This is a genomic window from Luteimonas sp. Soil_C_5, assembly GCF_057656615.1.
This window is the reverse complement of sequence record NZ_JBDGKA010000004.1, coordinates 169,498-561,721: the sequence shown is the minus strand read 5'-3', so window position 1 is coordinate 561,721 and position 392,224 is coordinate 169,498. Positions and strand designations below refer to the sequence as shown.

Sequence of the window (392,224 nt, the reverse complement as noted above, 5' to 3'; positions counted from 1 at the left end):
TCGCACGCTGACGCGTGCGAGTTCCTTTTTGACCGGCCAAAAAGGAACCAAAAAGCCCGTTCGCCGGACGCGATCCGATGCGATGGAGCCGCATCGGTGCCCTGCGCTCCTCGCCTGACGCGGCACGCAGCCCAAACTCGCTTCGCTCAGACATGGGCTGCTCTTCGGCCACGCCAGGCTGCGGTGCTCGGCTCGCTTTACGGCTCGGCAGATCACAGGCTGAAAGCCGAAGCCGAAGCCGAAGCCGAAGCCGAAGCCGAAGCCGAAGCCGAAGCCGAAGCAGAAGCCGAAGCAGAATTCAAAGCCAGAGCCGACGCCGTCAGCTGAAGACGCGCCCCGCAATCCGCAAACCCGCCACCCACACACCGATGCTCGACCCGATATTGGTCAGCATGAAATTGAGGATGGTCCGCGACACCCGGTTGCGGTACCAGCCGCGGAACGTGCCGGCGTCGTCGCGCAGTGCCATGAAATCGGAATAGGCCGGCTTGCGCATATGCGCCTCGACCAGGGCGCTGAACAGTCCCGGCGAGATGCCCGGTGGCCGGATCGGCTTGAGCGGCGCGGCGATCGCGGCCGCGAGGATGCCGAGCGGATGGCCCAGCGCCACCAGTGCACCGAGCGCGGCGAAGCCGCCGGTGATCAGCACCCACTCCTTGACCAGCTGGCGGCCGAGTTCGGCGCCGCCTTCGTAGTAACCCCAGCCGATCATCGCGAGGATGGCCAGCGTCACCAGCGTCATCACCCAGCGCAGGCTGCGGCCGGGCGGGGCGTGTTCGAGTTCGGCGCGCGTCTGTGCCGGCACCTCGGTGTCCTCGGCCAGATGCTTCGCGAGGCCGGCCAGATGACCGGCGCCGACCACGGCAAGCACTTCGCGCGCGTCGCCCGCGCTCTCGCGCAGGCGCGCGGCCATGTAGCGGTCGCGCTCGGCGATGACCGTGCTGTAGAGCTCGGGACTCGTCTTGGCGAACTCGCCGAAACTCGACTCCAGCATGTCGCCCTGCTTGAGGTTCTCGATCTCGTCCTCGCCCAGTTCGTCCGATGCCAGCAGGCCGGCGAGCAGGCTGCCCATCAGCTTCATCCGACCGAAGAAGCCGAGCTGGCGCGAGGCGCGCTTGAAGGTCAGGCCCACGTCGCGGTCGATCAGGGCGACCGGCAGATCGCGTTCGTTGGCCAGCGACACGGCGCGCTTGAGTTCGGCGCCCGGTTCGATGCCGAGCTGCTCCGCCAGGCGGCGCTGGTAAGCCGACAGCGCAAGGTTCGCGGCGAACAACGCGACACGTCCTTTGCGGATCACATCGACCAGGTTGAGCTTGCCCAGCGCATCCGGATCGGTGATCGCCTGCAGACGCTGGGGATCGAGTTCGACCGCAACCGCGTCGAACGCGCCGCTGCCGATCGCGTCTTCGACGGCCTCCACGCTGACACGCGACACATGGGCGGTGCCGAGCAGGGTGTAGCGGACGCCATCGCGTTCGACGATCGCATGCGGCTGGCCCTGCCAGGGCGTGGCGGAAACTTCGGTCATCGTGGAATCGTCATCTCGTAGTGGCGCGGTGCAGCCGCTGCCGGGTGTGTGAGTGGAACGCGCGCCGGCGCGCGTGTGCAGCACCGGTCTACGTGCGCGGTGCTCAGTCGATGTAGCGCTTGAGTAGATCGCCGTAGGCGTCGATGCGGCGATCGCGCAGGAACGGCCAGATGCGCCGCACGTGCTCGCTGCGGCCGAGGTCGACCTCGCAGGTCAGCAGCGTGGGATCGGTGCCGGCCTCGGCGAGGAATTCGCCCTGCGGCCCCAGCACATGGCTGTTGCCCCAGAAATCGATGCCCGAGGCGCCGACGGGCGAGGGCTCGTGGCCGACGCGGTTGCACGACAGCACCGGCAGGCCGTTGGCGACCGCGTGGCCGCGGTGGCTGAGGATCCAGGCATCGCGCTGACGCGTCTTTTCGTCATCCGCATCGTCCGGGTCCCAGCCGATCGCGGTGGGATACAGCAGCAGATCCGCACCCGCCAGCGCCATCAGACGCGCGGCTTCGGGATACCACTGGTCCCAGCACACGAGGAGGCCGAGCCGGCCCACGGAGGTGTCGATCGGCTTGAACCCGATGTCGCCCGGCGTGAAGTAGAACTTCTCGTAGAAGCCCGGGTCGTCGGGGATATGCATCTTGCGGTACTTGCCCGCGGTGCTGCCGTCGGCGTCGAAGACCACGCCGGTGTTGTGGTACAGCCCGGCGGCGCGGCGCTCGAACAGCGAGCTCACCACGACGATCTTGTGCTGCTTGGCCAGTGCGGCGAGGCGCTCGGTGCTCGGACCGGGAATCGGCTCGGCGAGATCGAATTCGTCCACCGATTCGTGCTGGCAGAAGTACGCGCCGTTGTGCAGTTCCTGCAGCAGGACGAGCTTCGCGCCCTGTCTGGCGGCTTCGGCGACGCGGGCTTCGATGATCGACAGGTTGGCGTCGGCGTTGCCGGCGCCCTGGTCGATGACGGCGCGCTCCTGGATCAGCGCGACAGGCAGCGTGGTCTTGCGGGACATGGATTCGGATCCTCGTGGGATGGCGACAATGCTAACGCGACGATGTGAGCGGGGCCGGTGTCGAACGCCTCGACATGGTGTCGCATGGACGGCGCGCAAGCGCGTGCTTGTGCGCGCGTCAACACCGGTACAGATGCTGCGTACCGTGCGTGACGCGGCGCGTATCGCCATCGCGTCGTGCAATGTCAGGCGTTTCGCGGTGCGGCGCGGCGAAATGCCCGGCGGCAATGCGATGCCCGAAGCCAGCGCGGCAGGCTTCGGGTTCGGTCCGAATCAGGCGTGCAGGTCGTTGCGCAGCAGGCCTTGCGGCAACTGCATGGTGATGCAGTGCAGGCTGCCGTTCTGCCAGATCAGCGGTCGGCAGGGCACCTGCACGATCTCGCGACCGGGGTGCGCCTGCGCGAGTACCGCCGCCGCTGCCGCATCCGCCGGATCGCCATAGGCCGGCATCAGTACCGCGCCGTTGACGATCAGGTAGTTCGCGTAGCTGGCTGCGAGCCGGCGGCCGCCGTCGACGATCGGCTGCGGCCACGGCAGCGGGAACAACCGGTAGGGCTGGCCGTCGCGCGTGCGCAGCGCCGCGATTTCGTCAGCCATCGCCTGCAGTTCGCCGTGGTGCGGGTCGTGCGTGTCGTCGCAGGCCTGGAACACGATGGCGTCGTCCGGTGCGAAGCGGGCGAGGGTGTCGATGTGGGCGTCGGTATCGTCGCCCTCGAGATAACCGTGGTCGAGCCACAGCACCCGGTCCTGCGCCAGCCAGTCCGACAGTTGCGCGGTCAGCGCTTCGCGCGATGCATCGGGATGCCGCTCGTGCAGGCAGCGCCAGGTCGTCAGCAACGTGCCGGCGCCATCGGTCTCGATTGCGCCGCCTTCGAGCGCGAAGTCGATCTCGCGCCGCTGCGCGCTGGCGTCGAATACGCCCGCCGCATGCAGATGCCCGACCAGCAGGTCGTCGCGGCTTGCATCGAACTTGCCGCCCCAGCCGGTGAATCGGAAATCGTTGAGCCGGAAGCCGGCATCGCCACTGCGCAGCGACACCGGGCCGGAGTCACGCAGCCAGGTGTCGTCGTACGCGGCCTCGACGAAACGCACGCGCTCCATGTCGATGCGGTTCGACGCCAGGCGGACGAAGGCGTAACTCTGTACGTCCTCGTCCGGCACGCAGATCACGACCGGCTGGAAGCGGGTGATCGCCGCGACCAGCGCAATGTAGGTGTCCTCGACCTCGCCCAGGCGCGCGGCCCAGTCGGTGTCTTCGGTCGGCCAGGCGATCAGGATCGCGGACTGGGGCTCCCACTCCGCGGGGAAACGCAATACGGATTCGCTCATGGACTCAGAGGATGGCGGGCTTGGGGCCGACCTCGGACGCGGTGGCCCGGTTGGCGACGGCGTCGATGACCCGGCTGCGCTCGAAATAGACGGTGAAGGCGGGATAGACCCAGCGATGGATCGTGGGCCACTGCTGCTTCTGTCCGCCGCGCGGATCCAGGCGCTCGCTCGGCGCACCGAAACGGGCCTCGACGTCGGCCATGCTCATGCCGCGCGTCGGAACTGCCACGCCCGCAGGCTGTTTGGCGCGATCGACCAGCAGGGTGTCGGCGGAGGCGCGCGGCGCGGCCAGCAGCAGCATGCCGCCGAGGGCGGTCGCAACGAGAACGGGCACAAGGGAACGCGACATGACGGAGCTCCTGTTCGAATGGAATCGGCGGGCGGGATGCGGCGCTGGGCGTCGCGAGTGCCTGTTTAGCAGAAACCCGCGGACGGAAGTGCGCACCGCGGCAAAGGACCAGGCACGAAAAAGGCCGCATCGCTGCGGCCTCCGTCGCTGCCGCCCGCGGATGCGGCGGCGTCGCGATTCAGCGCTGACGCGCCTTGAAACGCGGATTGGACTTGCAGATCACGAAGACCTTGCCGCGGCGACGCACAACCTTGCAATCGCGGTGGCGGGTCTTCGCCGACTTCAGGGACGACAGGACCTTCATGACAAACCTCTGGGATGGGATACGGACGCGAAGCCGGCTATTCTAACGTCTGATTTCCCCGCAATTCAAGCGCTTGGGCGATCGCCCCCGCAATCAAGGAGTTCTGCATGACGGCCGAGGTGCCTGTACTGACGATCGACGGCCCGTCCGGCTCGGGCAAGGGCACCATCAGCCGGGCGGTCGCACAGCGGCTGGGCTGGCATTATCTCGATTCCGGCGCGCTGTACCGCGCGGTCGGCGTGGCGGCGGGCTGGGCCGATCTCGACCTGGACGATGGGGGCGCCCTCGTGCGCTGTACCTTCGACACCACCATTGCATTCCGCGACGACCCGGGCGGCGAGCCGCGGGTGCTGGTCAACGGCCATGACGCCACCGACGAGCTGCGGACCGAGACCGCGGGCGCCGCTGCCTCCGCGATCGCGGCCATTCCCGAAGTGCGCGCCGCGCTGAAAGAGCGGCAGCGCGTATTCAGGAAATCGCCCGGGCTGGTCGCCGACGGCCGCGACATGGGCACGGTGATCTTTCCTGACGCCCTTTGGAAGGTCTTCCTGACCGCCAGCGCGGAAGAGCGGGCCGATCGGCGCTATAAGCAGTTGAAGAACAAGGGGGTTTCGGTGACAATGGACGGTCTGCTGCGCGAGATTCTCGCGCGCGACGCCCGTGACGCCAACCGTGCGGTGGCGCCGCTGCGACCGGCCGAAGGGGCGGTCCGCATCGACACCACCGGCCTCGGCATCGATGCGGTGGTGTCGCAGGTGCTGGCGCTGTTGCCGGCGCGCATGGACTGAAGGTCCCGCGCGCCGTCATTGGTCGCCATGGCATCGGCAGTGTCCGCCCGGAGCACGCAGCTGCGCCGGGCGGTGTCGCATGACCGTTTCACTGCAACATCTGTTGTACCGCTCCACACGTTCCGGTTTCGCGCGCAGGCGTGGCATCGGGTTTCCTTCCGAACCAACACTCACGGCCCATGCAATCCCGCGACGGCCGATCAACGGGTGGACCACCGGCATCGAGTTCGCACTCGCCCGGCGTGTCTGACATCAAACCAGGTATTTACCAATGACCGAATCATTCGCAGAACTGTTCGAAGCCAGTCAGAACAATCTGGCCAAGCTCAAGCCCGGCTCCATCGTCACCGGTGTCGTCGTGCAGGTCCGCACCGACGTCGTCGTGATCAACGCCGGCCTGAAGTCCGAAGGCATCGTGCCGATCGAACAGTTCCGTAACGAAGCCGGCGAGATCGACGTCGCGGAAGGCGACACCGTCAAGGTGGCGCTGGACTCGCTCGAGAACGGCTTCGGCGAGACCGTGCTGTCGCGCGAGAAGGCCAAGCGCGCCATGGTGTGGGACGAGCTGGAAGAAGCGCTCGAGAAGAACGAAACCATCACCGGCCGCATCAGCGGCAAGGTCAAGGGCGGCTTCACCGTCGACATCAAGGACGTCCGCGCATTCCTGCCGGGCTCGCTGGTCGACGTGCGTCCGGTCCGTGACCCGGTCTACCTCGAGGGCAAGGAACTCGAGTTCAAGCTGATCAAGCTGGACCGCAAGCGCAACAACGTCGTCGTCTCGCGCCGCGCAGTCGTCGAGAGCGAGCACTCGGAAGAGCGCGAGCAGCTGATGGAGAAGCTGGTCGAGGGCGCGGTGCTCAAGGGCGTCGTCAAGAACTTGACCGATTACGGCGCGTTCGTGGATCTCGGCGGCATCGACGGCCTGCTGCACATCACCGACATGGCCTGGAAGCGCGTGCGCCATCCGTCCGAAGTCGTGGAAGTGGGCCAGGAGCTCGAAGTCCGCGTGCTGAAGTACGACCGCGAGCGCAACCGCGTCAGCCTCGGCCTGAAGCAGCTGGGCGAGGATCCGTGGGACAACATCGCCCGCCGTTACCCGTCCAACACCCGCGTGTTCGGCAAGGTGTCCAACGTCACCGATTACGGCGCGTTCGTCGAGATCGAGCCGGGCGTCGAAGGCCTGGTGCACGTGTCCGAGATGGACTGGACCAACAAGAACGTCAACCCGTCCAAGGTGGTGCAGGTCGGTGACGAACTCGAAGTCATGGTCCTCGACGTCGACGAAGAGCGTCGCCGCATCTCGCTCGGCATCAAGCAGGTCACCTCGAACCCGTGGGAGACCTTCGCGGCCATCCACAAGAAGGGTGACAAGGTCGACGGCCAGATCAAGTCGATCACGGACTTCGGCATCTTCATCGGCCTGGACGGCGGTATCGACGGCCTGATCCACCTGTCGGACATCGCGTGGAACTCCACCGGCGAAGACGTGGCACGCGCGTTCAAGAAGGGCGACACCGTCGAAGCCGTCGTGCTGGCGGTCGATCCGGAGCGGGAGCGCATCTCGCTGGGCGTCAAGCAGCTCGAGCAGGACCCGATGGGTCAGTTCATGGCGACCACGCCGCGCGGTTCGAAGGTCACCGGCACCGTCAAGGAAGTCGATGCCAAGGGCGCCGTGATTGATCTGGGTGAAGGCGTGGAAGGCTATGTGCAGGCGCGTGACATCAGCGACCAGCGCATCGACGACGCCAGCCAGCATCTGAAGGTCGGTCAGGAAATCGAGGCGAAGTACTTCGGCGTCGATCGCAAGACCCGCGTCCTGCAGTTGTCGATCAAGGCGAAGGACGAGGCGGAAACCGCCGAGACCCTGGCCGAGTACAACAAGCAGGCTTCGGAAGCGTCGAGCGGCACCACCAAGCTGGGCGCGCTGCTGCGCGAGCAGCTGGGCAACAAGGGCGAGTAAGCCCATTCGGCGCCGGCCCGGGTAACCCCCGGGTCGGCGCTGTCGCATCTGCAAGAACGAGACATGACGAAGTCGGAACTTATCGAACTGCTGACCCAGCGTCAGGCGCATCTCAAGGGCGAGGACGTCGACCTTGCGGTCAAGGGCATGCTCGAAATGATGGGCGGCGCCCTCGCGGCCGGCGATCGGATCGAGGTCCGTGGCTTCGGCAGCTTTTCGCTGCACTTCCGTCCGCCGCGCACCGGACGCAACCCGAAGACCGGCGATGCCGTCGCGCTTCCGGGCAAGCATGTGCCGCATTTCAAGCCGGGCAAGGAACTGCGTGATCGCGTCAGCGACGTGCAGCCGCTTCCGGCAGACGAGTAACCCCCGCGTCGCGCATGGCGCGATCGCTCACTGAATTTTTCGTGCGCCGCCGTCCGGTTGGCGCCCCCGATCCCCGAACAGGTAGGATCATCGACGACCCGCCGGCGGGTCGGCGGACGCGTCCGGCACGCCGCGCGATCCGTGTCCGTACCGCATTGCGCGCGGTGCGACGTGGCCGGATTCCTGATGGAGCGTGTGCATGGCGTTTGTGACCGAATGGTTCTGGTTCTTCCTGCTGCTGCCGATCGCGGCGCTCAGCGGCTGGGTGATCGGACGACGCGGTGGCGAGCGGCACAGTGATACCCAGGTCAGCCGCCTGTCGACGACCTATTTCCGCGGTCTCAACTATCTGCTCAACGAGCAGCCGGACAAGGCCATCGAACTGTTCCTGCATATCGCGGAGCTCGACAAGGACACCTTCGAAACCCAGGTCGCGCTCGGGCACCTGTTCCGGCGCCGGGGTGAGGTGGATCGTGCGATCCGCCTGCATCAGGGCCTGGTGCAGCGTTCGGACCTGACCGATCCGCAGAAGGTCCAGGCCTTGCTCGCACTCGGCGAGGACTACATGAAGTCCGGCCTGCTGGATCGTGCGGAGACGGTGTTCACCGATCTGGCGCGGATCGACCAGCGCGCGCCGCAGGCGCTGCGCCATTTGATCGGCATCTACCAGTCCGAGCGCGACTGGCCGAAGGCGATCGAGAACGCCACGCGCTACGAGGCCGCGACCGGTGAGCCGATGGGCAAGCTGATCGCGCAGTTCGAATGCGAACTGGCCGATCGTCTCCGTTCGGCCGGTGACATCGACGCTGCGCGCAGCGCAGTTCAGCGCGCCTACGCAGCCGATTCCGGTTCGGTGCGCGCAGGCATCCTTGAGGGCCGCATCGAGATCGATGCCGGCAACGACGCTGCCGCGATCCGCGCGTTCGAGCGCGCCGCGCGTCACGACACCGATTTCCTGCCGGAAATCCTCGCGCCGTTGCTCGCTGCTTACGAGCGTGTCGGCGATGTGCCGGGCGCGCGCAATTTCCTGTCGCAGATGACCGAGCACTACAAGGGCGTCGCGCCGGTCCTGGCGCTGACCCGGCTGGTCGAGCAGGAGGAGGGCGTGCACGCCGCGCGGACCTACCTGGCGCGGCAGCTCAAGGATCGCCCGTCCGTGCGCGGCGAGGCCGCGCTGATCGACCTCACGCTGGCCGACGGCGTCGACCATGTCGGCACATTGCAGGAATTGCGCCTGATCACCGAGCAGTTGCTGGTGCGCAACCCGAGCTACCGCTGCAAGCAATGCGGGTTCGGCGCGCGCAGCCATCACTGGCAGTGCCCGAGCTGCAAGGAGTGGGGCACCATCAAGCCACTCCTGAACTACGCCGTGGTCTGAGTGCCCGTTTCCGGATCCGTTCTGGTCGGCGCCGCCGTACTCGTCTGCGCATCGGCCGCGACCTGGCTGGCGCGCCGCTACGCCCTGCATCGCAATCTGGTCGACGCACCTGGCGAGCGACGCAGTCATGTCGTGGCGACGCCCCGGGGTGGTGGGATCGCCATCGTGCTGGTGCTGCTGCCCGTGCTCGGTTGGCTGGCGTGGACCGATGCCGGCACGCGCGCGCTGGCGCTTGCTTCGATGATCGGCCTTGCGCTGGTCGCCGGAGTCGGCTGGCTCGACGACCACCGCTCCCTGTCGCCCTGGCATCGCCTGGCGGTGCACATCGTCGCCGCAGCGCTGCTGGCGGTGGGCATGGCGCAGGTCGGGCAGCCGCTGTGGGCGTGCCTCGGCGTGTTCGCGCTGGCCGTCGGCCTCGTGAACGTGTGGAACTTCATGGACGGCATCAACGGGATCGCGACGACACAGGCGATCCTGGTCGGCATTGCAGCCTTCTATGTCGCGTCGCCACCACTGCTGCCGCTCGCACTGTTGGCCGCCTGTATCGGCTTTCTGCCGTTCAACTTCCCGCGCGCGCGCATTTTCCTGGGTGACGTCGGCAGTGGCGGGCTGGGCTTCCTGGTGGCCTGCCTGTTCGCCTGGTCGTCGGCGGCATCGCCATGTCTCATGCTGCTGCTTCTACTGCCGCTGGCGGCCTTCCTGATTGACGCTGCGTTGACACTTCTTTCGCGCATCCTTCGCGGCGAACGCTGGTGGACACCGCATGTCCAACACGTCTATCAGCGTCTGGTGCAGCGCGGGTATTCCCACTTGATGGTGACATGTGGCTATGCGGCATGGACGCTGATTGCCGTCTGTCTGATATTTGCGTTGGACGCGATGTCGCTGCCCGTTATCATCGGAGCCCTTGCCACGTGGTATCTGCTGACCGCCGCCACCTGGTTTCTGATCCGCGCCCGGCTCGAACGCCCGGCGACACGCCATCAAGGATGAGGCTCGATGACTGACCTGAAGACCCGGCTCGGAGTGCTGGGCCCGCGGATCGCGGTGATCTTCCACGATCTGCTGATGGTCTGGCTGTGCTGGATCGGTCTGCACCAGTTCCGGCACTCGGTCATGGACCAGGCGCCCGCGTTCTCCGTCCTGTCGGTCGAAATTGCGCTCATCCTCGCGGCCCAAGGCCTGATCTTCTGGCGCGTCGGGCTGTATCGCGGTGTCTGGCGATTCGCCAGCGTGCCCGACCTGATGAACATCGTGAAAGCGTCGGTCTTGGGATTGCTGTCGATCCTGCTGGTGCTGTTCGTATACAACCGCCTGAACCTGGTGCCGAGGACGGTGCTGATCGCCTATCCCTTGCTGCTGGCTGCGATGCTGGGCATGCCGCGTCTGGTGTATCGCGCGTGGAAGGATCACGGCAGCATCCGCATGGACCAGGCCGCTATCCGGGTACTCATCCTCGGCGCGGGGCAGGCGGGCGAAACCCTGGTGCGCGATCTGCGCCGGACAGGTGCCTACGATCCGGTCGGCTTCCTCGACGACGCGCCGAAGTTGCGCGGCAGCCAGCTGCAGGGCGTGCCGGTGCTGGGTCGGGTCGACGATGTCGAACGGATCGCATCCGAAACCGCCACCAAGCTGCTGGTCATCGCGATGCCGTCGGCCGACGCACCTGCGATGCGCCGGGTCGTGGCTGCGTGCGAGCGTTCCGCGCTGCCGTTCCGCACTGTGCCGCGGTTGGACGACCTGCTCGAGGGGCGGTCGCTGCCGGGCGAGCTGAAGGAAGTCGCGATCGAGGATCTACTGGGTCGCAAGCCGGTCACACCCGACTGGAAGGCGATCCGCGCGTGGCTGCGCGGCCGCTGCGTACTGGTCACTGGCGCTGGTGGTTCGATCGGTTCCGAGCTGTGTCGCCAGTGCGCGCGTCACGGCGCCGGCAGGATCGCGCTCGTCGAGATGGACGAGTTGGCGCTGACCCGGATCGAGAACGAGCTCAAGCGCGATTTCCCGCATATCGAGCTGACGCCGGTGCTCGGCGATTGCGGGGATCCGGCCGTGATCGCGCACGCGATGCGCCTGTCGTCGCCCGAAGCGGTCTTCCATGCCGCGGCCTACAAGCAGGTGCCCGTGCTGCAGCAGCAGTTGCGCGAGGGCGTGCGCAACAACGTGCTCGCGACCCGCAATGTCGCCCGCGCCGCGATTGCCGCACGCGTCGGCACCTTCGTGCTGATTTCCACCGACAAGGCCGTGGACCCGGTGAATGTGCTCGGGGCGACCAAGCGCTTGGCCGAGATGGTCTGCCAGGATCTGGCTGGAGCCGGAGACACCCACTTCGTCACCGTGCGGTTCGGCAATGTGCTGGACTCGGCGGGCAGTGTGGTCCCGCTGTTCCGGGAGCAGATCCGGCGCGGCGGTCCGGTCACGGTCACCGATCCGGACGTCACCCGCTATTTCATGACGATTCCCGAGGCCTGCCAGCTGATCATGCAGTCGGTCTCGATCGGCTCTCCGCAGGCGATCTACACCCTCGACATGGGCGAGCCCGTCTCGATCCGGCTGCTGGCCGAGCAGATGATCCGCCTGGCCGGCAAGCAGCCGGAGCGGGACGTCGCGATCATCTATTCCGGATTGCGGCCGGGCGAAAAATTGCACGAGACCTTGTTTCACGCGGAAGAGCGGTATCGCCCGACCGTGCATCCCAAGATTCTCCAGGCGGAGGCGAGGCCCGTGCACTCCGAACGCCTGGCGGCGGCGCTGACGCGTCTGACCGATGGCGTCGGGCGTTACGACCTGGAACTGATCTCGACCGCCTTGCGCGATGCGGTACCGGAGTTTGCGCCGCTCGATGCATCACCTCTTCGCGAGGTGGGCGCCACTATAGTGGCGTTCCCCCCACGACACGCGAGACATCCATGACGCAGCGGATCCGAAAGGCGGTATTTCCCGTGGCCGGGCTGGGCACCCGGTTTCTGCCCGCCACCAAGACCGTTCCCAAGGAAATGCTGCCGATCGTCGACCGCCCGCTGATCCAGTACGCGGTGGACGAGGCGATCGAAGCTGGCTGCGACACGCTGATCTTCGTGACCAACCGCTACAAGCATGCGATCGGCGATTACTTCGACAAGGCCTACGAACTCGAGGATCGACTCGAAGCGGCGGGCAAGCACGAACTGCTCGAGAAGATCCGGCGTCCCTTGCCTGACGGCGTGCGCGCGATTTTCGTGACGCAGCCTGAGGCCAAGGGTCTGGGCCATGCGGTGCTGTGCGCGCGTCCGGTGGTGGGCGACGAGCCGTTTGCGGTCATGCTGCCCGACGATCTGCTGTGGAACCGCAATGGCGACGGCGCGCTCAAGCAGATGGCCGATGCGCACGCCGAGACCGGCGCGAGCATGATCGCGGTCCAGGATGTGCCTGCGGAAAAAACCGCGAGTTACGGCATCGTCGCGACCGACGCATTCGAAGGCCGTCACGGCCGCATCCGTTCGATGGTCGAGAAGCCCAAGCCCGAAGATGCGCCGAGCACGCTGGCGGTGGTGGGTCGGTACGTGCTCGATGGTCGTATCTTTCCGCTGCTGGAAACCACAGCGCCGGGCGCCGGCGGCGAGATCCAGCTCACCGATGCGATCGCGGCGCTGCTGCAGGAAAAGCCGGTGCATGCGTATCGTTTCCGCGGCACGCGATTCGACTGCGGTACCCACCTCGGCCTGATCGAGGCGACCATCAGCTATGCGCTCGACAACGAGACCCTGAGCGAGCCCGCCGCCGCGCTGATGCGCAATGCGCTCAACGAACTGGGCGTGCGCAATCTGGAGTAATCCGCCCGCAAGCGGATGTGTCACGAACGCCCCGGCCTGTCCGGGGCGTTTCCGTATTGGGGTACGAGGCTTGGGGTGGTGCACTGTGTCGCGCGGTGCCCTATGCGGTAGGAGGCTGCCTCTGCGATGGGCATGGTCTTCCGGCGGCCGATCATCGGCACGCGTCTGCGAACAGACGCTGCGGCGAGAGCCCAGCGCCAGTGGAGCAGGGCGACGGCAGCGGCTGACGACCGCGCGTGTTTCCATCGGTCCAGACCTCTCCGAAACGCCAGGGGCGACGGCGATCGGCTGCATGACGACGAAGGACGCCGTGCGCACGCGGCGTGCTGGTTTCGTTGTCGATCCGCGGCGGTGCGTCGTCGCTGCTGTCCGCTCACGGGCTGTGCAAGTAGAGCCGTCCGCCAGCAGGTGGACTCCTGCAAAGGCGTTCCACGACAACGCAGTCCAGTCATGCGGCCAAAAAAAAGCACGCCCCGTAGGGCGTGCTCGGTGCAGCGGCGTCGCCGGCCCGCGAGCGCCGACGCCGATGCGTCAGGCCAGGCCGGCCTGCTTCATCACTTCAGCCGCGTAATCCTCGACCACCTTCTCGATGCCTTCGCCAACGGCCAGGCGCTGGAAGCCGATGACTTCGGCGCCGGCTGCCTTCAGCACGGCTTCGACGGTCTTGTCGGTGTCGAGCACGTAGGGCTGGCCGTAGAGGGTGACCTCGTTGACGATCTTGTTGATCTTGCCGCTGATGATCTTCTCGAGGATATCGGCCGGCTTGCTCTTGTCCTTTTCGGACATCTTGGCCAGCTCGATTTCCTTTTCCTTTTCCACGAACTCGGTCGGCACGTCGGCCGCCTTGTTGTAGGGCGGGTTCATTGCGGCGACATGCATCGCCAGGCCGCGCGCCAGGTCGACATCGCCGCCCTTGAGCTCGACCAGCACGCCGATACGGCCGCCGTGCACGTAAGCGGCAACGTTGTTGGCGCTTTCGACGCGGACCAGGCGACGGATCTGCAGGTTCTCGCCGACCTTGGAGATCACTGCGGCGCGGGTTTCCTCGATCGTCTCGCCCGACTCGACCTTGGCGGACTTCAGCGCTTCGGCATCGGCAGCGCCGGAGGCCAGCGCGGTCTGGGCCACGACATCGGTGAAGCGCAGGAAGTTGTCATCCTTGGCGACGAAGTCGGTCTCCGAGTTGATCTCGACCAGCACGGCGACGCTGTCGCTCTGTGCAGCCGCGATGCGGCCTTCGGCGGCGACGCGGTCAGCCTTCTTGTCGGCCTTGGCCAGGCCCGACTTGCGCAGCGCCTCGGCGGCGGCGTCGATGTTGCCTGCGGTTTCGCTGAGCGCCTTCTTGCACTCCATCATGCCGGCGCCGGTGCGCTCGCGCAGTTCCTTGACGAGGGATGCGGTGATTTCCATTGGAGACCTCTGAATTCGGGGATTGTCGTGCGGGCCTGAGCCCGCCTCACGGGATCGACGCCGGGAGCGCGAATGTCCGCGCACGGCGCGATGCGCGGCCGTCCAGCATGGGACGGCCGCATGTCGCGGCGGTTACTCGGCCGCAGGTGCTGCCGGGGCGGCGTCTTCGGCCTTCTTGCCGCGCGGCGCGCGGGCCGGCTTCTCGCCACCTTCGAACTCTTCCTCGCGCACGGTCGCGGCGCTCGGGATCGCTGCCTTGCCTTCCAGCACGGCGTCGGCCGCGGCGTTCGCGTACAGCTGCACGGCGCGGATGGCGTCGTCGTTGCCCGGGATCGCGTAGTCGACCAGGGCCGGATCGTAGTTCGTGTCGACGACCGCGATCACCGGGATGCCGAGCTTCTTGGCTTCCTTGATGGCGATGTCTTCATGGCCGATGTCGATGACGAACAGCGCGTCGGGCAGACGGTTCATGTCCTTGATGCCGCCCAGCGAGGCTTCCAGCTTGTCGCGCTCGCGGCGCAGGCCCAGCACTTCGTGCTTGACCAGCTTGTCGAACGTACCGTCGGTCTCGGCCGCTTCCAGTTCCTTCAGGCGCGACACCGACTTCTTCACCGTGGCGAAGTTGGTCAGCGTGCCGCCGAGCCAGCGCTGGGTCATGAACGGCATGCCGCAACGCTCGGCTTCTTCCCTGATCGCTTCGCGCGCGCTGCGCTTGGTGCCGATGAACAGGATCATGCCGCGCTTCTGCGCGATGCCCGAGATGAAGTTCATCGCGTCGTTGAACAGCGGAACCGTCTTCTCGAGGTTGATGATGTGGATCTTGCCGCGGGCGCCGAAGATGTACGGCGACATCTTGGGGTTCCAGTAGCGCGTCTGGTGGCCGAAATGGACGCCGGCTTCCAGCATCTGGCGCATGGTGATCTGGGGCATTGCAGAACTCCTGACAGTGGAACCGTCCGCCACGGCGAATGAGTGGGCGGTGCGCCAGCGAACGCAGGCGCGTGGTTCCGGGGTTGGGCCTCCCCACTGCATCCGTGGCCAGATCCCGCGTCCATGTGGACGTGGGACACCCCGGCACGGGGCTTTGCAGCAGGTGTGTATTTACCGGTGACGCCCGGCATCGGCGTGGCTCGGACCCGAAGGCCTTCGCACAGCCGGCGAAGCATAGCAGGCACGGCAGCCCACGGCCAGTCAGCCGGGTTGCCGGAACCGGGCGGCTCCCCTGGGCTGTCAGCGGCCGCTAGTAGGTTACGGTCACGGTGACCGTATCGCTGTAGGCGCCCGCGGGTGCGGTCTGCGGGCCGGGCACGCGGCCATGCACGATGACCGACTGCGTGGCGCCGCTCCCGACGCCCGACGCGGTATCGACCCCGGCCGTGGTGCCCCAGGGCTGGCTGCGTCCGGGATTGCGGAACAGCTGGTAGGTGACGTAACGATCGGCGCTGCCCTGGCGCATGCGGCGGGTTCCGCCGGTGGCGTGGAGGCCGTCGTCCAGGCCGACGTTCCAGGCAGTGCGCCCGGTGCAGGTGAAGGCGATCGTCGCGGTCTGGTCGCGGTTGGCCGCGATGAAGCCGGGCACGGTGCCGAACTCCAGATCGCTGGCCGTGGTGATCGCGCACTGGCTGGCGACCGCCGCGGTGGCGGTGAAGGGGAAGCCCGTGGTCGCCCCACTGGTACCGCCGGCGGTGCAACTGGTGGGCCAGGGCGGCGTCAGCAGCAAGGCTTCGGCATACCGGTAGTTCAGCACCGCGTTCGCGGCGCCGAACGGTGCGCTGAAGCTGCCGGAGGCCAGGCCCGCCTGCGCCGGAATGCGTCCGTAGAGCGTGGTGGTCGCGGTGCCCGATCCGCCCAGCAGCGGGGCGTTGTATTGCAGATCGAGCAGCACGGGCGTCGGTGTGGCTGCAGTTGCGCTGCTGCCCCAGATCAGGGCGCGCGCGGGATCGCGGTAGATCTGGAAATCCAGCGGATCGCCGAAGCCGTTGCGCATCCGGCGGGGCGTGGTCTGGGTCGGCGCCAGGCTGCCGCCATCCAGGTGCAGGCACATGCGGACGCGCACCGTCGCCAGCGCGGTCAGGCCGAAGGTGTTGCAGGTGATCGTGATCGTGGCCGCGCTGTCGACCTGGCTGGGGCCTGCGGCCGGAAAGGCCATCGCGCTGGTCGTCGCGGTGCAGGTCGTCGCCGCGGACGCCGGCGCGGCCTGCCAGCCGGCGATGCCGAGCAGTCCGCACAGCGCGATCCGCAGGCCGGTTCTCATCGCGGTTCCACCGGCGCGCAGCGCAGCGGCCCGATCCGCGGAATCGTCCCCGCATCCTCGGGCAGCACGAAGCCGACCGCGCAGTCGCCGGTCCCGGCGCTGATCCGGACCTCGTTGCGATCCGACAGACCCTCGATGTAGAGCTCGCCGTCGTAGCCGACGATGGCCGGCGCTGCGGCGGCGTCCTGTCCGGCCAGGCGCGCCTCGCTGCCCATCGCCAGCGGGGCGCCGGCTGCGTCCTCCAGCACCAGCAGCGCTGCGCGTACCGGCGACATCCTGAAGCGCACGGTCGTCCCCGCGCGGTCACTCGGCGTCGCCGGCAGGCTCACGTCGTCGACCCGGATGCCCGCCGGCAGGGCCATGGGATCGATGCCGAGCCGATTGCTCTGCCAGGCCTGCAGCGGCGTGACCAGCAGGCGCCCGCGTGCATCGGTGTGACCGATGGGGCGGTTCTCCAGCGTCACCGGCACGCCCGCATAGCCGTTCGTTGTCAACACCGCGAACGCATCATCGATGCGGCGCGCGGGAAACAGGCCGCCGCCCATCCAGACCAGACCGCCATCGGCCTGGGCGTACTGCTGGCGCAGGTCGCCGAACTGCGCCGCGCCCAGCGACACCCGGCCGTGATCGCCCAGCCAGCCGAGTTCCGCGAGGCCGCCGCTGGCGCCGCCGGTGCGTGCCTGCAGCCGCCAGCCGAATCCGCCGTCGCCGGGCACGGGCCGGGCGAGATCCACCAGAGCGCTCCGCTGGTCACCCTGCTGCTGCGCCGACACGCTGAGCTGGCGGGACTGGCCGAGCGGTACCAGTACGCCGACATACACGCTGCGGTCGTCGCGGTCGTCGAGGTTCTGGTTAATGCTGGCGTTGGCCGACCAGCCGCCTGCGAAACTGCGGCTCCAGAACGCCCCGGCGTAGCGGGCCTGCGCGGCCTCCTGCTCCGGACGGTCCAGCCGCAGATAGCTGACGTTGAAATTGCCGGCCCGCGCCGTGGTCATGCCGAGCAGCGCACGCTCGGTCCGCGGTGACGGCAGCGGGCCATACAGTGAAGCGATGTCGCGGTAGTCGCCGTGCGTGCGCTGGGTGTCCAGCGACAGGTTCAACCAGCCGGGTTGCCAGCTGTAGGCCACGCTGCTCTGGCTGCCGTCGAAAGGACCGATGCGGCTGCGCACATGCGACGCGCTCAGCACGCCGGCCATCCCCAGCAGCCAGGCCGCGCCGACGCCGCCGTTGCGCAGCCCGCCGCCGCCCTCGGCATGCAGTTCGACCGTGAGCCGGTCGCTGGCGCCGTAGCGCAGATTGCCGCTGGCCACGGTGTCGTCATAGTAGGCGAACGATTCGATGCCGTAGGCATCGCGCACGCGGCCCACGCTGGCCGACCAGTCCGACAGCCCGCGCGCGAGCAGCCGCTGCGTGGCGTAGAACGGGAAATCCAGTGTGCGGGTGCGGCCGTAGGCGTCGGCGATGACGACCTGCGCATTGCCGGCGCCGGTGATGCCGGGCAGCGTCGCCAGCTCGAACGGCCCCACGGGCACCTGGCCCTGGTACTGGCGGATGCCGTTGACGTACAGCTCGAGCGACGACGGCACGGCCACTTCGCCGAGCAACGCAGGCAGCGGCGTGGTCACCCGGTACGGCTGCAGGCCGAAATTGCGTCCGATTTGCAGTCCGCCGAGGCGCACCGGCCGGCTCCAGTCCAGAAACCCGCTGAGCGTGTCGCCGATGGTCATCGCGACCGCGGCCGAAGGGAACGAGAACGTCCAGGCGGTATCGAGCCGCACCGATTCGCGGCGCCAGCCCGGACGCGCGTCGTCGTCCGGATCACGCGTGCGCCAGGTGCGCAGGATCGCGGTATTGCTGAGGACGCCGCTGCCGATCCCGAATGCACGCAGTTCGGTGCCGGCGCTGAGCTGTCGCGCGCCGCGGCTGTCGCTGGCGTAGACGTCGTAGTTCAACAGCAGCCCCGGGGCGCTGTCGGCGGGCAGGGGGCGCATCGGGTCGTCCCGGCCGAGATGCGTCGTCGACAGGGACAGCTGCGACAGGGGCGCATCGATCGAGACGCGCTGCGCCTGGATGTCGTAGCGCACCTGCACGCCCGGGATCGCGTCCAGCGCCACCGGGCCGGTCGCCGTACCTGCGGTCTCGACGAAGCCGAGGGTCTGCAGCACCTCGGCGGTCGCGAACAGGCGACCGTCGCGCACCGTGAATGCCAGCAGGCGCGGCTGCGGCGTCCGGTTGAGGGTGACGGCGAGCATCAGCGGCAGGGCGGTACCGGCGTCCGGCGGAGCGGGCGGTCGCCCCAGCATGTCGGCCGGCAGGGCCGGGATGGTCTCGTCTGCCGCAGCGGGCGCGGCGATCGCGACGAGCAGCAACATCTCAACCGTCGGGCGCCAGCGCACGGCGTCCCGGCTCACCATTGAGCAGCACTTCGAATGTCGAACCCGCGGTGACAGCGCCCGGCGGCAACGGCCAGCGACGGTGCTGGCCCGCCAGCACGTAGCCCGACAGGCCCGGCGCGAGCGCATGGCGGGTCCCGTCGCCTGCGATCAGGGCCAGATCCGCCAGCTGCGCGCGTGCCGCCCCGGTGTTGTGGATGTCGACATGGGGTCGGCCCTCGACCTCCACGATCCGCGTGCGCAGCTGCGCCGCACCGGCAGGCGCAGCGTCGGCGCCGACGAAGACCGGAATCGAATAACGCAGCGCGAAGCGCAGCCCGGCGTTGGTCTCGGCGCCGCCCGTGTCCGGCAGCTCGTCGACGATCACGCGATAGGTGACTTCGCCGCCCGCCGCCGGCGCATCGCCGGTGTGCACGATCCGGATCAGCTGGCTGGCGCCGGGCGCGAGTTGCAGCATGGGCGGACTGGCGACCAGGGCATCGGCAGGTTCGAGGACATCGCGCCCGTCCTGCTGCGACCAGCGGAACACGCGGACCTGGGCCCGGACGACGGCCTGGCCGCTGTTGCGCAGCGTCAGCCCGGCAGCGCCCTGCGCGGGATCGATGCTGACGCCGGTCGGCGCGACCTGCAGGCTGGCCGCGCTCGCGGTTCCGCACAGGCACAGCAGCATGGTCAGCCATCCGGCGAGACAGGGCCTGCGCAGGGGCGAGCCGGGCATCACGGCGCGTGGCACGGGCCGTGGCTCAATACGTGATCGTGGCGGTGACGACGTCCAGATAGTCGCCCGCGACCTGGTTGGCGCTGGCGACGCGCCCGTAGACCGGCACGATCTGCACCGCCCCGGTGCCGACGTCCGCCACGGTATCGGTGCCGACGGTATTGCCCCAGACCGTCGCGCGGCCCGGATCGCTGTACAGCTGGTAGGGCACCAGTTCGGCGCCGTTGCTCATGTTGCGGTCGGTCACGCCGCCCGGGCCCGCGTTCTGGCCCCCGTCGAGCCCGATGTTGTAGGCCGTCCCCGGCGTGCACAGGACGTTGAGCTGGCCGGCAGAGTCGATGTCGACGCCCGTCGAGGGTGTCGAGCCGAAGTCGACGTCGGTCGCGGCCGGGGTATCGATGGTGCAGACGCTGGTGATCGTGATGCGCACCTGGAACGTCGTGCTGGCGGTCTGGGCCGCCGCGGGCAGTGCAACGCTGGCACCGGCCGCAAGGGCGAGCAGAGCGAGAATTCGGAACGATGACATGGGTTTCTCCGGTCGACGGGACCGCAGGCATCGACCTGCAGGCGCGTGCAGTGTCCGGAGTGCGCCCACACATCGACTGTGATCCCGCACTGGAAATCACGTTTATCAGAATCGTCTCAGCCGGCCGCCACGTCGCCTGAAGTGGCCGGGAAGTGTCAGAAAGCCGCCAGGGGGCGTGCGTTGGGCGACGATCGCGACAGCGGGGCAGCCCCGGCTGCAGGTCCTGCCGCATTTGGACGATAATGGCCGCATGAGCATCCATACCAAGACGCCCGAAGAAATCGAGAAGATGCGTGTGGCCGGCCGCCTCGCTGCCGAGGTGCTGCAGATCGTGGCGCCGCACGTGAAGCCCGGCGTGACCACCGACGAGCTGGACCGCATCTGCCACGACCACATCGTTCGCGTGCAGGGCGCGATCCCCGCCAACGTCGGCTACAAGGGCTATCCGAAAACGACGTGCATCTCGGCCAACAACGTCATCTGCCACGGCATCCCGAACGACGCCAAGGTCCTCAAGGACGGCGACATCATCAATATCGACGTCACCGTCATCAAGGACGGCTGGCACGGCGATACCAGTCGCATGTATTTCGTCGGCACGCCGTCGGTGATGGCGCGGCGCCTGGTCGAGGTGACGCGCGAGGCGATGTGGCGCGGCATCCGTGAAGTGAAGCCGGGCGCGACGCTGGGCGATGTCGGCCACGCGATCCAGAAGTACGCGGAAGGCCAGCGTTTCAGCGTGGTGCGCGAGTACTGCGGCCACGGCATCGGCAAGGTCTACCACGACGAACCGCAGGTGCTGCATTACGGCACCCCGGGCGCCGGCGTCGTGCTCAAGGAAGGCATGACCTTCACGATCGAGCCGATGATCAACGAGGGCACGCGCTTCACCAAGGTGCTGCCCGATGGCTGGACCGTTGTCACCAAGGACCGCAAGCTCTCGGCGCAATGGGAGCACACGGTCGCGGTCACCGCCGACGGCGTGGACGTGCTGACCCGGATCCCCGGCGACGACAACGACCCGTTTCTCGACAACGCGCACCTCTGACGTGACCGAGCGCGCCGCCACCCCCGCGACGGGCGCCGACTGCGGCGATGCGGCCTGGGTGGCGGAGGCGCGCGAGGCACTGAGCGCGCACGACGCGCGCCTGATACAGGGCTTCGATGCCGGCCAGGAAATCGACCGGCTGCTCGCGGCCCGTGCGAACGCGGTCGACGGCTGGGTCCGCAAGGCCTGGGCGCGCTGCATTCCCGGCGACGCGCCACTGGCGCTGTTCGCGGTCGGCGGCTATGGCCGCGGCGAGCTGTTCCCGCATTCCGACATCGACCTGCTGGTGGTCGGCGAGCCCGACGTGCAGACGGCGTATGCCGAAGCGCTGAGTCGCATGCTCGCCCTGCTGTGGGATCTCGGCCTGCCGGTGGGGCATGCGGTCCGCAGTTTCGCCGAGTGCACGCAGGCGGCTGCCGACGTCACCGTGGTCACGGCATTGCTGGAAGCGCGTCCGCTGCTGGCCAGCCTGGCCGAAGTGCGCGCGCTGATGGATGCGATCGCCGACAGCCACGTCTGGCCGGCCGCCGAGTTCTTCCACGCCAAGCGGCGGGAGCTCGAGGCCCGGCACGCGCGCTACGGCGACACGGCGGACAACCTCGAGCCGAACATCAAGGATGGTCCCGGCGGCCTGCGCGACGTACAGAACCTGCGCTGGATGGCGCGTCGCGTGCTGGGGGTGTACGGCACCGAGGAACTGATCGCGCTCGGCCAGCTCGGCGTCGACGAACACGCGACCCTCGAACGCGAGCGGCGCACCCTGTCGCGCCTGCGTTTCGGCCTGCATCTGGTCGCCGGCAAGGCGGAGGAACGCCTGCGGTTCGACCACCAGAAGACACTCGCCGCGCGGCTGCATCACGTCGAGACTGCGGACAATCCGCTGGTCGAAAAGATGATGCAGGAGTTCTACCGCAGCGCCTCGGTGGTCCAGCGGATCAGCGAACGCCTGCTGCAGCGCTTCGAGGAACAGATCGAAGGCGAGGGCGAACTGCTGCCGATCGATTCCGAATTCGCCACCCAGCGCGGCTATCTGGTGGCGCGCGACGACGTCTGGCCGGGCGGCGACATCACCCGGGTCTTCGACCTGTTCGCGGTCTGGGCCGACCACCGCGATCTGCGCGGACTGCACTCGCAGACCGCGCGCGCGCTGGCCGAATCGCTGCATGCCTTGCCGGCCTGGCGCCAGGCGCCGCTGGCGCTGCGCGAACAGTTCATGTCGCTGCTGCGCGGCCCCGAGCCGGTGCGCACGCTCGAACGCATGGCGCGGCTGGGCGTCCTCGGCGTGTGGATTCCGGAATTCGCTAACGTCACCGGACGCATGCAGTTCGATCTGTTCCACGTCTACACCGTCGACCAGCACACGCTGGCGGTGCTGCGCAACATCGCCGGGTTCGCATCCGAAGCGCCCGACGAGCGCTTCTCCACCGCGCACGAGATCTGGCCGCAGCTGCGCAAGCCGGAACTGCTGCTGCTGGCCGGCCTGTTCCACGACATCGCAAAGGGCCGCGGCGGTGACCACTCCGAACTCGGCGCGGTCGATGCGCGCGAATTCTGCGAAGGTCACGGCCTCGGCGAGACCGATACCGCGCTCGTCGACTGGCTGGTCCGCCGGCATCTGCTGATGTCGACCAGCGCGCAGAAGCTCGACATCTCCGATCCTGCGGTGATCCACAAGTTCGCGACCGAAGTCGCCGACCGCGAGCGGCTCGATTATCTGTACCTGCTGACCTGCGCCGACATCGCCGGTACCTCGCCCAAGCTGTGGAATGCCTGGAAGGACCGCCTGCTGACGGATCTGCGCAGTGCGACCCGCCTGGCGTTGCGGCGCGGGCTGGAGAATCCCGTTGCGGCGGTCGAACGCATCGCCGAGTCGCGCGACCGTGCACGCGGGCTGCTCTCCGCGCACGGTGTCGACGATCACGAAGCTGACGCACTGTTCGCGCGGATCCCGCAGGAGAGTTTCCTGCGCGGGCGCGCCGACCAGGTGGTGTGGCAGGCGCTGGGCCTGCGTGACACGCGCGACGGCGATGTCGTCGTGCGCGCGCGCCGCCTGCGTGCGGGCGCACAGGCGCTCGAGGTGTTCGTGCATTCGCCCGACCGCGACGGCCTGTTCTCGGCCATTGTCATCACGCTCGACCGGCTGGGACTGGTGATCCAGCAGGCACGCGCGCTCGACGGCCCCGGCGGCACCATTTTCGATCTGTTCCAGGTGCTGCCCGCCGATCCGCGGCAGGCGCTGGAACTGGGCGCGATCGAGCGCAAGGTGGCCACCGTGCTGGAAGGCGCGCTCGACGTGCGGCCTGCGCGTCGCGCGCAACCGCGCCATCTGCGCCATTTCCGCGTGCCGCCCAGCATCGAGTTCAACGTCAGCGCCGATGGGCGGCACACGGTCTTCAGCCTGGTCTGCACCGACCGGCCGGGCCTGCTGGCCGATGTCGCCCACGTGCTGCGCGCGCGGGGCGTGCGCGTGCACGACGCGCGTGTGGCGACGTTCGGCGAGCGCGTCGAGGACGTCTTCCGGCTCAGCGACAGCGCCGGCCGACTGCTCGACGACGACGCCCAGGACGCCCTGCGCACCGCGCTGCTCGCCTCCATCGACGGCGACGTGGCACGATAACGCCCCGTTTTTCCCCCACGAAGTCCCGTCATGACCCAAGCCCTGCAGAGCACCATCGAAGACGCGTTCGCGCGTCGCGCCGAACTGACCGCCGCCGAGATCGGTGATGCCGTCAAACCGGCGGTCGAGCAGGCGATGCAGGGCCTCGAATCGGGCGAGCTTCGCGTCGCCCAGCCCGATGGCAATGGCGGCTGGCAGGTCAACGAGTGGCTGAAGAAGGCGGTGCTGCTGTATTTCCGCACCAACGACATGGCCGTCGTCGACGCGCAGCCTGCGCCGTTCTGGGACAAGGTCGAGCCGCGTTTTGCCGGCTACGACGAAGCGAAGTTCAAGGCCGCCGGCGTGCGCGTGGTACCGGGTGCGGCCGTGCGCCGCGGTACCTATTTCGGTCGCGATGTTGTGCTGATGCCGAGCTTCGTCAACATCGGCGCCTATGTCGGTGAAGGCACGATGGTCGATACCTGGGCGACCGTCGGCTCCTGCGCGCAGATCGGCAAGCACGTGCATCTGTCGGGCGGTGCCGGGATCGGCGGCGTGCTGGAGCCGCTGCAGGCCAGCCCGACGATCATCGAAGACCACTGCTTCATCGGCGCGCGTTCGGAAGTCGTCGAAGGCGTCGTCGTGGGCCACCACAGCGTGATCGGCATGGGCGTGTTCCTCGGCCAGTCGACCCGCATCTACAACCGCGCGACCGGCGAAGTCAGCTACGGCTACGTGCCCCCGGGCAGCGTCGTCGTCTCCGGCCAGCTGCCGGCCCAGGACGGTTCGCATTCGCTGTACTGCGCGGTGATTGTCAAGCAGGTCGACGAGAAGACCCGCAGCAAGACCAGTGTCAACGATCTGCTGCGTGGTCTGGCGGACTGAGCGCATGACCACCACCGTCTACGGCCTCAAGAACTGCGATACCTGCAAGAAGGCGACGAAGTGGCTCGACCGCTTCGGCGTCGCGCACACCTTCGTCGACTACCGCGATGCCAAGCCGACGCCGGAGACGCTGGTCGAGTGGGCCGGCAAACTCGGCGGCTTCGAGGCGATGGTCAACAAGTCCTCGACCACCTGGCGCCAGTTGCCGGACAACCGCAAGGCCGCGGCCAGCGATGCGGAGTGGAAGCTGCTGCTGCGCGAGTATCCGCAGCTGATCCGGCGGCCGCTGGTGATCACCGATGACGGTGAGATCAGCCAGGGCTTCAGCGACAACGGATTCAAGAAGCGCTTCGGGATCGATTGATCCCAGTACGATCTCGTGGTCGCGCGCTTGTGCTTGCATCCTCTTTTCGAGGGCGCGCGAAGGGCGTTGCCGGCGCAGCTTCATCGCGCGCAAGCGCGCTCCTACGGGTGCCGATCCGTTTTGCTTTGTGGAGTCTCTGCCCATGTCAGACGTCCTCGATCTAACCCGTGACCTGATCGCACGCAAGTCGGTCACGCCCGACGATGCCGGCTGCCAGGCGCTGATCGCCGCGCGCCTGCAGGCCGCAGGCTTCGCGATCGAGTCGATGCGCTTTGGTGCGGTCGACAATCTCTGGGCCACGCACGGGCAGGGCGCGCCGGTGCTGGTGCTGCTCGGGCATACCGACGTGGTGCCGAGCGGGCCGGTCGAGGCCTGGGCATCCGATCCCTTCCAGCCCGAGATCCGCGACGGCGTGCTGTACGGCCGCGGCGCAGCGGACATGAAGAGCGGTGTCGCGGCCTTCGTCATCGCGGCGGAGCGCTTCGTCGCCGCGCATCCCGATCATGAGGGCACGCTGGCACTGCTGCTGACCTCGGACGAGGAGGGCGATGCGATCGACGGCGTGCGCCGCGTCGCACGCACCTTCGCCGAACGTGGCACGCGTATCGACTGGTGCATCACCGGCGAACCGTCGTCGACCGCCACGCTCGGTGATCTGCTGCGCGTCGGTCGTCGCGGCAGCCTGTCGGCGACGCTGACCGTGCGCGGCGTGCAGGGGCACGTCGCCTACCCGGACAAGGCGCGCAACCCGATCCACGACGCGGCGCCGGCGCTGGCCGAACTGGTCGCGCGGCGCTGGGACGACGGCTTCGAATCCTTCCCGCCGACCAGCCTGCAGATCAGCAACATCGCCGCCGGCACCGGCGCGACCAATGTGATTCCCGGCACCGCGACCGTGCAGTTCAACCTGCGCTACACGCCGCACTGGGATGCGCCGAAGCTCGAAGCGGAGATTGCGGCGCTGCTGGACCGCCATGGCCTCGACTACGCGATCGCCTGGCATCGCAGCGGCGAGCCGTTCTACACGCCGGAAGGTCCGCTGCGCAGCGCGGCGCGCGAGGTGCTGACGACATTCGCCGGTGCGCCGCCCGAGGAAAGCACTGGCGGCGGCACGTCAGATGCGCGCTTCATCGCGCCGCTGGGCGCGCAGTGCATCGAGATCGGTCCGGTCAACGCCAGCATCCACCAGGTCGACGAACACATCCGCGTCGCCGATCTCGAAGCACTGCCCGATCTCTACGAAGCACTCATCGCGCGCCTGCTGCACACGCCGGACTGAGGCCCGTCCACGCACTTCGAATGCACGTGCGTGCAGGCTGGCGCCCGCCGTGACCTTACGAGACCGCCCATGACCGACGCCCTGATCATTGCCTGCCCGGCCTGCCACACCCGCAACCGCGTGCCGCGGGACAGGCTGGATGCGTCGCCGATCTGCGGGCGATGCCGCGCCGGGGTCGTCCCGGGCGTTCCCTTCGCGTTGGACGCAGGCAGTTTCGACGTGCATGCGCTGCGCGCGGATCTGCCGCTGCTGGTGGATTTCTGGGCGCCGTGGTGTGGCCCCTGCCGCACGATGGCGCCGGCCTTCGAAGCGGCCGCCCGCCAGCTGGCGCCGGCCGTGGCGCTGGCCAAGGTCGACACCGAGGCCGAACCGGTGCTGGGTGGGCGCTTCGGTATCCGCAGCATTCCGACCCTCGTGCTGTTCGCGGGCGGACGCGAGATCGCACGCCAGTCCGGGGCCTTGCCGGCGCAGGCGATTGTGCAATGGACGCACGCGCAGCTGTAATCGCGCTCTGCCGTCCGATGACGGCAGGCGAGCGGAGGCGGTCGGACATCGCTCGAAGCGGCCACGCGATCTTCGTGTCGCGGTCGTTCCATGCTGTTGCCGCGGCGCGCGGGCCGCGCCTCATGCAGTGCGCGGCACGGCGGCGGGACCGGCGCGCGCCACGCGGGTGACGCAGGGCGCTCCGGACGGGCCGCTACAATGACCGGCTTTCCGCCACGGCCTGTTCCGATGCCCTATACCCCGATCGTCGCGACCCTCGGCTACGTGCTCTCGCCCGACCGCCGCCAGGTGCTGATGATCCATCGCAACGCACGGCCCGGCGATCACCATCTCGGCAAGTACAACGGTCTCGGCGGCAAGGTCGAGCCGGACGAGGACGTCGTCGCCGGCATGCGCCGCGAGATCATGGAAGAGGCCGGCATCACCTGCGAGGCGATGACGCTGCGCGGCACGATCAGCTGGCCCGGGTTCGGCAAGCATGGCGAGGACTGGCTGGGCTTCCTGTTCGTCATCGAGGCGTTCGAGGGCACGCCGATGACCGCGAATCCGGAAGGCACGCTGGAATGGGTCGATGTCGACCGCATCCTCGACCTGCCGCTCTGGGAGGGCGACCGCCAGTTCCTCCCGCTGGTGTTCGACACCGACCCGCGGGCGTTCCACGGTGTCATGCCGTATCGCGACGGGCGCATGCAGTCCTGGTCGTTCTCGCGGTTGTAGGCCGAGGCTGCGCCTGCAGAATCCGGCGCAGGTCGAACATCCGATTGGGCAACGAGCGCGCCATGCGGGCGCGCGCTTGCGCGCGAAGACGTGTCCGCGATGTCCGCAGGCTCTGATGGCGCAATGACATGGTGTCTGTCAGGCCCGCCCCACGTTGAACGCCGACCGGGCACCGCTCTGACGCCAACGCGGCCGGGTGTATGCTCCGCCGCCATCGCGCTCCGCAATCGTGCGGCGTGCAGGCGAGGGGGTCGCATGGCGCTGTCGTCCCGTCGTTCGCTGCAGGCGCTGGCTGCCCGCGTGCTCGCGCACGCCGATGCACTGCGCCGGATCGCGATCGTCGTCGGCGTGCTGGCGATCGGCACCCTGCTGGTATTCGCGCTGCGCGGCTTCTGGCACGAACTGCGCTACGACGACATCGTCGCCGCGATCGAGGCCACGCCCGGCGCGCGGATCGCGCTCGCGGTACTCGCGACCGCCGTGAGCTTTGCCGCGCTCGGCGGTTACGACGCCAGTTCGCTGCGCTACGTCGGCGCCCGCGTGCCGCCGCGCACGATCGCCAAGACCGCCTTCGTCGCCTATGCGCTGAGCAACACCATCGGGCTCGGCGTGTTCACCGGCGGCGCGGTGCGGATGCGGCTCTACGGCGCGGCGGGCGTGGAGCCGGCCGATGTCTCGCGGGCGACCGTCTTCAACGCGCTGGTGTTCGGGCTCGGTGCCTGCGCGGTCGGCGGCGCAGGTCTGTGGTGGGACGCCGACGCACTTGCGCCGCTGCTGCGTCTTCCGGCCTGGGCGGTCGCTGTTTGTGGCGCGTCGGCGTTGGCCGCGGTGCTGCTGGTGCTGGCGCTGTGCCACGTGCGCGATCGCATCGGCCGCGTGCGGTTGACGTCGCCGCGACTCGCATGGACGCAGCTGGCGCTGTCGGTGCTCGACATCACCGCGGCGGCTGCGGTGCTGTGGCTGCTGCTGCCCGAAGGCGCGGTCGGATTCGCGACCTTCCTCGGGTTCTATGCGGCGGCCGTCGTCATCGGTGTCATCAGCCATGTTCCCGGTGGGCTGGGCGTGTTCGAGGCGGTGATGCTGGTCGCGCTCGGCAGCAGCGTGCCGGCCGGCGAACTGGCCGGCGCGCTGGTGCTGTACCGCCTCGTCTATTACGTGTTGCCGCTGCTGATCGCGCTGGGCGTGCTGATCGTCCACGAGACCGGACAGCTGGCGAATCCGGCGCGGCGTTTCCTGTCCGGGCTGGCGCCGCGTGTCCTCGCCGCCGCCACCCTGGTCGCGGCGGTGATGCTGCTGGTCTCGGGCGCGACGCCGGCGACCGGCCGCGCCTTGCAGACCCTGCAGGTGCTGCCGCTGCCGCTGGTCGAGGCCGCGCATTTCCTCAGTTCGATCATCGGCGTGCTGCTGCTGTTCGTTGCGCGCGCCTTGCTGCGTCGGCTCGATGCGGCGTGGTGGGCGGCCGTCCTGCTGGTGGCCCTCGCGCTGCTGTTCGCCTTGCCCAAGGGACTGGCGCTGACCGAAGCCGTCGTGTTGTCAGCGCTGCTGGTCGCGCTGCTCGCGTCGCGGCGCTCGTTCAAGCGCCGGGCCTCGCTGCTGGCGGTGCCGTTCACCGGTGGCTGGCTGCTGGCGATGGCGGTGATCTGCATCGTGGTGACCGGGCTGCTGTTTTTCGCCTATCGCGATGTCGCCTATGGCCATCAGCTGTGGTGGCAGTTCGCGGTGTCGGGCGAGGCGCCACGCTCGCTGCGCGCGATGGTCGCGGTCGCGGTGGTCGCGCTGGTGCTGGCGCTGCGCCAGCTGGTACGGCCGGGCATGCCAGCGCCGCCGCTGCCTGATGCCGCGCAACTCTCGCAGGCGCAGACGATCCTGCGCACGCAGTCGCAAGCCGATGCAGGCCTGGTGCTGACCGGCGACAAGCATCTGCTGTTCTCGGACGCCGGCGATGCCTTCCTGATGTATGGCCGGCAGGGTCGCTCGTGGATCGCGCTGTTCGATCCGGTGGGCCCGCGCGAATCCTGGCCGGAACTGGTCTGGCGCTTTCTCGAACACGCCCGCGATGCCGGCGCGCGCGGCTGTTTCTATCAGGTTGGCCAGGACGCGCTGCCGCTGTATCTCGATGCCGGCCTACGGCTGTTCAAGCTCGGTGAGTACGCGAGCGTGCCGCTGGCTGGTTTCTCGCTGCAGGGCAAACGCCGCGGCAATCTGCGCACTGCGGTGAACCGGGCGGAGCGGGAAGGACTGACCTTTGCGATCATCGACGTCGCCGACGTGCCGGCCGCGGTGTCGGCTTTGCGTGTGGTGTCCGATGCCTGGCTCGGCGAGCATCGCGCTGCAGAGAAACGCTTCTCGATCGGCGCGTTCGATCCCGACTACATCGCGCGCAATCCGGTCGCGGTGGTGCGTGATGGCGCGCGGATCGTCGCGTTCGCGAGCCTGCTCGTCGCCGGTGAGCCCGCAAGTGGCGAGGCGGAAGCCAGCATCGATCTGATGCGGCATCTGCCCGATGCGCCGCCCGGCGCGATGGATTTCCTGTTCGCACGTCTGCTGCAGCACCTCTCCGATGCGGGCTATGTGCAGTTCGGTCTCGGCATGGCACCGCTGTCGGGCATGGCCGCGCATGCGCTCGCACCGAACTGGCATCGCATGGGTCGGCTGCTGTTCGCGCGCGGCGAGCAGTTCTACAACTTCCGCGGCCTGCGCGCGTTCAAGGACAAGTTCGATCCGCAGTGGGATGCGCGCTACCTGGCCACGCCCGGCGGCGTTGCCCCTTTGCTGGTGCTGGCCGATGCCGCGGCGCTGATCGCCGGTGGCTATCGTGGAGTGCTGTCGAAATGAGACCGCTGTGGATCTGCGTGTTCGCACTGGTGTGCGCGTTGCCTGCGGCCGCGCAGGAACGCGTGAGCCACGGCTTCTTCCATGACGTGACGCTGACGCGTCCGGCGCAGCCGGCCACGCACACCGTGCTGCTGCTCGGCACGGGCGACGACACCGCGACCGTGGCCGAGCTCGCGCGCGACGGTGCGCTGGTCGCCGCGATCGACGTGGCGCGCCTGCAGGCCGCATTCGCCAAAGACGCCGGTCCCTGCGCGTTCCCCGATGGCGATCTCGAGAATCTCTCGCACTGGCTGCAGGGCTACGCGCGGCTGCCGGACTACCGGCCCCCGGTGTTGGTCGGGCAGGGCAATGGCGCTGCGATCGCCTATGCGATGGCTGCGCAGGCCGATCGCGGTGTGTTCGCCGGTGTGATCACGCGCGGCGCGCTGCCGCCGCTCGCGCTCGGCAAGCCGCCGTGCAAGGGCGCGGGCACGCTGTTCGTGGCGTCGACGCCGGTGCCGAAGACGGTAGCGCTGCAGGCGGTTTCCAAGTTGGCAACGCCGTGGCTGGCGCTTGGCGATGCGCGCGAACTGACGGAATTGCAGGCGTTCGCCGCCGCCATCAACGGCGCCGCGGTGCGTGCGCACGGCAACGCACTGCCGGCGCTGGCCGCTGCCGTGCGCGCATTCACCACGGCATCAGCACGTACGCAGCCCGCGCCACCGCCAGCCGACGTGCGTGATCTGCCGCTGGTCGAAGTGCCCGCAACCGGCACCGCGCAGCCGGTGTTCGCCGTACTGCTCAGCGGCGACGGGGGCTGGGCAGGCCTCGATGCCGAAGTCGCTACCGCGCTCGCCGCGCGCGGTATTCCGGTCGTCGGCTTCGATTCGCTGCGCTATTTCTGGTCCGCGCGGACACCCGATGGGCTCGCCCGCGATCTGGACCGCGTGGTGCGTGTGTATGCCGCGCGCTGGCAGCGCCCGCAGGTACTGCTGATCGGCTACTCGCAGGGTGCCGACGTGCTGCCGTTCGCGGTCAATCGTCTGCCGGCCTCGACGCGCGCGACCGTCGCGCACACGGTGCTGATGGGGCTTGGCAAGCGCGCATCGTTCGAGTTCCACGTCGGCAACTGGCTGTCGGCCGGCGACGACGATGCGCTGGAGATCGCACCGGAAGTGCTGCGTCTGTCGGCCGAGCACACGCTGTGTATCGAAGGCGAGGGCGACAGCGACGCGACCTGCGCAGCGTTGCCGCCGGGCCACGTCACCGTGCGCACGCTGCCCGGTGGTCACCACTTCGGTGGTGACTACACGCGGCTCGCCGATCTGATCCTGTCCAGCACGGTCAACGCACCGCGCTGAGCAGTCAGACCTGGCGGCGCATCACCGCGCCGCCTGCGACGGTGCCAGTGCGATCAGCAGTCCACGCGCAGCCTGGATACGCGTCTCGGCGTCCGGCAGCTCGAGGGTGATGCGCAGTTTGTCGGGCCCATCCATCTTGTAATGCTTGGGCTGGCCCTGGATCAGGCGGATCACCGCCATCGGATCGACCTTCGGCTTCTCGACGAACTGCACGCGGCCGCCCTTGTCGCCGAGATCGAGCTTGCGCAGGCCGAGCGCGGTCGCCTGCAGCTTGAGGTCGGCGATCTGGAACAGATGCTTGGCAGGATCGGGCAGCAGGCCGAAACGGTCGATCATCTCGACCTGAAGTTCGCGCAGCTTGTCGATGTCGCGCGCACTGCTGATGCGCTTGTAGAGCATCAGGCGCGTGTGCACGTCGGGCAGATAGTCATCGGGAATCAGCGCGGGCACATGCAGTTCGATGTCGGCGCCGCGCGCATCCACGTCGTCGGCGTCGGGCAGCTTGCCCTGCTTGATGCTGCGCACCGCGCGTTCCAGCAGCTCGGTGTAGAGGCTGAAACCGACCTCGGCCATCTGCCCGCTCTGGCCTTCGCCCAGCAGTTCGCCGGCGCCGCGGATTTCCAGATCGTGGGTCGACAGGGTGAAGCCGGCGCCGAGTTCGTCCATCGACGCGATCGCTTCCAGTCGCTTCTTCGCATCGCTGCTGATCGAGCGCTGGTCGGGAATCACCAGATACGCATAGGCGCGATGGTGTGAACGACCGACGCGGCCACGCAGCTGATGCAGCTGGGCAAGACCGAACTTGTCGGCGCGATTGATGATGATCGTGTTGGCGTTGGGAATATCGATGCCCGACTCGATGATCGTCGAACACAGCAGCACGTTGAAGCGCTGCTTGTTGAAATCCAGCATCACCTTTTCGAGCTCGCGCTCGGGCATCTGGCCGTGGGCGATGCCGATGCGCGCCTCGGGCACGAGTTCTTCCAGCTCGCGCTGCATGCGGCCGATGCTCTCGACATCGTTGTGCAGGAAATACACCTGGCCGCCGCGGCTGAGTTCGCGCTGGAAGGCTTCGCGCAGCTGCGCGTCATCCCACGGCACCACGAAGGTCTGCACCGCGAGGCGATGCGCCGGCGGGGTCGCGATGATCGACAGATCGCGCAGGCCGGCCATCGCCATGTTGAGCGTGCGCGGGATCGGGGTGGCGGTGAGCGTGAGCAGATGTACGTTCGCGCGCAGCGCTTTCAGTGCTTCCTTCTGGCGCACGCCGAAGCGCTGTTCCTCGTCGACGATGACCAGACCCAGATCCTTGAACTTCACGTCCGGCTGCAGCAGCCGGTGCGTGCCGACGATGACGTCCAGCGTGCCATCGGTGATCTTGCCGATCTCGGTCTTGATCTCCTTGGTGCTCTTGAAGCGCGACAGCACTTCGACGCGGATCGGCCAGTCGGCGAAACGGTCGGCCATCGTGCGGTAGTGCTGTTCGGCGAGCAGGGTGGTTGGCACCAGCACCGCGACCTGCTTGCCGGCCGCGGCGGCGACGAAGGCCGCGCGCACCGCGACTTCGGTCTTGCCGAAGCCCACGTCGCCGCAGACCACGCGGTCCATCGGCTGGCTGGAGCCGAGGTCGCGGATCATCGCTTCGATCGCCGCGTGCTGGTCCGGCGTTTCCTCGAACGGGAACGCGGCCGCGAACGGCTCGTACATCGTGCGGTCGACTTCCAGCGCCAAGCCGGCGCGCGCCTGGCGTTTGGCCTGGATTTCCAGCAGTTCGGCGGCGACATCGCGCACCTTGTCGGCGGCCTTCTTGCGCGCCTTGGTCCAGGCCTCGCCGCCGAGCGAATGCAGCGGCGCGGTTTCCGGCGATGCGCCCGAGTAGCGGTTGACCAGATGCAGCTGCGACACCGGCACGTAGAGGCGATCGCCCTTGGCGTATTCGATGTCGAGGTATTCGCCCGGCTGGCCGCCGGCTTCGAGCACGACGAGCCCGCGATAGCGGCCGACACCGTGATCCTCGTGGACGATCGGCGAACCTTCGCTCAGTTCGCCGAGGTCGCGGATGATGCTTTCAGGATCGCGCGCGGCCCGCTTGCGACGACGCGGCTGCGCGGCGCGTTCGGGGAACAGCTGCCGCTCGGTCAGCACCGTCAGCTGCGGCGCATCGAGGGCGAAGCCGTTGTCGAGTGGCGCGATCGCGACGGCGAACTTCGTGTCCGTATCCGCGATGAAGCCCGGGAAGTCCTGCAGCACCGAAGGCCGCAGCTTGCCCGCGTGCAGGATTTCCAGCAGTGCTTCGCGGCGACCGGCCGAATCGGCGGCGATCAGCACGCGGCCCGGATAGCTGCCGAGGAAGGTCACCAGCGCATCGGCGGGCGTGTGGTCGCGTGCGGCCAGCGGCAGATCGGGGGCCGGCTGGTCGCCGAGCGCGGACGCCTGCGCGTGGCGCGGATGTTCGGCATCGCAGACTTCGACGCGCGCGCCCTGGTTGAGCCGCTCGCGCAGCGCGTCCGGGGTGAGCCACAGCTCGGCGGGCGGCAGCAGCGGTCGTTCTATGTCGTGACGCAGCTGGTCGTAGCGGTGCAGCACCTGCTGCGTCCAGAAATGGTCGCTGGCCGGCGATGCGCCGGTATCGATGACCGGCAGCGTGTTCGCCGGCAGGTAATCGAACAGCGTCGCTGTCGACAGCGGCGCCTCGCCCTTGTCGAGCAGCGTGCGTCGCGGCGCTTCGAAGAACAGCGGCAGGTAGTACTCGATGCCGGCCGGCGCGGCGCCGGCCTTGAGGTCCTGGTACAGACCGCTGCGGCGGGTGTCGATGTCGAAACGCTCGCGCAGCGTGTCCATCGCGCGCGCCGTCGCGGCATCGTCCAGCGGGACTTCGCGGCCGGGCAGCATGCGCAGCGCGGCGATCTTGTCGAGCGAACGCTGCGACTCGGGATCGAAGGCGCGGATGGTTTCGATCGCGTCGTCGAACAGCTCGATGCGATAGGGCTGGTCGGCGCCCATCGGATAGACGTCGAGCAGGCCGCCGCGCACGGCGAAATCGCCCGGGTCATGGACCTGCGGCACGTGGGCGTAGCCGGCGCTTTCGAGCCGGCGCTTCTCGGCGTCGAGATCCAGCTTCTGGCCGACATCCAGGTCGAAGCTCGCGCCGGACACATGCCGGACCGGTGCCAGCCGCTGCATCAGCGTCTGTACCGGCACCACGACGATGCCGTGCTTCAGCGACGGCAACCGGTGCAGGGCGGCGAGGCGCTGGGAGACGATGTCCGGGTGCGGGCTGAAACGGTCGTAGGGCAGGGTTTCCCAGTCCGGGAACGGCACCACCGGCAGATCGTGATCCTCGCCGCCCAGCGTGCGCAGATCGTGTTCGAGCTGCTGCGCACCGTGATTGTCGCGGGCGACCAGCAGCAGCGGGCCATCGTGTGCCCGCGCCGCCTGCAGCACCGCCCACGCCAGTGCACTTCGACTGGCGGGTGCACGCCACCAGGCGCGCGAATGACCGGCGGTGGGCAGGGGAGGCGAAGCTGTGACGGCGTGCGGCATGGAGAGATCCGGATGGCGGAACACAAAACAACGGCAGCGCCGAAAGCCAAATGGCCGGCGCGAATCAGGGGTGAAGTCTAGACGAGCGCGTCGCAGGAACTGCGACAGTGCAAGCGGAACCGCGCCGGCGAGCGGCGCGGCGGCATCGGGACGATCAGCCCAGGGGCACGCTGGCCGTGGGTTCTGCGGCAGCCCGCTTCAGGTCGAGCGACACCCGGACCATGCCGGGCGCTTCCACTTCCTCGCGCTGGAAGCCGAGCGACTTGGCCAGGGCCAGCATCGGCTCGTTCTCCTCCAGTACGTCGCCATACAGGCGATCCAGGCGCTTGCCTTTGGCCCAGCGCACCAGCCGGCGCATCAGATGGCGCCCCAGTCCCATGCCGGCCACGTAGTGGCTGACCAGGATGTGGAACTCGGCGTGGCGGGTGCCCGGCAGCACCGCGGCGCGTGAGACGGCGCCCACCAGGGCTTCGCCCGGGGTGATGGGCTCGGCGGCTACCAGTACGAATTCCGACTTGGGATTGGGCTGGGTCAGGCGACTCGCCGTCTCCGGCGACAGTTCGGTCTTCGCATACAGGAAGCGCTGTCGGACCTCGTCCGGCTCCAGCAGCGCGAACGCCGCGCGGAGCGGCTCGGCATCGGCCGGTCGGATGGGACGGATCAGCACCTGGCGGCCGTTGGCGAGGCGGATTTCCTCATGCCACGGGGGAAGACGGTTACGGGCGGTCATCGATGAGGGACGCTTGGGCGGGTGACGGGACCTTAACCGGTGCCTCGATTCAGGCATCGTGAAGACCTGAACACGCGCCGCCGCCGGATGTGCAGCGCTGACCTGTCAGGCGGGCTCCCGCAGCCAGTGCAGACGGCTCTCGCCGCGACCGTTCTCACCCAGGCGCAGGCGCAATTCCTCCAGAACCGGGGCCAGTGTGGTCGCCAGTTGCCAGGGCGGATCGAGCAGCAGCAGGCCGCTGCCATTCATGCGCAGCGGCGAGTCGTCCGGCCGCACCAGCAGCTCGACCAGCAGCGTCGAGCGCGTCGGCAGCTTGCCGGCCGAGCGCAGGAAGGAGAACAGCGTGCGCCGCTGTTTGATCGGGTACCACAGCATCTGGATGCCCTGCGGCCAACGGGCCATGGCGTCACGCATCGCCGTGAGCGCGGTGTCGAACTCGGCCGCCTGCGCCTCGTACGGCGGATCGATCAGGATCAGCCCACGGTTGAGGCGCTGGGTCCCGTGGCGCGGCGGCAGCAGGGATTTCATCGCCGCATAGCCGTCGCTGGTGTGGATGGAGACCCGTGGGTCGGTGCCCACCGCGCGGCGCAGCGCGCCTGCCGCACCGGACTCGATCTCGCAGCAGGCGATGCGGTCCTGTTCGCGCAGCGCATGCGTCAGCAGCCAGGGCGAGCCGGGATAGGCATCGGCGCCGTGGACGGCCCGGCACGCCGCCACTGCGGCGAGATAACGCGCCACCGGCGCCTGTTTCGGCGCGGTGGTGAGCAGCAGGCTGATGCCGTCGTCGGCCTCGGCCGTGCGCCGCGCCCGCTCCTCGCGCAGCCGGTAGACGCCGCCGCCGGCATGGGTGTCCAGCGCGAAACACGGCGCCGGCTTGGCCGTCAGCGCATCGCACACGGCGAGCAGCACGATGTGCTTGAGGACGTCGGCATGGTTGCCGGCGTGGAAGGCGTGTTGGTAATTCATCGCGACAGCGTACCCGGGACCGCAAGCGGACTGACGGTTCGTTGCGAAAGCGCCTGCCGCGCAGCGATGCGATGGCCTACACCGGGGTGTGGCCCCCGGCGACTTCGCGGACGAGGCGGCAAGGCTACGGTTCCAGACGGGCGGGAACCGGCCCACCAGCGATTCCGGTGCGCAGGCACCGTTCGCACCCACGCCAAGGAGGACGCAATGAAATGGACTGCGATGGGAATCGCATGTGCAATGGGAATCGGACTGGGCAGTGTCGCCAGCGCACAGGATGCCTCGGGGGCCGACGTGGACACGCGCGCGTACGAAGCGGGGTCCGGTGCGCAGCCGCCCGTGATCGAAGCCCCGGTGACGCCAGGCGACATCGGGCAGTGCGCGAACATCAAACCCCGCTTTCTCAGAGGGCCGCTTTTCGCAACGCAGCGTCGGCTGACACGGAACGACATCATGCAGTCCTTTGTCGGCGAGCCGGCTCCGGTTCTGGTCAGCCGCTGGGGCGCGCCGACGACGACCTACGACAATCGGGATGGATCGCGGATCCTTACGTGGCGGGACGAGTGGTCGGGCTGTGCGCAGACGGTTCTGATCGACCCGCAGGACATCGTGTCGCGGTGGCGGTACGCGGCATGCGGCTGTCTGCGGCGCGGTGAAGGCCCTCCGAAGGGAACGCCGATTCCCCCCATGACACTGTAGGCCGCCCGGTCCGGTGGGGCCTGCCTGCACGATCGGCACGTGTGGGCGCCTCGTGACCAGCGCATCGCGCAGGTTAGGATTCGGCGACTTCCGACGTCGTGCATTCCATGAGCGCCATCCTGCTGGTCGAGGACGAAATCGCGATCGCCGAGACCGTGGTCTATGCGCTGCAGGCCGACGGCCACACGGTGCGCCACTGTCTCGACGGGCAACAGGCGCGGGCGGCCGTCGTCGACACCGCATTCGATCTGGCGATCCTCGATGTCGGCCTGCCGGATATCAGCGGCTTCGCGCTGTGCGGCGAACTGCGCCGCAAAGCGCCGCTGCCGGTGATCTTCCTGACCGCGCAGGCGGCGGAATCGGAGCGCGTGCTCGGCTTCGATCTCGGTGCCGACGACTACATCGCCAAACCGTTTTCGTTGCGGGAGCTGGTAGCGCGCGTACGTGTGGTCCTGCGTCGCGGCGTGCCCGACACGGCGAAAGGCGAGGCGACGCGCAGCGGTGCGTTCGAGCATGACGCCGAAGGTCGGCGCGTCCGGTATCACGGCCATGCGCTCGATCTCACGCGCTACGAGTACGGCCTGCTGGCCGCACTGCTGGCACGACCAGGCGCGGTGCTGTCGCGCATGCAGCTAATGGAACGGGTCTGGGGTGATGCGCTCGACAGTGGCGACCGCACCGTCGATACCCACGTGAAAACACTGCGGGGCAAGCTGCGCGCGGTCGCGCCCGAGTCCGATCCGCTGCGCACGCATCGCGGCATCGGCTACTCGCTGGATCTCGACTGACGTGCGCATCGGTCTGCGCATCCTGCTGGGCTATTTCCTGATCGTCGCGCTGGCGGCGTTCCTGCTGATGCGCGTCTTCACCCAGGAGATCAAGCCGGGCGTGCGCCAGGCGATGGAAGACACGCTGGCCGACACGGCTAATGTGCTCGCGGAACTGGCGACTGACGATTTCCTCGCCGGTCGCATCGACGACGGCCGCTTCGCCACCCGCGTCCGCGCGCTGCGCGAACGCGACATCGGCGGCAACATCTGGGGCTTCCGCAAGACGCAGGCCGAGTACCGCGTCTACGTGACCGATGCCGACGGCATCGTGGTGTTCGACTCGGCGGGACGCGATCTCGGCCGCGACTATTCGCGCTGGAACGATGTGCTGCTGACCCTGCGCGGCCAGTACGGCGCGCGCTCCACGCGGACCGACCCGGCCGACGACAGCACCTCGGTGATGCATGTCGCCGCGCCGATCCGCGATGGCAACCGTGTGGTCGGCGTGCTGACGGTGGCCAAGCCGAACAGCGCGATCGCGCCCTTCATCGCGCGCAGCGAACGCACGATCCTGCGCTGGGGGTTTCTGCTGCTCGGCACTGCGCTGGCGGTCGGCCTGCTCGCTGCGTGGTGGCTGTCGCGCCAGCTCGGTGGCTTGCGCCGGTACGCAGACACGGTGACCGCCGGCGAGCGCGCGACGCTGCCGGATTCGGCCGGCGAGTTCGCCGATCTGGGCCGCGCGCTGGAAACGATGCGCGAGCGGTTGGAGGGCAAGCAGTACGTCGAGCGCTACGTGCACGCGCTGACCCACGAACTCAAAGCGCCGCTCGCGGCGGTACGCGGCGCCTCGGAGCTGCTCGAATCGCCCTTGCCCGACGCCGATCGCGCGCGCTTCGCGACCAGCGTGCGCGAACAGAGCGAGCGCATGGCGCAGATGATCGACAAGCTGCTGGCGCTGGCGGCGGTCGAGCATCGCCAGCGGATCGAGCAGCCGACCGAGATCGACGTGCGCACCCTGATCGATGCGGCCGTCGCGCCGTTCGCGGATGGCGGCGTGCAGCTGCGGGTGGGCACCGGAGATGCCGAAGGCCTGCGCATCCGCGGCGACGCCTTCCTGCTGCGGCAGCTGCTGTCGAATCTCGTCGACAACGCCTGCGACTTTTCGCCGGCCAACGGCGTGGTCGACGTCACGGCTCGCAAGGACGGCGCGCTGCTGCAAATCGTCGTAGCCGATCGCGGCCCCGGTGTGCCGGACTACGCACTGCCGCGGGTGTTCGAACGCTTCTTTTCGCTGCCGCGGCCCGGCGGGCGCAGCCGCAGCAGTGGTCTGGGGCTGGCCTTCGCGGCCGAGGTCGCGGCGCTGCATGACGGCAGCGTGCGGCTGGAACACCGCGAGGGCGGCGGCACGCGCGCAATCGTCGAGTTGCCGCTGCCGGCCACCGGCTGAGCGCCTGCTCGACGGGTTGCCGCGCTTTCCAACTGGCGCGCGTGCGGTGCCCGGAGGGAATCGCAGGACGACGATTCCTGCCAGCGCTTGCCGCTGGACCGAAGGCTGGACGCCATGGGCGGCCACAATGCTCTCGTGCCTCTGTACGCGTTGCGCTTCCCGCGCGCATCCACAACGCTATCCGGCGGCGCTCGCGACGGACCTGGGGCAGGGTCTCCGACTTCTTCTTCGCTTCACACAGCCGCCCGCGTGCCCCCACGCACGCGGCGCAGTCTGCGCGCACCCAAACACGGAGCGTCGCGATGCGACTGATGCTGAAGATCCTGATCATCGCCGGGCTGAGCCTGGCGATCCTGATACCGCTGGTACTGATCCGCGTCGTGATCCAGGACCGCGAGCAGCACCGCGCGGCTGCCGTCGCGCGCATTGCCTCGAGCGAGGCGGGCGCCCAGACCCTGAGCGCACCGGTGCTCGTCGTGCCCTACACCGAGCGCGTGGAAGTCGAGCAGACCGATGACCGGGGCCGGCCGACCGGCCGCGTCTGGCGCGACCGCGGCGGCGTCTGGACGTTCTTCCCGAAGACGATGGAGATGACCGGCACGATGTCGCCGTACCTGCGCCAGCTCGGCCTGCACGATGTGCGCATGTACGCGCTCGGCGGCCAGTTGTCGGCGGACTTCGACGTGCGGATTCCCGAGGACGCCGATGGCCTGCCGCCGCGAAAGATCGGCACGCCGTGGATCGGCTACACGGTCGCCGACGTGCGCGGTCTCCGTGGCACACCGCGCTTGCGTGTCGACGGCGCCGGCATCGCCCTGCATCAGGGGGCGGGCAGCGATGGCGGCAGCGGTGTGCATGGTTTGCTGGTCCAGCCAGCACTTGCCGGTGCGCCGCTGCGGCTGCGCACGGTGCTGGACTTCGAACTCACCGGCGCCGAGACGCTGGCCGTCGTGCCGCTGGCCGACGAGAACCGGGTGAAGGTGGATTCGGCCTGGCCGCATCCGCAGTTCAACGGCCGCTTCCTGCCGCGGGCCCGGGAGGTGGGCAAGCATGGCTTCCACGCCGAGTGGGCGGTGTCCTCGCTGGCCAGCGATGCGCAGCTGCAGTACCGCAACGGCACGCGCGCCGATGCCGACACCGCCTCGCTGCTGCGCGGGCATGGCAACGCCGGCGTCGACGTGCTCGGCATCTCGCTGGTCGATCCGGTGGACGCCTACACGCGTGCCGACCGCGCCAGCAAATACGGCATCGTCTTCGTGCTGCTGACGTTCACCGCGTTCTTCATGTTCGAGATGCTGCGCGGCCTGCGCATCCACCCGATCCAGTACGGCCTGGTCGGCCTGGCGCTGGCGATCTTCTTCCTGCTGCTGCTCGGCCTGTCGGAGCACATTGCCTTTGACTGGGCGTATCTGGCCGCCAGCGGCGCCTGCATCGGCCTGATCGGCGTGTACCTGAGCGCGGTGCTGCGCAGCCGCGTGCGCGGGCTGGGTTTCGCGGCCGGACTGGGGCTGCTCTACGCTGCGCTCTACGGACTGCTGGTGTCGGAGGACAACGCGCTGGTGCTCGGAGCGGGCCTGCTGTTTGCGATCCTCGCTGCGATCATGCTGGTGACACGTCGGGTCGACTGGTACCAGGTAGCGGCTGCGCCGGCGGCGACACCGCCGCCCTTGCCGCCGCGCTGATCGATCGGGTGGTGCACACATGGCCGCAGGCATGCCTGCGGCCATGCTGCGTCCGGCGTGCATACGAAGTGCCCACCGCACGCATGCGAGACTGCGGCCATGACGTCTTCAGTTCCCACCGTGCGCGTGCTCTCGGGCGATGCGATGCAGCCCTGGCTCGATGCCGTCGCGCAGCTGCGCATGGCGGTCTTCCGTCACTGGCCCTATCTCTACGCGGGCGATGCGGACTACGAGCGCGCGTATCTGGCCGCGTATGCGCGCTCGCCGCGCAGCGTGTTCGTGCTGGCCTTCGATGGCGAGACCGTGGTCGGCGCGTCGACCGGTCTGCCACTGGGCGACGACACCGCTGAATTCCAGGCACCGTTCATCGATCAGGATGTCGCGGTCGACCGCGTGTTCTATTTCGGCGAATCGGTGCTGCTGCCGCAGTGGCGTCGGCACGGCCTCGGCCACCGCTTCTTCGATCTGCGCGAGGCGCACGCACGGGAGCTGGGCGGTTTCGACCTGACCGCGTTCGCGGCTGTCGATCGTGCCGAGGACGATCCGCGTCGACCCGACGACCATCACGACAACGAGGTGTTCTGGCACAAACGCGGCTATGTGCGGCAGCCCGGCATGACCATGCTGCTGCGCTGGGACGAGCGTGATGTCGGCGATGTGGCGCATCCGATGACCTTCTGGACCCGACCTTTGGAGGCCAGCGCATGAGGGTCGCCGCCGCACGCTACGCCATCGGCATGCCGCCGGACTTCGACGCCTTCGCCGCGCACCAGCGCCGCCTGCTCGGCGACGCCGCCGCGCAGGGCGCACAGGTCGCCGTGCTGCCCGAATATCTCGCGCTGGAACTCGCTGCGACCTTCGACGACAGCGTGCGCGGCGACACGCTCGCCTCGCTGGCGGCAGTCCAGCGCTACCGCGACGACTGGCTCTCCCTGTTCGCCGGCCTGGCGCGTGACACCGGCATGTACATCGTCGCCGGCTCGTTCCTTGTCGACATCGGCGGCGGCCGTTACCGCAACCGGAGCGACCTGTTCTCGCCCGACGGCGGACACGGCTGGCAGGACAAGCTGCAGCTCACCGGTTTCGAAAAGAAGACCGGCGTGATCGAACCCGGCGACACGCTGAAGGTCTTTGACCTCGGCGGCGTGCGTGTCGGTATCGCCATCTGTTACGACATCGAATTCCCGCTGCAGGCGCGCACGCAGTGGGAAGCCGGTGCGCGCCTGTTGCTGGTGCCCAGCTGCACCGACACCGCCGCCGGCGCGACCCGCGTGCGTGTCAGCTGCCTGGCCCGTGCGCTGGAGAATCGCTGTTTCGTCGCGCAGTCGGTGACGGCGGGCGACGCGCCGTGGACGCCAATTCTTGACGTCAACACCGGCAGCGCCGGTCTGTTCGCACCGATGGATGTGGGGTTTCCGGCGGACGGCGTGCTGGTCGAGACCGGCGACGCGGATGTCTGGGCGATCGCCGATGTCGATGTCGACGCGTTGGAAGCAGCGCGTGTGGATGCGCAGGTCGACAATGATCGGGACTGGGTGGGGCAGGTGCGGCCTGCGTTGGCGAGAGCGGTGTTGTCGTCGTTTGATTCGACCGCTTAGCACTCGCTCCAGCGCAAATCGCGCGCGAGACCTGCTTCTGATCTTCGGTCAGGCGATGCCACGTCTAGAACACTCGTAGGGCGCCGCACAGGGAGGTGCGGCGTTTTTCGACCGAGCCAGGATGGCGAGTCGGAAAATGCTGGAACGAGCGAATCGCCGGGTGAGCTTCGTCGGGGCTGGCCCTTTTCTTTGGTTCCGTTTCTTTGATTCGCATCTTCGATGCTCCCCCCTTTGGGGCCGGCTGCGCCGTTCGCACTGCGTGCGTGGGGCCAGCAAAAGAAATGAACCCGCTCGCCGCAAGGCGAGTGGAAGCGTTTGATGTTGCTTTGCTCGCTCTTGGGCAGAGACAAGAACAGCAACGTTAAACGCTTTCGTCCGCTGACGCGGCCGAGTTCATTTCTTTTGGTTGACGCCAAAAGAAACGGAACCAAAGAAAAACGTCTCCCCGACACGTCCGAAGCCCGCGGCTTGTAGTGCAGCGGGATTTTCCGACTCGGCATCCTGCCTCGATCGGAAAACGCCGCCCATCCATGGGCGGCGCCCTACGGGTCGGCAAGCTTTGCTGCAGCGTCGTGCGTCATGGTGAAGCGACAGCCGACAAGCCGGACGCCAGGCGCCGGATCAGATGACGCCCGCGCACCATAGCGAAGCAGTCCCCAGCGCGCTCCCGATCGCTGTCGCCGCCAGCACATCACTCGGATAGTGCAAACCCAGCACTACCCGCGACACCGCCACACTGGCCGCGAACGGCACCAACACGCCGGCGAGCATCGGATACCAGGCCACCGCGACGATCGAGAACGACACCGCGTGCAGTGTGTGCCCGGACGGGAAACTGAATTCGTCGAGCGGGGCGACCCAGGCGCGGATGCGGCCGTCGGCGGCGAAGGGGCGCGGGCGCTTGGTCCAGCGCTTGAGCGATTTGTAGAGCAGCAGCGCGACGGCGCCCGTCGCGGCCATGTGCGTTGCGGCGACCAGGCCATCCAGGCCGTCGAGCAACACCAGCGCGGCCATCAGCAGGTACCAGAACACGCCGTCACCGAGGCGGCTGACCGTCGAGAAGTAACGGCGGATCCAGAGGTAGGTACAGGCGCGGTTGGCGCGCAGGCACCAGCCGGCGTCGTGTGCGAGCAGGCGTCTACGCGGTGGCGCGGGCATGGGCGCTGGCATGGAGGGTCTCCCCGGTCGTCGGCTGCGCATCCGCGCGGCGCAGGCCTGCCAGCAGCGCGTCCAGCTCGCCCGCCACCTGGCGGGGCGACAGGCGGCGCATCGCCTCGCGTCCGGCCAGCGCCATCGCGCGGCGTCCGCGGTCGTCGGAGGCCAGGCGCAGGGCGGCGTCGATGAAGTCCTCGTCGTCCCCGTCGATACAGGCGCCATGACGACCGTCGCACAGATGTTCGGCCGCGGCGCCGAGGGCGAACGCCACCTGCGGCACGCCACTGGCCATTGCTTCCAGCACCACGTTGCCGAAGGTCTCGCTGCGGCTGGGGAACAGGAACAGGTCGGCGCTGGCCAGATAGCGACCGAGATCGCGGCCGTGCCGGGTGCCGGCGAACAGGATGTCCGGATGCAGGCGCTGCAGCGCGGCGCGCTGCGGGCCGTCGCCGACGAAGATCATCCGCGCCTCGGGCCGGCGCTGCTGCAGTTCGCGGAACGCGCGCAGGGCGAGGCCCAGGTTCTTTTCCGCCGCGATCCGCCCGATGTGGATCACCGCCAGCCCGCCGGGTGCCAGTCCCCATTCTGCGCGCAGGGCGGTGTCGCGCAGGGCTGGATCGAAGCGCGTGCAGTCGACTGCGCGTGGCAGCACGACCGCGTGTGCGACGCCCTGCTGCTGCAGCCATGTGGCCAGCGGACGCGTGGCGACCAGACTCGCATCGGCCGCCGCGTGGAAGCGACGCATCCAGGCCAGCGCCAGGGGCCGCAGCAGGCCCAGCCGGTAGTCGGCCATGTACAGGTCGAAGCGGGTGTGCAACGCCGTGACCACCGGAATGCCGAGCGCGCGCGCGGCGCGCTGCGCCGACAGACCCAGCAGTCCTTCGGTGGCGACATGCACCGCATCCGGGCGTTGCCGGCGCCAGTGCGCCTGCAGGCGGCGCCCGGCCGGCAGGCCGATGCGCAGCGCGCGATACAGCGGCAGGCGCAGGCCGGGGACGCAGAGCGTGTCTCCGCCGTTGCGGCCGATCCGTTCGCCGGGCTGCGCGGGCCGGATGATCTCGACGGTGTGGCCGCGCGCACGCAGGCCTTCGACGTAGGTCTGCAGCGTCAGGGCGACGCCGTTGACCTCTGGCGGGTAGGTATCGGTAACGATCGCGTAGCGCATCGTGACAGTCCGCAGCCGGGCTGGGCACAGCATCCGCGCGCGAGATGCCGCCCCGGTGACAGCGGTCTGACGGTTCGATGACGCCGCGGCGCGGACATCCGGGCATCAGGCAGACCGGATGTGCCGACGCGCACTGGGCAGACGGATGCGATCAACGACAGCTGCCGTGCCGCGCGGCCCGCAACCCGGAGCACCTCGTGATCCCGTTTTGAATCGCCGCCTCGCGGCGACGCCGTCATTCGCCGGCGATCGACAGCCTGACGCCGAGCGGCGCGATGTCGTCGGGTTCGCCATCCAGATCGATGCGCAGCAGCGGTCGCGCATCCAGCCAGCGTTGCGACAGCCGCAGGCGCAGCTCGTCGCCGGCCACATCGGCGCCCAGACGCGGAATCTCGTCGGCTTCGTGGCTGCGGTGCAGCAGGACCGCCAGCCGAAGCAGCGCGGCCGTGCGCCGGGCCTGCGCGACCAGGCGGTCGGGCAGGGCTTCGAACGCGGATTTGGGCACCTTGCGCCGGTGGCAGCGCACCAGCGCGGCGAGGAACTGCTGTTCCTGGCGCGAGAAGCCGGCGATGTCGGAATGTTCCAGCACGTAGGCGCCGTGCACGTGGTACTGGCTGTGCGCGATGACCAGGCCGAGTTCGTGCACCCGCGCGGCCCAGGCCAGCATGCGCAAGCTGTCGGCATCCAGGCCCCAGCTGGGGGCGACCTGGTCGAACAGGCGCAACGCCGTCGCTTCGACGCGTCCGGCCTGGGCGCGGTCGATCCCGTAACGCTGGCCCAGGGCATCGATCGAGGTTTCGCGCGGATCGTCGTCGCGGGCGCGCCCCAGCAGGTCCTGCAGCACACCCTCGCGCATTGCGGCCTTGCTGACCTGCATGCGTTCGATGCCGAATACCTGGAATGCGGCTTCCAGCACCAGGACGCCGCCCGCGATGATCGGCCGGCGGTCGTCGGACAGGCCGGGCAGCGAGATCGCGTCGATGTGGCCGGCTTCGAGCAGGCGGTCACGCACCTGGGGCAGGGCCTCGGCCGTCACTGCGCCCTTGGTCAGCTTCATCGCCGCGCAGATCTCGCCGATGGCCTTGTTGGTGCCGGAGGCGCCGACCACTTCCTGCCAACCGAGTGCGCGGTAGGTGCTGGCGAACTGCTGGAATTCGGCCGCCACTTCGGACAGCGCGTCGCGCCAGCGCTTGCGCGACAGCTTGCCGCCCGGAAAGAACCGCCGCGTGCTGGCGACGCAACCGATCTGCAAGCTCTCGCGCTCCAGCGCATCGAAGCCGCTGCCGATGATGCATTCGGTCGAGCCGCCGCCGATGTCGATCACCAGACGACGCTGGTCCGGACGCGGCGGCTGCGCGTGGGCGACGCCGAGATAGATCAGGCGCGCTTCCTCGCGGCCCGCGATGATTTCGATCGCATGGCCCAGCGCGGTTTCAGCCGGCACCAGGAAGGTCTGCGGTGCGGCCAGCCGGCGCACCGTATTGGTCGCCAGTGCGCGCACGTTCTGCGGCGGGATGTCACGGATGCGCTGGCCGAAACGCGACAGGCAGGCCAGCGCACGCTGGCGCACCTCGGCGCTGAGGCCGCCGCGTGCATCCAGGCCTTCGGCCATGCGCACGGTCTCGCGCAGGCGGTCGACCACGCGCAGCTGACCCAGGGTGTAGCGCGCGACCACCATGTGGAAACTGTTGGACCCCAGGTCGATCGCGGCGAGCATGTCGCCATCGGCGATCGGCGGCGTCAGAGCTTCGACGCGAGCGGACGTGTCCTGGCCGGTCATGGCGTTCCTGGATGGCAGGGCGCAACGTGCGCGCCCTGCAGTCGGTGGGGACCGGCATGGTAAAGCATGCCGGCGGCGCCACGCGTCGCCGTCGCGATCAACCGCTCAACCGCACAGCCTTGCGAGAAGCCAGGCTTGCGCCGAGTGCGGCATGGCATCGTCGTCCGGCGACAGCTTGCGGTAGCTGCCGTCCTCGCGCAGTTCCCAGGCGTTGACGTTGTCGGCCAGGTAGTTGTCGAGCGATTCTTCCTGCACGCGCTGGGCGATCTCCGGATCGAGAATCGGGAAGCAGGTTTCCACCCGGCGCAGCAGGTTGCGCTCCAGCCAGTCCGCGCTGGCGCAGAAGAGTTCCGGTGTCGTGTCGTTGGCGAACCAGTACACGCGGTGGTGTTCGAGGAAACGGCCGACGATCGAACGCACGCGGATGTTGTCCGACACGCCGGGCACACCGGGCCGCAGCGCACACGCGCCGCGCACGATCAGATCGATGCGCACGCCGGCCTGCGACGCGGCATAGAGCGCGCGCATCACCTGCGGTTCGTTGAGGGCGTTCATCTTGGCGATGATCCGCGCCGGGCGTCCGGCAGCGGCATGACGCGCCTCGCGGTCGATCCGTTCGATCAGCCCCGCGTGCAGGGTGAAGGGCGATTGCAGCAGGCATTTGAGCGCGATCGCGGGCGCGAGACCCGACAGCTGCTGGAACAGCAGGTGCACGTCGTTGCCGATGTCCGGGTGCGCGGTGATCAGTCCGAAATCGGTGTAGCCGCGCGCGGTACCCGCGTGATAGTTGCCGGTGCCCAGATGCACGTAGCGACGCAGCTTGCGCCCTTCGCGGCGCACGATCAGCAGCATCTTGGCGTGGGTCTTGTAGCCCACCACGCCGTAGACCACCTGCACGCCGGCTTCCTGCAGGCGATCGGCAAGACCGAGATTGGCCTCTTCGTCGAAGCGCGCGCGCAGTTCGACCACCACCGTGACGTCCTTGCCGTTGCGCGCGGCCTGGACGAGGTGCTCGACGATCGCCGAATCCTTGCCGGTGCGGTACAGGGTCTGCTTGATCGCCAGTACGTTCGGGTCTTCGGCAGCCTGCTTGATCAGCTCCAGCACGGGCGCGAACGAATCGAAGGGGTGATGCAGCAGCACGTCGCCCTCGGCGACGAGTTCGAACATCGCGTCGCTGCCGGGCAGCGGGCGTTGCTGGAACGTCGGGAACTTGAGATCCGGCCGCTGCACCAGGTCGAAGATCTGGCTGATGCGGTTGAGATTCACCGGGCCGTCGATCCGGTAGACCGCGTTCTCGGGCAGGTCGAAGTTCTGCAGCAGCGTGCGCACGATCGGTTTGGGACAAGTCGCGGCGATTTCCAGCCGCATCGCGCGCAGATAACCGCGTCCCACCAGTTCGTCACGCAGCGCGAGCGCGAGGTTCTCGACCTCCTCGTCGTCGACGATCAGCTCGGAATTGCGGGTCACGCGGAACTGGTAGGCGCCCTTGACGTCCATGCCGGGGAACAGCTCGTGAACGAATTCCGACAGCACCGCCGACAGGAACACGAAATCGTACTCGCCGCCGGAGATGCGCTCCGGCAGCTGGATGATGCGCGGCAGCGAACGCGGCGCGCGCACGATCGCCAGATTGCCCACGCGGCCGAACGCATCCTTGCCCTTGAGCACGACGACGATGTTGAGCGACTTGTTGAGGATCTTCGGGAACGGATGCGCCGGATCCAGGCCCAGCGGCGACAGCACCGGCATTACTTCCTCGCGGAAGTACGCCCGCAGCCAGCGCGTCTGCCGCGCCGACCAGGTATCGCGACCGAGGATGCGCACGCCGGCTTCGCCCAGCGATGGGCGCATTACCTTGTTCCAGCATGCGTACTGCGCCTCGACCAGTTCCGCCGCGCGGTCGTGGATGCGCTTGAGCACCGTCGTCGGGGTCATGCCGTCAGGCGGCAGCGGCGTCCCGAAGTCCTGGGCATGGCGCACGGTGGCGGCGCGGATCTCGAAGAATTCGTCGAGGTTGGTGCAGGAGATGCACAGGTACTTCAGCCGTTCGAGCAGCGGCACCGACTCGTCCAGCGCCTGCGCCAGGACACGGAAATTGAAATCCAGCTGCGAGAGCTCGCGGTTGAGATACAGCGACGGATCCAGCAATGGATCGGCGACGCCTTCCTGGAGCGCAGTCGCATGGGCATCCGGCGGGGCGGGCGTGTCCCCGCGCGTGCGGCGGGTGGCGGTTTTCCGGGTCATCCGGTGGCTCCGAGATAGCTGGCCTCGCGTGCACGCACGCGTTCGGCGCTGAAATGGCAGGCGAACCGGCTGCCGCGACCGACTTCGCTGTCGATCTCCAGCCGGGCCTGGTGCAGGTGCAGGACGTGTTTGACGATTGCCAGGCCCAGGCCGGTGCCGCCGGACTCGCGCGAGCGGCTGGTCGACACGCGATAGAAGCGTTCGGTGATGCGTGGAAGATGCGCCGCCGGAATGCCGTAGCCGGTGTCCTCGACCGAGAGCTCGGCGCCGCCTTCGGGCGTGGCGCCATAGCGGATGGTGATGCGTCCGCCCGCCGGGGTGTAGCGCACCGCGTTGCTGACCAGGTTCGAGAACGCACTGTGCAGCTCGCGCGGCGAACCGATCAGGTCGGTCGGCGAGGCGTCCTCGACGCTGATGGTGTGCCGGCCCTGGCTGAGCATCGTCAGCTCACGGCGCAGCGAGGCCAGCATCGAGGCGATCGAGACGGTTTCCTCGCCGATGATGCTGTCCTGGGCCTCGAGGCGCGACAGCGTGAGCAGGTCTTCGACCAGCTGGGTCATGCGCTGCGACTGGTGCTGCATTTCCTTGAGGATCGGCGCCCAGTCCGGCTGCTCGGCGGGATCGAGCATGTCCAGATAGCCGTGCACCACGGTCAGCGGCGTGCGCAGCTCATGGGAGACGTTGGCGACGAAGTCGCGGCGCATCTGTTCCAGCCGCACCAGCTTGGTGACATCGCGCGCGACCAGCAGCCAGAGATCTTCGGAATAGGGAATCAGCCGCAATTCGAGTCGCGTCTCCGGCGCGACCGGCGAGGCGACGTCCAGCATCGGCTCGGCGCGGCGCCCATGGGCGAACCAGTGTGCGACGGGCAGCGGCTGCAGCGTCGGCCCGACCGGCTTGCCGATGTCGCGCGGCATGCGCAGGCCGAGCAGGGTGGTCGCGGCGGTGTTGAACCACTGGATGCGCTGGCTGTTGCGGTCGACCACGACCACCGCATCCGGCAGCGCTGCCGCCACGGCGCGGTAGGCGCGCAGCATCGCGATCAGGCGACGCTTGCGCGCGCGCATGTCGAGCTGTCCGCGGTGCAGCAGGCGATCGGTTTCCTGCCAGACCCCGTCGCCCTGCGGCGGCGGCACGCGCCGTCGCGAGGTCAGCCGGCGCAGCAGGTCGTAGAGCTTCCAGTAATGCCAGGCGACCACGCCCAGCGCGGCGATCGCCAGCGCCATCCAGGCGTGATCGAGCAGTGCGCCGATCACGGCGGCGCCTGCGAGCACCGCGGCAAGCTGCAGCAGGGTGCGGGTCCAGGCGGCGTGGATGCGGGGTGGCATGTCGTTGAGTCTAGGCAAAGTCAGGTGACAGGTTGGCGTAAGAAATCAGGATGTCGAGCGGGGAGGCAGCGGTGGCTGTTGGTTTGCTGCGCTGTCGCGAAACACGACGGAACTGGGCAGCCAGCAGACCCGTCGGGCGCCGTCCATGGATGGACGGCGGTTTTCGATCGAGCCATGGATGGCGAGTCGAAAAATCCCGGAACGAATGACATGTCGGATGTGCTCCGTCGGGAGAGGCCCTTTCTTTTGCTTACTTTTCTTTGGGCCAGCAAAGAAAAGTGAGTCGCTCGCCGACAGGCGAGTGAAAGCTCTGCAATTCGCGTGCACCGAGCGAGGATCAAATGCTTTCGCCCGCTGTCGCGACCGAGTTCATTTCTTTTGGTAGACCCCAAAAGAAACAGAACCAAAGAAAAGCGTCTCCTCGACGGAGCTAACCCGGCCAGTCGTCCGTTCCGGCATTTTCCGACTCGCCATCCTGGCTCGGTCGGAAAACGGCGGGCATCCATGCCCGCCGCCCTCCGGGTGTTCGGTACGCAGCGGGGCTGCAAGGCCATCAAGAGCAGCTGGTGACGAGGCGAGTCGACAACCTCACACCGACGCCGAGAACCGGTACCCCGATCCCCGCACCGTCTGCACCATGCCGTCGAGCCCGCTCGGCTCCAGCGTCTTGCGCAGCCGGCGGATGTGCACGTCGACCGTGCGTTCTTCGACGTAGACGCTGCCGCCCCACACGTGGTCGAGCAGCTGCGAGCGGCTGTAGACGCGTTCGGGGTGGGTCATGAAGAAATGCAGCAGGCGGTATTCGGTGGGACCGATCTGCACCGGCTCCTGGCCGGCGAACACGCGGTGGGCGGCGCCGTCGATGCGCAACTCGCCGACGGTGACGCTGCCGTCCTCGTCGTCGTCACGGGCACGACGCATCACGGCGCGGATCCGGGCCAGCAGTTCGCGCGCCGAGAAGGGCTTGACCACGTAGTCGTCGACACCCGCCTCCAGGCCACCCACCCGATCGTTCTCCTCGCCGCGTGCGGTGAGCATGATGATCGGGATGTCGCGGGTCAGGGCGTCTTTGCGCCAGCGGCGCGCCAGCTCCAGGCCGCTGGTGCCGGGCAGCATCCAGTCGAGCAGGATCAGGTCCGGAACCCGGTCGACGATCGCCGATTGCGCCTCGCGGGCATCGCCGGCGTGCATGGGCTCGAACTCGCCCTTGCGCAGGGCAAACGCGACCATGTCTCGGATCGCCGGTTCGTCGTCGACGATGAGGATGCGCTTCTGCATGGAGCCTTCCATCGAGCCTGGGGGACGGCGCCATTACACGACAGTTTTATGACGGGCTGGTGACACCGTTCCCGGGAATGTCATCTCCCGGGGACCGGGTCCCAACGCCTTGCGGTCAGGGGCGGGCGCAATCCGCGCGGCGGCCGCTCAGCGGCGACGCAGATCTTCGTCGCGGACACCCTGACGGTGCAGTTCGAGCACGGTCGGGGTGATCGACGCGATCCGGGCGTCGATCCGGGCCCGCGCGTAATAGTCCAGATCGTCGCGCTTCTTCAGCGTATTGAGCTGGATCAGGGCCTGCTCGGCGCGGCCGCCCAGGAACGCGGCCTCGGCCCAGGCCTCGCCGGCGCGGACCGGCTCGCCGGCCATTTCGCTGGCGCGCGCGAACGCACGCTGGAACGCGGGGTCGGTGCTGGACGAATTCAGCAGCGGACGCAGGATGGTCTGGGCGCGGCGTCCGGCTTCGGCGCTGTCGCGCTCGGTGAGCAGGCCGGCATAGGTCAGCACCACGGCCGGATTGCGCGGCATGCGCTCGAGCAGGGCGTCGAAGCGACGATCGGCAGCGGCCGTGCGTCCGGCGCGGGCGTCGGCTTCGGCCACGCCCAGGGTCAGCCAGACGTCGCCGGGATAGTCCGCCAGCAGGGCGGTGAGGTCCCGGGCCGCGGTGTCGAGGTCGTTGACCCGCATTTGTGCGATCGCCAGCCCGTAACGCTGTGCGTCGTCGAGCGGCGCGGCGCGGCGCATCGCCTCGTACTCGCGGATCGCAAGCGCCGGCGTATTCGCGCTGAGCACGCGCAGCCGCTCCCGCGCCCAGCCGAACTGGGTGCTGTCCGCGCCCGATGTCGTACCGGGCGGCAGCTGCAACGAGACCGGGAGCAGGGGGTTGTCGAGCGCGCGCCGCGGCGCAGCCGGCTGGCCGACGACGGGCACCTGCTGGGTCACCGAGCCCTGCGGCGTGGTGGTCACCGCGGTGACGGTATCGCGCGACATGCGCTCGGCACGGACCCGCGCCTCGCTGATGCGGGTGGTGGTGACGGGGTGGGTGCGCAGGTAGTCGGGCAGCCGTTCGCGCTCGCCGCCCTGGTTGGTCCGCGACACCGCATGCATGCGTTCGAACATCGTGGCCATCGCATCGGGGTCGTACCCGCTGCGGGCAAGCGTGCGGATACCGAGACGGTCAGCCTCGGACTCGTTGGAGCGGGTGTAGTCGATCTGTCGCTGGATCGCGAGACCCTGCGCGCCGGCAAGGACCGCCATCGCCGCATCGTCGGAGGAGTTGCTGCCGCTCTGCGACGCCACCGCGATCGCGCCGAGCATCGCCAGCAGCATCGGCACCTGGTCGCGCTGCGCGCGTTCGACGCCGCGCAGCACGTGCGACTGGGTGACGTGCGCGACCTCGTGCGCCAGCACCGCCGCGACTTCGTCCTCGGATTCGGCCGTCAGCACGAGTCCGGCGTTGGTACCGATGTACCCGCCCAGCGTGGCGAAGGCGTTGATGCTGCGGTCGCGCATCATGAAGAACGTGAACGGTTGTTGCGGCTGGTCGCTGGACGCCGCGAGCCGGGTGCCCGTTGCGCGCAGCCAGCCGTCGACCAGCGGATCTTCCAGCACATAGTTGTAGTGCCGCAGCTGGGCGAGCAGCATCTGTCCGTACTCGGCCTGGCGGGCGGGGCTGAGGACGGTGCCTGCCGACGAACCGATATCCGGCAGCCGCGTTTCCTGCGCCGGCGCGTAGACCGAGCTGACGGCCAGCGCCAATGCCGCCACCGGGGGGATCAACCGGGCGCGGAGGGAGCGGGCGTTGGCATCGGCTTGGCGCATCTGGACTCGCAGGCAGCGGAGGGGCAGGGCGGATACACAGGTGGGCCCGCGAGGATGCAGGCCATCGGACGCGGACGCGTGAATCCCATGTTAAGCGCGGGACACGCTGTCCCTGCTGCGCTCATGACCCCGTGACCGCATCTGACCGACAATCGCCGCACAAGTTTCCCCGGAGATCGCCTTGAACACCCCAGAGACCGGCGCCGCGTCGCCCGAAATCACCCTGTACACCAGTGCGATCTGCGGCTACTGCGTGGCCGCCAAGCAGTTCCTGAAGACCCAGGGGCTGGTGTGGAACGAAGTGCGTATCGACCTCGACGCCGAAGCGCGCGAATTCATGGTGTCGCGCGCGCGCCGCACCAGCGTGCCGCAGATCTTCGTCGGCGATACCCACGTCGGCGGCTACGACGACATGATGGCGCTGCACCGCAAGGGCGGCTTCCTGCCCCTGCTCGGCGGCGACGCGGCATGACCGCGGTGCCGCCGTCGGGCGAAGCATCCGATGCCGACCGCGTCGCCGAGTTCACCGCGTTCCGCAAGCGCATGAACGAACGCATCCTGGGCGAACCCAACCAGGTGGTCCGCCGCTTCTTCGCGCTGGACACCCAGACCTACCAAGCGGGCGCGCTGGACGTGAAGACGAAGGAACTGCTCGGCCTGGTCGCCTCGATGGTCCTGCGCTGCGACGACTGCATCAGCTACCACGTCGCCCAGTGCAAGGACGCCGGGGTGAGCCGCGAGGAGTTCTTCGAGACCTTCTCGGTGGGGCTGGTGGTCGGCGGCAGCATCGTCATTCCGCACCTGCGCCGGGCCGTGGACTTCCTCGACACGCTGGAGCGTGGCGACGCCGCCACGCCGTCCGCGCACGCCCACGACTGAGTCGCGCGGCGGGCGCCATTTGGGCGCCGATGACCCGTCGGGCATAATGGGCGGGTTTTCCTATCACCCGACGCCGCGCATTGCGCGGTGTCCCAAGCGTACGGACTGCCACCCCACATGAGCCAAACGATTACGATCATCCGCGGCGACGGCATCGGCCCCGAGATCATGGACGCCACCCTGCACGTGCTCGACGCGATGCAGCTCGGCCTGAGCTACGAAGACGCCGACGCCGGCCTGATGGCCCTCGAGAAGCACGGTGAGCTGCTGCCCGGCGCGACGATGGAGTCGATCCGCCGCACCAAGGTGGCGCTGAAGAGCCCGCTGACCACGCCGGTCGGTGGCGGTTTCAGCTCGATCAACGTCGAACTGCGTCGCCAATTCGACCTGTACGCCAACGTGCGTCCGGCGACCTCGTTCCCGAACACGCGCTCGCGCTTCGACAGCGGCGTCAACCTGATCACGATCCGCGAGAACACCGAAGGTTCGTACATCAGCGAAGGCCAGGAAGTGTCGGCCGACGGCGAGACCGCGGTGTCGATCACGCGCATCACCCGCAAGGGTTCGGACCGCATCGTGCGCTACGCGTTCGAGCTGGCACGCAAGACCGGTCGCAAGAAAGTCACGATCGTCCACAAGGCCAACATCCTCAAGAGCACCTCGGGCCTGTTCCTGAAGGTCGCGCGCGAAGTGGCGGCCGAATACCCGGACATCGAAGCCAACGAGATGATCGTCGACAACACCTGCATGCAGCTGGTGATGCGTCCCGAGCAGTTCGACATCATCGTGACCACCAACCTGTTCGGCGACATCATCTCCGACCTGTGCGCCGGTCTCGTCGGCGGCCTGGGCCTGGCCCCGGGCGCGAACATCGGCAAGGACGTGGCGATCTTCGAGGCCGTGCACGGCTCGGCGCCCGACATCGCCGGCAAGGGCCTGGCGAATCCGTGCGCGCTGCTGCTGGCAGCGGCGCAGATGCTCGACCATCTGGCGCTGCCCGAGCAGGCCGAGCGTCTGCGCAAGGCGATCGTCGCCACGCTGGACGCGAAGGATGGCGTGACCCCCGATCTGGGCGGGACCGGCAACACGATGGGATTCGCCAAGGCCATCGCCACGCGCCTCTGAGCGCACAGCGGTGTGGTGAATCGGAACGGGACGCTTCGGCGTCCCGTTTTTCATGGGCGACTGTCCCGTCGCCCGTCATGACGCGTGGCCGCGACGGCCGCACAATGCGCATCCGCTTCCGGACCCTGCCGATGACCGTTCGTCCCAGCGCGCTGGCGCTGACTCCGCTGCTGCTGTTCCTGGCGCTGTTTTTCGGCGCCGGCCTGTACTTCACCGCGCAGGACGAGCCGATGGGCTTCTACCAGCTGCGGGCGCCGGTGGCGATCCTGCCGGCCCTGGCACTGGCGGTGTGGATCGCGTATCGACGCGGCCTGCCGGCGGGCGAACTGCTGCTGCGCGGCATGGGCGAATCGAACATCGTGCTGATGTGCCTGATCTTTCTGCTGGCCGGCGCGTTCGCGTACGTCTCCAGCGCGATCGGCGCGGTGGATGCGGTGGTGTCGATCGGCCTGGCGGCCATTCCGGCGCCGCTGATCCTGCCGGGTCTGTTCGTGCTGGCGGCGTTGATCTCGCTGGCGATCGGCACCTCGATGGGCACGATCGCAGCCGTGGTACCGATCGCGCTCGGCGTGGCCGATGCCTCCGGCCTCGACCGGACACTGGTGGTGGGCGCAGTGATCGGCGGTGCGATGTTCGGCGACAACCTCTCGGTGATCTCCGACACCACCATCGCCGCCACCCGCACGCAGGGCGCGCAGATGCGCGACAAGTTCCGCGAAAATTTCAAGATCGCGCTGCCCGCGGCGCTGGCGACGGTCGTGCTGCTGGGCTTCCTCGGCAGCGCATCGCCGATCGATGCGATGCCGGGCGCCTCGCCCTGGCTGATGCTGCCCTACGCGCTAGTGCTGGGCCTGGCGCTGGCGGGCATCGACGTGCTGGTCGTGCTCGGGATCGGCATCGTACTGGCGGGCGGCTTCGGCATCGTGTTCGCGGACGACTACGGCGTCGTGCCGTTCGTCGGCGACATCTGGTCCGGCTTCGAAGGCATGACCGAGATCCTGCTGCTGTCGCTGCTGATCGGCGGGCTGGGGGCGCTGACCAAGGCCTGTGGCGGGCTGGACTGGCTGGCGCAGTTGATCGAGCGCATCGCGCGCGGGCATCGCGGACGCCGCACCGGTGAGTTCAGCATCGCCGCCTTGTCGACGACCGCGGACGTGTTCACAGCCAACAACACGGTCGCGATCCTGGTCAGCGGCAGCGTCGCGCGCGACATCGCCGAGAAACACGGCATCAGCCCGCGTCGCGCGGCCAGCGTGCTCGACATCTTCGCCTGCGTCGCGCAGGGCGTGCTGCCCTATGGCGCCCAGATTCTGCTGGCGGCATCGCTCGCCACGGTCTCGCCGCTGGCACTGGCCGGCAGCGTGCATTACTGCTGGCTGCTCGCCATCGTGACCGTCGGCTTCATCGCCTGGCCGCGGCGTGCACCTGCCACGCACGCCGGCGCGTCTGTCGACTGAGCGGTGTGCGGATGCTGCAGTTTTGCAGGGCCTGAGAATCAGGCATTCGGGTGCGACTTGCGTTGTTGCGGCAGCTCCAAAGGCGTTGGCAGTCCGCTCGCACGCCGCCGTGTGGAGGCAGCCCAGCTGATGCAGTGGCGGGGCGTGCGGCGCGTGCTTCGCAGCGAAGTCGCGGGCTGGCATCGGGTCGAAAGTGCGGGCGCGGCCGACCTGCGGTGCCCCGGTCCCGAGCGCGCTGACGCGTTACGTCCGGCCAGTTCCCAGCCAGGCCGACTCGCTTGGCGGGTCACGTTTTCAGCCCGGCTGGGCTACATTCCGTCTATCGGCCGCGCGACCCGGGTACGGGTCATCCAATGGCCAGCCACCGCGACGATGTCGCTCAGGAGGGGAGATGGCGAAGGGACTGGTGATGGGCGTGCTCGCTCTGACCTTGGTATCGGGCCTGGCGCAGGCGCAGGTCTACAAGTGCACGCGCGCCGATGGCTCGACGGAATACGCGCAGACGCCATGCGGCGCCAACGCCAAGGAAGTCGAGGTCCGGGCAGGGCCGACCGCGAGCACGGATGACGGCTCGGACCGCAACCGGCAGGCGATCGCGCAGTCCAATGCGCTGTCGTCGGCGGCTGTTGCGGAGCGCAACTGCGTGCAGCGGGCCGAAGGCGACATCCTCGGGCCGTCGAACCGTCGCGCGGCCGAATACCAACAGCAGATCAACGCGCTCAACGCGCAGCTCGCGGGTGCCGGCACCAACCTCGCGGGCGCGACATCGCAGGCCGGTATCCGCAGCCAGATCACCGGGCTGCAGCAGTCGATGGCCGCCGACCGCTCCAGCGCCGACGCGCAGGTCATCGCCGCGCGGCAGAACTGCGCCACGATCCGTCGCGCGCGCGAGGACGAGATCCGTCGTCCGGCCGAAACCGCGTCGGGCGTCTGACCGTCGGTCCACGGAGGCCGGTGCCGTAGAGCCGGCCACAGGACGCATCCATGGCACACCGACGCTTCATCAGGCTTGGCAATCCGGCGTTCGCTGTCGTGCTGGTGGTGGCGGGAATTGCCATGGCGTTGCTCTGGAGAGAACAGCTGGGGCCCCCGGGCCTCGGGCAGGGCGCAGACGAGACGCTGGCTGTTCCTGCGCAATACGCTGACCTGGCGCCCGCGCCACCGGAGAACCCGCCAGCACAATCTGCGCCGGTCGAGCCTGCGCCCTCAGAAGCGGAAAGACGAAGTGCCGCGCGTGCGCTGGTTGAAGGCCGCCTGCGCGATCCGGACGGTGCGGTGTTCCGCAACGAGCGCGTGCTGCAGGGCGGGGAGATCGTCTGTCTGGACGTGAACGCCCGCGATGACGCCGGCGGCGAGATGGGCTTTTCCAGAGCCGTGGTCATCACCCGGCCAGGCGCTGAGCCGGTGGTCTGGGTGGACAGCGGGCGCGAGCTGATCGCGCATACGGCTTGCGAGATGGCCTGAGTCGGGATGGGGCGCGGCTGCGCGTCAGACCGGTCTCGCCGAGGTGCGGGTCGATGGTTCGTTCGCAACGACATCGATCGCAGCGGCCGCCGACGACAAGACGCACGCACGACGAATCGCGATCAAAATGCCGAATCTGCGGGGAATTGGCAGGAGAAGCGCCGGCGCGCGTCGCAAATTTCTGTTCTATATGGCGCGCCCGACAGGAATCGAACCTGTAACCCCCGACTTAGAAGGTCGGTGCTCTATCCGGTTGAGCTACGGGCGCAAAGGACGGGCGGTGTCTCGGCCGGACGTCCGGTGGTCGGGGTAGAGGGATTCGAACCCCCGACATCCTGCTCCCAAAGCAGGCGCGCTACCAGACTGCGCTATACCCCGCCGGAACCCGCGGCGACACGCAGGCGCGAACGCCATGCGAGGGCGGCATTGTCGGAACCGGCCGCGGCACTGTCAACGCGCCGGCGCCGGCCACGTCCGCGGTGTATCCTGCCGGCTGGAACAATCCACGGAAATCAGGGGCCCTCTTTCATGCGCAGCGGTAATCCGACCCTCAAGGAATCCACCTTCCTCGACCTGGCGAGCGGCAGTGTCGTGTCGCGCGACGGCGAGGCGATGACCCTCAACGGCACCGTCAACAAGACCGGCTTTCTGCTGCTGCTGACCGTGCTGACCGCCGCGTTCGCGTGGTCGCAGGTCGACTTCGGCGTCGACGGACGCCCGCAGGCCGGCTTCGGCATGTACATGTGGGGCGGTGCGATCGGTGGTTTCGTGATCGCGATGGTCACCGTGTTCAAGAAGGAGTGGTCGCCGGTGACCGCGCCGCTCTATGCGCTGGTCGAAGGCTTCTTCCTCGGCGCGATTTCGGCGATGTACAACTTCATGTACGAGGGCATCGTGCTGCAGGCGGTGATGCTGACCTTCGGCACGCTGTTCGCGCTGCTGTTCGCCTACCGCACGGGCCTGATCAAGGCGACCGAGAACTTCAAGCTCGGCGTGGTCGCGGCCACGGGCGGCATCGCGCTGGTCTATCTGGCGACCATTGCCCTGGGCTTCTTCGGCATCTCCATTCCGCTGATCCACGAATCGGGCCTGATCGGCATCGGCTTCAGCCTGTTCGTGATCGTCGTCGCAGCGCTGAACCTGGTGCTGGATTTCGATTTCATCGAAACCGGTGTCGAGCAGGGCGCGCCGAAGTACATGGAGTGGTACGGCGCCTTCGGTCTGATGGTTACGCTGGTGTGGCTGTACATCGAGTTCCTGCGTCTGCTGTCGAAGCTGCAGTCGCGCAACTGAGGTCGCAATCGATCCGATGAAAAAGGGCGCCGCTGGCGCCCTTTTTCTTGCGCGCCGCATCGGAATGCGCGACGCGACCGGCATCGTGACGGGACGCCGCAGACACGGATTCGGCACTGCATGCGGTCGACGTTCGATCTGCCTGCCTGTACGGCGTGATGCAGTTCGGGGCCCTGCACGCCCGCTGCACGCGTCGCCGCCTACGCTTGCGCACCATTCACGGGTAAGCCCGACCATGCGCCTGCTGACCGGCTGCGAACTCTCGATCGAGACCGATGCGACCAGTCCGGTGCTGGCGATGCTGCGTCCGCGTGCCGGCGGCGCGCAGTGGCGGGTCAACGATCGCGACGGCTTCGACGCCACCCATGCGTTTGCCGAGTACGTCGACGGATTCGGCAACAGCTGCCAGCGCTTTACCTTGCCGCGTGGGCTCACGCGGCTGCGCGTGCAGTCGGTCGTGGATACGGCCGACGATCTGCCGGTGGCACCTTTGGCGCCCGCCAACGACCCCGCGCATCTGCCGGCCGAAACCCTGCAATTCCTGCTGCCCAGCCGCTATTGCCCGTCCGATCGCGCCGCCATGTACCGGCGTGCGAGTGAGGTGGTCGGTGACGCGCCTGCCGGCTACGCGCAGGCGGAAGCCATCCGCGCCTGGATCCAGGCGCATCTGATCTACCGCTATGGCAGCAGCGATGCGAGCACCGACGCCCAGCAGACCCTGGAATCCGGTGCGGGTGTCTGCCGGGACTTCGCCCATGTCGGCATCACGCTGTGCCGCACGCTGGACATCCCCGCGCGCATGGTCGTCGGGTGGCTGCACGAGCTCAAGCCGATGGACATGCACGCCTGGTTCGAGGCCTACCTCGGCGACACCTGGTACGCCTTCGACGCCACCCAGGTGGCGCCGCGTGGCGGTCGTGTGGTGATCGCGCACGGCCGCGATGCCGCCGATGTCGCGTTTCTCACCACGTACCGCCCCCTGCGCACGCTGTCGATCCGGGTCTGGACGGAAATCGACGGCGCCTCCGCGGTCGGCTGAGGCACTTCGATGCGCCTGTTCAGATGCTCGCAATGCGAGCAGGTCCTGTATTTCGAGAATACCGAGTGCCTGCGGTGCGGAAGCCGGCTCGGATTTTTCCCAGACGGACTCACGCTCGAAGCGGTGCAGCCGGAAGGGGCGAACTGGCGATCGGTCGGTGGGCCCGAAGGGCTGCACCGCTTCTGCCGGAACGCCGACCACTCGGCCTGCAACTGGCTGCTGCCCGCAGAGGCGGCCGAGCGCTATTGCCGCGCCTGTCGTCACAACCGCACGATTCCGCATCTCGGTGATCCCGGCCGGCTCGACGCCTGGCGCCGGCTCGAGACCGCGAAGCGGCGCCTGTTTTACACCCTGCTGCGTCTGCGGCTGCCAACGCCCGCGCCAGGAAGCGGCGATCCCCAGCCGCTGTCGTTCGATTTCCTCGCCGATCCGCAGCGTGGCCCCAAGGTCATGACCGGGCACGACAACGGGCATATCACCATCGCGCTTTCCGAAGCCGATGATCTGGCCCGGGAGCGTCTGCGGATCAAGCTCGGCGAGCCCTACCGCACGCTGCTGGGCCACTTCCGTCACGAGATCGGGCACTACTACTGGGACCGTCTGGTCCGTGACGCGGGTGATGCGGAGCTCGAACGCTGCCGCGCCGTGTTCGGCGACGACCGGCGCGATTACGGCGAAGCGCTGAAGGCGCACTACGCCCAGGGCGCGCCCGAGGACTGGCAGTCCAGTTACGTCAGCAGCTACGCCACGATGCATGCTTGGGAGGACTGGGCGGAAACCTGGGCGCATTACCTGCACATGGTCGATACGCTCGAGATGGCGTCGGCCTTCGGCATCCGCGTCGTGCCGGACGTGTCGGATGACGATTCGATGGACACGCGGCCTGCGCCCGATCCCTTCCACGTGGTGAATGTGCAGCGCCTGATCGATGCCTGGCTGCCGCTGACCTATGCGGTCAACAGCCTCAACCGCGCGATGGGGCAGCCGGACCTGTACCCGTTCGTCATCGCGCCCGCCGTGGTCGGCAAGATGGCCTACATCCACGACCTGATCCGGCGTCATTCGGCGGGATCTGCTGCGGTGCCACCTGCCCGGGTGGGCGGCCTGGCGTCCTGAGTGGCGGGGGAAGTAGGGCGTTCGCGCCATTCGCGCGGGCCGTGCGGCCGCACGCCGGTGCCATTCCAGCCCGCTGCGCGCTACACTTCGCCGCGGTCGCGATGAATTTTTTCGCTCCGGGGCATTCCGTTTCGGGATGAATCGGATAGAATGCGCGGCTCGTCGCGGAGACCCCGGTCTTCCGGCAGGCAAACGATTTCTGGTGGATGTAGCTCAGTTGGTTAGAGCACCGGATTGTGATTCCGGGGGTCGCGGGTTCAAATCCCGTCTTCCACCCCAGTGTTGAAGGCAACCGCAGAATTGGGTTGCCGAACCGCGCGGACTTGCTATACTGCGCGGCCGATTTATCGGGCCGTTAGCTCAGTTGGTAGAGCAGTTGACTCTTAATCAATAGGTCCAAGGTTCGAATCCTTGACGGCCCACCAGTTGTACGAAGACGCCCGGCTTTGCCGGGCGTTCTTCGTTTGAGGGACGCGACGATGGCCGGATGTGCCGGCGTCGACGACTGGCACGCGTCGCAAGGGCGCGGCATGATCCACGAGGTGCCCGCGCTCGCGGGTCCTTGGCGAAAGTGGCGGAATTGGTAGACGCCCTGGTTTTAGGTACCAGTGCCGCAAGGCGTGCGGGTTCGAGTCCCGCCTTTCGCACCACATCCCGCGCGTCTTCGAGGGCCGGCGGTGGCCGCGCTATCGATGTGTCCGGATGCGCAGGGCGTGGGGTTCCTGAGCGTCCTCATCGACCGAAGGCATTTAATCCGGGCGAAGTGACTCCGCCGGCTCATCCCGGCGGGTGGCAGGCGTCCGATTGTGCTTCGCGACCCCGCGGGGGTGTTGGGTGCCCGGAAGCGAGCGGTCCTCGTCACGGTCGATCAACCGCCCCGTTCCGGCCATCCGGTCGCCGCGCTGCGCGTAGCGGGCCGGCTACCCTCCCGGTCATCCTCGGAAGCGGTGGCGGCCCGGCGGGGAATCGGCCAAACTACGCCGTTGTGTCGCCGCGTTCCGTCCGGAGTGCGGCGGTGTCAGAGTCAATCAATTCCCAACAGTCAGATGTCGCGCGGTGCGTCCGCGAGCGCAGGAGTGGATATGCAAGTTTCGGTCGAATCGCTGGGCAGCCTGGAACGCAAGATGACGTTCCGCGTGCCGTCCGAACGTCTGGAGACCCAGATCGGTGGCCGTCTGCGCGAAATCGCGCGGACCACCCGCCTCAAGGGCTTCCGTCCGGGCAAGGTGCCGGCCAAGGTGGTCGAGCAGCGCTTCGGCGAGCAGGTCCGCGCCGAGGTCCTCGACGGCCTGCTGCGCGAGGGCTTCGACCAGGCGGTCCGCGAGAACGAACTGCGCCTCGCCGGCGCGCCGCAGATCACGCCGGAAGGCGAGGCGGGCGAGGGCGAACTGGCCTTCACCGCGACCTTCGAAGTGGTGCCGGACTTCGGCGATATCGAACTCGAGAAGCTCGAAGTGGTGCGTCACACCGCGGAAGTGGCCGAGGACGACATCGATCGCATGATCGAGAACCTGCGTCTGCAGCGCCGCAGCTGGAGCGCGGTCACGCGTGGCGCGGCCAAGGGTGACGCGGTCGACGTCGAAACCTGGTCGCAGATCGGCGACGAGCGCCTGCCGGCCGAAGGCGCCGAGCGTGGCGTGACCGTGCTGGGCTCGGGTGCGATGTACCCGGAGATCGAGGATGCGCTGGTCGGCCTGTCGAAGGGCGACGAGAAGGTCGTCGAGGTCACCTTCCCCGAGAACTGGCGCGTGCCGCAGCTGGCAGGCAAGCAGGCCAGCGTCCACGTCAAGGTGGAGCAGGTCTCCGAGCAGCAGCTGCCCGAGGTCGATGGCGCGTTCATCCGCAGCTTCGGCGTCAAGAGCGGCGAGATGACCCAGTTCCGCACCGAGATCCGCAGCAACCTGGAGCGCGAGCTCAAGGGCGCGCTGATGAACCGTCTGCGTCGCGAGGTCGGCGAGCAGCTGGTCGCCGCGTACGCGCACATCGAACTGCCGCCGAAGCTGGTCGAAGCCGAGGCGAAGTCGCTGCTGCGTCAGACCGTCGAGCAGGCCCGTCGCAACGGCCAGGCGCCGAACGTCGCCGACGATGCGCACACCGGCTTCGTCGAGCCTGCCCGCAAGCGGGTGCTCGTCGGTCTGCTGGTCGGCGAAGTCGCGCGTCGCAACGATCTGAAGCTCGATCCCAAGCGCGTGAACGAAACGATGCGCCTGATCGCCTCGACCTATGAAGAGCCGCAGCAGGTCATTGAGATGTACCGCAACGACCCCCAGCTGATGTCGGGTCTGCAGAACCGTGTGATGGAAGAGCAGGTGATCGACTGGATCGCCGAGCGCGCCAAGCACACGGAGCAGTCGCTGAGCTTCCAGGACGCGATCGGCCCGCAGGGCTGAGCCACGCGCACCCCGTCCGGTCCATGTGGGCCGGACGCTCCACCGACGGGAATTGATTGATGAGCATCGAGACGAAAGCCCTCAACCTGGTGCCGATGGTGGTCGAGCAGACCAGCCGCGGCGAGCGCGCGTACGACATCTATTCGCGCCTGTTGAAGGAGCGCGTGATCTTCCTCGTCGGCGGCATCGACGACCACATGGCGAACGTGATCGTCGCCCAGTTGCTGTTCCTCGAGGCGGAAAACCCCGAGAAGGACATCAACCTGTACATCAACTCGCCGGGCGGCATCGTCACCGCGGGCATGGCGATCTACGACACCATGCAGTTCATCAAGCCGGACGTCAGCACGATCTGCATCGGTCAGGCGGCCAGCATGGGCGCGCTGCTGCTGTCGTCGGGCGCGGCGGGCAAGCGCTATGCGCTGCCGAATTCGCGCGTGATGATCCACCAGCCGCTGGGCGGCTTCCAGGGCCAGGCGACGGATATCGACATCCACGCCAAGGAAATCCTGTCGATGAAGCAGCGCCTCAACGAGATCATGGCGCACCACACCGGTCAGCCCTACGAGACGATTGCCCGCGACACCGAGCGCGACAACTTCAAGAGCGCCCAGGCTGCGCGCGAGTACGGTCTGGTCGACCAGGTGCTCGAGCGTCGCCCCGACGAATCGATCGCACCGGCTTGATGCGGGCAAGCCTCTGATTCACAAGGCATATGTGCAACGGCGTGCTCTCCCGGGAGGCGCCGGACGCTGTGCTATTCTCGAAACGTAACCGCAACACAGATTTGGCGAAGGCATGAGCGAAGACCGTCAGGGTCGTTCCGGCGACAGCACCAAGATCCTCTACTGTTCTTTCTGCGGAAAGAGCCAGCATGAGGTGCGCAAGCTGATTGCCGGCCCGAGCGTGTTCATCTGTGATGAGTGCGTCGAACTGTGCAACGACATCATCCGCGAGGAGCTCGAGGAGAAGGCGCAGTCGGCGCGCAGCTCGCTGCCGAAGCCGCGCGAGATCCTCGAGGTGCTGGATCAGTACGTGATCGGCCAGCGCCGGGCGAAGAAGACCCTCGCCGTCGCGGTCTACAACCACTACAAGCGCATCGAGAGCCGCAGCAAAAACGACGAGGTCGAGCTGGCCAAGTCGAACATCCTGCTGATCGGCCCGACCGGTTCGGGCAAGACGCTGCTGGCCGAAACGCTGGCGCGTCTGCTCAATGTGCCGTTCACGATGGCCGACGCCACGACGCTGACCGAAGCCGGTTACGTCGGCGAAGACGTCGAGAACATCATCCAGAAGCTGCTGCAGAAGTGCGATTACGACGCCGAGAAGGCGCAGCAGGGCATCGTCTACATCGACGAGATCGACAAGATCTCGCGCAAGAGCGAGAACCCGTCGATCACCCGCGACGTGTCGGGCGAAGGCGTGCAGCAGGCGCTGCTCAAGCTGATCGAAGGCACGGTCGCCAGCGTGCCGCCGCAGGGCGGTCGCAAGCACCCGCAGCAGGAATTCCTGCAGGTCGACACCAAGAACATCCTGTTCATCGTCGGCGGCGCGTTCGCCGGCCTCGACAAGGTGATCCAGGCGCGCAGCACCGATGCCAGCGGCATTGGCTTTGGCGCCAAGCTCAAGAGTTCGGAGCGCAAGGCCGACACCGGCAAGGTGCTGGCCGAGGTCGAGCCGGAAGACCTGATCAAGTTCGGCCTGATTCCCGAGTTCGTGGGTCGCCTGCCGGTGGTCGCCACGCTCGAGGAGCTGGACGAAGTCGCGCTGATCCAGATCCTCACCGAGCCCAAGAACGCCATCAGCAAGCAGTTCAAGAAGCTGTTCGAGATGGAGGGCGTCGAGCTGGAGTTCCGTCACGACGCGCTGGCAGCCATTGCCAAGAAGGCGATCAAGCGCAAGACCGGTGCACGCGGCCTGCGCACGATCGTCGAGTCGGTGCTGCTGGACACGATGTACGACCTGCCGTCGCTGGAGAACGTCACCAAGGTGGTCGTCGACGAGTCGGTGATCGAGCACAAGTCCGAGCCCTACCTGATCTACGAAACACCGGCGACCGAGCAGAAGGCCGCCTCCGGCGACTGAGTCGACAACCGGAACGAAACGTTCCGATTGCGCATCATCCGGCCCGTTCGCGGGCCGATCGCCGCCACGACGCGCCGCGGTCCGCAAGGTCCGCGGCGTTTTCGTGTCCGGAACCCGCGCGCATCGCTTGCAACGCGGGCGGTGGCGCCCCATAAACGATGTCAGCGCGGCGAGGCCGTCGCCGATCGCGCGCTTTCCTGAGGATGAAACGATGAGCCCACGCACCGCCCCCGAGACCCACGACCTGCCGGTCCTGCCGCTGCGTGACGTGGTGGTGTTCCCGCATATGGTGATCCCGCTGTTCGTCGGGCGTGACAAGTCGATCCGGGCGCTGGATATCGCGATGGAATCCGACAAGCGCATCCTGCTGGTCGCGCAGAAGTCGGCCGAAACCGATGATCCGGACGCCGACGACCTGTACCAGGTCGGCACGCTGGCGACGGTGTTGCAGCTGCTGAAGCTGCCCGACGGCACGATCAAGGTGCTGGTCGAAGGCACCGAGCGCGTGACCCTGAGCGACATCCGCGAGGACGGCGGCGCGCTGACCGGCACGGGTGTGCCCGTGCCCGCAGTGGAGGGCCGTGAGCCGCGCGAGGTCGAGGCCATCGCGCGTTCGCTGATGAGCCTGTTCGAGCAGTACGTCAAGACCAACCGCAAGCTGCCGCCGGAGCTGCTGCAGACGCTGGCCGGCATCGACGAGCCCGGCCGCCTGGCCGACACCATCGCCGCGCATCTGGCGGTGCGCCTGGCCGACAAGCAGCGCCTGCTCGAATCCGTGGACACCGCCGACCGCCTCGAACTGCTGGTCGGCTTCGTCGACGGCGAGATCGACGTGCAGCAGATGGAGAAGCGCATCCGCGGCCGCGTGAAGTCGCAGATGGAGAAGTCGCAGCGCGAGTACTACCTCAACGAGCAGATGAAGGCGATCCAGAAGGAGCTGGGCGAGATCGACGACGCGCCCAACGACATCGACGAGATCGCGCGCAAGATCGCCGAGGCCGGCATGCCGAAGGCGGTCGAGACCAAGGCCAAGGCCGAGTTCAACAAGCTCAAGCAGATGCCGCCGATGTCGGCCGAAGCCTCGGTCGTGCGCAACTATCTCGACTGGCTGCTGGGCGTGCCGTGGAAGAAGCGCAGCAAGGTGCGCAAGGATCTGAAGTCCGCGCAGGACGTGCTGGACGCCGATCACTACGGTCTGGAGAAGGTCAAGGACCGCATCCTCGAGTATCTCGCGGTGCAGACGCGCGTGAAGCAGATGAAGGGTGCGATCCTGTGCCTCGTCGGTCCGCCCGGCGTGGGCAAGACCTCGCTCGGCCAGTCGATCGCGAAAGCCACGAACCGAAAGTTCACCCGCATGGCGCTGGGCGGCGTGCGCGACGAGGCCGAGATCCGCGGCCACCGTCGCACCTATGTCGGTTCGATGCCGGGCCGCATCGTGCAGAGCATGAACAAGGTCGGCACCAAGAACCCGCTGTTCCTGCTGGACGAGATCGACAAGATGTCGATGGACTTCCGCGGCGATCCGGCGTCGGCGCTGCTGGAAGTGCTCGATCCCGAGCAGAACCACACCTTCAACGACCACTACCTCGAGGTCGATCTCGATCTGTCGGAAGTGATGTTCGTGGCGACGTCGAACTCGCTCAATATCCCGGGCCCGCTGCTCGACCGCATGGAAGTGATCCGCATCCCCGGTTACACCGAGGAGGAAAAGCTCAACATCGCGATGCGCTACCTGCTGCCCAAGCAGCTCAAGGCCAACGGCCTGAAGGCGAACGAGCTGGCGGTCGCCGAGAGCGCGATCCGCGACATCGTGCGCTACTACACGCGCGAATCGGGCGTGCGCAACCTCGAGCGCGAGATCGCCAAGGTCTGCCGCAAGGTCGTCAAGGAAATCGCGCTGGCCGGTCCGGTGGCTGCGGGCAAGGGCAAGGCGAAGGGCATCAAGACGGTCAAGGTCAACGAGAAGAATCTCGACAAGTATCTGGGCGTGCAGCGCTTCGATTTCGGCCGCGCCGAACAGGACAACGAAGTCGGTCTGGTCACGGGCCTGGCGTGGACGGAAGTCGGCGGCGACCTGCTGCAGATCGAAGCGACCCAGGTGCCGGGCAAGGGCCAGCTGATCCTGACCGGCCAGCTCGGCGACGTCATGAAGGAATCCGCGTCGGCAGCGATGTCGGTGGTGCGCGCACGTGCCGAAGGGCTGGGCGTCGAGCTCGAGGTCCTGCAGAAGCACGACATCCACGTGCACGTGCCCGATGGCGCGACGCCGAAGGATGGTCCGAGTGCAGGCATCGCGATGGCGACGACGCTGGTGTCGTTGCTGACCAAGATTCCGGTGCGTGCGGACGTGGCGATGACCGGCGAGATCACGCTGCGTGGCCGTGTGACCGCGATCGGTGGCCTCAAGGAAAAGCTGCTGGCCGCGCTGCGCGGTGGCATCCGCACGGTCATCATCCCGGAAGAGAACCGCAAGGATCTGGCCGACATCCCGAAGAACGTCACCGAGGGCATGAAGATCGTGCCGGTGAAGTACATCGACGAGGTGCTCGATCTGGCGCTGGAGCGTCCGCTGCCGGCGCCAGCCGGACAGAAGCCGGATGCCAAGAAGGCGCGTTCGAAGGTGGTGCCGAAGACCAAGACCGGCGAAGCACGTCGGAGCCGCGTCAAGCACTGACCGCAGCGCACCCGCGTTGTCTGGAACGGCCGTCGCTGCGCATGCAGCGGCGGCCGTTCTGCATCCGGCGTCCGTGGTTGCGATCCTCGCCGCCGGTCGACGGGTGACGGATGCAGTCGAGCGCTCGGTCGGTCTGACGCATCGGCCGGTGCAATCGGGATCACCACGGCGACAGCGTGCCGGACCATGCGTGCACCGCATTGCGTTGGTTGGACATGCGCTTGCCGGCGCGGCGATTCCACTTCAGATCAGTGCATCGGATCGACCGAAGCACGCGCACCCGCGCGCTCCAGGCATCGCGTGCAGCGCTGTCGCAATCGATCGCGCGCGGGTAGCGCGCTCAGCGTTGCCGCGGACGCAGCAGCACCAGCACCGCGCCGGTGCTGCCCTGGGCCGGCGGCGCGGAGTGAAACGCAAGGACGTCGGCGCGCTGGCGCAACAGGCGATCGACCAGATTCTTGAGGATCGGCGCGTCGGGCGACGAATTCAGTCCCTTGCCGTGCACGATGCGCACGCAGCCGACGCCCGCGTCGATCGCATCGCGCAGGAACAGGCGCAGCAGCGCGGTCGCCTGAGTGGCATCGGCGTGGTGCAGGTCCAGTTCTTCCTGGGCCGCGTATTCGCCGCGGCCGAGTCGCTTGAGCACGCGCGGCGGCACGTCGTCGCGGCGGTACTGCATCGCGTCGCCGGCCTGCAGCAGCGGGCCGTCCAGCAACTGCCTGAACTCGCTGCGCGCCTCGGCATCATCGCGCTCGGCCATATGCGTACGCGGCCGGGGGCGAGGCGCTGCAGGCGGCTCGGGCGCGGCGGGCAATTCGCGCACCGGGCCGATCGCAGCGCGGAACAGCGCGCCGTCGTCATCGTCTGCAATCGGGTCTGCGTCGCGTCTGCGTTTCATGGCAGAAGCGTAACGTGATCATGCGCGGGTCGGGAGGGTGACCCCATCCGGTATCATGGGGATCTTGGCGAAGGCACGGGGCCTGCAGAACGATTCATGCGCGTATTGGTCAGTAACGATGACGGCGTCGACGCCCCCGGTATCCGGATTCTCGCCCAGGGCCTGCGTGATGCCGGCCACGAGGTGTTGATCGTCGCCCCCGACCGCGACCGTTCCGGCGCGAGCAACTCGCTCACCCTCGACATGCCGTTGCGCGTGGTCCAAGTGGACGACAGCACCTGGCGCGTCCATGGCACGCCGACCGACTGCGTGCATGTGGCGATCACCGGGCTGCTGGAAGTCGAACCCGACATCGTGGTATCGGGCATCAACAACACCGCGAATCTCGGCGACGACGTGATCTATTCCGGCACCGTCGCCGCGGCGATGGAAGGCCGTTTCCTCGGCCTGCCGGCAGTGGCGATGTCGCTGGTCACCGAGAACCATGACGGCCGCCATTACGAAACCGCCGCGCGCGCCGCAGTCGAGATCGTCGCGCGTCTCAAGGCTGATCCGCTGCCCGCCAACACCATCCTCAACGTCAACGTGCCCGACGTGGCCTGGGACGCGCTCGAAGGCTTCGAGGTCACGCGCCTGGGCAACCGCCACCGTGCCGAAGCCTGCACGCCGCTGGAAGATCCGCGCGGCCGCATGTTCTGGTGGATCGGCGCCGCGGGCGCGGAGCAGGACGCCGGCGCCGGCACCGATTTCCATGCCGTGCGCACGCGGCACATCTCGATCACGCCGATCCACGTCGATCTCACGCGCTACCAGGCGCTCGAGCACGTCGCCAACTGGGTGGGCGGTCTCGAAGCCGGCCTGAAGGCGCCCCGCGCATGATGGCCGGACTGCGCCTGCAGCCCGCCGCGCTCGGCGTGGGCATGACCTCGCAACGCGTGCGCGACCGGCTGATCGACCGGTTGCGCGATGGTGCGCATCCGGGCGGCGGCATTTCCGACGAGCGCGTGCTCAACGCGATCCGTACCGTGCCGCGCCACCTGTTCGTCGACGAAGCCTTCGCCACACGCGCCTACGAAGACACCGCGTTGCCCATCGGACACGGGCAGACGATTTCCCAGCCGTGGGTCGTCGCGCGCATGACCGAAGCGCTGCTGGTCAACGGCATGCCGGGCCGGGTGCTCGAAGTGGGCACCGGATCCGGCTACCAGGCGACGATCCTCGCCGCGCTCGGCATCGAGGTGCACACCGTCGAACGCATCGGCGAGCTGCTGCGTGTTGCGCGCAAGCGCTTCCGTTCGCTGGGCCTCAACGTGCGCAGCAAGCACGACGACGGCCGCATCGGCTGGCCCGAGAACGGTCCCTTCGACGGCATCATCGTGACCGCGGCCGGGCCTGCTTTGGTCGAGGCACTGACCGAGCAGCTCGCGGTCGGCGGCACCCTGGTCGCCCCGGTCGGCGCGCAGGGCGCGCAACAGCGCCTGCTCGTGCTCCAGCGCCAAGCCGATGGCCGCGTGGTGCAGCAGGACATCGCCGCGGTCAGCTTCGTTCCCCTTTTGTCCGGATATATCGACTGATGCAGTTGTTTGCGCGTATGTACGACACCACGCTTGCGTGGGCCCGCCACCGTCATGCGCCGCGCTACCTGACTGCGATGAGTGCCGCCGAATCGGTGATCTTCCCGATTCCCCCGGACGTCATGCTCGCGCCGATGTCGCTCGCCCAGCCGAAGCGCTGGTGGTGGTATGCGCTGTTGTGCACGCTGGGCTCGGTCGCCGGCGGTCTGCTCGGTTATGTCATCGGCCATTTCGCGCTGGATCTCGTGTGGCCCTGGATCGTGCGCATGGGCTGGCAGCCGACGTTCGAGCAGATCCAGGCGTTGTTCGTCGAGCACGGCCTGCTGTTCGTGTTCATTGCGGCGTTCACCCCGATTCCCTACAAAGTGTTCACGATCGCGTCGGGTTCGCTCGGAGTGGGGCTGCTACCGTTCGTCGTCGGCTCGCTGCTGGGGCGGGGCGCGCGGTTCTTTCTCGTCGCCGGCCTGATGGCCTGGGGCGGCCCGCGCTTCGAGCCGATGCTCAAGCGCTACATCGAATGGCTCGGCTGGCTGATGGTGGGCGCCGTGATCGCTGGATTGATCTGGATGGAGTTGCGTTGATGAGGCTGTTGGTTCTGCTGGTATCGATCATGTTGCTCGCCGCCTGCGGCAGCAGCCGGGTGATCCGCGAGGGCGGCAGCACGCCGCGGACGACTTCGACGCCGAAGCCCGGGCAGAGCGTCACCGTGCAGCGGGGCGACACCGTCTACCGCATCGCGACCGGCAACGGCATCAGTGCGCTCGATCTGGCGATGTGGAACAACCTGCCGGCGCCCTACACGATCTATCCGGGCCAGCGCCTGCGCCTGTATCCGGGCGGCACCAGCGCCCCGGCGCGTCCGCCGGTCGCGTCGGGCGGTGGTAGCAGCGCGCAGCGTCCGCCGGTCCAGCCGACACAGGCCCCGCCGCAACCGGCTGCACCCGCGCCCGCGCGCAGCCCGTTCCGCTGGCAGTGGCCGACCGACGGTCAGGTCATCGGCCGCTACGTGGCCAACGAACCCACCAAGCAGGGTCTCGACATCGCCGGCACCGGCGGTCAGGCCGTGCGTGCGGCGGCGGAAGGCGTGGTCGTGTATTCGGGCTCGGGTCTCGTCGGCTACGGCGAGCTGATCATCGTCAAGCACGACGACCAGTGGCTGTCGGCCTACGGCCACAACCGCACGCGCCGGGTCAACGAAGGCGAGCGGGTCACCGCCGGCCAGCAGATTGCCGAAATGGGCCGCACCGGCGCCGCGCGCGACATGCTGCATTTCGAGATCCGCTACAACGGCAAGCCCGTGGATCCGATGTCGTATCTGCCGGCGCGCTGAGCGGACACAGCGGGGACTGCTGTACCGGATCCACTGCCCGGCGCTGCACGCCCGGCGGGCATCGCTGCAGTCGAATCGAGCGCAATCGGCATCGCCTCGATCGCGACACCGGCACGTCATCGGCGCGATCCCGCGTCGGTCTGCGCGCCGGTGTTTCGACAGCGACGATCGCCCGGGTCGTCGCCTCTGCAGCGAGTGGCGTCCCGAAGACACGAGGCGCCGGGCGCGCGATCGATCTTCCAGGCCCCGTGGCCTTTCATGCCGCGCCGTCCGACGAGACACCTGCGCGTCGGCATCTCGGATGGCAATTCCGTCCATAGGCGCAGGTGGGATGTCTCCCGCGGCCTGCATGCGTGTGGCGAGCGGCACGGACTCTGCGCATCGCACGCCACCATGGCCTGCGCCGCGATTGTCCTGCGATCAGGAGAGGCATGTCGTTGCACCGGCATAGCGACATGGCGCTCTGATACAGGCTCGCGAGGCGCTTGCCGTCGCATCCAGAGCGCATGCCCATCACCCCCCTCCGGCGTTTTCCGACGGGAATCGCGGTCCTGACTGAGATGACGCGCCCGCATTCTGCCGCCATGCTCGGGGTCCGGAAGCCGCAGGGAGCGATATCGGATGACGCGATACGGAAGGTGGTGTGCCGCGGCACTTGCCGCGCTGTCGGCGGCGTCGCCGCTTCATGCGGAGACCGGTGCGGTCGACGACCTCGTCGGCACATGGCAGCTGTGTGGCGCGACGCGCATCTATGCCAGCGATACCAATCCGCGCGGCGTCGAAAACGGCAAGCTCGTGTTCCACTCCGGGGGCGCGCTGGAGTGGCGCCAGGCCGACGCGACCGGGCCTGCGCACGCGGAGTCCGGCCGCTACGCGCGCGATGCGGACGGCCTCCACCTGATGACTGTCACCGGGACCGTGCTCGGCACCCTGGTCGACAACGGGCCTGACGAGCGCGTGCTGTCCCGAGATGGGGGCAGGGCACTGTTGCTGTGCAGGCTGGGGGACATTGCTGCAGCCGATCGCGCGCTGCAACCGCGCTCCATCGAGTTCTACCGGTCGATGGCGTTCGACAACGACGGCATCGCGCGGAATGTCGAGGCGCGGCAGCCGCCGCCCGGTTCATTGCTCGGCACCTGGGAGCTGGCACGCGTGGTCGTGCGGGATCCCTCGCAGGCCTGGTTCGCCTCCAATCCCTACGGCTGGGGCAGCCTGCGCATCGCATTCGACGGTCGCCGGATGTGTTTCGCTTCCCTGCAGCCGGCAGACAGCGAGATCGATCGTCACTGCGCGCCAGCGGAGGTCCGCGGCCTGCAGGTGCGGGCGGATGACGACGCGGGCGGGGCGCTTGCGCCCTGGCTGGCGGGCGAGGTCACCCTCACAGCGTCCGGCGTGATGCGCGTGCCGCGCAGGGTGTATGAAGAGGAATACGTCTGGCTGGGGCCGGACGATCAGACCGGCGCGCCGCTTGAAGGGCGCATCACCCTGCTCAGTTTTCCGGGCGAGGACGACTGAGCGCGCGGATCAGCCCTGCGCTGTCTCGTCCTGCAGCACGAAGCCCGCGACCACCCGGCGGCCTTCGCCGGCCAGCACGTTGAACGTGCGCGCCGCGGCGGCGTTGGTCATGGCTTCGAGTCCGATACCGCGCGACAGGCAGGCCGCCATGGCGGCCTGCGGCGGGAACGCCTGCGAGGCGCCAGTGCCGATGATCACGACTTCCGGCTCCAGCGCCAGCAGCGGTGCCAGCGCATCGACGTCCAGGGTGCGGACATTCTGCACGTTCCAGTCTTCGACCAGGACGCGCGGCGAGACGATGAAACTGCGGGTCAGGCGGCGGTCGTTGACCAGTGCCTGCTGTCCGTCGGCGCCACGCAGGACGTAGTCGAATCCGGGATGTTCGAGATTCAGCTGCATATCGGCGTCGCGTTCGGCCTCAGGCCCGCGGCAGCACGATCTGCCGGCGGTCCTTGCTCTCGCGATAGAGGATGGCGACATGGCCGATGCGCTGCACCAGGGCCGACGAAGTGCGTGCGGCCAGCTGCTCGATCATCGCGTCGCGTTCCTCTCGGTCTGCGGCGCCCACTTTCACCTTGATCAGCTCGTGGTGCTCAAGTGCGGCGTCGAGTTCGGCGATCAGTGCGTCCGTGACGCCCTTGCCGCCGACCTGCAACTGGGCCTTGATGCCATGGGCCTGGCCGCGCAGGAAACGGGTCTGGGCAGCGGTCAGGACGTTACTCATGGATGAACCGATCGGGGGAATGAAGGCGGCCGGCAGGATATCATGGCCTCCGCATCCGCTTTCCCGTGACGCCTGGCGATGGCCACCCGCAGCAAGAGCAGCCAACGCTGGCTGAAGGAACATTTCTCCGATCCCTACGTCAAGAAGGCGCAGGCGGACGGCCTGCGCTCGCGTGCGGCGTACAAGCTGGAAGAACTGGTCGAGCGCGATCGCCTGCTCAAGCCGGGCATGGTCGTGGTCGATCTGGGCGCCGCGCCCGGGGGCTGGTCGCAATGGGTGCGTCAGGCGCTGGGCGACAGCGGCCGGGTCATCGCACTGGACATCCTGGAGATGCCGTCGCTGGCCGGCGTGGAGTTCCTTCACGGCGATTTTCGCGAGGACGCGGTTCTCTCGTCGCTCGAAGCGGCGCTCGGCGGACAGCAGGTGGACCTTGTGTTGTCCGACATGGCCCCCAACAAGAGCGGTATCGATGCCGTCGATCAACCGCGCGCGATGCACCTGGCGGAACTGGCGATGGATTTCGCCGACCACCATCTGCGGACCGGCGGCACGTTCCTGATCAAGCTGTTCCAGGGCACCGAGTTCGACGATTACGTGCGCCAGTTGCGCAGGCGCTACACCAAGCTCGCGATCCGCAAACCCGCTGCCTCCCGGCAGCGCTCGCCCGAGGTCTACGCCCTCGCCCAGGGCAAGCTGGCGGTGATGAAGTAGCATGGCCCCGTTCCATTTCGCGCTCCACCGCACTCTCCACGAGAACCCCGAAACATGAACGATCTGGTCAAGAATCTGCTGCTCTGGGTCGTGGTCGCCGTCGTGCTGATGGTGATCTTCCAGAGCTTCAGCCCCAGAACCGGCGCAGGCGGACAGGACGTCCAGTACTCGCAGTTCATGGAACAGGTGCGCCGCGACCAGATCGGTTCGGTGAAGATCGGCGAGGACGAACGCACGATCAATTTCCAGACCAAGGGCGGACAGTCCGGCACCGTCATCGCGCCGCGTCGCGACGACCGGATGATCGACGACCTGATGAACCACAACGTCGCGATCGACCAGGCGCCGCCGTCGAGCGGCATCTCGCTGGGCGTGATCCTGCTCCAGCTGCTGCCGGTCGCGCTGATCATCGGCTTCTGGTTCTTCATGATGCGGCAGATGCAGCAGGGCGGCGGCAAGGGCGCGATGTCCTTCGGCAAGTCCCGCGCGAAGCTGCTCAATGAAGAGCAGACCAAGATCACCTTCGCCGACGTCGCCGGTTGCGACGAAGCCAAGGAAGAAGTGTCGGAGCTGGTCGAGTTCCTGCGCGATCCGTCGCGGTTCCAGAAGCTCGGCGGCAAGATTCCGCGCGGCGTGCTGATGGTCGGCCCGCCCGGTACCGGCAAGACGCTGCTCGCCAAGGCGATCGCCGGCGAGGCCAAAGTGCCGTTCTTCTCGATCTCCGGTTCGGACTTCGTCGAGATGTTCGTCGGCGTCGGCGCGAGCCGCGTGCGCGACATGTTCGAGCAGGCCAAGAAGCAGGCGCCGTGCATTATCTTCATCGACGAAATCGATGCGGTCGGCCGCCATCGCGGCGCCGGTCTCGGCGGCGGGCATGACGAGCGCGAGCAGACGCTCAACCAGTTGCTGGTCGAGATGGACGGCTTCGAAGGCGGCGAGGGCGTGATCGTCGTCGCCGCGACCAACCGCCCCGACGTGCTCGACCCCGCGCTGCTGCGTCCGGGCCGTTTCGACCGCCAGGTCGTCGTGGGCCTGCCGGACGTCAAGGGCCGCGAGCAGATCCTGAAAGTGCACATGCGCAAGGTGCCGCTGGACGAAGACGTGCAGCCGCTCGTCGTCGCCCGTGGTACGCCCGGCTTCTCTGGCGCGGATCTCGCGAACCTCGTCAACGAGGCGGCGCTGTTCGCCGCGCGCGAGAACGGCAAGGAGGTCCGCATGGACCACTTCGACCGCGCCCGCGACAAGATTCTGATGGGCGCCGAGCGCCGTTCGATGGCGATGAGCGAGGACGAGAAGACGCTGACCGCCTATCACGAGGCCGGCCACGCGATCGTCGGTCGTCTCGTGCCCGAGCACGACCCGGTCTACAAGGTCACGATCATTCCGCGTGGCCGCGCCCTCGGCGTCACGATGTATCTGCCGGAAGGCGATCGCTACTCGATGAACCGCGTGGCGATCGAATCCCAGCTGTGCTCGTTGTACGGCGGCCGCGTCGCCGAAGAGCTGATCTTCGGCGTCGACAAGGTCACCACCGGCGCGTCGAACGACATCGAGCGCGCGACCAAGATGGCTCGCAACATGGTCACCAAGTGGGGCCTGTCGGACGAGCTCGGCCCGATCGCCTACGGCGAAGAGGACGACGAGGTGTTCCTGGGCCGTTCGGTCACGCAGCACAAGTCGGTCTCCGACGACACCGCGCGCCGCATCGACGAGGTCGTGCGCACGATCCTCGACAAGGCCTACAACCGTACGACCGAGCTGCTGACCGCGAACATCGACAAGCTGCACGCGATGTCGAAGCTGCTGCTGGAGTACGAAACCATCGACGTGCCCCAGATCGACGCGATCATGGAAGGCCGCGATCCGCCGCCGCCGATGGGCTGGGCGAAGGCGAATCCCGGCAAGGGCGACGATGGCGATGCCGGCGGCAGCCGGCCGTTGCAGCCGCCGATTGGCGGGCCGGCCGAACAGGCCTGATTGCCGCAGCACTCAAGAAGAAAGGCCGGGAGCGATCCCGGCCTTTTTTTTGTGTTTGAGGGTGGGGCGCTTTTGAACGCGGTAACCGCGCGGACGAGGTTCGTCATCGCCACGCAGGCGGGATTGCGCTGCAGCAGTCGAATGGTCGTGCATTCGTGGACTGCGTCGCCCGATGCCCAACTGTTGCAATCCAGGTTCCGGAATGAGGCCGCGTGATGTGTGCGCGTTGCCAGGGCTCGGTTCTCGCGCTCGAAGTCCCTGGATCCCCGCCTGCGCGGGGATGACGATTCGTGTGTGGCAGATTCGTGTGCGGCAGGTGGATCGAAATGCAGCGGTCGGGAGATGTCCAGCCGCCGTGTGCGTGATCGGTTTGGACCTCACGCTCGGCCTGGGTGGGAGCGATGGCTCGGTGATGGAGCGTGATCCCCACGTACGCGCGGAGCTGTTTCGCTTGGCATAGGCTTGGCCGGAAAGGCGGCACTCAGGAGATCGTGATGGCAACAGACGACAAGGTGAAAGGCCCGGCGTCCTACTTTCCGTCGATCGAGAAGACCTATGGAAAGCCGGTCGCCCACTGGTTCGCGCTGCTCGACAGCGTGGCGGACCGCACGCATATGGAACAGGTCGCGTTCCTCAAGACCGGACACGGCATCGGACACGGCCATGCGAACGCGCTGGTGGCATTCCGTCGCGCGCAGACACAAGGTCGATAGCGCAGCCGCTTGCGATGCAGGTGGCGAGTCGCCAGAGTCTGCGTTGACGCAGCGCAATCTGGAGCAGGCCATGTCCGACCCGAAACCGAAAACCCGCTATCCCCTGTTGCCCATCGGAATCGGCGCCGGGGTGGCGATCGGGGTCGCCATCGGAACCGCGTTCGACAATCTCGTCTTGGGTGTCGCGATCGGCGTCGCACTGGGCGTGGTGTTCGGCATGAGCCGCCGGGTGGTGACGATCGAACACGACGACCGCAAGGGAGGTCGCTGATGTTCGATACCGCGCCGCAGCTCGACTGCAATGGGCGTGTCCTGCGTCTCGACCGGCCGCGCGTGATGGGCATCGTCAATGTCACGCCGGATTCGTTCTCCGACGGCGGCGCGCACGCCACCACGGAGGCGGCGATCGCGCACGCGCTGCGCCTCGCGGAGGTCGGCGCGGATCTGCTCGACATCGGCGGCGAATCCACGCGCCCGGGCGCGGACGAGGTGAGCGTCGACGAGGAGCTGCGCCGGGTGATCCCGGTCATCGAAGGCCTCGCACGCGCGACCGCGGTGCCCATCAGCATCGACACCTCCAAACCCGAGGTCATGCGCGCGGCAATCGCCGCGGGCGCCGGCATGATCAACGATGTCTACGGCCTGCGCCGCGAGGGGGCGCTGGAGGCGGCTGCCGCACTCGGCGTGCCGGTCGTGCTGATGCACATGCAGGGCGAGCCGCGCGCGATGCAGGCTGCGCCGGACTACGACGACGTGGTGGGCGAGGTGCATCGCTTCCTCGCCGAACGCATCTTCTCGGCCGAGATGGCCGGCATCGCGCGCAAGCACATCGTGGTCGATCCCGGCTTCGGCTTCGGCAAGACCACCGCACACAACATGGCGCTGCTGGCCCAGTTCGCGCGGTTCCTCGAGCTCGGCGTGCCGGTGCTGGCCGGGCTGTCGCGGAAGCGCAGCATCGGCGAACTGACCGGACGCGAGGTGCCGAGCGAACGCGTCGCCGGCTCCGTGGCTGCGCATCTGATCGCCGCGCAGCGGGGCGCGCGGATCCTGCGCGTGCACGACGTCGGCGAAACGGTCGATGCGCTGAAGATCTGGGCGGCGGTCGATGCCGTCCCGATGCCCCGCGCCGCCTCCGCACCGCCGGCCATCAGCTGGCCCGACGACGCCTGAGCGCGCCGCCGCATCGCGCTGCCGGCACGGCGTACATCCGCTGACGGCGCGGCCGCGACACTGAGCCACGGCTGACCGCAACGCGGGTCTGCGTTAGGCTGACGCACCGCCGCGACAGCCGTCGCGGCGTTTTCCGTGCCGCGTTCCAGCAAAGGAGGCCCCGTGCTCAGATCCAATACGCCGACCATCGTCATGTTCCTCGTCTACCTGGCGGTGATGGTCGTGATCGGATTCGTGGCGTGGCGCCGGACCAAGAGTTTCGACGACTACATCATCGGCGGACGCAGCCTCGGCCCCGGTGTGACCGCGCTGTCGGCGGGCGCGTCGGACATGAGCGGCTGGCTGATGATGGGCCTGCCGGGTGCGATCTTCCTGAGCGGCGTGTCGGAAGCCTGGATTGCGGTCGGCCTGATCCTCGGTGCGTATCTCAACTGGCGCTTCGTCGCGGGCCCGCTGCGCGTCTATACCGAACGTACCGGTAACGCGCTGACGCTGCCCGACTTCCTGACCAACCGTTTCGACGACCGCAGTCGCATCCTGCGCGTGTTCACGGCGTTGGTGATCCTGGTGTTCTTCGCGATCTATTGCGCGTCGGGCGTGGTCGCCGGCGCGCGGCTGTTCGAGAGCGTGTTCGGCCTGACCTACGGCCAGGCGATCTGGCTGGGCGCGTCGGTCACGGTGCTCTATACACTGGTCGGCGGCTTCCTTGCCGTGAGCTGGACCGACGTGGCGCAGGGCATGATGATGCTGTTCGCGCTGCTGCTGGCGCCGATCCTGGTCTTCATGCACACCGGCGGTTTCGACGCCAGCATCGACCTGATCCGCGCCAACGACCCGCTGCAGCTCGACTGGTTCCGCGGCGGCAATCTGGGTTTCATCGGCATCATTTCGCTGCTCGCCTGGGCGCTGGGTTACTTCGGCCAGCCGCACATCCTGGTGCGCTTCATGGCGGCGCAGAGCGTGCACACCATTCCCACCGCGCGCCGCATCGGCATGAGCTGGATGCTGTTGTGCATGGTCGGCGCGATGTCGGTCGGCTTCTTCGGCATTGCCTACTTCGAGACCAATCCCACGCTGGCTGCGCCGGTGCTGGAAAACCCGGAGCGCGTCTTCATCACGCTGGTCGAGCTGCTGTTCAATCCCTGGGTCGCCGGCATCATCCTCGCCGCGATTCTGGCCGCGGTCATGAGCACGCTGTCGAGCCAGCTGCTGGTGTGTTCCAGCGTGCTGTCGGAAGACCTCTATCGCGGCTTCTTCCGCAAGGATGCGCCGCAGGCCGAACTGGTCTGGGTGGGCCGTGCCAGCGTGCTGGCGGTGTCGATCCTCGCGATCTGGATGGCGCGTGATCCCGACAGCCGCGTGCTCGGCCTGGTGTCGTATGCATGGGCCGGTTTCGGCTCGGCATTCGGTCCGGTGCTGTTGCTGGCGCTGTTCTGGAAGCGCATGACCCGCAACGGCGCGATCGCCGGCATGGTGACCGGCGCGGTGATGGTGATCTTCTGGAAGGAAATCATGGTCAACCGCATGGGCGCCGAACTGTACGAGATGGTCCCGGGCTTCCTGTCGGCGACCGCTGCGATCGTGGCCGTCAGCCTGATGGGCCGTGCGCCGTCGCAGGAAGTGCAGGCCACGCACGAGCAGGTGCAGCTGTCGTTGAAGGAAACCGGGTACTGAGGATGGGGCGGGGCGTTTCCATGCTCCTCGCCCGTCATCCCGGCGAACGCCGGGATCCAGTGCCGGTGGTTCCAGTGTTTCGGGGGATGCCGTCGCTGCATGGCCAGTGCGACGCGCCTTGAAGCAAGTCCGGCGTGTGCCGGACGGGCGCTGGGATGCAGCGGGCGTGGAGAACGTCGATGTCCGTCTCCGGCTGACGGGCAGAGGCACTGGATCCCGGCGTTCGCCGGGATGACGGAACCGGTCGGAATGATGGGCACCAGCAGACGACTTCAAGCGTGATGGACAGCAAGCACCCGCGCCCGCGTGCGATCGCCCTGATGGGCCCGACCGCGTCCGGCAAGACCGCGCTGGCGCTCGACTGGGCCGAGCGTTTCGGCGGTGAGATCGTCAGCGTCGATTCGGCCCTGGTCTATCGCGGGCTGGAGATCGGCGCGGCCAAGCCCGATGCCGTCGAACGCGCGCGCGCGCCGCACCACATGCTGGATCTGCGCGATCCCTGGCAGACGTATTCGGCCGCGGAGTTCGCCGAGGATGCGCGCGCCGCGGTCGTCGACATCCTGGCGCGCGGGCGCGTGCCGATCCTGGCCGGCGGAACCGGCCTGTATTTCGCCGCGCTGCTCGAAGGCCTGTCGCCGATGCCGCAGGCCGATGCCGCCACGCGCGCGCAGATCGCGCTCGAGGCGGGGGAGCGCGGCTGGCCGGCGCTGCATGCCGAGCTGGCCGCGATCGATCCCGAAGCCGCGGCGCGGATCAAGCCCGGCGATCCGCAGCGCATCCAGCGGGCGCTGGAAGTGCATCGTCTCAGCGGCATCGCCATCAGCGAATGGCAACGCCGCGCACCGGAAACCCCGGCGTTCCCCGCGCGGGTGTTGTCGCTGGCCATCGCGCCAGCCGACCGCGCGGTGTTGCACGCCCGGATCGCCGCACGCTTCGACGCCATGCTCGAGGCCGGCTTCCTGGATGAAGTACGCGCACTGCGCGCATTGCCCGAACTGCACGCGCATCCCGCGCCGCTGGACCTGCCGGCGATCCGCGCCGTCGGCTATCGCCAGGCCTGGGAATTCCTCGACGGGCAGGGCAGCGCCGAGGACCTGCGCGAGCGCGGCATCGCCGCCACCCGGCAACTGGCCAAGCGGCAGATGACCTGGCTGCGCGGCCGCAGCGATGCGGCCCTGTACGATCCGCTGCGCCAGGCCGACGCCCTGAATGCACGAGTCGACCAGTTCCTTGCCTGAACGCGGCGACTTGGCTCACGTTTCCTGCCAGAAGCCGACATCGCGTGTCCGAACCGTCCGGCGTTTGTGTACCATCGCCCAGTCGCCTGCGCGGGGAGCGCAGCGACGGGCCAGCGCCCAACAACAATAACCAAGCTGGGGAACACCAATGTCCAAGGGGCAATCCTTGCAGGATCCTTTCCTGAACGCACTGCGCCGCGAGCGGGTGCCCGTGTCGATTTACCTCGTCAACGGCATCAAACTGCAGGGCACGATCGAATCGTTCGACCAGTTCGTGGTGTTGCTCCGCAATACCGTGAGCCAGATGGTCTACAAGCACGCGATCTCGACCGTGGTGCCGGCGCGCAATGTGCGCGTGGCGCCTGGCGGCGGTTTCGTGGAGTCCTCCGAAGGCGAGGGCGGCGAGGCGCCGGAGCAGTCCGAGTGACCCCACGTGTGACCCAAGAGGCCTGACCCCACTTTGTTCGAACGCTCCCGGAAGGGTGAAAACGCGCTGCTGATCCAGCCCCATGCGCACGGCCCGGCCGATGAAGGCGCGCTCGAGGAATTTTCCGAGCTTGCCCGGTCCGCCGGCGCCTCCGTTGCCGCGGTGATTCCCGCGCGCATCGACAAACCCAATGCCGCCACGCTGATCGGCAGCGGCAAGCTCGAGGAAGTGAAGGCGGCCGCCGAAGCGACCGGCGCCGACCTGATCCTCGTCAATCACCGGCTCTCGCCGGGCCAGGAACGCAACCTCGAGAAATACCTCGAGCGTCGCGTGGTGGACCGCACCGGCCTGATCCTCGACATCTTCGCCCAGCGGGCGCGCAGTCACGAAGGCAAGCTGCAGGTCGAACTGGCCCAGCTGCGCCACATGGCCACGCGCCTGGTCCGCGGCTGGACCCATCTGGAACGTCAGCGCGGTGGTTCGATCGGCCTGCGCGGCCCGGGTGAAACCCAGCTCGAAACCGACCGCCGTCTGCTGCAGAAGCGGCTGGAACAGCTGCAGGCGCGGCTCGACAAGGTGGAAGTGCAGCGCACGCAGATGCGCCGTGCGCGCGTGCGCAGCGAGCTGCCGCGCGTGGCGCTGGTCGGCTACACAAATGCCGGCAAGTCGACGCTGTTCAATACGCTGACCGGCGCCGATGCGTATGCTGCCGACCAGCTGTTCGCCACGCTCGATCCCACCGTACGCCGGGTGGACCTGTCCGGCGGTTCGGTGGTGATGGCCGATACCGTCGGCTTCGTCCGCGACCTGCCGCATGAACTGGTCGCAGCCTTCCGCTCCACCTTGAGCGAGGCGCGCGAGGCCGATCTGCTGCTGCACATCATCGACGCCGCCGATCCGCTGCGGAACGAGCGCATCGCCCAGGTCGATGCGGTGCTGGCCGACATCGGCGCCGGCGACCTGCCGCAGCTGCTGGTGTTCAACAAGATCGACCGGATCGAAGGTGCCGAGCCGCGCTACGACCAGGATCCCGCCGCGCTGGCCGATGACGCCGTGCGCGAAAGCGTGTGGATCTCCGCGCGCGACGGGCTGGGCCTGGACCTGCTGTCGCAGGCCCTGGCGCGTCGTCTCGGCATCCGCCGCGTGAGCGGCGAGGTGCGCCTGCCGCCGGAATCCGGACGCCTGCACGCACGCCTGCATGCGCTGGAAGCCGTGCGCGACGAAGTGGCCGACGAGCACGGCTGGCAGCTGCAGGTGGATCTGGCGCATGCCGACGCCGCGCGCCTCGCAGCGCAGCCGGACGGCGCGCCCCTGCGCCCGCTGCTGCCGCCCGAGGAAGACGAGCACTGGTAAGCCGGTCGGCGCGCGTCTGCAGGACGCACGCCGCTGTGCAGGAGTTCGGACGCGTGTGCAAACGCGCGCCCACATCGGCGGTTCGACCCGCAGGCACGTCCGCACGTACGGGACGTATCCGCAGCGACCGCTGGAAATCGCGACCGAGCCTCACCCCGGCGCCTCCCGGCCGGGTCAGCCGGTTAGACTATGCGACCCCCGCGCTGCCCCTGGCAGGCGGCGAATCAGATTGGAGCAGGCATGGCCTGGAACATTCCCGGCAAGAACAAGGACAACGACTCCCCGGACCGCAACGGTTCCGACGGGAATGAACAGCGCAATCCGTGGCCGCCCAGGCGGACCGGCGGAAGCGGCGGTGGAGGTGGACGCGGCGGCCGCGGTAGAGGCGGCGGCGGTGGTTTCGACCGCATCCTCGACCAGCTGCGCGGCACCTTCGGCGGTGGCGGCGGCAATCCGCTGCGCTGGATCGCGATCGCGCTGGTGGTCGTCCTGCTGTTCAACTGCTTCACGCTGATCGGCGAACAGCAACGCGGTGTCGTCCTGCGCTTCGGCCAGGCGGCGCGCGTGATGCAGCCGGGTCCGAACTTCAAGCTGCCGTGGCCGGTGGAGCGCGTGATCAAGGTCGACGCGACCACGGTCCAGTCCTTCAGCAACACCGTGCCGGTACTGACCCGCGACGAGAACATCGTCGTCGTGTCGTTCAACGTGCAGTTCCGCGTCGGCGATCCCACGCAGTACCTGTTCGGTACCCGCAACGCCCGCGAGGTGCTGGAGCAGACCGCGGTCAGCGCCGTGCGTGAGCAGATCGGCCGCGCCAACCTCGACACCGCGCTCAACGCGCGTGGTCCGTTGTCGACCGCGGCGCAGACCTCATTGCAGGCCTCGCTCGACAGCTACCGCACCGGTCTGTTCGTGACCGATCTCAACCTGCAGGACGCGCGTCCGCCGGAAGAGGTCAAGCCGGCCTTCGACGAGGTCAACAGCGCCCAGCAGATGAACGAGCGCCTGATCAACGAAGCCCGCGCCTATGCCGCGAAGATCGTGCCGGAAGCCCGAGGCGAGTCCTCGCGCATCCGCGCCCAGGCCGAGGGTTACAAGGAAGCCGAAATCGCACGCGCTACCGGTGACGCGACCCGCTTCTCGCTGCTGGTCGATGCCTATGCCAGCGCGCCGGACGTCACCCGCAAGCGTCTGTGGCTGGAAACCGTGCAGCAGGTGCTCGGCGACAACCGGACAATCGTCGGTGGCGATGGCCGTCAGCTGATCTACGTGCCGATGACCGGGCAGGGCAGCGCGCAGGCCGCGCCGTCGCTGCTGCCGCCGGAGGTGCTGTCGCCGTCGATCGAGGCCACACGTGCCCCGGCGCAGGAGCCCGCCCGCAATTCACAGCTGCCGCGTCCGCCGCGTGATGGAGCGTCCCGATGAGACTCAATTTCGTCATTCCCCTGATCATCATCGTCCTGCTGGGCCTGATGGGCTCGGTGTACGTGGTGCGCGAAGGCCAGGTCGGCATGGTGTTCAACCTCGGCCGCATCGCGCGGACCGACGTCGGCCCCGGTCTGCACTTCAAGATCCCGCTGATCGAAACCGCGCGCGTGTTCGACACCCGTTTCAACGCCAGCGCGTTCTCGCCCGAGCGCTCGCTCACCTCCGAGCGCAAGGACGTCAGCGTCGACTTCGTCGCGATCGTGCTGATCAACGACGTGACCGCGTTCTACCGCGCCACGCAGGGCAACGAGGACAGCGCCCAGCTGCGCCTCGAGCCGATCATCAAGAACTCGCTGCGCAACGAGATCAATGCCAGCACGCTGACCGAGCTGGTCTCGGGCAACCGGTCGGAGTTCGTCGAGCGCCAGCTGCCGGCGATCAACGAGGCCTCGAAGTCGCTCGGCATGCAGATCGTCGACATCCGCCTCAAGCAGATCGACCTGCCCACCGACAGCGAAGTCATCGGCCAGGTCTACGACCGTATGCGCGCCGAACGTCGCCAGGTGGCCGCCGCGCTGCGCGCCGAGGGTGAAGAGCAGGCCCGTGCGATCCGCGGTCAGGCCGATCGCGAGCAGGTCGTGCTGACGGCCGAGGCCGAGCGTGATGCGCAGACGCTGCGAGGCGAAGGCGATGCCGAAGCCACGCGCATCTACGGCGAGGCCGCGAACCGCGATCCCGGGTTCTATGCCTTCCAGCGCAGCCTCGAGGCCTATCGCGCCGCGTTCGAGAAGGGCGACAGCGTGATCGTGCTGGAGCGCAACGACCCGTTCCTGCAGTACATGCGCAGCGACCGCTAAGCAGCCAGACCGATGTCCGATCTGTGGGCGGCGCTGTGCCTGGTGTTCGTGATCGAGGGACTGATCCTCTTCGCGATCCCGGGCTTCTGGAAGCGCAACGCCGAACAGATGCTGACACTGCCGGTCACCACCCTGCGCCGTATCGGCGCAGGGGTCCTCGCCGCCGGGCTGATCGCGCTGTACATCGTGCGCAGTTGAGGCCGCTGGACAATGCCGGATGACACGAAGGCCATGGCGTACGCGCCATGGCCTTTTTCATGGGCCGCGGCGCGGGCCCGGTGCGCGGCGCACGGGCCCGCCCGACGCGCAGACCGCCCGCGCACGGCATTGCCGGCCTGTCGATGTCCGCGACCGCACGCGCCGTGACTGCCCCGCCTGAATCCGCCGCCCGGGAAGGTGGCACGCCGGCCGCAAACCCGGATAATGCGGAAAAGCCGGCAGGGGCTATGCGCCCTCCGGCTTTTTCCGTGTCTGGGCCCGGCGTGGCGGCGACTCCCCGATGGAGTGGTCCGCGGTTGTTCTCGCCAGGTACGGTGCGGTCCCTTTCTGCGGCCCCGATGGCCGCAACGTAACAGGAGTCATCAAGATGGGTCAGTCAGTGGTGGTGATCGGCGCCCAGTGGGGCGACGAGGGCAAGGGCAAGATCGTCGACCTCCTCACGCAGGACATCGGCGCCGTCGTGCGCTTCCAGGGCGGCCACAACGCCGGCCATACGCTGGTGATCGGCGGCAAGAAGACCGTCCTCCACCTCATTCCCTCGGGCATCCTGCGCGATGACGCGCTGTGCCTGATCGGCAACGGCGTCGTGCTCAGCCCGGCTGCGTTGATCAAGGAAATCGGCGAGCTCGAAGCCGCCGGCGTCGAAGTGCGTTCGCGCCTGAAGATCAGCCCGGCCACGCCGCTGATCATGCCGTACCACATCGCCCTCGATCAGGCCCGCGAGAAGGCCGCCGGCGGCAAGGCCATCGGCACCACCGGCCGCGGTATCGGCCCGGCGTACGAGGACAAGGTGGCGCGTCGCGGCATCCGCGTCGCCGACCTGCATTACCCCAAGCAGCTCGAAGAACTGCTGCGCACCGCGCTCGACTATCACAACTTCGTGTTGACCAAGTATCTCGGCGTCGAAGCGGTCGATTTCCAGAAGACCTACGACGAGGCGCTGGCGTTCGGCGATTACGTCGAGCCGATGAAGTCCGACGTGGCCGGCATCCTTCACGACCTGCGCAAGCAGGGCAAGCGCGTACTGTTCGAAGGCGCGCAGGGTGCACTGCTCGACATCGACCACGGCACCTATCCCTACGTCACCAGCTCCAACACCACCGTCGGCGGCGCACTGGCCGGCACCGGCGTGGGCGCGGACGCGATCGATTACGTGCTCGGCATCGCCAAGGCGTATGCCACGCGCGTCGGCGGTGGTCCGTTCCCGACCGAACTCGACGACGAGATCGGCCAGGGCATCCGTGATCGCGGCCAGGAATACGGCGCTTCCACCGGTCGTCCGCGTCGCTGCGGCTGGATGGACATCGTCGCGCTCAAGCGCGCCGTGGCCATCAACGGTATCTCCGGCCTGTGCATCACCAAGCTCGACGTGCTGGACGGCATGAAGACGCTGAAGATCTGCATCGCGTACGAGTACCGCGGCAAGCGCACCGAGTACGCGCCGCTCGACGCCGCCGGCTGGGACGAATGCACGCCCGTGTATCTCGAATTCCCGGGCTGGGAAGAAACGACCCACGGCATCACCGAGTGGGACAAGCTGCCCGCCGCCGCACGCGCCTATCTGCGTGCGCTGGAAGAACTGGCCGGCTGCCCGATCAGCATCGTCAGCACCGGTCCCGACCGGGCGCACACGATGGTGCTGCAGGATCCCTTCGCTTGATCCCAGCGTCCGCCACACAGGAGAAAACCCCGCGCAAGCGGGGTTTTTTCTGATGGAACCGCTCAAGTACCTCGGCGGTTATCCGGCGGACGTGCAGGCGCGCGTGCGCGAGCTCATCGCGCAGGATCGTCTCGGCGCACTGCTGGCGGCGAAGTACCGCGACGCCCACACTGTGCGCAACGACGGCCAGCTCTATGCCTACGTGCAGGCGCTCAAGGAGCGGCACATGCGCAAGGCCGCGCCGCTGGGCAAGGTGATCTACGACGGCAAGCTGCAGGTGCTCAAGCACGCGCTGGGCACCCACACCACCATCTCCCGCGTGCAGGGCGGCCGGCTCAAGGCCAGCCGCGAGATCCGTATCGCCACCGTGTTCCGCGATGCGCCCGCCGACTTCCTCAAGATGATCGTCGTGCACGAACTGGCGCACATGAAGGAGGCCGACCACAACAAGGCCTTCTACCAGCTGTGTACGCACATGGCGCCGGACTACCATCAGCTGGAGTTCGACTTGCGCCTGTATCTGACGCAGCTGGATGCGGCGCGGCGCACGCCATCTGCCGCGCAATGTGACGGCGCTTGACACACCGGCCCCCCGGCCCAAGGCTCACGACATGACGATAGACATCCATACGCTCAACCCGCGCCAGCTGGACCGGCTCGTGCAGGCCGCCGAGCAACGCCTGCAGCTGCTGTCCAGCCGGCGGCCTGCATCGGTCGTCCGCAAGGCGCTGACCGATCTCGCGGCGTCCTACGGCTACACGATCGAAGAGCTTCTCGATGTCGGGACGTCATCGGCCGTTGCGAAGAAGCCGGCCAGAAGACGGAAGCTCGCGAAGGTCGCGGCGAAGTATCGCGATCCGCAGAACAGGCGGAACACCTGGTCCGGCCGCGGACGCATGCCGCGCTGGCTCGCCGAGAAGACGAAGCGTGGCCAGAGCGTGGCGGACTTTCTCATTCCCGGATTGGGACGGCCCACCGCGAAGAAGAACAGCGCGATCGGCCAGCGGTCGGTCTACAAGCAGGGCTGAGGTCGGGGTGCCGCCGTAACGCGGGCGGCACGCATCGCTTCGCGACTCTCTGCACGGGCCGAGAGGCATGCGGTTGTCGGTAGCAATCGGATGTCCTCGTTCTAACGGTGCCCGCTCGACGCTGCATGCGACTGGATGGCCGCCGTACCCGTCGCCGATATGCGGTCTGCATCTGCTGCAACCTGGTGTCCAACGCGAGACCACGCTGCATCCCCGGCCGCCCGAAGGCTGCAGCGGCGCGGCTGCCTCGCTCCGAGCGTAAGGTTCTTGCAGTGGCGAGGGGCGCGCTGCGCCCTTGCCGCCAAGGCGCAGCCAGCCTGCCGGGATCTCGGTTTCGAATCGGATGGCCTCAGCCGCGCATCGCGTCGCCATCCGAGAGGCTGCGACCAACGACCATGGGGGAGTGCGATCGGACCGGTGCTGTCTGAAGGCCAGTCGGGATGTCGCCTGCGCATCCGCGCGGGTCGCATGATTTCGGCCTGTGGACCGATACGTCACGAACGCCTGACCCGCTGACGACCGCCGGTCGTGACCGAAGGGCGACCGGGCCAAACGGCGTCTGCCCGCATTCAGTCTGCGGCTTGCGATGCCGGGTCGAAAAGGCCTGTCAGCCCAGGTTTCGTGCGGGTCCGCATCGACTTCGCTGCTAACATGATTTCACTTCAATCCAGCGTGCGGTGTATGCCTCCTTCCCTCGTGGCCACCGGCGTTGCCGGTCTCGACACAGTGCTTCGTGGCGGCCTGCCCGCCAACCGCATCTATCTGCTGGAAGGTCAGCCTGGCTCGGGCAAGACCACCCTGGCGCTCCACTATCTGAAGGAAGGCGTTGCCGCTGGCGAGAGCTGCCTCTACGTCACGTTGTCGGAAACCGAAGACGAACTTCGCGAGGTCGCCAGTTCGCATGGCTGGACTCTCGACGGAATCCATCTCTTCGAGCTGGCGTCCGCGGACGAAGTGCTTGGCGACGGCCAGCAGCAGTCGATCCTGCATCCGTGGGAACTGGAACTGGGTGGCACCGTCAATCTGATCCAGAAGGAGATCGACCGGGTCAAGCCGACACGCGTCGTCTTCGATTCGCTTTCCGAACTCCGGCTGCTCGCGCAGGACGCACTTCGCTACCGGCGCCAGGTGCTGGCCCTGAAGCAGTTCTTCGCGCCCCGGAACATCACGGTCCTGCTGGTCGACGATCTGACGGGCGAGGGCGGAAGCCGCGATGCCCATCTGCACAGCCTGTGTCATGGCGTCATCACGCTCGAGCGGATGACGCTGGACTTCGGCTCGGCCAAGCGGCGCATGCAGGTGCAGAAGCTCAGAGGTGTGAACTTCATCGCCGGTTACCACGATCTGAAACTCTTCACCGGCGGCATGGAGATCTTTCCACGGTTGATCGCGTCCGAGCACCATGTCGATTTCGTCGGGGAGCCGCTCTCGAGCGGCATCGAGGGACTCGATGCGCTGCTCAACGGTGGCCCGTTACGCGGCACCAGCACGTTGCTCACCGGTCCTGCCGGTAGCGGGAAAACCAACATCGCGCTCCAGTACGTCGCGGCTGCCTGCAGGCGGGGCGAGCATTGCTGCCTGTTCGAGTTCGACGAGCGCACGGGCACACTGCTGACCCGGGCCGAGGCCCTGGGGTTCGATCTGCGCCCCCATATCGAAAGTGGCCTGCTTCGCATCGAGCAGATGGACCCCGCGGAGATTTCCCCGGGCGAATTCGCCTGCCGGATCCGCGAGAGCGTCGAGAACGACAACTGCCGCGTACTCGTGATCGACAGCCTGAATGGGTACCTGATCTCGATGCCGCAGGAAAAGCAGCTCATGTTGCAGATGCATGAACTGCTTTCGTATCTCAACCAGAGTGGTGTCAGCACGTTTCTGATCAATCCCCAGCATGGACTCGTTGGCACCATGGCCACGGGCGAGCTCAACGTGTCCTACATGACGGACACGGTGATCCTGTTCCGGTTCTTCGAGGCACAAGGGCGGATCCGCAAGGCGATTTCGGTCATCAAGAACCGCGGTGGCGCTCACGAGGACGCCATCCGTGAGCTTCGCATCGACCAGCAGGGCTTGAGGCTCAGCGAACCGCTCGCGGGCTTCAAGGGCGTCCTCACCGGGACGCCGAGTTTCATCGGGGAAAACGCGCCTCTGCTGGAAGATCGCGGTGGCTGATCCGGCCAGCGATGGCCAACGTGTTCTGGTGCTGGCGCCTTACGGAAAGGACGCCGAGAGCATCGCCGCCATCGTCGAGCAACGCGGCAGCCCTGTGCGTGTGGTGACGGGCATCGCGTCGCTCTGCAGCGAAATAGGAGACGCCACCGGTGTCGTGATCATCACCGAGGAGGCGCTTTCGGGCGAGCTGGGCGTGCTGCAATCGACACTGTCACAGCAGCCCGCGTGGTCCGACATTCCCTTCCTGCTGTTGCGCGCCGTGAACCGTCGTCATCCCGGCCGTGCCAGCCATGTCTCGCTCGATACGATGAACGTCGTGGAACTCGAGAGGCCCGTGGGCATCGCCTCGCTGATGAGCGCCGTCCTGTCCGCCCTGCGATCACGGCGCAAGCAGTTCGTGATCCGCGATCAGATCGTCGCGCTGTCCGAAAGCAAGAAAGCATTGGCTGCAAGCGAAGCGGAACTTCGCCTGATTGCCGACGCGCTGCCGGTGCTGATCGGATTCGTCGATCACGACGTGAGGTACCGGTTCGCCAATCGGACCTACGAGCAGTGGATGGGCACGCCTGTAGAGCAGATCATCGGCAAGACCGTCGAGCAGGTCATCGGTCCCGATGCCTGGCGCGTGCGCAAAGATGCCGTTGCCAGAGCGCTGGCGGGCGAGACGGTCGTGCTGGAACTCGAGTGGCCCCATCTCGATGGGCGGCGACGCGATGCCGAGATCCGCTATCTGCCTCGCAGGGCAGTGGACGGCAGGGTCGATGGTTTCCACATCTTCGCGACCGACATCACGGCCAGGCGTCTGGCGCTCGAGGTGTCGCAGCAGCAATCCGCGCTGCTCGAGGCCAGGGTCGCGGAGCGCACGTCCGAACTGTAGGCGCAGATCCGGGCGAGGGAAGAGAGTGAGTCCGCGCTCAGACAGGCGCAGAAGATGGAAGCGGTCGGCCAGCTGACCGGCGGCATCGCACACGATTTCAACAACATGCTGACGGGCATCCTGGCCTCGCTCGACCTGATGCGTGTGCGATTGGACGCGGAAAAGGTGGACCGGGTCGATCGGTATCTGGATATCGCGACCACATCCGCCTTGCGAGCCGCGGGCCTGACCCAGCGGCTGCTGGCCTTCTCGCGCCGGCAGTCTTTGAACACAGCGCCCGTCGACAGCGGCAAGCTCATTGCGGGTCTGTCGGAGTTGTTGTCCGGAACGCTGGGCGAGCAGGTAAAACTCGACTTCGATGTCGCCGATGGACTGCCCTTCATTCTGGTTGACGCCAACCAGCTCGAGAGCGCAATCCTCAATCTTGCGATCAACGCGCGCGATGCGATGCCCCAGGGCGGCACGCTGAAGATTGCCGTGCGAGGCACGGACCATCGCGACGACGACTACGTGCCACAAGGTGCCACCACGCGCGTGGATCTTTCGGGCTTCGTGGCGATATCGGTTTCGGATTCCGGTGTCGGCATGTCGCAGAGCATCATCGACCGCATTTTCGAGCCGTTCTTCACCACCAAGCCGATCGGACAGGGGACCGGGCTCGGCATGTCGATGATCTACGGTTTCATCCGCCAGTCGAATGGACACGTGCGCGTGGACTCCGTGGTGGGGACGGGCACGACGATCACCCTGTATGTGCCGGTCGCCGTCTCGGTGCCAGCAGAAGACACGAGCATTCCGGTGACCGTCACAGCCGATACCGCGCGACAGGTGCTGGTGGTCGAGGACGATGCGCAGGTCCGCGCGCTCGTGGAGGACGTGTTGATCGAGCTCGGCTACAGCGTGCGGATTGCGTCCGATGCGGATCAGGCCATTCCCATGCTGAAATCGCAGAGCCAGATCGATCTTCTGATCACGGATGTCGGGCTGCCGGGCCTCAACGGGCGCCAGCTTGCGGAAATCGCGCGCCAGACCCGACCGGAGTTGGGCGTACTGTTCATGACGGGATACGCAGAGACCGCGGTCAACCGATCCGAATTTCTCGATGCCGGCATGAGTCTGATCACGAAACCTTTCGCGTTGAACGATTTCAGTACGCGCGTGCATCAGATGCTCACGCAGGGGGCCGCGACATCTCCTGACGCGCGCTGACAGGCCTGTGCAACGCATCTGATTCGATGGGATGGCGGACGTTGCCTGTTTTCAGAACATGCAGTGTTCGTGCGTGGCAGGCTCAGGAATTGCCGATCAAGTTCGGTTCTTCGTCTTTCCCGCGGAGGCGGGAATCTAGGGTTTTGACGTTCGACGGCTTGACAGTCTCTGGATTCCCGCCTTCGCGGGAATGACGATTCTGGTCGGCGTCGCCTCGGTCGAACTGAGAGCGAGGATTCTTCCGACGTCTGCATTGCAACGAGGCCGGCGGGCGCGCGAACGTCGTGGTGTCCCGTGCTTTCGCACACTCGCGATATCCGCCGAGTCTCGCGTCCGGGCAGACTAGACGGGCATAGGAGGAGAGATCGATGTCATGTCTAGGCGTGGATGGCGCGAAGTCCGGCTGGATCGGGGTCTGGCGTCAGGGCGGTGCGTTCGATTTCGAGGTGTATCCGGACGCCGTCTCCTTGCAGGCGGACAGGATAGCCGCCGCCGTCATCGCGGTGGATGTGCCGATCGGGCTCGCGGAAGCGGGTAGCCGCACTGCGGATCGCGAGGCGCGACGGTTCGTGGGCGGGCGCCGGGCGTGCAGTGTGTTCTCGGCGCCTGTGCGCGGGATTCTGGATGCGGCAACTCAGCCGGAAGCCTCCAGGCGCCATCGCGAGATCGATGGTCGCGGCTTCGGTGCGCAGGCGTTCGGCATCCTGGCGAAGGTGCGCGAGTGGGACGCGCTGCTTCAGTCCAGTCCCCGGGCACGCGCCCAGGTGCGGGAGGTCCATCCGGAAGTCTCGTTCGCCGCGCTCAACGGTGGCATTGGCGTCGCAGATCGCAAGAAGTCGGAGCGCGGACAGGCGGCTCGATTGCATCTGCTCGGCGCGGTCTTCGATCCTGCGGCGATCCTTCGCCTGCTCGACGCCGTGCCGCGACGAAGCGCCGCCGCCGACGATGTGCTCGATGCACTGGTGGCGCTGTGGACTGCGGAACGCATCGCGGCAGGCACCGCGTACTCGCTGCCATCTCCGCCGGAAACCGATCGTTGCGGTCTGCAACGGGCCATCTGGTATTGAGGACGGCCGCCCGTTTCAACGCCTGGCTGATCAGCGCTTGCGCAGATAGATCGCCCAGTACGCGAACCCAAGCCCGCCGCCGCCGATGATGTTGCCCAGCGTCGACCACACCAGGTTGATGCCCGCCGCGCTCCACGACAGTCCCGCCGGCAGTTCGGCGCCCGTCGCCGCCTGCGCCAGCAGGCCCAGCGGCAGCAGCGACATGTTCGCGATCGAGTGCTCCAGGCCCAGTGCGACGAAGGCCGCGACGGGCGGCACGATGACGGCGACCTTTTCGACGGCGGACTTCGCGCCCGCTGCCATCCACACGGCCAGGCAGACCAGCAGGTTGGCGAGGATGCCACTGGCGACGATGCTGCCTGCGGATTTGGAGGCCTTCCCGGTGGCAAGTTCGACAGCCGAGGTGGCGAACGCGCCTTCGCCTGCGAGGTGCAGGCCGGCGCCGATCGCGAGCAGCACGAGCAGCAGGGCGCCGACGAGATTCGCGATCCACACGAGGCTCCAGGCGCGCAGCAGTTGGCCGGGGCCGATGCGCTTCTGTGCGAGCGGCAGGGTCATCAGCGTGTTGCCGGTGAACAGTTCGGCGCCGGCCAACAGCACGAGAATCAGGCCGAGCGCGAAGCCGATACCGACTGCGACCTGGGTCAGCCCGTAGGGCAGGTCGCCGGCGCCTGCGCCGATCAGCACGGCGACCAGACTGCCGAAGCCGATGTAGGCACCCGCCAGCATGCCGAGGCCGATCATCTTGCCGGCGGGCAGCATGGCCTTGTCGACGCAGGTGTCGGAGATCGCGCTCGCGATGTCGTCGGGCGGGGCGATGGCGGGAGAGGCGTCAGCCATGGGGGCGCGTCCGTTCGGGAGAGCGGACAGCTATACGCAAGCGGCAGTGAAGCAGGCGGCCACGCGTGGAGCCGGTCCGGCGGTTGTGCGCGGCGCGAGGTCGTGTTCGGCGACGGCGATGGGTGCATCCGCGGCGCATGAGGGGAACGCACGATCGCCGTAGTCGCGCGCGAACTGCGGCACGTTTTCATCGCCCACTGCGCCTGAGGCGCTGCTCGCGGGCAGGCTTTACGACGACATCACTCAGCGCGTTTTTTGATCAGACCCAGGTGTTTCTGGAAATGCGGGGGCGAGCGCGAGGTGACCGATTGAAGTGGCGGCGGTGGCAGTGCGCTCGCCCCTCAGAGCGAGCGCGTTGGTGGGCGGTGACCGCGTGCAGTCGCCGCGCAGTCGTCTCTCTGCGTGGGCCAGGGCCATCGGCAGCCGCAAGGGGGGCACGCGTGTCACCGCCGCAATCGACCGCGTCGGTCTGCCACGGCGCAGCCCACGTTCGCGCGGTCTGGACGGTGTCTGCAGCTCAGCGCTGGGGCGGCTGTGGGGAGGGCGTCTCGGAGATGGGCATCGCGATCGTGCATCGCACACCATCGACGCCGATCGCGTATGTCGTGCGTGCGCCGAGCTGATAGGGCAACGCGTACTCGATGAGTTCGCGACCGGCGCCGCCACCGCGCGGCATGTCCGCGGCGCGCGCCATGTCGACGTGGCTCTCCAGCCATTCGAGGTGCAGCCAGGGCGCATCGTCTTCGCGGTCCACACGCCATTTCACGGCCAGTTGGCCCTGCGGCTGCGCGAGTGCCCCGTACTTCGACGCGTTGGTCGCAAGTTCGTGCAGGGCAAGCGCGAGGGTCTGGACGGATCGGGAGCGCAGGCGCACACCGGTCGGGCCCGACAGCGCGACGCGCTGCCCGTGCCCGTCTTCGTCCAGCGCGCCCATCGCGGACAGTTCGGTGCGCAGCAGCACGTCGAAGTCGACCCGGTCGCCTTCCTGCAGATGCGACAGCAGCTCCTGCACGCGCGCGAGGGCACCGAGCTGGCGCCGGTAGTTCGTCGCCAGCGTTTCGACGTCGGGGCTGCCGAGCCGCGTCTTGTCGAACACGGCGAGCACCACGGCCATGATGTTGCGGGTGCGGTGCTGGAGTTCCTTGAGCAGCGCCTGCTGGCGCTCGTCCCACTGTCTGCGCTCCGTCGCGTCGCGCCCGACCTTGAGGTAGCCCGCAACCTCGCCCGAGGCGCCCAGGATCGGCCGCATCGCGCCTTCGATGAACACCCGGTCGCCGCCCTTGCGGGCATGCCAACGCACGTCCGGCGCGACGCCATGCTCGCGCGCGCCGCGCATTTCCTCGCCGGGCACACCGGCAGCGCGGTCTTCCGGCGTGAAGGTCATCGCCGCATGCTGGCCGAGCGTGTCCTCGGCGCTCCATCCGAACACCGCATGCGCACCGGAGGGCCAGCTCCGGATGATGCCGTCGGCGTCGGTCGAAAAGATCGCGTAGTCGAGGGCGGTCGTGACGATGCCGCGGTAACGCTCCTCGCTCTCCTGCAGCCGGTTCTCCAGCCGAGCGTAGTCTTCCCGCAGCTGTGTCTCCCGCATACCGGCCAGCTTCGACAGCGCCCGGTCGACCAGTCCGTTGAAACGCGCCGTCTCGCCCAGGGTCGCGGCGTCGTGCATATCGATGCCAGTCGACCCGCACATCAGAACCGCACTGCGGAGCGCGCCGATTTCCTGCAGCAGTGTCTTCAGGGGCGCATCCGCATGTTGCCGCACGACACGACCGAGCACTGCGTTGCTGGTCGACGCGTGCTCACCCTCGCGCGCCGCGATGGTGAGCGGATCCGGTTGCCCCGTCTCGAGATCGCGCGCAAGCGCCAGCAGAATCGCTTCCGCGTCTTCCGACAACACCGGCCCGTGTCCCGCAGTTGTCGCGTCTACGACGGCGCCCGTGCGCCACTGCACGAGAATCTGCCGGACGTGGGACTGGATGAATTCGTGTAAGGGCATCGATGGGATCCTCGCAAAGCGGTGACGGGTGGCGGGGCGTGCAACCGGGCTGTCATCGACTAGACGAATCGCCGTCGGCGAACAGGTCTCGCAGTTCTCGGAAGACGGCAGGCTCCGCCCGTCATGCGCGAAGCGGGCTGGCCCTCAGCTGTGGCACCGGACGCAACACGACACACGCACGGGGCGGACATCCCGCAGTGCGATGTGTCTGGCGCAGCGTGGCGCCCGAGACAGTGGGAGCCGGCCCGCGAGAGACGCGTGAAGCGTCGTCGCGGCCGCCTTTCCGGGCTTCCTGACGCGTGCGGGCGTTGCGTGGAGATCGATGTCCCGGTACAGGTAGATCCGTCTTGCGCCGCCGCCACTGAAGAGGCGCGCCGCAACGCGATCACAGCGCGCTGCCTGTGTCCGAATCAACATTCCGCAGGACCTCACCTGATCTGGAGATCGACTCCGTGGCGATTGATGTATCGAAAGACAGACCGGCGGCCGACTCGCATGACACGACGGACGCCATCGCGCGACGCGCGGCAGCGGGCGAGTTTTCGCACGACCATCCCGACGTGATGCCGGGAGACGACGCCTGGCAGGGACTCGATCTCGACGGCTATCTCGAGCGTGCGCGGGAGAAGCTGCGGCCCGGCTCAGGTGGCGAATCCCCAGCAGGTGTCGCAAAGCGATTCATGGACGAGGACTGGGCACCATCGGATCACGAAGCCCTCGTACACGACGCGCTGCCCGGGTAACGGCGTCCGGATCACGGGTCGCTGCGTGTCGGCACGTGCGCATTGCGGGACGGGCGGCAGATCTTCGAATCCCGCGCACTCGATCGCATCGGACCGGGGCCGGGAAGGCGCACATGTAGCGTGGTGCGCGACTGCCCCGTCGTGATGTTCACCATGTCTTGCGCCCCGATGCAGGATCTTGCCCGGTGCCGCGTGCGCCTGCCCGCGATGCCGCCCTCCCGACGTCGAGACTTCCGATGGACACACACCCCGTACTCGTGACGCAGCCCTATCGGCCGCTGAACCCCTTGCACCTGCTGCTGGTCAGCAGTGCATTCCCTCTTTTCCTGGGCGCCTTGTTCGCCGACATCGCCTATGCCCGCAGCTACGAGATCCAGTGGACCAACTTCGCGTCCTGGCTGCTGGTGGGCGCAATGGTGTTCGCGGTGCCTGCCCTGATCTGGGCGCTGGTGTCGCTGATCACACCGACCGCGCGGACGCGCACGCGTTTCATCTACGTTGGCCTGCTGGCGCTGACCTGCGTGCTCGGCTTCCTCAACTCGCTGATCCACGCAATGGATGCCTGGCAGAAGATGCCGCAGGCGCTGGTGTGGTCGGTGCTGTGCGTGCTGTCGATCGGCGCGAGCCTGTGGTTCGCGCTCGGTGGCACATTGCGTCGCCGGGAGGTGCTGCCATGAACGTCCTGAATTCGAAGCGTCCGAAGACCATGCTGCTGACGCGCGCCCTGGTGCCCGCACTGGCACTCGCGCTGGCCGCCTGCAGCGGCACGCCGGACGAAACCTATGTCGGCCCGTCGCCGGAACTGCCGAAGCCGCAGCGCGGCCTGTTCCCGACGCTGAAGATCTCGCTGCCGGCCGAATGGGGCGATCAGCTGCCGACCGTGCCGGAGGGCTACGAGATCGCGCCGATCGCGGACAACCTGCTGATCCCGCGCCAGATGCTGGTGCTGCCCAACGGCGACATCCTCGTGGCCGAAGGCCGCGGCGGACGCGCGCCGAAGCTGACGCCGAAAGACATCATTGCCGGCTTCATCAAGGCGCGTGGCAACACGCAGGTCGAAAGCGGCAATCGCCTCACGCTGCTGCGTGACACCGATGGCGACGGGACGTACGAGAACCGCTCGGTGTTCGCCGACAATCTCGACGCGCCGTACGGCCTGGCGTTCGGCAACGATTCGATCTACGTGGCCACGCAGGATGCGTTGCTGCGCTTCCCGTACACCGAAGGCGCGGTCAATGCGGCCGGTGCGCCGCAGGAAATCACCCGGTTGCCGGGCGCGGTCAACCACCACTGGACCAAGGCGCTGACGATCAGTGCCGACGGTCGTTACCTGTTCGTCGGTATCGGCTCGGACAGCAACATCACCGAGCGTGGTCTGGCGGTCGAAGAGAACCGCGCGATGGTCTGGCAGGTGGAGGCGGCGACCGGCTTCCACCGCGTGTTCGCGACCGGCCTGCGCAATCCGACCGCGCTAGCGATGCAGCCGGGCATGGACCAGCTGTGGGCGGTGGTCAACGAGCGTGACGAGATCGGCGACGAACTGGTGCCCGACTACCTGACCAGCGTGCGTCCGGGCGGGTTCTACGGTTGGCCTTACAGCTACTGGGGCCAGAACGTCGACGACCGCGTGCGTCCGCAGAAGCCGGAGAAGGTCGCCGCCGCGATCACGCCCGACTTCGCGCTGGGCTCGCACGTGGCCGCGCTGGGTGTCGCGTTCTCCACGCCGTCGATGGGTGCGCAGTTCGCGAATGGCGTGTTCGTCGGCCAGCACGGCAGCTGGAACCGCAATCCGCCGGTGGGCTACAAGGTCTCGTTCGTGCCGTTCCGCGACGGCAAGCCGTCGGGTGAGGCGATCGACTTCGCGACCGGCTTCCTCGGCGATGACGGCAAGGCGCGTGGCCGCCCGGTCGGCGTGACCGTCGATCCGCGAGGTGCGTTGCTGGTGGCGGACGATCTGGCCAACACCATCTGGCGGATCACGCCGACGGGTGGCGCACCGGGTGCACCTGCTGCTCCGGCACAGCCGGCTACGACGCCGGACACTGCGGCCGCACCTGCAGCGGTACCGGCGCCGACGGGAACGACGCCGCCTGCGGGTTGAGTGCGTTCGAAATGGTGTGCATGACAAAGGGCCCGAAAGGGCCCTTTGTTTGTTCGACTGCGATGTTACGCGGAAGACGTGTCGCGCTTACCGTCATCCCGGCGAACGCCGGGATCCAGCGACTTCGGACGTTCGCGCTAAACCCTGAAGCCAGCGGACCCGAACGCGTTTTTCGGACGCAGCGCGCAAAGGCACTGGATCACCAGCGCTCTGCACTGTTGGGAAGCGACTCCGGCTTACGCCGGGATGACGGAGCGGCGGCGAGGCGATCACACGAGCTCTGCGCCCCGCGCACGCCGCGCTCGTCCCTCATCCAGCAGCAGGCCCCGGCAACTTCGCGATCACCTTGATCTCGAAGTCGAAGCCCGCCAGCCAGGTCACGCCCACCACCGTGGCCGTCGGAAACGGCGCCTCGCCCCAGTACTCGGGCACGATCTCCCAGGCCCGTTCGAAGCGGTTTGCGGGATCGACGATGAAGAACGTCACGTCGACGACATCGTCGAACGTGGCGCCGGCGGCAGCGAGTACGGCGTTGAGGTTCTCGAACGCGCGGCGCACCTGCTGCTCGAATTCCGGCTCGGGCGAGCCGTCTTCGCGGCTGCCGACCTGGCCGGCGACGAAGAGGAAACCGTCGGAACGGATGGCCGGCGAATAGCGGTGCTTGTCGTACAGCGCATGGCGGCCGGCGGGAAAGACAGCGTCACGTGTTGCCATGGGAATCTCCTGTGGAGCGGGTGCCCCGGATGATTGCGGTGAATCCAGTCTGCGGACGCGGCCCTGCGGGATAAACACGCCGTGCTGCCCAGGACTGTTCGTAGAATCCAAACAATCTCCGCCTCTGGACCACCGATGGACCGTATCGATGCGATGCAGGCGTTCGCACGCGTGGTGGAAACGGGCAGCTTCACCAAGGCGGCCGCCACGCTGCACATGAGCCGGACGACGGTCACGCAACTCGTGCAGCAGCTGGAAGCGCGGCTGCGGGTCAAGCTGCTCAACCGCACGACGCGGCAGGTCAACGTGACCGCCGACGGCGCGGCGTATTACGAGCGTGTGGTCCGCCTGCTGGCCGACATGGACGACGCGGAAACCAGTCTGTCGAGCGCTTCGGCCGCGCCGCGCGGGCGGCTGCGCGTTGACGTGCCCAGCCCGTTCGCGCGGATGATCCTGGCGCCGGCCTTGCCGGACTTCCACGCGCGCTACCCGGACATCCAGCTGGACCTGGGCGTCAGCGACCGGCGCGTGGACCTGATCGGCGAGAACGTGGATTGCGTAGTGCGCGGCGGCACGATTACCGACCAGTCACTGATCGCGCGGCATGTGGGGGACCTGCAGCTTGGCGTGCACGCGTCGCCGGCGTATCTGCAGCGCATGGGCACGCCCGCGCATCCGAGAGAGCTTGAAGACTCGCACCACCGCATCGTCGGCTTTCTGTGGGCGCGCACCGGCAAGCCCTTGCCGTACGCGATGCGCCGCGGCGACGAGCGCGTGCAGGCGCAGGGGCGTTATGTCGTCGCGCTGGATGACGGCAATGCCTACCTCGCGGCCGGCCTTGCGGGCATGGGCGTGCTGTGGCTGCCGGCGTACATGGCCAAAGCGCACGTGGCGAGCGGCGAGCTGGTGACCCTGTTCGGCGACTGGACGCTCGATCCGATGCCGATGCACGTCGCGTTTCCGCCGAACCGGCACGTCAGCGCGAAGCTGCGGGTGTTCATCGACTGGATCATCGAGCTGATGGACGTGCACGCGCCGGTGCTGAGGCCGCCGCCGGCTTAGCGACCGTGGCGCGCGGTGGTGGTAGGCGACGGGTCCTGCGTATGCGCGCGTGCAATGGAGAAGAACGTCGCCGCTTTCTCGACTCGCGGAACCTCCGGTTTGCGTCGAAGGTGCTGAAAGCGCGGCAGCGCGTCCGCCTCCGTGCCCGATTCGAGCGGCACCGGCTCGCCGTGCCGTCACCGGTGCCACTGGACACACCGTGACATCCCGCCACACGGCAGGCGCATGATGCAGCCATCCCCATCGGATCCTGCCCATGGCCGCTGCCAACGACCGTCGCCATCAGATGTTCCCGGTGCTGGATGCCGCCCAGATCGCCAGTGCGCGACGTTTCGCCAGCGGACCGCCGCGCACGTATGCCGCCGGCGACGTGTTGTTCGATGTCGGCGACCGCGATGCGCCGGTGTGGCTGGTGCTGGAAGGTGCGATCGATGTCGTCCGCCGCGACGGGCTGGGACACGAGAAGCCGATCACCACCCAGGGCGCAGGCCAGTTCACCGGAGAGGTCAGCCAGCTGGCCGGGCGTGCCTCGCTGGCGGCCGGGCAGGCGGCCGAGAGCGGGTGTACCGCGGTGCCGATCGACGCTGCGCATCTGCGGGCGCTGGTGGTGGGCGCGGCGGAGCTGGGCGAGATCGTGATGCGCGCGCTGATCCTGCGCCGCGTCGGCCTGATCGAGGGCGACGCCGCGGGCTCGGTGCTGGTCGGTCTGCCGGGCGATGCGCACGTGACCGGGCTGCAGGGCTTCCTCACCCGCAACGGCTATCCGAACACGCTGGTCGATGCCGACAGCGACGAAGGGCGGGACATCGTCGAACGCCTGGGCATCCAGCCCGGCGACCTGCCGCTGATGATCTGTCCCAACGGCGCGGTGCTCAAACGCCCCGGCACCGCGGAGGCGGCAACGTGTCTCGGCATGACGCCGGAACTCGATCCCGATGCCGTGCACGACGTGGCGATCGTCGGCGCCGGACCGGCGGGCCTGGCGGCGGCGGTGTACGCGGCGTCCGAAGGGCTGTCGGTCCTCGTGCTTGACCAGCGTGCGATCGGCGGCCAGGCCGGCGCCTCGGCGCGGATCGAAAACTACCTCGGGTTTCCGACCGGCATCTCCGGCCAGGCCCTCGCCGGACGCGCCTACAACCAGGCGCTGAAGTTCGGCGCCGAACTCGCGATTCCGCTTGAGGTTGCGACGCTGGCCTGTGGCGGCGACGCATCTGCCGACAGCGGGCCGGCGTCGCATGCCCTGCATCTGACCTCGGGCGAAGTGGTGCGCGCACGCACGGTCGTCATCGCATCGGGTGCGCGTTACCGGCGGCCGGATATCGAAAACCTGTCGTTGTTCGAAGGTGCGGGTGTGTCGTACTGGGCGTCGCCGGTCGAGGCGCGGCTGTGCGAGGGCGAGGAGGTCGCGCTGGTCGGTGGCGGCAATTCGGCCGGGCAGGCGGTGGTGTTTCTGGCGCCGAAGGTGAAGACGCTGCACCTCGTCGTCCGCGGCGCAGGGCTCGAAGCATCGATGTCGCGCTATCTGATCGATCGCATCCGGGCGTTGCCGAACGTGGTGCTGCACACGCGCACCGAGCTGGTCACGCTGGAAGGCGATACCGAGCGCGGACTGGTCGGCGGCACGTATCGCGACCGCGATTCCGGCGAGACCCATCACTGCGATCTGCGGCATGTGTTCCTGTTCGTCGGCGCCGATCCCAATACCGGCTGGCTGACCGACTGCGTTGCGCTGGACCACGCCGGCTTCGTGACCACCGGCGTCGACGGCGCGGGGCCGGGCCGCTCGACCTCGCTGCAGACCGATCGCCCTGGCGTGTTCGCGATCGGCGACGTCCGCGCGGGGTCGGTGAAACGTGTTGCCGCGGCGGTGGGCGAGGGCGCCGCCGTGGTGTCGCAGATCCATCAGTACCTGGCGGCGGCTGACGAAGCCGCACGTTCCGATATTCCAGAGAAGGCGACCGCCTGATGGCCGACACCTGCACCCACCTCGACACCATCGCCACCGTCGTGCCCAGCGCACGCGGCTGCGAAGAGTGCCTCGCGATCGACAGTCCGTGGGTGCATCTGCGCCTGTGCCGCAGTTGCGGCCACGTCGGCTGCTGCGACGATTCGCCGAATCGCCATGCGACGGCGCATTACCACGCGACCGGTCACCCGATCATCGAGGGTTACGACCCGCCGGAAGGGTGGGGCTGGTGCTATGTGGACGAGGTCGAAGTCGAGCTGCCCGACCTGACGCGGCAGCTTGGACCGATTCCGCGTTACGTCTGAAGGCGTGCGCGCATCGGCTGCGCGGGTGACGTCGTGCTTCGCGTGCCGCGTTCGCGCGCTTTCACGAACGTCGGCGTAGCGTCGGGCTCCTGACCCGGAGGCCACGCCCATGCAGCCGAAACACCACACCCCGCAGCGCGACGAAGACCCCACAGCGCAGCCGTCGAAGCCGGACCCGAAGACCGGTCTGGATGCCGAAGTCGGCGATCTTGAAGATCCGGGTGCCGAAGACGAAGGTGCATTGCCGGGACGCGCAGGCGGCGGACTCGCAGGCGGATGACCAAGCGGGCCGGCGCGTCACGGACTACGGAACGCCAGGGTGACCAACCTGATGGGTGGTTCGATGCCGGGCGACGCGAAGCGCGCATGACATCGCGCGCGTCGCAGATCAGCTTGCGGCTCCGATAGGCGTGGTAACTCGACACCCGCGAGCCGGTGCGCGCATGTGAGGCGAAAAGAGAACATCCCGTTTAGTGCGCGCGTCATCGATGACGCTGTATGCCACACCGCTTTCAGTGCAACGGAAACGTCGTCGATCCGAAACTGATCGGTGACGGGGCGCGCGATCGGCGCCCCGTCACCCCGCGCCCGTCAGGCGATATCGGGCAGTCCGCCGATCACCTTCTCCAGCGTGATCGGGTATTCGCGGACACGCACGCCGGTGGCGTTGTGGATCGCGTTGGCGATCGCCGCCGGCACGCCGCACAGGCCCAGCTCGCCGACGCCCTTGGCCTTCATCGGCGAACTGTCGGCATCGGCCTCGTCGAGGAACACGACTTCCTGCTCCGGGATGTCGGCATGCACCGGCACTTCATAGCCTGCGAGGTCGTGATTGACGAAGAAGCCCATGGTCGTGTCGACCGCCAGTTCCTCACTCAGCGCGGCGCCCACGCCCATCGTCATCGCACCGATCATCTGGCTGCGGGCCTGCTTGGGATTGAGGATGCGTCCAGCCGCCGCGACCGACAGCATGCGACGCACGCGGGTCTCGCCGGTGTGCATGTCCACGCCGACTTCGGCGAAGTGCGCCGCAAACGTGCTGAGCTGCTTCTGCTTGTCGAGATCGCCGAATTCGATGGCGTCCTCGACGACGATCTGGCCATCGCCTGCGGCCTCACCCAGCGCGACCGAACGGCCGCCGGCACTGACCTTGCCGTCGGCGAACTCCGCAGTCGCAGGATCGAGCTCGAGCCGGGTCGCAACGACCTCGCGCAGCTTCATGCAGGCCGCATAGACGCCCGCGGTCGCGCTGTTCGCGCCCCACTGGCCGCCCGAACCCGCAGACGCGGGGAAGTCCGAGTCGCCGAGCTTCACGTCGATCGCCTCGATCGGCAGGCCCATGGTCTCGGCTGCGGTCTGCGCGATGATCGTGTAGCTGCCGGTGCCGATGTCGGTCATGTCGGTTTCGATGGTGACGCGGCCATCGCCGTCGAGTCGCGCACGTGCACCAGACTTCATCACCGGTGCGTTGCGGAAACCGGCCGCCACGCCCATGCCGACCAGCCAGCGGCCGTCACGCACGCTGCCGTGCGCCTTGCGCTGGTCCCAGCCGAACTTCTCCGCGCCCTGGCGCAGACATTCGACGAATTGGCGCTGCGAGAACGGCCGCTCGGGTTTTTCGGGATCGACCTGGGTGTCGTTGCGGATGCGGAATTCGACCGGATCCATGCCGAGTTTTTCGGCCATCTCGTCCATCGCGATTTCCAGCGCCATCATGCCGGGCGTCTCGCCGGGCGCGCGCATCGCATTGCCTTCGGGCAGGTCCAGCGTCGCCAGGCGCATCTTCGTCATGCGGTGCTCGCCGGCGTAGAGCAGGCGGGTCTGCTGCACGGCGACCTCGGGGCCGCCCCCTTCCAGATCGCCGGACCAGCTTTCGTGGCCCATCGCGGTGATCGTGCCGTCGCGGCGGGCACCGATGCGGATGCGCTGTTCGGTGGCCGGGCGATGCGTGGTGTTGTTGGCGATCAGCGGGCGGTGCAGTGCGACCTTGACCGGCCGCTTCGCTGCCTTCGCGCCGAGCGCGGCCAGCACTGCGTCGGTCCGCACGAACAGCTTGCCGCCGAAGCCGCCACCGATGTACGGCGACACCAGCCGCACCTTGTCGGCCGGAATGCCCAGCGTGCGGGCGACGTCGCCCTTGCCCCAGGCGATCATCTGGTTCGAGGTCCAGATGGTGACGGTGTCGCCGTCCCAGTCGGCGAGCGAGGCCATCGGCTCCATCATCGCGTGCGACTGGTCGGGTGTGGTGTAGGTCTCGTCGAGCGAGACCTCGGCCGCGGCGAAGGCGGACTCGAAATCACCGACGGCGGTATCGGCTGGCGTGTCGCCGCCTTCGGGCTTGATCGCATTCGGCTTTTCGCGCGCCAGCGAGAAGCGGCCGCGCGAGCGCCGATACTCCACACGCACGAGCGACGCAGCGGCACGGGCCTGCTCGAAGGTCTCGGCGACGACCAGCGCGATCGCCTGGTGGTAGTGCTGGATCTCCGGACCGCCCAGCAGGTGCGCGGTGTTCATGCGGCCCTTGCCGAGCTTGCCGGCGTTCTGCGCGGTGACCACCGCCAGCACGCCGGGCGCACGCTCGGCGGCGCTGGTGTCGATCGAGGCGATGCGTCCCTTGGCGATGCCGGCGCCGATGACGTGGCCGTAGGCCGCGCGCTCGGTGACGTCGTGCCATTCGTAGGCGTAATGCGCGGTGCCGGTGACCTTGTGCGGGCCGTCGATCCGGTCGAGCGGCTGGCCGACGACGCGCATCACGTCGATCGGGTTCTGGCCTGCGGGCGTGTCGAACTTCATGACGTGGCCTCCTGGTCATCGGCCAGCGCGGCGGCGATGGTGCGCTCGGCCAGCGTCAGCTTGAAGCGGTTGTCGTCGGTGGGCGTGGCGCCCTCGAACAGACGCGCGGCCACGGCCTTGGCACCGCGCGGTACCTCGGCATCCGCAGCGTCGCTGCGCCAGGGCTTGTGCGCGACGCCGCCTACCGCGACACGGCCAGTGCCGTCTCGTTGCACGATGGCAGCCACCGACACCAGCGCGAATGCATACGAGGCGCGATCGCGCACCTTGCGATAGACGTGGCGACCGCCGACCGGCGGCGGCAGCACGACGGCGGTGATCAGCTCGCCCGGCTGCAGCACGGTCTCGCGCTGCGGCGTGGTGCCGGGCGCGAGGTAGAAATCGTCGAGCGCGATGCGACGGGTCTGGCCATCGGGCGTGACGGTTTCCACCACCGCGTCGAGCAGCCGCATCGCGACGACCATGTCGCTCGGGTGGGTGGCGATGCACGAAGGGCTGCCGCCGATCACCGCGAGCTGCCGGCTGTAGCCATCGAGCGCGCCGCAGCCACTGCCCGGCAGGCGCTTGTTGCAGGCCTGCGCCGTGTCGTAGAAGTAGGGACAGCGCGTGCGCTGCAGCAGGTTGCCGGCCGTCGTCGCCTGGTTGCGCAGTTGGCCGGACGCACCGGCCAGCAGGGCACGCGACAGCACCGCGTAATCGCGACGTACGCGCGCATCGGCGGCGAGGTCGGTATTGCGCACCAGTGCACCGATGCGCAGGCCGCCCTCGTCGGTCTTGTCGATGGTGTCGAGCGACAGGCCGTTGACGTCGATCAGATGGGCCGGGGTTTCGATCTCCAGCTTCATCAGATCGAGCAGGTTGGTGCCACCGGCGATGAACTTCGCACCGGGCGTGCGTGCGGCCGCAGCGGCGGCAGCAGCGGGCGAGTCCGCGCGTTCGAATCCGAAGGCCTTCATGCGCCGGCCCTCCGGCTGCTGCGCGAGCCGCCGACGTCCTCGATCGCATCGAGGATGTTGGCGTAGGCGCCGCAGCGGCACAGGTTGCCGCTCATGCGCTCGCGGATTTCGTCGCTGCTCAGCGCGGGCTTCGCGGTGAGGTCGGCAGTGACATGGCTGGGAATGCCGGCGCGCACTTCCTCCAGCACTGCGACCGCCGAACAGATCTGGCCCGGCGTGCAGTAGCCGCACTGGAAGCCGTCGTGCTTCACGAACGCGGCCTGCATCGGGTGCAGCCTGTCGGATGTACCCAGGCCTTCGATGGTCGTGACCTTGGCGCCCTCCTGCATCACCGCGAGGGTGAGACAGGCATTGACGCGGCGGCCGTCCACGATCGTCGTGCAGGCACCGCACTGGCCGTGGTCGCAGCCCTTCTTGGTGCCGGTGAGGTGCAATTCCTCGCGCAGCAGGTCGAGCAGGGTGGTGCGCGTATCGACCTCACGCTCGACGCGCGTGCCGTTGACCTCCAGCGTGACGCGCTGCCGGACGGGTGCGCGGGCGGGCGACGGCGAGGCCACGGCAGACACAGCGGACTGCGCGAACGCGGGCGCGGCAACGGAACCGGCGGTGGCCGCGCCTGCTTTGAGCAGTTCGCGGCGTGTAAGTGGCGGCATGGGGTGTGTCCTCATGGCTGGCGTGTGGCTGGCGAGATGAGCGGGACGAGAGCCGTCCCTGCTACGTGAGCATGCGCAGGGGCATGTTGCGAAGGGGTCAACGTGGGCGGGTGAATTGTGCGCGGGTGCAGGAAACACTTATTCGCTGTATCCGGCGCAGCATGACGGTCGTGGATTGGAGGCAGGTCAGGGCGTCGCGCGCACGGATGCGGCCAGTCTTCCAGACGAATGCGTTCGTTCGGCACATCGCCAAAGCAGTGCTCTGCAGGGCCGGTACGCGTAGACGGGATGGATGGCGCCCGCGCCATCGGACATCCAGTGGAGACGCCGGATCGCGTTTCAGTCCGCAGGCGGCGGCATGCGGTTGCCGGCGCTGTCACGGCTCAATGCGTGCGCGCCGCGCAGCAGCATGCGGATCATCTGCGCCAGTTCCTCGACCAGGGCCGCATCGCGCTCGGGCGGCGAATCCAGCGCCGTGCCACCCAGGGCGAACACCAGCCGGGTGATCGCGCGCGACACCAGATCGGGGCGATGGAAGCCCAGGCCCTGGGCAGCGGCGATGCGGATCAGGTCCGCGCGCAGCTCTTCCTCGAAGAAATGCAGCTGGCGGTCGACTGCCCGCTTGAAGGCGTCCGAGCCCACGGTGCCTTCGCGCAGCAGCACGTGCAGCAGCTTGTCGTCGGCCCGCAGCCGCGCCATGAAGGCCTCGAGCGAGCCGCGGACGATACTGCGCCCGGACACCGCACGCCGCCGGGCGTCGCCGATGATGCCGCGCAGCGATTCACCGGCCACGTCGATCAGCGCGACCGCCAGTTCGTCCATGTCGTGGAACTGGCGATAGAAGCTGTTGGGTGCGATGCCGGCCTCGCGGGCGACCTCGCGCAGGCTGAGGGTGGACACGCTGCGGTGCGGCCCGGTCAGGCGCAGTGCGGCGGCGACCAGATCCTCGCGCACGATGGACGGCTTGCGGCCGGGGCCATCGGAAACGGGCACGTCGTCGCTGGCGGGCGCAGGACTGCGAAGGGACACGGGCAGGGCATCGCGGCGACGGTGGGCCAGCATAACAGTGCGGCAGCGTAGGGCCGCCGCAAAGCGGTCGCACGGCCGGTTTTCCCTTGGCCCCGGGGCGACTGATGAACGCCACGCATGCTGCACTGCGGAATTAATGCACACGTGTATACACAGCCGTGCGGATGGTTGTACAGTCGCTCCCATGTCAGCCGTCACGCCTCTCGCCAACCGTTCGCGCAGCCGTCTCCGGCGGCTCGCCACGCCCTTCGTCGCGCCCCCGGTGTTCGATTTCTGGGCGCAGCGCCTGCATCCCACGTGGACCTGGGAACGGCCGCTCGCACGCATCGTCGGACATGCCCCGGCCGCGGCGGGCGCGGTCACGTTGATCCTGAAGCCCAATCGCCACTGGGCCGGTGCACTGCCGGGCCAGCACGTCAACCTGGGCGCCGACATCGACGGTATCCGCGTCACCCGCAGCTACAGCCTGGACGCGCCGATGGGCGCGGACGGCCGCATCTCGGTGACGGTCAAGGGCATCGACGGCGGTCGCATGAGCCGGCATCTGACGGATCCGGCCCGGGTCGGTGACGTGCTCGACATCGGCGCCGGCTTCGGCGACATGACGCTCGACGCCGGTACTGCCAGCAACCCGCGTCTGCTGCTCGCCGGTGGCAGCGGCATTACCCCGCTGATGGCGCTGGTCCGCCAGTTGGCTGGGCAGGGCATGCCGGCGCCGGTGACGCTGCTGTACTGGGCGCGCAGCCGGGCCGAATTCTGTTTCGCCGATGAGCTGCGCGCACTGGCCGCGCAGCACTCCGGTTTCGACGTGCGCTTCGTGCTGACCGGTGACGCGCCGTCGTTGCAGGACGAGGCCGGCGGCCGGATCGATGCCGATCTGCTCGCGTCACTGGTGCCTGATCTCGCGACGCGTCACGTCGATGCCTGTGGTCCCGGCGGCTTCGTCGCTGCGGCCGAGGCGCTGCTCGATGGTCGCGTGGCACGGCTGCGCACCGAAGCCTTTACCCCGCCGCCGCGTCCGCCGGTCGACGACACCGGCACGGTGTCGGTGCACCTGGCGCGCAGCGGCCGCGATCTGCTGCTGCCGCGCGGCGTCCCGCTGCTCGAAGCCCTGGAAGCCGAAGGCGTGAAGCCGCGTTCGGGCTGCCGGATGGGCATCTGCAACACCTGCGCCTGCGGCAAGTCCGCAGGCACCGCGCGCGACCTGCGCACGGGCGCCGTCAACGGCGAGCCGAGCATGGCCTTCAAGCTGTGCATCAGCAGCGCCGTGACCGATCTCGTCCTCGATCTCTGATGTCCGGAGTCTCCATGACCAACGCGACCGCTGCCCGCCGTATGGGCCCCCAGGAACTCGATGCCTTCGGCGCCGAACTCGACGCGCTGCACACGCGCACGATGGCGCAGGTGGGCAAGGTCGATGCCGATTACATCCGCAAGGTGGTGCGCTGGGTGCGCTACTGCGGCTTCGGCGGCCGCGCGCTGCTGATGGTCGGCGCGATCGGCGGTGCCTTCGTGCCGTGGCTGCTGTGGCCGGCCTGCATCGCCGGCGTGCTGCTGCTGGCGCTGGCCAAGATCATGGAGAACATGGAAGTCGGCCACAACGTGATCCACGGCCAGTACGACTTCATGGGCGACCCGCAGTTCAACAGCCGCACCTACGAGTGGGACATCGTGGCGACGGCCGACAACTGGCGCCATTCGCACAACTTCCGCCACCACACCTACACCAACGTGCGCGGCATGGACGACGACATCGGCTACGGCCTGCTGCGCATCTTCCCCGAGCAGCGCTGGCGCCCGTTCTACCTGATGCAGCCGTTCATCGCGGTCGTGTTCGCGCTGTACTTCCAGTGGGGCGTGGCGATCCAGGAACTGAAGCTGGGCCGCTGGTTCGCCGGCAAGATGCCCAAGGGCAAGATGCGCCGCGACTTCTCGCCGGTGGGCCGCAAGATGGGCCGCCAGCTGCTGAAGGACTACCTGCTGTTCCCGGCGCTGGCCGGTCCGTTCTTCCTGCCGGTGCTGCTGGGCAACCTGGTCGCGAACGGCATCCGCAACGTCTGGACCTACGTCATCATCTTCTGCGGCCACTTCACTGCCGATGCCGAGACCTTTCCGAAGGATTCGATCCGCAACGAATCGCGCGGTCACTGGTACATGCGTCAGTTGCGCGGCTCGTCGAACATCGGCGGCGGCCGCGCGATGGACCTGCTGAGCGGCAACCTGAGCCACCAGATCGAACACCACTTCTACCCCGACGTCCCGGCGCACCGCTATGCCGATCTGTCGGTGGAAGTCCGCGAGATCTGCGCGCGTTACGGGCAGCCCTACAACACCGGCTCGCTGCCGCGGCAGTTCGGCGAGGTCGTGTGGCGCATCGTGCGGCATGCGTTCCCGAGCCGGCCGAAGCGGGTGCGCCGTGCACCTGAGGGTGTGCCGCAGCAGGCCTAGTAGTGGGGCCGATGTCCGCCGGTTGCCTGATGCAATGAACGCCCCGCCTTATGCGGGGCGTTTGCGTTCGGGGGTTCGGTTGATGCGTCGGCGGGTGGTGAAAGAGGTGTTGTTCGGTGCGTGGTGATACGGTGTGACGCAGTCGCAGTCGCAGTCGCAGTCGCAGTTGCTGTTGCTGTTGCTGGTGTGTGTTTGATCTGGCTTTTGCTTGGCCCTTGGCCCTATCGAGCCGTAAAGCGAGCCGAGCATCGCAGGGCGTCGGGGCCGGAGAGCAGCCCATGTCTGAGCGCAGCGAGTTTGGGCTGCGTGCCCCGTCGCCCGAGAAGCGCAGGGGACCGAGCCGGCGCAGCCGGCTCGGATCGCGTCCGGCGACGGCGTTTTTGCTTACTTTTGGCAAGACAAAAGTAAGCCGCGCGACAGCGCGGAAGCCCTGTCCTTGGCAAGAAAGTTGATCGCGCCCAACAGCGCACACCTCGCGCGGATTCTGATTCAAATTCCGTGTTCGGACTTAGAGCCGAAGCTAAAGCAGAGGGGTGGATCAATTGCACGGCTTTCGCACGCTGACGCGTGCGAGTTCCTTTTTGACCGGCCAAAAAGGAACCAAAAAGCCCGTTCGCCGGACGCGATCCGACACGGCTGTGCCGTGCCGGTGCCCTGCGCTTCTCGGACAGCGGGGCACGCAGCCCAAACTCGCTGCGCTCAGACATGGGCTGCTCTTCGGCCCCACTGTCCTGCGATGCTCGGCTCGCTTTACGGCTCGGCAGATCAAAGGCTGAAAGCCGAAGCCGAAGCCGAAGCCGAAGCCGAAGGCGGGCAAAGGAAAAAGCAGAGCGCGGCAGAAGAAAGAAGCTGCCCACACCCACCATCCCCACACGCCCTCATCCGGATAATGCATCCCGCATTCCCCCGAAGCCCCCGCATGTCCCAATCGAAGCCCCCACATCCCGCCGACTGCGTCCGCGTCCGCGGCGCGCGCGAGCACAATCTCAAGGACGTCGATGTCGACATCCCACGCGATGCGCTGGTGGTGTTCACCGGTGTGTCAGGCTCCGGCAAATCGTCGCTGGCCTTCGGCACGCTGTTCGCCGAAGCGCAACGCCGCTATCTCGATTCGATCTCGCCCTATGCGCGGCGGCTGATCGACCAGGCTGGCGTGCCGCAGGTCGATTCGATCGAAGGCCTGCCGCCGGCGGTGGCATTGCAGCAGGCGCGCGGTACGCCGACGGCGCGCTCCTCGGTGGGCAGCCTGACGACGATCTCCAACAGCTTGCGCATGCTGTATTCGCGCGCCGGCGACTATCCGCGCGGGCAGGACATCATCTACGCCGACGGCTTCTCGCCGAACACGCCGGCGGGCGCGTGTCCGACCTGCCACGGTCTGGGCCGCATCTACGACGCGACCGAAGCCTCGATGGTGCCCGACCGCTCGCTGACCATCCGCGAGCGCGCCGTGGCGGCGTGGCCGGGTGCGTGGCACGGACAGAACCAGCGCGACATCCTGACCTCGCGCGGCATCGACGTCGATGTGCCGTGGTCGAAGCTGCCGAAGAAGACCCGCGACTGGATCCTGTTCACCGACGAACAGCCGGTGGAGCCGGTCTATCCCGGCTTTGATCTGGACGAGGTCAAGCGCGCGCTCAAAGCGAAGACTGAGCCGGCCTACATGGGCACCTTCACCAGTGCGCGCCGGCACGTGCTGCACACCTTCGCCAATACGCAGAGCCCGCAGCAGAAGAAGCGCGCTGCGCAGTTCCTGGTGGGGGCGGACTGTCCAGAGTGCCACGGCAAGCGGCTGCGCCGCGAGGCGCTGTCGGTGACGTTCGCGGGCCTCGACATCGCGGACTTCTCGCAACAGCCGCTCGATGCGCTGGCGGCGCTGCTCGCGCCTGCCGCGGCCGGCGACACCCACGCGAAGGCGCATCCGGAGCAGGCACTCGCCGCGCAGCGCATCGCGCAGGATCTGTTGTCGCGCATCCGCGTGCTGCAGGACCTCGGGCTGGGCCATCTGGCGCTGGCGCGCGGCACGCCGACGCTGTCGCAGGGCGAACTGCAGCGCCTGCGCCTGGGCACGCAGATCCGCTCGCAGCTGTTCGGCGTGGTCTACGTGATGGACGAACCCTCGGCGGGTCTGCATCCCGCGGACGCCCAGGCGCTGCTGCGTGCGCTGGACCAGTTGCGGGCCGCGGGCAATTCGCTGTTCGTCGTCGAGCACGAGATCGACGTCATCCGTCATGCGGACTGGATCGTCGATGTCGGCCCGGCCGCGGGCGAGCAGGGCGGGCAGGTGCTCTACAGCGGCGTGCCCGCGGGTCTGGCGCAGATCGAGGCCTCAGCGACGCGGCGGTATCTGTTCGCGGGCCATGCGCCGATCGCGCGCTACGGGCGCACGCCTGCGTCCTGGCTTGCCCTGCGGAACATCCACCGGCACAACGTGCGCGGGTTGGATGTCGACATCCCGCTCGGCGTGTTCACCACGGTCACGGGCATCAGCGGCTCGGGCAAGTCGTCGCTGGTCAGTCAGGCGCTGGTGGAACTGCTGGCCGCGCACGTCGGCGCGGGCCGTGACGCGGACGACGACACGCCGCTGGATCCGCTGGAGCGCGGCGTCGAGGCAGCGCTGGAGGGTCGCATCGAAAGCGGGTTGGACAGCGTGCGTCGGCTGGTGCGGGTGGACCAGAAGCCGATCGGGCGCACGCCGCGTTCGAACCTCGCGACCTACACCGGGCTGTTCGATCACGTGCGCAAGCTGTTCGCGGCCACGCCGATGGCGAAGCGTCGCCGTTACGACGCCGGCCGCTTTTCGTTCAACGTGGCCAAGGGCCGCTGCGCGACCTGCGACGGCGAGGGCTTCGTCAGCGTGGAACTCCTGTTCATGCCCAGCGTCTATGCGCCGTGTCCGGAGTGTCACGGCCAGCGCTACAACGCGCAGACGCTGGAAGTGACGCTGCGCGGCCGCAACATCGCCGAAGTGCTCGGCATGACCGTGACCGAGGCCGCGGGGTTCTTCGCCGACGATGCCGCCGTCGCGCGACCGCTGTCGGTGCTGGTGGAAGTCGGCCTGGGCTATCTGCGTCTGGGACAGCCGGCGACCGAGTTCTCCGGCGGCGAGGCGCAGCGCATCAAGCTGGCCAGCGAACTGCAACGTGCGCAGCGCGCCGGCACCGTCTACGTGCTCGACGAACCCACGACCGGCCTGCATCCGGCGGATGTCGACACGCTGATGCTGCAGCTGCAGGCGCTGGTCGAGGCGGGCAGCACGGTGGTCGTCGTCGAGCACGACATGCGCGTGGCCGCCGCCAGTGACTGGATCATCGACATGGGTCCCGGCGCCGGCGATGCCGGCGGTCAGGTGGTCGTGGCCGGCACCCCGGCGCAGGTGGCACGTCACAAGCGCAGTCGTACGGCGCCGTTTCTGGCCGAGGCGATGCGCGATGTCTGAAACGCGTTGCAGCGTTCTGAGCGCGTCGAAAACCGCCTGACATCCACGTGTGCGGTTGCCGGACGGGTCGCGCATGTGGCATACGCAACGGCCGGCAATGTGCGTCGGCAACATGATGATGGGGACGATGGGACGACCGCTGTGGATCGTGTGGGGCCTGGCGGCGCTGTTTCTGGCGACGTCGGCGGGAACGGCGCGCGCCGCGGGCGATGCGCCGGACGCGGACGATTACGCGCGTTCGCTCGGCCTGCGCGAGGCCTGGCGCGGACTCACGCGCGACGTGGCGTTTCCGGCGCGCTGGACAGCCGACGGGCGCTTCGATTACCGGGTCACGGTCGACGGCGGTATGGCCTTCATGCGCCACGATCCCGCGACCGGACGCAGCGCGCCCGCGTTCGACCACGCGGCGATCGCCGGTGCGTTGGCGCGCGCCGATGGCGGAGGCCACGTGCCCCTGCAGTTGCCGTTCGAACAGTTCGACGTGATCGACGATGGCCAGGCGATCGGCTTCCAGGCCGATGGCGTGCGCTGGCGTTGCGCGCTGTCGCCGGCCGTTTGCACGCACGCAGCACCGCGCGCAGGACGGCCGCGTGCGTTCGGCGTGGTGCGCGATCTGACGGTGCCGGCCGACACGAGGCCGCGCCCGTCGCCGGACGGCGTGCACGAGGCGCTGGTGGAAAACGACAACGTGGTCGTACGTCGCATCGCCGATGGCGCGATCGTGCTGCGCGGTGCGGGCGGTCATGCAGGCGCGTTCGATGATCCCGAGACGCTGGCCTGGTCGCCGGATTCGCGCTGGCTGGCGGTGTACCGCGTGGTGCCGGGCGATCGCCGCGAGATGGTGCGCGTAGAGACCGCGCCGCGCGACCAGCGCCAGCCACGTGTGCACACCCAGCTCTATCCCAAGCCCGGCGACGCGGTCGACATCGAACGACCGCTGCTGTTCGACCTGCACAGCGGTCGGCGCTTCGAGATTGACGCCGCCCTGTTCGCCAATCCCTACCGCCTGTCGCCGATCGGCTGGCGGCGCGACAGCGGCAGTTTCGCGTTCGAGGTGATCCACCGCGGTCACCAGCGCGTCGATGTGATCGCGGTCGACGTGCCGGAGGGCGATGCCGCGCCGGTCGCACGGATCGCGGTGGCCGAGCCGAGCGCGACGTTCGTGGACACCTGGCGCGGTTTCCGGCACGAGGTCGGCGGCCTGCAGGACGAGATCATCTGGGTGTCCGAGCGCGACGGCTGGCGCCACCTCTATCTGTTCGATGGTCGCAGCGGCGCGCTGCGCAACGCGATCACACGCGGCGACTGGGGCGTGCGCGAGGTACTGCGCGTCGACGACACGCAGCGCCGGATCTGGTTCACCGCCAGCGGCATGGACGCGGGGCGCGATCCGTATTTCCGGCATCTGTTCCGGGTGGATTTCGATGGCGGCAATCTGACCCGACTGACCGAAGCCGATGCGGATCACGACATCGCGATCTCGCCCGATGGCGCGTTCTATGTCGATCTCTATTCGCGCATCGACCTGCCACCGGTGATGGAGCTGCGGCGCGCAGACGGCACGCAGGTGGCGGAGATCGCACGCGGCGACATCACGGCGCTGGTCGACGCCGGCTGGCGCGCGCCGGAGGTCTTCGTCGCCAAGGGCCGCGACGGCAGCACCGACATCTGGGGCGTGGTGGTGCGCCCGCGCGATCACGATCCGGCCAAGCGCTATCCGGTGATCGAGAACATCTACGCCGGACCGCACGACGCCTTCGTGCCGAAGACGTTCTGGCCGTTCGGCTATCACAGCGGCGGCGACAAGGTAATCGGCATGCAGGCGCTGGCCGACCTCGGCTTCATCGTCGTGCAGATCGACGGCATGGGCACCGCGCACCGCGGCAAGGCCTTCCACGACGTGGCCTGGCGGAACCTCGGCGATTCCGGGTTTCCGGACCGCATCGCCTGGCATCGCGCATTGGCGGCGGTGGATCCGTCGTACGACATCTCCCGTGTCGGCATCTACGGCGCCTCGGCCGGTGGCCAGAGCACGCTGGGCGCGCTGCTGTTCCATTCCGAGTTCTATTCGGTCGGCGTGGCCTGGAACGGTTGCTACGACAACCGCATGGACAAGATCAGCTGGAACGAGCAATGGATGGGCCTCCCCGAAGGCGAGGGCGACCATTACGCACGCGCCTCGGGCGTCGAACATGCGCATCGCCTGCAGGGCGAACTGCTGCTGATCCTCGGCGAGCAGGGCGACAACGTCGATCCCGCGTCGACGATGCAGGTCGTCGATGCGCTGGTCCGCGCCGGCAAGGATTTCGAACTGCTGACCTTTCCCGGGGGCGGCCATGCGGTCGGTCGCTCCAGCGGCCCGATCGACTATGCGCATCGGCGCCAGTTCGATGTCTTCGTCCGCCATCTACTCGGCGTCGCACCGCCCCGCTGGAACCGCGTGGCCACCGCGCCATGAATCCGCATTTCCCCAGATCCATCTCCAGGAGTCGTCCCATGTCCATCGCACCGCGTCGCCGTACGACGCTGTCCGCCCTCGCGCTGTCGCTGTCGCTCGCCCTCGGTCTGCCGGGCATCGCGGCCGCACAGGACGCGCCTGCGACCACGCTGGCGCCGCCGGCGAACGCCGCCGAGTCCGCGCTGCGCGATCTCTATACCGCCGAGTGGGCATGGCGCCAGGCGGAGTTCGACCGCGTGCGCATCGATGGCCGCTGGCAGGCCGGCGACCGCATGTCGTCGGTGACGCCCGACGCCTGGGCCCGCCGCGCCGCGTACTGGAAGGACGTGCTGGTGAAGCTGGATGCGATTCCGCTCGAATCGCTGGGCCGCGAGGAGCGCATCAACGCCGAGGTCTTCCGCACCTCGCTCGAGGCCAGCGTGGCGAACGCCGACTGGCGCACGTTTGAAGCGCCATTCAACAGCGACAGCTTCTTCTGGGGCGGTATCAATCCGCGCCAGCCCTACCAGACCGAAGCCGACTGGCGTCGTTTCATCGCGCGTCTGGGCGACGTGCCGCGTTATTTCGACGAGCAGATCGCGAACATGCGCAGCGGCCTCGACCGCGGTTGGAGCGTGCCGCGCGCGACGCTGGAGGGGCGCGATGCCACGCTGGTGCCGTACACGCAGACCGGCGAGGACAATCCGCTGCTGGCGACGTTCGAACGCATTCCGGTCTCGATCCCCGAGCCCGTGCGCAGCCAGTTGCGCGAAGAAGGCCGTCGCGTGGTGCTGGAGCAGACCGTGCCGGCCTACAGTGCGCTGCTGGGCTTCATCCGTGACGATTACTTCCCGAACACGCGCACGACGATCGCCGCCAGCGACCTGCCGGAAGGCCGTGCGTTCTACCAGTCGCAGATCCGCGAATACGTCACCCGCGACATGAGCCCGCGCGAGATCCACGATCTGGGCCTGGCCGAAGTGGCGCGGATTTCCGCCGAAATGCGCGAGGTCATGACCCGCGCCGGCTTCACCGGTACGTTCGAGGAATTCCTCGAATACCTGCGCACCGATCCCAAGTTCTACGCCAAGACGCCGCGCGAACTGCTGGCCTACACCGCGTGGATCGCGAAGAAGATCGACGGCGAGCTCAAGCATCTCGTCGGCACCCTGCCGCGTTACCGCTTCACGATCCTGCCGGTCGCCGACGACATCGCGCCGATCTACACCTCGGGCCGCGGCGGCCTGGAAGCGTGCTTCTTCAATACCTACGACCTGCCGTCGCGTCCGCTGTACAACTTGCCGGCACTGGTCGCGCACGAATGCGCGCCCGGCCACAGCTTCCAGGCCGCGCTCGCGCTCGAAGCGCCGGCGCGTCCGGACTTCCGCCAGCAGACGTACTTCTCCGGTTACGGCGAAGGCTGGGGCCTGTACACCGAGTGGCTCGGCACGCGCATGGGCATCTACGAGACGCCGTACGACGAGTTCGGCCGTCTGACCTTCGAGATGTGGCGCGCGGCGCGCCTGGTCATCGACACCGGCCTGCACGAATACGGCTGGAGCCGGCAGCAGGCGATCGACTATCTCGCCAGCCACACCGCGCTCGCGCGCCACGACGTGGTGACCGAAGTCGACCGCTACATCTCTTGGCCGGGCCAGGCGCTGTCGTACTACATCGGCTACAAGACCATCCTCGACCTGCGCGCCGAAGCCGAGCGCGAACTCGGTCCGGCCTTCGACCAGCGCCCCTTCCACGACACGATCCTCAATCTGGGCTCGGTGCCGTTGCCGGTGCTGGAAGAGGAAGTGAGGCGGTTCATTGCCGAGCAGAAGGCGCATGCAGACAGCGCTGGATAATCCGCTTTCCGCGCGCGGCCCGGGGACGGAGGGGTGCGTCGCGTAAGGCCAGAAGAGTTGTGTCGTTCGCATTTCTGGCGCACGATGCGTTGCAATTGCAACGCATCGAGGCGGCCATGAAAACTGCGACGTTTCCTTCTTTGCGCGTCGCGCCGGAACTGCGCGCGGCGGCGGAAGACGTGCTTCGCGAGGGGGAGAGTCTGTCCGGATTTGTCGAGTCCTCCGTGCGCGCCGAGATCGAGGCACGTCAGGCGGACGCGGCGTTCATCGCGCGCGGTCTTGCTTCGGGCGCAGGCGCGAAGCGCACCGGTCGCTATGTGGGAGCGGCGGATGTCCTCGCGGCGCTGGAGACAGCGTTGGACGACCGGAAACGTCGCACAGGATGAGTTTCCAGGTCCGCTTCACGGAAGAAGCCGCCGTTGATCTGCAGCGTCTCTTCGAATTTCTACTCGACCGTTCTGACGGGGATTGGCGTCTTGCCGAGCGTGCGATAGTCGCGATCCGGCAGACACTTGCGCTTGTCGAAACGTCGCCTTTCAGTTGCCGACGTGCCGCAAGCGGGCACCCCTTGCTACGCGAGCTTGTGATTCCGTTCGGGGCGTCAGGCTACGTCGCGCTTTTCGAGATCGATGACCAGAGCACCGTCACGGTGCTTGCAGTCCGACACCAACGCGAGCGCGATCTGTACTGACGTCGCTCGCGTTTCTGGCGTGCGCTACGCCTCGCGCAGCTTCTTTTCCATCCGCGCGTGGTCGCGGCGGTAGCGCTGCGCCGCGCGCGTTTTCTGGGTGTCGCTCAGCAGCTTGCCCGAGACCTGGAAGAACTTGCGTTCCTCTTCGCGCAGGTGGTGATGCACCTTCTCCGACAGCTGCTTCGCTTTCGCCATCCACGCCGCACCGGCGTGGTCGTGCGTCTGCAGGTCCTCGACCAGTTCGTCCATCTCGTGATGCTCGTGCAGCGCGTGGCGCGACGCGTCGAGGCCGGCGTCGTGCATCAGGATCGGCGCGTAGAGGAAACGCTCCTCGGCGGCGGCATGCGCGGCCAGCTCGATGCGCAGGTCGGTGAACAGTTCGACGCGGCGTGCGCTGTGCGGCGGGGCGCGCAGCAGCTTGCGGCACAGCGAACGCTGGCGTTCGTGGCTCTCGCGCAGGGCGTCGTAGATGGTCTCGGGCATGGCGGGCTCCGTGGTCGGCTGGCTGCGGGCACCCTAGGCCGGGCCGGGTGGAGCCGGCGTGTGCGGCCGCCGTTCCACGGGCGCGCTTGAGCCGGCCTGCGGCAACGCCGAGAATCAGAGCATCGGCCAGCATCCATGGCCCACAGGATCCCGCCATGCAGAACCTTCGCGTTTCCACCGTCCAGGGCGCCACCGTGTGGCACGACCCGGCGGCCAACCGTGACTACTACGGCGCGCTGATCGCCCCGCTGCATGGGCTGACCGATCTGGTGGTGCTGCCCGAGACCTTTACCAGTGGTTTCAGCAACGATGCGATCGATCGCGCCGAGGACATGGACGGTCCGACCGTCGCCTGGATCCGCGAACAGGCCGTCGCGCTCGATGCGGCAGTGACCGGCAGCGTGCAGTTGCGCGACGGCGACGGCGTCTACAACCGCATGCTCTGGGCGACGCCCGACGGCGCGCTGCGCCATTACGACAAGCGGCACCTGTTCCGCTACGCCAACGAACACAAGCGCTATGCGGCGGGGCGCGATCGGCTGACGGTCGAGTGGCGCGGATGGCGGATCAATCCGCAGGTCTGCTACGACCTGCGGTTTCCGGTGTTCTGCCGCAACCGCTACGACGTCGAGCGTCCGGGGGATCTCGATTTCGATCTGCAGCTGTTCGTCGCCAACTGGCCGGCTGCGCGCGCCTACGCGTGGAAGACCCTGCTGCGCGCACGGGCGATCGAGAACCTGTGCTTCGTGGTCGGCGTGAACCGCGTCGGTGTGGACGGCAACGACATCGCCTATGCGGGCGACAGCGCGGTGCTCGACTGCCTGGGCCATCCGCTCAGCGAATCGACCGATATGGAAGTCGTGTCGACGACGACGCTGTCGGCGGAACAGCTGGCCGCGCACCGCACGCGTTTCCCGGCGATGCTCGACGCGGACCGCTTCACCCTCGACGGCATGTCGAACGGCGGCGATTGACCGCGGCCGGATCTACAGTCCGAAGTGCCGGCGCACGTCGCGATGGGTGATCGCCTCCAGGGCGCGCTGCGCGGCGGTGGGATGTCCGGCCGCGTACAGCGCCCGGCCGAGCACGCCGAGGCCGATGTCGCGGCCGTAGCTGCCGCCGTGCCGGCGATTGAGATCCAGCGCACGTGAGAGTGCGTCATCGGCCTCCGCCACATGGCCCCGCTGGTACAGCGCCAGCGCGATGTCCTGCAGGCAGGTCTGCTGCAGCGGGGGATCGGCGATGTCTGCCGCCAGGTCGAGCAGGGCAGCGGGCGGGTCGGTCTCGATGCGCGCGTCGAGCGTCCGCTTGAAATCCGCATGCCGGCGCGCGAAATGGCGCGCGTGCAGAAAGAGTCCAGCCATCAGCAAGGCCATCGCCAGGCTGCCGAACCCCAGCCAGCCGGTGATCGCCGTATCGGCGCGGTCGCCGCGCAGCCGTGCGTAGGTGGGGCGCTGCGGCAGGTAATGCACGGCCAATGCGGCAGGCAGTACACGGAAGCCTGCGCGGTAACTGGTACGGCCGCGCGCGCTGAACACCACGGTCTGCCCCGCGTGGTCGGTGAAGGCGATCCGGTAACAGTTCTCCAGACCGAAGCGGGTGCCGGTACGGCAGGTCCGCTCGTCCACCACGTGCCCGAACGTATCGACTGCGTCGCGATCGAACAGCCGGTTCTCGCGCACGCCACTGGCGAACAGGGCCAGGAACAGCAGTGCCGTGAGGGCCGGAAGGCCGATCATCAGCATCGGTACCCAGCCATCGGTTTCGATGAGCCGCGTGAGGCGGGGAAAGCGTCCGCGTGGGCGGGCAGAGGGTTCCGGGGGCATAGACGGATCGGGGCGCGGTCTTGCGCCAGCAAGCGAGTCCAGCGTGCGTGCGACTGCCGCGATGCGCGTGGCGGCCGACGTCGCTTCGAAGGAGGTGTGTCGGATCGTCAGACGGAACGCGCCGGGCGCGACGTCGTGTCAGATGCGCATGCATTGATTGCGCCCGGCCCGGGATGACGAGGCATCCCGGACGCAGGCGACGCGCAGGCACCACGTCCGATGCCGGACGCGTCCGAAGACGATATTCGCGGCCCGGATCGGCGGACCACGGCACGCGTCGGACGCATCGGTGAGACGCAAGGGCTCCGGATGGAACGCCGCGTCAGCGCATGACGCGCACCGGGCAAGCCGGCACGCGTCACGCGTCAATGCGGCTTACCGGTTGCCGCCGCGGGGACCGCGGTTGCCACCGCCGCCCGGACGTCCGCCGGGACCACGATTGCCACCCGGTGCGCCGCCGGGACCCCGGCCGCCACCGCCCGGACCCTTCGGTCCGCGATTGCCGGCCGGACGCGGACCGCGCGGGGCTGCATTCGGATTGAAGCTGCCGGGATTGGCATGGTCGGACGGAAAGCTGGGCGCGCTGTCCGGATGACCGTAGGGCGCGCGCGGACGACCTGCGCCGCCACCGCCACCGCCCGCCGGACGCGACGCCCACGGACCCTGTCCGCCACCACCGCCGCCGCCCGGTCCACGCGGACCGCCGCCGCCTGCACCGCGCGGACCCTGTCCGCCGCCGCCGGGACCACCGGGGCCGCGCTTCTTCGCGCCGCCGGGACCGCCTGCACCGCCATAGGGCTTCTTCGGGCCGCGGCCGTCGGCATTGCGGTGGCCGGTCGGGCCGGTCTCCACGCCATCGGGCACGTACCAGGTGCGGAACGCAGCCGGATTGCCATCGGGCAGGGCGCGCGCGCCCTTGTCGGCCCGCTGCTTGAACGGCTTCTGCGACTGCTTGGCCGCCGCGTCGCCGCTGACGGTCAGGCCGCCATGCGCTTTGCGCGGACCGCCGCGACCACGGCCGCGATCTTCGCGCACGTTGTCGAAGCGACGCAGCTCACGGCCTTCGTCGGCGCCACTGTTGTGGCCGTTGACGTAGGCCTTGCCGGTGCCGCCCCCCTTGCCCAGGTGCACGGTCGACTTGGCCGCCTTGCGCTGGCCGATCACCGGCTGCAGCGTCAGCGCCGGCGGCGGACCTTCCTCGAGCTTGAGTTCGGTGCGCAGGCTTTCGACCTGCGCGGCCGGCAGTTCCTGCGACTGGCCGCGCAGCAGCGGCTGCGGCAGCACGACATTGCCGTAGCGCACGCGCTTGAGGCGGCTGACCTGGCAGCCCTGCGATTCCCACAGGCGGCGCACTTCGCGGTTGCGGCCTTCCTTCAGCAGCACCTGGTACCAGTCGTGCGAATCGGTGCCGCCGATGCGTTCGATCGCGTCGAACTTGGCCGGGCCGTCTTCCAGCGCGACGCCGCGCTTGAGGCGGTCGACGATCTTGTCCGACACGGTGTCCTCGCCCTCGGGGGCGCGCACGCGGCACACGTACTCGCGCTCGACCTCGTACGACGGATGCATCATCGCGTTCGCGAGTTCGCCGTCGGTGGTCAGCAGCAGCAGGCCGGTGGTGTTGATGTCGAGGCGGCCGATCGCGATCCAGCGGGCGCCCTTGAGCGCGGGCAGGGCCTCGAAGATCGTCGGACGGCCTTCGGGATCCTCACGCGTGGTGACCTCGCCCTCGGGCTTGTTGTAGACCAGCATCCGCGCCGGCTCGGTCAGTGCACTGGCCACGAAGACCTTGCCGTCGAGTTCGACCCGGTCGCCGCCCTTGATCGACATGCCGGTCAGCGCGGCTTCGCCGTTGACCTTGACCAGACCGTCGGCGATGCGCTGTTCGAGCGCGCGACGCGAGCCCAGCCCGGCCTGCGCGAGCACCTTGTGCAGGCGCTCTTCCAGCTTGGGGGCGGCATCGGCGGCCGGCGCTTCGCCGCGCTTGAGCGACAGCGGGGAACGGGTGGGCTTGTCGGGGGTGTTGCGATGTTGCGTCATGAAGTACTCCGGTCGCTGTCGCCGTCCGCGGCGAGGGCGTCTTGTGGGTCGGGATCCTGGGCGCCGGGTTCGGCGTCCGTGTCGGGGTGGGGTGTCGCAGTCTCTGACGTGGCGGGATCGCCCGCGTCCGTGTGTGTGTCGCTGCCGGTGTCGGCGGCGCTGTCGTCGTGCGGCGGCGGCGCGTGGCTCGCATCGTGGTCGTCGACCTGCGCGGTGTCCGTGCCGTCCGCGGAGAGCGCGCCGTCCGCGGTGTCGTCGTGATCCTCGTCCGCGAGGTCGTCCGCATCGAGCCCGGAATCATCGCCGCCGGCGATACCGCCGACGCCGCGCGGGCCGTCGTCGTTGAGCCGCAGCTGCGGATCGAGTTCGGCGAAATCCTTCAGCTCGGACAATGGCGGCAGCTCGTCCAGCCGCTTGAGGCCGAAATAGTCGAGAAAGCCCTTCGTCGTGCCCAGCAGTTCCGGGCGGCCCGGCATGTCGCGGTGGCCGACGACGCGGATCCACTCGCGCTCTTCCAGCGCCTTGATGATGTTGCTGTTGGTGGCGACGCCGCGGACCTGCTCGATCTCGCCGCGCGTGATCGGCTGGCGGTAGGCGATCAGGGCCAGCGTTTCCAGCGTGGCGCGGGTGTAGCGGGTCTGGCGTTCGGTCCACAGCCGGCTCACCCAGCCGTGGACGTCGCCCTTGACCTGGTAGCGCCAGCCCGAGGCCAGCTCGACCAGCTCGACGCCGCGGTCCGCGCACGCGGCCTGCAGGTCGTCGAGCGCCTGACGCAGGCTGCCGTCGGGCGCGGGTTCGTCCAGCGTGAACAGTGCGCCCAGCTGGGCCACGGTCAGCGGCTGCGTGGAGGCGAGCAGGGCGGCCTCGACAACGCGGTTGATGAAGGTCTGGTCCATCGTGGATTCGGACTCGAAGCTCAGTGGAGACGCGTGGTGCGCGTCATGTCGGATCAGGGACGTGGTCGTCGAACTCGCTGGAGAACGTGGTCGGCGGCGCAGCGCCGTCGGCATCGGCCAGCGATTTGATGTAGATCGGCGCCAGCGGCGCCTCCTGCACGATGTCGAGCAGGCGTTCCTTGGTCAGCTCCAGCACCGACAGGAAGGTCACCACCACGCCGAGGCGGCCTTCTTCCGGGTCGAACAGCGTCTCGAACCGGTGGAAATGCCCGCCGGCGAGCCGGGTCAGCACTTCGCCCATGCGCTGGCGCACGCTGAGCGCATCGCGCCGGATTGCATGGCCGGTGAACAGCTCGGCGCGCTTGAGCACGTCGTGCAGGGCCAACAGCATCTCGCGCAGGTCCACCGGCGGTGGCTCGCGGGAGACATCGTGGTCCGGCAATGCCGCCTGCGCCGGCGCGGTGTCGCGGTCCTGGCGCGGCAACCGGTCGATGTCTTCGGCCGCCTGCTTGAAACGTTCGTACTCCTGCAGCCGGCGGACCAGCTCGGCGCGCGGGTCGCCCTCGTCGTCGGCGTCCAGCACAGGGCGCGGCAGCAGCATCCGCGATTTGATCTCCGCCAGGATCGCGGCCATCACCAGATACTCGGCGGCCAGTTCGAAGCGCAGTTCCTGCATCACGCCGATGTAGGCGACGTACTGCTTGGTGATGTCGGCGACCGGGATGTCGAGGATGTCCAGGTTCTGCCGGCGGATCAGGTACAGCAACAGATCGAGCGGGCCTTCGAAGGCCTCCAGGATCACTTCCAGCGCATCGGGCGGGATGTACAGGTCCTGCGGGATCTGCAGCACCGGCTGACCGTGCACGAGTGCCAGGCGCATTTCCTGCTGCTGCGGCGTCGACGCAGGCAGCGCCGGCGCGTCTGCGTCGGAGGCGGGTTGACTCATTCGGGTCGCGGCCACATGGGCACGCACAGGAACGGGATCACGGATGGGGCATCACTGCTGACATGGCATGACGACGGGACGGCGGGCGCAAGGCACGGGTCCGGATCGGTGCGCGGCACGGGCCGGCGCGGGAACTGCGGATACTGCTGAGACGTCTGCGGCCGGATGCCATGCGCGACACGTGACTGCAAGTGCAGCGCGGAGATCGGAAGGCGTCGGACCGGGCCGGTGGGGTGATCGCGGAGCAGGTGGCGTGGACTGCGCACCGCTGCGGGAACTGGCCGGGAATGCTGGAACACAGGGTACGCGCAGCGCCGGGGCGATGTCCAGCGTCGCCCGCATCGCGTCGTTCGAGGCGATCCGCCTACACTGCGGCCGGCTGTCCGGAGGAGACTTTACGATGTGGTACCTGATCGAAGGCTACGACCATGCGGACGTGCTCGACCGGCGTCTGGCCGCACGACCGCCGCATCTCGAACGCCTGCATGCATTGCGGAACGAGGGGCGTCTGCTGCTGGCCGGCCCGTGCCCGGCGATCGATGCGGAGGATCCGGGGCCTGCGGGTTTCAGCGGCAGTCTCATCGTCGCGGCGTTCGACTCGCTGGTCGATGCGCGGGCGTGGGCCGATGCCGATCCCTACGTGGCGGCAGGCGTCTACGCACGCGTTGAGGTCAGGCCGTTCCGGCCGGTTCTGCCCTAGCGTTTCGCATCCGGCATCTTGCACTGCAGCATCGCGAAAGGTGACGCTGAGTTTGCAGAAGTGACGTGGAAACGCTTACATTCGCGCCGTTCGCATGCTGCGGAGGGCGGAATGGGCGTGACCATCAAGGATGTCGCAAAGGCCGCCGACGTATCGGTCGCGACCGTGTCACGTGCGCTCAACGGCCATCAGAACGTGGCCGAAGCCGTTCGCAAGCGGGTGCTCGAAGCCGCAGCCGAGTTGCGTTACAGCCCACACCACGCGGCGCGCAGCCTCAGCAGCCGGCGCACGCAGACCGTCGGCGTCGTACTGCCCGACCTCCACGGCGCGTTCTTCTCCGAACTGATGCGCGGCATCGACCAGGTGGCGCGCACCCGCGGCCTGCATCTGCTGGTCTCCAGCTATCACGGTAATCCGGAAGAGCAGGGCGCCGCGCTGCGGGCGATGCGCGGACGCGTCGATGGCCTGCTGCTGTTGTCGCCCTATGTGCACGAGGCCGATTTCCTGGCCCGGAATGTCGACGACAGCCTGCCGCTGGTCCTGATCAATGCATCGGGTCCCGTCGAGCGGCCATCGATCGGCATCGACAACTACGGTGGCGCGCGCGACATGGTGCGACACCTGCTCGACATCGGACATCGACGGATCGCCTTCATCCGAGGACCCGACGACAACGACGACGCCGGCGAGCGCCTGCGTGGCTATCGCGATGCGCTGGCCGATGCGGGATGCGCGCCCTGGGAGTTGCCGGGCCGGTTCGACGAAGATTCCGGGCATCACGCCGGGCAGTCGCTGGTTGCGATGGACGACCGTCCCGACGCGGTGTTCGCGGCCAACGACACGATGGCGATCGCGTGCATCTACGCGCTGGGTCGTGCGGGCGTGCGCGCACCGGACGACATTGCGGTAGCGGGCTTCGACGATATTCCGCTTGCACGCTACGTTCACCCGTCGCTAACGACGATACGCGTCGACATCGCTGAACTCGGGGCCCGCGCGCTGCGTGCCCTGCTCGATCCACAGACAGAGCAAGCGCAGACCCCGGCATCGACCCGCGGGCTGCAGCCGGCCCTCGTGGTGCGGGATTCCTGCGGTGCAGGCCATGACCGGAAGCAGCCTCGTTCGACGAGCTGATTGCAAGTGACACCTGGAGCCTTGGGAGGGGATCTGGATGAGGATCGAGCGTGCGGGTTGCGTCCTGGCCGTCGCGGTGATCGCTGCGCGGATGCGCGTCAGCGCGAAGGCAACGCGATGCATCGGAATGCGCAAGGCAACCAATCGACGCCGACGCGCCCGTCTGTGCAACGGCGCTGCTCCGTCTGAAATGCTTCTGTTCGCGACGCGCACCGACGCGGTCGCCACCACCGACACCACCTGACTGACCGGGCGCCCACGCGGGCTTCCACCGGTGTGCTGTGCGTCGCAGGGGGTGACGCGCGCCCTGCCGGGTATCCGACCAACCGATATTCCGATTGAAGTGAGAACCACCATGACGCATACCCCCGTTCGTTTCCGCCCGCTGTCGCGTTCGCTGCTCAGCGTCGCGCTGGCAGGCTGCATGGCGATCGCCGCACCTGCGGCACTGGCGCAGTCCACGGCCGCCACGATCCGTGGCCAGGTGATGGTGGACTCCGCGCCGGCCACCGATGCCCGCGTGACTGCGGTCAACACCGCCACCGGCCTCAGCCGCAGCGTGGGCGTGAGCGCCAACGGCGCCTACAACCTTGCCGGTCTGCCGCCGGGCACCTATCGGGTGCAGGTGGAAGCGAATGGCCAGAGCACCTCGCAGAACGTCACGGTGGCCGTGGGTCAGACCACGACCTTGAACCTCGGCGTGGGCGGTGAGGCCGAAAGCGCGACGGCAGGCGAGGCCACCGACCTGGCCACGGTCCAGGTGACGGCCGACGCACTTGTCGAGACGAAGACGTCCGAAGTCGCGACCTATATCTCCCAGAAGCAGATCGACTCGCTGCCCCAGAACTCGCGCAATTTCCTGTCGTTCGCCGACATCGTGCCGGGTGTGACGGTGTCCAATTCGCCGACGGGCGCGTCGATCCGCAGCGGCGCGCAGGTGTCGAACGCAGTCAACGTCTTCATCGACGGCGTCGGCCAGAAGGACTACGTGCTCAAGGGCGGCGTGACCGGGCAGGATTCCACGCCCGGCAATCCGTTCCCGCAGCTGGGCATCGCCGAATACAAGGTCATCAGTTCGAACTACAAGGCCGAATACGACCAGCTTTCGAGCGCGGGCATCACCGCGGTCACGAAGTCGGGCACGAACGAGTTCGAGGGCCAGTTCTTCTGGGACTACACCGCACAGGATTTCCGCTCCAAGACCGCCGAAGAAAATTTCCGTGGCCGCGACAAGGTGCGCTCGGGCACCGAGCATTACGGCATCGCCATCGGCGGCCCGATCATCATGGATCGCCTGCACTACTTCGTGACCTACGAGGCGAAGGAGATCGATCGCGTCGCTTCGATCACGCCGGGGCGCGATTTCGGCATCGACTCGCTGCCTTCGCCGTATCGCGAGGAAGCATTGGCGACGACCGGTTCGCCGTTCACAGAAGATCTGTTCTTCGGCAAATTGAGCTGGACGCCGGGCGACGCGCACCTGGTCGAATTCACCGCCAAGTATCGTGAAGAAGAGGATATCGTCGGGGTCGATGGCATCAACACTTTCCAGTTCGGTACGTCACGCGCTGGCGAGGAGACCCGCCTCGATCTGCGCTACCAATACAGCGCCGAGAACTGGCTCAACGACGCACACATCACGTTCGAGGATGCGACCTACGGTCCGCGTCCGCTCACCATCGCGCGCGGTCAGCGGCTGCTGATTCCCGCCGAGGGCGAGGTGAATGACAACAATCCGCGCATGGATGCCATCCTCAACATCGGCGGCGGCGCCGACCAGCAGGACAAGGGACAGAAGGGACTCGGCTTCCAGAACGACTTCACGTGGTTCGGCTTCGAGGCGCACACCATCAAGGCAGGCATCAAGTACAAGGATGTCGAGGTCAGTGCGAACCAGTTGCAGCCGCCGAATCCCCAGTATTTCTACGATCTCAACCAGAGTCTGGATGTGCCCTACCAGGTCCAGTTCACATCGTCGGGACTGACGGGCGATGGCGCGGTGGTGTCCAAGAACCAGCAGCTCGGCCTGTACATCCAGGACGACTGGGAGGTCAACGATCGACTGACGGTCAACCTCGGTGTGCGCTGGGATTACGAGAAGACCCCGAGCTACCTCGATCACGTGACGCCGCAGCCGATCGTGGATGCGCTCGCGGCGTCTCCGGGACTGAACGTGCCGGGCGTGGATTACGACTACCGTCAGTTCGTGAGCACGGGTAACGAGCGCAGTGCCTTCAAGGGCGCATGGCAGCCGCGGGTCGGCTTCTCCTACGATTTCAGCGGCGACGAGTCGTTCGTGCTGTTCGGTGGTGCAGGGCGCTCTTACAACCGCAACCAGTTTGATTTCCTCGCGCGCGAACAATACGGCCTGGCATTCCCGAGCTACACCTATCAGTTCGAACTGCCCGGACACGACTGCACCACGACTTCTGCGCAAACCTGCCTGACCTGGGATCCCTCGTACCTCGAACAGGACGCGCTCGATGGCCTGGTGGCCGCCGATCCCGGCTTGGGGCGCGCGGTCTATCTGATCGACAACGATCTCAAGACCCCGTACTCCGACCAGTTCAGCCTCGGTGTCCGCAACGTCTTCGACATGATGGGCAACACCTGGAATTCCTCGGCCACGCTGCTTCACGTGCTGAGCCATGACGGCATTCTGTTCACGGTCGGCAATCGCCGCGACGATGGCTCGTTCTATGCGCCGGGCCGTACGTTCAGCGGCATTCCGCCGGAGAACCTGCCGGGTTACGGCCGTCTGCTGATCGGCCGGAACGCGGTGGAGACACGTCTGAACTCCGTGCTGCTGTCGCTCGACAAGCCGTTCACCAGCGAGTCCGGTTGGGGCACGACGATCGCCTACACCTTCAGCGACGCCAAGGAGAACCGGAACAACAGCGACACGTTCTCGTTCGATTACCGTGACCTGGACGATGTCGCGTTCACGCGCGCGCTCGGGATTCCACGCCACCGCCTCGTCACCACCGGCATCTACGACATCGGTTGGGGACTCACGCTGTCGGGCAAGTTCGAGATCTCGTCGCCGGCGGCGCGCGAGTCCTTGAACTGCATCGACATCGATACGTTCAACTGCTTCTTCGATCCCTACTACCCGGACACCACGGTGGGCTTCAAGCAGTTCGATCTGGCCTTGCAGAAGGAGTGGGACACCGGCACGGACATCCGTCTCCGCGTCCGCGCCGACGTGCTCAATGTCTTCAACTGGTACAACTGGACCGATTACATCGATGGCCGTGGCGATGGGCGCGATCCGAGCAATCCCAACAGCGTGGCCAACCCCAACGAAAACTTCGGTCGTCGCAATCCCGACAGTTTCGCCACGGCGTTCCCGCCGCGGACGTTCAAGCTGACGTTCGGCGTCAACTGGTAACCCTGAATGCTGCCGGCCCCCGCAAGGGCGCCGGCAGTTTTATACTGTCCACTGAAAACGATTTCACCGCGAGGTTTTCTTCACGATGCAATCCCGTCTGCGTTCCATCCAGCTCTTCGTCTTCATCCTGCTCGGCGCGCTGGTGCTCGCTGGTTGCGGCAGACAGGAGCCGGCCGAACCCGCCGTGCCGGCGCCCAAGCCAGGCCCGATCGCGCAGGTGCCCGAACCCGAGCCGGAGCCCGAAGTGACCGGTCCGCCAGAGCTGCCGCCGCTGTTCGCCGATATCGAGCGACGCACGTTCCAGTTCTTCTGGGACACGACCAATGAAGTCAACGGCCTGACGCCGGACCGCTTCCCGTCGCGTCCGTTCTCCAGCGTGGCGGCCGTCGGTTATGCGCTGACCGCGTATCCGATCGGCATCGAACGCGGCTGGGTGAGCCGGACCCAGGCGGTGGATCGCACGCTGACCACGCTGCGTTTCTTCCGCGACGTGCGCATGGGACCACAGGCCACCGGCACCGGCGGCCATCAGGGTTTCTTCTATCACTTCATCGACATGGACAACGGCCACCGCTACGAGCCGTGGGTGGAGCTGTCGAGCGTCGATACCGGTCTGATGATGATGGGCGTGCTGTTCGCGCAGTCGTACTACGACCGTGACGATCCGCGCGAGGCCGAGATCCGCAAGCTTGCCGACCAGCTGTACCGCAATGTGCGCTGGCCGTTCCTGCAGCAGCGCAAGCCGCTGATCTCGATGGGCTGGTATCCCGAGAGCGGTTTCATCGAGCACGACTGGACGGGCTACGACGAGGCGATGCTGGTCTACATCCTGGCGCTGGGTTCGCCCACGCATCCGGTGGAGCCTGATGCCTGGGAGGTCTGGACGCGTTCGTACGACAAGAGCTGGGGCGTGTTCCGCGGCCAGGAATACCTGAGTTTCGCGCCGCACTTCGGCCACCAGTACACGCACGTCTGGGTGGACTTCCGCGGCATCCGCGACGATTACATGCGCCGCCGCGGCATCGACTATTTCGAGAACAGCCGCCGCGCGACGTATGCGCAGCGCCAGTACGCGATCGACAATCCGATGGCCTGGAAGGAATACGGCGAGAACGTCTGGGGCCTCACCGCCAGCGACGGGCCGCAGCGCACCTCGCAGGACTACAACGGCGAGCAGCGCGAGTTCCGTCACTACAGCGCCCGCGGTGCGGGTCTCGATGTCGCGTTCGACGACGGCACGATCGCCCCGACCGCGGCGGTCGCCTCGGTCGCCTTCGCGCCGGAGCTGGTGATCCCGGCCACGGAGGAGATGCATCGCCGCTTCGGTGACTTCCTGTATTCGAGCTACGGCTTCCTCGATTCCTTCAATCCCAGCTTCACCTACGAGGACGTGCCGCTGAAGACGGGGCGCCTGATTCCGGGTCGCGGCTGGGTGGCAAGCGATTACATCGCGATCGACCAGGGGCCGATCCTGGCGATGATCGCGAACTACCGGAACAATTTCGTCTGGGATGTCATGAAGAAGAATCCGTACATCCGCAGCGGGCTGGAGCGCGCCGGCTTCACCGGTGGCTGGCTGGCGGGCGAGGACGGCCCGCAGGATTCCGGTCCTGCAGACGTGGACGGCGCCACTGCGCGTTCGATGGGCATCGCCGAATCGCGCGCCGCCAACCAGACCCGCGACACCGATGCGCGCGCGCCCGCACCTGCGCCGGCGCGCGCGTCCGATCCAGTGCCGGTGGAGTAACCGGTGACCACAGCCCGCCCGCATCGAGGTGCCCGCCGTGTGTCTGCGGCGGCGCGCGTTGCGTGCGCGGTGCTGGCGCTGCTGATCCTGGTGGCCTGCGCGCGTCGCGGCGACGACACCGTCATCCGCTTCTGGGCGATGGGCCGCGAGGCCGAAGTGGTCGCCGAACTGGTCCGCGAGTTCGAGCAGGACAACCCGGGCATCCGCGTCGAGATCCAGCAGATTCCCTGGACCTCGGCGCACGAGAAGCTGTTGACCGCATTCGCGGCCGACGCCTTGCCCGACATCTGCCAGCTGGGCAATACCTGGGTGCCGGAATTCGCGGTGCTCGGCGCGCTCGAGCCCCTGCAGTCGCGCGTCGATGCCTCACCGGTCATCGACGTGTCCGACTATTTCCCAGGCATCTGGAATACCAACGTCATCGACGACACCCTGCTCGGGGTGCCGTGGTACGTCGACACGCGGCTGATCTTCTACCGCCGCGACATCCTGGCGGCCGCGGGTGTCGAGACGCTGCCGACGACGTGGGCCGAGTGGGAAGCCGCGATGGCCGCGGTCAAGCGCCATGTCGGGCCCTCGCGCTACGCAGTGATGCTGCCGCTCAACGAATTCGAGCAGCTGCTGTCGTTCGGCCTGCAGGCGGGTGATCCACTGCTGCGCGACGATGACGGTCGCGGGAATTTCTCCAGCCCCGGCTTCCAGCGGGCGCTGGGCTTCTACACCAACATGTTCGAGCAGGGCTGGGCCCCGCGCATGTCCGAGACCCAGATCTCCAACGTCTGGGACGAATTCGGCCGCGGCTTCTTCTCGTTCTACGTGTCCGGTCCCTGGAACATCCGCGAGTTCCGCAACCGCATGCCGGCCGAGCTGCAGGACCAGTGGGGCACCGCGCCGCTGCCCGGGCCCGACGGACTGGGCGCGGGCATCGCCGGCGGCACGTCGTTGGTGATGTTCCGCGATTCGCCCAACAAAGAGGCGAGCTGGAAGCTGATGGAGTTCCTGTCGCGTCCTGACATCCAGCAGCGCTTCCACGCGATGATCGGCAACCTGCCGCCGCGGCGCAGCACCTGGGAGTTTCCGCAGTTGCGCGAGGATCCCTACGCACAGGCCTTCCGCGACCAGCTCGAGCGCGTGCAGCCCACGCCGCAGGTGCTGGAATGGGAGCGCATCGTGCAGGAAATGCGCCTGGCCAGCGAACGCGTGGTCCGCGGCGGCATGCCGCAGGCGCAGGCGCTGCGCGAACTCGACACGCGCGTCGACACCCTGCTGGAGAAGCGGCGCTGGGTGCGCGAGCAGGAGGCTGCAGCGGAGGCGCCAGTGGGCGCGGCTTCCGAGACCGCTGCGTCACGCACGCCTGCGCGCCCGCACGCGCAGAACGGAGCCCGCCATGCGCTCTAGTACCGCGGGCTGGATCTTCGCCGGCCCCGCATTGATCGTGCTGGGCGTGTTCTTCGCGATTCCGGTCGCATCGGCCTTGCTGCTCAGCCTCACGGATTTCGATCTCTACGCGCTGGCCGACATGTCGAACCTGCGCTTCGTCGCGCTGGGTAATTACGTCGACCTGCTGCAGACGCCGCTGTTCTGGAAGTCGCTTGGCAACACCGCGTACTTCGTGGTCATCGGCGTGCCCCTGTCGATCGCGGTGTCGCTGGGCGCAGCGCTGCTGCTCAACGCGAAGGTGGCGCGTTTCAAGGGCCTGTTCCGCACCGCGCTGTTCGCACCGGTTGTCACCACGCTGGTCGCTGTCGCGGTGATCTGGCGCTATCTGTTCCATACCAGCTATGGCCTGGTGAACTGGGCGCTGGGCCATGTCGGCATCTCGCCGGTCGACTGGCTGGGCGATCCGAACTGGGCGATGCCGACGATCATCCTGTTCGCGGTGTGGAAGAACTTCGGCTACAACATGGTGATCTTCATCGCCGGCCTCGCCGCGATTCCGGAAGACCTGTACGAGGCCGCGCGCATTGACGGCGCCTCGCGCTGGCAGCAGTTCGTGCACGTCACGCTGCCGATGCTGGGGCCGGTGCTGCTGGTGGTCGCGGTGATCACGGTGTCGGGGTACTTCCAGCTCTTCGCCGAACCCTATGTCATGACCCGCGGCGATCCGCTGCAGAGCACGGTCAGCGTGCTGTACTTCATGTACGAGGAAGGCTTCATGTGGTGGAACCTCGGCCGCGCGTCGGCGGTGGCTTTCCTGCTGTTTCTGATCATCCTCGGCGTGACCACGCTGCTGCTGCGCGCCGGCCGGCGCCGGGAGATGGTATGAGCCGCGCTGCATCCGCCGTGCACGAGGTCGGCGCGTCGCGCTGGTCGGCGTGGGCGGTCAACGGCGCGCTGGTCGCGCTGGCGATCGTCGCGCTGGCACCGCTGGCCTGGATGCTGTCGGTGTCCTTCATGCCGACCGGCGAGGCCAGCGGATTCCCGCCGCCGCTGCTGCCGTCCGCGCTGACGTTCGACAACTACCAGCAGCTGTTCGCACGCGCGGGCATGGGCCGGTATTTCGTCAACAGCCTGGTGGTCTCGGCCGCGATCACGTTCGGCGCGCTGCTGATCAACACGATGGCCGGGTACGCCTTCGCCAAGCTGCGCTTCCGCGGCCGCGAACGGCTGTTCCAGATCCTGCTCGGCGCGCTGGTGATCCCGGCCCAGGTCGCGATGCTGCCGCTCTTCCTGATGATGAAGGGTATGGGCCTGGTCAACAGTTTCGGCGCGGTGATCATCCCGGCGCTGGCAACGGTGTTCGGCATCTTCCTGGTGCGGCAGTACGCGCGCTCGATCCCGGACGAACTGCTGGAAGCCGCGCGCATCGACGGGGCCGGCGAGCTGCGGATCTTCTTCCAGATCGTGCTGCCGATGCTCAAGCCGGTGCTGGTCACGCTGACCATCTTCACCTTCATGGCCGCATGGAACGACTTCATGTGGCCGCTGATCGTGCTGACCGACCAGACCAATTACACCCTGCCGGTGGCGATTGCCGCGCTGTCGCGCGAACACATCCAGGACGTCGAGATGATGATGGCCAGCGCCGTGGTCACCGTGATTCCGGTGCTCGTGCTGTTCATCGCGCTGCAGCGCTATTACATCCAGGGATTGCTGCTCGGCAGCGTCAAGGGATGAATTCGGTGGCGCCCGCTGCATCGCCCGCGTGCCGTACACAAGCGTCACACCATGGAAGGCGGCAGTAGACCCCGGTGTGAGCGCGCGCTTGCGCGCGGGGGCATCGACCCGACGCCGCATCGCGCAAGCGCGCCGTCACATGACCCGTCACCGCTTCACCCTTGCGCCAGACCCGTCCGAACCACGGAGCCAACGCACCGCATGAAGATCCTCGACACCGGCGCACGCGCGCCTGCCGAATCCGACATGACGCTGGCTGGCGACGCCCCCGCGTCGCCCGGCCGTCACCGCGTCGCACGCGTCGCCGGCATTGCCGCACTCGTCGGTACGCTTGCCGCCTGCAATGTCTCACCCACGCCGACGGGTGATGGCGCCGCGCCGGCGGGCGAGGCCGTCCGCCTGCTCGATGGCTTCGACGATCCGTCGTTGTGGCAGGTGGTCACTTCGAACCAGGTCAGCGGCGCCCTGCGCACGGTCGACGGCGTCGATGGCGCGGCGCTCTGCTTGGACTACGATTTCAATGGCGTGTCCGGTCACGTCGGCATCCAGCGCGAACTGCCGCTGGAGTATCCGGAGAACTTCCGCTTCGGGTTCCAGCTGCGCGGCGAATCGCCCGCGAACGATCTGCAGTTCAAGCTGATCGATGCCAGCGGCGACAACGTCTGGTGGGTCAACCGGCCGAAGTACGACTACCCCGAAGACTGGACCCAGGTGCGCTATCGCACCCGGCACATCGACAAGGCCTGGGGACCGGATCCCGACAAGACGCTGCGCGCCAGCCGGAAGATCGAGTTCACCATCTACAACAACGCCGGCGGTGCGGGCTCGGTCTGCTTCGATGCGATGACCCTCGAGGCGCTGCCACCCGACGACACCTCGCCGCTGACCCTGACGCCGTCGTCCGAAAGCACACCCGAAGCGGTGGCCAATGCGACCGACGGCGATGCGGACACGGCGTGGACCACGGGCGCCGCGCCGCAGACGCTGGTGCTGGATCTGGGCTCGGTGCGCGAGTTCGGCGGCCTGCGCCTGCATTGGGCGGCGGGTCGCGAGGCATCGGCCTACGCGGTCTCGTTGTCGGATGACGGCGCCGACTGGCACGAGGTGCGCGCGGTGGTCGACGGCAATGGCGGCATCGACTGGTTGTCGCTGCCGGAATCGGAAGCCCGCTACATCGGGCTGGAATTGCGCGACGGACCAAACGACGGTTTTGCGCTGGCCGACGTTGCCGCGCATCCGGTCGCGGTCTCCGAGCATCCGAACGATTTCATCAAGGCAGTCGCCGCCGACCGTCCACGTGGCCAGTTCCCGCGCGGCTTCAGCGGCGAGCAGCCGTACTGGACGATCCTCGGCCTCGACGGCGGCACGCAGCAGGGCCTGATCGGCGAGGACGGCGCGATCGAAGTCGCGGCCGGCGGGTTCTCGATCGAGCCCTTCGTGCGCGTCGACGACACCCTGGTGACCTGGGCCGATGTCGAGGCGACGCAATCGCTGCAGGACGATTACCTGCCGATTCCCAGCGTCGACTGGCGCCATGACGCGCTGGCACTGCGCGTGACCGGCTTCGCCCACGGCACGCCGGACGCGTCGCAGCTGGTCGCGCGGTATCGCCTGACGAACACCGGCGCGCAGGCGCGCGACTACACCCTGGCGCTGGCGGTCCGGCCGCTGCAGGTCAATCCGCCGAGCCAGTTCCTCAACATCATCGGCGGCGTCAGCCCGTTGCGTGCGCTGTCGGTGACACCGGATCGCGTCAGTGTGGACGGCGCGCCGCGCGTGTTCGCGCGCGAGCCGGCGCAGGCTGCGTTCGCGACGACCTTCGATGCCGGCATGGCGATCGAACACATCGCCGCCGGTGACTTGCCGCCGACGCACGAGGTCGACGATCCGCAGGCCTTCGCGTCCGGCGCGCTGCTCTACGCGGTGCGCCTGGAACCCGGCCAGTCGCGCGAGTTCGACCTGCTGGTGCCGATGACCGGCGATGCGCCGGCAACGGCGGGCTGGAATCCCCAGGCCTGGCAGGACGTGACCGCCAATGAGTGGCGGCGCAAGCTGGGCGAGGTCGGCATCGAGGTGCCGGCCGCGGGCAAGGCGCTCGCCGACACGCTGCGCACCTCGCTCGCGCACATGCTGATCTCGCGTATCGGGCCGCGCCTGCAGCCGGGCACGCGCTCGTACGCGCGCAGCTGGATCCGCGACGGCGCGATGATTTCCGAAGGTCTGCTGCGCATGGGCCGGCCGGAAGTCGTGAAGGAATACGTCGAGTGGTACGCGCCCTACCAGTTCGACAACGGCATGGTGCCGTGCTGCGTGGACGACCGCGGCAGCGATCCGGTGCCGGAGAACGACAGCCACGGCGAACTGATCTTCAACATCGCCGAGTACTGGCGCTACACCCAGGACGACGCCTTCCTCGCAGCGATGTGGCCGCACGTGCGCGGGGCGTTCGACTACATGGAAGTGCTGCGCGCCAGCGAACGCACCGAAGAGAACCGCGCAGTCAACGCCGCGTTCTACGGGATGATGCCGGCCTCGATCAGCCACGAAGGCTATTCCGCCAAGCCGATGCATTCGTACTGGGACAACTTCTGGGCGCTGCGCGGCTACAAGGATGCGGTGGAGGTCGCCGAGGCGCTGGGCAAGACGGAAGACGTGGCCCGGATGACCGCGGCACGTGACGAGTTCCGTACCGATCTCGACGCCTCGCTGCGCGCTGCGGCGGCGTTGCACGACATCGACTTCCTGCCGGGCGCCGCCGAACTCGGAGATTTCGATGCGACCTCGACCACGATCGCACTGGCGCCGGGTGGCGAGCAGGGCCGTCTGCCCGAGCCGCTGCTGACCAATACCTTCGAGCGGTACTGGACCAAGTTCGCCGACCGTCGCGATGGCCGCGAGCCGTGGAAGGACTACACGCCTTACGAATGGCGCAACGTCGCCGCCTTCGTGCGCCTGGGCTGGCGCGAGCGTGCCAACGAGGTGCGCGAATGGTTCTTCGGCCACCGCGCGCCGCTGGCCTGGAACCAGTGGGGCGAAGTGGTCACGCCGACGCCGCGCACGCCGTTCTTCCTCGGCGACCTGCCGCATGCCTGGGTGGGTTCGGATTTCGTGCGCTCGGCGCTGGACATGTTCGCCTACGTGCGCGAAGTCGACGACAGCCTGGTGCTGGCGGCCGGTGTGCCGGCCGACTGGCTGGACGGCGAGGGCGTCGCACTGCGCGGCATGCGCACGCCGCAGGGCACGGTGGGCTACCGCCTGCGCCGCGAAGGCAACGATCTGCTGCTCGACGTCGATGCCGGCAGCGGCCTGCCGCCCGGTGGCCTGGTGCTGCAATGGCCTTACGCGAGCGTGCCGGGTGCAACGACGATCGACGGCCGCGCGACGCAGTGGAGCGGCAACGAACTGCGCATCGAACGCGCCGGTGCGCGCGTGCGGGTGGCGGGGGCGGGCTGAGGCCGGCCAGGAGGCGCAGGTGCGGCGGGCGTGTCTTGAGAAGCGTCCGTCGCACCGGTTTGAACTCATGCCGCACACCTGGCGACGGCAGGTGTCGGACTTCGCTGCCTGAGCGCTGGTCTGTGTAGAGATGCGTCGGTGTCGAGACCTTGGCGCTTGCGCGGGATGTGGATGCCCCACATCGATCGGTCGATGCGCGAGCGGAGTCGCTGGCGTCTCTATGCAGCGAGCCGTCGGCTGCGTTCGCGGGCCGTCATTCCCTGAAAGAGGGAATGCCCTGAAGGGGACGGGCGCGGCTGCGCAGGTCCGGGTCGCCCGTGCCTAAACTCCGGTGCGTCGGTGACGTCCGGAGTTTCTGGATGACCCAACGTCCGTTCGCTGACAGCCTCGTGTTCGCGGGAATGACGAAGCTGGCGTACGCGTGAAAGCGGGTCCGATCCGGGCCGAGGCCCGAAACGGATCAAGCCGCGTCGCGGACCTCGCGCACGATCGCAGCGGCACGCGCGGCTGTCTCGCGGACACGCGTCCAGTCGCCTGCAGCGATCCAGGCCTTGTCGAGCATCCACGAGCCGCCGATGCACAGCACGTTCGGCTGCGACAGGAACTCGGCCGCGTTGGATTCCGAGATGCCGCCGGTCGGGCAGAAGCGCATGTCGTGCAGCGGACCCGCGAGGCCCTTCAGCATGGCGAGACCGCCGACCGCATTGGCCGGGAACAGCTTGCAGTTGCGGAAGCCGAGGTCGTACAGCGCCATGAATTCCGTCGGCGTGCCGGCGCCCGGCACGACCGGGATGTCCGCGTCCGCCAGTGCCTGGGCCAGCGGGGCAGGCGTGCCGGGCGTCACCAGGAAATCGGCGCCGGCGTCGATCGACGCGCGGATGTTGTCGACGTTGCGGATGGTGCCGGCACCGATGACGATTTCCGGGCGCTCGCGCTTGAGCATCGCCAGTGCGTCGATCGCGACCGGCGTACGCAGCGTGAGTTCGAGCGTGTTCAAGCCACCTTCGAGCAGCGCATCGGCAATCGCGCGCGCCTCGTCGAGCGTGTGCACGGTGATCACCGGCAGCACGCCGGCGTGGCGCAGGTGTTCGGCGGCGCGCGCCTGGCGGTCCTGCATGGAAGCAATGGAAGTCATCGGGTCAGGCATCCTTCGAGTCGTGCGGCGCATCGAGCGCCGATGCATCGGCGCCGAGATCGTACTCGGCATCGTAATTCCACGCGCTGCCATCGGTCGTGGCGGGGCCACAGGAGATCGACAGCGCGCCCTGGTCGGCGGGTGAGACGTTCGCGCGGTTGAAGCCGAACAGATTGCGGCCATGGTCGGTGGGCGCGGGCGCGGTATCCGGTGCGGCTGTGCGGGCCTGCCATTCGGCCGGGTCGACCAGCGCTTCGAGCGTGCCGGCCTCGCCGTCGAGACGGATGATGTCGCCTTCGCGCACGAATGCGAGCGGCCCGCCGCGTGCGGCCTCGGGCGTCATGTGAATCGCCGCGGGAATCTTGCCCGAGGCGCCCGACAGGCGGCCGTCGGTGACCAGCGCGACGCGCCGGCCCTGGTTCTGCAGCATGCCCAGCAGCGGCGCCAGCGAATGCAGTTCCGGCATGCCGTTGGCCTTGGGGCCCTGATAGCGCACGACGGCGACGAAGTCGCGCGGCAATGCGCCGGCGGCGTGCAGGCGGTTGAGGGCCTGCGGCGCGTCGACGACGACGGCCGGTGCTTCGATGGTGCGGAACTCCGGCTTCACCGCCGACAGCTTGATCAGCGAACGGCCCAGATTGCCGCGCAGCAGACGCAGGCCGCCGTGCGCTTCGAACGGGGCGGACACCGGGCGCAGCACGCCGTCGTCACCGCTGATCGCCGGGCCGGGTTCGTAGCGGATGCGGTCGCCGTCGAGCTTGGGCTCTTCGCCGTAGCGCGCCATGCCGCCGTCGACGATCGTCGGCAGATCACCGTGCATCAGGCCGGCGTCGAGCAGTTCGCGGAACACGTAGGCGTTGCCGCCGGCCGCGTGATAGCGGTTCACGTCGGCTTCGCCGTTCGGATACACGCGCGCCAGCAGCGGCACGGCCTGCGACAGCTGGTCCATGTCGTCCCAGGTCAGCACGATGCCAGCCGCGCGCGCGACCGCGATCCAGTGGATGGTGTGGTTGGTCGAGCCGCCGGTCGCCATCAGCATCGCGACGGCGTTGACGATCGCGCGTTCGTCGATCAGCTGGCCCAGCGGGCGGTAGTCGTCGCCGAGCGCGGTGATCGACAGCGCACGTTCGACCGCTTCGCGGGTGAAGGCTTCACGCAGCGGCGTGCCCGGATTGATGAAGGCCGCGCTCGGCAGCTGCACGCCCATCGCCTCGAGCAGCGTCTGGTTGGAATTCGCGGTGCCGTAGAACGTGCAGGTGCCGGGGCCGTGATACGAATCGGATTCGACCTGCAGCAGTTCTTCGCGCGTGGCCTCGCCGGCGGCGTAGCGCTCGCGCACTTCGGCCTTGGTCTTGTTCGGGACACCCGGTGTCATCGGGCCGCCGGGAATGAAGATCGCCGGCAGATGGCCGTAGGCCAGCGCGCCGATCAGCAGGCCGGGCACGATCTTGTCGCAGATGCCCAGATACACGCTGCTGTCGAACATGTCGTGCGACAGCGCGATCGCGGTGGCCTGGGCGATGACGTCGCGCGAGAACAGCGACAGTTCCATGCCCGCGCGGCCCTGGGTCACGCCGTCGCACATCGCCGGCACGCCGCCCGCGACCTGCGCGGTATGGCCCAGCGCACGCGCGGTTTCACGGATGAATTCCGGATACGGCTCGTAAGGCTGATGCGCCGACAGCATGTCGTTGTAGGCGGTGACGATGCCGAGGTTCGCAGTCGGCCCGTTGCGCAGACGCGACTTGTCGACCGGCCCGCAGGCGGCGAAGCCGTGCGCGAGGTTGGCGCAGCTCAGGTGACCGCGCAGCGGCCCCTCGTCGCGCATGCGCGCGATGCCTTCGAGATACGCCTGCCGCGACGGCGCGCTGCGCTGGCGGATGCGTTCGGTGACGGACTGGACGACGGGATGCAGGCTCATGGGCGGCGGCGCTGAGACGGAAGGGAGGTGTCGAGCAGACACGGCGACCGCGGTCCCCGCGTCGGATGCTGCGCGCAGGGCACGCAGCGGGTGACGGTCAGGTGCGGATCACGGGCACCAGTGCACGTGCAGCGGCGCGCCGGGCAGGGTGAGTGCCAGGCGGGCAGGGAACTCGTGGACGTCGTCGCTTTCCGCCAGGCGGTCGAGCAACGCGCGTTTCTTCTCACCGCGGATCAGCAGGATCCGGGTGTGCGCGGGCGCCAGGCCCGCCGGGGTGAGGCTGATGCGGCGGCTCCACTGGCCCGCACCGGGGCAGCCGCTGGCATCGACGCCGACATAGGGCGACGTCGCGGCAAGCGCGCGATCCAGATCCTGCATACCGGGAAACAGCGAGGCGGTGTGGCCGTCGTCGCCCATGCCCAACACCACGACGCCGGCCGGCTGCTTGGCGTGCAGGTTGGCGGTGGACAGGGCCTCGTCGAACGGGCGGCCGGCGCGGGTGATCGCTTCCAGCCGCGCCTTCTGCGCCTTGTTCTGGATCAGCGTCTCGCGGATGAGGCGCGCGTTGCTGTCCGGATCCTCGGGCAGCAGCCAGCGTTCGTCGACCAGGGCGACATCGACCTTGTCCCAGTCCAGCGGCGCTTTCGACAGCGCGGCGTAGACCGGACCGGGCGTCTTGCCGCCCGACAGCAGCAGGCGCGCGCGCGGCCGCTGCTGCAGGTCGCGTGCGATCGCCGATGAAATCGCGATCGCCGCGCCCCAGGTCCACTGGGTGGCGGATTCGTAGGCGTGCAGGTGCATGCCTGCATCGTCGCCGATTCCGCCCGCGATGCCAAAGGCGGTGGCGCCGGCGCTGTTCACGCGGCGGCCTTGCGGACGGCGATTGCCGCGGCGCCGAGCAACCCGGCGTGCGGGTGGGTGACCGCGACGCTGGGCACGCGGCCCATCGTCGGCGAGAAGCGGCCCTTGTGTTCGAAGCGCTGGCGGAAGCCCGAATGGCGGATCGAATCCAGCATCTTGGGCACCAGGCCACCCGTGAGGAACACGCCGTCCCAGGCGCCGAGCGTCAGCACCAGGTCGCCAGCGATCGCACCGAACACCGCGCAGAACACGTCGACCGCGCGCGCGCAGCGCGGATCGCCGGCCAGTGCGCCGGCGGTGATGTCGGCCGGCTGCATCGGGCCCGGGTCGACGCCTGCGATCTCGCTCAGTGCGCGATGGATGTTGACCAGGCCCGGGCCGCAGATCAGACGCTCGTTCGACACGCGGCCGAACTGCGACGACAGGTGTTCGAGAATCCGCGTTTCCTCGGGCGTGCCGGGCGGAAAGCTCACGTGGCCGCCTTCGGTCTCCAGCGGGTAGTGGCGCCCGTCGCGGATCACCAGGCCGCCGACGCCGAGTCCGGTGCCCGGACCGATGACGGCGTAGGTGCAGGGGCCGTCCGGATTGGTCGGCACCGACCATGGCACGCCGCCGATCGTCGTGTAGTCGCTCGGCTGCAGCAGCGGGATCGCCATCGCCTGCGCTGCGAAATCGTTGACCAGCTCCACATCGACGAGGTCGAGCTGCTGGCGCGTACGCGGCCGCGAGATCACCCAGGGATGATTGGTGATGCGCGCTTCGTCGCCGTCGACCCGGCCCGCGACCGCGAACACCGCCCGGCCGATGTCGAGCGCGTCGTCATGCGGCGTCGTGTCGAGGTAGTGCTGGGCCGCGTCGGCCAGCGACGGGAAGTCGGCGACCGGAAAACCCAGCACGGTGTCGAGCAGCAGCGGCGTCGCACTGCGGGTATCGGCCAGTGCGAAGCGTGCGTTCGTGCCACCGATGTCGGCGAGCAGGGCGATCGGCCCCGGGGAACTCACGATTTGCGTCCATTGTGGGTGGTCAGCGTGCGCGGCAGGAAGGGCTGTGCCTCGGCCGGGCCCCAGCTGCCGGCGGGGTAATCGCGCACCGGCGTGCCGGCCTCGCGCCACGCGGCGCTGACGCTGTCGATCCAGCGCCACGCGGCCTCGACTTCATCGTCGCGCACGAACAGCGTCTGGTCGCCCTTGAGCGCATCGATCATCAGCCGCTCGTAGGCGATGCGGCGCTTGGGCGGCAGCATCGCCAGATCCAGCGACATCGGCTGCAGCTCGTTGGCGCTCCACTCGGACGCGGCGAGGCTGCCCATCAGGCCCAGTTCGATCGTCTCCTCCGGCTGCAGGCGCACGCGCAGCTGGTTGGCGCGCGCGCGCTTGCGCTCGTCGGCGCCGAACAGCCAGTGCGTGACCGGCTTGAAGGTGACGACGACCTCGGTCGTGCGTGAGGGCATGCGCTTGCCGGTGACCAGGCGGAACGGCACGCCGGCCCAGCGCCAGTTGTCGATCCACGCGCGCAGGCCGACGAAGGTTTCCACGTCGTCGTGTCCGCCCGCCTTGAAGCCCTGGACCGCCTGGCCGTCGACCACGCCGTCGCGGTAGCGGCCGCGCACGCTGTCGGCGGCAGCCGCCGCGGGTGTCATCGGGCGCAGGGCGCGCAGCACCTTGCGCTTCTCGTCGCGGATGCTGTCGGTGTCCATCGCCGCCGGCGGCTCCATCGCGATCAGTGCCAGCAGCTGCAGCATGTGGTTCTGGACCATGTCGCGCAGCGCGCCGTAATCGGCGTAATAGCCCTCGCGGCCGTCCACGCCGGCGGTCTCGGCGACGATGATGTCGACCGATTCGATCCAGCGCCGTTCCCACGTGGCTTCCAGCAGCGTATTGCCCAGACGCAGCGCGAGCAGGTTCTGTACCGGCGCCTTGCCCAGGTAATGGTCGATGCGGAAGATCCGCGACTCGTCGAGCGCGGACTTCAGCGTGGCGTCGATTTCCTGCGCGCTGGCCAGGTCGTGGCCGATCGGCTTTTCCAGCACCAGCCGCGACGGGGCCTCGAGCAGGCCGGCGGCCTTGAGCCCGCGGCAGGCCGATGCGAACAGGTTCGGCGGCGTCGACAGATAGCTGACCGCAGGGCGGTCGGCGAAGCGCGACAGGCTGGCCGCCATCGAGTCGGCGTCGGACAGATCGACCGGTACGTACTGCACGCGCCGCAGCAGCTCGTCGAGCGCCGCGCCCGCGTATTCGTCGCCCAGGCGTTCCCGCAGCCACGCCTGGAAACCGGCGTCGTCGTGCTCGCTGCGTGCGATCGCGATGACGCGGAAATTGTCGGGCAGAAGCCGGTCGCGCATGAGATGCAGCAGCGACGGGAACAGATAGCGTTGCGCCAGATCGCCCGTGGCGCCGAACAGCAGCAGAGAGTCGTGCATGGACGCCGGATTCGCCTCGGGTTCAGGATGGGGAAATCGGGAGTGTGTCGTGCGATGGACCTCGACCGCAATGCCTGATGTCGTCGGACGCGGTCCCCTGACGCGGTTTCGGCCTGCAGACCTGCGCAACGGGATCGCACGACGTATTCGACATGCAGCCGGCGGAATTCCGGCACCTTGCCCCGATCGATCACGCATGCAGCTTGAAAACGCTTACATGGCAGAATAGCCCATGCAGCCGCGTCCGTCATGACGTCGGCATCCAGTGGTTCCTGTACGCACGACATCGGGAGAAGGCATGGCCAAGGTGCGGTTCGACGCGGTGCGCAAGGTCTATCCGAACGGATACGTCGGCGTGGCCGGTGCGACGTTCGAGGTGACCGATGGCGAGCTGCTGGTGCTGGTGGGCCCGTCGGGCTGCGGCAAATCCACGCTGCTGCGCATGGTCGCGGGACTGGAGGTGATCAGCGACGGCACGCTGACCATTGGCGAGCGCGTGGTTAACGACGTGGCGCCGAAGGATCGCGACATCGCGATGGTGTTCCAGAGCTACGCGCTGTACCCGCACATGAGCGTGGCCGAGAACCTCGCGTTCGGCCTGAAGCTGCGCGGCCAGTCGAAGACCGAGATCGCCGGGCGCGTGGACGAAGCCGCGCAGGTGCTGGAACTCGACCAGGTGCTCGACCGCAAGCCGGGCCAGCTTTCGGGCGGCCAGCGCCAGCGCGTCGCGCTCGGTCGCGCGCTGGTGCGGCAGCCTCAGGTGTTCCTGCTCGACGAGCCGCTGTCCAACCTCGACGCGAAGCTGCGCGCCGGCATGCGCGTGGAGATCGCGCGGCTGCACCGCAAGCTCGGCACGACCATGATCTACGTCACCCACGACCAGATCGAGGCGATGACGCTGGGCCAGCGCATCGTCGTGCTCAAGGACGGGCACATCCAGCAGATCGACTCGCCGATGGCGCTCTACGAACGGCCGGCCAACCTGTTCGTCGCGACCTTCCTCGGCAGCCCGGCCATGAACGTGCTGCGCGGCGCGTTGGCGCAGGGCGCGGACGGCTGGACCCTCGACGCCGGCGACGGCATCACGATCGCGCTCGGCGACGCGGGATTTCCCGCCGAGTGGAACGGCCGCGCGGTCGATCTGGGGATCCGTCCCGAACATCTGTTGCCGGCGACCGAGGCCGACGCATCGCTGTCGCCGGTGGTCGAGGTGGTGGAGCCGGTCGGCAGCGAAGTCTTCGTCAACCTGCGCCTGGGCACGCATGCCCTGATCGCGCGCCTGCCACCCGACCGCGTGCCGGTGCCGGGTGAAACGCTGCCGCTGTCGATTCCGGTGGGCCGTGTGCATGCCTTCGATGTCGAGAGCGGCGAGCGCCTGGTACAGCAGGCGGGCTGAGCTTCGACGCGTCGACGGATTAGCCGGCACGCGCTCCGTTCAAACAGGGCCCGCACCTCTCCCTATGGGATAAGGCTCGCCCCGGACCGGATCCGCGGTCGACGCGCATGGCGCGTCAGGCGAGGGAATGTTTTTTGCGGGGTGAATGCCTCTTGCGGAATGTCCGGGGCGCCCGCAACGGCAGCGTCCGCCGTTGATCGTCATTCCCGCGCAGGCGGGAATCCATGGACCTCAGTCTGCCTCCCAGTCGAGCGTCTTCAGTGCATTGAGCAGGCAAGGACGTCACGGATTTCCGCCTACTCGGGAATGACGGGCCGGGTATTCCTGCCGCGTGCCTCGCCTACCGCCAGCGCCACGCCTCGCTATACTGGCTGCTTGCGCGCGCGAGCGGCGGTCCATGTGAGTGGAATCAACCGCTTGCAATGGCAATTTCGCGTATCGCATGACACGCTACCGCTCATCCATCGCGCCCTGACGGGCGCCAAGAGGCCACCAAAGCCGCATGCGCCTGTCCACGATCAAGCTCGCCGGTTTCAAGTCCTTCGTCGACCCGACCACCCTGCATCTGCCGACCAACATGACCGGCGTGGTGGGACCGAACGGCTGCGGCAAGTCGAACATCATCGACGCCGTGCGCTGGGTCATGGGCGAATCCTCGGCCAGCCGCCTGCGTGGCGACTCGCTGACCGACGTGATCTTCGCCGGCTCCACCGCGCGCAAGCCGGTCTCGCAGGCGATGGTGGAACTGGTCTTCGACAACTCCGACCACACGATCCAGGGCGAGTACGCCGCGTTCAACGAGATCTCGGTCAAGCGCACCGTCAGCCGCGACGGCCAGAGCGGCTACTACCTCAACGGCACCAAGTGCCGCCGCCGCGACATCACCGATCTGTTCCTCGGCACCGGCCTCGGCCCGCGCAGCTACTCGATCATCGAGCAGGGCATGATCAGCCAGATCATCGACGCCAAGCCCGAAGAGCTGCGCGTCTATCTGGAAGAAGCCGCCGGCATCTCCAAGTACAAGGAGCGCCGCAAGGAAACCGAGACCCGCATCCGCCACACCCGCGAGAACCTCGACCGCCTCGGCGATCTGCGCGAGGAAGTGGGCAAGCAGCTGCAGCACCTCGCGCGCCAGGCCAAGCAGGCCGAGCAGTACACCGCGATCCAGGCCGAGCGGAAGATCCGCGACGCCGAATGGCGGGCGCTGGAATGGCGCACCCTCGATGCGCGCCTGCAGGCGCTGCGCGAAGGCCTGTCGCAGGAAGAAACCCGCCTCGAGCAGATCATCGCCGAGCAGCGCGAAGCCGAACGCGAGCTCGAGACCGGTCGCGAGCGCCGGCACGAGGCCGCCGAAGGTCTCAACCGGGCGCAGGCCGAGAGCTACGAGGTCAGCGGCGCGCTGGCGCGCATCGAACAGCAGATCCAGCACCAGCGCGAACTGTCGGCGCGCCTGCTCAAGGCGCGCGACGAAGCCCAGGCCCAGCTGGCCGAAATCGGCGCGCACATCGACCAGGACCAGCAGCGTCTCGACCTGCTGCACGAAAGCATCGCCGACGCCGAGCCGCGGCTGGCCCAGCTGCAGGACGACGACGCGGTGCGCCAGGACGCGCTGCGCGACGCCGAGACCGCGCTGGCCGACTGGCAGACGCGCTGGGAAACCCATAACCGCGACCAGGGCGAAGCGGCCCGGGTTGGCGATGTCGAGCGCACCCGCGTGGACTATCTCGACCGCCAGTCGCTGGAAGCCGAACGCCGGCGCGAGCAGTTGCAGGGCGAACGCGCCAGCCTCGACCTGGACGCTCTCAGCGACGCCTTCGCCGACATCCAGATCCGGCACGAAGAACAGAAGATCGCGCTGGACACCCTCGGCGACACGCTGGAGGCCCGCAAGGCCGCCTCGGTCGACCTGCAGGACGCGCAGCGCGCCGCGCAGGAATCGATTTCCGGCGTGCGCAAGCATGCGCAGGAAGCGCGCGGCCGCCTGGCTTCGCTGGAAGCCCTGCAGCACGCGGCGCTGGGCCAGGAGCAGGGCGCGGCCGTCGAATGGCTGCGCCAGCGTGGGCTGGATTCGGCGGCGCGCGTCGGCGAGCGCCTGCGCGTCGAGGCCGGCTGGGAATTCGCGGTCGAGAGTGCGCTCGGACAGCTGATCGAGGGCGTGCTGGTCGACGGTGACGGCGTCCCCGCTGATCTGGTGGATGCGCTGGCTGATCTCGGCGAAAGCCGGCTGGCCCTGGTGGCCGATGGCGACGGCGCGGGCGATTTCGCCGCAACCTCGCTGGCGTCGAAGGTGCAGGGGCCGATCGCGATCCGCCGTCTGCTCGCGCGCCTGCACGTAGCCGACACGCTGGCCGAGGCGCGCGCGCTGCAGGCCCGGCTCGGCGACGGCGATTCGGTCATCACCCGCAGCGGCGAGCGCCTCGGCGCCGGCTGGGTGCGGGTGTCGCGCTCGGGCGCGGCCAAGCAGGGCGCCCTGCTGCGCGAGCGCGAGATCCAGTCCCTGCGTGCGGAGATCGAGGCGTTGCAGGACCAGGAACAGGCGCTGGAAGACCAGATCGCCTCCGGCCGCGAGCGCCTGCTGGCGGCCGAGCAGGCGCGCGAGGAAGCGCAACGCGCGCTGCACCTCGCCCATCGCGGCGTGTCCGAACTCGCCGGCCAGGTGCAGAGCCAGCAGGGCCGGGTCGAATCGGCCAGAGGCCGCATCGAACGCATCGACACCGAGCTCGCGCAGCTTGCCGAAACCCTGGCCACCGCCGCCCAGCAGGCACGTGAGGCGCGGGGCCGGCTCGAAGACACGGTCGGCCGTATGGGCGATCTCGAAGGCGTGCGCGGCGCGTTGGAGCAGGAACGCCGCCAGCTCACCGACGCCCGGGACCAGACCCGCGCGGCGGCCCGCGAATCGCGCGATACCGCGCACGCGCTGGCACTGACGCTCGAATCCCAGCGGGCGCAGATCGAGTCCCTGACCCAGGCCCTGACCCGCATGGGCGGCCAGCGCGGCCAGCTCGACAGCCGTCTCGGCGATCTGTCCGCGCAGCTGGCCGGCGGCGATTCGCCGGTCGATGCGCTGGAGCAGCAGCGCCAGGTGGCGCTCGAAGAGCGCGTGCGCACCGAGCGCACGCTGGCCGAAGCGCGGTCCGCGCTGGAAGGCATCGACAACGAGCTGCGGACGTTCGAACAGGTGCGCCAGCAGCGTGACGCGCAGGCTCTCACCCAGCGCGAGGCCATCGGCCAGCGCCGGCTGGACCAGCAGGCCCTGGTGATCGCCGCCGACCAGCTGGCGGCCTCGGTCGTCGAGGCGGGTTTCGTGGTCGAGGAGGTCCTCAACGGGCTCGACGACAGCGCCGACGCCAAGACCTGGGAAAAGACGGTCACCGATTTCGACGCGCGCCTGCGCCGGCTGGAGCCGGTCAACCTGGCCGCGATCGCCGAGCATGCGGAAGCCGCGCAGCGCAAGGAATACCTGGACGCGCAGGACGCCGACCTGACCTCGGCCCTGGACACGCTGGAAGAGGCGATCCGCAAGATCGACCGCGAGACCCGCGGCCGCTTCAAGGACACCTTCGACAAGGTCAATGCCGGCGTGCAGGCGCTGTATCCGCGCCTGTTCGGCGGGGGGCACGCCTATCTCGAACTCACCGGCGACGACCTGCTCGACACCGGCGTGGCGATCATGGCGCGTCCGCCTGGCAAGCGCGTGTCGAACATCTCCCTGCTGTCCGGCGGCGAGAAGGCGATGACGGCCGTTGCGCTGGTGTTCTCGATCTTCCAGCTGAATCCGGCGCCGTTCTGCCTGCTCGACGAGGTCGATGCGCCCCTGGACGAGGCCAACGTCGGCCGCTTCACGGCGATGGTGCGGGAGATGAGCGAGCAGGTGCAGTTCCTGTTCGTCAGCCACAACAAGGCGACGATGGAAGCCGCATCGCAGCTCAGCGGCGTTACCATGCGCGAGCCGGGCGTCAGCCGCCTGGTATCTGTCGATCTTGCCGAAGCCGCACGTCTGGCCGGCGCTGCCTGAGAGGAACACCGAGAATGTCTGACGAGTGGATGCTGCGTATCGGAATCATCGTCGCCGGTGCTTTGCTGATGGCCGCGATCTGGTATTTCGGTACGCGCCCGCGCGGTGGACAGGGTCGCCGCATCCCGGGCGATGATGGCCGCAAGGAACCGACGCTCGGCGCGCAGCTGGAGCAGGACCTCGGCGAAGCCGGCGTGCCGCGTGAAGCGGGCGAGGGTGCCGAGACGCTGGCCGAGATGGATCTGCTCGACCAGACGGTCGGCACCGTGTCGCCCAATAGTGAACTCGGCAAGCGCAGCTCCGAGGACTTCGACAAGATCGTCACCCTGTACATCGCCGCGCGCGCCGGCAACGTGCTGCGTGGCCCGGACATCGTGGTCGCCGCCGAGAAGACGGGCCTGACCTACGGCCACATGAACGTGTTCCACCGCCTGGTCGACAACCATCCCGAGCGCGGACCGATCTTCAGCGTCGCCAACATCCGCAGCCCGGGCAGTTTCGAGATGGCGGAGATCCAGACGCTGGAAACCCCGGCGATCGCGTTCTTCCTGACCCTGCCGGCGCCGGTCCGCGCGCTGGACGCCTGGGATGCGATGTTGCCGACGGCCGAGCGCATGGCCGAACTGCTCGACGGCGTGCTGCTGGACGAACAGCGCAACGCCCTCGGCCGCCAGCGGATTGCCGGCCTGCGCGACGAACTGCGCGCCTGGGACCGCGAGCACAGCGTGCCGCCGGTGACGCGCAGCCCGCGCTGGTAAGTCCGGCGCGATGTCGATTGCCGGCATCAGCCACCTGACGTTTCTCGTCCGCGACCTCGACCGGACGGCCCGCCTGCTGGTGGAAGGTCTCGGCGCACGCGAGGTCTACGACAGCGGCGACCGGCCGCATTCGCTGTCGCGGGAGAAGTTCTTCGTGCTCGGCGGCGTGTGGCTGGTCGCGATGGAGGGCGAGCCGCCTGCCGAACGCAGCTACCGGCACGTCGCCTTCCAGATCGATGCCGGCGACCTGCCTGGATGCCGCGCACGCCTCGACGCGCTCGGTGTCGACATCCGGCCACCGCGGCCGCGGATCGAAGGCGAGGGCGAGTCGCTGTATTTCCACGACTTCGACAACCATCTCTTCGAGCTGCACACCGGCAGCCTGGATGCACGGCTGCGCGCCTACGGCGTGCCTGCGGACTGAGGGCCATCACGAGCTGTGGCGGCGCGCCTGGCGCGTGCGATCCGCGCCGCGACGGAGACCGGCAGGGCCGCGCCGGCCTACAATTCCCGCATGCCGACTCCATCTCCCGCCGGGCGCGTCGCCGAGTTGCGCGCGCTGATCGAAGACGCCAATCACCGCTACTACGTGCTCGACGATCCGTCGATCCCGGACGCCGATTACGACGCCCTGCTGCGCGAACTCGAAGCGCTGGAAACCGCGCATCCCGAGCTCGCCAGCGACGACTCGCCGACCCGCACCGTCGGCGCGCGACCGGACGGCGGTTTCCCGGAAGTCACCCACGCGATCCCGATGCTGTCGCTCGCCAACGCATTCGAGACCGCGGGCGTCGCCGACGACGCCGATGACCGCGCACGCTACGCCGAGGTCGCCGATTTCGAGCGTCGCATCGAGCAGAAGCTCGAGATCGAAGCGCCGGTCTTCTCGGTCGAACCCAAGCTGGACGGCCTCGCGATCAGTCTGCGCTACGAGGACGGCGTCTTCGTGCAGGGCGCGACGCGTGGCGACGGCAGCACCGGCGAGAACGTCACCGCGAACCTGCGCCAGGTGCGCGCGGTGCCGCTGAAGCTGCGCGAGACCGCAACGCCGTCGCCGGCGGTGCTGGAAGTGCGCGGCGAAATCTACATGCCGCGCAAGGCCTTCGAAGCCTGGAACGCGAAGGCGCTCGACCGCAACGAGAAGCTGCTGGCCAATCCGCGCAACGGCGCGGCCGGTTCGCTGCGCCAGCTCGATCCCGCGGTCACGCGTCGGCGGCCGCTGGCGTTCTTCGCGTATTCGATCGGCGAGGTGCGCGGACTCGAACTGCCGGAAACGCATTCCGAAACGCTCGCGCTGCTGCGCGACTTCGGCTTTCCCGTCGCACCCGAAGCCGACACCGCGACCGGTTTCGACGGCCTGATCGCCTACTTCCGGCGCATCGGCGCAGCGCGCGACACGCTGCCGTACGACATCGACGGCGTGGTCTACAAGCTGGACGACTACGATCAGCAGGCGACGATGGGCTTCGTCTCGCGCGCTCCGCGCTGGGCGCTGGCGCACAAGTTCCCCGCGCAGGAACAGTCGACTGTGCTGCGCGCGATCGAGGTGCAGGTCGGCCGTACCGGGGCGATCACGCCGGTTGCGCGACTGGAGCCGGTGCAGGTCGCGGGTGTCACCGTCACCAACGCAACCCTGCATAACGAAGACCAGATCCGCCGCCTCGACGTGCGCGAAGGCGACACGGTGATCGTGCGCCGCGCCGGCGATGTGATTCCCGAGATCGTGCGCGTGATCGAAGACCGGCGTCCCGCGGGCACGGTCGAATGGACGATGCCGGCCACATGTCCCGTCTGCGGTTCCGAACTTGTGCGCGAGGAGGGCGTGTCCGCGTGGCGCTGCACCGGGGGCCTGACCTGTTCCGCGCAGCGCAAGGAAGCCGTGCGCCACTTCGCATCGCGTCGCGCGATGGACATCGAAGGCCTCGGTGACAAGCAGGCCGAAGCGCTGGTCGAATTCGGTTTCGTGCATTCGCCGGCCGACCTGTTCGCGCTGACGGTCGAGGACCTGGTGCGGATGAAGACTGCGCTCGATGCCGCGACCGCGGCGGATCTCGCGCAGGCGATCGCCGACAGCAAGGGCGCTCTCGCGCTCGATGCTGAGGGCGAAGCGGCGCTGGCGCAGGAATCGCCGGTGTGGAAGGACGCCGCGTTCCTGCGTGCGCATCTGACGGTCGAGACCGGCGGCAAGCTCGCGACGAAGTGGGCGGAGAATCTCGTCGCCGGCATCGACGCCAGCCGCAGCACCACGCTGCCGCGCTTCCTGTTCGCACTCGGCATTCCGCATCTGGGCGAGACGACGGCCAAGTCGCTCGCGCAGTGGCTGGGGGCGCTCGATTTCGTGCGTACAACGCCGGCCGTGCTGCTGCAGGCGCTGCCTGATATCGGCAGCGAGGTGGCGCGTTCGATCGCGACGTTCTTCGAACAACCCGGCAACGTCGAGGTCGTCGACGCGCTGCTCGCGGCGGGCATCACCTTCAACGACGAAACCGCACCATCCGCCGCATTGCGCGAGCGTCTTGGCCTCGCACACCTGCTGTCGACGCTGCCGGTCGACAAGCTCGGCGGCAAGAGCGCCGAGCGTCTCGCGGACACCTACGGCACGCTCGACGCGCTGCTGCGTGCGAACGCGAGCGGCTGGACCGGCGCGGGCCTGTCGTCGGCGGGCGCGGACAATCTGTCGGCGTTCCTGGCCGATGCGGATGCACTTGCAGCGCTCCGCGCGAGCGACGCCGCGATGCGTCGCCTGCTCGATGCCGCACCGGCGAAAACGGTGAAGACCAGCGGTCCGCTCGACGGTAAGACCGTCGTGCTGACCGGCAGCCTCGAAGCCATGACCCGCGACGAGGCCGGCGAACAGCTCGAAGCGCTGGGCGCGAAAATCGCGGGCAGCGTGTCGAAGAAGACCTCGCTGGTCGTCGCCGGAGACGCGGCCGGCTCGAAGCTGGCGAAGGCGCAGGAACTCGGCATCGAGATCTGGGACGAAGCCGCGTTACTCGCATTTCTCGAATCGCAGGCATGAGTGCGTCGATGCTGCCGTCGGCAAGCTTCGACACCCTGCGCCTGCGCGCGCGCCTCAATGCCACGCTGCGCGGCTTCTTCGCAGAGCGCGGCGTGCCGGAAGTCGAAACGCCGATGCTGTCGCAGGCCGGCAACACCGACCCGAATGTCGCCAGCTTCGAAACCGGATTCAGCGGCCACGTCTCCGCCGGCCCGCGCACGCGCTGGCTGCGCACCTCGCCGGAATTTCCGCTCAAGCGCCTGCTCGCCGCCGGCTTCGGCGACTGCTACGAACTCGGGCGCGTATTTCGCGACGGCGAGGCCGGCGGTCGCCACAATCCCGAATTCACGATGCTCGAGTGGTACCGCGTCGGCTGGGGCCAGCATCGGCTCGCCGACGAAAGCGTCGCGCTGGTGCAAGGCGCGCTCGCGCTCGTCGACCGTCGCGCCGACGTGGTCCAGACCACGTATCGCGCCCTGTACCTCGACGTGCTCGGCCTCGATCCGATGACCGCGCCGGACGCCGCGCTGCAGGCGGCGCTCGGCGACGTGCAGATCGATCCGGAGGGCCTGACCCGCGACGACTGGCTGGACCTGCTGATGACGCATCGCATCCAGCCGGCGAACCCGGCCGACCGGATCCTGGTCGTCCACGATTACCCGGCGTCGCAATGCATGCTCGCGCGCATTGCCGAACGCGATGGCGTACCGGTGGCCGAGCGCTTCGAGCTGTATCTCGGTGCGCTGGAACTCGCGAACGGCTATCACGAGCTGGCCGATGGCCGCGAGCAGCGCGCCCGCTTCGAACGCGACCACGCGGTGCGCGCCGCCCGCGGCGCGGCGCAGCCGGCGATCGACGAGGCCCTGCTGCAGGCGCTGGAGGCTGGATTCCCCGATTGCGCGGGTGTGGCGCTTGGTGTGGATCGTCTGATGATGGCGATGCTGGAGACGGGGCGGATTGCGGATGTGATCGCCTTTGATTTCGCGCGGGCGTAGCGCGTTGGGCGGCTGCATGTGGCCGCTTCGTGCCGCGCAGACGGGAATCCAGGAACGTTGCTTCCCGGTTGATTGTTGCCATCGCAATTGCTTTGGGCTTGGCTGCCGCTGGCAGTAGCGCTGTTGCCAATGCTTCCACCGTGTTGTGGTCACGCTTCCCGCTTCCCGCTTTCGGCTCTCTACTTTCTACTCTCTGCTTTCGCTTTCGCTTTCGCTTTGGTTTTTCGCTTTTGCTATTTGCGTTTGACCTGTCGAGCCGTAAAGCGAGCCGAGCATCGCAGGGCGATGGGGCCGAAGAGCAGCCCATGTCTGAGCGCAGCGAGTTTGGGCTGCGTGCCCCGTCGACCGAGAAGCGCAGGGGCCCGCCGCGGCGTAGCCGTGGCGGATCGCGTCCGGCGACGGCGTTTTTGCTTACTTTTGGCAAGACAAAAGTAAGCCGCGCGACAGCGCGGAAGCTCTGTCTTTGGCAAGAACGCTGATCGCGCGAACCAGCGCACACCCTCTCGCGGATTCCGATTCCAATTCCGGGGTTGGATTCAAAGCCGAAGCTAAAGCAGAGCGGTGGATCAATTGCACGGCTTTCGCACGCTGACGCGTGCGAGTTCCTTTTTGACCGGCCAAAAAGAAACCAAAAAGCCCCTTCGCCGGACGCGATCCGGCACAGCTGCGCCGCGCCGGTGCCCTGCGCTTCTCGGACAGCGGGGCACGCAGCCCAAACTCGCTGCGCTCAGACATGGGCTGCTCTTCGGCCCCGCCGCCCTGCGATGCTCGGCTCGCTTTACGGCTCGGCAGGTCACAGGCTGAAAGCCGAAGCCGAAGCCGAAGCCGAAGCCGAAGCCGAAGCCGAAGCCGAAGCCGAAGCCGAAGCCGAAGCCAAGGCCAAAACGGAAATCGCGGCTACAGCCTCAGCGAGCCCCAGACCACCAACAACAAGGCGCAGCGCGCCTCAACCTCCCCCGTACAACGTCTCCGCCCGCTGGAACAGAATCCAGCTGGTCGCGATGCACTTATCCCCGTTCTGCGGCCGGTTACCGCGGTGGGTGTGGGTGAAGGCGGTCGGCGCGATCAGCAGGTCGCCGGTGCGCGGCGTGATCTTGCGTTGCTGGAACAGGAACTCGGTCTCGCCGGCATCGAAGCCGTCATTGAGATAGATCGTCCAGAGCAGATGCCGGTGCAGGGTCTCGCCGCTGCCGTCGCGCGGGAACAGTTCGCAGTGCCAGTAGGGATACCCGCCCTCGCCGGCCGCGTACCACTGCAGGTTGATCGCACCGGGTCGCAGGCAGGTCTGCAGCAGGCCGCCCAGGCGGGCGTCGTCCATGCCGGCGAAATCCTCGGCGACCAGGCGTTTCAGCGCGCCGTCGGCCCCGGGCTGCTGCAGCATCAGCGGCGCGATCAGGGCCTGCGGATACTTGCGCAGGTAGGCCATCACGCCGCCATAGACCGCCTGGTTGAGCTGCTGGGCGACGTCGGCCCAGTCGGGGCGGTCGCTGATCGACAGGTCGCGGCTGCGCTTGAGTTCGGGATACACGCCGCCGCCGATCTCGCCGGCATGCAGGTCGGGACTGGCGCGCAGGCGCGCCACGATCGCGGCGCAGGCCTCGGCCGACAGCGCGCCCGGGGTGACTTCGATGAAGTCGGCGGCGCTCATCCGGCGGTGTCGTCGTGCTGCAGGTGGTAGCGCGTGGCCGCTTCCACTTCGGTCTTCGAGCCCAGGAACACCGGCACCCGCTGGTGCAGCGCCGTCGGCTGCAGGTCGAGGATGCGTTCGCGACCGGTGGTCGCCGCGCCGCCGGCCTGTTCGACCAGCATCGCCATCGGGTTGGCCTCGTACATCAGCCGCAGCTTGCCCGGCTTGGACGCGTCCTTCGCGTCCCAGGGATAGATGAAGATGCCGCCGCGGGTCAGGATGCGATGCACGTCGCCGACCATCGCCGCGACCCAGCGCATGTTGAAGTCCTGGCCGCGCGGGCCGTCCTTGCCGGCCAGCAGGTCACCGACATAGGCCTGCATCGGCGGTTCCCAGTGGCGCTGGTTGGACATGTTCACCGCGAATTCGCGGGTCTGCTCGGGAATCTGCATATCCGCCCTGGTCAGCACGAACGAGCCCTGCTCGCGGTCCAGCGTGAACGCATGGGTGCCGTGGCCGATGGTCAGCACCAGCATCGTGCTCGGGCCGTAGAGGCAGTAGCCGGCCGCGACCTGGGTGTGCCCCGGCTGCAGGAAGTGGCTGTCCTCGGCCGCGTCGATCCCGTCCGGGCAGCGCAGCACCGAGAAGATCGTGCCGACGCTGGCATTGATGTCGATGTTCGAGCTGCCGTCGAGGGGGTCGAACACCAGCAGGTAGTTGCCGCGCGGAAAGCCGTCGGGGATCTGCTGCGAGTGTTCCATCTCCTCCGACGCGCACGCCGCGAGATGGCCGCCCCAGGCGTTGGCCTCGAGCAGGATGTCGTTGCTGATCACGTCGAGCTTCTTCTGCGCCTCGCCCTGCACGTTGATGCTGCCGTCCGCGCCGCCGGCCTCGCCCAGCACATCGCCCAGCGCGCCCTTGCCCACCGCGACCGAGATCCGCTTGCAGGCGCGCGCCACCACCTCCAGCAACAGCTGCAGGTCGGGCGTCAGCTGGTGCTGGCGCTGGGCTTCGATCAGGTGGCGGGTCAGGGAGATGCTGGCCATGGGGGTTCCGGTGCGGCGGGAAGCCCCATTGTCGCCCGATCGCGCGGCAGTGTCCCGGCGGCGTCCGCGCCGCAGGTTGTATTCTGGTCCGGTTTCGCCCGGCCCCCGCCGCGGCGCACCCGATTCCTCTCCGTCGTACAGGTCGTGTCCGTGTCCACTTTCTTCGAAGCTGTCGAACTCGTTCCCGGTGATCCCATCCTCGGCCTGACCGAGGCCTACAACGCCGATGCGCGCCCGACCAAGGTCAATCTGGGCGTCGGCATCTACTACGACGAGGCCGGACGCATTCCGGTGCTGGACGCCGTGCGCGAGGTCGAACAGCGCCTGGCCGCCGAGGCCAAGCCACGCGGCTACCTGCCGATCGACGGCCTGCCCGACTACACCCGCGCCACCCGCGAACTGCTGTTCGGCGCCGGGTCGCCGCTGCTGGCCGCGGGCCGCGTGGCGACTACCCAGACCATCGGCGGCAGCGGCGCGCTGCGCACCGGCGCGGACCTGCTGAAGAAGCTGCTGCCGCACGCGACCATCGCGATCAGCAACCCCAGCTGGGAGAACCACCGCGCGGTGTTTGGCGCCGTTGGCTTCGAGGTCGTCGACTACACCTACTTCGACGCCGCCACGCACGGCATCGATTTCGCCGGCCTGCTCGCCGACCTGCGCACGCTCGCGGCCGGCACCGTCGTGCTGCTGCACGCCTGCTGCCACAACCCGACCGGCGCCGACCTCACCGAGGACCAGTGGCGCCAGGTGATCGGCGTGCTGTCGGAGCGGTCGCTGTTTCCGTTCATCGACATGGCCTACCAGGGCTTCGACCGCGGCATCGAGGAAGATGCGGCCGCCGTGCGTCTGCTTGCCGCGTCCGACATCGCCGAGTTCGTCGTCGCCAGCTCGTACTCCAAGTCGTTCTCGCTGTATGGCGAGCGCGTCGGCGCGCTGACCGTCGTCTCGGCGACCGCCGAGCAGAGCCGCGCGGTGCAGTCGCAGATCAAGCGCATCGTGCGTGCGAACTATTCGAGCCCGTCCAACCACGGCGCGGCGCTCGTCGCCGGCGTGCTCGGCAGCGCGGAACTGCGCGCGCGCTGGGAGGCCGAGCTGGGCCAGATGCGCGAGCGCATCCATGCCCTGCGTGCGGGTCTGGTCGAGAAGCTGGCCGCCAAGGGCGCGCCGGAATTCGCCTTCATCCAGGACCAGGCCGGCATGTTCTCGTACTCGGGTCTGAGCCGCGCCCAAGTGGACCGCCTGCGCGACGACTTCGGCATCTACGCCGTCGGTACCGGCCGCATCTGCGTCGCCGCGCTGAGCCTGAAGAATCTGGATTACGTGGCGGACGCGGTCGCGACGGTCAGCCGCGGCTGATCCCGGTTGCAGCCCTCCCCGCGTGCGGGGAGGCTGCCAGCGCGGCGCAGGAACGCCACCGCGGGTGGGATGCGCGCGCGCGCGTCCTCGCGATAGGTCAGGGACCGGACTTTCCGGCGCGCCACCGCCCGCCCAGCTCGCGCGCCAGCAGCGCGAGCAGTACGCCCGGCGCGACGAACTGCACCGCAATCTGCACGCTGCGCCGCACGGTGAGGCGGATCCCCTCACGGACATCGTCCCGCGCGATGTCGGGATCGAAGTCGCGCCAGCCGATCCACAGGCAGAGCACCAGCGCCGCGACCAGCGCGACGATGCGCCACCAGCGCACAGGACGGGGCGCCGTCACGCGGCCGCCTGGGCGAAATGCCCGTGGAATCCCAAGGGAAACGCATAAGGCAGCCACGCGGTCGCGAGCGGGCCGTCGGCGATGTGCTGCGCATCCAGCACCGCGATGCCGCTGCGGTTGCGCGTGGGATCGAGCACGGTGCCGACCAGCCAGCCATCATCCGGACGCGTGCTGCCGGGGCGCGGAACGAACCCGTGCTCTTCGGCGAGGATGTCGCGGCCATAGCGATGCACGTCGCGTCGACCGCTGGCCGGATCGAGCATCTGCACCGCGTTGAAGTACGGCGCGGCGGCTTCGCCTTCCGTCGTCGGCATGTACAGCCGCGCGCTGCGATCGCCGGGCGTGCGCGCGTCGAACAGCGGGAACTCGATGCCGGTGACGCCGAGCAGATCCCAGCGTGTGCGGCCGCTGTGCATGTCGAGCCGCAGCTCGGCCAGCTGCGCCGCGGGGGCGGGGCCGTCGTGACCGGACATTGCCGCGCGATGCGGCGAGCGTGCGTGTTCGACGTCGCGATGGTGGACCGTGCGTACGACGATCTCGCCGCCGCGCTCGAACGCATCGCCGAAGTGATAGGCCATCGCGAAGTCGATCTCGAAGCGGCGCGCGACGCGATCCGGCGCTGCCTTGTGGACCACCAGCACGTTGCACGCGCGCTGCGGTGCGAACCGCATGCTCTCGAAGAAGGAACCCGACGGCGTGAAGTCGTAGGGCATCAGCAGGAACACCAGATGCCGGTCGGTCTGCACGAAGGCGTGCAGGTAACCGGGTGGGTCCATCTCCAGCACGTGCGCGCCGATCAAGCTCGCATTCGCGCCGATGTGCCACAGCAGCAGGCCGCTGCCGCCCAGCATCGACAGCGCGCCGAAGTTCCACCAGCTGCCGTCGCGATCGCGCAGCGGATGCGCGGAGAACGGCAGCGCCTGCAGGTCCGGGCGCCAGGTCACCGGGCCGATCGTGTCGAGCGCATCGGGCTCGAGTTCGAACGCCGAACCGGCCTCGCTCATCGCGAACAGGCGCCCGCCGATCGTTACCACCGATGTATTGGCGGTGTTCGCATCGTCGTTGTTGCGGATTGCGACCTGTCCGGGAACCGTGGTGCCGGCGGCCATCGTGTTGAAGCGACCGGCGCGTTGTTCGCGCTGGAACTTCGGCGTCTGCACCATGCGCCCGCGATGGGTGACCGCGCCGTCGCCGAAGCGCCAGCCGTGGACCATGCCGTCCCCGTCGAACCAGTGTTCGTAGCGGAAGCCGTCGCGCTCGAACCAGGCCGGCCCGTTGCGGTACAGCGTGCCGGCGAAGTCGGCGGGCAGACGGCCTTCGAGTTGCACCGTGGTCGGGCCGAAGGCGCCGGCCGACACCTGACGCCAGCCGGCGAGATACGGACGATCGGCGAGACCGGCGGAGAACTCCGCGGGGTCGCCGGCCAGCGCATCGGCACCGTGCAGCAGCGCGGGGCCGAGCGCGGCGACGGTGGCGCCCGACAACAGGGTGCGCAGGAAGCGGCGACGGTCCATCACGGTCTCCGGTGGCAAACGCGGATCAACGGATCGCGATGTCGAGCGCCAGCGCATCGGCGCCGACATCGAACGCCGCTTCGTCGAACGTCGGTTTGCGCAGTACCCGCGGGTTGTTGCTGAAGCCGTAGCCCTCGACCGGCATGCCGACCAGGTTGGTGTCGAGCGTGCCGTTGCCGTTCTCGTCGTGGATCACCATCAGCGCGTAACGGCCGGCCGGCACGCCGTCGAAGCGCACGTGGGTGACGTCGCCCGCCGGTGCCAGCAGACGCGCGGCGATCGGTGCGGCACTGCCGGCGTAGCCCGCAGCATCGACCAGCGCGACCTGGAACTGGCCGCTCTGGCTGCGGGGCTCGCGGATGGACACGTCGAGATCGCCCGCCTGCACCGGCGCGGCGAGTGCGGCCGCAACGGCCAGCAGGGCGAACGGCGCGACGAAGGCAGCGGGGATGCGGCGCATGGCGATGTCCTGGTCGGGTGTGGCATCAGTCTCGACGCACGCCCTGCCGGTGCCAGCTGCCGGTGGTCATCGATCCGCAGTGCCGGAAGTCACTTTCTGCAACGCGCCCATTGCCGCCACCGGCAACGGCTTGCAGCATGGCGCCATGCACACGACCCGCCGCCTGTTCGAGCCGCTCAATCTTGCCGCGTTGCTGACGCTCGGCGCGGTCGCGTTCTCGCTGCGTTATTACGATCCCGCCCGCCAGGCCACGGCCTGGTTGCTGCTCGGTCTGTTCGCGGCGGGCTTCCTGTCGCTGTCGCTGTGGCCGCCGCGGCTGCGGCGCATCGAGCATGTGGTGATCGCAACGCTGCCGGTGATCGCACTGGCGCTGATCGCGCTCGATCCCAGGCCCGGCACCGCGCCGGTGCTGCTGGTGATCTGGATCGCGGTCGCGTTCTCCGACTGGTCGCCGCGCGTGGCGATCCTCGCGGCGCTCGCCGCCGACATCGTCTACTACCTGATCCTCAAGTACATCGGCGGTTTCAGCGCGCCGCTGTTGTCGGTGGTGATCTTCGCCAGCTTCCAGGTGTTCGCGGCGCTGTGCATGCACTACGCCCGCAGTGCCGAGCGGGCACGCGATGCACTCTCGCGCGTCAATGCCGATCTGCTGGCCACGCGCGCGCTGCTCGCCGACAGTGCCCGCGATGCCGAGCGCCTGCGCGTCGCGCGGGAACTGCACGATGTCGCCGGTCACAAACTCACCGCAATGCGCCTCAACCTGCGCGCGTTGGCCGACGAACCGGCGTTCGCCGACAACCCGCAACTGCGCATCGCCGAACAGCTGTCGGGCGAACTGCTCGGCGACATCCGCAACGTGGTGCAGGCGCTGCGCGACAGCGGCGGTCTCGATCTGGCAACGGCTTTGCGTGCGCTTGCTGCGCCGTTGCCGCGGCCGCGGTTGCGGCTCAGCATCGCCGACGATGTGCGCGTGTCCGATCCCGCGATCGCCGAAGCCGTACTGCGGCTGGTGCAGGAAGCGCTGACCAATGCCGCCAAGCACGCCGACGCGGACACGCTCGATGTCGCCCTGCATCGAGCGGGCGCGCTGTTGCACGTGACCATCGAGGACGACGGCCGCATGCACGACGGCTGGCGCGAAGGCAACGGCATCGCCGGCATGCGCGAGCGCCTTGCCGCGTTGCACGGACGCGTGCAGCTCGCGCGCAATCCGAGCGGCGCGATGCGCATCGACGCGGAGCTGCCGACATGAGCGCGAGGCCTGTGCGCGTCGCACTCGCCGACGATCAGGCCCTGGTCCGCGCCGGCCTGCGCGCGCTGCTGGAACGCCACGGCATCGTGATCGTGTTCGAGGCCGACTCGGGCACGACGCTGCTCGAGCAGCTCGCATCGCATCCGGTCGACGTGATCCTCAGCGACATCCGCATGCCCGGCCTCGACGGCATCGAAGCATTGACCGCATTGCGCGCCCGTGGCGACACGACACCGGTGCTGCTGCTGACCACGTTCGACGACAGCGACCTGCTGCTGCGCGCGACCGATGCCGGTGCGCAGGGCTTCCTGCTCAAGGACGCGGCGCCCGAAGATCTGCGCGACGCGATCGCGCGTGTGGCGGCGGGCGAAACCCTGCTGCAACCGGTCAGCACCGAACCGGTCCGCGCGCGCTACCGCTTCCACGACGACAACACCCCGCGCGAGACCTTCACCGAACGCGAGGTCGCGATCCTGCGTCTGCTCGCCGGCGGCTACTCCAACAAGGAGATCGCGCGCAGCCTGTTCCTCGCCGAGGGCACGGTGAAGAACTACGTGTCGGCGATTCTGGAAAAGCTCGGCACGCGCGACCGCACGCGTGCGGTGCTGAAGGCGATCACCTTGCAGGTGATCTGAGGGGCGAGCATCGTCATTCGCGCGAAGGCGGGCGGTGCTCTACAGCAGCGCGCAGCGCTGGTCATCCAGCGCCTTGCCGTGACTTTCGCGAAAGCCACTGGATTCCCGCCTTCGCGGGAATGACGACTACGGGATGTCCGCACGTCTGCTGCCCCGCCTGCGACATTCCGTCCCGGGTCGTTCACGCCTGCGTTTGCGACAATGCGCGGTGCGATGCCCGCATCGCTCGCCCAACCCCACCGGAGATCCCATGTCGAACCGCGCCTGGCGCGGCGCGCTCGCGCTGCTGCTGTTGATTCCCGCCACAGGCGCCTTCGCGCGCACCTGTCCGCTCACGGTCGACAGCGATGACAGGATGCGTTTCTCGCAGCAGGAACTCCGTGTCGCCGCCGATTGCACCCAGGTGCGCCTGACCCTGAATCACACGGGCCGCGTGCCGGCCACCGCGATGGGCCACAACTGGGTGCTCACGCGCACCGCCGATTACCGGCCGGTCGCACTGGCCGGCGCCCGCGCGAATCTGGCCAGCAGCTATCTGCCCGCTGGCGACGCACGCGTCATCGCACACACCAAAATCATCGGCGGCGGCGAGTCCACGACAATCACCTTCCCGACCGCTGCCCTGACCCGCGGCGGCGACTACACGTTCTTCTGCTCGTTCCCGGGCCACTGGAACGTGATGCGCGGCAAGCTGGTGTTCGGCTGATGCGCGCGACCCCCACCGCGCTGGCATCCGCGCTGTCGCTGATCCTGCTCTCGCCCGGCTTCGCGCAGGCGCAGGCGACCGCCGATGCGCCCACCACGCTCGAACGCGTGCGCGTCGATGCGACGCGTCTGCGCGGCGTCAGTGATTTCGATACGCCCGCGTCGGTCGATGCGATCCGCCTCGACGATGCGCACAGCAACCGCGCCGGCACCGTCGCCTCCGAGCCGCTGTCGGGCGTGCCCGGCCTGCTGGCGCGCGACCGACAGAACCACGCGCAGGACACGCAGCTGTCGATCCGCGGTTTCGGAGCGCGCTCCACCTTCGGCGTGCGCGGCGTGCGCCTGTTCGCCGACGGCATTCCGGCGTCGATGCCCGACGGCCAGGGCCAGCTCTCGCATTTCAGTCTCGTCGGTGGCGACCGCATCGAGATCATGCGCGGCCCGTTCTCGGCGCTGTACGGCAATTCATCGGGTGGCGTCGTGCAGCTGTGGAGCGCCGACGGACAGTCCGGCGATCCCTGGCGCTTCAAGGCCAGCCACGGGCGCGACAACACGACCAGCCTGTCGACGCAGCTGCGCGGCGGCACGGAGACGGTCGGCTACAACCTCGCGCTGTCGCGTTTCGATACCGATGGCTGGCGTGACCACAGCGCCGCTCGTCGCGATTCGGCGAACGCGAAGCTGCGCTTCGATTTCGGCGACCGGCGCCGGCTCGATCTCGTGGCCAACCATGTCGACATCGACGCGCAGGATCCGCTCGGCCTGACCGCCGCACAGGTGCGCGAGAACCCCCGCCAGGTCGCCGCGGTCGCGCGCCAATTCGACACGCGCAAGACCGTACGCCAGACCCAGCTCGGCGCGGTCTACGAACACGGCATCGGCGACGCGCACACGCTGCGCGCGATGGCCTACGGCGGCGAACGCGCGGTCGTGCAATACCTGCCGATTCCGGCCGCGGCGCAGACCAATCCGCTGAACTCGGGCGGCGTCATCGATCTCGACAACCGCTATGGCGGACTCGACCTGCGCTGGAACTGGGAAGGCGCGCTCGCCGGGCGTCCGCTGGAACTCACCGTCGGCGCCAACGCCGATCGCCAGCGTCAGGATCGCCAAGGTTTCGAGAACTTCGTCGGTGACACGCTCGGCGTGCGCGGGCGGCTGCGGCGCGACGAGCGCAATTCGGTCGAGAACCGCGACCAGTTCGCGCAGGCCTACTGGGCCTTCGCGCCGCGCTGGTCGCTGCTGGCCGGCGTGCGCCACAGCGAAGTCGAATTCACCTCGCGCGATGCCTATATCACCGCGACCAATCCCGACGACAGCGGCCGCGTCGCGTTCCGTCAGACCTCACCGGTCGCCGGCATCACGTTCGCGCCCCACGATGATCTGCGCGTGTACCTGTCGGCCGGCCGCGGTTTCGAGACGCCGACCTTCAACGAGCTCGGCTACCGCGCCGACGGTGGCGCCGGTTTCGCATTCGATCTGGCGCCGGCGATCAGCGACAACCTCGAACTCGGCACCAAGTGGCGCGCACGGTCGGGCACCACGCTCAACGCGGCGCTGTTCCGCGCCGAGACCGATGACGAGCTTGCGGTCGCGCGCAATGTCGGCGGCCGCAGCAGCTTCCAGAACATCGGCCGCGCACGTCGCCAGGGCGCGGAGCTGTCGCTGCGCCAGCCGCTGGGCGAATCGCTCGATCTGAGCGTCGCCGCGACCTGGCTCGATGCGACCTTCCGCGACGACTATCTCGTCTGCACCGGCGCGGGCTGCACCGTGCCGGCGACGCCTGTCGCGGCCGGCGCGCGCATTCCGGGTGTGCCGGCGCGGCAGCTGTTCGCGCGCCTCGACTGGACCGGCGGCCCGTGGAGTGCGGCGATCGAAGGTGTCGGCGTGGGTGATGTGGTCGTCGACGATCTCGCGACCGGCCGCGCGGCCGGCTACGCGCTCGTGCACCTCGAAGGCGCACGCCGCTGGCGTTTCGATGCCGGCGAGCTGCGGACCTTCGTGCGCATCGACAACGTGCTCGATCAGGCCCACATCGGCTCAGTGATCGTCAACGAAGGCAACGGCCGGTTCTACGAGCCCGGCCCGGGGCGCGGCGTGATGCTGGGCGCGCAGTGGACGTGGAACCGGTGACGCTGGCTTAGACCGGCGAAGACGCGCGATCGAAGCGTCGTGCCGACGACGCAGGCGACTTCGAACCCCGTCATTCCCGCGAAGCGGGATCCAAGGGCGTCACGATGCAACCAAGGTCCATGGATGACCAGTCATTCGGCTGTTGAAGAACAACTCCCGCCTGCGCGGGGATGACGGCTGGAATGGGCTGCCTGGTCGAGCCGTGAAGCGCATCGCGCGCGTGCACGCTGCCCCGAATTACGAATTACCAGTCACGAATCACGAATCACCTATGACGCGCGATGAAGCATCACGCCGACGACGCAAGTGACCTTGAACCTCGTCATTCCCGCGCAGGCGGGAATCCAAGGACGTCACGATGCAACCAAGGTCCATGGATGACCAGCCATTCGGCTGTTGAAGAACAACTCCCGCCTACGCGGGGATGACGGGTGAGTTGAGTTGCCTGGTCGAGCCGTGAAACGCGCCGCGTGCGTGCACGCTGCCCCGAATCCCGAATCCCGAATCCCGAATCACCAATCACCGCCGTCAAACATCCCCACCCGCCGTCCACCCCTCACCCGTGCCGCGATGGAACACGCGATCTTCCTCGCGCACCGTGCCAGCGCCCACCGTGTCCTGCTGCGCCAGGCGCGCATAGATCGGGGTGAAGTCCGGGCCGGTCGCGTCCATCAGCTGTTCGAAGCTGTCGATGACGAAGTAGGTTTTCTGGTAGGTGTCGATGCGGTAGCGCGTGCGCATGATGCGTTCGAGGTCGAAGCCGATGCGGTTGGGCGCATCCGATTCCAGCGAGTAGATCGATTCGCCCTTCGACGACACGATGCCGGCGCCGAAGATGCGCAGGCCGTCTGCCTGCTGGATCAGGCCGAACTCCACCGTGTACCAGTACAGCCGCGTCAGGTTCTGCAGCGCGTCCGGGCCGATGCCGTGCGCTTTGACGCCGCCCTTGCCGTAGGCCTCCATATAATCGGCGAAGACCGGATTCATCAGCAGCGGCACGTGGCCGAACAGGTCGTGGAAGAGATCGGGTTCCTCGATGTAGTCGATCTGGTCCGGGCGACGGATCCACCAGGTCACCGGGAAACGACGGTTGGCGAGGTGGTCGAAGAAATCGAGTTCCGGCAGCAGGCCCTCGACGCCGAGCAGCGTCCAGCCGGTCGCGGCTTCCAGCACGGCGTTGAGTTCGTTGAACTTCGGAATCGCGTCCGGGGTCATGCCCATCGCGTCCTGCGCCTGCAGAAACTCGTCGCAGGCGCGGCCGACCAGCAGCTCGCGCTGGCGCGCATAGAGCGTGGCCCAGGTCGCGTGGTCGTCGGCGCTGTAGGTCGCCCAGGGCTGCTCGACGATGCCGGTGGCATAGACCGGCACCTTGCCCTTCTCGGTCTGCAGGTTCTCGACGCGGCGCGGGGCGTTCGACGGCTGGGCGGACATGGCAACTCCGGCATTGGGATGAACGACATTCGACAATAGCGCCGAACTCCCGCAAGGAGCTTGCGTTGTTGCGCCGTATGCCGTCGATCGCGCAATAATCGTGCGTAGATTCCGAATTCAGGACAACACACATGGTGCCGACTGCGCTGGACCGGATCGACCTGCTGTTGCTGTCGGAGCTGCAGCGCCAGGGCCGGCTGACCAACACCGACCTCGCCGAACGCGTGCATCTGTCGCCGTCGGCCTGCCTGCGCCGCGTGCAGCGGCTGGAGCGCGAAGGCGTGATCGCCGGCTACCGCGCGGAGGTCAGCGCGGAACATCTGGGCCTCGGCCTGCAGGCCTTCGTGCGCGTGCAGCTCAAGCACCACGACAGTGCCGCGGTCGCCGGATTCGCGGCGCTGGTCAATGGCTGGGATGAAGTCGTCGCCTGTCACGCGTTGACCGGCGACATGGATTACCTGCTGCAGATCGCGGTGCGCGATCTCGAACACTTCTCCCGGTTCCTGCTCGACCGGCTGCTCAACCAGCCCGCGGTGGACGACGTGAACTCGAGCTTCGTATTGCGCACCGTCAAGGCCGATCGTGGACTGCCGGTCGGGTCGGCCTAGCCTGCACCCGACTGCGCTTTCGTGGTGCGCTTGAATTTAAGTTGCACCATCAAGGTGCGCAAATGGATCCGGCAGGTGTGCGCATCGTGAACAAGTCCTTGATTCGAAAGGCGCAAGCCCCTTGGCACGGTCCGTGCGTAATACACGGCACATTCTTCACCCAAGGCGGTTGTTCAAGATGTCCATCGACAACATCGAAAAGCTGATCAAGGACAACAAGGTCGAATTCATCGACCTGCGTTTCACCGACATGCGCGGCGTCCAGCATCACGTCTCCTATCCGAAGTCGATCATCGAGCCGGGCCTGTTCGAAGACGGCAAGATGTTCGACGGCTCGTCGATCAGCGGCTGGAAGGGCATCCAGAACTCCGACATGGTGCTGCTGCCCGATCCGTCGACGGCGTTCATCGATCCCTTCACCGCCGATCCGACGCTGGTCATCACCTGCGACATCCTCGATCCGACCACGATGCAGTCCTACGAGCGCGACCCGCGCGGCATCGCGAAGCAGGCCGAGGCGTTCCTGAAGTCCAGCGGCATCGCCGACCAGGCGTTCTTCGGCCCCGAGCCCGAGTTCTTCATCTTCGATTCGGTGCGCTACTCGAACGAGATGGGCCACACCTTCTTCCACATCGAATCTGAAGAAGCGCACTGGAACTCGGCCAAGGAATACGAAGGCGGCAACAGCGGCTACCGTCCCGGCATCAAGGGCGGCTACTTCCCGGTCGCCCCGCTCGACTCGCTGCACGACATCCGCGCCGAGATGTGCAAGACGCTGGAACAGGTCGGCATCGAAGTCGAAGTGCACCATCACGAAGTCGCAAACGCGGGCCAGTGCGAGATCGGCACGCGCTTCAACTCGCTGGTCGCCAAGGCCGACGAACTGCAGACGATGAAGTACATCGTCAAGAACGTCGCCTTCCGCAACGGCAAGACCGCGACCTTCATGCCCAAGCCGATCGTCGGCGACAACGGCAGCGGCATGCACGTGCACCAGAGTCTGGCCAAGGGCGGCACCAACCTGTTCACCGGTGACGGCTACGGCGGCCTGAGCCAGACCGCGCTGTGGTACATCGGCGGCATCTTCAAGCACGCCCGTGCGATCAACGCGTTCTCCAACGCGTCGACCAACTCCTACAAGCGTCTGGTGCCGGGCTTCGAAGCGCCGGTGATGCTGGCCTACTCGGCGTCGAACCGTTCGGCCTCGTGCCGCATTCCCTACGTCGCCAATCCGAAGGCGCGCCGCATCGAAATGCGCTTCCCCGATCCGATGCAGTCCGGCTACCTGACCTTCGCCGCGCTGATGATGGCGGGTCTGGACGGCATCAAGAACCAGATCGATCCGGGCGGCCCGAGCGACAAGGATCTCTACGACCTGCCGCCCGAGGAAGAGAAGAACTTCCCGACCGTGTGCCACTCGCTGGACCAGGCGCTCGACGCGCTCGACAAGGACCGCGACTTCCTCAAGGCCGGTGGCGTGTTCTCCGACGACTTCATCGATGCCTACATCGCGCTGAAGATGAAGGAAGTCACCGCGTTCCGCGGCGCGACGCACCCGCTCGAATACCAGATGTACTACGCGATCTGACGCACCTTGACGGGGTCGGCCACTGGCCGGCCCCGTTGCGTTCCACCGCCTGCAGGCGGCGCCTCCCTCCCCCACGGTGGGCGGCACCGCCAGCGGCATCAGGAGATCGGGTGCATCCGAAGGAGCGGACAGCGGCCACACAGACGCCACAGAGCGTCGGTCGCGACGGGACGACAGCCAAGGGGGCACGTCGCCACGTCATCGGACCACCTGCGCGGCAACGCCGACGCAGCTGCAATGACCGGGGAGGGCTTTCATTCACTTGAGGAGCCTGTCATGCCATTACGCAAGAACGCACTTGCCACACTGCTGTGCGCGGGTCTGTTGTCCGCCGGCGCCGCGCATGCGGAAGTCTCCGGCTCGATCACGCTGACCAGCGATTACCTGTTCCGTGGCATCAGCCAGACCGACGAGAAACCCGCCTTGCAGGGCGGCGTCGAGTGGGCGCACGACGGCGGCTTCTATGTGGGCACCTGGGGCAGCAGCATCAGCTGGCTGTCCGATTCCGATCCCGACATCTCCAGCCAGCTCGAACTCGACGGCTACATCGGTTTCCGCGGCGATTTCGGCGACAGCGGCTTCGGCTACGACATCGGCGCGGTGCACTACTGGTATCCCGGCAGCTATCCGGCCGGCTTCAACAAGGCCGACACCACCGAGCTCTACGCGGGCGTGAGCTGGAACATTCTCAGCGCCAAGTACTCCTACGCGGTCACCGACCTGTTCGGCATTCCGGATTCCGACGGCAGCAGCAACCTCGACGTCGGCGTCGGCTGGGAGTTTGCCCCCAGCTGGACGCTCAACGGCGCGGTGGGCAAGCAGTGGGTGGCCGGCAGCGCGGGCACTGCGACGTATGCGTTCTGGTCGGCGGGCGTGGGCAAGTCGTTCGACAACGGCTTCGACATCGCACTGAACTTCAACGACAACGACCTGATCGGTCCCGACGACACCATCACCCTCGCCGTCACCAAGTCGTTCTGACGCGGCGCGCGCGCATCTGGAGACCCACATGAAACTGATCATCGCGATCATCCGCCCGTTCAAGCTCGACGAGGTGCGCGAAGCCCTGGGCGCCGCCGGCGTGTCCGGCCTGACCGTCACCGAGGTCAAGGGCTTCGGTCGACAGAAAGGCCACACCGAGCTCTATCGCGGCGCCGAGTACGTCGTCGACTTCCTGCCCAAGATCAAGATCGAGTGCGCGGTCAGCGACGACGTGTTCGAGGCCGCCATCGAGGCGATCACCCAGGCCGCCGGTACCGGCAAGGTCGGCGACGGCAAGGTGTTCGTCGTCGCACTGGAACAGGTCCTGCGCATCCGCACCGGCGAAATCGGCGCCGACGCGCTTTAACCCCCACGGAGACATCATGAAGACCAACGAGACCCGCGGGTGGAAAGCCCGGTTCCAGGCGCTGTGCCTGGGCATGTTGTGTGCGCTGAGCCTGGCCGGCGTGACCGGCAGCGCATTCGCGCAGGAAACGCCGGCGACGCCGCCCGGCGAGATCGTCGCGGCCGCCGTCGTCGAGACCGCCGCCGAGGCAGTGGTGTTCGACAGCGGCAATGTCGCGTGGATGCTGACGTCCACGCTGCTGGTGCTGCTGATGGTGGTGCCGGGCCTGGCGCTGTTCTACGGCGGCATGGTGCGCGCCAAGAACGTGCTGTCGGTGCTGATGCAGGTGCTGGTGGTGTTTTCGATGGTGATCGTGGTGTGGATCGCCTACGGCTACAGCGCGGCGTTCACCGAAGGCAACGCGTTCTTCGGCTCGTTCACCGAGAAGGCGTTCCTGCGCGGCATCACCGCCGAAACCGACGCGGGCGGCCTGCCCGAATTCCTGTTCATCGTGTTCCAGTCCACGTTCGCAGGCATCACCACGGCGCTGATCGTCGGCTCGTTCGCCGAGCGCATCAAGTTCTCGGCGGTGCTGCTGTTCTCGCTGCTGTGGGTGACTTTCGCCTACCTGCCGATGGTGCACATGGTGTGGAGCGGCGAAGACGGCTTCCTCGCGCACCGCGGCGTGATCGATTTCGCCGGCGGCACGGTGGTGCACATCAACGCCGGCGTGGCCGGTCTGGTGGGTTCGTACTTCATCGGACGCCGCCTGGGCTACGGGCGTGAGGCGATCAAGCCGCACAACGTGCCCTTCACCTTCGTCGGCGCGGCGCTGCTGTGGGTCGGCTGGTTCGGCTTCAACGCCGGCTCGGCGCTGGCCGCCGATGCCAGCGCGTCGCTGGCGATGCTCAACACGATGGTGGCGACGGCTGCAGGCGTGCTGGCCTGGAGCATCGTCGAGGCCTTCACCAAGGGCCATCCCTCGGCGCTGGGCGCGGCCTCGGGTGCGATCGCGGGCCTCGTCGGCATCACCCCGGCCGCCGGCACCGTGGGTCCGATGGGCGCACTGGTCATTGGCCTGGCCGCAGGCGCGCTGTGCGTGTGGGGCGTGACCGGTCTGAAGCGCCTGCTGCGCGCCGACGACAGCCTCGACGTGTTCGGCGTGCACGGCATCGGCGGCATCGTCGGCGCCCTGCTGACCGGCGTCTTCAGTGCGCAGTCGCTGGGCGGCACCGAGGTCGATCTGGCGATCGGCGCGCAGGTCTGGGTGCAGCTGATCAGCGTGGTGTTCACCGTCGTCTGGTGCGCCGTGGTCACGGCGATCGCGATCACCATCACCCGCCTGGTCACCGGCCTGCGGGTCAGCGAGGACGAGGAGCGCGAAGGCCTCGACATCGCGTCGCACGGCGAGTCCGCTTACGAGAAGTGAGTCGATGACGGACGGCGGCGTGGTCCGCCGTCCGCCCGCCTGCTGTCGGCGCGCATGGCCGCGCCGACAGCATTCGCGGGGCGCGTTTTCGCGTCCGTTGCGATAGGACACTACCCCGCAGTCGCACCGCCGACGTGGCGATACCGACGGCCGCGACGCGTCACGGCGTCGGACGATCCGCAGTGCGGCTTGCATTCCGCCTTGCCGCTGCAGTGCAATGCGGCATGCCGAAATTCCTGATCCCCGCGCTCGCCGCGCTGTTGCTGGCGGCCTGCGCCCATCAATCCCCGCGCAATCCGCTCGCCAACTGGGTGCCGTCGGACAACCACGACGCGCGTCGTCCGGTACTGGTGGTGCTGCACTACACCGAGCAGGACTCCGTCCAGCGCAGCCTCGACACCTTGCGCACCGCCAATGCCGGTGGCCGGGTCAGTGCGCATTACCTGATCGGGCAGGATGGCGCGCGCTACCAGCTCGTCTCCGACCACGACCGCGCCTGGCACGCGGGCGCCGGCAGCTGGGGCGCGATCAGCGACGTGAACTCGGCCTCGATCGGTATCGAACTCGACAACAGCGGCCGCGTGCCGTTTGCCGAACCGCTGATCGACAGCCTGCTGGTGCTGCTCGACGACCTGACGACGCGCTGGCGCATTCCGCCGGAGAACGTCATCGGCCATTCCGATCTCGCACCCGGCCGCAAGATCGATCCGGGCGTGCTGTTTCCCTGGAAGCGGCTCGCCGAGCACGGTTACGGCGTGTGGCCCCGCGACGACACACCGCCCGCGCCACCGGGCTTCGATGCCGTGCATGCGCTGCGCACGGTGGGCTACCGGGTCGACGATCTCGACGCGACGTCGCGCGCGTTCCGCATGCGCTTCCGCGCGCTGGCCGACGGGCCGCTGGATGCGGAGGACCATCGGATCCTGTACGCGCTGGTGCAGGGCTGGACGATTCCGGTGCAGTCGGCGCCTGTCGAGTAGCGCGCTGTATCCGCTGCTGCGTAGGTGCGCCCGGCGCTGCGTGTCTGATCCCGGACTGCGCATCTCCTGAGTCGGCTGCGCCATTCGCACTCGCACGTGGAGCCGGACAATGCAGGCAACACACGGTGTAAGACGAGTGGGTGTTGAGCCTGCCTGTTGCCGCCAACGAAGAAGCGGGCAACTCCCCTCGAATGCTGTCGACCGCTGACGCGGGCGATTTCATTGCTGCGGGTGGACGTCCATGCGCGCGGCGCAACCGCCCAGAGAGGGCGAGCATGAGGAGACGTAACCCGGGCACCGCGTCTTCCCGATACGTCCGAAGTCCGTGACGCTGCGTGCATCGGGATGCCGCCTTCGGCATCCCGAGAAATGTCGCGCTTCCATGAGCAGTGCCCTGTGGTTCCTGCACGTGCGGCGACGGCTTCAGCGATACGGACCATCGACGGCAACCGCGCGCCCGGCCGGTCTCACGACAACGACAGATCAGATGCCCGCGCGCGACGCAGGACTGCGATCAGGACGCGGTTAACCACGCCCGCATCAACGCCGACGTCTCGTCCGCCAGCTCCAGCGGCGGCAGATGCCCGCAGGTGTCCAGCCGGTGCAGCACCGATCCTGCGATGCCTGCATGCATCGCCTCGGCTTCGACCGGCGGCGTCAGCCGATCCTCCTCGCCCACGATGATCAGGGTCGGCACATCGATACGCGCGAGCAGCGGCTCCGAATCCGGACGACCCAGAATCGCCGCCTGCTGCCGCAGATAGCCCTCGGCGCCGACGTCGGCCGCCATCGACTGCACGATGCCGCCGATCGGCCCGTCGACATGCGACGGATGCACCAGGCTCGGCAGCAGCTGACGGGTCACGCCGACGAAGCGACCACGGCCGATCGCCTCGATGCCGCGGCGGCGCTGCGCGGCGCGTTCCGGTGAATCGGGGCGCGCGCTGGTGGCGATCAATGCGAGACGGGTCACGCGTTCGGGCGCGCGGCGCAGGATTTCGAAGGCGACGTAGCCGCCCATCGACAGTGCGGCCAGTGCGAAGCGCGGCGGCGCGTGCGCGAGGGCGCGCTCAGCCAGTGCGCCGACGCTGTCGTCCTGCGTGAGATCGGTGACGTGCGGCTCGGCGACATCGCCGAGCGCGTCGATCTGCGCCTGCCACAGCCGCGCCGTACACAGCAGGCCCGGCAACAACAGCAGCGGCGTGCGCGTGCTCACGTGCGCGGCCGACGCCGCATCAGGCCCGGATCAGCGTGAACTGGCGCGCGGTCCCGGATTCCGAATCCGGCGCGATCCAGACATCGAACAGTCCCGGCTCTGCCGCGAACGCGCCGCTGCGCGTGGTGAAGGCCAGTTGCTCGCGGCGCAGCACGAACTCCACCGTGGTGTGCGCGCCCGGCGCGAGGGCGACCTTGCGGAAATCCTTGAGTTCGCGGATCGGCCGCACACGGCTGGCAACGCGGTCGTGGATGTAGAGCTGCACCACTTCCTCGCCGGCGCGGCTGCCGTCGTTGTGCAGCGTCACCGACACCGTCAGCGTGCCGTCCCAGTCCAGCGTGTCCGCTGACAGCACGATGTCGCCGTAGACGAAGCGTGTGTAGCTCAGGCCATGGCCGAACGGATACAGCGCGCTGTGCGGCATCTCGCGCCAGCGGCTCTTGAACTCGCGCATGTCCGGCAGCTCCGGGCGGCCGGTGCGCTGGCGGTTGTAGTACAGCGGCTGCTGGCCGGAATCGCGCGGGAAACTCACCGGCAGGCGCGCGGACGGGTTGTAGTCGCCGAACAGCACGTCGGCGACCGCGGGACCGGTCGCGGTGCCGAGGAACCAGGTCGCGAGAATCGCTTGCGCGTCGTGCACCGCGCCGTGCAGCGCGAGCGCGCGGCCATGACGCAGCAGCACGACGACCGGCGTGCCGGTCGCGGCGACGGCCTCGGCCAGCGCCTGCTGCGCGGGCGGCACGATGATCTGCGTGCGCGACTGCGCTTCGCCGCTGTAGCCCTGCGGTTCGCCGATGGCGAGCAGCACGACGTCCGCCCTGCGCGCGGCCTCGACCGCGGCGTCGATGCCGCCGTCGATCGCGTCTTCCATGCCGCTGCCGTCGACGACATCCAGCGCATCGCCCTCGTCGAGCGCCGCGCGCAGGCCGTCTTCGAGATTGACGTACAGCCGCTTGTCGCCGAACAGCGTCCAGCAGCCTTCGGTGTTGTCGCGGTCGCGGGCATAGGGACCGATCAGGGCGAGCTTCTGGCCGGACTTCTTCAGCGGCAGCAGCCCGCCCTCGTTCTTCAGCAGCACGATCGAACGGCGCGCGACGTCGCGTGCGAGATCGCCGTGCAGCGCCTGCGGATCGAGGGCGGCTTCGACCGTGGGATCGAGCGAGCGGTAGGGATTGTCGAACAGACCGATCGCCTGCTTGACCGCGAACACGCGGCGCACGCCCTGGTCGATCACGTCCATCGGCACTTCGCCGCTGGCGACGAGGTCGGGCAGATGCGCGGCGTACAGGCCGCTCTGCATGCTCATGTCGACGCCGGCGGTGAACGAGAGTTTCGTCGCCTCGCGGTCCTCGCTGGCAAACCCGTGTGCGACGAGCTCGAAATCGGCGGTGTAGTCGGACACCACGAATCCGTCGAAACCCCATTCGCCGCGCAGCAGATCGGTCAGCAGCCCGTCGTGGGCCGAGGCGGGCACGCCGTTGATGTCGTTGAAGGCGCTCATCACCGTCAGCGCGCCGGCATCCAGCGCGGCCTTGAACGGCGGCAGATGCACGTCGCGCAGTGTGCCTTCGGAAATCTCGACGCTGTTGTAGTCCAGACCGCCCATGACCGCGCCGTAGCCGACGAAATGCTTGGGCGTGGCCAGCATCGAATCGTCCGCGGTCAGATCATCGCCCTGGAAGCCGCGCACGCGCGCGGCCGCGAACGCATTGCCCAGCACGACGTCTTCGCCCGCGGCTTCGGCCACGCGGCCCCAGCGCTGGTCACGGGCGATGTCGAGCGTCGGCGCGAAGGTCCAGTGCAGACCGCAGGCGGTCGCCTCGATCGCCGCGGCGCGGGCGGTGCGCTGCGCGAGTTCGGGTTCGAAGCTCGCGGCCTCGCCCAGCGGGATCGGGAACACCGTGCGCATGCCGTGGATCACATCGGCGCCCATCAGCAGCGGAATGCCGAGCCGGCTCTCTTCGACCGCGATGCGCTGCGACTCGCGACCCTGCACCGCGCCGACGCCGTTGAACACCGCGCCCACGCGGCCGGCGCGGATCTGCTCTCGCAGCTCGCCCGCGTTCAACTCGTTCATCTCGGGATTCACGTCCGCCGCGAACGGGCGCAGCATGTCGGCAAAGATGCCGAGCTGGCCGATCTTCTCCTCGAGAGTCATCCGCGCCAGCAGCGCTTCGAGGGTGTCGTCAAGGCGCATCGCCACTCCGGTGTAACCGATTACAGCCGGCGATTATAGGCGCCCGCCCCGGGGTGCAGGCTAGGGGCATCCCCAATGGACAGGCGGCGGCCGCATCGTGAGCGCGCGCGCATGCCCGATGCGAAGACCGGCCCGCACCGGAATGCAGCGTCGAGGTCAGTCCTCGCGACCGCGCGACGGCACGAACGGGGACACCGGATCGCTGGCCGGGAACGTCTCTTCCAGGGCCTCGTCGTGGGCGTCTTCCTCGTGACGTTCGCGATGACCGCGATGCTCGCGGGCATCGTCCGGCGCAGTGACAGGCGCGGGGTACGGATCCGGACGCTGCGGCTCGGTATCGGGCGGGAGGTGCGTGGTGGTCGTCATGCGGTCACCGTCCTCCGGCGCGCGGCATGCACACGTGAAACCCGGCGGCGATCCACGCTTGACGCGGGAACGACGTGCGCGGTGCAAGCCTGCGCTCCCGGTCGACGCCCGGGTGCCGCGCCGCGTGCGCCCCGCCGTCGTCCCGCGAAACGGAGTTGCCCATGGCACGTCCCATCTGGTCCGGCTCGCTGTCCTTCGGCCTGCTCAACATCCCGGTCTCGCTGATGTCGGGCGAGCGTCGGACCGATCTCAGCTTCCGCATGCTCGATTCGCGCGACAAGAAGCCGATCCGCTTCGAGCGCGTCAACGCCGACACCGGCGAAGAGGTCCCGTGGAAGGACATCGTCAAGGCCTTCGAGTACGACAAGGGCAGCTACGTCGTCATCGAGAAGGAAGACATCGCCTCGGCCGCGCCGGAATCGCACGAATCCGTCGACGTGGAAGCCTTCGTCGATGCCGGCAGCATCGGCACGCGCTTCTACGAGAAGCCCTACATCCTGGTGCCCGGCAAGAAGGCCGAGAAAGGCTACGTGCTGCTGCGCGAGACGCTGAAGAAGACAGGCAAGATCGGCATCGCCCGCGTCGTGATCCGCACCCGCGAATACCTGTGTGCGGTGATGCCCGAGGACGATGCGCTGGTGCTGATGCTGCTGCGCTATCCGCAGGAGCTCGTGGACCCCGCCGACTACAAACTGCCGTCGGGCAGCGCGTCGAGCTATCGCATCGCCGACAAGGAGGTGCAGATGGCGACGCAGCTCATCGACTCGATGGCCGCCGACTGGGCGCCGGACGCCTACCACGACGAATTCCGCGAACGCCTGTCGGACATCATCAAGAAGCGCATCAAGGCCAAGGGCGTGAAGACCAAGGTCGTCGACGCGCCGGCCCATCACGAGGACGCCGCGACCAACGTCGTCGACTTCGTCGCGCTGCTGCAGAAGAGCCTCAAGGACAACACGCGCACGCCGGCCGGCAGCAGCGACAAGGTGCCGGTGAAGAAGTCCACGACGAAGAAAACCGCGAAGAAGGCGACGAAGAAGGCCGCGAAGGCGCCTGCGACCAAGGCAGCGAAGAAGACCACGCGCAAGGCCTCCTGAGATGTCGCTGACCGAGTACCGGCGCAAGCGCAAGTTCGATGCGACGCGCGAACCGGAACCGGGCAAGCCCGCGCCACGCGGACGCCGCGCGATCTTCGTCGTGCAGCTGCACCACGCCAGCCGACGGCATTACGACTTCCGTCTGCAGGTCGGCGATGCGCTCAAGAGCTGGGCGGTGCCGAAAGGGCCGAGCTACGACCCCGACGTGAAACGCATGGCGGTCGAGGTCGAAGACCATCCACTCGACTACGCCGGGTTCGAAGGCGAGATCCCGAAGGGCCAGTACGGCGGCGGCCACGTCGCCCAGTTCGATACCGGCGTGTGGGCCGCCGATGGCGATGCCGAAGCCGGGCTGGCCAAGGGCCATCTGCGTTTCGAACTGTTCGGCCGCAAGCTCAAGGGCCGCTGGCATCTGGTGCGCTCCGGCAAGCCCGCGAAGCAGCCGCAATGGCTGCTGTTCAAGGATCGCGATGACTACGCCGGCACGCTGGAAGCCGACGACCTGCTCGCCGATGTGCCCGCGCCGCCGGCCGAGGATGCGAAGCGCGCCGGCACCGGCAAGGCGCGCAAGCGCAAAAAGGCCGAAGTCGACCTTCCGACCCGGTCCTCCCACGACTGGGCCGCCGAGGCGCGCAAGTTGCCCGGTGCGCAGCGCGGTCCGGCGCCGACCGGTGCGTTCGAACCGCAGCTCGCGAAGCTGGGCGATGCGGCGCCCGCTGGCGAGGCCTGGCTGCACGAACTCAAATGGGACGGCTACCGGCTGCTGGCCACCGTCGCGCGCGGCCAGGTGCAGCTGTGGTCGCGCAACGCGCTCGAATGGACCGGCAAGGTGCCGGAGATCACCGAGGCGGTGTCGCGGCTCGGGCTGAAATCGGCGGCGCTCGATGGCGAACTCATCGCAGGCCGTGGCAGCCGCGAGGATTTCAATCTGCTGCAGGGCACGCTGTCGGGTGAGCGCCAAGGCGCGCTGGCACTGGTGCTGTTCGACCTGCTGCACGTGGACGGCGTCGACATCAGCGAGGCCCCCTTGCTCGCACGCAAGGCGCTGCTGCAGCGCATCCTCGGCGACGCGCCGCCTGCGCATCTGGCCTTCAGCACGCACATCGAGGGCAACGCCGACACAGCGATCGAACTGGCGTCGGAATCCGGCTTCGAAGGCATCATCTCCAAGCGCAGCGATCGCGGCTATCGGCCCGGACGTGGCGACGACTGGCGCAAGACCAAGGAACTGGCCAGCGACGAATACGCGGTGGTCGGCTACACCCCGCCCAAGGGCAGCCGCAGCGGCTTCGGCGCATTGCTGCTCGCACGGCCCGATGCCGAGCACGGCTGGCGTTATGCCGGACGTGTGGGGTCGGGCTTCAGCGACGCCCTGCTCGACGAACTCACCCCGCGCATCGGCCGCGCCGGCCGCAGCGAACCCAGCGTGTACGTGCCGCCCAACGACACCGATCTGCGCGCGGCGAAATGGTTCGCGCCGCGCTTCGTCGTCGAGGTGTTCTCGCGCGGTACCGGCGGCCACGGTCTGCTGCGCCAGCCGTCGTTGAAGGCGGTGCGGCCCGACAAGTCGGTGGACGATCTGCACGACAGCGATCGCGACGGAGCGAACGATATGGCGAAGCGAGGCAAACGATCGACGAGCGCCGCGACGCCAGCGAAGAAGACTGCCAAGCGGGCCACCAAGACCGTTTCGAAAGCCGCTGCAAAGGCACCTGCACAGAAGCGTACGAAACGCGATGCAGACAGCGAACGCGTACCGCCGAGCCTGTCGAGCCCGGACAAGGTCCTGTTCCCCGGCGACACCCTGACCAAGCGCGATGTCGCCGACTACTACGCCGCGGCGATGCCATGGCTGCTGCCCGAGATCGCCGGGCGTCCGCTGTCGGTGATCCGCTGCCCCGGCGGCATCGAGGGTCCCTGTTTCTTCCAGAAGCACCACACCGCCGGCATGACCCTGGTCGAGACGGTGCGGCTCAAGGACGAGGCCGGCGCCAGCGACTATCTGGTCGCCAACGATGCCGCCGCGGTCATGGAGCTGGTGCAGTTCAACGCGCTGGAATTCCACCCCTGGGGCGCGCATGCCGATGCGCCCGACACCGCGGACCGCATCGTGTTCGATCTCGATCCGGGCGACGGGGTGAGCTGGGCGGAGATCGTCGCCGCTGCGCGCCAGGTGCGCGGGCTGCTGCAGCAGCTCGAGCTCGAATCCTTCGTGCGTACGACCGGCGGCAAGGGCCTGCACGTCGTGGTGCCCTTGGATCCGGGCAGCGACTGGGATGTGGTCAAGCCGTTCGCGCATGCGTTCGCGCAGGGCATGACCGAACTCGATCCGCTCAAGTACGTGGCGACCGCGACCAAGAAATTCCGTAAGCAGAAGATCTTCGTCGACTACCTGCGCAATGGCCGCGGTGCGACCGCCGTTGCGTCGTTCTCTCTGCGCGCACGCGCGGGCGCGCCGGTGTCGATGCCGTTGCGCTGGGAAGATCTGGGCAAGCTCAAATCCGGCGACGCCTGGACGCTGCGCAATGCACCGGCCCGGCTCAAGCGTCTCAAGGCGCATCCCTGGGGCGATTTCATGGCGCTGAAACAATCGCTTGAAGGCATTCTCGACGCGCCGGATTGAATCGCGACACGATCTTCTTCGCTACGCCATCCAGGACTTCGGTGTGCATCGTCGTAACGCTCGGCAGCAATCCAGGTGTCGGTTTCGTCTGCATCGGGCGTGCCGTCACGGCATTTCTCTTGCTGCGCGCGTCTTCGATCCGCGTACTGGCGGATGGATGCGCACATGCCGGCCGTCAGACCGCGACAAATGCCGGCGACGGGGCGAGTGCAGGACCTCATTCGCAGTGCCGTCAACCCCGATGCAGTGCAGGATGCACGTCGTGTGGCGCCATCGATGCGCAGCATTGCTGCAGGACGTCCCACGGCCGTGTGCCTGCCACCGAACGCGGGCGTCATCTGACCCGCGATGCGGCTCGCGACCTCGACGGCTACACTTCCGGACTCGTTGAACTGTTGTCTTGCCCATGCACGGATCGCCCGGCGCTTCGATCATCCATCCGCGTGTTCTGGAGACCGCCGACGCGCTCGGCGCCAGTTTCGCGTCCGCCGAACCGTTTCCGCATCTGGTCATCGACGACTTCTTCGCGCCCGGTGTCGCCGAGCGCCTGCTCGCCGAATTTCCGGGTTTCGAACAGGGCAACTTCGTCGGCGACGACGGCCAGCCCGGCGGCAAGTCGACCCTGGACAAGGTGCGTCAGCTCGGCCCGGCCTACCGCGCACTCGACGATGCGATCCAGAGCCCCGAGTTCCTGCAGGCGCTGTCGCGTCTGACCGGCATCGACGGGCTGCTCTACGACCCCTGGTATCTGGGCGGCGGCACGCACGAGAACCGCAACGGGATGAGTCTGGATCCGCATGTGGATTTCAACTTCCATCCGAGCGAGCGCTGGCATCGGCGGCTGAACCTCATCGTGTATCTCAACCCGGAGTGGGAGGCGCAGTGGGGGGGCTGTTTCGAACTGTTCCGCGACCCGCACGCCTCGCCGCGTCCCGACGTCAGCATCCCGCCGGTGTTCAACCGCTGCGCCATCTTCGAAACCTCCGAGCGGTCCTGGCACGGCTTCGACCAGATCCAGTTGCCGCCGGAACACGCGGGCCTGAGCCGCCGCTCGATCGCGCTGTACTTCTATACGAAGGACCGGCCGGCCGAAGAGATCGCCGGGCGCCACACCACGTACTACGTCAACCGGCAGTTGCCGGAGCGCTTCGTCGAAGGCCGCGCGCTCGATGCGCATGACGTCGCGGAACTGCAGGGCCTCATCGCCCAGCGCGATGCGCACATCCGCATGATGTACGCGGAGAACACCGCCCTGCGCAAGGCGCAGGATTCGGGCATCGGCGGGCACATCCTGTATCTCGCCAAGCGCGCCTACGTCCGCTTCCGCCGCTGAGCCCGGGCGGGTCGACGCCCGCGCTGCCGTCGATCCTTGCGGCATGTCGACGCGCCTCGTGGGCGGAACGTGTATCGCCCGCAAGCGCGTTCCACGCCGTGTGCGTGCGGTGTCCGGCACCCGCCCGCGCGTTGTGACGCATACCGGCGCACGCCGCGCCGGATGCCACGATGGCTGGGCGATACTGCGCGCCGCAGCAGGGACGCCGGAGCGCAGATGAAGACGCTGGTACTGGGGGGCTACGGTAATTTCGGTGCCCGTATCTGTCGGGCGCTGGCAGGCGACGCGGCCATCGAGCTGCTGGTCGCCGGCCGCGATGGCGCGCGGGCGGAGCAGTTCGCGCAGGCGCTGGGCGGCCGGGCCCGTGGCATCGCGATGGACTGCACCGCGCCCGGTTTCAGCCAGGCGCTGACGACACTCGGCGTCGAGCTGGTGATCCACACGGCCGGTCCGTTCCAGGCGCAGTCCTATGCGGTCGCAGCCGCCGCCGCAGCCGCCGGCGCGCATTACATCGATCTGTCCGACGGCCGCCGCTTCGTCTGCGATTTTCCGCAGGCGCTCGATCCCGTCTTCCGGCAGGCCGGCAGGACCGCCATCAGCGGCGCGAGCACCGTGCCGGCCCTGTCCTCGGCCGTCGTCGATCACCTGGCCGCCGGCTGGCAGGCGCTGGACGTGATCGACATCTGCATCGCACCGGCGCAGACCGCGCCGCGGGGCAGGGCGACGCTGGCGGCGGTGCTGGGCTATTGCGGCAAGCCGGTCGCGATCTGGCGCGGCGGACAGTGGACGCATTCGCCCGGCTGGGCCGCGCCCGAGCGCGTCGTGTTCAAGCGCCTGCGTCCGCGCATCGGGGCGCTGTGCGATATCCCGGACCTCGAACTGTTTCCGGCGCGCTACGGCGTGCGCGACCGGGTGATGTTCCGTGCGGCGCTCGAAGTGGCCGCCTCGCAGCACGCGTTCGCGCTGCTGGCGGCGCTGTCCGCCAGGGGGCTGCTGCCACACCCGGAACGCCTGGCCGGGCTGCTGGACCGCGTCAGCGGCGTGCTGGATCCACTGGGCACGGCACTCGGCGGCATGGTCGTGCGCATCGAAGGTCTCGATGCAGCCGGACGTCCGGCCCGGCGCGCCTGGCACATCGCGGCGGACGACGACCACGGGCCCGAGATTCCGTGCATGGCCGCCATCCTGCTGGCGCGCCGGCTCGCGAACGGCGACGCGTTGCCGGCAGGCGCAATGACCGCCGCCGGCCTGCTGACGCTGGACGCATTCGCGCCCGAGTTCGCCCGCTGGCACATGGTCACCGACATCGAGGACGAGACGCCTGCTGGCGCGGTCGTGCACCCAGCGGTGGATCGGACATGAGCCGGCGCGACGCAATGCTGCTGCGGATGGCCGTGGTGTTCGTGTGGCTGGCGACGGCGGCGGCCAGCCTGTGGGAATTCAACGGTCAGAGCCTGGCACTGCTGGCGCACGCCGGCGTCACCGACCCGCGTCTCGCTGCCGGCCTGATCGTCGCGGGCGCGGTGGCCGATCTGCTGGTCGGCATTGCCCTGCTGCTGTGGCCCGGGCGGCGCATCTACTGGATCGCCCTGCTGCTGATGCTGGCGATGACGGTCACGGCGACCGCGCTCGATCCGGCGCTCTGGCTGCACCCACTGGGGCCGCTGACCAAGAACGTGCCCATCGCCGCGGCGCTGTGGATCCTGATCAGAAGTGAGAAATCATGAACGCCTATTTCGTCGTGAAGTGGATCCACGTGCTGTCCAGCGTGGTACTGGTCGGCACCGGCTTCGGCACCGCGTTCTACCTGTTCTTCGCCAACCGCAGCGGCAGCCTGGAGGCGCAGGCGGTGGTGTCGCGCCTCGTGGTCCGCGCCGACTGGTGGTTCACCACCCCGGCGGTGCTGGTGCAGCCGGCCAGCGGTCTGGTGCTGGTGTACCTCGCCGGCTGGCCGCTGGCGACGCCGTGGCTGGCGCTGTCGATCGGTCTGTTCGTGGCCACCGGCGCGCTGTGGCTGCCGGTCGTCTGGCTGCAGCTGCGCATGGCGGCAATGGCCGCGGCGGCGCGTCGTGACGGCAGTGAACTGCCCGCGGTGTACTGGCGCTACGCCCGGCTGTGGGAAGCGCTGGGCTATCCGGCCTTCGTCGCGATGCTGGCGGTGTTCTATCTGATGGTGGCGAAGCCGCCGCTGTGGGCGGCGTAGCGCGGCGTCTGGAACACGGCGGCAGATGGACGCGTGCGCTGACTCGACCGTCGCGGTGAGACCGCCCGGCATGCGTATGCGGCCGGCGTCAGCGCGGCGACCAGAGACGGCAGACGCGCCTCCCCGAATCCACGCTGCTGCACTACATTGGTGCAATGCCGACCGCACTTTCGCCTGTTTCCCCCTTCGACGCGCTGAGCACGCCGCTGGCCTGGACCGGGGCCGATGGCCGCATCCGCGACTGCAATCTGGCGTTCGCGCGCTGGCTCGGGGTCGGGCGGCGTCGGCTGATCGACCAGCCGCTGGCGGCGCTGGAAGCCGAGGGCGAGATCCTGCGCGATGCCCTGCGTCTGCCCGGCGATGCCAGCGACGGCCCGGTGCGCGTGCGTCGGCTGGCGCTGGCCTTCCTGGGCGGTGAACCGCGGTTCGCGGATGCCTGGCTGTCGCGCGATGCCGAAGGCGGGATGCTGCTCGAAGCGCATCCGGTCGACGAGTTCCCGGGCGCCGATCCCGCGCTGGCGATGCCGCTGGCCTTGTCGGCGGCGCTGCGCGGACTGGCCCATGAGCTGCGCAACCCGCTGGCCGGTCTCAAGGGTGCGGCGCAGCTGCTGGCGCGCCGCGTCGCCGACGGCGAGCCGCGGGAACTGGTCGCGCTGGTCGATGCCGAGGTCGCGCGGTTGTCCGCACTGGTGGACCAGCTGCTGTCGCCGACCGCGCCGCAGCCGCATCGCCCGCTCAACATCCACGGCGTGCTGGAACAGGTGCTGCGCCTGGCCGAAGCCGATGCCGGCTGGGCGGTGCGCATGGTGCGCGACTACGACCCCAGCCTGCCCGAGCTGCACGGCGATGCGGACCGCCTGACCCAGGCGATCTGGAACCTGGTGCGCAATGCGATCCAGGCCGGCGCGGCGAACGTCACCCTGCGCACGCGTGCGGCAATCGGCGTACGCATCGGCGATGCGGTGCATGCGCTGGCGTTGCGATTGGAGGTCGCCGACGATGGTCGCGGCGTGCCCGAGGACATGGTCGAACAGATCTTCCTGCCGCTGGTGTCCGGTCGCGCCGACGGCAGCGGCCTCGGCCTGGCGCTGGCCCAGCAGGTCGCGCGCGAACACCGCGGCGCGCTGGTCTACCGCTCGCGCCCGGGCCACACCGTGTTCACCCTGCAGCTGCCGATTCCCGCCGACAGCGCCGCGCCTCCTGCACCCGACGCCGAGACGAGCCTGTCGCCATGACCGCACCCGCCCATCGCATCTGGGTCGTCGACGACGACCGCTCGGTCCGCTTCGTGCTGGCCACCGCGCTCAGCGAGGCCGGCTACGACGTCGCCAGTTTCGACGGGGCCCAGCCGGTGCGTGACGCACTGGCGTCGCGGCCGCCACCGGATCTGCTGTTCACCGACGTGCGCATGCCCGGCGACAGCGGGCTGCAGCTGCTCGACGCGCTCAAGCGCGAGCACCCGCAGCTGCCGGTCGTGGTGATGTCGGCCTATACCGATGTCGCCAGCACGGCCGGCGCCTTCCGCGGCGGCGCGCACGAATTCCTGTCCAAGCCCTTCGACCTCGACGACGCGGTGGCCCTGGCCGCGCGCGTGCTCGGCGATCGCGACGGCGACGCCGGTATCGACGCCGCGACGGTTCCCGCGCCCGCGGGCCAGGCCGATGCGCTGATCGGCGACACCCCGGCGATGCGCGAGCTGTTCCGCGCGATCGGCCGCCTGGCGCAGGCGCCGGTTTCGGTGCTGGTCACCGGCGAGACCGGCACCGGCAAGGAACTGGTGGCGCGCGCGCTGCACCGCGAATCGCCCCGCGCCGCGCGTCCCTTCGTCGCGCTCAATACCGCCGCGATTCCGGCCGAACTGCTGGAGAGCGAGCTGTTCGGCCACGAGGCGGGCGCGTTCACCGGTGCCTCGAAGCGCCACGTCGGCCGCTTCGAGCAGGCCCACGGCGGCACCCTGTTCCTCGACGAGATCGGCGACATGCCCGCGTCGCTGCAGACTCGGCTGCTGCGCGTGCTGGCCGAGGACGAATTCTTCCGGGTCGGTGGCCGCGAACTGATCCGGGTCGACGTGCGCGTGATCGCCGCGACCCATCAGGATCTAGAGGCGCGCGTCGCCGAAGGACGCTTCCGCGCCGATCTGCTGCATCGGCTCGACGTGGTCCGGCTGCGCCTGCCGCCGCTGCGCGACCGGCGCGAGGACGTGCCGCGTCTGGCCGAACGCTTCCTGCAGGCCGCCGCGGCCCGGCTGGACGCGCCGCCCAAGCGTCTGGGGCGCGGTGCGGCGCAGCGGCTGCTGGAGCACGACTGGCCGGGCAACGTGCGCGAGTTGCAGAACCTGTGCTGGCGGCTGGCCGCGCTGGCGCCGTCGGATCGCATCTCGGTCCAGGATCTCGATGGCCTGCTGGCGCGCAGTGGTACCAGGACGCCGGCGGACGGCGACGGGCAGGACTGGGAACAGGCACTGCGCACCTGGGCCGATACGCGCCTGCGGGCGGGCGACGTCGACCTGCACGCGCAGGCGCGCGCGCGGCTCGACCACGCCCTGCTCGAAACCGCGCTGCAGCACACCGGCGGCCGCCGCGCCGAAGCCGCCACCCGGCTCGGCGTGGGTCGCAACACCCTGACCCGCAAACTCGGCGCGCGGCGGCCGCGTGGCTGAGCGTCCTTCATCCCCGGCTGCGGCATGGCCCGCTAAGGTGCCCCGCATGTCCGTGTCCCGGTTCCGACTGTTCTGCCTCACCGGCGCGACGCTTGCGCTGGCCGCCTGCGCCAGCGCGCCGCGTCCGGCTGCCACGCCCCCTGACGCTGCCGCGCCGGCCGCGCTGCCCATCGCCACCAGCGGCAGTGCGCAGAGCGGCGTCGCCAATCTGGCGTCCGCGTCCGGCTCCCTGGTCAGCGGTCGCCTGATCCTGCAGGCGGCCGGCGACGGCGTGCGCGTGCGCGGCGAGATCGGCGGCCTGGTGCGTCACGGCACGCACAACCTGCGTCTGCATGCACGCGGCGACTGCAGCGCGGTCGATGCCACCAGCGCCGGCGCCGAGTTCGATCCGCTGCGTGGCGTGCTCGGGCGCGAGCCCGACACCGGCGAACGCGGGCGCATCGTCGCCGATGCACGGGGCGTCGCCACCATCGATCTGCTGCTGCCGGGCGCCGTCCTGGGCGGCGGCGCCGGCAACGACATCGCCGGTCGCGCCTTGCTGGTGCTGGGCGCGACGCCCGGTGCGATCGGCGCACGTGTCGCCTGCGGCCCGATCCGGATTTCCTGACTTCCATCCGCGCGGTCCGCCGCGCCTCCGTCCGATACCGAGGAGTACTTCGATGCGTTCGAATCCCACCCGTCTGCTGATTCCCGCCGCCCTGGCCCTGGCACTGGCCGCCTGCGGCGGTACCGACGATGTCTCGCCGGGCGACAACGTCGCCGCCGAAGCCGACCGCGCGGCGGAGACCGCGCCGCTCACCCCGTCGCCGACCGATCCGGCTGCGGCCGTCGACGCCGCTGCAGGCGCGGGCGCGATGCTCGAGCCGACCCAGGGCAACGAGACCCGCGGCGAGCTGCGCTTCACCGCCGTCGGCGACCGCATCGAAGTCACCGGCACCATCACCGGTCTGCCGGGCGGCACGACCCACGGCTTCCACGTCCACGAGACCGGCGACTGCAGCGCGCCCGACGCCACCAGCGCGGGCGGACACTTCAATCCGGGCAGCAACGACCATGGCCGCGTCGGCCAGGGCGAACACCACGCCGGCGACAGCGACAACATCACCGCCGCCGCCGACGGCAGCGCGACCGTGCAGGGCTGGCTGGAGGGCGCGACGCTGGGCGACGGCGCGGTGACCGACATCGTCGGCAAGGCCGTGATCGTGCACGCCGACGAAGACGACTACGCCACCCAGCCGACCGGCGATGCCGGCGACCGTCTGGCCTGCGGCGTCATCGCCGCGCGCTGACCGCCCGCCAGCGTCCCGCGCGTCGGTGCGGGGCGTGCGACATCCGGCTGCCGCCTGTCCTTGACGGGCGGCAGTCCGGTTTCAGGGGCATTGCCGCGTGCGCGGCATGACGTCGACTGGATGACGCAGGGCGCGCACGCACCGGTTCGCGTATCCGCTGCGCTCAGCGCAGCGCGGCGACCGGATCCTGGCCGGAGGCGACCTGTACGAACTCCACCGGCAGGCCGTGGGCCTGCAGCACCGCGGCGATCTGCCGCTGGCGTGCCTCGTACATCTGCAGGCCGCGCGACAGGCGATCCTCGTCCTGTTCGGACGGCGCATTGCGCGCACGCCAGTCGGCCGGAGTCAGCAGCGCCATCCGCACTTCGCCCGCGACCAGCCGCAGCAGCGGCTCCGGCGGCGCATCCAGCCAGGCCTCCGCCTCCGGTGCGAGCAGCGCGGTTTCCAGCACCTCCCACAGTGGATCGAGGCCCAGGTTGCCGTACTGCATGGCGGTCATCGCCAGCAGGTCGTGCAGCGTGAGGTAGCGCGCGTGTTCGATGCGCACGCCGAAAGCCTCCTGGGCCAGCAGCGCGGTCTCGGCCTGGGCCATGCCGAGGTCGAGCAGCACCGATTCCATCTGCGCCGCGACTGCGTCGGTGACATCGGGCGCGCCGACGAACATGTAAGGCAGCACCCGCAGGCGACCGCCGGCCAGTTGCGCATCGGCGCGGAACGGCAGCGGCACTTCGCCGCGCTCGTCGGCACCGAAGGCGATGATGCGCGGCCCGCCACCGGACTGCGGCGCCCGTGCGCGCAGTTCGTCCAGCCGCCGGTGGACCGGCCAGCCGGGACGCAGCAGTTCGGCGGGATCGAAATGCGCGGCAGCGAATACGAGGTCGAGTTCGCGCGCCCCCGGCACCAGCGCGCCGAGGTCGCGACCGAGTCGCGTGGCGAGTTCGCCGGCCGCCTGCTGGCCGAGCGCATCCTGCCCCGGCGACGCGTCGTCGCTGAGTTCGAGGGCCAGGACACCAAGCACCTGCGGCGTCGAATCGTGTTGGGAAATGTCGGGATCTGCGGTCATTGGCCGTGCACACCGGCAGCGATACACTCATTCACATTATGCCCGTCCCGTGATTGCGACGGTCTCACATTCTGTTTCCGCGAGGAATTCCCGATGCTGCAAGGTCGTCCCGTCGCCGTGCTGGGTGGCGTCCGCATACCGTTCTGCCGCCAGAACACAGCCTACGCGGACGTCGGCAACCTCGGCATGTCGGTGCGGACACTCGGCGCTCTGGTGGAGCGGTTCGGCCTGCACGGCAAGCAGCTCGGCGAAGTGGCGATGGGTGCGGTGATCAAGCATTCCAGCGACTGGAACCTCGGCCGCGAGGCCGCGCTGTCGTCCGGTCTGTCCGCACTGACGCCGGGCATCACGCTGCAGCGCGCCTGCGGCACCTCGCTCGATTCCATCATCACCATCGGCAACAAGATCGCCGCGGGCCAGATCGAGTCCGGCATCGGCGGCGGCTCGGACACCACCTCCGACGTGCCGATCGTCTATGGCCGCGCGCTGCGCCGGCGTCTGCTGGCGGCGAACGCGGCCAAGACCACGCAGGAGCGCATCGCCGCGTTCAAGGGCTTCCGCCTGCGCGAGCTCAAGCCGGATTTCCCGGGCGTGGCCGAGCCGCGTACCGGCAAGTCGATGGGCGAGCACTGCGAGGACATGGCCAAGGAATGGAACATCTCGCGCGATTCGCAGGATGAACTTGCGGTCGCTTCGCACCACAAGCTGGCCGCGGCCTACGAGCGCGGCTTCTTCGACGATCTGGTCGTGAGTTTCCGCGGCGTGGCGCGCGACAACATCCTGCGCGCGGATACCTCGCTGGCGAAGCTCGCCACGCTGAAGCCCGCGTTCGACAAGGCCTCGGGCCGTGGCACGCTGACCGCCGCCAATTCGACACCGCTGACCGATGGCGCATCGGCCTGCCTGCTGGCCAGTGACGACTGGGCCGCCGCGCACGGTCACGAAGTGCTCTGCCACATCCGCGATGTGCACGTGGCGGCGGTGGATTTCGTGCACGGCGAAGGCCTGCTGATGGCGCCGACGATCGCCGTGGCCGAAATGCTCGCGCGCAACCAGCTGACGCTGCAGGACTTCGACATCTACGAGATCCACGAGGCCTTCGCCGCGCAGGTGCTGTGCACGCTGCGCGCGTGGGAGAGCGAGGACTACTGCCGCACGCGCCTCGGCCTCGACGCGCCGATGGGCCGGATCGATCCGGCCAAACTCAATCCGCTGGGCTCGTCGCTGGCCACCGGTCATCCGTTCGCAGCGACCGGTGCCCGCGTGGTCGCGACCGCGGCCAAGCAGCTCAAGGAACGCGGCGGTGGCCGCGCGCTGGTCTCGATCTGCACCGCCGGCGGCATGGGCGTCGTGGCGATTCTCGAACGCTGACGTTTTCCGCGCGCGTTGTGAGGCGCTGCGCTTTCCGATTCCAAGGATGTCCACGATGCACACCCGACTGATCGCACCTGCGCTCGGCGCTGCCTGCGCCGCCCTGCTGTTTGCCGGTTGCGGCAAGACCGAAGAACAGGAGGTGGCCGCCACCGGCCCCCAGGTGATCGCCGCGCCCTTGCCGCCCGAGGCCTTGCCGGGCTGTGACCGGATCGCGGCCGCGCTTGGCGACCTGATCGCGGGCCTCGAGGTGGTGGATCCCGCAGGCTCGCGTCAGACCGCGCCGGAATCGCATGGCCTGAGCTGCGCCTGGCGCGCGGCGGACGGCGGTGCGGCATTGGGCGCGATCGTCATCGTCGACGCGCAGCCGCTGACCGAAGACGAGATGCGCCGCGCCGGTCTTTATGTCGACGATGCCCGGGCTGCGGCGATCGGCGGATTCATCGCGTTCCCTGACGGACAGCTCGATGGCGCGGCAATCCTCGGCCCCGTGGGGCCGCAGGTCATCGTCGGCCCGGTCACGGTGACCCTGGCTGCCAATGCGACCGGCGAAGTCGCCGACGTCACGCTCGACCAGGCAGTGGATGGCGCGGTGGCCGTGCACCGCCTGATGCGCTGAGGCAGCTGGCGCGCTGCCCGGCACGGCACTGTATCGATCTGGCGCGCTGCGCGATCGCACGACGACAGATCCGATATCCGCTGCGCGTATGCGTGGAATGCGTCGTGCGCCGAGAACCGCGCTAGCCTGAAGACGCCGCCGGACACACGTCCGGCCCATCTGCACTCGCCACGCGCGATACCGCGCGCGGCAAATGCCATCCATCAGATGCGCGGCGGCAGATCGCGGTCATCGATCCGGTCGTCGACCAGCGGCGGCACTGCATGCGGATCCCGCGGCGTGTCGACGATGGGATCGATCGTGGTCGTCTGGTTCGAGGGCAGGGCAACGATCGGCTCGTTGCGTGCCGCGCGCAGGGCATTGGCGTAGCAGAGCCGCGCATTGGCCTCTTCGCCCACGGCCGCGTAACCATCGCCGAGCTGCACCCAGGCGTCCCGGCCCGCGCCCTGATCGATCGCGCGCTGCAGATAGCCACGCGCCTGCGGCCATTCCTGCTGCGAATGGTGCAGCCGGGCCAAGCCCAGCATCGCGCCGGAGCTCGACGGATGCGTCTGCAGCCAGCGTTCGAGGCGGCTGCGGCGATGCGCCGGATCGCCCACGTCGAGGCTGGAATAGCGCGAGGCCAGCTGTTCGTCCCAGCGCGCGTCGAGCGCGGTTTCCAGGCTGCGCAGCGCGGCGTCGTGCCAGCCCAGCGCGACCGCACGGTCGACATAAGCCAGCACCACCGGCGTTTCGGTTTTCAGTGTCTTGGGCAGCGCATCCCAGCGTTCGGCCAGCACGTTGCCGTCCGCGGCCTCGCGCAGCGCCGCAGCCGCCCAGCGCACTTCGCGTGCGGCCAGCTGGGCGTCGGGCAGGGCGTGCTGCTGGCGCAGCGCGCCCAGCAGACCGTAGGCCTCGGCTGCATGGCCGGTCATCGCCCAGGCATCGGCGCGCAGCGCGAGACCGCGCGGCGGCAGCGGTTGTGCCGACGGCGCTTCGAGCGCGGCCAGGGCGTCGATCGGACGCTCATCGAGCAGCGCGATCTCGGCCAGCGCAATCGCGCGGGTCGCCGGATGGCGCTCGCCGAAACGGTCGAGATGGGCGCGTGCTGCGCTGCTGTCGCCGCGGCCGATCGCGGCCTGCGCGGCGGCCAGGCGACCGGCGGATTCGTAGTAGGGGGTTTCGTCCGCCGACTGCTGCAGCAGCTTTTCGGCCTTCGTGTAATGGCCCTGGTGCAGGGCTTCCAGGCCTTCGCCCAGACGGCTCTGCGCCCGCGTCTCGCGGTAGCGGCCCCAGCTGCGGAACGGCAGCAGGATCAGCGTGACCACCAGCCAGAAGACCACCATGGCGCCCAGCGCCATCGCGATCGCATTGACCACGGTGGTGGTGTGATCGACGCCGCCGTGGCGGACCAGGACATAGCCCGGATCGTCTCCGAGCAGGAACTGCGCGGCCAGCGCGCCGACGAGAGCAATGACGATCCAGACCAGCAGCGCGCGGAGCAGGGACATGGCGGTTCCATGAAAGGGTCGAGCGAAGCGCCCACCCTGCAGACCGTGTCGTGACGGATGCGTCGCGGATCCACCTCCATTCAGGAAGCGGAATGCCCGGCGTCGGCGGCCGCCAGCAGGCTGCCCGGACGGGCGTCCCGGGCGATGCGGATATCCCGGAATCCATGGACGCGGGCCCGTTCGGCCAGGCGTGCGCTGGCGGCCATCACCCGGGCGTCGCGCAGCCGATCCACGGCGGCAGGCGGCAGCTGGGCCAGGATCGTGTCCAGCGCCTCGCCACTGCTCAACGGCAACAGCCAGGGCGCCGGCAACGCCATCAGGGCGGCGATGCGTACCGGCGCGGGCGACACCGGCTGCCGCGCGTAGATGTCGGCGCGGATGACCCGTGCACCGGCTGCGGTCAATGCCGGCGCGAGCACGCCGCGGCCGCCGGGCGCGGTGACGAGACCGATGCGCATGCCGCGCACATTGGCCAAGGCGGGCAGGGCCAGCAGCCCTTCGCTGTCCATCCGTGCAGGCGATTGCACGTCGACAATGCCGGCAGCACGCAGCGCACGGGCAGTCACGGTGCCAACCGCCAGCCAGCGCTGCGGGTGGCGGGCAGGCACGAGTGTCTGCAGCGCACAGGCGGCGCGTACCGCCGGCGGACTGGTGAACAGCACGATGTCGGCCGCCAGCGCCTCGCGCAGCGTGGCCCGGACAGCGGCGTCGTCATGGAAGACCAGACGCCACGGCGGCAGCGCGAACGTGCGCGCACCCAGTCTCGCGGCGGCCCGGCGCAGTCCGCCGTGGGCGCCGGCCGGTCGCAGCGAGATGACGTAATATCCCGCCAGAAGCGAGGAAGCCGGCGCGGGATACATGCGCGCAGCTTGGTGGCTGCCGGGAGTCGGCGCAAGCCGCAACGCCCACTCCACAGGACCGGCATGACCCAAGATCCCCTGCACGCCCTCGAGGCGCATTACCGTTCGATGCCGCCCGTCGTCGCGATGCAGGTCCGCATCGCCGGTTTCGATGGCGCCAGCCTGCGTCTGCAGGCGCCGTTGGCCACCCACGTCAACGACAAGGGCACCGCGTTCGGCGGCAGCCTGACATCGCTGATGACGCTGGCCGCCTGGGGCCTGACCACGCTGCAGGTGGAAGCGGCCGGCCTCGATGCCGAGGTCTACGTCGCGGATTCGGACGTGCGCTACCGCGCGCCGCTGCGCGCCGATCTGGAAGCCGAGGCGACGATCGCCACGGGCGACTGGCAGGCCTTTCTGCGCACGCTGCGCCAGCGCGGCCGCGCCCGGGTGTCGCTGACCGCGCGGGTCGCGCTGCCCGAGGGCGGCGTGGCGACCGAGATGCAGGCCCGCTACGTCGCGATCCTGCGCCCGCCCGCGGCCGCCTGATCCCCGCGCGGCGGCACTTGCGCGCGGCGCGCGCGCTGCCACACTGCGCGCCGCCCCCAACCGCTGCCGACGCCCATGTCGCATCCCTGCCTCACCTGTGGTGCGTGCTGTGCGTTCTTCCGGGTCAGCTTCCATTGGAGCGAGACCGAGCCCGCGCTGGGCGGGCAGGTGCCGGCCGAACTGACCGAACCGCTGCGCACGCACGAGCGCGCGATGCGCGGCACGTCGCAGGCCAGTCCCCGGTGCGTGGCGCTGGAAGCCGAGATCGGCCGTCATTCGCGCTGTTCGATCCACCCGGTCCGTCCGTCCACCTGCGCCGCCGTGCCGGCATCGCTGGAAGACGGCGTGCGCAGCCTGCAGTGCGACCGGGCGCGCGCCGGACACGGGCTGGCTGAACTGACGGCCGAGGACTGGCGCTGGCGCGAGTTGCCGGTGCCGGGCGTGCCGCCGCACCCGCGGGTGGCGACAGCGGCGACCCTCGCCTGAGGTCAGGCCGCGGGCGCGTCCAGCGGGTGGCGGTCCAGGAAGTCGCGGATCTTCGGTACCAGCACCGTGTGGGTGTCTTCCAGCACGTAGTGACCGGCGTCGTCGAAGGCGTGGACTTCGGCCTGCGGCAGGGCCTTGCGGAAGCCTTCGAGGAAGTGATGGTCGAACACGAAGTCCTGCAGGCCCCAGCCGATGAACGCCGGGCGGTCCGCATACTCGGGCAGGCGCTCGCCGGCGGCTTCCAGCAACGGCCACGCGCGGTCCTTGGGGCCGAGCGGAATGTCCTGCATGAAGCGCACCGTGCTGATCCGGTGCGCCCAGCTGTCGTAAGGCGCGACATAGGCGCGGCGCACTTCCGGCGACATCGGACGCGAGACACCGAAGCGCGATGCGCCCCCGGAGAACGCGTTGAAGCCGCGGATGATCCATTCGCCGACCGTGTAATCGCGGCCGAGCGCGATCTGCCAGGGCATCGGCTTGGCGGCCGGCATCGGGAATGCCGCCGTATTGGTGATCACCAGGCGCTTGACCTGCGGCATGTGTTCCAGCGCCCAGCCGAAGCCGATCATGCCGCCCCAGTCGTGCACCGCGAGGGTCAGCGGGCCGTCGATACCGAGGTGGGCCAGCAGCGTCTGCAGGTCTTCCACCCGCGATGCCAGCGTGTAGTCGTAGCCCGGCGTCGCGCGCGGGCCGTCGTCGGGCTTGTCGGATAGGCCCATGCCGATGTGGTCCGGCACGATGCAGCGGTAGCGGTCGCGCAGGCCCAGCACGAGGTGGCGCCAGTAGTAGCTCCACGACGGATTGCCGTGCAGCATGACGACGATCTCGCCGTCGCGCGGACCCTCGTCGAGGTAGTGCATCGCGACGCCCGGTCGCACGTCGAAGTGTTGGCCGCTGAAGGCGTAGTCAGGTAGCTGCACTGTCGATGAAGTCCACGAACGCGATGAATGCGCGCCATTGTAGGCCAGATGGATTCCGTTCCCGGGCGTATATCGGCGCAATGACGACCGCTGGTCGGCGGTCAAGCCCTTATGTGCGGATGTGAACATTGCGATTCAGAAAGGCCCGGTATCCTGATTCGATGAATACGAATGCCCGCTCCATGCCGGGCAGCAGTTCCGGCGATGCACGCCAGCAGCTGCGGACGCGGACGTCCGCCAGTCATGCCCGGCTCGATGCCCATTTCCCCGAGGGTCTGACGACCCCCGAGGCGTATGCCCGCTATCTCGCCGGCATGCACCGCTTCGCCACCGACTACGAAGTGGCGGTCGGTCTGCTGCCGCGTTACTCGTTCTGGCTGGCCGGCGATCTCCAGCATTGCGGCGTAACGCCGTTACCGCCGTCGGGCATCTTCAGCCCGGTCGGCGATGCGGTCGAGCGGCTCGGCTGGGACTATGTGATGGCCGGCAGCAGCATAGGCGCGCGATATCTCGTCCGTCAGGCACAGGCGCTGGGTCACCGGGACGAGGCGGGCGCGAGCTTCCTGACGCGCCATGCCGCGAGCGACGACTGGACACGCGTGCTGGACCGGCTTGCCGCGTTCTCGCCTGTCGAGGAGGACGTGCTTATCCGGATGGAGCGTGGTGCCCGCGAGGCGTTCGCGTTCGCCGATCGTTGTTTCGAACGTGGCTTCGCGGCCACTCCTGTAGCCCCCGACCAGGAGCCCCTGCATGAATCCAGCCCTTGAACGCGCCCTGCAGGAGTGCGCGAACGAACCGATCCACCTCTCCGGTGCGATCCAGCCGCACGGCTATCTGATCAGCTGCCAGTTGCCCGACTGGACGATCCGCCATGTCTCGGCGAATGTCGAAGCCTTGATCGGCGCCGCGCCGGACGAAATGCTGCGGCATTCGCTGCGCGAGTTCCTGACCGACGATCTGATCCAGTCCATCGCCGAGACGATCGGCTTCGGCGAGCCGGGCGCGCCGCCGCAACGTGCGGCCGTCGGCAACGTCGGCCCGATGGCGCACCTGTGCGACATCAGCGTGCACGTGGCCGAGGGCCTGGTACACATCGAGATCGAACCGCAGCCGCGCAGCGCCGCCGAGCGTTCGCCGACCGTGGTCGCGCAGACGATGATCGCGCGTGTCGCCGCGAGCGAGGACATCGACGATTTCAACCAGCGCGTCGCCGAGCAGGTCCGCCTGCTGACCGGCTACGACCGGGTCATGGTCTACCGCTTCCGTCATGACGACGCCGGTCAGGTGGTGGCCGAGTCCCGCGATTCCGCGCTCACCTCCTACCTGGGCCTGCGTTACCCGGCCTCCGACATCCCGATCCAGGCGCGCACGCTGTATCTGCGCAACCGCATCCGGGTGATTCCGGACGCGCGTTACGTCCCCGTGCCGATCCTGCCCGATCGCGACGCGCGCGGTGCGCCGCTGGATCTGGCGCAGATGTCGTTGCGCAGCGTGTCGCCGGTGCATCTGGAATACCTGGCGAACATGGGCGTGATCGCGTCGATGTCGATCTCCATCGTGGCCGGCGGCCGCCTGTGGGGCCTGATCGCCTGTCACCACCGCACGCCGCGCAAGGTCGCGCCGGGTGTGCGCGCGGCTGCCGACCTGTTCGGCCTGTTCGTCTCGATGCGGGTCGCCTCGCGCGAGCAGCAGCATTCGATCACGCTGGAGGACGGCGCGCGCAGCGTGCGCGATGCGCTGGCGCTGCGGCTCGACAATGCCAGCGAACCCCGCCTGGCGCTGGCCGGTGAACTCGACCTGCTGCGCCGCGCGGTCGACTGCGACGGCGTGGGTCTGCTGCAGGGCGGCCATTGGCACAGCGCCGGCCGCACGCCCGATCCTGCGCGCGCGCCTGCGCTGCTGGACTGGCTGCGCCGTAGCAATACCGGCACCGGCGCGGTGTCCACCGAGCGTGCCGAGGACTGGACCGACGATCTCGGCCAGGCCGATGGCCTGGCCGGCGTGCTCGCCTTGCCGCTGGACCTCGGACGGGACGAGTGGCTGTTCTTCTTCCGCCGCGAAGAGGTCGACGACGTGCGCTGGGCCGGTCGCCCCGACGAACCCTTCCTGATGGCCGAGGACGGCACCAAGATCGGGCCGCGCGCCAGTTTCGCGGCGTGGCACGAGACCGTGCGGGGCACCGGCGTGCCGTGGTCGGATGCCGATCTGCGCGTGGCCGGACGTCTGCACATGATGCTGCGCGAGCGTTACCGCCGCAGCACCAGCCACAGCGAGATCGGCGACCTGCGTGCACGACGCGTGCGCCTGGACGTGCGCGACCAGCGTGCGCGTCTGCTGCAGCTGTCGGAACTGCTCGAAGGGCTGGTGCATGTCAGTCCGCAGGATGCGGCCCAGTTGTCGGACCGCATCAACACGCTGGAAAACGACCTGCAGAGCCTGATCGGGCCGGCCCGGATGGCGAACGACTGAGCTGCCGGCGGCCCGGTTCACCGGGCCCGATACGCACGAGGCGCGCTTCCTTGCGGGAGCGCGCCTCGTCGTTTGCGGCGTCAGCAGACCGTGCGGGGCGGGTTTACCACTCCACCTCGGCCATCGTGCAGTTCAGGCCCGAACCGATGCCCAGCAGCGCGATGCGGTCGCCCTTCTTCAGGCGCCCCAGTTCCTTGAGCTTGCTCAACACGATCGGCACCGAGGCCGGGCCGATGTTGCCGTGCTCGCCGAAGATCGTGTGGACCTTGGCCGGATCGATGCCGAAGGACTGGATGAAGGCGCCGGTGTGCACCTTGCTGACCTGGTGGATCACGAACTGGTCCAGTTCGTCGACCACCCAGCCCATCGCCTCGCGCGCGGCGACGAAGGTCTTCTGCGCGAGCTTCATGCCTTCCATCAGCAGCATGCGGGTATCGGTGACCATGCGGTCGAGGTTGCCGCGGCACAGGGTGTTCCACTCGGTCGCCGAGCGCGTGACGCCGCCCTTGTAGCGCGGCGCGTCGGGCAGCAGGTCGGCGCGTGCGAGCACCATCGCCGCCGAGCCGCAGCCCAGGGTCAGCGTGGCCAGTTCGTTGCGGAAATCCTCTTCCGTCGTTTCCGGGCGCAGCAGACGCTCGATGGTCTTCTCGTAGGCGAGGTTCGCGGTTTCGCCGTCGACGATCATCGCGTAGTCGATCTCGCCCAGCTCGATCATGCGGCTGGCGACATCCATACCGTTGACGAACGCGAGGCAGGCATTCGCCAGATCGTAGTTCTGGCAGGTGTCCGGAATCCCGAGGTTGCCGCCGACGATGCTGGCGGTGGACGGCTCGAGGTAATCGCGGCTCACCGAGGTGTTGACCAGCAGGCCCAGCTTGCCGACTTCGATGCCGGCGTCTTCCAGCGCCTTGCGGCCGGCCATCGTGGCGGCGTCCGAGGCCTGGACCTCGTCGTCCCACAGGCGACGGGCGTGGATGCCGGCGATGTCCTTGAGCACGTCGGTCTTGATGCCGAGGCGGTCGATGGTGGGCTTCAGCCTTGCATTGATGTCGTCGCTGGTCACACGGTTCGGCGCATCGACATGGGCGAGGCCGGCGATGGCGACGTTCTTGAAGAGCATGGGCTGGGCGCCGGATCTGGCAAAGGGAGCCGCATAGGGTACCCGCTTCGGCGGGGCGACGCATGACGCGGAGCCGGACGGACGCGCTCCAGCGCCCGCGATGGACCGCGAGTCAGGGCGTGGACAGGGCTGGGCGGCGCGCGCCGGTCATGCCGGCGCGCGGGCTCACTCAGCGGTTGCAGCGCCAGGCGGCGAAGCGCTGGCTGCCGCCGGCGGGCTCGCCCAGCGGGTTGATCGTGTCGGCAGCCAGGCCGGGGGCCTCGTTGCGGGCCAGGGTTTCCAGTTCCTCACGCACGCGCAGCTGGTTGCGTTCGACGAACGCAATGCTGTGCTTGACCGCGACCTCGACCTCGCCGCGCTTCTCGCAGCCCGTGGGGGCGGCACTGGTCACGCGGACGGCACTCGCGCCGGGCGCCATGTGCACCCAGGTGCAGCCGGTGACGGACAGGGACAGCAGCAACACCAGCAGGGCAGGACGCATGGACAACTCCGGAACGGGGATGGCGCGACGCCCATTGTGGCGGGCATCGCGGAGATGGAACAGAACGCGGGCTTACTTCCTCAGCGGCCGACCGGCTGGCCTTCCGCATCGAGCACCTGCACTTCGCCCAGGTCGAGCGCGCGGATCGGCGCCTCGATCTGCTTGAGATCGCCGACGACGATCCAGGTCAGCGCCTTGGGATCGATCGTCGTCGCCACGCCGCTGAGATCGGCCACCGTCATCGACTCGATCTCGGCCTTGCGCTGGAATACGTAGTCGTCCGGACGGCCGAAGCGCACGTTGCCGCCGATCGTCGACATCACCGACCACGCGGTCTCGTAGGCACCGGGCAGACTCAGCGTGTTGATCGCCTGGGCACGTGCGAGTTCGGCGGCGGTCGCCGGACGGTCGCCATCGGCGAAGTCGGTCAGCTCACGCTGGATCTCGGCCATCGCCTCTGCAGTCTTGTCGATCTGCACCGGCGCCGACGCCATCCACGGACGCTGGCCCAGCGTGCCGCTGGCCGAGCTGCGCGCGCCGTAGGACCAGTGCTTGTCCTCACGCAGGTTCATGTTCAGACGCGCGGTGAAATCGCCGCCGATCACGGTGTTGGCCATGTCGAAACGGGTCGACGACGCATCGTTGGTCGGCGGAATCACCTGCGCGGCGAAGATGTTCGCCTGCACCGCGCCGGGCTGGTCGATCAGGAACACGCGCGGGGCGGTCGGACGTGCGACCTCGGCGACTTCGATGGCCGCAGGTGCCGGGCCGGTGCCACGCCAGTCGCCGAAATGCGTCTCCAGCATCGGCACGATCTCGTCCAGCGTGGTATCGCCGACCACGATCAGCGTCGCGCCTTCCGGACGCACCCAGTCGCGGTGGAACGCGACCAGCTCGTCGCGCGTGAGCCTGGCGATCGCGTCTTCGGTGCCGCTGCCGGTGAACGGAATCGCATAAGGATGACCGGCGCCGTAGACCAGCGGCGGCAACACGCGCATCGCCACGCTCGACGGGCGCGCTTTCTCCTGCGCGATGCCGGCGATCCACGTCGCCTTGATGCGGTCGATTTCCTTCTGGTCGAAGTTCGGGCGACGCAGCATGTCGGCGAACAGCGCCAGCGACGGATCGAGGTTTTCCTTCAGCGCCGAGACGTAGGCATTGCTGCCGTCGAGCGACGCGCCCGCACCGAGGCTCGCACCCAGCGCTTCGACGCGGTCGGCGAAGTCGAGCGCGCCCAGACCGCCGGCGCCTTCGTCGAGCACGTTCATCGTGAAGCTCGCGGTGCCCGGCGTGCGGCCCAAGTCGGCGGTGTAGCCACCCTTGAACTCGTAGCTCAGCTGCACGACCGGAATCTCCGGACGACGCGCCAGGATCACCTGCGTGCCGTTGGACAGCGTCGCGCGCTCCTGCGCCGGGAACTTGAGTTCCGGGAACGACGCGGTCTTCGGCACGCCGGTGCTGCGGTCAACGGTGCCGCGCGTGGTCGTGTACCTGGCATCCGGCGCCGGCGGGGTGAACGGTGCCGGCGTGACCGCGGGCTCCTCGACCAGCGGCGTGCGTGCGCCCGGCACGACGGTGATGGTGTGGCTGCCGACATCGAGCCACTTCGCACCGGCCGCCTTGACGTCCTCGGCGGTGGTCGCCGCGACGTTTGCCAGCGAGTCGCGGAAGCAGCCCGGATCACCCTCGTAGACGGTGCATTCGGCCAGTGCGTCGGCCTTGCCGCCGAAGCCGCCGATGCGCTCGATGCCGCGCACGAAGCCGGCGCGGAACGAGGTCTTGGCGCGTTCGAGCTCTTCGGCGCTCGGGCCTTCGGTGATCAGGCGCTCGAGTTCCTCGTCGATCGCCGCCTCGACGGTCGCCGGATCCACGCCCTGCTTCACGGTCGCCATCACGACGAAGTTCGAGCCCAGCTGCGAGCCGTAAGCGCCGGCGCTGATGTTGTCGACCAGACGGTCGTCGTGCAGCAGGCGACGGTCGAGACGCGAGGCCTTGGCGCCGCCGAGCACGCTGCCCAGCACCTGCAGATGATCGATCTCGGTGGTGCCCAGTTCGGCGACGTTCCACGCGCGGTAGATGCGCACCTGCGGCACCTGGTCTTCCATCGTCTCGCGGGTGTCGGCGCTGCGCTTGGCCACGTCGACGGCGGGCTGCGCCATCGTCGGGCCGGCCGGAATGTCGCCGAAGTACTGCGCGACCTTGGCCCGCGCGGTGGCCACGTCGATGTCGCCGGCCAGCACCAGCACCGCGTTGTTCGGGCCGTACCAAGTGCGGAACCACTGCTTGACGTCGTCGAGCGCGGCCGCGTTGAGGTCGTTCATCGAGCCGATGACGCCGTGGTGATACGGGTGGCCCTTGGGATACAGCGCGCGGGTCAGCTTGTCCCAGACCTGGCCGTAGGGCTGGTTCTCGCCCTGGCGCTTCTCGTTCTGCACCACGCCGCGCTGCTCGTCGAGCGCCGCCTGGTCGACCGCGCCGAGCAGATGGCCCATGCGGTCGGATTCCATCCACAGCGCCATGTCGAGCGCGGTGGTCGGCACGTTCTGGAAGTAGTTCGTGCGGTCGGTGTTGGTGGTGCCGTTCTGGTCGGTTACGCCGACCTGCTTGAAGGGGTCGAAGAACTCGCCGTCGTGATGTTCGCTGGCCTGGAACATCAGATGCTCGAACAGGTGCGCGAAGCCGCTGCGGCCGGCGGGTTCGTCCTTGCTGCCCACGTGGTACCAGATGTTGACCGCGACGATCGGCGCCTTGCGGTCGGTGTGCACCACCACGCGCAGGCCGTTGGGCAGGGTGAACGTCTCGTACGGAATGTCGACGCCGGCCTGCGCCGCGGCCGCGGTCGGGGCCTGCGCGAATGCCGAAGGTGCGAATGCCGCCCCGGCGAGCGCCAGACCGGTCGCGAGTGCGAGCAGGGTGGCGCGCGGCACGGGGAACGAAGTGGGGCGGACAGCGGAAACGGACATGCGGGGCCTTCGGGGGAGGGGCGTGCGAGATCGCCATCCTAGCCAGCACCGTGGGCGTCGGCACGGGCCGCAGGTCATGGACGACGGCTGCGTGCCGGCCTCGGCCGGGGCCGCGGGCCTCATGAGCGTCACGAACGTGGCCCGGTCGTCGCGCACAACCCCGGATGCCCCGTGTGCGGCTGCAGATCAGGCGCTCGCTTCTGCGCAATCACGATTCCTGACGCGCCGCTTCGCGTCGCCCGGCATTCCCGCACAGGCGGGCGTTCGACGGACGGATGTCCGGTCGTCCATGGACGTGCGTCTCCGGCCTCATCCGACGTTTTCACGCGCGGGCCTAGCATCGACGGCTCCTCCATTCCCAAGGCGCGCGCTGTGACCGACTGGACCCTCGTCACCGGAGCCAACCGGGGCCTCGGCCTCGAATTCGTCCGCCAGCTGCTGGCCGACGGCGCCCGCGTCGTCGCGACCTGCCGCCATCCGGGCAAGGCGACCGCGCTCAACACGCTCGCCGTCGAGCACCCCGGCCATCTGAAGGTGCTGCCGCTGGACGTCGGCGACGCCCGCTCGCGCGACGAGCTGGTGCGCGAATGGCCGCTCGCCGCGGGCGATGACGCGCGCATCGGTATGCTGATCAACAACGCCGGCGTGCTGCACAGCGGCGAGCGCTTCGGCACGTTGAGTGCCGACACGCTGGACGACAGCCTGCGCATCAACGTGGTCGGCCCGCTGCTGCTGACCCAGGCGCTGGCGCCGCGGCTCGTCGACGGCGCGCGCGTCGCCAACCTGTCCTCGCAACTCGGCTCGATCGCCAACACCGCGCGCTTCGGCACGCCGAGCTACGCGATCAGCAAGGCCGCGCAGAACATGGCGACCGTGCAGCTGGCGCACGCCCTACGCGAGCGCGGCATCGTCGTCGTCGCCCTGCATCCGGGCTGGGTGCAGACCGACATGGGCGGTGCCCAGGCCAGCGAAGTGCCGGAGGATTCGGTCGCCGGACTGCGCCAGGTCATCGCCGGTCTCGACAACGACGACAGCGGCTGCTTCCTCGACTGGACCGGCGCGACGCTGCCCTGGTGACCGACAATGCCCGGCCCGCAGCCCGGTCCGGCCCATGTTCGACGTCATCCTGCACACGCCCGAGATTCCGCCCAACACCGGCAATGTGATCCGCCTGTGCGCCAACACCGGCGCGCGGTTGCATCTGGTGCGGCCGCTGGGCTTCGACCTCGACGACCGCAACCTGCGCCGCGCCGGGCTCGACTACCACGAGTACGCGACGCTGCAGGTGCACGACGATCTCGATGCCGCACTCGCCGCGATCCAGCCGGCGCGCCTGTTCGCGCTGAGCACACGCAACAGCGTGCGTTTCGATGCGCCGGCATTCGCGCCAGGCGATGCCTTCCTGTTCGGCAGCGAGACCCGCGGCCTGCCGGACGACGTCCTCGACCGAGTGCCCGACGGCCAGCGTCTGCGCCTGCCCATGCGACCCGGCAACCGCAGCCTCAACCTGTCGAACGCGGTCGCGGTGGTCGTGTTCGAGGCTTGGCGCCAGCAGGGGTATCTGGGCGGCGATCTCTGATCCGCCTCGACGTGGCGCATTGGCGACCTGAACGCCACGGCAAAAGTTCCTGTACTCGCTGGTTCAATATTCAGCGCATGTTGTCCGCCCGGGCCGAGAATGCAATCACCGGCCTGGGTGGTCGTGCTTCCCCTCCCCTCGAAGCATCCCCTCCCCCCTCCGCCCGGGCCGGCATTTTTCCAGCACCCGCACGACGTACACACGGACGACCGAACACCGATGAAGCGCACCCTGATCGCCGTGGCCATGGCCGCCACGCTCCCCTTCGCCGCCGCCCACGCTGCCGAAGGTCTGTCGTACACCTATCTCGAAGGCGGCTATTCCGCCAGCAAGTCCGATATCGCCCCGGTCAACCGGGATGTCGATTCCGACGGCTGGTCGGTGCGCGGCTCGGCGGCGTTCCATCCCAATTTCCATGCGTTCGGCGACTACACCCGTGAGAGCGTCGATCGCAGCCCGTTCGACCGCGACCAGTGGCGCGTCGGCGTCGGCTACAACCATGAGGTGTCGCCGCGGACCGATCTGCTGACCCGCGTGGCCTACCAGAAGATCGATTTCGGTCAGGGCTTCGATGCCGACGGTTACGCGGTGGAAGTGGGCGCGCGCAGTGCGCTGCTGCCCGCGCTCGAGGGCTACGCCCTGGCCGGCTACGAGGATTACGGCAGCGGCTTCGACAGCGAGTTCTACGGCCGCCTCGGCGCGCAGTGGAAGTTCACGCCGAACTTCGGCGTCGCCGGCGACATCAAGCTGATCAGTGGTGGCGACACGCAGTGGTTCGTCGGTCCGCGCGTGCGCTGGTAACCGCTCCCCCGTGACATCCGGAGACCGCGCTTCCCCCGGCGCGTCCCCTCTCTCTCTCCCGGATGCCACACCGCCCCGGCCTGAAAAGGTCGGGGTTTTTTTTTGCCTCCATGAAACGGCGTTGGCGTCGCCCATGAAAAACGCCCGGCGCAGGGGCCGGGCGTCATTCGGAACAGCAGTGCCCTCGCGGGCCTAGTCGAACAGCGCGTCCGGATACTCGGGCTTCTGCTCGCGCGCCATCAGGCGCTGGAGGCCTTCGGCCGGTGTCATTTCGCCGTGCAGTACCGCGCGCACGTTGCTGGAGATCGGCAGTTCGACACCGTGACGCTCGGCCAGACGCATGACCTCGTCGGCGGTCTGCACCGACTCGACCACCTGGCCGATCGCACGTACCGCGTCTTCCAGCTTTTCGCCGCGACCCAGCGCCAGGCCCAGCCGGCGGTTGCGCGACAGGTCGCCGGAACAGGTCAGCACCAGATCGCCCAGACCTGCCAGACCCATCAGGGTTTCCGGCTGGCCGCCGATCGCCTGGTTGAGGCGCAGCATCTCGTTGAGGCCGCGGGTGATCAGGCCGGTGCGGGCGTTGAGGCCCAGCTCCATGCCGTCGGCCGCGCCGGTGGCCACGGCCAGCACGTTCTTCATCGCGCCGCCCAGTTCGGCGCCGCGCATGTCGGTGCCGGTGTAGGCGCGGAAGGTCGGGCCGTGCAGCACGTCGGCGACGGTCTGCGCGAAGTCGACATCGTCCGACTGCACGGTGATCGCGGTCGGCAGGCCGGACGCGACTTCCTTGGCGAACGACGGGCCGGTGACCACGGCCAGCGGCACGTCCTCACCCACCAGACCACCCGCCACTTCATGCAGGAAGCGGCCCGAGCCGGGTTCGAAACCCTTGGTTGCCCACGACACGCCGACGCCCGCCGGGCGCAGCGGCGCCAGCAGTTCCAGCGTTTCAGTGAAGGCATGCGACGGCACGACGACCAGGATCAGGCCGACGCCGTCGAGGGCGTGGGCGAGATCGGTGGTCGCGCGCAGGTTCTGCGGCAGCGGGATGCCCGGCAGGTAGCGCGGGTTCTCGTGGCGCTGGTCGATCGCCTCGATCTGCTCGGCGTTGCGACCCCACAGCGTGGTGGGGTGCCCGTTACGTGCGATCAGCGAGGCGAGCGCGGTCCCCCAGGAGCCCGCGCCCAGTACTGCGACCGCGGGCTTGGTCCCGGTCACGCTCAGGCGTTGCCGATCTGGTCGGTCGTCGGCTGCTCGTTGCCCTGCGCGCCGCGCTGGCGCAGGCCTTCGGCATACAGCGCGTCGAAGTTGATCGGCTGCAGCAGGAACGGCGGGAAACCACCGGCCTGGATCAGGTCGCCGATCAGCTGGCGCGCATACGGATACAGCACGTTCGGGCACTGGGTGCCGAGCAGCGCGTCCAGCGTGTTGCTGTCGAAGCCAGTGAGACCGAACACGCCGGCCTGCTTCACTTCGGCCACGTACACCGTGTTCGCGTTGTCCTCGCCCAGGCTGCAGGTCAGGGTGATCGCCAGCACCACTTCATAGGCGTTGTCGCCCACGCGCTGCACGCTCTGGTTGAGATTCATGTTGAGCTGCGGCTGGGTCTGCTCGTTGAAGATCGCCGGCGACTTGGGCGACTCGAACGAGACATCCTTGGCGTAGATCTTCTCGACGCTGAACTGCGCGCCTGCCGGCTGCGCCGGAGCTGCGCCATTGGCGCCGTTGGTGGCCTGTTCTTCGGACATGTGAATCAACTCCAGCGATGATTTGGATAGAAGGCGGATCGCCGATTATGGCACCCGCCGCGAAGGGGGGTTTCCGCTCAGCCGCGGCCTTTGACCAGCGGCAGATCGGCCTGCTGCCAGCTGCCGATGCCGCCGTCGAGCACGAAGACATTCGTGAAGCCGGCTTTCTTCAGGCGCTTGGCGGCGTCGCCGGCGGTGCTGCCGGTCTTGCAGACCAGCACGATGGGCAGTTCCTTGGCCGGCGCGAGCTGCTTGCTCTCCGGATCGAACTGACTCATCTGCACGTTCTTCGAGCCGGGGATGTGGCCCTTGCCGTAGTCGGCGCTCGGACGCAGGTCGACGACCAGCGCGTTCTCGCGGTTCATCAGCACGGTCAATTCGGCCGGCCGCAAGGCCTTGAAGCCGCGGAACAGCCGTGCGATCTCGTTGTAGACGATCGCCGCCGTCAATCCGGCGAGGATCAGCGACAGCATCTGGTTTCGGCCCAGGAAGGCCAGCAGTTCTTCGAAGTTCACGGACGATTCGCGCAGCGGCAGCGGGCGGCGATTGTCGCATACCGCAGCCATGGGGCGGACCGGACCGGGCCGCGTTGCCGGGGCGCATCGCCGTTGGGCGCAGCCACCGGGGTCTGGCGTCGGTCGTATCCGGGGAGGTGCCTCGGCGTGGGGCTATTGGCCGGCCCAGAAGTCCGGCAGGCCGTTGCTGATCCACCAGGTGCCGGCCGCGGCATCCCAGCGCCAGGATTCGGTGTAGCGGACGCTGCGCTCGGCCATCGTGTGGCGGTTGACCACGCTGATCTGGATCTCCCGCGTCGCGGTCTCGGGGCCGGCCTGGGCGCCGAGGTCGCGGTAACCGGTGACCTGCACCTGGTCGTAGCGCGCGAAATCCAGCTCGCTGAGCGGCTTGGCGATCCGGTACTCCGGATCGACCATCTGCCACGCGCCTTCGAAATCGTTCCAGCGCACCGCCGCCGACCAGGCGTACTGCGCGCGTTCGAGCGCGTTGCGCTGCTTGCCGGTGCTGGCGCAGCCGGACAGCAGCCCGGCGGTCAACAGAACGAGGATCGGGCCGGCGAAACGGAAGGCGCGCATGGACGTGTCCGGGCAGGAAACGTCTATCGTAGCCGCCGCCGTCGAACGGTGTCCGCCGGTATCCTGTCGCCGATGAGTGCTCCCGCCGACTTCGCCGCCGATGCGGTCAACATCGCCGCCGCGCTGCCGCGCCTGGCCCGCGACCGCCCCGACCGCATCGCGATGCGCTGCCCTGGCCCCGACGGCCGCTACGCCGATGCGCACGCACTGAGCTACGGCGCGCTCGATACGCGCAGCGACGCGATCGCCGCCGGACTCGCCGCGCGCGGCATCGTCCGCGGCACGCGCACGGTGCTGATGGTGCGGCCGACGCCCGAGTTCTTCCTGCTGATGTTCGCCCTGTTCAAGGCCGGCGCGGTGCCGGTGCTGGTCGATCCGGGCATCGACAGGCGTGCGCTGAAACAGTGTCTGGACGAAGCCGGCGCCGAGGCCTTCATCGGCATTCCGCTGGCGCAGTTCGCGCGGCTTCTGCTGGGCTGGGCGAAGTCGGCGCGCGTGCGCATCACCACCGGGCGCTGGGCGGTGCTCAGCGACGCGACGCTGGCGGATGTCGAACGCGCGGGCGCCGGCGCAGGTCCGCAACTCGCCGCGACCGCGGGCGATGACGTCGCCGCGATCCTCTTCACCAGCGGCTCGACGGGCGTGCCCAAGGGCGTGGTCTACCGCCATCGCCATTTCGCCGCGCAGATCGACATGCTGCATGACGCGTTCGGCATCGGCGCCGGTGGCATCGACCTGCCGACGTTCCCGCCGTTCGCGCTGTTCGATCCTGCGCTCGGACTCACCTCGATCATTCCGGACATGGATCCGACCCGGCCGGCCAAGGCCGATCCGCGCAAGCTGCATGCGGCGATCGAACGCTTCGGCGTCGACCAGCTGTTCGGCTCGCCGGCGTTGATGGGCGTACTCGCAAGGTTCGGCAAGCCACTGCCGACACTGCGCCGCGTGACCTCGGCCGGTGCACCGGTGCCGCCGGAGACGGTCGCGAAGATCCTCGAACTGCTGCCCGACGACGCACGTTTCTGGACGCCCTACGGCGCGACCGAATGCCTGCCCGTCGCCGTCGTCGAAGGCCGCGAACTGCTGGCACTGCGTACGCGCACCGAACACGGCGCCGGCACCTGCGTGGGCCGACCGGTGCCGCCGAACGAGGTGCGCATCATCCGGGTTAACGATGAGGCGATCGCCGAGTGGTCCGACACGCTGTGCGTGCCCGGCGCGCAGGTCGGCGAAATCACCGTCGCCGGACCCAGCGCCACCGACACCTACTTCAATCGCGACGCGCAGACGCGCCTGGCGAAGATCACCGAGACATTGCCCGACGGCAGCACGCGCATCGTCCATCGCATGGGCGACCTCGGTTACTTCGATGCCGAGGGCCGGCTGTGGTTCTGCGGCCGCAAGGGCCACCGCGTGGTCACCGCCACCGGCACGCTGTGCACCGAACAGGTCGAACCGGTGTTCAACGTGCACGCCGAAGTGAAGCGCACGGCGCTGGTCGGTGTCGGCCCGAAGGGCGCGCAGACCCCGGTGCTGTGCGTGGAGCTGGAAGCCGGCGTCGCGAAAACCGAACAGGCGCGCATCGCCGACGAACTGCGCCACATCGGCGAAGGCTTCGTCCACACCGGGCGCATCGAGCGCGTGCTGTTCCACCCCGGCTTCCCGGTCGACATCCGCCACAACGCCAAGATCGGCCGCGAGACGCTGGCCGCGTGGGCGGCGACGCGTGTCGGCTGACACCGCGCCTGCGCAGTACCGGCTCGACGATCTCCGCATCGATGTCGCACGGCAACGCGTGGTCCGCGATGACGGCCAGGTGCTGGACGTGGCCGGCCTCAGCTTCCGGCTGCTGCATGTGCTGCTGGGGCAGGGCACACGCGTGGTCGGCTTCGACGAACTGATCGAACGCGTGTGGGCGCCCGCGCACGTGGGCGAGGAAACGGTCACCCAGCGCGTGCGGCTGTTGCGCCAGGCACTGGGCGATAACGGCCGGCAGCCGCGCTATCTGCGTTCGGTGCGCAGGCAGGGCTATCAGCTGTGCAGCGAACCGCGGGTCGAAGCGCCGGCAACGCCGACGGCCGTTACGTTCGAACGGCGACCGCATGCACTGCGCATCGCCGTGCTGCTGATGCTGACACTGTCGACGTTCGGCGCGCTGCTCTGGTGGTTGTGGCCGCGATCGGAAACGCCGGTCATCTCGCCGTTACTGGAACGTGCGGCGTACTACGCCGCTATCGGTCAGCCCGAGAACAACGAACGCGCGATCGCGCTGTACCGGCAACGCCTGCAGGAAGCACCGGACGACAGCACCGCGCAGCTCGGCCTGAGCCGCGCCTACAGCGCACGCCTGTGTCTCTACAGCGGCAATGCCGAGGATGCAGCGCAGGCGCTGGCGCTGGCAGACGCCGTAGTTGCGCGAGAGCCGGAATCCTCCGCTGCACACACCGCGCTCGCGTATGCACACGATTGCCGCGGCGAAGTCACCGCCGCGCTGGCCGGCTACACGCGCGCCGTGCAGCTGGATCCCGCGGCCGACGGCAGCCGTGCGTCGGCCGCGTATCTGCAGGCACGACAGGGCCACATCGCCGATGCGCTGGCCGCGAATCTGGACGTGCGTGCACCGGAGACCGTGCGCTTCCTGCCACTGCAGATCGCGTCCAACCTCGACCTGCTCGGCTACACCGCCGCGGCCGAAACGCGGTACCGGCGCAGCTTCCAGCTGTATCCGGACAATGTGTTCTCCAATCTCGCCTGGCCCACGTTCCTCTACGAACACGGCCGTCCGGACGAAGCGCAGGCCGCGTTGAATGAAGCGATCTCGCGCGGCACGGATCATGCCGGCCTGCATCTGCTGGCCACGGAACTCGCCCTGTTGCGCGGCGAACACATCGCGGCGGGTGAAGCTGTGCAGCAGGCGCGTGCGCTCAAACTGCATGCCAGCCTGCCGAAGACGATGGCATGGATCACAGGTGTCGAGCCGCCGCCCGATGCCGCCACGCTGCGCGCACGCGCCGACGCATTGCGCGCCGGACTGGCCAGCGGCGCCGATCCCTTCGACGGCATCGAAGTCGCCTTGCTGCAGTCAATGGCGGGCGACACCTCCGCAGCGCTCGAGGCACTCGATGCCGCGGTCACCGCCGGCTTCCGCAATGCCGGCTATCTGCGTGTCTCACCGTTGTTCGTGGATCTGCGCACCGCGCCTGCTTTTGATGCCGCGTTGCGTCGCATCGACACGGCGCTCGCGGCCGAACGCGCTGCGGCGCAGGCGTCCGGTCGGCTGCCCGACGATGCGGTCACGGCATCGCGCTGAGCACATAATCGGAAAACAGCTTCTGCGACTCGGCATGCATGCCGCGCTGGTTGTAGCGGGTGCGCGTGATCACCACGACCAGCTGCGATTCCGGCACCACGAACACGTAGTTGCCACCGTTGCCGGACATCGCCCAGGCGTGCACCTGCCGGTCGCCCGCCTTGAACGGAAAACGCCACATCTGATAGCCGTAATCGGCATCGAAGGGCGTCTGCGCGTGCACCTGCGCCATCGCCCGCACCCAGTCGGCCGATACGATCTGCCGGCCCTTCCAGCGGCCGCCATCCGTGATGAGCTGTCCGAATTTCGCCAGATCCCGGCTGCGGTATTCCGTGCCGCCGCCACCCATGCCGGTGCCGTCGGATGACCGGTGCCAGCGCGCGGCCTCGATCCCCAGTGGGCGCTCGAGCACATCGGCAGCGAAGCGTTCCAGCGACAGGCCGCTTGCGCGTTCGACGATCGCGCCGAGCAGGAACGCATTCGCCGTGCAGTAGGCGAAGGCGCGTCCATGCGGGCTGTCGGCCGGGCGCGTCGTCCATGCCGGATAGCCGCGCTGCGGCAGATCGAGCGCGAACTGGATCCAGTCGGCGCTGACGTACATCCGCTCCTCATGGCCGGCCGAGAACTCGTTGTTGTCGTCGCATTCCCACTGCGCGCTCATCGTCAGCAGGTCTTCGACCGTCGTGGCGGTCTTGAACGCGCCCGGGTGGGCCGGCGTGCGATCCAGAAAGAAGCCCAGGGCCGGCGCATCGACGCCTTCGATCAGCCGGCGGTCGATCGCGGCGCCAACCAGCAGCGCGGTCACGCTCTTGGTCAGCGAGCGGGTGGTGTGAAGCGTGTCGCGATCGGCCCCGTTGAAATAGGCCTCGTGGATCAGCGCGCCGCGATGGACGACCAGCACGCTGGTGGTGTCGGGCGCTTCGCCGCCGGCGATGGCGGCATCCAGCGCGGCGAGCCGCTCGGTGTTCCAGCCGCGTGCGCCGGCATCGGCGACCGGCCAGTCGGTGACGGGCGCGGGTGAAGCGGCCGCAAGCGGCGCGGCGGACAGGGCAAGCAACGCGGACAGAGCGAGGCGGGGCAAGGACTGCATGGACGGACTCCGATCGAGGGAGCCGCACTGCACCCGATGCCCGTCTGAAGTGCTTGATACGCGAATGAAGAATTCTGAAGTGCAGGCGGATCAGCCACTTGCAGCGGTCGATCCCGACGGCGCGTCGCCAACGCCGGTCCGCCTCGTTATCGTGTGCGGCCCTGCAGCGTGTGGAGTCGGCAATGCGGATCCTGGTCACCGGTGGCGGCGGTTTCCTCGGCCAGGCCCTGTGCCGCGGCCTCGTCGAACGCGGTCACGACGTCACCAGCTTCAATCGCGGGCACTACCCCGAGCTCGATGCGATCGGCGTGCGCCAGGTCCGCGGCGATCTGGCCGATGCGGACGCCGTGCGCGCTGCCGCGCAGGGCATGGACGCGATCTTCCACAACGCAGCCAAGGCCGGCGCCTGGGGCAGCTATGAGAGTTATCACCAGGCCAACGTCATGGGCACGCAGAACGTGCTCGATGCCTGCCGCGCGCACGGCATCGGCCGGCTGGTCTACACGTCGACGCCGAGCGTGACCCATCGGGCGACGCATCCGGTGGAAGGCGGCACCGCAGAGACCGTGCCGTACGGCGAGGACTTCAAGGCGCCGTACGCGACGACCAAGAAGATCGCCGAGCAGGCGGTGCTCGCGGCGAATGGATCGGATCTCGCGACGGTCGCGCTGCGTCCGCGGCTGATCTGGGGGCCGGGCGACCAGCAGCTGCTGCCGCGACTCGTCGAACGTGCCCAGGCCGGGCGCCTGCGCTTCGTCGGCGACGGCGAGAACCGCATCGACACGACGTATATCGACAACGCGGCGCAGGCGCACTTCGATGCCTTCGACCATCTGGCGCCTGGCGCGGCGTGCGCGGGCCGTGCGTACTTCATCAGCAACGGCGAACCGGCGACGGTGCGCGAGATCGTCAACGCGCTGCTCGCCGCGGCCGGCGCACCACAGGTCAAGAAGACGCTCCCGTTCGGCGCGGCGTATGCGATCGGTGCGATCTGTGAATCGGTGTGGCCGCTGCTGCGTCTCAAGAGCGAGCCACCGATGACACGCTTCCTCGCCGAGCAGTTGAGCACAACGCACTGGTACGACATGGCGCCGGCAACACGCGATTTCGGCTACGTCCCGCGCGTATCGACTGTCGAAGGACTCGAACGTCTGCGCGTGGCCATGACCACGCGCGGATAGAAACTGCAGGAAGTCGCGACGCGCATTGGCCAGTAGGTGTTGGTCGCTGCGACGCCGTGCAGCCGATGACGCATACGCATGCAGGAACAATCGTGGCGTCGTCCTTGCAATGTCATTGCAGCGCAACGCGTGCGAGCGCGCATGCGCTGGCGATATCCGATGGAAAGACGAACGGCAGAACAAATCTGCGCGCCCGGATTCTTCACGTCTGGATCATCCTGCTGAAAGGCCGCCAAAAGTCGCCGCGTCGTCACCTGATCGCGACCTGACTGGGCCTACGGTGTGCCCCACAGCCGCTTACGGCCGCACCCACGGAGACTCCACCATGCTCAGATATGCCGTCATTTTCCTCGTCGTCGCCATCATTGCCGGCGTTCTCGGCTTCAGCGGCGTCGCCGGTGCCGCAACCAACATCGCCTGGATCCTGTTCGTCGTGTTCCTGATCCTGGCCGTGATCTCGATGCTGCGTGGCCGTGGACCCTGACGTCCAGTCTGCGCCTGCAGTCTGAGATTCAACGCCCGCCTTTTGGCGGGCGTTTTGTTTGTGGCCCGGCTGTCGCCGTTGCCTGCATGCTGATCGCCGCGTCCGATGCCCACCGTCGGGCGTCTCCCACGCAACACCCTGTCGGCGTGCCCCCTGATTCGTGATGCCCGTCGCGTCGAAGCGACAGCGTCCGACGCGCGGCGCGCACGCGGCCTGCTCCCCTACAATGCCCCCATGCCTGCCTTCCCGCCCTCACCGTTTTCCGTGCTCAAGCCCATCGCCGGTCGCGCGCTCGAAACCGCACTCAACCAGGCGCTGGCGCTCGATGCCGATACCCGCGCCGCATTGCGTGGGCTCGATGGCCAGCGCATCGCACTGACGCTCGCTTCGCCGCCGCTGGCGCTGGAACTGCGCGTCGATGGCGAGCACCTGCGCGTCGGTCCGGTCGACGACGCAGTCGAACCGGATCTCGCGGTGCGCACCACGCTGGCCGGCGTACTGACGCAACTGCCGTTCCTGCGCCGCGACGACGCGCCGCCGATCGGCAAGGTGCGGGTGTCGGGTGATGCCGAACTCGCGCGCCGCCTGCAGGCACTTGCTTCGCGCTTCGATCCCGACTGGCAGAAGCCGTTCGTCTCGGTGTTCGGAGACGTGATCGGCGTCCAGATTGCGAATGCCTTCGCCGGCGCGCTGCGCCAGGCCCAGGATCTCGGGCGTTCGGTCGCCGGCAGCGCCGCCGAGTACGTCACCGAGGAATCGCGTGACGTCGTGCCGCGCGCCGAACTCGACGCCTTCCACGACGATGTCGACACGCTGCACGACTCGGTCGAACGTCTCTCGGCGCGGGTCGCCAGGCTGCGCCGCGGACCGGCCGCATGAGGCGCCTGCGATGAAGGGTGTGCTGCGCGCCTCCCGCATCGGCCGCGTGCTGCTGCGCTACCGCCTCGACGACCTGTTCGACGGCACGCCCGCCGAGCGCTGGCTCAAGCTCGCGCGCCCGTTCGTGCCGCGCGCCTCGGCCGACATCGCCGCGCAGTCGCGTGGTGCGCGCCTGCGCCTGGCGCTGCAGGAGCTCGGTCCGATCTTCGTCAAGTTCGGACAGATCCTCTCGACCCGCCGCGATCTCGTGCCGCCGGACATCGTCGACGATCTCGCCCTGCTGCAGGACCGCGTGCTGCCGTTCGATGGTGCGCAGGCGCAGGCGATCATCGAACGCGAACTCGGCATGCCGATCGCGCAGGCCTTCGAGGCCTTCGACACCGTGCCGCTGGCATCGGCGTCGATCGCGCAGGTGCACGCGGCGACACTGCCGGCCGACGATCGCAACCCGCGCCGCGAAGTCGTGGTCAAGGTGCTGCGGCCGACGATCGAAAAACAGATCGCCGCCGACGTCGCGCTGCTGAAGAACCTCGCTGCGCTGGTCGACCGCACGCATCCCAATGCCGACAAGATCCGCCCGCGCGAAGTCGTGGCCGAGATCGAGAACACGCTGGCCGCCGAACTCGACCTGCAGCGCGAAGGCGCGAATGCATCGGTGCTGCGCCGGTTCTGGACCGACTCGCAGGATCTCTATGTGCCGGCGCCGGTGTGGGAACGCACGACCCAGCGCGTGCTCACGCTGGAGCGCGTGCACGGCATTCCCAGCGACGACATCGCCGCGCTCGACGCCGCCGGCATCGACCGCAAGGCGCTGGCGGCCAAGGGCGTGCGCGTGTTCTACACGCAGGTGTTCCGCGACAATTTCTTCCACGCCGACGCGCACGCCGGCAACATCTGGGTCGATCCGGACCGCAAGACCAATCCGCGTTTCATCGCGCTGGATTTCGGCATCATGGGCCAGCTCTCGCGCGAGGATCAGTACTACCTTGCCGAGAACTTCATGGCGATCTTCCGCCAGGATTACCGGCGCATCGCCGAGCTGCACATCCAGGCCGGCTGGATGCCGGGCCATATCCGCATCGACGAACTCGAAGCCGCGGTGCGTTCGGTGTGCGAACCGTATTTCACCCGGCCGCTGTCGGAGATCTCGCTCGGCGAAGTGCTCGGCAAACTGTTCCGCACCGCGCAGCGCTACCAGCTCACCCTGCAGCCGCAGTTGATCCTGCTGCAGAAGACGCTGCTGAGCATCGAAGGCATCGGCCGTCTGCTCGATCCGAAACTCGACATCTGGGCGGTCGCCCGGCCGGTGCTCGAGCGCATCCTGGTCGAGCGCTACAGCCCGCAGCGGCTGGGCCGCGAATTCCGCGACCGGCTGCCGGAACTGATCACCCAGGCCCCGGACATGCCGCGCCTGCTGCACGGCTGGCTCAAGCAGCAGGTCGAAGGCCGCCACGAACTGCGCATGCGCTCCGACGACCTCGCCGCGCTGACCCTGACCATGCAGGGCATGCAGAAACGCGTGGTCGCCGCGATCCTCGGCGTCGGTCTGCTGATCGTGGCCGCGGTGCTCTACGCGCTGGAGGCCGGTGGGCCGACGCTGCTGAGCCTGCCGGTGGCGACGTGGGTCGCGGGCGTGGGTGGGTTGTGGGCGTTGCTGGCGGCTTGGCCACGGCGGTAGGGGTGTGTTGTTCGCGCTGATGCCTGCGTCCGGGCCGAGGCGCGGCGCCGGCTTGCGCGCGCTGAATGGACATGGCGGTCGGCTGTCCGTCTGCTGCTTTCTGGCTGGGTGATCTGACGTCCGGTTCGATCTCGATCGTGGGCGTCACGCCAGCTCCCCCGACGCGTTGATTCACGGGCTTTCTCTTTTCGATGGTCACGCTCGATGAGATGCGGATTGAGGCCCGTTGGCTTGGCTGGCAACGTGTCTGGAGCGAAAGGGCGCGCACCTGGGGTGCGCATCTAGGTAAGAGGTTCGGCGTCATTGCCCTTGCCCTCGCTTCGCTTTTGTATTTGCATTCGCAATGACACGCCAGCCCGCACCTCATACCCGAAGGGCGCCGCACATGGATGTGCGGCGTTTTTCGATCGAGCCAGGATGGCGAGTCGAAAAATTCCGGAACAGGTGAAGGGACGGATTTGCCTCGTCGGGGAGACGTTTTTCTTTGGTTCCGTTTCTTTTGGCGTCCACCAAAAGAAATGAACTCGGCCGCGCCAGCGGACGAAAGCTTTCGATCACGCTGCGCAGCTACAAAGTGCAGAGCTTCCACTCGCCTGCCGGCGAGCGGGTCACTTTTCTTTGTGGGCCCAAAGAAAAGTAACCAAAAGAAAGGGCCATTTCCCGACGAAGCAGCCCCAGGTCGGAAGGCGTTCCGGGATTTTCCGACTCGGCATCCTGCCTCGGTCGGAAAACGCCGCACATCCATGTGCGGCGCCCTTCGGGTCTGGCGAGTGCGCCAGTGCATCATTCTTCCGGCAACGGCAACGGCAACGGCAACGGCAACCGCAACAACCGCAACAACATTTCAGCGAGTGCGAGTGCGAGTGCGAGGGAGAAAGAGAGGGAGAGGGAGGGCTAGAGCCAGCGTGGCTGCTTGGCCCCAGACACTGCAGACCCCATCACCCCAATCCGAAAAACGCCGTCGCCGTCGCGGTCGTCGCAGCCGCCGTCTCGGCGACATCCTCGCCCCGGTCCCGCGCCAGTTCCTCGACGATCTGCGGCAGGAACGCCGGCTCGTTGCGCCGGTCCTTGGGCATCGGTTTCAGGGTGCGTGGTAACAGGTAGGGCGCGTCGGTTTCGATCATGAGCCGGTGCGCCGGGATGTTGGGCACCAGTTCGCGCAGGTGCTGGCCGCGGCGTTCGTCGCACAGCCAGCCGGTGATGCCGATGTGCCAGTCGCGATCGAGGTAATCGAACAGTTCGCGACGCTCGCCGGTGAAACAGTGCACCACGGCGGCGCCGAGGCGGCCGTCGAAGTCGCGCATGATGCCGATGAAGTCGTCGTGCGCGTCGCGCTGGTGCAGGAACAGCGGTTTTCCGGTGTCGACGGCGATCTGCAGCTGGCGTTCGAAGGCCTTGCGCTGCGCCGGGCGCGGCGAGAAATCGCGGAAGTAGTCGAGTCCGCATTCGCCCACCGCCACCACTTCGGCATGTGCATGCAGGGCGCGCAGTTCGGCGTCGCATTCCTCGGTGTACTCGGTCGCGTGGTGCGGATGCACGCCGGCGGTGGCGTAAAGGAAACCCGGGTGCTGCTGCGCGAGTGCGAGCGCCTGGGGCGAATGCTCGCGGCTGGCGCCGGTGACGACCAGTTTCGTCACGCCCGCCTCGCGCGCGCGCTGCAGCACCGCATCGCGATCGCGATCGAAGCTGTCGTGGGTGAGATTGGCGCCGATATCGATCAACTGCATGCCGGGAACCGCGCGTGGGGGAGCGCGCATTGTAGGGATGCACTGCCGTGGACGCCGCGCCGGCATCGACGACCCTGCGCCGCGCCGCTAGCCTGTGCGCCTTGAACATCCTCGTGCCCGATCCCCTTTCGCCCCGCACCGCGCTGCCCATTGCGTCGCTGCTGCCGGACATCCTCGCCAGCCTGCAGGCGCATCCGCGCCTGGTGCTGGAAGCGCCGCCCGGCGCCGGCAAGACCACCCAGGTGCCGCTGGCGCTGCTGGAGGCGGACTGGCTCGAAGGCCGGCGGATCCTGATGCTGGAACCCCGGCGCGTCGCCGCGCGCTCCGCCGCGACGTTCATGGCGCGTCAGCTCGGCGAGGACGTCGGCGGCACCGTCGGTTATCGCATCCGGTTCGAAAGCCGCGTCTCGGCGCGCACCCGGATCGAGGTCGTCACCGAGGGCATCCTGACCCGGCTGCTGCAGGACGATCCCACGCTCGACGGCATCGGCGCGCTGCTGTTCGACGAATTCCACGAACGCCACCTCGCCGCCGATCTCGGCCTCGCGCTGGCGCGCGACGTGCAGACCGGACTGCGCGAGGACCTGCGACTGGTGGTGATGTCGGCGACGCTCGACGGTGCACGCATCGCGCAGTGGCTCGATGCGCCGCGCCTATCGAGCGCCGGCCGCAGCTTTCCGGTCGCGGTCTCGCACGTGCCGCCGCGTCGTGATGAGGCGCTCGAACACCAGATCCGCCGAATCGTGGTCGAGGCTCTCGATGCGCACGCGGGCGATGCGCTGGTGTTCCTGCCGGGCCAGCGCGAGATCGCGCGCTGCCAGGCGCAGCTGCAGGCCGCGCTGCCGGCGGCGGTCGAGCTGCTGGCGCTGCATGGCGAGCTGCCGGTCGAGGCGCAGACGCACGTGCTGCAGCCGGCGGCCGACGGGCGCCGCCGTGTGGTGCTGGCGACCAATGTCGCGGAGAGCAGCGTCACGCTGCCCGGCGTGCGGATCGTCGTCGACAGCGGCCTGGCGCGCGAGCCGCGGTTCGATCCCAACAGCGGGTTCTCGCGGCTGGAGGTCGTGTCGATCAGCCAGGCGTCGGCGGACCAGCGGGCCGGGCGGGCCGGTCGTGTGGCGCCGGGCGTCGCCCTGCGTCTGTGGCCCGAATCGCAGCGGCTGGAGCCGCAGCGCCGGCCGGAGATCGCCCAGGTCGAACTGGCCGCGCTCGCGCTCGAGCTGGCGGCCTGGGGCGATGCCGCACTCGAATTTCCCGATCCACCGCCAACGGGCGCGATGGCGGCGGCGCGCGATCTGCTGCAGCGCCTGGGCGCGTTCGACAGCCGCGTCAGCATCACGCCGATGGGAAGGCGCATGCTCGCGCTCGGCACGCATCCACGGCTCGCGGCGATGCTGCTGGCCGCCGATGCGCCGCAGGCGCGCGCGCTGGCCTGCGATCTGTGTGCGCTGGTGGAAGCGCGTGATCCCCTGCGAGGGGGCGCGCGCTCGGATGCCCTGGCCGTGCGCTGGCAGGCGCTGGCCGCGTTCCGGCGCGGACGCAACAGCGCCGACGTGTCGCGCGCCGCACTGGCTGCCATCGACGCCGCCGCCCGGCAGTGGCGGCGTCGCCTGCGCGTCGATGCGTCACCGCCCGACAGCGTGCCTGCGCACGCGATCGGCGATCTGCTCGCGCACGCGTTTCCCGATCGCATCGGCCATCGGCATGCACGCGACGGCTATCGTTACGCGCTGAGCAACGGGCGCATGGCGCGCGTGTTCGACGACAGCGCGCTGGTGGGTGAGCCGTGGATCGTCGCCAGCGAACTGCGCTTCGAGGCGCGCGATGCGTTGCTGTTGCGCGGCGCACCTGTCGACGAGGCCGCGCTACGACGCGCCTGGCCGGAGCGCTTCGTCGACGCCGACGAGACGCGCTGGGACGCCGCGAAGCGTGCGCTGGTCGGCGAACGCGTGCGCCGCTTCGACGGCATCGTGCTGGATGCCCGCGCGAATGGCCGCGTCGATCCGCAGCAGGCCGCGCAGGCGCTGACCGATGCGGTCGGCGAACTCGGACTCGACGTGCTGCCGTGGCGCGATGGACTCCGGCAATGGCAGGCGCGGGTGCAGGCGCTGCGCGCGTGGATGCCGGATCTCGGCCTGCCGGACATGGCCGACGCCGCGCTGCTGGCCGATCGCGACACGTGGCTGCATCCGGCATTCGCCGGCGTGACCCGGCTCGACGCGCTGGATGCGGACACCTTCGCCGCCGCGTTGCAGGGGCGCGTCGACTGGGCGGCGCGTCAGCAGCTCGAGCAGCTGGCGCCGGTGCGCATCACCGTGCCGTCGGGGCAGGCGCGGGCGATCAGCTACGCCATCGAAGCCGATGGCACGCCCGCGCCGCCGGTGCTGGCGGTCAAGCTGCAGGAGCTTTTCGGCCTGGCGCAGACGCCGGCCGTGGCCGATGGCCGCGTGCCGCTGACGCTGCATCTGCTGTCGCCGGCGGGGCGCCCGCTGCAGGTGACGCGCGATCTCGCAGGCTTCTGGGAGCGGACCTATCCCGATGTGCGTAAGGAAATGAAAGGCCGCTACCCGCGCCACCCCTGGCCCGACGATCCGTGGAACGCGTCCGCGACCCATCGCGCGAAGCCCCGCGGCACCTGAGTTCCGGGCCCGGTCCCACGCGGCCCCGGCGGCGTGCCGTGCGCCGCCGATATGCGGGCCTGCCAATGCACTCACCACTGAACGGCGGAGCGCCCGCGCTGCGCCGCTCACGCTGGATCGACAACCGGCGTCACAGACTGCGCGTCCCCTATGCGGACGTCCAAGGAATTCCAATGAGCAAGTTCGAAGAGCTGTCCGACAAGGCCATCACCCTGGTCGGCCAGGCAGGCGACAGCCTCCGTCACGCGATCCCGGCGACTGCCGAAAACTGGCTGAAGACCGGCGTCGCCGTGGGTGCCGCGCGTACCGGCACCCGTCTTGCTGGTGGTTTCCTGCGTCGCAATCCGGCGATCGTCGCGGCCAGCGCGATCGGTGTCGGCCTGGTCTGGGTCGCCGCGCGCCAGTACCGCAAGAAGAAGGCGAACGAGGCGATCGAAGGCAACTCGCGTCGCATCGAGGCCTCGAACGCTGCGGCGCGCAAGCGCGCCAGCCAGTCGCGTCGCGGCGCTGCCGCGAATGCCGGCGAGTCCGACGCCGACTGAGTGCCACCCCGCGCACGCCGACGCGTGACGCATGCTGCACCCTGACGCACGCCACGCCGTCCGCCGCAAGGCGGGCGGCGTGTTGCTGTGGGCGTGCGGGCTTCAGCCGACGACAGGCGATGCATGGGTATGCTCGACGCCTCGTCCGTCGACCAGCACCCCGCATGCACGCATCCGATCCGTCCGTTTCACCCGCATCGCACCGGGTCGCAGCCTCGCCACGACCGGCCCGCACGGCGTCTGCAACGCGTGCCGTGGCCCTGGTCGGACTGGCGCTGCTGCTGGCGGCCTGCGGACGTGACAACGTACGGCCGGTCGTCGAGACACCGGCGCCGCGACCGACGACCACCGCACCTGCACCCCCAGCGCCGCCGGTGCGTATCGGCCTCGCACTCGGTGGCGGCGCGGCCAAGGGTTTTGCCCATATCGGCGTGATCAAGATGCTGGAGGCGAACGGCATCAAGGCCGATGTCGTCGCGGGCACCAGCGCCGGCAGCGTCGTTGGTGCGCTCTACGCCAGCGGCATGGATCCGTTCCGCATGCAGGAGCGCGCGGTGGCGCTCGACGAATCCAGCATCCGCGACGTGCGCCTGTTTTCCGGTGGCCTCGTGCAGGGTGTGGCCCTGCAGAACTACGTCAACCAGGAAGTCGGCAACCGCACGCTGGACCGGATGACGATTCCGTTCGCGGCCGTCGCCACGCGGCTGGAAACCGGCGATCGCATCGTCTTCGTGCGCGGCAATACCGGCCAGGCGGTGCGCGCGTCGAGCAGCGTGCCCGGCGTGTTCGAGCCGGTGAAGATCGGCGACCGCCATTACGTCGATGGCGGCGTGGTCAGCCCGGTGCCGGTGGATGCGGCCAGGCAGCTGGGCGCCGATCTGGTGATCGCCGTCGACATTTCCAGCAAGGCCAGCGGCACGACGCCTGGCAGCATGCTCGGCATCGTCAACCAGTCGATCGCGATCATGGGACAGACGCTCGGCCGGCAGGAACTCGCACGCGCCGACATCGTCATCCGGCCGCAGGTCAGCGACATCGGTCCGGCAAGTTTCGAACAGCGCAACGCCGCGATCCTGCAGGGCGAGCGCGCGGCGCTGGCGGCGATGCCGCAGATCCGCAGCAAGATCGCCGAACTCGAGCGCGCACGCGCCGCGGCGCGCGTGCCGGCCAAGCCGTTCGAGCCCGAGCCGGTCGACATCGACTGCGGCGACAGCTGGGTGCGTCGCCTCAATCCCTTCGGGCGGGATCGCGCCTGCTGATGCGATCCCGCATCGCGCGCCGGCGTCGCGCCATCGCGTGATCGACAGCGCGCACGGCCGCAAGATGCGCACCGCGATTCGCGCACGAGCGCACGACACCGCCTGACGTTGGCTGCGCGCTCATGCAGCGCGTCTGGCGTGTCCGTTCACCCCAAGCCGACAGGGGCGGGCGTCACACTCGCTGCCGGCCCGCACCTGTCGATGCCGCGGTGCATCGTCTCCATATTCCCCGCTGCGTAGGCAGCGCACGCTGCCGCGCAGCGTCATCGGGAATCGCGTGGCCGCGTCGCCGGCACCGCACGCAGTGCGCTGTCTCATCCATCGACTCGGTGCGGCCCGTCCGCATCCCAGCGAGGAGAGTCTCCCAATGCAAGCCAACACCCTCGCCCGGCAGCTCGAACTGAGCCTGGGCCACTACCTGCCGACCGTGCTCGGTGCGGTGCTCGTTCTCGTGATCGGCCTCGTGGCCGCGCTGTTCGTCCGCGGCGTGATCCGCAGCGGCATGGCGCGCCTGCGCGTCAACGAACGGGTTAATACGCAGACCGCCTCGCAGCTGGACATCGTCAAGGTCGCGGCCTCGATCGGTTTCTGGTTCGTGATCATCCTGACCCTGATCGGGGTGTTCAGCGTGCTCCGGGTCGACGGCCTGTACGGCCCGTTCTCGGCACTGGTGACCGAGGTCATGCTCTACCTGCCGCGGATCCTGCTGGCCGCGGTGCTGAGTCTGGTCGCCTGGGTGCTGGCCACGGTGCTGCGCGCCGGCATCAACCGCCTGATGGCGGCCGGGCGCTGGGACGAGAAGCTCTCGGAGTCCGCCGGCGTCAAGCCGATCTCGGCCGTGCTCGGCGACGTCGTCTACTGGCTGGTGCTGCTGCTGTTCCTGCCGGCGATCGTCGGCGCGCTGCGGGTCGAAGGCCTGATGGTGCCGTTGTCGGCGATGACCACGCAGGTCACGTCGATGCTGCCCAACATCTTTGCCGCGGTGGTGATCGGTCTGGTGGGCTGGCTGGTCGCGAAGGTGCTGCGCGGTCTGGTGACCAATCTGCTGGCGGCCAGCGGTGTCGACCGCTACAGCAACCGCGAGCACGTGACCGATGGTGTCCGCCTGTCGCAGCTCGGCGGCACCCTCGTCTTCATCCTGGTCATCGTGCCGACGCTGATCGCCGCGCTCGATGCGCTGGCGATCCGCGCGATCTCGGATCCGGCCAGCGAGATGCTGGGCATGTTCCTGACCGCGATTCCGAACATCCTGGCCGCGGCGCTGATCCTGATCGTCGCTTGGTATCTGGGCCGGTTCGTCGCCGGCCTGCTGACCCGATTGCTCGAAAACCTGGGCGTCGACCGCATCCCCGCGCGTCTGGGTCTGGCGCACCTGTTCGTTGCGCCGGCCCCGGCAGCGCCGACCACGCCGGCACCGGTGGAGACGGCGCTGGCCACGGCCGATCCGGTGGCGGCCGCCGGTGTGCCCGAGCCCGGCACGCTGATCCCCGATGCGCAGCCGGCGCCGGTGACGGCCACCACGCCGGCCGGCGGCCTGTCGGCCTTCGTCGGTCGTGTCGCCCTGTTCTTCATCCTGCTGTTCGCCACCGTCGAGGCCGCCCACCGTCTGGGCTTCACCGGCGTGCGCGATCTGCTGGCCACGTTCATCGCCTTCGGTGGCGACGTCCTGCTGGGCGCGGTGATCCTGGTCGTCGGCTACTGGCTGGCCGATCTGGCGGCACGTGCGATCCAGCGTGCGAATCCGGATCGCAGCGTCGGCCTGTCGCGCATCGCGCGGGTCGCGATTCTGGGCCTGGTGATCGCGATGGGCTTGCGTGCGATGGGCATCGCCGACGACATCGTCAACCTGGCGTTCGGGTTGGTGCTGGGCGCCGTGGCCGTGGCGGTGGCGCTGGCCTTCGGCCTCGGTGGCCGTGAGGCGGCCGGCCGCGTCGCCGATCGCTGGGCGAAGGACTACGTCGAACGTCGCCGCGACGACGATCCGCGCCCGTAAACGACCGGATCGTTCGTCACTGGAAAAGCCCGCCGCATGGCGGGCTTTTTCTTGTGGCCGTGCGCGTGTGCCGCAGCGCTGCGCCGCGGCCGTCACGGGCGCGACTCACTCCGGTGGCGGCATCTCGTCGCGGACGCGCACAAAGCGCGCGAAGCGCGGCAGGCCGGTCGAGGTGAGCCCGCTGTAGCGATACGTCACCCAGCTGCCGGTGGGCGGTGGATCCGCGCGCTGGGCATCGCTGAAGCCGGTGCCGATGCGGAACCGCCGCCCGTCGTGATGCTCGACTTCAAGCGCGCCGAGCATGCCGCTGTACTTGCCCTTGCCCGGCGTGTGCGCGACCACGCGCGCTTCGGCATCGTCATGCGGTTTGAGCTTGAACAGGGTGGCGCTGCGACCGACGCCGTAGCGCGCGTCGCGGTGCTGCAGCATCAGGCCTTCGCCGCCGGCCGCGACCACCTCGGCCAGACGCGCATCCAGCGCCGCGCGGGTGGTGCCGGGCGTCTGCGTGACCATGCGCAGCTGCGGATGCGCGGTGCGCGCGACCAGTGCGCGCATTGCCGCGACGCGTTCGGCGAAGGGCCCCGGGTGCGCCGGCAGATCGAAGATGTAGAACCGCACCGGATCCCACGCCGCCGGATCGGAGCGCGTGCTGCGCACCAGCGCGCTGACGGCCTCGAAACGGTCGCGCGCGATCCACAGTTCGCCGTCCATCGGCGTATCGGGCCAGCCGCGGGTGAAGCGGGCCGGCACCGCGATCCGGTGACCGCCGCGGGTCCACAGCGCATGACCGTCCCAGCGGCCGCGCACGCCGTCGAGTTTCTCGCTGACGAAGTAGGCGGCGATCTCGATGTCCGCGCTCCCCAGATCGCGCGCCAGCATCAGCGCCGGTGGTGTCGTCGCCGAGGCGACGCCGGCCAGCAGTGCGCACAGCAGCAGCGCGGTGGCGGCGCAGGCGCACCGGACACGCGATCGCAGTCGGGACATCGGCACGCTCCGGTGCGGAAACGGGGCGTCCAGCCTGCTCGGCGATGCCGCCGGCGCGCGAGGCCGGATCGCTGTGCGTCGCCGTCAGCGCGGTCCCTGCGTCGCCGTCAGACGACGCCCGATACGACGACGCCGGCACGGGGCCGGCGTCGCGTGATCCTGCAGCTGCGATGTGCTCAGAACGTCAGCGCGAGCCCGGGATCGAGTGCCAGCAGCTGCTCGCGGAAGGTCTGCTGGATCCGTGCCAGCGCCTCGCGGCTGTCGGCATCGAAGCGCAGCACCAGCACCGGCGTCGTGTTCGAGGCCCGCACCAGACCCCAGCCGTCGGGCCAGTCGGCGCGCACGCCGTCGATCGTCGACAGGCGCGCGCCCTCGAAGGCCGCCGACGCCTGCACGCGGGCGACGAAGGCATGCGGATCGCCACCCGGCGCCTCGACCTTGATCTCGGGCGTCGATTCGCCGCTCGGCAGCGCCTTGAGCACCGCGGACGGATCGTCGTCGATCGCCAGGATCTCGAGCAGGCGCGCGGCGGCGTAGATGCCGTCGTCGAAGCCGTACCAGCGCTCGGAGAAGAAGAAGTGGCCGCTCATCTCGCCGGCCAGTTCGGCGCCGGTCTCGCGCATCTTGGCCTTGATCAGCGAATGCCCGGTCTTCCACATCAGCGGGCTGCCGCCGTGGCGCAGCACGTGTCCGGGCAGGCGACCGGTGCACTTCACATCGAACACGATCATCGCGCCCGGGTTGCGTTCCAGCACGTCGGCGGCGAACAGCATCAGCAGACGGTCGGGGTAGATCGTCTCGCCGTCGCGCGTGACCACGCCCAGGCGATCGCCGTCGCCGTCGAAGGCCAGGCCCAGGTCGGCGTCGAAGCGCTGCACGGTGCTGATCAGGTCGACCAGGTTCTTCGGTTCGCTGGGATCGGGATGGTGATTGGGGAACGTGCCGTCGATGTCGCAGTACAGCGGCACCACCTCGGCGCCGATCGCCTCGAGCAGGCGCGGCCCCAGTTCGCCGGCGACACCGTTGCCAGCATCGACCACGACCTTGAGCGGACGCGCGATCTGGATGTCGTCGGCGATGCGGCGGATGTAGTCCTCGCTGATGTCGCGCTCGCTCAGGCCGCCCGGCTGCGCCGCGGCGTAGAGGCGGTCGTCGGCGACGCGGGCGTGCAGGTCGGTGATCGCATCGCCGGACAGCGTTTCGCCACCGACGACGATCTTGAAGCCGTTGTAGTCGGGCGGGTTGTGGCTGCCGGTCACCGAGATGCAGCAGCCGGTGCGCAGGTGGAAGCCGCCGAAATAGATCAGCGGCGTCGGCGCCAGGCCGATGTCGATGACATTGCGTCCGGCCTTGCGCAGGCCGCTGATCAGTCCGGCGACGAGGTCCGGGCCAGACAGGCGGCCATCGCGGCCGATGACGATGTCGGTCAGGTCCTGCTCGCGCATCAGCGAGCCGACCGACTGGCCGATGAGCTCGGCGACGCCGGCATCCAGCGTCTGCCCGACGATGCCGCGGATGTCGTAGGCGCGGAAGATCGACGGATCCAGCACCACCGACGACGCGGCTTTCTTCTTCGGCTCGCTGCGCGCTGCCACCGGCGCGGGCACAGCAGCGCCGTCCTCGACATCGGCGGGCTGCTGCAGCGATTCGGCCAGGGTCGGCGTCGTGTCCTCACCCACGGCCGCGGGCTGCAGGCGACGCGGCAGGCGCCACACCACATAGGCCAGCAGCAGCAGGACCACTGCGATCACGAGCAGCGGAATCGCGTCCAGCCCGAAGGGCGGCTTGCCGACGTGCGGCACGGCGGCGACCACGCGCAGGTTGGTGTCCGGCACGGGCCGGCCGAGGCGCTCGGCCACGTTGGCCAGCGCGGCATCGCCGCGGGCCTGGATCGTGTAACCGCCCTGGCGCAGGGCCAGGAAGGTCGCGCCGTCCAGTGACACCGAATCCAGCGCGGCAGTGACGCGGGTCAGCGGCAGTTGCGCCACGGCCACGCCCACGAGGCGATCGCCGGCGCGGGCGGGCGCGGCCACCAGCACACGCGGCCGGTCGTCGATGCGCGCGACCGCGAGCACGGGTGCATCGGTGCTGATCGCCGATTCGAGAACCGCGAGGCGTCCGAAGCCGCCCGCGTCGAGGCCCGTGTACTCCGCGGTCAGGGCGACCGGCAGGATCTCGGCCTGTTCCAGCTGCGGCCAGTCGGCCCCGAAGGCGCGACCGGCGGCGTCGAGATCGCCATCCGCGAGCGCGCGCTGCACGGGCGCGCTGTCGAGCTGCGCGCCGATGCGCTTGAGCTCGCTGCCCAGCGTCACGCGCAGCCCGTCGAGCGCGGCGTCGCGGCCGCGTTCGACACTGGCCACGCGGCCATCGCCCTGCATCTTCTGCCAGCCGCTCCATGCGAACCAGACAGCCAACAGCGCCAGCACGGTCGCCAGCAGTGGTGCGGCGGGTCGCAGTTGCGCCAGCAACGCACGGCCGCGGTGCGGATCCTTCTCGCTCATCGTTCGTCGTCCCCGTCAGCGCACGCCCGAATGCCCGAAGCCCCCGGCCCCGCGCGCGCTGTCCACGAAAGTATCCACCACATTCAGGGTCGCCCGCACGATCGGCATCAGGACCAGCTGTGCGATGCGGTCTCCGGGCTCGATCGTGAAGGCATCCTTGCCGCGATGCCAGACGCTGATCATCAGCGGGCCCTGGTAATCGGCGTCGATCAGGCCGGTGCCGTTGCCGAGCACGATGCCGTGCTTGTGGCCGAGGCCCGAGCGCGGCAGCACCACCGCGCACAGGCCGGGATTGCCGATGTGGATCGCAAGGCCCGAAGGCACCAGCGCGGTATCGCCCGGCAGCAGCGTCAGCGGTTCGTCGAGCGCGGCGCGCAGGTCGAGCCCGGCGCTGGCCTCGGTGGCGTAGGCGGGCAGGGGCCACTGCTGGCCGAACCGCGCGTCCAGCACGCGGACGTCGAGTACATGGTCTTCGGGGGCAGCGCTCATGGGGTCTCCGGGGCGAGTCGTCCGGCGATCAGGGCGACGAGTTCGGCTGCGATCGCCGTCTTTGATGCGGGACCCAGCTGGCGGCTGCCGGCCGGGTCGTGCACCACCAGGGTGTTGTCGTCGCCTTCGAAGCCGCTGCCGGCCGTGCCGACGCGATTGGCTGCGATCAGGTCGACGCGCTTGGCGGCCAGCTTGCCGCGTGCGTTGGCATCGATGTCGTCGGTCTCGGCGGCGAAACCGACGACGAGCCGCGGACGCGGCGTCGCGGTGGCGACGTCGGCGAGGATGTCGCGCGTGCGCACCAAGTGCAGGTCGAGGCCGTCCTCGCCTGGACGTTTCTTGATCTTCGACGGAGCGATCTGCGCCGGGGTGAAATCCGCGACCGCGGCCGCGCCGATGTAGAGGTCCACTGGCAGTGTCTCGAACACCGCGGCGTGCATCTGCGCTGCCGAACGCACGTCGATGCGCTGTACGCCGTCCGGCGTCGGCAACTGCACGGGGCCGGCCACCAGCACCACGTCGGCACCGGCTGCGACGGCGGCGGCCGCGACCGCGAATCCCATCTTGCCGCTGCTGCGGTTGCCGAGGAACCGCACCGGATCGAGATCCTCGTAGGTCGGCCCGGCGGTGACCAGGACCCGCAGGCCGGCGAGCGGCGCGCTCATGCGGGCAACGCGGCGACGATGGCCGTGGGCTCGGCCAGGCGGCCGGGACCGGATTCGCCTTCCGCCAGCGGCCCGTCCTCCGGCCCGATCACCTGCGCGCCGCGCTCGCGCAGCAGCGCGATGTTCGCCTGCGTCGCCGGGTGCAGCCACATACGGTGGTTCATCGCCGGGCACACCGTCAGCGGTGCGGTCGTCGCCAGGCACAGCGTGGTGACGAGGTTGTCGGCGAAACCGTGGGCCAGCTTGGCCAGCGTGTTGGCGGTCGCGGGTGCGACGACGATGCGCGTCGCCCAGCGCGCGAGTTCGATATGCCCCATCGCGGCCTCGGCGCCCGGGTCCCACAGCGTGGTGCGGACGGCCTCGCTGGACACGGCCTGGAAGGTCGCGGCGGTGACGAAATGTTGCGCGCTCTCGGTCATCGCCACGCGCACCTCGGCGCCGGCGTCGCGCAGGCGACGGACTAGATCGGCGGCCTTGTAGGCGGCGATGCCGCCGCAGACGCACACCAGGATGCGCTGTCCGCGCAGCGGAGTCGGGGCGTCAGCCATGATCGGCGAAGTCCTACGGAAAAACCGGCCGACAGCTTACCCGAAGCCACACGGCCGACCGGCAGTGCCGGCGGGACCGGATGCGTTGCAATCAGGGTCCGGCCGGCCCCGGTCGGTGCTGCGTTCATCCCCTGTCGCAGCGCCCCGGGCGTCGGCCGCCCTTTGCCGAGATGCGCATGCACATCCGTGACTGGCCTGCCGACGAACGTCCGCGCGAGAAGCTGCTCGCACGCGGCGCGCCGGCGCTGTCGGATGCCGAACTGCTGGCGATCTTTCTCGGCTCGGGTCTGCGCGGACAGGACGCCGTGGGCACCGCGCGCCAGCTGCTGGCCGCGCACGGTCCGCTGCGTGGCCTGCTCGAACGCGGGCCTGCCGGGCTCGCGAAACTCCCCGGCCTCGGCCCTGCGCGTGCCTGCCGGCTCGCGGCGGCGCTGGAACTCGGCAATCGCGTACTCGCTGCGGACCTCGCACGCGGCGAGGCGATGACCGATCCCGCCGCCGCGGGCCGGTACTTCTCGCAGCGCCTGCGCGGCTTCGCGCACGAGGTCTTCGCGGTGCTGTTCCTCGACACCCGCCATCGCGCGCTGGCGTTCGAGGAACTGTTCCGCGGCACGATCGACGGCGCCGAGGTCCATCCGCGCGAGATCGTCCGCCGCGCGCTGGCGCACAACGCCGCGGCGGTGATCGTCGGCCACAACCATCCCAGCGGCAGCCGCGAACCCAGCAGCGCCGACCGCGCGGTGACCGCGCAGATCCGCCAGGCGCTGTCGCTGGTCGACGTGCGGCTGCTCGATCATTTCGTCGTGGGGGATGGCGACGCGGTGTCGCTGGCGGCGCGCGGCTGGGTGTGACTGCCGCGCGGTGTATCGCTGTGCGTGGCGTGACGACAGCCGAGCCGCAGCACACTGTTTTGCGCAGGCCCGAGGATCCGCGTATCGCGTCGCAGGACTGGCTTCGCAGCGCGACGTGCACCGACGAAACACACGGAATGTCGCCGACGCGCCGACGCGCCGCGCTGAAGAGCCGAGCTGAAGAGCCAGTGCGCCGTGCGCTGCGACGGCACGCCTCACGCATCCGTGCTGTTGCAGCGGGGGTGCCGTCGTACGGCGCAGGACATCGACGCGCGCCGCCTCGCTTCGCTCGGTAGGCTGCGCGCGCATACGCATACCTACGCGCATACAAACGCTTCCAGCGCTGTTGCAGCCACCACGCGCGCAGGCGACGTCGGCAGCCACGCGCGGGCACACTATGCGCATGTCGTCCTCTTCTGATTCCGCCGCCGCCTGTCCCTGCGGTCGTCCGCGCGCCTACGCCGCCTGCTGCGGACCGCTGCACGCGGGCGCACCGGCGCCCGATGCCGAATCGCTGATGCGTTCGCGCTACTGCGCCTACGTGCGATGCGATGCCGACTATCTGCGCGCGAGCTGGCACAGCAGCACGCGTCCGCCCGCGCTCGATTTTGACGGCCCGCAGCCGGTCTGGCTGGGACTCGAGGTGAAGTCCGCGCGCAGCGTGGATGCCGATCACGCCGAGGTCGCGTTCGTCGCGCGGTATCGCGTCGGCGGCGGCAGCGTCGTGCGCCTGCGCGAACACAGCCGGTTCCAGCGCGAAGACGGGCACTGGCGCTACGTCGACGGCGACATCACCTAGGCCTGCGGTCACGCGCGATACCTGAAACGGCGCGTCTGACCGCGATCGATGGACTGCACGCTCGGGCCCTGCACGCTGTGGCGTTCACTGTTGCGAGTCACCCGCGTCCGATCCTGCACAGGTCGCCGCGCACCGCTGCGTGCGGGCTGCGACTGACCCCGCCATGAAAGCCGCCGTCCGGCGACGCGCGCCGTGCACCATGTCTGAGGCACAGTGGGCGACCGATTTCCAGGAAGGTCCCGCATGACGAACCGAGCCCGCCTTGTCGCGTTGTACGCGCTGATGACTGTCGCAGGCGCCGGCGTCGCGCAGACGCCCGTGCCGCCGGCCGATCCGGCCGCGTTCGCGCGCTGCCTCGACGGTATCCGCGGCGATGCGGCGAAGCAGGGCATTCCGGCCGATGCGTTCGCGCGGCTCACGGCCGATCTGCAGCCGGACATGAGCGTGCTGCCGTTGCTCGATTCGCAGCCCGAATTCACCACGCCGCTGTGGGACTACCTGGCAGGGCTGGTCGACGAGCAGCGCGTGACCGACGGCCGCGCGATGCTGGCCGAACATCGCGACCTGCTCGCGCGCGTGTCCGCGCAGTACGGCGTCGACGCCGAAACCGTCGTCGCGGTGTGGGGCGTGGAAAGCGACTACGGCCGGATCTCGGGCAAGCGGCCGCTGCGCGTGTCGCTGGCGACGCTGGCCTGCAACGGGCGCCGGCAGGCGTTCTTCCGCAGCGAGTTCGTCGCCATGCTCAAGCTGCTGCACGACGGCGACCTGCGCGACCCGCACACCACCGGCTCCTGGGCCGGCGCATTCGGGCATACCCAGTTCATGCCCAGTACCTATGCGCGGATCGCCGTGGACTTCGACGGCGACGGCCGCCGCGATCTGGTCGGCAGCATTCCCGACGCGCTGGCGTCGACCGCGAACTACCTCAAGCGCGGCGGCTGGCAGACCGGTCGTCCGTGGGGCTACGAGGTGACGCTGCCTGCAGGCTTCGATGTCGGCCAGGCCGGGCGCACCAGCCGGCGCACGGTTGCCGACTGGACGGCGCGGGGCGTCACCCGCATCGACGGCGGCGCGCTGCCGGCCGGGGACACGCGCGCGGCGGTGATCGTGCCGACCGGCGTCCGCGGACCGGCCTTCATCGTGTTCCGCAATTACGACGCGATCTATTCCTACAACGCGGCCGAGAGCTACGCGCTGGCGATCGCCACGCTGGCCGATCGTCTGCGCGGCGGCAGCGGATTGCAGACGCCTTGGCCGACCGACGATCCGGGCCTGTCGCGGGTCCAGCGCCGCGAACTGCAGACGCTGCTGATCGCGCGCGGCCACGACATCGGCGAGGTCGACGGCATGATCGGCACGGCGAGCCGCCGCGCGATCCAGGCCGAACAGCGTCGGCTGGGCCTGTCTCCCGATGATGGACGCGCCGGTCAGCGGATCCTGACCGCGCTGCGCGGCGCGCGCTGAGGCCGCGTCGCGCCGGGCGCCGGGCTCAGGTCGATCCGGTCCGGCGGTAGGCGCCGTCGAAACCGGCGCCCATGCCGCACCCCGCGTAGTCGGTTTCGACCGTCGCGGTCTCGCCGTCCAGCACCACGGTGACGCGGGCCGGGGCGTCCGCCAGGTCGGCTTCGGTCACCGAAATCAACTCGCCCTCGAAGGGCACCACGGCGGCGTCGATGCGGCCGCCCGACAGCGGGCCACGAGCCTGGAGTTCGCAATCGGCAGCCGTCGCCGCGCCGTTGGGCACGGCCCCGCCGCGCAAGGCGATGTGCCATTCGCCGTCCGGCGCGGTGGTCAGATCGAGCGTCGTCGGCGCAGGCCCGGTCGCGGTGTAGCGACCCGCGGGTGACGGCGCGTCCGGCGCGAAGTCGCGCGGCGCCGGATTGGCTGCGTGTGCGCCGCCGGCAGCCGGAGTCTCCGGCGCCGCGTGGCAGGCGGCGAGTGCGAGCGCCAGGCAGGCGCCGATCAGGCGTGCGGACATGTGCATCGAATCTCCCGTGGGCCGCGAGGTCCGGACTGCAGGTCCGGTACGTCAGGTGTCATGGTCTCACTGCGCGGCATCGAGCATCGCCCGGGCATCGGCGCGTTCCTCGACGAAGCGGTTGGCGACGCTGGTCTGGGTCGAGGCCGGCGAGCTGCTGAAGTACACCAGATTCCCGTCGGCGCCGCGGCGGCCGCGCTCGGCGTAGATCGCGTCGATGAGCGCGCGGTCGTAGGCCACGCCGTCATCCGGCGAGACGCCCTGCGCCTCGACGTTGCGCACCGCGTTGCTGATCGCATTGGTGGTCGGGCCGTGCTGCACGGCGGTCGACCAGACCGCATCCTGCACCGCATGCGAGCGCGTCGCCACGTCGAGCCCGGTGCGGTCCTGCACCCGGTCGGCCTGCACGTCGTAATGCGTGCGCTGGATGAACGCGTGCTGGGCATCGGCGAAGGCCTGCGGCTCGCGCGCGGCGATCTCGCGCCAGGTCGCGCTGAAGGCATTGGTGGCCGGCGCCGCGCCGCCGAACTCGGCCGCCCATGCAGCGCCCTCGTTCGCCAGGAATTCCTGCGGCCGCCCGCGATTGGTGGCCAGCTGGTAGCTGCCGTAGGACACGCCGCCCGGATCGCCCTGGCCGCTCGACACCGTGCCCGGGCCACGCCCGCCGGTCTCGTACTGCTCCGACAGCTGGCCGAGGCGATGGTCGCCGTCGTTGGCCGCCGGCGGTGCGGCATCGGCGACCGGGCCGACCGGCGCCGTGGGCGTGGACGGCGGGGCAGGCTGCGCAGGCGTCGCGGTGCCCGCGCCGGGCAGGGCGATCGTCTGCCCGATCTGGATCAGGTCGGGATTGCGGATCTGCGGATTGGCGGCCAGCAGGGCCGACAGCGTGGTGCCGTTGGCGGTCGCGATGCCCGACAGGGTGTCGCCCGAGCGCACGCCGACGGCGCCGGCGGTCGGGATCTGCAGCGTGTCGCCGGGATACACGACGTCGGGATTGCGTACCTGCGGGTTGGCGGCCAGCAGCCCTTTCAGATCGACGCCATATTGCTTGGCGACCGACGACAGCGTGTCGCCGTAGTCGACGGTGTGGGTCCGGCCCGGGGGCGAGGTCTCGCGGCCCGCCGATACCGGACCGGTCGCGGAAGACAGGGATTCGATCGAGCTCATGGCGGCTACCCGGAGACTTGAAGGGCGCCCAGCCTCGCGCGCGACACGCTGGCGATCACTCCGGACTGACCCTAGGTCGCGCGCGCCCGACGCACGATCCTGCCCGTGGATGCGCCGAACTGCGACGGCCGTCACGCGGTGCATCCGGGCGGATGCGTCACTTGCCGGGCGCCGATAGGCGATGCCATGGTGCGGCAACATCCATCGCACCCACCTGCAGGAGCCCCTGATGATCCGTGCACTGACCCTGTTCGGCGCGAGCGTGCTGCTCGCGGCCTGCGGCTCGGTCGACTATCGCGACACCAATGCCGCGGTCGATGCGAATCCGCTGTGCGCCAGCCGGCCCAGCCAGCCGGGCGAACCGGTCTCGCGCGACTGCGAACGCCGCGCGGACGGTGCCTTGAGCACGCGCCGCGACGCGCAGCCGGTGGATTTCCGCGCGCGCGGCGACGACTGACCGGGCGCCGCACGCGGCGGACGCCCGGAGGTCACGGGACGATCAGCCGCAGCGGAAGCCGGTGATCTTGCCGCCGGCATCGAGTTCGATGTTCAGACGGTCTTCGAGGAAATCCATGGTCGCGGCGTCCTGCAGGCCCAGTGCGCGGTACTGTCGGGCACCGGCGTCCTGGGTGGCCTTGTCGTAGACGGCTTCGCTGCCCTGCTGGCCGATCAGGCCCTGCACGGCTTCGGTGTCGCAGGGCGTGGTGGCCTGGCCCGGCGCGGGCGACATCGGGTCCTGCGCGCCATCGCCGATCTCGGCCTGCGACGACTCGGTCTCGATCGCGCTGCCGGCACCGGTATCCGCATCGACGACGCCGGCAGCCGGCGCTTCCTCTTCGAAGGACTCGTCATGGGCGGGCGCGCAGGCCGCCAGCGCGAACGCCGGGATCAGCAGGGCGACATACAGGGCGCGCGGCAGCGGGGCATGCAAACGTCGACGCATCGGAGGCTCCAGGTGGGGAATCGCGGCCACTTTAGCGGCTGCCGGTAGGAGCGACCAGTTGCGGCATCATGGTCCGTCTCCGTCTTCAGGGATCTTCGATGCCCCGTCTGCTGCTCTCCGCCGCCCTGGCGCTGTGTCTCGGCGCCTGCGCCTCGTCCTCTCCCGTCGCGACCCGCGGCGCCGATGCCGTGCCCGGTGGCGGCATCCAGGCCGACAATCTGGCGCGGCATCTGTCGGTGCTCGCCTCGGACGAATTCGAAGGCCGCGCGCCGACCACCGAGGGCGAGCGCCTGACCGTTGCCTACATCAGCGAACAGTTCGCTGCCGCGGGTCTTTCGCCCGGCGGTGATGCCGGCACCTGGACCCAGGCGGTCACGCTGGAGCGCAGTGTCATCGACGGCCCGGTGACCGCGCAGCTGCACGTCGGCGGTGCGACGCGCGCGCTGGCCAATGGCGACGACATCGCGGTCGAGACCCTGCGCCCGGGCGCGGGCGTGAACCTGTCGGCGGTACCGCTGGTGTTCGCCGGTTACGGCATCACCGCACCGGAACTCGACTGGGACGACTACGCCGGGCTCGACGTCGCCGGCAAGGTCGTCGTCGTGCTGATCAACGATCCGGATTTCGAAGCCGCCGAGCCCGGCCGCTTCGGCGGACGCGCGCTGACCTGGTACGGCCGCTGGACCTACAAGTACGAGGAAGCCGCGAAGCGGGGCGCGGCCGGCGTGCTGATCGTGCACGAGACCGAGCCGGCCTCGTATCCCTGGGCCACGGTGCGCAACGGTCGTGCCGGACCGCAGTACGACATCGTCCGCGCCGACGCCGAGGCGCATCACCTGCCGATGCGGGGCTGGATGCAGCGCGGCGTCGCCGAGCAGCTGTTCAAGGATGCCGGCCTCGATTTCGACGCCGAGAAGCGACGCGCGCAGCAGGCCGGCTTCCGGGGCGGTGCACTCGGTGACGCCACGCTCGATCTCGCCTTCAAGGTCAAGCGCGACCGCGTGGTCAGTCACAACGTCGTCGGCGTGCTGCCCGGTGCCTCCCGGCCCGACGAGACCGTCGTCCTGTCCGGTCACTGGGACAGCTTCGGCATCGGCCAGCCGGACGACAGCGGCGACGCGATCATCAACGGCGCGGTCGACAATGCCACCGCGATCGCGTCGATGATCGAACTCGCGCGCGTTTTCGCCGCCGGTCCGCGGCCTGCGCGCACGCTGCAGTTCATCGCGCTGACGGCGGAGGAGAACGGCCTGCTCGGCGCGACCTACTACGCGGCCAATCCGCTGCGTCCGCTGGAGACCACGGCCGCGGTGCTCAACATGGAAATGTGGAGCCCGGACGGCGAGACCCGCGACATCTCGTCCTGGGGCAAGGGCCGCGTGTCGCTGGAGCGCGATCTCGCCACGGCGGCTGCGGTCGACGGCCGTGGCTGGTCACCGGATCCGAATCTCGAAGCCGGCCTGTTCTATCGCGCCGACCATTTCGCGTTCGCACAGGCCGGCGTGCCGGCCCTGACCATCGGCCCGGGCATGGACCAGCTCGATGGCGGCGTCGAAGGCGGCATGGCCGCGCGCGCCGATTACTTCGCGCACCGCTACCACCAGCCGGGCGATGAGTTCGACGCCAGCTGGGACATGGCCGGGCCGACCGCGGATACGCGCACGGTGTTCCGTCTGGCGAATGCGCTGGCCAATGCCAGCACCTGGCCGAGCTGGGATGCCGACAGCGAGTTCCGCGCGCGGCGTGTGGAAAGCGACGCCGCGCGGACTGCACCCTGAATCGCACGCTGCGGTGCGCGTTACCGCAGGCGCCGCGCGGCGCATGCCCGGCTGACCTCCGGCCAATAAAAAGCCGCCCGTAAACGGGCGGCAAAGAACCGGTCTGGAGAGAGAGTGGGCATGCAGCACGCATGCGCCGAACCGGTGGGAGAGCGGGGCGACCGGCCGTGTGGCCGGTCAGAGATGCATCAGGTCTGCGCAGGCGGGGTGGCCGGCGGCGGCGTGGTGGTCGGATCCGTCGGCGGCTGCGTCGTCGGATCCATCGGATCGGTCGGCGGTATGGTCGGATCGACCGGCTGGTTCATCGGGTCGGTCGCCGGCGGCGGCATCGTCGGGTCGCTGGGCGGCGGCGTCACCGGATCCGCAGGCGGCGTCGACGCCGGGTCGGTCATCGGTGCGGGATCGGTGGCCGGCATCTCGTTCGGTGCCGGATCATTGCTGCAGGCGGTCATGGCGAGGGCCAGTGCAGCCATCATCGGAAGGGCAATCTTGCGCATGCGGTCACTCCTAACGGGTTGATGGCGCCCAGTGTCCGTGCGGCGGTGTGGTCCTGACGTCGTTGCCGGCGTGGAGATTCCGTTATTCGATGGCCTGTTGCCGTGCTGGACTGTCTGCGGTTCAGGCAACGCGACCGGAGACGAGTGCGCGGCGCGACGGCGCCGTCACATCGCGTGCCTAGGCTGTCGCGATGGCCACGCGCGCACCCGCTCCCGATTCCGCCCATCGCGTGGCCTCCACGCACCGTATCGACGCGCTCGAGGCGCGGTTCGACGCCGTGCGCGCCCACTCCATGCGGCTTGCCGCGCCGGTGTCCGCAGAGGACGCGATGGTGCAGAGCATGGAGGACGCGAGCCCGACCAAATGGCATCTCGCGCACACGACCTGGTTCTTCGAGCGCTTCGTGCTGGCGACCGCGCCCGGCTACCGGCCGGTCGATGCGGCCTGGGATTTCCTGTTCAACAGCTACTACCAGAGCGTGGGCCCGATGCACGCGCGGCCGCAGCGCGGTCTGCTGTCGCGGCCGAGCCTGTCGCAGGTCAACGACTACCGCGCCGAGATCGACCAGCGCATGCGCACGTGGCTGCGAAACGGCGCGGTCGATGCCGCCAGTCTCGACATTCTCGAGCTGGGCCTCCAGCACGAACAGCAGCACCAGGAACTGCTGCTCACCGACATCAAGCATGCGTTCTGGTGCAATCCGCTGGCCCCCGCGTATCACGACGTGCCGGCACCGGCGTCGGGCGAGGCTGCGCCACTGCGCTGGCTGTCGCGCGGTGAGTCCATCGTCGAAGTGGGCCATGCCGGTTGGCCGGGCGAGGCGGGATTCGCCTACGACAACGAGTCGCCGCGCCATCGCGCCCTGGTGCCCGCACATGCACTGGCGAGCCGTCCGGTCACCAACGCCGATTACCGCGCCTTCATCGACGATGGCGGTTATCGCAGTGCAGGCCTGTGGTTGAGCGCGGGCTGGGCGCGGGTGCAGTCGGCGGGCTGGACCCGGCCGCTGTACTGGGACGACGATTGCGCGCGCGAGTTCACGCTTGCCGGCTGGCAGGACCTGCCCGCCGATGCGCCCGTCTGCCATCTGAGCTACTTCGAAGCCGACGCCTTCGCGCGCTGGGCGGGTGCACGCCTGCCCACCGAATTCGAATGGGAGCAGGCCGCGGCCGGTTTACCGGTCGAGGGCCACTTTTCCGATGCCGGCGTGCTGCACCCGCGCGCGGCCGTTGCCGCCACCGGCTTGCAGCAGATGTTCGGCGACGTCTGGGAATGGACCTCCAGCGCCTACACCGCCTATCCCGGCTACCGGCCCTGGCCGGGCGCGCTGGGCGAATACAACGGCAAGTTCATGGACGCGCAGTGGATCCTGCGCGGCGGCAGCTGCGCGACGCCGCCCGACCATGTCCGTGCCAGTTACCGCAACTTCTTTCCGTCCGACGCGCGCTGGCAGTTTGCCGGGCTGCGTCTGGCCAAGGATTCCGCATGAATGCCGCACACGCCGTGGCCCGCGCCGAAGCCGCGCTGACCGATCTCCGCCCGCAGCCCGACGACATCACCGCCGACGCGATCGCCGGCCTGTCGTGCACGCCCAAGCGCCTGCAGTCGAAGTACTTCTACGATGCCGAAGGCTCGCGTCTGTTCGAAGCGATCACGCGTCAGCCCGAGTACTACCTCACCCGCACCGAGCTGGCGCTGCTGGAAGCGCGCATGCCGGCGATCGCGCAGGCCGCGGGCAGTGGCGTGCACGTGGTCGAGTTCGGCAGCGGCAGCGGTCGCAAGACCGAACTGCTGCTCGAGGGTCTCGACGCGCCGGTCGCCTACACCCCCATCGAGATCTCGCGCACCGCGCTGCTGGAAAGCGTCGGGCGGCTGGCATCGGCGTTTCCGGGCATCGAGATGCTGCCGGTCTGCGCCGACTTCACCCGGCCGGTGCCGTTGCCGGCCGCCGCGCATCCGCCGCGGCGCACGCTGGTGTTCTTTCCCGGCTCGACGCTGGGCAACTTCGCCAATGACGATGCGGTGCGTCTGCTGGCGTCGATGCGCCGCACGATGGGCGATGGCGGCTGCGCGCTGGTCGGCATCGATCTCGACAAGACGCCGACGCTGATCGCCGATGCCTACAACGACCTGGCCGGCGTCACCGCGGCATTCACGCTGAATCTGCTGAAGCGCTTGAACCGCGAGATCGGCAGCGATTTCGATCTCGATGCGTTCCGCCACCGCGCGGTCTACGTGCCCGAGCGCATGCGCATCGAGACGTCGCTGGTCAGCGAACGCGCACAGACGGTGCACATCGCGGGCCGTGCGTTCGACTTCGCGGCCGGCGAGGCGATGCAGGTCGAGACCAGCCACAAGTACACCGACGAATCCTTCGCGACGCTCGCCGCGATGGCCGGTCTCAAGGTCAGCCACGGCTGGAACGACGCGCAGGACTGGTTCGGCCTGCGGCTGCTGCAGCCGGCCTGAGCCGGTGACGCCGTCCGATGCGCGCATCGCCGATGCGATCCGCGCACTGCTGGCCGGGCGCGACGCTGCGGCATCGATCTGTCCGTCCGAGGTCGCGCGCCAGCTGTGGTCGGATGCCGCGTGGCGCGATGCGATGCCGGACGTCCGGCGCGTCGCCCGCGGACTCGCGATCGCTGACGTCATCGTGATCACCCGCGCCGATACCGTACTCGATCCGCACAGGCCGTTCGAGGGACCGGTGCGGCTGCGGCGTGGCAGGCGCTGGCCGGACGACGCGTCGAACGACTGAGCATCATTGCGCTGCACGGCGGCGTGCATGACCAGGCTCACGCCGTGAATCGAATGCGCTGACACCACATTGCGGCGTCACCAGCCGCAATGCGCGCGCTGAGCCGGTCCGCCGTGATGCGCAACCCGCTCGGTATCGTGTCGCGCATGACCACGCCGATCCCGACACCACACGACGACCGTCCGTTTTCACCGGCATGCGAGCGCAATCGCGCGCCGATCCTCGACGTGCTGCGGATCTGTCTGCAGGAGCGCCGGCGCGTGCTGGAGATCGGCAGCGGCACCGGCCAGCACGCCGTGCATTTCGCGGCGGCACTGCCCGGCCTGCGCTGGCACACCTCGGATCGCGCCGCGCATCTGCCCGGCATCCGCGCCTGGCTGGACGACGCGGCGCTGACCAACACGCCGCCGCCGGTCGAATTCGACGTCACCACGGGGCCATGGCCGCGGTCCGATGCAGGCAACGCGCGCTTCGATGCCGCGTTCACCGCGAACACGCTGCACATCATGGGCTGGCCCGCGGTCGAAGCCCTGTTCGCGGGACTGGACGCCGCGCTCGACGCCGACGCGACGCTGGTCGTCTACGGACCTTTCAGGATCGGCGGTGCGCAGACCAGCGACAGCAACCGCGCGTTCGACGCGATGCTGCGCGCGCGCGACCCGCATTCGGGCATCCGCGATCTCGAAGCGGTCGATGCGCTCGCCGCGCGCATCGGCCTGCAGTTGCAGGACGACATCGCGATGCCGGCGCACAACCGCTGCGTGGTCTGGCGGCGCAGGCGCTGAACCGCGATACGCGCCCGGCTGCGGGCGCGTATCGCGTGACGTGCAGCGGCCTCAGGCCGCCTCGACCCGCACGATCCGCAGCGGGTTCTTCCATTCCTTGAGCAGCTCGGCCTCGCGCGCCTGTGCGGCGTGCAGGTGCGCCTCCTTGACGTGACCGTAGCCGCGGATATGTTCCGGCACGCTGGCGATCTCGGCGGCGAGGTCGACGTTGCCGCCGTCGAGCGTCTCCAGCAGACCGCCGACGGTCGCCTCGTATTCGCCGATGAGGCGACGCTCCATCTTCCGCTCTTCGGTGTAGCCGAAGACGTCGAAGGTGCCGCCGCGCAGGAACTTCAGCTTCGCCAGCACGCCGAAGGCCTTGAACATCCACGGGCCGTACTCGCGCTTGACCAGCTCGCCCTTGTCGTTCTTCTTCGCCAGCAGCGGCGGGGCCAGATGGAAGTGCACGCGGTAGTCGCCTTCGAACTGCTGTTCGAGGCGGCGCTTGAAGTCGCCGCTGGTGTACAGGCGCGCGACCTCGTACTCGTCCTTGTAGGCCATCAGCTTGAACAGATAGCGCGCGGCGGCCTCCGACAACGCAGTGGAGCCCGGCGCCTGCGTCTGCTCGGCCTCGCGCACGCGCAGCACGAAATCGCTGTAGCGCTTCGCGTAGGCGGCGTCCTGGTACTCGGTGAGGAAGGCGCTGCGACGCGCGACCACTTCGTCGAGCGAGCGCGACAGGCGCACGTCGTCGAGCGGCAGGAAGGCGACGTTGTCGCTGCCGTCGTGCGCGGGCACGTGGCGCAGGTCGGCCTCGTTGCGGGTCACGCGCGGCGCCGAGGTCGCGCCCCATTCGCTGGTTTCCCACTCGCCCGGCGGCAGCACCGGCAACTCGTGGACCGTGCGTTCGGCGGCGGTCGGCGCATTGCGCACCAGGCCGGCCGCGGCGCTGACGGCGTCGAAATCGACGACGGCCAGACGGCCCCAGGCGAACGCGGTCTTGTTCATCTCGACCGCGGCGCCGTTGAGCTCGACCGCGCGCATGATCGCGTCGAACGAGATCGGCACCAGACCGCGCTGCCAGGCGTAGCCGAGGATGAAGAGGTTGGCTGCGATCGCGTCGCCCATCAGCGCGGTGGCGATCTGGGTCGCGTCGATCTGCAGGGGCGCCTGGCCGCCGAGCGCGTGCTGGATCGCGGCGACGATGTCGGCCGCCGGGAACTGCATGTCCGGGCGCGTGGTGAACGTGCCGGGCATCGCCTCGTAGGTATTGAGCACGACCTGGGTGCGGTCGCCGCGGATCTTCGACAGCGTCCAGTAGTCGTTGACGACCACCATGTCGCAGCCCAGCACGAGGTCGGCCTCGCCGGCGGCGATGCGCACCGCGTGGATGTCGGCGGGGGTCTTCGCGAAGCGGATGTGCGTCGTCACCGCGCCGCCCTTCTGGGCGAGGCCGGTCTGGTCGAGCACGCTCGAGCCGCGGCCTTCGAGGTGCCCGGCCATGCCGAGCAGTGCGCCGATCGTGACCACGCCGGTGCCGCCGACGCCGGTGATCAGGATGTTCCAGGGCTGCGAGAGATCGCTGGCGAAAGTCGGCTGCGGCAGATTGGCGAGCTTCTCGGCCGCCGAGACCTTCTTGCCCTTGCGCGGCGCGCCACCGTGCACGGTGACGAAGCTGGGGCAGAAGCCCTCGACGCAGGAATAGTCCTTGTTGCAGTTGCTCTGGTCGATCTCGCGCTTGCGGCCGAACTCGGTGTCCTTGGGCAACACCGACACGCAGAACGACTTCTTGCCGCAGTCGCCGCAGCCTTCGCAGACCAGGGTGTTGACCATGACCCGCTTCTGCGGATCGGCGATCTTGCCGCGCTTGCGGCGACGACGCTTTTCGGTGGCGCAGGTCTGGTCGAAGATCAGCACGCTGGTGCCCTTGATCTCGCGCAGCTGCTTCTGCACCGCGTCGAGGTCGCGGCGGTCATGGAACTCGACGCCGGACGGGAACAGTTCGCGCTTCGACCACTTGCCGATGTCGTCGCTGACCAGCGCGATCACGTCGACGCCTTCGCTGCGCACCTGGTGCGCGATCTGCGGCACCGTCAGCGTGCCGTCGACCGGCTGGCCGCCGGTCATCGCGACCGCGTCGTTGTAGAGGATCTTGTAGGTGATGTTGACGCCGGCCGCGACCGACTGGCGGATCGCCAGCGAGCCGCTGTGGAAATAGGTGCCGTCGCCGAGGTTCTGGAACACGTGCGGCGTATCGGTGAATGCCGACTGCCCGCACCAGGTCACGCCTTCGCCGCCCATCTGGGTGAAGGTGTCGGTGTCGCGGTCCATCCACGTCACCATGTAGTGGCAACCGATGCCGGCCAGTGCGCGTGAGCCTTCGGGCACCTTGGTCGAGGTGTTGTGCGGGCAGCCGGAGCAGTAGTGCGGCACGCGCGGGAACTGCGCGCGCGGCAGGGCGAGTTCGCCTTCCTTCGCTTCCATCCACTGCAGCACGTCGTGCATCTTCTGCCGCTCGCTGCCGTCGTCGGGCAGATAGCGCAGGATGCGGCGGGCGATGACGCCGGCGATCGTCGCAGGCGTGAGTTCGCCGGTGCTGGGCAGGATCCACGTGCCGCTTTCGTCGTACTTGCCGACGATGCTCGGACGCGCGCCTTCGAAGTTGTAGAACAGCTCCTTCATCTGGCCTTCGATGAAGCCGTGCTTCTCCTCGACGACGAGGATGTCCTGCAGGCCGCGCGCGAAGTTGCGGATGCCGACCGGTTCCAGCGGCCAGGTCATGCCGACCTTGTAGACGCGGATGCCGAGCGCGCGGCAGGTGGCTTCGTCCAGGCCCAGGTACTCGAGCGCGGTCAGCACGTCGAGATAGCTCTTGCCGGTGGTGACGATGCCGAAGCGCGCGTCGGGCGTGTCCAGCACCATGCGGTCGATACGGTTCGCGCGCGCGAACGCCTGCGCGGCCTTGACCGCGTAGCGGTGCAGGCGCATCTCCTGGTCCATCGGCGGATCGGGCCAGCGGATGTTGAGACCGCCGGTGGGCAGTTCGAAATCGTCCGGGGTGACGATCTGCAGCGCGAACGGATCGACGTCGACCGACATCGACGACTCTACCGTTTCGGCGATCGTCTTGAAGCCGACCCAGCGGCCGGTGTAGCGCGACATCGCCCAGCCGACCAGGCCCATGTCGAGGATGTCCTGCACGCCGGCCGGATTGAGGATCGGCATCATCGCGCTGGTGAATTCACCCTCGCTGCCGTGCGGCAGCGTCGAGCTGCGGCAGGCGTGGTCGTCGGCCGCCAGCGCCAGCACGCCGCCATGCCGGCCGGTACCCGCGGCGTTGCCGTGCTTGAACACATCGCCGCAGCGATCCACGCCCGGACCCTTGCCGTACCACATCGCGTACACGCCATCGACGTTCGCGCCGGGGAACAGGTTGGTCTGCTGCGTGCCCCAGACCATCGTCGCGCCGAGGTCCTCGTTGAGGCCCGGCTGGAACTTCACGTTGGCCTCGGCCAGATACTTCTTCGCGCGCCACAGTTCCAGATCGAAGCCGCCCAGCGGCGAGCCGCGATAGCCGGAGATGAAGCCACCGGTGTTCAGGCCCGCGGCGGCGTCGCGCAGGCGCTGCATCAGCGGCAGCCGCACCAGCGCCTGCACGCCGGACAGGTAGATCCGGCCTTCGGTCCGCGTGTACTTGTGGTCGAGCGAGTAGTCCGTATCGAGCACACCGTTGGTCAGGCCGGTATTGGCCGAGGCGGGCGAGGACAGTTCGGCAGTGCTGGTCATGACGGAAACTCTGGCGGGCGGGCGCACGGGCGCTGGCGGGCGGCCGCGGGACGGGCGCGCGGCATCGGGAAAAGCGGGGGAAAACGGCGCGGATTGTAGCAGTGGGGCTGTGGCGTCCTTTCGTGCAGGGAGGCCGCCGCGTGCCGGCACGGCTACAATCGCGACGGGGAGCACTTTGTTTCGTTCAGGGGGAGTCACACGTGATCAAGCTTTTACGACCGGCAGGTCTCGGCCTGCTGCTGTTGGCGGCGTCGACGGTCCATGCGCAGCGTGCGCCGACGCCGGCCGAGTTCTACTTCGACGACGACGCGCGGGTGGCGGTGCCGATCGTCGCGATTCCGGGGGAAGGCGACGAGGTCCACGGCCGGCTGCTGCAGCTCATCGACCGCAATGCCCGCAACGCCGACCAGGCCCGCGCGCAGCTGGGCCGCGCGCTGATGCGCAGCGGCCGGGCGGAGACCGGCCGGGCGATGTACACGCAACTGCTGACGTCGCTGCCGGCGCGTTCGCCGCTGCGCAGCGCCGTGCACTGGAACTACGGCTGGGATCTGTATCGCAGCGGTCTGGCGGACGAGGCCCTGGCCCAATGGCTGCTGGCCCTCGACGGCCGTCTGGTGAAGCCGACCTGGGCGCCGCCGACGCTGGCGATGGTCCTGTGGCGGCTGGACCGCCGCGACGAGGCGGTGCAGTGGTACGCGGCCGCGGTGCGCACCGAGCCGACGCAGTGGGGCGATGCCGCGCAGTTCCCGCAGTTGCTGCCCGACTGGACCGATGCCGAGCGCGCCGTGCTGCGCGACGTGTTCACGGCCTGGCGCGCCAATCCGCCGATCTGGCCCTGAATCAGCCTTCGGCCGCCTATCGGGTGGCCGGCGTCAGTCGCGGGATTCGACCGCGATGCCCCGGGCGGTCAGCCATTCGCGCACCTGCGCGCGGTTGCGCTTGGCGTCGCCCGACAGGATCGATTCGCTGGTGCGGAAGAACGACGGCTGGAACGTCACGCCCACGCGGTCGGTGGCGGTCGGATCCACGCCGGCTTCGAGAAAGCGCAGCACCCAGGCGCTGGCATTGATCCGCGCGGCCTTGTGCAGCAGGGTCGACCCGCTGCCGTCGACGACGTCGGTGCGCGCGCCGGCGGCGAGCAGGAATTCGATGTTGCGGTCGCTCTTGGCTTCCAGCGCGTTGTAGAGCGGCGTCTCGCCGTTGCGCGTATTGGGCACGTCCGGCGACACGCCGCGATCGAGCAGCGTGCGCATCCAGCCGGTGTCGTCGAGCATTGCCGCGACGTGCATCGCGGTCGCGCCATTGCTGGCGCCGGCCGTGGGATCGGCGCCGGCCTCGAGCAGCAGGTCGAAGGCCTTGCGGTCGCTCTGCAGCATCGCGCGCTGCAGCAGCGTCGAGCCGCGGGTATCGGTGGCATCGGGATTCGCGCCATCGGCGATCAGCCGGCGCACATCGGCGGCATCGCCCGATGCGGCCGCGCGGTCCAGCGCGGCGGCGGCGGGGGTGTCGAATTGGCTCTGGTCCATGTTCTGTCCCTGTCGTGCGCAGGCGGTCTGGGTGGCGGCGACCAGCAGCAGGCACGCCAGGCGTGCCGGCCAGCGGTGCGCCAGCGCGTGCGCGGTCGTCATGTGGAGCGGAATGCGCATCGGATGGCGTCTCGCGGCGCGGCGGGCGATCAGCCTAGCGCAGGCCGCCACACGGCGGCATGACACGGGGCGTGGGCGCAACGCGGCTCAGGCCGGTCGCTCAACGGAACCAGTTGAACGGATTGGCGCGGTCGGCCACCCAGCGCGCGCCGTCGGCGACGGCATTGGCCCCGTCGACGATGCGCTCGCCCGTCCACTGCGCGCCTTCGACCACACGCTCGCCGGTCCACTGCACACCGTCGACGACCTTGCCTCCCGTCCACACCGCGGCATCGGCGGTGGCACGGGCACCGTCGGCGATGCGTTCGCCGGTCCACTGGGCGCCTTCGCCCGCGCGGTCGAGCGTCCATTCCGCGACATCGCCGGCCGTGCCGACGATGCGACCCGCGCCATCGCCCACGGCATCGACGCCGCGGTTGAGTGCATGACCGCCATTCTCGATCGCGCCGGCCACGGCATCGAACGGCGCGTCGAGCCCGACCCGGTCGCCGACGTCGCGCAGCACACTGCCGCCGAAGGTGGCGAGGTTCTCGACGTTGTCGCCCAGGTGATCGGCGCTGTTCGCCACGAGCCGGCCGGCGCCGTCGAACACGCCGTCGACCACGTCGCCGGCGATGCGCACGCCGCCCTGGATGTAGCGGCCCTCGGCGATGTCGCCGTCGACGACCTCGCGGATCGACTGCCCGGTTTCCGACACCGTGGTCTGCACCGCGTCGGCCGCGCCGATGACCTGGCGGACGCCGGTCGCGATGGTGTTGAACTGCAGCTCGGCCGCGTTCTGCACCGTGCCCAGCGCCAGGCCGGCATCGGTGCCGGACAGGTCGAGCGGCCGGTAGGCGGTGTTCTCGCGCAGCGCCTCGACATACGGCGCGCCGTCGCCGCCGCCGCCGTGCAGGCCGATCGGATTGAACGGATTCGCATCGGCCGGCGGCGCGATGCGCAGCTCGTGACCCACCGCGTCGGGCGGCGATCCGACCAGCGCGCCGGCGGGCAGATCCTGCTGCAGCATCGTCAGCACTTCGCCGTTGACGACGTAGCGACGGATCTGGCCGCTCTCGGATGCATCCGCGCGCGCCGCGTTGGGATTGAGCTCGAGCGCGCGCAGGGTCTCGTTGCTGAGGCCCGACGCGTTGAAGGTCACGCCCGGGATGCCGGTGGCCAGCATCGCCGCCGAGGCATGACCGCCGCCGAGCGACTGCCCGGTCGCCGCCACGTTGCCTTCGCCGAACACCTCGAGCGCGCGCTGTGCGAGTTCCGTGGCGCGGCTGTAGGCGGCGGTCTCCAGGCCGATCGCCTGGCCGAGATTGGTCGGCGTGTCGCTGGCGCGGCCGTTCTCGCCGAACCAGCTGTCGGTACCGCGATAGGCGATGACGTACTGGCCCTGGGCGTTCTGGTAGATCGCCGCGTCGAAGCCGCTGGCCGGATCGTGCAGCAGGCTGGGCGAGATCGGAATCACGTTGCCGGCCGGGTCGACCAGATGGTCGGCGCCGCCTTCCGCCGGTTGCAGGCGGTGCATGCCGGCGGCGGCGAGTTCGGCTCCCGAGGCGGTGCCGGTCAGGCCGCCGGTCGCGGGATCGGCGTAGACGTCATTCGCCATCAACGCGAATTGCAGATCGCCTTCCGGTTGCGGCGCGGTGCCGCGCACCGAATCGGCGAAGCTGCCATCGCCGCGCGGATAGCCCGTGCTCATGTCGACCTGCGGGCCGGTCGCGGCGCGGTCGCCGGGCGCGAGGCTGCGCGCAGGATCGAGGCCGGGATCGCGCCAGGTGTCTATCGGCGTGCTGCTGCCGGAGGTCGGGGACAGGCTCATGGCGCGCGCTCGCGGGAAGACTGTCCACGACCATAGACATCCTGCCGCGTGCAGACAGCTGGTGCGGACCCTAGGTCGTGGAGTGTGGCGAGCGGCGCGGGCGAGGCGTCGGCGCGCCAGGCCGCGGACTCAGTACGTCGCGGCGACGTTGGCTTCGAGCGGCACGCCGTGGGCCTTCAGCCAGGCGACGATCTCGCGGCGCTCGGCGCGCGCGCGGTCGTTGAGCAGGGCCGCGGGGAAGCCGAAGTACTCGGCCTGGAACGTGGCGCCGCGGGCGTTCTCGGCCTGCGGGCGGGCACCGCGGCGCAGCAGCGCAAGGATCGCCGCACCGCCATTGGTGCGGCCGGCGACGTGCAGCGGCGTGTCGCCGTTGCGGTCGGCGATGTTGGGATCGGCGCCGGCATCGAGCAGCACCTCCGCCTGGCCGGCGGTCGGCGACAGCAGCGCCTGCACCAGCGGCGTTGCGCCGGTATGCGGATTGCGCGCATCGGGATCGCCACCGCCGGCGATCACCCGCCGCAGGATCGCGGGATCGCCCGAGAACGCCGCCGCATGCACCGGCGTGTCGCCGCGCGCGTTGGCGCGGTCGGGATCGGCGCCGCCGTCGAGCAGGGCATCGACACTGGCCGCGCGGCGCTGGCGGATCGCCTCCATCAGCAGCGTGTCGCCATCGCTGCCGGGCGTATCGGCCGGCACGCGTTCGAGCTGTCGGCGGATCTCGGCCGCATCGCCGCGCCTGACGGCGTCGGCCAGCGGTGCGGTGGCGGGCGTATCGAAGGCGTCGTGGCTCATGGACGGCTGTGCACACCCGGCAGCGCAGAGGAGAAGGACGGTCGACGCCAGGGCGCGGTAGCCGATCATGTCAGCGTCCGATCATACGCACGGCATCGGCCCGGCACGTGAGGTCAGCGGCCGAAGAGGCTGCCCACGACGTTGGTCGCGCCCTGGGCCAGCCAGCCCACGCCGTCGGCGAAGGTTTCGCTCACCTGGCCGGCCACATCGGTCGTGAACTCGGCCACGTCGCCGGCGCCGTCGATCGCACCGCCCAGGGCCCGACCGCCCCAGCCGCCCACGCGGTCCTCGACGTGACGCGCGAACTGGTCGGCGTAGCCGTCGATGGTGTCGCTCGCCGCGTTGTAGGCGCCCTCGACCAGATCGCCGGCCAGACGCACGCCGCCCTGCACGTACTGGCCGTTGGCGAATTCGTCGGCGACCACGGCATCGACGTCGGTCGCGAAGTCGTGCACGTTGCGGGCGTAGTCGTCCTTGGCCGCGTCGGGCAGCAGGTTCTGCAGGTCGCGGCCCAGCGACGAGGGATTGCTGTAGCCCGCCTGCCACGGCTGGTGGTCGATCATGCCGGCGGTCAGCGCGTTCGGACTGTGGCTGATCGCCGCATAGCCCAGCGTGCCGCCCAGGCCGACGATCGGCGAAATCACGCCCGTCAGCGGGTGCCGCGCCAGTTCGACGCCGGCGTTGAGCGCCGCGCTTTCGGCCGGGGAGAATTCTTCCAGTGGCCCGTAGTGCGTAAACATGTTGTGCGCGTCCGCAGCGGCCGGAGCCACGACGATCTGGGTGCCCAGCGCATCGGGCGCCAGCAGGCCAGTGACCCAGCTGTCCTGCACGTTGGTGAGCGCATCGCTCGACAGCGAATAGGCGCGGATCTGCCCGCCTTCCGCGCTGTCGCGCGCGGCCTGCGGATCGATGCCCATGCGATCGAGGGTATTGGCATGGATGCCCGAGGCATCGAAAGTCACCGCCGGCACGCCGCTGGCAAGCGATCCGACGCTCGCCAGGCCACCGCCCTGCGAATGCCCGGTGATCGCGAGGTTGGACACGTCGCCGTCGCTGCCGAACACGCTGGCGAACTCGCGTGCGGTATTCACCGCGGTCAGGCTGAACTTGTCGCCGTCGGCGGTTTCGTAGCCGAGGCCCTGGCGGAAATTGTTGTCCCAGTCCGCGCCGCCCTCGGCGGTGCCGCGATAGGACAGCACATAGTTGCCGGATGCGTCGGCATAGACCTCGGCGCGGAATTCCTGCGCATTGGCCGCCACTGCGTCGTTCGCCCCCAGGTACTGCAGGCGCCAGGCCTGCGGATCGGCGACGCCCAGATCGGTGAGCTGCTGATCGGTGACTTCTGTCCACCCCGGCGGCGGCGCGCCGCGGGTGCCGTAGACCGAGGTCGCAAGCTGCGACAGGGTCACGTCGAAAGGCTGGGCCTGCGTTCCGCTGGCGACCTGGCCCAGCGTACTGCCGGCCGGAGTCGCATAGGGACTGCCGCCGCCTTGGCCCTGGCTCGGACCGGACGGCAATGCGGGTGCCTGGATCTGCGCGTGGTAGCTGGTCTCGGGCCGATACGCGCTGACCGAAGGCGGTGGCGACGATGCGGCATACGGCGCGGCGGCGTCGAGGCGCGGCAGGACTGGTGTCTGGGTCCGGCCAACACCATCACTGATGGTCAGGGACATCACCGCACTCCCGCGCAATCGATGCGGTCGACGTTACGGCGGCAGCGGCCCGCCGCCAGCTAGGGGCGGCCCTAGTCCGGGTGTGCGTGGTGGCGGCGCGATCCCGGCGCAGCGGACGCAGGGTGGATAGGTCCTGTCCTGCGTTGGCTGACGCCTATCCGGGGTCCGGAGCGGTGGACTCGATCCGGGGGTGACGCAGCTTCATCGCTGGTCGAAGCCGCGTCGCCCGCGCAGGGCGCTGGACGCGCCCGCGTCAGGGCTGCAGCGGCGGCAGGTAGGCGATCTGCGGATGCGGCAGGCCCAGCGTGTCCAGCAGGCGCGCATAGCCGTCGTTGTTGGGGGTGCGCGTCTCGCCGTCGACCTGCATGGCCGGCACGCTCTCGTTCAAGGGCACGCCGTCGGCGTCGTAGACGAAGAACCATTCGCAGACCTGGCAGCCGCCGGGAATCTCGCCGTACTCGACCACCAGGTACGGGGTGTCGTCGGCCGCCACCGCGCAGGCGAGGCCGACCGGTGCGTAGCCGTCCATGCCGACGGGCGCGTCGAGGGCGCGGGGTGCGTCCCCGTCGATCCGGTCGACCCGGGCGCCGTTGTCGGTACGGGCCAGCGTGTAGCGGCGCGTGCCGCAGTCGATGGCCGGCGCGCGCGTGTCGGCGGGCGTGGCCTGCGGCAGGGCGGCCACCGGGGCCGGCGATGCCGTGGCGGGCGCATCCACTGGCGCCTTGTCGGCGCAGCCCGACAGGCCCAGCAACAGCAGCGGCAGCGCGCCGGTAGCCAGCATCCGTGCGCGGCGGCGGACGTGCCCGGCGGAAAACCGGTGCGTCATCGTCAGATCGACTCGTCGACCACGCGCTGCAGCTGCCAGCACGGCGCCTGGGCGAAGACGTAGGTCTGCTGGTCGCTGGTGTCCGGCGTGGTGAAGGTGATCTGCATGCCGCCGTCGGCGGTCGCCTCGATGCGAGATTCGCGGCCCGCGGGCGTGAGTCGCGGCATGACCGGCCAGAGGACGTCGTCCAGCGGCACCTCGGTGGTGATCTGGCGGGGTTCGGGTTCCGCCTCCACGTCATAGCGCTCGACGATCAGCGGATCGGCCGTCGTCAGTTCCTGGAACGCGATCTCGCGACCGAAGCGTTCGGCGAAAGTCTCGAAGGCATCGATCGGGCAGTCCGGCGTCGCAGCGGCACTGGCGGTGGGGGCAGCAGGCGCGGCGGTCGTCGCCGTGGCTGCGGGCGCAGGCGCGGGCGCGCAGGCGGCCAGCACGATCGCGATGCCGGCCGGCACCGTCCAGGCGATGCCGCGACGCGCACGCGGAGCAAGCCGCGCCGGGTTGCCGTGTTTGCCGGAACCGGCGGTGTCCGCATCGTCGATTGCGCTTGCCTGTCGCATGCCCTGGTCCATCGTGTCGCTCCTGCGGTCGTGGCGCACGGGGAGGCCCGCGCATGCCGAAGGACGCGAGGATCGGCGATTTCGTGTGGCGATGCGAGGGGGCAGCGGTCGTCCATCCGTGCGCGGCGGCAGCCGAGACACCAGGTCGCGGTCGCACATCGCGCGCGCCGGATGCGACACCGGCGTGCGGCCTCGGCTACTGTGTCGGCCCGTCGGATCCGGATGTATCGCCATGCCCCGCCTGCTCCCGTCCCTGCTCGCCGTCGCCCTGGTCGGCATCGTGATCGCGCCATCGGCCGCTGCCGCCGACCGCATCACCGGCCAGCCGTTCGCGACCCGCAGCGAGGTCTACGCCCCGCATGCGATGGCCGCGACCTCGCATCCGCTGGCGACGCAGATCGCGCTCGACACGATGAAAGCCGGCGGCAGCGCGGTCGATGCGGCGATCGCCGCCAACGCGGCACTCGGCCTGATGGAGCCGACCGGCAACGGCATCGGCGGCGACCTGTTCGCGATCGTCTGGGATCCGCGGACGAAGCGCCTCTATGGCTACGACGGCTCGGGCCGTTCGCCGCAGTCGCTGACGCTGGCCGAATTCCAGCGTCGCGGCCTCACCGACATTCCCTCGCACGGCCCGTTGCCGGTCACCGTGCCGGGCGCGGTCGACGGCTGGTTCGCGCTGCACGACCGCTTCGGCAGGCGCGCGATGGCCGACAACCTCGCGCCGACGATCCGTTACGCGCGCGACGGCCATCCGGTGCACGAGGTCATCGCCTACTACTGGGACCGCTCCGTGCCGCGCCTGGGCAAGTGGCCGGGCTTCACCGAGCAGTTCACGATCGACGGCCGCGCCCCGCGCACCGGCGAGACCTGGCGCAATCCGAATCTCGCGAACACGCTGCAGGCGATCGCCGACGGCGGCCGCGATGCGTTCTACAAGGGCGATATCGCGCGCACGATCGGCGATTACTTCGCCGCCAATGACGGCTTCCTGTCGTACGACGACCTGGCCGCACACACCGGCAACTGGGTCGAGCCGGTGTCGACGAGCTACCGCGGCGTCGAGCTGTGGGAACTGCCGCCGAGCGGGCAGGGCATCGCCGCGCTGCAGATCCTCAACCTGCTCGAGCCCTACGACCTCAAGTCCTACGGTTTCGGCAGCCCCGAACATGTGCATCTGTTCGTCGAGGCGAAGAAGCTCGCCTTCGCCGACCGCGCGCGCTGGTACGCCGACCCGGCTTTCCATCCGGCGCCCGTCGAGCGCCTGATCTCCAAGGACTACGCGCGCGAGCGCGGCGCGCTGATCTCGATGGACAGCGCGCTGCGCGAAGTGCAGCCGGGCACGCCGAAGCAGCTCGACGAAGGCGACACGATCTATCTGACCACGGCGGACGCCGACGGCATGATGGTCTCGCTGATCCAGTCCAACTACCGCGGCATGGGCAGCGGCATGGCACCGCCGGGCCTGGGGTTCATCCTGCAGGATCGTGGCGAGCAGTTCGTGCTGCGCGAGGACCATCCCAACGGCTACGCGCCGGGCAAGCGTCCGTTCCACACCATCATTCCCGCGTTCGCCACGAAGGACGGCGAGCCGTGGCTGAGCTTCGGCGTGATGGGCGGTGCGATGCAGCCGCAGGGCCACGTGCAGATCCTGATCAACATGCTCGACTTCGGCATGAACCTGCAGGAAGCCGGCGACGCGCCGCGCATCCAGCACGATGGATCGACCGAACCCACCGGCCAGAACACCGCGATGACCGACGGCGGCGAAGTGGATCTGGAAACCGGCTTCGCGTACGAGACCGTGCGCGCGCTGATGCAGAAGGGCCATTCGGTGCGCTTCTCGCACGGCCCCTACGGCGGCTACCAGGCGATCATGAAGAACCCGCACGGCGGCTGGGTCGGCGCCAGCGAATCGCGCAAGGACGGCCAGGCTGCAGGCTACTGACGGCGCCTGCGCGCGCCGCTATGCTCGCCGCCTCTTTCGACAGGCGTGCGGACATGCGGGGATGGATCGTGGCAGGGCTGGTGGTGCTGGCGGTGTCGAGCGTGGGCATGCAGCCCGACGACGCCGCGCAGGACGACATGGCCTACGCATCGGATGCGGTGTCGCGCGCCGAGCGCGCGCGCCTGCGTGAGGCACGCGTCTTCGCGGACGCCTCGGCGCGGTTGGCGCCGCAAGATGCTGCCGTGGTGGATGCGGTCGACGTGGTCACCGCCGGCGCGATGCCGGCTTCGCCCTGATCCGCGCCGCGATGCCTGCAGGGGGCATCTGCCGCTCCGCAGCGCGGACTCGCCCGGATGACGCGGCCGGTATGCTGCCGGCTCCCTTCCGGCAGGCCTCCGCATGATCCGTCTCGTTCTCGTCGCTGCGTGTGCCGTCGCGCTGTTCGGCCCTGTCGCACAGGCGCAGGCGCCGTACACGCGTTTCGGCGAAGCACCGGTGGCGCCGGTCGTCACGGATGAGGATGCCGACGTCGCGGCCTGGCGCGGCTGGTCGCAGCGCAGCGCCGCTGCATTGGCGGCGCGCGGACAGGCGCGCGATCTCGCGTTCGCAGCCGTGCTGCAGGCGGGCGCGCAGGCCGGGGCGCCGCCTGCCGGCGACGCGCCATCGGTTGCGGTCGCGCCCGATGCGCAGCGCACGGCCTGGCGGCGCGATGCCGCGGCCGCCGCCGGCGACGACGTGGTGGCCAACGCCCTGCTCGGCGCGACCGGCGACGCCGACGTCAGCGTGCGCGCCGCGCAGCGCTGGCTGGGCGCCGAACCGCAGAACCTCGCGCCGCTGCTGATGCGCGGCGGCAGCGTGGACGTGCTGCTGGCCGATGCACGCAGCGCCACCGGCTTCGATCTGCACATGCTCGATCAGGTGCGCTGGATGCAGGCCGCGCTGCTGCGCACACCGCCGACACCGGCGGAACGTGCCGCGTTCGCCGACGGCGAGGACTTCGTGCCTGCCGAACATGCCGCGGTCACCGCGGCCGCGCTGTGGTCGGCGGGCATTCCCGACCTGCAGCCGCTGACCGAGGCCTGCACGGCGGCAGCGACGCGCGGCGATCCGGCGCGCGCGCGCGACTGCCGGCACGTCGCCGGGGTGATGGCCGGCCAGTCCGACACCCTGCTCGGACGCCTGATCGGCCTGGACCTGCTGGCGCAGCTGGCGGCCACACCGGCCGAGCGTGCGGCGGTGCAGGCGCAGCAGCGCAGCGCCGACTGGACGCTCTACGAGTGGGGCCGCGCCAGTGCGGCGCTGCCGCGCGATGGCGCCGCCCAGTTCGTCCGCCTGCTGGCCGACGGCTCCATCCGTTCCGAGTCCGCATTGATCGAACGCGCGCTGCAGGAAGCGGGCGTCGCACCGGCACCGCCGCCGGGCTGGCAGTCGCCGCGCTGAGCCCGCCGCGGCCGCGTTTCCGGATGCACATCTGGTCCGCTGTACGCGGATCTGGCGGTGCCCGACGCGCACGCGCACACTTCCCGCCGGCGCCTGAATAGGCGGGCGTCCATTCGAGGACGTCCGATGCGCGCTGCCCCTGTTCTGTTCCATGGCCTGAGTGCCGTCACGCTGCTCGCCTGCAGCGCCGTCGCCGCGGCGCAGTCGTCGCCGGCCCGGTTCGTACTCGGCGCGGGCTTCAGTCCCGACCCGCAGACCGGCCAGGGCGAGACCGGCGGCGATACCGATGCCAGCCGGTTCGGGCCGCAGTGCAGCGGCTGGGTCGGCAGCACGCCCCACCACACGATCCAGGTGACCTCGGCGCTCGACCTGCAGCTCGCCGTCGACAGCCTCACCGATTCGACCCTGGTGGTCGTCGGCCCCGGCGGCGTGTTCTGCGACGACGACAGCAACGGTGCGCTGGATGCGCGCATCGGTGCGCGGCTCACGCCCGGCGACTACGCGGTCTACGTCGGTCACCTCGGCATGCCCCGGCCCTACACCCTGACCCTGACCGAAGGCGTCGACAACCCGGTGGCCGGCGCAGGCGCGCCGTATGCCAACTTCACGCTGGGTGCCGGCTTCACGCCGGATCCGCAGATCGGCACCGGCACCACGGGCGGCGACGTGCAGGCCAGCACCTACGGCGCGCAGTGCACCGGCATGATCGATTCCACGCCCGACCACGTGCTCAGCATCACCTCCACCGTAGGCCTGCGCCTGGCCGTGACCAGCACCACCGATTCCAGCCTGGTCGTCGTTGGCGCAGGCAAGGTGCTGTGCGACGACGACAGCGGCGGCGCGCTCGACCCGGCGATCCTCCACACCTTCGCGCCGGGCGAGTACGCGGTCTACATCGGCCAGCTGGGCGAACCCGGCGAATACGAACTGACGATCAGCGAAACGCTCTGAGCGTGCGACGCCGGCATCGCGTGCGTCCGCTGCCACGCGGCGCATCGCGGGCCCGGGATGCGGCTCAGTCGGCGGGCACCGTCCGCTCGTGCGCCCAGCTGCGCAGGGCGTCGACCTGTTCGCGCATCATCACCGACAGCGGCCGCGTGTCGCGCAGTGAGTCGACGACCATCGGCTGCGCCAGCGGCGTACCGGCGGCATGTGCGGCGTAGAGCGCGGCGACGATGGCCTGTTCGATCTCGGCGCCGGAGAAACCTTCGGCCTCGATCGCGAGTGCGGGCAGATCGAAGTCCGCGACGTCGAAACCGCGCCGCGCCAGATGCACGGTGAACACCTCGGCGCGCACGTCGGCGGTCGGCAGATCGACGAAGAAGGTCTCGTCGAAGCGACCCTTGCGCAGCAGTTCCGGCGGCAGGTCGTGGACCTGATTGGCGGTCGCAACCAGGAACACCTTCGACTTGCGCTCCGCCATCCACGTCAGCAGGAAACCGAGCACGCGGCGCGACACGCCGCCGTCGCTGTCGCCGCTCGAGGCCAGGCCTTTCTCGATCTCGTCGATCCACAGGACGCAGGGCGCGAGCTGTTCGGTCGAGGCGATCGCTTCGCGCAGGTTGCGCTCGGTTTCGCCGTGGTACTTGTCGTAGAGCGTGCCGAAATCCAGCCGCACCAGCGGCACGCCGAACCCGCCGGCGATGGCTTTCGCGAGCAGCGACTTGCCGCAGCCCTGCACGCCGAGCAGCAGCACGCCCTTGGGCGGATCGAGACCGGGCGGCGCGTCGCCTTCGACGAACACGCGGCGTCGCTGTTCGACCCAGCGCTTGAGCCGGCGCGCACCGGCGACATCGGCGAAGCCGGCGGTGTCGTATTCGTAATGCAGATGCCCGCTCTTGTTGAGCAGTTCGAACTTGAGCTTGGCCAGCGCCGGCAGGTCGCGCGAGTCCAGTGCGCCGTCGGCATGGATCAACTGGCGGGTGATCCGCCGCGCATCGCCCAGCGACAGGCCCTGCAGGTTGCGCACGATCTGGCGCACCGCCTCGGCGTCGGCCTCGACGCGGCGGCCGCCGTGCTCCTGCTGGTAGGCCGCGGCTTCCTCGCGCACCAGCTTCAGCAGCGCGTCGGCATCGGGCAGGCGCGGGCGGAAGCGCACGGCCATGGTTTCGAGATCGGCGGGCAGCTCCACCTTGTGCCCGACCAGCACGATCACGTGCGGCAGGCAGTGGCGACGCTGGACCAGATCGCGCAGCTGGCGCTGGGTGCCCGCGTAGCCGAGGTAGGGATGGAAATCGAGCAGCAGGTAGATGCCGCGCTGCTCGGCCTCGCGGATCGCTGCCAGGGTGTTGCTGGCATCGGGCGCGGTATCGGTCTCCGACTCGCCGTCCAGATCGAGCCGGCGCAGGCCTTCGGTGATCGTCCAGCGGTACAGCGCCCGCCAGACCTGCTGCAGCGATTGCCGGAACAGCTCCACCACGCGCGGCTCGTCGGGGGTTTCGACGACGATCAACGGCGTATTGGCGCGGATGAGCGCGGCAAGGTCCTGCAGTTCGCTCATGGGCGCGGCGCGTCCGGATCGGGAGAACGCGATGTTAACGGCGGCCGTCGCGGACGGGGCGATCGCGGTCGCGGCCTGGGGGCCGGCGGTGTACGCTCGACCGTTGGCGGACTGCGGAGCTTTCGATGAAGACCGTGCTGGTGGCCAGTTCCAAGGGCGGTGTCGGCAAGACCACGCTCGCGACCCATCTGGCCGCGCATGCCGCGCTGGCCGGCGAGGCGACGGTGCTCGTCGATGCCGATCCGCAGCAGTCCTCGACCCGCTGGGCCGAGCGCCGCGCCGGGAGCGAGAGCGCCGTGCTGCCGATCAATGGCAGCGCACGGCACCGCAAGGTGCTGGCCGCGATCCCCGAAGGCACCACGCGGGTGGTCATCGATGCCCCGGCCGGCGCGATGGCCGACGATCTCGACGCCTATCTCGAACTGGCCGATGCGGTGGTCGTGCCGGTGCTGCCGTCGGCGCTCGACATCGACGCTACCGTGGGCTTCCTCAATACGCTGGCCAAGCACCCCGCGGTGCGCCGCGGCCAGACCCGCGTGGGCCTGGTGGCGAACCGCCTGCGGCCATGGACCAATGCCTCGCAGCAGGCGGTCGCGCTGCTCGAACAATGGCCGTATCCGGTGGTCGCGCAGCTGCGCGACAGCCAGGCCTACGTGATGCTGGTGGGGCTGGGTCGCAGCCTGTTCGACTACCATTCGGCGCAGGTCCGCGACCATCAGGCCGACTGGGCGCCATTGCTGAAATGGCTGAAGAAGTGACCGCCCACGCCCCTTCCCGATTCCGACGAGACCGTTGCCGCCCATGCGCGAACTGATCCTGCTCCGTCACGCCCACGCCGATCCGGCGCTGCCCGGCCAGGCCGACATCGACCGGCCCCTGTCGGCCGAGGGCCTGGCCGAAGCCGAATCCGCAGGCCGCTGGCTGCGCGATCGCGGCCTCGTCCCCGACTGCGTGCTGTGCTCGCCCGCGCGGCGCACGCGCGAGACCCTCGAGGCGGTGCTCGGCATCGTCGGCTACGTCGACCAGCGGCTCGAGCCGCGCATCTACGAGGCGACGCCCGGCACGCTGGCCGCACTGGCCGACGAACACTGCGAGGTCGGCCGGCTGTTGCTGGTCGGCCACAACCCGGGGCTGGAACGCATGGCGGCCCTGCTGCACAGCGGCCAGACCGGCGAATACCGCGGCATGCCGCCGGGCGGGATCGCCGTGCTCGACCTGCGCGACGCGGCCCAGATCGAGCCGGGTGCGGCCGAGCTGTCGGCGTTCTGGTGGCCCTAGCCCGGACGCGTCGGGCCGTGTCACCTGCTGTGCCCCTGAACTTGCCCCGGTCCGGAGCGGCGGCGCGCCTGCCGGTCCGCGCCTGGACCCTGGCCGCGCTGATGCTGTCCGCAGCGACCGCGCAGGCCGCCCAGGACGCCGGCGCCGAGCGCGCCTTCGATACCGCCCGCTCCGACATCGGCTTCGTGCTGCGCACGCGCTGGGGCCAGCAGCTGGACGGGCGCTTTCCTGACTGGTCGGGGGTCATCCGCACGCTGCCCGACGGCGCCCACCAGGTCCGGCTGACGCTGGAGACCGGCGGCGTGGAGATCAGCGGCAGCCGCAGCTACACCCGCATCACCCGCGGCGCCGGCTTCTTCGACGTGACGCGCTATCCCGAAGCGGTGTTCGTGTCCGATCCGTACCCGACGTCGCTGCTGCGCGATGGCGGCGAGATGACCGGCGTCCTGCGGATCCGCGGCATCGGCCAGCGCGAGAGTTTCCGCATCGAGCCGGCGACCTGCGCGCGCCCCGCGATCGACTGCGACGTGGTGGGGCAGGGCGACATCCGCCGCAGCCGCTATGCCATGGACCGCTGGGGCTATGCGCTGGCGGACCAGGTGCGCTTCATGTTGCGGATCCGCGCGGTGGTTGCGGACTGATGAAGCACTGGTTGCGTCCGATCCTGCTGGTGGCTGCACTGGCGACCACCGCCTGCTCGACCCTGTCGCCGACCAAGCGCGACGCGGCGGCGCACATCGCGGTGGCCGCCCGTTCGACCGAAGTGGTCTGCGCGCGTCCCGATGCCTGCGCGACGCCGTCGCCGCTGCGCGATCTGGGGGTGGACGCGTTCGCGCGCAGCGCGCCCGGCGCGCCGTTGCACCATGCGCTGCTGCTCGAATACGGACAGGACGCGCTGCTCGCGCGGCTGGACCTGATCCGCGGCGCGCAGCGCACGATCGACCTGCAGACCTACATCTTCGACGAGGACGACTCCGGTCACCTCGTGCTCGAGGAACTGCTGGCCGCGGCGCGGCGCGGCGTCCAGGTGCGTCTGCTGGTCGACCAGCTCTCGGCGATGCGCACGGTCGAGACGCTGTCGGCGCTGGCCGGCAGCCACACCAATTTCGAACTGCGCATCTACAACCCGGTGCTCGGGCGCGCGCGCATCAGCTATCCGCGCTACGTCGTGGCCGCGGCCTGCTGCTGGCGGCGGCTCAACCAGCGCATGCACAGCAAGTCGCTGGTGGTGGACGGCGTGGTCGGCATCACCGGCGGGCGCAACTACCAGGACGATTACTTCGACTGGAACGACAGCTTCAACTTCCGCGACCGTGACCTGCTGGTGGCCGGTCCGGTGGTGACCGAGATGGAGGACAACTTCGTCGCGTTCTGGCACGCCCCGCTGGCCACGCCGGTCGAACAGCTCACCGACGTGGGCCGGCAGCTGCTGCGCAACGGCGTGCCCGAAGTGTCGTTCCTCGACTACGAACGCCCGGGCAGCGTGGCGGCGATCTCGGCCGATGCCGCCGACACCGGGCTGGTGCGCCGGCGTCTGGCCGCGACCGCGATGGAAGTCGGCGCGGTGGAATTCATCGGCGACCTGCCGGGCAAGCACCGCCGCAACCGCGAAGCCGCGCAGGCCGCGATCGCCGCGACCCCGCGTCTGCGCGAGCTGATCGAGTCGGCGCAGGACGAGGTGCTGCTGCAGACGCCCTATCTGGTGCTGTCGAAGTCGGCCGAGCAGGTGTTCGCCGATCTGCAGGCGCGGCCCGATCCGCCGCAGGTGGTGGTTTCGACCAACAGCCTGGCGGCGACCGACTCGTTCATCACCTACGCGCTGTCGTACAAGTACAAGCGCCGTCACCTGCGCGACTTCGGCTTCCACATCTACGAGTTCAAACCGTTTCCGGAGAACGCGCCGATCGATCTCGATGCGACCGGCGCGGTGGACATTTCCTGGAACGCCGACGGCAGCGTCGATCTCGATGCGACCACCGCCCCGGCCGCCCGCGACGCCCCCGCGCCCGACGACGAGACGGACGCGCGCCCGGGCACCCTGCCGCCGCTGACCCGCGAGTACTCGGCGCTGCGCTTCGCGGGTATCGGCGTGAACCGGCGCGTACCGCTCAACCGCGCCGGCGTGCGCGTGGGCCTGCATGCGAAATCGCTGGTGATCGACGACCGCATCGGCGTGGTCGGCACGCACAACTTCGATCCGCGCGGCGACAACCTCAACACCGAGAACGCGATCGTCATCGACGATCCGATGTTCGCGCGCAAGCTCGCCGCCAGCATCCGCCGCGACATCTCGCCGGCCAATGCGTGGACGATCGCCCGCCGCGACCGGCCCGCGGTGCTGCCGGGCGTCGACTATTCGATGGCGAAGGTGTCCGAGCGCCTGCCGCTGTTCGACATCTGGCCGACGCGCTACGCCACCAGCTACGAGTTCCAGCCCGGGCCGGATTGCCCGGCGCCGCTGGCGCCCGACGCGCCGGGCTTCCGCGAGTGCTACGTGCCGGTGGGCGACTTCCCGGAAGTCAGCCTCGGCTTCCGCAGCGTGCTGACCCGCATCTTCACCGCCTTCGGCGCCGGCCTGGTGCCGATCCTCTAGTCGGCGTCGCTCAGCCCGCGAGCGCGGCTGCGACCGCGGCGCGCAGGCGCGGGTCCTCGGCGGTGACGTCGGGCGCGAAGCGGTCGACCACGCGGCCGTCGCGATCGAGCAGGAACTTCTCGAAATTCCACAGCACGCCCGGCGCCGGATTCGGCGTCATGCCGTAACCGCGCAGGTTCTCGCGCATCGGGCCGTCGCCGGTGGCTTCGGGCTGCGCCGCGGTCAGCGCGGCATACAGCGGATGGATCGCCGCGCCGGTCACCGCGATCTTGGAGAACATCGGAAAGCCGACGTCGTAGGTGAGGCTGCAGAACTGCTGGATCTCCGCGTCGCTGCCCGGCTCCTGGTCGCCGAAATCGTTGGCCGGAAAGCCGAGCACTTCGAAACCGGCATCGTGGTGCTCGCGGTACAGCGCATCGAGGCCGGCGTACTGCGGCGTCAGCCCGCACTTCGAGGCGACGTTGACGACCAGCAGCACCTTGCCGGCGTAGTCGGCAAGCGTCGCCGGCGCGCCGTCGATGGTGGTCAGCGGGATGTCGGTCAGGGGCGCGGTCATGGCGGTTCCGGTGCGGAGTAGTGCGCCGATCATGCCACTGCCGCGGGAACGCGCCGTCAGTCCTCGGGCGCGGCGTCGTCCAGCACGTCGCCCAGCACGGCCTGCGCATCCGGGCCGGGCAGGGATTCGACCCCACGCAGCTGGCGTTCGATCGCGCGCGTGCGCACGCCGGCGGCCTTGATGCTGTTCTGCACGGTGTCGAGCTGGCCGGTGGCCTTCTCCAGCACGGTGGCGAACTTGCCGAACTCGGTCTTCACCGCGCCCAGCACCTGCCAGACCTCGCTGGACCGCTTCTCGATCGCCAGCGTGCGGAAGCCCATCTGCAGGCTGTTGAGCAGCGCGGTGATCGTGGTCGGGCCGGCGATGACGATGCGGTGCTCGCGCTGCAGCAGGTCGACCAGGCCGGCGCGGCGGATCACCTCGGCGTACAGGCCTTCGGTGGGCAGGAACATCACCGCGAAATCGGTGGTGTGCGGCGGGCAGACGTATTTCTCGCTGATCGATTTCGCCTGCACGCGGATCGCGCGTTCCAGCTGGGCGATGGTCGTGCGTACCGCATCGGCATCGCCCAGCTCCTGCGCATCGAGCAGGCGCTCGTAGTCCTCGCGCGGGAACTTCGCATCCACCGGCAACCAGACCACGGCGTCGTCGCTGCGGCCGGGCAGGCGGATCGCGAAGTCCACGGCCTCGGCGCTGTCGGGTTTCACCCGCACGCCGCGCGCGTACTGCTCGCTGGTGAGGGTCTGCTCGAGGATGGTCTCCAGCTGCACTTCGCCCCAGCCACCGCGGTTCTTGACGTTGGTCAGCACGCGCTTGAGATCGCCGACGCCGGTCGCCAGCTGCTGCATCTCGCCGAGCCCGCGCTGCACCTGCTCCAGGCGCTCGGAGACCAGCTTGAACGACGCGCCCAGGCGCGCTTCCAGCGTGGTCTGCAGCTTCTCGTCGACGGTGGCGCGCATCTGGTCCAGCTTGGCGGCGTTGTCGGCCTGCAGCGCCTTGAGCTGCTGCTCCAGGGTGGCGCGCATTTCGCCGATGCGCTGTTCGTTGCGCTGGGTCAGTTCGTTGAGCCGCGCGCCCAGGCCGTCGGCGAAGCGCTGCTGCTGGTCGGCGCCTTCGGTGCGCGCCTTGCGCGCGTCTTCGCCCAGCGCTGCGCGCAGCACGTCGAGCCGTTCGTCGGTGGTGCGGGTGAAGGCGTCGAGCCGTGCATCGGTGCGTGTGGTGAATTCGTCGAGGCGCTGGTCGGTACGCGCGGACACGGCCTGCAGCTGCGCGCCGAAGGCATCGATGCGCTGCGCCTGGGTGGCGGCAAAGCCGTCGAGCTGCTGGCGCAGTTCGCCGCGGCCTTCGCGCTGCTCCTCGCGCAGGGCGCGCTCCAGCGTGTCGTCGCCCTGGCCGGGACGACGCAGCAGCAGGATGACGAGCAGGACGCACGCGACGAGGGTGCACAGCAGGATCAGGACGAGCAGCAGCGGGATGTTCATGCGGACGATTCTAACGACCGCCGTCTCACCGCATGCGTCTGCGTGCGACACTCGCCGGCCCTGCGACCCGGACTGCGAGACGATGCGACCCGAGCGATCGGACCCTGCATCCACGGCCCCCGCCGTGCGGGCTCTGGCGATGACCGGCCGGATGCTGTTGCTGACCGGCACGGGCGTGCTCGTCGCGTTCGCACTGTTCTCGACCGATGCCGGGGCGCGCATGCTCGGGCTCCTGATCGGCGGCACGATCGCGGTGTCGGGCCTGCTGGTCCTCTGCGCGGCCTGGCGGATCTCGAAGTCCGGTGATGCGCGTCGCCGATCCCGTTGAACCGTCCCACGCCGCCGGAGCGCCTGATGCACGACCTGCCTGCCTTGCCCGTCCTCGCGCCGGGCCGTTACCGCCACTACAAGGGCCGCGACTACGCGGTACTCGGCGTGGCGCGGCACAGCGAGACGCTGGAACCGGTGGTGGTCTATCGACCGCTGTACGGCGAGGGTGCGCTGTGGGTGCGGCCGTACGCGATGTTCGTCGAAGCCGTCGTCGTCGACGGACGCGACGTGCCGCGCTTCTCACTGCTCGACGCGGCCGCGTCGGCGGACGATGCGCGATGAGCGGCACCATCGCCGGCGGCCTGCGCCAGGTCGCGTTGACGGTCTCCGATGTCGACACCGCACTCGGCTTCTATCGTGATGTGCTGGGACTGGCGTTCCTGTTCCGCGCCGGCCCCGGGCTCGCGTTTCTCGATGCCGAGGGCGTGCGCCTGATGCTCAGCACGCCGCAGGGCGCGGGCGAGCCGGGCCGCAATTCGGTGCTGTACTTCGGCGTGCGCGACATCGTCGCCGCGTTCGAGGCCTGCGTGGCCCGCGGTGCGATCGCGGAACGCGCACCCGCATTGGCGGCGCGGATGCCCGACCATGCATTGTGGATCGGTTTTCTGCGCGATCCCGACGGCAATCTCGTCGGGCTGATGGAAGAAGTGCGCGGGGACGCGTCGCCCGCGGGCTGACCACGTCCGCCGCCGGTATGCGATGCTCGCCCGCAGGCCAGGGAGGCATCGACGATGCGACAGGTTCCGTTGCGTGGTGTGGGACTCGTGCTCGCGTGTGCGTTGTTCGCGGGCTGTGCAGGTGCGCCGCCACAGCTGCCGGGATCGCCGATGGCGTCAGCCGGAGCGCGGTCGGGTCCGGTCGTCGATACCGGTGCGCTTGCCGGCGCGCCGTACCGCTTGGAGATTCCGGCCGACTGGAACGGCGAACTTGTCATGCTGCTGCACGGCTACGAGCCGAGCGGCGTGCCGCGTACCGACCCGTGGCCGGCGAACGAGGCGACGCCGCTGTTCCTCGCGCGGGGCTATGCGGTGGCCGAGAGCGGGTACGCATCCCAAGGCTGGGCTGTCGCCGACGCCATCGTGGACAGCGAGCGCCTCCGCGCGCACGTCGTGGAGCGTCACGCACCGCGGCGCAGTTGGCTGGTCGGCTTCTCGATGGGCGGGCAGGTCGCAGTCGCTAGTCTGGAGCGGCACGGCGCGGCATATGACGGTGCACTGTCGCTGTGCGGTGCGAACGTGCCGGCCACACAGGTCTTCGATGACGCGTTGCGCTCGCTCGTGGCGTTCGATTACTTCTTCCCCGACGCGGGCCTGCCTGGCGCTGGCCTGTCCGATCCGAAGGCTCCGCCGCTCGAAGACCTGCCAGCCGACCAGATCGCATTGATGCAGGCGATCGGCATGGCACTGGCGACCGACCCCGCGGCCGCGACCACGCTGGCGCAAGCATTGGAGGTATCTGCCGATGGTCTGGTCGGCGCACTCGGCCTGCATGCGCTGCTGTTGCGCGAGATGACCGCGCGCGCGGGCGGCCTGCCGGTCGACAATCGCGAGACCCTCTACAGTGGGTTCGAGGACGATGCTGCGTTCAACGCAGGCGTGCGCCGTTATCCCGCGGACGCGCAGGCGATGATGCATCTCGCCGGTGTCGCCGATCTGCGGGGGACGATCGGCAAGCCGCTGGTCTTGCGCTACAACCACGACGATCCGACGATCCCGCCGCGTTATCACGCTGTTTATCCGGCGCTCGCAGCCGAGGCCGGGCACGGCGAGCGGGTCACGGTACTGCCGGCAGTGGGCGAGGGGCATTGCACGTTTTCGCCGGAGCAGATCGGCGAGTCGCTCGACGCGCTGCGCGGCATGGCAGGGACCGATGCCGGACGCTGAGCGGATGCAGGCCGGTGCGTTGCGCTTCGGCGTGCGCTACCGGGTGGGCGAGTACGTCGCGTTGGCGATCGCACACGCCATCGACACCGATGCCTTCGTCCGCGCGGCGCCGCTCTGGAAACGCGGTGTGTTCGCGGTGGTGCTTGCCGCGTTGGCCTCGGTGCTGTTCGTGTGGAAGTCAGCGCGGATGGGACGTTGCAGCTTCGTCATTGATGCCGAAGGCCTGCGCCGCACCTCGAAGCGCGGAACGTCCGGCGTGCCGTGGACGCGCGTGCAGGCGGTCCACGTGTACCGGCAGGGTTATCTGGTGGAACTCGAATCCGGTGCGGTTCCAGTCCCGTTCCGGGTGCTGTCGGCCGACGCGCGGCGGCGGTTTGAAGTTTTCGCAAGTTCGCGTCTGAGGACGGGCGCCGAAGACCACTCCATGCCGTACTGAGCCGCCGGCGATGGCGTCCTGCCCGTGCGCCGGGCAGCGCAGGGGCAGGACGATTCTCGCGGTGTCGCCGTCAGGCGGTCTTCGGCACCGGCGCGTTGGCGGTGAGGATGCCGGCCTCGCGCAGTTCGTCCCAGAACGCGCCCGGAATCACCACCGACATCGACGCGATATTGGCCTCGACCTGGGCCGCATTGCGCGAGCCCGGCACGATGGCCGACACCACATCAGGCGCATTGGCGAACTGCAGCGCGGCGGTGCGCAGGTCGATCCCGTGGCGCTCGGCGATGCGCTGGGCGGTCGCGCGCTTCTCGTTCGCATCCGCCGGCACCGGCTGCGAGCCGTAGAGATAGCGGTCGCGTCCGGCGAGAAAGCCGGCCAGCAGCGGCGAGCCGACGATCACCGAGATGTCCTTGGCCGCAAGCTTCGGGAACGTGTCGTCGAGCGCGCGCTGGTGATCGAGCAGCGAGTACTGGCAGGCGAGCAGGAAGATGTCCGGGTCGGCCACCTCGATCGCGCGCAACGCCGGATCGGGCGTGTTGACGCCCATGCCCCAGGCCTTGATCAGGCCTTCCTCGCGCATCTTGGTCAGTTCGACGAAGGCGCCGGTGCGGGCCTGCTCGAAATATTCGGTCCAGCGCTCGCCCATGTCGCCGTTGTCGGGCGACAGGTCGTGGATCAGCACGATGTCGATCGAATCCAGGCCCATGCGCTGCAGGCTGTCCTCGATCGAACGGCGCGTGCCGGCGGCGCTGTAGTCGTAGCGGTAGTCGAACGGCGGCGGGTCCTTCCAGCTGACCTTGGGTGTTTCGCGCGTGGCGGTCAGCAGGCGGCCGACCTTGCTCGAGACGACGTATTCCTCGCGCGGCTTCTGGCCCAGGACGTGGCCCAGGCGACGCTCCGAACGGCCGAGGCCGTACCAGGGCGAGGTGTCGAACAGGCGCATGCCGCCGTCCCAGGCGGCTTCGATCGTGGCCTGTGCATCGTCTTCGCTGACCACGGCCCAGTTGTTGCCGATCGGCGCGCAGCCGAGGCCGACGCGGGATGTCGGCCGGTAGCGCGGACCACCGGGGGGATTGGTCGGCAGGGCAGTGCGGCGCGCGGTGCCGCGGGTCGGCAGCACGTCGCCGGGGGTGGTCTGGGCGTGGACCAGTGGTGCAGCGGCGAGGGTCGCGGCGCCAAGTGCGGCGGCGGACAGGAAGGTGCGGCGTGTATGCATCGTGGACTCCATCGGAACGGGGCTGCGACCACCGCCTCCCGGCCGGATGGCCGCCCTGCTCGATGCCCGCGATTGCGCACGATGCCAGCCGGCACGGATGCAGACCGTGAACCGGCCGGCGGGCACGCGGCTGCGATGGGCGTACGGGCTGCGTATGATCCGCGCTCGATTCGCAGCGGCGGGACGTCATGAGCTGGATGGGCATCTCCGATCTGCCGACCTTCGTCGTCGCGGTCCTGGTGTTTCTCGCGATTCCCGGCCCTGGCACGTTCGCGCTGCTGACCGCGACGGGTCGCGGTGGTCCGCGCGCCGGCTATGCGGCGTTCTTCGGCCTCGCGCTGGGCGACCAGATACTGCTGTGGCTGGCGGCCGGCGGCGTCGCGGCATTGCTGGCGGCGAATCCGACACTGTTCCGCGGCCTGCAGTGGATCGGCGCGGCCTACCTCGTCTGGATCGGCGTGCAGCTGCTGCGCCGCGACGCCACGGGCGCGGATGCGCCGCCACCCGCACACGGTCACTGGTTCCGCCAGGGCGTGCTGATCACCCTGCTCAATCCGAAGGCCGTGCTGTTCTACATGGCGTTCTTTCCGCTGTTCATCGATCCGGCGCAACACCGCGGCTTCGCGACATTCGCCGCGATGTCGGCGCTGATCTGCACGCTGGGCCTGTTGTACTGCTCGCTGCTGATCCTGGCCGGGCACGCACTGCGCGCGCATGTTGCGCGCGAGCCGCGCATCGCGCGCTGGCTGCGCGGCATCGCCGGCGTGTGCCTGATCGGATTCGGTGTGCGGCTGGCGCTGTAGGCATCGGCAGCGGTGTGTCCGTGGGAGCGCCCCTAAGCGCGATGGAGAGTGAGTGAGGCCACATCGCGCGCGAGCGCGCTCCTACAGGCGCGCCGGGGCTTTGCGATGCTGCGTGTACACAAGACGTGCGTCGTCGTTGCCATCTGTGGGAGCGCCCTTGGGCGCGACGGGCAGCCGGGAACGCCACATCGCGCGCGAGCGCATGAGACGTCGACGTCGTTGCCATCCGTAGGAGCGCGCTTGGGCGCGATGGAGAGTGAGTCAGGTCACTTCGCGCGCGAACGCGCTCCTACAGGCGCGACGGAGCGCTGGGAAGCGCATCGCGCGAGCGCGCACCCACGGCACTCGGTGGCGTGGGAACCGGCGTCCGTACACCCGCGCTAGCGCAGTGTCACCGCCAGATCGCGGTTCGCCATCGCCGTATTGCCGGCGGCGTCGCGGGCGGTGATGCGCACGATGTAATCGCCGGGCGGCAACGCGTCCACCTGCCACAGGCCGGTCTCGAGGCTGCCGTCGCGCACGGTGTTGGTGACGACGTAACGGAAGCGCGTACGCGCGGCGCCATGCACGGTGATGCCGCTGTCGCCGGCATAGGCCACGCGCACGGCCTCGCGATGCGGCGGCATGCGGCTGAAGTCGAGCGTCATCCGCGGCGTGCCGGAGCCCGGCAGCATCCGGCCGTCGGCGTGCAGGATCTGGTAGCCCAGCGCGTGCAGGCCCAGCCGGCGGCGCGCGAGGTTGCCGTCGACCTGGTCCCAGGCCTCGACGACGATCTGCACCCCGCCCACGCTGCGCGGCACGACGACGCGGCCGGCCTCGCGCGTGGTCAACGGCACGTCCAGCGCATCGCGCAGTTCGATTGCGTCGATGCGCGGCGCCACGGTATCGACGAAATTGACGAAGCCCAGCCCCACCGCGTTGCGCTGATAGCCGGCGGGGCCGACGATCAGGTGCACGTGCGACTGCGGGTTGATCGTGCCGACCGGCTCGCCGGCGGCGATCCGCGTGCCGCGCCCGATGCGCACGCGTGACGGGCGCCCGTCGTCGCCTGTGAGCAGCGTGAAGCGCGGATCCAGCGACCGGCCCTGCGCGCTGCGGCCGACCCGGATGTGCATGTAGGTCAGGGCGTCGAGCGCGACGTTCTCGGCCTGGTCGCCGAAGCGGCTGGCGGCCAGCGGGCTGGACACCTTGGCGTCGGCGATCGCCAGCACCGGCGTGCCGACATCGGCGCGGATGTCGAAGCCGTCGTGGAGATGGCTGCGGCTCTCGCCGCGGAAGTTGCCGCGCACCTCGCCCATCGTGCCGACGACCTCGTGCCAGCCGTCCTGCGGGGCGAACGGCCAGCGGCCGCGCGTGTCCGGCGTCGGGGCGTCGGGGGCCGGGCCGACCTCGGCATCGCGCAGGTTCTGCTTTACGCCGGCGCGCGGCACGTGGGCGATGCGGTGTACGCGATGCGCGGCGGCGTCGGCCAGCCAGACATCGCCGCGCGCATCCAGCGCGATGCCCGCAGGCCGGGCCAGGCGCTGGGCCATGTCGCGGCCCGCGAACACGTGCACGCGGCCATCGGCCGCCAGCTGCAGCACGCGCCCGCGCGACAGTTCGGTCATGTAGACCGTGCCGTCATCGGCAACCGCCAGCGCGAGCGGCGCGCGCGGCGCGTCGTCGGGATCGGCCGCGTGCAGCACGGGCGTGTGCACACCGGTCGCATCGAGCACGCGCACGATGCCGTTGCCGGTATCGGCAATCCACAGCCGGCCGTCGCGGGCCAGCGCCAGACCGGTCGGCGTATCGAGGCGCGCGTCCACGCCCACGCCGTCGACGAAGCCGGGCGCATCGCCACCGGCCAGCGTCGACACGCGGCCGTCGCGGATCGCGCGGATGCGGTCGTTGTGGCTGTCGGCAACGTACACCGTGCCGTCGGCGCCGACCGCGACACCGATCGGCGTATCGAAGCGGGCGGTGTGTACGGGCCCGTCGACGAAGCCGGCCGCGCCGCCACCGGCCAGCGTGGTCACCTCGCCCTGCGGCGTGATCCGGCGGATCGCGTGGTTGCCGGTGTCGGCGACGTAGAGCACGCCGGCCGCGTCGATCGCGAGGCCCGACGGCGTGTGCAGGCGCGCGGCAGTGCCGGCGCCATCGGCGAAGCCTTCGATGCCGCCAGCCAGCGTGTCGACGCGGCCGTCGGCATGCACGCGCCGGATGCGGTTGCCGTCGCCGCCTTCTGCGACATAGGCCACGCCTGCGGCATCGAGCACCAGACCGAAGGGGTCGTCGAAGCGGGCCTGTTCGCGGGGGCCGTCGACGCTGCCGCGGATGCCGTCACCGGCGATGCGGTCCAGACGCGCGGGCTGGCCGAACGGTGACACGGCCACCGTCTCCGCGGGCGGCGCGCGGAACTCGAACACGAAGGTCGCCGCCAGTGCGATCAGCACCAGTGCGGCCATGCCCCCCAGCGCCCGGCGCGTACCGGGCCGCCACGCACGCGCCATCGGCGGGGATCAGTCCAGCACGCGGCAGAACACCGCCTTGAGGTAGCGCGATTCGGGCACGTTGGCCAGGAACGGGTGGTCCGCGCCCGCGCCGGCGACGCGCAGCACCTGGATCGTGCGGCCGGAATAGAACGACGCCCGGCGCAGCATGTCGAGGAACTGGTCCTCGCTGACCAGGCCCGTGCAGGAGAACGTCGCGAACAGCCCGCCGGGCTTCACCACGCCCAGCGCCAGCCGGTTCATGTCGAGGTACTTCTTCAGCGCCGGAATCACCTGTTCGCGGTCGCGGGTCATCTTGGCCGGGTCGAGCACGACGACGTCGTAGCGCTCGCCCGCGTTCGACGCATCGCGCAGCCACGGGAAGATGTCGGCCTGCACGAACTTGATGCGCGCGTCGTTGAGCCGGGCATTGCCCTTTGCGATCTCGATCACGTCGGCGTCGATGTCCACGCCTACCACTTCCGCCGCGCCCCGCGCCGCGGCGTACACGCCGAAGCCGCCGGTGTTGCAGCACAGGTCCAGCACGCGCTGGCCCTCGACCTGGCGGCTCAGCCATTCGCGGTTCTCGCGCTGGTCGGCGAAGAAGCCGGTCTTGTGCGCGCCGGCCGGATCGGCGCGGAAGCGGATGCCGTGCTCGGTGATCACCGCCGGATCGGCCGGCACGCTGCCGCGGAAGTCGAAACTTTCCTGCTTCTGCACGTGTTCGTCGGCGAAGCTGTGGAAGCGGCAGCCGGGGAACTGTTCGCGCAGTGCCTCGTAGATCCACTCGCGATGGCGGAACGTGCCGGCGCTGAAGAACTCGACCACCAGCAGGTCCGCGTAGCGGTCGACCACCAGGCCGCTGATGCCGTCGCCTTCGCTGTGCACCACGCGCCAGGCGTCGGACACCGCGTCGAGCTTCAACACGTCGCGGCGCAGCGCGACTGCCGCGGCGATCTTGCGCGAGAACCAGCCCGCGTCGACCGGGATGTCCGGATTGGTTTCCAGGATGCGCACGGCGATGCGCGAATGGCCGTTGTAGAACCCGCGGCCGATCCAGTCGCCTTCGACACCGATCACATCGACGATGCTGCCGGGCTTGGGGCGCTGTTCGGGCTTTTCGACCAGGCGCTGGAAGATCCACGGATGGCTGGAACGCCAGGCGTTCTTCAGGCGTACGGTCGGGTTGGTTGTATTCATGCCCGAGATTTTACCGCGTGCACTTGCCCGTCACGCGCCGGGCCCGCAGAATCCGCCCCCGAAGGGGAGTAGCTCCCAGCGTGCAGGCCGTCATTTCGAGCAGCGATGCTCCGGTCGCGCGGCAGCCCACCGGGCTGTGAGCAAGACCTTCGCCGCAATGGCGAAGGCATGTCCCCGGATTCCGGTTCCCGGTTCCCGACGATGTCTGCGCCCTGCGGACCTCTTCCACATGCTCGGGAATCTCGATGGAAACGATTGGCAATGTCTGGTTATGGGCCGGCTTCGGCGGCCTGGTGGTGGTCGCGCTGCTGGTCGATCTGGTGCTGATGCGCCACGGCGGCGCGCACAAGGTCACGTTCAAGGAGGCGCTGTGGTGGAGCCTGGGCTGGGTGGGCCTGGCGTTGCTGTTCAATGCCGGGCTGTGGTGGTACCTGCACGAAACCGCGGGCGCGGCGACCGCCAACCGCGTGGGTCTGGAATTCCTGACCGGCTATCTGGTCGAGAAGTCGCTCGCGGTCGACAACATCTTCGTGTTCCTGCTGCTGTTCACCTTCTTCGGCGTGCCCGAGGCACAGCGCCAGCGCGTGCTGATCATCGGCATTTTGCTGGCGCTGGTGCTGCGCGCGATCCTGATCTTCGTCGGCGCCGCGTTGCTGGCCCAGTTCCACTGGCTGCTGTACGTGTTCGGCGCGTTCCTGCTGCTGACCGGCTTCAAGATGTGGCTCGTCGCCGGCAAGGAGCCGGACCTGGAGAACAACGTGGTGCTGCGCTGGATGCGCGGACATCTGCGGCTCACCGACGGCTACCGCGGTGCTGCGCTGCGCGTGCGCGAAGGTGACGCCTGGGCCTACACGCCGCTGTTCGTGGTGCTGGTGCTGATCGGCGTGATCGACGTGATCTTCGCGGTCGACAGCATCCCGGCGATCTTCGCGATCACCACCGATCCCTTCATCGTGCTGACCTCCAACGTCTTCGCGGTGCTGGGCCTGCGTGCGATGTTCTTCATGCTCGCCGGCATGGCCGACCGCTTCCACCTGCTGCCCTACGGTCTGGCCGTGGTGCTGGTCTTCATCGGCGCCAAGATGCTGCTGATCGACATCTACAAGATCCCGGTGCTGTGGTCGCTGGGCGTGGTGGCGGCGATCCTGGCGGTGACGGTGGCACTGAGTCTGGCGCGACCGCCGAAGCCGGTGACCGGCACCTGACGCCGGCTGCGGAACACGGGACCGGCGCGTCGGACGCGCCGGTCTCAGTGACGCAGCGGCAACTCCACTTCGACGTCGCGGTCGATGACCCGGTCGCGCCCTGCGCGCTTGGCGAGGTACAGGCGGCGATCGGCGGCCGCAAGCAGGGTCTCGAGGTCGGCGCCGCGGCCTTCGCGCACGTGGGCGATGCCGATCGACAGCGTCACCGGCGCATCGATGCCATCCACGCGCACCGGCCGCGCGGCGACCGCGGCGCGCAGACGCTCCGCGCGCAGCGTGGCCTCTCCGGGCGGTACGCCGACCAGCAGCAGGCAGAACTCGTCACCGCCGAAACGCCCGGCGATGTCGTCGTCCTGCAGCGCTGCGCGCAGCGTCGTCGCCACCGCCACCAGCACGCGGTCGCCGACGGCGTGGCCATGCCGGTCGTTGACCGGCTTGAAGCCGTCGACGTCGATCATCAGCAGCGCCGCCAGGGTGTCGTCGCGCGGCGCGGCGTCGAGCCGGCGCGCCACCTGTTCGAAGAACGCGCGGCGGTTGTTGAGGCCGGTCAGCGGATCGGCGGCCGCCAGGCCTTCGAGCAGACGCTGCTGGCGTTCCATCTGCGCGAGTACGAAAGCGAAGGTCGCGAACACCGGTGCCAGCAGGAAGTAGGCGAGCGCGAGCTGCTGCGCAGGCGTGATGCCGGCATCGAAGGCCGGGCCGCTCTGCGGGCGGATCCACTGTTCCAGCAGGCGCAACACGCAGACCAGGCCCGCGCCGATGTAGATCGCGATGATCACGCGCTCCGCGCTGCCCCGCACGGCGGCCTGCGCCTGGCGCGCGATGCTCCACAGGCCCAGCACCAGCGACGCCAGCGCACACAGCCAGAACATCGCGATGTGCTGCTCGGGCGACGTGCCCGGCCACAGCAGGCCCACCGGCAACAGCGCGGCCGGCGCGTAGACCAGGGCCGAAGGCGCGGCGCGGTCGGTGCCGCGTTCGTGGAAGCCGCGCGCCAGTGCGCGCAGCAGACCGGCCTGACCGGCGACGAGCAGCGCGCAGGCCAGCGCCTGGATGCCACCGGCCAAGGTCTGCGCCGGCACTGCGAACAGCGGCCATGCCAGCGTCTGCAGGCCGAGGCCGATGCCCCATTCGCGCAGGCCGCGACGTTCGCGGATGCGCTCGCCGCGCCACACCAGCCACACCATCGCCGCCAGTGCCGCGCACAGCAGTACGAACAGGGCCAGGAATGTCAGGCGCCACGGATCCATGCCGTCTCCTTCCCGCAGAGGCGCGCGAAGCCGCGCAACCCTAGCACCCGTGCCCCTGCCGCCGCGTCCGATGCGGTCACGGAACCTCGCATGCGTCATCGTCCGTTCGGACAGGCGGCTGCGGGCCGCCGGCTTGTATCCCGCCGAACCGGCGCCATCCTTGTCGCATGCATCTCGACAGTCCCGATTCCCCCGCCGATCCCGAAGCCCAGCGCCGGCTCGACCGCCGCCGGCTGTCCACCGCGCTCAAGGCCAGCGTCGGCGCCGTGCTGCTGCTGGTGATCGCGTTCGGCCTGCAGGCCGCGTTCGACTGGCGGCCGCTCGCGGTACGTCCGGGCGACTGGTCCGGACTGATCGGCGTGCTCACCGCGCCGCTGCTGCACGGCTCGCCCGAACACCTGATCGCCAACGGCAGCGCACTGCTGCTGCTCGGCTCGCTGGCACTGGCGGTGTATCCGAAGGCGACGCTGCGCGGCCTGCCGCTGATGTGGCTGGGCTCGGGCCTCGGCGCCTGGCTGATGGGCAATCCCGGCTCGCACCATCTCGGCGCCAGCGGCGTCACCCACGGCCTCATGTTCCTGGTGTTCGTGCTCGGCCTGCTGCGGCGCGACCGGCCGTCGATCGCGGCCGGTATGATCGCGTTCCTGTTCTACGGCGGCATGCTGCTGACGATCCTGCCGCAGGAGCCGGGCGTGTCCTGGCAGTCGCACATGGGCGGCGCAATCGGCGGCGTGCTGGCCGCGTTCTGGTTCCGCTACGCCGATCCCGTGCCGCCGCGCAAACGCTACAGCTGGGAGATCGAGGAAGAGGAAGCCGCACGCGCCGCGCTCGAAGCACGCGAGACCTTCGAGCCGCCCGCGCCGCAGCGCGTGCCGGTGCTGTGGGACCGGCCGCAGGCGTCACGCGGTGTGGTGATCGAGTTTCCCCGCCGGGATGCGTCGCGCGACGATGCGTCGCGGCCGCCGACGCCCGACTGACCGCACGCGGTCGCGCGGCGGCTGCGACCGCGGGCTGACTTCTGGGTCTCGCCGCGATGTGCGCCTGGCGGTCGCTCAGCGCCGCGCCGCGAGCCGCAGCCCGCGCGGCGTCAGACCGCGTTCGACCAGTTCGAACAGACCCTGCACCGTCAGCGCCAGCACGGCCGCCGGGACCGCGCCTTCGAGGATCAGACCGAGGTCGTCGAGGCGGATGCCGGTGAGGATCGGCTGGCCGTAACCGCCGGCGCCGATCAGCGCGCCGAGGGTCGCGGTGCCGACATTGATCACCGCCGCGGTCTTGATGCCGGCGAGGATCGTGCGCAGCGCCAGCGGCAGTTCCACGCGGAACAGGCGCGTCGCCGGTGGCAGACCGATCGCCGACGCGGTCTCGCGCAGTTCGCGCGGGATGCCGGTCAGACCGGCGTGCGTGTTGCGCACGATCGGCAGCAGGCTGTAGAGGAACAGCGCGGCGATCGCCGGTCCGGCGCCGATGCCGAACAGCGGAATCATGAAGACGAAGACCGCCAGCGACGGCAGCGTCTGCAGCAGGCCGGTCAGCGTCAGCACCGCCTGGCCAAGCCGCGGACGCCGCGCGGCCAGCACGCCCAGCGGCAGCGCGACCAGCAGCGCCGCGCCCAGCGACACGCCGACCAGCACCAGATGTTCGCGCGTGCGCTGCCAGAGCCGCGTCGCGCGGCCGTCGACGGCGGTGGTGTCCGTGTCGAGTCCCAGCCAGTCCGCCGCCACCGTGGCGTCCGGCGCGCGTTCCAGCTTCACCCGGCCGTTGAGGCGCTGCATCGTCGTCGCGTCGATGCGGCCTTCGAGTCCGCGCAGCGCGGCGACCGCGGCCGGCGCGCGTGTCGCCAGATCCGCGCGGTACAGCAGCACCGCGGCGTAGGACGGGAAGTAGTCGCGGTCGTCGTCCAGCACCACCAGGTCGTAGTACGGAATCTCGGCGTCGGTGGCGTAGAGGTCGGTCGCATCGATCGCACCCGAGGCCAGCGCGCGGTAGGCGAGGTCGTGATCCAGGCCATCGGGCCGCTGCGGCAGGCCGTAGGCGGCGCGCAGGCCCGGCCAGCCATCGGCGCGCGAGACGAACTCGTTGCTCAGTCCTAGGCGCAGCTGCGGATGCGCGGTGAGGTCGGACAGCATGCGGATGCCGAGCGCCTCGGCGCGGTCGCGGCGCATGCCGATCGCATAACTGTTGTCGAACCCCAGCGGCGCGGTCATCGCCACGCCGTCGCGCGCCAGCGCGGCCGCCAGCGCGGCGCGATCGGCGCCGGGCATGCGCAGCAGCTCGTCGGCCAGCGTGCCGGTGTATTCGGCGTAGGCGTCGATGTCGCCTTCGAGCAGCGCGCGCCACAGGATGCGGGTGCCGCCGAGCTGGCGCCGATGCCGCGCGTCCACGCCGGCCTCGCGCACGGCCAGTGTCGCCACCTCGCCCAGCAGCACGCCTTCGGTGAAGTTCTTCGAACCGACCGTCACCGTCTCCGCCGCCTGCGCCTGCGCGCCGGCGACCAGCAGGCACAGCAGCGCGACGATGCGGCGCGCGGCGGCGCTCATCCCGCGGCCTCGTCGACGCTGCGCTGCGCGTGCATGAAGGCGGCGACGAAATCGTCGGCGGGTGCGTCCAGCAGCGTGCGCGCCGGGCCCTGCTGCACGATGCGGCCGTCGCGCAGCAGCACCACGGTGTCGGCAAACCACGCCGCTTCGGCGACGTCGTGGGTGACCAGCACCACGGTCTTGCCGAGGCGTTCGAACAGCGCGCGCATCTGGGTCTGCAGATCGTGGCGGACGATCGGGTCCAGCGCGCCCAGCGGTTCGTCGAGCAGCAGCACGTCGGGATCGAGCATCAGCGCGCGGATCAGGCCGACGCGCTGGCGCTGGCCGCCGGAGAGTTCTGCCGGGTAGCGCCGCAGTGCGTCGGCCGGCAACTGGCACAGCGCGGCCAGTTCGCCGACGCGCGCATCGATGCGCGCACGCGACCAGCCCAGGGTGCGCGCCAGCAGCGCGATGTTGCCGGTGGCATCGAGATGCGGAAACAGCCCGCCTTCCTGGATCACGTAGCCGATGCGCCGGCGCAGCGCGGGCAGTTGCGCGCGCTGCAGCGGTGCGCCTTCGAACCGCACCTCGCCGCGGTCGGGCCATTCCAGGCCGACCAGCATGCGCAGCAGGGTCGACTTGCCGGCACCGCTTGGCCCGATCAGCGCGGTCGTCCGTCCGGGTGCGATGTGCAGGTCGATGCCGTCCAGGCCCGCGCCGCGGGCGTAGTGGCGATGCACCTGGTGGAGATCGAACATCGCCGCACCTTAGCAGCGGCCGGTCGGGCGCCGCGTGCGCGTGCTAGCGTCGCGACCTGGACCCGATCGCAAGGATGCGCATGGACGCGACACCGCACAATCTCTACGCCCCGCCTATTGCCGTGAGCGCTCCGGTCGAGCCGGATGCCGCCGCCGCCACGCGGCCGTTCTACGTCGTCGCGTCGACCAAGTTCCATCTGCTGTTCTTCGCGACGTTCGGCCTCTACGGCGTGTTCTGGTTCTACACCCACTGGCAGCAGTACCGGCAGGGACGCGCGGAGACGATCTGGCCGGTGCCGCGGGCGATCTTCTCGATCTTCTTCGTGCATGCGCTGACCGAGCGCATCGAGACCGCGCTGAAGGTGCAGCGCCAGCGCCATGTCTGGTCGCCGGCGACGCTGGCGACGGTCTACATCGTGCTCGAGGTCGGCAGCACGGTGCTGGGCCGTCTCGACGGGCGCGGCATCGGCACGCCGGCGACGGGTCTGCTCGCGCTGGCGTCGCTCGTCCCCATCGCCCTGGTGCTGATGCGCATCCAGGCGGCGGCCAACCTGGCCTGCGGCGATCCGACGGGCGCAGGCAACCAGCGACTGGGCTGGGCCAACGGATTCTGGCTGGCGATCGGCGTCGTCGGCTGGTTGCTGGTCGTCGCCGGGCTGGTGCTCCCGGCCTGAGGTCGCGCGGGACGCGTGTTAACGTCGCCGCCTCGCTCCGGAGCCCGCCATGTCACGCGTCGTCCTGTCCTTCTGTGCTGCGCTGCTGCTGGTGGCCTGCGACCGCGAACCGGTTGCGCCCGCGGCGGGCGCTCCGATGCCCGACGCGCCTGCGGTCGCCAACGACACGCCGGCCGGACAGCGCATCGAAGCCGATGTGCGCGTGCTGGCCGACGACGGCATGGAAGGCCGGCTCACCGGCAGCGCGGGCTACGACCTCGCCAGCCGGCACGTGGCCGCACGCTTCGAGGCGATGGGCCTGGAGCCGGCCGGCGACGACGGCCAGTGGTTCCAGCGTGTGCCGCTGACCCGCGCCATCGTCGTGCGCGACGGCGCGCGGCTCGACATCACGCGCAACGGGCGCACGATCCGGCTGCGCTTCGGCGAGCAGTTCCTGCCGCTGCCCAACTTCAACGCCGCCGACGGCACCGTGACCGCACCGGCGGTGTTCGTGGGCCAGGCGATCGATGCGCCGGAACTCGGCCATGACGACTTCCGCGGCATCGATCTGCGCGGCCGCATCGCCGTGGTCTTCGGCGGCGCCCCCGACACCTTCCCGCCGACCCAGCGCGCGCACTACAGCGCCAGCCATTCCAAGGCCGAGGCCGTGGCCGCGCGCGGCGCGGTCGGCCTGCTGATGGTCAACACCGCCGCCGACGAGGCCGGCCAGCCGTGGGTGCGTATCGCCGAGCGCTGGAACCAGCCGTCGATGCGCCTGCGCGGCAGCAGCGGTGCAGCGGTCGACGGGTTTCCGCAGCTGCGTGCCAGCGCGCGCGTCGCGGCGACGGCGGCCGATCTGGTGTTCGCCGACGGCCCGCGCACCGCTGCGGAACTGTTCGATGCCGCGCGCGCGGGCACGCTCGCCCCGTTTGCGCTGCCCGGCCGCATGACCCTCGCCAACCGCACGCGCATCGACCGCCTGGAATCGCGCAACGTGCTGGCGCGGCTGCCCGGGCGCGATCCCGCGCTGGCCGGTCAGAGCATCGTGCACACCGCGCATCTCGATCACATCGGCATCGGCCCGGCGGTCGACGGCGACACGCTCTACAACGGCGCGATCGACAACGCGCTGGGCGTGGCGATCATGCTCGAGGCCGCCCGCGAACTGCGCGAGGCCGAGCAGGCGCCGGGGCGTTCGGTGGTCTTCGCCGCGCTGACCGGCGAGGAGCAGGGCCTGCTCGGCGCGACCTGGCTGGCGCGCTATCCCACCGCCGCGGTCGGCCGCGCGGTCGCCAACATCAACATCGACATGCCGGTGCTGACCGCGCCCACGCGCGATGTCGTCGCGATCGGCGTCGAGCATTCCACGCTGAAATCGGCCGTGGACCGCGCCGCGGCCGAAATCGGCGTCGAGGTCTCGCCCGATCCCTTCCCCGAGGAAGTGGCCTTCGTGCGCAGCGACCAGTACGCCTTCGTGCGCGCGGGCGTGCCGGCGATCTATCTCGATGCCGGCGTCGCGCCCGCCAACGACAACCAGGATCCGAAGGTCGCGGCGACCTGGTTCCTGCGCAACTGCTATCACCGTCCCTGCGACCAGGTGGATCTGCCGATCCAGTACGCGGATGCCGCGCGTCTGGCGCAGATGAGCGCCGCGATCAGCCGGGTGATCGGAAACGATGCGGATGCGCCGCGCTGGAACGCGGGCGATTTCTTCGGGTCACGGTTCGGCGACGACACGGCGCGCTGAGCGCGCCGGCAGCACTCAATCGGCGCGGCGACCGCCGGCCATGTCGACGTCGAACTCGATGTCGTCCTCCGGATCCTCGTCCGGGTCCGCGGCCAGCACGCGATCGGCGCTGGCTTCGGGCAGTTCGATGATGAAGCGCGCGCCGCCGCCCTCGCGGTCCTCGTACCAGAGCTGACCGCCCAGGTTGACGATGATCTGCTTGGCCAGCGACAGGCCCAGGCCGCTGGAGCGGCCGTCGTCCGTGTCCGCATGCGCCAGGCGCTGGAACGGACGGAACAGGGCGTGCTGCAGGTCGCGCGCGATACCCGGGCCGCGGTCTTCGACCAGCAGCTGCCAGAAACCGGCACCACCGCCGCGCAGCGAGATGTCGACGTCGCTGTCGGGCGCGTACTTGATCGTGTTGGTGATCAGGTTCTCGGCCACCTGGCGCAGCACCAGGGTGTCGACCGCGACCATCGGCGCCACGTCGGGCGCACGCGCCTGCAACTGCACGCCGCGGTCCTCGAACTGCAGCGCGTAGCGGTCGACCAGCCAGTTCAGCACGTCGCGCAGCGGCGTGACCTGGCGGGCCTCGGCCTCCTTGCGCGAGGTGTCCTGGGTTTCGAGATAGCGGCGGATGTAACCCAGCGCATCCTCGGCACTCTCGTGGATCATCTTGTGATAGCGCGGTACGCGCTCGGGCTTGGTCTCGCCCTTGATCAGCATGTCGCTGGCGAACCAGATGCTCGACAGCGGATTCTTCAGATCGTGCGCGACCAGGTTCACCAGCTCCTGGCGTTCGCGCGCGATGCGCTCCAGGCGGTCGCGCGTCTGCTTCAGCCCGACGTGCGCGTTGACGCGCGCCAGCAGTTCCTCGGGCATGAAGGGCTTGGTGACGTAGTCGACCGCGCCGGCATCGAACGCGCGCAACAGCAGTTCGCGGTCCTGGGCCACGGTGAGGAACACCACCGGCAGGCGCAGCAGGTCCGGATTCTGCTTGATCTCGCCGAGCAGCGCGAAGCCGTCCATGTTCGGCATCAGCATGTCGAGCAGCACCAGGTCCGGACGCAGGTCCGGCAGCTTCGCCAGCGCCTCGGCGCCGTCGATCGCGGTCACCACCTCGTAGCCGTGACGGCTCAGCAACGAACTCACCACGCGCAGGTTCGCGGGTTGGTCGTCGACGACGAGGATGCGACCGCTGGCGTTGGCTTGGTTCGGCATGGTCCAGGTGTCGCCCGGGGCGCGGGCATGACGAAAACGGGGTGAAAACGCGTCGGAGACGGTAGCAGAATGAACACGGCCGCGCCGTGCGCTATCGCGCTTCCGTCAGGTCGCCAGTATCCGCCATTCGCCGGGCGCCAGCGCGTCCAGCGACCAGTCGCCGATCGCCACCCGCACCAGGCGCAGCGTGGGCAGGCCCACCGCCGCGGTCATGCGGCGCACCTGCCGGTTGCGGCCTTCGTGGATGACGAGTTCGAGCCAGGCATCGGGCACGGTCTTGCGCATCCGCACCGGCGGGTCGCGCGGCCACAGCGCCGGTGGATCGATCTGCTGCGCCTGTGCGGGGCGGGTCGGCCCGTCGTTGAGGACGACCCCGTCGCGCAGGCGCTGCAGCTGCGCCGCGGTGGGCGCGCCCTCGACCTGCACGCGATAGGTCTTGGGCGCCTTGTGCCGCGGATCGGTGATGCGGTGGGCCAGCGGACCGTCGTCGGTCAGCAGCAGCAGACCTTCGCTGTCATGGTCGAGCCGGCCCGCCGGGTAGACCCCGGGTGGCAGCCCGAACCCGGCCAGCGTCGGCCGCGGCGGCGTGCTGCGGTCGGTGAACTGGCACAGCACGCCGTGGGGTTTGTTGAAAGCGACAAGCATGGGACGTGATTCGGGGATTGGTGATTCGTGATTCGAAAAAACGGCTGGATCGCAGCTTTCTCATGTCCCCTCGGCGCCCAGGAAACGCGCTTCGGGCTGGCGATCTGCGCAACCGGTCGCAGAAGACCGGCTTCTACGAATCACCAATCACGAATCACCAATCACGGCTTTTCACGGCTTCACAAACCGCAGCGTCATCCGGTCGCTTTCGCCGATGGCCGAGTAGCGCGCGGCGTCCTGCGGTTCGTGGCGGTTGGTCGGCGGCAGTGTCCACACGCCGTTGGGATGGTCGCGGGTGTCGCGCGGGTTGGCGTTGATCTCGCTGCTGCCGTCGACGCGGAAGCCCGCGGCCTGGGCGAGGGCGATGACCTGGGCCTGGCCGACGTAGCCGCTGCGGTCGTCGTCGGCCACATCGGTGCGCGCGCGGTGTTCGACCACGCCGAGCACACCGCCCGGACGCAGCACGTCATAGAACCCCTTGAACATCGCCTCGGCCTGGCCCGACATGCGCCAGTTGTGCACGTTGCGGAAGGTCAGCACCACGTCGGCCGAGCCGGCAGGTCCGAACACCGGCGCGGCCGGATCGTAGGCGACCATGCGCGCGCTGCCGAACTGCGCGGGCGCCGCGTCGAAGCGGGCCTGCAGCCCGTCGCGCTGGGCCTGCTGGTAGTCGCGTGCGCGGCCCTCGGCAGCGGCCGCCGGATCGACCATCGCGCCGATGTACTGGCCGCTGTCGTGCAGATACGGCGCCAGGATCTCGGCATACCACGCACCGCTGCCGGGGGTGATCTCGATGACCGTCTGTCCCGGGCGCACGCCGAAGAAGCGCAGCGTCTCGGCAGGATGGCGCGCGGCATCGCGGGCGCGGTTGTCCGCGCTGCGCCAGTCGCCGGCCAGCACGGTGTCGAGACGGGCGGCATGACCGGCGTCCACATCGGACGCGGTGTCGGCGCGGGTCTGCGGGCCGCTGCACGCGGTGAGGGCGAGCAGGGCGGCGCCCAGCAGGAGGCTGCGTTGCATGATCGGGAAACTCCGGAACCGAAGGTGGCGCAAGGGTGCCACAAGCGCGGCCTGCCGCGGCTGGTGGGCGTGTGCGGGGGGCCGCATGGCCGACGCGGAACACTGTTTTGCGCGCGCGCTGCACGCACTGCGTGCAGTGGCGTGCCTATGCTGGCCGCCCTTCGCGACAGGACCCGACCATGGCCGAACGTGCACTCGGACGCTCCGGACTGACGATTTCACCCCTGGCGTTCGGCGGCAACGTGTTCGGCTGGAGCGCGGACGAAGCCGCGACGCATGCGCTGCTCGACGAATGCGTCGGGCTCGGTGTCCAGTTCGTCGACACCGCCGACGTCTATTCGGCGTGGGTCGACGTCAACACGGGCGGCGAATCGGAAACGCTGATCGGCCGCTGGCTCACGCGCAGCGGCCAGCGCAGCCGCGTGGTGCTGGCCACCAAGGTCGGCAAGTGGGGCCCGCGTGCGGGCCTGTCGCCGGCGAACATCCAGGCTGCGTGCGAGGACTCGCTGCGCCGCCTGCAGACCGATGTCATCGATCTCTACCAGGCGCACGCCGACGATCCCACGGTGCCGCTGGCCGACACGCTCGGCGCGTTCTCGCGCCTGATCGAGCAGGGCAAGGTGCGTGCGATCGGCGCGTCCAACTATTCGGCCGCGCGCCTCGCCGAAGCGCTGGAGGTCTCGCACCGCCACGGCCTGCCGCGCTACGAGACGCTGCAGCCCGAATACAACCTCGTCGACCGCGCCGGCTACGAGGCCGAGCTGGAGCCGCTGGCGCGCGCGCAGGGGCTGGGTGTCATCAGCTACTACTCGCTGGCCAGCGGTTTTCTCAGCGGCAAGTACCGCAGCGAGGCCGATGCCGCGAAGAGTCCCGCGCGCGGCGCGCAGGTGGTGGCGCGTTACCTCAATCCACGCGGCAAACGCGTGCTGTCCGCACTCGACGATGTCGCCAGCCGGCACGCGGCCACGGTCGCGCAGGTCGCACTGGCGTGGTTGATCGCGCGGCCCGGCCTCAGCGCGCCGATCGTCAGCGCGACCAGCGTCGCCCAGCTGCGCGAACTCGCCGCGGCGCGCGCACTGTGCCTGTCGAAAGCCGACATCGCCGCGCTGGATGGCGCCAGCAGCGGCGGCTGAGCCTGCACATGCCGCTGTCGCGTGCGGGCGCATGCTGCACGCACGCCTTCCAGGATCTTCGACCATGACGAGCGACGCCATCACCCGCATCGTGCTGGCCGCGCGCCCCGAAGGGGCGCCGACCGCGCAGAACTTCCGCATCGAACACGCGCCCATGCCGACGCCGCGCAACGGCCAGGTGCTGCTGCGCAACCGCTGGCTGTCGCTGGATCCGTACATGCGCGGCCGCATGAACGCCGGGCGCTCCTACGCCGCGCCGGTCGAAGTCGACGCCGTCATGGATGGCGGCACCGTATCGGAGGTGGTGCATTCGCTGCATCCGGCGTGGTCGCCGGGCGACATCGTGCTCGCACACGCCGGCTGGCAGACCCACGCCTTGGTCGACGGCGAGGCGCTGCGCCGCAAGCTCGATCCCGCCGGCCTGCCGCTGCAGACCGCGCTCGGCGTGCACGGCATGCCCGGCTTCACCGCCTACGCCGGCCTGCACGAGATCGGCAAGCCGCAGCACGGCGAAACCCTGGTGGTCGCGGCCGCCAGCGGCCCGGTCGGCGCGACGGTCGGCCAGATCGCGAAACTGCGCGGCACCCGCGTCGTCGGCATCGCCGGCGGACCGGACAAGGTCGCGCACGTCAAGCACGAACTCGGCTTCGACGTCGCACTCGACCATCGCGCCGACGATTTCGCCGAACAGCTGGCCGCGGCCTGCCCGGACGGCATCGACGTCTATTTCGAGAACGTCGGCGGCAAGGTGTTCGACGCGGTGATGCCGCTGCTCAACGATTTCGCGCGCATCCCGGTGTGCGGCCTGGTCGCGCATTACAACGCCACCGGCCCGGCGCCCGGACCCGATCGCGTGTCGCAGCTGATGTCGCTGATCCTCAGCCGGCATCTGACGGTGCGCGGTTTCATCCAGCACGATTTCATCGCGCTGTATCCGGAGTTCGTGCGCGAGATGGGGCAGTGGTTGCGTGATGGGCGCGTCCGGTATCGGGAGGATGTGGTCGAGGGACTGGAGAACGCGCCGGAGGCGTTGATCGGGATGCTGGAGGGGAAGAATTTCGGGAAGTTGCTGGTGAAGATTGCGGATTGATCTGCGGCTTTGGCGGAATCTGTCTCGGTTTGCGCGAGGGTGTGATTCGGTTGTATCTGTCGTCACGGAGATGCCGCCGGTTGCTGTCGCGGTGCGGTTGGCGGCGAGAGCAGGCTTACCGTAACCGTTGCCGTTGCCGTTGCCGTTGCCGTTGCCGTTGTCTTTGCTTTGCTCTTGGTTGTGCTCGTGATCTTCATGAGCGATGACGCTCCCACTGACAACACTGACCCGAAGGGCGCCGCACATGGATGTGCGGCGTTTTTCGATCGAGCCAGGATGGCGAGTCGAAAAATCCCGGAACAGATGAAGGGCCGGATGTGCCTCGTCGGGGAGACGTTTTTCTTTGGTTCCGTTTCTTTTGGCGTCCACCAAAAGAAATGAACTCGGCCGCGCCAGCGGACGAAAGCGTTCGAAGCTGCCTTAGCATCGCCTGCGGCGAGCAGGAGCAGAAGCAGTGCCTCCTCTCGCCTGCCGGCGAGCGGGTCACTTTTCTTTGTTGGCCCAAAGAAAAGTAACCAAAAGAAAGTGCCGTTTCCCCGACGGAGCAGCCCCACGACGGAGGGCATTCCGGGATTTTCCGACTCGGCATCCTGCCTCGGTCGGAAAACGCCGCACATCCATGTGCGGCGCCCTACGGGTCTTGTGAGCGCAGCGGCACATCATTGCCAGCCGAAGCCGAAGCCGAAGCCGAAGCCGAAGCCGAAGCCGAAGCCGAAGCCAAGGCCGAAATCGCGATTGCGGTCGGGTGATGGGCGAAGTCGTCGTAGACGGTGACGTAGCGCGCCTGGCCAAGCCGCGGAAGCAGAAGCCAAGGCAACACCGAAGCAGCCCTCGACCGCGCGCGCCGACGCCGAACAGGATGACGTGCAGAAATCTGTGCTCGCCAAGCCGTATCGGCGCACTCCGCGCGACCCACGCACGCACCGGGCAATCCCCGGATAGCAGATCCGCCCCTCACAACGCAACAGACCCGCCGAAGCGGGCCTGTCGATCACACGTTGAAGCGAAAGCTTACTGCTTGAGCGAATCGATCGCCGCATTGAGCGTCTGGCTCGGGCGCATTGCCTCGATCACCTTCGCCAGATCCGGATGGTAGTAACCACCGATCTCCACCGGCTTGCCCTGCGCGCCGTTGAGTTCGGACAGGATCGTCGCTTCGCCGTCCGTCAGCGCCTTCGCCACCGGTGCGAACGTCGCCTTCAGGTCGGCGTCGTCGTTCTGGTCGGCCAGGGCCTGCGCCCAGTACTGGGCGAGGTAGAAGTGGCTGCCGCGGTTGTCGAGTTCGCCGACCTTGCGCGCCGGCGAGCGGTTCTCGTCGAGGATGCGGCCATTGGCGACGTCGAGCGCGGCGGCCAGGACCTTGGCCTTCTTGTTGTCGTAGGCGTTGCCGAGATGTTCGAGCGACGCGGCCAGCGCGAGGAATTCGCCGAGCGAATCCCAGCGCAGGTAGTTCTCTTCGACGAACTGCTGCACGTGCTTGGGCGCCGAGCCGCCCGCGCCGGTTTCGAACAGGCCGCCACCGGCCATCAGCGGCACGATCGACAGCATCTTCGCGCTGGTGCCCAGCTCCATGATCGGGAACAGGTCGGTCAGGTAATCGCGCAGCACGTTGCCGGTGACCGAGATCGTGTCTTCGCCCTTTCGGATGCGCTCGAGCGAGAACGTCGTCGCTTCGACCGGCGGCAGTACGCGCAGGTCCAGACCGGCGGTGTCGTGGTCCTTCAGATACGTCTCGACCTTGGCGATCACCTGCGCGTCGTGCGCGCGGCGCTTGTCGAGCCAGAACACGGCCGGCGTTTCCGACAGGCGCGCGCGGTTCACGGCGAGCTTCACCCAGTCCTGGATCGGCGCGTCCTTGGTCTGGCACATGCGCCAGATGTCGCCGCTCTCGACCGCCTGCTCGAACACCACATTGCCGTCGCCATCGGTGACGCGCACGGTGCCGTCGCCGGGGATCTGGAAGGTCTTGTCGTGGCTGCCGTATTCCTCGGCCTTCTGCGCCATCAGGCCGACGTTGGGCACCGAGCCCATCGTCGTCGGGTCGAGCGCGCCGTGGGTCTTGCAGTCGTCGATGACCGCCTGGAACACGTCGGCGTAGCAACGGTCCGGGATCACAGCCTTGGCGTCCTGCAGCTTGCCTTCGGCGTTCCACATGCCGCCCGAGTCGCGGATCATCGCCGGCATCGAGGCGTCGACGATGACGTCGGACGGCACGTGCAGGTTGGTGATGCCCTTGTCGGAATTGACCATCGCAAGCTTCGGGCGCGTGGCGTAGAGCGCGTCGATGTCGGCGCGGATCGCGTCCTGCTGGTCCTGCGGCAGGGTCTGGATGCGCGCGTACAGATCGCCGATGCCGTTGTTGGCATCGAAGCCGACCTGGGCCAGCGCATCGGCGTACTTGGTCAGCACGTCACGGTAGAACGCCTGCACGACGATGCCGAACATGATCGGGTCGGAGACCTTCATCATCGTCGCCTTGAGGTGCAGCGAGAACAGCACGCCCTGTGCCTTCGCATCTTCGATCTGCGCTTCGATGAAGCTCGACAGCGCCTTGCGCGACATCACCGCGGCATCGACGATCTCGCCGGCCTGCACCTTCACCGCATCCTTGAGCACGGTGGTCGCGCCGTCGCTGCCGACGAGTTCGATCTTCAGCGCGCCGGCCTTCTCCAGCGTCGCCGAACGTTCGCTGCCGTAGAAATCACCTTCGCTCATGTGCGCGACGTGCGACTTCGAATCGCTGGCCCACTTGCCCATGCGGTGCGGATGCTTGCGCGCGAACGCCTTCACCGACTTCGGTGCGCGGCGGTCCGAGTTGCCTTCGCGCAGCACCGGATTCACCGCGCTGCCCTTGGTGCGGTCGAAGCGCGCCTTGATGTCGGTCTCGGCATCGGTCTTGGGCACGTCCGGGTAATCCGGCAGCGCATAGCCCTGGCCCTGCAGTTCCTTGATCGCCGCTTTCAGCTGCGGCACCGAGGCGCTGATGTTGGGCAGCTTGATGATGTTGGCTTCCGGCGTGGTCGCCAGCTGGCCGAGTTCGGCGAGGTGGTCGCCGATCTTCTGATCGTCGGTCAGCACGTCCGGAAACTGCGCCAGGATGCGGCCGGCCAGCGAGATGTCGCGCGTTTCGACCGCGATGCCTGCCGGTTTGGTGAACGCCTCCACGATCGGCAGCAGCGACTGCGTCGCCAGGTACGGGGCTTCGTCGGTGAGCGTGTAGAGGATCTTCGGCGTATCGGACATGCGGGCGTGTCTCGTCTGGAAGCGGGGGGAGTGCGTGGCCGGCGCGCGTTGCGGCATCCAGTGGCCGCGTGCGCCGGCGCATCCGCGCATCGCGAGGCACACAGCCTCGTGCGCGGAAGACGCAGCCCGGGGATTGTCGCGCGTTGGCGGCGGCGGGGAAAGGCGATGTCTGTCGCGGGAGACATACGGGACAGCACGGCGCGCGTGCGGAGACGGTCGTCGTGCGCCGGAAACGCGACAGGCGCGGACATGCCGCGCCTGTCGAACGTGCAACGGACGGGCGGCTTTACTTCACCGCGAACTCGCGCGTCTCCACCACGGTGCCGTCTAGCAGCACTTCCAGCGTGTAGGCGCCGGTGGGCCAGCCTTCCGGATGCTGGATGTCGAAGGCGACGACCTGCGGGCCGGCCAGCACGTCGGCATCGGTGCTGCGCACCAGCTGGTCCGCCTCGCCATAGGTCCAGCGGGCGGTCAGCCGCGCGGCGCTGCCGCCATCGGTGGCGACCGAGGCGTGGATGGTATCGGTGGTCGCGAACTCCGATGCCGGCGTGGTGACCCGGTTCTCGGCATCGACCGCATTGCCCAGTTCGACGCCGGTGACGGTGGCCGGTGCCGGCGGTTCGGGTTCCGGCGCAGGCGCGGGTGCAGGCGCAGCCGGCGGCGGCGTCGCGGGCGCGGGGGCATCACGGTTGCAGGCGGCCAGCAGCAGCGTGGCGGCGAGGGCGGCGGACAGCGGAACAAGCGCGGGTCGGGTCATGGAACGCTCCGGAACGGGATGCGGGAATCGGCAGGCGCGCAGGCGATCAACTCAGTCGGCCGGCAGCTGCAGTACCTGACCGGCGTGGATGCAGTCGGGATCGTCGAGGATGTCGCGGTTCGCGGCGTAGATGTCGGTCCAGCGCCCGGCCTTGCCATAGGTCTGCTGGGCGATCGTCGACAGGGTGTCGCCCTTCTTGACGACGTGGGTGCGCACGGAAGTGGGCGCGGCGTCATTCGAGACCGTCTCCGCGCCGCGGACGCTGCCGGTGACGCGGGAGAAGTCGGGCGCATCGTGGCTGGGGGGCCTGGAACCGGTCATCGGGGGAACCTCGCGGTGGATCGAGGCGGCAGGCTCCCACCCGCGGCGTTAAGAAACCATCGCGCCTACTGGCGCAGTTCGCGGCAGACCGGCGTCGGCGCATGGCCCGGCGTCGCGCGCCAGGGATTGATGTCCAGGCCGCCGCGGCGCGTGTAACGCGCTTCCACCGACACCGCGCGCGGCGCGGCCAGGCGCACCAGGTCGAGGAAGATGCCTTCCACGCACTGCTCGTGGAACCCGGCGTGGTCGCGGTAGGACACCAGGTAGCGCAGCAGGCCGGCAGGGTCGAGCCGCGGCCCGTCCCAGTCGATGTGCACGCTGGCCCAGTCGGGCTGGCCGGTCACCGGGCAATTGGACTTCAGCAGCTGCGAGACCAGACGCTCGCGCACGGGCGCGGTATCGGCGATGCGCAGGTGCGCGGGATTCGGCGGGCCGTAGTCGTCGATGTCGATGTCGAGCGCGTCGAGGTCGATCACGTCGTGCGCGGCGTCGGTGCCGAACGCAGGCAGCCCGAACGCGATCTCCACGGGCGCACCGGCCGCAGCCGAGACATCGGCGGCGATGCGCGTGCGCGCGGCTTCGGCGTCGTCGAAGCGGCTGCTGTTGAGCGAGTTGAGATACAGCTTCAGCGATTTCGACTCGACCAGATGCGGCGAATCCGCCGGCACGGTCAGGGTCGCGGTGGCGACGACGGGCTTGCCGCGGCCGTCGAGCCAGCCCAGTTCGTAGGCATGCCAGCGGTCGTGGCCGGCGAACGGCAGCGCGGCGGCCGCATCGAGACCGAGTTCGGCGCGCGCCGGTGCGCGTGGGATGGGGAACAGCAGCGCCGCGTCGTAATGGTCCGGATAGGCGACGCTGCGGCCGAGGCTGGAATCCTGGGGAGTGCTCATGCGCCCATTCTATCGGGCGGCTGCGCCGGACCCGGGTGCAGCGACCGCGTATCGCGAGCAGGGCGCGCCGCGCGCTGCAGTCCGCCCGCGCACGGTCACGCCGCGGCGGTGCAGCGGCTCAGCGCGTTCCGGGCACGGTCGGCGTGACCGTCAGCGCGATGCCGAGGGCGCCGGCGTCCAGCTGCGCCGTCTGTCCGGGAACGACCACCATCGCGAAGGTGTCCGGCGGCGCGTCGGAGGCCGTGCGGGCCACTTCGCCGTCGACGCGCAGGGCGTCACCGGCGTCCGGACGGACGCGGACGGTCAGCGTGTAGCCGTCCGCGCCGGAGATCCCCACCGTGCCCGCTTCGCCCGCGCGGACGACCAGCGACGGCGCGCCGAGGGCGACGCCGTCGTGCTGCAGTTCGGTGTCCACGCGGTACAGCTCCGACGCCGCGACAGGCGCGGCGCCCAGCAGGGCGGCAAGGGCGGCGGCAAACACGGGACGGATGTGCATGGTGGGCGCCTCGAAGAGAAGTGGCTCAGCCGGCCGGAGTGTCGAGATAGTCCAGCGTCGCCTGCAGCATCGCGCGCAGGCCGAGATCGAGCGCGGCCTCGTCGACATCGAACTGCGGCGAATGGTTGCTCGGCGCGGACGCGGCATCGCGGCCCACGGGCGTCGCGCCGACGAAGAAGAACAGGCCCGGCACCTCGCGCGCGTACAGCGAGAAATCCTCGGCGCCCATGATCAGCGGCATGTCGACCACCGGCTCCGCGCCCGATGCGGCCTGCAGGCTGGCGCGCATGCGCGCGGTCAGTGCTTCGTCGTTGAAGGTGACCGGATTGCCGTCTTCGGCCGGGATCTGCGTCTCCACCGTGGCGCCGTTGGCGGCGGCCACGTGTTCGGCGATCGAGGTCAGGCGCTTGAAGACATCGGCGCGCATGTCCTCGTCGAAGCTGCGGATGGTGCCGACCAGTTCCACCGAATCGGGAATGATGTTGTAGCGGATGCCGCCGTTGATCGCGCCGAAGGTCACGACGACCGGCTGCTTGCTGATGTCCATCTGCCGGCTGACGATCGCCTGCGACTGGTTGACGATCTGCGCCGCGGCGACGATCGGATCCACGCCGCCCCAGGGCCGCGAACCATGGGTCTGGCGGCCGATGACGGTCATGCCGAAGCGGTCGGACGCGGCCATCGTCGGGCCGGCGCGCACGCCGATCTGGTTGGCGTTGAGCGTGCTGAAGACATGCAGGCCGAACACCGCGTCGGGCTTGAAGTCGGCGAACACGCCTTCCTTCAGCATCAGGCCGGCGCCGCCTTCCTCGCCTTCGGGCGCGCCTTCCTCGGCGGGCTGGAACACGAACAGGATCTCGCCGGCCAGCTGCTCGCGCATGCCCACCAGCGCTTCGGCGACGCCCATCAGGATCGCGGTATGCGCATCGTGGCCACAGGCGTGCATCACGCCGGTGGTCTGGCCGCGGTAGGTGTCGGTCACGGTGGAGGCGAACGGCAGGCCGGTTTCCTCGGTCACCGGCAGCGCGTCCATGTCCGCGCGCAGTGCGAGCCGCGGCCCGGGACGACCGCCCTTGAGCACCGCCGTCACGCCGTGATGGGCGATGCCGGTGCGCGGCTCGAGGCCGAGCCCGCGCAGATGCTCGGCAACCTTGGCCGCGGTGCGGGTTTCGCGGTTGGACAGCTCGGGGTGCTGGTGGATGTCACGGCGCCAGTCGACGACCTTGGACTGCAGCGTGGTCGCAGCGACGGTGACCTCGCTGCGCTGCGCCTCCTGCGCAAGGGCGGCGACGGGCAGGGCGATACAGGCGCACAGCAGCGCAGTGGCAAGACGTGGCATCGGCAAGGTTCCCCGGCAGGACGAAGCTCCGATGCTAGGGCGAATCGCGCGGCGATGCGCGGGTGGGTGTTGCAGCGGATGGGCGCGCCGTCGTGTGCAGGCATGATCCGGGTCGCGATGCGGGCTGCTGTCGCAGTGTGCGATGGCCGGCATCGTCTGTGCGCGGCCGCGCGCGCGGTGCGCGAGATGCGGTCATGCGCGAAGCCGTTCGCGCAGACGATGCAGCGGACTGACGGTCGTCGACGGCGTGCGGGCCGTGGTCGTCGAAGCGCTTGCGCGTCCCGTGGGCGCGACCTCGGTCGCGATCCCGGCCGCCGTCGCGGATCGCGATTGCCGCCATCGCGCGCAAGCGCGCTCCCACACCCCGTCCACGGGCGTGCTTCAGACATCGTCTTGAACCCGAAACCGCCCGGACCCACCGACCCGGGCGATTCCCGCGCCGCTCAGCCCGCGGGCGGCGTCTCCAGCAGATCCAGCGTCGCGCGCAGCATGGTGCGCACGCCGACCGCCAGCGCGGCCTCGTCGGGCGCGTAGTGCGGCGAGTGGTTGATCGGCATCGTCGCCGGGTTCTGGCCCTGCGCCGTGGTGCCGACGAAGAAGTACGCACCGGGGACCACGTTGGCGAACTGCGAGAAATCCTCGGCGATGGTCTGCAGCGGCATCTCGACCACGTTGTCCGCGCCGACCGCGGCCTGCAGCGACGGCAGCACGCGCCGCGCGAGGTCGGGATCGTTGACCGTCGCCGGCGCGTTGTTGACCACCGACAGCTCGGCCTTCGCACCGGCCGCGTCGGCATAGCCGCTGGCGATGCGTTCGAAGCGGGCGATGACGTCCTCGCGCACGTCGGCGTCGTAGGTGCGCAGGGTGCCGACCAGGCGCGCGTCGTCGGGAATGATGTTGAAGCGCACGCCGCTCTGGAACTGCCCGGCGGTCAGCACCACCGGCGAATCGACGATGTTGATCTGGCGCGCGAGCATGCTCTGCGTCGCCAGCAGGATCTGCGCGCCGACGGTGATCGGATCCACGCCGTCCCAGGGCCGCGAGCCGTGCGTCTGTTTGCCGGTGACGGTCAGCGACCATTCGTCGGCGCTGGCCAGCGACGGCCCGCTGCGGAAGCCGATCTGGCCGGTGTGCAGGCCGGCCCACACGTGCAGGCCGAGAATCGCGTCCGGCTTCGCGCCGTCGAATGCGCCTTCGTCGAGCATACGCTTGGCGCCGAAGACCTCGCCCGGCTCCGGCGGCCCTTCCTCGGCCGGCTGGAAGATGAAGACCACTTCGCCGGCCAGCTGCTCGCGCATGCCGGCCAGCGCTTCGGCCACACCCATCAGGATCGCCACGTGCATGTCGTGGCCGCAGGCGTGCATCACGCCGACCTCCTGGCCGCGATAGGTCGCGCGCGCGGTCGAGGCGAAGGGCAGGCCGGTCTGTTCGGTCACCGGCAGCGCGTCCATGTCGGCGCGCAGCGCGATGCGCGGGCCGGGCCTGCCGCCCTTGAGCACCGCGACCACGCCGGTCGGGCCGATGCCGGTGCGCGGCGCCATGCCGAGACTGCGCAGGTGCTCGGCGACCTTGGCGGCGGTACGCGTTTCCTGGTTGCCGAGTTCGGGATGCGCGTGCAGATCGCGGCGCCAGTCCACCAGCTTCTGCGCGAGCGCGGGGTCGAGCGCATCGGGCGCGGCGTACGACGGCGCGGCGGTGCAGGCGAGAGCGAGGGCAAGGCAGGCGGACAGCGGCAGCGAACGGCGCATCGGCGATTCCAGTCGGTCGGGCCGTGCATGCTAGCGCCGCGGCGCCGGCTGCCGTCGCCGGCGGGCGGAACGCTGGCCTGCAACGGCTGCAACGCACCCGTCGTGCGTCGCGACGCCGCGATCGTTCGCACCGGCCCTGATCGCGATTTCCCACGGGTGACCCGGCGCCAGCGGCCCGGATCGCACGCGGGCGCGCCCGCCATGGGCTACGCAAGCCCCGTCCAGCGCTGCGCCGCACCCCCCGAAATGCCCCGGGTGGCCCTCGCGCCCATGGACGCGGACAATGGCCGTCCACATCGGACACGAGATTCCCATGACGGCATCGCCCTCCAAGCTCGATCAACTGCGCGACCTCTCGGTGGTCGTCGCCGACACCGGCGATGCCGATGCGATCGCCCGGCTCAAGCCGGTCGACTGCACCACCAACCCCACGCTGGTGCGCAAGGCGCTGGATCTGCCGGTGTACGCGCCGCTGATCGAACGCGAGCTGGAGCGCGCCCAGGGCATCGACGGCGACGCCGAGCACGTCGCGCGGCACGTCGCCGACCGGCTGACCATCGGCGTCGGCCGCACGTTGTCCGGCCTGGTGCCGGGCCGCGTTTCGACCGAGGTCGATGCCGATCTCGCCTTCGACACCGAAGCGACGATCGCCAAGGCGCGCCAGTTCATCGAGATGTACCAGGACGCCGGCGTCTCGCGCGAGCGCGTGCTGATCAAGATCGCGGCCACGTGGGAAGGCATCCGCGCGGCGAAGGAACTGCAGCGCGAGGACATCGACTGCAACCTCACGCTGATCTTCAACCGCGACCAGGCGATCGCCTGCGCCGAGGCCGGCGTGTTCCTGATCTCGCCGTTCGTCGGTCGCATCCTCGACTGGTACGTCGCCAACGGCGAAAGCCCGGCGACGATCGACGACGATCCGGGCGTGCGCTTCGTGCGCGACGTCTATGCCGAGTTCAAGCGTCGCGGCTCGCCGACGATCGTCATGGGCGCCTCGTTCCGCTCCACCGCACAGATCGAGGCGCTGGCCGGCTGCGACCGCCTGACGATCTCGCCCGAACTGCTGGAGGCGCTGGCGGCCGAGCACGGCCCGCTGCCGCGCAAGCTGCAGGCGGGCAAGAGCGACGGCGTGGCGTCGACGCCGGTCGATGCCGAAGCCTTCGTGCAGGCCATGGCCGCCGATCCGATGGCGACCGAGAAGCTGCGCGACGGCATCGCCGCGTTCGCCAAGGATCTCGACGCCCTGCGCGAAACCATCGCCCAGCGCCTGCGCGCGCGCTGAGCATGCGCATCGGCCGGCCCTCCGCGGGCGTGGTGCTGGCCGTCGTGGTCAGCGCGTGCGTCGCTGCCTGCGCGGCGCGTTCGCAGACGGTGCCGGACGCCGTCGTCGTGCCCGAGCGCAGCCCGGGCATCACGATCGGCTATCTCGACGGCGTGGCCTTCGACAGCGCCGCGCTGGTGCCGGCACCGCCGGCCCCGGGCACGGCGGCGCATGCGCTCGACGACGACATCGCCCGGCGCGCGCTGGCCCTGCACGACAGCCGCCGCTGGCAACAGGCGACGGTCGATGCCGATCTCGATTTTCCGGCCGGTGGCGATCTGTTCGCCTGCGCACTGGGCGTGCCGGTCGATGCGACGGACACGCCGCATCTGGTGCGACTGCTGCGGCGTTCGCTGGCCGATGCGGCGGCGACCAACCGCGCAGCCAAGGACCAGTGGCAGCGTCCGCGTCCGTTCCTGTCGAACGGCGGCGCGGTGTGCACGCCCGAGGACGATGCGCGGCTGCGGACCAGCGCGGCGTATCCGTCGGGCCACACCGCGATCGGCTGGACCTGGGCGCTGACCCTGGTCGCCGTGGCGCCGGAGCGCGCGGACCCGCTGCTGCAGCGCGGCCGCAGCTTCGCGGAGAGCCGCCTGGTCTGCAACGTGCACTGGTACAGCGACATCGTGCAGGCGCAGCTGGTCGGTGCGGCCACGTTCGCGCGGCTGCAGGCCAGCCCGGAGTTCCAGGCCGACCTTGCAGCCGCGCAACGCGAAGTCGCCGCGCAACGCGCGCGCGGCGCACACCCCACGGGCTGCGATGCCGAAACGATCGCCCTGCGTCGTTCGCCCGTGCCGACGGCCGACGCCGTCGACTGAGCGCGTCGGTCGGGGCTGCGACTGCACGCATCAGCCAGTGCGTACGCAACCCCTGCGCCGAGTGCCGCCGATCTCCAGGTCCACGCAAGGTGATCGACCCTGTGCAGACGGCGCCGCGCCACCGTCGACGGCCGCGCGCTGGATCTCACCCAGGTCGAGTTCCGCCTGCTGCGCACGCTGGCCGTATCGCCCGGACGCGTGTATTCGCGCGAACAGCTGATGGACCGTCTCTACGCCGACCATCGCATCGTCACCGACCGCACCGTCGACAGTCACGTCAAGAACCTGCGCCGCAAGCTCGGCGACGTGGGCGGCGAGGACTGGGTGCGTTCGGTCTATGGCGTCGGTTACCGCTTCGAGATTCCACCGACGTGAGCGCGAGGTGTCGCCCGGAGCCGGTATGGTGCGACCGGGCGAGACGCCCGACGCGCTGCCCCTTTCCCCCGTGCCTGGACGCTCCGATGAAATCCACTCTTGTACTGCTCGCTCTGGTTCCGGGCCTCGCCCTGGCGCAGACACGCGATGAACGCCCCGGTCCGCCCGACCAGCCGCCCGGCTGGTCGCTCGGCATCGCCATCGCCGCGGCCGACAGCCCCTATGTCGGCGAAGGCGCACGCGTACTGCCGTTCCCGACGTTCGCGTATGAAGGCGAGCGCCTGTTCCTGCGCGGTATCGCCGGCGGCATCCATCTGGTCGACACCGGCGCGTTCCAGCTCGACGCGCTCGTGTCCGCGCGTCTCGACGGCTTCGACATCGACGATCTCAGCACGTCGGGCCTGGCCGGCAACGGGCTCGACGCGCGCCTGCTCGACGATCGCGACCATGGCCTCGATGCCGGCATCGGCGCCTCGTGGTCGGGCAGCTTCGGCCGCGTGCGCGTGCAGGCCCTGGCCGATGTCACCGATACCAGCGGCGGTCACGAGTTCGGCGTCGAATACACCTACATGCTGCGGTCCGGCGCCTGGACGCTGCTGCCCAGCGCCGGCGTGCGCTGGCTGTCGAAGGATCTGACCAACTACTACTTCGGCACGCTGGATGCCGAAGTCGCGCGCGGCGTGACCCGCTACAACCCCGGCTCGGCCGTCGTGCCCTCGGTCAGCGTGGCTGCCATGCGTCCGCTCGGCGAACGCTGGAGCTTCATCGGCGGCGCCAGCTATCGCCTGCTGCCCGACGAGCTGACGGACAGCCCGTTGCTGGAGCGCGGCGCCGACGGCGTGCCTTCGCTGTTTGCCGGCGTCAGCTATCGCTTCTGACCCGCGGTCCGCACGCGGCGACCGGCCCCGGTTGCCGTGCTGCGTAGGCACTTGGCTGACCGTCGTCGCAGCGACGGCTGGCCGCGCCGCGCCCGGCCCGGCATCATCGGCGCCCCCGCTTTGACGAGTCCGTCGCCGGTGTCCGACCCCGATCCGAAGCCGCTGCCGCCCGAGCCGCCCTTGCCCAGCGACTGCTGCGACAGCGGCTGCGCGGTCTGCGTGCATGACACCTACGCCGAAGAGCTGCAGTACTACCGCGAGCAGCTGGCCGCGTGGCGCCTGCGCCATCCGGATGCCGGCTGAGCGGACGGCCCGCCGCGGGCCGTATTGACCTGTCCCCACGCGCGGCGTACCTTCGCCGGGCCTTGGTTCCATCTCTATATCGCGATATGGCGATGGATTAAAAGGGAAGCCGGTGCGCCGCGGTCCGTCCGTGGCAATTCCGGCGCTGCCCCGCAGCGGTAATTGGAAACGACCTCCGTCATCGCACTGGCGCCCGCACGGGCCGGGAAGCGACGGACAGTAGGCCCGCCACGTACGTGGCCCGTCCATGAGCCCGAAGACCTGCCCTGGCCGTCCGCGCATGACCGCGTGGACGTTCGACCTGGACCTCCGCGGGGAGGTGATCGGTGTCGTGCCACGCAGCGCGTGGTCGATCCCGCATGTCCGCGCGCAGGCCCGGTTCGCCCGAGGGGGCGAAGGTCGCCTGCGCTGTCCGTGGCCCCCGGGTCGCGGCGTGCGGTCCTTCGTGCCTCAAGCATCCAGCGCATTGAGGAGCACAGCACATGACACAGATCGGCAATCTCGGTTTTCCCCGCATCGGCGCGCGCCGCGAACTCAAGCGCGCGGTCGAGGCCCACTGGCGCGGCGTGGACGCCGCGGCGTTGCAGGACATCGCCCGCACCCTGCGTCTGCGGCACTGGACGCTGCAACGCGAGGCGGGTGTGGACGTTCCACCCAGCAACGATTTCTCGCTTTACGACCAGGTGCTCGACGCGGCGTTCTGCGTCGATGCCATTCCCGATCGCTATCGCGCACTGGCCGATGCCGATCCGCTGGCCGGCTACTTCGCCCTCGCGCGCGGGCATCAACGCGGCGGCACCGATCTGCACGCGCTCGAGATGACCAAGTGGTTCGATACCAACTACCACTACATCGTCCCCGAGCTGCATGCCGGCCAGACCTTCGCGCTGCGCGACGACAAGCCGGTGCGCGAATATCTCGAAGCGAAAGCCGCCGGCATCGAAACGCGGCCGGTGCTGATCGGTCCGGTCACGCTGCTGTGGCTGTCGAAGACCACCGATGGCAGCGATTGCTTCGCACTGCTCGAGCGCCTGCTGCCGGTCTATGCCGAACTGCTGGGCAGGCTGCATGACGCGGGCGCGGACTGGGTGCAGATCGACGAGCCGGCGCTGGTGCTGGATCTCGACGTCGCCACGCGGGACGCGTATCGCCGCGCCTACGCGGCGCTCGCCTGCAGCCCCCGGCCGAAGCTGCTGCTGGCGACCTACTTCGGTGCGCTCGACGACAATCTCGACCTCGCCGCATCGCTGCCGGTCGACGGTCTGCACGTGGATCTGGTGCGCGGCCGCGCGCAGCTCGATGCCGTGCTGCGCGCATTGCCGGCCGGTCACACGCTGTCGCTGGGCCTCGTCGACGGCCGCAATATCTGGCGTACGCGACTGGACGAGGCGCTGGTGCTCGCGCGCTACGCCGTGGAGGCGCGCGGCGCCGATCCGGTGCAGCTCGCGCCCTCGTGTTCGCTGCTGCACGTGCCGGTGGACCTCGCGCAGGAGAAGGCGCTGGATGCCGAACTGCGCAGCTGGCTCGCATTCGCGGTGCAGAAGCTCGGCGAACTACGCCTGCTGGCCGACGCCGTGGCCGATGCGGACGCGGCGGAACCACGCCTCGCGCAGGCGCGCGCCGATGTGGACGCCCGCCGCCGGTCCCCGCGCGTGCATCGCGATGATGTCGCCGCGCGCGTGTCCGCGGTCGCGCCCGGGGATGGGCGCCGCGCATCGCCGTTCCACATCCGGCGTGCGGCGCAGGACGCCTTGCGTCCGCTGCCGGCGTTCCCCACCACCACGATCGGCTCCTTCCCGCAGACCCACGAAGTGCGCGAGGCACGCGCGGCGCACAAGTCCGGCACGCTGGCCGACGCCGATTACGACGCCTTCATCGCCGCCGAAACCGAACGCTGCGTGCGCGCACAGGAGGCGCTGGGCCTCGACGTGCTGGTACACGGCGAGTTCGAGCGCAACGATATGGTCGAGTACTTCGGCGAGCAGCTCGACGGCTTCGCCTTCACCAAGCTCGGCTGGGTGCAGAGCTACGGCTCGCGCTGCGTGAAACCGCCGCTGATCTGGGGCGACGTCGCGCGACCCGCGCCGATGACGGTGCGCTGGTCGCGCTACGCGCAGTCGCTGACCGAGCGGCCGATGAAGGGCATGCTGACCGGACCGGTGACGATCCTGCAGTGGTCCTTCGTCCGCGACGACCAGCCGCGCGCCGCCACCTGCCGGCAGATCGCGCTCGCGCTGCGCGACGAAGTGCTGGATCTCGAAGCGGCCGGCATCGGCGTGATCCAGATCGACGAGCCGGCGCTGCGCGAAGGCCTGCCGCTGCGTCGCGAGGACTGGGCGGCGTACCTGGACTGGGCCGTCGAGAGCTTCCGCATCAGCGCATCGGGTGTGGCGGATACCACCCAGATCCACACGCACATGTGCTACTCGGAGTTCAACGACATCATCGAGGCCGTCGCCGCGATGGACGCCGACGTGATCTCGATCGAGACCTCGCGCTCGCGCATGGAACTGCTGGATGCCTTCGTGCGTTTCCGCTATCCCAACGGCATCGGCCCCGGCGTCTACGACATCCACTCGCCACGCGTGCCCGACGTCGACGAGATGACCCGCCTGCTGGAACGCGCCGCGGCACTGATCCCACCCGCGCAGCTGTGGGTCAATCCGGACTGCGGCCTCAAGACCCGCGGCTGGCCGGAAACGCAGGCCGCCTTGCAGGCACTGGTGGAGGCCGCACGGCGGATGCGCGGGACGACGCCGGTGACGCAGGCGGCATAGGCAGGAACGCCGCACGCCGGATCGTCCGGCGTGCGGTGGCGTCATCGTTGGATGGATCGCGCGCAGAGACGCCACAGATGCCGCAGCACGCGTCACCCATCATGCGTTGCCGCGATGACGCGCGCGTCCCTTGGATCAGCCCGCGTCGCCGTCATCCGGGAGCGCCCGGCTGGACATCACGCCGCGCCATCTGAAATCGATCAGCCCGTGCGGCACGCAGTCCCGCACGCGCGCGTTCGGCGACAGCAGAAATTCGGCGCGCGTGCGGAATAAACCGGCGTGTACGCGGACGAGCGGCACCCCGGATGCCACCCCGATGATCATCGAATGCGACGACGAGAACTGCAGGAAATCCTGCGCCAGCACCGCATCGATAAGCGCCGAGAGCGATGCCGTGCCTGACAACGGCACCGCCAGTGTCAGTGGGCCTGCCTGGTCGTCCGCCGAGCACACCGCCTCGCGCGTGACCGTGATGGTCTGCAGCGGCGTGTCGTGTGCGGTCATGGGTCGGCTGCGCTCGATCAGAACGCCGGAATCACCGCGTCGTCGTACTTCGTCTGGATGAAGGCGCGCACGTCTTCGCTGGTCAGTGCGGCGATCAGCTTCTGCACGCGCGGGTCATCGCGCTTGTCGGGGCGGCCGACGAGGAAGTTCACGTACGGCGAATCGGTGCCTTCGATCGCCAGCGCGTCCTTGCCAGGATCGAGGCCGGCATCGAGCGCGTAGTTGGTGTTGATTAGCGCCAGGTCCACCTGGTCGAGCACGCGCGGCAGCATCGCGGCGTCCAGCTCGCGGAACTTCAGGTTCTTCGGGTTGGCCGTGATGTCGCGCAGCGTGGCCATCGCGTCTTCCGGATCGCGCAGCGTGATCACGCCGCTGTGGTGCAGCAGGATCAGCGCACGGCTGTTGTTGCTGGGATCGTTCGGAATCACCACGTCGGCGCCGGCCGGCACCGCGTCCAGCGAGTCGAAGCGACGCGAGTACGCGCCGAAGGGTTCGATGTGCACACCGACGAGCGTCGTCAGATCGGTGCCGCGGTCGCGGTTGTAGGCGTCGAGATAGGGCTCGGTCTGGAAATAGTTGACGTCGATCTGGCCCTGCGCGACCTGGTCGTTGGGCTGCACGTAGTCGTTGAAGATGCGCACCTGCAGATCGACGCCCTGCTCGGCGAGCAGCGGCTTCACCACCTCCAGGATCTCGGCATGCGGCACCGCGGTCGCGGCGATCGTCAGGCGTTCGCCGTTGGCGCCGGATCCGCTGCCACCGCAACCGGCGAGGGCGGACAGCAGCAGGGCGGCGGTGGCGAGACGGGGCAGCAGACGGGCCATGGCGGATCCGGTGAGGCGGGAGGCCGACCAGTATCGGGGTCTGCGCGTGGGGATCGAGTGCGGAGGTGGAAATCAGTGTGCGGTGGTGGGTGGTGGCTCCTTTCCTGCGCACCGGAAATTGCACCCTTCAGGGCTGGAAGGATGGGATGGGCGCGAGCGGGATTCCTAAGACCGCGACCCGGACGGACGCACACGCTCGAATCCAGCGTCACGCACACGGCTGTCATTCCCGCGGCTTTCAACAGACGTATGTCTGCTCTGGCGGGGCTTCCAACGGACGCATGTCCGGTCATCCATGGACGTTGGCGCGATAGAAGCAAAGTCCCTGGATTCCCGCCTGCGCGGGAATGACGATCAAAAGCGCTCGGGGAATCGCCCTACCGCCGCGTAAACCGCGCTACCAGTCGATCGCCGACCATCTGCAGCACCTGCACCATCACCAGCAGCGCGACGACGGTGACCACGGCGACATCCGTGCGCGAACGCAGGTAGCCGTCGCGATACGCCAGATCACCGAGTCCGCCGGAACCGATCGCGCCGCCCATCGCGGTGAAGCCGATCAGCGCGATCGTCGTCACCGTGGCGCCGGCGATCAGGCCGGGCAGGGCTTCGGGCAGCAGCACGCGCATGACCAGCTGGCGCGTGGTCGCGCCCATCGTCAGGCTCGCTTCGATGACCCCGCGTTCGACCTCGCGCAATGCGGTTTCCACCAGGCGCGCGTAGAACGGCGCGGCGCCGACGACCAGCGGCAGGATCGCGCCGCGCACGCCCAGCGACGTGCCCATGGCTTTGAGCGTGACCGGGATCAGCACGATCATCAGGATGATGAAGGGCACCGAGCGCAGCAGGTTCACCACCAGCGACAGGCCCGCGTAGAGCGCGGGGCGCGCGTGCAGCTGACGCGGCGCGGTGAGGAACAGCAGCACGCCCAGCGGCAGACCGATCAGCAACGTCAGCGGCAGCGAGCCGGCCAGCATCAGCAGCGTGTCGATCGTGGCCTGGCCGATCTCGGCCCACTTGCCGGCATCCACATTGGGCAGCAGTGGCGTACTCATCGCGACAGCGCCTCGACGTGCACGCCGGCATCGGTGAAGTGGCGCGCCGCATCGTCGGCGCGGTCGCCGGTCACCGCCAGCGTGAGCTGGCCGTAGGGCAGGCGTTTGATGCGGTCGATGCGTCCGGAGAGGATGGTGAAGTCGATGCCGGTCTCGCGCGCGACGCGGCCCAGCAGCGGCTGCCAGGTCGCATCGCCGGTGAAGGTGAGCCGCAGCAGGCGGCCTTCGATGTGCGCGACGTCGTCGTCCGCAGTCGCGTCGTCATCGCCGGCTTCCGCAACGAAGCGCCGCGTGGTCGGATGCTGGGGATGCAGGAAGACATCGGCCACCGGCCCGCTTTCGACCAGATGCCCGGCGTCGAGCACCGCGACGCGATCGCAGACCCGGCGCACCACGTCCATCTCGTGGGTGATCAGCACGATGGTCAGGCCCAGCTCGCGATTGATGCCGTCCAGCAGCTGCAGCACCGAGGCCGTGGTCTGCGGATCGAGCGCGCTGGTGGCTTCGTCGCACAGCAGGATCTTCGGTTCCGTCGCGAGCGCACGCGCCACGCCGACGCGCTGCTTCTGGCCGCCCGAGAGCTGCGCGGGGTACTTGTCGCGATGCGCTTCCAGGCCGACGCGCACCAGCAGTTCCTGCGCACGCGCACGCGCCTGTGCCTTCGATACACCGGCCAGGCGCAGCGGAAACGCGATGTTGTCGATGACGGTCTTCGCCGACAGCAGATTGAAGTGCTGGAAGATCATGCCCACGCGCCGGCGCAAGGTGCGCAGGCCGTCGCCGTCGAGCGTGTCGAGGCGTTCGCCGTCGACGGTGAGCCGGCCGCCGCTCGGCGTCTCCAGCCCGTTGATCAGCCGCAACAGCGTGGATTTGCCCGCGCCCGAGTGGCCGACGATGCCGAACACCTCGCCGGCCTCGATCTCCAAATCCAGCGGCTGCAGCGCGACGACCTCGCGGCCGGCGACGGGATAGGACTTGTGGATGCCTTCGAACCGGATCACGTGGGCACAGGGCTGCGGGCGGCCGGGCAGCCTAGCAGGCCGGCGCCGGGGCGATGTTGCACCCGCGCGCGTGCAGCGTCCCGGCATCGGGACGGGCGGCGCGTCGACGGCGCCGGCGACAGGGGGGCGGTATCATCGCCGGCCCGGTCTCCACCGCTCGCACAGGACTCAGGCACGTGGCAGTGAATCAGGAACAGCAGAACCGAATCGCATCGGGCCAGGGCTTCGTGGCCGCGCTCGACCAGAGCGGCGGCAGCACGCCGAAGGCGCTCAAGCTCTACGGCATCGAGGAGACCGAATACGCGAACGACGCGGAGATGTTCGGCCTGGTGCACGCGATGCGCAGCCGCATCGTCACCAGCCCGGCCTTCACCGGTGAGCGCGTGCTCGGCGCGATCCTGTTCGAGCGCACGCTCGACGACCAGTTCGACGGCCAGGACGCGGCGACCTATCTGTGGGAGGTCAAGGGCGTCGTGCCGTTCCTGAAGATCGACAAAGGGCTGGAAGACGAGGCCGACGGCGTGCAGACGCTCAAGCCGATCCCGGGCCTCGACGCGCTGCTGGCACGGGCCAAGGCCAAGGGCGTGTTCGGTACCAAGGAGCGCTCGGTCATCAAGCAGAACAACGCCGCCGGCATCGCCCGCGTGCTGGACCAGCAGTTCGAACTCGGCCGCCAGGTGCTGGCGGCGGGTCTGGTGCCGATCATCGAGCCGGAGGTCGACATCAACGCCGGCGACAAGGCCGACATCGAGACCACGCTGAAGCAGGGCCTGATCGAGCGCCTCGACGCGCTGGACCCGGCGACGCCGGTGATCCTCAAGCTGACCCTGCCCGAGGTCGACGGCTTCTTCCAGGCGCTGGTCGATCACCCGGCCGTACTCAAGGTCGTCGCGCTGTCGGGCGGCTACGCCCGCGACGACGCCAACGCCCGCCTGGCGAAGAACCCGGGCGTCGTCGCCAGCTTCAGCCGTGCGCTGACCGAAGGCCTGAGCGCGAAGCAGAGCGATGACGACTTCAATGCCTCGCTCGACAAGGCGATCGAGTCGATCTACCGGGCATCGATCACCTGATCCAGCCCGACGCGCGTCTGCGCGGCGACAGTTCCACCAGAAGGCCGGCGCCGATGCGCCGGTCTTTTTTTGTGCCCGGATCTCGATGGGATGAACTGGTCGTGGCGCGTAGGACAACCCGGTTCTCCGTCACGTGGCCCTCGACGCTCGCCGTTCTGTCGATCCGGGAGGCGAAGGGCTGGATTTCGCCATGTCCGAATGCCCGAGCCGATCGGCGGGGCTGAAAACACGGATGAGGATGCAAGCGCGTGCGGACTGCCATCCGAAAGGCGGTGCCTACGAGTTGCAACCTCGACGGCACTTGCAATAGTTATATCATTACAATTCACATTGATATAACATTACATTTACCGGGGTGCGGCAGAGGGGTTTGCCGGTCCTGGGCCGTCTTCCGCCTCTCTTTCTGTGGTCATCCATGTCGCACATTTCCCGTTCCGTCGCAGGCGCAGCCCTGCTCGGGCTTGTCCTGGTATTGCCCGTCGCTGCCCTTGCCGCTGCGGGATCTGATCTCCGCGATCTCGACGCCGTGGTGGTCACCGCGACGGGCACCGAGACTTCGCTGGCCAATGCGCCGGCGTCGATCTCCGTCATCACTCGCGAAGATCTGCTCGAACGCCCGGTGCTGGATCTGGCCGACGCGCTGCGCGGCGCACCGGGCGTCACCTTCGACGGCATCGGCATGGGCCGGCGCGGTATCCGCATCCGTGGCATGGACAGCGAATACACGCTGGTCCTGATCGACGGCCAGCGCATCAGTGCGGCCAGCGATGCCATCGCGCATGCCGATTTCGACCTCGGCTGGCTCCCGGCCGACGGCATCGAGCGCATCGAACTGGTGCGCGGGCCGATGTCGTCGCTGTACGGCTCCGAGGCGCTCGGCGGCGTGGTCAACATCATCACCCGGGCCGCAACGTCGACCTGGCACGGCAGCCTGCGGCACGGCGGTGGCGTGGTCGCCGGTGGTCAGGGTGGCGGCGTGCTGCAGACCAGCGTGTATGCGTCCGGACCGCTGGTGCGCGATCGCCTCGGCATGACGTTCCAGGCCGAGCGCCGCACGAAGGACCCGACCCGCGATCCGGACGACACGCGCCTGACCGAGCAGGAAGGCCGCGAGGCCGACACCGCGCGGCTGGCACTGGCCTGGACGCCGGGCGCGGGCCAGCGCGTCGACTTCAGCCATCTGGCCGGACGTGAGCGGCGCGAGCGCGACGCACTGCAGGCAGGCGCGGCGCCCTATGTCTATCGCACGATCGACGACATCGACCGCCGCCAGACCTCGCTCGCACACCGCGGCAGTTGGGCCTGGGGCGACACCCAGGTGCGCGGCTACCGCGCCACGCTCGATCGCGAGAACCGCCGTGACCGCGGCGCGGCCACGCAGCCCCAGTCGCTGACCGATGACACCGTCGACGGCATGGCGACGCTGCATCTGGGCCAGCGCCACCGGCTCAGCGCCGGCGCGGAATGGCGGCGCGAACGGCTGGAGGACAGCACCGTCAACGCTGCCGGCCGGGACGCCTCCGTCCATCGCGCGCTGTTCGTGCAGGACGAGATCGAGTTCGGCGCGGTGTCGCTGGTGCTCGGCAACCGCGCCGATCACCACGCGCAGTTCGGCTGGCAGCAGTCGCCACGTGCCTATGTCGTCGGGCGTCCCGGTGACGGCTGGACCGTCAAGGGCGGCGTCGGCGCGGGCTTCAAGGCGCCCACGCTCAAGCAACTGTCGCCGGGCTATTCGGCGGTCGGCGGCGGCGGCATGTTCACGATCGTCGGCAACCCCGGACTCGAGCCGGAAACCGTGCTGACCTGGGAACTGGGCACGGCGTGGACGAACGACACCGTGTCCCTGGAGGCGACCGCGTTCCAGAACGATCTGGAGAACCTGATCCAGACCCAGTGTTCTGCGTTCTGCGGCATCCGCGGACGCGAGCGGCGCAGCTACACCAACATCGCCGAGGCGCGCATCCGCGGCATCGAGCTCGGTACCCGCGCCGAGCTGCCGGCCGGTTTCAGTGTCCATCTCAACCACAGCTGGCTGCAGGCGCGCGACCAGATCCTGGACGTGCCGCTGACCGGGCGCGCCCATCGCAGCGGCCATGCCGGACTGCGCTGGGCCGACGATGCCTGGAACGCCGGGCTGCGCCTGGACTACACGGGTCCGCAGTGGCAGACCGGCAGCACCGGCCTGATCCGGCTGCCCGGCTATCCGCTGTGGTCGCTGGATCTGGGCTATCGCATCACTCCGCGCATCGCATTGCGCGGTGGGGTGGAGAACCTCGCCAACGAACGCCTCGACCAGTCGGACGCGCTGTACGCGTACCCGGAAACCGGCCGCTATCTGCACGCGAACGTCGAGATCGGCTTCTGACGATGCGGATGTCGTGCCGCGCACTGATCTGTCTGCTGGCGTTGGTCAGCCTGCCACTGGCTGCGCAGGAACTGCGGGTGGCCGTGGTCAGCAACGACTTCGTGCTGCCGGACAAGGTCGAACGGCTCGATGCGCTGGCCCGGCCGGCCGGCGTGCGTTTCGTGCACGTGCCGGTGGCGGCCGGAGGTGCGAACGACGCGCGCCTGACCGGACACGATCTCGTGCTGCTCGACACGCCACGCGGCTCGGATGTCGCCGAGGTGGAGCAGGCGCTCGGCGATGCACTGGCGCAGGCCGGTGCACCGTGGGTGCGGATCGGCGGCGGGCCGCCTGCCGGTGACGGACTGCCGCGCGCCGACATCATGCGCATCGCCGGGTACTACGCCGGCGGCGGCGAGGCCAACCTGCGGCATCTGGCTGCCTACCTGCAGACGCTGCTGCGAAGCGGCGATCCGGCGGCGGTGCCGGCGCCGGTCGCGCTGCCGGCGACCGGTTACTACCACCCCGATGCGCCGGCCGTGTTCGGAGACGCCGGGGCGTATCTCGACTGGCGCGCGCAGCACGCGTCTCCTGACGCTGCACCGGCCACGGTCGCGCTGCTGGTCGCGCCCGGATCGGTCGCCTCGTTGCAGACCGCGGTCGCCGATGCGGTGATCGCCGCCAGCCGCGCCCACGGCGTGCACGCATTCGGGCTGTGGTTCGACGGCGACGCGCCGGACGCGCTGCAGACCGCGCTCGCCGGCATCGACGTCGATGCGATCGTCAACGTGACCCACCTCCAGCAGGTGCCACTGCGCGCGGTGGAGTTCGCGCGTCTCGACGTGCCGGTGCTGCAGACCTTGAACTGGCGCCAGGGCACGCCGGCCCAGTGGCGCGCCGCCGACAGCGGCGTCGCGATGCCGCTGGTGCCGACCTTCCTCGCGGTGCCCGAAGCCTGGGGCGCGTCCGATCCGCTGGTGATCAGCGCGGTGTCGCAGGGCGTGCAGGTCCCGATTCCCGAGCAGGTCGATCTGCTGGCCGCCAAGCTCGCCCGCCTCGCCGCACTGCGGCACCGGGCAGCGGCCGACAGGCAGCTGGCGCTGATGTTCTGGAACTACCCGGGCGGCGAGACCAACCTGTCGGCATCGCACCTCAACGTGCCGCGCAGCATCGTCGCGATCGCCGATGCCTTGCGCGCGCACGGCTACGCGGTCGATGCCGCCGACGAGGCCGGCCTGATCGCCGACGCGCAGGCAATGCTCGCCGCGCTGTACCGCCCGGACACGCTCGATGCGCTGCGGGCGCGTGGACTGGCCGGCACCGTGCCGCTGGCGACTTACGAACACTGGCTGCAGACGCTGCCGGCCGAGCAGCGCGAGGCGGTGCTGCAGCGTCACGGCGCACCGGCAGACAGTCCCGCCATGCGCGTCGTTGACGGCACGCCCGTGATGGTGATTCCACGCCTGGCGCTGGGGCATCTCGCACTGCTGCCGCAGCCACCGCGTGGCGCGCGTCGGGGCGAATCCAGTCACGACCTCACCGCCGTGCCCGACCACCGGTATCTGGCGACCTACCTGTACCTGCGCACCGGCCTGCAGGCCGATGCACTGATCCATCTCGGCACGCACGGCAGCCAGGAATGGACGCCGGGCAAGGATCGCGGCCTGTGGGCGTTCGACTGGCCGTTCGCGCTGCTCGGCGATCTGCCGGTGTTCTATCCCTACATCCAGGACAACGTCGGCGAGGCCGTGCAGGCCAAGCGGCGCGGGCGCGCGGTGACGGTCAGTCACCAGGTGCCGCCTGTCGCACCGGCCGGCCTCTACGACGAACTGCGCGACCTGCACGGACTGGTGCACCAGCTGCAGCAGCTCGAGGTCGGCGGCGTGCGCGACCGCACCGCATCCGCGCTGGTGCACGCCGCATTCGAGGCCGGCATCGGCGGAGACCTCGGCTGGCGCCGCGAGGACGCACTGGCCGACATCGACACCTTCCTGCAGGCCCTGCACGACCAGCTGCACGAACTGGCGCGCAGCACGCTGCCGCTGGGCCTGCACACCTTCGGCCGGCCGGCTGCGCCTGAGCATCGGATCTCGACGGTGATGCAGCAGCTCGGCACGCCGTACTACGCCGCGCTCGGCCTCGATGCCGAGGAACTGTTCGCCGAGGACGCGTCCGCGCTGCAGACCAATCCCGCGTGGCACTGGCTGCACGACCATCTGCACGACACACAGGCGGATGCGCGCGTCGACGATCCGGTGCTGCGCGACCTGCTCGACCAGGCGCGCACTGCCGAGCAGGCGCTGGCCGATCCGCAGGAGCTCGAAAGTCTGTTGCGCGGGCTGGCCGGCGGTTTCGTGCCGCCCGGCGCCGGCGGTGATCCGGTGCGCGATCCGGGCTTGCGCAGTGGCCGCAATCTCTATCCCTTCGAGCCCGACCGCATTCCCACGCGCGCTGCGTTCGACGCCGGCGCCGAGGCGCTGGCGCAGCTGGTCGAGACCTTCGAGGCCGAACATGGACGCGCGCCGGAGAAGCTCGCCTTCAGCCTGTGGTCGTCCGAGGCGATGCGGCAGCTGGGCGTGCTGGAGGCGCAGGTGCTGCATGCGTTGGGCCTGCGGCCAGTGTGGGACGCCGGTGGCCGGGTGACCGCGCTGGAGATCGTGCCGGACGCCGAACTGCCGCGTCCGCGCATCGACGTGGTGCTGCAGGTGACCAGCGTCTATCGCGACCAGTTCGACGGCTTCATGCGCCTGCTGGCCGGTGCGATCGACACGCTGGCCGATCGCGGCGACCACGCCCTCGCGCGCAACGTGCGCGCACGCGCCGAGGCGCTGGTGGCCACCGGTCTCGATCCCGGACGCGCCCGCACGCTGGCTGCACTGCGCATCTTCGGCAACGCGCCCGGCGCCTACGGCAGCGGCATGACGGCGCAGGTGCTGGTCGAGGATCCGGACGCCGACAAACGCGATGCGACGCTGGCCGCGACGTTCCTGTCGAACCTGCAGTACGCCTACGGCGCACGCGACTGGGGCGTGACCGTCGACGGCGGCAACCTGTTCGCCGATCAGTTGCGCGGTACCGATGCCGCGGTGCTGTCGCGCTCGTCCAACACCCACGGCATGCTGTCGACCGATCATCCATTCGAGTATCTCGGTGGCCTCGCCACGGCGGTGCGCCATCTCGATGGTCGCGACCTGTCGCTGTACATCACCGACCTGCGCAGGACCGAGCCGCGCACCGTGGCCGCGTCGCGCTTCCTGGCCGACGAACTGCGCAGCCGCCAGCTCAACCCGCAGTGGATCGCCTCGATGCAGGCCGAGGGCTACGCCGGCACGCTGCAGGTCCTGGAAACCGTCAACAATCTCTACGGCTGGCAGACCACCGCGCCGACACTGGTGCGCGACGCGCAGTGGCAGGCGGTGCACGACACCTACGTGCGCGACGTGCGCAACCTCGGCATCGGCGACTGGTTCGAACGCGACAATCCTGCCGCGCAGGCGCAGGTGGTGCGGCGCCTGCAGGAGGCCATCGCGCGCGGTCTGTGGCATGCCGACGCCGCCACACGTCACGAACTCGACCAGCGCTTGCAGCAGCTGCAACAGGCGATGAGCGACTCCGCAACCGACGACGCGCCTGCCTCGGAGTCCGCCGCTCCGCCGGCCGGTTTCGGCGTCGCGCCGGCAGTGGCCGCGCCCGAGCCTGCCGCATCGGCGGAAGCGGCCGATGCCGCGCCCGCAGACGCCATGCCCGCCGCAGTGGCCCCCCCCGTGCGCGGTCGCGTGCTGCAGCAGGTCGAAGACGCACCGCCACCCGTGGTCGGCCAGCGCTGGGCCGTGCTGCTGGGCCTGCTGCTGCTCGCACTGTCCGCCGCTGCCGGTGCGTGGCGCTATCGCGCGCGGCAATCCACCTTCATCCACCGTCTGCCCACGAGCCCATGAACGCCCTCGAATCCCTGCTCTACGACGTCGCCCACCTGTTCCTGATGCCGGTGCTGCTGCTGATCCTGTGTGCGCTGCTGTACGCCTTCGCGGCGTTCGGCGCATTTGCCCTCGAAGCCGTGCAGCGCCGGCGCGGACGCCACCGCTCGGAACTGCGCGCCGTGCACCTGGCCGGCGCGCGTGCGAGCGACGATCTGGAGCTGTGGATTCTCAAGCGGCTGGAATGGCTGCGCATCACTTCGCGTACCGCGCCGATGCTCGGGCTGGTGGCGACGATGATCCCGATGGGCCCGGCGCTGCTGGCGCTCACCCGCAGTGATGCGCAGTCGGTGGGCGAGAACCTCGTGGTCGCGTTCTCGGCGGTGATCCTCGCCCTGGTCGCGGCCAGCCTGTGCTTTCTGGTGCTGACCGTGCGCCGACGCTGGCTGTTGGAAGAACTGCGCGCGATCGAGCGCGACGCGGCCGTGGAGTCGCACTGATGCGGTTCCTGGACGGCGACGAGGACGACGATCCGATCCTCTCGGTGGTCAACCTGGTCGATCTGTTCCTGGTGGTGATCGGCATCCTGATGATCGTCATCGTCAACAACCCGCTCAATCCGTTCGCGCAGGCCAACGCGGTGCTGATCGAGAACCCGGGCGAGGCGGACATGCGCATCACCATCAAGCAGGGCGAAGAGCTCACCCGCTACGAGTCCACCGGCGAGATCGGCGAAGGCGGCGGCGTGCGTGCGGGCGTGACCTACCGTCTACCCGACGGCCGGATGATCTATGTGCCGGAGGGCGACGATGCGCCCTGATCGCGCAGCCTCAGCCGCGGTGTTTCTGCACGAAGGCCTCGAACACGGCCAGCGTTTCCGGGCTGACGTGGTGCTCGATGCCTTCGGCATCGCGCCGGGCGATCGCCTCGGGCACGCCCAGGGTGACGAGGAAGGCTTCCACCGTCTGGTGGCGGGCGCGGCTGGCGCGGGCGAGGGTTTCGCCGGCATCGGTGAGGAACGCGCCGCGGTAGGGCTTCTGCAGCACCAGACCGTCACGCACCAGACGCTGCAGCATGCGGGCGACCGTGGGCTGGGCGACGCCCAGGCGCTCGGCGATGTCGACCTGGCGCGCCTCGCCGCCGTCGGCGATGAGGTCGGAAATCAGTTCGACGTAGTCCTCGACCAGCTCCGCGCGGCGCGCCTCGCGCACCTGGCGGAAGCTTTCGACCTGGACACCGGCCTCCAGCAGGGGCGCGGGCTGGCCGGGTTTCGGTTTCTCGGGCGGGAAGACGTTGGCCATGGGCGCGCGGTACGGCGTTGCAGTCGATGGTCCGCATTGTCGCCAATTGCGGCCACACACGCGTCGAAAGTGGAGCGCGCGCTCACTTATAAAGCAGCAAACACACAATATAGCAATTGCTATAATACGGCGCCGTCCGTTCCGAGGAGTTCCATGTCGTCATGCCGCCGTCCCCTGCGCAGCCCGGCTGCGTCGTCACGTCGTGGCGCGCGTCTGCGTCGCCCGCTCCATGTGGTGACCGCGCTGTCGCTCGCCGTCTCGGCCGGTATCGCGGGCGCGTCGGAACGCAACGCCGTGCAGCTGGACAGCGTGCAGGTGGTCAGCACCGCCACGCGCAGCGAACGCTTGCTGTCTGAGGTGCCGATCCGCACCGAAGTGCTGCGCGGCGAAGACATCGCCCTGCGCGCGGTCACCGATTTCTCGCGCGTCGCCGAACTCATCACCGGCCTGCGGGTCGAAAGCAACTGCCAGAACTGCAATACCTCCGAAGTGCAGCTGCTCGGCCTGGGCGGCGCCTACAACCAGCTGCTGTTCGACGGTGCGCCGCTGCTGTCCACGCTCGGCGGCGTGTACGGGCTGGAGCAGATCCCGGCGGCGTTCATCGATCGCGTCGAGGTGGTCAAGGGCGGCGGTTCGTCGATGTACGGACCAGGCGCGGTCGCGGGCGTGGTCAACCTGATTCCGCAGCAGCCCATGCGCAACGGTGGCTTCGTGCAGGCCGGGACCGATGTGCAGCGCGGCACACCGGCGTGGAGCGTGGACGGCCGCGGCGACCGCGTCTCGGACGATGGCCGCGCCGGGTTGTCGGTGGTCGGGCAGTGGTCGAAGAGCGATGCCATCGACTTCAACGGCGACGGCTACAGCGAGATCGTCGACAAGGACCAGCGCGTCGCCGGTGCCCAGGGCTGGTACGCGCCCAACGACACCACCACGCTGCGCGCGAACTATCTGTTCACCCACGAGACGCGCCGCGGCGGTAATCGCTTCGACCAGCCCGAGTGGCTGGCCAACACCGCCGAATCGCTGGAGACCGACTACCACCGCGGCGGCCTGTACTGGGACCAGCGACTGGGCACGGATGCGGACTTCACGCTGGGCTACGCGTTCGCCTTCATCCGCCGTGCGAGTTTCTACGGTGGCCTGGGCGAGGTCGTCACCGATCCCGCGGATCCCGCCTTCGATCCGGCCGAACTCGATCCCGCCGTGCCCGGCAGCGCCGCCGCCACGTCGTTCGACCAGTACGGTGACACCGAGAATCCGCTGCATTACCTGGACAGCCAGTTCAACCTGCGCCGCGGCGCGCATGCGTGGGCGTTCGGCCTGCAGTACACGCGCGAATCGGTGCGCGACGACCAGCGCAATGCGGCCGGCGACACGCTGCTGCGCGGCGCGCGCGAGCGTTTCAGCAATCTCGGTGTGTTCGTGCAGGACGAATGGGCGGTCGGCGAGGCGGTCGACCTCGTGCTCGGCGCGCGCGTCGACAAGCATTCCGCGCTGCGCGATGCCATCGTCTCGCCGCGCCTCGCACTGGCCTGGCAAGCCAGCGATGCGTGGAAATTCCGCGCCGGTGTCTCCACCGGCTTCCGCGCGCCCGAAGTCTTCAGCGAGGACCTGCACGTGGACACGCTGGGCGCCGCCCCCATCCGCATCCGCAACGCCGACGGCCTGGTCGAGGAACGCGCCACCACGACCATGCTGGGCCTCGACTGGCGACCGGGCGACGGTCGCCTGACCTGGGACGCGACCGCCTCGCTGACCAGGCTGCGCGACAGCTTCGTGCTCAGCGAATTGCGCGAGGACGCCGACGGCCTGTTCCAGCTGCGCGAGAACGCCGACGGCGCGCAGGTCGCCGGCTTCGAAACCAATCTCGGCTGGCAGGCCAGCGATGCCCTGCGGCTGACCACCGGCGTCGCCTGGTACCGCTCGCGCTTCGAGACGGCGCAGACCGTGTACGACGACGTCGAGGACGGCGGCGATACCGTCATCGCCCTCCGCGATTACCTCAAGACGCCACGCTGGAGCGGACAGGCGCAGCTGGCGTGGTCGCCGTCGCCGCTGCTCGATGCCTACGTCGGCGTGAAGCACACCGGCGCGATGTGGGCGCTCAATCACAACAACGCCAGCCTCGTGCGCACGCCGACGTTCTGGGTGGTCGATGCCGGCACCACCTGGCATCTGGGGCAGGGCGATCGCCACTGGGATCTCGCGTTCGGCGTGCGCAACCTGTTCGACCAGCGACAGCGCGATCTCGAGATCGGCGCCGGTCGCGACAGCGATTACGTCTACGGCCCGCGCTTCGCGCGTTCGGTCTATGCCAGTGCGCGCTTCAACTTCTGAGCGGCATCACGCGTATGCCGGGCGGTCGCGTCCGCGCCGGGTCTGGCCTGCCTGTCTGCTGGCAGCGCTGATGCTGCTGCCGGCGGCTGTGCAGGCCGGTGAAGATGCGCCGCCCGATCCATCACTGCGCCCGGCCATTGCCGATGCACTGGTCCGCCCCGACGGCGCACGCTTCGTGCCCGACCGCTGGGCGCACGAACCGGAGATCGTCGCGCTGTACTTCGGCGCCGACTGGTGCGCGCCCTGCCACGCGTTCGTGCCCACGCTGCGTGAGGTCCGCGACACGCTGCGCGCGGCCGGCGCCGATACCGAAGTCGTCTACGTCAGCCTCGATGCGCGCGAATCGGACATGCGCCGATACATGCGCCTGCAGGCGATGCCGTGGCCGGCGATCGACCATCGCCGTCTGCGTGCGCTGTCGGCGATCCGCGCGCTGGGCGGCATGGCGCCGCCGAATCTGGTGCTGGTGGATCGCGACGGGCGTGTGCGCGCAAGCGCATGGCGCGGTCGCCAGCGCACGGGGCTGCAGGCGGTGCTGCAGCAGTGGACCGAGCACGTCGCGCCTGCGCAGACGCACGCGGGTCCGGACCCGTGGCTGCCGGCATCGGCAGGCGCGGATGCTGTGCGTGATGCAGACAGCGTCGGCGACGAAGCGTCGGTGCCGTCCACATACGGGACTGAAGGTTTATGACGCCACGGGCGGCCGACACACGTGTACGCGCCTGCGTGCAATGGCGTCCACATAGGCGTGCGTCGATGTCATCGCGTAAGTCGCGCGGGGCAGCATTGGCCGACCGCCGTTGACACAACCGGTCGGCGTGCGTGATCGCAGGCGCTGCCGACAGGCACCGCAGCGACATGCGATGCATGCGGACTCCACGCGCCACGCATCCGGAGGGCGTTCCGGGCGTCCCGTTCGACATCGAATGCCGGCCGCATTGCACACGGGCGTCGGCACTTCCGCCGCGAGCACTCGGCGATGGGAAGTGGGTAGCCCGGGAATCGGAACGGTCGAGCGCAGAGGTATGGCGTGGCGTTGCAATGTGGGCGCGTCCCACCGGAATTGGGCGACGTGCGTTCGCAACGGCCAGCGGCGGCAACACGGCCGAAGGTGCGCGCACTGCACATTCTGCTGCAGCGCACCATGTTACGGTCGAGCCGCATCGACCGGCGCTGCCTCGCGACCGATGCCCGCAGTCCGCGCACGCCTGTGCGCACTTCAAGTGCAGTCGCCGTCCTGACCGGAAATCGATCCGATGACGAGCCGCCGCCACTTCCTCGGTGCCACCGCCGCCCTGTCCCTGCTGCCCGCGTTCGCTCGCGGCGCATCGCCCGTCGCTGCAGCCGCAACGCCTGACGCCGCTGCCTGGCGCGCACGCGCCTCCATCCCGTGGGTGGTGCAGGAGGTCTACGGCGTTGCACGCGGCGGACGTGCGGTGATCGTCGGCGGCATGGTGCGGCCGGGCGAGCGCGCGCTGGCGATCGATGCGGTCGGTCTTTATGACCCGGTCGCCGATCGCTGGGACGCCGGTCCGTCGCTGCCCGAGCCGCGCCACCATCCCATGGTCGCCACCGTCGGCACGCGTCTGTATGCATTCGGTGGCGCCACGCACGTCGAGGCCGGCCACTGGTCGCCGCGCGCCGACGTGTTCGTCGAACAGGACGGCGCCTGGCAACGCGCCACGCCGATGCCGCAGCTGCAGACCGAAGGCGTTGCCCTGGTCCACGAAGGCCGCGTGCACATCGTCGGCGGCCGTCTGCCGACCAAAGCCGATGCCGCGCTCTGGGGCGACTATCGCGATGTCGCTCTGCACCAGGTCTACGACACCGACCGCGACCGCTGGTCGACCGCGGCGCCCTTGCCGGGCCCGCGCAACAGCGCCACCGGCGCGGTCATCGATGGCATCGGCTACGTCGCGGGCGGCCGCACGATGGACGGCGGCAATCTCGCCGATCTGCTGCGTTACGACTTCGTCGCCGATCGCTGGGACGCCCTGCAGCCGATGCCCGAAGCCGCGGGCGGCCTGGCCGGCGTCGCGCTCGGCGGCCAGCTCTACGTGTTCGGCGGCGAGGCGCTCGACGTCGAAGGCGCCGAAGGCGTCATCGCCAATGCCTGGCGCTACGACCCGCTGCGCGACACCTGGACGGCGTTGCCCGACATGCGCACGCCGCGGCACGGGCTGGCCGCGGTCGCATTGAACGGATCGATCTACGCGATCGGGGGCGGCGTGGAAACCGCCAACACGGCGACCTCGGACATCGTCGAGGTATTCATGCCGACCGGCTGAGCCGGTCGGCACTGCAGGCGCGCGGGATTCAGCGCTTGCGGTTGAAGAAGGTCAGCACCGCGCCGCAGACGATGCCGATGAACAGGCCCAGGGCGAGCCACTGCAGGATCGTCAGTTCGTTCATGCTGCGCTCCCCGGCAGCTGCGCGACCTGCGCCGGACGGCCGCGCGAATCCAGCGCGATCATCACGAAGCGGCCGCGCGTGCACAGCTCGCGGTCGCCGCTGAGCAGGTCTTCGGCGATCAGTTCCACCTCCACCTGCATCGACGTGCGGCCCACTTCGACCACGCTCGCGATGATCTCCACCAGCTGGCCCTGTTTGATCGGCAGCTTGAAGTCGACCTGCTCGGAGCGCGCGGTCACCACCGTGCGGCGCGCATACCGCGACGCGGCGATAAAGGCGGCCTTGTCCATCCACGCCAGCGCGGTGCCGCCGAACAGCGTGCCCAGATGGTTGGTGTGATCGGGGAACACGATCTCCAGCATGCGGGCTTCAGTTTTTGGTGTTACAGAATCTTTGGTCATGATGCGTCCGGCTAAGAATCGTAATTCAGTACTGGATTGAACCAATGCGAAGCGCTTCGTAAGGAATCGCGATGCGCCGGCGTTGGTCAGGCTCCTTGAGGTCGATCAGATAAATACCGCGCGAGGCAGATCGCGGCAGATTCTCAGGCCAGACGCGAGGAGAGGCTGTTTCGGTAGGAAAGTACGCTCCGCTCCCGCCGCCACCGTAGTGGCGCTCGATTTCCGTTTCCTCGCCTTCCCAGAATGTCGCAAGGCTCTCACCTGAGACGCCGCTCACAACTGCGGGGACGCGGGTGCGCTGCACCAAAGCGCTCAGCGGCTCTGTCCAGTACGGATCACGGAGATCTGCGCCATAAGTGGTCACAACCACTGCTTTGAAGGCGCACGAGTCATCAGGTACGAGCTTCGCCGGCCAAACTTCGTCCACCCTCGAACGGCCGAGTCCCTCCATGTTTCGTGCATCGCAGACATCTGCGCAGATCAAGGGGACAACTTCGAAATTCTTCCAGCGAAATGCAGCCCCATGTTCGCCTGCTTTGATCGCCTCTCCCTGCCAGGGAATTCGCTTGTAGTACGTCCCGACACACTTCTGGCCATTCACGAGAAAGCAGGCGTTGCGGGTTGCCTCGCTTTCATCGATCACGTAGCCGCCTGCCATGAATGCCAGGTCTGGTCCTGTGCAGAGCCTCGCCAACGCGCTTGCCACGTCGCCTTCTCGAGCGCAGGCATGGATGTTGGATGCAGGAAAGTTCTCGGGAAAAACAACGAGATCAATGCTCTCCTCGAATTGGATAGCTTCGAGAATCACGGCTATCGACCGTAGCCCCGCGGCAAGACTTGCATCCTCGACAAATCTGGCCGGCAACTGGACGATCGCGACACGCATCAGAGATTGAGTGCGACCGCCTGCGAGATCTGCGCCGGGGCCTGGAAGCCCGGCAGGCGCGCGGCTTCGGTGCCATCCTTGAACAGCGCGAGCGTCGGCGTCTGGCGCAGGCCGAGATCGCGGAAGAAGTCCTCGCCGATCACTTCCATCTTCACCTTCAGCAGCGCCACGCCGGCAGCGTCTTCGCTTGCGGCGAACTTCGCCAGCGACATGTCGAGCATCTTGCAGCCCGGACAATCGTCCTTGTAGTAATCCACCAGCAGGCGCGGGTGCGCGGCGAGGGCGGCGGCGTAGTCGTCAGGCGTGGTGGCGTGGAGCGTCTGCATGGGGGGTGTTCTCGAACGGTGTTTCAGTGATGGCAAGAATGGTGTCGGTCCAGCGTTGGATCTTGGTGGCGTCGCGCTCGCCGTGGGGCATCTGTTCGATCTCCAGCCGCGGATACCGCGTGCCGAAGAACGCGGCCATGCGGCGGGCCGCACCGCAGTAGTTCTCCTCGCCCCACTGCGTTTCGCCGGTGCCGAACACCGCGACATGTTCCGGCTTGCCGACCGCGGCGACGAGGTCTTCGATGAAACGCTTCATCTCCGGCGGCGTGCGCCCGGCGTTGATGCTCCAGCTGCCGAGCACGTAGAGATCGTGTTCGGCGCCATCGGGGCAGGCCTTGGCCAGCGTCTGGATATCAGCATCGATCCAGGTGACGGCATGGCCCATCTCTTCGCAGCGTGCGTGGATCGCGCGCGCGACATCGCGGGTGTTGCCGCTGAGCGATGTGTGGGCGAGAAGGATGCGCATCGGTGTTTGAATCAGAGCGTCAGATAGATGTGCTTTTCATTTGCATCGCTAAGGCCATCGATCCAGCGAACGCAGGCGACATGCTTGCTTTCCGTACCAAGGTGGACGATCGCGAGCACGTCGACCGACTGCAGTGGTTCAAGAACTTCCAGCGGGAATTTGCGGGCCAGATCCGATTCGCTGGCGATGTTGGTTCCCTTCGGAAAGCTGACGTCGACTTGGGTCGCTTGAGCTTTGCCCTTGTTGAAAATTCTTATGCGGTAACCAGTTCCAGACTTGATGAGCTTTGCGCCGATGTCGGCGCGCTTTTCTTGTTCGGACTCCGCCAAGTCTCTGGCGAGCAACCGTTTGTTGAGAGCCTCCTGCGAATCGATTAAAGACTTCTGCCGGGAATTGAATCTCGCAGTCGTCCAAGTCGCATACGCCGACAGCACGAGCGCAACCGTTGCAATGAGATCGCCTAGCGAGAAAGAAGTGCTCACTACCGAATCTTTATGAACTTAGATTTGGCAAAGGATTTCCGAAGATCCCTTCTTAGCTCGTCAATGACCTGCTTCTTGATTTGGTCTTTCGCAGCATCGATGCTCGCCTGATTTGCTTCAATCAGTTCGCCTCTGTTGATCTGCAGAGAGCACGATACGCATGTCATCAACTCATCTGCATCAGCCTGGATGCCTTCCTGCCGTTCAAACTGATTTTCGCCACAGGTCGGGCAGATTAGCTGCACTGATTGTCGAATGTCAGACCGGATCATCTTGGAATCCAAGTTGGATGATGACACTTACAAATCGTCGAACCCGTTATCCGAATTCGTCTTCTTGTACGACGCATTGCGCATCTCGAAGAAGTCGGTCTTGGTCTCGGTGAAGTTGTCGGCGTAGGCCTTGATCCACGGCATCACGTTGTCGGTGGTGTCGGAATACAGCTTCTCGATGCCGAGCATGCCGGCCATCTTGTTGGCGCGGTACTTCACGTAGCGGACCATCTCGTCGACATCGATGCCGTCGATGCCGTCGAGCACTTCGGCGGTCCAGCGGGTTTCGAGTTCGATGGCGTGTTCGAAGGCGTCGTGCACGTACTGGGTGAGCTGGTCGCCCTGCAGCGACTGGTTCTCGCCGACGATGGCGCGGATCAGTTCGCTGATGAACTTGCTGTGCGCCAGTTCGTCGCGGTTGATGAAGCTGATGATCTTGCCGGTGCCGGTCATCCGGTTCTGGCGGACCAGGTTGTAGAAATACGCGAAGCCGGAATAGAAGTTGATGCCCTCGAGGATCGACGACTGCACCAGCGAGCGGATCAGCGTTTCGGCCGAGCGCTCGCGCATGAAGTCGTTGTACGAATCCATGATCGGCTGGTTGCGCGCGATGATCGTGGGATGCGTGCGCGCGAGTTCGAACACGCGGTTCTGGTCGGCGAGGCCGGTGATCGAGGCCAGCACGTAGCTGTAGCTCTCGTTGTGGATCACTTCCTGCTGGCCGATGATCGCGGCGTTGGCGTGCGCGGCCGGGTCGGTGATGTATTCGGCGACGTTGTAGATGAAGCGCGTCTGCGGCGAATCCAGCGTGGCCAGCAGGCCGATGATCGAATCGTAGGCGTTCTTCTCGCGCGCCGAGAGCTCGCCGTACTGCTTGGCGTCGCCCTTCATGTCGACCTCGTCCGGAATCCAGAAGTTGGTCGAGAGTTCCTTGTAGGCGCGGTAGAACGACGGATACGGAATGTCGTTCCAGTTGAGGATGCCGCTGGTCTGGCCGTTGATGATGCCGGTCGAGCGGTTGGGATGACGCGGCTCGAGGATCTTGATGCGGTCGAGCGGGGTGGACGTGGCGGCCATGGGCGTTTCTCGTTTCTTCCGCGCAATCCCGCCAAGTGCGGCGAGGATCGGGAATCGGTCAGTAAAGGAACCCGTCACCCCCGCGTAGGCGGGGGTCCAGCGACTTTCGAGCGTGTCGTTGAAGGCGCTGGATTCCCGCCTTCGCGGGAATGACGATCAAAAGCAGTGTCGCGAGCGGAGCGGATTCAGATGCACCAAGTCCACACAACGATGCCGCAGACCTGTCTGGAGCAGAGCCCCCCTGAGTCAGGGGGCGCGCCAAAGGCGCAGGGGTGTGGATGTTGATGAGCCAGGGTCCACGGTTCGCAACGCGAACCGTGGAAGCGAAGCGCGAATGCGCTTAGCTACTGCACCACTCGCACTCGGCGATATCGATGTCGTTCGAACGCACGTAGTACGTGGTCTTGATGCCTTCGCGCCATGCGGTCATATGCAGGTCGAGCAGCGTGCTCGCACGGATGGTGCTGGGCACGTAGAGGTTGAAGCTGATCGCCTGGTCGACGTGGCGCTGGCGGCGCGCGTTCTGGCGCACCGAGGCGAACTGGTCGACCTTGTAGGCGCCCTTCTCGTAGTAGGGCCAGGTGTCGAGCGACAGGCCGGGGGCTGCGACCGGACGACGGTAGTCCTTCTTCTCCTCGTAATAGAACGCGGAGTAGATCGGGTCGATCGACGCGGTGGAGCCGGCGATCTGCGCGGTGGACATGTTCGGGGCGACCGCCATCAGCCAGCCGTTGCGCATGCCGTTGACGCCGACCTGCGCGGCCAGATCCATCCACTCGGGCGAGTTGTAGCTGCGGTCGCTGAAGTAGGCGCCGGTGTGCCAGTCGCTACCGGCGAACACCGGGTAGGCGCCCTTTTCCTTCGCGAGTTCCATGCTGGCCTGCACGGTCAGGAAGTTGATGCGCTCGTACAGCGAATCACTGAAGTCCTCGGCGGCGGTCTCGTTCCACTGGATGCCCTTCTGCGCCAGCAGGTGATGCCAGCCGAACGTGCCCAGACCGATCGCGCGGTACTTCTGGTTGGTGATCGTCGCCTGCGGCACGGGCAGCATGTTGAGATCGATCACGTTGTCGAGCATGCGCACCTGGATCGGGATCAGACGCTCGAGCACGTCGGTGATCAGATCGCTCTGGCCGGCCTGCGGCACGATCGCGCGGCCCAGGTTCACCGACGACAGGTTGCAGACGACGAAGTCGCCGGCCTGCTTGGTGGTGACGATCTGATTGCCGGAGATGATCTCCTGCATCATTTTCGTCGGGCTCATGTTCTGCAGGATCTCGGTGCAGAGATTCGACGAGTACACGCGGCCGACGTGCTTGTTCGGGTTCTTCCGGTTCACTTCGTCGCGGTAGAACATGAAGGGGTTGCCGGTTTCGAGCTGGCTCACCATCACGCGCTTGAAGATGTCGATCGCCTTGACGGTCTTGCGCGAGATGCGCTCGTCGGCCACGACTTCCTCGTACTTGCGGCGGAAGCTGCCGTTCGGGTCACCCTTCTTCTCGTCGAAGAAATCCTGCAGGTGCCAGCCCTTGATCTTGTGGACCTCGTGCGGGTCGAACAGGTACCAGTCGCCGCGACGTTCGACGGCTTCCATGAAGATGTCGGGGATGCAGATCGAAGTGAACACGTCATGCGCGCGCAGGCGCTGGTCGCCGTTGTTGAGGCGCAGGTCGAGGAAGTTCTCGATGTCGCGGTGCCAGATGTCGAGGTAGACCGCGACCGCGCCCTTGCGCTGGCCCAGCTGGTCCACCGACACGGCGGTGTTGTTGAGCTGCTTGATCCACGGCACCACGCCGCCGGACGAATTGGGCACGCCGCGGATGGCCGAACCCGACGAGCGCACGTACCCCATGTACGCGCCCACGCCGCCGCCGCCCTTGGAGACGCGGGCGATGTCGGTGTTGGAGTCGTAGATGCCCTGCAGCGAATCGTCGACGGTGTCGATGAAGCACGACGACAGCTGGCCGCCGACCTTGCCGGCGTTCTGCAGCGTCGGCGTGGCCACGGTCATGTACAGGTTCGACAGCGCCCAGTAGGCCTCGCCGACGAGCTGCATGCGACGCTCGCGGCCGCCCTTGGTCTCGTTCTGCATCAGGTACAGGGCGATGGTCAGCCAGCGCTCCTGCGGCAGCTCGAACACGGCGCGCGAGGTGTCGGTGGCGAGGTAGCGCGTGGCCAGCAGGTACAGGCCGTTGTAGGCGAACAGCCTGTCGCGCTCGGGCTCGATCATGCGTCCGGCTTCCTGCAGTTCTTCCTTGGAATAGGCGCGCAGGATGTCGTTGGAATAGATGGTGCGGTCGGCCAGCGATTCCTGCAGGCCGACGTAGGAGCCGTACTTCTGCTCGGCGTCGTAGAAGCGGTTGCGGCTGGCGCGCTTGTACAGGCGGTGCAGGTACAGGCGGGCGGCGAAGAATTCCCACTCCGGCGCAGTGACATCGACGCGGGCTTCGGCCTCGCGGATCAGATGGTCGACCAGGTCGTCGGCGTTGACGGCGTCCTTGCGCTCGACGAAGCCGAACACGCTGCGCTTGTAGTCGACGATGTCGAGCTGCGGGAACTCGGCATGGGTGCGGTCGATGCTGCGCTCCAGGCGCGCACGGTCGTACGGGATCCGGCGGTTGCCGGCTTCCTTGGTGATCCAGTTGGAGACGCCGGCATCGGCGTCGGTGACTTCTGCAATCGCGGTGTTCATGGCGGCACTCGGGGGTGGCGGCACATCGTCGTCAGGCTCGACGGCGGGTGGCGCAACGGAAATGGTGGGTGTGGCAGGTGCGGTGGCGGTGTCGGGTGTGGCGTCTGCGGCGGCGGCCGGGGTCTTGGTCGCGACGGTCTCGTGGCTGGTCATGCGGTGTCCTTCTGTCCAGTGCATTCGCGCACACCACCGTCCCCGCCCGCGTCGGGGTCCGGCGGCCACGGAAGGCCCAGAGTGGTCGGGCGGCGTCGCAGGAATCGCGATCGGGCGCAGGCGCCATCGCAATCCGCTCCGCCGGCCCTCTCCCCCCGGAGATTCCGCAGCCGGCACCGCGCGTCGTGCTTTCGCGCGGCTGTCGGCAGGTCTTCGGACTCATGGGTATGAAGGCAGCGCCTTCGCCTCGCCCGCCGCTTCCCGGATCGCTCCAGTGCTGTTGGCGGGCTCGTTCCCAATTACCGCTGCGGGGCAGTGCCGGAATGGCGCAAGGCGTCACCGGCTTCCCTTTGAATCCGCCGTCCTTGCGGGGCTGCGGAACCGACCCGGCCCAAGATAGTGGGGGTGGTCGGCAGCGTCAACGCTAAATGTAGTGAAGATGCGGCAGGCCGCTTCAGGACGGGAATCCGGGTTCGTCAAGTCCTGCGGATGGCCCCGGGCATGCAGATCGGGGTGCGAAGAGCAAGTGCCCGAGGGGTGTTTCCGGTGTGTCCACCGCGCCCGGGCCAGAGGTTCAGGTCCAAGGGCCGGCGCATCGCGGACCGGCTGAAGGACGGGGAAACCCCCACCAGGTCAGGCTGGTCCAAGGGCCGCCGCCCTCCAGGCCCTGCGGACACCGGATCCGTGGGGTCGGGTTCCGGCCGGTATCCGGACCGGTGTCTGCAGGCTGGACAGGACCGGCCTCCGCGGGGGGCTGCGACCGACGACCGGGCGGCGCCATCCGCACGCCTGCATCGACCGTTCGAAAACCGCGACGCCGCCACACCCCCTGAACGAATTCCGGCGCACGCTGCGCCGAGCGCGGCCAGCCCGGCCGGCACATCCGGAGGTGCCTCATGTCCCGTATCCGTCGCAGTGCATTGGCCGCTGCCACGCTGTCGCTGTCCGCCCTGCTCGCGTCGCCGCTGGTGTCCGCGCAGGATCCCGCCCCCGGCCTCGGCGATGTCCAGGGCCTCGACGACCGCAGCGCGTCGCGCACCCTGGGCGCGCGCGGGTATGTCCGCCAGTCGGGCTCGGACGGTTACAGCAGCTGGTGGCACGCGCGCGACCGCCGTTGCGTGATGGTGCGCAGCGACAGCGGCCGGGTGGTTTCCGTGGTCACCACGCCGGCGCCGGATTGCGGGCAGCAGGCGGGCGATGGGCATCGCGAGGGCATGAGCGACGGCGCCAAGGCGGCAATTGCGGCAGCGGCGATTCTCGGCATCGCCGCGCTGGCCCACCAGGCGCATCACCACGACGACGGCGACCACAACGACGATCCGCGCCACGAGGCCGACTACGAGCGCGGCTACCGCGACGCGCTGCACGGCTACCGGGCCGAGCAGGACAGCGGCGCCTACAGCGACGGCTACGGCGTCGGCCTGCGCGAACGCTCGGCCCAGGTGCCGTGGCAGTCGGGCAACACGGGGGGCGCGGGCAGCAGCCGGCTGGACGATCTGGTCGGCGCCCGCGCGGCCGGTGCCGACACCGAACTGCGCGCGCGCGGCTTCACCGATCGCGACGCGCAGCAGCGCGACGGCCGCTCCGTCGTGACCTGGTGGAACGCGCGCTCGCGCGAGTGCGTGCACGTGGCGACGGGCAACGGCCGCATCGAATCGATTCGCGGCGTCGACGCGTCCAACTGCCGCTGACGCGGCGCCGCGGTCAGGCGTTCGCGGGACCGGGCGGTGGCGGCGGATAGACCGTCGCCGCCGCATGCGCCAGGCCGATGCCGCGCGCGAGCAGGGCGTCGTAGACGCGGCCGACGAGGGCGCTGCGGATCGTGCCGGCATCCTCGTACTCGTGGGTCCAGGCGCGCACGATGAATTCCATCCCCACGCTGCCCAGGCCGTCGAACAGCACCACCGGCGCCGGCGTCGCCGCGACGCCGGGCGTGGCGGCGGCGATCTCCGCCAGCACGGACACCACTTCGGCCGGCGCACTGCCGTAGGCCACGCCGACGCGCACCTCCAGCCGGCGGCTGCGGTCGCGCAGGGTCCAGTTGACCAGCTGCTGCGAGATCAGCTGGCCGTTGGGCACCACCACGTTGGCGCCGTCGAAGGTCGACACCCGGGTCGCGCGCATGCCGATGTCGACCACGCGGCCGGTGGTACCGCCCACCTCGACCACATCGCCGGGCTGGAACGGCCGCTCGAAGATCAGCACCAGGCCGGAGACGAAGTTGTTGACCACGTTCTGCAGGCCCAGGCCGACGCCCACGCCCAGGGCGCCGAGCACGAAGGTCAGCTGGCTGGCCTTGAAGCCGGCCGCCGACAGCGCGCCGATCAGGCCCAGCAGCAGCACCGCGTAATAGCTCAGCGAGGCAACGCTGTTGGCGACGCCGCGCGGCAGCGACATCCGCGACAGCACCTCGCCGTCGAGCACCAGGCGCACCGTCTTCGCCAGCCAGAACGCGACGATCACCGACAGCACGAACAGCAGCACGTGGCCCAGGCTCAGGCGCAGATCGCCCAGCGCCCAGCTGTGGCCCAACAGGGCCGACAGCGAGGCATGCACCGGTGACAGAACGCGGAAGCGGTCGAGCGCGTAGACGATCCAGCCGACCACCGCGGCGACCACCAGCAGCTTGAGCAGCATCTGCACCGCCGGCCCGGCGTGTTCGCGCGCCAGCCGGAAGCGCGACACGCCCGGACGCTTGAGCAGCAGCTGGATCCAGGTCGCGATGACCGTCAGGCCGGCCGCGAGCAGCAGCGCGAAATACAGGCTATCGATGACGCCGCCGGTCAGGGTTTCGGCCAGCGACACGTTGCCGAACACGTTGGCGACCAGGCCCACCGCCAGCAGCAGCGCGCCGACCAGCACCGACCCGCGCAAGGCCTGGCCCAGGCGCCCGGTATGGGCCGCATGGCCATGCCGGTGCGCGCGCCACAGCAGCCAGCCGGCCGCGGCCAGGCCGAGCAGGCCCAGCCCAAGGATGTAGAGGCGGTAGGCCGCCGCGCTGGACAGGAACACGAAGCCCAGCCGCAGCAGCAGGAACAGCGCACTGGCGACATAGGGCGCCATGCCCAGCAGGTGCCGGCGCGAGGCCGGCAGCAGCCGCAACACCGGCACCACGCCGGCCAGCAGCGCGATCTGGTGGGTCAGCATCGGCGCTTCGGGCTGGAAGACGAACACGCCGATCACCACCAGCAGCAGCCAGCACGACAGCGGGCGGGACAGCACGGTCGCCTCGGTATGGCTGACCTGGCCGGCGCGGATCGGCGCGCGGCTGCGCCAGGCCAGCCACAGCAGCAGCGGCAGCGAGCACAGCAGCAGGGTCTGCAGGGCGCGTACGCCGCTGATCGAATCGCCCTGGGCGTACTCGGCGGCGAAGCGCGATTCGATCGCCAGGCCGCTGCGGATCACGTCGCCGGTGTCGGCCGTGGGCGCGGCGCCGGCGGCATTCATGCGCCACAGCGGCGGCGCATCGACGCGCAGCAGACGGGCGTCATAGGCGGCGACGGCATCGTTCACCCGGCTGCGTGCGGCCGCGATGCTGGCATCGACCGCATTGCCGCGCCGGCCGAGTGCGATCAGGCGCGCGAGGGGATCCGACAGCGCGGCCTCGGCCCGGGCCAGATCGCCGATGACCTCGTCCACCCGCTGGCGCAGCGCGGCCGGCAGTTCCTGGCCCGCGGCGGCGGTGGCTTCCCAGGCGGCGCGACGGGCGGCCAGTCCGGCCGCGTCGCCGGCCTGGTGCGTGGTGGTCTGGCGCAGGTCGTCCTGCCACTGCGCCAGCTGCCGGGCCTGGAAGCTCCAGTGCCGCGACAGGCTTTCGAGCCGCGGAATCGGCAGCGTGCGCATCTCGGCGGACGTGAAACGCCAGAACGGATCTTCGACCGAGGCTTCGATCGTCGCCAGCCGGCGCGCGTACCCGGCCGCGGGCGTCGCGGCGCCGGTCTCCGCGATCGTGGACCGGGTGCGTTCGGCCAGACGCTGGTCGACGTCGGCCTGGGCGGGAATGTCGGCGACGTTCACCGCGGCGGAGGCATCGGTGGCGACGGATGCATCGGCCGGCGCGGGATCGGGGGCCTGGGTCATCGCCGCGGCGCCGGCCAGAAGCGGCGCGCGCGCGGCGAGCGGCTGTGCCAGCGCGAGGCTCGCCAGCAGCACGCATGCGAAGCGGAGAACGACACTCATGGCGGATCCGAACACGCAGTCGGCGGATGTCCGCATGCTACCTGCCGCGTGCGCCCATGCGGCGCGTCGTCAACGGGTGGCGATCGCGGCCTTCGACGCGGGGATGCGCGCGGCGCGCGTGGCGGCGCGCCAGGCCTGCCAGTCGGGCGCGGTGTCCGGCAGCGCCTGGCCATCGGCGATCAGGCGGCGCAGATCGACCACCGCGTGGTGCGGCGCCAGTGCGGCGAGCAGGGTGAAGCCGAAGTCGCGCAGCACGCGCGCCGGCGGCAGCAGCAGCCAGGTGGTGCAGGGCGGCAGCAGGTCGTCGGCGATCGGCGGCGCGATCAGATCGTCGCGTGGATCCAGGGCCATCTCCGCGACGATGCCGATGCCGAGGCCGGCGCGGGTGTACGCCTGGATCAGGTCGCCGTCGCGCGCGGTCACCGCGACGTCGGCGCGCAGCCCGCGTGCGGCGAATGCGCGCTGCAACGACGAGCCCGGGCGCTGGCTGGAGGCGTAGCTGACCAGACGCCGGTCGGCCAGGTCGTCGAGCCGCAGCGGGCGGTCGAGCGCGGCCAGCGGATGCCCGGCCGGCACCACCACGCGTCGCTGCCAGCGGTACAGCGGCACGGCGATGCAGTCGTCGGGCGGTGCCCCGGTGCCGCTGAGCAGGGCCAGGTCGGCGTCGCCATCGACCAGCGCCTGCAGTCCCGCGGCGTCGTCGCCAGGCAGCACGTGCACCGCGACGCCGGGCCAGTCGCGTTCGAGCAACTGCAGCGCCGGCGGCAGCGCGTGCCGGGCCTGGGTGTGGGTGGTCGCGATGCGCAGCGCGCCCTGGCGTTCGCGGCGCAGGTTGTCGCCCAGCGTCTGGATGTTGTCGGCTTCGACCAGCAGCCGGCGCGCATGCGCCAGGACCTGGTGGCCGGCATCGGTCAGGCCTTCGAGCGCACGGGCGCGGCGTTCGAACAGCGGACAGCCCAGCGCGGTTTCGAGCTGGGCCAGCTGCTTGGACAGGCCGGACTGGGTGGCGTGCAGCCGCTGCGCGGCCAGGGTGATGTTGTGCCCGCTCTCGACGATCGCGAGGAATCCGCGCAGCTGGGTCAGGGTCACGTCGGTGGTGCGTCGACGACGCGGGAGAAGACATCGGCCATGGGCCCGATCTTGCGGCAGCCGCCCGGGGGACGTGTCCCATGGCGGGCAACACTGTGTGCCCGGTCGCGGGACGGCGACGGCCGGGGTGCGGCGGGGCGACCGGTCCATGGTCGGATCTCCAGAGGGCGGTGCCGGCACGGGCCGGCACCGCGGGGTGTCAGCGCCGCGGCGGCGCCGGCGCCAGTTGATCGGCGAAGAACAGCGCATTGACCAGCATGCGTTCGGTGCCGAGCCAGTACTTGCGGTGCGCCGGATCGTCGGCGAACAGCACCACGTTGCCGCTGCCCACGCGCGCGACCTGCGCCCAGACGGTGCCGGCCAGCGCGGCGCGCAGGTCGGCGCCGAGGTAACCGTTGACCAGCGGGTCGTCGTCGATGCGCACGACGTTGGCGAAGGCATCGGCCAGCGGCGCGAGCGTCACGTCGGTTTCCTTGTGCACGAAGCCTGCGCGCTGCGGCACGCCGAAGGCCAGCGGATGCGTGGTGTCGACATCGACCGAGACCAGATTGCCGGCGCTGCGCTGCTCGGCCAGCGTGTCGCGGCGCGACGCGAAGTCGAGGCGTTCCGTCGGTGCCGGTGCGTCCTTCTCGGCGGGTGCGGGCGCGGCGCCGGTCAGGCCCTTGGCCTGCGCCCAGCGTGCGGCACTGCCGAAGGTCACCAGCGAGCCGCCGGCCTCGACCCAGCGCTTGAGTGCGGTGACCGTGGCCTCGGGCAGATCGTCGTAGCGGCCGCCGGCCAGCACGATGCTGGTATAGGTGCCGAGCGGCACACGGCCGAGCTGCGCAGGATCGAGTCGCGTCGCCGGGTAGTGCAGGCGTTCGCTGAGTGCGAACCAGGTCGAGCCGATCTCGGTCGCGTTGACGCCTTCGCCCATGACCAGTGCGATCGCAGGCTTGCGCACGGCGCGGATGCCGTCGCTGCCCAGATCGATGCCGGACACGCTTTGTCCGCTCGCGAGTCCGTGCGCGACGACGCCCGCATCGCGCGCTGCGCTGTCGACGATCGCGCGCAGGGCCGCGGCATCCAGCGCCTGACCGGCGACCGGAATCACCAGCGTGCCTTCGCCGAACGCGGTCTCGCCGGCGGCGGTGCGTGTGGTGAACGGCGAGAACGCGGTGCGCACGCGCACGTTCCGGGTCAGCAGGTCGGCGAGCGCGCGCTGCGCGCCGAGATCGCGCCAGTCGATCGCCCAGGCATACGCCGTCTCGCCGCGCGCGCCGGTGTCGAGCTTGGGCACTTCGCTGATCGCCGCGCCGAGTCGCGGTGCGCGCCGCAGGCGATCGTTGCGCAGACCGTAGGCATGCGCGATCGCATACGAGGTGCTGCCGTAGACGCCGCCACCGGTGTCGGGCGTTTCCTCGAAGATCGAATGCACCAGCCGGAACTGCGGCTGCGCGGCCGGCACCACCCAGGCGCTGCCGGGCGTGTACGTGCGGACGTCGACGGTCAGCGCCGCATCGAGCGCGTGCACCTGGATGCGATGGGTCAGCAGCAGATCGAGCAGACGGCGTGATGTCGTCGCATCCGCCGGATCGCCGAAGACATAGGCCGAATAGGTGTTGCGCCGCCCCTGCTCACGCGCCGAGCGGAAGAAGTCTTTCTGCAGCTGGAACAGCCCCGCGTGTTCGGCGACCGCGCCGCGGATCGTCGCCAGGCCCACGGCCAGCTGGTTGCGGATCGTGAAGCGGAATTCCAGCGGCCCGTTCGCGGTGTCCTGCACCAGGCCGCGCGAACTCGCCTGTTCGACGGTCACGCCGACGCCGCCGTGGAAATCCGGGTAGGTCGAACCGTAGACCGGCGAGAAGTTGTCGAAGTTTTCCTTCGTGTAGTACAGCGAGCCGAGGCTGTCGAGCGCCTGCGCGTGGTAGCGCGCCAGGGTGACGTTCCAGTCGTAGGAGGCCTGCGGCAGCAGCGGGCTGTGCATGCTGCTCGGCGAAGGCTCGAAGTAGTAGGTGCTGCCCGAACCCATTTCATGGAAATCGATCTGGATGTTCGGCAACCACTGGTGGAACACGTCGAGCTTGGCGCGCGTCTCGCGCTGGCTCACCGCCAGCCAGTCGCGGTTGAGATCGGTGAAGTAGTGGTTGCTGCGGCCGTTCGGGAAGGGTTCGACGTGTTCCTTGTCGAGCGGATCGGCAATCGGCGGATTCGACTTCCACGCGTTGTGCCAGTTCGCCGCGCGGTCGCGGCCGTCGGGGTTCTGCGCCGGATCGATCAGCACGACCGCGTTGTCGAGCCAGCGCGTGACCTGCGGGTCGCGACTCGCCGCCAGATGCCAGGCGGTCAGCAGCATCGCTTCGCCGCTCGAGGTCTCGTTGCCGTGCACGCTGTAGTACAGACCGACCACGACCGGCACCTGCGCCGGATCGATGTTGGGCGCATCGGGATCGGCCAGCGTGGCGTGCGCGGCGCGCAGCTGTTCGCGGCGTGCGTGGTTCGCCGGTGACGTCACCAGCACCGCGAGCAGCGGGCGCTCCTCGTAGCTGCGGCCGATCTCCTCGACATGCACGCGGTCCGACAGCCGCTCGAGTTCGCGCAGGTAATCGACGATGCGGTCGTGACGCGTGTAGTGCGTGCCGATCGGATAGCCGAGGAACTGCTCGGGCGTCGGGATTGCGGTGTCGTGCGAATCCGGCGCGGCGTCGGGGAAGTAGTACGCGGTCTGCGCGGATACGGCGAACGGCAGCAGGAGCAATGCAGTCAGTAACAGGCTGCGCGAGGATGGAAATCGAAGCATCAGTGGTGTGTCCTGCAGAAGAGGGTGTCGCACATCGAGTGTTGCAGCGATTGCTCGCGGTTGCGGGCATCTTTCAGCTGCCGCAATTCCCAGGTCCGTCATTCCCGCGAAGGCGGGAATCCATGGACGTCAGGCCGGGAAAAGCAAAGTCCCTGGATTCCCGCCTTCGCGGGAATGACGGTCTGGTTGTTTGCCGGAATGACCGACTGATGGAGCGCCGCGATCTCACGACGCAGGCCCACGCTCGAAGCGCCGACCCACGTCCGCACCATCAGAACCGGTAATCAAACCCCACCTGGAAATACCGCCCGCGCAGATCGTACTGACTGAAGTCATACGGCGCGCGAATGCCCGGGAACGACGCGTCGTGCGGCGGTGCTTCGTCCAGAATGTTGTCGACCTTGGCGTACAGCGTCAGGCCTTCGATACCCGACCAGCCGGCATAGAGATCGAGCTGATCAAACGCATCGACGCGCGACTGCACCGCAGTCGCCGCGACGCTCGCCTTCTGGTCGTAACCGCCGGTGCGGTACCAGGTCAGCGCGGTCTCGAAATCGCCGGTCGACCAGCCGAAGCGCGAAGTCAGCTTGTTACGCGGCAGCGACGGGCCGAGGTTGCTGCCGGCGTAATCGACCAGCGGACCACCGACGACCTGCGGGCGGCTGTAGTCGAGCACGTGGGTGTAGACGCTCGCGATCTTGAAATCGCCGGCGCTGGTGCGGAAGGTCTGGTTGAACTCCGCATCCAGCCCCGAGGTCTTGAGCGCGGTGAGGTTCTGGTAGCGGTTGTAGACGGCGACCAGCTTGCCGCGCGTATCTCGGATCACGTCGGCGGGATCGTTGTTCTGCACGATCGTCGTCGAATTGTTGGTGCCGATCAGGTTGTCGAGTTCGATGCGGTACCAGTCCAGCGACAGACTCGTGTCAGCCCAGGGCGAGACGACGAAACCGACGTTGTAGGACTTGGTGCGTTCGGGATCGAGTTCGGTATTGCCGACGGTGAAGAACGTCGGGCTCTGGCGCGAACCGGCGATGTCCGGATCGAAAGGATCGACGACGCTGCCATAGGAGATGTTGGTCGACGCCGAATTCTCCGACAACGACGGTGCGCGGAAGCCACGCGAGGCCGATGCGCGCACCAGCAGGGTGTCGAGCGCCTGCCAGCGGAGTCCGGCCTTGGGCGAGAACGCGCTACCGAAATCGCTGTAGTCGTCGCCGCGGCCGGCGAGCTGCAGGTCCAGGCCCTGCACGATCGGCACGTTGAACTCGGCGTAGAGCGCAGCGACGTCGCGCTCGCCGTCGACCGCGGCGATCGCGGGACGCACCTGCAGGCCCGCATCGATCTGCCAGGGATTGCGCGAGGTCAGCGATTCGGTGCGCGCCTCGATGCCGGCAGCGAAACCGACCGGGCCGGCCGGCAGGTCGAACAGATCGCCGTTGAACTTGAAGTCGAAGCCATGCAGCGAAGACTGTGCTTCGCGCACCGTCGACAGGCGGATCGCATCGAGCACCGCCGGCGAGGTCGCGCCCGGCTCGTGCAGGTTCAAGGATCCATCGGCCAGCGACTGCGCCAGCGGCCAGCGGTTGGCGAAGCCGCCGGCGACGGTCTCCTCTTCGGTGCTCTTGGCGAAGAAGCCTGTGAACTCCCAGTCGAAGCGTTCGCCGCGGCCGCGGGCGCCGCCGAGGATGCGGAAGGAATCGGAGCGGTTGGTCTTCAGGGACTGGCCGAGATCGAAGAAGGTGTATTCGATCTGCGTCGGCACGCCGTAGGGGTTGTAGGGATTACCGGCCGGCAGCAGGTTCGACACCGGCTCGGCGAGGCCGGTCTGCGCGTTGAGCGCGAAGCGGCCGCCTTCGAGGGTGAAGTAGGGGCTGGAGCCGAAGATCGACGCGCCGCGGATCTGGCTGACCAGCGCTTCGCCGAACAGGTCGACGTCGTCGGTCAGGCGCACGGTGCCGTTGACGAAGGCCTGATAACGCTCGGTCGACGGAATCAGCGTGGTGTAGGGCGCGAGGTTGATCGCGCAGGTGTCGCCGGCGAGGCCGTCGATCGGCGCGCTCGGCGTCAGCGTCATGCCCTCGGGGCAGTTGCCCGCGGCGTCGAGGAACGGCACCGAGCGGCCGCCGACGAGGAAGCGCGCGCCCTTCGCCGACCAGCCGTTCCAGCGCCCGCCGGGCAGATCGCTGTAGATGCCGGACGCGGTGAGATCGCGCTGGCTCTGGTCGAGGCGTGCGCGGTCGTAGGCTTCGACGCTGACCAGCAGGTTGTAGCCGTCGGTGTCGAGATCGCCGATGCCGCCGACCAGTCGCGCGCGGCGCGTGTCGAGACCGCCTTCGTCCGACGTGCCGTAGCTGCCGCCGACTTCGAGGCCCTGGAAGTTCTGCCGGGTGATGATGTTGACCACGCCCGCGACCGCGTCGGAGCCATAGACCGCCGACGCGCCATCCTTGAGCACCTCGATGCGCTCGACCGCGACCAGCGGCAGCGCGTTGAGATTGACGAAGGTGTCCGACAGGCCGCCGGCCGGGAAGCCGTAGTTCGCCAGGCGCCGGCCATTGAGCAGCACCAGCGTGTTCTTCTGCGACAGGCCGCGCAGGCCGATGCCCGCCGAACCCGAGGCCCAGCCGCTGTTGCTGGTCTCGTTGGTCGAGTTGCCGGTATTGGCCGAGATCGACCGCAGCACATCGGCGACGGTGACCTTGCCCGAAGTCGCCAGTTCCTCGGCGTCGATGACCTGCACCGGATTGCTGCCCTCGGCCTCGGCACGACGGATGTTCGAGCCGGTCACCGTGACCGTATTGAGCGTGCGCGCCTCGGCGGCTGCCGGCGTTTGCGCCGATACGGCAGCGGGGACAACGAGGGCCGCCAGCACGGCGGCGGCGAGACGCGAGGATCGTGGCATTTGCTGCACCGCAATAAATGAGTGGGCAGGCAGTGGGCCATGGCGGCGCCAGGTAAAAAAATGGTGATCCCGACTGGGGGCAGTCCGGATTGGAATGTCGGGAAATGCCGTGCGCTGGCGCCCCGCGCTGAATCGGACCGGTGGCATCAGGCGTCCAGCGCGCGCTTTCGCGGGCCTCGTGCCGGCCATGACCACGCGCTGCGTCCCGCCCGGATCGACGTCGGCCTGCCGCTCCAGGGCAGCAGCGAGCGCCGATCCGGTGCGTCCGATGCGCGGCCTCCAAAGGCGCACCCACGGCCCGTCTCCCGGTCGCGATCCTGCCGTCTGGCCCAGCCGCAACGGTTTGCGACCCGGCGTGCCGACCCGTCGCGTCCGGCGGCCGGCATAGTCGAAGGCGAAGCGCCACGGCATCCGACCGGCGCGACGGCACGGGAGAACGCATGCGCAGGCTTCGGGGAATGTGGACGGGAGGACGGCTGCTGGCCGTCATGGGGCTGGCGTTCGCGACGCAGGTCGCCGGCGCGCAACCGGGCCACGTCATCACCCCCGACGACATCGTCGATCTGCGCGAGGTCGACGACGTGCGGATCAGCCCGGACGGCACGCGCCTGGCCTGGGTCCTCGAAACGCCGCGTCCTGATGGCGCGTCGCCACGCCGACAGATCCAGCTTGCCGATGCCGATGGCGACGCGCCGGCGCGATCGCTGGCCGCGCCCGACACGGCTACGGATGCGCAGCCGCGCTGGTCGCCGGATGGCGCGTCGCTGCTGTTCCTGTCCGACCGCAAAGACGGACCGGAACACCACAGCGGCGAGGCCGGCTCCGATGACGCGAGCGACGACGCGGCCTGCCGCAACGGCGTGGCGGTCGACGGCGCGCCCGCGCCCGCGTCCACCCAGCTGTGGCGCGTGGATCGCGACGGACAGGGCGCCGAACGCCTGACGACGCTCGCGGGCGGGATCGGCGCCGCGCACTGGTCGCCCGACGGCCGCCAGGTCGCCTTGCTGGTCACCGATCCACCGTCGCCGGACGCGCGCAGACGTGCGGCCTGCAAGGACGACGCGCAGGTGCGCGACACCCACGACACCTTCCAGCGGTTGTGGCTGCTCGATGTGCAGACACGCGCGGTGCGCGCACTGTCGCCGCCGGCGTTGCAGGTGCTGGACGCGGCGTGGTCGCCCGACGGCCGCCAGTTCGCCTTGCGCGTCGCGGACACCCCATCGATCAACGACTACTGGTACCGCTCGCGGATCATGCTGCTGGACGCGGTCACCGGCGCCCCCGGTCGCGTCGTGTTTCCGCGTGCGGCCGCCCGCGATCTCGGCTGGTCGCCCGATGGACGCAAGCTGCTCTACGGCGCACTGCATCCGTATGCGATGAGCGCCGATGCGATCGTCGAGACGCTGGCCGACGGGCACCGCGTGCGGCTGGCGCGCGACTGGCCGGGCACGCTGCGCGGCCTGCGCTGGGAGAACGACGCGCATCTGGTCGCGCTCGGCATCCGCGGCGTGCGCGGCGAGTTCCTGCGCATCGACGCGCACAGCGGCGCAGCGACCGCGCTCGCGTCGGTGCAGACGGCGGGCGGTGCGTTCGAACGCGCAGCGACCGGCCGCATCGCCTTCATCGGCACGCAGTCCGACCAGCCCGCGGAGGTCTGGCTGCTGGAGCCGGCCCGCGATGGCGCGCCCGTGACACGCGTGCGCAGCGACAGCAATCCGCAGACCGCCGGCTGGGCCCGCGGCACGCTGCGCGAACTGTCGTGGCCGAGCAGCCGCAACGGCACCACCGTCCACGGCGTACTGGTGCTGCCGCCGGATCATGTGCCCGGCACGCCGCTGCCGACCCTGCTGCAGATTCATGGCGGCCCGGCCTGGGCGTGGGCATCGGGCTGGCTCGGTTCGTGGCACGACTGGGCGCAGCTGCTGGCCTCGCACGGCTATGCGGTGCTGCTGCCCAATCCGCGCGGCTCCGAAGGCCAGGGCCAGGCGTTCACCGAAGCCGTGCGCGAGGACTGGGGCGGCGGCGATCTGCAGGACGTGCTCGACGGCCTGGACCTGCTGGTGGCCGAGGGCATCACCGATCCGGCGCGCGTCGCCATCGGCGGCTGGAGCTACGGCGGCTATCTGGCCGCGTGGGCAGTCGCACGCAGCGACCGGTTCCGCACCGCGATCGTCGGCGCCGGCGTCAGCGACATCGGCGCGATGGCCCTGACCACCGATACGCCCGACTACCTGCCGGGCTACTTCGGCGATCCGGTCGCGCGCCGTGATCTCTACGACCGCCACTCGCCGATCCGGCACGTCGACGGCATCGACGTGCCGGTGCTGATCCTGCATGGCGAGGCCGATACGCGCGTGCCGGTGTCGCAGGGTGACCAGCTCTACGGCGCGTTGCGTTTCCACGGCACGCCGGTGGAAATGGTGCGCTACCCGCGCGGTCCGCACTGGTTCCACGAACGCGCGCACGAGCGCGACGTGCTGGTGCGTGTCCTCGCCTGGCTGGACCGGCATCTGGGCCAGTCGGCAGCGGACTGAGCGGCGACCGGTGGCGTGGGCCGGGCATCCGATGGATGGCCCGCTCACGACGGCATCGGACCCTCGCACGTCATCTGCCCGCAACCGCGCGTCGCATATTCCAATGACGACTGCGTGAATTCCCGAACGGAAGACGACATGGACGCGCCGCAGACGCCCCCCCTACCGGAGAGAAGACGATGACGGTTCGACAGGCGTACCCGCGTTCCCATCCGCAACGTGCCGCACTGGCCCTGGCGGTGTCCGCCGTCTGTATCGCCGGCGCCGCGCAGGCCCAGTCGACCGGGGCCGGTCGTGCATCGCCGACCGATCTCGACCGCGTCACCGCCATCGCGCCCGACTACGTGCCGTCGGGCAGCATGACCGCGACCAAGTCCGACATCCCGCTGATCGAGACGCCGCAGTCGATCTCCGTCGTCACCCGCGACCAGATCGACCTGCTGTCGGTCACCGACGTGCAGCAGGCGATCCGCTACACCGCCGGCATCGTCGGCGAGAACTACGGGCCCGACCTGCGCTTCGACTTCCTCACGCTGCGCGGCTTCACGCCCAAACAGTACATCGACGGCCTGCAGGCACCGATCACCACGACCATCTTCAACGTCGGCCTCGATCTCTACGGCTTCCAGGAAGTCGACGTGCTCAAGGGCCCGGCGTCGGTGCTCTACGGCAACGCGCCGCCCGGCGGCATCTACAACCTCACCAGCCGTCGCGCCGACACCACCTTCGGCGGCGAGGTCGGCGTGCGCGTGGGCAGCGACGACTACCGTCAGCTGCACGGCACCGTGACCGGCGCGCTCACCGACACGCTCAGCGGCCGTGTCACCGCGCTGGTGCGCGAACGCGGCTCGCAGATGGACTTCGTCGAAGCCAACCGCACCTATGTCGCGCCCACCTTCACCTGGCAGATCGGCGAGGCCACGCAGTTCACCGGCCTGGCCTACTACCAGAAGGACGCCAACACCGGCGACACCAACGGTTACCTGCCGGCCTCGGGCACGCTGCTCGGCAATCCCAACGGACCGCTGCCGCGCCACCGCAACCTCGGCGAGCCCGACTACAACCGCTACGACCGCACCCAGTACGGCATCGGCTACGACTTCAGCCATGCCTTCAGCGACACCGTGCGTTTCCAGCAGAACGCGCGCTGGAACAGCTATGAGGAAGCGCAGAAGCTGGTGTATTCGACCGGCTTCCGGGCCGACCAGCGCACCGTCAACCGGTCCGCGTATCCGTATGCCGAGGATGTCGAAGGCTTCGCGGTCGACAGCCGCCTGTCGATGACTTTCGGCAACGAGCGCGTGCAGCACGCGCTGCTCGCCGGACTCGACGTCCGCGCGCTGGAGAACTTCGCGCGGCTCGGTTTCGCGGCCGCACCGCCGATCGATGCCTACGCGCCGGTCTACGGCGCCGCGCCCATTGTCACGCCGGCGATGACCAACACCTTCAACGACCAGCGCGTGCAGCAGGCGGGCCTGTACCTGCAGGACCAGATCAAGATCGGCCGCACCGTCCTGACCGCGAGTGGCCGCTTCGACAAGGTGGAGCTGGAGAACCGGCAGACCGGCGTCACGACGAAGCAGGACGAGTTCACCTGGCGCGCCGGTGCGAACTACGTCTTCGACAGCGGCATCGCGCCCTACGTGAGCTATGCGACCTCGTTCGAGCCGATCCTCGGCACCGACACCGCCACCGGCCGCGCGTTCGAGCCCAGCACCGCGACCCAGGTCGAGGCGGGTGTGAAGTTCGATGCGCGCGGTTTCTCCGATGACGTGCGCCTGTTCGCGACCGCGGCCTTGTTCCGCATCGACCAGGAGAACCTGGTCAACGTGCAGTCCGGACAGACGCCGATGTTCGGCCGCCAGATCGGCGAGGTGCGCGCGCAGGGCGGCGAACTGGAGATCGTTGCGCGCGTGCGCGACCGGCTCAGCTTCAACGGCGCCTACAGCTACACCGATTCGGAAGTGATCACCGACCAGGGCGGCTTCTCGACCGGCGATCCGCTGCCGACGACGCCGGAACACAAGCTCACCGGCTTCGTCGACTACAGCTTCGTCGACGGGCCGCTGGCGGGTTTCGGTGCGGGCTTCGGTGCGCGGTATCTGAGCGAATCGGCCGGCAGCCTGCGCAGCGCGTTCAATGCGAACGTGCTCTACGGCAAGTCGACCACGCTCTACGACGCCATCGTGCGCTACGACCTCAACAACTGGCGCTTCGCCCTCAACGCCAGCAACCTCTTCGACAAAGAATACGTCGGCCGCTGCTCGGCGATCGCCAACTGCATCTACGGCCAGGGCCGGCAGATCATGGCGACGGTGACGATGAAGCTCTGAGGCCTGACGGTCCCCGCGTCCGCAGTCGGCCGCGGGGACCGCACGCGATGTGCGGCCGGTGACTGCAGGTCAGTCGCGCTGCGACTGCATCCAGCTGCGCAGGGGCGCATCGTCGAGCCCGCGCACGATCTCGTCGAAGGTCTGCGGCTGTTCGTCCTGGCCCAGCTTGAAGGTCGCCTGCACGCGCTCGACATGCGCGTGGAAGGCGACGATGTGCTGGCGCAGCTGCGCGTAGCGCGGGCCCATGCGTGCGGTCGTCCACGGATCCGGGTTGTCGGCCTCGAGCGTCGCGGCCAGTGCGTCGAGCGCGTGGTCGTTGTCGTCGGGCGCGAATTCGATGCGGACGTGGAACCGCGCGACCGCGTAGTTCCAGGTCGGGCCCCAGGTCGGGTTGCTGACCAGGCGCGGGGCGATGTAGCCGTCCGGGCCCTTGAACAGCAGCAGCGCACGCGGGTCCGCGCGCAGCGCGGCGACCTGCGGGTTGGCCAGTGCGAAGTGGCCGAGGAAGGAGACGAGACGGCCGCTGTCGTCGCGTTCGGGCAACAGCGGCAGCGGCGTCGCATCGAACGGACCGGTGTCCGCATGGCCGTGACCGATCACCCAGGCCAGCGGATAGGCGCGGACCAGGGCCAGCACGTCGGCCTCGCCGCGCGGCACGAATGCGCTCATGCCGGCACCGTCGCACGCAGCCAGCGTGCGGCGTCGTCGAACGCGCGATCGGCGAGCGGCGAGATCGACACCGCTTCGAGGAAGCTGTGGGTCGCGCCCGCATACGTCTGCACCTCGACCGCGACACCGGCGGCCTCGAGCGCGGCCGCCAGACGCCGGTTGCCGTCGGCGAGGATGTCGCATTCGGCGATCGCGAAGAACGCCGGCGGCAGTCCACGCAGATCCCCGCGCAGGGGCTCGGCCAGCGGATCGAGCCGGTCGGCCTCGTCCCGCAGGTAGTTGTCCCAGAAGCGGTGCATCTCGCCGATTTCCAGCATGTAGTGCGGGCCATCGTAGCGGTGCCACGAGGCGCTGGGCTCGCGGTCGAACGCGCCGTAGCTCAGCAGCAGACCCTGCACCGGTGGCATGTCGTGCTGCCGCAGCCACAGGCTGGTGGCCACCGAGAGATTGGCGCCGGCCGAATCACCGCCCAGCACCAGACGCGCGGCGTCGATGCCGTACGCGCCGCCCTGCTGGCGCAGCCAGTCGAGGACGCCGGCGATCTCGGTGATCGCCTGCGGAAACTTCGCCTCCGGTGACAGGCTGTAATCCACACCGACCACCGCGATACCGGCGCGCGCGGCGTATTCGCGCATCAGCCGGTCGTGGGTGTCCACGCTGAACATCGTCCAGCCGCCGCCGTGCAGATACACCAGCGCGGGCAGGCGCGCGGCGGGCGGGCCGGGGTGGTGGATGCGCAGGCCGACGCCGGCGACCGACGGTGGCAGCGAGGTCGTGCGCGCCATCGTCGGGCCGCCGCGTGTCCACGGCGCGCGGATGCGTTCGGCGACCACGCGCGCCTCGGCGAGCGACAGCCGGGAGAAGTCGCCCGCATTCGCGTAGCCGGCGTTGATGCGCCGATGGAAGTCGCGGATCTCGGGCGCCACGTCGTCGTGCGGCATCGGTGCGGGCGGAGTGGAGGGCATGGCGGTTCCGGTCGTCTGCGTGCCTGCACGATAGCCAGCGCGCCGCGTACCGGCTGGTCGCGGCAGGTCGGCGGGTCGCGCGGTCGGGCCATCGCGCGCGCTGCGCGGCAGTTGCGCGTTCGGCGGCAATGCAGTGTGATCGGACGGATGAAACGCAGCGCCGACTACCTGGACAGGCCGCATCCCGTGATCGGGCTGGCCGACGAATATCCGCCGGGTTTCGTCGATCCGATGCACTGCCACGAACGCGCGCAATTGCTCTACGCCTCGTCCGGCGTGATGTCGGTGGCGACACCGCAGACCAGCTACGTCGTGCCGCCGCAACGTGCGGTCTGGCTGCCGGCGCGGATGATGCACGAGGTCTCGTGCCGCGGCGCGGTCTCGGTGCGCACGCTCTACATCGACACGGTGCACGACACGAGCCCCGATCGCTGCCGCCTGCTGCAGGTCTCGGATTTCCTGCGCGCGCTGATCCTGGAGGTCGTCGGATTCGCCGCCGGCTATACGCCGACCAGCCGCGAGGGACGCATCACCTCGCTGCTGCTGGACGAGTGCGGCAGCATGCCCAGCGCGCCCTACCAGGCGACGATGCCCACCGACCCGCGCCTGCTGCGCGTCTGTCGTCATCTGCTGGTCGATCCTGCCGACAACCGCGACATCGATGCCTGGGCCGCGCAGGTGGGCATGAGCCGACGCAGCTTCACCCGCGCGTTCCGCGACGAGCTGGGCATGGGCTTCGCGCAGTGGCGGCAGCACATCCGCCTGCTGTCGGCGATCTCGCTGCTCGCCGAAGGCCGCTCGATCACCTCGGTCGCGCTGGACGTCGGCTACGAAAGCCCAAGCGCGTTCACCGCGATGTTCCACCGCGCCTTCGGCCAGCCGCCCAGCGCCTACATGGCGCGCTGAGTGGCCTCAGCCGCGGTGTTCGCGCTGCAGATACTCGGTGCTGCGCATTTCGATCAGCCGTGACGCGGTGCGCTCGAACGCACCGGTCAGGCGCTCGCCCGAATACAGCGACGGCGGCTCGGCGGCGGCGGTGCAGACCAGATTGACGTGGCGGTCGTAGAGCTCGTCGATCAGGGTGACGAAACGGCGCGCGGCGTCGTCGCGGGTGGCATCCATGTGCGGAATGCCGCCCAGCAGCACGGTGTGGAATTCGGTCGCGACGTGGATGTAGTCGCTGGCGCCGCGCGGGCCTTCGCACAGCGCGTCGAAATCGAACCAGGCCATGCCCGGCGTGCGCGCACGCACGCAGATGCGGCGGCCGTCGATCTCGACGCCGGCATTGCGATGCTCATCGTCGCCGCCGAGTTCGTGCCAGCGCGTGTCGAGCCAGCTGTCGGCGTCGGCATCGAGCGGCGTGCGGTAGACCGGTGACCGCGTGAGGGCACGCATACGGTAGTCGGTGTCGCTCTCCAGATACACCACATGGCAATGGCGCTGCAGCAGTGCGATCGCCGGCATGAACCGCGCGCGCTGCAGGCCGTCCTTGTAGAGATCCTTGGGATCGACGTTGGAGCTGGTCACCAGCACGATGCCGTCGGCGAACATGCGGTCGAGCAGGCGCGCGAGCAGCATCGCATCGCCGATGTCGCTGACGAAGAATTCGTCGAGCACCAGCACCCGCAGGCCGGCATCGCGCCAGCCGCGCACGATCGCCGCGAGCGGATCGCGTTCGCCGCTGTGCGCGCGCAGGGACTCGTGCACTTCGCGCATGAAGCGGTGGAAATGGGTGCGGCGCTTGCGACCGAGCTTCGGATCGATCGCGGGCGAACGTGCGGTCGCAGGCGCGGCCTCGCCGGAGGCGGCCTTCATCGACGCCAGCGGCAAGCCATCGTGGAACAGGTCGATCATGAAGGTCTTGCCGCGACCGACGCCGCCCCACAGGTATAGCCCGGCCGGCGCATCGTCGCCCTCACCGGCGCTGCCGAACAGGCGACCCAGCAGGCCACGCCGCGGCGCGGCCACGACGAGGGCATCGTGCAGGCGATCGAGTTCGACCAGGGCCGGGCGCTGGGCGGGATCGGCCTGCCAGTCGCCGCGCGCGACGCCGTCGTCGTAACGCTGCGAGGGGCGGGGAATGTCGCTCATCGCGGCGTGTGCCCTTGATCCGCCGCGCGCGCGCCGGCACCGGCAGCGGCCGGGATGCAGGACAGGGCGCGCATCAGGCGGCCGGATCCGGCAGGTGGGCGCGCACGCCGTGCTGGATCGCACCGCGCAGGTCGATCAGCTTGCGGTGGAAGAAGTGGCTGGTGCCCGGCATGCGCACCAGTTCGGCCTGCACGCCGCTGTCTTCGAGCCACCGGTAGACGGCCTCGGGATCGACGATCTCGTCGGCCTCGCCCTGGATCACCAGCCACGGGCAGGTCGGCAGCACGATCGATTCGAAATCCCAGCGCCCGGCCGGTGGCGCGATCGACACCAGCAGGTCGGGCTGCAGCGCGTCGCTCGCACGCAGCGACACATAGGCGCCGAAGCTGAAACCGACCAGCCACAGCGCGTGGCCGGGACGTTCGCGGCGGACCCACTCGACGACTGCAGTGAGATCGCCGGTCTCGCCGTCGCCGTGATCGAAGGTGCCGGCGGAGTCGCCGGTGCCGCGGAAATTGAAGCGCACCGTGGTCGCACCCAGCTCGCGCAGCGACCGCGCGGCCATGGTCACGACCTTGTTATGCAGCGTGCCGCCTTCGGTGGGCAGCGGATGGCAGACGACGGCGACCAGCGGACGCGCGTCGATATCGGCATCGGGCAGATCGACGACGGCCTCGAGGGCGCCGGCGGGACCCGCAAGCGTCAGCGGACCGGATTCGGTGGGGAACGTGGGGGATGTCATGCCCGCGATGATACCGGCCCGTCCACAACGGGGCCGTGGCGGGCGCGTGCGAGAGCGTGTGTTCCGTCAGGGCATCGGCGATCCGCCGTGTCCCGCGCGCGCATCACGTTTCACGCAATGCGTAGGAGCGCGCGTGCGCGCGATGGGCATGACCGGGAACGCGTCATCGCGCGCAAGCGCGCTCCCACAGGTGCAGACCGCGACTGCGGAGGCCCAGCCCGATCTGCAAAGGCGCATGGTCCCGACCGCGCGACGGGGCGGCGGCGTCCTGCGTGCGGAGGTCCGCGGGCTCGTCGGTATCGCAGAGGAATCTGGCTGCCGTCTGCAGGCTCGGGCGACACTCCCGCATGCAATGGCGAACCGCGGCATATCCCCCGTACACGCGCTCCGGCCGGGAGGCCCCGATACTCCGGGCCACCACCTCGGATCGGCCAACGCCTGGTCTGCACGGATACCTGCAGGAGCGCGCTTGCGCGAATGGGCGTTGCCAGGAATGCCTATTCGCGCGCAGCAAGCGCGCTTCCACAGGTGCGCTCAGCGGCCGCGCAGGCGCAGCCCGACCACCAGCGGATCGTGGTCCGAACTGCGCCAGGGGCCGGCGGCCTCGCGCTCGCGTGTGTCCACCGGCTCGTCGGCATTGCTGTGCCATTTGGCGGCGCCGGCGACGCGCGCGGCCAGCGCCGGGCTCAGCAGCAGGTGGTCGAGGCGGCCGGCCTGGCCGTCGAACACGAAGCTGTGCGGCGGGGGCTCGGCGCCGCCGGCAAAGGGATCGCGCCAGCCGGCATCGATGAAGAGACGCACCGGATCTTCCATCGCGTAGGCGTTGAAATCCCCGACCACGGCCACGCGCTCGGCGGCGGGCGTGGGCGACGTCGTCAGCCAGTCGCGCAGACGCTGCGCCGACTCGGTGCGCGTGGCGTTCCAGCAGGCCTGACCGTCACCGCGGTCGGCGTTTGCGCCGCTGGCCTCGCTGCAGCCCTTGGACTTGAAGTGCACTGCGACGACGCTGAAATCCGCGCCATCGACGCGGCCGTTGCGCAGCGGCACGAAGGCCTGCGCCAGCGGCACGCGGCTGAGCTCGGCGAACGGTCCGCCGTCCAGCGTCGCCGGCTGACCCTGCGGACGCACGCGCGTGCTGCGGTAGATCAGGCCGACGCGGATCGGATTGGTGCCGGGGCCTGCCCCGGCATCGACGAAGCGCCAGTCGCGCGCCGCGGTCTCTGCGTTCAGGGCATCGACCAGCTGGGCGATGCTGGAGTGGGCGTCGTAGCCGTCGTTCTCGAGTTCCATGAGGGCGGCGACGTCGACATCGAGCGCGCCGATGGTCGCGACCAGGCCCTCGACCTGCCGGATGAGTGCCTCGGGCGTGCGTGCGCCGCGCGGTGTCGGGAAGCCGCCGCCGCGGCCGTCACCGTTGAACAGGTTCTGCAGATTGAAGGCGGCGATGCGCACGTCGCCTTCGACCACCGGGACGGGCGGGCGCGGGGCAGGCTGCGCCTGCAGCGGGGCCGTGAGTTGCAGCCGCCACGCGCCGTGGCGATGGTCGACCACGCCCTCGACGCCGGTGAGCACGCTGCCGGTGCGCAGCGCCTGCGCGGTGTCGGGCAGATACCAGAGCCGGCCGTCGACCGGTGCCTCATCGCGGCCGTCATCCAGCAGCACGCGCAGCGATGCGTTGGCGGCCTGCACCATCACGGCATCGCGTCCGGGCGACGCGATCTCGGTCGGCGCGTACTGCCGGCCGTCGAAACTCGCGACCAGCGTGCCGCGTCGCGTGCGTTCGTGCTGGCCGGTCAGGGTCAGCGGCGCATCGATGCGCACCCATTGGCCGGCGAGCGTCGCCCAGTCGTGCGGCGCATGGGTCAGGCGCAGGGGCACCAGCTCGGGCGCCGGCGTCGGCAGCACATCGACGCGCGCCGGACGCAGCGTCGGCAGGCCGTCGACATCGAGTAACGCACCGGCCACTCGCACGTGCGCGCCGGCCACGGGGGCGGGGCCGCCGTCGGCCGCGTCCACGAATACCGCGACCGGTGCGGCGCGGTCGCGGCCATCGGTCTGCAGGAACCAGCCGCCCAGTCCATCGAAGGCGCCGGTGACCCGGCCTTCCAGCGTGACCGTACGTGCGGCAGGCGCAGGCCTGTCGACGATCGGCGAGACCGCCTGCACGGCGGCCGGTGCAGTGGCGGCGAGCAGGGCGCAGGCGAGCAGGCCCGTCAGCAGGCGGGCAGGGCGGGCGGATCGGGTCATCGGGCGGAACTCCATCGGCCTCGACGGCCTGACGTGACGACGCCGCCCGGAGGCGGCGTCTGGAACGGGCATGTGACCCGAAAAATGTTACTTGAGGTTGTCGACCATCCAGTCGACCGCGACGTGCATCTGCTCGTCGGTCAACGCCGGATTGCCGCCTCGCGCCGGCATCACGCCGGCCGCGCCGGTGAAGCCTTCGATCGAATGGCGATACAGGGTTTCGGTGCCCTGGGCGATGCGCGCATCCCAGTGCTGGTGGTCGAGTGTCGGTGCGCCGCCGGCGCCGGAGGTATGGCAGCCCGCACACAGGTTCTGGTAGATCACCGAGCCGTCGAGCGTGCCGCCGTAGGCCGACTGCGAAGCAGCGGCGGCTGCAGCGGCTGCGGTCGCGGCGGCCTGCGCCGCGGCGCCCGTGGTCCCGGCATAGACCGCGCCGGTCGGCGCGATACGCGCTTCGGTGCGCTTGGCCACGCTGGGCGGCGTTTCCGTGGGCACTGACTGGTGCAGAAACCATGCACCGACCATCAGCCCCAGGGTGACGATGGTCAGAAACAGCAGGACCAGCGAGAAACGCTTGAGGAATTCGAGATCGTAATTACGCACGAAACACCCTTGGCGGCATGGCGCTTCGGCCACAGCTGCGGCCGAGTATACGGGCAGGGTTTCCAAATTGTCTGCGGCCGGCCCCGGCCCTGCGCGGAGCCGGGCGTCCGCGGCGCATGCGGCCCCTGAGCGGTGTCGCGATCAGCCGCATGCAGCGGGGCGATGGCGGCACGCGTGCCGGCCGTATCGGCAGGGCAACCTGCGTGCCGCTTCGAGCGGATGGCAATCATGCTGCGCGGCGTGCCGCCCGGCGCCGGCAATCCGGCTGCGTTGCCATCGCCCTGCGCGGTGATCGAGTGGTGGCTGCACGGATCTCGCACGGCCGCGGCGTGCGGCGCATGCAGGTCAGAACACGCCGGTTTCGATGCAGTGCCTGCGTCGCCGCATCGCGACGCAGGCGCGCCTTGCATCACATGCCGGCGTAGTTCGGACCGCCGCCGCCCTGCGGCGCGACCCAGACGATGTTCTGCGTCGGATCCTTGATGTCGCAGGTCTTGCAGTGCACGCAGTTCTGCGCGTTGATCCGCAGGAACGGGCCGTCCGGTCCGTCGAGGAATTCGTAGACCGCGGCCGGGCAGTAGCGCGCCTCGGGGCCGGCGTAGGTCGCCAGGTTCACGTCCACCGGCACCGACGCATCCTTGAGCGTCAGGTGCGGCGGCTGGTCCTCGGCATGGTTGGTGCTGCTCAGATACACCGAGCTCAGGCGGTCGAAGGTCAGCGCGCCATCGGGCTTGGGGTAGACGATCTTCTCGTGCTGCGCGGCGGGTTCCAGGCAGGCGTGGTCGGGCCGGTCGCGATGGATCGTCCACGGCGGCGTGCGGATGCCGAGCTTCGGCAGCAGCCACTGTTCGATGCCGGTCATCAGCGTCGCGGTGGTGCGACCCTTCTTGAACCACTGCTTGAAGTTCTTCGACTGCTGCAGTTCGTCATGCAGCCAGCTCGACTCGAACGCGGCGGGATACGCCGTCAACTCGTCGCCGGCACGGTCCTCGCCCAGCGCGGCGAATGCGGCGTCGGCAGCCAGCATGCCGGTCTTGATCGCGGCGTGGCTGCCCTTGATGCGACTGGCGTTGAGCGTGCCGGCCTCGCAGCCGACCAGCGCGCCGCCCGGGAACACCAGCTTCGGGATCGACAGCACACCGCCGGCGGTGATCGAACGCGCGCCGTAACCGATGCGCTTGCCGCCTTCCAGATACTTGCGGATCGCCGGGTGCGTCTTGAAACGCTGGAACTCCTCGAACGGGCTCAGCCACGGATTGCGGTAGTCGAGACCGACCACCAGACCGATCGCGACCTTGCCGTCTTCGGCGTGATAGACGAACGAGCCGCCGTAGGTGTCGCCGTCCAGCGGCCAGCCGGCGGTGTGCACGACCAGACCCGGCTCGTGTTTCGCCGGATCGACCTGCCACAGTTCCTTGATGCCGAGGCCGTAGCTCTGCGGATCGCGGCCCTCGTCCAGATGGAACTTGGCGATGAGTTCGCGGCCCAGTTGTCCGCGCGAGCCTTCGGCGAAGATCGTGTACTTCGCATGCAGTTCCATGCCGAGCTGGAACTCGCCGGTGGGCTGACCGTCCTTGCCGATGCCGAGATTGCCGGTCGCCACGCCGCGCACGACGCCGGCGTCGGTGTACAGCACTTCGGCCGCGGCGAAACCGGGAAAGATCTCCACGCCCAGCGCTTCGGCCTGGGTCGACAGCCAGCGCGTCAGCGCGCCGAGGCTGACGATGTAGTTGCCGTGGTTCTTGAAGCAGTCGGGCAACAGGAAATCGGGCGTCGACTTCTGGCCGGTCTCGTCCAGAAACAGGAATTCGTCGCGGGTGACCGCCTGCTTCAGCGGCGCGCCCTTGTCCTTCCAGTCCGGGATCAGTTCGGTCAGCGCGCGCGGATCGACGATCGCGCCCGACAGGATGTGCGCGCCGGGCTCCGAACCTTTCTCCAGCACGCAGACCGAGACCTCACGTCCGCCTTCGGCCGCCAGCTGCTTGAGCCGGATCGCCGTCGCCAGACCACCGGGACCTGCCCCGACGACGACGACGTCGTACTCCATCGATTCGCGTGGGCCGTGGGTGTCGAGCAGTTCCTGGGGAGTGGTCATCGTTGCCTTGGGCGTTGGCCTGGGTCGCGGAAGAAGCGGGCCGCACAGCATGGCGGCGGCGTCGCGACGGCCGCGTGTCGGAACCGCGGCCGGGGCGCGAGTGTAGCGTGCGTGCCGTGCGCGCTCAGCGCGGACGGTGCGGCAGGGGGAAGGGCGTGACCACCTGTTCGCCCGATTCCGCATCGCGGATCGCAGACGGCCCCTTGGTCTCCACGTCTTCGATGCGCAGCACGCTCTGCATCGGCAGATGCAGCGTGCGCGTACCGGCAAACTCGTCGCGCAGGCGTTCTTCGGTCGGATCGACGACCAGCCCGTCGTGCACGTCGAACACCAGTCCCGACACCTCGACGAAGCCCCACAACCGCCCACTCTCCACGCGCTGCGCGTACAGTACGTAGACCTTGCCGTGGCTGAGGAACGTCACTCGGTGGAGCGTCTTGGTGATCATGCGAGCAAGTGTAGAAGCCGTGATTGGTGATTGGTGATTCGTGATTGGAAAAGTCGGCTCTGCGCGCGGGACCGATGCGCCGGTGTCTGCTGTTTCGAATCACCAATCACCAATCACGAATCACGAACCCCCGATCCCGGCTCCATCAATACCCCTTCAACCGCCGCAGCCGCTGCCCGATCGCATGCCGCGACAGCAGTGCGAAGACGATGCCGAACAGGAAGCCGGCTACGTGCGCGGCCCAGGCCACGGCGCCGTAGGCCGGCCCGATGTAGGCGAAGAACACCTGCAGCAGCGCCCAGATGCCGATCAGCAGCGACGCCGGGGCGCGGACGAATTCGAGGAACAGGCCCAGCGGCACCACCACGCCGAGCCGGGCGCGCGGGAACAGCGCGAGGTAGGCGCCGATCAGTGCCGACACCGCGCCGCTCGCGCCGATGATCAGCCGGTCGGGCGTGCCGATCATTAGCACCGCCGCGAGGTTCGCCAGTGCGCCGCCGACGACGAACAGCAGCAGCAGGCGCCAGGCGCCCATCAGGCGTTCGGCCGGCAGACCGAAGATCAGCAGGAACACCAGGTTGCCGAGCAGGTGCGCCCAGTCGGCATGCAGGAACAGCGCGGTGACCAGGCGCAGCCAGGGACCGGGGTCGAGCCAGTTCACCAGCACCCCGTCGGCGCCGACCGGTTCGCCGTACAGCGCGCCCCAGTCCAGCAGCAGCGTGTAGTGGTCGCTGGCCGAACGGGTGGCCGCCCACAGAAAGGCCAGCCACAGCAGCGCGCACAGCATCGGCACGGCCCAGCGGAAGGGGGCCTTGGCGCGTCGGTGGGGAATTGAAATGAACATCGGTGCGCGCATTGTCCGGCCGCGTGGCAGACGCCGACAAGCGCCGCCCGCGGGCGCCCGGAAATGCCGCATTGCAGCAAGGGTCCGGACGGGGACGTACGGTATGATCCGCCCCGCTACGCGCGTTCGGGAGGGGAATTCCGACAGGCGACGGCGACGAAAGGGGCTTCGTCTCGTCCGGCGGAGCACCCCTACCTGCACCATTCGGAGAGAACGCGACACATGGCTACCACCCCCCGCTTCATCCAGTGCACCGCACTGGCCCTCGGCATCGCCGGCGCGCTGGCGTTCGCAGGTCAGGCCCAGGCGGCCGGCTTCCAGCTCAAGGAAAACAGCGTCAAGTCGCAGGGCACGTCCTTCGCCGGCACCGCCGCGAAGACCGGCGACAGCTCGGTCGTGACCAACAACCCGGCCGTGATGACCCAGTTCGAAGGCACCACGGTGCAGGCCGACCTGACCGTCATCGATCTCAACTATGAATTCCAGGGCACGGCGACCGACGCATTCGGCCGTCCGATGACGGGCGGCAACGGCGGCAACGCCGGTGGCGTGACCCCGGTCCCGGCGTTCTCGGTCGTGCACAAGCTCGACAACGGCGTCGCGCTCGGCGCGATGGTCAGCGCCCCGTTCGGCCTGAGCACCGACTACGACGCCGGCTGGGTCGGCCGTTACACGGCGCTGGAATCGGACGTGCGCATCATCGATCTGGCCCTGTCGGGCGCCATCGATCTGAGCGACCGCTTCTCGGTCGGCATCGGTGTCATCGCCTCGCGCGCTGACGTCACGCTGTCGCGCGCCGTCGATTTCGGCACGCTGCTGGCGCAGGCCGGTGTCCCGGGTGCCCAGCCGCAGGGCGCGGACGGTATCGCCGACGTGCAGGGCGACGACAACGGCTTCGGCTACCTGCTGGGCGCGCATTTCCGTCCGACCGATCGCGTGTCGATTGGCGTCAGCTACCGCTCCGAGATCGATTACGAGCTGACCGGCACCGCCGACTGGACCGTGCCCACGGGCGCGGCCGCCGTGTTCAACCAGGCGCGTCCGGGCTGGTTCCAGGACGGTGACGTGTTCGCCAACCTGACCACCCCGTCGATCCTCAACGTCGGCGCCGCCTGGCAGGTCACCGACGCGCTGCAGCTGTCGGCCACCTACGCCGAGACCAACTGGTCGTCGCTGCGCGAAGTGCGCATCCAGTTCGACAACCCGGATCCGGATTCGGTCGAGCCCTTCGAGTGGCAGGACAGCTATTTCGCCGCTGTCGGCGCCGAGTACACGCTCAACGAAAGCTGGAAGCTGCGCGGCGGCGTCGCGTACGACGAAAGCCCGACCAGCATCGAGCACCGCACCCCGCGTCTGCCCGACGCGAACCGCCTGTTCTATTCGGTCGGTGCGACCTGGGCGATGAGCGACGCGTTCGACCTCAACTTCGCCTACACCCGCATCGAGCCGCGTGATCCCAAGGTCAACACCCCCACGGGTGGCCTGGGCCGCGTCGTCGGCGATTACGACGGCAATGCCAACCTGTTCGGCGTGTCGGCGCAGTACCGCTTCTAAGCGGCCTGCGCAGATTCACGGGTCCTGATTCCGGGACATCGTGGAACGAAAAGGCCCCGCTCCGGCGGGGCTTTTTTGTGGGCACGGTTCGTGGCCTGCTCCCGTAGGAGCGCGCTAGCGCGCGATCGCGCTTCAGCCGCCACGGGGCATCGCGCGCAAGCGCGCGCCCACATCCGGATCTCGCGCTGCATGTGCGGCACGCTTTCCGTTGGCGGCAACGCCCTCTGCGCGCGTCGCGTTTGCCTACGCGAACCTGTCCAGCAGCCACGCCCACGCCGGCAGCGTCACCAGCGACAGCAGGATCCCGTAACCCACGAGGGCCGCCGCCAGCCGCGGCGCGAGGCCGGCGGCAATCGCCAGCGCGGCGGCGGTGATCATCGTCGGCATCGCCGACTCCAGCACGTTGGCCTGCAGCATCGTGCCGCTCATGCCGAAGGCCCACGACAGCGGCAGTGCGAGCGCCGGCATCACCAGCAGTTTCAGCACCAGGCCCGCCGCCAGCGGACGGACCTCGTCGCGCGGCATACGCAGCTGGATCGACAGGCCGACCGCCAACATCACCAGCGGCAACATCGCCGCGGCCAGGTTTTCCAGTGCGGCGGCGATCCAGGCCGGCGGCGCCGCCGGCATCAGCGTCAGTCCGACCGCCAGCGCCCACAGCGGCGGGAAGCGCAGCATGCGGCGCACGATGTCGCGCCAGCCCGGCGGCGTGTCGCCGCCGTAGCGCGCGAGGATCGTCAGGCCGAACGTCGACAGCAGCACGAAAGTACCGAACTGGTCGTAGACCACGGCATAGGCCACCGCGTCCTCGCCCAGCAGCGCGGCGACCATCGGATAGCCGATGAAGCTGCTGTTGCACAGGCCCACGCACAGCAGCAGCACGGCGGTCTCGTCGCGTCGCAGGCGCAGCCAGCGTGAGAGCGGCAACACCAGCGCGACCGTCGCGACCGCGAGCAGCCAGGGCGTCATGGCGACACCGACCAGCGACGCGTCGAAGGTCAGCTTCGGCACATGCACCAGCACCGCGGCCGGCAGGCAGACGTAGAGCACGACGAGGTTGAGCACCTCGGCGGCGTTGGCCGGCATCACGCGCAGACGGGCGAACAGCATGCCCAGCGCGAGCATCGCCAGGATCAGGGCAAAGGCGTCGAAGGCCATCGGGGCCGGAACTAGCGGGGGAAGCGGAAGAGCCTAGCGGAGGCGTGCGGTGATCGCGGCCCCACGGCAAGACCGGTGCGTCGGATGCGGCCGGCGGGTGCCGGCCGCATCGCGCGGGCTCATTCGCCGAGCGTCAGCAACGAGGCGTTGCCGCCGGCGGCCGTGGTGTTGATGGTCACGGTCTTCTCGGTGGTGAAGCGCGGCAGGTAGTGGGAACCGCCGGCCTTGGGGCCGGTGCCCGACAGGCGCTGGCCACCGAAGGGCTGCACGCCGACGACGGCGCCGATCTGGTTGCGGTTGACGTAGACGTTGCCGACGCGGGCGCGCGCGGTGATCGTCTCGACGGTCTCGTCGATGCGCGAGTGGATGCCCAGCGTCAGGCCGTAGCCGGTGCTGTTGATCGCCTCGATCACGGTGTCCAGCTGATCTGCCTTCCAGCGGATCACGTGCAGCGCCGGGCCGAAGTTCTCGCGCTGCAGCTGCGACAGCGAGTGCAGTTCCCATGCACGCGGCGCGAAGAAGGTGCCGTGCGCGGCGGCCTCGCCGATCGGCGTGGTCGCGATCAGGCGTGCTTCCTTGGCCATGCGTTCGGCGTGCGCGTCGAGCATGCGCAGCGCATCGGCGTCGATCACCGGGCCGACGTCGGTCGACAGCAGCGCCGGATCGCCGACGGTGAGTTCCTGCATCGCACCGGCCAGCATCTCCAGCACCTTGTCAGCGATGTCGTCCTGCACGAACAGCACGCGCGCGGCCGAGCAGCGCTGGCCGGCCGAGGTGAACGCCGAGCCCAGCGCATCCTTGACCAGCTGTTCGGGCAGCGCCGAGGAATCGGCGATCAGCGCGTTCTGGCCGCCGGTCTCGGCGATCAGGGTGCCGATCGCACCGTCGCGCGCGGCGAGTGCGCGGTTGATCGCCAGCGCGGTCGCGTTGGAACCGGTGAACACCACGCCGGCCACGCGCGCGTCCGAGGTGAGCGCCGCGCCCACGCTCGCACCGTCGCCCGGCACGTACTGCAGCACCGCCGCCGGCACGCCGGCTTCATGCAGCAGCGTGACCGCGGCATGGCCGACCAGCGTGGTCTGCTCGGCGGCCTTGGCGATCACCGTATTGCCCGCGGCGAGCGCGGCGGCGATCTGGCCGGCGAAGATCGCCAGCGGGAAGTTCCACGGGCTGATGCACACGAACACGCCGCGGCCCGAAAGCTGCAGGCTGTTGGATTCGCCGGTCGGACCGGGCAGCGCCTCGACGATGAACAGGCGGCGCGCCTCACCAGCGTAGTAGCGCAGGAAGTCCACGGCCTCGCGCACTTCGGCGACGCCATCGGGAATCGTCTTGCCGGCTTCGCGGGTGCACATCGCGATGTATTCGGCGGTGCGCGATTCCAGCAGGTCGGCGGCGTGCTCGAGGATCGCCGCGCGCGAGGCGGCCGGCATCGCGTTCCAGTCGGCGTGGGCATCGGTGGCGTTGCGCAGCGCCTGTTCGACGGTCGCGGTGTCGGCGGCCTGCCACTGGCCCACGCGCACGCGGCGGTCGGCAGGGCTGGTGACTTCGATCGTGTCGCCGGCGCTGGTCGCGCCCGGCACCAGCGGACCGGCGGTCCACGGGCCGGCATGGGCCTGGATCTGCTCGGCGAGTGCGGCGAGCTGCGCGTCGTTGGCGAGATTGACGCCCATGGAGTTGCTCCTGTCGTGCGACTGGCTGCGGAAGAGATCGACCGGCAGCGGAATGCGGGGGTGGGGAATGGATTCGAAACCGGCGACGACCTCGACCGGATCGCGGATCAGGTCGTCGATCGCGACGTCCTCGTCGCTGATCCGGTTGACGAAGCTGGAATTGGCGCCGTTCTCGAGCAGGCGGCGCACCAGGTACGGCAGCAGGTCCTCGTGCGAGCCGACCGGCGCGTAGACGCGGCAGGCGACATCGAGGCGATCGGCGGGAATGACCTCGGCGTAGAGGTCGTCGCCCATGCCGTGCAGCTTCTGGAACTCGTAGGGCTTGCGTGCGCCCGCACCGGCCGGCAGCACGGTCATCGCCAGACGGTGGACCGCGGCGATGGTGTGCGCGTTGTGGGTGGCGAACATCGGATAGATCGCGTCGGTCGCCGACAGCAGCCGGCGCGCATTGGCGAGATAGCTGACGTCGGTATTGGGCTTGCGCGTGAACACCGGATATCCCGGATGGCCTTCGACCTGGGCGCGCTTGACCTCGCTGTCCCAGTACGCGCCCTTGACCAGGCGCACCGGAATGCGGCGGCCGTGCGCGCGCGACAGCGCGGCGATCCAGTCGATCACGAACGGCGCACGCTTCTGGTAGGCCTGCACCACGATGCCGAAGCCATGCCAGCCGGCCAGCGAGGCATCGGTCCACGCGGCTTCGATGACGTCGAGCGACAGCTCGAGACGATCGGCTTCCTCGGCGTCGATGGTCAGGCCGATGCGGTGGCCCTTCGCGCGCTGGGCGAGATCGAGCACCCGCGGCGCCAGTTCGGCCAGCACGCGCTCGCGCTTGGCGTGTTCATAGCGCGGATGCAGCGCGGAGAGCTTGACCGAGATCGACGGCGCGGTGATCTCGTCCTCGAACGGGCCTGTACGGCCGATCGCGTCGATCGCGTCGCGGTAGGCCTTCAGATAGCGGTCGGCGTCGGCCTGGGTCAGCGCGGCTTCGCCCAGCATGTCGAACGAATAGCGATAGGCCGCGTTGGCGCCCTTGCGCGAGCGCGTCAGCGCCTCGCCGATCGTGCGGCCCATGACGAACTGGTGGCCCATGATCCGCATCGCCTGGCGCACCGCGAGGCGGATCACCGGCTCGCCGACACGCCCGATCAGGCGCTGGAAGGCGTTGTGCACGTTGCGCTTGGTGTCGTCGGCCAGGTCGACCAGGTGGCCGGTCAGCATCAGGCCCCAGGTCGAGGCGTTGACCAGCACCGAATCCGACTGGCCCATGTGCTTGCGCCAGTTGGCCTCGCCCAGCTTGTCGCGGATCAGCGCATCGGCCGTGTCCTGGTCCGGAATACGCAGCAACGCTTCGGCCACGCACATCAGCAGCACGCCTTCCTCGCTGCCGAGGTCGTACTGCTGCATGAAGGCCTCGATCGCGCCCTGGTTCTGCGCGCGCAGGCGCACCCGGCGCACGAGATCGGCGGCGGTCGCCTGGATCGCGGCACGGTCGGCATCGGGCTGGCGTGCCTGTTCGAGGAGTTCGCGCACATGAACGCCCTCGTCGCGGGTCCAGGCGGCGGTGATCGCCGCGCGCTGCGGCTCGAGGGAGGCCGCCGGAACGGCGGGCAACGGACTGGCGTTCAAGGCGTGCGACCAACAGGGATAGAAGCGGAATTCTAGCCTGCCGACCGGGTCCGGGACTGTGCCCCGCATGCTCTCTCGGACAGGCTGGGTGGGTGCGCGGCCGGCGGCGGCAGGGCATGTCGCAGCGCAGCACCGATCTGTCAAGAGGTCCCGGAACGACTCGGCTTGCCCCTGTCGAGCACCGACAGCTACCATTCATTGGTTATTCGCAGTACGCCGCCGCTCCTGCGCATGCAATTCCCGGTCGTTCGACCGGGCGCGGATCGGACGTGTTCCCGCCAGACAACGCCAGCGCAGGCATGGGGTCCGATGTGAAGCAAGCCGGTCGTTTCAAGCAGTGGGTGGGAGGCGTCGCCGCACTGGCGCTGTCGGCGAACGTCGCGGCGCAGTCCGCCGATCCGAAGCCCTGGCAACTCAACATGGGCAAGGGCGTGACCACGTCCGCCCAGCACGCCTACGACGCGCACATGCTGGCGCTGTGGATCTGCGTGGCGATCGGCGCGCTGGTGTTCGGCGCGATGGCGGTGGCGATGTTCCGCTTCCGCAAGTCGCGCGGCGTGACCCCGGCTACGTTCACCCACAACACCACCGCCGAGATCATCTGGACGGTCGTCCCGATCATCCTGCTGGTGATCATGGCCGTGCCGGCGACGCGCAAGCTGATCGCCATGTACGACACCCGCGACGCGGCGATGACGGTCAAGGTCACCGGCGTGCAGTGGATGTGGCACTACGAGTACATGGGCGAGGACGTCACCCTGACCAGCCGTCTCGACCGCGAGAGCGACCGCCTGCGCCAGAGCCGCGACACCACGCGCGCCGAGCTCGATGCCCACGGCCACTACCTGCTCGACGTCGACAACCAGCTGGTGCTGCCCACCGATACCAAGATCCGCTTCGTGGTCACGGCCGACGACGTGATCCACTCCTGGTGGGTGCCGGCGTTCGGCTGGAAGCAGGACGCGATTCCCGGCCTGGTCAACGAGGCCTGGACCGAGATCCTCGAGCCCGGCGTCTACCGTGGCCAGTGCGCGGAACTGTGCGGCAAGGACCACGGCTTCATGCCGATCGTCGTGCGCGCGGTGCCGCCGGCGGAATTCGCGCAATGGCTGGCCGCCGAGAAGGCGAAGAACGCACCGGTCGAACCGGCGCCCGCTGCACCTGCGCCGACCGCCGCACCGCCGGCGGCCGATGACGCTACCGTGCAGTCTCCTTCCGCTCCCGCCGCGCCCGCGGCCGGCTGATCGCTTTGAGGTCCACCGCCCATGTCGACGACTCCCGTTACAGCCGACACGCACCACGACGATCACGCCCATACGCAGGGCTTCGTGCAGCGTTGGTTCTTCTCCACGAACCACAAGGACATCGGCACGCTGTACCTGCTGTTCTCGTTCGTGATGTTCATCATCGGCGCCGCGATGAGCGTCGTGATCCGCACCGAACTGGCCGCGCCGGGCCTGCAGCACGTCAGCCCGAGCTTCTTCAACCAGATGACCACCATGCATGCGCTGGTGATGATCTTCGGTGGCGTGATGCCGGCCTTCGTGGGCCTGGCCAACTGGATGGTGCCGCTGCAGATCGGCGCGCCGGACATGGCCCTGCCGCGCATGAACAACTGGTCGTTCTGGATCCTGCCGTTCGCGTTCACCCTGCTGCTGGCGACGCTGTTCCTGCCAGGCGGCGGCCCGGCCGGCGGCTGGACGCTGTATCCGCCGCTGTCGCTGCAGGGCGGCAGCAACGTGTCGCTGACGATCTTCGCCATCCACATGATGGGCATCAGCTCGATCATGGGCGCGATCAACGTCATCGCCACCATCCTCAACATGCGCGCCCCGGGCGTGGACCTGCTGAAGATGCCGATCTTCTGCTGGACGTGGCTGATCACGGCGTTCCTGCTGATCGCGGTGATGCCGGTGCTGGCCGGCGCGGTCACGATGCTGCTGACCGACAAGTTCTTCATGACCTCGTTCTTCAACGCGGCCGGCGGCGGCGACCCGGTGATGTACCAGCACATCTTCTGGTTCTTCGGGCATCCCGAGGTCTACATCATGATCCTGCCGGCGTTCGGCATCGTCTCGGAGATCATCCCCACCTTCAGCCGCAAGCCGCTGTTCGGCTACCAGGCGATGGTCTACGCGACGGCGGCGATCGCGTTCCTGAGCTTCATCGTCTGGGCCCACCACATGTTCACCGTGGGCATGCCGCTGGGCGGCGAGATCTACTTCATGTTCGCGACGATGCTGATCTCCATTCCCACGGGCGTGAAGATCTTCAACTGGGTGTCGACGATGTGGCGCGGTTCGATGACGTTCGAGGCGCCGATGCTGTGGGCGGTCGCGTTCGTGATCCTGTTCACCATCGGCGGCTTCTCGGGCCTGATGCTCGCGATCGTGCCGGCCGACTTCCAGTACCACGACACCTACTTCGTGGTCGCGCACTTCCACTACGTGCTGGTCACCGGCGCACTGTTCTCGATCATCGCGGCGGTCTACTACTGGTGGCCGAAGTGGACCGGGCGCATGTACAGCGAGTTCTGGGCGAAGGTGCATTTCTGGTGGACGATCGTCTTCGTCAACCTGCTGTTCTTCCCGCAGCACTTCCTCGGCCTGGCCGGCATGCCGCGGCGCATTCCCGACTACAACGTGGTGTTCGCCGACTGGAACCTGATCAGCTCGGTCGGCGCGTTCGGCATGTTCGTCACGCCCTTCATGATGTTCGCGATCCTGCTGCACTCGAAGCTGCGCGGCGCACCCGCCGCGGCGCGGTCGTGGGAAGGTGCACGCGGTCTGGAGTGGACGGTGCCGTCGCCGGCGCCGCACCACACCTTCGCCAAGCCGCCGGTGCTCAAGTCCGGCGACCTCGCGCACGACGACATCAGCCACTGAGTCCGCGGATACGATGCAGGCCACGATGCCCATGCCCGATGCCAATGACGATCTCGTCGCCCGCCGCCGGCGCGCACGACGCACGGCGATCGCCGTGGCGGTGATCGCGGCGACGATCTACGTGGGCTTCATCCTGCGCGGCGTGCTGCTGGCATGAACGACGAAACCCGCCACGAGCCCGCAGCCACCGACGCGCCCCGGCGCGCCGGGACGGCCGGCATCGGCAAGCTGGTCGGGATCTCGATCGTGGCGTTCGCCTTCACCTTCTCGCTGGTGCCGCTGTACCGCATCGCCTGCGAGAAGGTGTTCGGCATCCGCCTCGAGAACAGCGCGGTGACCGCGCCGGCCACCAGCGCCACACCGGCCGAGCGCTGGGTCACGGTGGAATTCGACGCGACCGTGAATTCGCGTCTGCCGTGGTCGTTCCGTCCGAACGAGACCCGCATGCGCGTGCAGGTGGGCGAGCAGTACGAGACCACGTACTACGCGCACAACGACAGCACCGCGCCGGTCGTCGGCAGCGCCACGCCATCGGTGGCGCCGGCGCGCGCGTCGGGCTTCTTCCAGAAGACCGAATGTTTCTGCTTCACCGCGCAGACGCTCGAAGCCGGCGAGACCCGCGACATGCCGGTGCGTTTCATCATCGATCCGTCGTTGCCGCCCGACGTCAACACGGTCACGCTGTCCTATACCTTCTTCAAGAATGATGTGCTGACTTCGCGACTGGCCGCACATGCAGCGGCGCCCGGACGTCCGGGCCCGGCCGCGGCCCCCTGAGTCATCGCGTCTTCCCCGTTACCGCGCCCCGCCACACGGACATCGCCATGGCCCACGCCAAGCCCGACCCGCAGGACCCCAACGTCTACTTCGTCCCGCACGACAGCAAGTGGCCGCTGTTCGCCTCGGTCGCGCTGTTCCTCACGATGCTGGGACTGGCGAGCTGGTTCAACGAACACAGCTGGGGCCGGCCGATGTTCTTCGTCGGCGCGGCGCTGCTGTCGCTGATCCTGTTCAAGTGGTTCGCCGACGTGATCCTCGAATCGGTGTCGGGCTATTACAACAAGCAGGTCGACCTGTCGTTCCGCATGGGGATGGTGTGGTTCATCTTCTCGGAGATCATGTTCTTCGCCGCGTTCTTCGGCGCGCTGTTCTACGCGCGCACGCTGTCGCTGCCGTGGCTGGGCGGCGAGGGCAGTGGCGCGATGACCAACGCGGTGCTGTGGGACGGCTACAGCGCGGCGTGGCCCTCGTCGGGCCCCGGCGAAGTCGGTGGCGTGTTCCAGACGATCCCCGCCTGGGGCCTGCCGCTGCTCAATACGCTGATCCTGCTGGCCTCGGGCGTGACCATCACCATCGCCCACCATGCGCTGCGCGCCGCGCGCCGCACCCAGCTGCTGGTGTTCCTCGGCGCGACGATCCTGCTCGGCTGCGTGTTCCTGTTCTTCCAGATCGAGGAATACGTCCACGCCTACCGCGATCTCAACCTGACGATGGGCTCGGGCATCTACGGCTCGACGTTCTTCATGCTGACCGGCTTCCACGGCGCGCACGTCACGCTGGGAACGATCATGCTGATCGTGATCTGGCTGCGCTGCTTCCGCGGCCACTTCACCAAGGAGAACCACTTCGCGTTCGAAGCGGTGGCCTGGTACTGGCACTTCGTCGACGTGGTGTGGCTGATTCTCTTTCTGTTCGTCTACGTCGTCTGACGACGACGTAGACGAACGTGATTGGTGATTGGTGATTCGTGATTGGTGATTCGAAAGAGCCAACGCTCGCGCGACCCGCCTTTCCCAATCACGAATCACCAATCACAGCCACACGGGGTTTACGGCGTCAGCCGTAAACCCCGTGTGGCTTGATCCACCCCATCCAGATCGCCAGCAGCACCAGCGCGATCAGCGCGACCGACAGGCCGATGCGGCGGGTCAGCGCGTTCACCGTCCGGTCGCTGCGTCCCTTGTCGGTCAGCATGTAATACAGACCGGCCCCGAGGTTCCAGAGGATCAGGATGACGAAGCCGATGATCAGCAGCGTCTTGAGCGAATCGTTCATCACCATGGCGGGCTCCGTGGCGCGCGGGACGTGAGCGGAGTATCGCAGTGGAACGGGGGCCGGGTGTGAGCCTGCGCACGACCCGGATCGTCGGCTGGATCGTGGCCCTGGTCGTGATCGCGACCTGCAGCGCGCTGGGACAGTGGCAGCTGACGCGCATGCACGACAAGCGCGCGACGCTGGACGCGGTGGACCGCGTACTGGCGGAGCGCACGCCGGGCCCGCTGGCACGCGCCGCGCAGCCCGAGCGGGCGCGCGACTACGACTGGGCCGCAGGCACGGGTCGTTTCGTCGATGCGCCGGCCTTCGTGCTCGACAACCAGATCCATGCCGGGCAGCCCGGCCTGCGCGTCTATCGCCTGTTCCAGCCCACGGACGGCGCACCGCTGCTGGTGGACCTGGGCTGGACCCCGATCGCCGACCGCGTCACCCGCCTGCCCGCGGCCGAGGTGGTGCGCGGTGAGGGCCTGCTGGATCGCGACATCGCCGTCCGCGGCCTGCTCGCACCACCGCCGTCGGCGGGGCTCGCGATGGGGCCGGCACTCGGCGCCGGCGACGCTTGGCTGATGACCCGTTTCGACGCCGATGCGATCGCCGCCGCGGCCGGCCTGCAGGCGCCGCCACGCCGCGTGCTGCGGCTCGACCCCGCATTGCCGCTCGGCTATGCCCGCGATCTCGACGTCCTGCCCAACACCCTGTCGCCCGACAAGCATCTCGGCTACGCCGTGCAGTGGTTCGGGCTGGCGCTGGCCGCGCTGGTCATCGCGCTCGTCCTCACCTTCCGGAGCGTCCGCCGATGACCGCCGAACTGCCGCGCACCCAGCGCAACCGTAACCGCGCGCTGCTGGTGCTGATCGTGGTGCTGTTCCTCGGCAGCGCGCTGGTGGCCGGTGCGTTGCGGTTCTCCGGCTGGCGTCCGTCCGGCATGCAGAACCGGGGCGAGCTGCTCGATCCGCCGGCCGACCTGCGCGCGCTGTCGCCGCGTCTGGTCGACGGCATGGCCTACGACTGGCGTCCGGCCGAGCGCCGCTGGCGCATCCTGGTGGCGCCGCCGGCAGGCTGCGCCGATCCGTGTACGGCGCTCGCGCAGGAGCTGGACCTCGTCTGGCAGCTGTTCGGGCGCAATGCCGATCATGTTGACATCCTCTGGCTCGGCGAGGTGCCTGCCGGTGCGGTGCGTAACACCGCGTGGCGCGTGCTCGAACCTGACCCCGCGCTGCGTGCGGCGCTGCCGCGCGTCGACGGCGGCGCCGGTGAAGCGGACAATGGCGTCCCCGCCTACGTCGTGGACCCGAACGGGTTCGTGATCCTGCGCTACGCCCCCGGCTTCGACCCCGGCCACCTGCGCAGCGACATGGCCCGGCTGCTCAAGCTCAAGTGATGACCCAGACTCCATCCGCGCACGGCAATGCGTTCCGCCCGTCGGTGCACCGCCACTTCCACCGCATCGCCTGGTTCGCCGCCGCGTTGACCCTGTGCGTGATCGTGTTCGGCGCCTTCGTGCGCCTGTCCGATGCCGGCCTGAGCTGTCCGGACTGGCCCACCTGTTACGGGCGTGCGGCGTGGCCGCAGGCCACCGAGGACATGACCGACCACGCGGCCAGTGCGATCCGGCCGTTCGAGGCCGACCGCGCCTGGCGCGAGCAGGTGCACCGCCATCTCGCCGCGACGCTCGGCGTGTTCGTGCTGGGCCTGGCGCTGCTGGCCGCGCGCAGGCGGCGCTACGGCCTGGCGCAGGTGATCGGCGCCTCGCTGCTGGTGGGCCTGGCGATCCCGCTCTACATGGGCGGCCACGTGATGGCGGCGCTGGCCATTGCCGCGCTCGGCGAGGCGATCCTGCTGCTCGCGGCGCTGCGCTGGTCGAACGTCGATCTGGCGCGCGTGGCGGCGCTGACGCTGGCGGTGGTGATCTTCCAGGCGCTGCTGGGCAAGTGGACGGTGACCATGCTGCTCAAGCCGGTCATCGTCATGGGCCATCTGCTCGGCGGCATGCTGACGTTCTCGCTGCTGCTGTGGATGGCCTGGCGCGCGACGGTGCAGCCCATCGTGCTGGTGGACGCGGCGGTGCTGCGCCGCTGGACGATCGCGGCGATCGCGCTGGTCGGCGTGCAGATCGCGCTCGGCGGCTGGGTCAGCGCGAACTACGCCGCGCTGGCCTGCGGCGCCGGTGGCTGGACGACCGAGGCGCATCACTACATCGATTTCCCGCAGTGCATGGGCCAGTGGATGCCCGAGGCCGACTTCCGCGAAGGCTTCGTGCTGTGGCGCGGCGTCGGTGTCGATTACGAGGGCGGCGTGCTGGACGGCGCGGCGCGCATCGCGATCCAGCTCGCGCACCGGGCGATGGCGGTCGTCGTCTTCGCCGGCCTGATCGCGTTCGCGTGGCGCCTGCTGCGCACGCCCGGCCTGCGCGGCTGGGCGGTCACGCTGGCGCTGCTGACCTGCGCGCAGGTCGCGCTGGGCATCCTCAACGTCAAGCTGGCGCTGCCGCTGTGGGTGGCGGTGCTGCACAACGGCGGCGCGGCGCTGCTGCTGTTCGTGCTGGTGTCGCTGCTGGCGCGGCTCAAGCGGCCCGACTGACATGGCGCATATCGCGAGCCAGTACTGGGAGCTGACCAAGCCGCGCGTCGTCGCGCTGATCGTGTTCACCGCCCTGGTGGGCATGTTCCTCGCCGTGCCCGGCCTGCCGCCGTGGCGGGAGAGCGTGTTCGGCCTGCTCGGCATCTGGCTGGCGGCGGCCTCGGCCGCGGCGATCAACCATCTGATCGACCAGCGCATCGACAAGGTCATGGCGCGCACCGCGAACCGGCCGCTGGCCACCGGCACGCTGCGCCCGGTGCAGGTGCTGGTGTTCGCGCTGTCGCTGGGCGCGGTGTCGATGGCGATCCTGGTGCTGCTGGTCAACCTGCTGACGGCCGCGCTGACGTTCGCGTCGCTGATCGGCTACGCGGTGATCTACACCGGCTTCCTCAAGCGCGCGACGCCGCAGAACATCGTCATCGGCGGCATCGCCGGCGCGGCGCCGCCGCTGCTGGGCTGGGCCGCGGTCACCAACATGCAGGGCCAGTGGGACTGGGCGCACGCGCTGCTGCTGGTGCTGATCATCTTCGTGTGGACGCCGCCGCACTTCTGGGCGCTGGCGATCTTCCGCCGCGAGGATTACGCCCGCGCGCTGGTGCCGATGCTGCCGGTCACCCACGGCGTGGCCTATACCCGCTGGCAGATCCTGATCTACACCGTGCTGCTCGTGCTGGTCACGTTGCTGCCGACCGCGATCGGCATGAGCGGCCTGTTCTATCTCGGCGGCGCGGTGGTGCTGGGCCTGGTGTTCCTCTGGTACGCCTGGCGCCTGCTCGATCCGCCGGACGAATTCTTCGCGATGCGGATGTTCAATTACTCGGTCGTCTACCTGATGGCCCTGTTCGCCTTCCTGCTGGTCGACCACTGGCTGCTGCCGTGGTTGCCGGGCGCAGGCGCGGCCGCCGGCGGACTGGACTGGCAGCGCGTGGGCTGAGGCTGCGGGCACGGCGCGCGAGCAGCCAGGCGCTCGCCTGACATCAGGGCTTCCCGAGCGGATCGAGGTCACCGCGCAGGCGCGAGCGCGCCGGTCGGTGCGCAGCGTCGATTCCTTTGGATCAGACGCGGCAGGCCGGCGAAGCGGTGGTTCCGCGCCGGCCTGCTGCGGACATCGCCGTGCTCAGCTCTGGACTTCGGCCACCGCGGCGTCGGCCGGTGCGATGTGCAGGCACGCATCCGGATTGCCGTCCAGGCCGGCCGGCATGCTGCAGGCGCGCGGTTCGAAATCCAGCGTCGGCTGCCAGCCGAGCTTGGTGTCCGGGCGCAGGGCGACCTGCACGTCGACATCGCGCACGACGACGCGCGCGGTGCGGTCGCCAGCGTCCGTCAGGGCCCAGCCGTCGAGCGCATGGGCCAGCGTGGGATCGAGCAGGCGGTTGTCGTCGAGCAGGCTGCGCACGTGGTCCAGCGCCACGGCCTGTTCGCCGGCGGCGCCGCTGGGCTCGATATTGACGCTGGCCAGCATGCCGTCCTGCTGGCGGAAGGCCACGCGCTCGGCCGGCACCGTGAACTGGCGGCCATCGGGCAGACGCAGGGTCACCTGGCGCGGCTGACCGACCAGATGCTCGGCCGCGAGCGCGCCGTTGCGCTGGGGCCAGGCCAGGTCGACCTGTTCGGCGACCGGCGCCGACAGGTCGATGTGCAGCGGCTTGACCAGCGCCGGCGGCGATTCGATCTTCGCGCAGGCGCTGAGCAGGCTGCCCGCAAGCGCAACGGCGATGAGGGAAGGGCGGAACACGTTCGAAGTCATGGCTGCAACCTGTCGCAAGGGGAGGGAAGGCAGGGCACCGCGCCGGGCACGTCTGTGCGGCCTCGTCGAATCCGGTATCGGACGGACAGGCGGACGGCTGGGCCGATGGCCCATTTCGCTTACCTGTCGATCCCCCTGCGGACGATCAGACCAGCGCCGGGGTTAACGCGATGTCGACAGGTCGGCGCAGATGCCCGCGAATCTTGGCATCTTCAGACCGGATGCGACGCGACGATCCGCGTGGCCACGGCGATCCGCGGCCCGCGTGCGGGGCCGGATGCGACCTGCCCGGATTCAGATCGGGCGCGCGCTGCCGCCGCGCTGCGTGAGCAGATCGCGCAGCTCCTGCTTGCCGGCGGGATCGAGCGCGCCGCCGCGTTGCAGGTCGAGCAGGGCGTCGATGCGCTGCTGCACTACCTGGCGGTCGAGCTGCGTAATGACGTCGTGCAGCTCGGCCTGCCAGATGGTCTCGTCGCCCGGCAGGCTCTGGCTGGCCAGCTTCTGCAGCGCCGGCGCTTCCTCGCGCTCGTCGAAGTGCGCCAGCAGCATGCCGGTGCTGATGTCCGGCCGCACGCTGGCCAGTGCGATGAGTTCGGTCAGCAGTTCGATGCCCGGCTGGCGCAGCGCGACGAAGGGGTACGGCGGTGGCAGCAGCGCGGCCATGCCCGGCTTCTGCAGCAGCAGGGCGATCGCATGACGGACGAGGCTGCGCTTGGGCGCCGGCACCGCGCGACCGCCGCGGGGTGCCCGCGCTGGTGGCATCTGCGCCGACGATCCGGCCTGGGCCAGGCCGGTGAGTTCGCCCAGCCGCTGGCGCATCAGGTCGGCGAAGGCGCCGTCGGGAATCTGCGCCAGCATCGGCTTGGCACGCTCGGCCAGTCGCGCCTTGCCGTCCAGCGTCGACAGGTTGATGCCGTCGCCCAGGGTGTCGAAGAAGAACGTCGACAGCGGCATCGCCTGCGTCAGGCGCGCCTCGAAACCGGGCGCGCCCTCGGTGCGCACGATGGTGTCCGGATCCTCGCCGTCGGGCAGGAACAGGAAGAACGCCTGACGGCCATCGCGCATGCGCGGCAGCACCGATTCCATCGCGCGCGTCGCCGCGCGGCGGCCGGCGGCATCGCCGTCGAAGCAAAAGAACACGTCGGGCGCGTTGCGGAACAGCAGCTCGGCATGATCGGGCGTCGTCGCCGTGCCCAGCGTGGCCACCGCCTGCGGCACGCCGAACTGGAAGAGCGAGACCACATCCATGTAGCCCTCGACCACGACCAGCCGCTCGATCTTCTGGTTGGCCTGGCGCACCTGCCACAGGCCGTAGAGCTCGCGGCCCTTGTGGAACAGCGGCGTCTCGGGCGAGTTGAGGTACTTGGGCGAATCCTCGGGCTTGAGCACGCGGCCGCCGAACGCGATCACGCGGCCGCGGCGGTCGTGGATCGGAAAGATCACCCGGTCGCGGAACTTGTCGTAGCTGTGGCCACGGTCGTTCTTCGACAGCAGGCCCACCTTCTCCAGCACCGCGATGCGGCGGGTGTCGTCCTTGCCCAGCGCGTCTTTCAGCGCGGAGAAGCCATCGGGCGCGTAGCCGATGGCGAACTGCTCGCGGATCGTGGCGTCGACGCCGCGGCCGTCGAGATAGCTGCGTGCGGCGTCGTTGCCGGCGAGCTCGCGGACGAAGAAGCGCGAGGCGGCATCGAGCGCGTCGTACATCGGCGCGCTGTCGGGCCGCGCTTCGCGCTGCTGGGTGTCGCGCGGGATTTCCATGCCGGCGCGCTTGGCCAGCTCGTCGACCGCGTCGAGAAATTCGAGGCGGTCGTAATTCATCAGGAAGCTGATCGCGGTGCCGTGCGCCCCGCAGCCGAAGCAGTGATAGAACTGCTTGGTCGGCGACACGGTGAAGCTCGCCGAGCGCTCGTCGTGGAAGGGGCAGCGCGACGAATATTCCTTGCCCTGCCGCTTCAGCGGCACGCGCGCGTTGATCACCTCGACGATGTCGGTGCGCGCCAGCAGATCGTCGATGAACGCGTCGGGGATGCGTGCCATCAGCGTGTCTCGCGCAGGCAGGCGCACGCGGCCGCAGGGCGGACACGGGACAGGCAGGACAGGGTGGGAGCGACGCGGATCATGCAGACGCTAGGATGCCACGCGGCGTGCGGAATGCCGCGTCCGGATGGACTCAGACCGCCGGCGGCGGCCCCTTCGCCAGTGCGGCCGCCTGGCGTTCGGCGCGCTTCTGCAGTGCGCGATCCACCGAACTGCGACGCACGCGTTCGTCGACGACCGCGGTGATCAGCGCGCCGACGAAGAAGATCGTCGCCGCGTAGTACATCCAGACCAGCAGGATCACCAGCGTGCCGAACGAGCCGTAGGCGCTGCCGGGCGCGGCGTGGGTCATGTAGATGCCGATGCCCCAGCGCCCGACGACGAACAGCACGGACGTCACCACGCCGCCGAACAGCGCCTGGCGCCAGCGCACGCGGCGGTCGGGCAGGTAGTGGTACAGCACGGCGAACGCGAACGAATACAGCACCAGCATCAGCGTGTTGCCGACCAGCGGCAGGATCGACGGCACGTTGGCGAAGATGAACTCCACCGCGGTCGTCATCAGCGTCGACACCAGCACCAGAAAGCCCAGCGCGAACACCACGCCGGCCGAGAACACGCGCTTGCGCAGGAACACCATCAGTCCGCCCGGCAGGCGGTCGCCGTCGGTGCGGAAGATCAGGTTCAGCGTGCCCTGCAGCTGGGCGAACACCACCGTCGCACCGACGAACAGCAGCAGCGTGCTCCACAGGCCGGCGAGCGAGCCGATGTCGGGTTGTTCGGTGGCGTTCTGGATCACGGTGCCGGCGACATCGCGTGCGCCGTCGCCCGCCAGCGCGCCGATCTGCTCGAGCAGCGCTTCCTGCGCGGACGGATACAGCGACGCGGTGATCCACAGCACCAGCACCAGCATCGGCGCCAGCGAGATCAGCGTGTAGAACGACAGCGACGCGGCCTGGGTCAGCAGGTCGGCATCGACGAAGCGCTTGACCATCGCGGCCGGCAGGCTTTCCTCGAAGCGGGACACGCCCTTGTCGACGCGCGTGCGCAGTCTTCCCCAGCGCGTGTGACGCACGGGGGCTTCGGGTTCACGGGTGTCCTGTGGCGACGTGCTCATGCGGGGCGATTCGAGATGGCCGATGTGCGGAGCGCATGCATCCACTGCGGCGTTGCCGTCACCTTATGGACCGTCTCGTAGCAGCGCGTGAAGCGCGCGACTCATTGCGCGGTCGATGCGAGTGCGCGCAACGCAACGCCGTCGAGGCGCTGCACGGTCCACTCGTCCTGGCCGACGGCGCCGAGCGCACGGTAGAACCCGATCGCCGGCGCGTTCCAGTCGAGCACCGTCCATTCGAACCGGCCGCAGCCGCGCGCCACCGCCAGCGCGGCGAGGTGCGCCATCAGCCGGCGGCCGAGGCCCCGGCCGCGATAGGCGGGGCGCACGAACAGGTCTTCCAGATACAGGCCGCGCCGGCCGAGGAAGGTCGAGAACGTATGGAAGAACAGCGCGAAGCCCGCGGGCGCGCCGTCGACCTCGGCGATCACGACTTCGGCCGCGGGCGTCCTGCCGAACAGCGCGTCGGCGAGCAGGGCCTCGTCGGCAACGACGGCATCGGACAGGCGCTCGTAGTCCGCCAGTTCGCGGATCAGCGCGAGCACCAGCGGCACGTCGCCCGGACGTGCCGGGCGCAGGACGATGCCGTCGCCCGCAGCCATCAGCCCAGCGACTGCTTCACCAGGCGCGAGACCACACCCATGTCGGCCTTGCCGGCCAGCATCGGCTTCAGCACGCCCATCAGCTTGCCGATGTCGGCCGGGCTGGTGGCGCCGGTTTCGGCCTTGGCGCTGGCGATCGCGGCCAGGATCTCGTCCTCGCCGAGCTTTTCGGGCAGGTAGCGCTCGATCACGACGATCTCGTCGCGCTCGATCTGGGCCAGGTCCTCGCGGCTGGCGGCCTCGTACTGGCTCACCGAATCGCGGCGCTGCTTGACCATCTTCTCTAGCGCGGCCAGCACGGCGGCATCGTCGAGCTCGATGCGCTCGTCGACTTCGCGCTGCTTGATCGCAGCCAGCATCAGGCGGACGACGCCCAGCGTCTGCTTGTCGCCGCTCTTCATCGCGGCCTTCATGTCGTCGGTGAGTCGAAGCTTCAGGGACACGGCGGACTCCATCGGAAGTGGGAATACAGTGCGACGCGGCTGCATCGCGGGGACGACAAAAAGCCGGCGGCGCAATGCGCTGCCGGCTTTCGCGTCATCAAACGATCGAACCGGGCGAGGCCCGGTCCGCGCCGATCAATACAGGCGCTGGCGCTTGGTGACGTCGCGCGAAACGCGACGCGACTGACGCTTCACAGCGGCAGCGGCCTTGCGCTTGCGCTCCTGGGTCGGCTTCTCGTAGAACTCGCGCTTGCGGGTTTCGGCGAGCACGCCGGCCTTCTCGCAGGTGCGCTTGAACCGACGCAGCGCAAACTCGAAGGGCTCGTTTTCGCGGACTTTGACGCTAGGCATGGAATCTCCGGGGATCTGATCGTCCGGCCTTCATTGGCCGGTTCGAATCGAATTTCGAATGCGAATCACCGGGCTCAGGCCCGGCGAGCCGCGTATCATAGCCGTGTCCCGCCGCCGTGTGCAAGCCGCGGGGCTGCCGCGCCCGACGCGGCCTTTTGTTCCGCTTCCCGGCAGCTTCCCGATGAAAGTCCTCGGCATCGAAACCTCCTGCGACGAAACCGGCGTGGCCGTCTATGACACCGGCATCGCCGGCGCGGGCGGTCTGCTGGCCCACGCGGTCTACAGCCAGATCGCGCTGCACGCCGAGTACGGCGGTGTGGTGCCGGAGCTGGCCAGTCGCGACCACGTGCGCAAGCTGCTGCCGCTGATCCGCCAGACCCTGGCCGAGGCCGGCCTGTCGACCGGAGATCTCGACGGCGTTGCCTATACCGCCGGCCCGGGCCTCGTGGGCGCGCTGCTGGTGGGTGCGGGCGTGGCGCGCGCGCTGGGCTGGGCGCTGGACGTGCCGACGATCGGCGTGCACCACATGGAAGGCCATCTGCTGGCGCCGCTGATGGAAGACGATCCGCCGGCCGCGCCGTTCGTCGCGCTGCTGGTGTCGGGCGGGCATACCCAGCTGGTCGCGGTCGACACCATCGGCAGCTACCGCCTGCTCGGCGAAACCCTCGACGACGCCGCCGGCGAGGCCTTCGACAAAACCGCCAAGATGATGGGCCTGCCGTATCCCGGCGGCCCGCAGCTGGCCGCGCTGGCGGAAGAGGGCACGCCCGGCACGTTCAAGTTTCCCCGCCCGATGACCACGCGCCCGGGCCTGGATTTCAGTTTCAGCGGCCTCAAGACCCAGGTGCTGCTGGCCTGGCAGGCCAGCGACCAGAGCGAATCGACCCGGCGCGACATCGCGCGCGGCTTCGAGGATGCCGTGGTCGACACGCTGGCGATCAAATGCGCACGCGCGCTGGACGCGACCGGCTGCGACACCCTGGTGGTCGCAGGCGGCGTCGGCGCGAACCTGCGCCTGCGCGCGAAGCTGCACGCCGATGCACAGCGGCGCGGTGGCCGCGTCTGCTTCCCGCGTCCGGCGCTGTGCACCGACAACGGCGCGATGATCGCCTTCGCCGGCGCGCTGCGCCTGCAGGCCGGCCAGCACGACGATGCCACTGTGCGCGCGACGCCGCGCTGGGATATGGCGGTGCTGTCGCCGCTGACTGCGGCGTGATTGGTAATTGGTCATTGGTGATTCGAAAGAGCGGCTCTGTCGCGAACGTGGCGATCCCATATCGAACACTCGCTGAGGCAACGCTGATCAAGTGTGCTTTTGCTCGTCATTCCCGCGAAGGCGGGAATCCATGGACTTTGATTTCAATGGCTTGAACGTCCGTGGATTCCCGCCTTCGCGGGAATGACGACTTCAGCGTTGCCCTAAGCTGTTGCTGCCAGTGCCGTTGCTGCTCCGAATCACCGCTTTCAACGGACGAATGTCCGATCATCACGAATCCCCAATCACGAATCCCGGCTCCTCCATGGACTACGTCTTCATCGAAGGCCTCGAGATCGAGGCGCTGATCGGCATCTACGACTGGGAGCGGCGCATCCGCCAGCCGCTGGTGTTCGACATCGAGATGGCATTCGACAACCGCGTGCCCGCGGCCAGTGACGACATCGGCGACACGCTGAACTACAAGGCCGTCAGCAAGCGGCTGATCGACTACGTGTCGGCCTCGGAATTCGGCCTCGTCGAGACGCTGGCCGAACGCTGCGCGGCGATCGTGATCGAGGAGTTCAATGTCGCTTCGGTACGATTGAAGCTCAGCAAGCCGGGTGCGGTGCGTGGTGCACGCGCGGTCGGCGTGACCATCGAACGCAGTCGCCGGACCTGACAGACGGACTCCGGCGCCGCGCCCGCAGGGCGCGCCAGACCAGGAGATTCCACTGATGCAGACCCAGCTCGAACGGCTTCGCGACGTCATGGCCCCGTATCCGTGGGCCTACACGCTGACGGTGCTGGCAGGCCTGCTCGCATTGGCGTGGATCGCCAACTTCGTCACCAAGCACGTGCTGCTGCGCGGCCTTGCGCGCCTGCTGATGAAGACGCCGCTGGGCGGCGCGCAGCAGGACCAGGAAGTGCGCATGCGGGTGATCCCGCGCCTCGCCAACGTGGTGCCGGCGCTGGTGATCTCGGCCGGCATCTCGATCGTGCCCGACCTGCCGCCGCAGGTAGTGACCGTGGTCAAGGCGCTGTGCCAGGTGTTCGTGGTGGTGACGATCGCACTGGCGATCTCCAAAGCCCTCGATGCGATCAACCGCAACTACGAGCGCCGCCCGGACGCCTTGAACAAGCCGATCAAGGGCTATTTCCAGGTCGTCAAGATCATCATGTTCGTGCTGGTCGGCATCTCGGTCGTCGCGACCCTGATCGGCGCGGAGTTCCTGCACATCGTCACCGGCCTCGGCGCGATGACCGCGGTGCTGATGCTGATTTTCCAGGACACCATCCTGTCGCTGGTCGCCAGCGTGCAGATCAGCAACGACGGCCGCGTGCGTCTCGGCGACTGGATCGAGATGCCGGGCCAGAACGCCGACGGCGACGTCATCGACATCGCGCTGCACACCATCACCGTGCGCAACTGGGACCGCACGGTCACCACGGTGCCGACCAAGAAGCTGGTCAGCGATTCGTTCAAGAACTGGCGGCATATGTCGGAAGGTGGCGGTCGCCGGATCAAGCGCGCGCTCCATCTCGACCAGCGCAGCGTGCGCTTCCTCGAGCCTGCGGAGATCGAACATTTCCGCCGTTTCAGCCTGCTCGACGGGTATCTCGACCGCAAGGAACAGGAGCTGCAGGAATGGAACGCACGCCTGGCCGCGGATGGCGCCGAGCCGGTCAACCATCGGCGCGTGACCAATCTCGGCACGTTCCGCGCCTACATCGAGCACTACCTGCGCAATCACCCGGGCATCAACCAGGATCTGACGATGCTCGTGCGCCAGCACCAGCCCACCGAGATGGGCCTGCCGCTGGAGATCTGGGCGTTCACCTCGAGCACCGCGTGGGGCGTCTACGAGGGCATCCAGTCGGACATCTTCGACCACATGCTGGCGATCCTGCCGGAGTTCGACCTGCGCGTCTTCCAGGCGCACAGCGACGCGCCGCTGGACGTCAATCTGCGCCGCATCGATGACCCGGACGATGCGTCAGGTACGCGAGACCTGCGCCCACGTGCCGAGCCGCCGGTGCCTGCGCCCGACGCCGGCTGATCCCCACGCGATGCCTCGCACGGATGCGGGGCAATCGGCGATCATGGCGCCCCCACCGGAGCGCGCCATGTCCATCGCCCTGCTCAGCCTCGGCAGCAACGTCGATCCCGAGACCCACCTGCGCGTGGCGATCGCCGCGTTGCGGGCGCGCTTCGACGACGTCGTGGTGTCGGATGTCTACCGCTTTCCGGCGGTCGGCTACACGGGACCGGATTTCCTCAACGCCGCGGCGACGGTGCGCACCGGTCTCGCGCCGGAGGCGCTGAACGACTGGCTGCACGCACTCGAAGACGCACACGGCCGCGATCGCAGCGGCCCGCGTTACAGCGACCGCACGCTCGACATCGACATCGTGCTGTTCGACGACGCGGTGCTCGACGGTGCAGGCAATCTGCGGATCCCGCGCGACGAACTGCGCCACGCCTTCGTGCTGCGGCCCGCGGCGGAAATCGTGCCCGGCTGGCGGCACCCCGTCGACGGCACGCCGCTGGCGCAGTTGTGGGATGCGCACGCGGACCGCGACACGGTGTTCGAGCGGGTGGAGGGATTCGACGCGGACGCCGCCGGCTGATGGAGGCCGCCGCGGGATTGCGTGTACTGGGCACCGGCTGCCACCACCCGGCGCAGCGCGTGGCGTCGACGGTGTTCGATACGCGGCTTGGCCTTGCGCCGGGCAGCAGCGAAGCCGCGACCGGTGTCGCGATGCGCGGCGTCGCCGGCGATGACGAAACCGCATCCTGGATGGCAGCCCGCGCCGCCGAAGCGGCGCTGCAGGCGGCCGGTCTCGACGGCAGCGCGCTCGATGCGATCGTCTCGACCTGCGCCGTCATGGAGCAGCCGATTCCCTGCCAGGCCGCGCTGGTGCAACGCGCCTTGGGCCTCGGCGGATCCGGCATTCCGGCCTTCGACATCAACGCGACCTGCCTCGGCTTTCTGGTTGCGCTGGATCTGGTCGCTGCCTCGATCGCGACGGGCCGGTATCGACGCGTCCTCGTCGTCGCCAGCGAAGTGCCGTCGCGCGGCCTGCGTGCGGACGATCCGGTGACTGCGCCGTTGTTCGGCGACGGCGCGGCAGCGGTCGTGCTGGGCGCCGCTGCGCCTGATGAGAACTCGGCGCTGCTGGCCTGGCGCATGGAAACATTCGCCGACGGCGCCGACGCCTGCCGCATCCGCGGCGGCGGCACGCGCATTGCGCCCGGCGATCCGCGCCATGACGACCGCGATGCCTATCGGTTCGAGATGGACGGACCGGCGACGTTCCGCATGGCCGGCCGTCGTCTGCCGCGTCTGCTGACGCGCCTGCTCGAATCGGCCGATCTCACGCTCGACGCGCTCGACTGCATCGTCCCGCATCAGGCCTCGGGCGGTGGTCTCGACCGCATCGTGCAGGCGCTGCGTCTGCCGGAAGCCCGCACGGTGCGCATCCTCGGCGCACACGGCAACCAGGTCGCGGCCTCGCTGCCGCATGCGCTGCACCACGCGATCACTGCCGGCCGCCTGCAGCGCGGCCAGACCTGCCTGCTGCTGGGCACCGGCGCAGGCCTGTCGGTCGGCGGCGCCGTGCTGCGGTACTGACGTGCGCGTCGACCTGACCCTGTTCGATGTCGGCCAGTGCCGCCACTGCGAGCGCGTCACGCTGGCCGGCGGGCGCTGGGGCAACGTGACGTTTCCGTCGATGGTCGCGCTGATCGTGCATCCCACCGAGGGCGCGATCCTCTACGACACCGGCTACGCGCCGCATTTCATGGACGCGACCGCTGGATTCCCGGAGCGCCTGTACCGCTGGGCGACGCCCGTCGACCTGCCGCAGGCGCAGCGGCTCGAGGTGCAGCTCGCCGCGCATGGCCTGCGACCGGCCGACATCCGCTGGTGCCTGGTCTCGCATTTCCATGCCGACCACATCGCCGGCCTGCGCGATCTGCCGAACGCGCGCTTCGTGTGCATGCGCGAGGATCTGGAGTCGATGCGCGCGATGTCGCGCGTGCGCGGCCTGCGCAACGGCTGGCTACCGGCCTTGCTCCCGTCCGATTTCGATGTGCGCGTGCGCTACGCAGGCGATGGCGTTGCACGCGCGCTGCCGGCGCCTTGGGACACCTTGGGCGAGGGATTCGACCTGTTCGGCGACGGCAGCCTGTTCGCGGTGCCGATGCCGGGCCACGCGCCGCGGCAGATGGGTCTGTGCCTGCGCGACGCGAAGGACCGTGCGGTGCTGCTGTGCGCCGATGCGTGCTGGTCGCATCTGACGTTCCGCGAACGGCGCCTGCCGACCTGGCCGGCGCGGCTGGTGACCCACGACTGGGCGGCCTACGTGCGCACCGTCGAACGGCTGCACACGCTCGCGCACGCCGCGCCGGACGTCGCGATCCTGCCGTCGCATTGCCAGGCCAGTCTCGACACGTATCGCGCGGCGACGCATGGAGGACCCGCATGCGCATCCTCGTGACGGGTGCATCCGGCTTCGTCGGCGGGGCGTTCCTGCGCCGTCATGCCGGGCGCGCCGATCTGCAGCTGACCGGCACCGGGCGACGCGCGTGCGATCTACCGGATTACATCCGCTGCGATCTCAGCCAGCCCTTCGATCTGCCGGTGCGGCCCGATGTCGTTATCCATGCCGCCGCGCGTTCGTCGCCGTGGGGCACGCGCGCCGAGTACATCGCGCAGAACGTCGACGCGACCCGGCACGTCATCGATTTCTGCCGTCGCAACGGCTATCCGCGGCTGGTCTATCTGTCGTCGAGTTCGGTGTTCTATCGCGAAGCGCACCAGGTCGACCTGCGCGAGGACAGCCCGGTCGGCCCGACGTTCGTCAACACCTACGCCGAGACGAAGTACGCCGGCGAAGAGCTGGTGCGCGACTATCCCGGCGAGCACGTGATCGTGCGGCCGCGGGCGGTGTTCGGCGTCGGCGACACGGTGCTGTTTCCGCGCATCCTCGAAGCCGCGCGTCGCGGCGCGTTGCCGCTGTTCACCGGGCAGGACCGGCCCGTGGTCGGCGATCTGATCCAGATCGACACGCTGTCGGACTACCTGCTGCGCGTCGCGACGATGGACCGCCCGGCCGACAGTTACAACCTGACCAACGCGCAGCCGGTCGACATCCAGGCCCTGCTGCTCGACGTGCTGGCGCGTCTGGAGCTGCCGCCGCCGCGACGCCGCGTGCGCATCGGCGCTGCATTGCGCATGGCGACCGTCGCCGAGTGGCTGTGGCGTGGTTTGCGACTGCGCGGCGAGCCGCCATTGACGCGATTCGGTGTGGGCGTGTTCGCGTATTCGAAGACATTCGATCCGGCGCGCATGCTCGCCGATCTCGGCCCGCCGAGCGTGTCGATCGACACCGGCATCGACGATTTCATCGCCTGGCAGCGGGCGCAGTGGGCGGCCTGAGTTTCGCGGTGGTGCTCGCCTGCGCGTACGGCGCATTGCTGGCCTTGCGTGCGGTCTGCGCATCCCGGGAAATCCACCGGCAGACAGCATTGCCGAGCGCGAATGCTGCTTTCGCGATGCACGAGGTCGCGGTTCTGCAGCCGATTCTCGGAGGCGATCCGCGGCTGATCGACGTACTGGGCGGGACGCTCGATGCACTGCCCGATGCACGCTTCCACTGGCTGATCGATGACGGCGACACGCACGCGCAGTCGGTGATCGCAGCCCTGCAGGCGACGCATCCGCACGCCGCCATCGTCGTGCACCTCAATCCGTCCGCGCCCGACGGCGTGAATCCCAAGAGCTTCAAGCTCGACCGCACGCTCGCTGCGATCGAAGCGCCGGTATGCCTGGTGCTCGACGACGACGCCACATTGTCGGCGGACGCGCTCGCGCGTCTGGTCGCGGCACTCGGCACCGCCGACATCGCGACGGCGCTGCCCGGCTACGTCGACGATGGCGAACGCCTGCCGGGTCGACTGCTGGCGCAGTTCGTCAACGACAACGCGGCCCTGACCTATCTCGCGCCGCTGATGTGGGCGCCGCCGGTCTCGATCAACGGCATGTGCTACGCGTTGCGCACCGCGCGCCTGCGCGCGCTGGGCGGATTCGCGCCGCTGCTGCACGCTCTGGCCGACGACCTGGCGATGGCCGACCAGGTGCGGGCGCACGGTGGCCGCATCGCGCAAACCATCGCCCCGGTGCGCGTGCGCACCAGCATCGACGGCCCCGCGCATTACCTGCGCCAGATGCATCGCTGGATGCTGTTCGCGACTTTGCTGCTGCGACGTCAGCCGCTGCGCATGCGCGTCCTGATCACGCTGCTGCACGGCCTGCCGCCCCTGCTGCTGTGGGCGACACTCATCGCGCTGGCGCTGCAGCCCACGGTGACGGGCGCGGTCTGCGCGGTCGGCATGCTCGCACTGCGCGCAGCGGTGCCCGCCTGGCTGCAGCGCAGGCTCGGCGTCTCCGCGCCGCAGCGCCCGCTGCTGTCGCTGCTGGCCGAGCTGTTGCAGCCGCTGCACCTGCTGCACGCGGTCTGCGTGCGCACGGTGCGCTGGCGCAGCCGGCGCTATCGCGTGCATGCCGATGGCAGCTTCCATGTCGCCTGAAGCCGCCACGCCGATCCGGATCGCGTTCCTCACCGGGCGCAGCGATCCGTCGCGCTGTGGGCTGAGTCCGGAGCAGCACGCCTTTCTCCATGCGCTGCAGGCGCCGGGCCGCGAACTGGTCGATCGCAACTTTCCATATGCCGCGCGGGATGGCGGACACGTCGCTGTCCCGCTGCCGCTGGCCGCGTGGCGCAATCTCGGCGACTACATCGGTGCGCGTCGTCCCGCATTCGCCAGCCGTCACCGCGCATCCGTAGCTTCCGCGTTCGACGGCGATGGGGCCGCCGTGCTGCTGGCCGGCAGCTGCGGCCTCGAACTGCTGGCGAACCTGCACCTGGACGCCTCGCTGCGCGCGCGCTTGCATGTCTTGGCCTACGGCCCGGTCGCGCGACACGCGCCGGACGTCGCCCGACTGCTGTGCGTGCAGGGCCGCAGCGACTGGATCTCGCGCGTCGGCTGGCGCGGGCCGGTGCGTCGCGTCGACGGCGGTCATATGGACTACCTGCGCCAGCCCGACGTGCTGGCGCTGTGCAAAGACTTCATCGCGGCGACGCCATGCGCATCGACTTGATCGCGCCGCCCTACAGCGGGCATCTGCATCCGGTGCTGGCGATGGCCTGCGCACTCGCCGCGCATCACGAGGTGCGCGTGCTGTCGACGCCATCGGCACTGGCGCAGATCGCCCGTGCCGGTCTGGTCGGCGTGCCGCTGCTCGATGCCGACGCCGAACACGCGCTGGATGCGATCTCCGATCCGCGCCACGCCGTGCGCAACCATCCGCTGCGCATGCACCGGCAACTGCGCGCCGCGCTCGACGTCATGGCGCGTTTCGCGCAGGCGTTGCGCGACACGTACGCGGATGCGGCGATGCGACCCGGACTCGTCATCGCCGACTTCACCGTGCCGGCCGCCGGCGCGGTCGCGCAGTCGCTCGGCATCCGCTGGTGGACCAGCCTGCCGTCGCCGTGCGTGCTCGAATCGGCAGACGGACCGCCGGCCTACATGGGCGGTCTGTCACCTGCGACGCATGCAGGCCAGCATCTTCGGCACGCGCTGGCGCGGCTCGCCGTACGCGGCTTCAAGGGCGGCGTGCATCGCACGTATCGCCGACGCATGACCGCGCTGGGCCTGCCGCGGCTGTACCGCGACGACGGCAGCGAGGCGGTCTACTCGCCCGAACGCATCCTCGCGCTCGGCATCGAGGCGCTGGAGTTTCCGCGCACCTGGCCAGCGGCGCTGCGTTTCGTCGGACCGCAGTTGCCGGCGCCCGGCACCGAGACGCCCTGGCTGGCGCAGCGCCCGGCGCCGCGTTTCGTCGAAGGCCGCCGCCATGTGCTGGTGACGCTGGGCACGCACCTGCGCTGGGCGAAGGACGCATTCGATTTACGTCTGCGCGCGCTGGCCGCGGCGATGCCGGACGTGGAATTCCACTTCACCGATGGCGACGCGACTGCAGGGCATCACGACCACACCGGCAACCATCAGCGCCTGGCCTACATCGACTATGCGCGCTGGATCGGCCACTACGACCTCGTCGTGCACCACGGCGGCGCCGGCATCCTCTACCAGTGCCTGGCGGCGGGACGGCCCGCGATCGTCTGCCCGCAGGATTACGACCAGTTCGACCACGCCGCGCGCCTGGAGCACGCGCGCGCGGCGCTGTGGCTGCGCGATCCGGCTGGCCTCGAGGGTGCGGTGCGCCGGTCATTCGCCGAGCCCGCGCTGTTCGCGGGCCTGCCCGCATTGCAGGCCGCGGTGCGCGCGAAGCTCGCCGCGCATCCGCTGGTCACATCGGTCGCCGACGATACGTCGTGGTAAAGCCCGAGGGCAGAAGGTGACCTCTGTCACTGGGCATCGCGCCCGCCGGGCGACACCATCCAGTCGACGTCGAAGTGACGGCGTCGCGTACACACAGGGGAAGACCGATCATGTTCGAGACGCTGTCGCGGAGCTGGGGCCTGGTGAAGGCGAGTGCAGGCGTGTTGCGCTCGGACCAGGAGCTGATGCTGTTCCCGGTGCTGTCCGGGCTGGCCTCGCTGGTGGTGCTGGCGACCTTCGCGTTGCCGATGTTCGCGCTGCGCGTGTTCGAACACGGCATCGGCGTCGCCAGCCTGCTGTTCGCGTTCGTTTTCTACTTCTGCCAGTACGCGGTGATCGTGTTCTTCAACGCCGCGCTGGTGGCCGCCGCGATGATCCGCCTCGACGGCGGCGATCCGTCGCTGTCGGACGGCTTCGCAGCGGCGAAGCGTCGCCTGCCGGCGATCCTCGGCTACGCGGCGATCGCTGCGACCGTGGGCGTGCTGCTGCAGACGATGAAGCACAAGGACAACAATTTCCTGGTGCGGCTGCTCGGCAGCGGCCTGGGCGTTGCATGGACACTGGCGGCCTTCCTGGTGGTGCCGGTGCTGGTCAGCCGCGATGTCGGCCCGATCGATGCCCTCAAGCAGAGCGTCGCGCTGCTCAAGCGCACCTGGGGCGAGAACGCGCTCGGCAGCGTCGGCATCGGCGCCGCGTTCGGTCTGTTGACCGGGTTGTGCGCAGTGGCCGCGGTCGCCCTGACCTACGTCGCGTTCATGACGTCGGCCGCACTGGGCGTCGTGATCGGCGTGCTGTGCGCGCTCGGGCTGATGTTGCTGGCGATCTACCAGGCGGCGCTGACCGGCATCTATTCCGCGGCGCTGTATCGCTACGCGGTGTCGCACGAAGTGCCTGCGGGCTTCTCCGGTGCGCAGCTCGAACACGCGTTCGAACCCAAGCGCTAGATCCTTGCCGCAGCCGACTGCAGCCGCGCGCTTGCGCGCGATGGCCGCGCTGGAACGCCTGTTCGTGCGCAAGCGCGCCCTTGCAGCAGATGCTGCGTGCCGCAGATCAGGTCGAGAGCGCTAGAGCGACCGGCCGCCGTCGAGCCGCAGCACTTCGCCGGTGGTGAAGCCGCCGCGCAGCAACCAGGCAACGGCATCGGCGATCTCCTCGGCCGTGCCGAGACGGGCGAGCGGGGTCGCTTCGAGGATGCGCGCCTGCTGCGCCGGATCCGCGCCGTCTTCCGGCCACAGGATCGCCCCGGGCGATACCGCATTGACCCGCACATCCGGCGCCAGCGCGACGGCCAGACCGCGCGTCAGGCCCAGCAGGGCGGCCTTCGACGCGGCGTAGGCCACCAGATCCGCGCGCGGGCGCTCGGCGTACAGATCGCCGATGTTGACGATCGCGCCCCGCGCTGCGCGCAGATGCGGCGCGGCCGCCTGCGCCAGCAGGAACGGCGCCCGCGCATTGGTCGCCATCAGCGCATCGAAGGCCTCGGCACCGGTCGCGTCGAATGCGGTCGGCGCGAAGGCCGCCGCATTGTTGACCAGCGCATCGAGCCGGCCGAAGCGCGCGACGGTGTGCTCGACCAGCGCTGGCAACACGGCCGCATCCTTCAGGTCGCCTTGCAGCACGCATGCACTGGCGGCGCGCTGCGCCTCGAACCCCGCGGCCAGCGCATCGGCATCGTCACGCGAATGCTGGCAATGCAGCGCCACCGCGTAGCCGTCGGCGTGCAGGCGACGGGCAATCGCCACGCCGATGCGACGGGCGGCGCCGGTGATCAGGACAACGGGAGCGGATGCGGACATGCCGGGCAGGGCGGTGGTGGCGACAGTGGCTCACCTTACGCGACGCGCCGGGACCGCGTCGTGGGCGCAGCGCGACAGGTCGGTGTTGTCGCGGCAGACATCCTGTGGGCCGCGCACTGGCCGGCGCCCGATGGCACGCAGCACGTGGGGTGGCGGCAGGCGGTTGCGTCCAGCCTTCGGCGTGCAAGCCGCCGCACCCGGAGCTGTCGAGCGCTCGCCGACCTGGCCATGTGCCGGGTCCGTACCGGCAGGCGTAATCTCCCGTCAGACCCGCATCGGAAGCGACCATGCCCACGCCGTACACCATCGATGCCATCGATCACGTGGTGCTGCGCGTCCGGGATCTCGAACGCGCGGTCGCGTTCTACGTCGACGTCGTCGGCTGCAGCGTCGAACGCCGGCGCGACGATCTCGGTCTGGTCCACCTGCGCGCGGGTACTTCGATGATCGACCTCGTGCACACGATGGGCCGGCTCGGACTGCGCGGCGGCGCCGCGCCCGGCGAGGAGGCGCGCAACGTCGATCACGTCTGCCTGCGCATCGCCCCGTTCGACGAGGCCGCGCTGATGGCCCATCTGGCCGGACACGGGGTCGCACCGGACGGACCGGCCTCGCTGAATTTCGGTGCCCAGGGCGACGGCGCGTCGCTGTACTTCGCCGATCCGGAAGGCAACGTGGTGGAGCTGAAGGCGCGCGCGTGACGGCAGGCCGTCAGGCAGGCTCGCGTATCCTGACCGCGCCTGTTCCGGAAGCCCTGCATGTCCAGCCAGCCCCTTGCCCCGAGCGACGACGCGCTCGCCCACAGCGCCGAACTGCGTGCGCTGATCCACGCCCAGATCGAGGCCGCCGGCGGTGCGATTCCGTTCTGGAAGTTCATGGAGTTGGCGCTGTACGCGCCGGGCCTGGGCTACTACAGCGCCGGCGCGGCGAAGTTCGGCGCGGCCGGCGATTTCGTGACCGCGCCGGAGCTTGGGCCGCTGTTCGCCGAGTGCGTGGCCGAGGCGTTCGCGCCGGTGCTGCGGGAGATCGGCGCGGACGCGCAGTTCTTCGAGATCGGTGGCGGCAGCGGTGCGTTCGCCGGCGATGCGCTGGCGCATCTGGCGGCGCTCGATGCGACGCCCGCGCGCTACGCGATCCTCGAACCCAGCGCGGATCTGCGCGAGCGCCAGCGCGCGCATCTGCAGCAACGCCTGCCGGCGGATCTGTTCGCGCGCGTCGAATGGGTCGACGGCCCGATGCCCGGCGACTGGCAGGGCGTGCTGTTCGCCAATGAGGTCGTCGATGCGCTGCCGACGCCACGCTTCGTCATCGGCGAAGGCGAGGTGTTCGAGGAGTACGTGACCCGCGACGGCGACGGCTTCGGCCGTACCGTGCATCCCGCCGATGCGCTGCTCGGCTCGGCCGTGCGCCATGTCGAGCGCCAGCGCGGTGGTCCGCTGCCCGACGGCTACCGTTCCGAGCTGCTGCCGCAGCTGCCGTACTGGGTGCAGGCCGTCGCCGGCGGCCTGACCCGTGGCGCGATGCTGTTCGTCGACTACGGCTATGCGCGGCGCGAGTTCTACCGCGACGATCGCGACGCTGGCACGCTGCGCGCGTTCCATCGCCACCAGGTCACCGGCGACGTGTTCGCGCTGCCGGGCCTGCAGGATCTGACCGCGTCGGTCGATTTCACCGCGCTGGCCGAGGCCGGCACGCATGCCGGCTTCGATTACGCCGGCTACTGCAACCAGACTTCGCTGCTGCTCGGCAACCGTCTTGAACAGCGTCTGGCCGCGCACGAGGCGCTGGCAACGGACGAGGCCGGGCGCTATGCGCTGCGCCAGCAGGCCAAGCGGCTCACGCTGCCCGGCGAAATGGGCGAGGCCTTCCAGGCGATCGGATTCGCGAAGGACGTCGACTTCGACCACGCCTTCCTGATCGGCGACATGAGCCACCGTCTGTGAGCGCGCGCTCGTGAGCCGACGCCCGCGTTTCGGACGCGCGTTCAAGCCGCTGCGTCGCCCGGCGCTTTGGGGCGGGCTGTGGATCGTGGCGATCGCGGTCGTCGTGGTGCTGTCGCTGACACCGTCGGTGCCGACGCCTGACGTGACCGATGGAGACAAGATCGGGCATTTCCTTGCCTACTTCACGCTGGCTGCCGCCGCGGTGCAGCTTTACGCGCGCTGGCCCGCGTTGCTCGGCGCCGGCGTCGGCCTGGTGCTGCTCGGCATCGGCCTCGAATACGCGCAGGGCGCGCTCACCGAGACGCGCATGCAGGATCCGGCCGATGCCCTCGCCAACACGCTGGGCGTGATCGTGGGCCTGTCGACCCGGCTCACGCCGTTCCGCGATCTGCTGCTGCAGTTCGACACGCGCGGGCTGGCCGGACTCGGGCGCTGAGCGCGACATCGATTCCCCGATAATTCCCCCGTCCCCGACCTGGTCCACCGCATGTCCGCTGTCCTGCCTCCCAACGTGTCCCCTGCGCCCGCCGACGATGCCGCCCGTGCCGACGCGCGTCTGGCCTGGGCCCGCGAAGCCAGCGGCGATGCCACGCTGACGCTCATGCGCGCGTCGATGGATGCCGGCTTCCGCAGCTACTGGCGCGGCGAAGCGAACGGCCTGTCGCGCATCGTCATGGATTCGCCGCCGGATCTGGAGGACGTGCGCCCGTGGCTGCGCATCCGCGATCTGCTGGAACTGCACGGCGTGCGCGTGCCGCACGTGCGGGCGCGCGATGTCGAATCGGGATTCCTGCTGCTCGAGGATCTCGGCGGCGAGACCTGCCTGCAGGCCCTGGACTCGCTCGATGCCGACGCATTGATGGATGCGGCCTTCGAACAGCTGTTGCGGCTGCAGGCGATCACGCCGCCAGACGATCTGCCGGCCTTCGATGCGGCGATGCTGCGGCGCGAACTCGCACTGTTCGACGACTGGTTCCTCGGCCGGCATCTCGGAGTGACCCTGTCGGACGAGGAACGCGCCGGCTGGGAATCGGTGCAGGCGCATCTGGTCGAGGCCATGCTCTCGCAGGCCCAGGTGCTGGTGCATCGCGACTTCATGCTGCGCAATCTGATGCCGGTCGAAGGCGGCGTGGCGGTGCTGGATTTCCAGGACGCGGTGACCGGGCCGATCGCCTACGACGTGGCCTGTCTACTGCGTGACGCCTTCCACAGCTGGCCTGCCGCGCAGGCGGATGCGTGGCTGGCGCAGTACCACGCGCGCGCGCAGGCGGTCGGTCTACCGGTGCCTGCGCGCGCACAGTTCGTCCACGATGCCGCGTTGACCGGCGTGCAGCGGCACCTCAAGGTCATGGGCATCTTCGCGCGCCTGCACCATCGCGACAGCAAGCCGAAATACCTCGCCGACGCATCGCGGTTTCTCGCCTATCTCGACGCGGCGGTGCCGCTCGATGCCGCGCTCGCGCCGCTGGGCGCGTTGCTCGACCGCCACGTGCGCCCGCGGCTCGCCGCAGGCTGATCCGCAGGCCCCGTCGCCATGCAGACCGTCATCCCGCAGCTGCGCATGACCGACGCCGGTCGCAGCCTCGCGTTCTACGGCGCGCTCGGTTTCGTGGTCGACTGGGAACACCGCTTCGAGGCCAGTATGCCGCTGTTCGCGCGGCTCACGCGCGACGGGCAGACGCTGTTCCTGACCGCCCATGCCGGCGACTGCGTGGTCGGCGGCGCGGTGTATTTCAAGGTGACCGATGTCGATGCCTGCGCGCGGGCCTTCGCGGCCGCGGGCGTGCCGATCGTGACGGCGCCGTGGGACACGGACTGGGGGACGCGTGAGATGGTGCTCGTCGATCCCGATCACAACCGCCTGCGCTTCGCGCAGCATCCCGACTGATCGCGCCGACCGGCGCGACGGAGAGCCCGATGGACGACCTGTTCGCAGATGCACCCAAGCCCGTCCACGGCATCCGCACCGGCATCGGCGGCTGGACCTTCGCGCCCTGGCGCGACAACTTCTATCCCAAGGGTCTGGTGCAGAAGCGCGAGCTGGAATACGCCAGCCGGCACCTGACCGCGATCGAGATCAACGGCACCTTCTACGGCGCGCAGCCGCCCGAGGTCTATGCGCGCTGGCGCGACGAGACGCCCGAGGGCTTCGTATTCGCGGTCAAGGCGCCGCGCGCGATCGTCGGCGCGCGCACGCTGGCCGATGCCGGCGCGAAGATCGAGGCCTTCGTCCATGGCGGCCTGGCCGAGCTCGGCAGCCGGCTCGGTCCGGTGCTGTGGCAGTTCGATCCGCGTCGTGCGTTCGACCATGACGACATCGCCGCCTTCCTCGATCTGCTGCCGCGCACACTCGACGGCGCGTCCTTGCGGCATGTGCTGGAAGTCCGGCATCCGGGTTTCCAGACGCCGTCCTATCTTGCGCTGATGCGCGAACACGGCGTGCCGTCGGTGTTCACCGATGCGCCGGACTACCCGTCCTTCGCCGATCTCAGCGGCGACTTCGTCTACGCGCGCCTGATGGCCAGTCGCGAGCAGCACCGCGACGGCTATCCGGGCCTGCAGCTCGACGCCTGGGCCGAACGCGCGCGCCAGTGGGCACGCGGCGAGGCGCCCTCGGACCTGCCCTATATCGGTGAGCGCACCGCCGCTGCGGCGACGCCACGCGAAGTGTTCGTGTTCTTCATCGGCGCGGAGAAGGCGCGCAACCCCGCGGCGGCGATGGCGTTGCAGCAGCGGCTCTGAGCCCGGACGCCTGATCGCGGCCTGGCGCTGGACCGCGGCGTTCGTTGTCCGTCATGCGGTGTGCGCCTCTCATCTGCCGGGTCGATGTCGCCGCAGTTGGCGTGTGTGGAACATTCCGGCACGCAAGCGCGTTATCGAGGTCGTCCACGGAACATGGCGGAAGTTCCGTCCCGCCTGCCGTGACGCGCGTCCGCGCATTCAATGCGTTGTGGAATCGCCGGCACCCACGGTCACGGCCGTATGCGTTTCCGGCCGCCGCCCCCGTACGCGCACGACACAAGGCGCGCAACAATCCGAGGCGTTCAAAGCGCGCTCAGTCCGGCGCGCGTACCGCCGCGATCGCCGCGATCCGGGCCTTGCGCAGCGCTTCGCCCATCGCGGGTCCGGTGATGCCGTCCGCCGCGATGTCGCGGGCGTTGATCGCCAGGGCGGCGGCATGCGCCCGGCGCAGGATTTCGGCCTGCGGATAGGCGTCGTCTGCACTGCCGAGGCGGCCGCGCTTGTCGCATTCGCAGACCAGCGCCAGCTGGTCGATGCGCGCGGGTTTGCGGAAGCCGTCGCAGCGGGCGATCAGGTCGTGCAGGGTGGTGTCGCGCAGTTCGGCGATGCGGTGCACGTTGAGGTGTTCGCGGCAGGCGACGACGGCGAGCTCGCGTTGCGCGGCGGGCACCTTGAGGCGCGCGCACAGCGCGTCCAGCGGCTTGAGGCCGGCGTGTTCGTGGCCGATGTGGCGCGGCAGCTGGTCGTGCGGCGTCAGCGCCTTGCCGAGGTCGTGGGTCAGTGCGGCGAAGCCGATCACCGCATCGCCGGGTGCCAGACGCGCGGCCATGTCGCTGACCAGTTCCTGGTGCACGCCGGTGTCGACTTCCGGGTGGTACTCGGCGCGTTGCGGCACGCCGTAGAGGGCATCGACTTCCGGCAGCACCACGGCGAGTGCGCCGCAGTCGTGCAGCGTGCGCAGAAACGCGGACGGCTGCTTCGACGCCAGCGCACGCGACAGCTCCTGCCACACGCGCTCGGGCGTCAGCGCTTCGAGTTCACCGGCCGCGACCATGCCGCGCATCAGCGCCAGGGTCTCGGCGGCGACGGTGAAGCCGAGCGGGGCGAAGCGGGCCATGAAACGCGCGGCGCGCAGCACGCGCAGCGGATCTTCGGAAAATGCTTCGCCGACATGGCGCAGCACGCGCGCTTCGATGTCGCGCGCGCCGCCGTAGGGATCGACCAGGGTGCCGTCCGGCGCTTCGGCGATCGCATTGATCGTGAAATCGCGGCGGCCGAGATCCTGTTCCAGCGTCACCGACGGATCGGCGTCGACCACGAACCCGCGATAGCCGCGTCCGGATTTGCGCTCCGTGCGCGCGAGCGCGTACTCCTCCTGCGTCTGCGGATGCAGGAATACCGGGAAATCACGGCCGATCGCGCGAAAACCGGCGGCTTCCATCGACGCCTGGGTTTCGCCCACGACGACCCAGTCGCGATCGCCTGCCGGCTGTCCGAGCAGGCGGTCGCGCACGGCGCCACCGACGAGATGGATCTTCATGGGCATCGCGTTCTGTCGCCCGTTGCAGGAAACCGGTGCACAGCCTAATCGGTCGCGCCTGCGGCTTCAGCGAAATTCCTGCTCGTACGCGTCGCGTTCGGCGTCGGTCATCCGGGTGCGCATGTCGCGGAACGTCCAGGTCTGCGGCAGCGCCTGCCAGGTGTAATGCCGCAGGCGCAGGGCCGCGATCGGCGTCGCGGTGGCGATCTCCAGCCGCTGCGGCACATAGTCCGATTCCCGTCGCAGCCTCGGCATCGTCTCCGGCGTCCGCCAGTCGCCGGGTACCTCGAGCGCGCTGCTGATGACGACCTGCGCGTACGGAATCTCGCGACCGGATGCATCCAGCGGCACCGCCGTGGTCCATGTCCCCTGCGACTGGCCGGGCAGGCTGTTCGGCTGCACGAGGGTCACGCGGCGCGGCGAGGTCCAGGTGACGCGCGCATCGGGGTTGTGGCCCGATTGCGTCTTGCGCGCCACGGTTTCCGCGCGATCCCAGGCGTAGGTGCTCACGGTGACATCGGTCTCGATCGAATCCAGTGCAGCCAGCGCCGATGGCTGCAGATCGATCGGCAGCCGGAACGGAAACTGCGCCTGGCCTTCCTGCACGCGTTGCCGATCGTGCATCACCAGGCGCGGCTGCACGACCGTGGCGTCGACGCCGGGCAGCGGTCGACCGGCCGGATCGCGCAGCGTCACGCCGCGCATGCGCAGCCAGGCGAGCTGCAAGGGCTGCGTGTCGGCGGGCTGGGGCGTCCGGCTGTGGGCACCGATCGTGATCAGGGGTCGTCCGCCTTCGTGCTGCGACTGCAGGCCGAACAGCAGCATGTCTTCGATGCCCGGCAGCGCCTCCTTCGGCAACATCCACGTTTCCAGCGCGCCTTCGGCGACCGGATGCAGCGTGAAGTGCGCGGGATCGTCGGACGGTGCCGAGAACGGCGGCTGGGCGAGCATCTCGCTGAAGACCTCGGTCATGCCGCGCGGCTGCGCGTCATCGGGTTCGAGATCCAGAG

Annotated in this window: 338 protein-coding genes, 5 tRNA genes, 3 pseudogenes and 2 riboswitches (1 of these 348 cut by a window edge); of the genes and pseudogenes, 207 read left to right on the top strand and 139 right to left on the bottom strand. The window is 69.0% G+C overall.

What is annotated here, in order from left to right:
• Positions 1-327 (top strand): hypothetical protein (locus AC3A5K_RS14310; RefSeq protein ID WP_487618202.1); only part of this gene is annotated, 327 nt, incomplete at its 5' end.
• On the opposite strand, the gene AC3A5K_RS14305 is transcribed toward AC3A5K_RS14310, so the two are convergent.
• The 5 genes from AC3A5K_RS14305 to ykgO form a co-directional block, all read right to left on the bottom strand.
• On the bottom strand, positions 320-1,528 hold the full coding sequence (locus AC3A5K_RS14305; RefSeq protein WP_487618201.1) for a TraB/GumN family protein: 1,209 nt from the start codon (positions 1,526-1,528) through the stop codon (positions 320-322). The genes AC3A5K_RS14310 and AC3A5K_RS14305 overlap by 8 nt on opposite strands.
• Before the next feature lie 103 nt (positions 1,529-1,631).
• Positions 1,632-2,534 carry a carbon-nitrogen hydrolase gene (locus tag AC3A5K_RS14300; RefSeq protein ID WP_487618200.1) on the bottom strand — a complete coding sequence of 301 codons (903 nt, stop codon included), beginning with the start codon at positions 2,532-2,534 and terminating at the stop codon, positions 1,632-1,634.
• Between the two features lie 273 nt (positions 2,535-2,807).
• Positions 2,808-3,863, bottom strand: coding sequence for an agmatine deiminase family protein (locus AC3A5K_RS14295; RefSeq protein ID WP_487618199.1), 1,056 nt, complete (start codon positions 3,861-3,863; stop codon positions 2,808-2,810).
• Positions 3,864-3,867: 4 nt separating this feature from the next.
• Positions 3,868-4,212, bottom strand: coding sequence for a hypothetical protein (locus AC3A5K_RS14290; protein ID WP_487618198.1), 345 nt, complete (start codon positions 4,210-4,212; stop codon positions 3,868-3,870).
• Between the two features lie 178 nt (positions 4,213-4,390).
• Positions 4,391-4,516 (bottom strand): type B 50S ribosomal protein L36, encoded by a 126-nt coding sequence (ykgO, locus tag AC3A5K_RS14285; protein ID WP_005913193.1) that lies wholly within the window; start codon positions 4,514-4,516, stop codon positions 4,391-4,393.
• A gap of 107 nt (positions 4,517-4,623) precedes the next feature.
• On the opposite strand from ykgO, the gene cmk reads away from it, so the two are divergent.
• From cmk to galU, 7 genes are all read left to right on the top strand, one after another.
• A complete protein-coding gene (cmk, locus tag AC3A5K_RS14280) occupies positions 4,624-5,304 on the top strand; it encodes a (d)CMP kinase (RefSeq protein WP_487618197.1) in 681 nt (226 codons plus the stop codon).
• 271 nt (positions 5,305-5,575) lie between these two features.
• Positions 5,576-7,264, top strand: a complete 1,689-nt coding sequence (gene rpsA, locus AC3A5K_RS14275) for a 30S ribosomal protein S1 (protein ID WP_487618196.1) — start codon at positions 5,576-5,578, stop codon at positions 7,262-7,264.
• A 63-nt stretch (positions 7,265-7,327) separates the two neighbouring features.
• Entirely contained in the window at positions 7,328-7,630 is a 303-nt protein-coding gene (locus AC3A5K_RS14270) for an integration host factor subunit beta (RefSeq protein WP_487618195.1), read from the top strand.
• Between the two features lie 199 nt (positions 7,631-7,829).
• A complete protein-coding gene (lapB, locus tag AC3A5K_RS14265; RefSeq protein ID WP_487618194.1) occupies positions 7,830-9,008 on the top strand; it encodes a lipopolysaccharide assembly protein LapB in 1,179 nt (392 codons plus the stop codon).
• Positions 9,009-10,001, top strand: a complete 993-nt coding sequence (locus AC3A5K_RS14260; protein WP_487618193.1) for an MraY family glycosyltransferase — start codon at positions 9,009-9,011, stop codon at positions 9,999-10,001.
• Between the two features lie 6 nt (positions 10,002-10,007).
• Positions 10,008-11,918 carry a polysaccharide biosynthesis protein gene (locus AC3A5K_RS14255; RefSeq protein WP_487618192.1) on the top strand — a complete coding sequence of 637 codons (1,911 nt, stop codon included), beginning with the start codon at positions 10,008-10,010 and terminating at the stop codon, positions 11,916-11,918.
• Positions 11,915-12,817, top strand: a complete 903-nt coding sequence (galU, locus tag AC3A5K_RS14250; RefSeq protein ID WP_487618191.1) for a UTP--glucose-1-phosphate uridylyltransferase GalU — start codon at positions 11,915-11,917, stop codon at positions 12,815-12,817. Before AC3A5K_RS14255 ends, galU begins: the two co-directional genes overlap by 4 nt.
• A gap of 531 nt (positions 12,818-13,348) precedes the next feature.
• Here galU and tsf read toward each other — a convergent pair.
• From tsf to AC3A5K_RS14220, 6 genes are all read right to left on the bottom strand, one after another.
• Positions 13,349-14,227 carry a translation elongation factor Ts gene (gene tsf / locus AC3A5K_RS14245; protein ID WP_487618190.1) on the bottom strand — a complete coding sequence of 293 codons (879 nt, stop codon included), beginning with the start codon at positions 14,225-14,227 and terminating at the stop codon, positions 13,349-13,351.
• A 132-nt stretch (positions 14,228-14,359) separates the two neighbouring features.
• Complete coding sequence (gene rpsB / locus AC3A5K_RS14240) at positions 14,360-15,157, bottom strand: 30S ribosomal protein S2 (protein ID WP_487618189.1); 798 nt, start codon at positions 15,155-15,157, stop codon at positions 14,360-14,362.
• A gap of 310 nt (positions 15,158-15,467) precedes the next feature.
• Positions 15,468-16,481, bottom strand: coding sequence for a Csu type fimbrial protein (locus AC3A5K_RS14235; protein ID WP_487618188.1), 1,014 nt, complete (start codon positions 16,479-16,481; stop codon positions 15,468-15,470).
• On the bottom strand, positions 16,478-18,853 hold the full coding sequence (locus AC3A5K_RS14230; protein WP_487618187.1) for a fimbria/pilus outer membrane usher protein: 2,376 nt from the start codon (positions 18,851-18,853) through the stop codon (positions 16,478-16,480). The genes AC3A5K_RS14235 and AC3A5K_RS14230 overlap by 4 nt, the downstream gene beginning before the upstream one ends.
• A gap of 1 nt (position 18,854) precedes the next feature.
• Positions 18,855-19,592 (bottom strand): fimbrial biogenesis chaperone, encoded by a 738-nt coding sequence (locus AC3A5K_RS14225; protein WP_487618186.1) that lies wholly within the window; start codon positions 19,590-19,592, stop codon positions 18,855-18,857.
• A 25-nt stretch (positions 19,593-19,617) separates the two neighbouring features.
• The gene (locus tag AC3A5K_RS14220; RefSeq protein ID WP_487618185.1) at positions 19,618-20,118 is read right to left on the bottom strand and encodes a Csu type fimbrial protein; all 501 of its coding nucleotides are present in this window, start codon (positions 20,116-20,118) and stop codon (positions 19,618-19,620) included.
• 250 nt (positions 20,119-20,368) lie between these two features.
• On the opposite strand from AC3A5K_RS14220, the gene map reads away from it, so the two are divergent.
• The 9 genes from map to AC3A5K_RS14175 all read left to right on the top strand — a co-directional run bounded on the left by map (position 20,369) and on the right by AC3A5K_RS14175 (position 31,686).
• On the top strand, positions 20,369-21,166 hold the full coding sequence (gene map / locus AC3A5K_RS14215) for a type I methionyl aminopeptidase (protein WP_487618184.1): 798 nt from the start codon (positions 20,369-20,371) through the stop codon (positions 21,164-21,166).
• A 1-nt stretch (position 21,167) separates the two neighbouring features.
• A complete protein-coding gene (gene glnD, locus AC3A5K_RS14210; protein WP_487618183.1) occupies positions 21,168-23,783 on the top strand; it encodes a [protein-PII] uridylyltransferase in 2,616 nt (871 codons plus the stop codon).
• Between the two features lie 30 nt (positions 23,784-23,813).
• On the top strand, positions 23,814-24,647 hold the full coding sequence (gene dapD / locus AC3A5K_RS14205; protein WP_487618182.1) for a 2,3,4,5-tetrahydropyridine-2,6-dicarboxylate N-succinyltransferase: 834 nt from the start codon (positions 23,814-23,816) through the stop codon (positions 24,645-24,647).
• A gap of 4 nt (positions 24,648-24,651) precedes the next feature.
• Complete coding sequence (locus AC3A5K_RS14200; protein ID WP_487618181.1) at positions 24,652-25,011, top strand: Spx/MgsR family RNA polymerase-binding regulatory protein; 360 nt, start codon at positions 24,652-24,654, stop codon at positions 25,009-25,011.
• A 142-nt stretch (positions 25,012-25,153) separates the two neighbouring features.
• Entirely contained in the window at positions 25,154-26,290 is a 1,137-nt protein-coding gene (gene dapE / locus AC3A5K_RS14195) for a succinyl-diaminopimelate desuccinylase (RefSeq protein WP_487618180.1), read from the top strand.
• A 69-nt stretch (positions 26,291-26,359) separates the two neighbouring features.
• Complete coding sequence (gene trxC, locus AC3A5K_RS14190; RefSeq protein ID WP_487618179.1) at positions 26,360-26,794, top strand: thioredoxin TrxC; 435 nt, start codon at positions 26,360-26,362, stop codon at positions 26,792-26,794.
• Positions 26,795-27,022: 228 nt separating this feature from the next.
• Positions 27,023-27,511, top strand: coding sequence for an NUDIX hydrolase (locus tag AC3A5K_RS14185; RefSeq protein WP_487618178.1), 489 nt, complete (start codon positions 27,023-27,025; stop codon positions 27,509-27,511).
• 255 nt (positions 27,512-27,766) lie between these two features.
• The gene (mprF, locus tag AC3A5K_RS14180) at positions 27,767-30,346 is read left to right on the top strand and encodes a bifunctional lysylphosphatidylglycerol flippase/synthetase MprF (protein WP_487618177.1); all 2,580 of its coding nucleotides are present in this window, start codon (positions 27,767-27,769) and stop codon (positions 30,344-30,346) included.
• Positions 30,343-31,686 carry a virulence factor family protein gene (locus AC3A5K_RS14175; RefSeq protein WP_487618176.1) on the top strand — a complete coding sequence of 448 codons (1,344 nt, stop codon included), beginning with the start codon at positions 30,343-30,345 and terminating at the stop codon, positions 31,684-31,686. The genes mprF and AC3A5K_RS14175 overlap by 4 nt, the downstream gene beginning before the upstream one ends.
• Before the next feature lie 21 nt (positions 31,687-31,707).
• Here the strand turns inward: AC3A5K_RS14175 and mfd are convergent, their stop codons facing one another.
• The 3 genes from mfd to AC3A5K_RS14160 form a co-directional block, all read right to left on the bottom strand.
• Entirely contained in the window at positions 31,708-35,229 is a 3,522-nt protein-coding gene (gene mfd / locus AC3A5K_RS14170; RefSeq protein ID WP_487618175.1) for a transcription-repair coupling factor, read from the bottom strand.
• 154 nt (positions 35,230-35,383) lie between these two features.
• Positions 35,384-35,959 (bottom strand): N-acetyltransferase family protein, encoded by a 576-nt coding sequence (locus AC3A5K_RS14165; protein WP_487618174.1) that lies wholly within the window; start codon positions 35,957-35,959, stop codon positions 35,384-35,386.
• A 105-nt stretch (positions 35,960-36,064) separates the two neighbouring features.
• Entirely contained in the window at positions 36,065-36,925 is an 861-nt protein-coding gene (locus tag AC3A5K_RS14160; protein ID WP_487618173.1) for a 23S rRNA (adenine(2030)-N(6))-methyltransferase RlmJ, read from the bottom strand.
• Between the two features lie 207 nt (positions 36,926-37,132).
• Here AC3A5K_RS14160 and AC3A5K_RS14155 point away from each other — a divergent pair, with 207 nt between their 5' ends.
• The 6 genes from AC3A5K_RS14155 (at position 37,133) to AC3A5K_RS14130 (ending at position 43,121) form a co-directional block, all read left to right on the top strand.
• The gene (locus AC3A5K_RS14155) at positions 37,133-37,624 is read left to right on the top strand and encodes a hypothetical protein (protein ID WP_487618172.1); all 492 of its coding nucleotides are present in this window, start codon (positions 37,133-37,135) and stop codon (positions 37,622-37,624) included.
• Positions 37,625-37,731: 107 nt separating this feature from the next.
• A complete protein-coding gene (creB, locus tag AC3A5K_RS14150; RefSeq protein WP_487618171.1) occupies positions 37,732-38,412 on the top strand; it encodes a two-component system response regulator CreB in 681 nt (226 codons plus the stop codon).
• Position 38,413: 1 nt separating this feature from the next.
• Positions 38,414-39,841: a two-component system sensor histidine kinase CreC gene (gene creC, locus AC3A5K_RS14145; RefSeq protein WP_487618170.1), complete on the top strand. Its 1,428-nt coding sequence runs from the start codon at positions 38,414-38,416 to the stop codon at positions 39,839-39,841.
• A gap of 302 nt (positions 39,842-40,143) precedes the next feature.
• Complete coding sequence (gene creD, locus AC3A5K_RS14140; RefSeq protein WP_487618169.1) at positions 40,144-41,523, top strand: cell envelope integrity protein CreD; 1,380 nt, start codon at positions 40,144-40,146, stop codon at positions 41,521-41,523.
• 99 nt (positions 41,524-41,622) lie between these two features.
• Complete coding sequence (locus AC3A5K_RS14135; RefSeq protein WP_487618168.1) at positions 41,623-42,231, top strand: GNAT family N-acetyltransferase; 609 nt, start codon at positions 41,623-41,625, stop codon at positions 42,229-42,231.
• Positions 42,228-43,121, top strand: coding sequence for a carbon-nitrogen hydrolase family protein (locus AC3A5K_RS14130; RefSeq protein ID WP_487618167.1), 894 nt, complete (start codon positions 42,228-42,230; stop codon positions 43,119-43,121). Before AC3A5K_RS14135 ends, AC3A5K_RS14130 begins: the two co-directional genes overlap by 4 nt.
• Positions 43,122-43,742: 621 nt before the next feature.
• Here AC3A5K_RS14130 and AC3A5K_RS14125 read toward each other — a convergent pair.
• The 7 genes from AC3A5K_RS14125 to AC3A5K_RS14095 all read right to left on the bottom strand — a co-directional run bounded on the left by AC3A5K_RS14125 (position 43,743) and on the right by AC3A5K_RS14095 (position 53,895).
• A complete protein-coding gene (locus AC3A5K_RS14125) occupies positions 43,743-44,279 on the bottom strand; it encodes a phosphatase PAP2 family protein (protein ID WP_487618223.1) in 537 nt (178 codons plus the stop codon).
• Positions 44,260-45,441, bottom strand: a complete 1,182-nt coding sequence (locus AC3A5K_RS14120) for a glycosyltransferase family 4 protein (RefSeq protein ID WP_487618166.1) — start codon at positions 45,439-45,441, stop codon at positions 44,260-44,262. Before AC3A5K_RS14120 ends, AC3A5K_RS14125 begins: the two co-directional genes overlap by 20 nt.
• Before the next feature lie 235 nt (positions 45,442-45,676).
• Entirely contained in the window at positions 45,677-47,221 is a 1,545-nt protein-coding gene (gene ppx / locus AC3A5K_RS14115; RefSeq protein ID WP_487618165.1) for an exopolyphosphatase, read from the bottom strand.
• Positions 47,222-47,326: 105 nt separating this feature from the next.
• Complete coding sequence (gene ppk1, locus AC3A5K_RS14110) at positions 47,327-49,468, bottom strand: polyphosphate kinase 1 (protein WP_487618164.1); 2,142 nt, start codon at positions 49,466-49,468, stop codon at positions 47,327-47,329.
• Positions 49,465-50,796, bottom strand: a complete 1,332-nt coding sequence (gene phoR, locus AC3A5K_RS14105) for a phosphate regulon sensor histidine kinase PhoR (protein WP_487618163.1) — start codon at positions 50,794-50,796, stop codon at positions 49,465-49,467. Before phoR ends, ppk1 begins: the two co-directional genes overlap by 4 nt.
• Before the next feature lie 588 nt (positions 50,797-51,384).
• Complete coding sequence (phoB, locus tag AC3A5K_RS14100) at positions 51,385-52,074, bottom strand: phosphate regulon transcriptional regulator PhoB (RefSeq protein ID WP_487618162.1); 690 nt, start codon at positions 52,072-52,074, stop codon at positions 51,385-51,387.
• A 147-nt stretch (positions 52,075-52,221) separates the two neighbouring features.
• Positions 52,222-53,895, bottom strand: a complete 1,674-nt coding sequence (locus tag AC3A5K_RS14095; protein ID WP_487618161.1) for a M48 family metalloprotease — start codon at positions 53,893-53,895, stop codon at positions 52,222-52,224.
• 175 nt (positions 53,896-54,070) lie between these two features.
• Between AC3A5K_RS14095 and grxC the strand changes: the two genes are divergently transcribed.
• The 6 genes from grxC (at position 54,071) to AC3A5K_RS14065 (ending at position 58,820) form a co-directional block, all read left to right on the top strand.
• Positions 54,071-54,367: a glutaredoxin 3 gene (grxC, locus tag AC3A5K_RS14090; RefSeq protein ID WP_487618222.1), complete on the top strand. Its 297-nt coding sequence runs from the start codon at positions 54,071-54,073 to the stop codon at positions 54,365-54,367.
• Positions 54,364-54,774 carry a carboxymuconolactone decarboxylase family protein gene (locus tag AC3A5K_RS14085; RefSeq protein ID WP_487618160.1) on the top strand — a complete coding sequence of 137 codons (411 nt, stop codon included), beginning with the start codon at positions 54,364-54,366 and terminating at the stop codon, positions 54,772-54,774. Before grxC ends, AC3A5K_RS14085 begins: the two co-directional genes overlap by 4 nt.
• Positions 54,775-54,891: 117 nt before the next feature.
• Positions 54,892-55,899, top strand: coding sequence for an isocitrate dehydrogenase (locus AC3A5K_RS14080; protein WP_487618159.1), 1,008 nt, complete (start codon positions 54,892-54,894; stop codon positions 55,897-55,899).
• A 131-nt stretch (positions 55,900-56,030) separates the two neighbouring features.
• Positions 56,031-57,356 (top strand): Na+/H+ antiporter NhaC family protein, encoded by a 1,326-nt coding sequence (locus AC3A5K_RS14075; protein ID WP_487618158.1) that lies wholly within the window; start codon positions 56,031-56,033, stop codon positions 57,354-57,356.
• 391 nt (positions 57,357-57,747) lie between these two features.
• Positions 57,748-58,290 carry a DUF4124 domain-containing protein gene (locus AC3A5K_RS14070; RefSeq protein ID WP_487618157.1) on the top strand — a complete coding sequence of 181 codons (543 nt, stop codon included), beginning with the start codon at positions 57,748-57,750 and terminating at the stop codon, positions 58,288-58,290.
• A gap of 50 nt (positions 58,291-58,340) precedes the next feature.
• Entirely contained in the window at positions 58,341-58,820 is a 480-nt protein-coding gene (locus tag AC3A5K_RS14065) for a hypothetical protein (RefSeq protein ID WP_487618156.1), read from the top strand.
• Between the two features lie 191 nt (positions 58,821-59,011).
• Here AC3A5K_RS14065 and AC3A5K_RS14060 read toward each other — a convergent pair.
• Together AC3A5K_RS14060 and AC3A5K_RS14055 are read right to left on the bottom strand one after the other, a co-directional pair.
• Positions 59,012-59,088, bottom strand: a tRNA-Arg gene (locus tag AC3A5K_RS14060).
• Positions 59,089-59,121: 33 nt separating this feature from the next.
• Positions 59,122-59,198 (bottom strand) — tRNA-Pro (locus AC3A5K_RS14055).
• A gap of 150 nt (positions 59,199-59,348) precedes the next feature.
• Here AC3A5K_RS14055 and AC3A5K_RS14050 point away from each other — a divergent pair.
• From AC3A5K_RS14050 to lon, 10 genes are all read left to right on the top strand, one after another.
• On the top strand, positions 59,349-60,113 hold the full coding sequence (locus AC3A5K_RS14050) for a Bax inhibitor-1/YccA family protein (RefSeq protein WP_487618155.1): 765 nt from the start codon (positions 59,349-59,351) through the stop codon (positions 60,111-60,113).
• 235 nt (positions 60,114-60,348) lie between these two features.
• Complete coding sequence (locus tag AC3A5K_RS14045; protein WP_487618154.1) at positions 60,349-61,152, top strand: transglutaminase domain-containing protein; 804 nt, start codon at positions 60,349-60,351, stop codon at positions 61,150-61,152.
• A gap of 9 nt (positions 61,153-61,161) precedes the next feature.
• On the top strand, positions 61,162-62,268 hold the full coding sequence (locus tag AC3A5K_RS14040) for a zinc-binding metallopeptidase family protein (RefSeq protein ID WP_487618153.1): 1,107 nt from the start codon (positions 61,162-61,164) through the stop codon (positions 62,266-62,268).
• Between the two features lie 202 nt (positions 62,269-62,470).
• Positions 62,471-62,547 (top strand) — tRNA-His (locus AC3A5K_RS14035).
• A 70-nt stretch (positions 62,548-62,617) separates the two neighbouring features.
• Positions 62,618-62,693: transfer RNA gene (locus AC3A5K_RS14030), tRNA-Lys, on the top strand.
• 140 nt (positions 62,694-62,833) lie between these two features.
• Positions 62,834-62,918, top strand: a tRNA-Leu gene (locus AC3A5K_RS14025).
• A gap of 432 nt (positions 62,919-63,350) precedes the next feature.
• Complete coding sequence (gene tig, locus AC3A5K_RS14020) at positions 63,351-64,658, top strand: trigger factor (protein ID WP_487618152.1); 1,308 nt, start codon at positions 63,351-63,353, stop codon at positions 64,656-64,658.
• Positions 64,659-64,717: 59 nt separating this feature from the next.
• Positions 64,718-65,344 carry an ATP-dependent Clp endopeptidase proteolytic subunit ClpP gene (gene clpP / locus AC3A5K_RS14015; RefSeq protein ID WP_487618151.1) on the top strand — a complete coding sequence of 209 codons (627 nt, stop codon included), beginning with the start codon at positions 64,718-64,720 and terminating at the stop codon, positions 65,342-65,344.
• A gap of 112 nt (positions 65,345-65,456) precedes the next feature.
• Complete coding sequence (gene clpX / locus AC3A5K_RS14010; RefSeq protein WP_487618150.1) at positions 65,457-66,743, top strand: ATP-dependent Clp protease ATP-binding subunit ClpX; 1,287 nt, start codon at positions 65,457-65,459, stop codon at positions 66,741-66,743.
• A 211-nt stretch (positions 66,744-66,954) separates the two neighbouring features.
• On the top strand, positions 66,955-69,417 hold the full coding sequence (gene lon / locus AC3A5K_RS14005) for an endopeptidase La (RefSeq protein ID WP_487618149.1): 2,463 nt from the start codon (positions 66,955-66,957) through the stop codon (positions 69,415-69,417).
• 340 nt (positions 69,418-69,757) lie between these two features.
• On the opposite strand, the gene AC3A5K_RS14000 is transcribed toward lon, so the two are convergent.
• Entirely contained in the window at positions 69,758-70,315 is a 558-nt protein-coding gene (locus tag AC3A5K_RS14000) for a Smr/MutS family protein (RefSeq protein ID WP_487618148.1), read from the bottom strand.
• A gap of 96 nt (positions 70,316-70,411) precedes the next feature.
• Here AC3A5K_RS14000 and surE point away from each other — a divergent pair, with 96 nt between their 5' ends.
• The 5 genes from surE to AC3A5K_RS13975 all read left to right on the top strand — a co-directional run bounded on the left by surE (position 70,412) and on the right by AC3A5K_RS13975 (position 74,734).
• Complete coding sequence (gene surE / locus AC3A5K_RS13995; protein ID WP_487618147.1) at positions 70,412-71,194, top strand: 5'/3'-nucleotidase SurE; 783 nt, start codon at positions 70,412-70,414, stop codon at positions 71,192-71,194.
• Positions 71,191-71,889 (top strand): protein-L-isoaspartate(D-aspartate) O-methyltransferase, encoded by a 699-nt coding sequence (locus tag AC3A5K_RS13990; RefSeq protein WP_487618146.1) that lies wholly within the window; start codon positions 71,191-71,193, stop codon positions 71,887-71,889. Before surE ends, AC3A5K_RS13990 begins: the two co-directional genes overlap by 4 nt.
• Positions 71,890-71,966: 77 nt before the next feature.
• Positions 71,967-72,470 (top strand): YqaA family protein, encoded by a 504-nt coding sequence (locus AC3A5K_RS13985; RefSeq protein ID WP_487618145.1) that lies wholly within the window; start codon positions 71,967-71,969, stop codon positions 72,468-72,470.
• Positions 72,470-73,219: a peptidoglycan DD-metalloendopeptidase family protein gene (locus AC3A5K_RS13980; RefSeq protein WP_487618144.1), complete on the top strand. Its 750-nt coding sequence runs from the start codon at positions 72,470-72,472 to the stop codon at positions 73,217-73,219. The genes AC3A5K_RS13985 and AC3A5K_RS13980 overlap by 1 nt, the downstream gene beginning before the upstream one ends.
• A gap of 621 nt (positions 73,220-73,840) precedes the next feature.
• Positions 73,841-74,734 carry a hypothetical protein gene (locus AC3A5K_RS13975; protein WP_487618143.1) on the top strand — a complete coding sequence of 298 codons (894 nt, stop codon included), beginning with the start codon at positions 73,841-73,843 and terminating at the stop codon, positions 74,732-74,734.
• A 9-nt stretch (positions 74,735-74,743) separates the two neighbouring features.
• On the opposite strand, the gene AC3A5K_RS13970 is transcribed toward AC3A5K_RS13975, so the two are convergent.
• The gene (locus tag AC3A5K_RS13970; RefSeq protein ID WP_487618142.1) at positions 74,744-75,133 is read right to left on the bottom strand and encodes an Mth938-like domain-containing protein; all 390 of its coding nucleotides are present in this window, start codon (positions 75,131-75,133) and stop codon (positions 74,744-74,746) included.
• Positions 75,134-75,152: 19 nt separating this feature from the next.
• Complete coding sequence (gene yhbY / locus AC3A5K_RS13965; RefSeq protein WP_487618141.1) at positions 75,153-75,458, bottom strand: ribosome assembly RNA-binding protein YhbY; 306 nt, start codon at positions 75,456-75,458, stop codon at positions 75,153-75,155.
• A gap of 78 nt (positions 75,459-75,536) precedes the next feature.
• Between yhbY and rlmE the strand changes: the two genes are divergently transcribed.
• From rlmE to AC3A5K_RS13875, 18 genes and pseudogenes are all read left to right on the top strand, one after another.
• Entirely contained in the window at positions 75,537-76,169 is a 633-nt protein-coding gene (rlmE, locus tag AC3A5K_RS13960) for a 23S rRNA (uridine(2552)-2'-O)-methyltransferase RlmE (RefSeq protein ID WP_487618140.1), read from the top strand.
• 54 nt (positions 76,170-76,223) lie between these two features.
• Positions 76,224-78,146, top strand: coding sequence for an ATP-dependent zinc metalloprotease FtsH (ftsH, locus tag AC3A5K_RS13955; protein ID WP_487618139.1), 1,923 nt, complete (start codon positions 76,224-76,226; stop codon positions 78,144-78,146).
• A 494-nt stretch (positions 78,147-78,640) separates the two neighbouring features.
• Complete coding sequence (locus tag AC3A5K_RS13950; protein ID WP_487618138.1) at positions 78,641-78,859, top strand: DUF4287 domain-containing protein; 219 nt, start codon at positions 78,641-78,643, stop codon at positions 78,857-78,859.
• Between the two features lie 43 nt (positions 78,860-78,902).
• The gene (locus AC3A5K_RS13945) at positions 78,903-79,130 is read left to right on the top strand and encodes a glycine zipper domain-containing protein (protein WP_487618137.1); all 228 of its coding nucleotides are present in this window, start codon (positions 78,903-78,905) and stop codon (positions 79,128-79,130) included.
• A complete protein-coding gene (gene folP, locus AC3A5K_RS13940) occupies positions 79,130-80,029 on the top strand; it encodes a dihydropteroate synthase (protein ID WP_487618136.1) in 900 nt (299 codons plus the stop codon). Before AC3A5K_RS13945 ends, folP begins: the two co-directional genes overlap by 1 nt.
• A gap of 162 nt (positions 80,030-80,191) precedes the next feature.
• Positions 80,192-81,703: a sodium/proline symporter PutP gene (gene putP / locus AC3A5K_RS13935; protein ID WP_487618135.1), complete on the top strand. Its 1,512-nt coding sequence runs from the start codon at positions 80,192-80,194 to the stop codon at positions 81,701-81,703.
• A gap of 281 nt (positions 81,704-81,984) precedes the next feature.
• On the top strand, positions 81,985-82,941 hold the full coding sequence (gene miaA, locus AC3A5K_RS13930; RefSeq protein ID WP_487618134.1) for a tRNA (adenosine(37)-N6)-dimethylallyltransferase MiaA: 957 nt from the start codon (positions 81,985-81,987) through the stop codon (positions 82,939-82,941).
• Between the two features lie 148 nt (positions 82,942-83,089).
• On the top strand, positions 83,090-83,368 hold the full coding sequence (gene hfq / locus AC3A5K_RS13925; protein WP_487618133.1) for an RNA chaperone Hfq: 279 nt from the start codon (positions 83,090-83,092) through the stop codon (positions 83,366-83,368).
• Positions 83,369-83,401: 33 nt separating this feature from the next.
• Positions 83,402-84,721, top strand: coding sequence for a ribosome rescue GTPase HflX (gene hflX, locus AC3A5K_RS13920; protein WP_487618132.1), 1,320 nt, complete (start codon positions 83,402-83,404; stop codon positions 84,719-84,721).
• 240 nt (positions 84,722-84,961) lie between these two features.
• Positions 84,962-86,146, top strand: coding sequence for an FtsH protease activity modulator HflK (hflK, locus tag AC3A5K_RS13915; protein ID WP_487618131.1), 1,185 nt, complete (start codon positions 84,962-84,964; stop codon positions 86,144-86,146).
• Positions 86,143-87,006 carry a protease modulator HflC gene (hflC, locus tag AC3A5K_RS13910; RefSeq protein WP_487618130.1) on the top strand — a complete coding sequence of 288 codons (864 nt, stop codon included), beginning with the start codon at positions 86,143-86,145 and terminating at the stop codon, positions 87,004-87,006. Before hflK ends, hflC begins: the two co-directional genes overlap by 4 nt.
• Before the next feature lie 12 nt (positions 87,007-87,018).
• The gene (locus AC3A5K_RS13905) at positions 87,019-87,204 is read left to right on the top strand and encodes a DUF2065 domain-containing protein (protein WP_487618129.1); all 186 of its coding nucleotides are present in this window, start codon (positions 87,019-87,021) and stop codon (positions 87,202-87,204) included.
• A 388-nt stretch (positions 87,205-87,592) separates the two neighbouring features.
• Entirely contained in the window at positions 87,593-88,885 is a 1,293-nt protein-coding gene (locus tag AC3A5K_RS13900; RefSeq protein ID WP_232138123.1) for an adenylosuccinate synthase, read from the top strand.
• 52 nt (positions 88,886-88,937) lie between these two features.
• The gene (locus tag AC3A5K_RS13895; protein WP_487618128.1) at positions 88,938-89,465 is read left to right on the top strand and encodes a M48 metallopeptidase family protein; all 528 of its coding nucleotides are present in this window, start codon (positions 88,938-88,940) and stop codon (positions 89,463-89,465) included.
• Complete coding sequence (locus AC3A5K_RS13890; protein ID WP_487618127.1) at positions 89,452-89,913, top strand: H-NS histone family protein; 462 nt, start codon at positions 89,452-89,454, stop codon at positions 89,911-89,913. The genes AC3A5K_RS13895 and AC3A5K_RS13890 overlap by 14 nt, the downstream gene beginning before the upstream one ends.
• Positions 89,914-90,594: 681 nt before the next feature.
• Positions 90,595-92,085 carry an ATPase domain-containing protein gene (locus AC3A5K_RS13885; RefSeq protein ID WP_487618126.1) on the top strand — a complete coding sequence of 497 codons (1,491 nt, stop codon included), beginning with the start codon at positions 90,595-90,597 and terminating at the stop codon, positions 92,083-92,085.
• Positions 92,072-94,171: pseudogene (locus AC3A5K_RS13880) on the top strand (PAS domain-containing protein). The gene AC3A5K_RS13885 and the pseudogene AC3A5K_RS13880 overlap by 14 nt, the downstream one beginning before the upstream one ends.
• A gap of 383 nt (positions 94,172-94,554) precedes the next feature.
• The gene (locus tag AC3A5K_RS13875; RefSeq protein WP_487618125.1) at positions 94,555-95,238 is read left to right on the top strand and encodes a DUF429 domain-containing protein; all 684 of its coding nucleotides are present in this window, start codon (positions 94,555-94,557) and stop codon (positions 95,236-95,238) included.
• A gap of 30 nt (positions 95,239-95,268) precedes the next feature.
• On the opposite strand, the gene AC3A5K_RS13870 is transcribed toward AC3A5K_RS13875, so the two are convergent.
• The gene (locus AC3A5K_RS13870) at positions 95,269-96,078 is read right to left on the bottom strand and encodes a formate/nitrite transporter family protein (RefSeq protein WP_487618124.1); all 810 of its coding nucleotides are present in this window, start codon (positions 96,076-96,078) and stop codon (positions 95,269-95,271) included.
• A 517-nt stretch (positions 96,079-96,595) separates the two neighbouring features.
• Positions 96,596-98,077 carry a sensor histidine kinase gene (locus AC3A5K_RS13865; protein WP_487618123.1) on the bottom strand — a complete coding sequence of 494 codons (1,482 nt, stop codon included), beginning with the start codon at positions 98,075-98,077 and terminating at the stop codon, positions 96,596-96,598.
• Positions 98,078-98,478: 401 nt separating this feature from the next.
• Here AC3A5K_RS13865 and AC3A5K_RS13860 point away from each other — a divergent pair, with 401 nt between their 5' ends.
• The 3 genes from AC3A5K_RS13860 to AC3A5K_RS13850 all read left to right on the top strand — a co-directional run bounded on the left by AC3A5K_RS13860 (position 98,479) and on the right by AC3A5K_RS13850 (position 100,921).
• The gene (locus tag AC3A5K_RS13860; protein ID WP_487618122.1) at positions 98,479-98,820 is read left to right on the top strand and encodes a hypothetical protein; all 342 of its coding nucleotides are present in this window, start codon (positions 98,479-98,481) and stop codon (positions 98,818-98,820) included.
• A 236-nt stretch (positions 98,821-99,056) separates the two neighbouring features.
• Complete coding sequence (locus AC3A5K_RS13855) at positions 99,057-99,497, top strand: DUF2231 domain-containing protein (protein ID WP_487618121.1); 441 nt, start codon at positions 99,057-99,059, stop codon at positions 99,495-99,497.
• Entirely contained in the window at positions 99,494-100,921 is a 1,428-nt protein-coding gene (locus AC3A5K_RS13850) for a PQQ-dependent sugar dehydrogenase (RefSeq protein ID WP_487618120.1), read from the top strand. Before AC3A5K_RS13855 ends, AC3A5K_RS13850 begins: the two co-directional genes overlap by 4 nt.
• 309 nt (positions 100,922-101,230) lie before the next feature.
• Here AC3A5K_RS13850 and AC3A5K_RS13845 read toward each other — a convergent pair whose 3' ends face one another.
• Complete coding sequence (locus AC3A5K_RS13845) at positions 101,231-101,635, bottom strand: RidA family protein (RefSeq protein WP_487618119.1); 405 nt, start codon at positions 101,633-101,635, stop codon at positions 101,231-101,233.
• A gap of 135 nt (positions 101,636-101,770) precedes the next feature.
• Between AC3A5K_RS13845 and AC3A5K_RS13840 the strand changes: the two genes are divergently transcribed.
• From AC3A5K_RS13840 to AC3A5K_RS13825, 4 genes are all read left to right on the top strand, one after another.
• On the top strand, positions 101,771-102,697 hold the full coding sequence (locus AC3A5K_RS13840; protein WP_487618118.1) for a LysR family transcriptional regulator: 927 nt from the start codon (positions 101,771-101,773) through the stop codon (positions 102,695-102,697).
• Between the two features lie 256 nt (positions 102,698-102,953).
• Complete coding sequence (locus tag AC3A5K_RS13835; protein WP_487618117.1) at positions 102,954-104,663, top strand: FAD-dependent oxidoreductase; 1,710 nt, start codon at positions 102,954-102,956, stop codon at positions 104,661-104,663.
• Positions 104,663-104,968, top strand: a complete 306-nt coding sequence (locus tag AC3A5K_RS13830; protein ID WP_487618116.1) for a UBP-type zinc finger domain-containing protein — start codon at positions 104,663-104,665, stop codon at positions 104,966-104,968. Before AC3A5K_RS13835 ends, AC3A5K_RS13830 begins: the two co-directional genes overlap by 1 nt.
• A gap of 109 nt (positions 104,969-105,077) precedes the next feature.
• Entirely contained in the window at positions 105,078-105,248 is a 171-nt protein-coding gene (locus AC3A5K_RS13825; protein ID WP_487618115.1) for a hypothetical protein, read from the top strand.
• Positions 105,249-105,559: 311 nt separating this feature from the next.
• Here the strand turns inward: AC3A5K_RS13825 and paoC are convergent, their stop codons facing one another.
• The 4 genes from paoC to AC3A5K_RS13805 all read right to left on the bottom strand — a co-directional run bounded on the left by paoC (position 105,560) and on the right by AC3A5K_RS13805 (position 110,399).
• Complete coding sequence (gene paoC, locus AC3A5K_RS13820) at positions 105,560-107,761, bottom strand: aldehyde oxidoreductase molybdenum-binding subunit PaoC (protein ID WP_487618114.1); 2,202 nt, start codon at positions 107,759-107,761, stop codon at positions 105,560-105,562.
• On the bottom strand, positions 107,758-108,717 hold the full coding sequence (locus tag AC3A5K_RS13815; protein ID WP_487618113.1) for an FAD binding domain-containing protein: 960 nt from the start codon (positions 108,715-108,717) through the stop codon (positions 107,758-107,760). The genes paoC and AC3A5K_RS13815 overlap by 4 nt, the downstream gene beginning before the upstream one ends.
• Complete coding sequence (gene paoA / locus AC3A5K_RS13810; RefSeq protein ID WP_487618112.1) at positions 108,714-109,370, bottom strand: aldehyde dehydrogenase iron-sulfur subunit PaoA; 657 nt, start codon at positions 109,368-109,370, stop codon at positions 108,714-108,716. Before paoA ends, AC3A5K_RS13815 begins: the two co-directional genes overlap by 4 nt.
• Positions 109,371-109,709: 339 nt before the next feature.
• Positions 109,710-110,399, bottom strand: a complete 690-nt coding sequence (locus tag AC3A5K_RS13805; RefSeq protein WP_487618111.1) for a TetR family transcriptional regulator — start codon at positions 110,397-110,399, stop codon at positions 109,710-109,712.
• A 184-nt stretch (positions 110,400-110,583) separates the two neighbouring features.
• Between AC3A5K_RS13805 and AC3A5K_RS13800 the strand changes: the two genes are divergently transcribed.
• From AC3A5K_RS13800 to AC3A5K_RS13770, 7 genes are all read left to right on the top strand, one after another.
• Complete coding sequence (locus AC3A5K_RS13800; RefSeq protein ID WP_487618110.1) at positions 110,584-111,693, top strand: ferredoxin reductase; 1,110 nt, start codon at positions 110,584-110,586, stop codon at positions 111,691-111,693.
• 14 nt (positions 111,694-111,707) lie between these two features.
• Positions 111,708-112,847 (top strand): fatty acid desaturase family protein, encoded by a 1,140-nt coding sequence (locus AC3A5K_RS13795; RefSeq protein ID WP_487618109.1) that lies wholly within the window; start codon positions 111,708-111,710, stop codon positions 112,845-112,847.
• A 919-nt stretch (positions 112,848-113,766) separates the two neighbouring features.
• Positions 113,767-116,286: an excinuclease ABC subunit UvrA gene (locus tag AC3A5K_RS13790; protein ID WP_487618108.1), complete on the top strand. Its 2,520-nt coding sequence runs from the start codon at positions 113,767-113,769 to the stop codon at positions 116,284-116,286.
• Positions 116,287-116,413: 127 nt separating this feature from the next.
• The gene (locus tag AC3A5K_RS13785; protein WP_487618107.1) at positions 116,414-118,744 is read left to right on the top strand and encodes a DPP IV N-terminal domain-containing protein; all 2,331 of its coding nucleotides are present in this window, start codon (positions 116,414-116,416) and stop codon (positions 118,742-118,744) included.
• 38 nt (positions 118,745-118,782) lie between these two features.
• The gene (locus AC3A5K_RS13780) at positions 118,783-120,579 is read left to right on the top strand and encodes a DUF885 domain-containing protein (RefSeq protein WP_487618106.1); all 1,797 of its coding nucleotides are present in this window, start codon (positions 118,783-118,785) and stop codon (positions 120,577-120,579) included.
• Between the two features lie 116 nt (positions 120,580-120,695).
• Positions 120,696-120,965 carry a YlcI/YnfO family protein gene (locus AC3A5K_RS13775; RefSeq protein ID WP_487618221.1) on the top strand — a complete coding sequence of 90 codons (270 nt, stop codon included), beginning with the start codon at positions 120,696-120,698 and terminating at the stop codon, positions 120,963-120,965.
• Positions 120,962-121,270, top strand: a complete 309-nt coding sequence (locus tag AC3A5K_RS13770) for a type II toxin-antitoxin system RelE/ParE family toxin (RefSeq protein WP_487618105.1) — start codon at positions 120,962-120,964, stop codon at positions 121,268-121,270. The genes AC3A5K_RS13775 and AC3A5K_RS13770 overlap by 4 nt, the downstream gene beginning before the upstream one ends.
• Positions 121,271-121,294: 24 nt before the next feature.
• Here the strand turns inward: AC3A5K_RS13770 and AC3A5K_RS13765 are convergent, their stop codons facing one another.
• Positions 121,295-121,753, bottom strand: coding sequence for a hemerythrin domain-containing protein (locus tag AC3A5K_RS13765; protein ID WP_487618104.1), 459 nt, complete (start codon positions 121,751-121,753; stop codon positions 121,295-121,297).
• Positions 121,754-121,908: 155 nt separating this feature from the next.
• On the opposite strand from AC3A5K_RS13765, the gene AC3A5K_RS13760 reads away from it, so the two are divergent.
• Positions 121,909-122,727, top strand: coding sequence for an amidohydrolase (locus tag AC3A5K_RS13760; protein ID WP_487618103.1), 819 nt, complete (start codon positions 121,909-121,911; stop codon positions 122,725-122,727).
• 12 nt (positions 122,728-122,739) lie between these two features.
• On the opposite strand, the gene AC3A5K_RS13755 is transcribed toward AC3A5K_RS13760, so the two are convergent.
• The 4 genes from AC3A5K_RS13755 to AC3A5K_RS13740 form a co-directional block, all read right to left on the bottom strand.
• Positions 122,740-123,492: a hypothetical protein gene (locus AC3A5K_RS13755; protein ID WP_487618102.1), complete on the bottom strand. Its 753-nt coding sequence runs from the start codon at positions 123,490-123,492 to the stop codon at positions 122,740-122,742.
• Between the two features lie 462 nt (positions 123,493-123,954).
• Entirely contained in the window at positions 123,955-125,616 is a 1,662-nt protein-coding gene (locus tag AC3A5K_RS13750) for a pseudouridine synthase (protein WP_487618101.1), read from the bottom strand.
• Positions 125,613-126,512: an SMC-Scp complex subunit ScpB gene (gene scpB / locus AC3A5K_RS13745; RefSeq protein ID WP_487618100.1), complete on the bottom strand. Its 900-nt coding sequence runs from the start codon at positions 126,510-126,512 to the stop codon at positions 125,613-125,615. The genes AC3A5K_RS13750 and scpB overlap by 4 nt, the downstream gene beginning before the upstream one ends.
• A gap of 43 nt (positions 126,513-126,555) precedes the next feature.
• Positions 126,556-127,458: a segregation and condensation protein A gene (locus AC3A5K_RS13740; RefSeq protein WP_487618099.1), complete on the bottom strand. Its 903-nt coding sequence runs from the start codon at positions 127,456-127,458 to the stop codon at positions 126,556-126,558.
• A gap of 400 nt (positions 127,459-127,858) precedes the next feature.
• Between AC3A5K_RS13740 and AC3A5K_RS13735 the strand changes: the two genes are divergently transcribed.
• From AC3A5K_RS13735 to AC3A5K_RS13695, 9 genes are all read left to right on the top strand, one after another.
• Positions 127,859-128,158, top strand: a complete 300-nt coding sequence (locus tag AC3A5K_RS13735; protein ID WP_487618098.1) for a YciI family protein — start codon at positions 127,859-127,861, stop codon at positions 128,156-128,158.
• Positions 128,159-128,269: 111 nt separating this feature from the next.
• Positions 128,270-129,292 carry a LacI family DNA-binding transcriptional regulator gene (locus AC3A5K_RS13730; protein ID WP_487618097.1) on the top strand — a complete coding sequence of 341 codons (1,023 nt, stop codon included), beginning with the start codon at positions 128,270-128,272 and terminating at the stop codon, positions 129,290-129,292.
• Between the two features lie 37 nt (positions 129,293-129,329).
• Positions 129,330-129,536, top strand: coding sequence for a hypothetical protein (locus tag AC3A5K_RS13725; protein ID WP_487618096.1), 207 nt, complete (start codon positions 129,330-129,332; stop codon positions 129,534-129,536).
• A 111-nt stretch (positions 129,537-129,647) separates the two neighbouring features.
• Positions 129,648-132,683: a TonB-dependent receptor gene (locus tag AC3A5K_RS13720; protein WP_487618095.1), complete on the top strand. Its 3,036-nt coding sequence runs from the start codon at positions 129,648-129,650 to the stop codon at positions 132,681-132,683.
• An 85-nt stretch (positions 132,684-132,768) separates the two neighbouring features.
• On the top strand, positions 132,769-134,430 hold the full coding sequence (locus AC3A5K_RS13715; RefSeq protein WP_487618094.1) for a glucoamylase family protein: 1,662 nt from the start codon (positions 132,769-132,771) through the stop codon (positions 134,428-134,430).
• Between the two features lie 69 nt (positions 134,431-134,499).
• Complete coding sequence (locus AC3A5K_RS13710; protein WP_487618220.1) at positions 134,500-135,828, top strand: sugar ABC transporter substrate-binding protein; 1,329 nt, start codon at positions 134,500-134,502, stop codon at positions 135,826-135,828.
• Positions 135,818-136,696 carry a carbohydrate ABC transporter permease gene (locus AC3A5K_RS13705; protein WP_487618093.1) on the top strand — a complete coding sequence of 293 codons (879 nt, stop codon included), beginning with the start codon at positions 135,818-135,820 and terminating at the stop codon, positions 136,694-136,696. The genes AC3A5K_RS13710 and AC3A5K_RS13705 overlap by 11 nt, the downstream gene beginning before the upstream one ends.
• The gene (locus AC3A5K_RS13700; protein ID WP_487618092.1) at positions 136,693-137,547 is read left to right on the top strand and encodes a carbohydrate ABC transporter permease; all 855 of its coding nucleotides are present in this window, start codon (positions 136,693-136,695) and stop codon (positions 137,545-137,547) included. The genes AC3A5K_RS13705 and AC3A5K_RS13700 overlap by 4 nt, the downstream gene beginning before the upstream one ends.
• 201 nt (positions 137,548-137,748) lie before the next feature.
• Positions 137,749-141,000: a discoidin domain-containing protein gene (locus tag AC3A5K_RS13695; RefSeq protein WP_487618091.1), complete on the top strand. Its 3,252-nt coding sequence runs from the start codon at positions 137,749-137,751 to the stop codon at positions 140,998-141,000.
• Between the two features lie 460 nt (positions 141,001-141,460).
• Here AC3A5K_RS13695 and AC3A5K_RS13690 read toward each other — a convergent pair whose 3' ends face one another.
• The 5 genes from AC3A5K_RS13690 to zwf all read right to left on the bottom strand — a co-directional run bounded on the left by AC3A5K_RS13690 (position 141,461) and on the right by zwf (position 147,336).
• Positions 141,461-142,117, bottom strand: coding sequence for a bifunctional 4-hydroxy-2-oxoglutarate aldolase/2-dehydro-3-deoxy-phosphogluconate aldolase (locus AC3A5K_RS13690; RefSeq protein WP_487618219.1), 657 nt, complete (start codon positions 142,115-142,117; stop codon positions 141,461-141,463).
• A 22-nt stretch (positions 142,118-142,139) separates the two neighbouring features.
• Positions 142,140-144,056 carry a phosphogluconate dehydratase gene (gene edd / locus AC3A5K_RS13685; protein ID WP_487618090.1) on the bottom strand — a complete coding sequence of 639 codons (1,917 nt, stop codon included), beginning with the start codon at positions 144,054-144,056 and terminating at the stop codon, positions 142,140-142,142.
• A gap of 108 nt (positions 144,057-144,164) precedes the next feature.
• A complete protein-coding gene (pgl, locus tag AC3A5K_RS13680) occupies positions 144,165-144,917 on the bottom strand; it encodes a 6-phosphogluconolactonase (RefSeq protein WP_487618089.1) in 753 nt (250 codons plus the stop codon).
• Positions 144,914-145,918, bottom strand: coding sequence for a glucokinase (gene glk, locus AC3A5K_RS13675; RefSeq protein WP_487618088.1), 1,005 nt, complete (start codon positions 145,916-145,918; stop codon positions 144,914-144,916). The genes pgl and glk overlap by 4 nt, the downstream gene beginning before the upstream one ends.
• The gene (zwf, locus tag AC3A5K_RS13670; RefSeq protein WP_487618087.1) at positions 145,915-147,336 is read right to left on the bottom strand and encodes a glucose-6-phosphate dehydrogenase; all 1,422 of its coding nucleotides are present in this window, start codon (positions 147,334-147,336) and stop codon (positions 145,915-145,917) included. The genes glk and zwf overlap by 4 nt, the downstream gene beginning before the upstream one ends.
• A 298-nt stretch (positions 147,337-147,634) precedes the next feature.
• Between zwf and AC3A5K_RS13665 the strand changes: the two genes are divergently transcribed.
• The 6 genes from AC3A5K_RS13665 (at position 147,635) to epmA (ending at position 157,498) form a co-directional block, all read left to right on the top strand.
• Complete coding sequence (locus AC3A5K_RS13665) at positions 147,635-148,732, top strand: ABC transporter ATP-binding protein (protein WP_487618086.1); 1,098 nt, start codon at positions 147,635-147,637, stop codon at positions 148,730-148,732.
• A 502-nt stretch (positions 148,733-149,234) separates the two neighbouring features.
• Entirely contained in the window at positions 149,235-152,747 is a 3,513-nt protein-coding gene (smc, locus tag AC3A5K_RS13660) for a chromosome segregation protein SMC (RefSeq protein WP_487618085.1), read from the top strand.
• Between the two features lie 14 nt (positions 152,748-152,761).
• A complete protein-coding gene (zipA, locus tag AC3A5K_RS13655) occupies positions 152,762-153,505 on the top strand; it encodes a cell division protein ZipA (protein ID WP_487618084.1) in 744 nt (247 codons plus the stop codon).
• 10 nt (positions 153,506-153,515) lie between these two features.
• A complete protein-coding gene (fosX, locus tag AC3A5K_RS13650; protein WP_487618083.1) occupies positions 153,516-153,929 on the top strand; it encodes a FosX/FosE/FosI family fosfomycin resistance hydrolase in 414 nt (137 codons plus the stop codon).
• A gap of 90 nt (positions 153,930-154,019) precedes the next feature.
• Entirely contained in the window at positions 154,020-156,524 is a 2,505-nt protein-coding gene (ligA, locus tag AC3A5K_RS13645) for an NAD-dependent DNA ligase LigA (RefSeq protein ID WP_487618082.1), read from the top strand.
• Positions 156,521-157,498, top strand: a complete 978-nt coding sequence (gene epmA / locus AC3A5K_RS13640; protein ID WP_487618081.1) for an EF-P lysine aminoacylase EpmA — start codon at positions 156,521-156,523, stop codon at positions 157,496-157,498. The genes ligA and epmA overlap by 4 nt, the downstream gene beginning before the upstream one ends.
• Positions 157,499-157,909: 411 nt before the next feature.
• Here epmA and AC3A5K_RS13635 read toward each other — a convergent pair whose 3' ends face one another.
• From AC3A5K_RS13635 to AC3A5K_RS13625, 3 genes are all read right to left on the bottom strand, one after another.
• Positions 157,910-158,233 carry a hypothetical protein gene (locus tag AC3A5K_RS13635; RefSeq protein WP_487618080.1) on the bottom strand — a complete coding sequence of 108 codons (324 nt, stop codon included), beginning with the start codon at positions 158,231-158,233 and terminating at the stop codon, positions 157,910-157,912.
• A gap of 211 nt (positions 158,234-158,444) precedes the next feature.
• Positions 158,445-159,146 (bottom strand): 2OG-Fe(II) oxygenase, encoded by a 702-nt coding sequence (locus AC3A5K_RS13630; protein WP_487618079.1) that lies wholly within the window; start codon positions 159,144-159,146, stop codon positions 158,445-158,447.
• Complete coding sequence (locus tag AC3A5K_RS13625; RefSeq protein WP_487618078.1) at positions 159,143-160,171, bottom strand: class 1 fructose-bisphosphatase; 1,029 nt, start codon at positions 160,169-160,171, stop codon at positions 159,143-159,145. Before AC3A5K_RS13625 ends, AC3A5K_RS13630 begins: the two co-directional genes overlap by 4 nt.
• Before the next feature lie 150 nt (positions 160,172-160,321).
• On the opposite strand from AC3A5K_RS13625, the gene AC3A5K_RS13620 reads away from it, so the two are divergent.
• Complete coding sequence (locus tag AC3A5K_RS13620; protein ID WP_487618218.1) at positions 160,322-161,527, top strand: amino acid aminotransferase; 1,206 nt, start codon at positions 160,322-160,324, stop codon at positions 161,525-161,527.
• Positions 161,528-161,624: 97 nt separating this feature from the next.
• Here the strand turns inward: AC3A5K_RS13620 and AC3A5K_RS13615 are convergent, their stop codons facing one another.
• Genes AC3A5K_RS13615 through AC3A5K_RS13605 form a run of 3 tightly spaced genes read right to left on the bottom strand, consistent with a single transcriptional unit; the run spans position 161,625 to position 163,847 of the window.
• Positions 161,625-161,873: a hypothetical protein gene (locus AC3A5K_RS13615; protein ID WP_487618077.1), complete on the bottom strand. Its 249-nt coding sequence runs from the start codon at positions 161,871-161,873 to the stop codon at positions 161,625-161,627.
• Positions 161,870-163,387, bottom strand: coding sequence for a carotenoid oxygenase family protein (locus AC3A5K_RS13610; RefSeq protein ID WP_487618076.1), 1,518 nt, complete (start codon positions 163,385-163,387; stop codon positions 161,870-161,872). The genes AC3A5K_RS13615 and AC3A5K_RS13610 overlap by 4 nt, the downstream gene beginning before the upstream one ends.
• A 25-nt stretch (positions 163,388-163,412) precedes the next feature.
• Positions 163,413-163,847 carry a DUF2141 domain-containing protein gene (locus AC3A5K_RS13605; protein WP_487618075.1) on the bottom strand — a complete coding sequence of 145 codons (435 nt, stop codon included), beginning with the start codon at positions 163,845-163,847 and terminating at the stop codon, positions 163,413-163,415.
• A gap of 49 nt (positions 163,848-163,896) precedes the next feature.
• Here AC3A5K_RS13605 and AC3A5K_RS13600 point away from each other — a divergent pair, with 49 nt between their 5' ends.
• The 4 genes from AC3A5K_RS13600 to AC3A5K_RS13585 all read left to right on the top strand — a co-directional run bounded on the left by AC3A5K_RS13600 (position 163,897) and on the right by AC3A5K_RS13585 (position 168,572).
• Entirely contained in the window at positions 163,897-165,099 is a 1,203-nt protein-coding gene (locus AC3A5K_RS13600; protein WP_487618217.1) for a sensor histidine kinase, read from the top strand.
• On the top strand, positions 165,096-165,734 hold the full coding sequence (locus AC3A5K_RS13595) for a response regulator (protein WP_487618074.1): 639 nt from the start codon (positions 165,096-165,098) through the stop codon (positions 165,732-165,734). Before AC3A5K_RS13600 ends, AC3A5K_RS13595 begins: the two co-directional genes overlap by 4 nt.
• Before the next feature lie 250 nt (positions 165,735-165,984).
• Positions 165,985-166,440, top strand: a complete 456-nt coding sequence (gene azu / locus AC3A5K_RS13590; RefSeq protein WP_487618073.1) for an azurin — start codon at positions 165,985-165,987, stop codon at positions 166,438-166,440.
• Entirely contained in the window at positions 166,437-168,572 is a 2,136-nt protein-coding gene (locus AC3A5K_RS13585) for a TonB-dependent receptor family protein (RefSeq protein WP_487618216.1), read from the top strand. The genes azu and AC3A5K_RS13585 overlap by 4 nt, the downstream gene beginning before the upstream one ends.
• 528 nt (positions 168,573-169,100) lie before the next feature.
• Here the strand turns inward: AC3A5K_RS13585 and phhA are convergent.
• Complete coding sequence (gene phhA / locus AC3A5K_RS13580; RefSeq protein WP_487618072.1) at positions 169,101-170,003, bottom strand: phenylalanine 4-monooxygenase; 903 nt, start codon at positions 170,001-170,003, stop codon at positions 169,101-169,103.
• Positions 170,004-170,134: 131 nt separating this feature from the next.
• Between phhA and AC3A5K_RS13575 the strand changes: the two genes are divergently transcribed.
• The 6 genes from AC3A5K_RS13575 (at position 170,135) to AC3A5K_RS13550 (ending at position 175,935) form a co-directional block, all read left to right on the top strand.
• Positions 170,135-170,611 (top strand): Lrp/AsnC family transcriptional regulator, encoded by a 477-nt coding sequence (locus AC3A5K_RS13575; RefSeq protein WP_487618071.1) that lies wholly within the window; start codon positions 170,135-170,137, stop codon positions 170,609-170,611.
• A gap of 178 nt (positions 170,612-170,789) precedes the next feature.
• On the top strand, positions 170,790-172,199 hold the full coding sequence (gene glnA, locus AC3A5K_RS13570; protein ID WP_487618070.1) for a type I glutamate--ammonia ligase: 1,410 nt from the start codon (positions 170,790-170,792) through the stop codon (positions 172,197-172,199).
• A 276-nt stretch (positions 172,200-172,475) separates the two neighbouring features.
• Positions 172,476-173,180 (top strand): TorF family putative porin, encoded by a 705-nt coding sequence (locus AC3A5K_RS13565; protein ID WP_487618069.1) that lies wholly within the window; start codon positions 172,476-172,478, stop codon positions 173,178-173,180.
• Positions 173,181-173,208: 28 nt separating this feature from the next.
• Positions 173,209-173,547: a P-II family nitrogen regulator gene (locus tag AC3A5K_RS13560; protein WP_487618068.1), complete on the top strand. Its 339-nt coding sequence runs from the start codon at positions 173,209-173,211 to the stop codon at positions 173,545-173,547.
• A gap of 16 nt (positions 173,548-173,563) precedes the next feature.
• A complete protein-coding gene (locus AC3A5K_RS13555) occupies positions 173,564-174,955 on the top strand; it encodes an ammonium transporter (RefSeq protein WP_487618067.1) in 1,392 nt (463 codons plus the stop codon).
• A 224-nt stretch (positions 174,956-175,179) separates the two neighbouring features.
• Positions 175,180-175,935 carry an N-acetylmuramoyl-L-alanine amidase gene (locus AC3A5K_RS13550; RefSeq protein WP_487618066.1) on the top strand — a complete coding sequence of 252 codons (756 nt, stop codon included), beginning with the start codon at positions 175,180-175,182 and terminating at the stop codon, positions 175,933-175,935.
• Positions 175,936-176,449: 514 nt separating this feature from the next.
• Here AC3A5K_RS13550 and AC3A5K_RS13545 read toward each other — a convergent pair.
• From AC3A5K_RS13545 to AC3A5K_RS13535, 3 genes are all read right to left on the bottom strand, one after another.
• Positions 176,450-177,151 carry an alpha/beta fold hydrolase gene (locus AC3A5K_RS13545; protein WP_487618065.1) on the bottom strand — a complete coding sequence of 234 codons (702 nt, stop codon included), beginning with the start codon at positions 177,149-177,151 and terminating at the stop codon, positions 176,450-176,452.
• A 19-nt stretch (positions 177,152-177,170) separates the two neighbouring features.
• Entirely contained in the window at positions 177,171-179,348 is a 2,178-nt protein-coding gene (locus AC3A5K_RS13540) for a glycoside hydrolase family 3 N-terminal domain-containing protein (RefSeq protein WP_487618064.1), read from the bottom strand.
• A 156-nt stretch (positions 179,349-179,504) separates the two neighbouring features.
• Positions 179,505-179,714: a hypothetical protein gene (locus tag AC3A5K_RS13535; RefSeq protein ID WP_487618063.1), complete on the bottom strand. Its 210-nt coding sequence runs from the start codon at positions 179,712-179,714 to the stop codon at positions 179,505-179,507.
• A gap of 161 nt (positions 179,715-179,875) precedes the next feature.
• Between AC3A5K_RS13535 and ku the strand changes: the two genes are divergently transcribed.
• The 10 genes from ku (at position 179,876) to AC3A5K_RS13485 (ending at position 190,918) form a co-directional block, all read left to right on the top strand.
• The gene (gene ku / locus AC3A5K_RS13530) at positions 179,876-180,811 is read left to right on the top strand and encodes a non-homologous end joining protein Ku (RefSeq protein WP_487618062.1); all 936 of its coding nucleotides are present in this window, start codon (positions 179,876-179,878) and stop codon (positions 180,809-180,811) included.
• A gap of 1 nt (position 180,812) precedes the next feature.
• Positions 180,813-183,434: a DNA ligase D gene (gene ligD, locus AC3A5K_RS13525; RefSeq protein WP_487618061.1), complete on the top strand. Its 2,622-nt coding sequence runs from the start codon at positions 180,813-180,815 to the stop codon at positions 183,432-183,434.
• Positions 183,435-183,840: 406 nt separating this feature from the next.
• Positions 183,841-184,767, top strand: a complete 927-nt coding sequence (locus AC3A5K_RS13520; RefSeq protein WP_487618060.1) for a 2OG-Fe(II) oxygenase — start codon at positions 183,841-183,843, stop codon at positions 184,765-184,767.
• A 216-nt stretch (positions 184,768-184,983) separates the two neighbouring features.
• On the top strand, positions 184,984-186,129 hold the full coding sequence (locus AC3A5K_RS13515) for a saccharopine dehydrogenase NADP-binding domain-containing protein (protein WP_487618059.1): 1,146 nt from the start codon (positions 184,984-184,986) through the stop codon (positions 186,127-186,129).
• Entirely contained in the window at positions 186,126-186,494 is a 369-nt protein-coding gene (locus tag AC3A5K_RS13510) for a DoxX-like family protein (protein WP_487618058.1), read from the top strand. The genes AC3A5K_RS13515 and AC3A5K_RS13510 overlap by 4 nt, the downstream gene beginning before the upstream one ends.
• Positions 186,491-186,970, top strand: coding sequence for a DUF2269 family protein (locus AC3A5K_RS13505; protein WP_487618057.1), 480 nt, complete (start codon positions 186,491-186,493; stop codon positions 186,968-186,970). The genes AC3A5K_RS13510 and AC3A5K_RS13505 overlap by 4 nt, the downstream gene beginning before the upstream one ends.
• Positions 186,971-187,125: 155 nt before the next feature.
• Complete coding sequence (locus AC3A5K_RS13500) at positions 187,126-188,205, top strand: two-component system sensor histidine kinase NtrB (protein WP_487618056.1); 1,080 nt, start codon at positions 187,126-187,128, stop codon at positions 188,203-188,205.
• Positions 188,202-189,629, top strand: coding sequence for a nitrogen regulation protein NR(I) (gene ntrC / locus AC3A5K_RS13495; RefSeq protein ID WP_487618055.1), 1,428 nt, complete (start codon positions 188,202-188,204; stop codon positions 189,627-189,629). The genes AC3A5K_RS13500 and ntrC overlap by 4 nt, the downstream gene beginning before the upstream one ends.
• A gap of 46 nt (positions 189,630-189,675) precedes the next feature.
• The gene (locus tag AC3A5K_RS13490) at positions 189,676-190,236 is read left to right on the top strand and encodes a superoxide dismutase family protein (RefSeq protein ID WP_487618054.1); all 561 of its coding nucleotides are present in this window, start codon (positions 189,676-189,678) and stop codon (positions 190,234-190,236) included.
• A gap of 52 nt (positions 190,237-190,288) precedes the next feature.
• The gene (locus AC3A5K_RS13485; protein ID WP_487618053.1) at positions 190,289-190,918 is read left to right on the top strand and encodes a superoxide dismutase family protein; all 630 of its coding nucleotides are present in this window, start codon (positions 190,289-190,291) and stop codon (positions 190,916-190,918) included.
• 163 nt (positions 190,919-191,081) lie between these two features.
• Here AC3A5K_RS13485 and AC3A5K_RS13480 read toward each other — a convergent pair whose 3' ends face one another.
• A complete protein-coding gene (locus AC3A5K_RS13480) occupies positions 191,082-191,963 on the bottom strand; it encodes a hypothetical protein (RefSeq protein WP_487618215.1) in 882 nt (293 codons plus the stop codon).
• A 111-nt stretch (positions 191,964-192,074) separates the two neighbouring features.
• Here AC3A5K_RS13480 and AC3A5K_RS13475 point away from each other — a divergent pair, with 111 nt between their 5' ends.
• Positions 192,075-193,352, top strand: coding sequence for an acetyl-CoA C-acetyltransferase (locus tag AC3A5K_RS13475; protein WP_487618052.1), 1,278 nt, complete (start codon positions 192,075-192,077; stop codon positions 193,350-193,352).
• A 55-nt stretch (positions 193,353-193,407) separates the two neighbouring features.
• A complete protein-coding gene (locus AC3A5K_RS13470; RefSeq protein ID WP_487618051.1) occupies positions 193,408-193,971 on the top strand; it encodes a hypothetical protein in 564 nt (187 codons plus the stop codon).
• A 203-nt stretch (positions 193,972-194,174) separates the two neighbouring features.
• On the opposite strand, the gene AC3A5K_RS13465 is transcribed toward AC3A5K_RS13470, so the two are convergent.
• Positions 194,175-195,461, bottom strand: a complete 1,287-nt coding sequence (locus AC3A5K_RS13465; RefSeq protein WP_487618050.1) for a heme biosynthesis HemY N-terminal domain-containing protein — start codon at positions 195,459-195,461, stop codon at positions 194,175-194,177.
• An 80-nt stretch (positions 195,462-195,541) separates the two neighbouring features.
• Entirely contained in the window at positions 195,542-196,321 is a 780-nt protein-coding gene (locus AC3A5K_RS13460; RefSeq protein ID WP_487618049.1) for a uroporphyrinogen-III synthase, read from the bottom strand.
• Positions 196,322-196,384: 63 nt separating this feature from the next.
• Here AC3A5K_RS13460 and AC3A5K_RS13455 point away from each other — a divergent pair, with 63 nt between their 5' ends.
• Positions 196,385-196,849, top strand: coding sequence for a YiiD C-terminal domain-containing protein (locus tag AC3A5K_RS13455; RefSeq protein WP_487618048.1), 465 nt, complete (start codon positions 196,385-196,387; stop codon positions 196,847-196,849).
• Positions 196,850-196,924: 75 nt separating this feature from the next.
• Positions 196,925-197,335, top strand: a complete 411-nt coding sequence (locus AC3A5K_RS13450; protein WP_487618047.1) for a YkgJ family cysteine cluster protein — start codon at positions 196,925-196,927, stop codon at positions 197,333-197,335.
• A gap of 2 nt (positions 197,336-197,337) precedes the next feature.
• Here AC3A5K_RS13450 and AC3A5K_RS13445 read toward each other — a convergent pair whose 3' ends face one another.
• Positions 197,338-198,195 (bottom strand): alpha/beta fold hydrolase, encoded by an 858-nt coding sequence (locus tag AC3A5K_RS13445; RefSeq protein ID WP_487618214.1) that lies wholly within the window; start codon positions 198,193-198,195, stop codon positions 197,338-197,340.
• Positions 198,196-198,437: 242 nt separating this feature from the next.
• Here AC3A5K_RS13445 and AC3A5K_RS13440 point away from each other — a divergent pair, with 242 nt between their 5' ends.
• Together AC3A5K_RS13440 and AC3A5K_RS13435 are read left to right on the top strand one after the other, a co-directional pair.
• Positions 198,438-199,022, top strand: coding sequence for a biliverdin-producing heme oxygenase (locus tag AC3A5K_RS13440; protein WP_487618046.1), 585 nt, complete (start codon positions 198,438-198,440; stop codon positions 199,020-199,022).
• Positions 199,006-200,724 (top strand): GAF domain-containing protein, encoded by a 1,719-nt coding sequence (locus AC3A5K_RS13435; RefSeq protein ID WP_487618045.1) that lies wholly within the window; start codon positions 199,006-199,008, stop codon positions 200,722-200,724. The genes AC3A5K_RS13440 and AC3A5K_RS13435 overlap by 17 nt, the downstream gene beginning before the upstream one ends.
• Before the next feature lie 103 nt (positions 200,725-200,827).
• Here AC3A5K_RS13435 and AC3A5K_RS13430 read toward each other — a convergent pair whose 3' ends face one another.
• The 3 genes from AC3A5K_RS13430 to AC3A5K_RS13420 all read right to left on the bottom strand — a co-directional run bounded on the left by AC3A5K_RS13430 (position 200,828) and on the right by AC3A5K_RS13420 (position 205,288).
• A complete protein-coding gene (locus AC3A5K_RS13430) occupies positions 200,828-201,844 on the bottom strand; it encodes a 3-oxoacyl-ACP synthase III (protein WP_487618044.1) in 1,017 nt (338 codons plus the stop codon).
• A 169-nt stretch (positions 201,845-202,013) separates the two neighbouring features.
• Positions 202,014-202,325 (bottom strand): DUF4156 domain-containing protein, encoded by a 312-nt coding sequence (locus AC3A5K_RS13425; RefSeq protein WP_487618043.1) that lies wholly within the window; start codon positions 202,323-202,325, stop codon positions 202,014-202,016.
• 80 nt (positions 202,326-202,405) lie between these two features.
• Positions 202,406-205,288: a M16 family metallopeptidase gene (locus tag AC3A5K_RS13420; protein ID WP_487618042.1), complete on the bottom strand. Its 2,883-nt coding sequence runs from the start codon at positions 205,286-205,288 to the stop codon at positions 202,406-202,408.
• Positions 205,289-205,660: 372 nt separating this feature from the next.
• Between AC3A5K_RS13420 and AC3A5K_RS13415 the strand changes: the two genes are divergently transcribed.
• The 3 genes from AC3A5K_RS13415 (at position 205,661) to AC3A5K_RS13405 (ending at position 207,668) form a co-directional block, all read left to right on the top strand.
• Positions 205,661-206,365, top strand: coding sequence for an SDR family oxidoreductase (locus AC3A5K_RS13415; protein WP_487618041.1), 705 nt, complete (start codon positions 205,661-205,663; stop codon positions 206,363-206,365).
• 34 nt (positions 206,366-206,399) lie between these two features.
• Positions 206,400-206,867 (top strand): tRNA (cytidine(34)-2'-O)-methyltransferase, encoded by a 468-nt coding sequence (locus AC3A5K_RS13410; RefSeq protein ID WP_487618040.1) that lies wholly within the window; start codon positions 206,400-206,402, stop codon positions 206,865-206,867.
• A gap of 219 nt (positions 206,868-207,086) precedes the next feature.
• Positions 207,087-207,668 (top strand): OmpO family porin, encoded by a 582-nt coding sequence (locus AC3A5K_RS13405; RefSeq protein ID WP_487618039.1) that lies wholly within the window; start codon positions 207,087-207,089, stop codon positions 207,666-207,668.
• Between the two features lie 192 nt (positions 207,669-207,860).
• On the opposite strand, the gene AC3A5K_RS13400 is transcribed toward AC3A5K_RS13405, so the two are convergent.
• From AC3A5K_RS13400 to AC3A5K_RS13385, 4 genes are all read right to left on the bottom strand, one after another.
• Entirely contained in the window at positions 207,861-208,886 is a 1,026-nt protein-coding gene (locus AC3A5K_RS13400; RefSeq protein ID WP_487618038.1) for an NAD(P)H-dependent glycerol-3-phosphate dehydrogenase, read from the bottom strand.
• Between the two features lie 2 nt (positions 208,887-208,888).
• A complete protein-coding gene (gene secB / locus AC3A5K_RS13395; RefSeq protein ID WP_487618037.1) occupies positions 208,889-209,416 on the bottom strand; it encodes a protein-export chaperone SecB in 528 nt (175 codons plus the stop codon).
• Positions 209,417-209,493: 77 nt separating this feature from the next.
• Positions 209,494-209,931 carry a rhodanese-like domain-containing protein gene (locus AC3A5K_RS13390; RefSeq protein ID WP_487618213.1) on the bottom strand — a complete coding sequence of 146 codons (438 nt, stop codon included), beginning with the start codon at positions 209,929-209,931 and terminating at the stop codon, positions 209,494-209,496.
• A gap of 153 nt (positions 209,932-210,084) precedes the next feature.
• Positions 210,085-210,507, bottom strand: coding sequence for a hypothetical protein (locus tag AC3A5K_RS13385; RefSeq protein ID WP_487618036.1), 423 nt, complete (start codon positions 210,505-210,507; stop codon positions 210,085-210,087).
• 72 nt (positions 210,508-210,579) lie between these two features.
• Here AC3A5K_RS13385 and oleC point away from each other — a divergent pair, with 72 nt between their 5' ends.
• Both oleC and AC3A5K_RS13375 read left to right on the top strand, forming a co-directional pair.
• Positions 210,580-212,244 carry an olefin beta-lactone synthetase gene (gene oleC / locus AC3A5K_RS13380; RefSeq protein ID WP_487618035.1) on the top strand — a complete coding sequence of 555 codons (1,665 nt, stop codon included), beginning with the start codon at positions 210,580-210,582 and terminating at the stop codon, positions 212,242-212,244.
• Complete coding sequence (locus AC3A5K_RS13375) at positions 212,234-213,817, top strand: winged helix-turn-helix domain-containing protein (protein WP_487618034.1); 1,584 nt, start codon at positions 212,234-212,236, stop codon at positions 213,815-213,817. The genes oleC and AC3A5K_RS13375 overlap by 11 nt, the downstream gene beginning before the upstream one ends.
• On the opposite strand, the gene AC3A5K_RS13370 is transcribed toward AC3A5K_RS13375, so the two are convergent.
• Complete coding sequence (locus AC3A5K_RS13370) at positions 213,801-214,907, bottom strand: serine hydrolase domain-containing protein (protein ID WP_487618033.1); 1,107 nt, start codon at positions 214,905-214,907, stop codon at positions 213,801-213,803. The genes AC3A5K_RS13375 and AC3A5K_RS13370 overlap by 17 nt on opposite strands.
• 182 nt (positions 214,908-215,089) lie before the next feature.
• On the opposite strand from AC3A5K_RS13370, the gene oleD reads away from it, so the two are divergent.
• From oleD to ubiB, 4 genes are all read left to right on the top strand, one after another.
• Complete coding sequence (oleD, locus tag AC3A5K_RS13365) at positions 215,090-216,088, top strand: 2-alkyl-3-oxoalkanoate reductase (RefSeq protein WP_487618032.1); 999 nt, start codon at positions 215,090-215,092, stop codon at positions 216,086-216,088.
• A 325-nt stretch (positions 216,089-216,413) separates the two neighbouring features.
• Positions 216,414-216,572, top strand: coding sequence for a DUF1328 domain-containing protein (locus tag AC3A5K_RS13360; RefSeq protein WP_082387634.1), 159 nt, complete (start codon positions 216,414-216,416; stop codon positions 216,570-216,572).
• 234 nt (positions 216,573-216,806) lie between these two features.
• Positions 216,807-217,451, top strand: coding sequence for a ubiquinone biosynthesis accessory factor UbiJ (locus tag AC3A5K_RS13355; RefSeq protein ID WP_487618031.1), 645 nt, complete (start codon positions 216,807-216,809; stop codon positions 217,449-217,451).
• A gap of 10 nt (positions 217,452-217,461) precedes the next feature.
• Positions 217,462-219,129 (top strand): ubiquinone biosynthesis regulatory protein kinase UbiB, encoded by a 1,668-nt coding sequence (ubiB, locus tag AC3A5K_RS13350; protein ID WP_487618030.1) that lies wholly within the window; start codon positions 217,462-217,464, stop codon positions 219,127-219,129.
• Between the two features lie 938 nt (positions 219,130-220,067).
• Here ubiB and AC3A5K_RS13345 read toward each other — a convergent pair.
• Positions 220,068-220,856: a TatD family hydrolase gene (locus tag AC3A5K_RS13345; RefSeq protein ID WP_487618029.1), complete on the bottom strand. Its 789-nt coding sequence runs from the start codon at positions 220,854-220,856 to the stop codon at positions 220,068-220,070.
• A 92-nt stretch (positions 220,857-220,948) separates the two neighbouring features.
• On the opposite strand from AC3A5K_RS13345, the gene hrpB reads away from it, so the two are divergent.
• The 4 genes from hrpB to AC3A5K_RS13325 all read left to right on the top strand — a co-directional run bounded on the left by hrpB (position 220,949) and on the right by AC3A5K_RS13325 (position 227,286).
• A complete protein-coding gene (gene hrpB / locus AC3A5K_RS13340) occupies positions 220,949-223,492 on the top strand; it encodes an ATP-dependent helicase HrpB (protein ID WP_487618212.1) in 2,544 nt (847 codons plus the stop codon).
• 173 nt (positions 223,493-223,665) lie between these two features.
• Positions 223,666-224,034, top strand: a complete 369-nt coding sequence (locus AC3A5K_RS13335) for a hypothetical protein (protein WP_487618028.1) — start codon at positions 223,666-223,668, stop codon at positions 224,032-224,034.
• A 254-nt stretch (positions 224,035-224,288) separates the two neighbouring features.
• Complete coding sequence (locus AC3A5K_RS13330; RefSeq protein WP_487618027.1) at positions 224,289-225,293, top strand: patatin-like phospholipase family protein; 1,005 nt, start codon at positions 224,289-224,291, stop codon at positions 225,291-225,293.
• Between the two features lie 367 nt (positions 225,294-225,660).
• Complete coding sequence (locus AC3A5K_RS13325; RefSeq protein ID WP_487618026.1) at positions 225,661-227,286, top strand: mechanosensitive ion channel; 1,626 nt, start codon at positions 225,661-225,663, stop codon at positions 227,284-227,286.
• Between the two features lie 105 nt (positions 227,287-227,391).
• Here AC3A5K_RS13325 and AC3A5K_RS13320 read toward each other — a convergent pair whose 3' ends face one another.
• From AC3A5K_RS13320 to coaBC, 4 genes and pseudogenes are all read right to left on the bottom strand, one after another.
• Positions 227,392-228,270, bottom strand: a complete 879-nt coding sequence (locus AC3A5K_RS13320; RefSeq protein ID WP_487618025.1) for a DNA ligase — start codon at positions 228,268-228,270, stop codon at positions 227,392-227,394.
• A gap of 176 nt (positions 228,271-228,446) precedes the next feature.
• Positions 228,447-230,771: a phosphomannomutase/phosphoglucomutase gene (locus AC3A5K_RS13315; RefSeq protein WP_487618024.1), complete on the bottom strand. Its 2,325-nt coding sequence runs from the start codon at positions 230,769-230,771 to the stop codon at positions 228,447-228,449.
• A gap of 15 nt (positions 230,772-230,786) precedes the next feature.
• Complete coding sequence (dut, locus tag AC3A5K_RS13310) at positions 230,787-231,260, bottom strand: dUTP diphosphatase (protein WP_487618023.1); 474 nt, start codon at positions 231,258-231,260, stop codon at positions 230,787-230,789.
• Positions 231,257-232,473, bottom strand: a pseudogene (gene coaBC / locus AC3A5K_RS13305) (bifunctional phosphopantothenoylcysteine decarboxylase/phosphopantothenate--cysteine ligase CoaBC). The gene dut and the pseudogene coaBC overlap by 4 nt, the downstream one beginning before the upstream one ends.
• Before the next feature lie 176 nt (positions 232,474-232,649).
• On the opposite strand from coaBC, the gene radC reads away from it, so the two are divergent.
• From radC to AC3A5K_RS13290, 3 genes are all read left to right on the top strand, one after another.
• On the top strand, positions 232,650-233,324 hold the full coding sequence (gene radC, locus AC3A5K_RS13300) for a RadC family protein (RefSeq protein WP_487618022.1): 675 nt from the start codon (positions 232,650-232,652) through the stop codon (positions 233,322-233,324).
• 403 nt (positions 233,325-233,727) lie between these two features.
• The gene (locus tag AC3A5K_RS13295) at positions 233,728-234,123 is read left to right on the top strand and encodes a YchJ family protein (RefSeq protein ID WP_487618021.1); all 396 of its coding nucleotides are present in this window, start codon (positions 233,728-233,730) and stop codon (positions 234,121-234,123) included.
• 282 nt (positions 234,124-234,405) lie between these two features.
• Positions 234,406-235,587: a lytic murein transglycosylase gene (locus tag AC3A5K_RS13290; RefSeq protein WP_487618211.1), complete on the top strand. Its 1,182-nt coding sequence runs from the start codon at positions 234,406-234,408 to the stop codon at positions 235,585-235,587.
• A gap of 25 nt (positions 235,588-235,612) precedes the next feature.
• Here the strand turns inward: AC3A5K_RS13290 and AC3A5K_RS13285 are convergent, their stop codons facing one another.
• Together AC3A5K_RS13285 and AC3A5K_RS13280 are read right to left on the bottom strand one after the other, a co-directional pair.
• Positions 235,613-236,101: a hypothetical protein gene (locus AC3A5K_RS13285; RefSeq protein ID WP_487618020.1), complete on the bottom strand. Its 489-nt coding sequence runs from the start codon at positions 236,099-236,101 to the stop codon at positions 235,613-235,615.
• Between the two features lie 66 nt (positions 236,102-236,167).
• The gene (locus AC3A5K_RS13280; RefSeq protein WP_487618019.1) at positions 236,168-237,268 is read right to left on the bottom strand and encodes a VgrG-related protein; all 1,101 of its coding nucleotides are present in this window, start codon (positions 237,266-237,268) and stop codon (positions 236,168-236,170) included.
• Positions 237,269-237,497: 229 nt separating this feature from the next.
• Here AC3A5K_RS13280 and AC3A5K_RS13275 point away from each other — a divergent pair, with 229 nt between their 5' ends.
• Positions 237,498-237,725 (top strand): hypothetical protein, encoded by a 228-nt coding sequence (locus AC3A5K_RS13275; RefSeq protein WP_487618018.1) that lies wholly within the window; start codon positions 237,498-237,500, stop codon positions 237,723-237,725.
• A gap of 42 nt (positions 237,726-237,767) precedes the next feature.
• Here AC3A5K_RS13275 and AC3A5K_RS13270 read toward each other — a convergent pair whose 3' ends face one another.
• Positions 237,768-238,211: an I78 family peptidase inhibitor gene (locus AC3A5K_RS13270; protein ID WP_487618017.1), complete on the bottom strand. Its 444-nt coding sequence runs from the start codon at positions 238,209-238,211 to the stop codon at positions 237,768-237,770.
• 98 nt (positions 238,212-238,309) lie between these two features.
• Between AC3A5K_RS13270 and AC3A5K_RS13265 the strand changes: the two genes are divergently transcribed.
• Entirely contained in the window at positions 238,310-239,989 is a 1,680-nt protein-coding gene (locus AC3A5K_RS13265; protein ID WP_487618016.1) for a M28 family metallopeptidase, read from the top strand.
• Between the two features lie 188 nt (positions 239,990-240,177).
• Here the strand turns inward: AC3A5K_RS13265 and AC3A5K_RS13260 are convergent, their stop codons facing one another.
• On the bottom strand, positions 240,178-240,486 hold the full coding sequence (locus tag AC3A5K_RS13260) for a hypothetical protein (RefSeq protein ID WP_487618015.1): 309 nt from the start codon (positions 240,484-240,486) through the stop codon (positions 240,178-240,180).
• A 293-nt stretch (positions 240,487-240,779) separates the two neighbouring features.
• Here AC3A5K_RS13260 and egtB point away from each other — a divergent pair, with 293 nt between their 5' ends.
• The 4 genes from egtB (at position 240,780) to AC3A5K_RS13240 (ending at position 244,030) form a co-directional block, all read left to right on the top strand.
• Positions 240,780-241,976, top strand: a complete 1,197-nt coding sequence (egtB, locus tag AC3A5K_RS13255) for an ergothioneine biosynthesis protein EgtB (RefSeq protein WP_487618210.1) — start codon at positions 240,780-240,782, stop codon at positions 241,974-241,976.
• Positions 241,973-242,956, top strand: a complete 984-nt coding sequence (gene egtD, locus AC3A5K_RS13250; RefSeq protein ID WP_487618014.1) for an L-histidine N(alpha)-methyltransferase — start codon at positions 241,973-241,975, stop codon at positions 242,954-242,956. The genes egtB and egtD overlap by 4 nt, the downstream gene beginning before the upstream one ends.
• Before the next feature lie 4 nt (positions 242,957-242,960).
• Entirely contained in the window at positions 242,961-243,245 is a 285-nt protein-coding gene (locus tag AC3A5K_RS13245) for a DUF3253 domain-containing protein (RefSeq protein ID WP_487618013.1), read from the top strand.
• A 116-nt stretch (positions 243,246-243,361) separates the two neighbouring features.
• Positions 243,362-244,030: a DUF938 domain-containing protein gene (locus AC3A5K_RS13240; RefSeq protein WP_487618012.1), complete on the top strand. Its 669-nt coding sequence runs from the start codon at positions 243,362-243,364 to the stop codon at positions 244,028-244,030.
• A 51-nt stretch (positions 244,031-244,081) separates the two neighbouring features.
• Here AC3A5K_RS13240 and AC3A5K_RS13235 read toward each other — a convergent pair whose 3' ends face one another.
• Entirely contained in the window at positions 244,082-247,795 is a 3,714-nt protein-coding gene (locus AC3A5K_RS13235) for an indolepyruvate ferredoxin oxidoreductase family protein (RefSeq protein WP_487618011.1), read from the bottom strand.
• A 200-nt stretch (positions 247,796-247,995) separates the two neighbouring features.
• Between AC3A5K_RS13235 and AC3A5K_RS13230 the strand changes: the two genes are divergently transcribed.
• Complete coding sequence (locus AC3A5K_RS13230) at positions 247,996-248,634, top strand: tetratricopeptide repeat protein (protein WP_487618010.1); 639 nt, start codon at positions 247,996-247,998, stop codon at positions 248,632-248,634.
• 33 nt (positions 248,635-248,667) lie between these two features.
• On the opposite strand, the gene AC3A5K_RS13225 is transcribed toward AC3A5K_RS13230, so the two are convergent.
• The 6 genes from AC3A5K_RS13225 to AC3A5K_RS13200 form a co-directional block, all read right to left on the bottom strand.
• The gene (locus tag AC3A5K_RS13225; RefSeq protein WP_487618009.1) at positions 248,668-249,441 is read right to left on the bottom strand and encodes an ankyrin repeat domain-containing protein; all 774 of its coding nucleotides are present in this window, start codon (positions 249,439-249,441) and stop codon (positions 248,668-248,670) included.
• A gap of 100 nt (positions 249,442-249,541) precedes the next feature.
• On the bottom strand, positions 249,542-251,251 hold the full coding sequence (locus AC3A5K_RS13220) for a Tle-like phospholipase domain-containing protein (RefSeq protein ID WP_487618008.1): 1,710 nt from the start codon (positions 251,249-251,251) through the stop codon (positions 249,542-249,544).
• A 129-nt stretch (positions 251,252-251,380) separates the two neighbouring features.
• Positions 251,381-252,043, bottom strand: a complete 663-nt coding sequence (locus AC3A5K_RS13215) for an ankyrin repeat domain-containing protein (protein ID WP_487618007.1) — start codon at positions 252,041-252,043, stop codon at positions 251,381-251,383.
• 113 nt (positions 252,044-252,156) lie between these two features.
• Positions 252,157-253,716 carry a Tle-like phospholipase domain-containing protein gene (locus AC3A5K_RS13210; protein WP_487618006.1) on the bottom strand — a complete coding sequence of 520 codons (1,560 nt, stop codon included), beginning with the start codon at positions 253,714-253,716 and terminating at the stop codon, positions 252,157-252,159.
• 253 nt (positions 253,717-253,969) lie between these two features.
• On the bottom strand, positions 253,970-254,542 hold the full coding sequence (locus AC3A5K_RS13205) for a hypothetical protein (RefSeq protein WP_487618005.1): 573 nt from the start codon (positions 254,540-254,542) through the stop codon (positions 253,970-253,972).
• A 2-nt stretch (positions 254,543-254,544) separates the two neighbouring features.
• Complete coding sequence (locus tag AC3A5K_RS13200) at positions 254,545-255,114, bottom strand: hypothetical protein (RefSeq protein ID WP_487618004.1); 570 nt, start codon at positions 255,112-255,114, stop codon at positions 254,545-254,547.
• Between the two features lie 220 nt (positions 255,115-255,334).
• On the opposite strand from AC3A5K_RS13200, the gene ggt reads away from it, so the two are divergent.
• The 4 genes from ggt (at position 255,335) to AC3A5K_RS13180 (ending at position 259,441) form a co-directional block, all read left to right on the top strand.
• Positions 255,335-257,050 (top strand): gamma-glutamyltransferase, encoded by a 1,716-nt coding sequence (ggt, locus tag AC3A5K_RS13195; RefSeq protein WP_487618003.1) that lies wholly within the window; start codon positions 255,335-255,337, stop codon positions 257,048-257,050.
• Between the two features lie 53 nt (positions 257,051-257,103).
• Positions 257,104-257,346 (top strand): hypothetical protein, encoded by a 243-nt coding sequence (locus AC3A5K_RS13190; RefSeq protein ID WP_487618002.1) that lies wholly within the window; start codon positions 257,104-257,106, stop codon positions 257,344-257,346.
• Between the two features lie 103 nt (positions 257,347-257,449).
• Positions 257,450-258,490 (top strand): hypothetical protein, encoded by a 1,041-nt coding sequence (locus AC3A5K_RS13185; RefSeq protein ID WP_487618001.1) that lies wholly within the window; start codon positions 257,450-257,452, stop codon positions 258,488-258,490.
• 126 nt (positions 258,491-258,616) lie between these two features.
• The gene (locus tag AC3A5K_RS13180) at positions 258,617-259,441 is read left to right on the top strand and encodes a hypothetical protein (protein WP_487618000.1); all 825 of its coding nucleotides are present in this window, start codon (positions 258,617-258,619) and stop codon (positions 259,439-259,441) included.
• Positions 259,442-259,505: 64 nt separating this feature from the next.
• Here the strand turns inward: AC3A5K_RS13180 and AC3A5K_RS13175 are convergent, their stop codons facing one another.
• Positions 259,506-260,990, bottom strand: a complete 1,485-nt coding sequence (locus AC3A5K_RS13175) for an AAA family ATPase (protein WP_487617999.1) — start codon at positions 260,988-260,990, stop codon at positions 259,506-259,508.
• 125 nt (positions 260,991-261,115) lie between these two features.
• Between AC3A5K_RS13175 and AC3A5K_RS13170 the strand changes: the two genes are divergently transcribed.
• The 4 genes from AC3A5K_RS13170 to AC3A5K_RS13155 are packed head-to-tail and all read left to right on the top strand — an operon-like array spanning position 261,116 to position 264,861.
• Positions 261,116-261,748 carry a nucleotide-binding protein gene (locus AC3A5K_RS13170; protein ID WP_487617998.1) on the top strand — a complete coding sequence of 211 codons (633 nt, stop codon included), beginning with the start codon at positions 261,116-261,118 and terminating at the stop codon, positions 261,746-261,748.
• A gap of 43 nt (positions 261,749-261,791) precedes the next feature.
• Positions 261,792-262,268 carry a SixA phosphatase family protein gene (locus tag AC3A5K_RS13165; protein ID WP_487617997.1) on the top strand — a complete coding sequence of 159 codons (477 nt, stop codon included), beginning with the start codon at positions 261,792-261,794 and terminating at the stop codon, positions 262,266-262,268.
• A 41-nt stretch (positions 262,269-262,309) separates the two neighbouring features.
• Positions 262,310-262,909: a YceI family protein gene (locus tag AC3A5K_RS13160; protein ID WP_487617996.1), complete on the top strand. Its 600-nt coding sequence runs from the start codon at positions 262,310-262,312 to the stop codon at positions 262,907-262,909.
• Positions 262,909-264,861, top strand: a complete 1,953-nt coding sequence (locus tag AC3A5K_RS13155; protein WP_487617995.1) for a phospholipase D family protein — start codon at positions 262,909-262,911, stop codon at positions 264,859-264,861. The genes AC3A5K_RS13160 and AC3A5K_RS13155 overlap by 1 nt, the downstream gene beginning before the upstream one ends.
• A 10-nt stretch (positions 264,862-264,871) precedes the next feature.
• Here AC3A5K_RS13155 and AC3A5K_RS13150 read toward each other — a convergent pair whose 3' ends face one another.
• Entirely contained in the window at positions 264,872-265,417 is a 546-nt protein-coding gene (locus AC3A5K_RS13150) for a glutathione peroxidase (protein WP_487617994.1), read from the bottom strand.
• A gap of 56 nt (positions 265,418-265,473) precedes the next feature.
• Positions 265,474-266,898: a DNA recombination protein RmuC gene (locus tag AC3A5K_RS13145; RefSeq protein WP_487617993.1), complete on the bottom strand. Its 1,425-nt coding sequence runs from the start codon at positions 266,896-266,898 to the stop codon at positions 265,474-265,476.
• Positions 266,899-267,022: 124 nt separating this feature from the next.
• On the opposite strand from AC3A5K_RS13145, the gene AC3A5K_RS13140 reads away from it, so the two are divergent.
• The 5 genes from AC3A5K_RS13140 to AC3A5K_RS13120 all read left to right on the top strand — a co-directional run bounded on the left by AC3A5K_RS13140 (position 267,023) and on the right by AC3A5K_RS13120 (position 269,547).
• A complete protein-coding gene (locus AC3A5K_RS13140) occupies positions 267,023-267,226 on the top strand; it encodes a hypothetical protein (protein ID WP_487617992.1) in 204 nt (67 codons plus the stop codon).
• A 26-nt stretch (positions 267,227-267,252) separates the two neighbouring features.
• Positions 267,253-267,510, top strand: a complete 258-nt coding sequence (locus tag AC3A5K_RS13135) for a DUF1653 domain-containing protein (protein ID WP_487617991.1) — start codon at positions 267,253-267,255, stop codon at positions 267,508-267,510.
• On the top strand, positions 267,507-267,905 hold the full coding sequence (locus tag AC3A5K_RS13130; protein ID WP_487617990.1) for a VOC family protein: 399 nt from the start codon (positions 267,507-267,509) through the stop codon (positions 267,903-267,905). The genes AC3A5K_RS13135 and AC3A5K_RS13130 overlap by 4 nt, the downstream gene beginning before the upstream one ends.
• A gap of 150 nt (positions 267,906-268,055) precedes the next feature.
• Positions 268,056-269,111, top strand: coding sequence for an alpha/beta hydrolase family protein (locus tag AC3A5K_RS13125; RefSeq protein ID WP_487617989.1), 1,056 nt, complete (start codon positions 268,056-268,058; stop codon positions 269,109-269,111).
• Positions 269,112-269,115: 4 nt separating this feature from the next.
• Positions 269,116-269,547 (top strand): hypothetical protein, encoded by a 432-nt coding sequence (locus tag AC3A5K_RS13120; protein WP_487617988.1) that lies wholly within the window; start codon positions 269,116-269,118, stop codon positions 269,545-269,547.
• A gap of 70 nt (positions 269,548-269,617) precedes the next feature.
• Here the strand turns inward: AC3A5K_RS13120 and AC3A5K_RS13115 are convergent, their stop codons facing one another.
• Positions 269,618-270,763, bottom strand: a complete 1,146-nt coding sequence (locus AC3A5K_RS13115) for an aldo/keto reductase (RefSeq protein ID WP_487617987.1) — start codon at positions 270,761-270,763, stop codon at positions 269,618-269,620.
• Between the two features lie 188 nt (positions 270,764-270,951).
• Between AC3A5K_RS13115 and AC3A5K_RS13110 the strand changes: the two genes are divergently transcribed.
• On the top strand, positions 270,952-271,566 hold the full coding sequence (locus tag AC3A5K_RS13110; RefSeq protein ID WP_487617986.1) for a LysE family translocator: 615 nt from the start codon (positions 270,952-270,954) through the stop codon (positions 271,564-271,566).
• Between the two features lie 380 nt (positions 271,567-271,946).
• Here AC3A5K_RS13110 and AC3A5K_RS13105 read toward each other — a convergent pair whose 3' ends face one another.
• Together AC3A5K_RS13105 and AC3A5K_RS13100 are read right to left on the bottom strand one after the other, a co-directional pair.
• A complete protein-coding gene (locus tag AC3A5K_RS13105; protein WP_487617985.1) occupies positions 271,947-274,055 on the bottom strand; it encodes a gluconolaconase in 2,109 nt (702 codons plus the stop codon).
• A gap of 9 nt (positions 274,056-274,064) precedes the next feature.
• Positions 274,065-275,234 carry a class I SAM-dependent rRNA methyltransferase gene (locus AC3A5K_RS13100; RefSeq protein WP_487617984.1) on the bottom strand — a complete coding sequence of 390 codons (1,170 nt, stop codon included), beginning with the start codon at positions 275,232-275,234 and terminating at the stop codon, positions 274,065-274,067.
• Between the two features lie 245 nt (positions 275,235-275,479).
• Here AC3A5K_RS13100 and AC3A5K_RS13095 point away from each other — a divergent pair, with 245 nt between their 5' ends.
• Positions 275,480-276,439 carry a TerC family protein gene (locus AC3A5K_RS13095; protein WP_487617983.1) on the top strand — a complete coding sequence of 320 codons (960 nt, stop codon included), beginning with the start codon at positions 275,480-275,482 and terminating at the stop codon, positions 276,437-276,439.
• Between the two features lie 44 nt (positions 276,440-276,483).
• Here AC3A5K_RS13095 and AC3A5K_RS13090 read toward each other — a convergent pair whose 3' ends face one another.
• On the bottom strand, positions 276,484-277,689 hold the full coding sequence (locus tag AC3A5K_RS13090; protein ID WP_487617982.1) for a GGDEF domain-containing protein: 1,206 nt from the start codon (positions 277,687-277,689) through the stop codon (positions 276,484-276,486).
• A gap of 167 nt (positions 277,690-277,856) precedes the next feature.
• Here AC3A5K_RS13090 and AC3A5K_RS13085 point away from each other — a divergent pair, with 167 nt between their 5' ends.
• Positions 277,857-278,666, top strand: coding sequence for a rhomboid family intramembrane serine protease (locus AC3A5K_RS13085; protein WP_487617981.1), 810 nt, complete (start codon positions 277,857-277,859; stop codon positions 278,664-278,666).
• Between the two features lie 75 nt (positions 278,667-278,741).
• Here the strand turns inward: AC3A5K_RS13085 and AC3A5K_RS13080 are convergent, their stop codons facing one another.
• Both AC3A5K_RS13080 and AC3A5K_RS13075 read right to left on the bottom strand, forming a co-directional pair.
• Positions 278,742-280,229, bottom strand: coding sequence for a glycine betaine ABC transporter substrate-binding protein (locus tag AC3A5K_RS13080; RefSeq protein WP_487617980.1), 1,488 nt, complete (start codon positions 280,227-280,229; stop codon positions 278,742-278,744).
• Entirely contained in the window at positions 280,226-280,966 is a 741-nt protein-coding gene (locus tag AC3A5K_RS13075) for an ATP-binding cassette domain-containing protein (RefSeq protein ID WP_487617979.1), read from the bottom strand. The genes AC3A5K_RS13080 and AC3A5K_RS13075 overlap by 4 nt, the downstream gene beginning before the upstream one ends.
• A gap of 80 nt (positions 280,967-281,046) precedes the next feature.
• Here AC3A5K_RS13075 and AC3A5K_RS13070 point away from each other — a divergent pair, with 80 nt between their 5' ends.
• Complete coding sequence (locus tag AC3A5K_RS13070; RefSeq protein WP_487617978.1) at positions 281,047-281,640, top strand: hypothetical protein; 594 nt, start codon at positions 281,047-281,049, stop codon at positions 281,638-281,640.
• A 49-nt stretch (positions 281,641-281,689) separates the two neighbouring features.
• Positions 281,690-283,366: a M28 family metallopeptidase gene (locus AC3A5K_RS13065; protein ID WP_487617977.1), complete on the top strand. Its 1,677-nt coding sequence runs from the start codon at positions 281,690-281,692 to the stop codon at positions 283,364-283,366.
• 15 nt (positions 283,367-283,381) lie between these two features.
• Here AC3A5K_RS13065 and AC3A5K_RS13060 read toward each other — a convergent pair whose 3' ends face one another.
• The 3 genes from AC3A5K_RS13060 to AC3A5K_RS13050 form a co-directional block, all read right to left on the bottom strand.
• Entirely contained in the window at positions 283,382-284,566 is a 1,185-nt protein-coding gene (locus tag AC3A5K_RS13060; protein WP_487617976.1) for a hybrid sensor histidine kinase/response regulator, read from the bottom strand.
• A 105-nt stretch (positions 284,567-284,671) separates the two neighbouring features.
• On the bottom strand, positions 284,672-285,211 hold the full coding sequence (locus tag AC3A5K_RS13055) for a pseudouridine synthase (protein WP_487617975.1): 540 nt from the start codon (positions 285,209-285,211) through the stop codon (positions 284,672-284,674).
• Between the two features lie 171 nt (positions 285,212-285,382).
• Positions 285,383-286,234, bottom strand: a complete 852-nt coding sequence (locus AC3A5K_RS13050) for a class I SAM-dependent methyltransferase (RefSeq protein ID WP_487618209.1) — start codon at positions 286,232-286,234, stop codon at positions 285,383-285,385.
• 176 nt (positions 286,235-286,410) lie between these two features.
• On the opposite strand from AC3A5K_RS13050, the gene AC3A5K_RS13045 reads away from it, so the two are divergent.
• Complete coding sequence (locus AC3A5K_RS13045; RefSeq protein WP_487617974.1) at positions 286,411-287,364, top strand: aldo/keto reductase; 954 nt, start codon at positions 286,411-286,413, stop codon at positions 287,362-287,364.
• A 64-nt stretch (positions 287,365-287,428) separates the two neighbouring features.
• A complete protein-coding gene (locus tag AC3A5K_RS13040; RefSeq protein WP_487617973.1) occupies positions 287,429-288,454 on the top strand; it encodes an NADP-dependent oxidoreductase in 1,026 nt (341 codons plus the stop codon).
• Positions 288,455-289,113: 659 nt separating this feature from the next.
• Here AC3A5K_RS13040 and AC3A5K_RS13035 read toward each other — a convergent pair.
• The 8 genes from AC3A5K_RS13035 to AC3A5K_RS13000 all read right to left on the bottom strand — a co-directional run bounded on the left by AC3A5K_RS13035 (position 289,114) and on the right by AC3A5K_RS13000 (position 297,248).
• A complete protein-coding gene (locus AC3A5K_RS13035; protein WP_487617972.1) occupies positions 289,114-289,341 on the bottom strand; it encodes a hypothetical protein in 228 nt (75 codons plus the stop codon).
• 124 nt (positions 289,342-289,465) lie between these two features.
• Entirely contained in the window at positions 289,466-291,697 is a 2,232-nt protein-coding gene (locus AC3A5K_RS13030) for an NADP-dependent isocitrate dehydrogenase (protein WP_487617971.1), read from the bottom strand.
• Positions 291,698-291,983: 286 nt separating this feature from the next.
• A complete protein-coding gene (locus tag AC3A5K_RS13025) occupies positions 291,984-292,454 on the bottom strand; it encodes a hypothetical protein (RefSeq protein WP_487617970.1) in 471 nt (156 codons plus the stop codon).
• Positions 292,455-292,505: 51 nt separating this feature from the next.
• A complete protein-coding gene (locus AC3A5K_RS13020; protein ID WP_487617969.1) occupies positions 292,506-292,775 on the bottom strand; it encodes a LysM peptidoglycan-binding domain-containing protein in 270 nt (89 codons plus the stop codon).
• Positions 292,776-292,840: 65 nt separating this feature from the next.
• Positions 292,841-293,665 carry an NADPH-dependent 7-cyano-7-deazaguanine reductase QueF gene (gene queF / locus AC3A5K_RS13015; protein ID WP_487617968.1) on the bottom strand — a complete coding sequence of 275 codons (825 nt, stop codon included), beginning with the start codon at positions 293,663-293,665 and terminating at the stop codon, positions 292,841-292,843.
• A 118-nt stretch (positions 293,666-293,783) separates the two neighbouring features.
• A complete protein-coding gene (locus tag AC3A5K_RS13010) occupies positions 293,784-294,161 on the bottom strand; it encodes a hypothetical protein (protein ID WP_487617967.1) in 378 nt (125 codons plus the stop codon).
• 25 nt (positions 294,162-294,186) lie between these two features.
• Entirely contained in the window at positions 294,187-295,500 is a 1,314-nt protein-coding gene (locus AC3A5K_RS13005; RefSeq protein WP_487617966.1) for an amidohydrolase, read from the bottom strand.
• Between the two features lie 443 nt (positions 295,501-295,943).
• Positions 295,944-297,248 (bottom strand): amidohydrolase, encoded by a 1,305-nt coding sequence (locus AC3A5K_RS13000; protein ID WP_487617965.1) that lies wholly within the window; start codon positions 297,246-297,248, stop codon positions 295,944-295,946.
• Positions 297,249-297,561: 313 nt separating this feature from the next.
• On the opposite strand from AC3A5K_RS13000, the gene AC3A5K_RS12995 reads away from it, so the two are divergent.
• The 6 genes and pseudogenes from AC3A5K_RS12995 to metE all read left to right on the top strand — a co-directional run bounded on the left by AC3A5K_RS12995 (position 297,562) and on the right by metE (position 303,720).
• Positions 297,562-298,530, top strand: a complete 969-nt coding sequence (locus AC3A5K_RS12995; protein WP_487617964.1) for a transaldolase — start codon at positions 297,562-297,564, stop codon at positions 298,528-298,530.
• A 2-nt stretch (positions 298,531-298,532) separates the two neighbouring features.
• Complete coding sequence (locus AC3A5K_RS12990; protein ID WP_487617963.1) at positions 298,533-299,387, top strand: acid phosphatase; 855 nt, start codon at positions 298,533-298,535, stop codon at positions 299,385-299,387.
• A gap of 114 nt (positions 299,388-299,501) precedes the next feature.
• Positions 299,502-299,762 (top strand): annotated as a pseudogene (locus AC3A5K_RS12985) (winged helix-turn-helix domain-containing protein); the annotation flags it as partial.
• Between the two features lie 86 nt (positions 299,763-299,848).
• Positions 299,849-300,640, top strand: coding sequence for a MipA/OmpV family protein (locus tag AC3A5K_RS12980; protein WP_487617962.1), 792 nt, complete (start codon positions 299,849-299,851; stop codon positions 300,638-300,640).
• A gap of 138 nt (positions 300,641-300,778) precedes the next feature.
• Positions 300,779-300,943 carry an oxidoreductase-like domain-containing protein gene (locus AC3A5K_RS12975; protein WP_487617961.1) on the top strand — a complete coding sequence of 55 codons (165 nt, stop codon included), beginning with the start codon at positions 300,779-300,781 and terminating at the stop codon, positions 300,941-300,943.
• 46 nt (positions 300,944-300,989) lie between these two features.
• Positions 300,990-301,226, top strand: a riboswitch (cobalamin riboswitch).
• 199 nt (positions 301,227-301,425) lie between these two features.
• Entirely contained in the window at positions 301,426-303,720 is a 2,295-nt protein-coding gene (metE, locus tag AC3A5K_RS12970) for a 5-methyltetrahydropteroyltriglutamate--homocysteine S-methyltransferase (protein ID WP_487617960.1), read from the top strand.
• Positions 303,721-303,855: 135 nt separating this feature from the next.
• Here the strand turns inward: metE and AC3A5K_RS12965 are convergent, their stop codons facing one another.
• From AC3A5K_RS12965 to AC3A5K_RS12950, 4 genes are all read right to left on the bottom strand, one after another.
• Positions 303,856-304,224: a hypothetical protein gene (locus AC3A5K_RS12965; RefSeq protein ID WP_487617959.1), complete on the bottom strand. Its 369-nt coding sequence runs from the start codon at positions 304,222-304,224 to the stop codon at positions 303,856-303,858.
• A gap of 17 nt (positions 304,225-304,241) precedes the next feature.
• Positions 304,242-305,048 (bottom strand): MetQ/NlpA family ABC transporter substrate-binding protein, encoded by an 807-nt coding sequence (locus AC3A5K_RS12960; protein WP_487617958.1) that lies wholly within the window; start codon positions 305,046-305,048, stop codon positions 304,242-304,244.
• A gap of 377 nt (positions 305,049-305,425) precedes the next feature.
• Positions 305,426-306,103, bottom strand: a complete 678-nt coding sequence (locus AC3A5K_RS12955; RefSeq protein WP_487617957.1) for a methionine ABC transporter permease — start codon at positions 306,101-306,103, stop codon at positions 305,426-305,428.
• Complete coding sequence (locus tag AC3A5K_RS12950; protein WP_487617956.1) at positions 306,100-307,104, bottom strand: methionine ABC transporter ATP-binding protein; 1,005 nt, start codon at positions 307,102-307,104, stop codon at positions 306,100-306,102. The genes AC3A5K_RS12955 and AC3A5K_RS12950 overlap by 4 nt, the downstream gene beginning before the upstream one ends.
• Positions 307,105-307,280: 176 nt before the next feature.
• Between AC3A5K_RS12950 and AC3A5K_RS12945 the strand changes: the two genes are divergently transcribed.
• The 5 genes from AC3A5K_RS12945 (at position 307,281) to AC3A5K_RS12925 (ending at position 315,252) form a co-directional block, all read left to right on the top strand.
• Positions 307,281-308,174 carry a fructose bisphosphate aldolase gene (locus tag AC3A5K_RS12945; RefSeq protein ID WP_487617955.1) on the top strand — a complete coding sequence of 298 codons (894 nt, stop codon included), beginning with the start codon at positions 307,281-307,283 and terminating at the stop codon, positions 308,172-308,174.
• Positions 308,175-308,589: 415 nt separating this feature from the next.
• On the top strand, positions 308,590-310,539 hold the full coding sequence (locus AC3A5K_RS12940; protein WP_487617954.1) for a TonB-dependent receptor domain-containing protein: 1,950 nt from the start codon (positions 308,590-308,592) through the stop codon (positions 310,537-310,539).
• 2 nt (positions 310,540-310,541) lie between these two features.
• Positions 310,542-314,453: a cobaltochelatase subunit CobN gene (gene cobN, locus AC3A5K_RS12935; protein ID WP_487617953.1), complete on the top strand. Its 3,912-nt coding sequence runs from the start codon at positions 310,542-310,544 to the stop codon at positions 314,451-314,453.
• A complete protein-coding gene (locus AC3A5K_RS12930; protein WP_487617952.1) occupies positions 314,450-314,932 on the top strand; it encodes a MotA/TolQ/ExbB proton channel family protein in 483 nt (160 codons plus the stop codon). The genes cobN and AC3A5K_RS12930 overlap by 4 nt, the downstream gene beginning before the upstream one ends.
• Positions 314,932-315,252, top strand: a complete 321-nt coding sequence (locus AC3A5K_RS12925; RefSeq protein ID WP_487617951.1) for a DUF2149 domain-containing protein — start codon at positions 314,932-314,934, stop codon at positions 315,250-315,252. The genes AC3A5K_RS12930 and AC3A5K_RS12925 overlap by 1 nt, the downstream gene beginning before the upstream one ends.
• 10 nt (positions 315,253-315,262) lie before the next feature.
• Here the strand turns inward: AC3A5K_RS12925 and mntR are convergent, their stop codons facing one another.
• Positions 315,263-315,733: a manganese-binding transcriptional regulator MntR gene (gene mntR / locus AC3A5K_RS12920; protein ID WP_487617950.1), complete on the bottom strand. Its 471-nt coding sequence runs from the start codon at positions 315,731-315,733 to the stop codon at positions 315,263-315,265.
• A 153-nt stretch (positions 315,734-315,886) separates the two neighbouring features.
• On the opposite strand from mntR, the gene AC3A5K_RS12915 reads away from it, so the two are divergent.
• The 3 genes from AC3A5K_RS12915 (at position 315,887) to AC3A5K_RS12905 (ending at position 320,358) form a co-directional block, all read left to right on the top strand.
• Complete coding sequence (locus tag AC3A5K_RS12915; RefSeq protein ID WP_487617949.1) at positions 315,887-318,070, top strand: TonB-dependent receptor plug domain-containing protein; 2,184 nt, start codon at positions 315,887-315,889, stop codon at positions 318,068-318,070.
• Positions 318,071-318,140: 70 nt separating this feature from the next.
• Entirely contained in the window at positions 318,141-318,761 is a 621-nt protein-coding gene (locus tag AC3A5K_RS12910) for a thioredoxin-like domain-containing protein (RefSeq protein ID WP_487617948.1), read from the top strand.
• 565 nt (positions 318,762-319,326) lie between these two features.
• Positions 319,327-320,358: a Kelch repeat-containing protein gene (locus tag AC3A5K_RS12905; protein WP_487617947.1), complete on the top strand. Its 1,032-nt coding sequence runs from the start codon at positions 319,327-319,329 to the stop codon at positions 320,356-320,358.
• A 120-nt stretch (positions 320,359-320,478) separates the two neighbouring features.
• On the opposite strand, the gene AC3A5K_RS12900 is transcribed toward AC3A5K_RS12905, so the two are convergent.
• From AC3A5K_RS12900 to AC3A5K_RS12865, 8 genes are all read right to left on the bottom strand, one after another.
• Entirely contained in the window at positions 320,479-320,883 is a 405-nt protein-coding gene (locus AC3A5K_RS12900) for an acyl-CoA thioesterase (protein WP_487617946.1), read from the bottom strand.
• 25 nt (positions 320,884-320,908) lie between these two features.
• Positions 320,909-321,769: a hypothetical protein gene (locus AC3A5K_RS12895; RefSeq protein ID WP_487617945.1), complete on the bottom strand. Its 861-nt coding sequence runs from the start codon at positions 321,767-321,769 to the stop codon at positions 320,909-320,911.
• Complete coding sequence (locus tag AC3A5K_RS12890; protein WP_487617944.1) at positions 321,769-322,095, bottom strand: thioredoxin family protein; 327 nt, start codon at positions 322,093-322,095, stop codon at positions 321,769-321,771. The genes AC3A5K_RS12895 and AC3A5K_RS12890 overlap by 1 nt, the downstream gene beginning before the upstream one ends.
• Positions 322,067-322,561, bottom strand: a complete 495-nt coding sequence (locus tag AC3A5K_RS12885; RefSeq protein WP_487617943.1) for a flavodoxin — start codon at positions 322,559-322,561, stop codon at positions 322,067-322,069. Before AC3A5K_RS12885 ends, AC3A5K_RS12890 begins: the two co-directional genes overlap by 29 nt.
• 11 nt (positions 322,562-322,572) lie before the next feature.
• Positions 322,573-323,043: a hypothetical protein gene (locus AC3A5K_RS12880; RefSeq protein ID WP_487617942.1), complete on the bottom strand. Its 471-nt coding sequence runs from the start codon at positions 323,041-323,043 to the stop codon at positions 322,573-322,575.
• A complete protein-coding gene (locus AC3A5K_RS12875; RefSeq protein ID WP_487617941.1) occupies positions 323,043-323,315 on the bottom strand; it encodes an ECs_2282 family putative zinc-binding protein in 273 nt (90 codons plus the stop codon). Before AC3A5K_RS12875 ends, AC3A5K_RS12880 begins: the two co-directional genes overlap by 1 nt.
• A 27-nt stretch (positions 323,316-323,342) precedes the next feature.
• Positions 323,343-324,392, bottom strand: a complete 1,050-nt coding sequence (locus AC3A5K_RS12870; protein ID WP_487617940.1) for a ribonucleotide-diphosphate reductase subunit beta — start codon at positions 324,390-324,392, stop codon at positions 323,343-323,345.
• Positions 324,393-324,732: 340 nt separating this feature from the next.
• Complete coding sequence (locus AC3A5K_RS12865; protein WP_487617939.1) at positions 324,733-327,237, bottom strand: ribonucleoside-diphosphate reductase subunit alpha; 2,505 nt, start codon at positions 327,235-327,237, stop codon at positions 324,733-324,735.
• Positions 327,238-327,424: 187 nt separating this feature from the next.
• Positions 327,425-327,638, bottom strand: a riboswitch (cobalamin riboswitch).
• A 495-nt stretch (positions 327,639-328,133) separates the two neighbouring features.
• Here AC3A5K_RS12865 and AC3A5K_RS12860 point away from each other — a divergent pair.
• A complete protein-coding gene (locus tag AC3A5K_RS12860; protein WP_487617938.1) occupies positions 328,134-328,928 on the top strand; it encodes a hypothetical protein in 795 nt (264 codons plus the stop codon).
• 13 nt (positions 328,929-328,941) lie between these two features.
• Here AC3A5K_RS12860 and AC3A5K_RS12855 read toward each other — a convergent pair whose 3' ends face one another.
• From AC3A5K_RS12855 to AC3A5K_RS12840, 4 genes are all read right to left on the bottom strand, one after another.
• Complete coding sequence (locus AC3A5K_RS12855; RefSeq protein ID WP_487617937.1) at positions 328,942-331,416, bottom strand: mechanosensitive ion channel family protein; 2,475 nt, start codon at positions 331,414-331,416, stop codon at positions 328,942-328,944.
• Between the two features lie 69 nt (positions 331,417-331,485).
• Complete coding sequence (locus tag AC3A5K_RS12850; RefSeq protein WP_487617936.1) at positions 331,486-332,505, bottom strand: LysR substrate-binding domain-containing protein; 1,020 nt, start codon at positions 332,503-332,505, stop codon at positions 331,486-331,488.
• Between the two features lie 199 nt (positions 332,506-332,704).
• Positions 332,705-335,284, bottom strand: coding sequence for a M14 family zinc carboxypeptidase (locus AC3A5K_RS12845; RefSeq protein ID WP_487617935.1), 2,580 nt, complete (start codon positions 335,282-335,284; stop codon positions 332,705-332,707).
• 271 nt (positions 335,285-335,555) lie between these two features.
• Positions 335,556-338,186 (bottom strand): TonB-dependent receptor plug domain-containing protein, encoded by a 2,631-nt coding sequence (locus AC3A5K_RS12840; RefSeq protein ID WP_487617934.1) that lies wholly within the window; start codon positions 338,184-338,186, stop codon positions 335,556-335,558.
• Positions 338,187-338,644: 458 nt separating this feature from the next.
• Here AC3A5K_RS12840 and AC3A5K_RS12835 point away from each other — a divergent pair, with 458 nt between their 5' ends.
• Positions 338,645-340,720, top strand: a complete 2,076-nt coding sequence (locus tag AC3A5K_RS12835) for a S9 family peptidase (protein ID WP_487617933.1) — start codon at positions 338,645-338,647, stop codon at positions 340,718-340,720.
• A gap of 179 nt (positions 340,721-340,899) precedes the next feature.
• A complete protein-coding gene (locus tag AC3A5K_RS12830) occupies positions 340,900-343,053 on the top strand; it encodes a TonB-dependent siderophore receptor (protein ID WP_487617932.1) in 2,154 nt (717 codons plus the stop codon).
• 69 nt (positions 343,054-343,122) lie between these two features.
• Here the strand turns inward: AC3A5K_RS12830 and AC3A5K_RS12825 are convergent, their stop codons facing one another.
• Together AC3A5K_RS12825 and AC3A5K_RS12820 are read right to left on the bottom strand one after the other, a co-directional pair.
• Positions 343,123-343,722, bottom strand: a complete 600-nt coding sequence (locus tag AC3A5K_RS12825; protein ID WP_487617931.1) for an FMN-binding negative transcriptional regulator — start codon at positions 343,720-343,722, stop codon at positions 343,123-343,125.
• Positions 343,719-344,687, bottom strand: coding sequence for an alpha/beta hydrolase fold domain-containing protein (locus AC3A5K_RS12820; protein ID WP_487617930.1), 969 nt, complete (start codon positions 344,685-344,687; stop codon positions 343,719-343,721). The genes AC3A5K_RS12825 and AC3A5K_RS12820 overlap by 4 nt, the downstream gene beginning before the upstream one ends.
• 147 nt (positions 344,688-344,834) lie before the next feature.
• Here AC3A5K_RS12820 and AC3A5K_RS12815 point away from each other — a divergent pair, with 147 nt between their 5' ends.
• The gene (locus tag AC3A5K_RS12815) at positions 344,835-345,593 is read left to right on the top strand and encodes an AraC family transcriptional regulator (protein ID WP_487617929.1); all 759 of its coding nucleotides are present in this window, start codon (positions 344,835-344,837) and stop codon (positions 345,591-345,593) included.
• 6 nt (positions 345,594-345,599) lie between these two features.
• Here the strand turns inward: AC3A5K_RS12815 and zapE are convergent, their stop codons facing one another.
• The 7 genes from zapE to AC3A5K_RS12780 all read right to left on the bottom strand — a co-directional run bounded on the left by zapE (position 345,600) and on the right by AC3A5K_RS12780 (position 353,757).
• A complete protein-coding gene (zapE, locus tag AC3A5K_RS12810) occupies positions 345,600-346,778 on the bottom strand; it encodes a cell division protein ZapE (RefSeq protein ID WP_487617928.1) in 1,179 nt (392 codons plus the stop codon).
• A gap of 73 nt (positions 346,779-346,851) precedes the next feature.
• The gene (locus AC3A5K_RS12805; RefSeq protein WP_487617927.1) at positions 346,852-347,520 is read right to left on the bottom strand and encodes an alpha/beta hydrolase; all 669 of its coding nucleotides are present in this window, start codon (positions 347,518-347,520) and stop codon (positions 346,852-346,854) included.
• 534 nt (positions 347,521-348,054) lie between these two features.
• Positions 348,055-349,767 carry an ExeM/NucH family extracellular endonuclease gene (locus AC3A5K_RS12800; RefSeq protein ID WP_487617926.1) on the bottom strand — a complete coding sequence of 571 codons (1,713 nt, stop codon included), beginning with the start codon at positions 349,765-349,767 and terminating at the stop codon, positions 348,055-348,057.
• Positions 349,768-349,854: 87 nt separating this feature from the next.
• Positions 349,855-350,370 carry a c-type cytochrome gene (locus AC3A5K_RS12795; RefSeq protein WP_487617925.1) on the bottom strand — a complete coding sequence of 172 codons (516 nt, stop codon included), beginning with the start codon at positions 350,368-350,370 and terminating at the stop codon, positions 349,855-349,857.
• Between the two features lie 409 nt (positions 350,371-350,779).
• Positions 350,780-352,465: an electron transfer flavoprotein-ubiquinone oxidoreductase gene (locus tag AC3A5K_RS12790; RefSeq protein WP_487617924.1), complete on the bottom strand. Its 1,686-nt coding sequence runs from the start codon at positions 352,463-352,465 to the stop codon at positions 350,780-350,782.
• A 124-nt stretch (positions 352,466-352,589) separates the two neighbouring features.
• The gene (locus AC3A5K_RS12785) at positions 352,590-352,913 is read right to left on the bottom strand and encodes a DUF1820 family protein (RefSeq protein WP_487617923.1); all 324 of its coding nucleotides are present in this window, start codon (positions 352,911-352,913) and stop codon (positions 352,590-352,592) included.
• Positions 352,914-353,058: 145 nt separating this feature from the next.
• Positions 353,059-353,757, bottom strand: a complete 699-nt coding sequence (locus AC3A5K_RS12780) for a rhomboid family intramembrane serine protease (RefSeq protein WP_487617922.1) — start codon at positions 353,755-353,757, stop codon at positions 353,059-353,061.
• A gap of 222 nt (positions 353,758-353,979) precedes the next feature.
• On the opposite strand from AC3A5K_RS12780, the gene AC3A5K_RS12775 reads away from it, so the two are divergent.
• Positions 353,980-355,311, top strand: a complete 1,332-nt coding sequence (locus AC3A5K_RS12775) for an OmpP1/FadL family transporter (RefSeq protein WP_487617921.1) — start codon at positions 353,980-353,982, stop codon at positions 355,309-355,311.
• 243 nt (positions 355,312-355,554) lie between these two features.
• Here AC3A5K_RS12775 and AC3A5K_RS12770 read toward each other — a convergent pair whose 3' ends face one another.
• Both AC3A5K_RS12770 and putA read right to left on the bottom strand, forming a co-directional pair.
• Positions 355,555-356,469: an AEC family transporter gene (locus AC3A5K_RS12770; RefSeq protein ID WP_487617920.1), complete on the bottom strand. Its 915-nt coding sequence runs from the start codon at positions 356,467-356,469 to the stop codon at positions 355,555-355,557.
• 119 nt (positions 356,470-356,588) lie between these two features.
• Positions 356,589-359,771, bottom strand: coding sequence for a bifunctional proline dehydrogenase/L-glutamate gamma-semialdehyde dehydrogenase PutA (gene putA / locus AC3A5K_RS12765; RefSeq protein ID WP_487617919.1), 3,183 nt, complete (start codon positions 359,769-359,771; stop codon positions 356,589-356,591).
• Positions 359,772-360,070: 299 nt separating this feature from the next.
• Here putA and coxB point away from each other — a divergent pair, with 299 nt between their 5' ends.
• Genes coxB through AC3A5K_RS12740 form a run of 5 tightly spaced genes read left to right on the top strand, consistent with a single transcriptional unit; the run spans position 360,071 to position 364,365 of the window.
• Positions 360,071-361,015 carry a cytochrome c oxidase subunit II gene (gene coxB, locus AC3A5K_RS12760; protein WP_487618208.1) on the top strand — a complete coding sequence of 315 codons (945 nt, stop codon included), beginning with the start codon at positions 360,071-360,073 and terminating at the stop codon, positions 361,013-361,015.
• 21 nt (positions 361,016-361,036) lie between these two features.
• Positions 361,037-362,656, top strand: coding sequence for a cytochrome c oxidase subunit I (ctaD, locus tag AC3A5K_RS12755; protein ID WP_487617918.1), 1,620 nt, complete (start codon positions 361,037-361,039; stop codon positions 362,654-362,656).
• A gap of 25 nt (positions 362,657-362,681) precedes the next feature.
• Positions 362,682-362,813, top strand: a complete 132-nt coding sequence (locus tag AC3A5K_RS12750) for a hypothetical protein (RefSeq protein WP_487617917.1) — start codon at positions 362,682-362,684, stop codon at positions 362,811-362,813.
• Complete coding sequence (locus AC3A5K_RS12745) at positions 362,810-363,433, top strand: cytochrome c oxidase assembly protein (protein WP_487617916.1); 624 nt, start codon at positions 362,810-362,812, stop codon at positions 363,431-363,433. Before AC3A5K_RS12750 ends, AC3A5K_RS12745 begins: the two co-directional genes overlap by 4 nt.
• Before the next feature lie 47 nt (positions 363,434-363,480).
• A complete protein-coding gene (locus AC3A5K_RS12740; protein ID WP_487617915.1) occupies positions 363,481-364,365 on the top strand; it encodes a cytochrome c oxidase subunit 3 in 885 nt (294 codons plus the stop codon).
• Positions 364,366-364,492: 127 nt separating this feature from the next.
• Here the strand turns inward: AC3A5K_RS12740 and AC3A5K_RS12735 are convergent, their stop codons facing one another.
• On the bottom strand, positions 364,493-364,711 hold the full coding sequence (locus AC3A5K_RS12735) for a twin transmembrane helix small protein (RefSeq protein WP_487618207.1): 219 nt from the start codon (positions 364,709-364,711) through the stop codon (positions 364,493-364,495).
• A gap of 65 nt (positions 364,712-364,776) precedes the next feature.
• On the opposite strand from AC3A5K_RS12735, the gene AC3A5K_RS12730 reads away from it, so the two are divergent.
• From AC3A5K_RS12730 to cyoE, 4 genes are read left to right on the top strand one after another with little or no spacing between them, the layout of a single operon-like run.
• Positions 364,777-365,511, top strand: coding sequence for an SURF1 family protein (locus AC3A5K_RS12730; protein WP_487618206.1), 735 nt, complete (start codon positions 364,777-364,779; stop codon positions 365,509-365,511).
• Positions 365,508-366,092, top strand: coding sequence for a hypothetical protein (locus AC3A5K_RS12725; protein WP_487617914.1), 585 nt, complete (start codon positions 365,508-365,510; stop codon positions 366,090-366,092). The genes AC3A5K_RS12730 and AC3A5K_RS12725 overlap by 4 nt, the downstream gene beginning before the upstream one ends.
• Positions 366,092-367,291, top strand: coding sequence for a COX15/CtaA family protein (locus AC3A5K_RS12720; protein WP_487617913.1), 1,200 nt, complete (start codon positions 366,092-366,094; stop codon positions 367,289-367,291). Before AC3A5K_RS12725 ends, AC3A5K_RS12720 begins: the two co-directional genes overlap by 1 nt.
• A gap of 1 nt (position 367,292) precedes the next feature.
• The gene (gene cyoE / locus AC3A5K_RS12715; protein WP_487617912.1) at positions 367,293-368,225 is read left to right on the top strand and encodes a heme o synthase; all 933 of its coding nucleotides are present in this window, start codon (positions 367,293-367,295) and stop codon (positions 368,223-368,225) included.
• 183 nt (positions 368,226-368,408) lie between these two features.
• Here the strand turns inward: cyoE and AC3A5K_RS12710 are convergent, their stop codons facing one another.
• The 6 genes from AC3A5K_RS12710 to rpsU all read right to left on the bottom strand — a co-directional run bounded on the left by AC3A5K_RS12710 (position 368,409) and on the right by rpsU (position 373,585).
• A complete protein-coding gene (locus AC3A5K_RS12710) occupies positions 368,409-369,038 on the bottom strand; it encodes a hypothetical protein (protein ID WP_487617911.1) in 630 nt (209 codons plus the stop codon).
• 294 nt (positions 369,039-369,332) lie between these two features.
• Entirely contained in the window at positions 369,333-371,075 is a 1,743-nt protein-coding gene (dnaG, locus tag AC3A5K_RS12705; RefSeq protein ID WP_487617910.1) for a DNA primase, read from the bottom strand.
• 133 nt (positions 371,076-371,208) lie between these two features.
• Positions 371,209-372,069 (bottom strand): YihY/virulence factor BrkB family protein, encoded by an 861-nt coding sequence (locus AC3A5K_RS12700; protein ID WP_487618205.1) that lies wholly within the window; start codon positions 372,067-372,069, stop codon positions 371,209-371,211.
• A 224-nt stretch (positions 372,070-372,293) separates the two neighbouring features.
• The gene (locus tag AC3A5K_RS12695) at positions 372,294-372,791 is read right to left on the bottom strand and encodes an N-acetyltransferase family protein (RefSeq protein WP_487617909.1); all 498 of its coding nucleotides are present in this window, start codon (positions 372,789-372,791) and stop codon (positions 372,294-372,296) included.
• Complete coding sequence (locus AC3A5K_RS12690) at positions 372,791-373,234, bottom strand: GatB/YqeY domain-containing protein (RefSeq protein ID WP_487617908.1); 444 nt, start codon at positions 373,232-373,234, stop codon at positions 372,791-372,793. The genes AC3A5K_RS12695 and AC3A5K_RS12690 overlap by 1 nt, the downstream gene beginning before the upstream one ends.
• A gap of 135 nt (positions 373,235-373,369) precedes the next feature.
• A complete protein-coding gene (gene rpsU / locus AC3A5K_RS12685) occupies positions 373,370-373,585 on the bottom strand; it encodes a 30S ribosomal protein S21 (protein ID WP_101926061.1) in 216 nt (71 codons plus the stop codon).
• A gap of 181 nt (positions 373,586-373,766) precedes the next feature.
• Between rpsU and tsaD the strand changes: the two genes are divergently transcribed.
• From tsaD to AC3A5K_RS12630, 11 genes are all read left to right on the top strand, one after another.
• Complete coding sequence (tsaD, locus tag AC3A5K_RS12680; RefSeq protein ID WP_487617907.1) at positions 373,767-374,801, top strand: tRNA (adenosine(37)-N6)-threonylcarbamoyltransferase complex transferase subunit TsaD; 1,035 nt, start codon at positions 373,767-373,769, stop codon at positions 374,799-374,801.
• 304 nt (positions 374,802-375,105) lie between these two features.
• Complete coding sequence (gene folB / locus AC3A5K_RS12675; protein ID WP_487617906.1) at positions 375,106-375,462, top strand: dihydroneopterin aldolase; 357 nt, start codon at positions 375,106-375,108, stop codon at positions 375,460-375,462.
• Positions 375,463-375,517: 55 nt separating this feature from the next.
• Positions 375,518-376,840: a mechanosensitive ion channel family protein gene (locus AC3A5K_RS12670; protein ID WP_487617905.1), complete on the top strand. Its 1,323-nt coding sequence runs from the start codon at positions 375,518-375,520 to the stop codon at positions 376,838-376,840.
• 67 nt (positions 376,841-376,907) lie between these two features.
• On the top strand, positions 376,908-377,411 hold the full coding sequence (folK, locus tag AC3A5K_RS12665) for a 2-amino-4-hydroxy-6-hydroxymethyldihydropteridine diphosphokinase (protein WP_487617904.1): 504 nt from the start codon (positions 376,908-376,910) through the stop codon (positions 377,409-377,411).
• Positions 377,411-378,415, top strand: coding sequence for a 3-oxoacyl-[acyl-carrier-protein] synthase III C-terminal domain-containing protein (locus tag AC3A5K_RS12660; protein ID WP_487617903.1), 1,005 nt, complete (start codon positions 377,411-377,413; stop codon positions 378,413-378,415). The genes folK and AC3A5K_RS12660 overlap by 1 nt, the downstream gene beginning before the upstream one ends.
• Before the next feature lies 1 nt (position 378,416).
• Positions 378,417-379,283 carry an MBL fold metallo-hydrolase gene (locus AC3A5K_RS12655; RefSeq protein WP_487617902.1) on the top strand — a complete coding sequence of 289 codons (867 nt, stop codon included), beginning with the start codon at positions 378,417-378,419 and terminating at the stop codon, positions 379,281-379,283.
• Positions 379,268-380,224, top strand: coding sequence for an NAD-dependent epimerase/dehydratase family protein (locus tag AC3A5K_RS12650; RefSeq protein WP_487617901.1), 957 nt, complete (start codon positions 379,268-379,270; stop codon positions 380,222-380,224). Before AC3A5K_RS12655 ends, AC3A5K_RS12650 begins: the two co-directional genes overlap by 16 nt.
• The gene (locus AC3A5K_RS12645; protein WP_487617900.1) at positions 380,212-381,375 is read left to right on the top strand and encodes a glycosyltransferase; all 1,164 of its coding nucleotides are present in this window, start codon (positions 380,212-380,214) and stop codon (positions 381,373-381,375) included. The genes AC3A5K_RS12650 and AC3A5K_RS12645 overlap by 13 nt, the downstream gene beginning before the upstream one ends.
• Positions 381,365-381,946: a hypothetical protein gene (locus AC3A5K_RS12640; protein ID WP_487617899.1), complete on the top strand. Its 582-nt coding sequence runs from the start codon at positions 381,365-381,367 to the stop codon at positions 381,944-381,946. The genes AC3A5K_RS12645 and AC3A5K_RS12640 overlap by 11 nt, the downstream gene beginning before the upstream one ends.
• Positions 381,931-383,193 carry a glycosyltransferase gene (locus tag AC3A5K_RS12635; protein WP_487617898.1) on the top strand — a complete coding sequence of 421 codons (1,263 nt, stop codon included), beginning with the start codon at positions 381,931-381,933 and terminating at the stop codon, positions 383,191-383,193. The genes AC3A5K_RS12640 and AC3A5K_RS12635 overlap by 16 nt, the downstream gene beginning before the upstream one ends.
• Positions 383,194-383,303: 110 nt before the next feature.
• Positions 383,304-384,137, top strand: coding sequence for a DUF6159 family protein (locus AC3A5K_RS12630; RefSeq protein ID WP_487617897.1), 834 nt, complete (start codon positions 383,304-383,306; stop codon positions 384,135-384,137).
• Between the two features lie 120 nt (positions 384,138-384,257).
• On the opposite strand, the gene AC3A5K_RS12625 is transcribed toward AC3A5K_RS12630, so the two are convergent.
• A complete protein-coding gene (locus AC3A5K_RS12625) occupies positions 384,258-384,989 on the bottom strand; it encodes a pteridine reductase (RefSeq protein WP_487617896.1) in 732 nt (243 codons plus the stop codon).
• 287 nt (positions 384,990-385,276) lie between these two features.
• On the opposite strand from AC3A5K_RS12625, the gene AC3A5K_RS12620 reads away from it, so the two are divergent.
• The 6 genes from AC3A5K_RS12620 to AC3A5K_RS12595 are packed head-to-tail and all read left to right on the top strand — an operon-like array spanning position 385,277 to position 389,674.
• Positions 385,277-385,690, top strand: coding sequence for a VOC family protein (locus AC3A5K_RS12620; protein WP_487617895.1), 414 nt, complete (start codon positions 385,277-385,279; stop codon positions 385,688-385,690).
• A gap of 57 nt (positions 385,691-385,747) precedes the next feature.
• Complete coding sequence (locus tag AC3A5K_RS12615) at positions 385,748-386,932, top strand: class I SAM-dependent methyltransferase (RefSeq protein WP_487617894.1); 1,185 nt, start codon at positions 385,748-385,750, stop codon at positions 386,930-386,932.
• A 10-nt stretch (positions 386,933-386,942) separates the two neighbouring features.
• Positions 386,943-387,368, top strand: a complete 426-nt coding sequence (locus tag AC3A5K_RS12610; protein ID WP_487617893.1) for a VanZ family protein — start codon at positions 386,943-386,945, stop codon at positions 387,366-387,368.
• A gap of 51 nt (positions 387,369-387,419) precedes the next feature.
• Positions 387,420-388,448, top strand: coding sequence for an aminoglycoside phosphotransferase family protein (locus tag AC3A5K_RS12605; RefSeq protein ID WP_487617892.1), 1,029 nt, complete (start codon positions 387,420-387,422; stop codon positions 388,446-388,448).
• Between the two features lie 18 nt (positions 388,449-388,466).
• Positions 388,467-388,820, top strand: coding sequence for a bleomycin resistance protein (locus AC3A5K_RS12600; RefSeq protein ID WP_487617891.1), 354 nt, complete (start codon positions 388,467-388,469; stop codon positions 388,818-388,820).
• 29 nt (positions 388,821-388,849) lie between these two features.
• Positions 388,850-389,674 carry a DUF72 domain-containing protein gene (locus AC3A5K_RS12595; protein WP_487617890.1) on the top strand — a complete coding sequence of 275 codons (825 nt, stop codon included), beginning with the start codon at positions 388,850-388,852 and terminating at the stop codon, positions 389,672-389,674.
• A 313-nt stretch (positions 389,675-389,987) separates the two neighbouring features.
• Here AC3A5K_RS12595 and AC3A5K_RS12590 read toward each other — a convergent pair whose 3' ends face one another.
• Both AC3A5K_RS12590 and AC3A5K_RS12585 read right to left on the bottom strand, forming a co-directional pair.
• Positions 389,988-391,214 (bottom strand): multifunctional CCA addition/repair protein, encoded by a 1,227-nt coding sequence (locus AC3A5K_RS12590; protein WP_487617889.1) that lies wholly within the window; start codon positions 391,212-391,214, stop codon positions 389,988-389,990.
• A 66-nt stretch (positions 391,215-391,280) separates the two neighbouring features.
• A protein-coding gene (locus AC3A5K_RS12585) for a hypothetical protein (RefSeq protein WP_487617888.1) crosses the window boundary here: on the bottom strand, positions 391,281-392,224 show its 3' portion. It continues 754 nt past the right edge of the window; 944 of the gene's 1,698 nt are visible here — the last part of the coding sequence; its start codon lies off the right edge, out of view — the gene reads right to left on this strand; it ends in the stop codon at positions 391,281-391,283.

Coding starts and splice junctions, on each gene's coding strand:
- AC3A5K_RS14305 (WP_487618201.1), bottom strand. CDS start 1,528: ATGACCGAAGTTTCCGCCACGCCCTGGCAGGGCCAGCCGCATGCGATC.
- AC3A5K_RS14300 (WP_487618200.1), bottom strand. CDS start 2,534: ATGTCCCGCAAGACCACGCTGCCTGTCGCGCTGATCCAGGAGCGCGCC.
- AC3A5K_RS14295 (WP_487618199.1), bottom strand. CDS start 3,863: ATGAGCGAATCCGTATTGCGTTTCCCCGCGGAGTGGGAGCCCCAGTCC.
- AC3A5K_RS14290 (WP_487618198.1), bottom strand. CDS start 4,212: ATGTCGCGTTCCCTTGTGCCCGTTCTCGTTGCGACCGCCCTCGGCGGC.
- ykgO (WP_005913193.1), bottom strand. CDS start 4,516: ATGAAGGTCCTGTCGTCCCTGAAGTCGGCGAAGACCCGCCACCGCGAT.
- cmk (WP_487618197.1), top strand. CDS start 4,624: ATGACGGCCGAGGTGCCTGTACTGACGATCGACGGCCCGTCCGGCTCG.
- rpsA (WP_487618196.1), top strand. CDS start 5,576: ATGACCGAATCATTCGCAGAACTGTTCGAAGCCAGTCAGAACAATCTG.
- AC3A5K_RS14270 (WP_487618195.1), top strand. CDS start 7,328: ATGACGAAGTCGGAACTTATCGAACTGCTGACCCAGCGTCAGGCGCAT.
- lapB (WP_487618194.1), top strand. CDS start 7,830: ATGGCGTTTGTGACCGAATGGTTCTGGTTCTTCCTGCTGCTGCCGATC.
- AC3A5K_RS14255 (WP_487618192.1), top strand. CDS start 10,008: ATGACTGACCTGAAGACCCGGCTCGGAGTGCTGGGCCCGCGGATCGCG.
- galU (WP_487618191.1), top strand. CDS start 11,915: ATGACGCAGCGGATCCGAAAGGCGGTATTTCCCGTGGCCGGGCTGGGC.
- tsf (WP_487618190.1), bottom strand. CDS start 14,227: ATGGAAATCACCGCATCCCTCGTCAAGGAACTGCGCGAGCGCACCGGC.
- rpsB (WP_487618189.1), bottom strand. CDS start 15,157: ATGCCCCAGATCACCATGCGCCAGATGCTGGAAGCCGGCGTCCATTTC.
- AC3A5K_RS14235 (WP_487618188.1), bottom strand. CDS start 16,481: ATGAGAACCGGCCTGCGGATCGCGCTGTGCGGACTGCTCGGCATCGCC.
- AC3A5K_RS14230 (WP_487618187.1), bottom strand. CDS start 18,853: ATGTTGCTGCTCGTCGCGATCGCCGCGCCCGCTGCGGCAGACGAGACC.
- AC3A5K_RS14225 (WP_487618186.1), bottom strand. CDS start 19,592: ATGCCCGGCTCGCCCCTGCGCAGGCCCTGTCTCGCCGGATGGCTGACC.
- AC3A5K_RS14220 (WP_487618185.1), bottom strand. CDS start 20,118: ATGTCATCGTTCCGAATTCTCGCTCTGCTCGCCCTTGCGGCCGGTGCC.
- map (WP_487618184.1), top strand. CDS start 20,369: ATGAGCATCCATACCAAGACGCCCGAAGAAATCGAGAAGATGCGTGTG.
- dapD (WP_487618182.1), top strand. CDS start 23,814: ATGACCCAAGCCCTGCAGAGCACCATCGAAGACGCGTTCGCGCGTCGC.
- AC3A5K_RS14200 (WP_487618181.1), top strand. CDS start 24,652: ATGACCACCACCGTCTACGGCCTCAAGAACTGCGATACCTGCAAGAAG.
- dapE (WP_487618180.1), top strand. CDS start 25,154: ATGTCAGACGTCCTCGATCTAACCCGTGACCTGATCGCACGCAAGTCG.
- trxC (WP_487618179.1), top strand. CDS start 26,360: ATGACCGACGCCCTGATCATTGCCTGCCCGGCCTGCCACACCCGCAAC.
- AC3A5K_RS14185 (WP_487618178.1), top strand. CDS start 27,023: ATGCCCTATACCCCGATCGTCGCGACCCTCGGCTACGTGCTCTCGCCC.
- mprF (WP_487618177.1), top strand. CDS start 27,767: ATGGCGCTGTCGTCCCGTCGTTCGCTGCAGGCGCTGGCTGCCCGCGTG.
- AC3A5K_RS14175 (WP_487618176.1), top strand. CDS start 30,343: ATGAGACCGCTGTGGATCTGCGTGTTCGCACTGGTGTGCGCGTTGCCT.
- mfd (WP_487618175.1), bottom strand. CDS start 35,229: ATGCCGCACGCCGTCACAGCTTCGCCTCCCCTGCCCACCGCCGGTCAT.
- AC3A5K_RS14165 (WP_487618174.1), bottom strand. CDS start 35,959: ATGACCGCCCGTAACCGTCTTCCCCCGTGGCATGAGGAAATCCGCCTC.
- AC3A5K_RS14160 (WP_487618173.1), bottom strand. CDS start 36,925: ATGAATTACCAACACGCCTTCCACGCCGGCAACCATGCCGACGTCCTC.
- AC3A5K_RS14155 (WP_487618172.1), top strand. CDS start 37,133: ATGAAATGGACTGCGATGGGAATCGCATGTGCAATGGGAATCGGACTG.
- creB (WP_487618171.1), top strand. CDS start 37,732: ATGAGCGCCATCCTGCTGGTCGAGGACGAAATCGCGATCGCCGAGACC.
- creD (WP_487618169.1), top strand. CDS start 40,144: ATGCGACTGATGCTGAAGATCCTGATCATCGCCGGGCTGAGCCTGGCG.
- AC3A5K_RS14135 (WP_487618168.1), top strand. CDS start 41,623: ATGACGTCTTCAGTTCCCACCGTGCGCGTGCTCTCGGGCGATGCGATG.
- AC3A5K_RS14130 (WP_487618167.1), top strand. CDS start 42,228: ATGAGGGTCGCCGCCGCACGCTACGCCATCGGCATGCCGCCGGACTTC.
- AC3A5K_RS14125 (WP_487618223.1), bottom strand. CDS start 44,279: ATGCCCGCGCCACCGCGTAGACGCCTGCTCGCACACGACGCCGGCTGG.
- AC3A5K_RS14120 (WP_487618166.1), bottom strand. CDS start 45,441: ATGCGCTACGCGATCGTTACCGATACCTACCCGCCAGAGGTCAACGGC.
- ppx (WP_487618165.1), bottom strand. CDS start 47,221: ATGACCGGCCAGGACACGTCCGCTCGCGTCGAAGCTCTGACGCCGCCG.
- ppk1 (WP_487618164.1), bottom strand. CDS start 49,468: ATGACCCGGAAAACCGCCACCCGCCGCACGCGCGGGGACACGCCCGCC.
- phoR (WP_487618163.1), bottom strand. CDS start 50,796: ATGCCACCCCGCATCCACGCCGCCTGGACCCGCACCCTGCTGCAGCTT.
- phoB (WP_487618162.1), bottom strand. CDS start 52,074: ATGCAGAAGCGCATCCTCATCGTCGACGACGAACCGGCGATCCGAGAC.
- AC3A5K_RS14095 (WP_487618161.1), bottom strand. CDS start 53,895: ATGCGCCAAGCCGATGCCAACGCCCGCTCCCTCCGCGCCCGGTTGATC.
- AC3A5K_RS14085 (WP_487618160.1), top strand. CDS start 54,364: ATGACCGCGGTGCCGCCGTCGGGCGAAGCATCCGATGCCGACCGCGTC.
- AC3A5K_RS14080 (WP_487618159.1), top strand. CDS start 54,892: ATGAGCCAAACGATTACGATCATCCGCGGCGACGGCATCGGCCCCGAG.
- AC3A5K_RS14075 (WP_487618158.1), top strand. CDS start 56,031: ATGACCGTTCGTCCCAGCGCGCTGGCGCTGACTCCGCTGCTGCTGTTC.
- AC3A5K_RS14070 (WP_487618157.1), top strand. CDS start 57,748: ATGGCGAAGGGACTGGTGATGGGCGTGCTCGCTCTGACCTTGGTATCG.
- AC3A5K_RS14065 (WP_487618156.1), top strand. CDS start 58,341: ATGGCACACCGACGCTTCATCAGGCTTGGCAATCCGGCGTTCGCTGTC.
- AC3A5K_RS14050 (WP_487618155.1), top strand. CDS start 59,349: ATGCGCAGCGGTAATCCGACCCTCAAGGAATCCACCTTCCTCGACCTG.
- AC3A5K_RS14045 (WP_487618154.1), top strand. CDS start 60,349: ATGCGCCTGCTGACCGGCTGCGAACTCTCGATCGAGACCGATGCGACC.
- AC3A5K_RS14040 (WP_487618153.1), top strand. CDS start 61,162: ATGCGCCTGTTCAGATGCTCGCAATGCGAGCAGGTCCTGTATTTCGAG.
- tig (WP_487618152.1), top strand. CDS start 63,351: ATGCAAGTTTCGGTCGAATCGCTGGGCAGCCTGGAACGCAAGATGACG.
- clpP (WP_487618151.1), top strand. CDS start 64,718: ATGAGCATCGAGACGAAAGCCCTCAACCTGGTGCCGATGGTGGTCGAG.
- clpX (WP_487618150.1), top strand. CDS start 65,457: ATGAGCGAAGACCGTCAGGGTCGTTCCGGCGACAGCACCAAGATCCTC.
- lon (WP_487618149.1), top strand. CDS start 66,955: ATGAGCCCACGCACCGCCCCCGAGACCCACGACCTGCCGGTCCTGCCG.
- AC3A5K_RS14000 (WP_487618148.1), bottom strand. CDS start 70,315: ATGAAACGCAGACGCGACGCAGACCCGATTGCAGACGATGACGACGGC.
- surE (WP_487618147.1), top strand. CDS start 70,412: ATGCGCGTATTGGTCAGTAACGATGACGGCGTCGACGCCCCCGGTATC.
- AC3A5K_RS13990 (WP_487618146.1), top strand. CDS start 71,191: ATGATGGCCGGACTGCGCCTGCAGCCCGCCGCGCTCGGCGTGGGCATG.
- AC3A5K_RS13985 (WP_487618145.1), top strand. CDS start 71,967: ATGAGTGCCGCCGAATCGGTGATCTTCCCGATTCCCCCGGACGTCATG.
- AC3A5K_RS13980 (WP_487618144.1), top strand. CDS start 72,470: ATGAGGCTGTTGGTTCTGCTGGTATCGATCATGTTGCTCGCCGCCTGC.
- AC3A5K_RS13975 (WP_487618143.1), top strand. CDS start 73,841: ATGACGCGATACGGAAGGTGGTGTGCCGCGGCACTTGCCGCGCTGTCG.
- AC3A5K_RS13970 (WP_487618142.1), bottom strand. CDS start 75,133: ATGCAGCTGAATCTCGAACATCCCGGATTCGACTACGTCCTGCGTGGC.
- yhbY (WP_487618141.1), bottom strand. CDS start 75,458: ATGAGTAACGTCCTGACCGCTGCCCAGACCCGTTTCCTGCGCGGCCAG.
- rlmE (WP_487618140.1), top strand. CDS start 75,537: ATGGCCACCCGCAGCAAGAGCAGCCAACGCTGGCTGAAGGAACATTTC.
- ftsH (WP_487618139.1), top strand. CDS start 76,224: ATGAACGATCTGGTCAAGAATCTGCTGCTCTGGGTCGTGGTCGCCGTC.
- AC3A5K_RS13950 (WP_487618138.1), top strand. CDS start 78,641: ATGGCAACAGACGACAAGGTGAAAGGCCCGGCGTCCTACTTTCCGTCG.
- folP (WP_487618136.1), top strand. CDS start 79,130: ATGTTCGATACCGCGCCGCAGCTCGACTGCAATGGGCGTGTCCTGCGT.
- miaA (WP_487618134.1), top strand. CDS start 81,985: ATGGACAGCAAGCACCCGCGCCCGCGTGCGATCGCCCTGATGGGCCCG.
- hfq (WP_487618133.1), top strand. CDS start 83,090: ATGTCCAAGGGGCAATCCTTGCAGGATCCTTTCCTGAACGCACTGCGC.
- hflK (WP_487618131.1), top strand. CDS start 84,962: ATGGCCTGGAACATTCCCGGCAAGAACAAGGACAACGACTCCCCGGAC.
- hflC (WP_487618130.1), top strand. CDS start 86,143: ATGAGACTCAATTTCGTCATTCCCCTGATCATCATCGTCCTGCTGGGC.
- AC3A5K_RS13905 (WP_487618129.1), top strand. CDS start 87,019: ATGTCCGATCTGTGGGCGGCGCTGTGCCTGGTGTTCGTGATCGAGGGA.
- AC3A5K_RS13900 (WP_232138123.1), top strand. CDS start 87,593: ATGGGTCAGTCAGTGGTGGTGATCGGCGCCCAGTGGGGCGACGAGGGC.
- AC3A5K_RS13895 (WP_487618128.1), top strand. CDS start 88,938: ATGGAACCGCTCAAGTACCTCGGCGGTTATCCGGCGGACGTGCAGGCG.
- AC3A5K_RS13885 (WP_487618126.1), top strand. CDS start 90,595: ATGCCTCCTTCCCTCGTGGCCACCGGCGTTGCCGGTCTCGACACAGTG.
- AC3A5K_RS13870 (WP_487618124.1), bottom strand. CDS start 96,078: ATGGCTGACGCCTCTCCCGCCATCGCCCCGCCCGACGACATCGCGAGC.
- AC3A5K_RS13865 (WP_487618123.1), bottom strand. CDS start 98,077: ATGCCCTTACACGAATTCATCCAGTCCCACGTCCGGCAGATTCTCGTG.
- AC3A5K_RS13855 (WP_487618121.1), top strand. CDS start 99,057: ATGGACACACACCCCGTACTCGTGACGCAGCCCTATCGGCCGCTGAAC.
- AC3A5K_RS13850 (WP_487618120.1), top strand. CDS start 99,494: ATGAACGTCCTGAATTCGAAGCGTCCGAAGACCATGCTGCTGACGCGC.
- AC3A5K_RS13845 (WP_487618119.1), bottom strand. CDS start 101,635: ATGGCAACACGTGACGCTGTCTTTCCCGCCGGCCGCCATGCGCTGTAC.
- AC3A5K_RS13840 (WP_487618118.1), top strand. CDS start 101,771: ATGGACCGTATCGATGCGATGCAGGCGTTCGCACGCGTGGTGGAAACG.
- AC3A5K_RS13835 (WP_487618117.1), top strand. CDS start 102,954: ATGGCCGCTGCCAACGACCGTCGCCATCAGATGTTCCCGGTGCTGGAT.
- AC3A5K_RS13830 (WP_487618116.1), top strand. CDS start 104,663: ATGGCCGACACCTGCACCCACCTCGACACCATCGCCACCGTCGTGCCC.
- AC3A5K_RS13825 (WP_487618115.1), top strand. CDS start 105,078: ATGCAGCCGAAACACCACACCCCGCAGCGCGACGAAGACCCCACAGCG.
- paoC (WP_487618114.1), bottom strand. CDS start 107,761: ATGAAGTTCGACACGCCCGCAGGCCAGAACCCGATCGACGTGATGCGC.
- AC3A5K_RS13815 (WP_487618113.1), bottom strand. CDS start 108,717: ATGAAGGCCTTCGGATTCGAACGCGCGGACTCGCCCGCTGCTGCCGCC.
- paoA (WP_487618112.1), bottom strand. CDS start 109,370: ATGCCGCCACTTACACGCCGCGAACTGCTCAAAGCAGGCGCGGCCACC.
- AC3A5K_RS13800 (WP_487618110.1), top strand. CDS start 110,584: ATGTCAGCCGTCACGCCTCTCGCCAACCGTTCGCGCAGCCGTCTCCGG.
- AC3A5K_RS13795 (WP_487618109.1), top strand. CDS start 111,708: ATGACCAACGCGACCGCTGCCCGCCGTATGGGCCCCCAGGAACTCGAT.
- AC3A5K_RS13790 (WP_487618108.1), top strand. CDS start 113,767: ATGTCCCAATCGAAGCCCCCACATCCCGCCGACTGCGTCCGCGTCCGC.
- AC3A5K_RS13785 (WP_487618107.1), top strand. CDS start 116,414: ATGGGACGACCGCTGTGGATCGTGTGGGGCCTGGCGGCGCTGTTTCTG.
- AC3A5K_RS13780 (WP_487618106.1), top strand. CDS start 118,783: ATGTCCATCGCACCGCGTCGCCGTACGACGCTGTCCGCCCTCGCGCTG.
- AC3A5K_RS13775 (WP_487618221.1), top strand. CDS start 120,696: ATGAAAACTGCGACGTTTCCTTCTTTGCGCGTCGCGCCGGAACTGCGC.
- AC3A5K_RS13770 (WP_487618105.1), top strand. CDS start 120,962: ATGAGTTTCCAGGTCCGCTTCACGGAAGAAGCCGCCGTTGATCTGCAG.
- AC3A5K_RS13765 (WP_487618104.1), bottom strand. CDS start 121,753: ATGCCCGAGACCATCTACGACGCCCTGCGCGAGAGCCACGAACGCCAG.
- AC3A5K_RS13760 (WP_487618103.1), top strand. CDS start 121,909: ATGCAGAACCTTCGCGTTTCCACCGTCCAGGGCGCCACCGTGTGGCAC.
- AC3A5K_RS13755 (WP_487618102.1), bottom strand. CDS start 123,492: ATGATCGGCCTTCCGGCCCTCACGGCACTGCTGTTCCTGGCCCTGTTC.
- AC3A5K_RS13750 (WP_487618101.1), bottom strand. CDS start 125,616: ATGACGCAACATCGCAACACCCCCGACAAGCCCACCCGTTCCCCGCTG.
- scpB (WP_487618100.1), bottom strand. CDS start 126,512: ATGGACCAGACCTTCATCAACCGCGTTGTCGAGGCCGCCCTGCTCGCC.
- AC3A5K_RS13740 (WP_487618099.1), bottom strand. CDS start 127,458: ATGAGTCAACCCGCCTCCGACGCAGACGCGCCGGCGCTGCCTGCGTCG.
- AC3A5K_RS13735 (WP_487618098.1), top strand. CDS start 127,859: ATGTGGTACCTGATCGAAGGCTACGACCATGCGGACGTGCTCGACCGG.
- AC3A5K_RS13730 (WP_487618097.1), top strand. CDS start 128,270: ATGGGCGTGACCATCAAGGATGTCGCAAAGGCCGCCGACGTATCGGTC.
- AC3A5K_RS13725 (WP_487618096.1), top strand. CDS start 129,330: ATGAGGATCGAGCGTGCGGGTTGCGTCCTGGCCGTCGCGGTGATCGCT.
- AC3A5K_RS13720 (WP_487618095.1), top strand. CDS start 129,648: ATGACGCATACCCCCGTTCGTTTCCGCCCGCTGTCGCGTTCGCTGCTC.
- AC3A5K_RS13715 (WP_487618094.1), top strand. CDS start 132,769: ATGCAATCCCGTCTGCGTTCCATCCAGCTCTTCGTCTTCATCCTGCTC.
- AC3A5K_RS13705 (WP_487618093.1), top strand. CDS start 135,818: ATGCGCTCTAGTACCGCGGGCTGGATCTTCGCCGGCCCCGCATTGATC.
- AC3A5K_RS13700 (WP_487618092.1), top strand. CDS start 136,693: ATGAGCCGCGCTGCATCCGCCGTGCACGAGGTCGGCGCGTCGCGCTGG.
- AC3A5K_RS13695 (WP_487618091.1), top strand. CDS start 137,749: ATGAAGATCCTCGACACCGGCGCACGCGCGCCTGCCGAATCCGACATG.
- AC3A5K_RS13690 (WP_487618219.1), bottom strand. CDS start 142,117: ATGCAGGACCGCCAGGCGCGCGCCGCCGAACACCTGCGCCACGCCGGC.
- edd (WP_487618090.1), bottom strand. CDS start 144,056: ATGAGCCTGCATCCCGTCGTCCAGTCCGTCACCGAACGCATCCGCCAG.
- zwf (WP_487618087.1), bottom strand. CDS start 147,336: ATGCACGACTCTCTGCTGCTGTTCGGCGCCACGGGCGATCTGGCGCAA.
- AC3A5K_RS13665 (WP_487618086.1), top strand. CDS start 147,635: ATGGCCAAGGTGCGGTTCGACGCGGTGCGCAAGGTCTATCCGAACGGA.
- smc (WP_487618085.1), top strand. CDS start 149,235: ATGCGCCTGTCCACGATCAAGCTCGCCGGTTTCAAGTCCTTCGTCGAC.
- zipA (WP_487618084.1), top strand. CDS start 152,762: ATGTCTGACGAGTGGATGCTGCGTATCGGAATCATCGTCGCCGGTGCT.
- fosX (WP_487618083.1), top strand. CDS start 153,516: ATGTCGATTGCCGGCATCAGCCACCTGACGTTTCTCGTCCGCGACCTC.
- ligA (WP_487618082.1), top strand. CDS start 154,020: ATGCCGACTCCATCTCCCGCCGGGCGCGTCGCCGAGTTGCGCGCGCTG.
- epmA (WP_487618081.1), top strand. CDS start 156,521: ATGAGTGCGTCGATGCTGCCGTCGGCAAGCTTCGACACCCTGCGCCTG.
- AC3A5K_RS13635 (WP_487618080.1), bottom strand. CDS start 158,233: ATGTCTGAGCGCAGCGAGTTTGGGCTGCGTGCCCCGCTGTCCGAGAAG.
- AC3A5K_RS13630 (WP_487618079.1), bottom strand. CDS start 159,146: ATGAGCGCCGCCGACTTCATCGAAGTCACCCCGGGCGCGCTGTCGGCC.
- AC3A5K_RS13625 (WP_487618078.1), bottom strand. CDS start 160,171: ATGGCCAGCATCTCCCTGACCCGCCACCTGATCGAAGCCCAGCGCCAG.
- AC3A5K_RS13610 (WP_487618076.1), bottom strand. CDS start 163,387: ATGGACCGTCGCCGCTTCCTGCGCACCCTGTTGTCGGGCGCCACCGTC.
- AC3A5K_RS13605 (WP_487618075.1), bottom strand. CDS start 163,847: ATGCGCCGCATCCCCGCTGCCTTCGTCGCGCCGTTCGCCCTGCTGGCC.
- AC3A5K_RS13595 (WP_487618074.1), top strand. CDS start 165,096: ATGAGCGCGAGGCCTGTGCGCGTCGCACTCGCCGACGATCAGGCCCTG.
- azu (WP_487618073.1), top strand. CDS start 165,985: ATGTCGAACCGCGCCTGGCGCGGCGCGCTCGCGCTGCTGCTGTTGATT.
- phhA (WP_487618072.1), bottom strand. CDS start 170,003: ATGTCCGCCCAGCCGTCGAACGCCCCGCGCCGCGTCGAGAACCTGCAG.
- AC3A5K_RS13575 (WP_487618071.1), top strand. CDS start 170,135: ATGGTGCCGACTGCGCTGGACCGGATCGACCTGCTGTTGCTGTCGGAG.
- glnA (WP_487618070.1), top strand. CDS start 170,790: ATGTCCATCGACAACATCGAAAAGCTGATCAAGGACAACAAGGTCGAA.
- AC3A5K_RS13565 (WP_487618069.1), top strand. CDS start 172,476: ATGCCATTACGCAAGAACGCACTTGCCACACTGCTGTGCGCGGGTCTG.
- AC3A5K_RS13560 (WP_487618068.1), top strand. CDS start 173,209: ATGAAACTGATCATCGCGATCATCCGCCCGTTCAAGCTCGACGAGGTG.
- AC3A5K_RS13555 (WP_487618067.1), top strand. CDS start 173,564: ATGAAGACCAACGAGACCCGCGGGTGGAAAGCCCGGTTCCAGGCGCTG.
- AC3A5K_RS13550 (WP_487618066.1), top strand. CDS start 175,180: ATGCCGAAATTCCTGATCCCCGCGCTCGCCGCGCTGTTGCTGGCGGCC.
- AC3A5K_RS13540 (WP_487618064.1), bottom strand. CDS start 179,348: ATGCGCCTTGACGACACCCTCGAAGCGCTGCTGGCGCGGATGACTCTC.
- AC3A5K_RS13535 (WP_487618063.1), bottom strand. CDS start 179,714: ATGACGACCACCACGCACCTCCCGCCCGATACCGAGCCGCAGCGTCCG.
- ku (WP_487618062.1), top strand. CDS start 179,876: ATGGCACGTCCCATCTGGTCCGGCTCGCTGTCCTTCGGCCTGCTCAAC.
- ligD (WP_487618061.1), top strand. CDS start 180,813: ATGTCGCTGACCGAGTACCGGCGCAAGCGCAAGTTCGATGCGACGCGC.
- AC3A5K_RS13520 (WP_487618060.1), top strand. CDS start 183,841: ATGCACGGATCGCCCGGCGCTTCGATCATCCATCCGCGTGTTCTGGAG.
- AC3A5K_RS13515 (WP_487618059.1), top strand. CDS start 184,984: ATGAAGACGCTGGTACTGGGGGGCTACGGTAATTTCGGTGCCCGTATC.
- AC3A5K_RS13510 (WP_487618058.1), top strand. CDS start 186,126: ATGAGCCGGCGCGACGCAATGCTGCTGCGGATGGCCGTGGTGTTCGTG.
- AC3A5K_RS13505 (WP_487618057.1), top strand. CDS start 186,491: ATGAACGCCTATTTCGTCGTGAAGTGGATCCACGTGCTGTCCAGCGTG.
- AC3A5K_RS13500 (WP_487618056.1), top strand. CDS start 187,126: ATGCCGACCGCACTTTCGCCTGTTTCCCCCTTCGACGCGCTGAGCACG.
- ntrC (WP_487618055.1), top strand. CDS start 188,202: ATGACCGCACCCGCCCATCGCATCTGGGTCGTCGACGACGACCGCTCG.
- AC3A5K_RS13490 (WP_487618054.1), top strand. CDS start 189,676: ATGTCCGTGTCCCGGTTCCGACTGTTCTGCCTCACCGGCGCGACGCTT.
- AC3A5K_RS13485 (WP_487618053.1), top strand. CDS start 190,289: ATGCGTTCGAATCCCACCCGTCTGCTGATTCCCGCCGCCCTGGCCCTG.
- AC3A5K_RS13475 (WP_487618052.1), top strand. CDS start 192,075: ATGCTGCAAGGTCGTCCCGTCGCCGTGCTGGGTGGCGTCCGCATACCG.
- AC3A5K_RS13470 (WP_487618051.1), top strand. CDS start 193,408: ATGCACACCCGACTGATCGCACCTGCGCTCGGCGCTGCCTGCGCCGCC.
- AC3A5K_RS13465 (WP_487618050.1), bottom strand. CDS start 195,461: ATGTCCCTGCTCCGCGCGCTGCTGGTCTGGATCGTCATTGCTCTCGTC.
- AC3A5K_RS13460 (WP_487618049.1), bottom strand. CDS start 196,321: ATGTATCCCGCGCCGGCTTCCTCGCTTCTGGCGGGATATTACGTCATC.
- AC3A5K_RS13455 (WP_487618048.1), top strand. CDS start 196,385: ATGACCCAAGATCCCCTGCACGCCCTCGAGGCGCATTACCGTTCGATG.
- AC3A5K_RS13450 (WP_487618047.1), top strand. CDS start 196,925: ATGTCGCATCCCTGCCTCACCTGTGGTGCGTGCTGTGCGTTCTTCCGG.
- AC3A5K_RS13445 (WP_487618214.1), bottom strand. CDS start 198,195: ATGCACTACCTCGACGAGGGTCCGCGCGACGGCGAGATCGTCGTCATG.
- AC3A5K_RS13440 (WP_487618046.1), top strand. CDS start 198,438: ATGCCGGGCAGCAGTTCCGGCGATGCACGCCAGCAGCTGCGGACGCGG.
- AC3A5K_RS13435 (WP_487618045.1), top strand. CDS start 199,006: ATGAATCCAGCCCTTGAACGCGCCCTGCAGGAGTGCGCGAACGAACCG.
- AC3A5K_RS13430 (WP_487618044.1), bottom strand. CDS start 201,844: ATGCTCTTCAAGAACGTCGCCATCGCCGGCCTCGCCCATGTCGATGCG.
- AC3A5K_RS13425 (WP_487618043.1), bottom strand. CDS start 202,325: ATGCGTCCTGCCCTGCTGGTGTTGCTGCTGTCCCTGTCCGTCACCGGC.
- AC3A5K_RS13420 (WP_487618042.1), bottom strand. CDS start 205,288: ATGTCCGTTTCCGCTGTCCGCCCCACTTCGTTCCCCGTGCCGCGCGCC.
- AC3A5K_RS13410 (WP_487618040.1), top strand. CDS start 206,400: ATGTTCGACGTCATCCTGCACACGCCCGAGATTCCGCCCAACACCGGC.
- AC3A5K_RS13405 (WP_487618039.1), top strand. CDS start 207,087: ATGAAGCGCACCCTGATCGCCGTGGCCATGGCCGCCACGCTCCCCTTC.
- secB (WP_487618037.1), bottom strand. CDS start 209,416: ATGTCCGAAGAACAGGCCACCAACGGCGCCAATGGCGCAGCTCCGGCG.
- AC3A5K_RS13385 (WP_487618036.1), bottom strand. CDS start 210,507: ATGCGCGCCTTCCGTTTCGCCGGCCCGATCCTCGTTCTGTTGACCGCC.
- oleC (WP_487618035.1), top strand. CDS start 210,580: ATGAGTGCTCCCGCCGACTTCGCCGCCGATGCGGTCAACATCGCCGCC.
- AC3A5K_RS13370 (WP_487618033.1), bottom strand. CDS start 214,907: ATGCAGTCCTTGCCCCGCCTCGCTCTGTCCGCGTTGCTTGCCCTGTCC.
- oleD (WP_487618032.1), top strand. CDS start 215,090: ATGCGGATCCTGGTCACCGGTGGCGGCGGTTTCCTCGGCCAGGCCCTG.
- AC3A5K_RS13360 (WP_082387634.1), top strand. CDS start 216,414: ATGCTCAGATATGCCGTCATTTTCCTCGTCGTCGCCATCATTGCCGGC.
- AC3A5K_RS13355 (WP_487618031.1), top strand. CDS start 216,807: ATGCCTGCCTTCCCGCCCTCACCGTTTTCCGTGCTCAAGCCCATCGCC.
- ubiB (WP_487618030.1), top strand. CDS start 217,462: ATGAAGGGTGTGCTGCGCGCCTCCCGCATCGGCCGCGTGCTGCTGCGC.
- AC3A5K_RS13345 (WP_487618029.1), bottom strand. CDS start 220,856: ATGCAGTTGATCGATATCGGCGCCAATCTCACCCACGACAGCTTCGAT.
- AC3A5K_RS13335 (WP_487618028.1), top strand. CDS start 223,666: ATGAGCAAGTTCGAAGAGCTGTCCGACAAGGCCATCACCCTGGTCGGC.
- AC3A5K_RS13325 (WP_487618026.1), top strand. CDS start 225,661: ATGCAAGCCAACACCCTCGCCCGGCAGCTCGAACTGAGCCTGGGCCAC.
- AC3A5K_RS13320 (WP_487618025.1), bottom strand. CDS start 228,270: ATGTCCCGACTGCGATCGCGTGTCCGGTGCGCCTGCGCCGCCACCGCG.
- AC3A5K_RS13315 (WP_487618024.1), bottom strand. CDS start 230,771: ATGAGCGAGAAGGATCCGCACCGCGGCCGTGCGTTGCTGGCGCAACTG.
- dut (WP_487618023.1), bottom strand. CDS start 231,260: ATGAGCGCTGCCCCCGAAGACCATGTACTCGACGTCCGCGTGCTGGAC.
- radC (WP_487618022.1), top strand. CDS start 232,650: ATGCACATCCGTGACTGGCCTGCCGACGAACGTCCGCGCGAGAAGCTG.
- AC3A5K_RS13295 (WP_487618021.1), top strand. CDS start 233,728: ATGTCGTCCTCTTCTGATTCCGCCGCCGCCTGTCCCTGCGGTCGTCCG.
- AC3A5K_RS13290 (WP_487618211.1), top strand. CDS start 234,406: ATGACTGTCGCAGGCGCCGGCGTCGCGCAGACGCCCGTGCCGCCGGCC.
- AC3A5K_RS13285 (WP_487618020.1), bottom strand. CDS start 236,101: ATGTCCGCACGCCTGATCGGCGCCTGCCTGGCGCTCGCACTCGCCGCC.
- AC3A5K_RS13280 (WP_487618019.1), bottom strand. CDS start 237,268: ATGAGCTCGATCGAATCCCTGTCTTCCGCGACCGGTCCGGTATCGGCG.
- AC3A5K_RS13275 (WP_487618018.1), top strand. CDS start 237,498: ATGATCCGTGCACTGACCCTGTTCGGCGCGAGCGTGCTGCTCGCGGCC.
- AC3A5K_RS13270 (WP_487618017.1), bottom strand. CDS start 238,211: ATGCGTCGACGTTTGCATGCCCCGCTGCCGCGCGCCCTGTATGTCGCC.
- AC3A5K_RS13265 (WP_487618016.1), top strand. CDS start 238,310: ATGCCCCGTCTGCTGCTCTCCGCCGCCCTGGCGCTGTGTCTCGGCGCC.
- AC3A5K_RS13260 (WP_487618015.1), bottom strand. CDS start 240,486: ATGCGCAAGATTGCCCTTCCGATGATGGCTGCACTGGCCCTCGCCATG.
- egtB (WP_487618210.1), top strand. CDS start 240,780: ATGCGGCTTGCCGCGCCGGTGTCCGCAGAGGACGCGATGGTGCAGAGC.
- egtD (WP_487618014.1), top strand. CDS start 241,973: ATGAATGCCGCACACGCCGTGGCCCGCGCCGAAGCCGCGCTGACCGAT.
- AC3A5K_RS13240 (WP_487618012.1), top strand. CDS start 243,362: ATGCGCAACCCGCTCGGTATCGTGTCGCGCATGACCACGCCGATCCCG.
- AC3A5K_RS13235 (WP_487618011.1), bottom strand. CDS start 247,795: ATGACCAGCACTGCCGAACTGTCCTCGCCCGCCTCGGCCAATACCGGC.
- AC3A5K_RS13225 (WP_487618009.1), bottom strand. CDS start 249,441: ATGCGCATTCCGCTCCACATGACGACCGCGCACGCGCTGGCGCACCGC.
- AC3A5K_RS13220 (WP_487618008.1), bottom strand. CDS start 251,251: ATGAGCCTGTCCCCGACCTCCGGCAGCAGCACGCCGATAGACACCTGG.
- AC3A5K_RS13215 (WP_487618007.1), bottom strand. CDS start 252,043: ATGAGCCACGACGCCTTCGATACGCCCGCCACCGCACCGCTGGCCGAC.
- AC3A5K_RS13210 (WP_487618006.1), bottom strand. CDS start 253,716: ATGTCCCTGACCATCAGTGATGGTGTTGGCCGGACCCAGACACCAGTC.
- AC3A5K_RS13205 (WP_487618005.1), bottom strand. CDS start 254,542: ATGACGCACCGGTTTTCCGCCGGGCACGTCCGCCGCCGCGCACGGATG.
- AC3A5K_RS13200 (WP_487618004.1), bottom strand. CDS start 255,114: ATGGACCAGGGCATGCGACAGGCAAGCGCAATCGACGATGCGGACACC.
- ggt (WP_487618003.1), top strand. CDS start 255,335: ATGCCCCGCCTGCTCCCGTCCCTGCTCGCCGTCGCCCTGGTCGGCATC.
- AC3A5K_RS13190 (WP_487618002.1), top strand. CDS start 257,104: ATGCGGGGATGGATCGTGGCAGGGCTGGTGGTGCTGGCGGTGTCGAGC.
- AC3A5K_RS13185 (WP_487618001.1), top strand. CDS start 257,450: ATGATCCGTCTCGTTCTCGTCGCTGCGTGTGCCGTCGCGCTGTTCGGC.
- AC3A5K_RS13180 (WP_487618000.1), top strand. CDS start 258,617: ATGCGCGCTGCCCCTGTTCTGTTCCATGGCCTGAGTGCCGTCACGCTG.
- AC3A5K_RS13175 (WP_487617999.1), bottom strand. CDS start 260,990: ATGAGCGAACTGCAGGACCTTGCCGCGCTCATCCGCGCCAATACGCCG.
- AC3A5K_RS13170 (WP_487617998.1), top strand. CDS start 261,116: ATGAAGACCGTGCTGGTGGCCAGTTCCAAGGGCGGTGTCGGCAAGACC.
- AC3A5K_RS13165 (WP_487617997.1), top strand. CDS start 261,792: ATGCGCGAACTGATCCTGCTCCGTCACGCCCACGCCGATCCGGCGCTG.
- AC3A5K_RS13155 (WP_487617995.1), top strand. CDS start 262,909: ATGAAGCACTGGTTGCGTCCGATCCTGCTGGTGGCTGCACTGGCGACC.
- AC3A5K_RS13150 (WP_487617994.1), bottom strand. CDS start 265,417: ATGACCGCGCCCCTGACCGACATCCCGCTGACCACCATCGACGGCGCG.
- AC3A5K_RS13145 (WP_487617993.1), bottom strand. CDS start 266,898: ATGAACATCCCGCTGCTGCTCGTCCTGATCCTGCTGTGCACCCTCGTC.
- AC3A5K_RS13135 (WP_487617991.1), top strand. CDS start 267,253: ATGCACGACCTGCCTGCCTTGCCCGTCCTCGCGCCGGGCCGTTACCGC.
- AC3A5K_RS13130 (WP_487617990.1), top strand. CDS start 267,507: ATGAGCGGCACCATCGCCGGCGGCCTGCGCCAGGTCGCGTTGACGGTC.
- AC3A5K_RS13125 (WP_487617989.1), top strand. CDS start 268,056: ATGGCGTCAGCCGGAGCGCGGTCGGGTCCGGTCGTCGATACCGGTGCG.
- AC3A5K_RS13120 (WP_487617988.1), top strand. CDS start 269,116: ATGCAGGCCGGTGCGTTGCGCTTCGGCGTGCGCTACCGGGTGGGCGAG.
- AC3A5K_RS13115 (WP_487617987.1), bottom strand. CDS start 270,763: ATGCATACACGCCGCACCTTCCTGTCCGCCGCCGCACTTGGCGCCGCG.
- AC3A5K_RS13110 (WP_487617986.1), top strand. CDS start 270,952: ATGAGCTGGATGGGCATCTCCGATCTGCCGACCTTCGTCGTCGCGGTC.
- AC3A5K_RS13105 (WP_487617985.1), bottom strand. CDS start 274,055: ATGGCGCGTGCGTGGCGGCCCGGTACGCGCCGGGCGCTGGGGGGCATG.
- AC3A5K_RS13100 (WP_487617984.1), bottom strand. CDS start 275,234: ATGAATACAACCAACCCGACCGTACGCCTGAAGAACGCCTGGCGTTCC.
- AC3A5K_RS13095 (WP_487617983.1), top strand. CDS start 275,480: ATGGAAACGATTGGCAATGTCTGGTTATGGGCCGGCTTCGGCGGCCTG.
- AC3A5K_RS13090 (WP_487617982.1), bottom strand. CDS start 277,689: ATGGATCCGTGGCGCCTGACATTCCTGGCCCTGTTCGTACTGCTGTGC.
- AC3A5K_RS13085 (WP_487617981.1), top strand. CDS start 277,857: ATGCATCTCGACAGTCCCGATTCCCCCGCCGATCCCGAAGCCCAGCGC.
- AC3A5K_RS13080 (WP_487617980.1), bottom strand. CDS start 280,229: ATGAGCGCCGCCGCGCGCCGCATCGTCGCGCTGCTGTGCCTGCTGGTC.
- AC3A5K_RS13075 (WP_487617979.1), bottom strand. CDS start 280,966: ATGTTCGATCTCCACCAGGTGCATCGCCACTACGCCCGCGGCGCGGGC.
- AC3A5K_RS13070 (WP_487617978.1), top strand. CDS start 281,047: ATGGACGCGACACCGCACAATCTCTACGCCCCGCCTATTGCCGTGAGC.
- AC3A5K_RS13065 (WP_487617977.1), top strand. CDS start 281,690: ATGTCACGCGTCGTCCTGTCCTTCTGTGCTGCGCTGCTGCTGGTGGCC.
- AC3A5K_RS13060 (WP_487617976.1), bottom strand. CDS start 284,566: ATGCCGAACCAAGCCAACGCCAGCGGTCGCATCCTCGTCGTCGACGAC.
- AC3A5K_RS13055 (WP_487617975.1), bottom strand. CDS start 285,211: ATGCTTGTCGCTTTCAACAAACCCCACGGCGTGCTGTGCCAGTTCACC.
- AC3A5K_RS13045 (WP_487617974.1), top strand. CDS start 286,411: ATGGCCGAACGTGCACTCGGACGCTCCGGACTGACGATTTCACCCCTG.
- AC3A5K_RS13040 (WP_487617973.1), top strand. CDS start 287,429: ATGACGAGCGACGCCATCACCCGCATCGTGCTGGCCGCGCGCCCCGAA.
- AC3A5K_RS13030 (WP_487617971.1), bottom strand. CDS start 291,697: ATGTCCGATACGCCGAAGATCCTCTACACGCTCACCGACGAAGCCCCG.
- AC3A5K_RS13025 (WP_487617970.1), bottom strand. CDS start 292,454: ATGACCCGACCCGCGCTTGTTCCGCTGTCCGCCGCCCTCGCCGCCACG.
- AC3A5K_RS13020 (WP_487617969.1), bottom strand. CDS start 292,775: ATGACCGGTTCCAGGCCCCCCAGCCACGATGCGCCCGACTTCTCCCGC.
- queF (WP_487617968.1), bottom strand. CDS start 293,665: ATGAGCACTCCCCAGGATTCCAGCCTCGGCCGCAGCGTCGCCTATCCG.
- AC3A5K_RS13010 (WP_487617967.1), bottom strand. CDS start 294,161: ATGCACATCCGTCCCGTGTTTGCCGCCGCCCTTGCCGCCCTGCTGGGC.
- AC3A5K_RS13005 (WP_487617966.1), bottom strand. CDS start 295,500: ATGCCACGTCTTGCCACTGCGCTGCTGTGCGCCTGTATCGCCCTGCCC.
- AC3A5K_RS13000 (WP_487617965.1), bottom strand. CDS start 297,248: ATGCGCCGTTCGCTGCCGCTGTCCGCCTGCCTTGCCCTCGCTCTCGCC.
- AC3A5K_RS12995 (WP_487617964.1), top strand. CDS start 297,562: ATGACGGCATCGCCCTCCAAGCTCGATCAACTGCGCGACCTCTCGGTG.
- AC3A5K_RS12990 (WP_487617963.1), top strand. CDS start 298,533: ATGCGCATCGGCCGGCCCTCCGCGGGCGTGGTGCTGGCCGTCGTGGTC.
- AC3A5K_RS12980 (WP_487617962.1), top strand. CDS start 299,849: ATGAAATCCACTCTTGTACTGCTCGCTCTGGTTCCGGGCCTCGCCCTG.
- metE (WP_487617960.1), top strand. CDS start 301,426: ATGACACAGATCGGCAATCTCGGTTTTCCCCGCATCGGCGCGCGCCGC.
- AC3A5K_RS12965 (WP_487617959.1), bottom strand. CDS start 304,224: ATGACCGCACACGACACGCCGCTGCAGACCATCACGGTCACGCGCGAG.
- AC3A5K_RS12960 (WP_487617958.1), bottom strand. CDS start 305,048: ATGGCCCGTCTGCTGCCCCGTCTCGCCACCGCCGCCCTGCTGCTGTCC.
- AC3A5K_RS12955 (WP_487617957.1), bottom strand. CDS start 306,103: ATGAGTACGCCACTGCTGCCCAATGTGGATGCCGGCAAGTGGGCCGAG.
- AC3A5K_RS12940 (WP_487617954.1), top strand. CDS start 308,590: ATGTCGCACATTTCCCGTTCCGTCGCAGGCGCAGCCCTGCTCGGGCTT.
- cobN (WP_487617953.1), top strand. CDS start 310,542: ATGCGGATGTCGTGCCGCGCACTGATCTGTCTGCTGGCGTTGGTCAGC.
- AC3A5K_RS12930 (WP_487617952.1), top strand. CDS start 314,450: ATGAACGCCCTCGAATCCCTGCTCTACGACGTCGCCCACCTGTTCCTG.
- AC3A5K_RS12925 (WP_487617951.1), top strand. CDS start 314,932: ATGCGGTTCCTGGACGGCGACGAGGACGACGATCCGATCCTCTCGGTG.
- mntR (WP_487617950.1), bottom strand. CDS start 315,733: ATGGCCAACGTCTTCCCGCCCGAGAAACCGAAACCCGGCCAGCCCGCG.
- AC3A5K_RS12915 (WP_487617949.1), top strand. CDS start 315,887: ATGTCGTCATGCCGCCGTCCCCTGCGCAGCCCGGCTGCGTCGTCACGT.
- AC3A5K_RS12910 (WP_487617948.1), top strand. CDS start 318,141: ATGCTGCTGCCGGCGGCTGTGCAGGCCGGTGAAGATGCGCCGCCCGAT.
- AC3A5K_RS12905 (WP_487617947.1), top strand. CDS start 319,327: ATGACGAGCCGCCGCCACTTCCTCGGTGCCACCGCCGCCCTGTCCCTG.
- AC3A5K_RS12900 (WP_487617946.1), bottom strand. CDS start 320,883: ATGACCAAAGATTCTGTAACACCAAAAACTGAAGCCCGCATGCTGGAG.
- AC3A5K_RS12895 (WP_487617945.1), bottom strand. CDS start 321,769: ATGCGTGTCGCGATCGTCCAGTTGCCGGCCAGATTTGTCGAGGATGCA.
- AC3A5K_RS12890 (WP_487617944.1), bottom strand. CDS start 322,095: ATGCAGACGCTCCACGCCACCACGCCTGACGACTACGCCGCCGCCCTC.
- AC3A5K_RS12885 (WP_487617943.1), bottom strand. CDS start 322,561: ATGCGCATCCTTCTCGCCCACACATCGCTCAGCGGCAACACCCGCGAT.
- AC3A5K_RS12875 (WP_487617941.1), bottom strand. CDS start 323,315: ATGATCCGGTCTGACATTCGACAATCAGTGCAGCTAATCTGCCCGACC.
- AC3A5K_RS12870 (WP_487617940.1), bottom strand. CDS start 324,392: ATGGCCGCCACGTCCACCCCGCTCGACCGCATCAAGATCCTCGAGCCG.
- AC3A5K_RS12865 (WP_487617939.1), bottom strand. CDS start 327,237: ATGACCAGCCACGAGACCGTCGCGACCAAGACCCCGGCCGCCGCCGCA.
- AC3A5K_RS12860 (WP_487617938.1), top strand. CDS start 328,134: ATGTCCCGTATCCGTCGCAGTGCATTGGCCGCTGCCACGCTGTCGCTG.
- AC3A5K_RS12855 (WP_487617937.1), bottom strand. CDS start 331,416: ATGAGTGTCGTTCTCCGCTTCGCATGCGTGCTGCTGGCGAGCCTCGCG.
- AC3A5K_RS12845 (WP_487617935.1), bottom strand. CDS start 335,284: ATGCTTCGATTTCCATCCTCGCGCAGCCTGTTACTGACTGCATTGCTC.
- AC3A5K_RS12840 (WP_487617934.1), bottom strand. CDS start 338,186: ATGCCACGATCCTCGCGTCTCGCCGCCGCCGTGCTGGCGGCCCTCGTT.
- AC3A5K_RS12835 (WP_487617933.1), top strand. CDS start 338,645: ATGTGGACGGGAGGACGGCTGCTGGCCGTCATGGGGCTGGCGTTCGCG.
- AC3A5K_RS12830 (WP_487617932.1), top strand. CDS start 340,900: ATGACGGTTCGACAGGCGTACCCGCGTTCCCATCCGCAACGTGCCGCA.
- AC3A5K_RS12825 (WP_487617931.1), bottom strand. CDS start 343,722: ATGAGCGCATTCGTGCCGCGCGGCGAGGCCGACGTGCTGGCCCTGGTC.
- AC3A5K_RS12820 (WP_487617930.1), bottom strand. CDS start 344,687: ATGCCCTCCACTCCGCCCGCACCGATGCCGCACGACGACGTGGCGCCC.
- AC3A5K_RS12815 (WP_487617929.1), top strand. CDS start 344,835: ATGAAACGCAGCGCCGACTACCTGGACAGGCCGCATCCCGTGATCGGG.
- zapE (WP_487617928.1), bottom strand. CDS start 346,778: ATGAGCGACATTCCCCGCCCCTCGCAGCGTTACGACGACGGCGTCGCG.
- AC3A5K_RS12805 (WP_487617927.1), bottom strand. CDS start 347,520: ATGACATCCCCCACGTTCCCCACCGAATCCGGTCCGCTGACGCTTGCG.
- AC3A5K_RS12800 (WP_487617926.1), bottom strand. CDS start 349,767: ATGACCCGATCCGCCCGCCCTGCCCGCCTGCTGACGGGCCTGCTCGCC.
- AC3A5K_RS12790 (WP_487617924.1), bottom strand. CDS start 352,465: ATGACCACTCCCCAGGAACTGCTCGACACCCACGGCCCACGCGAATCG.
- AC3A5K_RS12785 (WP_487617923.1), bottom strand. CDS start 352,913: ATGATCACCAAGACGCTCCACCGAGTGACGTTCCTCAGCCACGGCAAG.
- AC3A5K_RS12780 (WP_487617922.1), bottom strand. CDS start 353,757: ATGTTCATTTCAATTCCCCACCGACGCGCCAAGGCCCCCTTCCGCTGG.
- AC3A5K_RS12775 (WP_487617921.1), top strand. CDS start 353,980: ATGGCTACCACCCCCCGCTTCATCCAGTGCACCGCACTGGCCCTCGGC.
- AC3A5K_RS12770 (WP_487617920.1), bottom strand. CDS start 356,469: ATGGCCTTCGACGCCTTTGCCCTGATCCTGGCGATGCTCGCGCTGGGC.
- coxB (WP_487618208.1), top strand. CDS start 360,071: ATGGGGTCCGATGTGAAGCAAGCCGGTCGTTTCAAGCAGTGGGTGGGA.
- ctaD (WP_487617918.1), top strand. CDS start 361,037: ATGTCGACGACTCCCGTTACAGCCGACACGCACCACGACGATCACGCC.
- AC3A5K_RS12750 (WP_487617917.1), top strand. CDS start 362,682: ATGCCCATGCCCGATGCCAATGACGATCTCGTCGCCCGCCGCCGGCGC.
- AC3A5K_RS12745 (WP_487617916.1), top strand. CDS start 362,810: ATGAACGACGAAACCCGCCACGAGCCCGCAGCCACCGACGCGCCCCGG.
- AC3A5K_RS12740 (WP_487617915.1), top strand. CDS start 363,481: ATGGCCCACGCCAAGCCCGACCCGCAGGACCCCAACGTCTACTTCGTC.
- AC3A5K_RS12735 (WP_487618207.1), bottom strand. CDS start 364,711: ATGAACGATTCGCTCAAGACGCTGCTGATCATCGGCTTCGTCATCCTG.
- AC3A5K_RS12725 (WP_487617914.1), top strand. CDS start 365,508: ATGACCGCCGAACTGCCGCGCACCCAGCGCAACCGTAACCGCGCGCTG.
- AC3A5K_RS12720 (WP_487617913.1), top strand. CDS start 366,092: ATGACCCAGACTCCATCCGCGCACGGCAATGCGTTCCGCCCGTCGGTG.
- cyoE (WP_487617912.1), top strand. CDS start 367,293: ATGGCGCATATCGCGAGCCAGTACTGGGAGCTGACCAAGCCGCGCGTC.
- AC3A5K_RS12710 (WP_487617911.1), bottom strand. CDS start 369,038: ATGACTTCGAACGTGTTCCGCCCTTCCCTCATCGCCGTTGCGCTTGCG.
- dnaG (WP_487617910.1), bottom strand. CDS start 371,075: ATGGCACGCATCCCCGACGCGTTCATCGACGATCTGCTGGCGCGCACC.
- AC3A5K_RS12700 (WP_487618205.1), bottom strand. CDS start 372,069: ATGGTCAAGCGCTTCGTCGATGCCGACCTGCTGACCCAGGCCGCGTCG.
- AC3A5K_RS12695 (WP_487617909.1), bottom strand. CDS start 372,791: ATGGCTGCGGGCGACGGCATCGTCCTGCGCCCGGCACGTCCGGGCGAC.
- rpsU (WP_101926061.1), bottom strand. CDS start 373,585: ATGCCTAGCGTCAAAGTCCGCGAAAACGAGCCCTTCGAGTTTGCGCTG.
- tsaD (WP_487617907.1), top strand. CDS start 373,767: ATGAAAGTCCTCGGCATCGAAACCTCCTGCGACGAAACCGGCGTGGCC.
- folB (WP_487617906.1), top strand. CDS start 375,106: ATGGACTACGTCTTCATCGAAGGCCTCGAGATCGAGGCGCTGATCGGC.
- AC3A5K_RS12670 (WP_487617905.1), top strand. CDS start 375,518: ATGCAGACCCAGCTCGAACGGCTTCGCGACGTCATGGCCCCGTATCCG.
- folK (WP_487617904.1), top strand. CDS start 376,908: ATGTCCATCGCCCTGCTCAGCCTCGGCAGCAACGTCGATCCCGAGACC.
- AC3A5K_RS12660 (WP_487617903.1), top strand. CDS start 377,411: ATGGAGGCCGCCGCGGGATTGCGTGTACTGGGCACCGGCTGCCACCAC.
- AC3A5K_RS12650 (WP_487617901.1), top strand. CDS start 379,268: ATGCGCATCCTCGTGACGGGTGCATCCGGCTTCGTCGGCGGGGCGTTC.
- AC3A5K_RS12640 (WP_487617899.1), top strand. CDS start 381,365: ATGTCGCCTGAAGCCGCCACGCCGATCCGGATCGCGTTCCTCACCGGG.
- AC3A5K_RS12635 (WP_487617898.1), top strand. CDS start 381,931: ATGCGCATCGACTTGATCGCGCCGCCCTACAGCGGGCATCTGCATCCG.
- AC3A5K_RS12630 (WP_487617897.1), top strand. CDS start 383,304: ATGTTCGAGACGCTGTCGCGGAGCTGGGGCCTGGTGAAGGCGAGTGCA.
- AC3A5K_RS12625 (WP_487617896.1), bottom strand. CDS start 384,989: ATGTCCGCATCCGCTCCCGTTGTCCTGATCACCGGCGCCGCCCGTCGC.
- AC3A5K_RS12620 (WP_487617895.1), top strand. CDS start 385,277: ATGCCCACGCCGTACACCATCGATGCCATCGATCACGTGGTGCTGCGC.
- AC3A5K_RS12615 (WP_487617894.1), top strand. CDS start 385,748: ATGTCCAGCCAGCCCCTTGCCCCGAGCGACGACGCGCTCGCCCACAGC.
- AC3A5K_RS12605 (WP_487617892.1), top strand. CDS start 387,420: ATGTCCGCTGTCCTGCCTCCCAACGTGTCCCCTGCGCCCGCCGACGAT.
- AC3A5K_RS12600 (WP_487617891.1), top strand. CDS start 388,467: ATGCAGACCGTCATCCCGCAGCTGCGCATGACCGACGCCGGTCGCAGC.
- AC3A5K_RS12595 (WP_487617890.1), top strand. CDS start 388,850: ATGGACGACCTGTTCGCAGATGCACCCAAGCCCGTCCACGGCATCCGC.
- AC3A5K_RS12590 (WP_487617889.1), bottom strand. CDS start 391,214: ATGAAGATCCATCTCGTCGGTGGCGCCGTGCGCGACCGCCTGCTCGGA.